Below are 461373 nucleotides of genomic sequence, written 5' to 3'. Positions count from 1 at the left end.
AGATTCTGCGCGAGATCAAGGACGACCCCAAGTTCATCTATTCATTGATAGGCGATGGCATCGCGGACATTCGGGTGTTGCTGGCGGACTTGTCTGCCGCGATAGCAGCCAAAGATCTGCAGTCGGTTCACCAAAGAGCGCATGCCATGCGAGGCGTTGCGCTGAACATCGGCGCAGTCCGGCTGGGCGCCCAGTGTGAGCGCCTCATGTCCTTGACAAGCAATCAGCTCAATTCGCAAAGCGAACGGTTGCGGACTGACCTTGCCGAAACCGGCGAAGGCACCTTGGCCGAGCTTGAACAATTGCGAGCCCCATTTGCCGATCCGGCGTTCCGCCTCGCCTGATCTCCCTCAGGCCGCTAACGCTCGGCGCATGGCAGGATCGTTGCGCTGCATCATCATGAGCATCTCCATTGTGCGCACTTCTTCCTCGCTGAGGCTCATGGCGGTTTCGACCCAGTCGTCCACCACCATGACGCCTTCACGATAGTTCAGCGCCGAGTGGCGGTAGCGGCTTTGCTGGACCTTGAACAAGGCCTTCTGCCGGCGGGTGTGCTCTTCGATGTAGCGCTCCACCGCGCGCTCGCCCTGGCCGTCCTCGCAAAGCTCATCGACTAGGCCCATGTCATGGAGCTCCGCGGCCGAATAGATCTTCTTGTTGGTCATCATCCGTTCGGCCTGCCTGGCGCCGACCCTTTCGGCCAACAACCCCATGGCGCCCGTGCAGGGGAACAGTCCGAACATGATTTCGGGGAATCCAAACGAGCTGCGTTGTTCCGCGATCACGTAATCGGTGCTCAACACCATTTCAAATCCGCCACCCAGCGCGCGTCCCTGCACAAGGGCAATGGACGTGTTCTGCCCTTTCAACTTCGTCGACCAGCCGTACATGAGGTCGAGGCACTTCATGGAGTAATCGCGCAACCTCTTCGCGTCGCGGGCTTCGATGCAGTTCCTGAAGAACCGAAGGTCACCGCCAACGCTGAAATACTCAGGATGCGAGGACTGCAGAACCGTGTAGCGGGGCGCCTCGGTAACCGGCGACGCGACGAGCGAATCCAGCACGTCCTGGAACTCACCGACCAGCGATGATGTGAAGTTCTGCAGGCCGCTCTCGGAATCCGAATCAAAACGGACCCACAAGGCTTTCGACGCTAGCTGCCGGAGTTCCGTGACCACACGCCTGGTGAAACGGGCCTGCGAAAGCTGGTGAACGGACGAAGCAAAGGGATAAGTCGGCAAAGCGCTCATTGGGATAGTCCTTTCTCAGTGGGTGGGTGTGGTTACATGAAGCTGTCCCGGCTGCCCAGCACCAGGGCGGCGTTTGTTCCACCAAACCCGCAAGAGAAGCTCACTGCTAGATCGATATTGCTATTCGCGCGTGGACGTTCCCCTACGTGGTTCAGGCTGCAACGCTCATCTACTACGCCAATGTGCCCGCTCGCGGGTAGTAGTGATTCGTTGATGGCTACAACGGTAATGAGGCATTCCAGCGCACTTGTTGCGCCAAGGAGATGACCGTGTACGGACTTTGTTGAGCTGACCGCCGCCGAATCCCTGCTATCGCCGAAAACCGTGCGAATGGCGGTCGCCTCGATGATGTCGCCACCGTCCGTGGCCGTTGCATGAGCGTTTACGTATTGAACTTCGGAAGCCTCGATATCTGCGCTCTCCAGCGCAAGATTGAGGCATTGGATCTGGCCCTGGCTCTCGGGCATGCCGATGTGATGCGCATCACATGAAACCCCGTAGCCTCGGACATAGCCGTAGTGCTTTGCAGCGCCCCGGCGCTCGGCGATCTCTTCCGCTTCCAGCACGAGAAAAGCCGCGCCCTCGCCAAGCACCAGGCCCGAGCGATCGCGGGAAAAAGGTTTGCAGGTCCGGGTAGCGTCTTCCTGGTCTGCTTTGGACAGTGCCCGCGTGCCGTCGAAAACACCGATCAACGCAGCAGTGAGCGGCGCCTCCGCGCCTCCGACCACAGCCACGTCGAGATAGCCGTCGGCGATGGCGCGCATCGCCTCTCCGATGGCAACGCCGGAAGACGCACAGGCGCTCGCATGCGTTACCACAGGGCCGTAGATCTTGTGTCGGATGGCAACCTGCGCTGCGCCGCTGTTCGACATGATCGACATCGCGGTGAACGGCCGCGACTTGTGCTTGCCATGCACGAGGACGTCTTCGCACCAGTTCTGCACAGATACTGCGCCGCCATTTACGTTGCCGTAGTAGAGGCCCGCGCGCGGCCCATAGGTCTCAAACGATCCCAATCCCGCGTCTTCGATGGCCTGACGTGCCGCGACGATGGCCATCTCATGGCACCGATCGAGGAATGGCTGTTCGATCCTGGTGAAGAGATCAGAGAACGCGCCGTCGACGACGCCGGCAGGGTATGCGCTCGGAAGTTTCGGTACGTCCATGAGCCGAATGCCAGACGTACCTGCCCGTAGGGCTACTGCCACTTCGGGCACACTGAGCCCAATAGGGGACAGGACGCCCATTCCCGTTATCGCAACCCGTCGCTTCCCCACGATTAGCCCCCCCCGCGGAGCCTCGCTACTGTGCGGTCCTAGCTCTGCTCCGATTCGAGCTGGTCCTCAATGTTCTGCTCCACAGTAGGCACCAGCTTTGGCGTTTTGCAACTGGCCGACAGTGCCTCCCCTTCCAGTATTCGACGAAAGCCCGGTAATCTCCGACTGTCGAAACCCTCAAGGAGAAGAGGCAGGTGTCGTCACCCGACAGTGCAGCCTCGGGCATTGCCAGCCTGGATACCTCCATTGCAATCGCACGTCATCGAAGGGATGTCCCGTCGGTGCGCGGTGTTTTGCTTTCTCCGGCCACGGCCGAGAGAAGTCGGCTCCAGGAGATCCTTCGCCGCGCTGGCCATTCGATCCAGGCAACGGACGATCACGAAGACGCGCTCGATCTGGTGGTCGATGCCAGGCCAAGCCTCGTGGCGATTGCCGTGGACTCCGATGGCAACGCTGTCAACACGGTCAAGATGATCAAGGTTCTGACCGCGGGCTGGGCGCACGACACCAAGATCATTGCGATCGGCGAAGGCGCCCACGAAGGTTCTGTCGATGCCGTCGTAGCCTCCGTGCCGCATGAAGACCAGTTGCTTGGCGCAGTTGAGTCGCTTTTCCGGAAGGCGCCAACGCAAGTAGCAGCCCTGGAGGAAACACGACCGGTCACGCACGCGCATCTGCGCGATGTCGCGCAAGGCTTTGGAATGGAGTTCGTGGAGGACTACGTCGCTGACAGCTTTCGGGACATCGAAGTCCAGTTGAACGCATTGGAAGCCGAGATCTTTCGCAAGAATTCCCGCAACGTCGTGGCTTCGTTACAGGCGATACAAGGCCTGGCGCTCAACGTCGATGATGATCACATGGCTTCGCTCTGCCGCCAATGGCGAATTGAACCGGCCGATGCCTTGATCGATGCGCTTCCACACATCATCCAAACCATCCGCCATACGCTGCCGCACGCCAGGACGAACGCCAGTCAGATCATGGCGGCTCTGTCCCAGTTCGCCTCACGGCCCGAAACCTGAGTCCGCATGGAACGACGCATCGATATTCAACCTGCAACAAGGATCATCGTCGCGGACGATTCGGCCTCTGGAAGAATGCTCATGCATGGAGTTCTTTCCCGACACGGGTACCGGGTTTCCCTGGCCGCCACGGCGTCCGAACTCGCCGATCTCTTGTCGTCGAGCGCTTATGACGCCGTCATTCTCAACTTGACGATGCCGCCTGCGCGAGGGACGCAGCATGTGTCCGGCGTACGCGCCATGATGGACGACGAAGCCCGGCTGGTCATTTATTCGGTCGACCGGTCGCACGGCATCGAAGCGGTGATCAGGCAGGCGGGTGCCGATCAGTTTTTCCAGGTGCCGATCAGGTTCAACGCGTTGCTCCAGTACCTGGAAGCGAGCAATTGTTCAGAGGCTGAGCCCGAAGCGCTTCAGGTTACCTAGCGGCGCGGCGTGCAATTGACGAAAAGGCCGGGACTTGACCGGCTTCGGCGCAAATCACTGCTTCGTAGGTGGAGCGGAGGGGAATCGAACCCCGATCTTCGCTTGCTTTGCGAACCGGACGCCCGGTTGTTGCGCCGGAATACGTTGAAATAAGCGAGAACATGCACCAATCGGGGGATGCGTCGGCGTCCCTGGTGGGCCCAAATTGGGCGCTGATTGGGTCGTAATCGCCATGAGCGCAAAGCAGTAGGGCAGATGAACGCGGGTCAGACTGATCACCAGTCCGTCGCGGTACCGGCTGAACTTGAAATCCCGCTGCGGGCGACGAATGTTCTTGCCCTCTTTTGTGACATCGTCGATTCGAGCCCATCGGTCCCCGCGGTTTCCTGGCAGGGCGTCGATACTTCCTATCGGGAGCTCGACGATCTTTCGAGCCAGGTCGCCAATGCCCTGATTGCCGGCGGGGCGTTACCGGGATCGATTGTCGTCCTCCTTCTCAATAATCCCGTCGACCAGATCGCGGCAACGTTGGGATGTCTCAAGGCCGGGTGCGTATTCGCCTCACTGGATGTATCCCATCCGACGAAGCGCCTGCAGCAGATGCTTGAAGTGGTCGACGCACGCTGGACGATCCTGGAAGGTTCGACCCGCGACATGTTGTCGGACTTGTTGGGCACCAGGGCTTGTGCGACCGCCAGCATCGTTATGGGCGAAGATCAGTCACGGGACGAAGGTGCCATCGAGCATGCGCGAACCAGTTACGTGGCCGGACAAGACGCCCGGCGTGTCCTGGTACCTACGCAGCCAGACGATCCTTGCTACATCTACTTCACTTCGGGATCCACCGGCACGCCCAAGGCGATCCTTGGAAGGATTCGCGGGCTCGCTCACTTCATCCTTTGGGAAATCGAGGCTTTCAGGCTGGGGCCGGGATCGCGGGTCAGCCAGCTGACGGGCCCCTCGTTCGATGTGTATCTGCGGGACGTTTTCTCGCCCCTGTGTTCCGGCGGCACGGTATGCATCCCTCCGTCCCGACTGATGGAGCCCGTCCTGCTGAAACATTGGCTCGACCAGGCACGGATCACACTGGTTCATTGCGTGCCTTCGCTTTTCCGCCTGTTGCTGAAGCAAGACCTCGCTCCCGAGAACTTTCCGGCGTTGGAATTCGTTCTTCTCGCAGGTGAAAGCCTGGCGCCAGCGGATGCGAATGCGTGGATCGGCTGCTTCGGTGAAAGGATCCGGCTGATCAACCTCTATGGCCCAACCGAAACCACGCTGGCCAAGTTTTTCCATCGACTGCCTGCGACGCCAGTTGCCGATACGTTCGTACCCATCGGCATGCCCATTCCCGGGGCGCACGCGCTGCTGCTCGACGAAAACCTGGTGCCCTGCGCGCAAGGAAAGTTGGGCGAGATATTCATCAGGACGCCGTATCGAACGTTGGGCTATTACAACGCCCCCGATCTGACCGCAGCGGTGTTCATTCCCAATCCGTTCTCGACCGATCCCCGCGACTTGCTTTACCGGACGGGTGATCTGGCCGAGGTGCTGCCGGATGGCAATTTCCGCTTTGCCGGGAGAAAGGATTTCCAGGTGAAGATCCGCGGCAATCGGGTTGAGTTGAGCGAGATCGAAGCGCGGTTGCGTGAGTATCAAGGCGTGAGCGAAACGGCGGTGTTGGCACGGGCGGACCGTCCGGGCGACATCCAGCTGGTGGCGTATTACGTACCGCGCTCCGGCGTTGGCGTTTCGCCGCAGGAGTTGCGCAGGCACCTGGCCGACCGGTTGCCCGCGTACATGGTGCCGGCGCTGTACGTGGCGCTCGATGGCCTGCCACTGGGAACCAACGGAAAGCTCGATCGTGGCGCCTTGCCGGCGCCAAAGCCCGGGCGACCCGAGCTGGCGGTCATGTATGCGCCACCGGTCAGTGCCGACGAGAAGCTGATTTGCGAGGCGTTCGCGACCGCTTTGGGTATCGATCCCGTCGGCCGCGAGGACAATTTCTTCGAGCTCGGCGGGAACTCGTTGCTGGCGATGAACGCGCTGGCGCAGATTCAAAAAACGGCAGCAAAAGCGATTCCGGCCACCCTGATCTTCCAGAATCCGACGCCAGCCAGTCTTGCGACCGCAATGACCCAAGGTGCAGCCGATGCCATCGAGGCGCACCGGCTGCCATGCGCGCACCGTCCCGCAATTGCCGCAGCAAGCAAGGCAGTTGCCGATCGCGCGATGGCGAACGAACCGATTGCCATCATTGCGATGTCCGGACGTTTTCCCGGGGCAGGGGACGTGGAGCAGTTCTGGGACAACCTGGCTGCGGCTCGCGACTCGATCACGGTGTTCGGCCCCGATCAACTCGATCCGTCGATCGCGGATATCGATCGCCTGGATCCGGCCTATGTACCTGCGCGCGGTGTGATCGACGGAGTGGAGGATTTCGATGCAGGGTTCTTCGGGATCAATCCACGGCAAGCCGAACTCATGGATCCGCAGCACCGGATCTTCCTCGAGCTGTGCTGGGAATGCATGGAGCGGGCGGGTCATGTGCCAGACGCAACGACCGTGCCGGTGGGCGTCTTCGCAGGGACTTACCACTCGACCTATTTGCGACGTCACGTCGCGGCGCATCCTGACCTGATCGATAGCGTCGGCGCCTACCAGGTCATTCTGGACAACGAGAAGGACTACATCGCCACGCGTATCGCACACAAGCTGAATCTAACCGGCCCGGCCATCAGCATGTACACCGCGTGTTCGACTTCGCTGGTGGCGATCTGCCAGGCGCTGGCCAGTCTCCGCGCGGGCTCCTGTGACATGGCCCTGGCGGGCGGAGTCTCCATCATCAGTCCGCCGCGCAGTGGCTATCGGTATCAGGAAGGTGCGATGTTTTCGCCTGACGGGCATACGCGTACGTTCGATGCGCAGGCGAAGGGCACCGTCTTCAGCGATGGTGCCGCAGTGGTGCTGCTCAAGCGGCTTTCGGATGCGATCACGGACGGCAATCCGGTGCATGCCGTGATTCTCGGCGGCGCCATCAACAACGACGGTGGCAACAAGGCCAGTTTCACCGCACCCAGCAGCGAAGGGCAGGCGGCAGTAATCGCCATGGCGCAGGCCGATGCCGGGGTATCGCCCCGCAGCATTGGCTACGTGGAGACGCATGGAACGGCGACGCCGCTGGGAGATCCGATCGAGATCGAGGGGCTGGTAAAGGCTTTCCGCCGTGATACGCCTGACGTCGGCTTCTGCAGGATCGGATCGGTCAAGAGCAACATCGGTCATCTGGTCATCGCAGCCGGCGCTGCTGGTGTGATCAAGACCACGCTGGCGCTGAAACGCGGAGAAATCCCCGCCAGCCTGCATTTCGAGAAAGCCAACCCTACGATTGATTTTGCCGGCTCTCCCTTCGTCGTGAATGCCGCCCTGAGCGCGTGGCCGAACGGCAACATCCCGCGCAGGGCGGGCGTCAGTTCGTTCGGTGTCGGTGGCACCAATGCCCACGTGGTGATGGAGCAGGCGCCTGCCTTGCCCGGCTCCGAAGCGGGGCAGGGGCCGCATCTGCTCGTTCTTTCCACGCGCTCGCCAGCGGCGTTGGACCGGGCGGCAGGACGACTGGCCGACTTCCTGCAGGCCGACGCGGAGCGCGGCGATCTGCAAGTGAAAGACACCGTGAACCTTGCTGATGTGGCGTGGACGTTGGCGGTCGGACGAAAGCGCTTCGCGCATCGCGTTGCGGTGGTTGCTTCCGACGCGCGGGAGGCCATCGCCCAGTTGCGCAGTCCCGAACTTGTCACCGCGATCAAGCGTGGCAAGCCCGCGCGGCCGTGCGAGCTCGTATTCACCTTCCCCGGCCAGGGAGCGCAGTACGCCGGCATGGGGCGCGCGCTCTACGAAACCGAACCCGAGTTCGCCGCGGCTTTCGATCAATGCGCTGAAGTCTTGCGTTCCGATTCGGGATTCGACTTGCGTGGCGTGGTCTTTGGCGATGACGCCGAGCAACTCCGACCAACGGCAATTATGCAGCCGGCGATCTTCTCGCTGGAATACGCGCTAGCCCGCTTGTGGATGAGCCAGGGACTTCGTCCCGCGGCCATGATTGGCCATAGCATCGGCGAGTTCGTCGCGGCGACGTTGGCCGACGTGTTCGCGCTGCCCGATGCCCTGCGTCTGGTGGCGCGGCGCGGCGCCCTCATGCAGTCACAGCCCGCCGGCGGCATGCTGTCGGTGCGGCTGGCGCTCGAAGACCTGCTTGCATGCCTCCCGGCCAGCCTATCGCTGGCGGCCGAGAACGCGCCTGGCGCATGCGTCGTCGCCGGCTCGCTCGATGCTGTTGCGGAGTTCCAGTCGCGGCTCGAAGCCGACGGCATCGCCTGTCGTGCGTTGCGCACCTCGCATGCATTCCACTCATCGATGATGGAGCCGGTGGTCGCACCGTTCCGGGCTGCCGTTGAAGCGGTGGCGCGGTCGGTGCCGCGGTTGCCGATCGTGTCGACGGTGACCGGCGACTGGCTCGATGCCGACAGCGCGATGTCGGCCGACTATTGGGCGCGCCACCTGCGCCAGCCGGTGCGATTCGCCGCTGCGCTGGCGCGCGCAGTTGGCGATGGGCCTTCGCGCGCTCTGCTCGAAGTCGGGCCGCGCGCGACCTTGAGCCTGCTCGCGCGACAGCATCCGGCCGTGCAGAAGGCCGACGTTGTCGCCGTGCCCTCGCTGGCGGATGCGCCTGAACTCGAGACCGCGAGTCTGCGGGCTGCCGCCGGGCAACTGTGGTGTCGTGGCGTCGAGATCGACGTTGCCGGTTTCGATCGTCGAAACAGTCGGATGCGGGTCGAGTTGCCGACGTACCCGTTCGAGCGCCAGCGCTGCTGGGTCGAGGCGGCGGCCGGCAGTGTCTCCACCCTCGCGCCCATGCCGCTGTCGCACGCGGTCGAGGCTACGCCGGCGTTGCAGTCCGGGGTAAACGCCGCAATGCCGGCATCAGCGCCCACGGACGCGGTGGCTTCGCTCAGCGATCGCCGCACCCGTTTGGTAGCGGAGCTCAAAGAGGTGTTCGGTGGCATCACCGGCTTCGACCTGACAGACGCCGATGGCGAGGCCAACTTCATCCAGCTTGGCTTCGACAGCCTGACGCTCACTCAGGCGGCGCTGCGATTACAGAAGCGCTTCGCTGTCCCGGTCACCTTCCGCCAGTTGATGACGGATTGCGCCAGTCTCGAACGTCTGGCCCGCATGCTCGACGAACGTCTGCCCGTATCCGGCTCGGTATCGACCACGGGGATTCCGGTTGCGGCTGTCCCGGTGCCGGAGTCATCCATTCACACGGAAAACCTGCCTGCCAGCCCTGTGGATCTCGCGGCACTGCGACGGACGATCGCGCAGTTGCAGTTGCTGGAGCGTCAGCTGGCCCGGCAGCAGGGCAGTAGCAGCGCGGATGCGATTCGCGTTCAGGCGCTCATCGAGGCTTCGGTAGTGCAGCTCCGCAAACGCTGACGGATTCAGCGCAGGCTGGTCCCGGCGAACTAGCTGAAAAAGAATAGGGTCCGCGATGCGGACTCGGTAGCTGAAAAAAGAAAAGAGCCCGCGATGCGGACCCTTTCGAATTTTGGTGGAGCCAGGGAGGATCGAACTCCCGACCTCGTCATTGCGAACGACGCGCTCTCCCAGCTGAGCTATGGCCCCACATATGCGGACCGGAGTCTACCCGGTCGGGGCGCGGTGGCGCTAGTCCTGGGCCGTGAGCAGCGGTGCGAGGCTGGGCTCGAGCGCCTGACGACGCCATCCCGCGAGGGCGCTCGGCCAGCGGCCATCGTCCAGCAGCGCTTGCAGCCAGCGCCGCGACGCGAGCACGCCGTCGGGCAGGCCCAGTTCGGCGCTGCGCTTGCTGACGGCGTCCTGCAGCTTTTTCAGGCGCTGTTTGTCACGGGTTTCGCCCACGCTGGCATCCGGAGCCTCGGCTTCGTCGGCCAGTGGCGTGGTCAGTGCATGCCAGATGGCGTCGCCGAGCTTGCGCGGGGCCTTGGGATTCGCATCGAGCACGTCCTGCAGGGCTTTGCGGTCTGCCGGCGGCGTGCGAGCGATGGTGACGGCGAGTTCATTGTCGAGAATCCAGCCGCGCGGACGATCGTTGTCGCGGGCGTAGGTGTCGCGCCAGCGCAGCAGGCGTACGAGACGGCGTTGCCCATCGGCATCGAGGAATTGCGCGCTGCGCAGTGACAGATGCGGCCAGCGTTCCGGACCTTCGTTCTCCGCATTGATGATGGTGCGGGCAGCGTCTTCGGCGAGCCATTCCTTGCGTCCAAGCTGCGCGAGCATGCCATCGAGCGCGTCATGCATCTCGGCCAGGTGCCGCACGTCATCGGCTGCGTATTCCAGCTGCGATGCCGACAGCGGCCGGCGCAGCCAGTCGGACCGGGTCTCGCCCTTGGCCAGCGCAGTACCGGTGAGCTGTTCGACGAGTTTCTGGTAACCGAAGCCGGCACCGATGCCCGCCAGTGCGGCGGCCTGTTGCGTGTCGTATAGCGGCTTGGGTACCACGCCGCAGGCATGCTTGAAGGCCACCAGGTCTTCGCTGGGGCTATGCATCACCTTGAGGATCGTCTCATTGGCGAGGATCGGCGCGAGCGCCGCGGTCATGCCCGGCGCCAGCGGATCGATCAGCAACACGGTCTGGTCGTCATCCGTATCGCCAATGGCGATCTGTACCAGCGCCAGCTGCGGCCAGTAGGTGCGTTCGCGGATGAACTCGGTGTCGAGTCCGATGCGCGATGGGGGGTGCGTGAAATGCGCCTGCAGAGCCGCAGGGGTGGTGATCCAGACGTGCATGGGCCGGAGAATAGGGCAGGTTGCCGCGGCGGGCGACAATAGCCTACTTTCGCGCCTGTGCGATCGCGCCGACCGCTCGATGCAACCACACCGCGTGCCAGGGAGCTGCGTGGATTGAACCCGAATTGGCGAACGACCCGGCAACGGATCTGGCAAGTCGGCCTGTGCCTGGCATTGGTCGGGTGCGTGGCCGGCTGCGGACGAAAGCAGGCCGAAAAGGATCGGGCTGCCGCGTTGCCGCTGGTCACTATCGGCGCGGATCAGTCGGTATCGCCCGTGCCCGCATGGCGCGCGCCAGCGATCGAGGTGACCGATGCGACTGCGAGCGCGCTACGCAAGCGTGCCGAAGCGGCGCAGGTTGCCGGGCATCTATATGGCGGTGACGAAACGCAGGCGGCGATCCCGCTCTATCTGGCGCTTGCCGCGCATGCGCCGCAGGATCAGCGGATTCGTCAGGGGCTGCAGGATTCGTTGCTGGCATTGATCGACGAAGGTCGCGCCGCGCTGGACGGCATCGATGGCGAAACGCTGGAGTTGCGCCATGCTCACGAAGTCGCGGCGGTGGCGCGCGTCCTGGCGCCCGACGATGCCCGCGTGGAGGCCTATCTGGAGCGGCTCGATCGCGCCGACGAAGCCGCGCAGGCCAATCGTCTGGGCGAAATCGCACTCAATGCCGGACGCATCGGCGAAAAGAACGAGGCCACCGGCGCCATCGCCTATTTCCATGAGGCGCTGAACGAACGTCCCGGCGACAGCCGTGCCCGGCAAGGACTGGCCGCGGCCGAAAGCGCGCTTATCCGACGTGCCGAAGCGGCGGCGGCCGGCGATGACTACGCCGCGGCCGCGTATTGGCTGGGCGAAGCGGGCGAGGTGCGTCCTGGATTCGAAACCGTTGCCGATGCCCGCGAGCGCATCGCGATCCTGCGGTTCACGCGCGTGGGGGCGTTGCGCGATGCGGGTGTCGCCGAGCTCGCCACGCCTAAGGCGTCTGGATTGCGTCGCGCGCGCGAACAGCTGGGGCAGCTGTTGCGCATCGCCGCGCCCGGTGACCCGGCAGTGGTCGACTTGCGCACCCGCATCGAGACCGCGGCGCATTACGGGCTGTTCCGCCCAGGCCAGACCTTCACCGATGCGATGGGCAACGGTGGTCGTGGACCGCAAATGGTGGTCGTGCCTCATGGTGCCTTCCGCATGGGGGCGCTGGAGAGCGAAGCCGGCTCCGCCGACTCCGAACGCCCGGTGCGCAACATCCGTTTCGATCGCGGCATCGCCATGGCACGCAGCGAGATTACGGTCGCCGAATTCCGCCGTTTCGTGAATGCGACCCGCTACCGGGCCCGCGCTACCCGGCGCGGGTATTCGACGACCTATGACGAACGCAGTGGCAATTTCATCCGGGCCGGCAATGTCGACTGGCAATCCGATTACGTCGGAAGGCCGGCGAACGACGACATGCCGGTGCTGCATGTCAGCGTGGGGGATGCGGCGCGTTACGCGGAATGGCTTTCCCGGGAGACCGGACAGCGCTATCGGCTGCCGAGCGAGGCCGAATTCGAATACGTCCTGCGGGCGGGCAACCCGGGCATTTACCCCTGGGGTGACGGTGGGCCACCGGCGCGGTCCGGCAATTTAACCGGGGCGGCCGACGTATCTCCCGGCGGGCGCCGCTGGAGCAATGCCTTTGAGGGCTATGGCGATGGCGCGTGGGGACCGGCGCCGGTCGCGAGCTTCCTGCCCAATCGCTGGGGCGTGCATGACCTGGCCGGTAATGTCAGCGAATGGGTCGACGACTGCTGGCACAGTACCTACCGTCGTGCGCCCCGCGACGGGCGTCCGTGGGTCAACCCGGGGTGTCGCAGCCAGGTAATACGTGGGGGCTCCTGGGCGAGTTCACCGGCGCAAACCCGTTCGGCATGGCGCCAGGGCACAGACGTCAACAACACGAGCGCTCGGGTAGGGTTTCGCGTGGTGCGTGACATCTGAATTCGGCATCCTGTCGTTCGTCGGATGCGTTTGCCGAGCTTGCTAATCAGGCAATTGAGACCACCGGGTTACGGAGAGAACGATGAGAGTCGATCCCATGGGCAACCGGCAGGCAACGCAGCGGCGTGGCTTTGGTCTGGGCGGAATTCGCTGGTGGATCCTGATCCTTTTTGCCGGCTATGCGGCGTGGTCGTGGTTCGGTAGCGCGCAGACCGATCCCTACACCGGTGAGACCGCGCACTACGGCGCGTCGCCGGAGGAAGAAGTGCAGCTGGGCGCGCAGGCGTACCAGCAGGTGCAGAGCGATGCGTCGGCGCAGGGCGCACTGTTGCCCGCCAATTCGCCGGTCAGCCAGCAGATTCGTGAGATCGCCAGCCGGCTGGTCAATCGCGTTCCGCAGGTGACTGCGGATCTGGCCGCGATGAACCAGCAGCAGACGCCGACCGATTACCAGAATTTCCAATGGGACGTCAGCGTCATCCAGTCCGAAGAAGCCAATGCCTTCTGCCTGCCGGGTGGAAAGATGGCCGTGTACACCGGACTGATCCCGATTACCGAAAACGAGAATGCAATGGCGGTGGTGATGGGGCATGAGATCGCCCACGCCCTGCTTCGACACGGCAGTCAGCGCATGGCGCAGCAGAAACTGGTGCAGATGGGGCAGATGGCGGCCGGCGTTGCGATCGGCGGGATGGATCCGCAGCAGCAACAGGCCGTGATGGCGGCGCTGGGCGCAGGCGCGCAATACGGTTTCATCCTTCCTTATGGCCGCAATCATGAGACACAGGCGGACAAGGTTGGGCTGATGCTTGCCGCCGCGGCTTGCTACAACCCGCGCGAAGCAATTCCGCTGTGGGAGCGCATGTCGCAACTGGGTGGCGGCCAGCGTCCGCCGGAGTTCGCGTCCACGCACCCGGATCCGGCCAATCGCATCCAGACGCTGCAGGCACTGATGCCTACGGCAGAAGCCTTCTACACGAAGTACTGCCCGGGGCAGCCGCCGCTGCGGTAATAGCAGCGGCCAATAACGAGAAGAGCCGGGAATTTCCCGGCTCTTCTTCTTTGGAAATGGCAGCGGAATCAGCGCTTGGTGTCGGCCTTCTTCGGCGGCGGCGTGGTGCTGGCGCCCATGCTTCCGGCCATGTTCTTCTGGAATTCCTGCCACATCGCCATGTTGCGTTCGGTGAGCTGGTTCATCATGGCCCACGGCGTCTGGCCGAGCAGTCCGCCGATCTGGCTGCGGAACTGCTGCTGCTGGTCGAGGAAGATCTGCATCGACCTCTCCAGGTAATTGCCCATGAAGCCCTGCAGCGAATCGCCGTAGAAACGGATGATCTGGCTGAGCAGTTGGGTCGAGAGCACCGGCTCTCCATCGGATTCGTGCTCGGCGATGATCTGCAGCAGCACTTGGCGGGTGAGGTCCTCACCGGACTTGGCGTCGCGGACTTCGAAGTCTTCGCCGTCGACGATGAGCTGGCGCACATCCTCGATCGTGATGTAGCTGGAGATCTCGGTGTCGTAGAGACGACGGTTTGGATATTTCTTGATGATGCGTAGCGAGCTCATCGAGTACCGGCTCTAGACCATGGTGCCACGCAGCATGGCGCAGGGCCGGGGGCCTTGCAACTCGCCGACGGACGCGCGAAGCGCCGGAACCGGCGGCCCCCGCCCGAACGGGCTAGTAACGCTGGCTTACGACGCCCGGACTACGCTGCCCGTATTACCGCGCAACCCCTAGCGCAGCCCGGTTACCTCGCGGCTGCTAGCGCAAAGATGCGATTTTCGGGGTGCGCCCGGGCGGCGTAGGTTCGTCGCCAATGTGGAATGGCCGTCACAGCGACGGCTCGCAAGGAGGCGCACATGGGCCCGCAGCCTTTTGAATGCGACGACACCGACGACCGCGCCGACGAAGCAGCAGCGGCTTTCGACGAGAGCGACGACGAGCTTGCGGCGGAGGGGTTCGAAGACGCCGAAGCCTACGACGATGCGATGGGCGAAGAGGTCGATGGGCTTGAAGCCGACGCGAGCGACCTCGCTGCGTACGGCGAAGCGGACGCGTACGAAGCGGCTGCCTACGAAACCGTCGACGACGGATTCGAAGATGCGGCTGAAGACGAAGTCGAAACCGCATGGCTTGCATTCGAGGATGACGTGGCCGACGCGCTCGACGTCGACGGCACCGATGAATTCCTCGGCGCGCTGATCGGCGGCCTGTCACGCGCGGCCGGCACGGTGGCGAGACATGCGCCTACGGCCGCTCGCTGGGCGCGACGCGCCGGCGGTGTCGCGCGCGGAGCGGGGCAGGTAGCCAGCGGTATCGGTCAGCTGTCGCAGAGTGCCTCCACGCTGGCGCGCTGGTTCGGTGCACCCGGGGCTGCACGTTCGCTTCGCAATTTCGGTACCGCCGCGCGCGGTGCAGGCCGTCTGGCGGGTGGGGCTGCAGGCGCTCTGGACGATGTCGCCGCCATACCACGGCATGCCCGTCGCGTGCGCGACATGACGGCCAGCGCGGCCGGCGCCAACAGCCCGATCATGCAGCTGTTGCAGCAGATCGGCAGCCTCTCCAGCGAAGGTGCCGATGAATTCGAAGCCTTCGACGCAATGGCCGATCTCTACGAAGACGGCGTCGACGAAGCTTTGCCCGCAGCCGTTGGCCTCGCCGCACGCGCGGCGGCGCGCGCGCTGGGCTGGAAGAACACCTCGCAGCTGTCGCAGGCGGCGCGCCGCGCCCTGGTTCGCGGAATCGCCACGGCTGCACGCACTCTGGTCAATCGCCAGGGCGCACCGGCGGTACGCGCATTGCCTCGCATCGCGCAGGCCGCTACGCGTGTCGCGAAGCAGCGCCAGGTGCCACCGGGACAGATTCCGCGCGTAGTCAGCCGTACCGTGCCGCGCATTGCACGTCAGACCTCGCGCAATCCGCGGGCTGTTCGCCAGCTGGCGAGGCCCATGTCCCAGACGGATCCGCACCCGTCGTCACGCCCCACGTCGGGCGCGTTGTCGCGTCCCAACAACATTGGCCGGGGTTCGTCCGGCAATACCCCCAGCGGCGTCCGCCGCTACCGCTTCCACGGTCCGATCGAACTGACGATTCGGACGATCTGAGTGCTGCTGCCTGAGGAGTCAATCATGGACCGCTTCGAAGAAGATGCGATGGAAGACCTGATGTCCGATGCTGCCGAAGGTCCGGCGCGTGCAGATGAATTCGATGAGGACAGCTTCGACGAGTTCGACGAAGGCGACTTCGGCGACGAGGCCGATGATGAGTTCCTCGGTGCCCTGGCCGGCGGCATCGGCCGGCTGCTCGGTGGCGGTGGTGGTGGTGCCCGCGGTCGCGGTCGCGCCCGCCGTGGCGCAGGAGGCGGTGGTGGCGGATTAGGCGGCATCCTTGGCGGCCTGAGCGGTCTGCTTGGCGCCGACGAATACGACGAGTTCGAAGATGTCGACTCCGGCGACGAATGGGATGCCGGCGATGAATACGACGAAGGCGACGAATTCGACGACGCGAGCGATGAAGTCGACGCGGCCGACGATCTGGTCGCCGATGCGCTCGAAGCCGACGACAGCGACGAGTTCCTGCGCCGCCTCGGTGGCATCGCCCGCAGCATCGGTCGTGGTGTCGGCAGCGTTGCGCGCACGGTCGCGCCGATCGCCAGCATGATTCCCATTCCCCAAGCCCAGCTGATCGGTCGCCTCGCCGGCGTTGCGGGGCGCCTGCTCGCCGATGGTGCCGACGAATTCGAAGCGATCGACGAGCTGGTCGAGAGCATGGACGAGGACGAGGTCGATGCCGCGGTACCGCTGATCGCGGGCCTTGCGCTGCGCCGCGCGCTGCCGGCGGTGGCACGTGCTGCTCCGGCTGCTCGTCGCCAGGTCGTTCGCGCGATTTCGCAGACCGCTCGCGCTGCGGTTCGTCGCGCCGGTCCGCGCGCTGCCCGCGTGGCACCGCGCGTTGCAACGGCGGTGCGTCGCGTGACGCGGCGTCGTCCGGTGCCGGCACGCCGTTTGCCGCAGGTCGTGCGCCGCGTTGGTGCGGCGGTAGTGCGTCGTCCGCAGGTGGTGCGTCGCGTTGCCGCACGTCCGCTGGTGCCGCCGTCCCGTCGTGCGGTGTCGCGTCCGGTTGCGACGGCAGCCGTGCGGCGTGCGGTCGCCCCGGTTACGCGTCGCGTCGGGCCTGGTGCGATCACCGCGCCGCGTACCGGCACCGTGGGAGCCGTCGGTACCTGCCGTTGCGGCCGCATGCGCAATCTGCGCCTGCGCGGTCCGGTCAGCATCACGATCCATAGCCGTTGAGCCCAAGCGAGCATGCCGCCGTGGACACACGCGCCTTCCTGCGCACCAAGTTGATCGGTCTGGCGGCGCGCCTGCGCCGCCTCGACCGGATCGACAACGCGTTCGTCGGTCTGCGGCCGCAGGACATGCCGTATGCCCCGTCACCGCAACACTTCAAGGCAGCCAATGGGCGGCTTGCTGCTGTGGAGCAGGAGATCCGGCGACGTTTTGCGGCTGTGTCCCATTCGTTCGATAAGGCATCCAACCAGCGCGTGCTCATCGACATGGCCCTGGTGGAACGCGAGATGGATCGCGCGCGGCGTCTGTTCGGCATGTTCTACGAAGTGTTCTCCCAGCGCGGTACCAGTTTCGGTCCCGCGCTGGCGGCGCACGACACGGTCGCATTCGATTGCTACCGCGTGATCCGCGACACCGCGCCGCAGATTTTCCGGCACGCCATGCTCAAGCCGGTGTGCTACATGGAACACGGCTATTCGCCTGCGACATTCCGCCGCGGCGTCCAACTGGGGCGACTGCTGGGCGAAGCCAATCCGTTCCCGCTGATCCGCATTCCGTGGGATCGCGATCAGCCATGGCAGGCGGTATTCCTGCATGAAGTCGCGCACAACCTGCAGGCCGACCTCGGCATCTGGCAGGAAAACCGGCAAGCCGTGCAGAGGCGGGTGATGGGCGAGTTCCGCGACCCCTTCCTCGCCACCGTGTATGGCCGCTGGCACAAGGAGATCTGGGCCGATCTGGCCGCGATCTGCCTGGCCGGACCGGCGGCGGCCTGGGGCATGGCCGAGTTCCTGGCGCATCCCAGCCCGCGCACGCTTACCTATCGCCCGGGCGGCGCGCATCCCACGGCCTATCTGCGCGTGCACATCCTCGGCGAGATGTTGCGTCGCCTTGGCTTTGCGCGTGATGCGGTCAATCTGATTCGCGTGTGGGGCGATCTGTACAAGCCGCAGCGCGGCCACCGCATGCCTGCCGCATTGTTGACGAGCGTTTCCCGCATCGTGCCGGCGATCGTCGACGAAAGCATGTTCCAGGTTCGCCGCAATCTGGCCCAGCGTGCCGTCGTCGACATCATTCCCTTCCGTCGCGATGAGCAGGCGGCGATCCTCGAGGGCGCGCGCCTCCTGGGCCAGGGGCGTGCCGATCGCGTGGAGCTCGCGCCACGGCATCTGGTCAGCGCCGCGAGCTACGCGATGGCATCGGGACGCATGGCACCGCAGCGCCTGGCGCGCGAGGTCATCGACCGGCTCAACGCGGACACGCCGCGAACACATGTCCTCACTCCTTCCGCGCCGGCGCGCCTGCCGGCTCGTCCGACGGCCCGCGCCTTGCCGCAGGCCGCATGAGTTCAACCCGAGGTGACCACCCATGCTAGGCGCAATCACGAACTTGCCAACCGAGACATCCGGCAGCCGCACCAGTTCGTCCAACAAGCAGCAGCTCGCGTTGGATAACCTGATCCGTCGCGAACTGCGTGTGGGTGATCCGCGTAATCCGGAGCAGATCGCCAACGCTTTGCTCGATCGCTACCAGTACGACCGCCGCGCCGCCGCCATCCAGCAGGAAGCCCAAGGGCTACCATTCCTGCGCTCCCCGCAGTCGTTCGCGCCCGCAGCGCCGGAACAGACCGCGACCAGCATCGATCTCAAGCAGGCGCTGAGCGACATCGACAAGGACCTGCGACAGATAACGAGCAGCAACCTGCTCAAGGACATTTCGGCCGAACTCGACGGCTGGTCGGATGCGATCCGCACGGCATCGGACGAAGGCGTCAATGCCGCCCGCTTCGGCATCGATCCGCGCAATCGCGATCGGGCGTTCGGCATTCGCCGCACGCTGGGCGACTATGCGCGACTCTCGCGCCTGGTCGGCGCCCTTACTCCGGCGGCCTCGTACGACTTCCGCAGCCTGGCGCAGAGCATCGATGAAGTCTGTGCGGTGATCCTGGTCATGCTGGGCGAAAGCATGGCCAACAATGGTTTTGCCGGCGGGCGCTACCTGCTGCAGGCGCCGTATCCGGAAATGCAGACGCGCCGCGATGCGTGCATGCATGCGCTGCAGAACCTGCTCAGCTCGCTGTCGTACATGCAGGGACCCAATGAATGGCCGCGAGGCATCGATGCCTATCGCAGGCTGTTCGATGCGCTGGAGGCACAAGGGCAGGGTGATCTGCGTGCATTGATGACCGAGCTCGAGCTCGGCCGCATCATGGACAACCTCGTGCGCCGCGCGGCGCATGGCAGCTCCGAGGGCCTGCGCGCACTGGGTTCGACGGCGCAGATCGATCTCAACCGCTTCTACCGGCTGGTCAATTTCGGCTATCGCCTGGTCGATCCGGAATCGCCGCCGTTGACAGGGTTCCTGGAGTCGCTACGCCTGTTCGCTGATGGCTTTGGCCCCGCCGGCGGTTCGCGTCTGTTGCGCGTGGCACGTCCACCGATCGTGTTCTACGGCCTTTACGGCAGCGAAGAGGAAAAGCCCTCCGATCGTCGCCTGGTGCAGATGACGATCACGCGCGGTCGCCTGGCCAGCCAGCTGGATTGCTGCGCGCGTTGCTGTTGCGACGGAAGCAGCGTGATCAAGCAGATCCTGCTCGACAAGGTGCTCTACGACGTCGACCGTGCGATCGATCTGTATGCGGTCGGCCAGCAGGACCTGAACCTGCCCGAGCTGCGCGCCAGTGCCTACAGCTACACGGTCGACGAAGTGCGCAAGTTGTATCCGCCGGCCTTTGGCGACACGGTCGCGCAACGACTCGACGAAACTCTGCGGGTGCTGCGCGATTGCCTGCGGCCCGAAGGCGCCGCCGTCGACTGGGCGACCCGTCCGGGCGGGCAGATGCAGCAGCCCAAGGGCTACCTGGACTTCATCATGGCCAACGGAAAAGTGGATGACACCGACTTCCGCTTCGCCGACGTGCTGCACCAGGAACTCTGCCTGCAGCGCGAAGCCGAGAAGCGTTGGGCATCACTGGTGGCCCAGATGGCGCCGAACTGCCTGCCGCCAGGCGAGGTCTTTGGCGACGGTCCTACGCCGGGTCATCTGATCGGCCTGATCGATCGTGCCATGCACAGGATCGCGCAGCAGGCGCCGAGCGGGAACGTGCCCAACGCGCTCAGGACTGACTGCGGCCTGGATGGTCCGGATATCCCGGCGCACTTCGAGACTTCGCTGGCATCGCTGGTCAAGGACCGAGCCAGTAACGGTGGTCAGTAGTCCGCGACGCAATGGCTGCAATTCCAGGAGATCAGCTCATGAACCACAACAACGACCTGCTGCCTGAAGAAGATGAGCAGTTCCTGGCGGAAATCGTGGAATCGCTCGCGGTTAGGCCATGGAACAACGTCATCCATTCGCACTACATGGCCAACAACGCTGCGCAATTGATCCAGTCCCGCGCACTGCGCCAGCAGACCGAGGCGGTGCTAAAACAGGCCGCCGCCGCGGAGCGTTTTGCCGCCGCCGCCGAGCTGCAGGCGATGCATCTGGAACGGCTCACCATCGCCGCCGATCGCATGCAGGAAGACGGCGTCGAGGAAGCCGGACGCGCGGCTCTGCTCATCGTGCGTTGCCTCAACTCCGCGCAGGACGTCACGCTCGATCAGAAGGATGTGTCGATCGAAAGCACCAATGCCAACCTGGAACAGGCGCGCAAGAGCAAGAGCTACAAGGCGTCGCTGGATTACCTACGCGAAGACAACGAGGAACTGGCGGAGCTGTTCGCAGAAGCGTTTGCCGGGTTCTCCGATGACGAAGAGCACGAAATACAGGCACGACGGCGCCTTGCGCTGATGGTCGTGCTGGCGAAGCGGATCGTCTGCGAGGTCGAAGACGAATCCCCGGCCCTCGAGCGACTGGAAGCCGTCAGTGCTCCCCGTCGCACCGCCTCTACCTGATAGCAAGAGCTTGTCGCGAGGAGCCCTACCATGAGCTTCAAGACTACTGAAACCATCCAGCGCCTTTGGGAAACCTTCCTGCGCGAGCAGCTGGAAACGCTTCCGCCCGGCGAGCGTCAGTCCTACGAGGTGCAGTTCGAGCAGCGCCTGGGCGAACTCCTGCGCGGGACCGCCGATGGTGGGGGAGGCGACAAAGGCTTCCTCGATATGATCGGTTTCGGCCAGAACGGGCCGGTGGATTTCGACGCGATCACGCATCCCTACATCGAGCCGGATTTCGACGATGCCGTGGTGCCTAGCCAACTGCACGCCGCGGCCGACCTCTACTTCATCTATCAGCACGAACGGATGAAGATCTTCGAAGTCGTCGACGTACTGCTGCGCCTGTTCCGCCTGGGCAAGATGCGCATCCAACGCGGTCCCGGTGCACGCGGCCTGTATCTGCTGGAGAAGTGGAAGCCAATGCGCTATACGCGCCAGGACCGCATGGTCGCGTATCGCCGTGCCTTCAATTACGGCAACGCGCAGGCGCCGGCCGGAGCGATCGTCAACCGCAACTTCCATCGCCAGATGGTCGGTTTCATGGCGTCGGTGGGCCAGTACTTCCGAGATATGCTGATCGGCGAAGTGATCCGCGGCGGCCCGCTGATCGACCAGCGTCCGTTCGGCAGCATCGGCACCGTGCAACGCATTGGCCTGGACTTGCGTTACGCACTCGACCGCAGTACGTACGGCAACATCTTCTCTTTGTCGATGGAAGTCGGGCATTACCTGATCCAGGTCCTGAAACTGCTGGATTCGCCCGATATCAAGAAGGCCTTCGACGCCAATACCAAGTGGGATGTGGTCGAAATCGTATCCAACCGTTACCTGGGCGGCGTCGCCGAGCCTTCGCAGCGCGCCAAGATGGCCGAAAGCGGACGTCGCGTGCTGCAGTTCGTCGCCGACAACGATTTCAAGACCGTTACCGACCCGATCTTGTTCCAGTCGGTGGTCCGTCCGATCGGTCCACATGCCGAGGCCTGGGTGGCGGCGTATCGCACGACGCCGGAAGGGCGAGGCTTCCCGGGTGTTACGCCTGCGTTGCGTAGCGTGCTGGGTGCGTCATCGGCGTCGTCGGCTGTGCCGGTGCAACAGGCAGTGGCTTGAGGACTGCGACGTTGACTTGCGGACCCGCCCGACCTCCCGGGCGGGTCTGAGCAGGATCGAGCGCGCGGCGATCCACGTCCGTCGAGGATGTGGTTGAAGGGGTGGGGCGCAAACGATGGTTGACCAGGAACTCGAAGTCAGTGTTCGCGCGAAGCGCTGGGCCTGCGTGGTCGATCCGATGTTGGCGCTGGCGGGTCCGGTTAGCGCACAGCTGGTGCAGCGGCTCGCCGCGGTAGTCGAGTTGTGGATGGTGCGTGGCTTCTGGCAGGCGTTGGACTCCAGCGAGTACTACCGCCGCGATCCGCTCGCATTCTGGCCGTCCGCGTTGCATGGCGGATTGCCGGCCAGTGCAGGTGATCGCGTAGTGCAGGCATTGCGCTTCTGGGAGGACCTGCGCGCTCACAACGACCTGGCAGGCAGCGGTCTGAATTGGGTCAGCGACAGCCTGAGCGAATCCGCACTGCCGGACGGCGCGCCGAGCAATCTGATCGACCGTTACGAAGCGCTCCATCAAGGTCTTGCCCAGCGTGCGGATCCGCATCTGGAAGCGACCGAAACCGCAGGCTTCTTCAGCGGCATGGACACATTGGCCCTGGCCGCTGCGCTAGGCCCGGCACGTATCCTGACTTTAGCCCCACAGCATCCGTGCGCTTGCCTGCCATCGGTCTGTTCCATGTTGCGATTGCCATTCAGTCCCGCGCCAAAGAACGGCGAGCACCTGGCCGACGCCGAGCGCAAGCAGCTGGGCGATCTGATCGTGCACGCCGGCGCCACCGGGCTTGCATGGGCCTCGCCGCCGTTGGCTCTGGCCTACACCGTCCTGCCCGGCGCATTGCTGCAGGTCCCCGAGGTCGAGGATTACGCGCGGCATCCAGTGGCCGAATCGCTGTCGACGGTTCCCTATGCCCTCGAATACGAAGGTGAACCGTTGCCGCCGCCGTGCGCATCCGACGCGTGGCAGGACGCGCAGATCTATTACCAGCAAGGGTGGCAATGAGCGCGTCGCACCGGTGTCGCGATCAGCACCGATCAATGAAGGAGTACCGTCATGCCCAAGCCGGGATTAATGCAGCCCGTGCCGTCTCCGCATTCCCGCCTGGATGCTGACGAACGGCGGCCGCGGCTCAATGTGCGCGAGCTGGTGATGTCGACCGTCCTGGGGCAGGTGGCGCATCCGATCGGCCGCGCCAACCCCTATCGCATCGGTTACGACGGCGTGCCGCGTGTATTGCCCGGCACGGGTGGCATCACCATCAACCATCGCATCGGCGATCCCTGCGTGGGCCTGGCCGGCGATCACATCGAGCCGGGCGCGGCCCTGCACAACAATGGCCGCGAAGTGGTCGGTCCGCGCGATGGTCCCAACAGCGCATTGATCACCTATGCCTGTGTGGGCAATGTCGCGCGGATCATCAGCGGACCGATGAACGGACAGTTGGGGCTCGTCACGGGCAAGCATGGCGGCATCAATCATGTGCTCGTGGATTTTCCGACGCAGGTGCTGTTGCGGCTACAGATCGGCGATCGCATCCAGATTCTCAGTCACGGACTAGGAGCGCGTCTGCTCGATCATCCGGACATTGAAATCCTCAACTGCGCGCCGCGACTGCTGTGGCGGTGGGGCATCCGCGAACGCAATGGCGCACTGCACGTGCCCGTGAGCCACACGGTCCCGGCTGTGCTGATGGGGTCGGGACTGGGTAAGAACACTGCATGGCGCGGCGACTACGATATCCAGCTCGGCGACGCGCGGCTGCGGCGCAAGCATCGGCTGGACACGCTGCGCTTCGGCGACATGGTGGCGATCATCGATGCGGACAATCGGCACGGGCCGCTGATGCGGTCGGGGCGCATCACCATCGGCGTCATCGTGCACGCCGACAGTACCTCTGCCGGACATGGCCCAGGTGTCACACCATTGTTGACCGGTCCGCTGGAGTTATTGCGTCCTATGCTTTCGTCGGAGGCCAATCTGGTACGGATCTTCGACGTTCGGCCTCTGGCCCCATTGCAGCGTCGTGCGACGCTGATCGAGCGCGATCGGCGGCGTCGCTGTGTTGCGCGCGAGCTTCCCCCCCGCTTGTCGTTTGGTACCGCGCAAGCAGCGGCCGAATGAAGACAGCACCAGGGTCAACCAGTAAGATCGGCCGAAACGAACGCCTTCGAGTCGGCAACTTCAGGGATGAAGTGACATGGGGAAGCGCGGCGGTGAAAAAACGGGAAATCCCGAGTACGACGGCCAGCCGCCCAGCCAGTCTGATCATGTCCTGGCCGAATTCGAGCTCGAAACGGCGCGCTGCATGGTGGTCCCGGCCCTGAAGCGGCACGCGACCGACACGACAATCGGGGAATTCCGTCTGGGGGATGCCTGCTATTGCGTCATCCAGCGGCAGTTGCCGCTGGAAGTGAAGGGTTCAGGGGATTCGCCCGAAACCGACCCCATGGAGCTGCTCACCGTTCGCGAACAGCAGATCGTGCGGCTGATCTGCTTCGGTCAGGTCAACAAGCAGATCGCGCATCGCCTGAGCATCAGCGAATACACGGTCAAAACCTACCTCAAGCAGATTTTCATGAAGTTGAACGTGCATAGCCGGGCCGCGATGGTGTACCGGTGCGCGAAATGGGTAGGCGCGACACCGGCGGACCTGGGTCTGTTACGGCCGACTCATTAGGGAGCTGCATCGTGAATCAAGCGCCATCGATCGATGACCTCATGTCCGCTTATGCGGAGGACGCCGTCGACTATTGCAGGGAGAAGTTCTCCATCGTTCTCGACTACTCCGACGAGAGCGTTGAAAAGGTCGAGACAGTTCTGGCCTCGCTCCATGAGCAGCTTCCCCGCGGCTTCATGGCCAAATTATTCAGAACCGGGCCGTCCCCTCAAGTGATTGATCAGCTCGCAAAAATGCTGGGCGCCTATGTCGGGGAGGTAATGCGGCGGAATTGGGGCGGTCACTGGAAGATCGGAAGCGACGCGTTTCCGGGCGAGATGATGTGCACCCTAGAGTTGCCAGGCGCCAGCGATGTCTGGCCTCACGTCAAAGTTGGCAAGCGCATTGTCAATGGACCAGAGGACAATGTGCGGCACTACTTTCGCGTACTCAAACAGTCGTTCCATTGCGAGCTAGCCCGAACGCGGGACTGAGTATTCGCCAGCCACGCGCTAGGGTTTCGCAGTGGCGTTGCGGAGTTGCCGTGATGAATCACCTGTTCGATACCGACGCGATTGATGCGCTGGTCGACGAAGCCCTTGCCGACGCCGACGTCTTCGCGGCGCCGATGCGCAGCGGGGTCGACAAGTTCTTCCGCATTCTCCGTGTGCGCGCCGGTCCGCGTCAGCCGCGCGGTGGTCGGCAGTTGCAGGCCGGGCCGGCTGTTCGCGGCACCGACATGCGCCAACAACTGTGGGGCTCAAGCGACGGTGTGTTTCTGGCCGGGGCCAGCCAGGCCCAGGCGGAGCAATGGGCGCGACAGCAGGCCGCGCGTTTCGGCGGCACCGTCACCCCTCAGGAGCAACACGGCGCCGGGCGTCCGCACCTGCATCTGGTACTGCCGGGCGACGTGCGCAGCGGTCATATCTTCTACGGACAGGTCCCGACGGGCGGGGTGTTCTTCGATTACGACTACTGATGCGGAGACAGGCGGGAGGCCCCGCCTGTCGGTTGCGCATCGTTCGCTTACCAGCCCATGTACTGGCCACCGTTTGCCGAGAGATTGGCGCCGGTGATCCAGCCGGCTTCGTCGGGAACGAAGAATGCAACGGCATAGGCAATTTCCTCGGGCGTGCCGAGGCGGCCTGTGGGAATCTGCGTGATGATCTTGTTGCGCACATCCTCGGGTACGGCCATGACCATGTCGGTGGCGATATAGCCCGGGCAGACCGTGTTCACGGTGATACCGAACCTCGCGTTTTCCTGCGCCAGCGAAATCGTGAAGCCGTGCATGCCGGCTTTGGCCGCGGCGTAGTTGGCCTGGCCGTACTGGCCCTTCTGGCCGTTGATCGAACTGATCTGGACGATGCGCCCCCACTTGCGGTCGCGCATGCCCTCGATCACCGGGCGGGTGACGTTGAAGCAGGAGCTGAGATTGGTCGCGATGACTTCGTTCCACTGCTGCGAGGTCATGCGATGAAAGGTGGTGTCGCGGGTGATGCCGGCGTTGTTGACCAGGATCTCGACCGGTCCGAGCTGGCGCTCGACCTCGCGCACCATCGCCTCGGCGTCCTCGGCCGAGGAGACATCGCCGTGTGCAAGCGCGACTTCGAGGCCTTCGGCGCGCATCTGCTGCTGCCACGCCTTCGCCTTTTCCTCGTTGCGGTAGTTGGTGGCTACCCGGAGGCCCATGCCGGCCAGGCGTTTGATGATGGATGTCCCGATGCCGCCGGTACCGCCGGTAACGAGTGCGACGCGTGATTGCATGTGTTGTTCTCCATAACGTTCGAAGGAAGCCCGCGGACATTTTATGAAGCAAATATGAAACCCGTGTTGTGCGATGCGGCGATTGCGACATGTCCGGCTCGCGGAATCAGCTCGGGACGGAACCCGTTCCGTGACGCAGTCAGGAAATCGGCCGCATCCCCGATGCCGGCTACGACCACGGGATCCTGGCCGAGCGCCAACCAGGCGCGCTGCAAGGCGGGAGCGGGGGCGCAAGGGTCCACCGGGAGCGCACCATCCGACTTCGACAGCTTGCGGCCCTCGGCGTCCAGCACCAGCGGCAGGTGGGCGTAGCGGGGCGTGGGCAATCCCAGGGCGCGTTGCAGGAAGATCTGTCGGGGCGTGGAATCCAGCAGGTCGGCACCGCGCACGACATCGGTAATGCCCTGGGCGTCGTCGTCGACGACCACCGCCAGCTGGTAGGCCCAGAATCCTTCGGTGCGACGCAGGACGAAATCGCCCACCTCCCGGGAAAGGTCCTGCACCTGGGGTCCCCTGAAGAGATCGTCGAATTCAATCACGGTCCCGTCGGGCACGCGCAGGCGGATCGCGGGATCGGTGCGGTGTGCCTTGGCGACGCATTGCCGATGTACGCCGCCGCTCGCCGCCAGATCGCTGCGGCTGCAATGGCAGACGAAGGCATGTCCCTCACGGAGCAGCCGATCCAGCGCCACCTGGTACAGCGCGCCACGCCGGCTCTGCTGGACGATGGGTTCGTCGGAGTGCAACCCGAACGCGGTCAGCGCCTGCAACTGTCGTTGTGCGGCACCCAGTACCTCGCGCGGGGGATCCACGTCTTCCACCCGTACGAGCCAGCTGCCGTGCGCATGCCGAGCCAGCAGCCAGCTGCCGAAGGCCGCCAGCAATGAGCCGAAGTGCAGGTCACCGGTGGGCGAGGGGGCGAAGCGGCCGCGATAGGGAGGGGAGGCGTTGGGCGGCATGGGGAAAGCGGATGGACGAATCAGGCAAGGCCTGGCGACAGCCCGCGTACAGTTTTCTGCTTGAATGCGGGTCGAGCCTGCCACATCTTCGCCCGGAAGCCATCAATCTGCGCCTGTTGCGCTAGAGGTTCCCTTACATGTTCAAGCGTGTTGCCTTATTCCTGGCCACCAATCTCGCGGTGCTGGTGCTCCTCGGCATCGTCATGTCGGTGCTGCAGAACTTCTTCGGCGTCCGGCTGGGCAATCAGGGCGGATTGCTGGTCATGGCGGCGATCTTCGGCTTCGGTGGTTCGCTCATTTCTTTGCTGATGTCGAAGTGGATCGCCAAGAGGACGACTGGCGCCTATGTCATCGGACAGCCGCGCAACGAACTGGAGCAGTGGCTGCAGACGACTGTTCACCGCCAGGCCGAAAAGGCCGGCATAGGCAAACCCGAAGTGGCGATCTACGACGCTCCGGAAATCAATGCTTTCGCCACCGGCGCCAACCGCAACAATGCATTGGTGGCCGTCTCGACCGGCCTGCTGCGCGCAATGAGTCGTGATGAGGCCGAAGCGGTGCTGGGTCATGAGGTCAGCCACGTTGCCAACGGCGACATGGTCACCATGGCGTTGATCCAGGGCGTGCTCAACACCTTTGTGATCGTGCTGTCACGCATCGTCGGTCGTCTGATCGATGGCTTCCTCGGCGGCAACCGTGAGAACTCCGGTGGCGGCATTGGTTACTTCGTCACGGTGATGGTGCTGGATGTGGTGTTCGGGTTGTTCGCGAGCATGATCGCGATGGCCTTCTCGCGTTACCGCGAGTTCCGCGCGGATGCCGGTGGTGCGCAGCTTGCCGGTCGCGAAAAGATGATCGCCGCCTTGCAGCGCCTGTCGCAGACTTATGGTCACAGCACGCTGCCGGGTCAGATCCAGGCCTTCGGCATCAGCGGCGCCGTCGGCCATGGCCTGCGGCGCCTGATGATGAGTCACCCGCCGCTGGAGGAACGCATCCTCCGCCTGCGCCAGACCGTCTAAGCAAAAAGCCCGCCGGATGGCGGGCTTTTTCTATTCGGTTCGATCCGTCGATCAGGCTCAGCCGAACTCGTAGTCCATGTCCGGTCCTGCTGGCGCCAGGAAATGTCCCTGTGCGTAATCGATGCCGGCACTGAACAGCGTGGTCATGCTGGCCGCGTCCTGGACGTATTCGGCGATGGTCTGCTTGCCCAGTTCCTGCGCCTTCGTCGCGAACTCTCTGACCCGCTGCTGGTGGTCGGCACTGGTCGCCAATTCCTTCATGAAGGAACGGTCGATCTTGATGAAGCTCGCATCGAAGTGGGTGAGCAGCTGGAACGGATTCAGACCGATGCCGAATTGCTCCAGGCCCACACGTACGCCGAACTGAGCCACACCGGCCTGGAGCTGCTGGGCCGCGCGCAGGTTGGTGAAGACCTTCGACTCGGGGAGCTGCAGCACCAGCAGGCGACCGTCGACGCCATGCATCTGGAGTTGCTCGCTGATGTACGGGACGAGAGTTTCGTCCTGGAGCGAGGCCTGGCTGATCTTCACCAGCAGACGCGTACGGCGACTGAGTCGCTGACGGTCGGCGATGAGCCGGATGGCGCGACCTACCACCCAACGGTCGATCTCGCCCAGCAGCCCGTGTTCCTCCGCAATCGGCAGGAAGGTGAGCGGCTGCACCAGGCCACCGTCTTCGCCGCGAAGGCGCAGCAGCGTCTCGTACATCTCGTCCGGTGCGCCGTGCAAGGGCACCAGCGGCTGGAAATGGATGACGAACTGGTCGTGGGCGATCGCCTCGCGAATGCGCGTCACCCAAGCGGCAACGCGTTCCAGCTCGGCGCGATCGGTGGCGCTCGGATCGTACAGTTCGGTGCGGTTTCCGCCGACGCCGATCGTGGACTGCAGGCCCTGAGAGGCCTTGCCCAGGATGGCGCCGACGTTGGCGATCTTTTCGCCTACCTGCACGCCACCGATGCTCATGGTGACGGTCAGCGAATGACTGCGCGCCTCGATGACCGCATCCGCGAACGCGGCGCGCAAGGATTCGGCCAGCTTGGACGTCTGCTGGTAGTCGCTGTTGTGGGTAAGTACCGCGAACTGGTGCTCGCCGAAGCGGGCCACCACGTCGTTGGAGCCAACAGCGGCGCGCAGACGTCCGGCAACCGCGGCCACCAGGTCGTCGGCGGCATCCAGGCCGATTTCCTGCAGCAGGCGGGAGTAGTGGTCGGGTTCGATCAGCAACAGGCCGTGCGTCGTGGCTTTCGCCGCGGTGTCGGCTACCGTGTCTTCGAGCGCACGCAGGAAGGTTGGGCGGTTAAGCAGGCCGGTGACCGGATCGATCTGGCGCAGGCGCTCCAGCTCCTCGGCGGCCTTCGGGTCGAACAATTCTTCCTGCTTGCGCAGCACTACCTGCAGGCAGCTCTCGCCTTCGTAGGTGGCCTGCGTGAATTCCATCATCGCCGGGAAGTGCTCGCCATCCATGGTCACCGCTTCGGTTTCATAGCGCGGCGGCGGGTTTTCACCCTTGGACATCTGCTTGAGCAGCTTCTTGAATTCCTCGACCTTCTTTGGTGCGACCAGGTCCAGCAGTGACATCCCTTCGATGTCGTCGAAGGATTCGAAGCCGAACATCTCCAGGTAGGCGGAGTTCGCGCGGATGTGCATGCCTTCGTGGATGTAGGCAATGGGATCGCGCGAGGAATCGATCAGCGCATCGCAACGACGCTCGATCTCGCGCATCTGGGCTTCGAGGCGGCGATAGGAGCGACGGGCTTCGAGGTCGACCCACTCGGACTGGATGACGTGCTGGATGTGATCCATGTGCTCGCGCAGTACCACGCCGCGCACGCCCATGCCCACCATCTTCAGCAGTTCGGCTTCATTGAACGCATTGACCAGAACCCGCACCGGCAGGTCCTTGCCGCTGGCATCGACGCGCTCCATCACCCTGGACAACGGCACGCTGGTGGCGTTCTGCGCGACCAGCACGAGATCCTGGGGTTGGTTCTCGATCAGGGACTGGAACTCGTCCTCGTTTTCCGGGCGTGACGGACGCACCGCGATGCCGGCATTGCGTAGTCCGCTGACAATGGCTTCGGCGGCTTCGACGCTGTCGTCGACGAGCAGCAGTCGCAGAGCCATGTCTTTGCCGAATTGCATTCCCCTTTCCTCCGTACGCTTCGGGCCTCCCGCTTCCTGCCGAGACTCGTGGTCCGGGTTTATGACATGAAGCCGAGGTCGGCGTCCATGTGCAGTAGCGCCTGATGTGGCACGGTCGACAATTCGTTTTGACTTGGATGACATGCCTTCCTCCCCTGTGGATGGCACGCGAGGCAGCTATGCGCCCCGCTCCTGATCCAACGGGGCGGATCGGTCAAAGCGGCCGCTTGCCGGGATCGCCGGCTACTTCACGCACCAGGCGCGGGACCAGGTAGCCCGATAGGCGTGCCGCTAACGCCGCGTGAAGGCGGCGGGCCTCGTAGTCGTCTACCTCGAAATGCGCCGAGCCCTGCACGCGGTCCAGCTGGTGCAGGTAATAAGGGAGCACGCCCGCGGCGAAGCTGCGCTCGCTCAGTGCGGCCAGATCGTCGACGTTGTCATTGACGCCGCGGAGCAGTACCGCCTGGTTGAGCAAAGTTGCACCGGCGTCGCGCAGCGCCCGGCACGCCTGCTCGACGCTGGAATCGATTTCATTGGCGTGGTTGGCGTGCAGGACCACGGTCACCGGCCAAGGCAGGGCACTCAGCCAGGCGAGCAGAGGGGCGTCGACGCGCTCGGGCAGCACCACGGGCAGTCGCGTGTGGATACGCAGGCGCTTGAGGTGCGGGATGGTCGCCAATGCGTCGGTGAGCTCGGCCAGTTTGGCGGTGGACAGGGACCAGGGGTCCCCGCCGGACAGGATGACCTCGTCTATTTCCGTGTCGACGCGGATCAGCTCCACAGCTTCGCGCCAGCTGCCTGCAGCGGCGGTTTCGCTGGCGTAGTCGAAATGGCGGCGGAAGCAGTAGCGGCAATGCACGGCGCAGCTGCCGGTTGTGATCAGCAGGGCCCGGCCACGGTACTTGCGGATCACCCCGTCGGCGGCCTTGGCGGCGCCGTCACCCACTGCGTCCAGGCTGAAGCCGGGCATTGGCTTCATTTCCGCGTCGAGCGGGAGGACCTGGCGCAGCAGCGGATCGTGCGGGTCACCGTGGCGCATCTTCGCCACGAATCCGTGTGGGACCCGCAGCGGAAACTGCTCGGCGGCAGCTTCGGACACGCCCATGGCCGCCGGGTCGAGGCCTAGCAGGGTGAGTAATTCGCGCGGGTCGCGGACGGCCTCGCGCCACAGCTGCTGCCAGCGCGGCGGGGTCGACGGAGCGTCAGTGTGCTGTTTGAGGGCGGGGGCAACGGGTATCATGTCGGATCGCGATTTTCCGGCGCTGCCGATTTCGCGCAGCGCAGCCCGTCATTTTAGCCGCTTGCCGCCCTTTGGCGGCGCGGCACCGAGTCCGGCCCCGGCCCGCTCGGCTGGCGGCACCCAAACGATTACTTTTCAGGAGCTAGACCCATGGCCAGCCTGGGCATGAACGACGTCAAGACCGGACAGAAGATTCTGGTCAACAACGACCCGTGCATCATCACCGAGACCGAATACGTCAAGCCGGGCAAGGGCCAGGCGTTCACCCGCGTGAAGTACCGCAGCATCAAGTCGGGCCGCGTGGTCGAAATGACCATGAAGGCGACCGACAACGTGGAGCAGGCGGACGTCGTCGATACCGACATGCAGTACCTGTACTCGGATGGCGAGTACTGGCACTTCATGAACCAGGAATCCTTCGAGCAGGTCCAGGCCGACAAGGCCGGCATGGCCGGCGCCGACAAGTGGCTGAAGGGCGAGGAAGAGTGCGTGGTCACGCTGTGGAACGGCACCCCGATCTCCGTGCAGCCGCCGAACTTCGTCGAGCTGAAGATCGTCGAGACCGATCCGGGTGTCCGTGGTGACACCTCGGGCGGCGGCGGCAAGCCGGCGACGCTGGAAACCGGCGCCGTGGTCCGCGTCCCGCTGTTCGTCGGCCAAGAAGAAGTGATCAAGGTCGACACGCGTTCGGGCGAATACGTTTCGCGCGTGAAGTGACGTTCTGGCGCGCTCGCGTATTGCGCGAGCGCCTTTGCCAGAACTTCATCCCGGCGAAAGCCGGGATCCATTTTGCTGTTGCTTTTGCTTCTGGAGGCAACAGCGAAATCAACGCCAAATGGATCCCGGCTTCCGCCGGGATGACGGACCAGTAGATGACGAACATGACCCAACCCGAAGCCTGCGACCTCCTCATCGAAGCCGGCTTCGTGGTCCCGGTCGAACCCCACGGCGTGGTTCTTGAGAACCACGCCGTTGTCGTTCGTGGGGGCGTGATCGTCGAAGTGCTGCCGGGCCATGAGGCGCGCAGCCGCTATCAGGCGAAAGAAATCGTTTCGCGTCCCGACGCAGCGCTGATCCCCGGCCTGGTCAACGCGCACACGCACAACCCGATGACCCTGCTGCGTGGCGTCGCCGACGACCTGCCGCTGATGGAGTGGTTGCAGGGCCACATCTGGCCGATCGAGGGCGCTGTAATCGGCCCGGAATTCGTTGCCGACGGCATCGCACTCGCCATCGCCGAGATGCTCCGCGGCGGCACTACCTGCGCCAACGAGAACTATTTCTTCCCGGACGTGCAAGCCGCGGTCTACAAGCAGCACGGTTTCCGTGCTCGCGTGGGTCTGCCGGTCATCGATTTCCCCACGGCATGGGCGAAGTCGTCCGACGAATACTTCGATCGCGCCACCGAAGTGCACGATCAGTGGCGCCACGACCCGCTGGTCGCCACCGCGTTCGCGCCGCATGCGCCGTACACCGTGAGCGATGCGAACTTCGAACGCATCCGCATGCTCGCCGACCAGCTCGACGTGCCCGTGCACCTGCACACGCACGAGACCGCGCATGAAGTCGACGAATCGCACGCGAAGCTAGGCCAGCGCCCGATCGCGCGCCTGGACCGCCTTGGGCTGGTGAACGATCGCCTGATCGCGGTGCACATGACCCAGCTCACCGACGCAGAAATCGCGCTGTGCGCGGAGCGCGGCGTGAGCGTGGTGCATTGCCCGGAGTCCAACCTTAAGCTCGCTTCCGGCTTCTGTCCGGTGGGTAAGCTGCAGAAGGCAGGCGTCAATGTCGCCATCGGCACCGACGGCTGCGCCAGCAACAACGACCTCGACATGTTCGGGGAAACCCGCACCGCCGCACTATTGGCGAAGGCGGTGGCGCAGGACGCATCCGCGTTCAATGCAGCCAGCGCGCTGCAGGCGGCCACGCTGGGTGGCGCCCGTGCGCTGGGCTTCGATGCGCAGGTCGGCTCGATCGTGGCTGGCAAGCAGGCCGACCTGGTGTGCGTCGACCTGGGTCAGTTGGAAACCCAGCCGCTGCACCATGTGATCTCGCAACTGGTCTACGCTGTCGGCCGTCATCAGGTCAGCGATGTGTGGATCGCAGGCAAGTCCAAGCTGCGTGAGCGCATGCTGGTCGACATCGATGCCGATGCCCTGGTGGCCAATGCAAGGCAGTGGCGCGACCGCATCGCTTCGATCCGTATTTCGTGAATGTTTTCTGCATTCGCTTTTGCTCGTCATCCGGCACTCGCCGGGATGACGATCTGAGAGAGTCACGCCAATGAATGCCGCTACCACTAACGACAACTTCAGCCAGGCCGAGCTCGACAAGTTCGGCGCGCTCGCGCAGCGCTGGTGGGATCCGGAAGGGCCGCAAAAAGCCTTGCATGCCTTGAACCCGGCACGTCTGGGCTACGTCGCCGATCGCATAAAGCTGCAGGGCGCAGCTGTGCTCGATGTGGGTTGCGGCGCCGGCCTGCTCAGCGAAGCGCTGGCCCGCAACGGTGCGCAGGTCACCGCGCTGGATCTCGCGCCGGAGTTGATCAAGGTCGCCAAGCTGCATCGCCTGGAAAGCGGCATCAACGTCGACTACCGGCTGCAGTCGGCCGAGGCGTTGGCGGAGGAAATGCCGGGGCAGTTCGACGCGATCACCTGCATGGAAATGCTCGAACACGTGCCGGATCCGGCTTCGATCATCCGTGCCTGCACGACGATGCTGAAGCCCGGCGGGCACCTGTTCCTTTCCACGCTCAACCGCACGCCGGCAGCCTTCGCGCTGGCGATCGTCGGTGCCGAGTACATCGCGCGCATCCTGCCCAAGGGCACGCATCAATACCGTGATTTCATCAAGCCGTCCGAACTGGCGGCCTGGCTGCGCGCGGAAGGCCTGCAGCTGGAAGACGTGAGCGGGCTGATGTACGAGCCGTGGCGCAATTCGGCGCGCGTGGTGTCGCGTACTGACGTCAATTACTTGGCCTGTGCGCGCAAAACAGCCAGCGACTGACCCAAGGCCGCGGTATGGCTCGCACTGCGCCCGCGGCTGACAAGAACAATTTCCCGGCGCCTTGCATGCAATCACCCCGTTTCCCCAAAGCCGTCCTCTTCGACCTCGACGGCACCCTGGTCGACAGCGCGCCGGATTTCATCGCCGTGATCAATCGCATGCGCGCCGATCGCGGGCGTACGGCGATGGACCTGGCCGATTTGCGCCCAGTGGTCTCAAAGGGCGCGCGGGCGATGCTGGGCGCGGGTTTTCCCGACGTCGAAGCCAGCGAACGCGAACGCTGGGTACAGGAATTCCTCGATCTCTACGAGCTCGAGCTTGGCCTGCACGGCAAGCCATTCGACGGGGTGGAGGCGATGCTCGCGACGTTGGAAGCCAACGGCACCATCTGGGGCATCGTCACCAATAAGCCCGAGTACCTGGCGCGCAAGTTGATGCCGCTGCTGGGCTGGGAATCCCGCTGCGCAGTGCTCATCGGCGGCGACACGTTGCCGGTGCGCAAGCCCGATCCGCTGCCGCTGCTGCATGCCGCGCAGACAATTGGTGTCGATGCGGGCCACTGCATCTACGTCGGGGACGACGAACGCGACATCGTCGCGGCGCGCGCGGCGGAGATGCCGTCGGTGGTCGCGCTGTGGGGTTATCGCCTGCGCGAAGACGATCCGTTCGCGTGGCAGGGCGACGTGCTGATTCATGTGCCTGCCGAGTTGTGCGCAGCCGACGCGTGGCCTCGGGCATGAGCGAACAGGAATCCATCGACAGCTTCGTGCAGAAGTGGCGGGCGCGTTGGCCAGAATGGCAGGTCGCGGAGGTATTCGTGCCGCGAGGCCAACGCGAGATCGCGCTCGCCTGGGCCGCGCTGTTGCAAGAACTCACCGATGCCGCCTGGGGCGGCAGCGACGCACGCCCAGGTGAAGCCAAGTTGGGCTGGTGGTTGGAAGAGCTGCAGGGCTGGGCACGCGGTATCCGACGTCATCCGCTGGGACTGGTATTGCAGAAGCTCGCCGCGCCGTGGCCGGCACTGGGGGCTTCGTTGGCGGCATTACGGAACAGTCGGGAGCGTCCCGTCGATGCGGATGACGCCGAAGCGCAGTTGAAGCCGTTCGTCATCGCGATTGCAGCAGTTGAGGCGCAGCTGTTTGGTGACCGCGCCCATGAAGCAGGCGAGGGCAGTGACGCGATCGCCACCTGCCTTCTGCACATGCGGCTGGCCCACCATCCCGGCGAAGCCGCGCCTCTACAGACCCTGGCCGCGGCTGGAGACAATGCGGCTGTTGGCACCTGGGCCCGGCAGCTGGCCGGGCGAGGTTCGATGCGCGGGGCAACCCGGCCGCGACGCCTCTGGGCGGGGTTGGCGCTGGTGCGCCTGCGTGGCGGCGAACCGGCGCAACCGGTGTCGGCGGCGCGCGCGCTGTGGATGTCGTGGCGCGCGGCGCGTCCGGGTGGGCGGGTTTGAGCCGGATGTTCCAGCAAGGGCCGGCACGCGCATCGGATCGTTCCGTCGGCGTCGAACGGGTCCCGGTCCGCGCCCGGTAGAATGCGGCCCGTTGCGATTCCCCCCATCGCCCCCAGATCAGCCCCCGTGACTTCGCGTACCGATCAAACCCGCCGTCTGCCGGACGTCGCTTTCGACGCCGCAGCCCTTGCCCGTCCGCTGGACTGGGTCGGCATGTCCAATATCGCGCTACCGCTGCGGGTGACATCCAGCGCGGGCGATACGATCACGGTCCCGGCTTCGGTCGATGTTTCCGTGGATCTGCGAGATGCCGCCGCGCGCGGCATCCACATGTCACGGCTGTATCTCGAACTGCAGCACGCCTTCGCCAGCGAGACGGTCACGCCGGCCGGCCTTCGCCGTGTGCTGCAGACATTGATCGATACGCAGGCCGGATTGGCGACGCGCGCGCGTCTGACGCTGCGCTACGAACAACTGTTGTTGCGCCCGGCGCTGGCCAGCGAACACGCCGGCTGGAAGCGCTATCCCGTCGAGATCGATGCTGCGCTGATCGATGGGCATCTGCGTCTGGCCCTGCGTTTCTCCGTCGAGTACTCCAGTACGTGCCCGGCCTCGGCCGCCTTGTCGCGCCAGCTCAATGCGGACCGCTTCACTGAAGATTTCGCGGACACCAGGCCGCTGTCTTCGGCGATCCACGAATGGCTGGCCTCCGAGCGCGGACTGGCTGCCACCCCGCACGCCCAGCGCAGCCGCGCCGACGTGCGTGTGGAGTTGCGTCCGGCCTTCGACGAATTGCCGTTCACTGCGCTGGTCGACGCGGTGGAACAGGCGCTGGGCACGCCGGTGCAGACCGCGGTGAAGCGCGAGGACGAGCAGGCATTCGCTCGTCTCAATGCCGAAAACCTGATGTTCTGCGAGGACGCCGCGCGCCGTGTCGCCGCCGCGCTGTCGGCCGATGCACGCATCGAGCGCTTCGATGCCGAAGTCGCGCACTTCGAAAGCCTGCATGCTCACGACGCCGTGGCGCGCGTGACCGGCGAAGGCCGCATCGCCTGATCGGTCGCGCCCATTGGGCGCCTGGTTCGTTGACGCCCTATGGGGCGCGTTGTGAACCCGCCGGCATTCTCCTAAGCTCCGACCGTCCACGAGCCACCAGGCCGTGGCTGCGGCGAACAGGGAGTGCCGTACGAGGACTTGGGGCGTTTCGCCTCCCTGTTTCTCATTCGATGACAGAGGAGGTCCACCATGAAGCTGCGTGCGCTCGCGCTGGTATCCAGCGCGCTGCTGTTGTCTGCATGTACCGGGCGCGAAGCTGCGCCAGAAGCGACGAGCAAGCCCGCGGAAACCGCGCCCGCGCCATCCGCGGGCATCAAGCCCGTCGACGTGCCGGCCGGGTTCGGTTATCCCGGCAGTCGCGACGAATTCCAGGCCTGGGCTGATACCTGGAAGATCGATGCCATCACTACCGCTGCCTGGAACCTGTGGGCGGGAATGACCAGCGATTCCGGCCAGAGCTGGAGCGGCGCGATGCTGCCGGTGTGGGAGACCTGGTGCGGCAACGAAGAAGTATTCAGTGCGAAGGGCTGTTCCGCGCTCGGTCGTCCGGCGCGTCATTTCCAGCGGCCACGCCAGATCGGCCACACCGCGCGTCTGTTGGGCAAGGCGTTGCCCAGCGACACCCAGGTGGTGTCCTTCAACAAGTTCAATCCGTCGATGGCGAGCTACCTGGCGACCCAGCATCCGGGCCCGGGCGGTGCGGATTACAGCTACATCTCGATGCAGAGCCTGGCCGCGTTGAATGCCGCGTGGCCTGCCGAAACGCCGATCAGCTCGCGCAAGGTGGCCGACGCGCCGTATCAGCCCGACAACGGCAGTACCGAAGGCTTCACCGCGATGGAAACCAAGCCGGTGATCTTCGTGGTGAAGGCCAAGGGGCTGACACCCATGCCGCTGTGGATGGGACCGGACCAGTCGACCACGCCCGCGAACGCCACGCCGGAGACCTGGTTCAACTGCGTGCTGCTCGATCCCAATGGGGGAGCGGATCCGTCGGTGAAGCCGGTGCCGGCCACCAAGGAACAGATCGCGCAGATGGTTCCGAACTCGTCGATGTCGTGCAAGACCTACCTGTACGCACCGCTGGCGACGATCTACAACTTCAAGATGGATGCCGCTGAAGCCGCCGACTGGAACAACCTGGTCAACAACTCCGGCGATGGCGGACAAGGTCTCAAGGCCGAAGCCGGCGACTTCGGTGTGCTCGGCGGCATGCACGTGAACAGCAAGACGATCGTCAACTGGACGTGGGAAACCTTCTGGTGGCAGCCCGGTGCCGATGCGCCGAACAACTTCCCGGGCAGCAAGACGGGCATGACCGACAACGTCGCCGGCCCATGGCGCAACTACGCGATGTGCACGGCCTGGAATCAGACCAAGGGCAATGCCTCCAAGGACATGGTGGTCTGCTTCAATCCGTTCCTGGAAACCTCCAGCGGTATTCCCGCTGGCCAGACCAGCAACTGCATGAGCTGCCACGGGACCGCCACCGCGGGCTCGCCATTGAGCGGATCGCCGCTCTCGCTGCCGACGTTGAACTACCCGGCGGACTACAAGAAGCCGATCGACTTCAATAACGATCCGCGCTTCGCGACGTTCACGCGCACGGACTTCTCGTGGGCGATTCCGGGGAATGCGATCGATATGCCGGCGGCGGAAGCGAAGCCTGCTGAAGCTGCGAAGTAGTCGGCGACTCGTGATCCCTCGCCCCGCTTGCGGGGAGAGGGACCGCGTTGCGTAAGCAACGCAGGGTGAGGGGCGTCAGACGCCACGAGCAAAAGCGCCCCTCATCCGCCCTTCGGGCACCTTCTCCCCACTCTCCGAGTGGGGAGAATGGCAAGTGCTTCCTTTTCGTTCTTCGGTTGGGCCCTCGCCCCGCTTGTGGGGAGGGGACTGCGTTGCTCAGCAACGCAGGGTGAGGGGAGGTGCAGGAATGAGCACTACTTCCCGCGTTCCAGCACCAGCAGCGGATCGATCCGCACCTCGAACCAATTCATCCCCCAGTGCAGGTGCGGCCCCGTCGCCCGTCCCGTCGCACCCACGGCGCCGATCACCTGGCCTTGCGCCACGCGGTCGCCCACCTTCACATCGATACGTGAGAGGTGGAGGAAGTTGGAGCTCACTCCGTGCCCATGGTCGAGCAGCACGGTGCCGCCGGTGAGATAGAGATCGGTATTAGCGAACGTGATGACACCGGCGGCCGGAGCCAATACCGGCGTACCCGCGTCGGCAGCGATATCCATGCCCGAATGCGGCGACTTGGGCGTGCCGTTGTAAACGCGCTGGTTGCCGAACCGGCCGCTGATGCGCCCCTGCACCGGCCATATGAACGCCGGTACAAAATCGGCGCGATCGTCGTCGCGCACTCGCGCGGCGGCGACTTCGGCCTGTTCCCGTTCGATTCGTGCAGCGATTTCCGGCGGTGGATTCACCGTGTCAGGCGGTACGCCGTCGATGCGTTCGATCGGCCAGTCGCGCGGGGTAATAGTGATGTTCGCGGTCTGATGGCTGCCATCGGCACGTAGTACGGTGACTTGCACCGGGCCGGTTTCGTCGCGGCTGATCCCGAAAACCACGGTGCCGTAGGGCGTGGCGTGCAGTTCTCGTTCGCCGTAACGCACCGTGCTGCCGGGAGGCACTTTGCCGAAGACCAGGGCGCCTTGCGATGCGCTCGCGGGAAACACGACCCGCTGGTCCGCATTGGCGGTCGCTGCTGCGGTGTCGGGCGATTTCGATGACCCCGGAGCCTTCACATTCGCACCGCTGGCGCACGCCGTGAGCGACGCCAGCAGTACGAGTGCGATCAGTCGCCTCAACGATCGAACTCCAGGCGCTGGCCCATCGCATCACCGACCAGCTGATGCCCATCCCAGGCCAGCACGCCGTTGACCCAGGTCGAGGCGATGCGCGAATGGAACGTCGTGCCTTCGAACGGCGACCAGCCGCACTTGGACAGGACGTCGTCGGCGTGCACGGTCATCGGCACGTCGTCGATCAGCACCAGGTCGGCCGCGTAGCCTTCGCGCAGGAAGCCGCGGTTCTTCACGTTGAACAGCTTGGCTGGCGCATGCGCGAACTTCTGCACGACCTGGGCCGTGGTCAGGCGGCCTTCGTGTACCAGCTCCAGCGCCGCGACCAACGCGTACTGCACCAGCGGCAGACCCGAGGGGGCGGAAATGTAGGGCTTGGCCTTTTCCTCGATCGTATGCGGCGCATGGTCGGTGGCCAGTACGTCGATGACATCGTTCGCCAATGCTGCGATCAGGGCCTCGCGATCGGAGGCGTCCTTGATCGCCGGATTGCACTTGATCTTGTTGCCCAGACGCTCGTAGTCGGCGCGATCGAAGCGCAGGAAATGGATGCAGGTCTCCGCCGTGATCCGCTTGCCCTCGATCGGGCCCGGATCGAACAGGGCGAGTTCGTCGGCGGTACTGATGTGCAGCACGTGCAGGCGGGTGCCGTGCCTGCGCGCCAATGCGATCGCCAGCTCGGTCGACTTCTTGCAGGCCTCGCGCGAGCGGATGTCAGGATGGCAGGAGGGCGGAATCGCGTCGCCGTACTTCGCCTTGTAGCGGGCCATCTCGGCCTCGATCATCGGCGTGTCTTCGCAATGCGTGATGATCGGAGTCGGCACGTCGCGGAAGATGGCGTCGAGGGTCTCCGGGTTGTCGACCAGCATGTTGCCGGTGGAGGCGCCCATGAAGACCTTGACCCCCGGCGCGCTGCGCGGGTCGAGAGTGCGGATCGCCTCCAGGTTGTCGTTGCTCGCGCCCAGGTAGAAGCCGTAGTTGCCCCAGGCCCGGCCGTGGGCGCGGCGGTACTTGTCTTCGAGTGCGTCCCTGTCCAGGGTGGGCGGCGAGGTGTTGGGCATGTCCATGAAGGTGGTCAGGCCGCCGGCCACCGCAGCCGCCGATTCGGTCGCGATATCCGCCTTGTATTCCATGCCCGGTTCGCGGAAATGGACCTGGTCGTCGATCATGCCCGGCAGAAGTCGACGGCCATTGGCGTCGACGACGGTTTCATTGGTGCGCGCGTGCAGGCCTGTGCCGATCTGGGCGATTCGTCCGCCTTCGATGCGCAGGTCGCCGTCGAATTCGAGTCCTTCGTTGACCAGGCGGGCGTTGACGATCAGTGTCGATGACATTCGGCGTTCCTATCGGAGCATGGTCCATTGAGAGACGGTACGGGGTCGTATCCGCCGGGATGCAGGGGATGGCAGCGCGCCAGCCGCCGAGCCGCCAGCCAGCTGCCTTTGATCGCGCCGAAGCGCGAAATGGCTTCCATCGCGTAGACGGAGCAAGTGGGATGGAAGCGGCAGGCTGGCCCCAGCAGGGGGCTGATCCAGCGCTTGTAACCTCGCAGCATCAGGATGAGCAGGCGACCTATCACGATTCCTTCATGCCTACAGGCAGTTACTGGCGAGAATGCAATTCAGGGCCTTGAATGGGCCCTTTTCGCCGCTTCCTCAAGGGAAAAACCGCACATCGAAGTGCGGTTGCCGCGGTAGCCGGGGCAGGGTATAACAGCGCGCTTTCCAGATACAGGGTCACGCTGCAGGGGCTGACGAAAGGCGCATTGCTTTTTTCAGCCGCGACCCCAACTCTGGCCGTCCGGATCGAACTGCGAGCTGTTCCGGCAAACCGTGCAGTTGGTTCGAGCCGATCATTCGAAGGAACAGAGGACACGCCGCTCGTGGCAGCAAAGAAACCCGCGAAGAAGGCCGCCAAGGCCACCAAGAAGCCGGCTGCCAAGGCCGCCCCGAAGAAGTCCGCGGCAAAGAAGCCTGTTGCCAAGCCGGCGGCCAAGAAAGCAGCTCCTGCCAAGAAGGCCGCAGTAAAGAAGCCGGCCCCGGTCAAGAAGCCTGTTGCCAAGAAGGCGGCTCCCGCCAAGAAGCCTGCGCCGGTAGCCAAGAAGGCTGCACCTGCGAAGCCCGCCGCCACGAAGACTGCACCGACGAAGGTCGCGCCGACCAAGGCTGCTGCACCGTCGAAGGCTGCACCGCCCAAGAAACCTGCTGTCGCTCCCACCAAGAGCGCAGTTACCAAGAGCACCCCGGTCAAGGCCGCGCCGGCACCCGTCGTCGCCAAGCCTGCCACCGTGGTGAAGAAACCGGCGCCCCGTCCGGCAACCAAGACGGCCCCGGTTCCTGCTGCTCCCGCTCCGGCGAAGGCAGCAGCTCCGGCCAAGCCGCACGCGAGCAAATCAGAAACAGTGAAAAATGCACCCACCGGAGCGTCGGCCGCCATGCCGTCGCGCCCCACACCGCCGCAGCGCCCGGCCGGCAAAGTTGCCGTGGCCGTCGTCGCCAGCAAGGACAAGGCCCCGGCCCCGCGCGGCAAGGTCAAGATCGTGGACTACAAGACTGACGAGGCCACTGGCCGTCCGATCGTCCCGAAGGGCTACGTGCCTTCGTCGGACGAGGAGTACATGAGCCCGCTGCAACTCGAATACTTCCGCCAGCGCCTGCTCAAGTGGCGTGGGGATCTGGTCGAGGAATCCAAGCAGACCATCGAGAACCTCAAGGACGAAGTGCGCGACGTCGGCGACGAAGCCGAACGCGCCACCCGTGAAACCGAGAACTCGCTGGAACTGCGCACCCGCGACCGCTACCGCAAGCTGATCAGCAAGATCGACAGCACGCTCAAGCGCGTGGATTCGGGCGATTACGGTTTCTGCGTCGACACCGGCGAAGAAATCGGTCTGGAGCGCCTGGAAGCCCGTCTCACCGCCGAGCGCACGATCGATGCGCAGGAGCGTTGGGAACACCTGCAGAAGCAGATGGGCGACTAAGTCCTGGCTTCATTGCAGTAACAAGAAACCCCGCTTCGGCGGGGTTTTTTGTTGGTCGGGGAGGGGGGTGTCAGGCGCCCTCTGCCTCGAACCCGACTTTGCGATGCGAGCCGTCGCAATACGGCTTGTTCTTCGACTGCCCGCAGCGGCACAGCCAGGTTTCGGTCACCCGATCGATGGTGTGGCCGGTGCCACTGACGATTTCCAGGTTGCCGGTTACCTTCAGCGGGCCGTTCTTCTGCGGCTCCACTGCGAGCGCGCCGTCGCGGGCGGCGAGGGGCTGCGATTCCTTGGGCGCACGCTCGCCACTGGCGACGAAGCCGCCTTCTGCATGGCTGTTGTCGCAGAACGGCTTGTGCTTCGACAGGCCGCAGCGGCACAGCGTCGCGCGCAGGCCTTCATCCTTGCCGGCGATCTGCAGCGGTGCGTTGAAGGCGAGCGGGCCGTTTTCGCGCAGATGCACCAGGTTCACGATCGGCAGCGGCTCCTCTGGGCCACCGTCCAGGCGTTCGTAGCGGATCGCGCCCGATGGGCACATGCGCGCAATCAGCGCGACTTCCTCGGGGGAGACGGCATCGGGATGAATCCATTCGCCTTCGACATTCGGCACGAAGACGTCGGGATGATTCAGCACGCAGTTGCGCGAGTGGATGCAGCGGGCGCCATCGAAATGGATGACGACCTTCTTGCCGCGAACGGTTTCGGTTCCCATGCCCCTCTCCCTGGTGGACGGGATCGAGTCTACGCCGAACGCATGTGGCCGGCGGCGGATTCAGGCTAGTGCAGCTCGCGCAGGTCGAGTCGGCGCAGACGTGGGGCGAGGCGGGCGGTCGAGGCGACCACCAGCAAGGTCATGCACCCGCCGAAAATCACCGATGGGACCAGGCCGAGCAGGCGCGCCGCGACGCCGGATTCGAACGCGCCCAGTTCATTCGACGAACCGATGAAGATGCCGTTGATAGACGACACGCGCCCGCGCATGTGGTCGGGCGTGGCCAGTTGCAGGATCGTCGAACGCAGCACGACCGACACGCCGTCGCACATGCCCGACATCATCAGCAGCAGGGCCGAAAGCCACAGCTGCCGCGACAACGCGAAACCGATGATGCACAGCCCGAAGCCCGCCACCGCGATCAGCAGCACGCGTCCGGCATGCCGTTGCAATGGATGCCGGGCGAGGTACAACCCGATCAGCACGGCGCCAGCGGCGGGGGAGGCACGCAGCAAGCCCAACGCTTCCGGCCCGTAGTGCAGGATTTCCTTGATGAAAGCCGGCAGCAGCGCCACGGCGCCGCCGAACAGCACCGAGAACATGTCGAGCGCCTGTGCAGCCAGCACGACCTGGGTGTTGAAGACGAAGCGCAGGCCCTCGCCGATGCTTTTGAACACCGGGGCGCGTTCGGTCGGCAGCGGCGGTTCGGTTACGCGCAGGGTGATGACTGCGATGGCCGCGGCAACCGCGAAGACCGCCGCCACCAGATACGCCGAAGTCTTGCCGCCCCAGGCGACCAGTACGCCGCCCAATGCGGGACCCAGTACCAACCCGGCCTGCATCACCACGCTGCTGATGCCCGCACCGCGCGGATACTGCTCGCGCTTGAGCACACGCGCGAGCAGCGACATGTACACCGGCGCGAAGAACACGCGCACCATGCCGTTGACCGCGATGGCGGCGTAGATCGTGATCGTTTCGAAGCGCCCGAAGCCGGCCGGCAGCACGCCTGCGGCCACACCCGCAAGCACCAGGGTAGTTGCCGACAATCCCAGGCACGCCGCCATCCCGAGCCGGCGACGTGGCAGATGGTCGACCGCATAGCCCGCGAACAGTGCGAAGCAGAAGTAGGGAATGACTTCGGCCAGTCCGATCAGGCCGAGCGCCAGCGCGTCGCTGGTGAGTTCGTAGATGTGCCAGCCGACGGTGACCGTGACGACCTGGTAGGACAGCAATGCCAGCAGGCGGTAGCCCAGCAGGCCAGTGAAGCCGCGGTCGCGCAGCAACGTGGAAACGCCGGCGGGTTCGCCTGTGGCCGTATCGCTCACGATGCCTGTTGCGCCCGGTCGCGGATGAAGCCGAGCAGTGCCATCAGGCCGTTGCTGCGCGTCGGCGACAGATGCTTGGCCAGGCCGATCTCGGCGATGTAGTCCGGCTCGGTGGCCAAGATCTCCTGCGCGCTACGGCCGGAGTACACCCGCAACGCCAGATAGATGAGACCGGAGACGATCGCCGAGTCGCTGATCGCCTGGAAATCCAGTCGGTCGGCGTCGCCCGAGCCCACGATCCACACCATCGACTGGCAGCCATGCAGGCGGTGTTCCTCGGTCTTCCACGCATCGGGGAAGTCCGGAAGCTTGCGGCCCAGGTCGATCAGGTACTGGTAGCGCTCGGACCAGTCGCTGAAGAAGGCGAACTCGTCGCGGATGGCGCCCTGGGCGTCGCTGGCGCTGGTTTCGAGGGGGAAGGTGGAAGCATCCATGGCGCGATTTTACCGCGTGGACTGCCACGCCAGCCTTGCCGTCCTCGGCATTACACCGTGTCGCCGACGGAAGTTCACAACCCGGCCAGGCCTTGTAGAGCGGAGCTTGCTCCGCTGCCCTGGGCCTTCGTAGATCCGAGCCTGCTCGGATCGCTTTTGAGTGGGGTGAGCGCAGCGGGCAGGCCCGGCGCTACGAAGCGTGTATTCGCCCCGGTAAGCATCCGCGGCAAGGCAGCGGAGCAAGCTCCGCTCTACAAAAAGCGTGGGTCAGCTTGCCGCTGGCCAGTTAACCCCGCTTCCAGCGCGCGCCCTGCGGCGTGTCTTCGAGCAGGATGCCTTCGCCAGCCAACTGATCACGGATCGCGTCGGCGCGGGCGAAATCGCGGGCCTTCTTGGCGGCCACGCGCTCGTCGATCAAACCCTGGATGCGGGCGTCGTCGTCGCTGCTGGCGCCGCGGGAGAACCACGCCGCCGGATCCTGCTGCAGCAGGCCCAGGGCCAGGCCGGCACCCAGCAATTCGGTCTTCAGACGCAGGCGGTCGTCGGCGGATTCGGCCTTGCGTGCCTCACCGGCGATGCGGGCGATCTCGGCGAGTGCCGCCGGGGTGTTGAGGTCGTCGTCCAGCGCGGCTTCGACGCTGCCGGGAATCTGCGCGGCGGCTTCGACATCGGCCAGGTCGCGCAGGGTGCCGTACAGACGGTCCAGTGTCCGGATGCTCTGTTCGATCAGGCCGTCCGACCATTCCAGCGGCTGCCGGTATTGCGCGGAGAGCAAGGCGTAGCGCAGGGCTTCCGGCGGATGGGCGCGCACCAGATCGTGGATCTTCTCGATGTTGCCGATCGACTTGCTCATCTTCGCGCCGCCGAAGTTGAGCATGCCGTTGTGCAGCCAGTAACGGGCGAAGACGCGGCCGCCGTGGGCGCACTCGCTCTGCGCGATCTCGTTCTCGTGGTGCGGGAACTGCAGGTCGACGCCGCCGGCGTGGATGTCGATGCTTTCACCCAGGTGGGCGGCGGCCATCGCCGAGCATTCGATGTGCCAGCCCGGGCGGCCGCGGCCCCAGGGCGAGTCCCAGCCGGGCAGGTCGTCGGTGGATGGCTTCCAGAGCACGAAGTCGCCCGGCTCGCGCTTGTACGGGGCGACTTCGACACGGGCACCGGCGAGCATTTCGTCCGGGTCGCGACGCGATAGCTTGCCGTAGCCCTCGAAGCTCGATACCGAGAACAGCACGTGATTTTCCGCCGCATAGGCGTGACCGTTCGCGATCAGCTGCTCGATCATCGCGACGATCTGCGGGATATGCGTGGTGACTTCCGGTTCGATGTCCGGCGGCGCGATGCCCAGCGCGGCCATGTCTTCACGGTATGCGGTGGCGAACTTGCCGGTGATCACCGAGATCGGCACGCCCTGTTCGCGGGCGGCCTTGTTGATCTTGTCGTCGACGTCGGTGATGTTGCGTGCATACCGCACCTCGCCGTAGCGGCGGCGCAGAAGATTGGCCAGTACGCCGAACACGACATACGGACGCGCATTGCCGATATGCACGTAGTTGTAGACCGTCGGCCCGCAGACATACATGGTCACGCGCGACGGATCCTGGGGCGCGAAAGGTTCGACGCGACGCGTCAGGCTGTTGAAAAGGTTGAGGCTCATGGGCTTCACCGCGAAGATTGCCGACAATTCTAGCGGCCTAAAGCCGGGATTCAGGGCTTGCGGGCGTCTGTCGCCTACAATCCCTTGGCCTGATCGAACCCGAGTGCGATGACCCGTCTCCGCCTGTTGCTGTCCATTCTCCTGACCTGCCTGGCCTTTTCGGCCGGTCCGGTCGCCGCGCAGCACACGGTCATCCAGCAGGAAAACGTGCGTTTCGACTACGCACAGGTGCTGCGGGTCACTCCCGTTTACCAGACCCTGACGGCCACGCGCACCGAGCAGCGTTGTGAGCCCGCGCGCGACAAGTCGCGTCTTTCCCGCGCAGTCGGTGCCATCAAGGATGTCCTGCGACGGGACGACAGCAAGGACAGTGCCAATTGCCAGGCCGTGCCGGTCGAGCGTGAATTTCGCCGCCCGATCGCCTACGACGTCGACTATGTCTACAAGGGCGCCAAGTTCCGCTCGCGGCTAGCCGAGGATCCGGGCAATCGCCTGCGCATCCGCATCTCGATCACCCCGGCCATACCGGGCGCGGCTTCGCCCTGACCGTTCCTTAGCCGCGTATTCGCCCTATATATCCGATCGTCATGGCCTCCCGGTTGCGCCCCGGGGCCCACCGTGCGAGCATTCGCGCCCTCATGAAGACCCTTCGCGCCGACGCCGATGTGATGACCTCCGCCTGGATGGCGGCGGGCATGACCTCGCGCGCGCGCCGACCGTACCCGCCATTCCTGGTTGGGTGACGCGTAGCGCCATTGGTTCGAACGATGGCATGACACACGAAAAGCCCAGCCTACGCGCTGGGCTTTTTTGCTTTTCCGGCCCAGCGACTCACCCGATTCGTACTTGGAGACCGTGATGAAGCCGTACAAGCACTTCTTGAATACCCAGGATTGGTCCCGCCCGGACCTCGACGCCCTGCTGACCCAGGCCGCAATGTTCAAGCGCACCAAGTTCGGCGACGAACTCAAGGGCAAGTCGATCGCCCTGGTGTTCTTCAATCCGTCGATGCGCACCCGCACCAGCTTCGAACTGGGTACCTTCCAGCTTGGGGGCCACGCCATCGTGCTGCAGCCGGGCAAGGATGCGTGGCCGATCGAATTCGACCTCGGCACCGTGATGGACGGCGACACCGAGGAGCACATCAAGGAAGTCGCGCAGGTGCTGGGCCGCTATGTCGATCTGATCGGCGTGCGCGCGTTCCCGAAATTCATCGACTGGAAGTACGACCGCGAGGACATCGTTCTCAAGTCGTTTGCCAAGTACTCGCCGGTGCCGGTGATCAACATGGAAACGATCACCCATCCGTGCCAGGAGCTGGCGCACATCCTCGCGCTCCAGGAACACTTCGGCACCACCGACTTGCGCGGCAAGAAGTACGTGCTGACCTGGACCTACCACCCCAAGCCGCTCAACACGGCGGTGGCGAATTCGGCGCTGACGATCGCCACGCGCATGGGCATGGACGTGACCCTGCTGTGCCCGACACCCGATTACATCCTCGATGAGCGCTACATGGGCTGGGCCGAGCAGAACGTCGCCGAAAGCGGCGGTTCGCTCGCCGTGAGCCACGACATCGAGAGCGCCTATCGCGGCGCCGACGTGGTCTACGCCAAAAGCTGGGGCGCGCTGCCGTTCTTCGGCAACTGGGGTCCCGAGAAGCCCATCCGCGACCAGTTCAAGCACTTCATGGTCGACGAGCAGAAGATGGCGCTGACTAATAACGGCGTCTTCAGCCACTGCCTGCCGTTGCGCCGCAACGTGAAGGCCACCGATGCGGTGATGGACTCGCCGCAATGCATCGCCATCAACGAAGCCGAGAATCGCCTGCATGTGCAGAAGGCGATCATGGCGGCGTTGGTGTAACGCGCCTCGATCACACTCATTCCCCACACAGCGGCGGGTCAAGACCCGCCCTACGAGAAACAAGCAAATGGCCAACAAAGACATCGTCCTCGCCTTCTCCGGCGGCCTCGACACCAGCTTCTGCGTTCCCTACCTGCAGGAGCGCGGCTGGAACGTGCACACCGTGTTCGCCGACACCGGCGGTGTCGATGCGGAAGAGCGCGATTTCATCGAGAAGCGCGCTGCCGAACTCGGCGTGGCTTCGCACGTCACCGTCGATGGTGGTCCCGCGATCTGGGAAGGCTTCGTCAAGCCGTTCGTGTGGGCGGGCGAGGGCTACCAGGGCCAGTACCCGCTGCTGGTTTCCGACCGCTATCTGATCGTCGATGCCGCGCTGCGTCGCTGCGCGGAGCTCGGCACCAAGGCGATCGCACACGGTTGCACCGGCATGGGTAACGACCAGGTTCGTTTCGATCTCGCGGTGAAGGCGCTCGGCGATTACGAGATCGTCGCCCCGATCCGTGAAATCCAGAAGGAACACACCGAGGTCCGCGCCTACGAGCAGAAGTACCTGGAAGAACGCGGCTTCGGCGTGCGCGCGAAGCAGAAGGCGTACACGATCAACGAGAATCTGCTGGGTCTGACCATGTCCGGTGGCGAGATCGACCGCTGGCAGGCCCCGGGCGAGGGTGCGCGTGGCTGGTGCAAGCCGCGTGCCGAATGGCCGGCGGAAGCGCTGCGCGTCAAGGTGAGCTTCGTCAATGGCGAAGCGGTCGCGCTCAACGGCGAGAAGATGGAAGGCCACACGTTGCTGGCCCGGCTCAACTCGCTGTTCGCGGCGTACGGCGTCGGTCGCGGCATCTACACCGGCGACACCACCATCGGGCTCAAGGGTCGCATCATCTTCGAAGCTCCGGGCCTGATCTCGCTGCTCACGGCGCACCGCGCGCTGGAAGAAGCCGTGCTCAGTAAGCAGCAGAACCGCTTCAAGCCGGAGGTGGCGCGCAAGTGGGTCGAGCTGGTGTACGAAGGCTTCTTCCACGATCCGCTCAAGACCGATCTGGAAGCCTTCCTCGCCTCCAGCCAGTCCACCGTGACCGGTGACGTCGTGCTGGAAACGCAGGGCGGCGTGGTGAATGCGGTTGCCATCGAGTCCAAGCACATCCTCAACGCGAAGGGCGCTACCTACGCGCAGGCGGCGGACTGGGGCGTGGCCGAGGCCGAAGGCTTCATCAAGCTCTTCGGCATGAGCAGCACGCTCTGGGCTGAAGTGAATCGCTGAGGATTTTGCGATGAACGAACTGCGCATCAGTACCGATCCGGCACGGCTGGATATCCCGCTGATCCATCGTTTCCTGTCGACCCAGTCGACGTGGGCGCAAGGGATCGGTGAGGAGCTGGTGCGTCGTTCGATCGCGAACTCGCTGTGCTTCGGTGGCTATATCGCTGGCCAACAAGTGGCATTCGCGCGGGTCGTCACCGATCGTGCGACGTTCGCCAATCTGGTCGATGTCTTCGTCCTGCCCGAATGCCGCGGCCTTGGCTTCAGTAAGCAATTGATGGATGCGGTCATGACCCATCCGGACTTGCAGGGCCTGCGCCGCTTCACGCTTGCGACTGGTGATGCGCACGGCCTTTACGCCCGCTACGGCTTCCTTGCGCCCTCGCGCCCCAAGACACTCATGGAGAAACACGTGCCCGATATTTATGTGGTGACCGCATGACGGATTTGCTTGCCAAGACGCTCCAGCATCTGGAAGCGCTGGTGTCGTACGACACCCGCAACCCGCCGCGCGAGATCACGACCGGGGGCATCTTCGACTACCTGCGCTCGCAGCTCGCTGGTTTCCGCGTGGAAGTCACCGACCACGGCGCCGGTGCGGTCTCGTTGTTGGCAGTGCGGGGCAATCCGAAGCGCCTGTTCAACGTGCATCTCGACACCGTTCCGTCGTCGGAAGCGTGGTCGGCGAATCCGTTGAAGCTGCGTCTGACCAGCGATCGTGCGATCGGCCTGGGCGCCTGCGACATCAAGGGCGCGGCGGCTGGACTTGTCGCGGCCGCGGCGGTCACGCAGGGCGATGCGGCCTTCCTTTTCAGTACCGACGAGGAGGCCAATGACGCGCGCTGCATCGCTTCGTTTCTCGCCACGGACCACGGGTTCAGCGAAGTCATCGTGGCCGAGCCGACCCTATGCGAGGCGGTGCTCGCGCACCGCGGCATCAGCTCGGTGTTGATGAAGTTCCGCGGCCATGCCGGTCATGCTTCCGGCGCCGATGCGTTGCACACCAGCGCACTGCACAACGCCATGCGTTGGGGTAACGCGGCGCTGGAATTCGTCGAGTCACAGTCGCACCAGCGCTTCGGTGGCCTGACCGGGCTGCGATTCAACATCGGCCGCGTCGAAGGCGGGATCAAGGCGAACATGATCGCGCCGAGTGCCGAAGTGCGTTTCGGCTTCCGCCCGCTGCCGTCGATGCCGATCGACGCGCTGCACGAAAACTTCCGTTCGCTGCGCGGTTCGGCGGCGATCGATTCGTACCAGGAAACTTTCCACGGCCCGTCACTGCCTGCCGGTAGCATCGCTGGCGCCGAGCAGCGTCGTCTCGCCGCGCGCGATCTTGCCGATGCGTTGGAACTGCCCATCGGCAACGCGGTGGATTTCTGGACCGAGGCTTCGCTGTTCTCCGCCGCGGGTCTGACTGCATTGGTCTACGGTCCCGGCGACATTGCCCAGGCCCATACCGCCGACGAGTGGGTCGCGCTGGACCAGCTGGCCACCGCCGTTTCCACTTATCAGCGTCTGTTGAGCCAGTGAGTAGATGAGCGCCCAACCGAACACCACCGCATTCGTGCCCATCAATGCAGCATCGCAAATCCGCCCGAACCAGTACGCCGAGCTCCGACCGACCATGACCGACATGCGCAATACGATCGTCCGACTGCTGTCCAACATGGCCAGCGCGAAGGAGATCCAGCAATACCTCAAGCGTTTCTCGCAGGTCGACGCGTCCCGCTTCGCCGTGGTCAAGGTCGGCGGCGCGGTGCTGCGCGACGACATGGATGCGCTGGTGTCCTCGCTCGCGTTCCTGCAGCAGGTCGGCCTGACCCCGATCGTGGTCCATGGCGCAGGTCCGCAGCTCGACGAAGAGATGAAGAAGGCGGGCATCGAGAAGCGCACGATCAACAACCTGCGTGTGACCGATGGTCCGGTGCTGGCCGTGGTGCGCCGCGTGATGCGCGAGGAGAACCTCAAGCTGGTCGAGGCGCTGCAGGCGCAGGGTGTGCGCGCGACGTCGATCCAGTCAGGCGTGTTCGAGGCCGAATTCCTCGACCGCAACGTCTATGAGCTGGTCGGCAAGGTCAACCGCGTTGATACCGACGGCATTCAGGCCGCGATCAAGGTCGGTTCGATTCCGGTCATCGCCTCGCTGGCGGAAACCGCCGACGGCCAGATCGTCAACGTCAATGCCGACTGGGCCGCGAACGAACTGATCAAGACCCTGCAGCCGTACAAGATCGTGTTCCTGACCGGTACCGGCGGCTTGCTCGACGAGGACGGCAAGGTGATCGATTCGATCAACCTGTCGACCGAGTACGAGCACCTGATCGCGCAGCCTTGGATCAATGGCGGCATGCGCGTGAAGATCGAGCAGATCAAGGATCTGCTCGATGTCCTGCCGCTGTCCTCGTCGGTGTCGATCACCCGGCCGGCGGAACTGGCGAAGGAGCTGTTCACCCATCGAGGCTCCGGCACGCTGGTGCGGCGCGGCGAGCGGGTCATCAGCGTCGACGGCTGGGACCAGCTCGACCTGGAGCGGCTGCGCGGCCTGATCGAATCCGCATTCGGTCGCATCCTGCTGCCCGACTACTTTCAGCACACCAAGCTGCGCCGCGCTTACGTCAGCGAAAACTATCGTGCGGCGGTGATCCTCACCGACGAAGGTGGCTTCACGTACCTGGACAAGTTCGCGGTGCTGGACGAAGCGCAGGGCGAAGGCCTCGGTCGTGCCGTATGGCAGGTGATGCGCGATGAGAACCCGCGGCTGTTCTGGCGTTCACGTCGCGGCAATCCGGTCAATGCGTTCTATTTCGCCGAGAGCGACGGTTGCATCAAGGAAGAGAAGTGGAAGGTGTTCTGGTACGGGCTCAACAGCTTCGACGAGATCGCCCATTGCGTCGAGCATTGCCGTACGCGGCCTCCGACCCTCAAGGACTGACATGAACATGGAACGCGCTACTGATCCCTGGCAGCAAGTACCGCATCTGCGTGGCGAGCACGCGACGCTGGAGCCTTTGCGGCCCGAGCACGCTCAAGGTCTGCGCGACGCATTGGCCGACGGCCGCTTGTGGGAACTGTGGTACACGAGCGTGCCGGAGCCCGAGGCGGTCGATGCCTATATCGCCGGTGCGCTTGCAGCGCAGACGAGCGGCGAATGCCTGGTATTCGTCGTGCGCGCCGCCGGCGGCGAGATCGTGGGGACGACCCGGTACTACCAGTTGGACCGCCGGGTGCCGCGGCTGGCCATCGGCTATACGTGGTATGCCACGAAGGTGCACCGCAGCGGCCTCAACACGCAAGCCAAGCTGCTATTGCTGGAGCATGCGTTCGAGACCCTGGGTTGCGAAGCCGTAGCCTTCGAGACCAGCTGGTTCAATCAGACCTCCCGCGCCGCGATTGCCCGTCTGGGGGCGAAGCAGGACGGCGTGCTTCGCAATCACATGCGTCATCGCGACGGCACGCTGCGCGATACCGTGGTCTTTTCGATCACCGCCGGCGAATGGCCGACGGTGAAGCGTCATCTTCAAGGGAAGTTGCAGCGGCATGGCTAAGCGTATTGGCATCGTTGGCGCGCGCGGTTATGTCGGGACCGAACTGATCCGACTGGTCGCCGCGCATCCCCAACTCGAACTCGCGTTCGTGTCCTCGCGCGAGCGCGAAGGACAACTGCTGCGCGAGCACGAAGCGGGTTATGAGGGCGACCTGGCTTACGTGGCTTACGGTCCGGAGGCCGCGGCCGCGCAAGGCGTCGATGCACTCGTGCTGGCGTTGCCAAACGGGAAGGCTGCACCGTTTGTCGCGGTGGTGGATGCGGCTTCTCCCGACACCCTGGTGATCGATCTGTCGGCGGATTACCGCTTCGACGACGGCTGGTACTACGGCTTGCCGGAACTGACCCGCAGCCGGTACGACGGCCAGCGACGCATCAGCAATCCGGGTTGCTACGCCACGGCGATGCAGCTGGCGATAGCACCGATGCTGGCGGATGTCGAAGGCCCGATGCAATGCTTCGGCGTCTCCGGCTACTCCGGCGCGGGCACCACGCCGTCGGATAAGAACGACCCGGACAAGCTGCGCGACAACCTGATGCCGTATGCGCTCACCGGTCATGTGCACGAACGCGAAGTAACCCGGCAGCTCGGCCGCGCAGTGGAGTTCATGCCGCATGTCGCGCCACATTTCCGCGGTCTGACCATTACCGCCAATCTGCATCTGGCGCGCCCATTCACACGCGACGAAGCCGTTTCGCGCTATCGCGAGCGCTATGCAGACGAGCCGTTGGTCCGCGTGACCGAAGAAGCACCGTGGGTCAGTGCGATTGCCAATGCGCACCACGTCGACATCGGCGGCTTCTCGCTGTCCGAGGACGGTCGGCGTCTGGTCGTCGTCTCGACCGAGGACAACTTGCTCAAGGGCGCCGCGACACAGGCATTGCAGAACCTCAATCTCGCCTTCGGTTTCGACGAAACCGCGGGTATTCCGCTTTAAGCGCCGTAGGCTGGGTTGGCTTCACCAACCCAGCATTCGGATGACGAGCAACCTGCTGGGTTTATTGAGCCAACCCAGCCTACGGAAGAATGACAATGTCCGATCTGCTCTGGCAAAAACCCGGCGTCAAAGTCGACGCCCGCATCCAGACCTTCCTTGCCGGTGAGGACGTGATCCTCGATCGCGAATTCTTCCTCTTCGACATCGAGGCCAGCCGCGCGCACGCTGAAGGCCTGCAACAGATCGGCATCCTCGGCGCCGATGAACTCGGCGGCATCAAGCGTGAACTGGCGACGCTGGCAGACGACTATCGCGCCGGCCGCTTCGTGCTCGACGAACGCTATGAGGATTGCCATTCGGCGATCGAATCGCGCCTGATCGAACGTCTGGGCGACGCCGGCCGCCGCATCCACACCGGCCGCAGCCGCAACGATCAGATTCTCGTCGCCACGCGCTTGTGGTTGAAGGATCGCCTGGCCCGCGTCGCCGTGCTGTGCCGCGAGTCCGCGGAAGTGGCGCTGGCACGGGCAGAAGCCGAGGCTTCGTTGCCGCTGCCCGGCTACACGCATCTGCAGCGTGCCGTCGTGTCATCCGCGGGCATGTGGTGGGCGGCGTGGGCCGAAGGCTTCATCGACGATGCACTGCGAGCGCAACAGACGCTGGCCTGGGTCGATGCCAATCCGCTGGGCAGCGCCGCCGGTTACGGCGTCAACCTGCCGCTGGCACGCGATCACACCACACAGGCACTCGGCTTCGGTCGCCTGCAGGTGTCCGCCGCGTACGCGCAGCTGTCGCGCGGCAAGTTCGAGATGGCGGCGATCGAAGCACTGTCCTCGGCGCTGCTCGACCTGCGTCGACTCGCCTGGGACCTGAGCCTGTTCACCAGCGCCGAATTCGGCTTCGTTGCATTGCCGGCCGAATACACCACCGGCAGTTCAATCATGCCGAACAAGCGCAACCCCGACGTGATCGAGCTGATGCGCGCGACGTATTCCGCCGCGGCGGCCGCGCGCACCGAGATCGAGCAGCTGCTGTCGCTGCCGTCGGGTTATCACCGCGATCTGCAGTTCTCCAAGGGCGCGATCTTCCACGCCTTCAGCCGTGGCCTGGGTGCGCTGGAGTTGCTGCCCGACCTGCTACGCAATCTCGAATGGAGGCCCGATGCCATGCGCACCGCGCTCGATCCATCGATGTACGCCACCGATCTCGCCGTCGATCTGGCACGACAGGGCATGCCATTCCGCGATGCCTACAAGCAGGCCGCCGATCCGGCGCGTTGGGCGCAAGGCGATCCGCAGGCGAGTCTCACCGCGCGCGTATCGCCCGGCGCGGCAGCTGATCTGCGCCTGGGGGCGCTGCGAAGCCGCCTGGAGTCGTTGGGATGAATACGACACATCCCTTCGGCGAGCAGGTGTTGCCTGCATGGAAGCGTGCGGTTCTGAAAGTAGGAAGTAGCCTGCTGGCGGCGGACAATGGCGGTTTGTCCGATCGCTTTGCCAAGGGGTTGGCGGATTTTGTGGCCCAGGCGCGTGCGCAGGGCAGGGAAGTGGTCATCGTGTCGTCCGGCGCGGTCGCAGCTGGGCGTGGCGTGCTGCATACCGAAGCCGCAGGCCTGACGCAGAGGCAGGCGTTGGCCGCGCTGGGGCAGACGCACGTGATCGGTCTATGGCAGCGACTGTTCGATGTTCCCGTCGCACAGGTTCTGCTCAGTCACGATGATCTGCGCAACCGGCGCCGCTACCTCAATGCCCGCGCCACGCTACGCGAGCTGTTGCGGCTCGACGTGGTGCCGGTGATCAACGAGAACGACACGGTCGCCGTCGACGAACTCAAGCTGGGCGATAACGACAACCTGGCTGCGGTGGTCGCGGCGCTGGTCGAAGCCGACCTGCTGCTGATTGCCACCGATATTCCCGGTCTTTACAGCGGCCATCCAGTGCATGACCCGCAGGCGCGCCCCGTTCCACGTGTCGACGCCATCACGCCCGACATCGTCCGCATGGCCGCGGGCGAAGCCGGCGCGCTCGGCACCGGTGGCATGCGGACCAAACTGGAAGCGGCGAGTAAGGCGGCGGCCGCGAGCATCGGCACGGTGCTGTTCTGCGGCCGCGACGCGCAGACTGTTGCGCAGCTCGCGAACGACCGCCTGCACGGCACCTTCATCGACGCTCACGGCGACCGACTGATCGCACGCAAGCTGTGGTTGCGCCACGCGCCCGCGGGCTTGCATGCGTTGCGCGTGGACGCCGGTGCCGCGCGTGCGCTTGCCGCGCAGGGCGCGTCGCTGCTGCCGGGCGGCGTGGTGATGGTGGAGGGTGAATTCGGTCGCGGTGATCTGGTCGAAATCCGCGGTAATGATGGCGATCAAGTGATCGCCCGTGGTTTGGCTCAGTACAACTCCACCGACCTGCGCCGGATCGCCGGTCGACACAGTCGCGACATCGAATCCATCCTCGGTTACCGCTACGGTGAAGCCGTGATCCATCGCGACGATCTCGTGCTGCTACCGCAGGAGCGCGCCGCATGAGCGCCACCGCACATTCCGGCTATGTTCGCGCATTGGCAGAGCGTGCCCGTGAAGCCGCTCGCGTGATCGCCGCGGCAGATTCGGTGCAACGGCAGCAGATGATCGAAGCGATGGCCGATGCCGTCGAAGCCGACGCTCAAGCAATCCTGTCAGCCAACGCCGGCGATCTTGAGCGTGCTCGCGCCTCGGGTACGACTGGCGCGATGCTCGATCGTCTCACCCTCGACCCAAAGCGTCTGGCTGGCATCGTCGCCGCGCTCCGCGAAATTGCCACGTTGCCCGATCCCGTCGGCCAGGTCACCCGCAGCGAGGTGCGTCCCAATGGCCTGCGCATCGAACGCATCCGCGTGCCGCTGGGCGTGATCGCCATGATCTATGAGGCACGGCCCAACGTGACCGCGGACGCCGCGGCGCTGTGCCTCAAGGCCGGCAATGCGGTGATCCTGCGCGGCGGCTCGGAGGCACTGGGCAGCAATCGCGCCATCGCCGCCAGCCTGCACCGCGCCCTGCGCGAATGTGGATTGCCGCCGGATGCACTGGTGCTGATCGAGGACACGGCGCGCGAGCACGTGCTGGAACTGTTGCAGCTCAACGACCTGATCGACCTCGCCATCCCGCGCGGCGGCGAGAGTCTGATCCGTTTCGTCGTCGAGCACGCCCGCGTGCCGGTGATCAAGCACTACAAAGGCGTGTGCCACCTGTATGTGGATGCCGCCGCGGATCTCGCGCGGGCCACGCGCCTGCTGCTCGACGGCAAGGCTTCGCGTCCCGGCGTGTGCAACGCGCTGGAGACCCTACTGGTGCATCGCGACGTGGCCGATGCCTTCCTGCCCGATGCATTGGCGGTGCTGGCGACGCGCGGAGTCGAAGTGCGCGGTTGCGAACGCACGCAGGCGTACTCGCCGGTCGTGAATCCGGCCAGCGAGGCCGACTACGACGCCGAATACCTCGACCTGATCATCGCCGTGCGCATGGTCGACAGCCTCCAGGACGCATTGGCGCACATCGCCCGCTATGGCTCGGACCACACCGAGGTGATCGTCAGCGACGATCCGACGGCGGCCGAAGCATTCGTTCGCGGCACCCGCAGCTCGGCGGTCATGGTGAACGCGTCCTCCCGCTTCAACGACGGCGGTGAACTGGGATTGGGCGCGGAGATCGGCATTTCCACCACGCGTCTGCACGCCTACGGCCCGATGGGGCTGGAATCGCTGACGATCGAGCGCTTCCTGGTGCGGGGCGAGGGCCACGTGCGGCATCCGGATTTGCTGAACGGCTGATCCGGGCGGTAAATCCGCGGGAATAGAGCGCTGATTTCGGGGCTCTTGTAGAGCGGAGCTTGCTCCGCTGCTCTCGGAGGAGCCTGCGAGAAAGGCAGCGGAGCAAGCTCCGCTCTACAAGGCGACCAGAACGAAAAAAGCCGGCACTAGGCCGGCTTTTTCGTGAATCTTTTTGGTCGGGGAGACAGGATTCGAACCTGCGACCTCTACGTCCCGAACGTAGCGCTCTACCAGACTGAGCTACACCCCGACAGCGGAGCTCGGCATTCTAATGGCGACTTTGAGTTCCGGCAAGTGGTCAGATGCCATTACAACGAAACGGGGGCGTCCCGAGCGACCGCCAGTTAAACTGTGGCGTCGCGCATCAGCGCCGGGACTTATTCCCGAAAGCCCCGATTTTTCGGGACCACAGATACTGGAGCACCCGCTTGATCAAGCCTCGCACCCCGCCTGGGGTCATGGAGCTGTTGCCTCCTGACCAGGTTGCCTTCCAGCGCATGCTGGATGTGATCCGCCGCAATTACGAACGTTTCGGCTTCCTGCCGGTGGAAACGCCGGTGATGGAGCTGTCCGAGGTCCTGCTGACCAAGTCCGGCGGCGAGACCGAGCGGCAGGTGTATTTCGTGCAGTCGACCGGCACCCTGCAGAAGGCCGAGTCCGGTCTGCCAGAACTGGCCCTGCGCTTCGACCTCACTGTGCCGCTGGCGCGCTACGTGGCCGAACACGAGCACGAACTCGCATTCCCGTTCCGTCGCTACCAGATGCAACGCGTCTATCGCGGTGAACGAAATGCGCGCGGTCGTTACCGCGAGTTCTACCAGTGCGATGTTGACGTGATCGGCAAAGATTCGCTCAGCGTCCGCTTCGATGCCGAGATTCCGGCTGTCATCTATTCGGTGTTCTCCGAACTGGATATCGGCGCCTTCACCATCCAGATGAACAACCGCAAGCTGATGCGCGGGTTCTTCGAGGCGCAGGGCGTTGCCGATGGTGAGCTACAGGCACTGGTGCTGCGTGAAGTCGACAAGCTCGACAAGCGCGGCGAAGAGCACGTGCGCGAAACGCTGACGGGCGAGGGCTTCAATCTCTCGGCCGAAGCCGTGGATCGCATCATGGCCTTCGTGAAGGTGCGTTCAACCTCGCACGCCGATGCGTTGGCACAGCTGGCTGCGCTGGGTGAGGGTAACGACGCCCTGCGCGAAGGCGTAGCCGAGCTGCGCGAAGTGCTGGAGCTGGTCCGCGCCATGGGTGTGCCCGAAACGCACTACGCGCTGAACTTCTCCATCGCGCGTGGTCTGGACTACTACACCGGCACGGTCTACGAGACCACGCTCAACGACTTCCCGCAGTTGGGTTCGATCTGCTCGGGTGGCCGCTACGAGGACCTCGCCAGCCACTACACGAAGTCGAAGCTGCCGGGTGTGGGAATCTCCATCGGCCTGACCCGCCTGTTCTTCCAGCTTCGTGAAGCCGGCCTACTCGGCGCTGCCGTAGGCAGCACCGTGCAGGTGCTGGTGACGCAGATGGATGCTGCGCACCTGCCGAACTGTCTCGGTGTCGCTTCGGACCTGCGCCGCGCCGGTTTCAACACCGAAGTGGTGATGGAACCGAGCAAGCTGGCCAAGCAGTTCAAGTACGCCGATCGCGCGGGCATCCGCTTCGTGATCGTGCTGGGCGAGGATGAGATCGCCAACGGCACGGTCACGGTAAAGGACCTGCGCCGCGAAGATCAGTTCACCATCAACCGCCACGAACTCGTGAGCGCCTTGCGCGTGGAACTCGCGCAGGCCGAGGTATTGCAGGGCACACACGCATGAAATCCATTCGCCTCGATGGGCGCTCGCTGACGCGGGCGCAACTGGTCGCGGTCGCGCACGGCGCGACGGTAGAGCTGGCCGCCGAACAACTGCCGGCCGTGCAGCGCGCCGCCGACTTCCTCGCCGAACAGGCGCGCCGCGAAGAACCGATCTACGGCGTCAACACCGGCTTCGGCAGCAATGCCGACAAGCTCCTGGGCGCACACCGCATGCGCGACCGCCTGCCGGGCGCGGAAGCCAACGCCGAAACGCTGCACGAAGAACTGCAGCGCAACCTGATCGTTACCCATGCGGTATGCGTGGGCGAAGCGTTCTCCGCGGAAGTCGTGCGCGCGATGCTGTGCATCCGCATCAACACGCTGATGCGCGGACACTCCGGAATTCGCGTCGAGACGCTGCAGGCGCTGACTGCAATGCTGGACGCCGACGTGGTGCCGGTGGTGCCGCAGCTGGGTTCGGTGGGTGCATCGGGCGACCTCGCGCCGTTGTCGCACCTGGCCATCGTGCTGCTGGGCGGTGGCGAAGCCTTCTTCAAGGGCGAGCGTCTCCCGGGCGGCGAAGCCCTGAAGCGCGCTGGCCTGCAGCCGGTGAAGCTGTCGTACAAGGAAGGCCTGGCGCTCAACAACGGCACCGCGCAGATGCTCGCAACCGGCGTGCTCGCGCTGGCCAAGCTCGAAGCGCTCGTGGAAACCGCCGATCTCGCCGCGGCAATGACGATCGACGCCTTCGCCGGCCGCCTCGGTGCCTTCGCTGAAGAAGTGCATGCGCTGCGTCCGCATCCGGGTCAGGTCGAAACCGCGGCGAACCTGCGTCGTCTGCTCGAAGGTTCGACCCTCAGCGATATCGCATACCACCTGGTACCGCGTTTCCGTCAGTGGCAGCCGGAGAGCTGGGATACCGCTGAATCGCAGAAGCTGCGCTTTGACATCGGCTGGGATTGGGTGCCGTTCACCCAGCGCCATGGTCGCGAAAAGTTCTATCAGCGCTTCCGCCCGTTCCGCGGCGGCAAGAAGCACCAACCGCAGGACAGCTACTCGCTGCGCTGCATTCCGCAGGTACACGGCGCGGTGCGTGACGCACTGGCGCAGGCCGCACGCGTGCTCGACATCGAGCTCAATGCGCTGACCGACAACCCGATCGTGTTCCCGGATGCGAAGGCCGAGTTCGTCGAGCAACAGGTGATTTCCGCCGGTCACTTCCACGGCATGCCGCTCGCGCTGGCGATGAGCTACGTGAAGGCCGCGATCCCGGTGCTGGCAAGCATCTCCGAGCGTCGTCTCAACAAGCTCGTCGATGCCGCGACCAATGACGGTCTGCCGGGCTTCCTGATCGGTAACGAAGACGGCACCGAATCGGGTCACATGATCGTGCAGTACACCGCGGCGGCGATCGTCAACGATCTGTCCAGCCGTGCGATGCCGGCGTCGGTGTATTCGATTCCGACCAGCGCGAATGCAGAAGACCACGTGTCGATGGGCGCCAACGAGGCGCGTCATGTGCTCGCGATGGCCGACGATCTGGGCAAGGTGATTGCGCTGGAGCTCTACACGGCCGCGCAGGCGCTGGATCTGCGCCGTGACATGATCCATGCCGCGCAATCGTTGGCCGCGCGCACCGATGCCGAAGGCTTGGCGGCGAAGATCGCGGGTGCGCCGGCAGCCGATAGCAGCGACCGTGCCGGATTCCTTGGCGAAGTAGAAGGCTTGCGTGCCGAACTGGCCAATACCGAAACCTTCCATCCGGGTGCGGCCGTGGCACGTGCACATGCCGCGCTGCGCGAACAACTGCCGTTCCTCGCGTGCGACCGCGCGCTCGATGGCGAAGTCGCCACCGCCGTGCGTCTGGTCAAGGAAGGCGTGTTGCTCGCGGCTGCCCGCGGCTGACGCAGGGCGGGCCTTGGTCCGCCTCGTAATGATTGATTTAGGTGCCTGACGTAGGCTGGGTTGGCTCCATCAACCCAGCTGAAGATCACGGCGTTGGTGCGGGGTTGGTAAAGCCAGCCCAGCCTACGCCGCTACACAGCCAGCATCGCCGAGGTCCGCACGCAGTCGCGACCGTCGGCCTTGGCGCGATAGAGCGCGTCGTCGGCGATCTGCAGCGCGGTTTCCGCGCCGCCCTTCATGTCGGTATTCACTACGTGCACGCCGAAGCTGGCGGTCACCTTGATCGCCGTGCCCTGACAGCGGAACGGTTCGGCGCGCAGTCGCAAACGCAATTCCTCGGCCACGCCCGCGGCGGATTCCAGATCCATGCCGGGCAGGGCGACCACGAATTCCTCGCCACCGAATCGTGCCAGCAGCGCGTTGTGCTGCCGCAATGTTTGCCCGATTACACCCGCGGCCCAGCGCAGGCATTCGTCGCCGACGAGGTGGCCGTGGCGGTCGTTGATCTGCTTGAAGTGATCGAGGTCGATCATCAGTAGCGACAACCGCCGCCCGCTACGCGCCTGCGACAGCAGGCCTTCGAAGCCTTCGCGGAAATAGGCGCGGTTGTGCAGGCCGGTCAGGCCGTCGCGCTGGCTGGATTCACGCAGACGCGCGTGCGCGTCGGCGAGCTGGTTGAGTGCGTTGCTCAGTTCGGAGGTGCGCTGGGCCACCTTCTGTTCGAGCTGATCGCGCGATTCGCGGATGATGCGTTCGTTCTCGGTGCGTAGCGCCGAGTAGCGATAACCCAAACCGATCGACAGCAGCAGCATTTCCAGCGCCGAACCGATTTCTTTGCCGTATTCGGTGAAGAACGCCTTCTGCACGAGCCCGAACGCCAGCGCCGTGAACATCCCGGTGCCGAGCAGGAACATCGCCCATGCCAACAGGAAGATCACCGCCGGCTTGTAACCGCGCCGTGTGATGACCAGGCCCAGCGTCGCCACCCAGGTGATGCTGAGGAATACCGTGCCTGACGCAATCGGTGTCGACAGGTGATAGGGCAACTGCGTCGAAGCCAGTCCCAACACGACATAGAACGCGATGATTCCGAGGCTGACGCGGTCGCCCAGACGCCAGCGTTCTTGGAGGCCCAGGAACGTGCGGGTGAATTGCTGCATGCCGATCTGGGACAGACAGATCGAAAGCGGCACCGACTTGTCCGCCAGCCAGGTCGAGCCCGGCCACAGGTATTCGAAGCCCAATCCGTTCAGCGTGAACAACACCAGCCCGAACGCGCTGATATGCAGTAGGTACCAGAAATAGCTCGCGTCGCGCAGCGTCAGCCACAACACCATGTTGTAGAAGAACAGCGCCAGCAGGATGCCGTAGTAGACGCCCATGCCCAGCTGCGCATCGCGCGACATCTCGGTGAAGGCGCGCTGCGTGTACAGCGCCAGCGGCACCTGCATGGAGCTTTGGCTCTGCACTCGCACGAATACATCCACGGGCTGTTCGCGCGGCACGTCGATCAGGAAGTTCGGGTGCCGGTAACGGATGCTGCGCCCCTGGCTGAAGGGCAGGGTGTCGCCGCCTCTCCAGTGCTGGATACGGCCATCCGCGTAGTTCGCGTACACGTCGATGTTGTCGCTCAGCGCGTATTGCTGGACGAGAAGCCAGCGCTGTTCCGGGGAGGCGCGATTGAGCAGACGGACGTGGAACCAATAGGCGCCAGGCTGGAAGCCGAAGGCGGCGCTGTCGTCGGGAAGCCGCAGGAACTGGCCGTCGGCGAGTCGGTGTGCGATCTGTTTGGGTGACTCCTGCGCCGCGACGTCGTGGTAGTAGCGCACATAAGGCGACAGCGCGACACGCGACGTGTCGGCGCCCAGGATCACGGTGTCACTCGCCCGAGCGGGTAGGACAGCGGCCATCAGCAGCCATCCCAGGCAGATTGCCAGCAGTGTCCGTGCGATCCCCATCCGATCCCCCGGTACCGGCCAGCGGCCCCGACCTGGCAGGCAGTGTACTTCAGGCCTTCGCGGGCATCGGGGCGCCGATGGGTGGGTTGACGTCACTCCAGTCCATGGTTAATGTATTAACACGTTAATACATTAAGTACCCCATGAAGCGTCGCCACACCGACAACGACCAGGCCGAAGACGCCCTCGACGATCTCGCCAACGCCTTCCAGCGCCTGGGTACGGCGGCGCAGGTGCGGGCGTTCCTGGAAGACCTGTGCACCCCGGCCGAGCTCGAAGCCATGAGCGACCGCTGGAAAGTCGTCCCGCTGGTGGCCGAAGGGGTGCCGTATCGCGAGGTCCATGACCGCACGCTGGTGAGCGTCACCACCATTGGCCGCGTTGCCCGCACGCTCGAGCGTGGCGCGGGTGGCTATGCAGCAGCGCTCAAACGCCGCACTTCCCGCTGAGAGTCCCATGAGTCCCGTTACCCCTGTCGCCAATCGCGACCGCTTGCGCATCGCCATCCAGAAATCCGGCCGTCTGGCCGACCCCGCCCGTGCCTTGCTCGCCGCTTGCGGGCTGAGCTGGCGCGAGAGCCGCGACCGTCTGTTCTGTTACGGCGAAAGCCTGCCCATCGACCTGCTGCTGGTCCGCGACGACGACATCCCCGGCCTGATCGCCGATGGCGTGTGCGATCTCGGCATCGTCGGTCGCAATGTGCTCACCGAGCAGGACTTGTCGAGTCGCGGCAATGGCGGCGGCGCGCGTTTCCGTGAACTGCAGCCGCTCGGCTTCGGCGGCTGCCGGCTCGACATCGCGGTTCCCGATTCCTGGACCTGGCAAGGTCCGGCCGAGCTGGCCGGCAAGCGCATCGCCACCAGCTACCCGCAGTTGCTTTCGAAGTGGCTGGAAGAGCAGGGGGTCGAAGCCCAGGTGGTACTGCTGTCGGGCTCGGTGGAAATCGCTCCGCGTCTCGGCCAGGCCGATGCCATCTGTGACCTGGTTTCGAGCGGCGCGACGCTGTCCGCCAATCAGCTGAAGCCGGTACTGACCCTGTTGCAGAGCGAGGCCGTGCTCGCGGGCCCGGCCGTCGACTTCGACGACGTGCGCGGCGAGTTGATGGAGCTGCTGCTGCGTCGTCTCGACGGCGCATTGCGCATCCGTCGCAGCAAGCTGCTGATGTTCCAGGCGCCGCGCGAGCTGCTGCCGACGTTGTTGCCGCTGTTGCCCGACGCGGAAGAACCCACGGTGATGCAGATCGATGGCGAAGAACGCCTCGCCTTGCAGGCGCTTTGCCACGGCGCGTTGACCTGGCAGCGCCTCGAAGACCTCAAGCGCGCCGGCGCGCGCGGCCTGATGGTGCTGCCGGTGGAGGGCCTGCTGGCATGAAGCAGGTCGACTGGAATTCGATTGATGGTGCCGCTCGTACGGCACTGCTGCGTCGTCCCGCGCAGGTCACGGCACCGGAGACCTCGGCCGCGGTGGCGGCGATCCTCGAGGCCGTGCGCACCGGCGGCGATGCCGTGTTGCGCGATTACACGCAGCGCTTCGATGGCGCAGCATTGCAGGATTTCGCGGTAACCGAAGCGGAATTCGCGGAAGCCACCGCGGATCTGTCGCCGGCGCTGCGTCTGGCGATCAACGAGGCGGCTGCCCGCATCCGCGACTTCCACAAGGCCGGCATGAGCGCCGAGTTCGAAGTGGAAACCGCGGCGGGGGTGACCTGTGGCCGCATCCTGCGCGCCATCCCGCGCGTGGGCCTGTACGTGCCCGCCGGTTCCGCGCCGCTGCCTTCGACCGCGTTGATGCTCGGCGTTCCCGCCTCGCTGGCCGGATGCGACGACATCGTGTTGTGCACGCCGCCGCGCAAGGACGGCAGTGCCGATCCCGCAGTGCTGTTCGCGGCGCGCTGCTGCGGCATCCGCCGCGTCTTCAAGCTCGGTGGCGCGCAGGCGATCGCGGCCATGGCGTTCGGTACCGAATCGGTGCCGCGTTGCGACAAGTTGTTTGGTCCGGGCAATGCCTTCGTGACCGAAGCCAAGCGCCAGGTATCGATGATGGAAGGCGGCGCCGGCATCGACATGCCTGCAGGTCCCTCCGAAGTACTGGTGATCGCCGATGCGGGCGCGAATCCGGTTTTTGTCGCCGCCGATCTGTTGTCGCAGGCCGAGCACGGTCCGGATTCTCAGGTCGTGCTGATCAGCGACAGCGACACCATGCTCGATGCGGTCGTGATCGAAGTGCAGCGTCAGGTTGAGCTGCTGCCGCGTTCGGCTGTGGCCAAAGTGGCGCTGACTGCGTCATTGGCGATCCGCGTGGATTCGCCAGCGCAGGCGTTCGACATCAGCAACGACTACGCCCCCGAACACTTGATCCTCGCCTTGCGCGATGCCCGTGCCTGGCTGCCGCGCGTGCGCAGTGCGGGCTCGATCTTCCTGGGCGACTGGGCCCCGGAAGCCCTGGGCGACTACTGCAGCGGCACCAACCACGTGCTGCCCACCAGTGGCGCGGCGCGCTGGTGCAGCGGCTTGAGCGTGGCGAGTTTCCAGACTGCAATTACCGTGCAGGAAGTGACCCGCAACGGGCTAAGCGCGATCGGGCCGTGCGCAGTGGAACTCGCTTCCGCCGAAGGCCTCGACGCACACCGCCTTGCGGTGGCGCTGCGACTGGAGGCGGTGGCATGAGCGTGCTCGATCTCGTGCGCGAGGATCTGCGCGACTTCGCCGGATACCGCTCCGCCCGCAGCGACAAGCTGGACGGCGCCATCTGGCTGAACGCCAACGAGTCGCCGTGGGCGAATCCCGCCGACGCTGGTTCGCAGCTGCGTCGCTATCCGGATCCGCAACCGCAGCGGTTGCGTGCGGCATTGGCGAATCTCTATGGCTGCGAGCCGCAGCAGCTGCTGGCCGGGCGCGGCAGCGACGAAGGCATCGATCTGTTGCTACGTGCGTTCTGCCGCCCGGGCAACGACGCCATCGTCGTCACCACGCCGACCTTCGGTATGTACGTGGTTTGCGCACGCCTGCACGGCACTCGCGTCGTGGACGTGCCGCTTGTGGACGGCGCAGATGGCTATGCCTGCGATTTCGCCGCGGTAGGCGCTGCCGTCGAAACGCAGGCGGCGAAGATCGTCTTCCTGTGCTCTCCGGGCAATCCCGGAGGCAATCTGCTGGCGCTGGAAGAAGTGGGGGCGCTCGCCGAGCGTTTGCGCGACCGCGCCATCGTCGTCGTCGACGAGGCTTACATCGAATTTGCCGACGCGCCCTCGGCGGTCTCACTCCTAGCCGCGTACCCGAACATCGTGGTGCTGCGCACCCTGTCCAAGGCTCACGCACTCGCGGCGGCCCGCATCGGCAGTGTCATCGCCAATGCCGATGTGATCGCGGTGCTGCAACGCTGCCAAGCGCCATATCCATTGCCGGCGCCGTGCGTTGAAGCGGCCTTGGCCGCTCTGGCGCTCGACGTACGCAACCAGACCTTCGCACGCGTGCGCAAGACCGTCAGTGAGCGTGCCCGCCTGCAATCGGCCCTGGCCGGATTGCCCGCGGTGCGTCGAGTGATTCCTTCAGCGGCCAACTTCGTGCTGGTCCGCTTCACCCAGACGCAAGCCGTCTTCCAAGCGCTGCTCGCTGCTGGCGTCGTCGTGCGCGACGCACGTGCCATGCCCGGCCTCGGCGACGCGCTGCGCATCACCATTGGCAAACCCGAGGAAAACGATCGCGTGCTCGAAGTCGTCGCTTCATTGTCTTTGGCGGGAGTAGTCGCATGAGCGCGATCCTCTTCGTCGATCGCGATGGCACTCTGATCGAGGAGCCGGCCGATTTCCAGATCGACCGCTTCGACAAGCTGCGCTTCGTGCCGGGAGTGATCCCGGCGATGCTGAAGCTGCGCGAAGCCGGCTACGAATTCGTCATGGTGACCAACCAGGACGGCCTCGGTACCGAGGCCTTCCCGAAGGCCGACTTCGATGGCCCGCACGATTTGATGATGCGGGTGTTCGAAAGTCAGGGAATCGTGTTCCGCGACGTGCTGATTGACAGCAGCTTTCCCGCTGACAACGCACCCACGCGCAAGCCAGGGCTCGGCCTGATGCAGGGCTACCTGCGCGATCGCAGCATCGACTGGTCGCGTTGCGCCATGATCGGCGACCGCGAGACCGACGTGGTTTTCGCGCGCAATCTGGGGGTGCGTGCCTTCCAGCTGAAGACCGCGCAATTCGGCGGCGACTGGGACTGGCCAGCGATCGCGCACGAGTTGGTCTCCGCGCCGCGCGTGGCAACGGTCGAGCGCAACACCCGCGAAACCCGGATCCAGGTGCGCGTCGATCTCGATCGTGCGGTCGATCCGCGCGCATCGACCGGGTTGGGGTTTTTCGACCACATGCTGGAACAGCTGGGCAAGCACGGCGGCTTCGCCCTGGAGCTGCGCTGCGAAGGCGATCTGCACATCGACGAGCACCACACTGTCGAGGATTGCGGCCTGGCGCTCGGTCAGGCATTGAAGCTGGCGTTGGGCGACAAGCGCGGGATCGGTCGTTACGGCTTCACACTGCCGATGGACGAGTCGCTCGCGTCTGCTGCGCTGGATTTCTCGGGACGCCCGTACTTCGTGTTCGAAGGCGGCTTCCTGCGCGAGCGCATCGGCGAGCTGCCGACCGAGCTGGTGCCGCACTTCTTCCGCTCGCTGTGCGAGGCGGCGGGCCTCAATCTGCACCTTAAAGTGGAAGGCGAGAACGATCACCACAAGGTCGAGGCGTGTTTCAAGGTCGTCGCGCGGGCGCTGCGCCAGGCGATCCGCCGCGAAGGCTCGGCGCTGCCCAGCACCAAGGGCGTGCTGTAGTGGAAGTCGTTCTGATCGATTCGGGCGGCGCGAACATCGGCTCCGTGCAGTACGCCCTGGAGCGGCTCGGTGCGCGCTCGCAACTCACCGCCGATGCGGCAGCGATTGCGCGCGCGGACCGCGTGATCCTGCCGGGCGTGGGCGCAGCAGGTGCAGGCATGGCGCGGCTGCGCGAACTCGGGCTGGTGGAAGTGGTTCGCGGACTCTCGCAGCCGCTGCTGGGCATCTGTCTGGGCATGCAGCTGTTGTTCGACCGTTCCGAGGAAAACGAAACGGAGTGCCTGGGCCTGATTCCGGGAGCCGTGCGCAAGCTGACCGGAGGCGAGGGCATCCGCGTGCCGCACATGGGCTGGAATGCGTTGCAACCCGAACGCGACGATCCGCTGCTGGCTGGAATGTCTTCCGGTGAACAGGCCTATTTCGTCCACAGCTATGCGGCCCCGGTCGGCGCCTACACGCTGGCATCGACCACGCATGGCGAAGCGTTCTCCGCCATCGTTCGTCGTGACCGTTGCTGGGGTGCGCAATTCCACCCCGAACGGTCCGCCACCGTGGGTGCGCGCCTGCTTGAGAATTTCCTGTCGGAGCGCCTCGCATGAGCGGCTTCACGCTGTTTCCCGCCATCGATGTGCGCGAGGGGCGCGTGGTGCGGTTGCGCCAGGGCGATTACGCCCAGGAAACCCGTTATGCCGACGATCCGCTGACGCTGGCCAAGCGCTACGCCGCCGACGGCGCGACCTGGCTGCATCTGGTAGATCTCGATGCGGCGCGCGAAGGCGGCTACACGCTGGCGCCGCTACTCGCATCGATCAAGACCGAAACTGGGTTACGCGTGCAGACGGGTGGCGGCGTTCGCAGCGGCGACGACGTGACACGGATGCTCGACGCGGGCGCGGATCGTGTGGTCGTCGGCTCGCTGGCCGTGCGCGAGCCGAAAACGGTAGCCGCGTGGCTGGACACGCATGGTGCGACGCGCATCACCGTCGCGCTCGATGCCCGCAAGCGCGACGGCTATTGGCAGTTGCCCACCGCGGGCTGGACTCAGGACAGCGGAGTGCGGCTGGACGAACTCGTCGCGTTCTACGCCCAGTCCGGCCTGAGCCACCTGCTGTGCACCGACATCGATCGCGACGGCATGTTGTCGGGGCCGAACCTCTCGCTGTATCGCGACATCGTTGCGATTGCTCCGACGCTGCAGCTGCAGGCCTCGGGTGGCGTGCGCGAAATCCAGGACATCGCAGACGCACGCGACGCCGGTTGTAGCGGCGCCGTGCTGGGCAAGGCGCTGCTGGATGGCCGCTTCGATCTGGCACCGGCTTTGCGCGAGGAACGTCCATGCTGAGCCGCCGCATCATTCCTTGCCTGGACGTGCGCGACGGACGCGTCGTCAAAGGCGTGCGCTTCCGCGATCACGTCGACATGGGCGACATCCTCGATCTCGCATTGCGCTATCGCGATGAAGGCGCGGACGAACTGGTGTTCTACGACATCACTGCCAGCCCGGAAGGCCGTAGCGCCGACTGCGGATGGGTGGAGCGCGTCGCCCGGGTCATCGACATTCCGTTCTGCGTCGCCGGTGGCATCCGTAGCGTCGACGACGCGCGTGTGCTGCTGTACGCCGGCGCAGACAAGGTGTCGATCAATACCCCGGCGCTGGAGCGGCCCGAGCTCATCGGCGAACTGGCCGAGGCCTTCGGTGTGCAGTGCGTGGTCGTCGGAATCGACAGCCTGCGCGACGAAGACGGGGAGTGGCGCGTGCGTCGCTATACCGGCGATCCGTCGCGCACGCAGGCCATGATGAAACGAACTCTCGATTGGGTAATGGAAGCCCAGCAGCGGGGCGCGGGCGAGATCGTCCTCAACTGCATGGGCAGCGATGGTGTGCGCTGTGGCTACGATCTGGCCCAGCTGCGCGCAGTGCGTGCCATTTGCCGGGTCCCCTTGGTCGCTTCGGGCGGGGCCGGTGATGCCGCGCATTTCGCCGAAGTATTCCGAGAAGCCGACGTGGATGGCGCACTCGCGGCTTCGGTATTCCACTCCGGTGCGGTGCCCATTCCCCAGTTGAAGCGATACCTGCGCGAGCAGGGTGTGGAGGTGCGCGATGCAGCGTGATGCGATCGACCTGCAGATCGATTCGCTGGCCTGGGATAAGCAGGATGGCCTGTTGCCCGCCATAGTGCAGGACGCTTCGACGCTGCGCGTGCTCATGCTCGGCTACATGGACCGCGCGGCACTGGAAGCGACGCTCGCTACCGGCAACGTCACCTTCTTCAGTCGCAGCAAGCAGCGGTTGTGGACCAAGGGAGAGCAGTCCGGCCACTTCCTGCAACTTGTTCGGATCGAAACCGACTGCGACAGCGACACGCTGCTCGTGCAGGCGCACCCACAGGGGCCGACTTGCCACCTGCAACGCGAAAGCTGCTTCCCTGACGCGCCAGGCGACTTCCTGTCCGAGCTGGGAGCCTTGGTCGCGGAACGTGAGCGCGAGCGTCCGGAGGGCAGCTATACGACACGGCTGTTCGATGCCGGCGTGCGTTCCATCGCGCAGAAGGTCGGCGAAGAAGGCGTGGAAACCGCACTGGCGGCGGTCGCGCAGTCGGATGATGAACTGACCGGCGAGGCCGCAGACCTGCTGTACCACCTGCTGGTGTTGTTGCGGGCGCGAGGCCTCGGCCTGGATGAGGTGAAGACGGTCCTCCAGGCACGGCACAAGCTTCCCGCCCGTTCGTAACCGTTGTCTCGCATAATCGCGTGCGACCCGAGGAGGCCGCATGCGATCGCTACTTGTCCTGACCCTGCTGACGATGGCCGCCCCGGCCTGGGCGCAATCGGCATGCAACGCCGGCGTCGTGTTCGCGGACCGCAATGGCAACACGCAACGCGATCGCGGCGAGCAGGGACTCGCTGGAATCAAGGTCTCAGACGGTACGCAGATCGTCGTCACCGACCGCGAGGGGCGCTATTCGTTGCCCGTGGTCGACGGCCGCACCGTGTTCGTCATCAAACCCGCCGGCTATCGCGTCCCGTTGCGCGCGGATGGCATGCCGGATTTCTGGCGGCACCTGCGCATCCAGCCGGGGCCGGCGCTCAAGTACGGCGGTATTCCCGTGCAGGCTGCCGCCTGCCGTGATTTCGCCCTGCAGTCACAACCGTCGCAGAAGTCGGGCGATCTGGACGTGCTGGTACTTACCGATCCGCAGACGAAATCGCTGGTCGACGTGGGCTATTACCAGCGCGACGTGATCGCATCGATCAAAGCCATGCACGCGCCAACCGATCTCGGCATCAGCCTGGGTGACATCGCGCATGATGATTTGTCGCTCTACGCCGCACTCAACCGCGTGACCTCGACGCTCGGCGTGCCCTGGCTGCACGTCGCGGGCAATCACGATCTCGACTTCGATGCGCCGCGCGATGAAGACTCGCTGCTGACCTTCCGCAACACCTACGGCCCCGACACCTTTGCTTGGGAGGAAGCGCAGGCGGTGTTCATCGGCCTGGATGATGTGATCTACCGGCCCAGGCCGGAAGGCGGCTATATCGGCGGGCTGCGTGAAGATCAATTCGCTTTCCTCACCAGCTATCTGTCCACCGTGCCGAAGCACAAGCGCGTCGTGATCGGCGTGCACATTCCGTTCTTCGATGCCGCGCCGGGCAAGGAAACCTTCCGCCATGCGGATCGCGAGCGATTGTTTTCGATGCTGAAGGATTTCCCAGACGTGCTGTTGCTGAGCGGCCATAGCCACGCGCAGCGCCATGTCTTCCACGATGCGGCTTCGGGCTGGCACGGTGCCAGGCCATTGCATGAGTACAACGTTGGCGCCGCCTGCGGCGCGTTCTGGTCGGGAGTGAAGGATGCGCAGGGAATTCCCGATACGACCATGGCGGATGGCACGCCGAACGGCTTCGCGACCTTGCAGATTGCTTGGGACAGGTCTTATCGCCTCACCTGGCACCCGGCGCGCGACATCGATGCGCAGATCGCCTTGCATGCGCCGAAGGTGCTACGCCGCGGCTCGTGGCCCGGCACCGGCGTCTACGCCAATGTCTTCATGGGGCACGACGACACTCGTGTGGAGTTCCGGATCGATGAGGGCGAGTGGAAGCCGATGCAGCGCGTCGTGCAGCCCGACCCGCGCGTGGTGGAAGAGAACCTGCGCGACGATGCGGTCGCGGTCCTGCGCGGTTACGACCGCCTGCCGGAAGCCGCGCCCTCGATGCATCTGTGGCGCGGAACCTTACCGACGCAGCTGGAAGCCGGTGAACACCACGTGCGGGTCCGCGCGTTCGGTGTCGTTCCCGGGCATGTGGCCGAACAGGAAGCGACGTCGTATCGCCTGGTCGAGGGCACGCCGTGATGGCTCAAAGCTTGGCTAAAGAATTGCCCGTCAAACTGTTCCGGACGCAGGCGGCTTGGGAAAAATGGCTGGCTACCCACGCTGACGCCGCAGGCGTGTGGGTGCAGATAGCGAAGAAAGATGGCGGCGAAACCAGTGTCAGCCAGAACGAGGCGATCGAGGGCGCGCTGTGCCACGGCTGGATCGACGGGCAGAAGCGCGCCATGGACGAGAAGTTCTACATGCTGCGCTTCACACCGCGTCGGCCGCGCAGCGTGTGGTCCAGGATCAATATCGCCAAGGTCGAACAATTGATCGCGGACGGACGGATGCAACCTGCCGGTCAGCGAGAAGTCGACGCGGCGAAGCGGGATGGGCGCTGGGAAGCCGCCTATGAAGGCTCAAGCCGGATGGAAGTCCCGCAGGAATTGGCTGACGCCCTCGCAGCCAATGCGGGAGCGTGCCGCTTCTTCGATCAACTCGACAGAACCAACCGCTACGCCTTCTGCTGGCGGGTGCAGACCGCCAAGAAGGCCGAGACGCGGCGGGCGCGCGCAGAGAAGTTTGTGGCGATGATGGCGCGGGGCGAAAAGATCCACGGCTAGCAGCGCCCCGAGCGCAGCGATTGCGCTGCCGCTACGTTCGGAATGACACCAGTCAGCCGGCGAGTGCGACGTCCGCGAAGGATTCCACGCGTGCATGGCCATGTGCGGCGTCGCCGGTGCGCGGCTGCGGGTAATCCTGATGGCGGTCGATCAGCACCGTCGCCAGTCCGGCTTCGCGGGCCGCATCCAGCTCCTCCACCACATCGGACAGGAACAGGATTTCGGAGGGAGCGATGTCGATCGCTTCGGCGATGCGGCGATAACTGCCGGCTTCGCGCTTGCCACCTATTTCCGTATCGAACCAGCCCGAGAACAGCGGCGTTAGGTCGCCCGCATCGCTATGCCCGAAGAACAGGCGCTGAGCGGGCACGCTGCCGGAGGAATACACGTACAGCGGCAACCCGGATTCCTTCCACGCATTGAGCGCCGGTGCGGCATCGGGATAGATGTGCGCGGTGAAATCGACGCTGCGGTAGCCATCCGCCCAGACCATGCCCTGCAGGGCCTTCAGCGCGGTGTGCTTGCGGTCTTCGTCGATCCAGCCCTGCAGGACCTCGACGACCATGTTGTCGTCGCACATGCCGCCGCACTCGGTAGCGACCGCATCGAGCCAGCGACGCACATCCGGCTCCTGGCCGCGTGCGGCGACAAAGGCGGGGAGGGCGCGGCGCGCGTAAGGGAACAGCACGTCCTTGACGAAGGAAATGCTGCTGGTGGTGCCTTCGATGTCGGTGAGGATGGCGCGGATGGTCATGGGTTGCTGCTCTTGCTCGTCATCCCGGCGGATGCCGGGATCCAGCTGTTGTTCTCGTGGTTCGAAAGGTCGGTCGGGGAGGATTCAACCCGCGGCGCCGCGCTCATAACGCGGGAAACGCTGCGCGATATCAGTGCCCGTGAAATGCCCGACCCAGCCATCCGGCTCGGTGAAGAACCGGATCGCGACGAAGCTCGGCTCCGGTCCCATGTCGAACCAGTGCAATGCGCTGTCCGGTACCGAGATCAGGTCGCCCTGTTCGCAACGGATCTCATAGACCTTTTCGCCGACGTGCAGGGTGAACAGGCCCGAGCCCGCGACGAAGAAGCGTACTTCGTCTTCCTTGTGGAAGTGCTCGTCGAGGAACTTCGCGCGCATCGCTTCTTTCTGCGGGTTGTCGGGCGCGATGCTGACCACGTCCACGGTCTTGAAGCCGCGATCGGCAATCAGACGGTCGATGTCGCTGCGATAGGCGTCGAGGATGATGTCGGGCGCGTCGCCCGGCTTGATCGGCTTGCCGGCAATCCATTGTTCGAAGCCGACATTGATCTTCGCCAGCTCGCGGGCCATTTCGGCCTGCTCGTGGGCGACCAGCAGCGGATCGTTGGGGTTGTCTTCGGCAAAGATTCTCAGGCGGCTCATGGTGCGTTTTCCTGATTGATTCCGTAGGCCGGTCTGGAACCGGCACCGGGGATTAGGGGCGTGGCCTGCCTTACGAGCGCAGGCGGCGCAGGTCCAGCTCGCAGCCCAGCAGGAACTCGAAGGCTTCCAGGTGCCGGCGTGCCTCGGCCATGTCCTTGCCCCAGGCGTAGAGGCCGTGCCCGTCGATCAGGTAGCCCCACATCGACTGCTTGTCGAGGAGGGCATCGACCTGTGCAGCCAGCGTGTGCATGTCCTGGGTGTTGGCGAAGACCGGAATGTCCATTTCCACGTCATGCGTGGTGGTGCCGCTGAAGGCTTTCAGCAGCTCGTAGCCTTCCAGGTGCATGTGCCCGATGCCGGCGTACAGCCGCGAAGCTACGGTCTGGTTGTGCGAATGGGTGTGCAGCACGCAGCCGATCTGCGGGAAGCGCTTGTACAGCTGGGTGTGCAGCAGGGTTTCGGCCGAGGACTTCTGGTCGGTCGCGACCGGATTGCCCTCCAGGTCGACCACCATGATGTCGGCTTCGGTCAGCTTGCCCTTGTCGCGCCCGGACACCGTGATCGCGACGTTCTGGCCGTCCATGCGGCGGGAGAAGTTGCTGCTGGTCGCCGGGGTCCAGCCGCGCGCGGACAGCTCGCGCACGTTGACGATGATTTCCATGGCGCACTGCGCCAGGCGGGCGGGGTCGTAGGGAAGGGCCGAATTCATGCTGCAAATTGTACCAACCCCGCTGCGGCGCCCCACACCACCGGCGCATAACGAAAGAGCCCGGCCGGGGCCGGGCTCTTTCTTGCGGTTCCGCAATCGATCCTTACGGGCCGGTGCTCGGACCTTCGTGCACCAGCGGATCGGCCGGCAGCTTGTCGGACAGACCATGCAGCAGGTGCTCGTTGCCCGGGGCCAGATGGCTGCGACGACGTGCATACAGGAAGTACACGAGAAGACCGACGATCGCCCAGAAGACGAAGAACTTGATCGTAGGATTCCAGCCGAGGCTGAAGAACAGCAAGGCACAACCGCCCAACGCCAACGGACCGACGATCCACACCAGCGGCGTCCTGAAAGGACGCGGACGGTTCGGCTCGGTCTTGCGCAGCACCAACACGCCAATGGCGACGGCTGCGAAGGCGAACAGGGTGCCGGCATTGGAAATGTCGGCCAGGATGTCGACCGGAAACAGCGCCGCGAAGAATGCCACGAAGATGCCGGTGATCCAGGTGATCACGTGCGGGGTGTGGAACTTCGGATGCACCTCGGACAGCTTGTCCGGCAAGAGACCGTCGCGCGACATGGTGAACAGAATGCGGGTCTGGCCGAACATCATCATCAGCACCACCGACGGCAGCGCCAGGATTGCGGCGAAGCCGACCAGGTCACCAACCAGCGGGTGGCCGATTTGGCGCAGCACGAAGGCCAGGGGTTCCTTGCTTTCCGACAGCGGGCCGCCCGGTTGCGCACCCATCGAGCCGACTGCGGTGTAGGCAACCAGCAAGTAGATGATGGTGCAGATGGCAAGCGAACCGATCAGACCAATGGGGATGTTGCGGTTCGGATTCTTGGTTTCCTCGGCAGCCGTCGATACCGCATCGAAGCCGACGTAGGCGAAGAAGATCGAAGCAGCCGCGCCGAGAACGCCAACGCCGGACAGCGGGGTGCCCCAGCCGTTAGGCAGCATCGGTACGAAATTCGTACCCTGGACCTTCGGGAAGGCCAGTGCGATGAAGGCTATCAGCGCCACGATCTTGATCATCACCAGTACGGCGGTGACCTTGGCCGACTTCGAGGTACCGGCGACAAGCAGCCCGGTCACGGCGAACGCAAGCAAGAAAGCGATCAGGTTGAAGCCGCCCTTGTGCGCGACACCATCGACCAGATGCACTACGTCGCCCCGATCCTTCACGTGTTCGATCCAGAACGGACCGGCGGTAAAGAAGTCGGGCAATCCCAGCCCATGTTGGGCCAGGAAGCCGTTGGCATAGCCTGACCACCCCACGGAAACCGCGCCTGCCGCCACCGCGTATTCCAGGATGAGCGCCCAGCCGACCATCCAGGCGATCAGTTCGCCCAGCACGGCATAGGAATAGGTGTATGCGGAACCCGAGACCGGCACCATGGCCGCGATCTCGGAATAGATCAGTGCGGTCAGCGCACAGACGATGCCGGCGATGATGAAGGAATACATCATGCCCGGGCCGGCCTTGTTGGCCGCCACGGCGGTCAGCACGAAGATGCCCGTACCGATGACTGCACCGATGCCGAGCATCGTGAGATCGAAAGCGCCAAGCTGGCGCGTCAAAGAGCGCTTGCCGGCGGTCTCAAGAATCAGATCCAGCGGTTTCCTGCGTTGAAACAGCATTACGTTCTCCCCAAAACGGATTGACCAGACGCCACGGTTTGCCGCTTGGGGCGATACGTGAGCCGGCGGCACCATACCCTGCGGCGCAGCAACGGCACAAGCCGGGATCGGCAAAGGCGATAATCGCCGCCCCCTGCAGACTTGCTACTCATGAACCACCACGCCGCCTCGAACACCGCACTGTCCGGAATTGACGCACTGCATCATGCGCTGCGGGATTACGCCGCGCGATGGCCCGCGGAGGCGGCGGTCGTGGATTTGTTTGGCGGCTTGCTGGATGAGGACGGCACAGCTGATCCGTTCAGCCGCGAGCGACTGGCCGGACACTTCACCGCGTCGTCCTGGCTGGTGGATCGCGCAGACGCCCGCGTGTTGCTCACGCACCATCGCAAGCTGGATCGTTGGTTGCAGTTGGGCGGACACGCCGATGGCGATCGCGATCTCGCGCGGGTGGCATTGCGCGAAGCGGAAGAAGAATCAGGGCTGGATGAACTGTCGGTAGAACCCGCGATCTTCGATCTGGATCGCCATTGGATTCCCGAACGCGGCGACGTCCCGGGGCACTGGCACTACGACGTGCGCTACATCGTGCGTGCCGGCGACAACGAGACCTACGCGGTCAGCGACGAGTCGCACGATCTGGCCTGGCGCGAGATCAATGAGATTGCGGCCGATGCGGAACTCGATCCGTCGCTGAGGCGGATGGCGGAGAAGTGGCTGGCGTTGAGCAAACTTGCCGGCCTGGCTTCTTGAACTCGTCATCCCGGCGAACGCCGGGATCCAGCCTTTGATCTAGTTCTTGCTCGCTTCGTCAACCATCAGAAGCTGGATCCCGGCGTTCGCCGGGATGACGAAATAAGACGAACAAAAAGGCAGTACCACGAAATCAGAAAGGCCAGGCTGGTTTGCAGCCTGGCCTTCGCTTTTGAAGCACTTTGCGAACCGATCAGTCCGCGCGTCCAGCGAACTCGCCGGTAGTGGTATTCACCAGCACCTTTTCGCCAGTACCGATGTACTCCGGAACCATGATCTCGATGCCGGTCGACAGCTTGGCCGGCTTGGGGCGCTTGGTGGCGGTGCCGCCCTTGAGTTCCGGCGGCGTTTCGATCACTTCGATCGCCACGTTCTGCGGTAGCTGCAGCGCGACCGGCTGGTCGTCGATGATCTGCACGTAGCAGCCGCTGAGTTCATCGACGATGTAGCCCGCGGCGTCGCCAACGACGTCAGCGTCGAGCGTGTACGACGTGTAGTCCTCGTCATCGAGGAACACGAACGCGTCGCCATCCTTGTACGAGAACGTCGCCTGGCGACGGCTCAATTCGACTTCCTTGAGCTCGTCTTCCGCGCCCATGCTGACGTCGAGCTTCACGCCGCCCGGCACGCTGTACATGGTGAAGCGATACTTCACGTTGCCGCCACGGCCCTGCGGCGAGCTGCGTTCGATGTCGCGGATCTGGTAGACGCCGTTGTTATGTTCGACAACGTTGCCTTTCTTTACGTCGTAAGCCTTCATGAAATTCGATCGGATGTGAGGGAAAGGAAGATGCGTTCGTTGACCCACCAGGTCAGTGTGGCCCAGAGCAGTCCACCGACAGCGCATAGCGACAAGTCGAGGCCGAGCAGCATGGGCAGGCGCGGATGAGCCAGGCCCAGCTTGAGCGTGGCCATGGTCCCCATGGCGACGGCCAAGAGACCGCCCCAGCCCAGCAAGCCACGCAGCAGCAGGAACCGTGCGAAACCGCGGGCCCGGATTGCGGGCCAGCGTTCGCGAATCCAGCGTTCGGCGCGCGAACCCGTGGTCACTTCGGAGCCAGGCGGGTAGCGCCATCCAGACGGATGGTTTCGCCGTTGAGGTAAGTGTTGCCCAGGATGTAGGCGACCAGGTCGGCGAATTCTTCCGGACGGCCCAGGCGCGACGGGAACGGGATGGTCGCGGCCAGCGACTGCTGCACCGATTCCGGCATGCCATCGACCATCGGCGTCCAGAACACGCCCGGCGCGACCGTCATGACGCGGATGCCGAAGCGGGCGAGTTCGCGCGCCATCGGCAGGGTCATGCCGACCACGCCGCCCTTGCTCGCCGAATACGCGGCCTGGCCGATCTGGCCTTCGTAAGCGGCCACCGATGCCGTATTCACGATCACACCGCGCTCGCCATCTTCACCGGCTTCGTTGTTCTGCATCACCTGGGCCGCCGCCTTGGCGACGTTGAAGCTGCCGACCAGGTTGACCATTACCGTGGTCTGGAACTGCGACAGCGGCATCGGTCCTTCCTTGCCGAGCACGCGGCCGGCGCCGAGGATGCCGGCGCAGTTGATCGCGGCGTTGAGGCCGCCGAGGAATTCCTTCGCCGCATCGACGTTCGCCGTGACGCCGGCTTCGTTGCTCACATCCGTCTTGAAGTAGCGCGCATTGGCCTCGCCCAGTTCCGCGACGGCGGCGGCACCCTTCTCGTCATTCACATCGAATAGCGCGACCTTCGCGCCATTGGCGACGAGATGCTGGGCTACGGCCAGGCCGAGGCCAGAGACGCCGCCGGTGACGATGGCGCGGACGGTGTTGAGCTGCATGGGAGGGTCCTGAGAGGGCGAAAGTCCGGAATTTTACCCGGGGGCGCGCTTCTTTTGCCCCGGCGGCCGTTTCCGGCGGGGTGCCGGCGATTGAAGGGACTTGTAGAGCGGAGCTTGCTCCGCTGTTCTTGGGGTCACTTTAGTAGCGCCGGGCCTGCCCGGCGCGCCGTTCGCGGCGAGCGCGGGCTTTCTGGACAAGTCGGGGCATCAACAAAAGCAGCGGAGCAAGCTCCGCTCTACAAGTCACAAACCGTGCCGGGCGATGCGGGGCCTAAAGCTCGCGCAAATAGTAGGTGTCGCAACCGCCGTGACCGGTCCGACCGCGGGGTGCGCCGATCCGTTTGAAGCCGTGACGCTCGTACAGGCGGATCGCGTCGTTCATTCCGCCCAGCGTCTCCAGGTAGCAGTAGCGGAAGCCGAACGAGCGGGCCGTATCCAGGCAGCGTTTCAGCATCTCGCTGCCGATTCCCTGACCGCGGATCTGCTTGAGGAAATACATCTTGCGCAGTTCGCAGGTGTCCTCGTCGCCCCCGGTCAGTGGCGCGATTCCGCCGCCACCTACGACCTTGCCTTCCTGCTCGACGACGAAATAGACGCTGCGCGGCAGTGAGTAGGCGCGCTGCATCCAGTCGACCTCGGGGTCGTTGATGGCGAAGCCTTCGCCGGTCGCGCCGTATTCGGGCATCACGGTACGGATGATCGCCGCGATGGTCGATTCATCCCTGGGCTCGATCGGCCGGATCTTCCATATCGAAACCATCGAGCGCTCCTCAGGACTGATGTGGTGGATAGGTGGGCTGCAGCTCGTCCGGCGCGAGGCCGGGGGCGAACAGGAAGCCCTGGCCGATGGTGACGCCCAGCTCGAGCAGGAACTTGCGTTGGCGCTCGGTCTCGATGCCTTCGGCCACCATGCTCAGCCCCAGGCTGCGCGCGATGCCGGTGACGGCCTGGCACACCGCGACGTCCGATTTGCGATCCGGCACGCCCTGGACGAACAGCTGGCTGAGCTTGAGCCCGTGGATGGGGAGGCGACGCAGGTAATTGAGCGCGCTGTAGCCTTCGCCGAAATCGTCGATGGTCAGCACCACGCCCATGTCGCGCAGCGCGAGGAAGGTGCGCATCGTGTCGGGGGCGTCCTCGATCAGCACGCGTTCGGTGAATTCCAGTTCCAGCGCATTGCCGGGCAGGCCGGATTCGGAAAGCGCGGCGCGCACGTGTTCGGTCAGGTCTTCGCCCAGGAACTGGCGATAGGAGACGTTGACGGCCACGCGCTCCAGCTTCAGGCCGCGATCGCGCCAGTGCCGCATCTGCCGGCAGGCTTCGCGCAGCACCCAACCGCCGATACCGACGATGTCGCCGGTGGTTTCGGCATGGCTGATGAAGCGGTCGGGCCGCATCTCGCCCAGCAGGCGGTTGTTCCAGCGGATCAGCGCTTCGGCGCCGACCACGTTGCCCGACTCGATCTCGACCAGAGGCTGGTAGACGAGCTTGAATTCGTCATTGATCACTGCGCGGCGCAGGTGGGTTTCCAGCTGCAGGCGCTGGAGCTGCTGTTCGGCGAGTTCCGCGGTGAAACTCTGCCAGTCGTTGCGACCGCGACGCTTGCTGTCGTACATCGCAACGTCGGCGTTCTGGATCAGCTGCTGCGCACGCCGTCCGTCGATCGGGGCCTGGGCGATGCCAATACTGGCGGTGATGCTGAATTCCTCGCCGTCCATCCGGAAGCTCTCGGAGAACGCTTCGAGGATGGCGTCGGCCAGACGCTCGGGTCGCGTCGGCTCGTCGCCGGTGGAACAGACGACGAGGAATTCGTCGCCGCCGAAGCGGGCAATAAGGCCTTCGCTGCCGATGGCGCGCTGGATGCGGCGCGAGGCCGCCGACAACAGCCGATCGCCGGCTGCATGCCCCAGCACGTCGTTGACGATCTTGAAGCGGTCGAGGTCGATGTACAGCACGGCCGCGCGCGCCAGCGACGGGTCGGACAGGCGGTTTTCGAGTTCCTCGAGCACCGCGTCTCGATTGAGCAGGCCGGTGAGCGGATCGGTACGGGCCTGCACGCGCAGGGTTTCTTCCGCCTGCTTGCGCTCGGTGATGTCCTGCAGCGTTCCGGTGATATGCGCGCTCAGCGGATTGCCGGTTTCGGCTTCGCCGATCACTCGGACCCAGAACATGTGCCCATTCGCCTGCCAGCCCTGCAGGTCGAGATTGAGTCCGCGGCCGTGCGAGAGCGTATGTTCCAGCGCGGTGCGCAGACGGCGCCGATCGGGTTCGCGCAGGCAGGCCAGCAGGTCATCCATCGTTGCCGGTGCCGGATGCTGGCCGACGATGCGCAGTGCTTCCTCGGTGAAATAGAGCGCATTGCGCCCGCTGTCCCACTCCCAGCCGCCAATGTGCGCCAGCGCCTGCGCGCGGTCGAACAGCGCGCTGTCGCGCTTGAGTGCGGTGACGTCCGAGAACAACGACAACACTTGCGAAGGACAGCTGCCACCCGCCTCGAACTGCGGCACGCAGGTCACCGACAGCCATTTAAGCTGGCGAGTGCGCCGGTTGTAGAAGCCCAGCACCGTGCTCTCGACGATCTTGCCCGTGCGCAGTGCGTAGGTTGCCGGCTGATCGGCCTTGGCGACTTCGCGACCGTGTTCGTCGAACGTCAGCCAGACTTCCTCGCGCAGGTCGTCCTGGAGAACCCGGCCCTCCTCGATGTCGAGGATGCGCATCGCCGCGGGATTCGCGTGGACGATCTCGCCATCGGCATTGCGGACGATGATGCCCTTGTCGATCGTCTCCATCAGCTCGCGATAGCGCAGCTCGGCCGCATGGCGGCCGCTCAGGTCGCGGGCGACGGCGACGATGCGGGTCTTGCCGTCGTCGTTGAAGCCGGCCGAATGCACTTCCACCGGGAAGCGCGTGCCGTCGGCGCGCATGTTGGTGACTTCGATGACGAAAGTCTCACCGCGATTCAACGTTTCCCACACCGGGCGCAGGTGGTCGCGCGGCAGGTCGGGATTGAGGAATTCGATCGGCTTGCCGACGATCTCCTCGCGAGTGCGCTGGTACGCGGCCATGCCGGCCTTGTTGACGTCCAGCACGGTGCCGTCCCAATCGATGATGCTGACGGGATCGGGGACCGCGTCGAAGACGGCGCGATAGCGATTGCGTTCGATGTCCGCGGCTGTGCCGGCTTCGCGCAGAGCGTCGCGTGCTTGTTGAAGCAGGGGGCGAAGATGGGATGGAAGCGACGGGTCGTTGCACGCCTGTTCGAGCGCTGCGAGTGTCGATGCGGCATCGGCATCCGATGTCGATGGGACTGCTCGCAGCGGCCCTTTGGCGGTCATTTCGTTTCCATCACTTCGAAAGCAGAGCCTTTCCTGCCTTGCTGCCGGTTTCGCGCCCGAGCAGGGCGGCGAGCCAGCGTCCGGTTTCGGCGAGCTTGTCGAGATCGATCCCGGTCCCGATGCCCAGTCCGTGCAGCATATACACAACATCTTCGCTTGCGACATTCCCGCTGGCGCCCTTGGCATAGGGGCAGCCGCCAGCGCCGGAAACCGCGGCGTCGACCACCGCCACGCCTTCTTCCAGGCAGGCAAGGATGTTCGACAGTGCCTGGCCGTAGGTGTCGTGGAAGTGGACTGCCAGCGCCGGCATCGGCACTTCAGCCGCGACGGCCTTGAGCATCGCCCGCGCCTTGCCGGGCGTGCCGACGCCGATCGTGTCGCCCAGCGAGATCTCGTAGCAGCCCATGTCGTGCAGGGCCTTGGCCACGCGAACGACATCGGAAACCGGCACTTCGCCCTGGTACGGGCAGCCGAGCACGGTGGAGACGTAGCCCCGCACCTTCACTCCGTCGGCCGTAGCGCGCGCCATGACCGGGGCGAAGCGGGCGAGCGATTCGTCGATGCTGGCGTTGATGTTCTTGCGATTGAAGGCTTCCGAAGCCGCGGTGAACACAGCGATCTCGGTGACGCCGACCGCGCGCGCGCGCTCATAGCCCTGTTCGTTCGGCACGAGCACGGGATAGCTGATGCCCGGCTGCCTGGCGATTCCCGCATAGACCTCGGCCGCGTCGGCGAGCTGCGGTACCCACTTGGGGCTCACGAAGCTGGTGGCTTCGATGCTGCGCAGGCCAGTGGCCGATAGACGATCGATCAGTTCGATCTTGTCCGCGGTGGCGATGATGTTTTTCTCGTTCTGCAGGCCATCGCGCGGGCCTACTTCGACGATGCGTACTTGTGTGGGCTGGGTCATGTCAGGGTTCCAAGGTGACGAGCACGGCGTCGGCTTCGACGAAGTCGCCGCCAGCGGCGCGCACTTCGGCGACAACGCCGGCGCGCGGTGCCTTGAGGCTCAATTCCATCTTCATCGCTTCGATCACCATGACTTCCTGGCCGGCTTCGACCTTGTCGCCAGTGACGGTTCGCACCACGACCACACGGCCTGGCATCGGAGCGGTCACGCGATCGGAGCCGCTGCTGGTTGAAGCCTGTTCGTGACGATACATCGCCACCGGTTCCAGCCCCAGCCGCTGTACTCCATCGTGGACGACTAGCCGCTTGCCCTGTTCGAGCACGGTGAAGCGGCGAGCACGACCGTCGATGCGCAGGCTCAGGTTGTCGCCATCGAGCCTTGCACCCGAAACAATATGTGCATCCTTGCCCGCTTCAACCCCCTCGATGCGGTACTCACCGTTGCTCCCGTGCGTACGCAGCTCGACGCGCTGGCCGCGGTGCAGGAAGGCGAGACTGCGATGGCCGCCATGGCCGAGACGCCAACCGTCGGCAATGGCCCACGGCGAGGTCGGGTCGTTGGAAGCGCGGGCGCTGTCGCGCGTCTGACGCTCCTGCAGCAGCAACTGGGTGGTGGCTGCGGCGAGCAGCAGATCGGCGTCGGGCGCGACGTGGTCGCCTTCGGGCACGAATTCGTCGAGATGCCGGTCCAGGTAGCCGGTGTCGATGGTGCCGCCGACCACCGCGGGGTGACGTGCGAGCCGCTCGAGGAAGTCGATGTTCGACTTCGGCCCCGCGATGTCGCACTGCGCGAGCGCATCGCGCAGGCGGGCGAGGGCACGTGGGCGGTCGCGATCCCAGACGATCAGCTTGGCGATCATCGGGTCGTAGAAGATCGTCACCGTGTCGCCTTCGATCACGCCCGAATCGATGCGCACATGCGTGTCGGGGTTGGGCAGGCGCAGGCGTTCCAACTTGCCGGAGCCGGGCAGGAAACCCGCTTCCGGGTCTTCCGCGTACAGGCGCACTTCGATGGCGTGACCGTCCTGGCGGACGTCTTGCTGCTGTAGCGGCAGGGCTTCGCCAGCGGCGACGCGCAGCTGCCACTCGACCAGGTCCAGACCGGTCACGAATTCGGTCACCGGATGCTCGACCTGCAGCCGCGTGTTGATCTCCATGAAGTAGAAGCCACCGTCCTGGCCGACGATGAACTCCACCGTACCCGCGTTGACGTAGTCGATCGCGCGCGCTGCAGCGACAGCGGCGTCGCCCATCGCGTTTCGTAGCTGCGGCGAGAGGAAGGACGACGGCGATTCTTCCAGCACCTTCTGGTAACGACGCTGTGCCGAGCATTCGCGCTCGTTGAGATGCAGGGTATGGCCATGCGAATCGGCGAAGACCTGGATCTCGATGTGCCGCGGCTTTTCCACATAGCGTTCGAGCAGCACGCGGTCGCGACCGAAAGCATTGCGCGCTTCGCGCTGGCAGCTTTCGAGGTTGGCGACGAATTCGGCGCTCGAGCGCACGATGCGCATGCCCTTGCCGCCGCCGCCGTGTGCGGCCTTGATCATCAGCGGGTAGCCGATGGCGTCGGCTTCGCGTTGCAGGACTTCGGGCGCCTGGTCCGCACCGGTGTAACCCGGTACCACCGGCACGCCGGCGGCGTGCATGAGTTCCTTCCCGCCGGCCTTGCTGCCCATCTTGCGCATCGACGCGCCGGACGGACCGATGAACGCCAGACCCGCCGTTGCCACTGCGTCGGCGAAGTCCGCGTTCTCGCTGAGGAAGCCGTAGCCGGGATGGATCGCCTGCGCGCCGCTGCGCTTGGCTACTTCGATGATCGCATCGCCGCGCAGGTAGGACTCCTGCGGACGCGGACCGCCGATGCAGTACGCCTCATCCGCCAGGCGCACGTGCTGGGCGTCGGCATCGGCTTCGGAATACACCGCCACCGTGCGGATGCCGAGCCGACGCGCACTGCGAATCACGCGGCAGGCGATTTCGCCGCGGTTGGCGATGAGGATCTTGGTGAACATCAGGATTGGATCCAGGCCGGCTTGCGCTTGTCGAGGAACGCGCCCAAGCCTTCCTGCCCCTCTGGCGACACGCGCAGCTGTGCGATCAGCGCGGCGTTGTCGCCATCGAGACGGTCGCGGTTGGTTTCGTCGGCTACGCGGCGCACGAGCTGCTTCGCGGATGCGGCAGCCACGGGGCCGGCCTTGAGCAGGAGGTCGATCTGGCGCTGCACGACGGCGTCGAGCGTGTCCGCTGAAACCACGTCATGCAGCAGTCCGATGCGCCGCGCTTCGGCGGCGTCGAAGATTTCGGCGGTTGCGAACCAGCGCCGCGCCTGGCGCGCGCCGATGGCGTCGATCACGTAGGGCGAGATCACTGCCGGAAGCAGGCCCAGCTTGCTTTCAGTCAGGCCGAACTTGGCTTCCGGCGCGCCGATGGCGATGTCGCAGCACGCGACCAGCCCGACGCCGCCACCGAAGGCTGCGCCGTGGACCTTCGCGATCGTCGGCTTGGGCAGCTCGTCCAGCGCGCGCATCAGGCGGGCGAGGGCGAGGGCGTCGTCGCGGTTCGCTGCCTCGCTGGCTGCGGCCATGCCGCGCATCCAGTTCAGGTCCGCACCGGCCGAGAAGGACGCGCCCTCCGCTTCCAGCACCACCACGCGGATGGTTTCGTCGCCGCCGGCGGCTTCCAGCGCGCCGGTCAGCGCCGCGATCAGCATCGCGTCGAAGGCGTTGTGCAGCTCGGGGCGGTTCATGCGCAGGCGGCAGACGGGGCCTTCGCGCAGGGTCAGGAGGGGATGGCTCATGGGCGTTCCGTGTCGTGAAGGTCGAAATGATAGCGAGCGGCGGTGGGGAGTTTTCCCGCACGCCCGCTTCATGCCCTGATAGAATGAGAACAATTCCCATTTGTGACGCCGCCGTCACGGGCGAACGACCTTGAAGCTGTCCGAACTGCCGCACCGCATCGCCGCCACGGTGGAGCGGGTAGAAGACCAGATGCCCAACGACGCGATCGCGCGCCGACTGCGGGAACTGGGCTTCGTGCACGGCGAGCGCGTGGAGGTCATGGCCTCCGGGCCCATCGCCGCAGAACCACTGCTCGTGCAGGTCGGCTTCACCCGTTTCGCCCTGCGTCGCAGCGAGGCCGCGCGCGTCCGCGTGGTCGCCTCGGCCACCGCAGATGAGGTAACGGCATGAGCGCCGCCGCCGTCCGTCTCGCCCTCGTCGGCAACCCCAATTGCGGCAAAACGGCGCTGTTCAACTTGCTGACCGGCAGCCGCCAGAAGGTCGCCAACTACGCTGGCGTGACCGTGGAGCGCAAGGAGGGGCGCTTCCTTGCGCCGTCCGGCCGCCACTACGCGCTGCTCGACCTGCCGGGCACGTACAGCATGCACGCGACGAGCCTGGATGAGGCGATCACTCGTGACCTGTGTCGCGGCTTCTATCCAGGCGAACCCGCTCCTGACGTGATCGTCTGCGTGGTCGATGCCACGAACCTGCGCCTGCACCTGCGCTTCGCCCTGGAAGTGCGCGAGCTGGGCAAGCCGATGGTGTTGGCGGTGAACATGATGGATGCCGCGCGACGTCGCGGCATCGAGGTCGATCTGGCTGTGCTCGAGCGCGAGCTGGGTGTTCCGGTGGTGCCGACGGTTGCAGTACGCCGCGACGGTGCACGCGAACTGGTAGCGAAGCTCGATGCCATCGCGGACTCGCTGCACGAACCGCGCACGCATCTGGGTAATGGGGCTGCGCTCGAACCTGACGCACTCCACGCAGAGACACGCCGCCTGCTCTCGCTCGCCGTGACCATGCCGCGCCGCACCGCCGAGATCGACGACGCGCTCGACCGCTGGCTGCTGCATCCGGTGGTGGGCCTGCTATCGCTAGCGGTGGTGATGTTCCTGATCTTCCAGGCGGTCTACGCCTGGGCCACTCCGCTGATGGACGGGATCGACGCAGGTACGGCCGCGCTGGGCGCATGGGCACATGCGGCCTTGCCGGAAGGGCCGCTCAACAGCCTGATCGTCAAGGGCATCATCGCCGGCGTGGGTGGCGTGATCGTGTTCCTGCCGCAGATCCTGATCCTGTTTGCCTTCATCCTTGCGCTGGAGGAATCCGGCTACTTGCCGCGTGCCGCTTTTCTGCTCGACAAGCTGATGTTCTCGGCGGGCCTGTCCGGACGCTCGTTCATCCCGCTGCTGTCCAGCTTCGCCTGCGCGATTCCCGGAATCATGGCGACGCGTTCGATCCAGGATCCGCGCGATCGCCTTGCGACGATCATTGTGGCGCCGCTGATGACGTGTTCGGCGCGACTACCGGTATATGCGTTGCTCATCAGCGCTTTCATCCCGCAGCAGAAGGTTGGCATCTTCAACTTGCAGGGTTTGGTGCTGTTCGCCCTGTACGCCGCCGGCATTCTCAGTGCGCTGCTGGTGGCCTGGACGATGAAGAAATGGCGCCGCGACCGCAGCGAGCACGCGCTGCTGCTCGAGCTGCCTTCGTACCGCCTGCCGCATCCGCGCGACTTGGCCCTGGGCCTGTCGGAGCGCGCGGCGATCTTCCTCAAGCGCGTGGGCGGCATCATCCTAGCGTTGACGATCCTGCTGTGGTTCCTGCTCACGTTCCCGGGGGCGCCGGCGGGCTACACGGGCGCGGCGATCGACTACAGCTTCGCCGGCCGCATTGGCCATGCGATGACCACGTTCTTCGCACCGATCGGTTTCAATTGGCAGATCTGCATCGCGCTGATTCCTGGATTGGCGGCGCGTGAAGTCGCGGTGTCCTCGCTGGCCACGGTCTATGCCTTGTCCGCCGCGGACGACGCCGCTGCCGCGCAGGCGCTCTCGCCGCTGATCGCGCACGATTGGTCGCTTGCGACCGCGCTGTCGCTGCTGGTCTGGTACATCTACGCGCCGCAATGCATCTCGACGCTGGCCACGATCCGACGCGAGACGCGCTCGTGGAAGCAGGTTGGCATAAGTGCCGGTTATTTGTTCGGTCTGGCCTATCTGGCGTCGCTGATCACGTACCAGGTCGCCGCCGCATTCGGAGCGGGATGATGCACGCCGGCATGCTCGCGCAGTACGTGGTCATCGCGCTGGCGGTGCTGTTGAGCGCGGGATTCGTGGTGCACAAGCAATTTCCCGCGGGCGTGCGCCGATTGCGCATCGCTTGCGCGGTGCCGTTGGTACGCGAAGGGCGTGCGGCATGGCTTCGTCGGCTAGGGCGCTGGCTGGCGCCGGAACCGCGGGTGGGCGAAGGCAAGTGCGGCGGCTGCAACAGTTGTGCGCCGTAGGGCGTGGCTCGATCCGCCGTCTGAAGCTCGTGGAAAACGCACAGTAGCGGCGGGTCGAGACCCGCCCTACTCAATGCCGACGCCGTGCCTTCGCTCCGGTCGCTTCGGTCATCTCCACGGCTACGGCAAAGGTGCGCTGTTCGTCGGAATACAGCGCACCCACGCCGATCACATGGCGTGCGATTTCTTCGCCGCGCTCGTTCTTGATCGACAACACCATCGAGTATTCCCAGGCGCTCTCGCCTGGCGGCGGTGAAATCGTGCCTTCGACATGCAGGGGCGAGATCGTGGTCTTCGCCCCTGCAATGGCTGCTTCATCGAAGCGCAGGTGATGCCGGCACGCCGGACAGACGCTGGCGCTTTCCAGGATCACGGTCTTGCAGTGCGGACAGGTGCGGGTCGCCCCTGGCGTGCCCGGGCGCGGCGTGCTCATGACGTCGCGCCGGACTCCGCGTTGCCATTGGACGACTTGCCGCCCTTATCGCTGCTGCCGAACTCGACGTTGCCTTTCATGCGCGAACCTGGGGCCACGGTCACCGTCTCGGCCTTGAGATCGCCCACCATCACGCCGCTGGCGAGCAGCTCGACGCGTTGTGCGGATTCGATGTTGCCTTCGAGCTCGCCGGCGATGACGACCTTGCGCGCACGCACGGCGCCGTTGACGCGAGCGCCGACTTCGATGGTGAGGTCGCCCTGCACATGCACATCGCCCTTGAAGCGACCTGCGATGCGGATATGGCCGGCACCTTCGATCTTGCCTTCGATGGTGAGATCGGCAGCGATCAGCGACTCCTTGCCTTCAGTGCGTTCGGCGGCGGCGCGTGACACCGGGGGCGCGGCGCCGAGATTGAATTCGTTGGGGTCGGGCTCACGCTTGAGCGCGGTTTCGACGGGCTTGGGCGGTTCCGGCGATGCGGGAATATCGCGCTTGGGTGCGGACGGCTGGTTGAAAATCGCCATGATGCGGACTCCTCTGTGGGGGGACAGGAATGGTCGAAAATGCGATTTTTGAGACTAGCACGCGCACCCATTGGCGGCGTTGTGACACGGTGCAGTTAAAGAAAAATGCGTTGTTGTCGCGGTATTGAGTCGATTCAGGTACGTGTCCGTTTGCGGGCACTACATCCGGAACACGCCGAACCGCGAGCGCTCCTCGATCGGCGCGTTAAGGCTGGCAGAAATCGCCAGTCCCAGTACGCGACGCGTATCGGCGGGATCGATGATGCCGTCGTCCCACAGACGCGCAGTCGCGTAGTACGGGTTGCCCTGGGATTCGTACTGGTCGCGGATCGGTGTCTTGAAGGTTTCTTCCTCGTCTGGCGTCCATACCTTGCCTGCAGCCTCGAGGCCGTCGCGCTTGACCGTGGCGAGCACGGAAGCGGCCTGTTCGCCGCCCATGACGCTGATGCGTGCATTCGGCCACATCCACAGGAAACGCGCTCCGTATGCCCGGCCGCACATCGCGTAGTTGCCGGCGCCAAAGCTGCCGCCAATCACGACCGTGAACTTGGGGACGTGCGAGCAGGCCACGGCAGTCACCATCTTCGCGCCGTCCTTCGCGATGCCGGCGTTTTCATATTTGCGGCCAACCATGAAGCCGGTGATGTTCTGCAGGAACACCAGCGGGATGCCGCGCTGGTTGCATAGCTCGATGAAATGCGCGCCCTTGAGCGCGGATTCGGCGAACAGGATGCCGTTGTTGGCGATGATGCCGATGGGGTAGCCGTGGATATGGGCGAAGCCGGTGACGAGGGTCTTGCCGTAGCGCGCCTTGAATTCCTGGAAGTCGCTGCCGTCGGCAACGCGGGCGATCACTTCGCGGATGTCGAAGGGGCGCCGGGTATCCCTGGGTACGATGCCGTAGAGCTCTTCGGCCGGGTAGAGCGGTTCGCGAGCGGGCTGGATCGCCACCGGCGGGATCTTGGTGCGATTGAACGTGCCCACGATATCGCGCGCGATCTGCAAAGCATGGCGATCGTCTTCCGCGAAATGATCGGCCACGCCGGAGACCGAGGTGTGGACATCGGCGCCGCCGAGTGCTTCGGCATCGACGACTTCGCCGGTGGCAGCCTTAACCAGCGGTGGTCCGCCGAGGAAGATCGTGCCCTGTTCCTTGACGATGATGGATTCGTCGCACATCGCGGGCACGTAGGCACCGCCGGCCGTACATGAGCCCATGACCACAGCGATCTGCGGGATGTTTTCCGCGCTCATCCGGGCCTGGTTGTAGAAGATGCGGCCGAAGTGCTCCTTGTCCGGGAAGACCTCGTCCTGCAGCGGCAGGAAGGCGCCGCCGGAATCGACCAGGTAGACGCAGGGCAGGCGGTTCTCGCGGGCGATTTCCTGTGCGCGCAGATGCTTCTTGACCGTCATCGGGAAGTACGTGCCGCCCTTGACCGTGGCGTCGTTGGCGACGATCACCACTTCCTGGCCCATAACGCGGCCGATACCGCAGACCATGCCGGCTGCCGGCGCCGCGTCGTCGTACATGCCTTCGGCGGCGAGCGGCGCGATTTCCAGGAACGGCGAACCTGGGTCGAGCAGGGCGGCAATGCGGTCGCGTGCTAGCAGTTTGCCGCGCTCAGTGTGCTTGCCCCGGGCCTTGTCCCCGCCACCGTGGGCCGCTCGGGCGAGGCGGACGTCGAGCTCGTCCACCAGCGCGCGGTGGTAGGCGGCGTTGTCCTGGAAATCCTGCGAGCGTGGATCGAGTTGGGAGCTGAGTGCCGGCATGGAATGAAGGACTCGAAGCGAGCTGCGGATCAGACCATAAAGCGGCAAGGACGGCCACGGCCGACCGGCTCGACAGGTGGGTGGTACGCAAAAGAAAAGGCCCGCTTGCGCGGGCCTTTTCTAGGTACTGCTGAAGCGTAAGAAGATTACTTCTTGGCTTCTTCAGCGGCCGGAGCGGCAGCGGCGTCGGCCGGAGCAGCAGCGGCGTCAGCGGCCGGAGCAGCAGCGGCGTCGGCCGGAGCAGCAGCGGCGTCGGCCGGAGCAGCAGCGGCGTCGGTGGCAGCAGCGGCGTCAGCGGTGGTGGCAGCAGCGGCGTCAGCGGCCGGAGCAGCAGCGTCGGCAGCCGGAGCGGCTTCGGCGGTGGCAGCGGCGTCAGCGGCCGGAGCGGCTTCTTCAGCCTTGTTGCAAGCCGACAGGGCGAGGACCGCAGCGGCGAGGAGGACGTAGAGCTTGGTGTTCATGGATGTCTCCGAGGAGTTGTCTGAAAAAACTAGTTTTTACCGTCAGGCAACGCCAGTGCGCGCAGCGACTCCGGCGGGGAGCCGGCTTCCTATCGTTCACTGACCCACATGGAAAGAGCCGCCGGACAGCCGACGGCTCTAACCCTGTTCACTGTAACAGATTCAGCCTGTTAAGGAAGTACTGTTACTTCTTTTCTTCGGTGGCCTGCTTGGCCGCGTCCTTGGCTTCTTCGGCCGCATTGGCAGCCTGCTTGGCCGTATCGGCAGCCGCGTCGGCGGCGGCAGTGGTCGTGGCGGTGGCAGCAGCGTCAGCCGAGGTGGCTGCAGCGTCAGCAGCCTGGGCCGCGGCGTCGGCAGCCTGCTGGGCGGCGTCGCCGGCAGCCTGGTCCGTCGAAGCGGTGGCGGTATCAGCGGCAGCCTGCGCTTCGGTGGCGGCAGCGGAGGCGTCGGCAGCGGCGTCTTCAGCCTGCTTCTGGTTCGAGCATGCGACCAGAGCGAAGCCCAGAGCCAGGGCGATCAGCGCCTTGTTGAAAGTCATGTTCGTTATCCTCGTCGTGGATGGGGCAACGCGCAGGGAGCGCGTCGATAACATGATGACAAGGCCGTTACCCGTGTCAAGCGGGTGGCCGTCTTTATTTTGTTAGTACGTTGTTAGATAACCGCGTCGGTTCAGCGGCGCACGCAGCTATGTTGCATTTGTTGCGTTTTTTCACGTTGCCTGCACGTCTTGCCGACCGCGCAGGCAATGCAAATCGCGTCGATATCAGATGATTTCGATCGCGACGGCCGTGGCTTCGCCACCGCCGATGCACAAAGCGGCGATGCCGCGCTTGCCGCCACGCTGCAGCAGCGCATGGATCAACGTCACTACCAGACGGGCGCCGCTGGCGCCGATCGGATGGCCCAGCGCGCATGCGCCACCGTTGACGTTGAGCTTGTCGTGCGAAATGCCGAGATCCTTCATCGGCGCCATTGCCACGCAGGCGAATGCTTCGTTGACTTCGAACAGATCGACATTTGCGACCGACCAGCCCGCCTTCTTCAACACGTTGTCGATCGCGGTCACCGGCGCGGTGGTGAACCATTCCGGCGCCTGCGAATGCGTGGCGTGGGCGACGACGCGCGCGAGCGGCTTGAGGCCGCGCTTCGTGGCTTCTTCGGCGGACATCAGTACGGTGGCGGCGGCGCCGTCGTTGATGCTCGAGGAGCTGGCGGCGGTGATCGTTCCGTCCTTCTTGAAGGCCGGCTTCAGCGCGGCGATCTTGCTGACGTCGCAACGGCCAGGCTGCTCGTCGGTGTCGATTACGGTGTCGCCCTTGCGACCGGCAACGGTGACCGGAACGATCTCGGACTTGAATGTGCCCGACTGCACGGCCGTTTGCGCGCGGCGTACGCTTTCGGCGGCGAAGGCGTCCTGCTCCTCGCGCGAGAAGCCGTACTTGGCGACGCAGGATTCGCCGAACACGCCCATTGCCTGCTTGTCGTAAGGATTGGTCAGGCCATCCCACGCCATGTGATCGAGCATCTCGGTGCTGCCGAACTTGGTGCCGACGCGGGAGCCATTGAGCAGATGCGGTGCATTGGTCATCGACTCCATGCCGCCAGCGACGACGACGTTCGCCGAGCCCGCCTTGATCGCATCGTGAGCCTGCATGATGGCCTTCATGCCCGAACCGCAGACCTTGTTGATCGTGGTGCAGCCAGCGGAGGCGGGCAGGCCGGCGCCGAGGGCAGCCTGACGTGCCGGGGCCTGGCCCAGGCCGGCGGGCAGCACGCAGCCCATGATGACCTCGTCGACCTGGTCGGCTGCGACCCCTGCGTGCTCCAGGGCGCCCTTGATGGCGGCGGTGCCAAGCGTCGGCGTGGGGACGCCGGTGAACTGGCCGAGAAGAGAACCGATGGCGGTGCGCTTGGCACCAACGATGACGACGTCGCTCATGGCGGACTCCGAATAGGGGCCGGCGCGGGGCCGGAACCCGTGGATTATGGTCCGTCTTGTTGCAGTGCCGCAAATGATCTGTACCCCCCATTTCAGGGGGCGGGCGCCAGGCAGTGGCGGCTTAGTGGGCGGGAAACAAGGCCCGACTGCATTGCCTGGCCTGGGTTTCAAACCCCGCAACAAAAAACGCCCGACTAGAGTCGGGCGCTTTTCGTGAAATTCAACAAATCCCTCCGGAGCAAGCCCCCTCCAGTAAAGGGGGCGCGGCGAAGCCGCAGGGATTTGGTAGCGACAGCCGGGGCCCAAAGTTTGCGCAGCAAACTTTGGGATTGATCCGTCGCAGACGGATCAATGCCCGCCGCGGATGCGACCCTGGAAGCGCGGCTGCGAACGGCCCAGCGGCAGCTTCAGCTTGCCGATCGCGTTGATGCGCTCTTCGGCGAGGCGGTCGGCCGCACGGTAGGTCGGGATGGCGTCGCGCTCGGCGATTTCATAGATGCGCGCCAGGTTGTGGTAGATCGTGCGCATCATGCGCATGGCGCGCTCGCGGTTGTAGCCGTCGAGTTCCAGCGCCACGTTCATCACGCCGCCCGCGTTCACCGCGTAGTCCGGTGCGTACAGGATGCCGCGCTTGGCCACTTCATCGCCGATGGCGTTGTTCGACAGCTGGTTGTTGGCCGCGCCGCAGATGATCTTGGCCTTCAGGCGGGGCAGGGTGCTTTCGTTGACGGTGCCACCCAGCGCGCACGGCGAGTACACATCGGCCGGCACGTCGTAGATCTCGTCCAGACCCACGGCTTCGGCGCCGTACTCGGACACGGCCTTGTCGACCAGCGACTTGTTGATGTCGGTGACGAAGATCTTCGCGCCGCGTTCCTTCAGCAGCTTCACGTATTCCATGCCCACGTGGCCGAGGCCCTGCACGGAGTACGAGTACTTGCCGACTTCCTCATCGCCGAAGCGCTTGTTCAGCGTCGCCATCAGGCCCTGCAGAGTGCCGTAGGCGGTGAACGGCGACGGGTCGCCCGAACCGCCGTGGACCTGGTGCACGCCGGTGACGTACTCGGTCTCGCGGTACACGTATTCCATGTCGTTGACGTCGATGCCGACGTCTTCGGCGGTGATGTAACGGCCGCCGAGCGCTTCAACGAACTGACCGAACGCGCGGAACAGCGCCTCGGACTTGTCGGTGGCCGGATCGCCGATGATCACCGCCTTGCCACCGCCGATGTTCAGACCCGCGACCGCGTTCTTGTAGGTCATGCCGCGCGACAGACGCAGTACGTCATTCAGCGCGTCCTGTTCGGTCTTGTACGGCCACATGCGCGTGCCGCCCAGTGCGGGGCCCAGCACGGTGTTGTGGATGGCGATGATGGCCTTCAGTCCGGCGTCCTTGTTGTGGCAGAACACAACCTGCTCGTGGCCGAAGGTATCGAGGGTTTCAAAAATCATCGGATGCTCCGGTTGGCGGCGCAGTGCGCGTGGCAAAGGGCGCCAACAAGGTGATGTAAGTCGTTGAGGGGCTTGAGAACTGCGGTCGAAATACGGGGTAGGCCCCGATCCGCAGGCGGCGTAGTCTACGCCAATCCCCAGCGCCGGGCCCGTGCCAGGACTGGCATCTGAAAGCCGCTGACTGCATACGTTTGCGTATGTGAAGGCATGGCCACGGGCGTGGTCGCCGAGGCTTCAGGCCGTAATGAGGCCCCGCGGACGTCTACAGCTGCGACTCGATTGGCATCCAGCCGATCACGCGGGCCGTGGTGCGCTGCCAACCCGTGGTGTCCGGTTCCCGCGTGAAGACCGCAGGCGGTTGCGCCGCCCGGTCCAGCCAACGCACGTCGCCGTCAGGAAGGCGGTACACCCAGTAGCTCAGTGCGGGAGCTGACAGTCGCAGGTATTCGTCACGCAGCGATCGGGCGATCGCAGGATCGTCGAACAGCACGCCCATCTCGGTGTTCAGATCGGCCGAACGCGGGTCGAGGTTGAACGAGCCCACGAAGCCGCGCGCGTCGTCCACCACAAACGCTTTGGTGTGCAGACTCGCACCGCTGCTTCCAAAGGCACCGGCGGTTTCAGGGCGCCCCTGCGCGCGGATTTCGTACAGGCGCACACCCGACTGCAGCAGGCGATCGCGATATCCGGCATAACCGCTGTACACCGCGGGTACGTCATTGGCTGCCAATGAATTGGTGACCACGCCGACGAACACGCCCTTTTCGGTCAGGTCCGCAAGTCCCTGTGCTCCGTATTCGCCCGGGACGAAATACGGCGAGATGAGCAGTGCCTTGCTTTTCGACGAGCGCAGCCGCGCGGACAGCTTCTCGATCATCCAGTCGCTGCGATCGCTGTCCTTCCACTTCAGGGGAGGATCGGCGACCACGTGGATGCCCGTGCTCCAGTGCGGCTGCAGTCGGCCCGCGAAGTAGGCACGCACCTGTGCCGAAGCATCCACCCGCTGCAGATAGCGTTGCGCTTCGGGTCCCATGGCTTCCTGATCCACGGTTTCCATCAGCGTTTGCAGCTTGCCGGGATCCTTGCGGCTTAGCGCCGCGATCGGCACCGCCGCGGCGCTGTTCCAATAGGTATCGAAGATGCGGCTGGCCTGCGCCACGGCGGGTCCAAACAGCACCAGATCCAGATCGCGGAAGTTGGTGTCCTTGCCCGCGCTGAAATATTCCTCGCCGATGTTGCGACCGCCGACCACCGCCATGCGTCCGTCGGCGATCCACGCCTTGTTATGCATGCGGTGATTGACGCTGACGATCCGCTGCAGCAACTCGTATACGCGCATCACGCCGCCGCGATTGCGGAACGGGTTGTACAGGCGGATCTCGATGTTCGGATGCGCGTCCAACGCGAGCAGGCCCGGGTCCATGCCCTCGGCATTCATGTCGTCCAGCAGCATGCGCACGCGTACGCCGCGCTCGGCCGCCAGCCAGGCCTCGCGGCCAAGCAGTCGCCCGGTCAGGTCGTCGTGCCAGATGTAGTACTGCAGATCGAGGCTGCGTCCGGCGCGCCGCGCCGAAATCGCTCGTGCGGCAAAGGCATCGAGTCCATCCGGCACCAGGATCGCGCCGGTCTTGCCTGGTTGCGTCGCCAGCAGCGGCACGAGTTCGCGGTCCAGGCCGGTCTGTGCCGGCTGCAGGGGCAGGGCGTGGCTGGGTTTGCCGGTGGCGGGTGGCGTCAGATGGTCGGCCAGCACCCAGCCGCTGAGTACAACCACGACAAGCGAGAACAGACCCCAGCGCAGCAACCTTCTTATGCGTCCCATGCAGCCCCCCGGATACCCGGGCAAGTATTTCACGGGTGAACAACGATCGCGCAGCGATCCGGATCGGGCGCGCGCTCAGCAACCCGGAGAAATCAACCCCAAGAACTGGGGAGATTCGGGACTGTCATGGTTCACAGGAAGTCGGAGACGGGCGACGCGGTACAATTCCCGTTCGCCTGTTTCCGTATTGAGCGCGTCACATGAGCACTCCTGCCAGCAACCTCCCCGAAGCCGCCACCGAGAGCAGCCCGCTGCGATTCGTCACCGCTGCCAGCCTGTTCGACGGCCATGACGCCGCAATCAACATCATGCGTCGTCTGATCCAGGGGCAGGGCGCCGAAGTGATCCACCTCGGCCACAACCGCTCGGTGGAAGACGTGGTCCGCGCCGCGCTGCAGGAAGACGCCGACGCCATCGCGCTGTCGTCCTACCAGGGCGGCCATGTCGAGTACTTCAAGTACATGGTCGACATGCTCAAGGAGCGCAACGCCTCGCACATCCGCGTGTTCGGCGGTGGTGGCGGCACGATCACGCCGGAAGAAATCCGCGAACTGCAGGCCTACGGCGTCGAGCGCATCTATCACCCCAACGACGGCATGCACATGGGCCTGGTGTCCATGATCGAAGACGTCGTGCGCCGCGCCGAAGCCGCGCGCCTGCCGGTGGATACGCCGCACAAGGTCGCCTTCGATAACGAAATCGAAATCGGTCGCATGCTTTCGGCGATCGAAGAGAGCGCACTGGAAGAGTCCGAGCTCGCCCATCTGCGCAAGGAATGGCAGCTGGCCGGCGGCAAGACCCCGGTGGTCGGCATCACCGGCACCGGCGGCGCCGGCAAGTCCTCGGTGACCGACGAACTGCTCAACCGTTTCCTCGCGTCCTTCCCGGACATGCACATCGCCGTGATCTCGGTCGACCCGACCCGTCGCCGCACCGGCGGCGCGCTGCTCGGCGACCGCATTCGCATGAACTCGCTGCGTTCCAAGCGTGTCTTCATGCGCTCCATGGCCACCCGCCGCCAGCACATGGCGACGAATGTGGTGCTGAAGGACTGCATCAGCTTCCTCAAGTCGCTCGGCTATGACCTGATCATCGTCGAGACCGCCGGTATCGGCCAGTCGGACTCGGAGATCGTCGACCTCGTCGACTTCCCGATGTACGTGATGACGTCCGACTTCGGCGCGCCCAGCCAGCTCGAGAAGATCGACATGCTCGACTACGCCGAGCTAGTCGTGCTCAACAAGTTCGACAAACGCGGCGCCGAAGACGCCCTGCGCGACGTGCGCAAGCAGTGGAAGCGCAATCGCGTCGCCTTCCAGACCAAGGACGAGGACGTCCCGGTCTATCCGACGATTGCTTCGCAGTTCAACGATCCCGGCATCAGCTGGATGTTCGCCAACCTGTGCCGTCTGCTGCGCGAGAAGCTCTCGCTGCCGCAGGAGAAGTGGACTCCTGAGCTCGACACCTCACTGAAGGAACCGCGCGCCACCGTGCTGATCCCCGGCGCACGCGTGCGTTACCTGGCCGAGATCGCCGAGCAGGGCCGCGGCATCAACCGCCAGATCGAGACGCAGTCCGAAGTGGCCGACCGGGCGCAATCGCTGTGGGAGGCGCTGAAGGAACTCGATGACGCCAAGCTGCCGAAGGCGCTCGACCTGTTCGACAGCGCCGACATCACGCCTGCCGCCGGCGCCGCCGTCACGACCGTGGGGTCAGACCTGCCCGACAGCCCGTCGCCCGCCGTACCGGTGCCGGCCGAACCCGTCGTCGACCGTTCGCTGCTGACCCTGCGCCAGCGCTACAACGACGCCGTGCAGTCGCTTACTTCCGAAGCGCTGAAGTTGCTGCGCGACTGGCCAGCACGCCTGAAGTCGATCACCGACGACGTCAACGAATACAAGGTCCGCGACAAGGTCATCCGCGTCGAGAACTACCGCGAGTCGCTGTCGCACCAGAAGATCCCGAAGATCGCCGCGCCGACCTACAAGTCTTGGGGCGAGCTGCTGACCTTCCTGCAGAAGGAAAACCTGCCGGGCTACTACCCGTACACCGGTGGTGTGTACCCGTACCGTCGCACCGGCGAAGACCCGATCCGCATGTTCGCGGGCGAGGGCACGCCCGAGCGCACCAACCGCCGCTTCCATTACCTCAGCGTCGGTCTGCCGGCCGCGCGCCTGTCGACCGCATTCGACTCGGTCACGCTGTACGGCGAAGACCCGGCCGTGCGTCCGGACATCTTCGGCAAGATCGGCAACTCCGGCGTCAACATCGCCACGCTGGACGACATGAAGAAGCTGTACTCCGGCTTCGACCTGTGTGCGCCCAGCACCTCGGTGTCGATGACGATCAACGGCCCGGCGCCGATCATCCTCGCGATGTTCATGAACACCGCGATCGACCAGCAGGTCGAGAAGTACCTGCGTGCCGATCAGGCGCGTTGGGACGCCGCGCACGCCAAGATCGAAGCGATGTTCGCGGGCAAGAAGCGCCCGGAATACAGCGGCATGCTGCCCGAGACCAACGACGGCCTCGGCCTCGGTCTGCTCGGAGTCACCGGCGACCAGGTAGTCGAGCCCGAGGTCTACGAGAAGATCCGGACCGAGACTCTGGCCACCGTGCGCGGAACGGTGCAGGCCGACATCCTCAAGGAAGACCAGGCGCAGAACACCTGCATCTTCAGCACCGAGTTCGCCCTGCGCATGATGGGCGACATCCAGCAGTTCTTCGTCGACAAGAACGTCCGCAACTTCTACTCGGTGTCGATCTCGGGTTACCACATCGCCGAAGCCGGCGCGAACCCGATCTCGCAGCTCGCCTTCACCCTGTCGAACGGCTTCACCATCGTCGAGTACTACCTCGCACGCGGCATGAAGATCGACGACTTCGCACCGAACCTGTCGTTCTTCTTCAGCAACGGCATGGACCCCGAGTACACCGTCATCGGTCGCGTCGCCCGCCGCATCTGGGCCCGCGCGATGCGCGACCGCTACGGCGCTTCGGCGCGCAGCCAGATGATGAAGTATCACATCCAGACCTCGGGTCGCTCCCTGCACGCGCAGGAGATCCAGTTCAACGACATCCGCACCACGCTGCAGGCCCTGTACGCGCTGTTCGACAACTGCAACAGCCTGCACACCAACGCCTACGATGAAGCGATCACCACGCCGACGGAAGAGTCCGTGCGCCGCGCGGTGGCGATCCAGATGATCATCAACAAGGAACTGGGCCTCAACTTCAACGAAAACCCCTGGCAGGGCAGCTTCATCGTCGACAATCTCACCGACATCGTCGAGGAAGCCGTCTACAAGGAATTCGAAGCGATCAGCGAGCGCGGCGGCGTGCTCGGCGCGATGGACACCATGTATCAGCGCGGCAAGATCCAGGAAGAGTCGCTGTACTACGAGCACAAGAAGCACGACGGCTCGCTGCCGCTGATCGGCGTCAACACCTTCCTGCCGAAGGACCACGGCGGCGATATCGTCACCGAGATCGAACTGATCCGTTCGACCGAAGGCGAGAAGGGCCAGCAGATCGAGAATGTTGCCGGCTACCAGAACAATCGCAATGGCTACTCGACCGAAGGTCTCAAGGGACTGCAGGCCACCGCGCGCGAACGCCGCAATGTGTTCGCCAGCCTGATGGAAGCCGTGAAGACGCACAGCCTCGGCCAGATCAGTCACGCGCTCTACGACGTGGGTGGCGAGTACCGCCGCAACATGTAACCGTCGTTGTGGCGGTGTGCGTTTGCTGCTTATCTGTTTTCCCTGTCGCGCCTCCCATTGATGGGGGCGCGGAGTGAGCGTGTTCGCCTTCCTCGTCCTTGAACTCCGCCGCTACACAGGAACGTCCGAATGACCGGATCCATCGCACTGATGCTTTCGAAGACGGGTGGCCCGCCGTTCCACGGCTCGGTCGGCTACGTCAACGATGCCATTGGCCCGATCCTGTCCCGTCACGGGTGGCGCGTCCGTGCATTCGATGCGCCACGCGGTGACCTGGGCGAAGAAGCCATGCTGCCGTTCGCCCTGGGTAACCAGCTGGCCGCGCTCGACGGCGCGACGGCGCCCGACGTGGCGTTGTTCGATGGCGCCGGAACCTCCATCCGCACGCCCACTCGTGCCTGGTCCAAGCGCAACGTCATGCTGTACCACGGCCTGGTTTATGGGACCGGCGCGTGGATGACCTCGACCGACATCGACCTCCACTGCGCCAACTCGCCTTATCTCCAGCGCACGCTGCACGCGATCTTCGCCATTCCCAACTGGCGCGGCCGAAGCTGCCTCAACCCGCACGGCATGCGCGCGCTGGCCGATATCCAGCTGCCGGTGCCGTGCGTCGAAAGCCCCGATGGCCACCCCGGCTTCGGCTATGGCGCGGACATCCCGCCGCAGATCCTGCGCGGGTTCGACAGCGATGTCGTGTGGGGGCATGCGTTGCAGCCCGGCAAACAGGACTGGTTCGCTACGCTGAGCGTGATGTATTGGCTCAACCAACTGCGCTCCGGACCCGGCGCGAAGCGCATCAAGTTGCTGGTGTCGGAATCGTCACTTACGCCGGATCATCGCGCGGCTCTGGATGCGATGCTGGCGCCTGGCGGCCGCTCCTGCGACGACTACTTCGTGCGGGTGCCGAACCTCAATCAGCGCGCCCTGTTCCGTCTCATGCGGTCGAGCCGGTTCGCGCTGGCGTACAACCGCTTTCCCGAGCCGTTCGGCTTCTACGTGCTGGAGTCCGTGCACAACGGATGTCCGGTGTACACCAATGGCGTCGGCAACAACCGTTTCCTGCTACCTCCCGACCACGGCATCACCGTGCTTGAAACGCCGGCGATGGTCCCGGAAACGGACGGTCGCCGGGAGGCGGCGGCCTATCGCATCGTCGCCGAACGCATCCTCGCCGATCTGGACCGTAGTGATGACGTCGGTGCGCAATGCCGGCGTGGCAGAGCGCTCATCGATGAACGCTGGTCGCTAGCGGCGTTCGAGCGGAGCCTGCTGGCAGCGCTCGACCGCCTGGAATGCCCGCTGCCGCCCGAGCCCGACTTCGAAGCACTCGAGGTCCAGCTCAGCCCGCTCGTCCGCAGCATCGATCCGGGCAGCGGCCGCAGCCTCAACGATTATGCGAGTACCACGCTCCGGCCCGACAGCGCCGCGCTGCTGCAGCAGTTGCTCGGACGGCGCTGCAGCGAGCTTGCCTCAGATGAGATGGAGCGCATCGAATCGACCCACGGTCTGTTCGCCAGGGGGCTGCTGACGCTATCGTCCGCAGCTGTTCCGTCCTCTTCCTGATTTTCGCCCCATGCCCACTTCTCTGATCGTCGTCGACGACTTCTTTGAACGCGCGACCGAGCTACGAGAATCGGCCCTGCGCCTGACCTACCCGGACCAGCAAGGTGCGTTCCCCGGCCGTAACTCGCTGGAGCGCATCGAGATCGATGGCCTGGCGCCGTACATCTCCAGCATCGTTGGCGAACGGCTCAAGGTGATCGAGCCGCTGGGCTCGCACGCGAAGTTCCGCAGCACGCTGGCGTCGGACAAGGGTAGGGGCAAGGTGCACGTCGACCCGGGCTACTGGTCTGGCGTGCTGTACCTTAGCCGTCCCGAAGATTGCCGCGGTGGCACCGATTTCTTCCGGCATCGCCGCACCAATACCGATAGGCGACCCATGAACAATGGGGAGCTCCAGGCGCTGGGCTACTCGTCCATCGACGAGGCCCACGAGGACATCATTGAGCGCGATGGCACGGACGAGAGCTGTTGGGAGACCACGATGAGCGTCCCCATGCGCTTCAATCGCTTGATCATGCTGCGACCGTGGTTGTGGCACACCGCTGGTCCGGGCTTTGGCGACAATCTCGCCAACGGTCGCCTGGTGTACCTGATGTTTTTCGCGGCGGGATGAGGCGATGAGTACCGGCGCATTATGTAACGCGCCCGTTTGCCAACCCCCCAATAGGAAGCCCGCCGCCTGGCGGGCTTCTTTTTTGTCCTTCTCCCCGCTGGGAGAAGGTCGTAGCGGGCGATAGCCCGCGAAGGGCCGGGCGACTGAGGGGGCTTCTGCTTCTGCTGCGGCGCCTCCCCCTCACCCTGCGTTGCTTCGCAACGCGGTCCCTCTCCCCGCAAGCGGGGAGAGGGCGCATGCGCGCCCGAGTGAAAATATCGCTTCCGCGGTGATGACCCGTTACGTCACTTTCTATCCGCAGCTTGTCAACGACAACGGTAGCGAGAAAAGCGTCACGCATTGCGCTCCGGACTTCGCGCATCAAGTCACAACGGAGAAAAAAAGCCGACTGGCAAGATCCCTGTCCCGAATCAACAACACGAATCAGATGTCGCTTTCCCCGGAACAAGCCCGCGAATACATGCACAAACTACTGGCCGCCATGGTGAAAGCCGGCGGCTCGGACTTGTTCATCTCACACGATTTCCCGCCGAGCATGAAGGCCAACGGCCAGATGACGCCGATGACCGAGCAGAAGCTCAACGGGACCATCACCGCGAAGCTCGCCGATGCGTTGATGAACGACAAGCAGCGCGCCGAATTCGCCGAGCAGCTCGAATGCAACTTCGCGATCGTCGTGCCCAACGTCTCGCGCTTCCGCATCAACGTCTTCGTGCAGCAGGGCCAGGTGGGCATGGTGGTGCGCACGATCGCGGCCGAGATCCCCAACTTCGAGAAGCTGCGCCTGCCGGCGGTTCTCAAGGACGTGGTGATGCAGAAACGTGGACTGGTGTTGGTCGTCGGCGCTACCGGCTCGGGCAAGTCGACGTCGCTCGCCGCGATGATCGACCATCGCAACCGTACGTCGGCCGGTCACATCATCACCGTCGAGGATCCCGTCGAATACGCGCACGTGTCGCAGAAGTCGCTGGTGACGCATCGCGAGGTCGGTGTCGACACCCATAGCTGGCATCATGCGCTGAAGAACACCCTGCGCCAGGCGCCCGACGTGATCTTGGTTGGCGAGATCCGCGATGCGGAGACGATGGAGAATGCGATCTCCTTCGCCGAGACTGGTCACCTTTGCCTGAGTACGCTGCACGCAAACAGCGCCAGTCAGACCATGGAACGCATCATCAACTTCTTCCCGGAGGAACGTCGGACGCAGCTGTTGATGGATCTGTCGGCCAACTTGCGTGCGATCGTCTCGCAGCGCCTTGTCCGCACCGAGGACGGCAAGGGGCGTGTCGCGGCGATCGAGATCCTGCTCAACACGCCGACCATCGCCGAGAAGATCTTCAAGGGCGAGTTCAACGAGCTCAAAGGCATCATGGCCAAGTCGCGCGAGCTCGGCATGTGCACGTTCGACGCCGCGCTGTTCGATCTCTACAACGAAGGCATGATTTCGTACGAGGAAGCGATCCGCAACGCGGATTCCGCCAACGAGCTGCGCCTGAATATCAAACTGAAGAGCTACCGCGGCGAGCCGTCTGCGGCTGACGCGGCCTCGCTGTCGCTGCATGAAGAGCCCAGCGCACAGCAAGTCGAGGCGCAGCGCGCCAAGGAGCAGGAACGACGCGATCTGCAGGAACTGGAGCGGCTGAAGGCGGGCAGGGCAGCGGCGTAAGCCGTCCCTAGCGGGACCAGCCCCGAGCAGCGCCCGCCTAAATGGGCGTTGTTTTTGGTCTGATCAGGCAACGCGCTTTACGACTTTGGGCGTGGGGTGTGGCCGCAGCTTGCTGCCTAACCCAAGACGCACGAAAAAGGCCCGGAATCGTCCGGGCCTTTCATTGGTCCTGCACAACAGCACCAGGACTAGGTCGGCGCGAAACCCTTGGTCGCCTTCTTGTCCCGCTTCTCGGCCTTCTTTTCCTTCATCGTCTTGGCCGGTTTCTTCTTCTCTTGCTTCTTCTGGTTCATGCCTTTCATGTGGCTTCTCCTCGGCGCGGTTGCGATGAACGGCGGTGGCCGTCGGCCTGCGCAGTATGCGCCTACCGGCACCCGTTGGTCGCGGCAGGGCCCTCCGGCCGGTGTGGTGGCTTAAACTAGGCAGCCGAACGTAGCGCCGCCGGCCGCAATCCCATGATTACCAACGACGTGCTGCGCAGCATCCGTTACATGCTTGACCTCAGCGACCAGCGCGTCGTGGAGATCACCCAGCTGGTCGATCCGGCGTTTGCGCTCGGCAAGGCCGACGTGCAAGCGTTCCTGCGCCGCGAAGACGACCCCGAATACGTCGATTGCAGCGACGCCGTGCTCGCGCGTTTCCTCGATGGACTGGTGGTGTATTGCCGCGGCCGCGACGAGCGCCTGCCGGCACGTCCGCCGGAACAGCGCGTTACCAACAACGTGGTGCTGAAGAAGCTGCGGGTCGCGTTCGAGCTGAAGGATGTCGACATGCACGCGGTGTTCGCATCCGCAGGCTGGCCGATCTCCAAGCCGGAGTTGACCGCGCTGTTCCGCCAGCCGGGCCATTCGAACTACCGCCCGTGCGGCGACCAGCTGTTGCGCAATTTCCTCAAGGGTCTGACGCTGCGCGTGCGTGGGGCCTGAAGCCGTAGGCTGGCTTCATCAACCCAGCTGCGCGGGGTGCTGGGTTGGTAAGGCCAACCCAGCCTGTTTGTAAGGTCAGCCCAGCCTACGCGTCTAGAACTTCTCGCCCACCGGCAGGTAGCGCCATTCGCCGGGCGGCATCTTGGCCATCGACACCTTGCCTATGCGCAGACGCCGCATGGCCACCACCTGCAGGCCCACTTGCGCGCACATGTCGCGGATCTGTCCGGGCTGCACGTCCTTGAGCGCGAAGCGCAGGCGGAACTCGTTCTGCCAGCTGACCTTGCACGGGGCTAGCTCGCGCCCGCGGTACCGCAAGCCGTGGTTGAGTCGGCGCAGGCCGTACGGCGCGATCTCGCCGGCCACCTCGACGACGAACTCCTGCTCGATCTGCGCGGCGTCCTCGGTGAGCCGGCGCCATACCCGGCCGTCCTGGGACAGCACCATCAGCCCGCTGGCCTCGGCCTCCAGCGGCACCAGCGGGGTCAGGCGCACGAAGTGGCGCTGCAGCAAGCGCACGCCGCTGGGATCGGCTTCCCAACGCGTGGCAGGTGTGACCAGCGCGACCGCCGGTTGGCGCCCCTCGATCGCATCGAAGCCGGCCGGCTTGTGCAACAGCACCGTGGCGGGTTCCGGCGCCTCCAGCACGGCGTCCGGGTCGAGCTCGACGTGCTCGTCCGTGACCGGGTGCTGCGGCGCCTCGACGATCTGGCCGTCTACCGTCACCCAGCCGTTCTCGATGTAGCACTCGGCATCTGCGCGCGAACAACCGGCCAGTTCGGCCACACGTTTGGACAGTCGGACGGGGTCGGGCATGGGGGCGTCTCGGGTGGGGGCGCTACTTTCGCATATGCCGCGACTCGTACCGCGGATGCGGCGCCCTCACGCGCGGCGCCCGCCCGACCCCATCCGGGCTAGCGGTTCACCGCCGGTCCGTTCACGCCCACGTAGCCGTTCGCGCAACCGGTGGTGCACGTTGTCGCCAGCATGTTGTAGACGATCCGGCCGGCGTTGCTCTTGGAGCGGAAGTGGCCGACGCCGCCGCTGGTGTCGCCGCCTCCCTGGTTGTACGGACTGCCGTCGGCCCAGTCCCAGTCGTATGCGTAGGCGCTGCTGCCGAAGCCGATGTCCACCTGCGCCTTCACGTTGCTGGCGGCATTGAACAGCGCGCCGCTGCTGCAGCCAGCGACATAGCTGGTGGTGAAGCAGTGCACCTGGTCGTTGGCGCCGGCGGTGATCGTGTAGTAGCTGATGGTCGAGAGCAGCGCCGGCATCGCGCGCAGGCTGTTGCTGCCGCTGCCGGTCCAGCGGTTGTAACCGTAACCGGCCACGCCGGTGCTCGGGTAGAAGCCGAAGGTGTAGTGGTCGTACGGCCACACGTACGCCTCGGCGTTGCACGTGGGCGCGTAGGGCGACTGGTAGCCGGTGGCGTAGCAGGTGTTGAGCCCGCGCAGGCCGCCGCCGATGTTGACGAAGCGGCGCACGCTGCCCTGGTAGCCGTAGTAGCGCAGCATCGCCAAGGTCATGCTCGAACCCATCGAGTGAGCGACGATGTCCACCTGGCTGCTTCCGGTGTAGGCCTTCACCTTGTCGATGAAGGTCTTGAGCACCTGGTACTTGGCAGGCTCGTGATAGTTGAACTGTGGCGTGGCACGCTCGTCGGCATCCAGGTAGGTGACGCCGAACAGCTCGCAGTCGTTGTAGCCGCGCGCCTTGAGCTCGTCGTACACCGAGTAGGTAGGCGTGGTGTAGCCGGCGCCGACGCTGCCTGGCGGCATATCGAAGCTGATCGCGCTGTCGCCGTTGCCGGGGATGAAGACAACCGGGGTGCGCGTGGCCGTGCAACTGCCACCGCCGAATCCGCCGTTTCCGACGCCGGGATTGAAGCCACCCGCGTACTGGGTGGCGGCGCCCGTGCAGGTGTAGCCGTTGTTGCCGCCGCAATCGAGCGCGTGCGCGGTGGCCGGCAGCAGCAGGGTTGCCGTCCCGAGCAAGGGCAGGGCAAAGGTCAGCAGGGCGGCCGCGGCCGCGGAGCGGAAGAACGGAACGAATCCAAACGTGCTGCGGAACATGCGAGCTCTCCCCAGGTGTCAGTTCGATCACTTCTGTGCAATCGCGCTGATGCTGGTCCTGTCGTCGGGACACGGCCATTGCACTTAAGGGCATGACGCGCTGCGGCATGTAACCTTCTCTCCCTTTTTACGGGATGGTGGATGGCGCCCTTGCCCCAGCTTTCACCCCGAACGACTAGCCTTTAGCTTTCGCAGACCCATCGCATGCCGAGTACCCGTTCCAGCACGAAGAAGACGCCTGTTATCCAACGCGACGACGGCTACGTCCGCGTTCGCGGCGCGCGCGAGCACAACCTCAAGGACGTGGACGTCGACCTCCCACGCGATGCGCTGGTGGTTTTTTCCGGGGTGTCCGGTTCGGGCAAGTCGTCGCTGGCGTTCGGGACCATCTACGCCGAGGCACAACGGCGTTACTTCGAATCCGTCGCCCCCTATGCGCGACGCCTGATCGACCAGGCCGGCGTGCCGGACGTCGATGCCATCGAGGGACTGCCACCGGCGATCGCCTTGCAGCAGCAACGCGGCGCGAGCAATGCGCGCTCCAGCGTCGGCAGCGTCACCACGCTGTCGAGTCTGGTGCGGATGATGTACTCGCGCGCCGGCGCCTATCCGCCGAAACAGGCGATGCTGTATGCCGAGGACTTCTCGCCCAACACGCCGCAGGGCGCGTGCTCCAAGTGCCACGGCCTGGGCCACGTGTTCGAGGTGACCGAGAAGCTGATGGTCCCCGATCCGTCGCTGAGCATCCGCGACAAGGCCATCGCCAGCTGGCCGCCGGCCTGGCACGGGCAGAACCTGCGCGACATCCTGGTTACGCTCGGCTACGACGTCGATTGCCCATGGAAGGATCTGCCGAAGAAGGATCGCGAATGGATCCTCTTCACCGAGGAAACGCCGACGGTGCCGGTGTACGCCGGCTTCACCGTGGCCGAAACCCGCGCCGCGCTCAAGCGCAAGACCGAGCCCAGCTACATGGGCACCTACACCGGCGCGCGGCGCTACGTGCTGCACACCTTCGCCAGTACCCAGAGCGCGCTGATGAAGAAGCGCGTCTCGCGCTACATGGAGGGCCAGCTGTGCCCGCTGTGCGAGGGCAAGCGCCTCAAGCGCGAAGCGTTGTCGGTGACCTTCGCCGGCATCGACATCGGCGAGCTGTCGCGGATGTCGCTCGATCGCGTGGTGGAAATCCTGCAGCCCGTGGCGAACGGTGACTTCGGCGCACAAGAGGGCGGCGAAGCGGATCGCACCGCCACGAAGCGAAGCCGAGCACAACGCGCGGCTTCAAAGCGGGCTACCCACGCCGCGGCGCCGGACGTCCGCCGCACACCGGCGCTATCGGAAGAGAAGCGCCTGGCCGCGCAACGCCTAGCCGAAGGCGTGGTCGCGCGTCTGCACACCCTGCAGGCACTCGGCCTCGGCTATCTGTCGCTCGACCGCACCACGCCAACACTTTCACCCGGCGAGCTGCAACGCTTGCGGCTCGCGACGCAGCTGCGTTCCAATCTGTTCGGCGTGGTCTACGTGCTGGACGAACCCTCCGCCGGCCTGCATCCCGCCGACAGCCAGGCGCTCTACGACGCGTTGGAACAGCTGCGTGACGCCGGCAATTCCGTATTCGTCGTCGAACACGATCTGGAGCTGATGCGACGCGCGCAATGGCTGGTGGATGTCGGCCCCGACGCGGGCGAACGCGGCGGCCAGGTGCTGTACAGCGGTCCGCCTTCGGCGCTGGCCAGCGTCGCCGATTCGCGCACGGCGCAGTTCCTGTTCGGCACCACGCAGGCGCCCTCCAGTCACGCGCGCCAACCGACCGGCTGGCTTGAGCTGCAAGGCATCCATCGCCACAACTTGCACGGCCTCGATGCGCGCATACCGCTGGGCGCGCTGACCGCGGTCACCGGCATCTCCGGTTCGGGCAAGTCCAGCCTGATCGCGCAGGCGCTTACCGAACTGGTGCTGCTGCATCTCGGCCACGAGCCCGAGGACGAAGACGAAGGCACGCCCGATGCACCTACCGTGATCGAACGCACCCGCGGCCATCTGGCCGGCGATGTCGATGCCGTGCAGCGCCTGGTGCAGGTCGACCAGAAGCCGATCGGCCGCACGCCGCGCTCCAATCTGGCGACCTATACCGGCCTGTTCGATCACGTGCGCAAACTCTTCGCCGCAACGCCCGAAGCCAAGCGCCGTCGCTTCGATGCCGGACGCTTTTCCTTCAACGTCGCCAAGGGCCGCTGCGAAACCTGCGAAGGCGAGGGCTTCGTCAGCGTCGAACTGCTCTTCATGCCCAGCGTCTACGCCCCGTGCCCGACCTGCCACGGTGCGCGCTACAACGAAGCCACGCTGCAAGTGCGCTGGAACGGTCGCAACATCGCCGAAGTACTGCGCATGACGGTCGAAGAGGCGGGTGAATTCTTCGCCGCCGAAGACGCCATCGCGCGCCCCCTGGCGCTGCTGCGCGAAATCGGCCTGGGGTATCTGCGCCTGGGTCAGCCCGCGACCGAACTGTCGGGTGGCGAAGCGCAGCGCATCAAGCTCGCCACCGAACTGCAACGCAGCCAGCGCGGTCGCAGCCTGTACGTGCTCGACGAACCCACCACCGGGCTGCACGCCGCCGACGTCGACCGTCTGATGCTGCAACTCCATCGTCTGGTCGATGCCGGCAACACCGTGGTCGTGATCGAACACGAGATGCGCGTGGTCGCCCAGGCGGACTGGGTGATCGATATGGGCCCGGGGGCCGGAGAGAGCGGCGGGCGGATCGTGGTGGAAGGGTTGCCGCGGTCGGTGGCGAAGGCGCGGGGGAGCCGCACGGCCTCGTACCTGGCCGCTACGCTCAAGGGATGAGCGCCGTCAGTCGCAACACCCGAATTTCCTAGGCCGTACTCAGCCGATTCCCACCGCAACGCTTGGCCGCATACATCGCGCTGTCCGCGTGCTGCAGCAGCGGTTTGCGCTCGGCGCCATTGTCTGGATGCAGCGCCATGCCGATGCTGGCGCTGATCTCGATGTCGTGGCCTTCGAGTTGGTAGGGCTGTTCCAGTGCCGCACGGATCTGCTCGCCTACATTCAAGGCGACGGAAGCCTGCCCGATACCAGGTAGCAGCACCACGAATTCGTCGCCGCCCAGACGCGCCACGGTGTCGGTGTGTCGCACGCAACGCCGGATGCGCTCGCCGGCTTCGCGTAGCAGCGAATCGCCGAGGGCGTGTCCGTGCAGGTCATTGACGCGCTTGAAGCCGTCGAGGTCCAGGTACAACACGGCCATGAGCTGGCGGTCGCGCTGCGCGACCGACAGTGCTCGTTCGAGCGTGTCGTTGAAATGGCTGCGGTTGACCAGGCCAGTCAATGCATCGTGGTTGGCCAGGTAGGCCAGCCAGGCGCGGTTGCGCGTGCGCTCGATGGCCGCCGCGATCTGCGCCGACACGAATTGCAGCAGCTGCATGTCCTGCGCGGTGTAGCGTGTCGTGCTGTCGTAGCTTTGCACCACCAGCGCGCCGATTACGCCGCCCGCCGTGGTCAGCGGTACGCCCAGCCAGCCGATCGATTCGTGCCCGACGACCGAATACAGGTGTCCGGGCAAGGCGGGGCGGGTTTCGGGAGTCAGCAGCAGCGGCTCGCCGGTACGGATCACATGATTGGACAGCGTATGCATGTCCAGCGGCAGTGCCGCGGGTGCCGAGTCGTGTTCGTCGACGAAGTAGGGGAACACGACCCTGTCCCGATCGGCATCACGCATCGCGACGAAGCAATTCACCGCGGGCAGCAGCCCGTCGATGATGCGGTGGATGCGCTGGAACAGCGATGGCATGTCGGATTCGGCATGGGCCGCCTCCGAGATTTCCAGCAGCGCCGTCTGCACCGCTTCGGCGCGCTTGAGTTCGCTGATGTCGTGGGCGACGGCGACGCGCACGCGATGGGCTTCGGACCAGCTTGCCGACCACTGGATATGGACCACACGCCCGTCCTTGCGGACGTAGCGGTTCTGGAAGTGGAACTTGGAATCGCCGGCCATGATTTCGCGCGCGGCATCCAGCGTGCGTTCGCGGTCGCCTGGATGCACCAGGTCGATCATCTGTCGGCCCAGTACTTCCTGCGCGCTGTAACCGAAGATGCGTTCGTAAGCCGCATTGACCCACAGATACCGACCCTGCTCATCGACCACGCACACGGCGTCGAGCAGCAGGTCCAGCAGTTCGGCGACGGGCAGATGCGGGCTAGTGGGCATCGGAAGGGAAGGGAGCGGGCGATCAAACCAGGGCGGCGCCTTCCATGACCGGGATACAGTAAACGGGAAGAGGGGGCGATTCACCCTACCTGCTCCCGTGGGCGGCCCTCTTCGGATGAATGGTTGTCCCGGCTGACGAAAAAGAACGGTCGCCCCTTACCGATGGCACTCGGATTCGAGGCCAATCCCCGCTAGGCCGTGCGCAGCATGGAACGTGGCCGCTCCTGACTGCGGCTCAACCCTCGGTCAAGCGGACGTCACGGTCGTCGAACCCATACGTACGGTCGGCCGCACGGCGATGTTGCGCTCGGCATCCATCAGCTGCAGTTCGCCGTCCTGGATCATTGCGGTCAGTCGCATGCCTCGATCGAACAGAACGGTGATCGCATCGACGTCCTTCGCTGCGATGTCGATGACTGTCAGGTTCTTCTGCCGCGCAAGCGCCGCGGCATTCTTGTTCCACCACACGTCGGCGGCCTGACCGCCGTAGGTGATCACGACTACCTGCTGCGAGCGGCCGCATGCCTTGCGGATGCGAGACTCGTCCGGCTGGCCCAGCTCGATCCATTGCTCGATCTCGCCGGTGTAGTCATGCCGCCACAGCGTCGGCTCGTCCTCATCGCTCAGGCCCCGACCGAACTCCAGCCGCTCATCGGCGTACAGCGCGAAAGCCAGCAACCGCACCATCAGGCGCTCGTCGGTTTCCGACGGATGCTGCGCCAGGGTGAGGTTGTGCGAAGCGTAGTAGTGCCGGTCCATGTCGCTGACCTGCAACTCGGCCTTGATGACGGTGGCCTTGAGTGCCATGAGGTCCCTGGCTGCTGAGGCCGGTCGGAAAGATTCACTATTCTAGAGGTACGGCGCTGCACGCGTTGGTTTTTCGGTCCTCGACCGTGAATGGCTCAGGCAGTACCTGTGGGACGGTTGCGCGAATGGGCTTGTGGCTATAGTCGCCGCCACCACAGCCCAGGAAGGAATCCTCGTGATCAAGTCCAGTCTTTCCGTCGTGCTGCTTGCCGCGGCCGCTTCGGCCTCCGCTGGCGCGGTGCACGGCATCCATCCCGAAGACATGAACCGCGGCGCCGACGCCTGCACCGACTTCTTCGATTACGCCAACGGCAACTGGCGCAAGGAAAACCCGATTCCCGATTACATGGACCGCTGGAGTCGCCGCTGGCAGTCCGGCGAGGTCAACAAGGAACACGTCCGCGACATCCTCACCGAACTGTCCGCGCGCACCGACTGGCCCAAGGGCAGCTCGGGTCAGCTCGCCGGCGACTTCTACGCCGCGTGCATGGACGAATCGCGCATCGACGCGCTCGGCAGCAAGCCGGTCCAGCCTTGGCTCAACGAGATCGGCGCCATCAAGGACAAGGCCGGCCTGCAGCGCGTGATCGGCAAGCTGCACGACGTGGGCGTCTTCGTGCCCTTCATCGTCTACTCCGGCGAAGACATGCACGACCCAACCAGAACCATCGCGGACATCTACGCCGGTGGCCTGGGCATGCCGGACCGCGACTACTACCTCAAGCCCGAGCCGCGCTTCGTCGAAGCGCGCGCGAAATACGTAGAGCATGTGGCGAAGCTCTTCGAGCTCGCCGGCACTGCGCCGGCGCAGGCGAAGCAGAACGCCGAAACCGTCTTCGCCTTCGAAAAGCGCCTGGCCGAAGCCTCCTTCGACAACGTGCAACAGCGCGATCCCAAGCTGCAGGACCACCTGACCGCATTCGCCGATCTGTCCAAGGTCGCGCCCGGCTTCAACTGGGCGAAGTACTTCGACGACGCCCATATGCCGCACGACGCGGTGAATGTCCGGCAGCCGAAGTTCATGCAACAGGTCGGGAAGGAACTGACCGCGACCCCGATCGCGCATTGGCACACCTACCTGCAGTGGCAGGTGCTCAACAACGCTGCCGATACGCTGTCCAAGCCCTTCGTCGAAGAGAACTTCGCCTTCAACGGCAAGTTCCTCACCGGCGCCACCGAGATCAAGCCGCGCTGGAAGCGCTGCGCCGAACTCACCGACCAGCAGCTCGGCGAAGCGCTCGGGCAGAAGTATGTGGAGAAGTACTTCCCGCCGGAAGCCAAAGCGAAGATGCAGGAGATGGTGAAGAACATCCTGCTCGCGATGGACGACACCATTCGCGAACTCGACTGGATGGATGAAGCGACCAAGAAGAAAGCGCTGGAAAAGCGCTCGACCTTCTTCCCTAAGCTCGGTTATCCGGACAAGTTCAAGGACTACAAGGGCGTGGTCGTTTCGCGCGCCTCGGCCTTCGACAACGTCCTCGCCGCCTCGCGCTGGAACGTCACCGACGTACGGAGCCAGGTCGGCAAGCCGACCGACCGCAGCCGCTGGGGCATGACCCCGCCGACGTCCAACGCGTACTACAACCCGCTGCAGAACGAGATCGTGTTCCCGGCCGGTATCCTGCAACCGCCCGCGTTCGACGTTAACGCCAGCGATGCCGTGAACTACGGCGCGATCGGCGTGGTCATCGGCCACGAGATCAGCCACGGCTTCGACGACCAGGGCTCGCAGTTCGACGCACAGGGCCGACTGTCCAACTGGTGGACGCCCGAGGACGGCAAGAAGTTCGAAGCCAAGGGGATGTGCGTGGTGAAGCAGTTCGAGGGCTACTTCATCGAACCGGGCGTGCACCACAACGGCAAGCTGGTACTGGGCGAATCGATCGGCGACCTCGCCGGCGCCAAGATCGCCTACCGCGCGTACCTGAAGTCACGCGAAGGCAAGGGCCCGGAACCGACCATCGACGGCTTCACCCCCGAGCAGCAGTTCTTCATTGCCTGGGGTCAATGGCGTGGTGATGAAACGCGTCTGGAAACCCAGCGCACGATGATCCAGGGCGACCCACACCCGATCGCGAAGTACCGCGTCAACGGCCCGTTCTCGAACCTGCCGGAGTTCCGCGCGGCGTTCCAGTGCAAGGCCACGGATGCGATGGTGCGTCCGGAAGCGGATCGCTGCGAGGTTTGGTAAGGCCCTGCTGGAAGCAAAGCTAAACAACACGCCTCGCCCTTCTCCCCGCGACAGCGGGGAGAAGGTGCCCGAAGGGCGGATGAGGGGCAGCTTTTGCTACCTCCTCGCCACACCCCTCACCCTGCGTTGCTGCGCAACGCGGTCCCTCTCCCCGCAAGCGGGGCGAGGGAGATCTTCTCCTTCTCCCCGCGTGCGGGGAGAAGGTCGAAGCGGGCGATAGCCCGCTGAGGGGAGGGCGGATGAGGGGCGCTTTTTGCTCTATAGGGCAGGGCGCACAACAAGTAGACCGCTTAACACTTCAGCCCATACCCCCGCGCATCGAACTTTGCCAACTCCGTCCTTCCACGCCCCAACCCCCAACCCAGACTATCGGCCTACGACACCCGCCCATCCCGCACGCTAGTCTCGGCCCCCTTACACCGGGGAAACCGCACCACATGAAGCCTTCACGTCTGACCCTGAGCCTGGCGCTTGCCGCCACGCTGACCGTCTCGTCGGCCTACGCCGCCGACGCACCCTCCAAAGCCAAACCGCAACTCGGCAGCTTCGGCGTCGATCTCACCGCGCAGGACACCAAGATCAAGCCGGGCGACGACTTCAACCGCTTCGTCAACGGCCACTGGCTCGACAGCTACGAGCTGAAGGATTACGAGACCTCCTACGGCTCCTTCAACATGCTGCGCGACCAGTCCGAAGCGCAGGTGCACGCGATCATCGAAGAACTGCAGCAGCGCAAGGATCTCGCCGCCGGCAGCGAAGCGCAGAAAGTGCGCGACTACTACGCCAGCTACATGGACCGCGCCGCGCGCGATGCCGCCGGCATCCAGCCGCTGAAGCCGGTCCTCGACCGCATCGCCAAGATCAAGAACAACGCCGGCCTCATCGCCGCCTTCGGCAACACCGACCTCGACGGCACCAACGCGCCGGTAGGGTTCGGTGTCGACCTCGACCGCAAGGACCCCGACAAGTACCTCATCGGCCTGCGCGTCGGCGGCCTGGGCCTGCCGGACCGCGACTACTACCTCAACCAGGACGCTCGCTTCGTCGACATCCGCAAGGCGTACGTCGAGCATATTCAGACCATGCTCGGCTTCGCCGGCATCAAGGATTCGAAGGCGCGCGCCGAAGCCGTCCTCGCGCTCGAAACCGAGCTCGCCAAGCCGATGTGGGAACGCGCGCAGCTGCGTAACCGCGACAAGACCTACAACGTCTCCACCTTCGCCGAACTCGCCAAGCAGTACCCGGGCTACGACTGGGCCGCGCAGGCCAAGGCGCAAGGCATGCCCACGCCGGACCGCATCAACGTGCTCACCCCCAGCGCCGTGCAGCCGGTGCTCGACGTGATCGCGAAGACCCCGCTGGCCGTGTGGCGCGACTACCTGACCTTCCACGCCGTACGCGGCAACGCCCCGCTGCTCAGCAAGCAGATCGACGATGCCAACTTCGCCTTCAACGGCACCGTGTTGAACGGCCAGAAGGCGCAGCGCGAAGACTGGAAGCGCGGCGTCGGCCTCGTCGGTGACACCGATGGCCTGGGCGACGCGCTGGGCAAGATCTATGTCGAACGCCACTTCTCGCCGCAGGCCAAGGCCGCGATGAAGCAGCTGGTGGAAAACCTGCGCACCGCGCTGCGCAACAACATCGCCAAGATCGACTGGATGGGCGAGGCCACCAAGGCCGAGGCCTACCGCAAGCTCGACACCTTCCGTCCCAAGGTCGGCTACCCGGACAAGTGGCGCGATTACAGCAGCGTCAAGATCGTCCCCGGCAGCCTGATGGCGAACGTGATGGAGATGCGTCGCTACGAGCGTAACGACACCAACCGCCGCATCGGCACCAAGCCGGACCGCGACGAGTGGTTCATGACGCCGCAGACCGTCAACGCCTACTACAACTCGACCTTCAACGAGATCGTGTTCCCGGCCGCGATCCTGCAGGGGCCGTTCTTCGACCTCAACGCCGACCCGGCCGTGAACTACGGCGGCATCGGCGCCGTGATCGGCCACGAAATGGGCCACGGCTTCGACGACCAGGGCAGCAAGTCCGACTACGCCGGCATCCAGCGCAACTGGTGGACCGATGCCGACCGCACCGGCTTCGACGCGAAGACCAAGGCGTTGGGCGCGCAGTACGACGCCTTCTGCCCAATTGAAGGCCAGTGCGTCAACGGCTCGCTGACGATGGGCGAAAACATCGGCGACCTCGGCGGCATCTCGATGGCGTACACCGCTTATCAGCTCAGCCTCGGCGGCAAGCCCGCCCCGGTGATCGACGGCCTGACCGGCGAACAGCGCTTCTTCCTGTCGTGGGGCCAGATCTGGAAGGGCAAGTACCGCGAGCAGGCGCTGCTCAACCTGATCAAGACCAACCCGCACTCACCGTCGCAGTACCGTGCGAATGGCCCGCTGCGCAACTTCGACCCGTGGTACCAGGCCTGGGGCGTGAAGCCGGGCGATGCGATGTACCTCGAGCCGGAGAAGCGGGTGCGGATCTGGTGATTTGATTGAAGACGACGAAGCCCGCGAAAGCGGGCTTCGTTTTATCCGTCTACCTGGCGATGCTTCATCGCGAAGGTGCACGAAGGTGCCCGAAACATGGCATTTCCCTTCTCCCCGCAAAGCGGGGAGAAGGTGCCCGCAGGGCGGATGAGGGGCCGCTTTTGCTTTTGCCCCCAACTAATGGAAACTCCCAACAGCGCACATTCCAGGACGTGCCCCACCAATGAAGCTGCCCCTCCGCTGCCACTGCGGCAAAGTCCGCGGCGAACTAGAAACAACCCGCGCCTACACCCGCGCAACCTGCTACTGCAAAGACTGCCGCGCCTTCGCCAACTTCCTCGCCGTCCCCGGTGTTCTCGATGAAAGCGGCGGCACAGACGTAGTCCCCACCGCCCCATCCGCCGTCCACTTCACCGCCGGCACCGAACACATCGCGTGCATGTCGCTAAGCCCCAAAGGCCTACTGCGCTGGTACGCCTCCTGCTGCCGCACCCCACTGGGCAACACCCCGCGCACACCGAGCGCGCCCTACGTGGGCATGGTGACCACCTGCTTCGACGCCACGCCGCAGGTGGTGGACGCGGCATTCGGCCCGCGTAATCGCATCGTGCTCAACACCCAATCCGCGACTGCACCGGTGAAGTCCACACCGCTCGCTTTCGTAACGGGCGGCTTGCGCATCCTCGCCGGGGTCCTCGGTGCGCGGCTGCAGCGGGAGCGTGCCTCGCCGTTCTTCGATGCTGGTGGGCGGCCGTTGCGTGAGCCGGAGGCGATCAGTCGTGAGAGGCGGGCTGAGTTGGAGCGAAGAGGTTGAGTCGGTCTCTTCTTGTTTGAGTCAATGGAGAGACGACTATGAGTACTCCAATTAAGTCTCTATCACCAGACAGCGTGTCAGTTCGCAAGGTGAATTTGGCAATTTTAGGCTCGGAGCAAGCAACGGAATGAAAGCTACAGACAGCATTGGCGTGGCTTCAGGTCATGACGCGCCCGTCTTCTACAAATCGGACGATCAATACAATCGCTGGCCTGTTGCGACCGCAATTTCCCGCGCAATCCAGTCTTCGCCCTTGGCGTGGTCAACGCGAATTGGGTTGTACGGGCAGTGGGGGGAGGGCAAGACCTCGGTTCTAAACTTTCTCGCCAAGCAGCAGGCTGAAGCAGGGAACGTGGTTATTCGTTACACGTCATGGGGCGCTTCTTCAGATGATGAAGTTTGGCGTGGATTTTCCAAGGCTTTGCGAGATGGGCTCAGGCGAGCTAGGACAAGCATCGGCCGGTCCGCGAGTTTTGCGTATCTTGCTCGTAGATATGCGCCCATTTTGGCAAGTGCAGTCAAGGCTGGCGGGAAGGCAGTGAATCTGAAGGCGCCAGGCGTTTCAATTGGCACCGACTTTGCTTCGGAGCTTATCCAAAAACATCTCAAGGTCACGAAGAAGGATGTGACTGCAATGGCTGACGTTCTGGGTGATCGCCGTGTCATCGTCATCATTGATGACCTTGATAGGGCTGATCCGGCGGTCATTCCGAAACTGTTGCTGGCTCTCCGGGATCTGCTCGACTATTCGCGATTCACCTTCGTGCTCGCGTTTGACAAACCCGTGATAGTAAAAGCTCTCGCCGCATACAACGCTGCTTGGATAGGTGGCGGAGAAGACTTTCTAAACAAGATCATCGACTTTCCATTCGAGTTGCCATCGCCATTGGCAAGTCAAGTTCAGAGGCTTGCTGAAGATCAATTCGCAAAGTTGTGTCCGTTCGTGCCCGTTGACTCGCTGCGGGCCATTTCTTCGTCGCTTCCGTCGAATCCGCGAAAGGTAAAGCTCTTGGGTCGGATGTTGGCCATTAGCCGATCGGAAGCCGAGCGGCATGAGATTGGAGAGATTAATTGGCAGATAGCGATCTTGTTTGCCCTTCTGCGTCTTGAAAGTGAGGGTTTAGCGAGCGACCTGTTGAACATGTCGATGGACATGGAATCTGACGAGTCAAGGTGGCTGCATTGGGCTCTCCTGGATAAGGAGGAGCGAGAGAGGGCTCAGGCGGATGGTGTGAGTAAGCTGGTCGAGAAGCATTCGCTGAGCGATCGAAAAGAACGTGTGGAGAAACTTGTCTTGGCGTGGTCGGAGGCAGTGCCGTCCATGATTGGGGAAGGGCTTCGCTATCATGCAATGTTCGGTATCTCGCCGCACTCACTGACTTGGGGCGAGTTCAAACAGTTCCTAAAAGAGTGGCGGTCCGATAAGGGTCCTGCACGTATCGGGACGCTTGTTTCCACAATGGCTGCTAGGTCACTACAGGCCGACAGGGCGGTCGCGCACGAATTTGGCGAGTCATTGCTCGGCTACTATGCAATGGTTCTTGAAAGTGCCGCCAACGCTGAGAGCGGTAAGGCTCACCTGTCGTTGATGCAAGAAGCTTCCGATTGTTTGGATTTGGCTGGGCAGTCGTTTATAGATTCCGGTGATCAACTTTTTGATCGGGAAGATCGTCTTAGTTTTTGGCAGCGCTTGCATGGTATTGCCGCTAAGTGGCGGCACTTCAACGCGAATCCGGAGGAGCCGGAACTTAGGGCGCAAGAGACACGTTTGCTAGTTGGCTTCGCCCGGAGCTTGAACATGCCGATGCAGATATATGAGGTCATTCGGCCATGGGCTGATCCGGATTGGATTTGGGGCGAGCGGCAAGCACAACTCGAAGCTGATTTTCGAGCTGAGCTGCAAGCTGCGGTCGAGGATGGGGCTATTGATGCAGCTCTTGGGTTCTTGAAGACGGCCGGCCAGGTCAAGCAACTGCGCTCTGGAGAAAAGAACTTTGGCGCCAGGTACCTCTTGACGTCTCCGAAGAGCCCGCTTTTCACCGGCGTGCGAAAGAAGGACCTTTTGACAATTCTTTTGAATCGGCTGGGTACCAGCTATGTAGTTGAAGATGGTGTTGATTACTTGGCGATGATTCTCGCGGCTATCCCCCACGGAGATCAGTTCTGTCGCAGCAATGAGCGAGAAAAGTTCTTGAACGAGCATCAAGACTTTTCAGTAGCGCTGTGGAACTTATGCGTCTCCCAGCCAAGTCAATTCAGAGGGCTCCAGGCGCTGCGTGAACGGCAGAAAACTCTAGTCAAAGCAGGGATCAGGGGCGAGCTGCTTGCCGCTCCTGATTGGCTCGAGGTCGGCGCGGATCGTGAGGGGCGATAGTTGATGCTTCTTTACAAGTACAAAGGTGCAAGCGAGCTTTTACATTTACTCGACATTGCCGTCCATGAGCGCCTTTATTGCCAAACGTACTCCAAGCTCAATGACCCTTTTGAAGGTCAGTTTCGCAGCATTGTCAGATATGCAAATGTTGGGAACTTAGGCTTCCCGAGCAGCGCGCCTGCGCCACTTCGTCATTCGCGGATTGGTTATCACAACGTCGAAGAATTGCTTGTACCAGGCGGAACCCGTGTGTGCAGTTTGTCGTCAACACTGACAGATGTTCGCATGTGGTCGCTCTACGCTGACAGCCATCGAGGTGTGTCAATTGAGATTGACTTCACGGGCGCTGAGGATGATGTTCGCCGAGTTGAGTACTTCAGCGATCTGCCAAAGTTCGGAACAACTATTCTGGCCGGCGCAACACCTGAACAGGTTCTCTCCTGCAAGACGATGCACTGGGAGTACGAGCAGGAATACCGCATTGTCGGCCAAAATGAGTACTACGAGATCCATCGCCGAATTAGGCGCGTTATTGTCGGGCTGCGCACGCCGGACGATTTGATCCTACTGCTGAAGAAGGTCATGCATCCACGCGTCACCATTGCAAAGGCCAGGCTCGACCACGAGGGAGTGGCGATACAGGTGGGCGATGTGCTGCGCGAAGGTGTGCCGGATTAGGCGGCCGTACGATCAAAGGAGACGGAGGTAATTAAGCGAGGCTAATTACCTCCGTCCCCTTTTTCGAAAGCAGCTAGCCCCTGTCTCGCAAATGGATAGGCCTGCGCTGCGCCGCCATACAATCCAGCTCTGTCTATCGCCTTTGTCGAGACCCTCATGTTCACCACCAAAATTCTCGCGCGCACGCTGTTGCTTGCAGCACTGGCCACTTCGTCTGCCGTAGCCAAAGAAAACGTAGCCAAGGTGGCCCTGGCGCGCCTGGACTGCGGCAATGAGCCGCAGCCGGTAAGTGTGGCTTCGTTCTCCGATACGTTCGCCTATCCGGATCTCAAGTTGCCGCTCACGTACAGCTGCTATCTGATCCGTCACGGCGACCGCTACATGCTCTGGGACACGGGCAATGCGCTGGATGGCGCGCCCGAAGCTCCCAAGGTTCCGCTCGTGGATCTGCTGGCGCGCATCGGGGTTCCGGTCGACAAGGTCGACTATGTGGGTATCAGCCATCACCATCTGGATCACACGGGGCAGGCCACTTCATTCCCCAAGTCCACGCTGTTGATCGGCAAGGGCGATTGGGATTTCTTGAGTGCAAAACAGCCGCCCAATGGCATGGATGCCAAGGAGTTCGCGATGCGTAGCGCGCGGCTGGCGCCCTGGATTTCGGGCGGCGGCAAGGTGGAACTGCTGACCCGCGATCGCAAGGATGTGTTCGGCGACGGCACGGTGATCATGGTCAGTCTGCCGGGGCACACGCCGGGACACCATGGCTTGCTCGTCAAGCTCGAGAAGACTGGCTACTTGCTGCTGACCGGCGATGTGTCGCACTTCCATGAAAACTATGAGAGCAACGGCATTCCGATCTGGAACGCGAACCGGGCCGATTCGCTCGCTTCGCTGGACCGTTTCAAGGCCATTGCCCGAAACCTCCATGCGACCGTGATCATCCAGCACGATCCCCGTGATATTGGAAAGCTGCCGGCGTTTCCGCGCTTTGCGGAGTAGGAACCCACCCACAAGGCATGCGTTATCGCGGACCTTGTGCTTTTTGAAGGCGGGAGCAAAAGCGCCCCTCATCCGCCCTCTGGGCACCTTCTCCCCGCGTTGCGGGGAGAAGGGCAAGCTTGAAACAGGGGGCAGCGTCCAAGAACAAGGGGTCAGAGTCGACTTTCCGCCCGCCAGAGACTGACTTGCTACGAAGACTCGCCAATGACCCCTAATCCCGCCTACGTCGCCGCTATCCAACAAAGCGTCCACGACGCGCCCTATCCGCACTTGATCGGCATGACCATCGCCGAACTGGCGTTCGACCGCTGCCGGATCGAGCTCGCCTTGGGCGAGCGCCACATGCAGCCGTTCGGCATCGTGCACGGCGGCGTGCTGGCCACGCTGATCGACACAGCGACGTTCTGGGCCGGATTCATGCGCTTGCCGGAGGACGCTGGCTTGGTGAACGTTGACCTGAAGCTCAACTACCTCAAGGCGGTGGCCGGCGGACACATATACGCCGAAGGGCGCTGCCTGCGCGCGGGCCGACAGCTCAGCTATACCGAAGCCAGCGTGTTTGACGCAGCCGGGGAACTGGTTGCGCACGGGACCTCGACGCTGATGGCGCTGCCGGGCAAGGGGCTGAAGCTGGGCGTCGCGAAGTTCCTTTGATCGGAAAGACGAATAGCTCCGAGTAAAGGGGCTGGTTCATTTATCCGTTTCTCGTAAATGCCCTCGACCCTCTTGATTCGCCCTTTTGAGTTCAGGCGTCCGACCTTGATCGGTCCGGCAGGCACGTCGGAGGGGCTGCTGCCGGTTTTCACTCCACGCCCCCTGCGTTAACCTTGCGGCGTTCCGAAAGCAGGATTGAATGTATGAGAGCCACCGTCGTCGGTCTCGTGACGCCGCATCTGCTGCGCGTTGTCGACCTCGCCACCAAGGCAGAGCAGGGCGTGAACGTGGACTGGCATCTGCGCGATGCCGTGGCCAAGACGATGGGCGAGTTGGGCGACCAGCACAACGCGTCGGCATTGGTGGCGTCGTATATCGAGGGGCTGGAGGCCGCTGCAGGCCAAGCGCCGAAGACCCGCGTGGCGTACATCCGCGTCCTGCAGGCCGCGACCGCGGCTGCGCGCAATCTCAGGCGCGATTGAAGGGGCGTAAGACAGGGGGCAGGGTGCACCTGCTGGAAAGCCAACTCTGACCTGTTTCGGACCAGGGCGCGGGCCATCACCTCCGCCCCACCGCACAAAGAGTGAGATTCGGAATCCGGATTCCCCCCTCGGCTTGCGTGTGCCGCTGAAGCTTTTCTGCGAGCCTGTGCCGAAACTCCGCCAGCTGCTGTGGCGTCTTGTCGGAAAGCAGCGCAGCGAAGGCAGGCGAAACATCCACGAGGTACTGGGTGCAGTCATCGGTGGACGCGAACTGCAGGGTCAGCGACACCTCTTCGACACGAACATCCAGGAACCCGGCATCACGCATCTGTCTTTCCAGCGAATGTCCCGGCGAAGACGGTTCTGCTGCGCTCTCCGCTGGTAGATCGAACATCTCCCGGGTGACGTCGCTCGCAAGGCTCGCCAAGGGGCGGGCTCTCGGTCCCGCTTCCCAGACCGCGCCGGCGAACGAGCCAGAGGGGCGCAGCATGCGTCGTATAGCGACCAACGCGTTCGACGGATCCGTCAGATCAGATGGCCCCCAGCGCCAGAGAATGGCGTCGAAGCTGCCGTCGGGGAAGCACAGTCGCTCTGCATCCGCTTCCATGAACTCCACGTTCGTCAGCCCCGATGCCATTGCTCTTTCTCGGGCGATATCGAGCATGCGGGAGGAAATATCCGTCGCTACGACACGTCCTGCGGGACCAACACGGCTTGCCGCCAGCAGGGCGGGCTCGCCAATGCCGGTGGCAATGTCCAATACGCGATGGCCGGGGCCAATTCCCGCAAGCTCGATCATGCGTTCGCTTACACCTCGGGCACCGCTCTCGATGAGCGGCCACCATGTATTCCAGCCAGCGGCAACGCCATCCCACTGATGGCGTTGTTCGTCCTTGTAACGGTCCGGGTCATTGGTTCGCGTGCTCATGATTCGATCTCCTGCCTACTGCCAGACGGCACTAAAGAGGATATGCGGGCGACGGTCAGCGAAGGCCCGCATTACGTTAAGCGACAGCGGAAACAGGGGTCACAGTCGACTTTTTCTTGAAGAAGGAAGGAAGCCCGCGAAAGCGGGCTTCGTTTTATCCATCTCTAGCAAGGGGCAGTCTGCATTTTCAAGCCCGTCGATCTTTATTTGCGCGCCCCCGGATTCGAAATCCAGAGAAATTACAAGCCGTCTCTTGGCGGATGGCTGTGCTGCAACAGCGACGTAGGATCGCGTGCGCGGCAATGATGGCTGCGTCTGCCAACCAAAGGAAATACGGCAACAATGAAGAAATCTTATCCGCGGTCCCTCGCGTACCTGCTGGTGCTGTCCGCGCTTTCGCTTCCGACCTTCGCCCTCACACCGGTCGGCCCATGCGATCCATGCGATCCGGTGCCTCAACCGAAGGTGTACGCCGCCGGCGTCGCCTACACCCCGAACTGGCAAGCCGTGATGTGGGTGGACGGCGTCAGGACCGACCTGCCGCCGCTGGTGAACAGCTACAACACTGGCGCCAGGGACGCCAACGCGATCGTCGTGGTCGACAACTTCGAAACCGGCGAGCCCGATGTGTACGTGGCCGGTACGGCCAACGTCACCACCAACAACGCGATGGCCGCCGAATCCTCGGCGATGGTCTGGAAGAACGGCGAGATCTTCAGTCAGATCCCCAGCATCTCCAGCACCTACGCCAACTCGTTCGCCGGGGCGTACGGCCTCGCCATCGACAACGGCAACCTCTACACCGCCGGCTTCACCGACAAGCTGGGCGTCTCCGGACCGCAAGGCAATTTTGCGGAGATGAAGCCCATTCAATGGAAGAACGGCGTGCAAACCTTGCTGCCGCTCAATCCTGGCTCCTACCGGGGCACGGCGAAGGGCATCTATGTCCGCAACGGTGTGACCTACACCGTAGGCAACCACAGCTACGACACGTCAGGAGGTCCTACCACGCCGTACGGATCGCCGGAGATCTGGGTCAATGGCGTCTCGCTGACTGCGAGCAATGGCCCGCTTGCGGAGATCAACACGGTATTCGCCACGACGTCCAACCTGTATGTCGGTGGTGCAGCCCCGATGCCAGGATCGCCTTTGCCTCTTCGAGCGACCTACGCCTACCGGTCGACGTCATGGGGCACCACGTCGGCCGCAGCGCCGCCGGCCGGGGTGATGTTCAATAGCGTGTACTTGCCCAGCAACAACAACCAGGCCACGGTGACGGGGATGTTCGTGGTCGGCACGCGGGTTTATTCCGTCGGCTGGGAACTGCGGCCCAGCGGCAAGTACGTCGCCAAGCTGTGGATCAACACCTCAGGCGTTGACCTGTCGTTGGAAAACGAAAGCGCCGTCGCCACCTCCGTGTACGTGCGCGGCTACGACGTCTACGTGGGCGGTAGCATCAACAACAACGTCAACCAGCGGCCAAAGGCCGTCATCTGGAAGAATGGCCAGATGATCGATCTCAACGGGGCCGAACTGGGCTCGCAGGTGACCTCGATCTTCGTTAAGTAATTCGTCCAGCGTCATAGCCCGGAGCGCCCGCTGCAAAGCGGGCGTTCTCTTAAGAAGCGCAGGTCAGAGTCGGCTCTTCTCGTGCCAAGCGCTCCTAGAACCAAGTCAGGTGCCTGAATCGCCCCACACCCGGCGCCTCCTAGGGGCCCTCGCACCGCGCGCGGATGCGAGAATGCCGCCCCGGTCCGCGCCGCCCGCGCCGCGACCTTTATTCAGGATTCCATGAAGACCCCCACCGCGCTGCAGGCGCTGATCGACGACGGCGTCATCGACGAGGTATTGCGGCCGCTCAAGAGCGGCAAGGAAGCGGCGGTGTACGTAGTGCGCAGCGGCGACGATGTGCGCTGTGCGAAGGTCTACAAGGACATGGCGCAGCGCAGCTTCCAGCAGCGCGTGCAGTACCAGGAAGGCCGCAAGGTGCGTGGCAGCCGCGAGGCGCGCGCCATCGGCAAGGCGACCAAGTACGGTCGCAAGCAGCAGGAAACCGCCTGGAAAAACACCGAGGTCGATGCGCTGTACCAGCTGCGCGACGCCGGCGTGCGCGTGCCCGAACCGCATGGCTATTACCACGGCGTGCTGGTGATGGAACTGGTGACGGATGCCGATGGTTTCTCGGCACCGCGGCTGGGGGAGGTCGAGCTCACCGCGGAGCAGGCGCGCGCGTTCCACGCGGTGCTGGTGCGGCAGGTGGTGTTGATGCTGTGCTGCGGCCTGATCCACGGCGATCTGTCGCAATACAACGTGCTGGTCGGGCCGGATGGCCCGGTGGTGATCGATTTTCCACAGGTGGTCAGTGCCGCCGGCAACAACGCCGCGCGCCGCATGCTGCTGCGCGACGTCAACAATCTCACGGCGAGCCTCGGACGCTGGGCGCCAGAGCTGCTCGACACCTGGTACGGCGAGGAGATGTGGGCGTTGTTCGAGGCCGGCACGCTGCAGCCCGATACCGAACTCACCGGCACGTTCGAGCACGACGAACGTCTGGCCGACATCGACAGCGTGCGCGAGGCGATCAACGAGGCCCGCGACGAAGCCCTGATCCGCCAGCAGGGACGTGAGGCGGCGGCGCTGGTCGACTGAAGTAGCGGAAAGGGGGGCAGGCAGGTTCATTTATCTGGAAAGCAACCTGACGGCGCCATATGCCTTCCATGCAGCGGCGTGACCTCGCATTGAGCAGTTAACATTCGCAGCAGTACGATTTGATCATGGGGAACGAAGTGAACCGATCTTATTTGCCGCTGGCACTGGGGTTGCTGGCTGTGACGCTCTGGGGGCAGGCCAATGCAGCCAAGCCCAAGCTCAAGACCTACAACGACTACAGTGGCGGCATTTTCTCCCGCTCCAAACCCAAGGATGGTGAGCCTGTAGGTTGTATTACCGGCACCATGGGGCGGGGCGTCAGCCGGGGTGAGCATGTGCTACTGACCCTGGCGTTTCAGCCCGCTGATTTGGCAGGGACCCGGAAGCAGATCGCGAGCAGCAATTGGACAGAGTCGCTGTGGGGGCAGGACGCTGAAATCAAGGAAAACGGCGCGGCGCGCGATGTATTCCGGCTTTGCTTGCGGCCAGGGGATTACCACCTGACCTCATTCGTAATCACGCATGGTGTATTGGTGAACTACCCGCATGACAGCTTGGCGATTCCGGTAAAAGTGGAGCAAGGCACTACCACTTACATCGGTGATTTCATGTTGATGGAAGATGGTGAGCCGCATGCTTGCTCTGGCGGTAACACTAGTATGCGTCTCATCTATCGCGATCTGTCCAGTCAGGACGTTCCGAGTGTCAGTCGATTCGTCGGGGACAATGAACCGGTCAAGGTGCAGCTGTTAGATGTGGCCGGGAATGCGCCCTACATCTTCGGTTGTCCAATCTCGGCGTCCTAAAAAGGACAATCTGAGGGCGTGCGATTGAGGGGGCGGGAAAGGATCCCCTTTGATGGATGGCCAGGGACAGGCCTTTGCTCGCCTGAGCATTCGGCGCAACAATGGCTAAGGCCAGAGCGTGCGCAGCAAAGGGACACCCGTGTCGACGCACAAGCCAACACCGGACAGCGCCAAGCTCGACCGCATCGTCGCCGAAGCTCGACGCAATGCCGAGCAGCGCGAGAAGGGTTACCGCGAACAGGCGTTGAAAATGTATCCGTGGGTCTGCGGGCGCTGTGGGCGCGAGTTCACGCGGGCGAACCTGCAGGAGTTGACGGTGCACCACCGCAACCACGATCACGACGACAACCCGGCCGATGGCAGCAACTGGGAATTGCTGTGCGTGTACTGTCACGACAACGAGCACTCGCGCTACATCGACCACACCGGCGTCAGCGCGTCGGCTGCCGAGGATGCGCCTTCGGCCGCCACTGGAACTCCGTTCGCCAATCTCAAGGCGTTGCTAAAGCGTGGGGAGTGACGGGAATAAGCTGGGGCAGCGTGCACTGTTGGAAAAGTCGTCTGACGCCCCTCACCCTGCTTCGCTGCGCGAAGCTGCCCGCAAGCGGGGCGAGGGAAGTCATAGCAATGAAGCACTGCGAGGAAGAGCCGTGGCAAATGACGTGGACGGCATAAGCAGCCTGTTCGAAATTGCCATCGACCATCCGCCCAAAGGAAGCCGTCGATCTGCGGAATCCGTCTACACGCAGTTGCGTGCCGCCATTCTTGATGGCCGCTTGGTTCCCGGGGCACAACTCCCGGTGGAGCGTCAGTCGGCGGTCCTGTTCGGTGTCTCGAGAAATACGGTTGTCCGCGCTTATGCGAGGCTGGCGATCGAGGGGCTCGTACAGTCCCGACGAGGGTCGGGAACCTATGTGGCGCAGAAGCAAAGTCGCACATCTCGCGAGCGCTCCTCGGCGCAATGTTCGCCCGATCCGCGCTTGAATGCGCTGTGGTTGCGACCCGAGCTGGTGCAGGCCCTCAACTTCTGGAACGACAGTCCGCGTACGAGGGTGCAGCGTGCGACCGCATCGTTGGATTTTCGCCCCGCGCTGGTCGATCCGCGGTTATTCCCATCCGAAGTATTTCGTCGGATGAGTGCCCAGCAACTCCGGCGAATGGAATTGAAGCCTCCCGCCTTCAAGAGTCCGCAAGGCAACCAGGGTCATTTCCCTTTGCGGACGGCCATCTCAACCCACATTGGCGTCTCGCGCGCGGTCGTGTGCGAGCCCGACGATGTGCTGGTTACCGCCGGCGCACAACAAGCCTTCGACATTCTCGCCCGTGCACTGGTAACCCCTGGGGTTACGACCGTTGCCATTGAAGATCCGGGCTACCCACCGATGCGCGCGGCATTTCTCGCGGCCGGCGCCAGGATCGTACCCGTGCCGGTCGACGCGGAAGGGCTGGTGGTCGACGCCCTGCCGGTCCCGGTGCAGGTCGTCTGCGTATGTCCCTCGCACCAGTTTCCGCTTGGCGTATCAATGTCCGGGCAGCGGCGGGCGGCATTGCTCGACTTTGCTCGCAAGCAGGGAGCGGTAATCGTCGAGGACGATTACGACGGAGAGTTCCGGTATGACGGCGCGCCGTTACAGGCACTGCAATCTGCAGCAACCGCTGATGACGTGTTCTATGTAGGCACCTTCTCCAAGTGCATGCTCCCCGCGCTGCGGCTGGGATTCGTGGTGGCTCCCCGGTGGGCCATGCCAACGCTGATCGCGACGAAGAATTGTCTCGATTGGCATTGCCCAGCTGTGACGCAAATGGCGGTTGCCCGTTTCATCACCGAGGGACATCTCGCGCAGCACGTGCGAAAGCTCCGCGCCGTATACCGGAAGCGACGGGATCTCATATGGGAGATGTTGCAGTCGGACTTCTCAGGGGTGTTGTCGCCGATGCAGTCACACTACGGGATGCACGTGGCGGCGATCGCGACTCACCCCAAGGGGTTGCAGCGCGTCACCGCGAGATTGCTGGAGTCGAACGTGCATCTGCATTCGTTCGAACGCTATTTCTTTGGTTCGCCAACGTCGGAAGGCCTCGTTTTCGGCTATGGGGCCGTTGACCTTGATGCTATCGAGAAGGGACTGAGGGTATTGAGGCGCGCGCTCTAGTTGCCGGACGCTCGATTTCCAATGGGCGGGCGCGAATCGACTTACTGACGCGTTGCCACCGAAGCATCCGGTTTCGTGTCCACCAGAGTGGACCACTTCAAATTTCTCCAATTGGCCCATCTGGGAGCTGGGGGTTCCCATAAAGTCCCGCCCAGGATTGGTTAAGCGGAGATTGCGATGAAGTGGGGACTGGTACTACGTGGAGTCATGATTGCCGGCGTTCTTGCCTGCTCGCCTTTGAATGCAAGCGCCGAGTCACCTCGTGACGGCGCACATGATTTCGACTTCGCTCTCGGGACTTGGCATACACATGCCACGCAAGTCCTCGACCCGTTCGATGGTGGGGCTCACACGGTGACCATGGACGGCACGAAGACGGCACGGCCGGTTTGGGGTGGTCGCGCCTGGCTCGAGGAAATCGAGGCCGACGGCCCCAATGGACATTGGGAGGGCGCGACGCTCTTCGTCTATAACCCCAAGGTCGGGCAGTGGAGCCAAAGCTATTTCGATAGCGACTCGGGAGAAATTGAGGCTCCGACTATCGGGAGCTTCAAGGATGGTCGCGGCGAGCTGTTTGGTACGACCGTTCACGAGGGTCGTACGGTTCTGGTACGCGGAGTTTGGTCCGACATCACGGCCAAGTCTCACCGCTATGAGATTTCCTACTCCCAGGACGGCGGTCAAACATGGGTAACCGCGTTCAAGGCTTACCTGACACGGCTCAAGTGATGGCGGTTAGATGGGATCAGAGTGCGCCCTTCTGTAAGTCGACACTGACGCCGCTTTCTAACACCGCTTTCTACGCGTCGCCCCTCACCCTGCTTCGCTGGGCGAAGCGGTCCCTCGCTCTGCTCCCAGCCCTCGCGTATAGCGCGAGGGCGTTCAGGCGTGCGCGCGCCAGTGACACGCAGGCGGCACGCCTTCACCCCGCAAGCGGGGTGAGGGAGGTATAGGGTGTAGGCGATAAGAAGGCTAGCGATATCAGCTCGATGAAGATCCGACTCGCATCATGGCTTCGAGCAAAGGCTGCTGTTCTGTGTGCTCCAGGCCCGTGAGAATTTCGGCACGATCCTCGCTACGTTCGTTCTGGCCGAGCTTGAACTTGGCGTAGGTCGTAATCACCTGCGCGCGGAAGGCGACCACAGCCGGCGCGAGCTTGGCATAGCGTTCCCCCATGTCGGCGATCGACCAGGCGTTCGGGCGACCGCGTTCCATGTGCTCGACCAATTGCGTCAGTGCGGTTTCAGTGGCCTCCGCGCTGTCGTCGAACTTGACGTCGATTTCGAGATGCGCGGTTTCGTAGTTCCACGTCGGCGCCTGCGTACGATCGGTCAGCCACGACGGTGAGATGTACCCGTGCGCACCGAGGAATGCCGCGAGTGCCCGCGGTTGCCGGCGTAGCAGGTCCGTGTGCGGATGGTTGCGCGGCATGTGGCCCAGTAGCGTCATCTCGCCGTTTGCGTCGCGCTCCAGTAGCAGAGGGAGCGGGGTTGCGAGCGGCGTGCCGTCGGCGGAACTGATCACCAAAGCGAAGGGATGCGTGGCAATCAATCGATCGATGTCCGCAGGGGAATTTGGCTTGAAGATGGGATGGGCTTTCATGCGCTCATTTGCGACGGTACGGTCAAGAATTCTCGCATGAGGATGGCGCACAACCAGTGCGCATCCGACGCCATACACCGTCTAGCTCCGGGAAGATTCATTTGTCCGCTGAGGTAATTGAACCTGGCCCCTGATCCTTCTGGTGCGACCAGATCCTCGCAATCGCGGCACAACATTCTCCAGGTTGGATTCGTAGTCTGCGCAGGCCGGATGCAATCCGGCTGTGGGGATCCGGAGGAACGGACTGAAGTCCCCGCCTATTCATGGACCGATTACAAGGAGTTTGTTGATGAATGCACTTCGCAAGAATCTGGCACTTGGTGCGTTGGCAACCGCGCTGTTGGCCACAACCCCAGCCTTCGCGGCATCGAACTACTGCGATAACGATCGCGACAGCAGGCAATACGCCTGCGACAACTGGGGCGGCTGGTCCTACCGAAGCTGGAGCGGCGACTGGAATGGGGACGATCGCCGAGTCAACAGTGGAATCTATGGCTACGGATGGGTCTTCAAAACCGCGCAGTACTACGCGTTCCATGTGTGGCTCAACAATCCGTACTTCACGGATACGTCTGCGACGTATGGTTATTACAACGATGCCCATTGGGAGCTTCTCGCCGCAATCAATCAGAATGCGGCCCCAAGCGGATGGACGTCCCTCGGGTCCGGCTACTCGGATCAACTCGCCGTTTGGCACAACAACAGCACTACCGGTGCCGACATGGTGCGGGGCGACTACAGTTATGGGCTAACTGCGAAGACGACCAAGCTCGAGCAGCCGGTTCGCGATCGCAAGCTCGCGGCAATTCAGCACAAGATGCTGAACGCCGTCGACAACTTCCAGGACGCAAGCGGATCGTTCCACATCTCCTTCGCCAATAACGGCCAAAGCGACGATGTTGACTTTGAGATGTCCACGAAGAACGCAAGCAGCTTCGTCAGGATCGGCCGCGGTAACGGTGAGGTCGTCGAGCATGCGGCCAACGGGCGGTCCACCATCAAGCTGCATCCGCAGCACCTGACCTATGAGTTGGGCAGGGTCGCGAGGCCAGCCGCCGTTGAAGGGCCGCGTGCCTACCGCAATGAGAAGGGTGAGGCAGTGTTCGTGTATCGCCAGGACCCCACCTGGGCCATTGGCGCCAACGAGATCACGCTGCCGCAGAGCTATGCGTTCTGGCTGATCGGCTCTGACAGCAAGATCGTTGGTCAGGAGAATCTACTCGGTCGACCGACGACCGTAATCCAGGGACACCACGACGCGTATCTGGCTGACAAGCTGGGAGCCAGCACCTTCAAGATGTGGGTCGACGACGCGACGGGCGTACTGCTGAAGCTCGTGGGAACCGACAAGCTCAACCGGACCGTATACTTCATCGATGTAAAGGCCATCGAGTTCAATACTGGTAGAGATCTGCGGCCACAGATCAAAGCACCGACTGGCTGGAAGAACCTTCGGGCTGGTGAGAACTAGCAGCCAGGCAACATTGGCGAAAGGGTTCTTCGAAACTGGTTCCATAGACTGTCATTGAACCAAGCACGGCAAAACGGAAAGCCCCAGCCGAAAGGCGGGGGCTTTCTGTTTCTACGAAGAAGGGCAATAAAAGGGGACGGAGGTAATTAAGCGGGACTAATTACCCTTGTCCCCTTTCGTTCGCGCGTCGGCTGCAACGTCTGCAACTCCACATCACCTTGTCGCTGCCAGTCCTCGAGCTGGGCAACGTCGATCGGGCGACTGCCGATCAGGTTACGGGCGCCCACATCGGTAAGGTGCACTTGCGTCACCTGATCGCGGCCGGCGCGTTTTGCAACGTACAGCGCGGCGTCGGCCCAGCGGATCGCGTCCGACAGCGGTGCGGACCATCCCGGCGCCTGCGGATGGCGGACGAGTCCGCCTGACAGCGTTACCGGAATCGATTGGCCATGCCAGGGCATCGGCACACGCGCCGAGTCCAGCAGGGCGTGCACGTCACGCATCAGCGTGGCCTGGTCGCGCGCGGCCAACACGACCAGGAACTCCTCACCGCCCCAGCGGTAGATCTCGTCGCCCTTGCCCAGGGCAAGGCGCATCTGGCTAACCAGTACCTTGAGGACGGCGTCGCCGCCGTCGTGGCCGTGCCGGTCATTGATCGCCTTGAAGTTGTCCACGTCCAGAAGCAGAACGGCGCTGTCCGCGCCATCTGCGGCGGATGCCACAGGCACGGTTGCGTTGCGATGCTGGAACTCATAACGACTGTAGGCGCCGGTCAGCGGGTCGTGGCGGGCCATATGCGACAGTCGGTCGCGCTCGCGACGCGTGCGATGGCGGCTCAGGTAGAGCAGGGCGGCAACGCTGATCGCCAGTAGCGCCAGCGTGGCCGTCAGCAGCATCAGCAGGCGTTCGGAACGAATGCGCGCGCGTTCCAGGCGCACTTCGTTGTCGAGGGCGCGAATGCGCTGCTCGCGTGCTTCGGCGCGGTGTCTCGCTTCCTGCTCGGCGATGGCTCGGGTTTGTCCGCTTTGGAACAGGTGCGACCACAATGCCTCGCGACGTTGCATCGCCTCGACCGCTTCGGGCCAGGCACGTTGCGCACGCAGGGTCTGGATCTCGCGCTGTTGGCCGTCCAACACGTCGATCACCTGGCCCAGGCGTTCGAACTCCGCGGTGGCTTCGCGCATGCCCCGTAGTCCGCCGGCAACGTTGCCGCTTGCGATCTGTGCCTGCCCGAGCAGCAAGCGTGAACGGGTCTGGTAGTAGTGGCTGTCGAACTGAACGGCGAGCGCCTGCAGGCGCTTGATGGTCTGCACGGCCCGCGCCGGCGGGCCTGCCGCCAGTTGCAGAGTGGCGCGTGCCTGCGCCAGTCGCATCGTGTTGAAGCCTGGTTTGCCGCCCGCATCGATCCGTTCGGCCTCTTCGATCGCGCGCGTCGCTTCCGCGAGCTGCCCCAGCTGGGTGAGTGCGAGCGTACGTGCGGAGAGCGGCGAAACGCGGTTGTCAGCAGGCATGTCCGCGGTGCTGGACAGCGCCTGATCGGCATAGCGCAACGCCTCCTTCGGCAGCTCCATGGCGTTGTACAACTCGGAGATGGTGGCAAGGCGGTGCAGGCGCGCCGGCTCCGCACCGCTGGGCAGGCGGTCGGCCCAGCGCAATGCGTCCAGCTGGTGTTGGAGGGCAAGGCCGAAGTTGCCGGCATCGAAATACAGGTTGCCGTAGACGCGTGCCAGGGCTTCCTGCAATTCGGCCGAGGCCTGTGGCCGGATGCGGGCGCGCACTGCATTGAGTGCAGTCAGGCTCTGGCCGATGGCGGCATCTTCGTGGGTGGCGAAGATGTGCTCCACCTCCATGAGATGCGCGAGATCCGGATCATCGTTGGCTGCGGCCAGGCGACGCAGCGATTCCATCGCCGCCAGGGTCTGCGCCTGGGTGCCGTCGCGTTTGAACTGATCGATCTGCGCACGCAGGCGCTCGCGTTCGGCCGGGTAGGTGGCTTGGGTTTCTGGCGCAGCCACTGCCTGCGCCGCCGCCAGCGGAGCGGCGTGGATAGTCCCGGGTCGCATCGCCAGCACAATGGCGAACGAAATGGCAATCCAGAACGCGGCGATGGACGCGGCCCAACCGGTGGATGGAGTGCGAGCGGATCGGGATCGCCCGTAGCCTGTTACAGACACGCCGTGTTCGTGCATTGCTTGCATCCACTAGGTCTGCACATACCCAAGCCAGGTCGCCGGTGAGGCATTGGGCTTGGGACACATCGGGGGATGTCAGGAGTATAGGGCGTAAGGGGGCGGGGCACTCAAAGCGAACCTAGCGGCCTCTGCGCGACAGCTCTCGATCAGAGGCGGGCAAGGCTCTACTTCAACTCTTTGTCGCAGTCCGGACAAAGGCCAGCTGCTTGACGCCACCACGACTCCTGTCCCAGCATCGGCGCCGGGGTAAGGAGTTGCACTTCCAGTTCGTGCCGCAATGGCACGCCAATAGTGGTGTCTGGAATTCCAAGGAGGGGTTGAATGCACGCACGTCAGTCGGCCGTGTTGGCCGCTTTGTTTGTCCTGTCTATCGCACCTGTCAACGCGCAGGAAGCCGCGGGTGCCGTCCGCGTCGTAACCGATCCGGTACTGGCGAAAATCCGGCGCGAAAGCGATGAGGCCGTTCAAACGCTGCGTCTCACGGAAACGGGCAAGCAGAAGGCCCGTGCAAACGATGAGGCCAGCCTCGATCTGCAGATCGGTTACACCGATTCGCAGATCTACAACCCGACTAGCAAGCGCTACGATCAGGTGCGGCTGCGTTCCTACAGCAGTCCCGGCACCCAGCCCAAGGTTCCCTTCGTTGCGCCGACCATTTCCGCTTCTCCGGGCGAAACCGTGCGGATTGGGCTCGACAATCGACTGCCCAAACAATCCGGTTGCACGCCGCCCAACATCAATACGCCGCACTGCTTCAATTCGACCAATCTGCATGCGCATGGGTTGTGGGTGAGTCCGGCGGGCAACAGCGACAACGTCCTGCTGACCATCCGTCCGGGCGTCAAGTTCGAATACGAGTACAACATTCCCGCCGATCATCCGGCCGGCACGTTCTGGTATCACCCGCATCTGCATGGCTCCACCGCGTTGCAGGTGTCCAGCGGCATGGCTGGGGCGCTGGTGATTCATGGCGATCGGCTGCCTGGCGCCGCAATCAATGGCGATGTCGACACGCTGCTGCGCGATCTGACTGGCAAGCCGCTGCAGGAACGTGTCGTGCTGTTCCAGCAGGTGCAATACGCCTGCCGCGATGCCAATGGCAACATCAAGGTAGACAAGGATGCGAAGGGCAAGGTGATCGCTTGGGTCTGTGATCCTGGCGATGTGGGCGGCATCGAGGGCTACGATCAGTTCGGTCCCAGCACCTGGGGTCAGTCGGGTCGTCATACCAGCATCAACGGCGAGATCCTGCCGGTGTTCAAGGGCGCCCGTCCCGGCCTGATGGAGCGCTGGCGCCTGATCCATGCCGGCGTGCGCAATACCATCAGCCTGCAGTTCCGTCAGCTGCGCGCCGGCGTGACCGCGGTGCCGCAGTTGAGTGCGGACACGCAGCAGGGCTGGATCGACAAGAACTGCACCGGTCCGGTGCTGCCGCAGTTCGAGATCGCGGCCGACGGACTCACCCATTCGAAGATGATCGTCAAGACGCAGAACATCCTGCAGCCTGGTTATCGCAGTGATGTGCTGATGGCGTTTCCTGCCCCGGGGCATTACTGCGTCATCGATGCCGCCGCTCCGGCAAGCGGTAGCGTCAGTAATGCGGCCGAGGACCGTCAGTTGCTCGGTCTGGCCGAAGTGGGTGCGGGTCCGACCATCCCGGTCGCAAGTCTGCCCAAGCTCGTAGCCGACAACCTCGTCGCCGCCGCGAACTACTTCATGCCCGTGGCTGCGAAACCCCGCGTAGTCGATGGTCTGCGCAATGGTCTGGGTCTGGAGGCCTTCGTTCCGCATCCGACCATCACCGACAACGAAGTCACCGGCAAGCAAGACGTCACCTTCAACATCGATATCAGCAAGAGCCCCGCTGTGTTCATGGTGAATGGCAAGCCCTACGATCCGCATGCCGCCCGCGATCTGATGCTCGGCGGTGTCGACGAGTGGAACATCACGTCATCGTTCGCGAATCATCCTTTCCACATTCATGTGAATCCCTACCAGATCGTGCAGATCCTCAATCCGCAGGGCGTGGATGTGAGCGTCACCGGAGAAAAGGACGATCCGGAGTACGCCAATCTCAAGGGTACCTGGCATGACACCCTGTTCGTGAAGGAGGGCTACCACTTGGTGGTGCGCACCCGCTATGAGCGCTATATCGGCGAGTACGTCCTGCACTGCCATATCCTCGATCACGAGGATCAGGGAATGATGCAGAACGTGCGCGTGTTGCTGCCCGATGGCGATGGCGGGATGGCGCAGGGGCATCATTAGTCTTTGCGTGCCAGCAAAGCAGCGAAGCAAAGGCAAAGGCGTCCCTCATCCGCCCTTCCCTCCGCGGGCTATCGCCCGCTCCGACCTTCTCCCCGCAAGCGGGGAGAAGGGTAAACATGAAGAACCCCGCAAAAGGCGGGGTTTTCGTTTGACGGCAGCGCAGCTGGTCGACCAGGTCCCGTGTTAGCGCTGGCTCAACCACCGATCGAGTTCATTCGCAAACGCCTGTCGATCGCGTGCGTGGAACGCGGGCGGGCCGCCTGTCTGGACGCCGGCGCCTCGCAATTCCTCCATGAAATTGCGCATCGATAACCGCTCGGCCATGTTGTCGGTTGTGTATCGCTCACCGCGCGGGTTCAGGGCAATGCCGCCTTTCTCGAGAACGCGAGCCGCAAGCGGAATATCCTGAGTGACAACCAGATCGCAAGGCTGCACGCGTTCGACGATCTCGCTGTCCGCGACGTCGAATCCGCCTTGTACCTGCAGGGCGCGGATGTACTGCGATGGCGGAACCCGCAGCCATTGATTGGCCACCAGGGTGACCTGCACCTTCGCGCGCTCTGCGGCGCGGAAGAGGATTTCCTTGATCACGCCGGGGCAGGCGTCGCCGTCCACCCATATCTGTGTGGTTGGCGCTGGAGCAGGGTCTGTCATCGCCTGGTCGTTGGCGGAGCGGGCTCGGCGTCGGCGTCGGCGTCGGCCTTGGTAGCGTCGCGCGCCTTTTGCTTCTTGGCTTGCTTCTCGTCCTGCTGCTTCTTTTTGGCGAGTTCGCGCTGACGCTTTTCGAACGAGTAGTTGGGCTTGGCCAAGGTGATTTTCTCGAAAGGGAGGGGCAGTTTAGGCCATGCGCGTGGACAGCAGGTGCCAACCCTGCGCAACAGCGGGAAAACCCCGGGTCCGAGTGAGTCCGGAAACACGGTTCAGAGTGCACTGAACCGGAGGCAATAACGACCGCCATCCCCATTTTTGAGGATGTCGGCTATGCCATCAGCCGTCCTGCCCGGGTTACCTCGAACCGCGTCGCGCCGGTGCCGGCGGTGGCGCGCCGGGGACGTCGTCGTCGATCTTCTTCAGCACGCGCGTGTTGCCGAGCACTTCGATGTGGCCGCCAGCGGACTGGAAGGCTTGAAGGTGATCGACGATCGTCTCGCTGGTGATCGGACGGTTGTCGGCTTCCTTGCGCTTGAATATCCGGTCGGTGTTGGGTGGGCGTGCCATGGGCAGGTACCTCGGTAGTCGTGAACGGGATCGCACGGGCGGCGATGTGCGTGATGGCTTTCAGCGGACGTGTGCGACTGACTCCTACTGCGCATGCAGCGGGATCAGCGACGCATGCAGCTTGCAGTCGTCGAGCAGCTGACGTAGCCGTTGCTCGACCAGGGGCAGGTTCTGCAACTGCTGCGAGGCGTAAAGCGAATACGTCGGCCGGGTGCCCGGCGTGCGGCCCACGCTCACGTTCGGCGTCTGGCAGGCGTTGGCCCACAAGGCGTGCAATTGCGCCGGGCCGATGCTTTGGCTTGGGCTCAAAGTGAAGCGGAAGATCGCGATCTGGTGCTTCATGGAGTCCTCTGTTGTGGATGCGTAGCGGATTGGGCGCGACCGTTGTCTATGTCAGTACAGGACAAGCGGAATGCCCCGTGCGCGGCGATCGCTGTAATCCGCGCGCACGTCCAGACAGTAAGGACCGCCCATGACGAAGCGCCGGCACACGGTGGGTCGGTCTTCATAGATCGAGCAGCACATCCGCGCGCCATCCAGCGCGACGCACCAGCCTTCCTCGTCGCGCGCCATCACCGGTAAACCCGCGGCCGTATGCGTGGTCAGGTGCTCGGGCACGTTGTCTTCCGGCATCAGCACGACGGTGAGGCGGCAACACACGGCATCGCAGGATCCGCAGTGCGCGATATCCGCGGCGACGGCACTCACGTACGCACCGCCTGCGCGTCATCGCGGCGATGACGACGCAGGAGGGCGTCCAGCGAGCAACGCAGGGACGCGCGCAGGCGCTGTCCGCCTACGGACATGGTGGATAGCTTGAGGGTTGAATAGCCTGGCATGGCGCTCCCCAGGGCGACACCCGTGAAGGGTGGTAACGCGTGGAAGGAAGCGAAACCGGCGACGACAGTCGGAGGGGCGCGCGAATAGAACGATGGGACGGGAGTCAGCCTACACGAACGGCGCCGACAGGGGTGAACGGGCGCTGGTCCCGTAGCGGGGAGCCTGAACCTGGGCTGCGGCGGCTCCACAGCCAAAGCGGTCGTCAGTGCTCCAACACCACGGCCCGCACGCTATGGACCTCATTGCCCCGCGCCCCTCGTACGGGCGCACCCGCGCGTTCGACCAGGATGCGGAGTGACAGCTGGTCGCGAAGCGGGCGGGCGGCCGCGATATCCGGTGGCACGGGGACCACATAGGTGCCGGCGGCATGGCCGGGGCGAATGCCATATGGCGAAGCCGTGCCGATCAGGCGGCCCTCCGGGGTGCGCAGGACGATTTCCTCGCCCGCGCCCAGAACGCCCAGTTCGACCTCGAGAAGAATGCGCTCCCCCGCCGCGGGCGGGCGGGGGAGCGTGACAACGACGACGTCGCCGGCCTGCGTCGCATGCGCACATGCGAGCAGCAGCATGCAGACAAATACGATGATGAGGCGGCGCACGTCGTAGCTCCTGTCAGCGGATCGGCACGATCTTCACGGCCTGGACCTTGGGCGCTTCCCTGGCACCGCCGCTCGAGGGCAGCAGGCGCAGGTCCAGCCCGGTGCCGCCCGACGCCAGTTGCGCGAAGGCCGGCAGGCGGCGCGGCAGCGGCAGGGTGAAGGTCGTGGTGTGCGACATGTCCATTCCGGGCATGCCGGGGCCGAAGAAGGCGATAGTGCCGACGTAGTAGGGGCTGTCCGGCGTCACGCGCGTGACGCTGTCGGGCGCGTTGGCTACCACGTCGAATTCGCGCGTTACCGCGAGGCCATCGGGGCGTTCGATAGTGATCTCGGCGATCAGCACGGCGGCGTCCTTGGCCGTGCGATGACGTTCGGCCAGGTCCTTGGGTACGGCGACCATCGCGCTGTCTTCGTCGACGGTGGCCATCAACGCCGCTTGCCTACGCAGGGCGGGCTTTGGCCGGTAATCGCTGCCAAAGCCGGGTGCGTAGTCGTAATCGAAAGCAGTTGTGCTGAAGACCGCTCCGGCCGTGGTCGGGCCGACCGGCTGGCCGTTGGCCGCTATGTAGAACAGGAACGGCTCGTCCATGTACTTCTGTGCGTCCTGCTCTGGACCGATTGGCAGCCCCAGTGCCTGCTGCTTGCGCGTCCACACGTCCCAAAGACGGTCCATGTTGGAGTGGTGCAGGTAGAAGATCGGATCGACCGGCGACAGGAAGTTGGTCATGTTGCCGTACGGGCCCGGGTCGATCGCACCGACGCCGCCGATGCAGTTGTGCACCTTGTTGTGCGGCTGACCTTCGAGCACACAGAACTGGGTGCTGCCATTGGGTTGCACCACGTGCGAGGCGGTCTTGGAACTAGTGAAGCTCAGACTCACGGTGTCGTCGTAGAAGTGGACCGGAGCCAGGCCGCTGAGGATGGTGTTGGGATCGACCGCGATGCTGGTCTTGGCATCGAGCTTTGCATTGTCGCGCGAGAGGTAACGTGCGCCGCAGGTGATGGCATAGGCCATGTTGCCGGACACGCCGGCGTCCTGCTTGGGGTTGTAGCCGGTGACGTCGTTCCAGAACAGGTCGAAGGTGCTGTAGCCGCGCGCGTCGAGCTGGGCGCGCTGTGCGGAGGACAACGTGTCCCAGTACGCCTTCATCGCCGGCTGCGTGAAGTCGGTGAAGACGTTGAGGTTGCGCGTGTACGGCGCGTAAGCGCCATCGGTGGGCGTGAGCACGCCGTCGAACATCTGCGCGGGGATCTGCGGCTGGCGCGTCCAGTCCCAATAGGGCATGGCGAAGTTGTTGTCACCGCTCAGCGTGCGGATGGTCTGTTCGAAATAGCCGACATAGCCGCGATGCCAGGGATAGAACCACCAATTGCCGTGCGGACAGTCGAGGAAGTGCGTGAACGCATTGCGGAACCAGTTGCGCGGGTCGCTGACGGGCAGGGCGAGCATGGCCTGCACCCCGCGCGCATAGCTGACGAGCATGCGCTGGCCCTCGGGGCTGGCGACATCGTAGCGGCGCCAGCGGGCAGCGGCGGTGGGCGAGGTGGCGTCGCCAGCGAGTGCGCGTCCGGCGCGGGTGGCGAGCATCGCACCGCCCGTCGTGACGGCGGCGGTGGTAAGGAAGTTACGGCGTGTGAAGCGCATCCTTGGAATCTCCTTGTGCGACAACATCCTGATCGAAGGGCGCGACGATGCGACGGAGCCGAGTCGGTCGTGTCGTCGCGGGCACTTGCCCGGCGTGGATGTGGGGCGTCCTTGCCAGCGTGGTCGAGTATAGAGGGCAACGTCCTTTGGCCGTTGGCCGCAAATGGACTTGCGCGCGGTGCGGCGGGTTGGCTTTCAACGGCGAAGCCGGTCAACCCGCCCTACGAGTGGGTCATGAGGTTGTAGGGCGGGTCTTGACCCGCCTGCGCAATGACGTAGCGCCGAATGGATCTTCGACCTCCGCCACATCTGGCATCACGTCTGGAAACGAGGACGCGCATTCGATTATCACGCCACATCCAGCGTGAAGTAGCCGTGCTCCAGTTCGCTGCCATCCACGATGGCCGTGACGACGGCCGAAGGATTGTCGGTGATGGCGGTTGCGGTCGTTATCCCGTTGATGACCGCATGGATGGCGAAGGTTTCGCCGATGTCCACGACGCGTACGTTGAATGGGTCGTCGACCACGATGCTTTGAACCTGGCGGCCATCCTTGCTGATGGTGAAGGTCACCGGATAGCGCCAGGTGGTCTGGAATTGCAGCTGTCTGGAGTTGGAGCTGGGGTGCTCGGTCACCTCGAACGCATACGTGCCCTGGGCGTATTCCTGCACCACCTGCGCCAGGAATCCGGCGGCGCCGTCTGCTTGCAGTGGTGCCGACACATAAGTTTGGCCATCGATCACGGTGGTCGCGATGATCTCGTAGCGGGGTGCGGTCGGAAGCTGCATCGAACTGCCAGGTTCCAAGCCCGGAATGCGAGCGAGAATCTGCTGTCCCTGGTGGACGACAAATTGCGCGGCGTAGGTGGTCTGGTTACGTAGTGTCATGTGGCTCAAGGCGTGGCTCCATGCATGCTGAATAGTGCGTTGAGGTGCGATCTGGTGAGTAGGCCGTGGATGTATCCGTTGGTGGCACCCCTCACACCACCCGATCCGGATCCTTGATGTACATCCCCGAGAACTCCAACCGGATCCCGGTGATATCTGCCTTCAGTCTGGTCAGGTCAACGGTAGTGGCGTCGCCAGACGACGCCTTCGGCGTCGATAGGATCCAGTCGGCATACAGCGTCGGCTCGGAGTACGACGTGCGGAAGTCCTCGGCGATGGCCGCGCGCACGCGCACGGCGCCGCCCGGCTCATCAGCCGGCGTGCCCGCCAGGTCGTAGCGGAACGTCAGGTCCAATGGCGTGCCGTGGAAATGGAATGCCTTCGTCTCGTTGTTCACGAGCCGCTGGTCGTCGTAGGCGCCGCCGGTGCGGATGGTGAACTCGATCATGCCCTGCGTCGGGCGCTTGCCCGGGGCCCATTCCACCCAGACGTAAATTTCCCTGACGCGCACACGGCTGGTGCGGCCCCACGCGGACAGTGGGCTGTTAGTCGGCGACAGGCGCACGCTCCCGTGCTGGCCATCGAGCAGGGCGGCGCGCACGGTGGCGGGCAAAGCGAACTTCTCGCGCTGATAGTCCTGCGGCTGCGGCTTGAAGCTCTCCAGCGCGCGCGCCTGCATCTTCTTGAGATCGGCGATGGCTGCCAGGTCGCCGGCCAGTTCGGCGATACCGCGGTAGTTGTCGCGTTGCGTGACGGTGTCGGTGAGTGCCCAGTAACGGTAAGCGGCATCGAACTGGCCCAACGCGACCAGCAGCGAGCGCTGCAGCGCGCGGTAGTTGCCCCACAGCACGGCCATAGCCTGGCCGGAGAGCATCTGCTCCTTCTGCAGCGATTCGATCTCGCGTGCGATGGCGTCGTACTGGCGCTTGGCGATGTCCTTCTGCAGCGCAGTCCGCGCCATCTCCTGGATCAGCGGCGGCAGCGCCACTTGCGCGGTGGTCAGCGCGCGGCCGTAGATCACCAGGATCTTCAGCTCCTTGAGATATTCCTGGGCGCCCCCGATGCCTTCCTTGATCGCCGGGGCCAGTTGGGTTTTCACCTCCACCCACAACTGGTCCCAGTAGGCGCCGGCCGACGGCGCGCCCTTGGCGTCGTCCGACAGCGAGTCGCGGGTAATCGCCGCCAGCGCATCGGCGAAGCTCTTCGCGTCGGCGATTCTGTCCACCGCGGCGACGATCTCCAGGCACATGCGCACGATCTTCTCGATGACCTCGCCGACCTTCGCCAGCTGGCTCATGATCTGCGCGAGCTTGGCGGCGGTGCTGGCCACATCGGCCGCGGCCTTGGCTGCGCTGGTAGCGCCGCTGGCGTTGCCTGCGAACATCGAGGCAACGCCGGAGACGAACGAGAACACGGCGCCGACGATCGCCAATGTCGCTTCGCGCTCCTTGGCTTCCTTCCACGCGGCCATACTGTCTTTGAAGACCTTCTCGGCGCGCTGCACGCGATCGCTCTGCGGTGCGATGGCGTCCTGCGCGCGCTTCACGTTGGCCGTGGCGAGGCGGAAGTTCTCGGCCAGCTGTTCGCCGACCAGTTTCTGGAACGCGCCGGCGTCCTCTTTCTCGCCCAGCACGAGTTTGGCTGCGCGCTTGCGCGCGTCCAGGTCATAAGCGCGATCGGTCAGGCGAATGAACATGCCGGCGTACGCGGTCAGCGCGGGCACGTGGTCCTTGGCCAGTTCGCCATAGAACGAAGCGCTCAGGTACGGCACCTGATCCGGATCCATCCGTACCGGTCGCAGTAGTTCCTGCGCGTTGCGGCAGCCCAGCGCCACCGGCTGCCAGGCGGGCAGGCCCGGGGACAGGGCAAGCAGTTCTTCGAGGCGCGCCAGCAGCTCTACCGCCAGCGTGCCCTTGCCGTCGGCGGCCAGCGACTGTGCGGCGAACAGCATGCGTTCGAGCATCGGCGCGCAGGCGGGCAGCGGCAGCTGTGCGAGATCCATGGCCGAGATCGTGAAAGGCAGCGGCTTGCTCTCGTCGATCGGGTAGGTGGTTACGTAGGCCCACTTCGGCGTGCGCGGATCGGGTAGATCGGTCGTGCCACGGAGTTGGCGCTCGCCCTTTTGCGGATCCTGCCACTTCATCCAGCGCGTCAGTTTCGGCACGCAGGTGGCCGGGCTGACGGCGCGCACGTAGAAGCCGAAGCGGAACTCGACTTCCCAGCCGCGCTTTTCGAGCAGCAGCTGGGTGTTCGCCTCCAGGCGCCGCGCCATCACCACGATGCGTTGGAAGACGCGGCACAGAATCGGCGCGTCGGTGACGTGCTTGGCCGTCAGCGTGTCGACGAAGATCAACAGGTTGTCCTGCACGCCGCGCCCGCCCTCGGCGAGAGCGCCGATGTCGTAGGCGCGGTTGATCGCCTCCTCCAGGTCCACCGTCATGCCGGTCAGCACCCACCAGTTGCCCGAGCGCACTACGCGGTTGAGCGGCGCGGCACCGTAGGGACTGTCGATGATCGCGTCCCAGTCGGGATCGGGGGCGGTGGAGACCTGACGGACCGGCGCGGAATCGGAAACGATCGTATCCATGGGTAATGCTCCTGGGGAAATCGCGAAAGAAGAAAGAGTCTGGTTGCTATTGCGCTTGAATGGCGCGAGTACCTTTGCATCTCGGGTATGCGCCACATCCCCAGAACGATTCGCCGGTGCGGCGGTTGCTGCGATGGACCATATGGCCGCCGCAACTAGGGCATGTGAGTGCAGTGAGTGTTTGCGCCACTTCGAACGGGGGCTCGATGCGAGCGGGCGCGGGATTATTCGCCGTCGATTGAACGTGCCGAACGATCTCCAGCAGTCGTTCGCCGCCGATCAGTTCAATGGCCTTGTCTTGCGCGAACGCCATCGCATCGCGCGTGAAGTCGCCGATGCAAACGATCTTGACGGCGTCCGCCCGATGGTGATGGAGCAGCCCCCACATCTCCCGCACCACCGACACGCTGATTCGCTCGCGGCGCCATTGCTTGCATTGCACAAGCTCCGTGCGACCGGCCTTGCGCAGGATCAGGTCCACGCCGCCGTCCGCGCCGCCGAGGCCGGTTTCCTCGATCGAATAACCCTGGCGACGAAACGCTTCGCCCACCAGCATTTCGAACTCGCGCCAGCTCATGGCGCGCAGACTGTCGAGGCCGATTTGTGTGGCGAGCAGTTGTTTGCGCTTGCGGCTGGCAAAGTAGGAGAGCAGGGCGCACAGCCAGCAGATCGCCAGCGCCATCCAGGCGAGCGGGGCGAACATGTCGCTCGACAACAGCTGGCGCCCCATCTCCTGGGTGATGGGCGATCCGCTGGCCGCGAAGTGCCAGCCCAAGCCGTAGCGGATGGCTACGAAGGCAAGGATTCCGAAGACGATGCCGATCGGCCACGGCAGCGACGCGATCAGCTCCATTCCATTCTGCCTGCGACGGCCCATGTCGCTCCCCCTTTCCGTCGGGCGACGATACTCCTTCGCGTCTTGTCGGAAAAATCCTGGGCGAATCAAATGGGGACGGCCGCAATTAGCAAGGCTAATCGCAGCCGTCCCCTTCTTCTGAAGCAACAACCCGCTACGGTTCTCCGCGCTTCGGTGGATCCGCAGACCTCAATCCTCAGCCGACACCCCACAATCGTCGCGCTTCCTCGGCGATGACCTCCGGGAATTCCTCCTGGAAGAACAGCTTCGCCCCCGCGACAGGACGGATGCCGCGCGAATTCGGGAAGAGGCGGTCGAGGTATTGCGCATCCGCCAGCGGGAAGATCGCGTCGCTGTCGCCCCACACCATGCGCACGGGGGCGGTGCAACGCTTCAGCCGGGCTTCGACGCCGGCCAGCGGATTGGGGGCGAGGGCGACGTGGTAGGCCTCGTATTGCTGACGGCGCAGGGGCGAGCTCACCAGCGGCTGGATGTAGTAGTCGATGATGTCGTCGGTGAATCCGCTGGGATCGCGATAGACGCCTGCGCCGAAAGTCGAACGCGCCAGCGCCCGGTCGGTCAGCCACTTCGCCGTCATGTCCGCGAGCGTGCCGTTACGCGCCATCTCGATGATCGGCAGGATGCTGGACGGCGGGCTGTGGGGTTCCACATCGCAATTGGTCAGCAGTAGCGAACGCACGCGGTGCGGGTAACGCACGGCAAACAGTTGCGCCACCGCGCCACCGCTGTCGCTGGCGACGATGTCGACCTGCGCGACGTGCAGCTGATCCAGCAGCGCGGCGAGCATGGCGGTTTGAGCATCGGCCTGCAGCGACTGGCCCGCGGGAACCTCCGAGTAGCCCAGGCCCATGAAATCGGGCGCGATGCAGCGCCGATGCGGCGACAGACGTTCGATCGCGCCGCGCCATTGGAAGCTGTTCAACGGCGCGCCGTGCAGGAACAGCGCCGCATCGCCCGCGCCGCGCTCGATGTAGGCGATCCGGCCGCAAGGAAGATCGGCGTAGTGCCGCGTCGCGCGGTATGCGGCGGCATCAAGCCGTCCACCTTGCGTTGCCGATGCAGGACCAGCACCCGGGACGCTGTCGCGGAACCCTCCCATTCGCGAACTGCAGGCCGCGGCGGCACCGGCGGCCAGGGAAGCGACAGCGAACTGCACGAATTGCCTGCGTCTCATCTTGTTCTCCGTAGGGGTGTGGATGCAGGCATCGTGCCGGCCGGTGCGCAGGGCCCGCGCGCACGAACAGCCGCCCACGAGCACGGACGGATGATTTTTGGCACATGTCCCCGGGCCACCACGCAGGGAACGATGCGCCATGGCTCATAGACCTGCGTGCTATTCCGAACCGCCGCGAGCGGCCGTGACAGGCGGCGGTGGTAGTGGCCTGGCGTCGCTCGACGTACTGACTTCGCCGGTGCCGCAAGGCGTGTTCCAGTCGCCCGTGGACACGCGGCATGTGCTGTGCCTGCATCTGGGCGAACCGGTGCCGGTGTCGTACCGCTGGGGCCATCACGAACGCCAGGGCGTGCGCCTTCACGGGCAGTTCTGCATCGTGCCCGCAGGTGCTAGCACGCGCTGGACCGTGTCGGGACCGGCCACGTCGCTATTGCTGCGGTTGGCAGCCGACACGCTGCGCGAAGCCGCTGACGCCATGGGCCTGGCCTCGCGTGGCGCGGAGTTGGCGCCCGCGATCCATATCCGCGATCCACAGATCGAACGCATCGGCTGGATGATGCAGGCCGAAGACCATGACGCGTATCCCGGTGGGCGCGTGTTCGCCGACAGCCTCGCGTCCGCGCTCGCCGCACGCCTACTCGCGCTGGAGACCCGCAAACCGGTTCCGGATTCCAAGCAACAGGCACGTGCGCTGCCGGCGTGGCGTCTGCGCCACGTACTGGATTACATCGAAGCCCACCTCGACCAGGACCTGACGCTCGCCGAACTGGCAGCCGTGGCGGGATTCAGCGTGTCGCACTTCAAGCCGCTGTTCAAACAAGCCGTCGGCAAGCCTGTGCATCGCTTCGTACTCGAGCGTCGTGTCGAGCGCGCACGATTGCGGCTGATCCAGGGACGCATGAGCCGGACGCAAATCGCACTGGAAGCCGGCTTCTCGCATCCGAGTCATATGGCACGCTGGGTGCGGCGCGTGACCGGGGCGAAGCTTTCGGAGATTGAGGAAAAGTCGACCATCTGTGGCACCTAGCGTAGTGACGTCTCCAACGTCGCGGGGCGCACCGTAGCGACTCCATTTGTGTCGCTACGCAACAGTACATGTGACGGTGATCGCGGTTTCGATCGCCCCTCTGAACGGTTCACTTCTGCCGTCCTGCCGATTCCCCGTGCCTTCTGCTGCGAAAAGCCAGCGACCTTGTGACGCGCTCGTCGATAAGGGCAAACCCTCATTGTTGCAGTCGGTATTTCTCGATACGTTCGGATGGACCGGCGTTCTGCCGGCTACTACCCGGTAACCAGGGAGCGCGCGCCCGGATGGGCCACCGAAGTGCGCACCGGGAAGGCTTGGAGCCGAATGCATGCAATCCAACCTTCAATTCCACAGAGGGATCCACCTGATGTCGAAGTCGAATAAGTTGCATCAGCGCGCGTTGGCCACCGCTATGGCGGTCGCGCTGACCGCCGGTTTCGCCGGTTCCGCCGCTGCCGGCGGCCGTGTCAATACCGGCGGTCTGCATTCTCCGGACCAGACCAGCTTTGATCGCTTCATCGTCAAATACCGCGCCGGCACCAGTGCCGCTGCCCAGAACACCAACCTGGCCAACGCCACCAAGGGCAATGCGCAGGGCCTGGCTGTCGGCCGCGTGCGCTCGCTGGCCGTCGGCGGCGAAGTCGTCCAGACCAACCGTGCGCTGGGCCGGGCCGATGCCGAAAGCCTGATGAACAAGATCGCGGCCGACGCGAACGTCGAGTACGTCGAAGTCGATCAGATCATGCAGCCGCTGATGACCCCGAACGACCCGCACTACAGCACCTACCTGTGGGGCATGCAGAGCAGCACCGCCGGCATCCGCGCCGACCAGGCCTGGAACACCACCAACGGCAACGGCGTGGTCGTGGCGGTGATCGACACTGGCTACACCGATCACAGCGATCTGGTCGGCAACCTCCTGCCGGGCTACGACTTCATCAGCGACAGCCGCACCGCCGGCGACGGCAATGGCCGCGACGCGGATGCGCACGATCCGGGTGACTACTACCGCAAGGACAATTCCAGCTGGCACGGCACCCATACCGCGGGCACCGTGGCCGCGGTGGGCAACAACGGCCAGGGCGTGATTGGCGTGGCGTACGGCGCTAAGGTCGTGCCGGTGCGTGTGCTGGGCCGTGGCGGCGGTTACACCTCCGACATCGCCGACGGCATCATCTGGGCGTCGGGAGGCAGCGTCGCCGGTGTGCCGGCCAATGCCAACCCGGCCGAAGTCATCAACATGTCGCTGGGTGGCCAGAGCACGTGTTCGGCCACGTACCAGTCCGCCATCGATGGCGCCGTCGCTCGCGGTACCACCGTAGTGGTGGCCGCTGGTAACAGCAACATGGACGTGTCGGGCTTCACCCCGGCCAGCTGCAACAACGTGATCGCCGTGGCCGCACTGAACAAGTCCGGCACCCGTGCCAGCTACTCCAACTACGGAAGCAAGATCGACGTGGCCGCCCCGGGCGGCGACACCGGCGACTGCACCACGCTGATCGTCTCCACCGGCAACGCCGGCACCAGTGGCCCGACCACCGAGAACTACCTGTGCATGGCGGGTACCTCGATGGCGGCGCCGCACGTGGCGGGTACCGTCGCGTTGATGCAGGCCGTTCGCACCACGCCGCTTACCCCGGCGCAGGTGGAGAGCATCCTGAAGAGCACGATGCGCGCGTTCCCGGGCAGCAATGACAAGCCGATTGGTAGCGGCATCATCGATGCCAATGCGGCGGTGAACGCAGCGGCGACGTACTGATCGCTTCGGCGATATCGAAGGGCTACAAGAACCCCGGCTTCGGCCGGGGTTTCTTGTTCAGGTGGGCCGAAGATCAACCGTCGACACTCGCGTCGCGTCGTTGATCACTGACATCTGCAGATCCGCTCAAGGAATGATCCGCCGTCTGTGAAGCGTTCGGCGGGCGTGTCGATTCAGGCCATGTCGCATCACTGGTGCCCATCAGCATTGCGCGCAGTCGGCGCCAACTGCTTTCCAGCATCCCGCCCAGCGAACGCGTGGCGCGTGCTCTGGAATTCATCGATACCTGTTCGGCAAGCGCTCGCAGGCTGCTGGTCGCGAGCTGCAGGATCGTGACCCTGGAGCCGGTCAATGCCTCGATCTTTACCACGGCGCGCATCGCCAGCAACGAATGACCGCCCAGTTCGAAAAAGTTGTCGTGGCGTCCGACCGACGCCACGCCGATCAGGTCTTTCCAGATGTTCGCAATCGTCTGTTCGACGTCGCCGTGCGGCAGCTCGTAACCGATACCGGCAGCGGTTTGTGCGGTATCCGGTGCCGGCAGGGCGGCGCGGTCCAGCTTGCCGTTGGGTGCCAGCGGCAAATGCGGCAGGAAGACGATGTGGCGGGGAACCATGTACTCGGGAACCGAGGTGCGCAGATGCGTGCGCAACGCGCTCTCGTCCGGCACATCGGTTGTCGGGACCACATACGCGACCAGCCGCGGATCTCCCGGTGTCGCCTCCCGAACCACTACCACGGTACGCGAAACCTGCGGATGTTCGAGCAGCCGCGCTTCAATCTCTCCAGGCTCGATGCGATGTCCGCGCAACTTCACCTGGAAGTCGAGCCGCCCGAGGTGTTCGAGCAGACCGTCGGCGCACCAGCGACCGCGGTCGCCGGTTCGATACAGACGCGCGCCGGGTCGACCGTCGAACGGATCGGCGATGAAACGTTGCGCGGTGAGTTCGGGCCGGTTGTGATAGCCCAGGCTGACGCCGGCGCCGCCGATGTAGATCTCGCCGGTTACGTCGAGCGGGCAGGGGCGCATGTGCGCATCGAGCACGTAGATCGTGGTGTCGGCGATAGGGCGGCCGATCGATATCGCACGGTCGGAGCGGACCTGCCAGCAGGTCGACCAGACCGTGGTTTCGGTCGGGCCATACAGATTCCACGTCTCACCGCTACGCGCGAGCAGCTGTCTGGACAGGTCGTCGGCCAATGCCTCGCCGCCGACCAGGATCTTGAATTGCGCATCGCCTTCCCAACCGGCTTCGATGAGCATCCGCCAGGTTGCAGGAGTGGCCTGCATGACCGTCGCCTGGCTGGATTCCAGCAACTGCCGCAGCGCGATGCCGTCCGATGCCGTGACACGGCTCGCCATGATCACCTCGGCGCCGACACACAGGGGCAGCAGCAGCTCCAGTGCAGCGATGTCGAAACTGAGCGTCGTCACCGCCATCAACCGGTCGGATGCGGTGAGACCGGGGGCGTGCGCCATGCTGGCGAGGAAATTCTCCAGCGCCCGATGCGGTACGACGACGCCCTTGGGCGTCCCGGTGGAACCTGACGTGTAGAGCACGTAAGCAGGATCCTCGCCGCGTGCATCGCGTTCGGGATCCGTGATCCATCCGATGTCGGCACCTGCGTCTGCATCTGCGAGCAGGTCGACTAGGCGCAGGGTGCGCTCCGGGGCTACGAGCGACTCCCATCGTCCCGAGCTATCCAGCATCAGATCCAGTGCCGCATCCTCGGCCATGAATCCAAGACGCGACGATGGATATTCGGGGTCGAGCGGCACATAGGCGCCGCCCGCCCTGAGGATCGCGAGTATCGCCACGACCATCCCGGTGCCGCGCGGCAGGCACACGCCGACCCGGGACCCGCGTGACACCCCACGCGCGCGCAACCGGCGTGCGGCACGGTCGATACGTGTGCCGAGTTCCCGATAGCACATGCGCTCGCTGCCGAAGCGCAGGGCCGGTGCATCGGGATGGCGGGCCATCTGCGCCATCACCTGATCCACGATCCGGCCGCGCGCAAGCGGACGCGCGGTCGCATTGCAGTCGACCACCAGTCGCACATGCTCATCGCGCGGCAGCACGTCCAGTGTCGCGACGTCGTCGTCCCCGCCGGTTTCGAGCGCCGAAACCAGCGCCGTGATCGCCGTGGACACATAGGCGGCGACACGCGCCGGATCGACTCCGGTGATGCACTGGGCGGTGATGGTGAAACCGTCCGAGGACTGGTCCACGGTCAGGGAGATCGGGTAGTTGGTTCGCTCTTCGTCGGACATCAGCGTGATGCCGAACAGATCGGGATGCCGGGCGACGCCATCGGGCGCAAAGCGGTTACCGTCGCAGTGCCGGAAATTGAGCACGGAGTTGAACAGCGGCGAGGGCGCCGGCACGGCGCTGCAGGATTGGGTCAACACCAGCGACGCGTGCTCGTGTTCCACCATCGCTGCCAACTGCGCATGGACGGCGGCAACCGTCCCGCGCACGCTGCGTTGCGCCAGTTTGACGCGCAGCGGCAGTGTGTTCATCAACAGCCCCATGCTGTTGCTGGCATCGCCGCCAATGGCGAGTCGCCCGGAGAACACGGTGCCGAAGACGATGTCGTCCGCGTTGCTGCAGCGGGCGAGCACCACCGCCCAGGCCACATGGAATAGCGTGGCCGTGCTGATGCCAGCAGTGCGCGCCACGGCGGACAGCCGCGCGCACATCGCCGGGGAGAGTCGGATCCGGCTATCCGAAGCCCGGTTGCCGTCGATGCGGACATCGACCAGTCCGAATGGCGTGGTGGGCTCGGACAGGTCGCCGAGTTCGTGCTCGAAGTAGGTCTTCGCGTCCGCCGGGTCGCGAGCCAGAACCTCGCCGACAAAAGTGCGGAACGGTACCGGCCTGGGCAGGCTCGCCTGCGTGCCCGCCAGGATCGCCGCGATCTCGTCCCAGAGCACATCTTCGGACACGTGGTCGTTGATGATGTGGTGCGACAGCAAGGCGAGCGTGCATCCATCGCCGTCCGGGTCGTCCGCCACGAACGCCGAGAACAACGGAGCCTCGTCGAGCGCCATGCGGCAGACCCTGGGATCGGTCAGCTCCAGTAATTCGCCGAGGGGAAGTCTCGCCACCGGTAGCTGCACACGGCGCACTACCACCTGCACCGGCTGCGAAAGGCCATGCCAGAGAATGGCCGTACGGCAGGCGTCGTGCCGGTCGATGACCTGCTGCAGGGCGGCGAGGAATCGTTCCGCACGCTGGCGCGAGTCGAAGGCGAGCAACCAACGCGACAGATAGGCATCGCCCTGCTGCTGCAGGCGGTGATGGAATAGCATCCCCTCCTGCAGCGGTAGCAGCGGATAGATGTCCTGGACGTTGGCCAAGCCGCCCGGCACCTTGGTGACGATGCGTGCCAGTTCCTCCGCTTCGAGTTGCAGCAGCGGAAACATCGTGGGGGTGAGGGCGAGGGCACCTTCGGGCACGCGCGCCGCGGGCGTTGCTGCCGCAGTCGGTGGTTGCGAAGCAACCATTGCGGCGCACAGGCCGGCAAGTGTGGGATGGTCGAAGACCATGCGCGCACTCGCCGCCAGTCCTCGTTCGTGCAGTCGTTGCAGCAGGGTCACCAGCAGCAACGAATGCCCGCCGAGTTCGAAGAAATGATCGTCGCGGCCCACACGTTCGACTGCCAGCAACGATTGCCAGATGCCGGCGACCTCCTGCTCGAGCTCACCGCGCGGTGCTTCGAAGGCGTGCTGGGCGAGGGATTCGCGCGAAAGCGCCGACAGTCCCGCGCGGTCGATCTTTCCGCTGGCCAGCATCGGAAGCTGCGGCAGCAACACGATGGCCGAGGGCACCATGTACCCGGGCAACTGAGCGCGCAGCGCGTTGCGCAGTGCGGCCGCCTGCAGACCCTCGCCTGACGCAAAAGCCACCAGCCGCGGCTCGCCTGGTGCATCGGCGCGCAACACCACCGCGCAGGCGGCGACACCCTCGATGGCCGCCAGCGTCGTCTCCACCTCGCTGAGTTCGATCCGGTAGCCCCGCAGCTTTACCTGCGTATCGGTGCGACCGATGAAGTGAAGCTGGCCATCCGCATCCTGGCGCACCCGATCGCCGGTGCGGAAGAGCCGGGCGCCCGGATGCACGGGATGATCGATGAAGCGCTCGGCCGTCAGCGCCGGCTGGTTGCGGTAGCCACGGGCCACGCCGGCACCGCCCACGTACAACTCACCGACGGCACCCGGCGGCACGCAGCGACGCTCCGCATCGAGCACTTCGCACCAGGTGTTGTCGATCGGTCGACCGATCGGTAACACCGCATCGCATGCGAGTGTGTGCGGGACTTCGAAATGCGTGGCGTCGATGGTGGTTTCAGTGGGGCCATAGAAATTGCCCAGTCGCACGCCGGGCACGATCTCACGCAGCCGGCGTGCCAAGTCCGGTGACAGTGCCTCGCCACCGCAGGCTACGTAACGCAGTCGGCCGGGCACCAGCGAACGCTCGGACAGCAGGCCGCGCAGCAACGACGGCACGCAGTTCAACATGGTCACATGTTGCCCTGCGATCACGCCGGCCAGGTGCTGCATGTCCACTTGCCGATCGGGCAGGGCGAGCACCAGGGCCGCGCCGCCCTGCAACGGCGCGAAGAACTCCGCCAGCGTTGCATCGAAGCTGATCGAATTGCACTGCAGGATGCGGTCGCCGGGAACGATGTCGATGCAGTCGCGGAACCAGGCAGCGTGGTTGGCCAGCCCCCGATGGAGAACTTCGACGCCTTTGGGCCGACCGGTAGAACCAGAGGTGTATATGACGTACGCGAGTTGCTCCGCCGCGATCTCGGTGTCGGGATTGGTCGCGTCCAGCGCGAGCGAGTCCCACGCCGTATCGACGCATACGCATTCGATGGGGCCGGCATCGGCGGGCAGACGCCCTCGCAGCCATGACTGCGTCAGTACTACGGACGCGGCGGTATCGGCGAGCATGAAAGCCAGCCGCTCTTTCGGATACGCCGGATCCAGCGGCACGAACGCGCCACCCGCTTTCAACACCGCCAGCAACGCCACCGGCAGGTCCAGCGAGCGTTCCATCAGCACGCCGACGCATACCTCCGCCCCGACTCCCAGCGCCTGAAGGTGCCGGGCCAGCCGATTGGCACGACGGTTAAGCCCGCCGTAATCCAGCGATTGCCCGTCAAAGAGCGCCGCCGTCGAATGAGGACGCAGCTCGGCCCAGCGCTCGATCGGTCTGTAGACCGGATCGAAACGCGCATCGGCAAGCCTGACCTCCCATGCCCCCGCCATGCCCCTTCCCCTATTCGCCGCACAGCACCAACCCCGGCTGGATGCGACGTCTCATCTGGTCAAACGAGGCGGCCCTGAGGCCCCGGCCATCCCGGGTCAGCGCCGGCGCGCGCTTTCGGCCAGGAGATGGCCTTGCCATCCGCGCTCGACGACACCTTCCCAGGTGTCGGGTGTCGCTCAAAGGGTCTGCAGAGCCGGACCTGCGGCTCAGCGGCTCAGCCCCTGAGATGGCAGTCGTCTATCGTCCAGTCGCGCACATTGCACATCGGTGGACCTCGTCTCTCCATTTCGAAGTGGGGCCCGGGTGCTTGGGGCGCTGCCATGCTTTCGACATCTTTGATGGGCTTAGTGGCACGTCCCGGAAGGTATGGTCGCGTGGTGATTCGATAGTTAGTTGGTGAAGACGTTTGGAATGGAACGACTAAAAGGAGCTGGAAATGCAATCGATTGGCAATGTTCCGCATGAGTCACGGTTTGTGGATGTGAGGGGATTTCTTCTGTGCGCGCTGTTACTGCTCTTGGGGGCGGGTCTGGTTCCCAATTCGGCGCAAGCCCAGGCGTGGACGCTTAACCAGGCGCAGCGCCAGGCGTATCTGAACTACTACGCGCCAGTAATCCTGCAGCGCGCCGAGGAAGACAGCAGCAAACCCGGGCGCGACTGGATTTCCAATTACGACTTCGATCGCGATTCAAATTTCTCCAACAACCGCTACACCTGGGCGAATGTGTTGTCGAATTACGTCGCCGCTGGCGCGGCTGGTTCGGGCGCCTACCAGAACTGGCGCATCCGGCCAACCTTGTATTCGTCGATGGTCGAGTACATGGATAACGGCAGCAAAGGGGTGTTACTGCTCTTTCACGTCTTCCATCCAGTGGACAAAATGGCCAGCCAGATCCACGACTGGGAGCGCATCGAGATTTCGGTGCGCGGCGTGACCGGCACGCCAGGCGGCGCGGGCGAAGTCGTCGGCCACGTCACGGTGACCAGTCATTCGGATCACGTCATGCGTAGTGCCGGCAGTTCGGATCTCAAGTTCATGCAGGTCGCTACCGGCAAACACGTCCTGATCTGGCAGGCCGACGAGGACACCGGCTACGGCACCACGCATGCGCACGAACTGCATTTCGTGCAGGACTCCTACAGCACGATTAGTGCGAGCGTTGCGTCGAACGGCACGGCCGATGTCGATGTCACCAACGACGATGACAAGAACGTGCATTACGTCTGGGTGCCCGAGGCCTCCTCGGCGGCTGTGTCGGCGTGGAATGCGAAGCCGATCAGCTATTCCAGCGCGTCGTCCCTGGCTTCCCGTCGCGACAGCCAGACGTCGTGGTCGCAGGTCAAGCGCATCACCTATGAACTGCAGGACATGGCCGATGTATTCGCAACGCAATGGGGCGGATCGACATGGTCGACCAGCTGGACGGCCGACAGCACGGAGGACGTGTTGCTCGATAGCCCGATCGTCAACGAAGCCGGTGTGACCGAGGTGCCCGCTGGTCTGCAGCGGTTCTATCTGGGCTCACGCGATGCGTACAGCTCCGACGGGACCGATGGCCGTGATGGTGTGATCGCGAAGTCGTGGTTCTGGGGCGCGTATTCGGCCGAAGCGAATGCCGATGACTTTACTTCCGGCTCGGATGACTTCGGGGGCTACGATGGTGCAGGTCGTGACAGCTTCAACCGCACCCGCGCCACGGCGAGCGGCGATGCCGGTTCGATCGGGAATTACTGGCGTCAGCACGATTTCTTCGTCCATTCCGGTGTGCTGGACACGCGTGAACATTACGAAGCCGGCATCTGGCTGGTGGGCGCGTGGTACCTGCCGGAGAACGGCGGATTCGATGGGCGCTGGGCGCAGCTGTTCGACGACCGACGCGATTACGAGGCGCCGCCGGTTACCCCGCCGACTTGTCCCGTAAACGGCGCGACGCAGTGCGAGATCAAGGGCGGGACGTGGAATGCGACTACGTGCACGTGCAAGGTTGTTTCGTGTCCGTCGTGTCAGATTCCTTGAGGTCGTAGCGCCGCTCAACCTCCTTCCTCAGTGGGTAGCGCCCGCTTTAGACGTCTCCCCGCGATGCGGGGAGGCGGACAAGGTTGATTTGGCGGTGGGTCGGGGAGGGTGGCAGGGGCGGAGCGCCTCCGTCGGCAGGTCGCCGGGGCAGGGCGATACCGGCTGTAGGGTGTTTTCGACCGTTCGTCGTTCTATGCTGCGCGGCCCGGATGTCGCCCATTCCGGGCCTAGTTCATGGGGCGGCAGGCCCAGGGCCACGACGGAAACGGGGGAAACTGAAATGCGTACCTACAAGCTCGCGGCCGCGATGGTCGCAATTGGCCTCATGCCCGCAGCGGCTCGCGCTGACAGCAATGGCGTCGGCATGGGGGTGTGCAGGAGCGGCTTCGCGGACAACACCGTGGTGTCTACCGAATCGCGCGGCAACGTGACCATTGGTCAGCTCAGGGTCGACGACCGCGTGTGGTCGTTCAACGAAGGCGCCGGCAAGCAAGGCTGGAGCAAGGTGTTGCGCCGCATCGATGGCGGCCCGAATTACCGGATTCTGGCGGACTTCACCGAGCCGGGCTCGAGCAAGGTCACCAAGGCCTGCTGGCTCATCAAGCCGGCGACCTGATCGGCAACGAGCGACCAAGCAAAAATGTGTTGGCCCGGATAAGCGCAATGCATCCGGGTCTGGTGCGCGATGGAAGCCTCGTTCGCTTCGCGATCCCGGCTACGGTTATCCGCGCCATGCCGAATCTGGCTTCGGTGACCTGCCAGCCGCCGACGGCCAAGCGGACCTGCGCGCGGCGATGATTGCCTTCATCGTTGCGTTCATGACAGTAGTGGTCGGGCAAGGCCCCGGCTTGCATGAACGATTCAATTCGGCGACCCGCGATACCTAAGGTCGTCGCTTTCCGTGCTTCGCGGCTTCACGCCCCTTGAATACCACCGCGGACAGCATCGCCCGGCCGGGCCACTTCGATAAGCGCGTTTCCCTCATCGCAGGGGGAAGACAGGTCCTGCAAACCGAACCCAATCCGACTGGAGATTTGCAGATGCGCAAGCTTGTTTCGTGGGCCAAGCGCGGCCTGATCGTGCTCTCGCCACTCCCGCTCGCCATGGCCATGACCGCTTCCGCGGCGCCTCCGGAGACAGTGCCGGCTGCGCTCCGAGCGACCATGCAGCGTGACCTTGGCCTGACCTCGGCGCAGTTGTCCCAATACCTCAAGGTCGAACACCTCGCGGCGCTGCAGGAGAAGCAGCTGGCCAAGGCGCAAGGGCGCAGCTTCGCTGGCAGCTGGATCGAGCGCGGCAGCGACGGCAACTTCCAGTTGGTGGTCGCGACGACGAAGATCGGTCCACAGAAGGCAGGCGCCGACGTCGAGATCCGTAACGCGCGGCGCAGCCTCAACGAGCTCGACGCGTCCAAGGCACAGCTCGACGCCGTGCTGGCCCGCGGCGGCAAGGCGCCTGGCGGCGTGTATGGCTGGTACGTTGACGTGCCCGGCAACAGCGTCGTCGTCAGCATCGGTCAAGGCCGGCAGCAGGCCGGCATCGACTTCGTCGCGGCGAGCGGCGCCGATGCCCAGAACGTGAGCTTCGTGATCGACGAAGAACAACCTAGCCTGCGTAGCGACCTCAAGGGTGGCCTCGGCTACCTGCGCAATCCTGGTGACGGATATCTCTACGCCTGTTCAATCGGCTTCAACGTCACCCAGGGCAGCACGCCGGGCTACGTCAGCGCCGGTCATTGCGGCGATGCCGGGGAACCGGTGTATCTGGAACTGTCACCGCAATGGACCGTCGGCCCCAAGATCGGCACGTTCGCCGCTTCGAGCTTCCCCAATCCCGGGCAGACCGGCAATGACTGGTCCTGGATCAGGGAGGACGCAGGCAACAACTTTCTGCCAACCGTATACGGCTGGGGCAAGGGTGACGTGACTGTGCGCGGCAGCACCGAAGCTGCCATCGGCGCCGCGGTTTGCCGTTCCGGTCGCACCTCGGGTTGGCGCTGCGGCACGATCGAAGCCAAGGGCCAGACTGTCAACTACAGCACTGGCGAAACGATCCTCAACCTGACGCGCACCACCGCGTGCTCCGAAGGCGGCGACTCGGGCGGATCGTTCATCACCACTCCCGGCCAGGCACAGGGCGTGTTGTCCGGCGGCAGCGGCAGCTGCAAGGGTAAGCAGCCCAACAGCCGCACCCGCAGCTTCTTCCAACCGGTGCTGCCGATCCTGCAGACGTACAACCTGACGCTGCGTACTGGTCCCTGATTCGCTCGATGCTGCAAACACGACGCCCCGGCTTGCCGGGGCGTTTTTCTTGCGCAGTCATTTCATGATCACTGCCCGAACGCGCTTGCGACGTTTGATGTGTTTGGCGTGTAGCTGGCAGGGAAGGGTGGGAGCCCGGTTGACTAATTTCCATATTTCCGGAAATATGGAAATATGGAAACCACCACCGCACTCGCTGCTCTTGCCGCCCTCAGCCACGAGTCCCGTCTCGCAGCCTTCCGGCAATTGGTCCAAACCGGTCCCGATGGGCTTTCGGTCGGCGAACTGCGCGAGCGTCTTGATCTGCCGCCGGCCACTCTGAGCGCACACCTCAACGTGCTGCGCGCCGCCGCGCTCGTGGAGGACCAGCGCGAAGGCAGGGTAATCCGGGTTCGGGCCAACTACGGGCAGATGAACGCACTACTGGCCTATCTGACCGAGAACTGCTGCGCCGGCACCGTCGGCTGCGGTCCGGCTTCGGTCTGTATGCCACGCAAGAAAGGAGCAAAGCCATGAACCGATTCCACGTGCATCTCAATGTCGCCGATCTCGCTGGCAGCATTCGCTTCTACACAGAGCTGTTCGCCATGCAGCCCACCGTGGTGAAGCACGACTACGCCAAGTGGATGCTGGAAGACCCACGCGTGAACTTCGCCATCTCAAATACCGGGCGCGAGCCCGGTATCGATCACCTTGGGTTGCAGGTGGATACCGCGGATGAACTCGACGCGCTCGGTCCTCGCCTGGCCGCTGCGGGTGGCACGGTAGTGCCGGAGGATGCGGCGATCTGCTGTTACGCACGCTCCGACAAGCTGTGGACCGAAGATCCGCAAGGTACGCGCTGGGAAACCTTCCACACCATGGGCGAAGCCACCACCTATTACGCCGCCGATGCAGCGTGTGCGACCGATGGTGCAGCGTGCACACCGGACGTGCGCGCGATGAAGCCGAAGGTAGACAAGGGCGCCGCGTGCTGTCCGCCACAGTCCGGGTGCTGCTGAGGCGACGACGCATGCAATTGCGACCACCGAACGAATCCGAGCGCGCGGGCATCCGTGCTTTGCTCGCCGGCAACGATCTGCCGATTCAGGACCTGGATACGGCAACAATAGACTTCACCGTCGCCGTCGAGGACGGGCGCATCGTCGGCGTGGTGGGACTGGAAATACTCGCGGATGCCGGACTTGTGCGCTCGCTCGCGGTGGAAGCCACGCACCGTGGCAGCGGCACCGGCGCTGCGTTGGTGTTAGCCGTCGAAGCGCAGGCGCGGCAACGCAATCTGTCGCAACTCGTGCTGCTGACGCAGACCGCCGAAACGTTCTTCGCACGGCGGGGCTACGGAGTCATCCCGCGCAGCAGCGCGCCGGCTTCCGTGCAGACAAGCGGCGAGTTCCGCTCGATCTGTCCGGCATCCGCAACCTGCATGTCCAAATTCCTTATTCTCTGAGACTGCTCGATGAAGCGTGTTCTTTTCGTTTGCGTTGAAAATTCCAACCGCAGCCAGATGGCCGAAGCCTTCGCGCATATCCATGGCGGCGACGCTGTCGACGCGCTGAGCGCCGGTTCTGCGCCATCGGGTCAGATCAATCCCAAGGCGGTGCGGTTCATGGCTGAACTCGGCTATGACCTGACTACGCATGCGTCGAAATCGCTCGACGAGATCACTGGCGAGTTCGATGCCGTCATCACCATGGGCTGCGGCGACAACTGCCCGTGGGTTCCGGCGAAGCAGCGCGAGGATTGGGGCCTGCCGGATCCGAAGCACATGGATGACGATGGCTATCGAGCGGTGCGCGACGAAATCTCCGCGCGGGTGAAGCGACTGCTGGCGGAGCTGTGATGACGCTTGCTCGAAAACTGCTCGCCGAGTTCCTCGGCACGGCCGTACTGCTCGCGACGGTGGTGGGGTCCGGGATCATGGGAGTGGCGCTGTCGGGTGGCAATGACGGCATTGCGCTGCTGGCCAACGCGACTGCGACCGCCGGCATCCTGTATGTATTGATCACGGTACTGGGACCGATTTCGGGTGCTCACTTCAACCCCGCGGTGAGCATCGCGATGCGCTTGCGTGGCGAGCTGTCCACGAGGGAAGCGCTTGCGTACATCGCCGTACAAGTGGTCGCCGCGATCGTCGGCGTGCTGCTGGCGCATGCGATGTTCAGCCAGCCGTTGTTGCAACCCGGTACCCATGTGCGCACGGGAGCGGCGCAGTGGCTGAGCGAAGGCGTGGCCACCGCGGGGCTGTTGCTCACGATCTTGCTGGGGCTGCGTGCGCGGCCCAAGGCGATTCCGGCGCTGGTGGCGGGTTACATCTTCGCGGCGTACTGGTTCACAGCGAGTACGTCGTTCGCGAATCCTGCGGTGACTGCGGCGCGAGCTCTAACGCAGACGTTTGCCGGAATACGGCCGGACGATGTGCCTGGGTTCGTCATGGCTCAATTCGCCGGAGTGGCGGTGGCGCTTGTCGTGGACAAACTGCTGGGAGCCTCGGCCCGGCGCGTTAGCAACTAATCCGCAGGGGCGAAGATCAAAGGCCCCCTCATCCGCCCCTTCCCTCAGCAGCCCAGCACCCGCGTCGACCTTCTCCCCAAATTGCGGGGAGAAGGCGTGCCGCTGCTGGCAATCAGGGTCAGATTGACTCTTACCTCGCAGGTAATCGACGTCACGCTCCCGACCGGCTTTCATGCTGCCTAGCGGTAGCGGAGAACGGCGCGATAGGTATGCGCCACGCTTCTCCTATTCCCGCCTGTTCATCTCGGGCGCAGGCAGCGTGTCGATTTCAGACCAGGCCGAACGTCGTTCTTCAAAACAGCCGGAGCAAGGTAATGAGCAAAGTGGTCGTCACATCGTTCATGAGCATGGATGGTGTCATCGAGGCGCCGGAGAAGTGGTCGTTCCCGTACTGGAACGACACCATCGAGCGCTTCAAGGATGAGGAACTGAAGGCGGCTGACGCCCAGCTGCTGGGTCGGAAGACCTACGAAGCGTTTGCGGCGGCCTGGCCCTCGCGATCGGGCGACTACGCGGACCGCTTCAATCAAATGGACAAGTACGTCGTATCGAACTCGCTCACGCACGCTGACTGGAACAACACCCACGTCATCGGCGGCATCGAGCGGTTGGGCACGGAACTGCCGCGGCTGCGCGCGCGCCATCAGGGAAGCCTGCTGGTCCACGGCAGTCATTCGCTGGTTCAGGCGCTGGTGCAACAGGACCTGGTCGACGAGTACCACCTGTTGGTCTATCCGTTGCTGCTTGGCGAAGGCCGGCGTCTGTTCGCCAACGGCACCCGGACAAATCTCGAACTGCTCAGTTCCACTGGGATGGGCTCAGGTGTTGTCCTGTTGATCTATAAGCGCCCGGTGGTCTGACGCCCGACTTTTAGGAAGCTTCATGAGAGCGCTGTTCAAGCCAACGATCGCAGTCGCCTTGTTCGTCGTCGCACTGGCCGTGCCCACCGCAGCCTCCGCCGTGGAACCGGGGCCACACGACCGCGCGGCAGCGACGCGGATCATCGCGGACATGCGGAAGATCGTCGTACCCGGCGGCATCGAGCGGCAGGAAAAAGTGCACATCGGCGGGATCGACCAGTGGATCACGATCCGCGGCAACGACCCGCGCAACCCCGTGCTACTGATGCTGCACGGTGGGCCGGGCTGGGTGTCGATGCCGACCAGCTGGTACTTCCAGCGCGGCTGGGAGGAGTACTTCACGGTCGTGCAGTGGGACCAGCGCGGCGCCGGAAAGACCTACGGTGCCAACGATCCGGCCGCCGTCGCGCCGACGATGACGATCGAACGCATGGTGGCCGACAGCGAGGAAATGGTTGCGCTGCTGCGGAGAAAGCTCGGCAAGGAGAAGATCTTCGTATTGGGGCATTCCTGGGGCAGCTATCTAGGCCTGCAGCTTGCGCAGCGTCATCCCGACTGGCTGCATGCCTACATTGGGGTAGGGCAGTTGATCGATGGACCGGAGAACGAACGTCGAGGCTGGGCCTGGACGATGGAGCAGGCGCAGCGCGACCGCAATGCCGAAGCCATCCGCGAATTGCAGTCCATCGCACCGTATGCGGAATCTGATGCTCCGCTGAAGCTGCAGGACCTGTTCGTACAGCGCAAATGGCTCAACCGTTACGGAGGAATGGTGTACGGCCGTACCGGAGGCGATGCGGAATCGGCGGCGGTCAACCTCTCCCCCGAGTATTCCGATGCCGATCTCGCGAACATCTGGACAGCTAATGAGTACTCGATGGACAAGCTGCTTGCCAAGGTGCTCACGCTGGACCAGAGCCACATCCGCGATCTGCGCTGCCCGCTGATCCTCTTTCTCGGACGTCACGACGTGAATGCATCGTCCACCCTGACCGCCGAATGGTACGCGCGAGTGCACGCGCCTTCGAAGCAGCTGGTGTGGTTCGAGAATTCCGGGCACGAAGTAATGAACGAAGAACCCGGGAAAATGCTGCTTTCGCTGGTGCAGATTGTCCGTCCAATCGCGGAGCGGGCAGGCGATGCGCCGAATACGGCCTCCATCAAAGCCCCATGAGGTAAACGCATGCGCTGGGCGCTCCTGCTTTCCCTGCTGTTCACCGCTGTCGCGGGTGCCGCGGAGCTTTCGCCGTTTCAGCAATGGCTTTCGTTCGTGCAGGGGATGGCGTTCAATGCGGCCGGGCCGTCCGGCATGTATGCCGCGCAGGACAAGCAGGAACTGCAACCGGGCAAGGTGCTCTATCTGCGTCCTGCCAGTTCGCGTGCTGCACTGCGCTGGTCGTCGGTGCCGATCCAGGCATCTTTGGTGAGGGCGCTCTGAAATTACATGCCTACGAAAGAAGAGCTGCTCAATCACCTGTGGCGCTCGATCATCAATGCGCAACTGCACCCGGAAGCGTTGTATCGCGTGGTCGAGAATTGCAAGCGCGACCCAGACGCCCCATTCGCCGATGTGGGGCTTGCGATCGAACGTGTGCTCGCGCGTGGCGCGACGCCGAACGACCTGTGCCTGATCGCGCGAGGAACGGCTTACGAAGCGGTGTTCGCCACCTTGTATGCGCTGGGCGACCTTGGCGTGGATGCGGATGACGTGTTTGGGCTTTACGAGTGCCTGCTCGGTGCGGACCCCAGCGGTATGGAAGGGCGCCCTGGCTCGGCCAATGTCATCCGTGGCGGCGGCAACTCATCCGGGCGCTAGTCCCATTGCCAATTACTGGGGTATGCATAGCGATGAACCAGATCATGCCGGTAGGCCGACTGCTTCGCGAATGGCGGGGCGTACGACGTTCAAGCCAGATGGATCTTGCGCTCAAGGCCGGCTTGTCGCCGCGTCATTTGAGCTTCGTGGAAACCGGTCGATCGCAGCCCAGCGCACACATGGTCCTGCGCTTGGCCGAAGCGCTCGATCTGCCGTTGCGTGAGCGCAATGCGTTGCTCATCGCCGCGGGATACGCGCCGCGGTATCCCGAGAGTCCCTTGGCCATGCCCGAATTGTCGGGTGTCCGGCGCGCCGTCGACTACATCCTGCAGCAGCAGGAGCCTTACCCAGCGTTCCTGGTCAATCGGTATTGGGATGTTTTGGGCGGCAACGCCGCCGCCGAGCGCCTCGGCGCAGCATTGCTGGGCGGACGGCCGAGCGCGCACGGCAACATGATCAGGCAGGCCTTCGATCCGAATGATCTGCGCGCAATCATCGTGAACTGGGAAGAAGTTGCCGGAGATCTGATCCGTCACCTGCATGCGATCGTAGCGGCCTCCCCAGGCGATCACATCGCGCGCGGCTTGCTGGAGGAGGCGCTGGCATATCCGGATGTGCCAGCGCAATGGCGGCGCCCGGACCTAATCCAGCCGCCATCGCCGGTACTCACTACGGTCTTCTCGGTGGATGGCCGCGAATTGCGCTTTTTCTCCACCATCACCACCTTCGCTTCGGCCGGCGATGTGACGTTGCAGGAACTGCACATCGAAAGCTGCTTTCCGATGGACGAGGTCACTGCGGACTTCTGTCGCGGTCTGGCTACGATGAATACAGGATCACTACCTCCCACGTAATCGACGTCGTGCTTCCACTCCGCTTTCATTCGTCTTCGACGACGAGCAGAGGCACGAGCGATGTGCGGTGCTGTCGTCTAGTTTGGCGGTGGCGCAACCCGTGCCGACGCCTGCCCACTACATGAGACAGGAGGCACACGATGAACGAACGTTCCGCAACTGCATTCGCACTGGCCCTCGCGCTGTCGCTGGCTTCAGCGTCGCCAGCCGCCGCCAACATGCCGACGAAATCCAAGCTGACGCCGGAGCAGCGGTCCGCCCTGTTCGAAAGAGCCGGAATGGTCGGACAGCAACACCGGCGGATCGCAGCCTTGGCCGGCGACTGGGACGTCACCGTCTCGTTATGGTTGGAGCCGGGGCAGTCGTTGCCGGTGGTGGAGCAGGGCACTGCCACGTTCGCCATGGTGCTGGGCGAACGACACCTGCGCCAGGATCTGCGCTTCTCCGCGGGCGGTAAGCCGTTCGAAGGCGTCGGCTATATCGGATACGACAATGTCACCGGCGAGTACTTCAGCAGCTGGATGGATACGAGTTTCACCGGCGCGATGCTTGCGCATGGCGCATACGACGCGGCAAGCAACGCCTATACCTTCCAGGGAGCCCAGTCGGATCCGACCGGTGAAGCCAAGGCGACCCCAGTTCGCGAAGTCCTGCATATCCTTGATGTCGATCATTTTTCGTACGAGTACTACGAGGTTCACAGCGGCAAGGAAAGGATCGCGGTAAGGCTGGAATACCAGCGCGTGCGCTGACTGCGGTTCTCGATTTGGGTGGGCCCAAGAATATCGGGGGCAGCTCAGCTGCCCCCGATTCTGTTTCCGCGGAGCACTCGATCTGGATCGGTGCACTCCGACATTACTTGTTAGTCATCGCTCTTCGGCAGCTTTGCGATCTGAATACCCAGAATCATCGGCTGATCCGACGTCGTCGTGCCCGTGAAGCTGGAGCCGTTGGAGTCCGCGTTCCAGCCCGACTTCTCGCTGCCGCCGCTGGCTTCGAAGGTGAACGGACCGATGCGCAGTCCGGTCGCCACCTTGAACTTCTCCGAGAACTGCTTGAACGTCGAAGCGCTGGTGCGAATGCTGAAGCTCGGCTTGTAACCGACGTACATGCCGGTCTTGAGCAGGTTGAAGAAGCCGCTTTCGCCGTACACCGCCTGCGTATCGTCCTCGCCGTAGGGGCTGTAGCCGCGGATGAAGGGCCCCTTGGCCATGCTGCGAACGAAGCCGCCGTTGTACCAGGGGCTGGGCTGGATCTGGATCAGGTCGATGGCCGCGAATTCCAGCGACACTTCCACTTGGTTGTCGGTCTCGAACGCATCGATGCGCTCCCACTGACCGTTGACGCGTACTTCCCAGAACAGCTGCTGGATCTTGGCCTGACCGCCGGCCCAGCTCTTGCTGAAGTCGTACGATGATTCGCGGCTGCTGAAGCCCATCGTCGCCCCCGCGGGACCCTTGCCGGCTTTCACCTTATCCAGCCACTGTGCGGAGTTCTGCGAGATCGACCAGTTGGGCACCTTCGGCAGCTTGGTGAGGTTCGGGTCGGCGAGGCGAACGTAGAAGTCCTCGTTGATGAACTGATTGCGCGCGTCGGCCAGGCCAGGGGTGTTGGCCTGATCGACCAACGCGGCCAGGTTGATCTCGGCCTGTTCCATCTTGTTGAGCGCCGAAGCGATGTTGGTCTGGTAGCCGCGACCGGCAGGCGTGCCCAGCCATTCGGTGAACGGCGGTGAGTTGTCCTTGACCAGGTCGTCGTAGCGCGCCAGCGCGATGTCCACGGCCTGCGTGTACTGATTGCTGGCTGTGGTCAGCGCATCGGTGGCGACATTGATCTGGTCGCGCAGGATCGGATCGTCGGTGGCGACCGGAATGACGCGGAGGAACTGCTGGTAGGCGAGGTCGACACGGTCGCCGCCGGAGACGTAAGCCCCCACGGCATCCCACTGCGGAGCGGTCGAGCAGAAGTCGTACTGCGGGCTGCTGATCGTGCCGGCGGTGGCCGTCGGCCAGGTCCAGCTCACGAACGGATAGATCAGCTGGAAGTTGTTCGCGGAGGTGCCGAGCGAGTTGATGAGGGCGCGATACAGCAGGCCCCACGGCTTGTCGTCGGCTTCCGCGGCTGCCAGCGCGCGGGCGTCGCCGCGGGCCCGGCGGAGCAGGCGACGGCTGACGGCGCCGTGGGTGAAGGCGGAGATCGGACGCGCTTCTTCGCGTTCGAGGGTCTCGGTGCTTGATGCGGACATGACAAAGCTCCTTGCGATGAGCCGGCCTCCAGTGGCCGGCGACGATGCCGATCGCCGCGCATCGATCGATGCGCAACCCCGGGCGTGGCAACCGTCGCTCCGGTGGCGGCACCCTCGCTCGGTCGCCAATTCGCCGCCTGACGGCAACCTTACGGGTCGATAAGTTCTTTCGGATCAGCGGGTTGCGCGTTGCTGGTTGCGGCTGCTTCGCTGGTTGCCGAGGGCGCCCGCGGCGTGGGCGGGCAGAGAAAGAGCGCTCGCGGTGCAATCGTCAGGTTGTCGTCAGGCGCATCGGGGGAGAGCGGGAAAGGCTGTGCACCGCGTATGCACCCCGCAACGCGTTCACCCTCAAGGAGCTTCACCATGAACAAGACGATCGCACTCCGCCGGGTTGCCGCCGGCGCACTCATCACCGGCCTGCTCGGTGCGTTGCCGGCGGCACAGGCCGGCACGCCCGGCTGCAAGGGCCTGCATTCCTCGGTCAAGGAGGCCATGCGCACCATGTCCGTGTGCATCACGATGGATAACCCGCCGCTGGCCTGTAACCGCCAGGATATGGACGTGCAGCGATTCAACAATGACGAGAAGAAGCTGCCCAAGTCGCGTCCGCCGCAGGAGTACTGGGAAGGCAAGCTGCGTGACGGCCCGAATGCGGGCACCTGGCGGCTGGTCTATCTGGTGACGATGGGCACGACCAAGAACAAGGTCGATGCCCGCTACTTCACCAACGACCACTACAACACGTTCTGCAAGATCGACTGAGACTTGCACAGGAGCGCATCGCCCGGGCCCTGCCGGGCGATGCGTCGCAGCGCGTCAGCCGCGGGGCAGGGGCCGGACTTCCGGATCGTTCCCGACCTGGGGGTCGCAGCCGAAGATGATGTCGCGGCGTTCGTCGTGGACGATGATCGAGAAGAAGATCAGCGTCTGGATGTTGGCGTGGTTCTTGAAACGGACACTGCGCCCGTCGTCGGCGACTTCGACATCGTGGATCTGCTTGTGCGAATCGGAACTCAACAGGGCCACGATCCGGAAATACTCGGGAACCTCGTCCTGGAATACATAACGCATGCGCAGGCCCTGCTGGCCCTTGCCGACCAGCACCATGTGCGGCGCGAAGCTGTAGAAGTAATTGCCATCCTTGGTGTTGCCGCCGAAACCGGTGTAGGCGACGGTCAGGAACATCTCGCGTTCGAGCGGTTTCAGCGGCGGGTTTTGATCAGTCATGTCGGGCTCTCGATGGTGGTGCGGGGAAATCGAACAGGGCGATGAAGTCCGGATGGCGGTAGCCCGCGGCCTTTAACCGGGCAAGCGGCACCGCGAGGGCACCTTCGGCGCCGGTTCGTTGCAGGGCGCGCACCCAGACATCGAGGACGCTCGGGTCGTGCGTCGTTTTCGCCGACGGCCCCAGTACGTCGCGCGCGCTTTGCCAATCGGCGCGCGCCTCATCGATGCGGCCGGCCTTGGCGAGACGGTCGCCGCGCCAGAGTTGCGCATGCGCCAATGTGATGGCCGCCAGACGGTCATCGGGAGCGCGTGAGTGGCGCGACTGCAGTTCTGCGATGACTGCTTCGGCTTCCTGTTCTGCTGAGCGGTCATCGGCTTCAACGCCTGCCAGACGCAGGCGCACGATCGCATCCAGTGTGAGCCATTCGGGCAACGGCTCGGTTTCGCGCAGTAGTGGCGCGAGTGTGGTGTGCGCGGCTTCGAGCGTGCGCCGCGCGTGCTCGCGATCAAGGCGAAGCATGGCAATCCAGCCGACCTGTAACTGGGCATGAGCCAGGTCGCGTCGCCAGACGCGATTGTCCGGTTGCTGCGCGGTGAGCTTGGACAAGAGTGCCAGGCTTTCCGACGCGTCGCGTTGCGCGTCGTCGACCAGTCCACGGGAAAGCGCCAAGTCTGCGCTTCGCAGTAGCGAAGTCGCCAGCCGTCGACGCCAGGCATCGGCACTGGGCTCGTCGCGCAGCAATTCGCGCAGCATGCCGATCTGCTGATGGAATCCCTCGGCTGCATCGCTCAACTGGCCTTCGGCCTGTTGCGCGCTGCTGAGCCAGGCGAGGGAATCGATCAGCTCATAGCGCAGAGATTTGTCGGCGGGACGTTGCTTGAGCAACTCGCGCTTGAGCTCGATGGAACGCGCAAACAAGGCCGCGGCTTCCAGACTGCGGTCGCGACCTTGAGCCAGCGTGCCGAGATTGTTGAGAGCGTAGGAAAGTTCGAGACGCCAGCGCGGATCGTTCGGGGCGCGTGCGATCAACGCTTCGGACGCACGACGGTATTCCTGCCAACGGCGTTCGGTTTCGTCGAAATCCTTGTGGCGATAGGCGTAATCGCCTAACCAGTAGGCCGTGGTGCCGGATTCGGCAACCGCTTCGATCGAGTCCGGCGCGCGTGCGCGTGCCCGTCGCGCCACGGCATCGGCGCGCTGGAACGCGCTGTGCGCCGCATCGAAGCGGCCTTGGTTCATGAGTACTTCGCCGATGGTGCGTAGCGCGCGGGCATGGTTGATGAGTTCGCGCGGCTGCATGTCGGCCGCCGGCAGGCGTTCCAGATAGTCCAGCGCCTCAGTGCCGACGCCATCCAGTAGCTTGAGATTGCCGACCGGGCGCAGGCCTTCGGCGAGGTCGCCGAGCATGAAGTCCACAAGGCCCTGCGCCTGGTTGCGGCGCTGCTCGGCTTCCTGTCGCGCCTGCTGTGCCTGCCACCCGAACGCCACCGCAATGCAACCCGAGGCGACCAGTCCACCAACGGCAGCATTGCGAAGATAACGGCGACGCCGCACGGCGCGTTCGGATACGTGCAGGAACTCCCGTTCGTCCGTGGACAGATCTGCCGATAGCCGGCGCGCGGCCTCGAGTGCTTCTTCGAGCGGACGGCCGGGGTTGAGCAGGCGATCAGAACGACGCTGCTCGCCGACCCAGCGACGGCAGGCGCGCCGCAGGCGCTCGCGTGCCTGCAGCAACGCCTGGTTCTCGCGTGCCCATTCGCGGGCGCGCGGCCACTGTCGCAGCAGTGCTTCATGCGCGACACCAAAACCCGCTTCGCCGCCGCTGAGGCCGCCGACGAACAGACGCGCGCGCACGAAGGCTTCCACCAGCGCATGCGCGTCGGCATCTTCCAGCATCGACATGGGCACGCGTCGTGCCGTCACAGCGTCGCTGTCGGGATGCGCGACCACCAGCCGCGAGAGCACGCCATCCAGTCGCGCCTGGGCGGCGGCAGGCAAGGTCGCGAAGACGTCTTCCGCGCGATGCGCCAGCGCCCCTTCGAGTCCACCGAATTCGCGATAGGCACGGAAGCTGAGAAGACCGTCGTCGTCGCGACGTTCGTACAGTGCCTGCAGCGTGTGCTGGAGCAGAGGCAGGGCGTCCGGGTGCTGTGCCGCCGCATCGCGCAATGTGTCGTCGAGGCGAGCAGCGGTTTCCTGGTCTTCGTCGAAGCGTAATCCGGCCAGCGCGGCCGGTGCACGAATGATTTCAGCGATCTCACCGATGTGCGGGGGCAGCAGGTCGATATGCCCTTCGCCGGCCTTGAGCGCCGCGATGGCGGGAACCGCCTCGATCAGGCGCGGATAGAAATCACTGCGGGTCATCGCGATCACGGCGACGGAATCGCAGCCGCACAGGGCGCTCAATGCGGCGCCGAAGTCGCTCCGATCGCGATCCGTCATGCCGGGCACGGCGACGGCAGCCTCGGCATGATCGATCGTGAGCAGCAGGCAAGGATGCCGGGGAGCAGGCCCGCGCGATGGCGAAACGCGCGTGAGAGCGTGAGCGATCCGGGCGCGCAACGCGTCGGGTGCTCCACGCAGCTCCTGCACCCGGTCGCGTACATCGGACGCAAGGAATACCGGTCGTCCGTCCAGCGACCACTGGCACAGCGCTTCGGCGATCCGCGTAAGCAGATCGCCGCCTGCGCAGGAGCCGAGGTCGCAATACGCCGCTGACATCGCATGCAGACCGTCAAAGCCACCGGGCTGGCTGAGCAGTGGAACGACCGCGGCCCGGAGCAACGACGTCTTGCCGCAACCGCTGGCGCCGGAGATCAGTACGAAGGGGCTGCGGTTTTCGACCTGCCGGCGCAGCGTCGCCAGGACCTCGGCCGTCGCGCGGTTGCGGCCGAAGAACAGGGCCGAATCCATGTCGTCGAACGGCCGCAGGCCAAGGTAGGGGCTGCCGCCGGACCATGTTTCGCCGCGCGGCAGTCCATGACGGTAATCGTCGGGAAACGCGACCTTGGCGATCAAGCGATATCCGCGCTTGCGGATCGTCTCGATGTAGCGGGGCGCGCGACTGTCGTCGCCGAGACGACGACGCAGCTGCGCCATCGTCTTGTGCACCGGGTTGTCGCCGTAGAAGGTGCCGCGCCATACCTCGATCAGCAACTGCTCGGCGCTCATCACTTCGCCGGCGCGTTCCGCCAGCGCGACGAGCACTTCCATCATGCGAGGTTCGAGCGTGACCGGACCGTCCTCGCCGATCGCGAGCAGCCCGTCGGGTTGGATCAGCAGCCCGCCGATGCGGAACTGGGTGATCGACGCGAGTGATTTGATCCGTTCGCTGCGTTGCGGCATCGCTGCACCGATATCCTTATCGTGCTGATCGTGCTGATCGTGCTGATCGTGCTGATCGTGCTGATCGTGCTTGTCATGGTTGCGATTTGACCGACTTGTCCGTGTCGGTAGAGCAACCGTTGCGGGAGCATATCAGGCAAGACCATTTCCTCGGCAGTCATTCGCCGCCGCTTACTCGCCTTGCCCCTCGCCCCGCTTGCGGGGAGAGGGACCGCGTCGCGTAGCGACGCAGGGTGAGGGGAAGTAGCGTCTGCGCACTCTTGGGTCAAAAGCGCCCCTCATCCGCCCTTCCCTCCGCGGGCTATCGCCCGCTCCGACCTTCTCCCCGCTTTGCGGGGAGAAGGGCAAGAACGAGGTTGCTCGTGTGATGCCGGTGGCGCAAAGCACCAACCTTTGGCTCATGCACGCGGCTTCACCTGCCGCGACGATTGGTCCATGGCTTCAAATACCTGCCACGAAACCCATCACGAGCGCGACTCCCAGCTCGCGACTCATCGCCACGACCGCCCGTACGCGGCGCTCGTGGTCGAAGGCGAGTACACGGAAGTGAGCGCGGAAGGGGCGTTCGCGTGCTCGCCCGGAACGCTTCTGCTGCACCCGGCATTCCACCTGCACGGCAACCGGTTCGGTCGGCATGGCGCACGCGTGGTCAACGTGCCTATGCCCCAGGGGATTGCGGTACCGGATATGCGTGTCCTGCGAGTACCGCATCTGCGCGAGGCCCGGGACGTTTTTGCTTCCGACGGCCGGGAACTGGCCGACCTGATCGCGACGTCGCAATTCCAGGCGGCGAACGACAGCCCCGACTGGCAGGTCGCGCTATTGGCGGCGCTCACCAGGAGTGATGCATCAGTCGGTGCGCTCAGCCAGGAGGTCGGTGTGTCCGCCGCGCACGCCAGCCGGGCGCTGCAACGCACGCACGGCCTGGGGCCGCAGCTGCTCCGGCGCGAGCTGCGCTGGCGACGGGCGCTGGCGAAGCTCCACAGTGAGGCATCGCTCAGTTCGATTGCCCTGGACTGCGGCTTCGCCGACCAGGCGCACTTCACCCGCGTCACACAGGCTTTCACCGGCATGACGCCAGGCGCGCTGCGACGCCAGATCAAATGCGTTCAAGACACGACCCCGGGAGCTGCGGTCTCCTGAGCTACCGGTCGCGCTGCGATCTTCTGGAAGGCTCCCCCATGCGCCTGCTCGCCTCAGCCCTTGTTTCCCTGTCGTGCCTCGCCTCCGCTCTGCCGGCAGCGGCGGCGTCTTCTCCCGTTGCACTGGATGCCATTGCCCGCTCGACGGGCGCCGTTCTTCGCGGTGAGGCGCGCGAAGCCGTGACCGTGCTGAGCGCGGTGCCGGCGGGCGAGTTCGAAGGCGCGGATGCCACCTATCGCGGTTGCATGTTGCAGCGATTCGGTGGCAAATCACCCGTCGCCGTGGGACCGATCGATGGCTTCGCCGGCACCGTGCTCGCGGCCTATCAGGACTACTGGTGGCGGTCGCTGATGGCACCTGACCAGCGCGTGGCGCAGGAACAGCTGTTGCTGGACAACGTGCGCAAGGCTATGGGTAAGAAGGCCGGCGATGCCAAGGACTTCGAGACGCTCGAACCCCTGCTGCAGCGGGAACTGGAAGCGCAGGGCTATCACGCGCTGCTCGGCAGCACACCGCCGCTCAGGGAATTGATGTTGTGGCGTAAACAGACCACGCGCGAATACCAGGTTGATCTGCCCGAAGGCATGCAGAACGTGCGAGCGGAACTGCTCGACGATTTCGTCAGTTTCGGCTGGAGCGGCTATGGCCGCTGCGAACGGGGTTCCACCGGCGGCTGGGCTACGGAAGAGGCGCTGTATGCGGTGGTGCCTGCGTACAAAGACGGCATGGACAGTGAGGCGTTCCGCATCGTCTTTCTCAGCCATGAGGCCCAGCACTTCGCCGACAAGCGACGCTTCTCCAATCTGGAGAACTGGGAGCTGGAATATCGCGCCAAACTGGTCGAACTGGCCTACGCCGGCGATGTCGTGAGCCACAAGCGCCTGGGCGGGTTCATCAGTGCGCAGGGCGACGATCCTGCCGCGCCGCATCCCTATGCCAATGGGCGCGTCGTCGCTGCACTGCGCACGCGGCTTGGCATGGAGCCCGATCAGGCGCCATTGGCGCGGCTTCAGGAGGCGGCAAAGGCGGAATTGCTGGAGGATTCGCGGCGGCGCGAGGCCGCCGTGGCGAATGCGGGGTCGGGGCACTGATACCGCAATTGATTCACTGCGACGAAGCGAGGGGCTTTGGTCCCTCGCTTCGTTTTCATCGCTGCACTCAGGGCATGCCTTCAGGCAGCGTGGCGGCATCTTCCGGCAGGCGATAGTCATTGCCCGGCAGGCTTACGAGCAGGCCATTGCGGAGTCGGACCAGCACGCGATCGCCGATACGCCCTTCGGCGATGCCGAAAGTGGCGGTCTGCGGACTTTCTCCCCATCCAATCTGCTTTCCATGACGCCGGCCCGTGCGCGGCGTGCTGACCAGTTCGACCGGTAGCATCGCCATGACACCATCCATGCCTGCACGGATGTGGGCGGAAATGGCTTCCGGACCCATGTCGAGCCAGATCGGTGCACGCTTCTCGGCAGTTGCGAACGGCCCCGTCCAGGTTTGGTCCGGGACGTCGTAGATCAGCACCTGGGTGAAGATGGGGGGCTGGGACTGCTTGGGCGGTGCGGTCACGATGCGGCGAGGGCCGAGTCGAGCATTCATGACCACGCGCAGATCACGCAATCCCGTTGCGAAGTAGTAACGGACCGTCAGCGCGAGCGTCTGTTCGTCCGGGTCGCCGGGTGTGGCCTTCTCGACTTCGGCGGGTGTTTCGTGATGAATGGTGACGCGCTTGATGTGTGCGAATTGCGCCGGGCCGATGTGCTTCCCGAACGCCTGCAGCAGCACTGCGTCGTAATCGACGGCGGGCATGCTCGCTTGGAGCGTCTTGGCTACAGCTTCCTGACGCTCGTTCCGCTTGTTCGCGATGGCCGACGCGATGCCATATGCGACACCACCCATCATCGGAATGACCGATCCGTCCATGGCATACAACTCTTTCTGCGGCAGGTAGATATCCACCGCAGTGGGCCAGGTCAGGGGAAGGGCTGTCGCATTGCGAGGCTTCTCCCAGACGTCGTAGATCTGGGCGGAGGCCGAAGAGCTGATCAGTAGGAGCAGTAGCGCCAAGGCAGTGATCGGTCGGATACGCATGGGGCCAGTAAATAGAGGGCAGGGCTGCATTATCAGCAAGGATCTTCGTCTGCGAACAGCTCGTAGGTGCAACGAGGGTACGAGCCTTGTAGGCCCGGCTCTTTGCCGGGGTGCCGATTCAACCCTGGAACGGCACCGCCACGGCCGGACATTCATCGACTTCGGCCGACGTCGCTGGCTTGACCGTGCGATCCGTCACCCAGCACTCGTCGAACGCCGAGCAATAGCAGGTGCGGATGGTGATCTTCTCCGAGAGCCTGGCCAGCTGGACCATGTCGCCTTCCGCGACCGAGTGCACCGGGACCGAAAGAAAGTGCACTGTCTCGTCAGCGCTGAGCACGCTGCCTACCACCCGGCTCCTGACGATCGAAACCGGCTTGCCGCCGGTCATGGCGCGCATCAATGCGTCTTCGCCCTCCATCGGTTTGCCGTCGTAGAAGACTTCAAGGCTCTTGACCTTGGCGGGACCGACGCCCTTGTTCTGGACAAGAAGGTTCAGTGCGGCGCCACCTTCGGCGTCGCCGTTGCTCACGCCGACGTTGACGTACGGCCAGCTGCTCGCTGCCACCAGTTGGCGCATCGCCACCGCGTTCTCGATGCCGAGGACCACCGACACCAGCGAGATCAGGAGCGCGGATACCGCCAGGATGATGTCGAGTCGCTTGTGGCCGGTGCGATGGTGGGCATGGGGTTCAATTTCTGGCGTGGCATCCATGTTCAAAGACTCTGGAAAGTTGGGAATGCGCATCGGTGTGCGGGCAAGGCCCTGCGATGCAGAAGCGGCAGAGGATCGGGGCAGAGCGCGCCTGCCCCCGTTTGTCAGGTGTGGGCTGGCTTAGAAACTGTTGTCGCCGTCTAGCAACCGGCCCAATCCGCCCAGCACCGAACCTTCGTCACGGCCGCCGCCCTGCTGCGGCGCCGCTGCGAGCATGCGTCCGGCCATGCGCGAGAACGGCAGCGATTGCAGCCACACCTTGCCCGGGCCGGTCAGCGTCGCGAGGAACACGCCTTCGCCGCCGAACAGCATGCTCTTGATGCCGCCGACCGGACGCACGTCCATGTTGACGGTGTCGTGGAAGGCCATGACGCAGCCGGTATCGACGTCGAGGCGTTCACCCGCGCGCAGTTCGCGTTCGACCACGGTGCCGCCGGCGTGCACGAATACCCAGCCGTCGCCTTCGAGTTTCTGCATGATGAAGCCTTCGCCGCCGAACAGGCCGGTGAGGATCTTCTTCTGGAAGAAGATGCCGACCTGCACGCCACGCGCGCCAGCCAGGAAGCTGTCCTTTTGGCAGATCAGGCGGCCGTTGTGTTCGTCCAGCTTCATCGCCAGCACCGTGCCGGGATACGGCGCAGCGAAAGCCACCCGCGCCTTGCCGCTGCCGTTATGCGTGTAGACGGTGGTGAACAGGCTCTCGCCGGTGACCACGCGCTTGCCTGCGGTCAGCAGCTTGTCGAAGAACCCACCGCCTTGGCCGGATTGCGCGCCGCTGCCGAAGACGGTGTTCATATCCACCGCCGCGTCCTTGTACATCAGGGCGCCGGCTTCGGCGATGGCGCTTTCGCCGGGATCCAGTTCGACTTCGACGAACTGCATGTCGTTGCCGACGATGCGGTAGTCGATGTCGTCGTTGCGCGTGGTGGTGCGCGCTCCCGATGCGCTCGGCATCGGCGGGGGCAGGTGCGAGGCCGCGTCCGCCGGACGCAGTTCGCCGACTTCGGCGACCGGCCGCCAGCCGGTGAATCCTTCCCGCCAGCAGAAGTGGTTCGGATGCTGCTGCGCGTACTGCTGCGCGGCGGTCTCGTCGAACGGGCCGATGCGGTCGCCGCTGCCGGCGTGGAAGTACCAACTGGTCATGTGGGGGCCTTGTGCTTGAGAGAGCAGCGCGCAAACTAGCAGAAGGCCAAGTGTCGTGCCCCATGCCGCCGGTCATGACGCATCTGTCGACCGCAGAAGCCGACTCCGTGAAATCCTTTCCTTTCGTGGTCGCGGGACGCTGGTTAGCGACGCAAGCAATGCTCGCGCCAGCGCCCGTGTCGGATAATGCGCCGTCGTTACCCGCACAGCCCGCATGCCCATCATCCTTACCGACTTCGCCCGCCCGCGCCTGTTCCCGCGTGAGCCGCGCCGTAACACCATCCAGGACTGCACGCCCGAGCAGTTCGAGCAACATCTCAATGAAGTGCCGCCGGTGATGGTGCTCGACGGCTACGCGCCGTTCTGCAAGCTGCACGTGCATCGCAACTGGACTTCGACGCGGTGCCTGGCGGTACCGATTACCGACGACAACCGGCATCTGTTGCGCTCGGACTATGAGGCCCGCACCCGGGATGAGTTGCCGGTGCTGGTGCGCTGGTTCGAAGGCCTCGAGCCGCCGGTAGCAGACTACCTGATCGTCATTCTCTACAGCCGTGAACAGCTGGCGAAGGAGGGCACGGAAACCACGGCCGACTGGGGTGTGGTGGGTTGCATGTACACGGCGGAACCGATCGAGACGCCGATGGCACCGGTCACCATGATGCGCAACGCGCTTGGCGTGGAGGAGGGTGGCTCGGGTGTGCCACTGGATCGCGAGGCGTACCAGCGAAGTGTCGAGTTCTGGCGCACGCATGCCAATTGGCGGGGCTAGATGCCACGGTGATACCCGGAATGAATCTTCGCCTTGTCGTGACGTCCCACGAGCTCGGCCTTCGATGCGCCAGAGTCAGGCGGGTCACGGATTCAGCTTGCCGTGACGCAGGTTCAAGCATCCTCCTCTTTAGTGGAATTGCCGGCCTGGGCCGACCCTGACAGCTTGACTGGACCAGCGCCGGCCCGGCGCATTGGCCGCGTGCAGCGGATTCTCTGCACGATGAGTCGAGGTGTGCCGCAATGACTCGGAACTCACTTCGCGGACGCTCGCCGTGGCTGGCATCCGCCTTAGTCGGCGCGCTGTCGCTTGCCGGCACCGCCGCGGCGCAGACCGCCTTGCGTCCGAATCTGATCGCACTGGGAGCCTTCAATCTCACCCTGGCCACGGATTCCGGTAGCCGTTCCACGCTTCGGTTCGGCACCACGACCTGGAACGCCGGCGCAGGGCCACTCGAACTGGCTGCAGGCGAAGTAGAAACTGGTTCGGGCAAGCTGCGGGTGTACCAGGTCGTGTACCAGAGCACGGGCAGTCCGGTGCTCTATTTCGCGGGTGCCTTTGAATACCACCCGGCGCATGACCACATGCATTTCAACGACTATGCGCTCTACACGCTGCAGCCTGTGAATGCACCAGGCGGCTCGGAGCGCACTGGTGCCAAGACCACGTTCTGCATCATGGACAGCACGCCGATCAATCTCTCGTTGTCGCGTGCTCCAAGCTCGCCGTTCTACAGTCGTTGCGGACGCGATCTCCAGGGCTTGTCGGTAGGTTGGGGTGATACCTACGGTGCCGAACTCGCGGGCCAGGAGATCGATTTCACCAACGATGCCGATGGCATCTATCAGCTGAAGATCGAGGTCGATCCCAAGAAACTTCTCCTCGAGACCAACGAGAACGACAACGTATCCTGTGTGCTGCTCAGCATCAAAAAGCCGAGTACCGTGACCGTGCTCGACACCAGTGGCCTGTGCTCTGCGGTTGCGTCGATCACTCCAAGTTCGGCGCGCGTGGGTACTACGGTGCAGGTCACCATCAGTGGGTACGGATTCGCTCCGGGCATGGGAGTCAGCTTCGATGGCGGTAACGGTCCAAGGCCGATTGCCAGCAACGTGCAGCTGGTGTCGAACACGGACTCCGTGGATCAGATCACCGCGACCGTAACCGTGCCTTACAAGAAGAATCCCGGCCAAAATCCGGTATGGAACGTGCGCGTAGGCAGCGGCGGCGTCCTGGCCAAAGGGTTCAGGGTCACACGCTAGACCGACTGATGTAGCAGAGAGCGCGATGAACGCGCTCTGTGGGCCTCCACGGCCGGTTGGGCGTACGGAGATGCGGCTGTGATCGAACGGGCTAGTTTCCTGTCTCGGTTGCGCCGCGTATCTGCAATCGATGGGCGTGGGTAATCGCGTGGGGCGCGCTGCAACCGGGCAGCCTGCGCAATGCAACATGCGCACGGCGATGCACCCCCAGCTTCGCATAGACACTGTGCAGATGCTTCTTGACAGTGTCCTCCATGATTCCGAGCGCGCGCGCGATTTCCTTGTTGATGCATCCTCTGCGCAGGAGCTCGACGACCTGCAGTTCTCTCGGCGTCAGCGCCTCGGCGGAGTCACTACCGAGCACACCGACCACTGCTTCATCTCCAGGTTCGGAAAGCAGGTCGGCGACGACCATGGCCAGAGATGCTCGCGATAACCACAGCTCGCCCCGGCATACGGCGCGGATGGCCTTCAAGCCGATCTCCGGCGTGCATGTGGTCAGCAACAGGCCTTGGAATCGATGACGCAGCACGTCGGCTACAAGGGAAGGGCATATCTCGTCCCACAGCAGAAGTATCCGCATGTTGCGGTGCTGCTCGCGAGCCCGCTGCAAAGATCGTGGATCCAGTTTGTCGAGCAGGGCCTTGTCGAGCAGCACGACATTGGGCAAGTGATGCTCGACACAGGCCGCCAGAGTGGTTGAGTCCAGGACGGGTTCACCTTTGATCTCGATGTCGATACCGCGCGCCAGCGCGGAGCGCCATGCTGCATGCAGGGCCCGGCGATTGGATGCGATCGTAACGGTGATGGTCGTCTTCGCGATTTCGCTGCCGAACGTGTCGAGAGCGAGCGGTGCGGAGTTGCTGGCGGCAAATTGCACCCCATCATCCTGTACTGCGTGCATCGTAATCAGCCCCTTCCGGTGATCACCGATCCTTACACCGAACGCCTCTCCCCTCCCTGTCCGAATACCGCCTCCGTGTCCTTACGAACGATGGGGCGATCATTGAGCGGACAGGTCGAAGCCACAGGGCGCTGCCACCAAGCCCCTTCATTGATGATTGATGCTGTTCCTGCGGCGTCGCCGTAGGGGCCGGCAACAGTGCATCCCCCGACCGGGGGAAGGAGAAATGTACACGGCACCTCGACGAGGCATGGGTCCTGGCTGCATTACGCGCAGGCGTAGCGAGATGGATCCGGTCGTGCCGTGCCTCGTGGAGGAACTCTGGAAACGTGCATCACCCCGCGGGAATCGCATGCAGTTCGGATCGTCCTGCGCCTCGCACGGGCCGCGATGTATTACTTCTCCACCTGGATGTATTCGAAGAGATGGCCCAGCGTTTGGAACGAAATCAGGTTCAACGTAGGTGCGATAGATATCTGGACTTCGTCGTCGGTGCAAAAAGGTACTGCAACGCGGCCGTCACGCAGACGTCCCTATTTTTGCGACATGGATACCCAAGACGGAACATCGGCAAATCTTCTCCAGAAGACGGCCGAGGAACTGCTCGAGTCAAACCGGGGGCAAGCTTTCTGGATGCCGATCGATGGAGGCCTGGTCTGTGCGGGTAAGCCCGAAGACTTGCGGCGGCTGCTGCGCTCGTCGCAACTTCCGCCCTCACATCGGCAGTGATCCGGGGTGGGCGATTACTTCTCCAGCCGGTGGACTAGTGGCCGAACTTCACCGCGTCATGCCAATCGCCGCCTAGTTTGACGCGAACCCCGGTAGCCATCTGGCGTTGCTTGCGTGTGACCTCCGCCGCCTTGCACGCAGCCTTCAGCGCTTCGTTCGCCGAATCGTACGAGTAGGGGCGGTTTTGTCCGTCGAAGAAGATGTTCCATCTTCCTTCAGCGAATGGGGTCACGTAGTACCAAAGCATGGAAAAGAGCCTACGCCCGCTCATGTGAATCCGATTATGAAGTTCATGACCGGAGTGTTGAATCGAAGGGACATTCGATGCGGGCCTGCCAATGAAGTGAAGTACAGGTGAGGGGGGAGGCCTGAGCAGTCGCCACGACGGGTTCACCTGACTCGAAAGACCATATGCACTCTCGCTTGCTCTTGGTCTCGGGTTGCCTCTCGCCAGTCAGTCCGGAGCCGCGCCAACACCGCATGCTGCGGTGCCGGCGGCCGGTCTGGCGTGCCTGCCGCACCGCGTATCGCCGAGGTCCGCACCGCCATGCGCAAGCTGTGGGAGGACCACATCACCTACACGCGCAATTACATCATCAGTGCGTTTGCGGACCTTCGCGACAAGGATGCGATTGCAAAACGTCTGCTGGCGAATCAAAACGAGATTGGCACTGCCATCAAGCCGTATTACGGCGATACCGCAGGCAGGTAACAAGATTGCCGGTCTCCTGCGCGACTACATCACCATCGCTATCAAAGTCGTGGCTGCGGCCAAGTCTGGCAATAAGACGCAGCTGGGCACGGCTCAGGCCAAATGGTCCGCCAATGGCAAGGACATTGCTGCTTTCCTGAGTGGCGCTAACCCGAACTGGCGCAAGCAGGATCTCGAAGCGGCGTTGCAGAAACACCTGGATCTCACCACTACTGGCGAAGTAGTGGCAAGGCTAAACCAGGACTGGGAGGCGGATATCCGCGTAGTTTTGCCCGGCCACTACCGTCGCTCAGGTGCTCCAACCTGCCACGAATTGCAGCACCGCGACCCGCAGCGGATTGCCGGGATCGGAAAGCAGTTTCACGGTCAGTGCGAGACAGATGGTCACCAGCACCGGTCGCACGGCGCGACCGCCAAAGCGCATTGCGGCGTGGGCGCCGACCTGGCCGCCAAGGATGTTCGCCACCGCCATCGCCAGGCCAACGGTCCACAGGATGTGGCCGCCACTGATCATCACCGCCAGCGCCGCCAGGTTGCTGGCGAGATTGAAGTACTTGGTCTGCGCCGTCGCTCGCACCACACCCAGGCCACCGAGCGCGACCAGCGCGGTGGTCATGAACGATCCGGTGCCGGGCCCGAAGAAGCCGTCGTACATTCCGATCACGGCGATCACTCCGGCCACGGCGAATGGGCCGATGCGCTGGTGCCGGTCCTCTTCGCTCATTCGCGGCGCGAGCACGAAATAGGCGGCCATCGCGATCAGCAAGGCCGGAATGATGCCGCCGAGGAACGACGGGTCGAGCCGCTGCAGCAGCCAGGCGCCGCACGCCGAGCCGACGAAGGCGCAGAAGGCGGGCAGGGCGAAGCGACGGAAATCGATATGCCCCTTGCGGGCGAAAGCGATCACCGTGCCGGTGGTGCCCATCGCGCTTTGCAGCTTGTTGGTGGCGATCGCGGCCACCGGTGGCACGCCGACCGCCAGCAGGGCCGGAATCGTTAGGAGCCCGCCACCGCCTGCCATCGCGTCGATGGTGCCCGCCATGAAGGCCACGGCCATCAGGAATGCGATGACCTCCAGCGAAAGTTCCATCGACGACCGACCTCGAAATCAGGGAACGGCATTGTCTCCGGAAAACGACGCGAAAGTTGGGCCAGACCTCGTCTTTTGTTGAGCCAGGCCAACCTGGGTCGGATGTCGCCTGGAGAATCAGAACAGGCGGGGTGGGGGGGGGGCTTGGCCGCCTGGAGCAGTGCGATCGAATTCCCGATGCGTCTTCCAACAGGATCCGCCTGCTTCATTGACGATGTCACTGCGAAGCTCGATCCATGGCCGTGCATGGCTCGTGTCGACTCGAGCTCGTGCAAATTGCCATGGCTTTCTTCACATGCCGCGCGTCCCACACGCGCGAGTACACTGCGCGGCCGCTTCACGCGGGCATTTCAAACCAGTGATTCACGGAGGACGTAGTGCGCAAGACGTTATCGATGAAGGGGTGGGTATTGTCGCTGGCCATGCTGTGCGCCGCGGGTGCGCAGGCGGGCGAAATGCAGGTGAGCCGCAAGGGCTACAACCTGCAGGCTGAGCAACAGGGGCAGGGCCCGGTCACCGTTGTGTTCGAATCCGGTTTCGGCCAGGGCGCGGGTGTGTGGGAGGGCGTGATCGACGACCTTGGTGCGCAGTGCCAGTGCATCGCCTATGCGCGTGCCGGCCTGGGCAAGTCGGGCACGGACGGCAAGCCGAAGTCGATCGAGGCGCACGTTCAGGACCTTGAAGCGGTGATCGACGCGCTGGCTCCCGGTAGGAAGGTCGTGCTGGTCGGCCATTCGTACGGCGGCTTGCTGGCCACCGAGTTCGCGCGTTTGCATCCGGAACGCCTGCAGGGTCTAGTCCTGGTCGATCCGGCGACGTTGACGCAGCGGCATGAATTCATGAAGGCGAACCGCGAGCGTGTGCTGGCCGACGACAAGGCGCTGCTGTCGATGCTGCCACCGAAGATGGCCGACGACTATCGAGTCCTCATTGCGCAGCTGGATAGCGAGACGGCGCTGACGCCGCGTAATACGCCCGACCTGCCGTTGGTCCTGATGACCTCGACGAAGGTGGCGGACGAACCGTTCGTCTTCGAGGAAACCGCGCAGGGAAAGGCGCTGTGGAAGCTTCAGCACGCGGTGCTGTTCGCCAGCTACTCGCATGGGATCCACGAGTACTTCGCCACCGGGCACAACATCCATCGTGAGAATCCGAAGGCGGTAGCCGATGCCATCCGCTCCATCGCCATGACGTCGACGATTGCCGTGAAGTAGCGTCGGCGAAGTAGAGCCGGCGAAGTATCGGTCCGACCTTAGTTTTGTATCAGACAGGCCGCCTTTTGGCGGCCTGTCTGCATTTTCGAGGGCGACGACCTGTTCGTTCTGTAACCAGGATCTCGCCAACTCGAAGCAGTCGCGTATTCCCGACGAATCGTTAAGATCGCCGCTCACGTCAGGGAGTGAGGGATCCATGTCGCGCACCGCATCCTCTGGAATCGGATTGTTCCTGCTATTGACGCTGCTGCTGAGCTGCGTGTTCTACGCACTGATCATCGGCACCGGCCATCTGGGCGCGGCGCGCGGAATGTATGTGACGGGGCTGATGTGGTGTCCCGGTATCGCTGCGATGCTGACCTGTCGCCTTCGCGGCGAATCGCTGGCACGCCTGGGTTGGAGTTGGGGTGCGTGGCGATGGCAGGTGACTTCCTATCTCGTGCCGCTGGCGTATGCCTCCATCGCTTATGCGGTTGTGTGGGGTGTCGGCCTGGGCGGCTTTGGAAATTCCCAGTTCGTCGACAGCCTAGGCGAAATGCTGGGTTGGCCGCGCGCGCCCGCGTGGCTGGCCGTGACGGCGACATTCCTGCTGCTCGCGACCGTGGGCATGGTGCGCAGCGTGGGCAGCGGACTAGGCGAGGAAATCGGTTGGCGCGGCTTCCTTGCGCCGGCTCTGGTGGAGCGGATGGGTTTCACCCGTGGCGCGCTGGTCACGGGCGTGATCTGGGGAGTGTGGCACCTGCCGATCCTGCTGTTCGCGGATTACAACGCGGGCACGCCGTGGTGGTTCGCGATGTCGTGTTTCTTCGCACTAGTGTTGTCGGGAAGCGTGATCATGACCTGGCTGCGCCTGCGCTCCGGCAGCCTTTGGGCAGCGGCACTGGTGCACGGCAGCCACAATCTCTTCATCCAGGCTTTCTTCACTCCGATGACAGCGCCACGTGGCGCGATCACGCCCTGGGCGATCGACGAATTCGGCTTTGTGTTGCCGTTGGTCATGTCCGGTTTCGCGCTGTATTTCTGGTCGCGTCGCGCAGAGATCGAAGGCGACAGGATGTCCGTCGGGCAGTTGGACCACGAGCTGATCCAGTCACCGGTAGCCGACTAGATCGGAGCGAGCCGCCGTCGTCGCGACGCGGACTGAACATCCGGAGCAAAGGCCCGTCATTGACGGGCCTTTTTGTATTCAAGGGCACGCATGAAGCCAGAAGCGAGAGTCCCCGCTGCTGCAACGCACATTGCGTCATTCCAAACCATACGGTAGCGTCCGGACCCGCGATGACAGGGGAGGGAGCGCCAAGGGCCAGGCATCCCGGTCGTGTACGTGGTTTTCGTCGTACTTCGCCAGACGCGGCGGATATCCATCCGCCGTGCCAACCATGGAAAGGGATCAGGATGATGACTTTGTTCCGTAGTGTGGCCGGGCGCTGTCTCCCGGCCGTCGTGCTGCTGGTGCTGTCGGCGCCCGCATTGGCCAATACCCTCACCCAGAACGTGTCGTGGACCATCGACCGTGCCGGGACCACCGCCAAGTACCGCGTCGTGTCCTACGGCGATTCGATCTACGCCGGCTACAACGGCTCGATCAGCAATGCAGCCAAGTACTCGGCCCCGACCGTGGATGCCGAATACCTTTCGGCGCAATGGAATGCCGACATCGAGAGCGTGCGGCGTTCCAAATCGGGTGCTGTCGCACGCGATGTGTATGAAAACAAAATCGTTGCCGAACGCTCTTACATGCAGGCTTCGTCGACCCGAGTCGTGACGTTCGAGATGTGCGGCAATGACGGGCTGCAGGCGCGATCGGCGTTCAAATCGCAGACCGGTACCTGCGATTACAGCGGGCTCGATTCGGCGATCAGTTCCTGCCGGACCTACGTGGCGGCGGCGATGGACTACATCAACGCCAACGCGTATCCCGGCACCCGACTCAAGGTGATCTCCAATCTCTACTACCCGGGTTACAACGCGGACAACGTCCAGAGCTCGTGCACGGATGCAGGCACGGGCCAGACGGTCAACATGCGCGACCGCTTCCTGCCGGCGATGGCGAAGATGAACTACTGGATGTGTGAATACGCACGCCAGAAGGGATTCCAGTGTGCCGACAGCTTCGCGCAGTACATGGGCGCCGATTACGACAGCAACGGCGATGGCCAGGTCGATTCCGACGCACTGCGCTACGTGTCGGGCGAGAGCGAGGCCAGTTACATGAACCGCGTCACCGTCACGCTGCGCAGCACGCTGCGTGATGCGAATACCAAGTTCGTCACATCATCGAGCAGCTACGACTACATCCAGTCCGACGATACCCATCCGACCTACACCAGCGGCACGGTCTCGGCAGGCATCTGGGGCGGCACCACCGGAACGGGTGCGCCGCGCTACACCGCCTTCACCAACGGTCGCAGTCCGATCTGGAACAACTACGGGCACGAACGCATGGGCTGGGCGCTGTCTGTCTACAACCCGGCCAGTCCCTGACGCCGGTAGCAGCGACTCGTGGCTGAAATACGCCCTTCGAACACCCCGCCGTCCGAATCGGACGGCGCGGGTGTGCGCATCGTTCGCAAGGCCGGCCGTGGCTCGCGCGGCGCATGGCTCTGGATCGGTGCGGTTGCGGTCGTGGCACTGTTCGTGTGGTGGATGTTGGAGCCGAATGCATCGCATGCAACTGTTGCCGAGACCAACAACAACGGAGCCCATCGCGAACTCGATGGATTGGCGCGCACGTCGCAGCCCGTAGTGACAACTTCGATCGAAGAGCCGCAGCCGCTGCGCAACGATCCCAACGATCTCGCCAGCCACTTCCAACCCGGCGATCCCGAGCCCACGGGCGCGGAAGTGATCGAGGCGCTGCACGGCGCCGGCATCCATTCGGGCCTGGGCGCTTTCAATCCGCCGGGGACCAGCCCGCCGTTGGAGGGCTTGGCCGTGCCCGACGGTTTCAGTCTGCCGCCGGGTTATGTCCGCCATTACCAGGTGACCGATGAAGGTGTGCCGATTGAACCGATCCTGATGTTCTCGCCGGACTTCACGCCGTACGACGCGCAGGGGCGGCCGATCGCGATACCGGCCAATCGCGTCGTGCCACAGGAACTGGCGCCGCCCGGCATGCCATTGCGTCGCGTGCGGGTGCACTAGCCGTAACCCCCCAGGACAAGGAGGTCTTGTTTGATCACGGATCGGTTGTACGAATTCCGCTGGCGACGTTTCGATTGGAAAGGCATCACCGGCCTTCTGGCTTCATCCCTCTTGCTCGCTTTCTACGCTCGCGGCGGATTCGCCTGGGTCCTCGGCTTCGTCGCATTGGTGCCATGGCTACTCACGCTCGAGTCTGCGCGGACGCCGTGGCGTGCCGTGTTGTGGGGCGGCTGGATGAGCATCGCTTTCGCCGCAGCCGTGTTCTCGTGGTTCGGCGCCGCCATCGGCACGTACACCGGAATCGGTGCATTGCCCGCGACGCTGGTATTGCTCGTGCTCGCACCACTGCTGCAGCCACAGCTGATCGCGTTCGCGCTGGTACGGCATCTGGTGGGTCGACGCCATGGCCCGGTACTGCGCGCCCTGGCCGGCGCCAGTGCCTGGACGGCTTGCGAATGGATGGTGCCCAAGCTGTTGGGCGATACCTTGGGCCATGGACTGTTTCCGTCGGCGACGTTGCGACAGATCGCGGATGTCGGCGGCGCGGCGGGCATTACCTTTCTGCTTCTGTTGGTGAACGAAGCCATGGCGCTGGCGATCTCGCGCCGTCGCGCGGGCATCGGCATGTGGCTGCGTCCGATATCGCTGGGTGTTGCAATCGTCGCCGGCATGGCCGGATATGGCCTGGTCCGGCTCCACCAGTTGCAGGAACCTCCGAAGGAAGATGCGCAGACGCTGCGCATCGCGATGGTGCAGGCGAGCATCACCGACTACGAACGCCTGCGCCGGGAAATGGGTGCCTACGGCGTCGTGCGGCACGTGCTCGATACCCATTACGCACTGTCGTGGTCGGCGATCCGCGATCACGGAGCGGATGTGCTGTTGTGGTCGGAAACGGTGTATCCGACGACTTTCGGAAGCCCGCGCAGCGAGGATGGCGCAGCGCTCGATCGGGAAATCCAGGGCTTCGTTGATGCGACCCGGGTGCCGCTGGTGTTCGGCACCTACGATCGGGACAGCAACGGCGAATACAACGCGGCCGTCTTCCTCGAGCCGGGCAGGGGCGTGCTGGGCACCTATCGCAAGACGCATCCGTTTCCATTGACCGAGTACGTTCCGCGCTGGCTCGACCAGCCGTGGCTGCGGCGCGTATTGCCATGGATGGGCACCTGGCGCCCGGGGAATGGCGCGCGCGTGTTGCCATTGCGGACTGCTGATGGCCGCGAGGTCAATGTCATGCCGCTGATCTGTCTCGATGATGTCAGTACCGGGCTGGCGATCGAAGGCGCGCGTCTGCAGGCGCAAGCCATCGTCGGCATGTCCAACGACTCCTGGTTCACGGGTCATCCGATCGGAGCGCAGCTGCATCTGGCCGTGGCCGCATTCCGAAGCATCGAGACGCGATTGCCACAGGTGCGAGTCGCCACCAATGGGCCCAGTGCGATCATCGATGACACCGGTGAAGTGTTGACGAGCACCGCGATGGGCGATCAGGCGGTGCTCACGGCCTTCGTCAGCGCGCGGAATCCGCCGCCCACGTTGATGGTGCGTTGGGGTGATTGGGTAGGCCGCGCGGGCGGAATATTCCTGCTCGTCTTGGTGATGCGGGCGCTCTGGCGCGCATTGCCGATCGCATGGTCGGGCCGTGCCGCTGCGGAACAGCTGACGTTCGACGTCGTGCTTCTCGCCCCGGCAGGGCGCGTCGTCGTGGCCGCGTTGCGGCTTTGCGCGGGGGCGGGGTTGCTATGGCTTGCCCTGGACATGTGGTTGCGCATCGGTCTGCAGGTGCAGTCGCTGTCGCAATTGCGGCTTTTCGTCGTCGCGGTGGTGGTACCTGCCGCCGTGGCGGGCGCAATCATGCATGCGCGCAGGGCGCAGGCGCACATCGAAGACGCGGCACTGGTACTGGATCAGCCCAGCCGCCGGATCGAGATACCGGTGACGTCGATTGCAGGACTGCGTACGTGGCGTTTCGCGCTGCCTGGCCACGGGGTCGATCTGCAGCTGACCTCGGGGCAATCCTGGACGCATGGCCTCGCGCTATCGCGACCTCAGGCGCTGTCGCGCCTGCTCACGGCGGCCGGTGCGCCGGTTCGTCCTCAAAATCGTTTCGAAAGAATGCTTGGTGCTCTGGCGGAAGCGCGTGCAGCGGCTGCGCGTCCCCGCATCGATAGCGCAGTGGTGAAATTCCTGCTGTTTCCGTTGCTGCCCGCGCTGGTGGCATTCCGGCTGCATCAGTTCATTGCGTTCGGCGGGAGCTTCGGCGAGTACTTCACTTACGGATCCAAGGCTTACGCGACGGGATTGCTGATCTGGTGGGCGTCGTGGTCGATCGGCCTGATGTTGTTCGCAGCCGTGTTGCGGATATTCATCGAGTGCGTGGGCATCGGCGCGCTGATACTGCGGCCGCGTTCCGCGCCCGAGATCCGCGATGCACTGGAATGGCTGGGCAGGCTGGCCTTCTATGTCGGCGTACCGGTGTGGCTGCTCTTCCGCCTATTACCGAACGTATGACACGATCGCCGGCTGCCGGACCGCCCCGCGTTTCGCGGGGCGGTCATCGCAATCCGCGATGGATGGCAGGGCGCAGTGTTAGAAGCGGTATTCCACCGTCACGGTCACACTGCGCGCATCGCGCTTGTCGTCGGACAGACGGTATTCGTCGCTGGCCGGGTCGTACTGGACCTGCGAATAGCGGTAGTTGTTGAACATCAGGCCGATATCGAGCAACGGCAGAATGGTGGTGCCGACACCGACGCCCGTGTAAACGCCGCCGTCGGTTTCGTTGAACGCGCGGTGCTCGACGACCGGCGGCGTATCCAGGTAATAGTCGACGGATGTGTCGTCCAGCGTCCGCTCCATCCCCAGATAGCCGGCGCGGCCGACCAGGTACACCGGAACCATCGGTGGTTTGATCCGCGCGTTCGCCCCGATGAAGGCATGGCGCGAACTCAGGGTGTAGACATGGTCCACGTAACCGCCGGCGTAATCGCTGCGGCTCTGGTCGTCCATGTCCTCGAGCTTGCCCACGCCTGCTTCCAGGCCCAGCTGGGCCATGCCGATGCCCCAACGGTAGCCGAGGCTGCCCTGACTGAAATTGCTGTGATCGTGGCCGAAGTCGTTGCTGTCGAGCTCGATCCGGCCAACCTGGCCATTGACGAAGAAGTCGCCTGCCGAGGCGGCGGGAGCGGCGACGATACAGGCGGCAAACAATGCCGCGCATCCAAACTTGCGCATTTCTTCTGTTTCCGAGGTGGTATGGAGCGGGCCGAGGCATGGCCGCGGCCGCGTAGGTTAGCCACTGGTCCAGCGCGGCACTGCGATGCAGGCCGCGAAAAAAATCGGCACCGGACGAATCCTTGACCTGGTACCGATTTGGTTCAGTTCTGTTGCCCGCATCGAGGCCGGGCCCGGCGATTGCGCCTGACTCAGGGCCGCAGACTTCTTCCCCACTTCACACATGTCCCATTACGTCTTCATTCGCGCCGGGGAATCTTGGTCCCGAAGAGTGGCCTGCAACCCGCAAGGCCTGCCCAGCGCGGAGAGAACCATGGCAACTCATCCTGCTCCCAACACGCAGCACCGCGGGAACCGCTTGCGCCCGCTGATATGGGGTGGCGCTGCCTTGCTGTTGCTACTGCCGGCAATCGCCATGCCGTTTACTCCAGAGGTGAACTGGACCGGTTCTGACTTCGCCGTGATGGGCTTCATGCTGGCCGGAACCTGCGGTCTCTACGAACTGGCCACGTGGTTGAGCAGCAACACCGCGTATCGGGCGGCTTCCGGAATGGCAGTCGTGACGGGTCTCATGACGATCTGGGCCAACCTGGCCGTCGGCATGTTCGGCAGCGAGCACAACCCGCTCAATCTGATGTTCGGAGGCGTGCTGCTGGTGCCGATATCGGGCGCATTGCTGACGACGTTCCGGGCGCGCGGCATGGCGTTGACCATGGCGGCGACCGCAACGGCGCAAGTGCTCGCGGCTGCAATCGGACTCGTGGTCGGCCTGACGGTCGGCATGGACGAGCCGCACGGACCGGGCATCGCCAGGGAGACCTTCCTCACGGCGTGCTTTGCCGTGCCGTGGATCGTGTCGGCGCAATTGTTTCGCAGGGCGTTGAATGACCAGGCCGCTTCGCGACGCGCGCCGTAGCCACGTCGCGCCGCGTTAGACTTGCGCGGAATGGACTCTCGAATCTGTGCTTTCCTCCTGGCGTTCGCCGCCATGGCGTCGTCAGGCCTGGCGATGTCCAGCGCACTTCCGCACTGCGGAGATCCGCTCGCGACCAGCATCCCGCCTGATCCTGCCATCTGTCTCCAGCGCGCCGGTGTTTCGTTGTCGCCGTCCACGCGGGATCCGGCGGTGCAGGCGCTGTTCGCTAGCGCCGAGGAACGCATAGCCGCCGGCAGGTTTGACGAGGCGGCGGATGCCTTGTCGTGTGCGCAAGCCGTCGCCGGCGATGAGCCCACGTGGCGTTATGAACTGGTCCGTCGGCACGGCATCCTGGATTTCCGGCGCGAGCGGATTCCACAGGCCCTGCGCAACTTCGAGTGCGCTGCAGAAATGTCCGCAGTCCGCGGCGATCGCGTGGCGCAGGCCCGTGACCTGAAGAACGTGGGCGCAGCATTGCGTCGACTCGGCGACTTCCAAGGGGCCCTGCGTACGTTGACCGCCAGCCTCAAGATGCAGCGTGCAAGCGGCGAAGTGTCCGGCGCGGTGTTGAACAACCTGGCCGACGTGTATCGCGACCTGGAAGAGCCTCGGTCGGCAATGCAGTACTACCGCGAGGCGCTGGAGTGGTACCGGGCCAAGGGCGACCAGACGGAAGCCGCACACGTACTCGAGTCCATGGCCGAGGAGGCCCTGGACAGCGGCGATGCCGCCCAGGCGCACGCATGGCTGCAGGAAGCGTTGCTGACATACCGCAACGAAAAGAATCGCGTGTACGAGTTGCGCGTGCACGACGGCCTGACGCGTGCCGCGCTGGCGCAGGGTGACATCACCCAGGCCCGGCGCTGGAGCGCATCCGCTTTGGCGATCGCGACGGAAGGTGGATTACCGGTTCCGCCCGCGCTGCAGGTGCAGATTGCCCGAACCGAGCGCCTGTCCGGACGGCCCGCCGTCGCGATCGAACAAGTGAACGCCGCACTGGCCGCCGCAGCGGAAGGCGATCCGGAACGCGTGCCGCTGCTGGAGGAACTGGCGTCCGCCCAAAGCGACGCAGGACAGCTTGCTGCCGCCAACGACACCCTTCGGCGTGCGAACGCGGAATCGCGCGAGGTGTCGCGCGCGCAGCACCATCGGCAACTGGACTGGTTGCGGGTGCGTTTCGAGACATCCGAACGCGACCGCACCATCAACGCGCTCGAAAGCAAGAACCGCATGCGCACCCTGCAGCTGTGGGGCCTGCTGGTGTCCGGCCTCGCGGCGATCCTGGGGCTGTGGCTGATGTTCGAGCGACGGCAGCAGCGGCACCGGCTGAAGGCCGAGGCACGCCGGATCCGTTTCGAGGAAGAGTTGGCGCGGTATCGCCGCGAAGCGGACGCGCTGGCCGAAGACCGTAGCCTGTTGCAGACGCTGCTCGACAGTCGCGAGGACGCCGCGTGCCTGCTCGACACGGACGGACAGATCCTGGTGGTCAACCGCGCGGCGTGCCGCCTGATCGGCGTCGACGCCGATCAGTTGATGGGGCAGCCCATGACGGCATTTTTGGATGTGGAGGGCGGTGCGCTGGAATCCGTCTTCGAACGCATGGAAGACAGCGCCACCCAGACGCTGGACATGGCGACGCGCGAGGGAGCGCCCCTGACTGCGCGGCTGAACCAGTGGGAGGGAGGCAGCGGGCGGCTGGTGCTGGAACTGGTCCAGCGCAGCGACGCAACAGACCAGGGCGATGCGATCCGCTTCGAAGAGGCTGAGACCGTCGGCGCAGAAGCGGGTGGCGAGCAGATGCGCAATGCCTTCCGTCTCACACTGGTCGACCTGATGCTCGCGACGATCGAAGCCTGGGAAAGCGCGACCGCCAGCAACCGGATCGAGCTGGCCGAGAAGAGCCGGATCTGGCGCGTGAACATCGACGACGGGCGCCTGCGCGCCCGCGCGATGGAGCGATACCTCAACGTTTCCAAGCTGCCGCGCAACCCGCGTTGGCGCGATGTGCTGCGCACCGCCTACTACGTGCTCGGCCAATGCTCCGGCATGGCCGAAGAGACCAGGACCCGGCTGCAGGGCCGGGTCGACATGGTGCTGGCGTATACGCGGCGCGACGCGATGGTCTGAGCCGGCACACGCCGGCCGTCAGCGGGTGGGGCAGACGGCGCAGACGCCGCTCAGGCCCTGGTTGAGCCTGTAGCCGTCGTGATGGTCAGGCGTGAGATAGCTCTTCGGTCCGGAAATGAAGGGCATCGGGTCGTCTCCGGCAGGCGCCACGCTCTTGCAGTACTCGCCGATCGCGAGCGAGGCCTGGGTCCATTGGTCGTGTTTCACGTCCACGATTCCGCATTTGTCGACCAACGTCCGCAACTGGTCGCCGTCGAACTGGAAGTTGACGATGATCTTGGGATCCCTCGTCGCGTCCACGCACCAGTTCTTCGGAATGGTTTCGTGGGCGGATGCGACCGATGCGAACGACAGCATGACGACGGCGGCGGGCAGCACGAAGTAACGACGCATCGGTGGGTGTCTCCTGACTTAGGGACCGCCAGCCTAGGTGCGCGCCGTGATCCGGTCCAACAGTCTCCCGGGAATAAACCGGGAATGTTTCGCTCCATCTCCTTGATCTGCAAAGAAACGTAGAAGGTCCGGCGGCTCATCGCCGGGCCCGCGTAACCCGGCTCATTCCCTCGATAGCCCGGCTTCGTCCTCGTCGCGCCGGTCTCGGTTGCCTAGCGTGATTGGCAGGCGGCGCCCCGTGCCGCCCAGCTCGGGAACCAGGCGTGCGGATCGATCCGCAACGCGGGAGTCCGATTCCGCCGGTCGAGCCCGGCTTTCATGGAGATGAGCATGTTCAACAGTAAACGTGTCAGGACGACCCTGGTTCTTGCCATGGCGCTCGCCGCGCCGGGGCTGGTGCTGGCCGAGGATTCGGAAGGCGAAACCCCACCCGACGAGCAGGAAGTCGCGAAGCTGTACTCCGAAATGCCCAAGGCCGTGCAGGCCTTCGTGGAATACCTCCAGGACCTCGACGCTCGTTATCCCGACAGCGGCAAGGTCGATCCCCAGGCGCTCATCGACGCCGAAGGCGAGACCTTCGCGCTGCACTACTGCGCGGCTGCCGGCATCGACGGTCCCTGCGTGCCCTCGACCGATGCGGAAGGCAACGACACCCTTTTGCCGGTCAAGACGGCCACCGCACGCGGCGAGCTGGACGGCAAGTGGTTCGACTGGCTGCTTGACCACACCGTCAACGTAGGCGTGATTCCGGAGACCCTGGCGTGCCCGGCAGGCGCCACTCTGGCCACGATCCATCACGACGATGAGGACCGCCGCAACATCAATTCGCGCAGCGGCTGGATCGGTGCGACCAGTTCGACCGCCAACACCACCTGGCGTTTCTGCAAGCTCGACGCGGCCAAGTCGCTGTCGTTCCGCCCGCTGCCCAAGGCTGGCGACATGTACGACTACGCGGTGCTAAACATGGGCATCCTGTGCCCGTCGGGTGCGCGTCGCGTGATCCGCGTCGAGGAAGACGAAGTCTGGCGCAACGCCAACAGCTCCTCCGGCGGCGTGTTCCCGAACTTCCGCGTCTACAACACCTGGTTCAACTTCTACTGCCACTACGACGGCGGCGCCAACTCGCTGCTGGGCTACATGAACGAGTTCCCGGTGCTCGGCGTCCCGTACGGCGTCTATGCCTCGAATGCGATGCCGACGAGCTTTGCTCTGCAGAAGGGCCGCGTGTTCCAGGACGACGAGGACTACTTCAACTGGAACGCCTGGTGGCTGGGCAGCGGCGACCAGGTGATGTTCGGTGGTCGCAATACAGAACGTCGCTTGGCGAAGGTGCGCTGAGTCACGGCAATTCGATTGGAGCTTCGTTCCCTCGCGCCGCGTGGGAACGAAGCGACTCGCGGTCAATACTTTCATGGAGAAACAAATGAAGTACACGATCCTGAAGAGCTGTTCTGCGTTCGCAGGCTTGCTTGCCGGTCTGCTCGCCGTTCCGGCGTTCGCGGCCGAAAACCCGATGGACAACGCCGGCATCCAGCACAACCTGTATCTGGGCTGCCTGCAAGATATCGGTGCAGACTCCACCAATTCTCTGGCTCTGCTGGTCGACAAGTGCGGGTACAACCCCGGAATGCCGCGCGATGAGTTCATCAAGCAGGGGCAGCCGATCATCGACATGGATCCGATGCAGCCGCTGGCGGAAAAGATGTCGCCGTACCGCGATCGCTACAGCGCGTACGAGTTCTCGTTCTTTGAACGCATCGATGGCGTGGTCCACACGGCCAAGGATCTGCCCCAGGCCGAAGCGATGTTCGCCGAGCTGGAAGCCGAAGCAATCCAGCGGCTCGACGCCAAGACGCGCAGTGGTGCCACCGTGCTGGCGGGACTGAGCATCGCCCGTCATTCGCTCCGTTACTGGACCGAGTACGCCGGCAAGAACGATCCCACGGGCAAGCGCCTCCCGTGGTGGCAGTGGATGATCGTCGCCGTGGCGGATGTGGCTGGTGGTGTCCTCGGTGCGGAAAGCGGTGCTGTCGGCACCGCAGCCGCTGCTTCCGGCGCTGCCTACGGGCTGATGGATCCCTGATCTAAAGCCTCGCACCACGTCGCCTGGCGAAGGTGCGCTGAGTCACGGCAATTCGATTGGAGCTTCGTTCCCTCGCGTCGCGTGGGAACGAAGCGACTCGCGGTCAATACTTTCATGGAGAAACAAATGAAGTACACGATCCTGAAGAGCTGTTCTGCGTTCGCAGGCTTGCTTGCCGGTCTGCTCGCCGTTCCGGCGTTCGCGGCCGAAAACCCGATGGACAACGCCGGCATCCAGCACAACCTGTATCTGGGCTGCCTGCAAGATATCGGTGCAGACTCCACCAATTCTCTGGCTCTGCTGGTCGACAAGTGCGGGTACAACCCCGGCATTTCGCGCGATGAATTCATCAAGCAGGGGCAGCCGATCATCGACATGGATCCGATGCAGCCGCTGGCGGAAAAGATGTCGCCGTACCGCGATCGCTATAGCGCTTACGAGTTCTCGTTCTTCGAGCGCATCGATGGTGTGGTCCACACGGCCAAGGATCTGCCGCAGGCTGAAGCGATGTTCGCCGAGCTGGAGGCGGAAGCGATCCAGCGGGTCGATGCCAAGACCCACAGTGGTGCCAACGTACTGGCGGGATTGAGCACGGCGAGGCATTCGCTCCGTTACTGGACCGAATACGCCGGCAAGAGCGATGCCACGGGCAAGCGTCGCCCGTGGTGGCATTGGGTGGTGATCGGCGTGGCGGATGTGGCCGGCGGCGTCCTGGGTGCGGAAACGGGCCCCGGGGCAATCGGCACCGCGGCCGCGGCTTCCAGCGCTGCAAACGGGTTGATTAAAGAACTCGACCCCTGATCAAAAGCCGTTCGTACCTCGCGTGATCCACAACAAGAACGCGCCCGGTTGAAGCCGGGCGCGTTTGCTTTGTGTTGCAGATTGCGGGCAATTCGCAGTCAGCCGCCCGGCTTGGCCATCATTGCGGCGCGATGCGCGTCCACCTCGGCCTTGGACAGCTTGCCGTCGCCATCCTTGTCGGCGGTGGCGAAGTGCTGGCTCAGCATTTCGGTATCCGCCAGCTCATCCTTGGTGACGCTTCCGTCCTTGTTCTTGTCCATGTCTTCGAAACTCATGCCGCTGTCGGTAGGCATCGCCGGTGCTGGAGTAGCGGGCATCGGTTCGGTTGCCGGTGGCGGAGTTTCAGTCGCCGGCGCCGGAGCGGGCTCGGTAGCGGCCGGTGGTGGAGTGATCGTAGTGTCTTCCTCCTTCTTGCAACCAGCGGCGAGCACCGCGGTAGCGAGGACAGCAACGAGTATCGGGAGCGTCTTCCGCTTCATGGCAGATCCTTGGGCATTGCACTGCCCGCTGTGGGACGCATCAACCTTGCAGGTGGGTCGTAAAGCGGTAGTGATGTTGCGGTGATCCCGAAGAGTTACGGCGGGTGAAGGGCACCCCAGCCGGCCGTGACCGGCAAGTGAAGAAATGTGCGGTCGGGCCGGCACTTCAGGTGGCTTGATTCTCTGACACCTGTCGCGCCGCCACCGTCCGACGCGGCCAGGCAAAGTACGTCCTCCACGCATACCCCCACGGCACCACCGCAGCGAGCACTGGCAGCGCCAGGAATGAGCTGGCGACTTCGCCGGTCGGCGTGCCCCACAGCGCGCCGCTCTTCCAGAGCGGATAGGCGACGAATGCGAGCCAGATCGCCTTATAGCCAATCGTGAAGAACATCAGCGGTAACCAACGCAAAGGGCGAAGCAGTCCGAACAGGGCAAGCGCGGGGTAGGTGGCCCACACCGCGAACGTGACGGCCCGCAACGGCTCCCACGCCCCCTCGTGCATCAAGAGCGCGCGCCACGCAGTCGGCGTGACGAACAACAGCATCAACAGATAGAACAAGCGCAGACCAGCTATCTGGATCGGACGGACGCCGTCGTGTCGCGGGTCGGGACTGAACAGGTGAGTGATCATGGCATTACTCCTCGGCAGGCAATGAAGCATCAAAGGCGAGCAGGTCGCCGGGCTGGCAGTCCAATGCCGTGCAAATCGCTTCAAGTGTGGAAAAACGGATTGCTTTCGCCTTGCCGGTCTTGAGGATCGACAGGTTGGCAAGAGTGATGTCGACACGCGCGGCGAGTTCGGTAAGCGTCATGCGGCGTGCGTGCAGCAGTTCGTCGAGGCGGACGACTATCGCCATGTCACACCGTCCCTTCCAGGTCGGCACGCATGCGCGCGCCCTGGGCGAATACGCCGGACAGCACGAACAGCAACAGCACCGCGAACCATGAGGCAATCGAGAAACCGTCGATGTGTCCCGGTTCCCAGACGGCTGCCGCGACTCCGCCGACCATCAACCGCAATACTTCGAGCGAGAGCACGCTCCATGCGATCGCATTCAGACGTCGAGCGTTGTCGAGGATGAAGGGATCGCCGTCGCGCACCGTGTCGACGATGGCGAGTAACCGCCGCAGGATTGTGTGCACGATCGCCGCCCCGATGATGCCGAGGACGACGATCACGCGAAGTCCGAGCGGCAGCAACGGGTGGTCGGAGAAGTGGCCGAGTGGGTTTTGCGGCCAGCCCTTGATGAAGAAGCTCGCGCAGAACAGCACGGTGATGCCGGCGCCGTAGAGGATGTTGAGGATGGTCAGGCCCTGGATGACCGGTCGGGCGATGGCGAGGGCTTGAGCGGACGTGCGGGTCATGGCTGCGGTCTCGGGTCTATTTATCGTGTAGCGATAATAAACATATCGAATATCAATAAATATAGGCCAGAAGGCACCCCGGGCTACCGTTGGACGGATGCGGCGCGTACGGGCGTGGGCGCCTCGCGGCACCGGTGGAGCGGCCGCTCGCGTGACGGCGGGTTTGCGTTCCACGTTCCGGCGATCGGGTTTCAAAACGTGGAAAGAAAGAACGCACTGTCCGCGAGCAGCGCGTTTGCCCCTACGGCATTGCTTTCCACGCTGGCGCTTGCGCGACCGCGCGTCGCCCGACGTTCGCGTTGAGTCAGAATGCGGATATGGACGCGCTTCAGACATTTCTTGCGGAACTCGAACTGAATTCCGCACTACAGGATCCGCACCGCCTTCGATATCGGATCGAAGCCCTCGACCGCATCGATGCCTGGCTACCAGGAATGGACAGCAACGACACGGCGCTACTGCTCCGGGCGCGGGCGGCCTGCGCCCGGCTGGAAGCGATCAACGCGGGGCTCTATCAGGACATTCGTGATGACATCCGCAGCGGACGTGGTCCAGCGCGCATGCTGCAATGGATTCGAACGGCTGGTACGGACGCGCGACAGGAGCGGTCATACGAAGGTTACGACCATCTCGACGAGCTGCTCGGCGGCATCCTGCAATTCGATGAGCCGCAATTGCCGACCGTAGAGCTCGCATCGGAGATGGTGTTCTACCAACCCACGCCGGCGCGCCACATCCTCGAGATGATTGACCGCTGCGGACTTGATGGCGACGACGTACTGATCGATCTCGGCTCGGGCATGGGCCATGTGCCCCTACTGGTAGCGATCTGCACCAGCGCGCACGCTGTCGGCGTCGAACTCGAACCGGCTTATTTCGCCTGTGCACGACAGGCCGCGACGGCCTTGAACCTGGGCAATGCGAGCTTCGTCCGATGCGACGCGCGGACGGCGGACTACTCGAACGGTACCGTGTTCTACCTCTACACGCCGTTCCAGGGCACGATCCTCACGGAAGTACTCGATCGTCTTCAGCAGGAGGCGAAGCGACGCCCGATCCGGGTCTGCACATTCGGGCCCTGCACCCCGGTAGTCGCCAACGAGCCGTGGTTAGGTACGCCCGATGCGCTGGCGACGGATCGGCTGGTCGTGTTTCACAGCCGCGGGAGTTGAGCGGACGTTGTCAGTTTGCCGGTCACAGCGAAACGAACGTGACGGAGCCTGAGCTGCTGACGCCGCTCAGGCTCCATGTCGCCTGCACCCGATACTGACCAGCGGCCGTCTTCGCCTTGTTCAAGCGATAAGTCGTGCGGGCAATGCCGTCGCTGCCGCTGGTCGCCGTCTGGACGATGTTGCCGCCCGCTGGCCGGATGATGGTGAACGTCACCACTGCGCCTGCGACCGGCGTGCCGTTGTTGCGCACCAGCGCCTGGATGCGCACGAGATCGCCACGGGGGTACGTGGTCTTGTCGGTGCTGACATTGGTCTGCAGGCTGATGGCCGGCGCGGCCACCGTGTAGGTGATGGCGGTGCTGGCGTTGTGGACAGCACCAACGTTGCTGCTGGCACTGGCCCCGATGCTGTAACCGCCAGCGCTGGCGTTGCTGCTCGAAGTCACCGCGAGCGAGGTGTTGCCGCTGGCGCCTGGTGCCAGGTTCAAGCTCGACACGCCCAGTGTGCCGGTCCAGCCGCTGGGCACCGAGCGGGCGAGTCCGAAGCTGGTTGCGGCACACGCAGTGCTGTCGTTGTTGGTCAACGCCAACGAATAGGTAACGGTGCTGCCTGCCGGCACGGCAGTAGTGGATCCGGTAAGGCTGATCGTGGGCGCCACGCGCGTGCAGACCGGCGGTGGCGGCGAGACGGTGTAGGTGATCGTCGTGCTCGCGGCATGCACGGCGCCGACGCTGCTGCTGGCGCTGGCGCCGATCGTGTATGGGTTCGCGGCGGCGTTGCCTGCCGACGTCACGGTGAGCGTAGTGCTGCCGCTGGCGCCCGGTACGAGGCTCAGGCTCGATGCGCCGAGCGTGCCGGTCCAGCCGCTGGGCACCGAGCGGGCCAGTCCGAAGCTGGTTGCGGCACATGCAGTGCTGTCGTTGTTGGTCAAGGCGAGCGAATAGGTGACGGTGCTGCCAGCCGGCACGGCGGTAGTGGATCCGGTCAGGCCGATCGTCGGCGCCGCGCGCGTGCAGACCGGCGGTGGCGGCGAGACGGTGTAGGTGATCGTCGTGCTCGCGGCATGCACGGCGCCGACGTTGCTGCTGGCGCTGGCGCCGATGGCGTATGGGTTCGCGGCGGCACTGGCTGCCGAAGTCACGTTGAGCGTGGTGCTGCTGCTGGCGCCCGGTGCGACGCTGAAGCTGGTGACGCCCAGCGTTCCTGTCCATCCGGCAGGCACGGAGTCGGCAAGGTTGAAACTGGTTGCCGCACATTCGACGCTATCGTTGTTGGTCAGTGAGAGCGTGTAGCTGATGCTACTGCCTGCCGGAACCGCCGTGGTCGAACCAGTCAGGCTGATCGTCGGCGCTGCGCGCGTGCACACAGGTGGCGGTGCCGAAACGGTGTAGATGATCGTCGTGTTCGCAGCATGCACTGCGCCGACGCTGCTGCTGGCGCTGGCGCCGATGGTGTAAGGATTCGCGGCGGCACTGGCTGCCGAAGTCACGTTGAGTGTCGTGCTGTTGCTGGCGCCCGGAGCAAGGCTGAAGCTCGTGACGCCCAGCGTTCCCGCCCAGCCGGCAGGCACGGAGTCGGCAAGATTGAAACTGGTCGTCGCGCATTCGACGCTGTCGTTGTTGGTCAGCGCGAGCGTGTAGCTGATGCTGCTGCCCGCCGGCACCGCAGTGGTGGATCCGGTCAGGCTGATCGTCGGCGCCGCGCGTGTGCAGACCGGAGCTGGCGGCGAGATGGTGTAGGTGATCGTCGTGTTCGCGGCGTGCACGGCGCCGACGTTGCTGCTGGCGCTGGCGCCGATGGTGTATGGGTTCGCGGCAGCGTTGCCTGCCGAAGTCACGTTTAGCGTAGTGCTGTTGCTGGCGCCTGGTGCGAGGTTCAGGCTCGATGCGCCGAGCGTGCCGGTCCAGCCTCCTGGCACCGAGTTGGCGAGACTAAAGCTCGTCGCCGCGCATTCGACGCTGTCGTTGTTGGTCAGCGCGAGCGTGTAGCTGATGCTGCTGCCCGCCGGTACGGCGGTGGTCGACCCGGTCAGGCTGATCGTCGGCGTCGCGCGTGTGCAGACCGGCGGTGGTGGCGAGACTGTGTAGGTGATGGTTGTGTTCGCGGCATGCACGGAGCCGACGCTGCTGCCCGCACTGGCACTGATCGTGTAGCCATTGGCTGCGGCATTCGTCGCGGATGTCACGGTAAGCGTGGTACTGCCGCTGGCGCCCGGCGCGAGATTCAGGCTCGTATCCGCGAGGCTGTCGCTCCAGCCCGCCGGCACGGAGTCGGCAAGGTTGAAGCTGGTGGTGGTGCAGGCCTCACTGTCGTTGTTGGTCAGCGCGAGCGTGTACGTGATGCTGCTGCCAGCGGGAACGGCAGTCGTCGACCCCGTCAGGCTTATTGTCGGCGCCGCGCGCGTACACACCGGTGCCGGATCGGCCACCGTAAAGGCAATCGTGTCGGTTGCGGTATGCACGGCACCGACGCCGCTGCTGATACCCGCGCCAATGTTGTAGCCACCCGGATCGGCATCGCTCGCCGAGGTCACGCTCAATGTCGTGCTGCCGCTGGCACCTGGTGCCAGGGTCAGGCTCGTATCGTCGAGGGTTCCGTTCCAGTTGCTTGGGACGGAATCAGCGAGGCTGAAGGTCGTCGCAGTGCAGGCAGCGCTGTCGTTGTTTGTGACCGCGAGCGTATAGGTGATGCCGCTTCCGGCCGGCACCGCCCCCGTCGATCCGCTCAGATTGACGGTGGGCGTTGCACGACTGCATACCGGAGGCGGAGAAACCGTATAGGCGATCGTGTCATTGGCGGTATGCACGACGCCGATGTTGCTGCTGGCACCCGCGCCGATGTTGTAAGTGTTCGCCGTGGCATTGGAAGCCGAAGTTACATCGAGCGCGGTGTTGCCGCTGGCGCCGGGAGCCAGATTCAGGCTGGTCTCTGCGAATGCCCCCGTCCAATCGGCAGGTACTGAAGCGGCGAGGCTGAAGTCGCTTGCCGCGCACGCTTCGCTGTCATTGTTGGTTAGCGCCAACGTGTAGGTAATGGTGCTGCCCGCGCCAACCGCTGCGGTGGATCCACTGAGGTTGATGGTCGGCGCCGCACGCGTGCACACCGGCACCGGCGCCGACACCGTGTAGGTGATCGCGTCGCTCGCGGTATGTATCGCGCCAATGCTGCTGCTGGCGCCCGCGCCAATGTTGTATCCATTCGCGGCTGCGTCGCTCGCTGAGGTCACACTGAGCGTCGTAGTGTCGCTCGCGCCCGGCGCCAGGCTCAGGCTCGCGTCCGCCAAGTTGCCGCTCCAACCCGAAGGAACCGACTTCGCCAGGCTGAAGCTGGTTGCTCCACACGCAGTGCCGTCGTTGTTGGTGAGCGTAAGCGTGTAAGTGACGGTGCTCCCAGCAGGCACCGCAGAAGTGGATCCGCTCAGGTTGAGCGTGGGTGCGGCATGGGTGCACGCGTTGATTACCGGCATCTCGTACGCACCGACGTCGCTGGCCGAACCCTGCGGGCGCGAGGTCAGCATGAAGTCGGTAGTGACGTCAGCAAGAGGGGCGACCCGGTCCGCCAACGGCGAACCCGCAAGCAGCTCGGCGTCGAACGTGGCAAGGGTCATGCTCTTCAACTGCGGATACTGGCCGCAGATGCTGTCGCCAGGGCAGGTGTTGCCGTAGACGTTCCAGACCAGGTTGCCTACGTGGGTGATGACGGCGGGCGAGGTTCCAGCCTGGACACGGCTCAGATCCGCGGGATTGAGGAACCACGGATAGCCGACCAGTGCGTTGTTCTGGATCAGCGCATGACCGCTGCTGTCGCCCTCGGTCGCGCCGATCAGCGACCATCCTTGGCCGGTGATGGTGTTGTGGCGTACGACCACGTCATCGTTTGCGGTGAACACCAACAGGAGTGTCGTTCCATCGGCACGGCATTGATCGGCGGCCTGCATGTAGTACTGGCCACTGAAGAACCCGCAGTTGCCGATCAACACCGAGTTCTCGACCAGCGAATTGCCTTTTACCTTGATCTGGTTGCCGGCATTGCCCATGGCATAGACGCGACGCAGCGTCGCGTGCGTGCTGGCAGCACCATCCAGGAAGCGCAGATCCAGGCCGTCCTGGGTGTTGTGGTGCGCGAAAACGTCTTCGATCAGCCATTGCCCGCCCGTGGCGACCGTGCCGAAGCCGTCGCCATAGCCGCCGCTCTGTTGCCCCCAGCAGGCCCATGCCTGTTCGGTCTGCCAGCGTTCGCCGCAACCGTTCCAGCCGAACTCCATGTTGCGCAGGGTGATTGCCCCGGAGTTGGAGGCGCCGGTGCCGATGTTCGCGTCCCAGCCCGCACGTCCATTGCGGTTGATCTTGACGCGTTCCATGGTCCAGTCGGTGAGCCCGCCGGCCCACAGTCCCGAATGGCCGAGGCCATGGATGTCGACATCGTGCAGCCAGACGTTCTGGGAAGCGCGTGCGTACACGCCGTACTTGCCCCACGTGCCGATGCCTACGGCCGGACACTTCACTGAGGCGTTCGAATGGCTATAGACGCAGTCGTCGTGATCAGTGATGTCTAGATAGCCGATCTCGACGTTCGAACTGCCGTCGAGATTCAGGATCCGGGCAGTGCCCAGAGTGCCCCACAGTTGTGGTGGCTGGCTCGCGTTGCCCAAGATGCGTGTCGTCGCGCTGCCTGTCCCGCTGGGAACCGGGGACATGTAGCAGTTGCCTGGCAGGCAGCTACCGGCGCCAGGCGCGCCCTGGCCCATCATGTAGCTGCCGCTACCGATCCGCAGTGTGTCGCCGCCATTGATACGCCGCGTGCCGTCGGGGGCCATCGCGAAGAACGGATGCTTCCAGGCGCAATTTTGCCCGATGCCAGTACCGGGATAGGGCGCATCGCTGTGGCCATTGCATTCGACGGCATCGCCACCGTCCACGCGTACGTAGAAGGTGTCGGCATGCGCCGGTTGCAACGCAGGCATCGCCATCGCCAACAACAGCGGCAATTGCAATGAAAGGAATGGGCTTGCCTTGCTGCGACCGGGTTGGATCAACACGGGACGGCTACAGGGCATGACGCATTCCCTTTAGCGTGGATCCCCCTCGGTACAACCCACAGTCGCGCCATTGTTAGGAATGGGTGGCTCCGACGGCCATTCCCCATGGAGGGGTAGTGAAGCGGTGGGTTAATCCGCGAGTGAAGCAAAGACGGATTCAGAAATTGCAGTCGCTCTTCTCACGCGCGACGCTTGTGTAAGTACACCGACGCAGCAATAACCATGCCGCCGTAATAGAAGGCAGCGCCGCGGACGTTAAGCAGCACTGCGCGTCTTGCGCCGGTGGCGTGCCGGCTTGGCTGGCGCCCCTTGTTCCTGCCAGTGTTTCGGCGGAAGGAATCAACGGGCGCCGAGTGCGCGTGATACGCCTTGAGTCAGCGGGCCACATCCTGCAGGCGCAGCGGTCGTGCCGCAGGCTTGGGCATCTGCCGGAGAGGGGGCGGGGCTTCCAGGCTTCCCTGCAGCCGCTTCTTCGCTGAATTGTTGTCCGTGCGCAGTTCCGTCGTGGACGTGCGTGCCTTCGCAACGACTTCGATGAAGTTGCGCGTGCCTCCGCCGACCACGCTGAAGGGCAGCACGCGGGTACGGCTCGTGGCGGCGGCAAGCGTGGCATCGTTGCATGCGACTTCGACGCGCAGTTGGGACTGCGACGTAATAGCGCAGCCTGCCGGGAGTGCGCCGACGACCAGCGTGCCCCTGCCTGCGGTCAGCGTCAGGTCGACGCGAGGCTGCAAGGCCGCGCCCGTTCCGACATTGTCCAGACGCACGGCGACACGGGAGCTGGTGAGACCAAGGCTGGCGGTAAGGTCCGGCGCGGCGCCGCAGCCCGTGCCCGGATGCACCACCAGGCCGGCGCTATAGTTGGCGTCGACGATATCGGGGCAGTGGTCGCCATTGACGTCGCCGACGGCAATGTCCTGAGAGGTCGCGCCGAAGGCGTCCGGTTCCTGCTGGAGCAGCTCCTCGCCAAAGCCCGCAGCGTTCTGCAGTTGCACGCCGACTCGGCCGCCGCGATGGCGGATGATCAAGTCGTCACGGCCATCCCGGTCGAGATCGTAGGACATCATCGCTTGCGGATAGAGCCCGGTGTACAGGGTCGTGGGCGCAGACAGGCCCCCGCTGGAATTCTGGGCAAACAACGCCAACGTGGCGTAGTAGTCCGGGAAATTGGTTCGCAATATGAGCAAGTCGGCCCGGCCGTCGCCATTGAAATCGCCTGCGCCGGTGACGCCAGGGAAGCCATCAGCAGCCGGGTTGAGCTCGAGCGGCGGCGAAAGGTCGAACGTGCCGTCGTTGTAGTACACGTACGCGTGTGTGACGCCCTGGCCGGACATCAGTGCCAGGTCCTGGAAGCCGTCGCCATTGAAATCCGCCACCTCCATGTCATTGTCACCCTGGCCAGCCGTAGGTAAGTGCAGCGTGCCGATGACGTTGGCATGACCATCGCCGAAATGAATCGTGGCTCCGCTGCCCGCGCTGTGGCCGATGATGTCCAAGTTGCCGTCACGGTTCACATCCAGCACTGCGACGTCGTAGGACCCGTTGGGAATCGGCCGGGTGTAGGGACGGATGGAGACAGGGCCGTTGCGAAACGGTCCCCACTTCACGATGGAAATTCCGGTGTCGTAGCCCACGATGACTTCCATCCGGCCATCCCGATCGAGATCGGCGACGGTCAGGCCAGTTGCATTGACATAGGGGGCGAACGGTGCCTTATGCGCGAGTTGCAGCGTCCCATTGGCCTGCTGCAGGTAGATGAGCAAGAAGCCGGGCGCAGGCACTTGCGAGAAGTCGATCGCCGTCACGGCCACATCGTCCCGCCCATCGCCGTTGAGGTCGCCGACGGTGACCCCATCGGACCATAGGCCGTTGGTCGGGTAAGCGACATAAGGCGCGAGCCCATAGCCGGCCGACGCGCTGGGCGAGGTGAAAGCAAGCAGTACTGCGCAAAGCGCGGCGGCGCGCCTAAGCATCGCGGTCATGAGTCGTCGTGTAGTAAGCCCCAGCGCAGATTCTACCCGAGGCGCGCGGACAGGCATCGCGAGCGCAGTGGACGCCGTGCGAGTCAACTCCGACGCTTGTGGAAGTACACCTGCTCGGCGGCCCAACGCATCGGCGGCGAGTAAAGCAACAGGTCGAAGGGCCAATCGAACTGCATGCGATCGTAGGCCCAACGCAAGGCACGTTTGGCACGGAAGCGGGGTGCTGCGTCGATCGCGACCTGTTCCGGCCGCGGGCCTGCTTCGCGCACATGCGACACGATCGCTGAGCCGACGGCCCAGCCGTGTTCCCACGCGGAATGGATGCCGCCCGCGGTCACCGGCGAGACGATGCCGGCGGCATCGCCGGTGAGAATGACGTTGTCGCGGGCCATGTCGATCACCGGGCCGCTACACGGGATCAGGCCGGCGCGTGTATGGCCCGGATGGAGATGTTTCGGAAGCCCGCCGGCAAGACCCACGCGCAGCAGGAAACCATCGATGTCCGGAACGCGCGCGTTCGACGGATCGTGACGAAGCGCAAGCCCTGCCTGGATGCCCGTCGGGTTCTGCGCGATCCAGCCGATATAGCCAGGCGCGAAGCGTTTGCTGATGAAGCAGTGCAGGGCATTGTCGTTTTCGAGGCGAGCGCCGGGAAATTCGTATTCGATGCCGTAGAGGAAGTGCCTTACTTCGCCCAGGCCGCAGCGTTGCGCGACACGCGAACGCGCACCGTCTGCGCCGACGAGGTAACGGGTCGTGCCCACACCTTCCACCAGCCAGCCGTCCTGTATGCGGCTGCATTGGTTGAATGCCGCGCCCAGGCGAAGATCGACGCCATGCGAACGCAGTTGCTCCGCCAGCCAGCGCATCACCTGCGGTGTGTCGGTGGTGAGGAAGTAGTACCCGGGCGCCGCGAGCGCGACCTGCTTCAGGCTCGGCGCATAGAGCCGCACCTGCTCGATGCGGCGCGTCATCGATGCCGGGATCTGGTTGAGCAGGGTACGTTCCGCGGCTTCCTTGACGATGATGCCCGTGGTTCGCAGCTTGTCGCCGGGATCACTCTTGCGCTCGAGCACGCACACGCGCAGGCCGCGCTGAGCAGCGGCGATCGCGCAGGCCGCGCCGGCGAAGCTGGCGCCCACGACGACCACGTCGAAGTCAAAGTTGAAGGATTCTGGGGCTGGCATTGCGCATCGCTGTTCCGGGACGATGCGCAGGATGGCGTCGCAGCGCGAAGCGACGACGCCGCGAATGTGAAGTGGGCGCGAAGTGGTGCGGGCTAGGTACGCTAACGCTCAGTGTTCAGGGAACCTCGATCTCAATGGCTTCGGCGATCGTCGTCTTGCCATGGAACTCGTGCACCAGCACGAGACCGCCCGCCGTCGGGCAGTAGTACTTGTGCTCGATCGAGCCCCGGCTCAGCGGCGACCATTCCTTGGTGATCAGGCAGCCATCGAACGTGCCCAGGCCGGTGGTCACCTTGCGATTGACACCGACGACCTTCGCTTCGTCTTGGGCGACACCTTCACGGAATTCCTGCTGGTAGAAATCACCCGGCGTGGACTCGGCCAGCATGATCAGGCCCGCGATAGCGCCATCGCTGCCGGTTTCCCACGATCCTTCCTTGCTCGTATCCAGCAGGTTGCCTTCTTCGTCGTATCCGTAGGCGGTCGTGTCTTCGCCGACGTACCAGACGTTGCCGTCGTCGTCCTGCGCGTACCAGTCGATGGTGTCTTCCAACAGCAGGTCGCGGTCACCATCGCAGTCGGCGTCCTGCCAGGCATGGTCGAGCACGACGCGCGCAGTCAGGCCGGCGTATGCGCCTTGGAAATCGTTCTTACTGTCGTTGGTGACCTCGACCTCGTCGATGACGCACTCATCGGCCGATACTTCCGAGAACACGACGCGCATTCCCGGAATCAAAGGCATGTAGGGATTGTCGATCGCCAGTGGCGCGTTGAAGTTGCCGATGTCGAATGGGAACTCTACCAGTCCGCCGGCTCGCGCTTCGTGTGCCAGTACGAGCGCAAGCACGCCGCCGAGTGCGGCCGCCAGTTTTGGAAGGGTACGCATACCTACCTCTCCGCCGAGAGCGTCGACGACTCTCAATACAGCGGGCCGGAGGAATACGATGCGAATTTTGTGTTATCGCCGGGCACCCGTTCGGGTGAACTGGGCGTTGCCTCAGCCGAGCGCGAAACGCCCCGTTCGCTTGCGTTCCAGCCACCACAACGCGGCTGATGCGATCAGCCATGCAAGAAACCACGGCCAACGCGTGGTCGGAGCCGTTGCAACATGCGCAGTCCGCTGCGGTGCGAGCGTGAGCTGTTGCGTGGCGTCGCGATCCTGCATCGCGATCGCGCCAGGCGTGTCCTGCGGAGCGCGCACGTGGAACGACGCCTGCGCCTTGCCGCTGCGCAGGATGTGCCAACCCGCTGTTTGCGGCCAGAAGCCGGCGCAGCGGTCGGGACCTGTCGCGGGGTCGATCAGGAGTCGTCGCGGTTGCGTCCCGAGGGTCGCGATGGTCGCATCTTCGGCCAGGCCGCAGACTGCCATTCGCGTTCCTTGTCGCGCATTGGCAGGAACCGCGAGCGTTGCCGTGGCAACGGGGCGCGCCACGGTGGCGATCGCCTGGCTCCAAAGCGCGGCGTGGGCGTCGGCCCGACCGACGAGCACGAGCTGGAATGTATCCATCGGCAGCCACGCAGCCACACGTCCGCGGTCGAGCGGTCGCCATGCGGCCAATGCCTGCCCTGCAGCGTCGCGCAACCACGGATGCGCACCAGCGGTGTCAATGCGCAGTGTCTGGCGGTTGAGCTCAGGCAGGCCGGTTGGCGTGGCAGTGGTGGTTGTTGGCGCGTCGACCGAGCCAGGACCCAGACGGGCCGCAGTGAAGTCGGGATCGTCCTCATGCAATGGCAGGGCGAAGGTCGGAGCGATCGAGGCATCGGCAAGGCGTAGCCCCAACGCAGCCAGGCTGCTACGTGTAGTCGCGGAAATCGGGCCGGTCACGCGAACCAGCAAGCCAAGCCCGTTGCGCACCGCGCTCGACACCACATGTCTGCGGGCTTCGCCAAGACCATCCCAGGCGCGCTCATCAATGATCATCGCGTCGAATTCCTTGAGCGTAGCCGCATTGAGTGCGACCGGTGCATCGCCCAACTGCATGCCACCGCCGAGCTGGACCTGGGTGGTCAGTCGCACACCACTGTCCAGGGCCCACCGACGCAGGTACTTCAATTCCGCATCCGGTGTGCCGGCGATCACCAGCACGCGCAGCGGCACCGCTGCGAATATTTCGACGGGCAGGGGACTCTCCTCGAGCGTGGCGCCGCCGGCATCGACCACGCGCACACGGAATTCGACCAGCCCGGGCGCGCGCGCCGCGCCGCGCAGCAGGAATCGGCCGCTGGCATCGAGGGACTGCCGATCAATGCGCTCGCCCGAGGGGTCGAGCAGCTCGATGCTGCCCCTGCGCACATCGTTGACGGCACCTCTCACTTCGAAATCCGCGCCGGACTGCGCGCGCACAGACGTCGGCAGTTCGACCAGGCCGCGCGGTAATGGCATTGGTACGAACTCGATGGGAAGTCCCTGCGCGCTGTCGCGATCGCGAGCAGTGAGGCCGCGTCCGACGATGCGCAGTCGCGCGGTGGCGGGATGCCACCGCAAGGCCGTCGCCAGATCGGGAACGGATTCAACGTCTGCAATCGTTCCGACTTCGGGTAGGGCCACCACGCGTTCGTTTGCGGATCGCGCCCGGACCTGGTTCGCCGGTGCATTGCCCGTGGCGACAACCAGCGTTTCCGTCGCCATCTCGGTGGTCGGAGGCACGAGGGTTCGATAGAGCAGCAAGGCGGACGTTGTCTGCAGGAGCAGCAGAACCACGACGCGTCCCGCGCGCGGGCGCGGCATGCGTCGCGATGCGAACCAAAGCATGCGTGCGCTCGCCACGATCAGGGCGAACACAAGCAGAGTGATGGCCAGTCGTTGCGAGTCCATCATGGCCGCTCCGCCTGCAACGCATCGAGATAGGCCTGGCCGCTGCGATCCGGCAGCGTGCGGGGAGCCGGTTGCGCCGGGGGCCGTCGCAGCAAAGGCCATAGTCGTTTACGCAGCTGCTGGCGGCACGGCTCGCATTCCGGTTCGCTTCGCACGCCATCGATCGCTGCAATCACTCCCAACGCATCTGGTACGTGTTTTTCATTGGCGCGCAGCCAGCGCTCGGTGCCACCAAGGTCGAGCGGCGGGGCGTCCGGGCTTGCGGGGACTTCGAGCGCGCGCCACAGCGATTCCAGCAACGCCGACGTCGGTGGCGTCATCGCCAGCGAATCACCACGCGGCGCTAGTCCCTTGCGATCGCCGCTCAGGCGCCGCGTCGGGTCGATCGGCGGAAGCTCCGAACCCACGCGTGCCAGATAGATGCGGCCCGCCTGTTGCACCTGCTTGATGTAATCCAGTGCCTTGTATTCGAACGGCAGGGCGAGATCCGGGTGCCCCTGGCGCAGGTTGAGCTCCGCCTGCCACATCTGGTCGAGCGCCGCCTTGAGCGTGCGGCGCGTTTCCGGATCGAGCAGCGTGGCGGCTTCCGAGTCGTCGTGGGTGTGACCGTATTCGGCGAGCACATCACCTGCCTCGCCGAATTCCACGGATTCGCGCTTGCCCCCGCCGTGGTCGTGCTCGTCGTGACTCTCGGCTTCGTCACGTTCACTGGATGCGGTCTCAGCCTCGCTGTCGGCATCCGCAGTGGGCAGGAGTTTGCGCGGCGCTTCGTGGGTGTCTTCTTCGGCATCTGCGGTGGGAAGCCGGACGCGCGGCGAGCCTTCGCTCTCTTCGCCGAGGAATTGCCCATAGCGCAGGCGCAGCAATCGCTGGTCGACGCCAATCGCGTCGGAACGCGAAACGTAGTCGTCCGCCGCAAGCCTGCGTCGCTGGGCCAGCAGGGCTTCGCTGTCGATGATGATCTGGCGCTGGCTGCGGAAGTACGCGGGCAGTGCCTTCTTCACCAGGCCGTCCAGCCCCGTGGTCTGAGTTGCGTCCTCGGGCGGCCAGCGCAGGATGTAGCTGGCACTCTGCACTGTCTGTGGCCCTGCGCCGCGGTTGTCGTTAACGCTCAGCTGCACGACCAAGTCGCTGCCCGGCGTGAGCCCGAGCGCGCTCAGATCGAAGTTGTGCGAATAGTGACGATGCGTGGCATCACCGCGGCCGGTCAGTGATACCTCGCGTTCCTCGAAGCGGATGTTTTCACCTTCGCCCTGAGCCAGCGTGATCCGCAGCGGCGCGCTTGCAGCGAGGCCGTAGTCATCCTGCGCGTCGAACACCAGCGACCAGTTGCGCTGGTCTTCGCGGCGAATCGTCAGGGTCTCTTCCGGCGCGATGGCACGGATCTGCGGCGGCTGGTCGGGTACGACATCGATGCGCTGCAGGCGGTTGCGCAATAGCGGCAATCCTTCGACTTCGACCCGGTACAGCACCGGCACTTCGATGCGCCGTGATGCGACCCAGTCGTCGCCTTCTCGCTGCATCGGAATTCGATGCCCGTCGTGGAAGGCGAGGGCTGCCGACACGGGAGCAGGGTTGAAACGCAGGGACCAGCGGACGCTCGCACCTTCGGGAACCCGCGTTTCGAGCGTGGTTTCGTGACGCGTTGGCAAGCGTGTGTACGCCGGCGGTGCGATGTCGAGCTGTTGGCTTGCGAGCACGGTGTGCGTGGGCGCGGAGGTCGCTCCCTGCGAAGCCGGCGACATGGCTGCGGCGCGTTCGGGCCTTGGGGCCGGCCACGCGAGGATGGCGATCGAGACCAGGCTGGCACCGAGCCAGACCGACAGCACCGTGCGCATGGGCCACGCCGGGCGCACGTCTGGCGGCGGACGGTCTTCGAGACGCTGCTGCAGACGTTGCCGTTGCAGGCGCTGCAGCGGGGGTGTTGCAGCGGCGTTGAAGAGCAGCGCGGCGCTGTCTTCCATCCGCGGGTCGCATTCGTCCAGTCGCCGCGAGAGCCAGTGCGTGTCGACGCGGCGTGTCGCAAGCCAGGCAGCAAGCAGGGCAATCGCCATGCCTGTTGCAAGAATCGAAGTGCTCCAGCCAGTGCCGCCTGCACGCCAGCCCAGCACTGCAAGCGCGACCACGAGCGGAGCCGCAATCAGTGCCACCTGCATCGCCAGACGCAGGCGTGAAGAATGGAGCAGGCGCGTCAGCTGCTGGTCCGTCTTCATTCGCTGACGACCTCGCGGCGACCGGAGGCCATCCAGCGTTCGACGACGAACAACAGCGCGACCAGGATCAGGAACCAGGGCTGCAGGTCACGCGGCGTTTCCGGCCATGCACGCGCACCGGTGAGCGGGATGTAGTCGCTCGCGGCAATGCGCGTAGGTGGCGTCGGCGCGGGTGCGAACAGCGTCCAGAGCTGGTCCGGGAACGTGGGTTCCAGGATGATCGGCATGGCTTCTGGCGTGAGCGGGCGCGTCCATTGCAGGATGCGGCCGCGTCCGAGCGCCAGCCCTCGTACCAGCACGTCGCCGTCCTGGTCGCGCCATAGCGGCACACCATTGCGCCGCATGTCCGGGACTTCGGTCGTCACGTCGAGCAGCGCCGTGCCGCCCTTGCCGATCCAGTCGCGGAGTTGCTTGGGCAGCGGGCCGGATGCGACCCATGCCAGAGGGCGATCGGTCGGAGGCAAGGCATGTGTCACGGCAGCGACATCGCGTGCTGCCGGTTTCGCGTCACTTGGGCGTTTCGACGGCACCGCAGCTTCCCAGGCAACAGCAGCCGCGCTGAGAAAGCGCGCGGCTGCGGCACGCTCCTCGGTGTACCTGACGGCGAGCGGCGGTCGTGCTGCGGCCTCAGGTCGCGTTGTCGGCGGCGTCGTGTCGCCGGCCACGACTCGCCATTGCACGGAACGATGCAACTTCGGTCGCACCGCGTCGGTGCCATCGAGAGTTGAGGGTACCAGTACGGTGACGGTGGTCTGTTCCGGCAACGTCGCATCGAGTTCGCGCAGCAGGCTGCCCACTTGCTGCGGCGCCACGGGCGGGGTGGTTTCGAGCACAGGAAAGCCTGGCGCGAGCCAACGGTATTCGGTTGCGTCCTCACGCGTCGTAACCGCCGTGCGATCGACGCCAGGCGCGAGCACGACCCATCGCTTCGGGTGCGGTCCACCGAATAGGACAGGAGCGGCAAGCAGCAGCGCCAACGCTGCCAGCAGGAGCAAGCGGACCAGCAGCAGCGGCCATTCCTCGAAGCGCAGTCGACTGCGCGGACGCGCACGCGCCGGCAGCCAACGCAACGCGGCGAAGACCGTGCGCTGCTGCTCGCTGCGTCGACGCAGGTGGATCAGCAGTGGCACCAGCCAGGCGGCCAATGCGGCCAGACCAAGCGGCATCAACAAAACGAGACTCACGCTAGCTCCGTGTCGCCGCGCAGGGCGAACAGGCGGCGCAGCGGCAGGTCCAGCGCTTCATCAAGCATGTATTCGACCTGGCGGATCCCGTTGGCTGCCAGCTGCATCGTCAATGCACGACGAGCCGTGGTGAAGCTGGCTAGGAATTCCGCGCGAACGGCCGGTGCATCCGTGAGGAGTTCGGCACCGCTTTCGACATCGTGGAAACGGTGGCCGCCGCGAAACGGAAAGTCGCGCTCTTCGGTCGTGAGGATGCGAATGGCCAGCACCTCGCGACGTGCGGCAGACAATCGCTGTGCGAACAGCGTGGCGTTCTCGTCGAAGCCATCGCCCAGCATCAGCACGAGCGCGCCTGGCGCGATGCGCTCCCACAACGGACGCAGCGTGGTTTCCGCCGGCCATGCGCCCTGCGCACGCATCTCGCGCAAGGCCAGCAGGCAGCGGTCGCGATGGCGCAGTCCGGTGCCGGCGGGGATGACGTTGACGCCATCGCCACCAAGCATGGCCAGGCCGAAGCGATCGCCCTGCCGCAACGCCACCTCGATTGCGCTTGCGGCCAATCCGCGTGCCGCATCCAGCCGTGTCCAGTTGGCGCGCGCGGCGTCGCCCTGGTTCATCGAGGCGGTCGCGTCGATCAGCAGCCATACGGTGATCGGGCTGTCGCGTTCGGCTTCGCGGACGAAGAAGCGATCGGAACGTGCGTAGAGTTTCCAGTCGACCTGGCGCAGTTCATCACCGGGTTCGTAGGCACGGTACTGCGCGAATTCCAGGCCGGCACCCCGGCTGCGGCTGTGATGTTGGCCGAAGCCGTGAGAGCCCACGGCGCGACGCGGCACCAGGCGCACGTCCTTCAGGCGTGCACGCACATCGCGGGGAATGAAATCGGGCGTCGACATCGGCAGCGTTCCGGTATTGCGGCGCTCTTATGCGGTGAACGGAACGTCGCGCAGCAGCGAGACGACGACGTCATCGGTGGTCTTCTGCTCCGCTTCCGCGGCGAAGGAGAGCAGGATGCGATGACGCAACACCGGCCCCGCCATGGCGATGACGTCTTCGCGCGTCGCGGCGAGGCGGCCGTGCAGCAGTGCGCGTGCCTTGGATGCGAGCACCAGCGACTGGCCTGCACGCGGACCCGCGCCCCACTTGACCCATTGGCGGATGTCCGCCGGCACGTCATTGCCCGGACGCGTGGAACGCACCAGGCGCGTGATCCACGAGAGCAGGTCGTCGCCGAGATGGATGTGGCGCACCAGTGCCTGCAGCTCGACGATCTCGCTGCCGGACATCACCCTCGGCACCGAAGCCACCTTGATGCCGGTGGTTTGCGCAAGGATGTCGCGTTCTTCCGCTTCGTCCGGATAGTCCACGCGCACATGCAGCAGGAAGCGGTCGAGTTGCGCTTCCGGCAACGGATAGGTGCCGGCCTGTTCGATCGGGTTCTGGGTCGCGAGAACGAAGAACGGCGCGGGCAGCGTGTGCGTTACGCCCGCATAGCTGACGGTGCGTTCCTGCATCGCTTCCAGCAACGCGGCCTGGGTCTTCGGTGGCGTGCGGTTGAGTTCGTCGGCGAGCAGAAGATTGGTAAAGATCGGGCCCGGCTGGAACTTGAAGTGACGGCGTCCGGTGCCGTGGTCCTCTTCCAGGATCTCGGTGCCGAGGATGTCGCTGGGCATCAGATCCGGCGTGAACTGCACGCGACGGAACTGCAGGTGCAACGCTTGGCCCAGCGACCGAACCAGCAGCGTCTTGCCGAGTCCGGGCACGCCTTCCAGCAGGCAGTGGCCACCGGCCAGCAAGCCGATCAGCAACTGCTCCACCACGGCTTCCTGGCCGACGATGGCCTGCGCGATCGCGGCGCGCAGTGTGCCCAGTTGCGCGAGCCGGGACTGGATGTCCGCCTCGCTGATGTCATTGGGGAAACGGGAGGCGTGGTCGTCGGCGCTCATGGTGTGCTGCGTGGAAAAAGAAGAGGGAAGGTCACGAGGTCAGGGCATAGATGGCGATGTTGACGGCGAACTTGGTGTTGTCCTCGGCGAGGAAACGCTTGTTGCGCCAGTCGTAGTCCCAATCGCAGCCGTAATCCTTGTTGCTGTAGAGCACGCCAAGGCGGCCGTCGATCTCGATGCCCTTGAGATATTCGTGGACGATGTCGTCGCCCCAGCCGTTGAGTTCCAGCGCGGTGGGAGGTGGGCCATCGAACTTGAAGAAGCTGCGATACAGCGCATGGTTGTTCGGCAGCTTGCGCAACGCTTGCTTGCCGAAGATCGAAGCCATCTGCGCCTCGAACGAGCGCGCGAACATGCCATCGATGTCGTGGTTGCAGTCGTCGACGAACACGAAGCCGCCGTTGCGCACGTAGCGCTCGAAGTTGCGGCGTTCGGCCGGATTGAACTCCACCAGCTTGTGCCCGGCGAGATAGCAGAACGGCGCGCTGAAGATCTTCGGATCGGCGAGGGCGACCACGTGTTCCTTCGGATCCACGCGCAGATTGGTGTAGTCGATCAGCGCGGTGATCATGTTCGACGGCATGCGCTGGTCGACATCCCAGTCGCCGGACTCGTACTTGAGCCGGGTGAACCAGAAGTCGTAGACCGCGGCCGCGCGCACGGGGCGGGGCAGTTGGGCCAGTGCGGCGCCGGCGATGCCGCCGGCGAGGAGCCTGAGGAACGCGGCCCGGTTCACGGCCGCGTCCATGGTTGCGGGGACGCCCCTTTCGACGTTGCGCCCCCGCGTACTGCCATCGTCACACCGCGTCGGAGAGCGAGGTGAAGGTGAAGTCGCGCAGCTTCATCGGCGGGATCATCATCACGAACGGGGATTCGTCGTCGCCAACGCGTACCGGCTTGCCCAGCTCTTCGATGTTGTTGAGCATGATCACCGGCGATTCGTTGAAGCGCAGGTTCTTGATCGGATACTTGATCTCGCCGTTCTCGATGTAGAACGTGCCGTCACGGGTCAGGCCGGTGAGCAGCACGGTCTGCGGATCGACCATGCGGATGTACCAGGTGCGCGTGACCAGGATGCCCTTTTCGGTGCCCTTGATCAGGTCCGCGGTCGACTTGTCGCCGCCCGCCATGATCAGGTTGCCCGGTTGGCCGACAGCGCGCTTGCCCTTCTGCTGCGCCCAGTAGCGCGAGTACTGCAGATAGGACACCTTGCCCTTTTCGATGATCGGTGCCTTCTCGCGCGGCAGGCCATCGTCGTCCCACGGATAGACCGCGGCCTCCGCATCCCACGGATCCGACCAGATGCTGACGCGCGGATCGTAGACCTGCTCGCCGAGCTTGTTGCCGCCACCCTTCTTCGACAGAAAGCTGCGGCCTTCATCGGCCTGGCGCGCATCGAAGCCGCCCATCATGAAGGAGATCAGTCCGGCCGAAGCCGCCGGCTCCAGGATCACCGTGTACTTGCCGGGCTCGATCGCTTTGGCGTCGCTGGAATCCTTCGCCTTGCGGATCGCGGTGCGGATTTCGCGCTTGGCATCGAAGCGCTCGACATCGCGCAGGTTGCGCGCGACCCAGCCGGAACCATGCCCGTCATCGGTGCGGACGGTACAGGTGTAGTCCAGGCCGGATGCCTGCTGGTAACAGAAATTGCCGTTGCTGTTGGCCGAGGCAAAGAAGTTGCTGTTGTCGCTGAAGAAGCCGGCGGCCACCAGCTTGTCTTCGCGGCAGGGTGCGATCGAGTCGGATGCGACCTTGGCGCGGTAGTCGGCGTTGATGGCAGCGGTGCCGGCACCGAAGGTCGGCGTCTCCTTGTAGGTCTGCTTCGGAATCGCTGGCATGAACTCCGGGTTCTCGGGCGCGAGGCGGGCGAGATCCTCGGCGCGACGCACCACGCGTTCCAGCGACGCGTCATCGAAGGAGTTGATCGTGGCGGTGCCCACACGCTTGCCGAAAGCGACCTGCACGGCGAGATCGATGTTGTCGATGATGCCGCTGGTGGTGACGTTGTTGAGGGCGAAGCGCACATTGCCGTTGGTCGAGCCGGTCAGCGTCGCGGTGCATTCGTCGGCCTTCGACAGCTTGACGACCTTTTCGAGGATCGCCTTCGCTTCGGCTTCAGTGAAGATGGTCATGGAGTCTCCTGTCGATCAGCCGAGCGAGCGGGCGGTGTTGATGACGTTGATGCCGTTGAAGCGGGCCGTCGCCGAACCGTGCGACACCGCGGACACCTGGCCAGGCTGGCCCTTGCCGTCGAAGAAGGAACCGCCGAGGCGGTAATCGCTTTGGTCGCAGACCGCGGCACAGGCATTCCAGAATTCCGGCGTGCGCATCTGGTAGGCCACGTCTTCGATCTGCTGGGTGATCTTGCCGTTCTTGATCTCGTAGAACAGCTGGCCGCCGAACTGGGCGTTGTAGCGCTGCTGGTCGATCGAGAACGAACCGTCGCCGATGATGTAGATGCCGTTCTCGACGTCCTTGATCATGTCGGCGACGCTGAGCTTGTCCTTGCCGGCGGCCATCGAGACGTTGGCCATGCGCTGGAACTGCACGCTCGACCAAGAATCGGCATAGCAGCAGCCGTCGGATTCAGTCTTGCCGAGGATATGCGCCTGGTCGCGGATAGCCTGGTAATCGACCAGCGTGCCGTCCTTGATCAGGTCCCAGCGCTTGGTCTTCACGCCTTCGTCGTCGTAAGCCACCGCGCCGAGGCTGCCCGTCTGCACCTTGTCGGCGAAGATGTTGACCTTGTCGCTGCCGTACTTGAACTTGTCCTTCATCTTGTCGATGGTGGCGAAGCTGGTGCCGGCGTAGTTCGCCTCGTAGCCCAGTACGCGATCGAGCTCGAGCGGATGGCCGACGGACTCGTGGATCGTTAGCCAGGTGTGCGACGGGTCGAGCACGAGGTCGTACTTGCCTGGCTTCACCGACGGTGCGGTTAGCTTGGCGCGCGCGTGCTTGGCAGCGGCGACGATGTCTTCGCGCAGGTCATAGGACTGACCGTAATTGACCACGCCATTGGGCGACACGAACTTCTGCTTCGGGTCGGCATCGAGGTATTCGAAGCCCAGACCCATCGGCGACGACAGTTCGGAGCGGGTGCGGAACTTGCCGCTGGCCTTGTCGATGGCGGTGACGGTGAACGGCGCCCAGATGCGGTGCACGTCCTGGTCGATGTAGGAGCCGTCGGTCGAAGCGAAATACTTCTGCTCGTTGACCAGGAACAGCATCGAATTGACGAAGTCGGCGCCGGCCTTGACCGCGTCGGCATTCGCGCCCAGCAGCAGGTCGACCTTTTCCTTGATCGGCACTGCCATCGAATTCTTCTTGATCGGCGTCTTCCAAGACACTTCGCCGACGCCCGGCGCCTTGGCGAAGTGCACCGGTTCGGTGCGCGTGCGCGCATTGGCCTTGGCGATCGCGGCGGCCTGCTGCGCAGCTCTCACCACTGCCTTGGGCGAAAGATCGTTGGTGGCCGAAAAACCCCAGGAACCGTTGGCGATCACGCGGACGCCGACGCCGGTGGATTCGGTGTTGACGATGTTCTGCACCTTGTCTTCGCGCGTGATCACGAATTGGCGCAGGTAGCGACCGATACGCACGTCGCAATAGGTGGCACCGGCATCGCGCGCAGCCTGCATGGCCGCGTCGGCGATCGACTTCTTCATGTTGACGTCGAGGCTGCCCAGCAGGTCCTCGGCGGCAATCGCATTGCTATACATCGGAAGCGTCAGGCCGGCGAGCCCGAAGCCGGATACTTTCAGAAAATCACGTCTTTGCATCGCAATGCTCCACCGTTATACGCCCATGAACATCGTGTTCGCAGGCGCGGTTTTTTTGAAGGAAGAAGCGCTCGGCGACTTTGGCCGGCGATGCCCGAATGCGCAAGGGTGACTAATGGGCTAGCGATCTTCTTGCACTCGAAAAAAAGCGTGTGCGAAATCGCGATGTCGTGCGCTGCAACAGCGAACGATGGAATGATGCAAAAAACAAAGGGCGCCATTGGCGCCCTTTGCATTGAGTTGCTCGTGATCTATCGATCAACCGCCGGAGTGACGACCACCGCCGGGACGTCCGCCACCACGCGGACCACCGGGACGCGGGCCACCCGGACGCGGACCGCCGGGGCCGCGACCACCCGGACGATTTCCGGCCGGACGTGGACCACCGGGACCGCCCGGGCCGCCCGGACGCGGACCGCCAGGACGTCCACCCGGACGCGGGCTGCGCGGCTTGTCGCCGTACGGGTTGAAGCCACCGGTGCCTGCATGATCCGACGGGAAGTGCGGAGCATTGCCCGGATGGCCATACGGCTTGGGCGCGCGGCCCTGACCTTGACCCTGGCCACCACCGGCGCCACGCGGACCACGGTCGCTGCGTTCGCCGCCGAAGCCGCCCTGACGCGGACCGCGTTCGCCATAACCACCACGTACTTCGCCCTGGCCGCCGAAGCCGCCTTCACGACGCGGGCCGCGTTCACCGCCGGCTCCTGCGCCTTGGCCGCCGAAGCCGCCTTCGCGACGCGGGCCACGTTCACCGAAACCGCCGCCCTCGCGACGCGGACCGCGTTCGCCGAATCCACCGCCACCGCCGCCACCAGCGCCGCCACCCGGACGTCCGCCGCCCTTGTTGCCATAGGGCTTCTTGGGGCCGCGATTTTCCGGATTGCGATGACCGGTCGGGCCGGTATCGACGCCTTCCGGCACGTACCAGGAGCGGAACGCCGCGGGATTGCCTTCCGGCAACGGCTTCGGTCCCTTTTCCTTGCGTTGCTTGAACGGCTTCTGCGACTGCTTCGCAGCCATTTCGCCGCTCACCGTCAAACCACCGTGCGGCTTCTTGCCACCGCGACCGCCGCGACGGTCTTCGCGCACGTGGTCGAAGCGACGCAGCTCGCGGCCTTCGTCGGCGGTGTTGTGGCCGCCGACGTAACCGTGCGAACGGCTCTTGCCGGTGAGGTCGATGGTGGACTTCGAAGCCTTGCGCTGGCCGATTACCGGCTGCAGCGTCAGTGCCGACGGCGTGTCGCTTTCGAGGCCGAGTTCGCCGCGCATCGCTTCGACCTTGTCGGCAGCGAGTTCCTGCGACTGGCCACGCAGAAGCTCGCGCGGCAGCGCGACCTTGCCGTAGCGCACGCGCTTGAGGCGACTCACCTGGCAACCCTGCGATTCCCACAGGCGGCGCACTTCGCGGTTGCGACCTTCCTTCACCACGACGCGGAACCAGTCGTGCGAGTCGCTACCGCCAACACGTTCGATTTCGTCGAACTTGGCCGGGCCATCTTCCAGCGCGACACCGCGCGCGAGACGGTCGACGATGTTGTCCGGAACCACGTCCTGGCCTTCGGGGGCACGCACGCGGCAGACGTATTCGCGTTCGACTTCGAACGACGGATGCATCAGCGCGTTGGCGAGCTCGCCGTCGGTGGTGAGCAGCAGCAGGCCGGTGGTGTTGATGTCGAGGCGACCGATCGCGATCCAGCGCGCGCCCTTGAGCATGGGCAGCGCTTCGAACACGGTCGGGCGACCTTCTGGGTCTTCGCGCGTGGTCACTTCGCCTTCGGGCTTGTTGTACATCAGCACGCGTGCCGGCTCGGTCAGCGCGGTCGCTACGAAGGTCTTGCCGTCGATTTCGATCTTGTCGCCGCCGGTCACGCTCTGGCCGACCTGGGCGGTTTCGCCATTGACCTTGACCAGGCCATCGGCGATGCGTTGTTCCAGCGCACGGCGCGAACCGAGGCCGGCCTGGGCGAGCACCTTATGCAGGCGTTCTTCCAGCTTGGGGGCGTCAGCGGCGACGGCGCCGGGACGCTTGAGGGTGAGCTTGCGGCTCTTTTCTTCAGTCATTTTTCTCTTGCTCCGACGATGCTTCCAAAGCGTCGTCATCGGTGGGAACGGTCGTCGTCTCGACGGCGTTGTCCTGCGCGGCTTCTTCGTATTCGTCGCGCAGGAAGTCGTTCTCGTCTTCCGCGCTGTCACCCTGCGCGGTTTCGGGTTCGCCATTGCTGGCTGAGTCGGTTGTTTCGTCGTTGGCATCGGCGATGCCTTCGATCTGGTTGTCTTCGGATTCGTCGGTCGACAGATCGTCGTTGTCGGCGTCGTTGTCGTTGGCCGAGTTGTCGTCGGCTTCATCGGTGTTCGCCGCTTCCGCTTCCACGCCCGGTTCGACACCGAGGCCGCCGGCTTCGATCGGCGTCGGATCGATCACGTTGTCGAATTGCAGCTGCGGTTCGAGTTCGCCGATGTCCTTGAGCTCCGACAACGGCGGCAGCTCGTCCAGTCGCTTGAGGCCGAAGTAATCGAGGAAGGCCTTGGTCGTGCCGAACAGCGCCGGCTTGCCGGGGACGTCGCGATGGCCGACGACGCGGATCCACTCGCGCTCTTCAAGCGCCTGGATGATGTTGCTGCTGACCGCGACGCCGCGAACCTGCTCGATCTCGCCGCGCGTGATCGGCTGACGGTAGGCGATCAGCGCGAGGGTCTCGAGCGTGGCGCGCGTGTACTTGGTCTTGCGTTCGGTCCACAGGCGCGACACCCAGCCATGCACATCGGCCTTGACCTGGTAGCGGAAGCCGGACGCGAGTTCGACCAGCTCGACGCCGCGGTTGGCACAGTCTTCGCGCAGGAATTCCAGCGCCTGTTCGACGCTGTCGTTCGGCGCGGGCTGGTCCTCGGGGAACAGCGCATGCAGCTGCGCCAGCGTCAGCGGCTGGTTGGCCGCGAGCAGGGCGCCTTCGACGATTCGGTTGATTAGGTCTTGGTCCATCTGGATTGGCTTGCGATGGTTCTGTGGCTGGAGTTCGAAATCGGGAACCGGTTGGTCCATGGCTCTGGTTGTCTGCTCTTGCCTTGTAGAGCGGAGCTTGCTCCGCTGCTGTTGGTTGGAACCGGCGAAGAGCAGCGGAGCAAGCTCCGCTCTACAACGCGGGGTCAGGTTCGTGAGTCATCATTCGCGGCGGGTTCGTCGAACTCGCTGCTCAGTTCGATTTCTTCGCCGTCCTTCATCAGTGCCAGCGATTTCACATAGATCGGCTGCAGCGGGCCTTCCTGCACGATTTCCACGAGCTGTTCCTTGGCCAGCGTGAGCAGGCCGAGGAAGGTCACCACGACACCGAGCTTGCCTTCCTCGGCGGTGAACAGCGATTCGAAGCGATGGAAGACGCCGTCCTTCAGCGCCTCCAGCAGGTCGCCCATGCGCTGGCGGACGCTGAGCGCATCGCGCTTGATCGCGTGCTGGGTGAACAGCTCGGCGCGCTTGAGCACGTCGTGCAGGGCCATCAGCATTTCCTTCAAGTCGACCGGCGGCGGCAGCTTGATGCTGGCGCGGTCGGGCACGAAGGCCGAAGCGGGCGTGGTGTCGCGGTCCTGGCGGGGCAGGGTGTCGATGTCCTCGGCCGCCTTCTTGAAGCGCTCGTATTCCTGCAGTCGGCGGACGAGTTCGGCGCGCGGATCGTCTTCTTCGCCCACTTCGGTTTGCGAGCGCGGCAGGAGCATGCGCGACTTGATCTCGGCCAGCATCGCGGCCATCACCAGGTACTCGGCCGCCAGCTCGAAGCGCATCTCGTGCATCGTCTGGATGTAATCGACGTACTGGCGGGTGATCTCGGCGACCGGGATATCGAGGATGTCCAGGTTCTGCCGGCGAATCAGGTACAGCAGCAGATCGAGCGGGCCTTCGAAGGCTTCGAGGATGACTTCGAGCGCGTCCGGCGGGATGTACAGGTCCTGCGGGATCTGCAGCACCGGCTGGCCGAGCACCATCGCCAGCGGCATTTCCTGCTGCTGCGGACGGTGGTTGTTGTGGTTGTTTTCCGGCGCGGCGGGCGCGTTGCCACCGTCGGGTACATCGCCGTTGTTTACTTCATCGGTCATTCGAAGCCGGCCCCTCCGGGCCCTGGCATTGGCTTGGCATCGGCGGCGCCGGCAGCGCGGGCAAGGCCCGTCCTGCGAGGCAACGACCGCAAGGTGCTACGGACAGCAACGTCGAAAGCTTGGTCCCATGCCCGAATGGACTTTCGCCGGCGCGCCCGCTTGGCGGGGCGATATGGACGAAGTGGATTGCGGGCGAGGGCCGGGAAGGTGCAGCGACGCACTTCGATGTGCGTTGTGACGGCGGTATGGGGGTCCCGGCCGTGACGGCCGCTGCTTCCGGCCTCAGGTAGTTGTTGCCAAGGGTACGGGGCGGGGCGGGGTGTGTCCAGCGCAATGGCCGCTATGGTCAGGATCGATTGCGCACGCGGCTACAATTCCTCGACTCCGCGCACAGGAAGAATGAAGGCATGTGGTACGTGATCGAGGGCTACGACGGCCCGGATGTCCTCGCCAAGCGGCTGGCCGCCCGTCCGGCTCACCTGACCCGGCTGACCACACTGCGCGATGCGGGACGCCTGATGCTGGCCGGTCCGTGTCCGGCGATCGACGCCGAAGACCCCGGTCCGGCCGGCTTCAGCGGCAGTCTGGTGGTGGCCGAATTCGGATCGCTGGAAGAGGCTCGCGCCTGGGCCGATGCCGATCCCTATATCGAAGCCGGGGTCTATGTCCGGGTCGACGTGCGTCCGTTCAAGCGGGTCCTGCCGTGAGTCCTTCGACCGAGCTCAGGACAGGCCTGCCGCGAGAAGAGCGGGTCGATGCGATCCGCACCGCCATCGAGTCCGCACTGTCCCCGGCGTCGCTGGAGATCGAGGACGAGAGCCACAAGCATGCCGGCCACGCCGGCGCGCGCGATGGTCGCGGTCACTTCCGGGTGGACGTGGTGAGTAGCGCCTTTACCGGAATGACTCCGATCGCCCGTCATCGTGCCGTCTACGCGGCAGTCGGCGAGCTGATGACCACCGACATTCATGCGCTGGCGATCCGCGCGCGCACCCCGCAGGAAGCGACACCTTAGTTATTGCGGACCTGCACGGCCGGACGGGTTCTGCTGCACTGCCCACTGTCATGCCGAAGTCCGCCCGCTATACTCGCCCACGGACCTGGGTATTAGTCCGGGTATCGCCTAGCTGAATCAAAGGCTTAGGCGGGGTATCTAACCTGTTTTCAGCATTCAGAGGCGAGGCCGGCAACGCCCTCGTCAGAGGCACTCGCGTCGCATGCGTCTTTCCACCATCAAGCTGTCCGGCTTCAAGTCCTTCGTCGATCCGACCACGTTGCACCTGCCGACCAACATGACCGGCGTGGTCGGTCCGAACGGTTGCGGCAAGTCCAACATCATCGACGCGGTGCGCTGGGTGATGGGCGAAAGCTCGGCCAGCCGCCTGCGCGGCGACTCGCTGACGGACGTGATCTTCGCGGGTTCCTCGGCGCGCAAGCCGGTGTCGCAGGCGATGGTCGAATTGATCTTCGACAACTCCGATCACACCATCAGCGGCGAATTCGCGGCCTTCAACGAAATCTCGGTGAAGCGCACCGTCAGCCGCGACGGCCAGAACCAGTACTACCTCAACGGCGCCAAGTGCCGCCGTCGCGACATCACCGATCTGTTCCTCGGCACCGGCCTGGGCCCGCGCAGCTACTCGATCATCGAGCAGGGCATGATTTCGCAGGTCATCGAGGCCAAGCCCGAAGAACTGCGCGTCTATCTCGAAGAGGCCGCCGGCATCTCCAAGTACAAGGAGCGCCGCAAGGAAACCGAGACCCGCATCCGCCACACCCGCGAGAATCTCGACCGCCTCAAGGACCTGCGTGAGGAAGTCGGCAAGCAACTCGAACACCTCAAGCGCCAGGCGCGCCAGGCCGAGCAGTACCAGGCGATCCAGGCCGAACGGAAGGTCAAGGACGCCGAGTGGAAGGCGCTCGAACATCGTGTCCTCGACCAGAAGCTGCAGACCCAGCGTGAAAAACTGAGCTCGCAGGAAACTCGCCTGCAGCAGCTGATCGCCGAGCAGCGCGAAGCCGAGCGCCTGATCGAAACCGGCCGAGTCCGTCGTGAGGAAGCTGCCGAGAACCTCAACAAGGCCCAGGCCGCCAGCTACGAAGTCGGCGGCGCGTTGGCCCGCATCGAACAGCAGATCCAGCACCAGCGCGAGATGTCCACGCGCCTGCAGCGCGCCCGCGATGAGGCGATGACGCAGTTGTCGGAGATCGCTTCGCACATCGGCAGCGACCAGGCGAAGCTCGACGTGCTGCGCAACGCCATCGAAGACGCCGAACCGCGCCTGGAACAGCTGCGCGAAGAAGACATCGCCCGCCAGGACGCCCTGCGCGACGCCGAAACCAAGCTCAACGACTGGCAGCAGCGTTGGGACTCGCATACCCGTGCACAGAGCGAAGCCGCGCGTGCGGCCGACGTCGAACGCACTCGCATCGAAGGCCTGGATCGCCAGTCGCTCGACGCCGACCGTCGTCGTGAATCGCTGACCACCGAGCGCGCCGCGCTCGACCTGGACGCGTTGGCCGACGCCTTCGCCGGCCTGCAGGAACAGCACGACACGCAGAAGGAATCGCTCGACACGCTCACCACCGAGCTGGAGTCGCGCAAGCACACGCTGACCGAACTGCAGGATCAGCAGCGCGCCGCGCAGACGGAGCTCGCCGAAGTCCGCAAGCAGGCGCAGACCTCGCGTGGCCGCCTGTCGTCGCTGGAAACCCTGCAGCACGCTGCATTGGGCCAGGAACAGGGCGCGGCCAGCGAATGGCTGCGTCAACGCGGCCTCGATAACGCGGCCCGCGTCGGCGAGAAGCTCACGGTCGAGCAGGGCTGGGAAAACGCTGTCGAAAGCGCGCTCGGTCAGTTGATCGAAGGCGTGCTGGTCGAAGCACCCGAAGCCCTGGTCGATGCCATCGGTGATCTCGGTGAAGGCCGTCTCGCACTGGTCGATCCGCAGAACGACGCCGTCGCCTTCGCGCCGACGTCGCTGGCCTCCAAGGTCACCGGCCCGATCGCGATCCGCCGCATCCTGGCCAAGCTGCACGCCGCTGAAAACCTGAGCGAAGCGCGCGCACTGCTGCCGCAGCTCGGCGACGGCGAATCCATCATCACCCGCAATGGCGAGCGTCTCGGCGCCGGCTGGGTACGCGTACTGCGCTCCGGCGCGGCCAAGCAGGGCGCGCTGCTGCGCGAACGCGAGATCCAGGAGCTGCGCGCGAAGATTGAAGAGCTGCAGCAGCGCGAACACGAGCTCGAACGCGGCATCACCGCGTGGCGCGACCGCCTGCTCGCCGCCGAGCAGCAGCGCGAAGATGCCCAGCGCACGCTGTATATGGCGCACCGCAGTGTGTCCGAACTCGCCGGTCAGCTGCAGAGCCAGCAGGGTCGTCTCGACAACGCCCGCAACCGCATCGAAAAGATCGACGCCGATCTTGCCCAGCTGTCTTCGACGCTGGACGGTTCACGCGAACAGGCCAGCGAAGCCCGCGCCCGCCAGGAAGAGGCGGTGATGCGCATGGCGGAGCTGGAAGACAACCGTCTTCAGCTCGATGCCGAACGCCGTGCGCTGTTCGATGCCCGCGAACAGGCCCGCACCATGGCGCGTGAATCGCGCGATGCCGCGCAGGCGCTGCTGCTTTCGGTCGAAACCCAGCGCGCCCAGATCGCCGGCCTGATGCAGGCGCTCGACCGCATGGGCGGCCAGCGCGGCCAGCTCGATTCGCGCCTGGGTGAACTCGCCGAACAGCTCGCCGAAGGCGACGAGCCGGTGCACCAGCTGGAAGAGCAGCGTCAGGTCGCGCTGGAGCAACGCGTCCTTGTCGAACAGAACCTCACGGCGGCCCGCACCACGCAGGACGGCATCGACAACGAACTGCGCCAGTACGAACAGACCCGCCACGCCCGCGACGAGCAGGCGATCTCGCAGCGCGAAGCCATCGGTCAGCGCCGCCTCGAGCAGCAGGCGCTGCTGCTCAAGGCCGAGACGCTTACGGCCGCCATTGCCGAAGCCGGCTTCGTACTCGAAGACGTGATCAACACGTTGTCCGACGACGCCGAGCCGTCGGTGTGGGAAAAGGTCGTTAACGACCTCGACGGCAAGTTGCGCCGCCTGGAACCGGTCAATCTCGCCGCGATCCAGGAACACGCCGAGGCCGCCGAGCGCAAGGAATACCTCGACGCTCAGGACGCCGACCTCACGACCGCGCTGGAAACGCTGGAAGAAGCCATCCGCAAGATCGACCGCGAGACCCGCGGCCGCTTCAAGGACACTTTCGACCGCGTCAATTCGAGCGTGCAGGAGCTGTACCCGCGCCTGTTCGGTGGCGGTCACGCCTATCTCGAACTGACTGGCGAAGACCTGCTCGATACCGGCGTCACGATCATGGCGCGCCCGCCGGGCAAACGCGTGTCGAACATCTCGCTGCTCTCGGGTGGCGAGAAGGCGATGACCGCGGTCGCGTTGGTGTTCGCGATCTTCCGCCTGAACCCCGCGCCATTCTGCTTGCTGGACGAAGTCGACGCGCCGCTCGACGAAGCGAACGTCGGCCGTCTGGCGAACATGGTCAGCGAGATGAGCGAGCAGGTGCAGTTCCTGTTCGTCACCCACAACAAGGCGACGATGGAAGCCGCGCAGCAACTGTCGGGTGTGACCATGCGCGAACCGGGCGTCAGTCGCCTGGTGTCCGTCGACCTTGCCGAAGCCACGCGCCTGGCCGGCGCTGCATAACATCGCGATTACGAAGGGAGCCTCGACACGATGTCCGACATCACCCTGCTGCGCATTGGCATCGCCATCGCCGGACTGATCCTGATCGGCGCGATCATCTTCTTCGGCAGGCCGCGCAAGCAGGAGCAGGGCAAGCGGGTGCCGCGTCCGAGCATCGCCGATGCGTTCGCGCCGCGGATCGAACCGGAGCTGGCTACTCAGACGCCCGCCACCGAGCTAGTCGACAACTACGACGAACGCGCAACGCAGTCTGAATTCGACCTGGCAGCCGAACCGGCCGCCGCGCCCGCGGTCAACAGCGACCTGGGCAAGCGCGTCGAAGAATCCTTCGAAAAGATCGTCACCCTGTATCTGGCCGCTCGTGCCGGCGCCAAGCTGCACGGCCCGGACATCGTCGTGGCGGCGGAAAAGGCCGGCCTGGTCTACGGCCACATGGGCGTGTTCCATCGCCTGATCGACAACCATCCGCAGCGCGGACCGGTTTTCAGCGTCGCCAACATCATGAAGCCGGGCAGCTTCGACATGGCCAACATCCAGGCCATGGAAACACCGGCGATCGCCTTCTTCCTGACCTTGCCCGCGCCAGTAGCGGCGCTGGATGCTTGGGAAACCATGCTGCCGACCGCGCAGCGCATGGCCGAACTGCTCGATGGCGTGGTGCTGGACGAGTCGCGCAATGCGCTCGGCCGCCAGCGCATCGCCCACATTCGCGACGAACTGCGCGCCTACGACCGCCAGCGCGAAGCGCCGCCGCTGACCCGCCCGGGTCGCTGGTAAGCCGATCGCTACTGCCTTGTAGAGCGGAGCTTGCTCCGCTGCACTTGCGCTTTGTTGTTTGCTTTTCCAAGCCGTGGCAAAAGGCAGCGGAGCAAGCTGCGCTCTACAAAGCTCGCTCGCGGACAGCGAGCTTCGTCGAACAGATTGTTTTGCTTTTCCCGTCGCAACCATGGGGGCACAATCCACCTCCCTGGTTCCCGCCTTCGCGGGAATGACGAGCACGGCGAAGAACCTAGCCAATGACGCCCAAGTCGCCATCCCCCGCTGCCCGCATTGCCGAACTGCGCCAGCAGATCGAAGACGCCAACTACCGTTACTACGTCCTCGACGATCCGAACATCCCGGACATCGAGTACGACCGCCTGCTGCGCGAGCTCGAAGCCCTGGAAGCGACTCACCCTGAGCTCGCATCGCCCGACTCCCCGACGCAGCGGGTCGGCATCACACCCACCTCGAAGTTCTCCGAAGTGCGGCACGCCGTGCCGATGCTGTCGTTGGCCAACGCGTTCAGTCCGGAAGAGATCCACGAATTCGTTGCCCGCATCGGCAAAGAAACCGGCGATTTCGGGCCGATGTTCTCCGCTGAACCCAAGCTCGACGGCCTCGCGATCAGCCTGCGCTACGAAGACGGGGTGTTCGTGCGTGGCGCGACCCGCGGCGATGGCGCGACGGGTGAAGACGTCACCGCGAACCTGCGTACCGTCAAGGCAATCCCGTTGCGTCTTCGTGGCAAGGCGCCGGCGGGGCCCGCTCCCAAGGTGCTCGAGGTGCGCGGCGAGGTCTACATGCCCAAGGCCGCGTTCGAAAAGTACAACGAGTGGGCCCGCGAACACGGCGAGAAAACCCTCGCCAATCCGCGCAACGGTGCGGCTGGCTCGCTGCGCCAGCTCGATCCGCGCGTCACCGCGCAGCGCCCGCTGGCGTTCTTCGCCTATTCGCTGGGTGAAGTAGAGGGTTTGAAGTTGCCGGCCACGCATTCGCAGACCCTCGCATTGTTGCGCGACTTTGGTCTGCCGGTGAGCCCGCTGGTGACGACCGCGCGAGGTGCCGAAGGCCTGCTGGTGTATTTTGAGAAGATCGGTGTCCAGCGCAACGATCTGCCGTACGACATCGACGGCGTCGTCTACAAGCTGGATCGCTACGACCAGCAGCGCGCGATGGGCTTCGTCTCGCGCGCACCGCGCTGGGCGATCGCGCACAAGTACCCGGCGCAGGAAGAAGCGACCACGGTCGAGTCGATCGAAGTCAACGTCGGCCGCACCGGCGCGGTGACGCCGTGGGTGCTCATGAATCCCGTGCACGTAGGCGGCGTCACCGTCACCCGCGCCACCCTGCACAACGCCGATCAGGTGGCGCGCCTGGATGTGCGCAACGGCGACACGGTCATCATCCGCCGCGCCGGCGATGTGATCCCTGAAGTCGTCCGCGTGATCGAAGAACGCCGGCCGCGTGATGCCAAAGGCAATCCGTTGAATCCACCGTTCGAGATGCCATCGGCATGTCCGGCCTGTGGTTCGGCGGTCGAGCGCGAAGAGGGGGAAGTGGTCGCGCGTTGCACGGGCGGCCTGTTCTGTCCTGCGCAGCGGGTGCAGGCGTTGTTCCATTTCGCCTCGCGCCGCGCGATGGATATTGAAGGTCTGGGCGAACAGTTCATCGCTGCACTGGTGGAATACGACTACGTCCACACGGTGGCCGACCTGTATCGGCTGACGCTCGAGGATTTTCTCGAAATGAAGCGTCGCGCGGACGCCGTGAAGCAAGTCCCCTTGGGGGACGCCGTGAAGCAAGTCCCCTTGGGGGATGAGGCCGCGGACGCAACGCCGTCCACGGTCAAGGCCGGCAAGGTCGCTACGCGCTGGGCCGAGAACCTGATCGCTGCAATCGATGCAAGCCGCAACACCACGCTGGAACGCGTGCTGTACGCACTGGGCATCCGCGACGTCGGCGAATCCACGGCGAAGACGCTGGCCAAGCATTTTGGCGCGCTCGATCCGATCATGGCCGCCGACATCGATACGCTGAAGACCGTGCCCGATATCGGGCCGGTGGTCGCTTCGCGCATCGCCCATTTCTTCGCCGAGCCGCACAACCATGAAGTCATCGCGGCGCTGCGCGCCAATGGCGTGCACTGGAAAGAAGGCGCGCCGCAACGCGCCAGTGAAGGTCCCCTGTCGGGTCAGACCGTGGTGCTGACCGGCGGCCTGTCCGCGATGTCGCGCGATGAAGCGGGCGACAAGCTCGAAGCATTGGGCGCGAAGGTCTCGGGCAGCGTGTCGAAGAAGACTTCATTCGTGGTCGCCGGTGAGGCGGCGGGTTCCAAGCTTGCCAAGGCGCAGGAACTGGGCGTCGAGATCTGGGACGAAGCGCGCCTGCTCGCGTTCCTGACCGAGCACGGACAGTGACCACGACCTGGCAGCCAACGGCTTCGTTCGACGCGCTCCGTTTGCGGGCACGATTGAACGCGACGATACGCGCGTTCTTTGCCGATCGCGATGTAGTGGAAGTGGAAACGCCGGTGCTCTCGCTCGCCGGCAATACCGATCCGAACATCGCTTCGTTCTCACTGGAGTTCAGCGGTCGCACCGACGGCGCATCGCGCACGCGCTGGCTACGGACCTCGCCCGAGTACCCGCTCAAGCGACTACTCGCAGCCGGTTTCGGCGATTGCTACGAATTGGGTCGAGTGTTTCGCGATGGCGAAGCCGGGGGGCGCCACAACCCCGAATTCACCATGCTGGAGTGGTATCGGATCGGTTGGGATCATCGCCAACTCATCCTGGAAACCGCTGCGCTGGTCAACGCCGCGCTTGCACTGGTCGGACGCAGCGCGGAACTCACGCTGGTGAGTTATCACGATCTCTATCGCCAGCAGCTGGGACTCGATCCGGCGACGGCGAGCGAAGCCCAATTGCGCGATGCATTGGGCGACGTGCTCATCGATCCCGAAGGCCTGACCCGCGACGATTGGCTCGACCTGCTGATGACGCATCGTCTGCAACCTGCATTCCCTGGCGATCAGTTGCTGGCGTTGTACGACTATCCTGCGTCGCAATGCGCGTTGGCGCGCATCCGCCGTGATGAGGGTGCCGTGGCGGTGGCGGAGCGGTTCGAGTTGTATTTGGGGTCGCTGGAATTGGCCAATGGGTATCACGAACTCGCCGATGCAGCGGAGCAGGGCGCGCGTTTCGACCAGGATCGACAACGGCGCGGCGAGCGTGGCGATGCGCAACCGCCGCGTGACGAGAACCTGCTGCAGGCGCTGGCATCCGGCTTCCCGCACTGCGCCGGCGTCGCGATGGGTGTCGACCGGCTGATGATGGCGATGCTGGGCACTACGCGCATCGCGGATGTCCTGGTTTTCGATTTCGCACGCGCCTAGCGGTCGTTGTCGTCATCCCGGCGCACGCCGGGATCCAGCCTTGCCCTCAGTCGAGCACAGCTGAAAAGCTGGATCCCGGCGTACGCCGGGATGACGAGCAGGTAGCTTCCTGGCGCTGCACGCGGGTCCGCTACAGGTCCAGCGGTTAGAATTGCGCCATGAACGACACCTTCGACTTCGACCGCTACGACCGCATCCGTCCGATCCGCTGGACCGGCGATGCGCTGGAACTCCTCGACCAGCGCAAGCTGCCTTTCCAGGTCGAATACGTCCGCTGCGAAACCAGCGACGAAGTCGCTTCCGCGATCCACTCGCTGACCGTGCGCGGCGCGCCGGCAATCGGTATCGCTGCGGCCTGGGGCGTGGTCCTCGCAGGCATGAAGATCGAAGCAACCGACGGCGCCGAAGCGGTGCGCAAGCTCGAAGCGCCGATGCAACGCCTCAACGACGCGCGCCCCACCGCCGTGAATCTGGCCTGGGCGCTCGCCCGCATGCGTCGCGTCCTGGGTGAAGCCGGGCCGGATTGGCGCGACGTGATCGCGCGCGAAGCCCAGGCGATCAATGATGAGGACCTGGCCGCCAACCGCCGTATGGGTGCACTCGGTGCCGCCCTGATCGCCCCGGAAAGCGGGGTGCTGACCCATTGCAACACCGGCTCGCTGGCTACCGCCGGGTTCGGTACGGCGCTGGGCGTGATCCGCGCCGGCGTGGCGCAAGGACGCATCGGCAAGGTCTACGCGGGCGAAACCCGCCCGTGGTTGCAGGGCGCGCGCCTGACCGTGTGGGAACTGCAGCAGGACGGCATCCAGCCGACCCTGATCGCCGACGCTGCCGCATCGCATCTGATGAAGACGGGCGCCGTGCAGTGGGTGGTGGTTGGCGCTGACCGCATCTGCGCCAATGGCGACACCGCCAACAAGATCGGCACCTACCAGCTGGCGATCGCCGCACGCCACCACGGGGTCAAGTTCATGGTCGCGGCACCGTCCTCGACCGTGGACATGGCTACGCCCGACGGTGCTGCCATCCACATCGAGGAGCGCGATCCGGGCGAGATGTTCGCCATCGGCGGCGTGCGGACCGCGGCGCACGATGTCGGTGCGTGGAACCCGGTCTTCGACGTCACCCCGCACGAGCTGATCGACGCGATCGTGACCGAGAAGGGCGTGATCGAGCGGCCCGACGAGGCTGCGATGAGGGCGGCTTTCGGTCCCTGAGCGAGCTCTCGCTCTTTGTAGAGCCGAGCTTGCTCGGCTGCTTTTGGGGGCGTCCGGAACAGCCAGTGCAGCGGAGCAAGCTCCGCTCTACAAAACGGGCCAAAAATTCCTTGTAACTGCTTGTTTCTACGTGGGAATCGAGGTGCGGCGGGTCCTCGTTTCGTGATACGATTCATGGTCTTTTGAAGCCGCCCCGAGCGAGCCGCAAAACACGCCCGCTCGGGGCTTGTTTTGTCTGTTGCCAGGGGCGCTTTGATCCCGCCGCCAACGCAAGCAGACGGAACCCGAATGGCAGAACTCGCCAAGGAAATCATCCCGGTCAACCTCGAAGACGAGATGCGCCGCAGCTACCTCGATTACGCGATGAGCGTGATCGTGGGCCGTGCGCTCCCCGACGTCCGCGATGGTCTCAAGCCCGTGCATCGCCGCGTGTTGTTCGCGATGAACGAGCTCGGTGCGCACAGCAACAAGCCGTACTACAAGTCGGCGCGTATCGTCGGTGACGTCATCGGTAAGTACCACCCGCACGGCGACACCGCGGTGTACGACACGCTGGTGCGCATGGCGCAGCCGTTCTCGCTGCGTTACATGCTCGTCGATGGCCAAGGTAACTTCGGTTCGATCGACGGCGATTCGGCCGCGGCGATGCGATACACCGAAGCGCGCATGTCGCGTCTCTCGCACGAGCTGATGGCGGATATCGACAAGGAAACCGTCGACTTCCAGCCCAACTACGACGAAAAGGAACTCGAGCCCACCGTCATGCCGACGCGTGTGCCAAACCTGCTCGTCAACGGTTCCGCCGGCATCGCGGTCGGCATGGCGACCAACATTCCGCCGCACAATCTCAACGAAGTCGTCGACGCCACCATCGCGCTGATCGATAACCCGTTGATCGATGTCGATGGCCTGATGGAATACATCCCGGGCCCGGACTTCCCGACTGCGGGCATCATCAACGGCACCGCCGGCATCCAGCTGGCTTACCGCACCGGTCGTGGCCGCGTGCGCATGCGTGCCAAGGCGGAAGTCGAGGTCGCCGACAACGGTCGCGAAGCGATCGCGGTGACCGAGATCCCGTACATGGTCAACAAGGCCCGGTTGATCGAGAAGATCGCCGAGCTGGTGAAGGAAAAGAAGCTCGAGGGCATCTCGGAGCTGCGCGACGAGTCCGACAAGGACGGCATGCGCATCTACATCGAGATCAAGCGCGGCGAATCGGCCGAAGTGGTGCTCAACAACCTCTATCAGCAGACGCAGATGGAGTCGGTGTTCGGCATCAACATGGTGGCACTGGTCGACGGCCGCCCGCAGTTGCTGAACCTCAAGCAGATCCTCGAAGCCTTCGTGCGCCACCGCCGCGAAGTGGTGACCCGCCGCACCATCTTCGAGCTGCGCAAGGCCCGCCAGCGCGCGCACATTTTGGAAGGCCTGACGGTCGCGCTCGCCAACATCGACGAGATGATCGAACTGATCAAGACCTCGGCGAATCCGAACGAAGCGCGCGAACGCATGCTTTCCCGCACCTGGGAAGCCGGGCTTGTCTCTTCGCTGCTTGCCGCTGCCGGCGCCGATGCGTCTCGTCCGGAAGACCTGCCGCAGGGCGTGGGCCTGATCGATGGTCGCTACCAGCTGACCGAGACGCAGGCTCAGCAGATCCTCGAGATGCGCCTGCACCGCCTGACCGGCCTGGAGCAGGACAAGCTCACCGACGAGTACAAGGAACTACTGAAGACCATCGCCGGCCTGATCGAGATCCTCGAGAACCCGAGCGTTCTGCTGGACGTCATTCGCGAAGAACTTCGCAACCTCAAAGAAGAATTCGGCGATGCCCGCCGCAGCGAAATCCGCGCTTCGGAAGAAGACCTCGACATCCTCGACCTGATCGCGCCGGAAGACGTGGTGGTGACGCTGTCGCACTCCGGTTACGCCAAGCGCCAACCGGTCAGCGCCTACCGCGCGCAGAAGCGCGGCGGCAGGGGCCGCAGTGCGGCGTCTACCAAGGACGAGGATTTCATCGACAAGCTGTGGCTGGTCAACACGCACGACACGTTGTTGACCTTCACCAGCAAGGGTCGCGTGTTCTGGCTCTCCGTGCACCAGCTGCCGGACGCCGGCCCGAACGCGCGCGGCCGTCCGATCATCAACTGGATCCCGCTGGAAGAAGGCGAGCAGGTCCAGGCCGTCGTCCCGGTGCGCGAGTACGAGGAAGGCAAGTACGTCTTCTTCGCGACCCGCAACGGCACGGTCAAGAAGACCCCGCTCACCGAATTCGCCTTCCGCCTGCAGCGCGGCAAGATCGCGATCAATCTCGACGAGGGCGATGCACTGGTCAATGCCGAGCTCACCAACGGTTCGCGCGACATCATGCTGTTCGCGAGCAACGGCAAGGCGGTGCGCTTTGCGGAAACCGAAGTTCGCTCGATGGGGCGTACCGCCACCGGCGTGCGCGGCATCCGCCTGGCCGCCGGCGAAGTCGAAGGCGATGGTGAAGCCGAGGGCGAGGGCGATGAACAGCCGGTCGTCACCGGCGGCGCCAAGGTCGTCAGCCTGATCGTGATCGATGGCGACGGCGACATCCTCACCGCCAGCGAACGCGGCTACGGCAAGCGCACGCCTTGCTCGGAATACCCACGCAAGGGCCGTGGCACGCAGGGCGTGATTGCGCTCAAGACGACCGAACGTAACGGATGCCTGGTGGGCGCGGTGCAGCTGTCCGACCACCATGAAGTGCTGCTGATTTCCGACGGCGGCACGCTGGTGCGTACCCGTGCCGCGGAGATCTCGCAGGTCAGCCGCAACACCCAGGGCGTCACGCTGATGCGCCTGGCGGCCGACGAATCGCTGCAGGCGATCGAGCGTCTGGATGCGTCGCTGGACGACGAACCCGATCCGGAAGCGATGGTTGTCGGGGAAGCCCTGTCGGCCGAAGGCGACGTCGCTACCGATCCGTCCCACTGATCCACGGCAAGTTGACGAACGCCGCCTTCGGGCGGCGTTTTTCTTTGAGCGACTTCGCGATCAAAGCGCAATGCGCTGCGCTATCGCCTCGAGCACCTGTGCAGGCGTGAGTTGCTTCAGGTCCGCGGCTTCGACAGCGCCGAAGTCGCCGTAGCGGAGGCCTGTTCGTGTCGCATTGGTGCGAGGTCCGAACAGTGCCAGGCCCGGTCGTCCCAGGCAGGCAGCCAGATGCGTCGGCCCGGTATCGTTGCCGATAACAAAGCCGGCATCGCGGAGCACGCCGGCCAACTGGAACCAGTTGAGGAAGCTGCCGTCCGGTCCAAGCAATGCCTTGCCGGGGAGCTCCTTCACCAGCTCGAGTTCGTCCGGGCCCGGCACGTATACGACCTGCCTGCCAAGTTCGTTGAGGCGGTGCGCGAGTTCCGCGTAGTGGGGCCAGCGTTTGTCCTGGTGGCGGGTGGCGCTGCCGGGTATGAGCACGAAGTAGCCCGGGGCGATTCCAGCTGTCGCTAGCAGCGCCGACACGTCATCCGCCATCCAGTCCACGTCTGGATCGCTGGCACGTACGACCGGCACGTCGGCCCGACGCAACTGCTCCGCGTAGGCCAGGCGATCCGGCGTCTGGCTGCTGTCGGGGTTCTGCTTACGGCTCCAGAACCCGGCGCCCAGCAGCTTGCGGTACAACCCGGTGCGATCGCTGCCTTGCAGGTCGTAGACATGCGAGAAGCGGCGATGTATGAGTTGGCGGATCAGGGCCAGGTTTCGCCACAGGTGGAGCGGGGGGGCACGTGGATCGGAGACCACCTCGTCCACATGCGGGCAGCGCGCCATCAATCGGGCGTACTGAGGTGCAACCAGCAGGGCGATCCATGCGCCGTGGTGGTGCCGGCGAATGTCCCGCAGTGCGCCGTCGGCCTGGATCAGATCGCCAAACGCGCCATGGCGGATGACCAGGATTTCGTTCCGCTCACGCCGTTCGGCGTCGCCGCGACCGGAATAGTCCGTCGCCGCCGCGTCCGAAGGGGCAACGAGAGGCGCGTTTGGGCGGTGCATTACTGGCTCCGATAGGGGGCTGCCCGTGACGCTCGTGGAATGGCGATCGGCAACCGGCACACATCATGATCGCTTCGACTCATGACGGAAACCGTCGCCAGTTCGCTTTCGTGCGCGTGTTGTCCGGGGCGAATCGAGTACTACGTTATCGATCTCATTTGGCTTCACGCAGCTGAGCCAGGCGTCGCGCGTCGAATGCTAAACGCCAGTTCACTGGCCCATCTCTTGCGACTCTCAAACGCCATTGTGTGATGTGGCGCAACTTCTATACGCTTGCGCGCACACTTGGGGAGGTCGCATGAGGCGCAGTGAAATCCGTTCGGAAGGACCCATCAGGGCTCGCCATTGGTGCGGGCTTTTTCTTGCCCTCATTGCGGCAGGCTTTTTAGTCGCCGGTTGCAAGCGCGACGCCAATGGCCAGTTGCCGGAAGTGACCGGCGAGAAGATTGCGGCCAAGCGCGAAGCAGTACAGGGCTTCGGGCTGGTGGCGGCGTATCCCGATCAGCAAGGCGACGAACTGGCGATCGCCCTGGAGTTCAGTCGTGCCCTGGTCGGCACCCAGGAATTCGATTCGTTGATCGCCGTGACCGACAAGGACGGCGCACCGGTCAAGGGCAGCTGGGTGTTGGATGATGACGGCGAGGACGAAGCCAAGGTTCTCCGCTTCCCCCACGTTGAGGCCAGCAAAGAGTACGTGGTCACCATCAAGGCAGGCCTGACCGCTGCCGACGGCAACCGCCTCGGCAAGGAAGAGAAGCGCAACGTCTACACCGGTCCGCTCGAACCGGTGGTCGGCTTTGCCTCGCAGGGCAGCGTGCTGCCGGCGCGCGAAAGCCGCGGCCTGCCGGTCGTATCGGTGAACGTGCCGGAAGTCGACGTCGAATTCCTGCGCATCAAGGAGAAGGAGCTGCCCCGGTTCTTCGCCGAATTCCAGCGCGGCGGACGCCGAAGTGGCTGGGACCTCGAGCGCGACTATTCCTGGGATGACGAAGAAGGCACCGAGCACAAGCGGACGGCGCTGTCGACGATGGCCGAGCCGGTCTACGTCAACCGCTTCGTGCTGGGCGGCAAGAAGAACGAGCGCGTGCTGACCTACCTGCCGCTGCAGGACATCGAGGAGTTGCAGGAGCCTGGCCTGTACTTCGCCGTGATGAAGCGCAGCGGCACGTTCAAGGAGGAATTCGACACCGCCTTCTTCACGGTCAGCGATCTCGGCTTGCATGCGCGGGCCTACAAGGACCGGTTGTTTGTGCACGTCGCCTCGCTCGAAGGCGGTGGCGCGGCCAGTGGCGTGGAACTGAAGGTGCTCAACGGCGACGGTGAGCCGGTGTTCAAGTCGTCGACCGACCGCAACGGCAACGCGATGCTCGACTACAAGCTCGATGCCGAGCATGTTCTGATCGCGCAGCAGGGGCGTGACGTTTCGATGTTGCCGTTCAATCAGCCGGCACTCGACCTGTCGGAATTTGCCGTGGCCGGTCGGGAGCAGGCCTGGTTCGACGTCTTCGCCTGGTCCGGCCGGGATCTGTACCGACCGGGAGAGACCGTGCGTCTGTCCGCATTGCTGCGCGATCAGGACGGACAGCCCATTGTCGCGAAGGGCAAGAACGCGCAGCCGGTGTTCGTGCGCTACGTGCAGCCGGACGGCAAGACCTTCCTCGAAACCCGCCTGCAGCCGGACGCGCAGGGTTATGTGCGCCACCAGCAGGTGATCCCGGTCGATGCCGCGACGGGCCGCTGGCGTGTCGAATTCCGCACCGATCCGGCCAGCAAGGAAGCGGTGCAGGGGATGACCCTGCGGGTCGAGGAATTTCTGCCGGAACGGATGAAACTGGATCTATCTGCGCAGGATGTGATCAAGCCCGGTGAACCCGTGCACCTGCAGGCGACCGGCGCCTACCTGTACGGAGCGCCCGCCGCTTCCAACCGCTTCACCGCCAAGCTCACTGTCGCGGTCGAGCAGCATCCGCTTGAACAGTTGCCAGGGTGGTTCTTTGGCGACCCGACCCTGAAGCTTCCGAAGGAAGCCAAGGACGTCATCGATACTTCGCTCGACGCCAACGGCAAGCTGCAGCAGGACGTCGCGCTGCCGGCCGAGGCCAAGCCGGTCAGCACCATCGCCGCGATTGTTACTGGCAGCGTCTTCGAGAGCGGCGGTCGCAGCGTCAATCGCAGCCTCAAGCGCGTGTTGTGGCCGGCCGATGCCCTGGTCGGGGTGCGTCCGATGTTCGACGACAAGGAAGGCGCAGATTCAGAGACCAATGTCGCCTTCCAGCTCAGCCGCTTCGGTAGCGATGGCAAGCCTCGCCCGGGCAAGGGCCTGCGGGTCACCCTGGTGCGCGAACACCGCGATTACCACTGGAACTGGAACGACGGCAGCTGGGATTACGACTTCACGCAGCGCTACGAAGACATCAGCTCGCGCGTGGTCGACGCCGGTGCATCGCCGATCAAGGTCGACTTCCCGGTGAAGTGGGGCGAATACCGACTCGACGTGTACGACCCCGCAACCAAGCTGACCACCCGCTATCCCTTCTTCGCGGGTTGGAGCTGGAGCGACGAGAACCGCGGTCTCGATGCGCGGCCGGACAAGGTCAAGCTCGCGCTCGACAAGACCGGGTATCGGGCCGGCGATGTATTGAAGGTGACTTTGACCCCGCCGCACGAAGGCAGGGGCCTGCTGATGGTCGAAAGCGACCACATGCTCTACGTGCAGGACATCGCGGCGAAAGCCGGTAGCACCTTCGAGATTCCGGTGACCAAGGACTGGGAACGCCATGACGTCTACGTCACTGCGCTGATATTCCGTGGCGGCACGGCGGTCGACAAGATCACGCCCGCGCGCGCGGTCGGCATCGCGCATGTTCCGATGGACCGTCGCGATCGCACCGTGGCCGTCGGTATTGCGGTACCCAAACAGATGCGTCCCGAACGCGACCTGCCGGTGACGGTCAGCGTGCCGCAATTGGCCGGGCAGAATGCCTTCGTCACTGTTTCGGCCGTGGATGTGGGCATCCTCAACATCACCCGTTTCCCGGTGCCGGATGCCGCCAAGCATTTCTTCGCACAGCGTCGTCTCGGCGTCGATGCCTATGACATCTACGGACGCGTGATCGAAAGCTTCGAAGGTGGCACCGCGAAGATCCGCTTCGGTGGTGACATGGCGCCGCTCGCGCTGCCCCAGGCGCGCCGCCCCACCGCGCATGTCCAGACCGTGGATCTGTTCAGTGGCCCGGTAAAGCTCGATGCGAAGGGCGTGGCTCGCGTGACACTGGCCGTGCCTGACTTCAACGGCACGCTGCGCGTTTCGGCCATGGTGTATTCCAACAATAAGTACGGCAGCAAGGACGAGGAAACCATCGTGCGCGCGCCGCTGCTGGCGGAAGCGAGCCTGCCGCGAGTCCTCGCGCCGGGCGACCGCAGCAGCGTCACGCTGGACGTGCAGAACTTCACCGGCAAGGCTGGCGAGTTCAACGTGCAGCTGGATGGCATCGGACCGCTCTCGATTGCCGATGCGAAGCGAACAGCCAAGCTGGGCACAGAAGCCAAAACCACCTACACCTTCCCGCTGGTCGCCCGTGAGGGCTATTCGACGGCTCAGGTGCGCGTGCGCGTCGAAGGCAACGGCTTCAATGTCGATCGCCGTTACGATGTGCCGGTGCGTCCGGCGTGGCCGCAGGTGATGCGTACGCGCACGCGTGTCCTCAACGATCTGTCGGCGGTGCCATTGGGTACGGATCTGGTCGATGGATTGATGACGGGATCGGTGAATGCCCGCATGGTGGTGAGCGCGTTGCCGCCGATTCCATTTACTGCCGCGCTGGAAGACGCCTTGAAGTATCCGTACGGGTGCGCCGAACAGACGACCAGCAAGGGCTATGCCGCGCTCGAGTTGGATGAGGCGACCGCGAAGATGCTGGGCGTGAACGGCCTCAACGCGAAGCAACGTCGCGAGCGCATGGAAGGCGCGTTCGGCCGGTTGGCGGCGATGCAGGTCAGCTCCGGCCACTTCTCGATGTGGGGCGATGGCGATTACGTCAATCAGGCGCTGACGCCGTACATCGTCGAGTTCCTGCTGGATGCGCGCGAAGCCGGCTTCGCCGTGCCGGATGCGATGCTGCAGAAGGCCCTTAAGGCGCTGAACGAGGATCTGCTCGCGGGCGGCGCGCCGTTCTACGGCTACGACAACCGCGATCACATGAAGTTCGCCTACCAGGCGCACGCCGGCTACGTGCTTGCGCGCGTCAACCGCGCGCCGCTCGGCACGCTGCGTGCGCTGTATGACAACAGCCGCAAACAGAGTCTTACCGGCCTGCCGCTGGTGCACCTCGGCCTGGCGCTGTCGATGCAGGGCGACAAGACGCGTGGTGCGAAGTCGATCGCCGAAGCCTTTGCGAAGGATCCGAAGGAGCGTCCCGTGTACCTGGGTGATTACGGCACGCGTCTTCGCGACGACGCGCTGATGATCGCCTTGTTGCACGAACGCGGTTACGCCAAGCCGGAGTACGACACCCATGTCGTGACGCTTGGACGGGAGATCGACGCGCGCCGCAATGAACGCTGGTTCTGGTTGAGCACGCAGGAACAGGTCGCATTGGCGCGCCTCGGCAAGGCATTGATGGCCGACCAGAAGAAGATGGTGTCCGGTCAGTGGAAGGTCGGCGGCGAAACGTCGGAAGTGGCGGCGGCGCGGATTACTGGTCGGCTGTTCGATTACGACGCGCTATCGCGCGGCGTCAGCTTCATCCCGCAGGGACAGCCGCCGCTTTATGCCAGCCTGGAAGCCGCAGGCGTTCCCCGTACGGCCCCCGAACCGGATAACAGCGTCGTTACGGTGACCCGCAAGTACTACAACACCGACGGTACCGCGTGGAGCGGCGAGACACTGGAGGAGGGCGACAGCCTGATCGTGCAGCTGTCCATCAAGAGCAGCGTCAACATGCCCGACGCACTCGTGACCGATCTGCTGCCGGCGGGCCTGGAGATCGAGAACTTCAACCTGGGCGACGCCAAGCAATGGGCGGGTGTGGTCGTCGATGGCATCGAAATTGCCGATCGCGACGAAGCAGCCGAAGTGCGTCACGAGGAGTATCGCGATGATCGCTACGTCGCCGCACTCAAGCTGAGCACCTACGACACCGCGCGACTGTTCTATCTGGTTCGCGCCGTTACGCCGGGCACATACACGGTGCCGCCGTCACTGGTCGAGGATATGTATCGTCCCGACATGCGCGGCGTGGGTAAGGCCATCCCGGCGACGTTGACGGTCAAGCAGCCCGGACGCTGAAAGTAGCCCTCCCTTGCGCTGGTGCAGGGGAGGGTATCTGGCGGGTTCATTCTTAGGTCGGTTACCCCCTTGGGCGTCTGGAAGCACGACAACAGCAAGCCGCATACCGTCCCAGGCCGGGACGATGGTCCACGAGGCTTCGATACCGCGAGCTACTGCAGCTACGGCAGGCTGCGGATCCATCGCCGTTTCGGCCTGCAGGTCACGTTGGTCGCGTTGCTGATCATCAACGCGGCGATGCTGCTCGATCTGGCATTTCCGCTGCCGCTTCCCAGCCGGCGTGATGCCGGCGCCGTCGTGCTCGCCCGCGACGGAACGCCGTTGCGCGGTTTCGCCGATCGCGGCGGCATCTGGCGGTATCCGGTCACCCAGGAGCAGGTCTCGCCGCTATACCTGCAGGCCTTGCTGACCTATGAGGACCGCTGGTTCTGGCATCACGGCGGCATCAATCCATTTGCGTTGTCGCGCGCCGGAGGGCAGTGGCTACGACATGGCCGCGTCGTATCAGGTGGTTCGACCCTGACCATGCAGGTGGCGCGCATCCTAGACACGCCAACGGGGCGAGGGCGCGCGCGCACGCCGTGGAGAAAGCTGCGCCAACTGCTGCGCGCGATCCAGCTCGAAGTGCACCTGAGCAAGCGCGAGATCCTGTCCATCTACCTCAACCGCGCTCCTTTCGGCGGCACGGTGGAAGGAATAGAAGCGGCGAGCTGGGCTTACCTCGGAAAACCAGCGTCGCGTTTGTCTCATGCCGAAGCCGCCCTGTTAGCGGTGCTGCCGCAATCGCCAAGCCGGCTGCGACCGGATCGTGAACCAGAGCGGGCCCGCAATGCGCGCGACAAGGTGCTGGCCCGCATGGAACGGCTGGGCGTATGGACGTCGCAAGACGTCCGCGATGCGCGCGTCGAACCCGTGGTCGCCCGCTCGCTGCAACCGCCCCAACACGCGGCGCTGCTCGCGCAGCGTCTGCGCAGCAACAATCCGAAAATATCCCGGATCGAGTCAACGATCGACATCGATCTGCAACGCACGCTCGAGGAGCGGGTCTCCGCCTATTTCTCCGACCTACCCGAGCGTACTTCCGCGGCGTTGCTGGTCGTGGATAACGCGACGCTGGAAGCGCGCGCCTACGTGGGCTCGGTCGAATTCGCCGACAAAGCACGCTTGGGTCACGTCGACATGGTGAAGGCGTGGCGTTCGCCGGGATCTACCTTGAAGCCGTTTCTTTACGGACTCGCGCTGGACGACGGGCTGATCCATTCGGAAAGCCTGCTTGTCGATGCGCCGCAGGCCTTCGGCGACTACCGGCCCGGCAATTTCGACATGGCCTTCAACGGACCGGTGGGGGCTGCTGAAGCCTTGCGACTGTCGCTCAACGTTCCGGCCGTCGATTTGCTCGACCGCGTCGGACCGTCGCGTTTTGCCGCACGGTTGGCCAACGCGGGCATCGATCTGCACTGGCCTGATGGCGCCAAACCGAATCTCGCGATGATCCTCGGCGGGACCGGTGCACGGCTTGAAGACTTGGTCGGTGCCTATGCGGCGCTGAACCGGGATGGCGTCGCCGGACGCGTGCGGTACCAGCCCAGCGATCCGCATGTGGATCGACGTCTGTTGTCGCCGGGTTCGGCGTGGATCATCCGCGACACTCTCGAAGCCAATCCGCGTCCAGGCAGCGTGATCGACACCTTCGAACAGGGCGGACGCCCGCGGGTAGCGTGGAAAACCGGCACCAGCTACGGCTATCGCGATGCCTGGGCACTCGGCAGCACGCACCGGTATACGGTCGGCGTATGGATTGGACGACCAGACGGAACGCCACTGCCCGGTCAATACGGCGCGGTCACCGCATTGCCATTGCTGTTCGAGGTCGTCGACAGCCTGCCGGCGCAGCGTGGCGATGGTGCGTCGCGGCCGCCACCGGCCAATGTCGCGCAGATCGACGTCTGCTGGCCCCTGGGACTACCACCCGACCCGCAGGCACCGCAGCTGTGCCGCAGGAAGTTGAAGGCCTGGACGCTGGACAACGTGGTGCCACCGACGTTCGCAGAGCGCGATGCGAGGTTGTGGAATGCCGGACGCGAACGATTCGAAATTGACGCGCGTACCGGCCGGCGCCTCTCGGCCGAGTGCACGCTGCCGCATGAGCGTCGATCCGGCGAAATCGCGCGTTGGCCTGCACTTGCCTCGTCGTGGCTATCGCTCGATGCGCGCATGGCTGCACGGCTTCCGGCGCTCGCACCGGATTGCGCGCCGGATGGCCGGGATGCGACGGAAGAGTTGCGTATCGAAGGCATCAGCGATCGCGCGACACTCGCCCGGGCTTCCAACAGCACCACGCCACTGCGTCTGTCGTTGCGTGCACTGGGCACCGAAACGCGAATCCGCTGGTTGCTGGATGGCCGCTACATCGGCGAATCACAGGGTGCAGCCAATTTCCTGCACGAATTCGGTGACCCCGGTTCGCACACGTTAACCGCGCTCGCGGACAGCGGGGCGTGGTCGCGTATCGAGTTCAGAGTCCTGCGCTAGCGGTTGCCTAGCGATTCCGACGATTGCGATCGAACTCCACTACCTTGCGATCACGAGTTGGCGAGGGTTGGGGCCTTGGTTGACTCCGAATAGGCGTGCTTGGCGATTTATTCCGCCAACGCTTCCAGATCAGCGGCAATACGCGCCACGCCGTAGCGCCGTCCAGTGGTGGTACCGGCCACAGGTTGAAGAGAAGGATCATCAGATTGACAACTACCCACACCATCAACGCCGTATCCAGTGTGGATGGCAGTGGCATGCTTGCCAATGAGGCGATTCCCGCGATGGCGATGCCGCCCACAATCAAGAGCGCCTGCGCTGCAACGCCACCCCAGGCAAGGGCGATGCGCTGAGACTCCAGGAAGGGTCGTTCGCACAGACAGATCCCATGCAACGGATAGATACGAAGTGCAAAAACGGCGAAGCCGTGACGTCGGGCGACCGAGGCATGCCCGATTTCGTGGACGAGGATGATCGCGAAATAGGCCAGGAAGGCCGCTATCGCATCCGCGATCTGCCGATTGGACAGCCACGCCAGCGGCAATGCCAACGCGACACTCCAGTGGACGATCACTGGAGCGCCATAGACGCGGAACAACCGAATTTCCGTGGGCAGCTTCGCCATTCTCGGAACTTGCATCACCGGAAGCGCATCCCCTGCGGCGGTGCTGAGGCTTACGCCAGTTGTTCCAGCATGTATTCGGCCGAGGACACCTTGAACTCGCCCGGCGCCTCCACGAACAGCTTCTTCACGACGCCATTTTCTGCATACAGCGCAAAGCGGCGCGAGCGCGTGCCCATGCCATAGCCGCTGGCGTCGAGTTCCAGGCCCAGCGCCTTGGTGAAGTCGGCATTGCCATCGGCGAGCATCTGCAATCCTTCCGGCACGTGCTGGCTTTGGCCCCAGGCCTGCATCACGAATGGATCGTTGACCGACATGCACAACACATCGATGCCGCGAGCGTGGAACTGATCGAAGTGCTCGACGAAGCCGGGCAGATGGCGTTCGGAGCAGGTCGGCGTGAACGCGCCGGGCACAGCGAATAGGACGACCTTCTTTCCGTCGAACAGCGTAGGTGTATCGACGGTCTTCACGCCATTGTCGAGGCGTTGCAGCGGAACTTCGGGAATGCGATCGCCTACCTGGATGCTCATGTCGTCCTCATTGGAATTGGTCTGGGTGAAGTTTAGACGTTCGTGGGCGCAGGTCGCGTCAACGCGCCTGAAACGGCGCATTCCACGTCTTCGTGGTTCCATTGTCGACATCGGCTTGCGGTAACCTGACGGCCTGCGACACTACCGCGGCACGGCTGCTTCCGGACCGAACATGCAATTCAAGGATTACTACGAAACCCTGGGTGTGGAGCCCGGTGCCGGCGAAGCCGAGATCAAGAGCGCCTACCGACGGCTGGCGCGCAAATACCACCCTGACGTAAGCAAGGAAGCGGGCGCGGAAGACAAGTTCAAGGCGGTGAACGAAGCCTACGAAGCATTGCGCGATCCGCAGAAGCGGGCCGCCTACGACCAGCTGCGCGCACGCGGCTATCGGCCCGGGGACGAGGTGCAGCCGCCGCCCGGTGGCTTCGGTGGGGGCTTCGGCGGCATGGATTTCGAAGAGATCTTTGCAGGCGGCGGCGCCGGCGGTGGCTTCAGCGATTTCTTCGAGAATCTGTTCGGCCGCGGACGCAGCGGTGGTTACGAAGGCGCCGCGCCGCAAGGCCGACGCGATACGCGTGCCAAGCTGGCCGTGTCGCTCGAGTCCGTTTACGAAGGGGCGCCGGCGCGCATCAGTATTGGCAATCGCACGCTGGACGTGCGCGTTCCCAAGGGCATCAAGCCGGGCCAGGTGATCCGCCTGGCCGGGCAGGGTAGCCCGGGTCGCGACGGTTCGCGCGGCGATATGCTGCTCGAGATCGAGTACGCCGCCCACCCGCAATTCGAAGTGGATGGTCGCAACATCATCCATGTCCTGCCGGTGGCGCCATGGGAAGCGGCACTGGGCGCAACGGTGAGCGTGCCGACATTGGGCGGCCCGGTAGAACTGAAGATTCCGGCGCGCTCGGAAAGCGGGCGCAAGTTGCGTCTGCGCGGCCGTGGTCTCCCGGGGACGCCGCCGGGCGACCAGATCGTCGAGCTGGAGATCCTTGCGCCGAAACCCGGCACTCCGGAACAGCAGGCGGCCTACGAGGCGATGCGCGATGCGTTCGGAGACGAGTGGCGGCGGGCATAGCCGCCCTCAGATACGAAAAAGGCGGGCCAAGCCCGCCTTTTTCTTTACTTGATCACCTGGGTGATCAGTTCGGCCAGATCGCTTTCGCTGAAAGGCTTGGTGATATAGGCCTTGGCACCCTGGCGCATGCCCCAGACGCGATCGGTGTCCTGGTCCTTGGTGGTGACCAGAATGACGGGGATGTGCTGCGTGGCCGGGTCCTTGCTGATCGAGCGGGTGGCCTGGAAACCGTTGAGGTTCGGCATCACCACGTCCATCAGCACGAGGTCGGGAAGTTCGCGCTTGCAGACCTCCACACCCTGCGCGCCGTCTTCGGCGGTGAGGGCCTCGTGGCCGAGCTTTTCGACGATGCGCCGGATGCCAGTCAGCTGCGAGGGCGAGTCGTCGACAATCAGAATACGGGCCATCTGTACTTCCCCATGAACGTCGGCCGATTGTAGCGGGGCCGGGTGACGCCGCAAGCTGCTAGAGGGTCACTAGCGTACGGCCAAATGAGCCACCTGCGAGCATGGTCGCAAAAACACCGGGCAGCTGGGTCAGGGTGATTTCGCGGGTGCAGATACGCTCGAGGTGACGCGGTTTCCAGTCGCTGGCGAGGTGTTGCCAGACTGCTTCGCGGATGTCGCGGGCGGTCCCCGCCGAGGCCACGCCGACTAGCGACACACCGCGGATGATGAACGGCATCACCGTCGTGGGTAGGTCGGCGGTGGCGGCAAGGCCTGCGCTGGCGACGTTGCCGTAGGGATGTGTCTGGGCGAGCAGGCTCGCCAGCATGTTGCCGCCGACATTGTCCAGACCGCCGCCGAAGCGTGCGGACTCCATCGGACGGGTGGTGGCCAATGCGTCGCGCCCCAGAACTTCGCTGGCGCCGATCGACTTGAGGTACTCGGCGTGCTCGGCCTTGCCGCTGATCGCATGCACTTCGAAGCCGGCGCGGCTGAAGATGTCCACCGCCAGCGAGCCCACGCCGCCTGTGGCGCCGGAAACCGCCAACGGTCCCAGTTCCGGCGTTTGCCGATTGTCCTTCATGCGATACAGCGCCAGTGCGGCGGTGAAGCCAGCCGTGCCGAGGATCATGCTTTCGCGCAGGCTCAGGCCCTTCGGCAGCGGGATGACCCATTGCGATTCCAGTCGCGCGTATTCGCCGTAGCCGCCATCGCGCGTTTCGCTCAGGCCACAGCCGGTGACCAGCACCGCGTCGCCTTCCTTAAATTTGGGATCGGTCGAAGCGACCACATGGCCTGCGACATCGATGCCACCCACCAGCGGGAACTTGCGCAAGATCTTGCCCTGACCGGTGCCGGCGAGAGCGTCCTTGTAGTTGACCGAGGAGTGCGCGGTCTTGATCACGACTTCGCCGGGGGCGAGCGCATCGAGCGAGATCTGCTCCTGGCCGCTGCGGTAACCGTTGGTGTCGTTGTGGATGCGGAAGGCGGTGAAGGTGGTTGGGATGGTCATCGCGGGCTCGTCATCCCAGCGAAAGCTGGGATCCATTTGATGTTGCTTAGTTCATTCAAATGATATCCGGATACAGGTCGCGCCATTCCGGATTGGACTTCTCGATCAGTTCGATCTTCCAAAGCCTCTTCCAGGCCTTGATGGCTTTTTCTCGTGCAATGGCTGAGTCCATGGTGGCGTGCATCTCGTACCAGACCAGGAGATTAGTCCCGTACTTGCTGGTAAAGCTGTCGACAAGATGATTCTGGTGCTGCCAAATCCGCTTGATCAGATCCGACGTCACGCCCACATACAGCGTGCCACGAGGCGAGCTGGCGAGCAGATAAACGCAGGGTTGTAGTTCTCGCATCCTTGCGATCCATTGTCCTATGGAACACCAATTCGTCATCCCAGTGAAAGCTGGGATCCATTTGTCGGCCCTTAGCTCCGAGCCGGGACGATGAAGCGAAATGGATTCCAGCTTTCGCTGGAATGACGAAAAGTGGTGGCCGGTTAACGCAAGGCATTCCGGCGCTTTTCGTCCATCCACTTCGACGACTGCGCGGGCTGGTAGGCGCGCATCCAGTCGATCATCGAATCGATGTCCTCGCCATGCCACAGGTCGCGGCGTTGATCGGCGTGCAGGAAGCGCTCTTCCACCATGCGGTTCATCATCGTCATCAGCGGTACGTAGAAGCCGTCGACATCAAGGAACGCGCACGGCTTGTCACCGATCCCCAGCTGTCGCCAGGTCAGCATCTCGAACATCTCATCCAACGTGCCGAAGCCGCCGGGAAGCGCGACGAAACCGTCCGCCAGATCGAACATGCGCGCCTTGCGTTCGTGCATGTTCGCGACCACTTCCAGGCGGGTCAGACCTTTGTGCGCGACTTCCCAGTTGACCAGTTGTTCGGGGATGACGCCGATGACCTCGCCACCGGCTTCGAGAACGGCATCGGCAACGATGCCCATCAGGCCGACATTGCCGCCGCCATAAACCAGTTGCAGGCCTTCCTTCGCGAGTCGAGTGCCCAGCGCGATCGCGCGTTCGGCATAGGCGGGTTTGCTGCCGGCATTCGAGCCGCAGTAGACACAGACGGAATGCATGTCACTCACTGACAATCAGGTGGATTCGAGCAGCATGATGCCGGAAAAACGCTTCATCGCTTCGCGACGCTTCTTCGGCTGCAGCCGTTGCAGGATGCTCCAGAGCCATGCGTGGGGCATGGTTCGCTTCAAACGCAGTGATTCGTCCCAGTGCGGGCGGAATTCGAGCTCGCGCCAGCCAAATGGAGCAAAGAAACTGGTGCTGTCCGCGGGGCCGAACCGGAACGGTGCATTGCCTTGCTTGAGCATGGGCTGCCACTGTTTTTCCAGATACTTCAGCAGCATCGGCGAAGCTAGATCGGACAACCACCACCTGGCCTTCGCGATGTCATGCAGGTCGCGCGCGAGTTCGACGACGTTGTCCTGTTCCAGATAGATCAGCAGGCCTTCGGTTATCACCAGCACCGGGCCGTGCTGCGCGGCGCGAGTGAACACTTCGCGACGGGCATCAGCCTCGCGCAGGTCGGCGGCGATGAATTCCAGCTGGCAACGCGGTGTTTCGCCGGCCATGTGCGAGCGGAAGTAATCGACCATGTCAGGCAGGTCGACATGCAGCCAGCGCAGCGAAGCGGGCAGGGCAAGACGATAGGGGCGCGCATCCAATCCCGCTGCCAGGTTGAGTACGGTCGCCGCGCCTTCCTGCACGCATCGCATGATGATCTCGTCCATCACGGCGGTGCGTACCACCATTGGCCAACCCATGGACTGGCCGCGCGGCATCTTGTCGACGATCGCCTGGCCGCGTTCGCCGCCCAGGCGACGCGCATAAGGATCGTGGAAGATCGCGTCCGCACGTTCGCTTTCCTGCGCGCGATAGATCGCGACCCACAACGCGGTATCGGAAACGTTGCGGATGGGGTTTGCTTCGGACATCGTCAGCCTCCTGCGGACGTTCGGGTCAACAACCATTGCGTCAGGGTGACGCCAGCGAAGCCAGCGAGTGCCGCTACGCCGAACGACAGGAAGATATTCCAGCCCTGTCGCAGAGTGAAGGCGAGCACGACGAAGAATGGCATGCCGCCGAGCACGAACCAGAAGATGCCCATGGACAGGTCGGCGACTTGCCTGGCATCGCGCGTGTCGGCATAGAGCCAGCCGAGCACCAGTAGCGAGGTCAATGGCAGCGAGGCGACGAGCGCGCCCACCCAACCATGCCGCTTCGCCAAAAAAGAAGCCGCCAGCACCAGTGCGATGGTGATGGCGGCCTTGAGCAGGAACTGTACGTTCACTGCCGTGTACGACTTAGTTGGCTTTGTGGATCGAACGCTTATGCACGGCCATGGCGGCGTCATGCACGGCTTCCGACAGCGACGGATGCGCGTGGCAGATGCGGGCGAGGTCGTCGGCCGAGCCGCTGAATTCCATCGTCAGCACGCCTTCGTGCACGAGTTCGGAGACGTTGGCGCCGACCAGATGCATGCCCAGCACGCGATCGGTTTCGGCGTGCGCCAACACCTTCACGAAACCCGCCGGTTCGGCCATCGCCACGGCACGGCCGACGGCCGCGAACGGGAAGCTGCCAGCCTTGTACGGGATGCCTTCGGCCTTGAGCTGTTCTTCGGTCTTGCCGACCCAGGCGATTTCCGGTTCGGTGTAGATCACCCACGGAATCGTGTCCATGTTGACGTGACCCGGCAGGCCGGCAATCAATTCGGCCACGGCGATGCCTTCCTCGAAGCCCTTGTGCGCCAGCATCGGGCCGCGCACGCAGTCGCCCACGGCCCACACGCCATCGACGCCGGTGTGGCAGTGCTCGTCGACTTCGATCATGCCGCGGCCGTTGAGCTTCACGCCGGTGCCTTCGGCCAGCAGGCCGTTGGTCGCGGCCTTGCGGCCCACCGCAACGAGCAGCTTGTCGACGACGATGCTCTGTTCGCCCTTGTCGTCGGTGTAGGTGACGTGGACGCCATCTTTCTTCACTTCGGTCTTGCTGACCTTGGCGCCAAGGCGGATGTCGAGACCCTGCTTCTTGAACTCGCGCGCGGAGACCTTGGCCACTTCGGCGTCGGCGGCGGCGAGGAAGTTCGGCAGCGCTTCGAGGACGACGACTTCGGAACCCAGGCGGTTCCACACGCTGCCCAGTTCGAGACCGATCACGCCGGCGCCGATCACGCCGAGGCGCTTGGGCACCTTGTCGAAATCCAGCGCGCCGACGTTGTCGACGATGTGCTCGCCGAACTTGGCGAACGGCAGTTCGATCGAATCCGAACCGGCGGCGATGATGACGTTGGTGGCCTTCAGTTCGACTTCCGAACCGTCGTGCTGCTTCACCTTGACGACGTTGCCCGGCTGCAGCTGACCGAAGCCGTAGAACGGCGTGACCTTGTTGGCCTTGAACAGCATGCCGATGCCACCGGTGAACTGCTTAACGATGGCGTCCTTGCGGGCGACCATCTTCTTCACGTCGATTGCCGGCTTCTCGAAGCTGATGCCGTGCTGGTCGAAGATGTGGCCCATGTTCCAGAACTGGCGCGAGCTGTCGAGCAGCGCCTTCGACGGAATGCAGCCCACGCGCAGGCAGGTGCCGCCGAGGGCGGGCTTGCCGTCCTTGCCGAGCGCGGCGTCGATGCACGCGGTCTTCAGGCCCAGCTGGGCGGCGCGGATGGCGGCGTGATAGCCCGCGGGGCCGGCGCCGATGACGACTACGTCGAAGTTCTGCTGTTCGCTCATTGTTCTTTCCTGCTTTTCCTTCTCCCTCGGGGGAGAAGGTGCCCGAAGGGCGGATGAGGGTGCGCCGCGGTGGCGTGTCCTAGTCAGTAGTGACGAACGAGCCGCAGCGAGCGGGAAAGGCAGGCCATCGGCTGTTCGGCATTTCCACTCGCTGCGGCTCGTTTCAAATACTCGTCGCGGAAGGGTTGCCGGGGCGCCCCCAACCCCTCTCCCGGTGGGAGAGGGGCTTTAACGCAATTACATGCCCAGCAGCATGCGATGCGGGTTCTCGAGCTGGTTCTTGATGTCGACCAGGAACAGCACCGCTTCCTTGCCGTCGATGATGCGGTGGTCGTAGGACAGCGCGATGTACATCATCGGTGCGGCGATGACCTGGCCGTTCTCGACGATCGCGCGTTCCTTGATGGCGTGCATGCCCAGGATCGCGGACTGCGGCGGATTGACGATCGGCGTCGACATCAGCGAGCCGAAGGTGCCGCCATTGGTGATCGTGAAGGTGCCGCCCTGGAGGTCTTCCAGACCGAGCTTGCCGTCGCGCGCCTTCTTGGCGTATTCGGCGATGCCCTTTTCGACGTCGGCGAAGTTCATGCGCTCGACGTTGCGCAGCACCGGCGTGACCAGGCCCTTGTCGGTCGACACGGCGACCGAGATGTCGGCGTAGCCGTGGTAGATCACGTCGTTGCCGTCGACCGAGGCGTTGATTACCGGGTACTTCTGCAGCGCGTTGGCGGCGGCCTTGGCGAAGAAGCTCATGAAGCCCAGCTTGATGCCGTTGGCCTTCTCGAACTGTTCGCCCAGCTCCTTGCGCATCGCCATGACCTTGCCCAGGTTCACTTCGTTGAACGAGGTGAGCATGGCGATCGAGTTCTTCGACTGCATCAGGCGTTCGGCGATGCGGGCGCGCATGCGGGTCATCGGCACGCGCTCTTCCGGACGCGCGCTGGCGGCGACGCCAGGAGTCTTGCCCGAAGCGTAGTTGACGATGTCTTCCTTGGTGACCATGCCACGGCGGCCGGTGCCTTCGACCTGCGCGACGTCGACGCCGGTGGTGGCGGCGGTGAAGCGCGCACCCGGCGGCAGTTCGCCAGCGGCGCTCGGCGCCGGAGCGGCGGCCTTGGCCGGAGCGGCGGGGGCCGCAGCCGGAGCCGGAGCGGCGGCCGGAGCAGCAGCGGCCGGAGCCGCGGCAACTGCACCGGCTTCAACGATGCCGATGATCTGCTGGCTGTTGACGGTCGCGCCTTCGGCGAACTTGATTTCCTTGAGCACGCCGTCGACCGGCGAGGGCACTTCCAGCACGACCTTGTCGGTTTCCAGGTCGACCAGGTTCTCGTCGCGCTTGACCGCGTCGCCGACCTTCTTGTGCCAGGTGGCGATGGTCGCGTCGGAGACGGATTCCGGCAGGACCGGGACTTTGATTTCGGTGCTCATTGGGACGTCCTTAAGATGAAATTCGTTTCGGGCGTAGCGGTGGAGTCTGTTGGTCGATCGTTGAAGCGAACAGCAGGTCCCGCGCTACGCTCGGGATGAGGCAAGCGGTTATTCGGCGGAAGCTTCGCCACGCAGCGGATTCACCAGCGCATCGGCCACCAGCGTCGTCTGTTCGATGACGTGGTCGGAGAAGTGGCCGGCGGCCGGCGACGGCGAGCGCGCGCGACCGGTGTAGTGCAACGACTGCTTCGGCTGCAGGCAGGCGCGCAGATGGTGGGCGATCTGGTACCACGCGCCCTGGTTCTGCGGTTCTTCCTGGCACCAAACCACGTCGGTGGCGGCGCTGTAGCGCTTGAGTTCGGCGGCAAGCTCCGTGCGCGGGAACGGATACAGCTGTTCCACGCGAACGATCGCGACGTCCTTCAGGCCCTGCTTCTGCGCTTCTTCCAGCAGGTCGTAGTAGACCTTGCCGCCGCAGACGACCACGCGCTTGACCTTCTTGGCATCGGCGGTGGCATCCGGGATCAGCGTCTGGAAGCTGCCCTTCGACAGTTCGTCCAGCGACGACACCGCGAGCTTGTGGCGCAGCAGCGACTTCGGCGTCATCACCACCAGCGGCTTGCGCGTGGTCATGCGCATCTGGCGACGGATCATGTGATAGGTCTGCGCCGGGGTGGTCGGCGTGCAGACGATCATGTTCTCCAGTGCACACAGCTGCAGGAAGCGCTCCAGGCGCGCGGAGCTATGCTCCGGGCCCTGGCCTTCGTAGCCGTGAGGCAGGAACAGCGCCAGACCGCACAGACGGCCCCACTTGGCTTCGCCCGAGGACAGGAACTGGTCGATAACCACCTGCGCGCCGTTGGCGAAGTCGCCGAACTGCGCTTCCCAGATGTCGAGCGTCATGGGATCGGCGGTGGCGTAGCCGTATTCGAACGCCATCACGGCTTCTTCGCTGAGCAGCGAGTCGATGATGGTGACGTCGGCCGGGTTCTTCACCAGACGGCGCAGCGGCAGCACGTATTCGTCCGTGGTCTGCTCGTGCAGGATCGCGTGGCGATGGAAGAACGTGCCGCGGCCGCAGTCCTGACCCACCAGACGCAGCTTGTAGCCTTCCTCGAGCAGGGTGGCGTAGGCGAGGTTTTCGGCGAAGCCCCAGTCGCCCGGCTGTTCGCCGGCCGACATCTTGCGGCGATCTTCGTAGATCTTGGCGACGCGCGGGTGCAGCTTCAGCGTATCCGGGACTTCGTTGATCGTGTCGGCGAGTTTCTTCAGCCTCTTGCCGTCGAACCTGGTGTCGACCTTGTCGCTGAGCTTGCCCTTGAGATACGGCGACCAGTCGATCGCGTACTCATCCGGCTTCACCGTGACGAGTTCGGTGGTGACCACGCCGTCGTCGAGCTTCTGGCGGTAGCTGTCGAACAGGGCCTGCGCGTCGGTGTCCTTGATCACGCCTTCGGCCAGCAGCTGCGCAGCGTACAGCTCGCGCGGCGTCTTGTGCTTGCGGATGACCTGGTACATCAGCGGCTGCGTCGCCGCCGGCTCGTCGGCTTCGTTGTGACCGTGGCGGCGATAGCAGACGAGGTCGATGACCACGTCCTTGCCGAAGCGGTTGCGGAAGTCGAGCGCCAGCTCGGCGCAGAACACCACGGCTTCCGGATCGTCACCATTAACGTGCAGCACCGGTGCGCCGACCATCTTGGCGACGTCGGTGCAGTACAGCGTCGAACGCGCGTCCTGACGCTCGCTCGTGGTGAAGCCGACCTGGTTGTTGATCACGATATGGATCGTGCCGCCGACGCGGAAACCGCGTGCCTGCGACATCTGGAACAGCTCCATCACCACGCCCTGGCCGGCGAACGCGGCGTCGCCGTGGATCAGGACCGGAATGACCTGCTGTGTGCCGTTGTCGCCGCGACGGCCTTGGCGCGAACGCACGGAGCCGACGACCACCGGGTCGACGATTTCCAGGTGCGAAGGATTGAAGGCGAGGGCGAGGTGGACCGGACCGCCAGGCGTGGCGACGTCAGCACTGAAGCCCATGTGGTACTTCACGTCGCCCTGGTGAGCGAGGTCGTTGTGGACGTGCTCGAACTTGCCTTCGAACTCGTCGAACAGCTGGCGCGGCGGCTTGCCGAGCGTGTTCACCAGCAAATTGAGGCGGCCGCGGTGGGCCATGCCGATGATCACGTCCTTGCCGCCCTGTTCGCCGGCGCGACGAATAGTGGTGTCCATCAGCGGGACCAGTGCGTCGCCGCCTTCCAGCGAAAAGCGCTTCTGGCCGACGTACTTGGTGCCGAGGTAACGCTCCAAGCCATCTGCGGCGGTGAGGCGCTCGAGGATGCGCTTCTTGTCGTCGGCGCTACGGCCGTACTTGCCGCCCGCGGTTTCCATGCGTTCCTGCATCCAGCGACGCTGTTCGACGTCGGTGATGTGCATGTACTCAGCGCCAATCGGGCCGGTGTAGGTAGCCTTGAGCAGGGCGACGAGGTCGCCGAGCTTCATGCGGTCCTTGCCGCCGACGCCGCCGGTGCTGAATTCAGCCGACAGGTCGCTTTCGGACAGGCGATGGAAGCCGATCGCCAGGTCCGGAGCCTCGGTCTTGGCCATCATGCCGAGCGGATCGAGGTTGGCGGCGAGGTGGCCGCGCGAACGGTAGGCGGTGATCAGCTTGCCGACGGCGCGCTCGCGCTCGTCGCCGCCACCCGTGGCCGTCGCCAGCTTGCCGGCCGCGGCGAGCTTGCCGGCGACTGCGATCTGATCGATGACTACTGAGTGGGGGATATCACCGGCTTCGCGGCCCTTGAGGCCGTCGAAATAGCTCTTCCATTTGGCCCCGACGCTGTCGGGGTCGACCAGGTACTGCTCGTACAGGTCTTCGATATAGGCGGCGTTGGCGCCGAGCTGCGAGGACTGGGCAAACTGCTTGAGAAGACTGTCCACGATGATGTCGGGAAGATCCAAGTTGTAGGGCAAGCGGTTGATCCGGCGGGCTTTTTGGGGGATCGCCGGTGCGTCGGGCTGCGGGGGACGCGAAAGGGTCAAAATTATAGCCGCAGCCCATGTCGCGCTGCATCAAGCGTCATCGCATAAGCGCGGAGGCCGTCACCCCTGGGTGATTGGGGCGGACTCGGAGAGACCAAGTGCCGGGCGGAAACGAAGTGTTGTTTTTCCGCTGAAAACGCGGGAAAAACCGCTGAATCGGAGCGAATTCAGGGCTGTATGGGCGCCCTGATCAGATCCCCAGCGTCCGATACTCTGTGCAGGACCGTGCCCGCTCCCATACCGGCTCGAACGTGCCTTGCAGCTGGCGGGCCCGGGCCGGTTGATCGATGCGGGTCTCGCCCTCGGGCCGGTGGCCGAGCGTACGAAAGTACCAACCGCCCCGATCATTGGCCACGAAAGCTGCTGCGTAGGCGCGGTCCACCGGTTCCTCGATCACCCGGAACAGGAAGGCGCTAGGCAACCGCTGCGCCAACCCGATCAGCGGGGCGTGTGCGGACTGCGGTGCGGTGGCGTCCTGCAACAGGATGTGAGCAACGCCGCGATTGGTGCCGAAGCGGCGCAGGGCCGCCAGAACGTCCGGATGGTCGAGCAGGCCGGGATCGAGTTCGCGACTGTAAATCCACAGTTCCCGACGTGCGGTGCCGATCACGCCCAGCAGCGCGGCGATGGCGGCGTCGTGCGTCTCCACGGGATTGGTGGCATCGAGCAGGCGCCGCATCGCCTGGTGCTCGATCCCGGCTTCGACAAAGCGCTCGCCATAAGGGAGAAAGCCGTGTCGGGCATAGAAGTTGATCGCCGTGGCCTGGGCATGCAGCGAAACGTCGTGCAAGTCCAATTCGCGTGCCTTTTCGATCAGCGCCTGCAGCAGTGCATCGCCCACGCCGCGACCGCGCCAGTCCGCCAATACGGCCATGCGGCCGATCTTGTGTTCCGGTGTGAGTCGGCCGGTGCCGATGGCCGTGCCTTGCGCATCGCGGGCGATGACGTGATGGCATTGCGGATCGAGCTCGTCCAGCTCGAGTTCGAGCGGCACACCCTGTTCCTGGACGAAGACCGCCTCGCGTACTGCGCGCAGTTGCGGCAACGCGCTTTCATAGTCGACGACTTCGACCGTAAAGGTCGGCTCCTGGGCGCTGACGACGCTCATTCTTCTTCCTCGCCCCCGATGTCCAGGCTGTAGTGCCCGGCCTCCAGCAGTTCGTGGACGCGGTCGCGCCCCGCTTCGGAGAGCGCCGCATAGGCAGCCCCGTCGATCCCCTTGCTGTTAGCAACGGATTTGGCATCTCGGACCGGCAAATCGTAGGTCTGGCCGTTGACGTACAGCCGGGCGCCGCTCCGTGCCGGTGATTGGGCCTTTCGCCAGGCCATGCGCGAATACGGGTGCCGCGCCAGCGTCGCGCCGTGCTGCAAGTCCCACTCGATTTCGATGCGCGAGCGCGTGTCCGGTGCGGCCATTACTTCGCCGGCATTGCGATAGAGGGTGATGAAGCGGCCGAACCAGTCGCCGAGCCGCTCCGGATCGTTCATGCGCAGCATGTTCAACGCTTCGATCGCGCGACGCATCGCGTCGTCGTCGATTTGCGCGGGATCCTTGGTCGGTGCCAGATCGGGATCGGAATAGCGCAAGCCCTCGTCAGCATCGGCCGCGAGCGAGTCGACGAAGTCGCCTAGCAGTTCGGCTGCGCTCGGCGCGCGCATGCCGACCGAGAACGTCAGGCACGCGTCTTCGGCGACGCCGTGGTGCGGAACGCCCGGCGGCAGGTACAGCATGTCGCCGGGGCGCAGCAGCCAGTCGTGCGTGGCGTTGAATTCGCGCAACAGCTTGATGTCGACGTCATTGCGGAACTCGAGTGGAGGATTGTCCGACGCATCGATCTGCCAGCGACGATGACCCTGCGCCTGCAGCAGGAACACGTCGTACTGATCCACGTGCGCGCCAACCGAACCACCCGGCGCAGCGAAGGAAATCATGATGTCGTCGATGCGCCAGCGCGGCAGGAAGTCGAAGGCGTCGAGCAGGGCGGCGACGTCGCTGTCCCACTTGTCGACGTCCTGCACCAGCAGGGTCCAGTCGTGATGGGGCATCGCGGGGAACATCGCTTCCTCGAACGGCCCGTGGCGCACCATCCAGCCGTCGCGTTCGCGATCGTGGGCGATGATGCGCGAGAGCGTGCCTTCCTCGCAGGCGAGGCCGGCGAGGTCCTCGGGCTGGACCGGCGATTCGAAACCGGGAAATGCATTGCGGATCAGCAGCGGCTTCTTCTGCCAGTAGTCGCGCAGGAAGCGCGCCGGCGGCATGCCCAACGGGGGCAGGGCGGAAGCGTCAACTTCGATCGGCAGCGCCGTGGTCTTGCCAGCGCTGGTGCGGAGGGGCTGCTTGGTTTTCTGTCGGGCCATGAATGCGTGTCGGTGAGGTTGTGTCGGTTGAACGAGTGAGCTTTTTGGCGTGGCTCAGTTCGTCGCGATCTCGTCGTAGCCGTGATCGCGGAATTCAATCAGGCACCAGCCGTGGCCATAGGGGTCGGCGATCTGCACGATCCGGCCCCAGCGGGCATCGCGCGTCGGGCCTTCCTGCACGGCCCCCGCGGCAATCGCGCGCGCCAAGGTGGCGTCGAGATCATCGACGGCCAGGTCACAGTGCACAGGCGTCCAGTGGCGCGCATAGCTGCGAGACGAATCGCCAGCGCCAATGCTGTCTTCCGGCTTGGCCAGCAGGTACAGCGGTGCTTCCAGTCCCAGCAGTTCCAGAGCGTCGGAACCAAAGCGGCGACCAGGATGCAGACCAAAGGCGGCCGTGTAGAAGGCTTCCGCCGTCGCGACCTCAGGGACGTCGATGTTGAGCAGCAGCTTCACGGTAACGGCCCTGTCTTGGGGCCGCGCATTCTACTTCGCCGCTGGTTTGCGGCATGTAGCCAAACCGTTCTTGAGCTTCATGCCGACGTCGATCAGGGCCTGGATCGCTGGAACCAGCTCGCGGCCGAGTTCGGTCAGGGCGTACTCGGCCGAAGGCGGCGAAGTGTCGAGCAGATGGCGCGTGATGAGGCCCTTGGATTCCAGCTCGCGCAGACGCGCGCTCAATACGCGTGCGGAAATCGGCGGAATGTCGTGGCGCAACTCGCCGAAGCGGCGCGGGCCGGCGCTGAGGTACCAGATGACGTTCGGGGCCCAGGCGCCGTGCAGCAGCTTCATGCATTCGGTGAGCGGGCACAGCGGCACCGGTTCGATGACCTTGCTCTTGCGCAGGGGCAGGCCCATGAAAACGATCCTCGTTGGCGTGGTTGTCCGCGCGAAACGCGGTAACCGGAGGGATACCACAATCGCCTGGTTACAACCAGTTAGATGGTATGCATCAGTAACTAGGTGGGCATAGGATACGCCCCTCGCCACAATGCAGGGACTGCAGATGACAGGATTTCCGGACAGCGAAGCCACACGTCGTCTTGGCATCGAGCACCCGATCGTCCAGGGGCCGTTCGGCGGCGGGCTGTCCACTGCGTTGCTCGCCGCCACGGTGTCCAACCACGGCGGCTTGGGCTCGTTCGGCGCGCACATGCTCGCGCCCGAGCGTATCGGCCCGCTGACTGAAGAGATCTATGCACTGACTGGCAAGCCGTTCGCCTTGAACCTGTGGGTCTCCGACCACGATCAGGGCGGCGATCAGGTCGACCTGGTGACTTTCGAGCGCGGCTGGCGGCTGTTCGAGCCGTATTTCCGCGAACTGGGCGTCGAAAAGCCAAGGCTGGCTCTGGCCGAACGGGGGCATCCGCGCTTCGACGAGCAGATCGATGCGTTGCTGGAGGCATCTCCGCCGGCTTTCAGTTTCGTCTTCGGCATTCCCTCCAAGACGGTGCTGGACGAATGCCGTCGCCGCGAGATCGTCACCATCGGCGCCGCGACGTCGATCGCCGAAGCATTGGCTCTGGAAGCCGCCGGTGTCGATCTGATCGTAGCGACCGGTGCGGAAGCGGGTGGCCATCGACCGTCATTCCTGGCCAAGGCAGAGGAATCGTTGATGGGCACATTCACTCTCGTGCAACTGATCAGTGCGCGAGTGAAGACGCCGGTAATCGCCGCGGGCGGCATCGCGGACGCACGCGGAATACGCGCCGCCTTTGCGCTCGGCGCGCAGGCCGTGCAGATCGGCACGGCGTTCCTGGCCTGCCGGGAGTCCGGCACGACCGACGCACACCGCGAGCTGCTCTTCAGCCAACGCGGGCAGCACACCACGCTTACGCGCGCGTTCACCGGGCGCCTTGCGCGCGGCCTGCGCAATAGGTGGACGGAAGAAATGGCACCACGCGTTGAACTGCTACCGCCATTTCCGACCACCAGTTGGTTCGTCTCGAAGCTGCGGCCCGCCGCCATTGCCGCGGGCCGCACCGATCTGATCTCTCTCTGGGGCGGCCAGATCACTCCCAATCTTCAGCACCGCACCGCCGCGGCGCTGATGCAGTCGTTGTTGTCCGACCAGGACATTTCCATCCAGCAATCCCACCAAGAGGAAGTCACAGCATGAAGCTCTATTACTCCCCCGGCGCCTGCTCGCTGTCCCCCCACATCGTCGCGCGCGAACTCGGTATCGACCTGGCCCTGGAAAAGGTCGACACCAAGACCAAGCAGACCGAATCCGGCCGCGACTTCCTGCAGGTCAACCCGAAGGGTTATGTGCCCGCGCTGGAGCTGTCCAACGGCGAAGTGCTGACCGAAGGCCCCGCGATCGTGCAGTACCTCGCCGACCGCAAGCCTGAAGCGAAGCTCGCGCCTGCCAACGGCACGTTCGAGCGTGCGCGCCTGCAGGAAACCCTGGGCTACATCAGTACCGAATTGCACAAGACCTACACGCCGCTCTTCTATCCGACCACGACGGCGGAAGTGAAGCAGGAGCGCAAGGACTACCTGCGCAAGCGTTACAACCTGATCGAACAGACGCTTGCCAAGCAGCCGTATCTGCTGGGCAACGAATTCAGCGTGGCCGATGCCTACCTGTTTACGGTTACCAATTGGGCCGGTCATGTCGACCTGGATCTGTCCGAGTTCAAGGCCCTGAATGAATTCCAGCAGCGCGTGGCGTCGCGTCCGGCAGCGCAGGCAGCGTTGCGGGCAGAAGGCCTGATCAAGGCTGCCTGAATCACGCAGCAGTAAACCAAAGGGCCGCACGGATGCGGCCCTGACGTGGGCCTAAGAAAAAGGGCCGCATGGATGCGGCCCTTCTTTATGCCTGGTGATGGCCCGGCTCAGATTTCCCGGGCCAGGCGATCCGCCACGCCGATGTAGCTGCCCGGTGTCATTTCGAGCAGGCGCTGCTTCGCATCCGCAGGCAGCTCGAGCGAAGCGATGAATTCGCGCATCGAGGCTTCGTTGATGCCATGGCCACGGGTCAGTGCCTTCAGCTGTTCGTACGGATTCGGCAGGCCGTGGCGTCGCATGACCGTCTGCACGGCTTCGGCGAGCACTTCCCAGGCCGCGTCGAGATCGGCGGCCAGGCGTTCCGGATTCACGCTGAGCTTGTTCAGGCCACGCTGCAGCGATTCGAAACCGATCAGCATGTGGCCGAAGGCGGTGCCCAGTGCGCGCAGCACGGTGGAGTCAGTGAGGTCGCGCTGCCAGCGGCTGATCGGCAGCTTGGCGGCGAAATGCTCGAACAGCGCGCTGGCGATGCCGAAGTTGCCTTCCGCATTCTCGAAGTCGATCGGGTTGACCTTGTGCGGCATGGTCGAGCTGCCGACTTCGCCGGCCTTTACGGCCTGCTTGAAGTAACCCTGTGAGATGTAGCCCCAGATGTCGCGGCACAGGTCGATCGCGATGGTATCGATGCGCTTGGACACGTCGCACAGTTCGGCGACGCCGTCATGCGGTTCGATCTGAGTGGTGTAGGGCTGCCAGGTCAGGTCCAGGGATTCGACGAAGCGACGCGAGAAGTTGCTCCAGTCGATATCGGGATAGGCGGCCACATGCGCGTTGTAGTTGCCGACGGCGCCGTTGATCTTGCCGGGCATCGGCAGACCTGCCAGCACTTCACCCTGGCGCTGCAGGCGGGCGACGACGTTGGCGAGCTCCTTGCCCACCGTGGTCGGCGAGGCGGTCTGGCCGTGGGTGCGCGACAGCATTGGCACCGTCGCGTATTCGTGCGCCATCGCGCGCAGCTTCTGGATCAGTTCGTCCAGCTTGGGCAGCAGCACTTCCTGGCGCGCTTCGTTGAGCATCAGCGAGTAGCTGAGGTTGTTGATGTCTTCGCTGGTGCACGCGAAGTGGACGAACTCGAGCGCGGGGCCGAGCTCGGCATCGTCCTTCAGCTTTTCCTTGATCAGGTATTCGACGGCCTTGACGTCGTGATTCGTGGTGCGCTCGATCTCCTTCACCCGCGCGGCATCGGCGACCGAAAGGCTGTCGGCCAGGGCGCGCAGCTTGGCCACTGCCGTGGGCGAGAAGGGCTTGAGCTCGGCGATGCCGGCCTCGTCGGCCAGCGCCAGCAGCCACTCCACTTCGACCTTCACGCGGGCCTTGATCAGGCCGAATTCGGAAAAGATCGGGCGCAGGGCGTCGACCTTGCCGGCGTAACGGCCATCGAGCGGGGAGAGGGCGAGGAGCTGGGTTTCGACGGACATGGCGAGTGGGGGCAGCGAAGGCAAACCGCGATTCTACAACCTTGGCCCGGTTGGGCCGGGTTGGCTGGTCCGAGCGACCGCCATGGGCTTGCGCTCGCCGGTTACAGGCTGCTGCGTTCCGCTGAAGCCCTGATCGGGCGGCGTAAGCTAGGTCCAGGTATGAGACAAGGAGAGATCGAATGGCGAAGAAGGCCAGCGGCTTCCGCCTGGAGCACGACAGCATGGGCGAGCTGCGCGTCCCTGCCGATGCCCTGTGGGGCGCGCAGACGCAGCGGGCAGTCCAGAACTTCCCGGTCTCCGGCACGCCGATGCCGCGTGAGTTCATCCGGGCATTGGGGCTGATCAAGGCCGCGGCAGCGGAGGTCAACGGTGGCTTCGGCCTGCTCGGCAAGAACGCCGCGGCGGCCATCCGGTCCGCGGCACTGGAAGTCGCCGAGGGACGCCATGACGCCCAGTTCCCGATCGACGTGTTCCAGACCGGTTCGGGCACTTCGAGCAACATGAACGCCAACGAGGTGATCGCGACGCTGGCCACGCGCAGCGGGCGGGCGAAAGTCCACGCCAACGATCACGTCAACCTCGGGCAGAGCTCCAACGATGTCATCCCGACGGCGATCCGCGTCTCCGCGCAACTGACGGTGACAGAACAGCTGCTGCCGGCACTCAAGCACCTGCGCAAGACCATAGAACGTCGCGCCAGGTCGCTGGGCAAGGTGACCAAGACAGGGCGCACGCATCTCATGGATGCGATGCCGCTGACTTTCGCGCAGGAGTTCGGGGCATGGGCTTCGCAACTCGCGTCCGCTCAGGGCCGGATCGACGATGCGCTGAAGCGTCTGCGGCGCCTGCCCATTGGCGGCACCGCGATCGGCACGGGCATCAATGCCGATCCGCGCTTCGGCCGGACAATGGCCAGGAGTCTGTCGTCGCTGGCAGGCGTGAAGTTCGAGTCGGCTGCCGACAAGTTCGAAGGCCTGGCGGCCCAGGACGACGCCGTGGAGTTGTCGGGTCAGCTCAGTGCGCTTGCGGTCGCGCTGATGAAGATCGCCAATGACCTGCGCTGGATGAATTCCGGGCCGCTCGCTGGCCTCGGCGAAATCGAATTGCCGGCCTTGCAGCTGGGCAGCTCGATCATGCCAGGCAAGGTCAATCCGGTAATCCCCGAATCGCTGGCCATGGTGTGTGCGCAGGTGATGGGTCACCACACCGCGATCACGATCGCGGGGCAGAGCGGCAATTTCCAGCTCAATGTGATGCTGCCGCTGATCGGCTATGACCTGCTGGATTCGATCCGCCTGCTATCGAGTTCGATGCAGTTGCTTGCGGACTCCGCCATCGCCGGTCTGCGTGTGCGCGAGGAGCGCGTGCGCGAGGCGCTGGACCGCAATCCAATCCTGGTGACGGCGCTCAATCCGATCATCGGTTACGAGAAAGCGGCGGCGATCGCCAAGCAGGCCTACAAGGAAGGTCGTGCGGTTCTGGATGTGGCTGTGGAGCGCAGCGGCTTGACCGAAAAGGAGCTGCGCCGGTTGCTCGATGCGCACGCGTTGACGAAGGGGGGTATTCACGGCGGTAGTTCGGGAGGAGGCTGACCGCCTGGAGATGGACAAGGTTGGATCCGCCGACACCGGCATGCGACGGATCCAACCCGTCCTGAAACACGAAACGACTCAGTGGGTCTTGTTGTCGCTCTTGCTGTCCGTGGCAGTGGCTTCTGCAGCGCGCTCCGCCTCATTGCGGGCGGTCTCGCGCACTGTTTCACGGACAGTTTCGCGCACCGTCGATTGGACCTCGTCGCGGACGGCCCGGGCTTCGTCACCGACCTCCGACAGCTCACGAACATCTGCGTCGGTTTCTACTCTGGTCCGTCCCGACTCGTCGTTGTCCTTCATGCAGTCGTCGACGTCTTCCTGCGTCATCGTCGCGTAGGGCTTGAACGCCGGCAGCGAAGCGGCGAGCTTCTGCTGCGAGGCCATCATGTCGGGCAGGTGTCCGCACAGCTTGGCAGCCGACAGTTTGATCTTCTCGGCCTCGGTTTCCACGCTCTTCTCGATATCGTTCTCCGACTTCCCAGAGAAGATGCCCTTGAACGCTTCGCCGACAGCCTTGGTGGCCAAGTCCGCGCCCTGCACGCCGATTTCCATGCCGGCCTCGGCAACGCCGATCACGTGTTGGCGGTACTCCAGTAGCATCGTGCGCTGCTCGGCATTGATGGCGACGGCCTTGCCATCGATCAACAGATCGCCTTGCGGCGTGATTTCGCCCTTCGGGCCCTTGGCGTCCCGGCTCTCGTTGTCACTCATGACGGTGACGCCACGGTCGCCGCTGTGAATGTGGATGTCGCCGAGACTGATGTTTTCGTGCGCCATTTTTTCGCGTGCCTGGCGGAGTTCACCTTCGACCATCCGGCCCAGCGCGCTGGTCGGTTGCGAAGCTGGCGCGGTCGGCGAGGTCTTGGCCGCCGACGAAGGCGCGTTGGCCTGGCATGCGGCCATCGAGGCAAATAGCGCCGTGCAGGCAAAAATGCGAATCCTGTTCATTGCCATGTTTCCTTGGTGGTGGCGGCTCAGCGCGCCGCCAGGTCTTTGCGGATGTCGCGCTCGCAATTCTCGACGTCGTCGCTGTCGAGGGTCGCGTAGGGCCGGAACTCGGTCACGCTCGCGGCCAGCGCCTGTTGCGAATCCCGCAGCTGCGGCAGACGATGGCAGATCTGCAGCACCATCGGCTGGATTTCCCGCTGCACCGTCGCCTCCACCCGGCGTTCAAGACTGCCGGTGAGCCCGCCCACGATGAGGCGGAACAGCGAGACGTCGGTGGTTTCGATCGCGAGCATCGCCGCGCGTTCCCCGGCATCGATGCCGGTTCTGGCGATGTCGATGACCTGCGAGCGGTAGTCCAGCAGTTGTCGGCGTTGCCGGGTGTCGACGGTGACCGCCTTGCCGTCGATCAACAGGTCACCGCTTGGGGTGATCTCGCCTTTGGCGAGATTCCGGCGCTTCATGGCCTCGTCTTTGTCTTCCTTGCCGAAATGCAGGCCGTCGAGGGACAGGTTCTCGCTGTCCAGCTTGGAGCGCGCCTGCGCCATTTCGGTACGAACTTCCTGCCGGGCTTCGTCGAGATCCTTCGCGACTTCAGTCCGCACCGTACCGGCTTGCGCGACTAGCGGCGAAAGGGCGACGAGCATGGCTGCGATGTGCTTACGGTTCATGGTCATCCTCGTTTTGGACCGGGGCATCAGTTGTCGTCGCGCCAGCGGCGCAGGCGGATGGCGCCGTAGATCATCACCAGGCCAGCAACCGCTCCAATCCAGAGGTCCGGCATGGTCAGGGTGTGCATGGCGCTCGCAGCGGACATCTGGTGCAGCGCGGTGTCGAGGTCGCCGGCCTGGGTGTAGTTGTCGTGATAGAGCAGATCCATGCCGGGGAAGGTGCCGCCCAGCACACGACCCACGATGTTCGCCCAGTACCAAGACGAATTCAGATCGAACAGCTTGGTCAGGTCGAACCAGCTCACGAACACGCCGGAGAACACCGGAATCATGATTGCCCACAGGAACGGCTTGCTACGCGACCAGGCCGAGCACAACAGCAGCCACCCGACGGTTGGCAGTGCCCACAGCGCATACACAGGAATGGCGATCAGGTAGGCAGCGACCACGGACAGCGGGCTGCCAGGTCCCCACAGCAGCGTGATGGGGTTGCCGCCGTGGATCAGCACGACAACGCTCAGGATCGTCATGAATCCGATCATGGTGGCCAGTGCGGCGCCCACGGCCATCACCGGTGCGACCAGGAGCGCGCTGATGCCCTTCGAGATCACGGTGTCGCGGTCGGAAATCGGCAGCGACTTCCAGAACAGCACGCTGCGATCCTTGCGGTCGTCGTACAGCGCGCCGAGGCAGTAGAAGAACACCACGAAGCCAAGCACGATGAAGGGCCAGGAGGAGGCGAAGAACAGGCTCACGTCGATGCCGTTGCCTAGCTTCGCCATTTCCTCGGGACCGAGGCGTCCGGTCAGCGCACCGAAGTCGAGGCCATTGATCACCACTTCGCCGTCGACCATCAGCTTGTGGCCTTCGGCGATGGCACGGCGTGCGGCGATCTCGCCAAAGATGAGGCCGAGGATCGTGAGCAGCAGCGAAATGCCGCCGGCCACGAGCGGAGCCCACATGAAGCCGCCCTTGTGCTCCCAGAATTCGCGCTTGAGCAGCAGCTTCAACTTGTGCGTGGGGTGGGGCGCAGCCACAGGGGCGCGGACATGGGTTTCTGCAACGGCGTTCATGCGTAGGTCCCCTTCATGGTGGCGACGAACAGGTCGGCCAGGCCCGGAATCCGGGTTTCGCCGTAGCCGGCGAGGCGTTCCTGATCGATGCCGTCGAACAACATCACGATCTTGCCGAACGGCAGGGCGCGTTCGTCGATGGGCTTGAGGCTGCGGACCTCATCGGCCTTGTCGGCGTTGATCAGCACTTCGACATAGCGCTCGCCGATCGCTTCCATCGGCGCGTCGAGCACGATCTTGCCGTCGCGGATGAACATCACGTCGGTGAGGATGTGCTCGATCTCTTCCACCTGGTGGGTGGTGACGATGATGGTCTTCTCCTCATCGAAGTAGTCTTCCAGCAGGCGCTGGTAGAACTGCTTGCGGTAGAGGATGTCGAGGCCGAGCGTCGGCTCGTCGAGTACCAGCAGCTTGGCGTCGATGGCCATGACCAATGCCAGGTGCAGCTGCACGATCATGCCCTTGGACAGTTCGCGTACGCGCAGGTCGGGCTTGAGCTGGGTGTGGGCGAGGAAGCGTTCGCACTTGGCGCGGTCGAAGCGGGGATGCACGCCGGCGACGAACTCGATGGCTTCCTTCACCTTGATCCAGCGCGGCAGCACGGCCACGTCGGCGATGAAGCAGACATCGCTCATCAGATCATCGCGCTGGGTGCGCGGATCGCGGCCGAGGACGGAGAGTTCGCCTTCGAACGGGATCAGGCCGAGCATCGCCTTGAGGGCGGTGGTCTTGCCGGCGCCGTTGGGACCGATCAGGCCGATGATGCGGCCGGTGGGGATCTGGAAGGTGGTGCCGTCGAGCGCGAGCTTGTTCTTGTAATGCTTGCGCAGGCCACGAGCGTTGACGACGGTGCCGACGGAGGTCTGGGTGGCGGCGTTCACTGGGCACCGTCCTTGGCAGTCGTGAGGAGCAGCTCCTCGATCTTCAGACCGAGGCGGTTGATGCGCTCCACGACTTGTGGCCATTCCTCGCGCAGGAAGCGTTCACGTTCGTTGAACAGCAACTTCCTTGCGGCTTCTTCGGTGACGTACATGCCAAGTCCCCTGCGTTTTTCTACGAGTGCCTCGTCCGCCAGTTCCTGATAGGCGCGCGAGACGGTGATTGGATTGAGCTGGTACTCGGCGGCGACCTGCCTCACGGAAGGCAGGGCATCGCCGGGCTTGAGCAGGCCATCGAGCATCATTGCGATGACGCGCTCCTTCAGCTGGCGGTAAATGGGAGCGCTATCGCTCCACTGGATCGAGGTCATGGTTCAGCCCCGCGGCGAGAAGGAGAAATACGGCATGACGAGGGTCTGCCGGCGGTGGCGCGAGCCCTTGCGAGGCTCGAGCTGGGTGGTTTGGGCTTCCATGTCCCGGTCCGCATCGAGTGCCAGCGCCGAAGCGGCGGCACTCATGTTGAGAGCATCAGCGGACAGCGCGACGGCCTTGGCCAGCGAGCCGATTCCATCGGCAGGCTGACCGGCCGCAGCCGGGTGGGGGAGTTCCTGCGACAACACCTGCACTGGCGTCGGGGTGGCGGGCACGGCAACCATCAGGGCGATGGCCAGTGCGGCGCCAGAGGCCGTGAGGGCAGAGAGCGAGTGGCGGAGCTTGCGGTTCATGGCGAACGTCCTGCTCGTTGGTAGACCGGTGTTGTATGCAACTATAACACCTAAACACGTAGCGTCAACTACGGACTGACCCAACTAAAGTCATGGGTCTTCGAGGGCTTGCGAGCCCGTCGTTTTTTCTTGAAAAACAGGTGGTTAGCCCGCCGGGCGGGCTCCAGGCTCTCTGGGCTGGGGCTAGGAGGCCTCGGGTAGGCGATCCGGTCGATGGGCCAAGTGCGCGCTCGAGAAGCGTCCCCTGGACAGATTCGCGGGGGAGCTGCCGGCAGTGGAAACGATCAGGGGCAAGCGAGGAATTGGTCGACTCCAGGGTCAGCAATCCCGCGAGTGCATCATCCATGCAGCAATCCTGCTGCGTGCGCTGTGTCGCGAAGCGCAATTCGCCTCGCTTGCGGAACTTGTACGCAATATTGATGTTCCGCATTGCCCATGCCGCTGGCGCCCGCGACAATAGCCGCTTCGCGTCGCGACAGCGCCGCGTCCACCATCAGGAGTCTTCATGAAGTCTTTGCTGCGCGGCATCGCTGCGCTGATGACCACTGCGGCCGTGCTGTTCAGCACCGCTGCTTTCGCCAATGACAAGACCGTACTTGCTACCGATCGTGACAAGGTCAGCTACATGGTCGGCAGCGATATCGGACATTCCATCGCGCCCGTGGGGCCTGATGTGGACATGGCGGCTTTCGAAAAAGCCATTCGCAATGCGTTCGCCGGCGGAAAGCCGTTGCTGACTCCTGAAGAAGCCAAGTCCACGGGACAGGCGCTGATGGTGCGCATTGGTTCGCGCAATGGCCGCCCTGCACCGGATGGCAAGGTGCCTGAAGTGGCGAAGGACAAGGTGGGTCTGCTTGTCGGCACCGACGTGGGTCGTTCGTTGGCACAGATCCAGGACGAAATCGACATGTCCGTCTTCCTGCAGGCGGTGCGTACGACGCTGGGCAACGGCAAGTCGCTGCTGAGCGAAGACGAACTCACAACCATTCGCCAGGCCTTCTCGCAGAAGGTTCAGGCCAAGATGCAGGCCAAGGCAGCCGCGGCCGCTGAGACGAACAAGACGGAAGGCGCAGCGTTCCTCGCCAAGAACAAGTCGGTGAAGGGCGTGTTCACCACGCCATCCGGCCTGCAGTACATGGTGCTGCGCCAGGGCGCCGGTCCGCGTCCCGCTGTCGGCGACAAGGTCAGCGTCAACTATCAGGGCACGCTGTTGAATGGCACTGTCTTCGACAGTTCCTACGAGCGCGGCCAGCCGGCCGAATTCGGTCTCGACCAGGTCATTCAGGGGTGGAAGGAAGGTCTCACCCTGATGCCCAAGGGCGCGAAATACCGCCTCTGGGTTCCCGGCGACCTCGCTTACGGAGCCCAGGGCATGCCCCAGGGAGGGATCGGCCCGAACTCCACGCTGGTGTTCGATGTCGAACTGCTGGCGATCCTGCCCCAGTAACCCTTCAGCTACTTAGCAATCGCGCGTCGCGAAGTGACGTTAAACCGGGCGCGCCCTCGTGCCCGGTCCTGCCCAAAACGATTTTCAGGAGCATTCGATGACCCGTTTTTCCCGCCACGCTTCCGTGGCCTTTGCCGCGGCCGCCCTGGCCGTGACTGTGACCGCCTGTAACCCGCCGGCCGACAAGGCCAAGTCCGATGCCAAGACCGAAGAAGCCGGAAAGGCATTCGGTCCCGAGATTCCTGGACTGGCCACCAAGAAGGACAAGGTCAGCTACATGATCGGCATGCAGATGGGCAAGTCGCTCGATCAGGTGAAGGATGAAGTCGACGTCGACCTCATCACGAAGACGCTCAAGGCCACCGTCGCAGGCGAGAAGCTGCTGATGGACGACAAGCAGGCCCAGCAGATCGCGGAAGCTTTCGGCCAGGAAATGCAGGCCAAGCAGCTCGAGAAGATGATCGCCGACGCGAAGAAGAACAAGGAAGCGGGCGACAAGTTCCTCGCCGAGAACGCCAAGAAGCCGGGCGTGAAAACCACGCCGTCGGGCCTGCAGTACCAGGCGATCACCGAAGGCACCGGTCCGAAGCCGAAAGACAGCGACATCGTGAAAGTGCACTACAAGGGCACGCTGCTCGACGGCAAGACGTTCGACAGCTCGTACGATCGCGGCCAGCCGGCCACGTTCCCGCTGGGTGGCGTGATCCCGGGCTGGCGCGAAGGTCTGGCCCTGATGCCGGTCGGCAGCAAGTACAAGCTGTGGATCCCGGCTTCGTTGGGTTATGGCGAAGCTGGCACGCAGGGCGGCCCGATCGGCCCGAATGCCACGCTCACGTTCGAAGTCGAACTGCTCGAAATCGTGAAGCCGGAAGCCAAGTAAGCTTTCGGGTCTCGATCAACGTGGCGGCTTCACCAGAGATGAAGCCGCCACTGCTTAAGGTTGCCGGCCGTCGCCTGCAACCTGCGGCCCGGGCACAGCAAGACCGCGTCCGTGATCCGCTCTCCAGCTTTGGCAAGGAAACGAGTTAATGCGCGTCACCATCTTCGGCACCGGCTATGTAGGCCTCGTCACCGGAACCTGCCTGGCGGAAGTCGGCCATGACGTGGTCTGCGTCGATATCGATACAGCCAAGGTCGAAGGCCTCAACAACGGCGTCATTCCGATCTACGAGCCGGGCCTGGAGCCGATGGTCAAGGCGAATCACGCCGCCGGCCGCCTGAACTTCACTACCGACGCCGCGGCCGCAATCCAGCATGGCAACACGATCTTCATCGCCGTAGGCACGCCGCCCGATGAGGATGGAAGCGCGGACCTGAAGTACGTGCTCGCTGTGGCGAAGACGATTGGCCAGAACATGACGCGCCCCTCGGTCATCGTCGACAAGTCCACCGTTCCCGTAGGTACCGCCGACAAGGTCCGCGCCGTGATCGCGGCCGAACTTGCCGCGCGTGGTGAGCGGGTCGAATTCGACGTCGCCTCCAATCCCGAATTCCTGAAAGAGGGCGATGCGGTCAACGACTGCATGCGTCCAGACCGTATCGTGATCGGTGCCAGCAGCCCGGCGTCGGTCGAACAGCTCAAGCGCCTGTATGCGCCGTTCAATCGCAACCACGAGCGCATCGTGGCCATGGACGTGCGCTCGGCCGAACTGACCAAGTACGCCGCCAACGCGATGCTGGCGACGAAGATCAGTTTCATGAACGAAATGGCGAACATCGCCGAACGCGTCGGAGCGGACATCGAACAAGTGCGCCAGGGCATCGGTTCGGACCCTCGCATCGGATACAGCTTCATCTATCCGGGTGCCGGCTATGGTGGTTCGTGCTTCCCCAAGGACGTGCAGGCGCTGGAGCGCACTGCGAAGCAGTATGGCTACACGGCTCAAATCCTCGGCGCGGTCGAAGCGGTCAACGCGCGCCAGAAGCATCGCCTGTTCGAACTGATCAACGACCATTACGACGGCAATGTCGCCGGCAAGACCATCGCGGTATGGGGCCTGGCCTTCAAGCCGAATACCGACGATATGCGCGAAGCCTCGAGCCGCACCCTGCTTGCGCTGCTCTGGGAGGCTGGCGCGAAGGTTCGTGCCTACGATCCCGAAGCCAGCCATGAGGCGGGGCGGATCTTCGGCGAGCGCGATGACCTCCTGCTGTGCGGATCGGCGCGCGAAGCACTGGATGGCGCCGATGCACTGGTTGTCGTCACAGAGTGGAAGCAGTTCCGCAGCCCGGATTTCGCTCGTCTGCAGACCACGCTGACCGACAAGGTAATCTTCGACGGTCGCAACCTGTACGAGCCAGCCGAAGTCGAGCAGGCCGGGATCGCCTACTACGGCATTGGTCGCGGGCGCTCGATTCGCGGCAACGGTTTGGCCTGATTTCTTCGTTACCTCGATGACTCCGCAAGAACTCGAACATCGCCTCGCCGACCTGGAAACGCGTGTAGCCTTTCAGGAGCAGGCCCTACTCGAACTCAGCGACGCGCTTGCCGCGGCGCGAGGCGAGGAGGCTCGCACCGCGTTGCTCCTGCACCGTGCGTTGGAGGAGTTGAGGTCGATCCGTACCACGCTGTCTTCGGGACCGGTTACCGGCGATGCGTCGCTGGAACCGCCGCCGCCGCATTACTGACCCCTGCAAGTAGCCTCAAGCAATGAGCGATAGTCTTCGCGATCAACTTCTCGGCCTCGGCTTCAAGCCGGCGCCCAAGCCGGAACGCCCCGCAGGCAAGAAGCCCACGGGCCCTCAGGCCAAGCCGCATCAAGGCAAGCCGTCGCACGGCAGGCCCAGCCACGTGCGCCAGGGCGAAGCCGCTTCGAACAAGCAGCCGCGGCCACCGCACAAGCCTGGCGCGCGCAAGCGCGAGGACATCGACCTCGCGAAGGCGTACGCGATGCGCGCGCAACGCGAGAAGGACGACCGCATCGCTGTCGAGGCGGCCAAGCAGGAAGAGGCGCGCAAGCGCCGCGAAGCTCGTGCAAAGCTGACCGAGCTGGTTAAGGACAAGTCGCTCAACGTTGCCGACGCCGATATCGCACGCCATTTTCCGTACGGCGGCAAGATCAAGCGCATCTATGTCACTGCCGACCAGCTCAAAGCGTTGAACGCAGGCGAGTTGGGGGTGCTGCAGCTGGACGGGCGCTATGTACTGGTTTCGACCGAGCTTGTCGCACAGGCTGAAGAAATCTTTCCTGCCGCGATCGCGCTCAAGGTCGATCCCAATGCGCCGGCAGCGGATGATCCGTACAGCGATCCGCAGTACCAGGTGCCGGACGACCTGGTCTGGTAATCCACGCGACGCGCGACGGTCAGGTCGCCGGCTGCAATTGCGGTTGGGGCCGGCGCCTCCAATGCAACACCGGGCGCTCGATCAGGTGCCATGAAAGCATGGCGAGTAGCAGCGCGCAGGCCGTAGCGGCGGGGAACAGCATCAGCGGGCGGATATCGGGGAAGCAGGACACCCATGCCTGCTGCATGGGGAATCCATACAGGAACAGGCCGTACGAGTAGTCGCGATCGCTAGGCCAACGCATCGCGGGGAGCGCGTAGGCGAACCAGAACGTGAAGTAGAGACCGCACAGCACGGCTGCGGGCGCAAACCAGCGGGTTCCGTGCGCTGCCGCGGCGATCACGACGAGAGCGGCCAGCAACCAGTGCGAGACCGGAATGCGTTCTCGCCAATGCGCACACAGGGCGGCAAGCAGGTAGACCTGCGACAGGGCGCGGTAATCGCTCGTGTCAGGTTTTCCGCTCCACCATTCCCAACTGCCGTACAGCACCAGTGCCAGCGCGATGCAGGAAAAAAGCCATCGGCGTCGGACGATCGTCAACGCTGCCAGCAGTCCCAGATAGGCGTACCAGCGCACTTCAAGGCCGAGCGACCAGAGCGTGCCATTGACCACTTTGGGCAAGGCGTTTCCTTCAAACACACCGGGCAGCTCCCAGGACAGCGTAATGGGAAGCAGGTTGCCGGTCAGGTATTCCCAGGTCGTATCTGTGTGCAGATACGTCCCGATGGGCAGTCGGGTGAACGCGATACCGACCACGAACGTGCAGAACACCAGGCAGGCCAGATAGCCGGGGAACACCCGGACGATCCGATTGCGCAGATAGCGCAGCACGCCAGGCGTGCGCAGCAGGCTGAGGGTCACCAAATAGCCGCTGATCGCGAAGAACAGGTACACCGCGAAGTTCCCGGCATAGAAACCGGGAAGCAGCCGCTCCACCAGATCAATTTCTCCGGGACTATGGCGACTCAACGCATAGCTGTGCCCGTAGATGACCAGCAAAGCGGCCAGATGGCGCAACGGCAAGTAATTATCGGAGCGCGCGGTGAGGGCGCTGGCCAATGTAAGACGGGGCATGCTTTGGTCGTCATCCGTGGACTGCCCGCTGCGGGCCGTTGGTTCGGAGCCATTTTGTCAGAACAGTGGCTTTACGGCCCGGCGCAGCTTTGAAATGCCCAGGTCGCGAATCAAGCGATGCGAAGCATGGGGCAGGGGCGACTCGTCGATATCGTGGGGCGCAACGTTCTTGCCATGTACACCGGGCAGGAACTCGATGCCGGCCGCCGCATAGCAATGCTGGACCATCGCCGAGCAGTACAACGCGCCCTCCTGCGCGAGCAGGTTGCTGCGACCACGCAGCCGGGTGCTGTGCATGGCGAGTAGCGTGCCCGCGAGTTCGCGCAACGAATAACTCGACAAGCCAGAAAGCAGGTCCAGCGCGGCAACCTGCACCTGGCGCGTCTGCACATCGTCCAGCTGGAAATCGAGGATCGCCAGGTTGGGGAATGCTTCCGCATCGAAATAGCGCGCGGCGCGATTCTCCTGCACGCCCAGGCGGACCTGGCGGTAGCGCACGTCGAGGTCGGATTCGATCACCCACCAGTGCCCATCGCTGCGGCGCTCGCTGAAGATGAAGGCATGAGCCCAGAGGCTGCGATGCCCATCCGCGGTCAGCGGCGCCTGCGCCTTGCGGATCAACTTGTTGATCAGGTCGCGGCCGCCGCACAGGCCAATCCGGCCCGGTGCGGCGTGCTTTTCGATGAAGGCGGTGTTGCTGAGTTCGGTCACGGCGGGCAATTCTCGTAGCGCCGAGCCTGCTCGGCGTGCCTTCAGGTCGGCATGGAAGCGTGCCGGGCGCGGCCCGGCACTACATTCCGATCGTAATCGAGATCGCGCCGCGCCGCCGCGCCGCCTCAGTACTCACACATAGTGGTGTTCATCGCGCCGCCGCGCGTGGGAATGCTAGGCACTATTCCGGGTCGTAGTCGAGATTGGACGCCAGCCACCGCTCCGCCTGCGCCAGTGACACACCCTTGCGCTTCGCGTAGTCCTCGACCTGCTCCTTCGACACCCGACCAACCACGAAGTACTGGCTCTGCGGGTGGCTGAAGTAATAGCCCGACACTGCCGCTGCCGGATACATCGCGAAGCTCTCTGTGAGCTTCAATCCGGCATTGCGTTCGGCATCGAGCAGGCGGAACAGCGTCGCCTTCTCGCTGTGTTCGGGACAGGCCGGATAACCGGGAGCGGGGCGGATGCCGCGATACTCCTCGTCGATCAGCGCATCGTTGTCGAGAGTTTCCTCGGACGCGTAACCCCAGAAGTCCTTGCGCACGCGTTGATGCAGGTGCTCCGCGAAGGCTTCGGCGAAGCGATCGGCCAGGGCCTTCAGCAGGATCGCGTTGTAGTCGTCGTGGTCGGCCTCGAAGCGCGCGACGTGTTCCTCGATACCGATGCCGGCAGTGACCGCGAAGCCACCGATCCAGTCCTGCTTGCCGGAACCCTGTGGAGCGACGAAGTCGGCGAGGCAGAAATCCGGACGGTCCGCAGGCTTGTCCACCTGTTGGCGCAGGAAGCAGAGCCGTTCCGGCTTGCCTTCCACATCCACGACAAGGTCGTCGCCGCTGGAATTCGCGGGCCACAGCCCGAACACCGCCTTCGCGGTCAGCCATTTCTCATCAACGATGCGCTTGAGCATCGCCCTGGCGTCGCGATACAGCTCGCTGGCCTGCGTGCCGACGATTTCATCGGTCAGGATCGCCGGGAACTTGCCCGCGAGCTCCCAGGTGTTGAAGAAAGGCGTCCAGTCGATGTAATCGACCAGCTCGGCCAACGGATAGTCATCGAAGACATGCAGGCCGGGCTGCCTAGGCGCGACTGGCGTGTAATCCGCCCAGTCACCACGGAATTTCTGCCCGCGCGCCTTCTCCAGCGATACCAGTCGCTTGCCGTCGCCGCGCTGCTTGTGACGTTCGCGGATCTCCGCATAGTCGGCGTCGTTCGCGGCCACGAACGGGGCACGCAGGTCGGCGCTGATCAGCGATTGCGCCACGCCAACGGCGCGTGAGGCGTCCTTCACCCACACCGTGGGTGACTTGTAGTGCGGATCGATCTTGAGCGCCGTGTGCGCACGCGAGGTCGTCGCACCGCCGATCAGCAGTGGCATCTGGAAGCCTTGGCGCTGCATCTCACGCGCCACGTGGCTCATTTCCTCCAGCGACGGCGTGATCAAGCCCGACAGGCCGATCAGGTCGGCGTTTTCGGCCTTTGCCCGATCGAGAATGGTCTGCGCGGGCACCATCACGCCGAGATCGACCACTTCGAAATTGTTGCAGGCCAGTACCACGCCGACGATGTTCTTGCCGATATCGTGCACGTCGCCCTTGACCGTGGCCATCACGATCTTGCCGTTCGACTTGCCGACATCGCCGGTGCGCAGCTTTTCCTCCTCGATGTAGGGCAGGAGGTAGGCCACCGCCTTCTTCATCACGCGTGCCGACTTCACCACCTGCGGCAGGAACATCTTGCCGGCGCCGAACAGGTCGCCGACCACGTTCATGCCATCCATCAGGGGGCCTTCGATCACGTCGAGCGGGCGCGTGGACTGTGCGCGTGCCTCTTCCGTATCTGCCTCGATGTATTGGTCGATGCCGTGCACCAGCGAGTGCGACAGGCGCTCGCGCACCGGCTTCTCGCGCCAGGCGAGGTCTTCGGTCTTCTTCTCGCCCTTCTTGCCCTTATAGCGGTCGGCGATCTCGAGCAGACGCTCGGTCGAATCGGGGCGACGGTTGAGCACCACGTCCTCGACGCGCTCGCGCAGCAGCGGATCGAGATCGTCGTAGAGAGGCAGCGCGCCGGCATTGACGATGCCCATGTCCATGCCGGCCTTGATCGCGTGGTACAGGAAGACCACGTGGATCGCCTGACGCACCGGCTCATTGCCGCGGAACGAGAATGACACGTTCGACACACCGCCGGAGACATGGCTGAACGGGAAGCGCCGCTTCAACTCACGCGTGCCCTCGATGAAGGCCACGGCGTAATCGTTGTGTTCTTCGATGCCGGTGGCGACCGCGAACACGTTCGGGTCGAAGATGATGTCTTCGGGCGGGAAGCCGATCTGCTCGGTCAGCAGCTTGTAGGCGCGCGAGCAGATCTCGACCTTGCGTTCGATCGTATCGGCCTGACCGACCTCGTCGAAGGCCATGACCACGACCGCCGCGCCGTAGCGGCGCACGAGCCGGGCCTGCCGCAGGAATTCGGCCTCGCCTTCCTTCATCGAGATCGAATTGACGATGCCCTTGCCCTGCAGGCACTTCAGGCCGGCCTCGATCACGCTCCACTTGGAGCTGTCGACCATCACCGGAATGCGGGCGATGTCGGGTTCGGCGGCGATCAGGTTGAGGTAGGTGACCATCGCCTGCTCGGAATCGAGCAGGCCCTCGTCCATGTTGACGTCGATGACCTGCGCGCCGCTCTCGACCTGCTGGCGCGCTACGACGACGGCCTCGTCGTAGCGGCCTTCGAGGATGAGTTTCTTGAACTGCGCCGAGCCGGTGACGTTGGTGCGCTCGCCGACGTTGACGAAATTGCTCTGCGACGTGATCTGCAACGGCTCGAGGCCGCTGAGGCGGGTCTGGCGGGGGAGGACTTGCGACATCAGGCGGCATCCAGCAACTGCGGCACCTTCCGTGGCGTGATCGGGGCGACCGCGCCCGCGATCGCGGCGATGTGGGCTGGCGTCGTGCCGCAGCAGCCGCCCACGAGATTGAGCAGGCCCGCTTCGGCGAATTCGCGCAACACGGCGGCCATGTCCTCCGGCGTCTCGTCGTAGCCACCGAAGGCGTTGGGCAATCCGGCGTTCGGATGCGCGCTGACGTTCGTATCGGCGACCTGCGCCAGCACGTCGACGTGGGCGCGCAGATCCTTGGCACCCAATGCACAGTTGAGACCGATCGCGAGCGGCTGGGAATGGCGTACCGAGTACCAGAATGCTTCGGCGGTCTGGCCGGACAAAGTGCGGCCCGAGGCATCGGTGATCGTGCCGGAGATCATCACCGGCAGACGTCCGCCGCGTGCCTCGAAGGCCTCTTCAATGGCGAACAGCGCCGCCTTCGCATTGAGCGTGTCGAAGATGGTCTCGACCATGATGATGTCGGCACCGCCATCGATCAGGCCGTCGGTGGCTTCGCGATAGGCCACGCGCAATTCGTCGAAGCTGATCGCCCGGAAGCCAGGGCGGTTCACATCGGGGCTCAATGAAGCCGTGCGGCTGGTCGGACCGAGCACGCCGATCACGAAGCGCGGCCGCGACGGGTCACGGGCTTCGGCGACATCGCAGGCCTCGCGGGCAAGGCGGGCTCCGGTCTCGTTGAGTTCGCGGGCCAGGTGCTGCAGGCCGTAGTCCTCGAGCGAGATCGTGGTCGAGTTGAATGTGTTTGTTTCGAGCAGGTCGGCGCCTGCATCCAGGTACTGGGTGTGGATTTCCCGGATGATCTCGGGCCGGGTCAGGCTCAGTAGATCGTTGTTGCCGCGCTGGTCGCGCGCGCAGCCGCAGGCTTCGCCGTGGGCGTGGTCGTCAGACGCATGCTGGTCGTCATAACCGTCGGCGAAGCGGGTGCCGCGATAGTCGGCTTCCTGCAGTTCGTACTGCTGGATCATCGTGCCCATCGCGCCGTCGATGACGAGGATGCGCTCGTGCAGCAGGCGCTGCAGCGCTTCGACACGGGCGGGGTGCAGCCAGGGGAGGGTATTCATCTCAGTGCTTCTTGGGCTTGCGCGCCGCAGCGCCGGCTTCGACCGGCTTGTGCGCCATCAGGGTGATCACTTCGAAGTGCGGCGGACGGCGTTCGCGGGTGACGGTTTCGCAGCTGGTGATTTCAAATCCCGCCTTGGTCACGAACTTCTGCAATTCCTTCTCGGCGAAGCCCAGATTCACGTGGCCATAGGCTTCGACCGTGTGGCGATGCTCGTGCTTGGCAAGGCTGGTCAGTAGCAGGCGGCCGCCCGGGCGCAGGATGCGCGCGGCTTCGGCGACGGCCTGCGCTGGATGCTCGGAATAGGTGAGGGCGTGCATCAGCACGACGAGGTCGAACTGTGCCGCGGCGAACGGCAACGCATGCATATCGCCTTCGCGGACTTCCACGTTCTCCAGCTTGCGCAAACGCTCGGAGGCGGCGAGCACGACCTTGGTGCTGGAGTCCAGGCACACGTAGCGATTGGAATGCGGCGCCAGCAGCTCGGCCAGCACGCCATCGCCCGAGGCGATATCGAGCACGTCACCAGGCTGCAGCAGCGGCAGGGCCGAGCGCGCCAGGGCTTCCCAGGTCCGGCCCGGGGAGTAGTGGCGCTCCATGTCGCCGGCTACGGAGTCCGCCCAGTTCTGCTCGTTGGCGCGTGCCGCCAGGACACTGGCCACGCGGTCGCGGTCTTGGCGCAGCAGGGGGTCGTCGCTGCCTTCGCGTAGGGTCTGCCACAGCGCCAGCTGGGCGGCATCCAGGGCGCTTTCCTCGAAGCGGTAGTAGGCGGACACGCCGGAGCGTCGATCGCGCACCAGTCCGGCTTCCTTGAGCTTGGACAAATGCGTGGACACGCGCGGCTGCGCCAGACGGGTGATCGCCGACAATTCGGCGACGGTGAGTTCCTCGCGTTCTAGCAGGGCGAGCAGCCGGACGCGGGTGGCGTCGGCGAAAACCTTGAGACGTGAGGACCAGCCTTCGAGATCCATGGGGTACGGCCTTTTATCAACCTATCGCGATATAGCGATAAGTGTGAGCCGGGCTGGGCGTTCGGTCAAGAAACGCAAGGGAATAAGCTGGGGTTATTTCGCGCTCAGGGCTACAATTCGCGTCTTCGCCGAGTCACTTAAGGGTACTGACGTGGATTTCCGCTTCACCGAAGAGCAGTTGATGATCCAGGACGTGGCGCGCCGCATCGCGCAGGAGAAGATCGCGCCGAGCGCCGAACACCACGACCAGACCGGCGAATTCCCGCTGGCGAACATCCGGACCCTTGGTGAGAACGGTCTGATGGGTATCGAAGTGCCGGCCGAATACGGCGGCGCGGGCATGGACCCGATCAGCTACGTACTGGCCATGATCGAGATCGCCGCAGGCGACGCCGCGCACTCGACCATCGTGTCGGTCAACAACTCGCTGTTCTGCAACGGCATCCTGAAGTTCGGCACCGAGGCGCAGAAGCAGCTGTACGTCCGCGCCATCGCCGAAGGCCGCGAGATCGGCGCCTTCGCTCTGACCGAACCGCAGTCGGGCTCCGACGCCACTGCGATGCGCTGCAAGGCCGTGAAGCAGGCCGATGGCACCTACATCGTCAACGGCAAGAAGAGCTGGATCACCTCCGGTCCGGTCGCCAAGTACATCGTGCTGTTCGCGATGACCGATGCCGACAAGGGCGCGCGTGGCATCACCGCCTTCATGATCGATACCACCAAGCCCGGTTTCCACCGCGGCAAGACCGAACCCAAGCTCGGCATCCGCGCCTCGGCCACCTGCGAGATCGAGTTCGCCGACTACGTGGTCCAGGCTGACGAAGTGCTGGGCCAGGAAGGCGAAGGCTTCAAGATCGCCATGAGCGTGCTCGATGCCGGCCGTATCGGTATCGCTTCGCAGGCGCTGGGCATCGCCCGCGCCGCGTACGAGAAGACCATCGAGTACGTGAAGGAGCGCAAGGCCTTCGGTGCGCCGATCGGCACCTTCCAGATGACCCAGGCCAAGATCGCCGACATGAAGTGCAAGCTTGACGCAGCCACGCTGCTGACGCTGCGCGCGGCCTGGCAGAAGGGCGAGTTCGAGAAGGGCGGCGCCCGCTTCAGCAACGAAGCCGCCATCGCCAAGCTGACGGCTTCGGAAGCCGCCATGTGGATCACCCATCAGGCAGTGCAGATTCACGGCGGCATGGGTTATTCGAAGGAAATGCCGCTGGAGCGTTATTTCCGCGACGCCAAGATCACAGAAATCTACGAAGGCACCAGCGAAATCCAGCGCCTGGTCATCGCGCGTAACGAAACCGGATTGCGCTAAGCAGTCGCCTCAAAGGCCCGCGCCAAAAGCGCGGGCCTGATTGCATTGCCCCGCTGTTGAAGTATTTGCACTAACTGTCGTTTACGTACCAACTGCTTTTCTGCACCAACCCCTCATTACGGATCGGATTTCCAAGCTGACATGAGCACCGCACGCAAAGCTCCGAAGGCCGCGGCCAAGACTGCCGCCAAGACCGCCGACAAGGGCACCGTCGCCAAGCCGGCCCCCGCCACCGAGAGCCAGGCCGTTTCGCTCGAACCCATTCTCGCCGCCATGCGCAAGCGCCTGCCCAAGGCACGCCATGCCGAAGGCGAGGCTTTCATCAACGCGTTCTATCGCCGCATGAGCGACGACGAGCTCCCGCAGCACAGTGCCGATGGCTGGGCCGCGCTGGCGGTCGACTTCCTCGACTTCGCCCGCGCACGCAAGCCGGGCACGGCGCTGGTTCGCCTGTTCAACTCGTCGATCAAGAGCCACGGCTGGGAATCCGCCCACACCGTGCTGCAGATCGCCAACGACGACATGCCGTTCCTCGTCGACACGGTGACCATGGCACTGGCCGAGCAGGGCATCGGCGTGCACGTGCTGGGCCATCCGGTGGTGACTTTCAAGCGCGACAAGGCGGGCAAGCTGCTCGCGGTCGGCGAAGGCACGTCCGAATCGCTGATGCATCTGGAAATCGACCGCCAGTCGGCCGACGAAATGCCCAAGGTCCAGAAGGCCGTGGAAGCCGTGCTCGCCGACGTGCGCGCGATCGTGCGCGACTGGCAGCCGATGCGCGACAAGATGACTGAAGTCGCGGAGGAAGTCGGCAGCCGCAAGCAGGGCGATCCGGCTGCGCTGGCCGAAGTGCGCGAATTCCTGCGCTGGGCCGGCGACAACCATTTCACCTTCTTCGGTTACCGCAAGTACGAAGTGTCCAAGGCCGAAGGCAAGGACGTGTTGCGCGGCGTGAAGGACAGCGGTCTGGGCCTGCAGCGTGGACATGAGGCGCAGGTGCGTCCGATCACCTCGCTGCCGGCGCACGACAAGCAGCGCGAAGCCAGCGATGCGTTGATCCTGACCAAGACCAATGCGCGTGCCACCGTGCACCGTCCGGGTTACATGGATTACATCGGCGTGCTGGAGTTCGACGCCAAGGGCAAGGCGGTGGCCGAACACCGCTTCCTTGGTCTGTACACCTCCAGTGCCTACAACCGTCGCCCGTGGGACATCCCGCTGGTACGTCAGCGTCACGAATACGTGATGCAGCAGTCGGGCCTGACGCCCAGCAGCCATAGCGGCAAGGCGCTGCGCCACATCCTGGAAACGCTGCCGCGCGACGAGCTGTTCCAGTCCACCGGTCCGGAACTGCTGCGTACCACCACCGGCATCCTCGGCCTGCAGGAACGCGTGCGCAGCAAGCTGTTCCTGCGCCGCGACCGCTATGGCCGCTTCTTCTCGGGCCTGGTCTACATTCCGCGCGACCGCTTCAACACCGACGTGCGCCTGCGCATCGAAGCGATGCTCAAGGAGATGCTGCACGGCGAGTTCGTCGATACCAACGTCCAGCTCAGCGAATCGCCGCTGGCGCAGCTGCACCTGGTCATCCGCCCGAAGTCGGGCGAAGTGGTCAAGGTCAACAACGCCGCAATCGAAGCCGCACTGGCCAAGATCATCCGCAACCTGCAGGACGACCTGCGTGAAGCGCTGATCGCCCGTCACGGCGAACACGACGGTCTCACGCTGGCCAACCGCTATGGCCGCGCCCTGCCGACCGGTTACATCGAAGAAGTCGGCGCCGAAGTCGCCGCGCAGGACATCGCCAATCTGGCCGCGCTCACCGGTCCGGACGATCTGCGTCTGAGCCTGCACCGCGCCCACAAGGGCGAGGGCGGCCTGCGCTTCAAGTTCTATCGCCAGAACGACGACATTCCGCTGTCCGACGCCCTGCCGATGATGGAGAACATGGGCCTGCGGGTGATCTCCGAACACCCGTATCGCCTGACCGTCGATGGCCAGGTGTTCTACGTGCAGGATTTCGAAGTCGAGACCACCGGCGCCGAACTCGACATCGACAGCCTCGATTCCAATTTCGAAGACGCCTTCGCGCAGATCTGGCGCGGCAATGCCGAGAACGACGGCTTCAACCGCCTGATCCTCGGCGCCAGCCTGTCGTGGCGCCAGGTCGCGATGCTGCGCGCCTACTGCAAGTACCTGCTGCAGGTCGGCGTGCCGTTCTCGCAGAGCTATACCGAGGCAACGTTTGCGCGCTATCCGATCCTCGCGCGTCTGCTGGTGGAAGTGTTCGAAGCCAAGTTCGACCCGAGCACCGGCAGCGAGAGCAAGGCCGAGATCAAGGCGGGCATGGAGCGCTTCGGCAAGCAGCTCGCCGCACTGGCCGGTAACGATGGCGCGTTGATGGCGGCCGTGTTGCCGGTGGTCGAAGCCCGCGCCGCCAAGCGCGACGCACAGATCGAAGCGACGCGCAGCGCGTTCAAGGCGCTGCTTGACCGCGTCGCGAGCCTCGACGAAGACCGCATCTTCCGCAGCTTCCTCGGCGTCATCGACGCGACGCTGCGCACCAGCTACTACATCCAGTACGCGAACGGCCTGCGCAAGGACGGCGGCCCCGCCGACTACGTCAGCTTCAAGTTCGATTCGAGCAAGGTGCCGGATCTGCCGAAGCCGCGTCCGTATCGCGAAATCTTCGTGTACGGCCCGCGCGTGGAAGGCGTACACCTGCGCTTCGGTCCGGTCGCGCGTGGCGGCCTGCGCTGGTCGGATCGCCGCGAAGACTTCCGCACCGAAGTCCTGGGCCTGGTGAAGGCGCAGATGGTGAAGAACACCGTGATCGTGCCGGTTGGTTCGAAGGGCGGTTTCTACTGCAAGCAGCTGCCGAATCCGAGCGTGGACCGCGACGCGTGGTTCAACGAAGGCGTGGCCTGCTACAAGCGTTTCATCAACGGCCTGCTCGACATCACTGACAACATCACGCCGGACGGCAAGATCGTGTACCCGGCCAACGTGGTGCGTCATGACAATGACGACCCGTATCTGGTCGTCGCCGCCGACAAGGGCACCGCGACGTTCTCCGACATCGCCAACGGCATCGCGGCCGCGCACAAGTTCTGGCTGGACGACGCCTTCGCCTCGGGCGGCTCGGTCGGTTACGACCACAAGGGCATGGGCATCACCGCGCGCGGTGGCTGGGAGTCGGTCAAGCGCCACTTCCGCGCCATCGGCCGCGACTGCCAGAAGGAAGACTTCACCTGCACCGGCGTGGGCGACATGTCCGGTGACGTGTTCGGCAACGGCATGCTGCTGTCCAAGCACATCCGTCTGGTCGCTGCGTTCGACCATCGCCACATCTTCCTCGACCCGAACCCGGATGCGGCGATCTCGTTCAAGGAACGCGACCGCATGTTCAAGCTGCCGCGTTCGTCGTGGGAGGACTACGACAAGAAGCTGATCAGCAAGGGCGGTGGCATCTTCCCGCGTTCGGCCAAGTCGATCCCGGTCTCGGCTGAAACCCGCGCCGCGCTCGGCATCGAGAACGGTGTGACCGCACTCAGCCCGAACGAGCTGATGAACGCCATCCTCAAGGCGCCGGTCGACCTGCTGTGGAACGGCGGCATCGGCACCTACGTCAAGGCGACCAGCGAAACCAACCAGCAGGTCGGCGACCGCGCCAACAACGCATTGCGCGTCGATGGCCGCGAGCTGCGCTGCAAGGTGGTGGGCGAAGGCGGCAACCTGGGCCTGACCCAGCTGGGCCGCGTCGAAGCCGCAATGCACGGCGTGCTGCTCAACACCGACTTCATCGACAACTCCGCCGGCGTGGATACCTCGGACCACGAGGTCAACATCAAGATCCTGCTCAACGGCGAAGTGCAGAAGAAGAAGCTCACCTTCGACGCGCGCAACAAGCTGCTGGCTTCGATGACCGATGAGGTCGCCGACTTGGTGCTGGCCGACAACTACCGCCAGAACCAGGCGATCAGCCTGATGGAGCGGATGAGCGTGTCGCGCATGGGCTCCAAGCGCCACTTCATCACTACGCTGGAATCGCAGGGCCTGCTCGATCGTCAGATCGAATACCTCCCGACCGATGCCGAGCTGGTCGAGCGCAAGTCGCGCGGCCAGGGCCTGACCCGTCCGGAGCTCGCGATCCTGCTGTCGTACTCGAAGATCGTGTTGTTCCAGCAGTTGGCCGAATCGGACGTGCCGGAAGATCCGTACCTGTCGAAGGAACTGGTCCGCTACTTCCCGAAGCCGCTGCAGGACAAGTACGCCAAGGCGATGGAAGGCCACCGCCTGAAGCGCGAGATCATCGCCACGGCGGTGACCAACTCGATGGTCAACCGCATGGGCGCGACCTTCACCCTGCGCATGACCGAAGATAGCGGCCGTACGCCGGGCGAAGTGGCCAAGGCTTTCACCATCACCCGCGAAACGCTCGATGCGCGCGCCTTGTGGGCGCAGATCGACGGTCTCGATGGCAAGGTGCACGAGTCGGTGCAGATCGACGCCCTGCAGGTGATCTGGAACCTGCAGCGCACGTTCACGCGCTGGCTGCTGTCGCGTCCGGGTGCGATTCCGGATATCGCCACCGCAGTGAATCGTTACTTCGACGGTTACAAGGACATCCGCGCTGGCGAGAACATCCTCGGCCCGCTGCAACGTCCGGGTTACGAGGCCGCGCTGCGCGACTGGAAGGCGAAGGGCGTTCCGAACGACCTCAGCCTGCAGCTCGCTGCGCTGCCCTACATGGAACCGGCCTGCGACGTCATCGAAATCGCCCGCGAGCGCAAGCTCAAGGTCGTCGATGTCGCCAAGGTCCACTTCCGCCTGGGCGAAGCGCTCAACCTGCCGTGGCTGAGCGGGCAGATCGACAACCTGGCGGTCGAAGGCCGCTGGCACGCGGTCGCACGTGGCGTGCTGCGTGAGGAGCTCGCGACCCAGCAGCGCGCACTGGTTGGTCAGGTCCTGTCGATGCCGGGCGCGAACGCCGATGCGAAGGTGCAGAGCTGGCTGCAGCGCGACGATGCCTCGCTGCGCTTCACGCTGGCGATGCTCAACGAGCTGGCCTCGCAGAAGACGCTGGATTACCCGACCGCTTCGGTCGCGGTGCAGCGCCTTTCGCAGCTCGCTTCGCGCGGGTGATGTTGCCTAAGCCCCTCTCCCATCGGGAGAGGGGTTGGGGGCGCCTCGGATCCCAATCCGAATCATTGATGGCAAACGAGCCGCAGCGAGCGGAATTGCCGAACAGCCAGTGGTTTACCCTTTTCACTCGCTGCGGCTCGTTCGACAGCACCGATGCGGATAGCCGACTGGGGCGCACCCGCATCCGGCGCTACGCGCCACCTTCTCCCGGAGGGAGAAGGAAACATTGAGGTGGCGGTACGAATCACATTCGTGAGTTAAGCTCCGCGCATCGCAATGGAGCCGCCGATGACCGCGTCGACGCCACGACTCGCCTTCCTAGCCAGTCCCGCCGAAGAGGCGCAACGCGCGCTTACGGACATGATCGCGCGCTACGGCGACCATGCGCCGGATGAAGCCGACGTCCTCGTTGCCCTTGGCGGCGATGGGTTCATGCTGCAGACCCTGCATCGCCACGCCGGACTCGCCAAGCCGGTGTATGGAATGAAGCTGGGCACGGTAGGTTTCATGATGAACCACCAGCGCAGCGAGGATCTGGTCGAACGCATCCACGCGGCGGAACCGGCAGTGTTGCGACCGCTGGAAATGGTCGCGCAGACCGAATCAGGCGCGACGGTGGGCTCACTGGCCTATAACGAAGTCTCGCTGCTGCGTCAGACGCGCCAGGCCGCGCACCTGTCCATCGATCTCAACGGCCAGACCCGCCTGGATGAGCTCATCTGCGATGGCGTACTGGTCGCGACGCCCGCAGGCAGCACCGCCTACAACTTCTCCGCACACGGGCCGATCCTGCCACTGGGCGCGAATGTGATCGCGCTGACCCCGATCGCGGCGTTCCGTCCGCGGCGCTGGCGCGGCGCCGTGCTCAAGGCAGATACGGAAGTGCGTTTCCGCGTGCTCGATCCGTTCAAGCGTCCCGTTAGCGCCACAGCGGATTCACATGAAGTCCGCGACATCGTCGAGGTCACGATCCGGGAATCGCGCGACCGCACGGTGACCCTGCTGTTCGATCCCGAGCACAACCTCGAGGAAAGGATCCTCGCGGAGCAGTTCACCAGCGGATAGCTGCCGTTGTCTTACGCGCCCCGGGCGTCGTCCTGAACATGGCGAGGACATCCTTTCGAGCGTCACCACAACAGCAGCTCCCTCGCCATGCTCGGGTGACAGCTTGCGTACTGCCGGGCGAAGAGAAGATCGGACGCTTGCGCGCCCGATCTTCCATGTCGTGTAGCGAGTCGCCTCAGTACCCGCGCGCCAGCGCCACCAGACGATCGCTGGCGCCGTTGAACACGTCCTGGTCACCCGGGAATACCCCTGAGTCCGCGTACTGCCAGAATGTGTAGTACGTCCACGCATACGGCAGAGTGCCGACCGTGCTCGAATAGCGCGCGACCCATAGCGGACTGGTGCCGCTGAAGTTGCCGGCAGTGCCCACGCACGTCGTCCACCAGCTGGTGCTGGTGTAGATCACCGGATAGCGACCGGTGCGGTACTGGTAGCGATTGCTGAAGGACGAAATCCACGACGCCATCTGACTCTTGCTCAAGCCGTAGCAGGTCGAGCCGTACGGGTTGTATTCCATATCCAGTGCACCGGGCAGGGTCTTCGCGTCGGCGGACCAGCCGCCGCCGTGGTTGACGAAGTAGTCGGCCTGCGTCGCGCCGCTGGTCGTGTCAGGGCGTGCGAAATGATAGGAACCGCGGATCATCCCGACGTTGTACGAGCCGTTGTACTGCTGGGCGAAATACGGATTGGTGTAATAGGTGCCTTCGGTCGCCTTGATGTAGGCAAAGCGCGCGCCGTTGCTATAGGCCGCCGACCAGTTCACGTTGCCCTGGTAGCCGCTCACGTCCATGCCCTTGACCGAGCCGGTCAACGCGAGGGTCACGCTGGGATCCACACGCAAGGGCTCGCGGGGTTCATGCATGCGGATCTGCGAGCCCATCGGATGGTCGTGGGAAACGATGTAGGTGGCGAGTTCCGACGGGATGTCGGGATTCAGTTTGTCGAGCCAACCGCTCTCGAGTCCGGGAGCAGGGGGCGCTTCGGCTCCGGAGTGCTTCGTGGACGGATTCGAAGCCGGGTCCCCTTGAGGGGCGGCCGCGGCCGTGGCGATGGAGAGCGTAACGAGCGAGGCGAGCATGACCGTGCGCGCCGAAGTCGGTTGCAATGAGAAGTACGACCGCATGTGATTCCTCCATGAATAAAGCGATCCGACGCATCCATGAAGCATGGCGCCGGGGACAGGTGTTGTCGCAGTACACGCGGCGAGCCATCGCGACGGCCCGCCGCGCCTCGAAAAGTAGAGGCGCGGAGTGTTGCAGTTTGTGACGTGATATCGGTTTTCCGCCCCATGCCGCGTGTCGCCGGCTCCCCCAGGCACTTCTGGCCGTACTTCGCGAGGCAAGGGCACCCAGAGGGAAAACCAGCCACCCGCGGAGCAATCCGCCGGGGCAACATCTCCCAACAGCCAGGTCTCACCGCGTGCGACCTGCGCGAGGCACAATACGAACATGCCCGACCGTGACGCCAACCCCCTGATCGTTGCGATTTCCTCGCGCACCCTGTTCGACATGGAGGACAGCCATAGACTGTTCGAACGCGAGGGCATCGATGCCTACGCGGACTACCAGCGAACGCACGAGGACGACATCCTCGAACCGGGCATCGCCTTTCCGCTGGTACGCAAGCTGTTGGCCCTGAACGAGGGCGCGCCACCGGAGGCGCCACGGGTGGAGGTCATCCTGATCTCGCGCAATTCGGCCGACACCGGGCTGCGCATCTTCAATTCGATCGCGCATCACGGTCTCGCGATCAAGCGCGCCGCCTTCAGCAACGGCGCCGCGCCATATCCCTACATCCGGCCGTTCGGCGCCGACCTGTTCCTGTCGACGCACGCCGAAGACGTGCGCAATGCATTGGCCGCGGGCATCGCAGCGGCCACGCTGTTGCCGGCCAAGGCGCAGCAGCAGCGGCACGATCAGCTGCGCATCGCCTTCGACGGTGACGCGGTGATCTTCGACGACGAAGGCGAGCGCGTGTCGCGCGAAGGTGGGCTGGCCGCATTTGCCGCGCACGAGCGCGAACATGCGGGCGACCCTCTGTCGGGCGGGCCGTTCCGTGGATTCCTCGATGCCTTGCATCGTCTGCAGGCGGCGTTTCCCACCGGACAGTCGTCTCCGATCCGCACGGCGCTGGTCACCGCACGTTCCGTGCCGGCGCACGAACGCGTGATCCGCACATTGCGCGATTGGGGCATCCGCCTCGACGAGGCGCTATTCCTCGGCGGACGCGCCAAGGGCCCGTTCCTGGAAGCGTTCGGTGCCGATATCTTCTTCGATGATTCCGAACACAACATCGTGTCGGCCCGCGATCACGTGGCGGCCGGGCATGTGCCGCACGGCGTAGCCAACCGCGGCTAGGCAGCGCGCGTAGACAGGAGTCGTAAGATGCCGGAACTTCGACTAGCCCAGCACGCCGATATTCCGGAGCTCCAGGCGCTGATCGCGTTGTCGGGCCGTGCACTGAGCGCGGGCTACTACTCGGCAGAGCAAGCCGAGGCGATCACTCGTCATGTGTTCGGTGTGGATACGCAGCTGATCGACGACCAGACGTATTTCGTCATCGAGGACGACGGGCGCATCGTGGCCTGCGGAGGCTGGAGCGGGCGGCGCACGCTGTTCGGCGGCGACCAGACGAAACAAGGGCCGGATCCGTTGCTCGATCCGGCCACCGAAGCGGCGCGCATTCGCGCTTTCTTCGTCGATCCGGCCATGGCCCGCCGTGGGTTGGGACGCGAGCTGATGAATGCGTGCATCCAGGCATCGCGACGTTCGGGTTTTTCCATGCTCGATCTGGTTTCGACCATGCCAGGCGAGCCGCTGTACCTCGCGGCGGGATTCACCGTGCTGGAGCGCTTCGATCTCGATCTTCCCGGTGGCGTACGCGTTCCGGTTTCGCGTATGCGGATGACGATCGGTTGACGTGCACTCAGCCTACGAACCGCAGCGGCACTACCGCGGCGTCGCGGCCCTCCAGGTGTGTGCCAACCCGGTCGCCCTGACGCTGGAACACCACGTCGACGCGCCGGTTGTCTATCGCGATCCGTCGCACCCGCACGTGATCGATACCGGGCGGCAACATGGGCCGCTCGACCTGTACTTCGCCGCGCCAGCCGTCGATCTCCAGGCCCAGGCACGACTGCAGCAGCATGAAAGCCGAGCCCGCTGCCCAAGCTTGCGGCAGGCAGGCGACGGGGTAGGCCACCGGCGTGGAGCCCTGTGCGCGCGGGAAGCCGCAGAACAGTTCGGGAAGCCGCAGGTCGAAATGCACCGCCGCTTCGAACATGCCGCGCAATAGCCGCACGGCAGCGGCGCGATCGCCGTAGCGGGATAGTCCTGCCGCGCACAGCGCCGTGTCGTGCGGCCATACCGAGCCGTTGTGGTACGACATCGGGTTGTAGCGTGCTTGGCCCGACGCCAGCGTGCGCAGTCCCCAGCCGGTGTGGAAGGCCGGTGTCAGCAGGTTGGCGCCAACCTGCGCGGCGCGTGCCGGATCGGGCAGTCCCACGAACAGCAGATGTCCTGGGTTGCTGGTCCTGACGCGACACAACTGGCCTTCGCCATCGATGGCGATGCCGTAATAGCCTGAGTCGGACATCCAGAAGCGCTCTTCCACCGCCGAGCGCATGCGTTCGGCGCGCTCCTGCCAATGCATCGCGGCTTCCACGTCGTTGCGACGCTTCGCGAGCACTGCCATCGCGCGAAAGGCGGCGTAGGCATAGCCCTGGACTTCCACCAGCGCGATCGGACCCGGAGGAAAGCGTCCGTCGGCGTGGAAGACAGAATCCTCGCTGTCCTTCCAGCCCTGGTTCGCCAGCCCGGTTGCCGAGCCACGCGCGTAATCGAGGAAACCATCGCGATTGGCATCGCAAACCCGCTCGATCCATGCAGTCGCGGCGAGCAACGCCGGCCACAGTCGATGGATGAAGGCGAGGTCACCGGTTCGTTCCGCGTAGGCTCCGGCCAGCGTCACGAACAGCGGAGTGGTGTCGACACCACCGTAGTACCGGCCGAAGGGGAGTTCGCGCATCGCCGCCATCTCGCCCTTGCGCGTCTCATGCATGATCTTGCCGGGAGCGGCATCGAGGAACGCGGATTCTTCCTGCGCCTGGTGGTGCGCGAGAAACGCGAGCACTCCGCGGGCAATGTCCGGATCCAGCCATAGCGTCTGTAACGCCGTGATCACTGCGTCCCGTCCGAACGGCGTCGAGAACCAGGGGATGCCGGCATAAGGATAGGGACCGGTTTCCAGCTCACTGGTAAGCAGTGCGAGATCCGCGCGCGATTTGTCCATCCAGGCATCGAACAGCGGACCGCCACTATGTATCTGGCCGCTGCGTCGCTGGCGACCGCGCATGGTGGCGCGTGCGTGCACGGCCGCGTCGCGGAAGCGTTTGGGCGACGGGGCTTCTGCGGGGGCCGTACCGCATTCCAGATAAAGCTCTTCGCGGATTCCAGGCCGCAGTTCCAGCAGGAATTCGGCTGAATCCGGCGTCAGGTGCGTGGGCGCGCGTGAGAACGAAAGCACCGAGGAGCGAAGGTGTTGATCCAGCCCCCGGTAGCGGAACGCGACACTGTCCGCCGTTGATTCCGCATCGAGCAACGCACCGCGTGCTGCACGCACGCTGCCGCGTACTTCGAACATGTCGCGGAAGTCTGCCGCGAAGGACAGCCGCAGCGGCAGATGGACGACGTGCTGGCCGTAGTTCACGCAGGAAATGCGCTCGTGGAGACGATCGGCGCGGAGGAAACGTTCGCGCTGCAGGTGGATCACCCCCTGTGCCGCAGGCGTGCCGCCAAGGGGTGGCAACGGGCGGTTGGTCAGGTGTGCGACGAACATGACGTTGTCGCGACTTACGGTCGCACTCAACAAGGCCGGTTGCGAGTCGCCAAGGCGTAAGCGAAACAGCGAGAGCAGCCGCGTATCGTTGTGGAAAAAGCCGTCGCTGCCACCCTCGATGTCACCGGCCGCATCGGCCACGATGAAGCTGTCGCCATCCTTGAGGACATAGGTGCTCGAGAGGCTGGCGGCGATCGGTTCCATCGTCATGCCAGCCGTAACTGGTCCGCTTTGCCGCTGCGGATCAGTTTCCGGTACAGGTCGACGTAGTGGCTTGCCATCACTTCCGCTGTGAATCGCCGTTCGAAGACGTCGCGTATCCGCCTGCGATCGAGCTGTCGGACTCTGCCGATAGCTGCGACGGCTTCATCCTCGTTGTTGACGATGTAACCGGTGATGCCGTTGTCGACGACTTCTGGCACCGAACCGCAAGGCCAGGCAATCACGGGTGTGCCGCAAGCCATGGCCTCGATCATCACCAGCCCGAACGGTTCTGGCCAGTCGATGGGGAACAGCAGCGCGATGGCATTACCGAGGAATTCCGTCTTGTCGCCGTCGCTGATCTCGCCGATGAACTCAATCAGTGGATCGTCGAGCAACGGCCGGATCTCATGGTTGAAATAGCTGCGATCGGCGGCGTCCACCTTGGCGGCGATCTTCAGCGGGATACCCGTGCGCTTCGCGATGGCGATGGCACGGTCCGGGCGCTTCTCCGGCGAAATCCGTCCAAGGAAGGCCAGGTAACCGTCTTCCGGCTCGGGAGAAAATTCGATCAACGTGCTCGGCAAACCGTGCGGGACGGTGCCCAGCCAATGCGCGAAGCGCAGCGGCTCGCGTTGGTGATCCGAAACCGAAATCAAAGGGAATCGCGGCCAGCGCCAATAGGCAGCGGGCAGATCCTTGAGGTCGAGCCGGCCGTGCAGCGTGGTGACGGTGCGCTCGGCGATGTCCTCGAACATCGGGAAATGCAGCAGGTCGACATGGAAGTGCAGCATGTCGAATTCGTGCGCGCATTGGCGTACTTCATGCAACATCACAAGATGCGCGGCGAGATCCGATTTCAGAGGTTCCGGATCCAGTCGTATGGCCTGGTCGCGCACGGGCACGAGCGTGGCGCGTGTGGCCGCCTCCGCGCTCGCGAATAGCGTCACGTCGTGCCCAAGCTCGGTGAGCGCGTCGGCCAGGTAGGCGACGATCCGCTCCGTGCCACCGTAGAGCCGGGGAGGGACGGATTCATATAGTGGTGCGATCTGGGCGATTTTCATGGCTGGTTCTGCGGCACCCAGGAGTGCTGCAGAAGATTGCCGCGATGGGCGTGGACGCAATGTGTCGAACGCAGGACGGCTCACTGCATCGATGTGGGGCGCTATGACCTGGTTCGCCCCGATCACCAAGCGAGGTTTGAGGACAGCGGTGAAAACTCGCTCCGCGCGATGGGCTGCGTGCGAGATCAGCCGCCGTTTGTCGGCGACCGGCCGAGTGGCAGGCGGACGTCGCTGACTTTCCATGTGACGCCTGTCCGCGTCAGCACGAATACGACGGGCTCGCTGTCGGCATTGACGACCGTGGCGGTGAAACGCGATAGCGACTCAAACCGATAGCGCGCGCCCTCCAGCGGATCCCGGGGCGGCGCGGTGGCGTAGGAGTCCTCCGATGAGCGCTTGCCATCCAGCCGATGCCAGACATTGCGGCCTTCCATCACCGCGGCGAGTCCGGCGGGTGTCGCCATTACGTCGACGATGCCATCGGTTGCGCCACTGGCCAGTCGCAACGCGATTGCGCCCAGCAGATTGGCCTGCATGTCCGGTCCGGCGCGCCGCACCATGTAGTCGTCGACCTGGAGTTTCAGGTTAGCGCGCAGAGCAGGGAAGTCGACGTTTTCCGAAAGACGCGCAGCGTCCTGTTTCTGCACCGCATTGCGGATAGCGTGGATGGTGAGGAATGGACCAGCGACGATCCAGCCGATGGCCAGTGTGAGCACCGCGACGATCGCGATCAGCCACTTCTTCATCAGTTCGCTCCTGGACCCAAGCCGCGAGCATAGCGCGCAGGATGGTAGGGGCCGGAATTCCGGCCCCTACGGAAGCTGCTCCGGTCAGATCACCAAGATCGAACGGCTATCAGAAGCGAACCGCGCGGGAGTGACTCTCCAACAACGCCAACCGGGTCTGATCATTGAGCTCTAGTTGTCGGACCTCGAACGGCGCGCCGTAGCCCGCTGGTATGTGGCTGCGGTCGAATGCCAGCACCAGTGAGCCGTTGCGCCGCTCGATCCATGCCGCCGAATGCGCCTGCGACACCGGTGCGAGCGTGCCATCCGAAGCCGTGGCATACAAAGTGCCGCGGACTTCGTAGCGACCTGGCGATGCGGCTTCCACCGGAACTACGAGACGAAGCTTCGACGCGTCGATGCTCAGGTTGCCGCTGATGCGCGCGGTGGGTGCGGCCACGCCAAAGGCAGTGCGAGCGTCACGCGAGACACCGTCGCCATTGGCGAACAGCTGCAGTTCCCATAGACCTGGTGATGCGCTGGCTTGCATGGGCAGTTTCACGTGTGCCTTAAGCGCGCCGTCGGCATCACGCGCGACCGGTATGGGCCGACTGCTACCATCCGGCGCAACCAGCAACGCTTCCGCCTGGGCGGCAATCGCGTGCTTCTGATTGGCCATGGACATCGACACGGTCACTGTGTCGCCGCCAAGTACGCGCTGCCGATCTGCCTGGGCTTTGAGCACCACGCCGCTTTCCGGCTCGAACACATGCACGACATAGCGGCCCTTCGCCTTGGCTGCGTGCAGCGTGTAGGCACCTGCACCCGCTTCGCGCCCGAGCTTCACTACAGCGGTTCCCGCTGCGACGTCCATGCCGGCTGCACGCAGTTGCTCGGCACTCGCCGTCCGTTCCAGTCGCATCGCCTTGCCGTTGCCATTCACGCCGATGTCGGACGCGGACAGCGCCGTCGAACTTTGCGCCGGGCTGACACGGATGAGCGCACCGGGTGCGGTGGTCTTCAGCGCGACGCCTTTCTGCAATTCGGAGCCGTCCACCGTTTGCCAATACTCGCGGCTTTCCGCGATGTAGGGTGTCGGTACTGCGAGTCCTTCACGTGGATCCAGCGCCCACGAGAACGAAACCGGAGCACGTTCGAACTGGCCAGCGGGTGCGGGCAGCGACACCAAGCGTGCCGGTATCTGGTCGTTCGCATTCGCGGGCAGCATCGGCTGGGCCGCCCACGCGGCGAAAGACAACAGGAAAGACGAAGCCGCGAGGAGCGCGACGTTGATGTTCATGCGCATGGCCGGCCCTCAGAGCTTGAGATCGTTGCGGAGGATGGTGTCGAGCGTGAAGCAGGCACGACGGCTCTGGTTGTGGCTGAGCGGTTCGGCATCGGCCATGCGGTCCTTGTCGTAGAACCACACGCTGCCCGCCGCCGACTGGCTGCTGCAGTTGAGGAAGCCGTCCGAACAACTGTTGAGCCAGTTCTGCGTGGTTTCCAGGCCTACGTTCTCGGCGTATCCGCCGCAGTAGCTGTCGCCGTCGAACGGCGAGGAGTCCACGTCGGTCCCGACCACGCTGCGGAACGTCTTCGGCAACGCCGCACGACCGCTGGTGCCATAGAGGTAGTTGGCGTTGTAGTAGGCCATCCAGCTCTGCTGCTGTTGGCGCACCGCATCGGATTTGTAACCGATCAGCCAGCCGACCGATTGCTCGAAGACATTGCCGTTGATGACGGCATCCGCAAGCGGCGTTCCGCCGGAAGACGGCGCCAGCGCGTTGACGCGGACGATCTTGCTGATGATGTTGGGATAGCGGCTGTCGTAAGTCGGATTCGAGAGAATCCAGCGGACCACGTTGCCGCCATTGGAGTGAGTGATGACGATGAGACGGGTGATGCCCTTGCTGCTGATGAAGTTGCTCAGCTGTCCCGCCAGGCAACCCGCGGCGCGGCTGTCCCACATGTACTGCTGGAAGTCGCAGTTGATGACGACATAGTTGCTGGTGTTCGTCAGGCCCTGGCGCACCGAATCGACCATGGCGGGTTGCCAGTAGTCCTGGTACGCGTTGGTCTGGAGCCCGGTTCCATGGACAAAGGCCACGCCGGTGACGTCAGCGGCGGACGCGCACGGCGCCGCGGCGGCCAACAGCAGGCCGCAAAGCAGATTCCTCATATTCGTTCCCTCGAACTGCAGCGGCTCGGCCCGACGGCGTTGCCGCGGAAAGTCCTGCTTCTGCGCCGGGCCCAAGCGGCGCATCGCGGGCGAGCATACCCGTACGTATGGGTATGTCATGCGGCAACGCGGCAATAGGGACGGGCTACGTCACAGCTTGGCAACTACAGCCGGGCGTGACTTCGAGGAGAGGAAAGCGCTCAGAACTCCAGGTCGAGCGCCGCGCAGAGGTAATCCACGAAGGACGCCAGCCCGGCCAGATCGGTTTCGATGCTTTTCCGCAGACGCGGCCCGGTCATGGTGGCGTCGTCAATCGGGCGGAATGCGGCGAAATTGCGGCGCCGCAGGTCGTCGGCGAATTCGAAGTCGGCGGGAAAGCCGCGCGGCATGCGCGTCAGCATCTCGTCGTCGTCGAGGTCGAAGCGCTTGCGGAACGCGGTGCCGTGCGCCGCGGCCTTCCAGCTTCCGGGGTTGTCGACAATGAAGTGGCGGATGCGCCGAAGTGTTTCGGGTTGCGGATGCCACACACCGGCCGCGACGAAACAGTTGCCCGGCTGGAGATGCAGGTAGAAGGCAGGCGCCTCGACTTGTTTGCTGCGCGCATGAAACAGCCGCGCACCTTGCCAGTTCTTGTAAGGCGTCTTGTCATTGGCGAAGCGGGTGTCGCGGTGGATGCGGAACAGCGAACCGCCGTTGCCTTTCGGCTCGGAACGATAGTGTTCGCTGATTTCCAGCAATGCCGGTTGCAGGTCGCCGAGCAGGCGCTGGAACGGCTCGCGCACATTCGCGTCGTAATCGGCCTTGTGCGCCAGGAACCATTCGCGCTCGTTGTGGCGCGCGAGGCCGCGCAGGAACTTGAAGCTCGCGTCGCTGAAATAACTGCTCATCGTGCTACTACCTTTGGTCCGGGTTGCGGCCTGGTCAAGCGCTTCTCAGGCCAAACTGGCTTCGACCTCGCGACCCCAGGCCTCCAGCTGATCCAGCAAGACCTGCTTGCCGCCATCATCGGCATGGGTCGATCGCAGTGCCGCGATTTCGGCGCGGAACGTATCGAAGCTGTATTCGGAAAGGCCACGCTCATCGCGCAGGCGCGTCCGGCGGTAGTCGTTCCAGCGTGCGCGTTCGCTCACGGACAGCGTGTCGGGCCAGTTGCGGGCGCGATAGCGGAACAGCAGCTCGGGCAGACGTGAGTCGCGGAAGCCGAAAGCCTTCTCACCCAGGGTCTGCGGCGGAGTCGCGCGCACCTCGGTGAAAACACGCTTGTCGCCATCGCCGATGAAGGCGTCATAGAGCGAGGCGTCCACGTCCGGCGGCATGCGGTCTCGTTCCGAGGAAAATACCTGACGGACTTTTTCGGCCAGGGCCGGACCCACGGCGCGCAGGGTTTCGGCGCGTTGGAGCACCTGCTGCGGATCGATCATGAGCCGGGTGAAGTCCGCCTCGCGTAGATGATCCCAGGCGACCAGGGCCGGGCTGCGATTGAGGTGGACTTCCTTGAGCGCGATGCGTTCCTCGCCCTCGGGTAGGTCGGCACTTGGCGTGTAGAGTCGATCGGCGATTTCCGCCGGCGACAGGCGCAGCAGCGCCTGCGGGTCCTGGCCGAGATCGAACACCAGCACGCGATTGTCGATGCGCGGATGCCTTGCGATCGGCAGCACCGGCGCCGCGCACAGCCGGCTTGCGGGAAATCGCTGCGATACGTGCAGCACCGGCGTCATCGCCACGACATCGATCAAGCTGGCCGCAAAGCGCTTGTCGCGCAGCTTCAGCGCGTATTCCCACAGCCGTGGTTGCGCCTGCTTGAACTTGCGCGCCAATCCGATGAGTGCGCGCACGTCCGACAGGGCTTCATGCGCATCGCCGATACGCACGTCGTTGATGGTGGCCAGATGTTCCAGCTTGAAAGACGTCGCGCCGTCCTCGCGCTTGGGCCAGATCAGACCATCCGGGCGCAAGGCATGCGCGAGCCGGAACACGTCGAGCAGGTCCCAGCGGCAATTGCCTGCGCGCCATTCGCGCTCGTAGGCGTCGTAGAAATTGCGGAACAGGCCGTAGCGGACGAATTCGTCATCGAAGCGCAGCGAGTTGTAGCCCAGCGTGCAGGTCTCCGGCCGCGCCATCTCGTCGAAGATCAACGAGAACGCCTGTGCTTCGTTCATGCCATCGCGTAGCGCCGCCTGCGGAGCGATGCCGGTGATCAGCGTGGCGATCGGCGAGGGAAGCAGGTCGTCGGCGGGACGGACGAAGATGCTGATCGGCTCGTCGATTTCGTTGAGTTCGGTATCCGTCCGGATCGCCGCGAACTGCGCGACGCGGCTGGTCCGCGGGTCCGCACCGAAGGTTTCGAGGTCGTAGAACAGGAAGCTGGCGGGCATCGGGGACCGTATAGCGCGGGGCGGTCTCAGCAGATGAGAACGGCCAAGGGGTCGGAAGGAACGAGCCGTGCGCGTTCGGGATCCACGCGCACGGCCATGGGCTCAGGCTTCGACCGGCAGGGGCTCGAGCCGCGCGCGGACCGCAGCATCCACGGCATCCCAGTCGAGGGTATCGAGCGACGCGTGGCCGCGGGTCAAATCGACGAGCAGCTCGCGCTGCACTTGTCCACGCTGGAATGCCGTCGCGTACGGCAGGCGACGGAAGGTGACCATCGCGTAGCGCGGAACAAAGCGATCGGGATGACGTTCGGCCAGTTGGCGTTCGAGGGCTCGCTGCAGCAGGTAATCGTCGTCGTCGACGCGATCGCGCATTTCCAGGTAATTCTCGAGCGCCATCTGCTGGATCGCACGGGCGTTGGGCAGACGTTCGCCCTGGAAGGCGGCGAAGGCAGCGGCGCGATCGGACGTGCGCTCCAGGTGATCGGCAAGGGCGACACAATCCTCGAACGCACAGTTCATGCCCTGTCCGTGGAACGGCACCATCGCGTGCGCCGCATCGCCAAGCAGGACCGCGCGGTCGTCGAGATGCCAGTTGTCCAGATAGAGCGTGGCAAGCAGGCCGGTGGCGTTCTGCTCGAAGTCGCGTTCGAGGTTGGGAATCAGCGGCACCGCATCGGCGAAATCACGTTCGAACAACGCACGGGCGTCCGCGCCGTTCTTCACCGTCGCGAAGCTGGGATCGCCCTCGTTCGGCAGGAACAGGGTGACTGTGAACGTGTGCTCATCGTTGGGCAGCGCGATGCACATGTAGCGGCCGCGCGGCCAGATGTGCAGGGCATTGGGCTCGACGCTGAAGCCGCCGTCCGCAGCTGGCGGGATTTCGAGTTCCTTATACGAATGGCCGAGGAACTCGGTGCGTTCGCCCAGGTCGGCCGCGCCGGCCATTGCCGCACGCAGCGCCGAGCCCGCGCCGTCGGCGCCGACCACAGACGCGAACGCCACGTCGTGCAGGCTGCCGTCGCGATCATCTCTGAACTGCGCGTTGCGATTGGCGAAGTCCACACTGGCCAGGCCGCGATGGAAGTTCAGCCGCGCCCCGGCCTTTTCGGCGATATCGAGCAGGATCAGGTTGAGCTCCCCGCGGTGCACTGACCAGATGACTTCGCTGTCGTCCTTGCCGTACCGCTGCAGGTCGGTGCGGCCATCGAGGAAATGCACCATGCGGCCGCGCATCATTACGGCCTGGGCCATGACTTCGTCGTCGCCGCCAGCGAGACGCAATGCGTGGCGACCACGTTCGGCCAGCGCGAGGTTGATCGAGCGACCACCCACATAGCCCTGCACCCGCGGATCGCCGCGCTTCTCGTAGACGTCCACGCGCCAGCCGCGTTGGGCCAGCAGCGTTGCGAGCAACGCACCGGCGAGACCTGCACCGACGATCGTGATGTGCTCACCGGGACTACTCATTCGCCGCTCCCTGTACCGTCATCCCCGCGAAAGCGGGGACCCAGTGTCTTTGATTCTTCACAGATGTCGTTCCAAAGGTCGTTCTAGTAGGGGTTCATCGCTTCGATTAGCTCGATTTTCCAAGTACGCCGCCACTTCTTGATGCGTTTCTCTCGTAGGATTGCAGAGTCCATTGTTTCGTGCGGTTCGTACCAGACGAGCATTTCAACCCTGTATCGATCCGTGAATCCCTTTGCCTGATGGTTCTTGTGTTGCCAAACCCGCGCGAGCAGGTCGCTCGTAACGCCGGTGTACAGCGTGCCGTTACGCTGGCTGGCGAGGATGTATACGACGGGTTGCTTTTCCATAAGCAAAGTCACTGGGTTCCCGCTTCCGCGGGAATGACGGTTCAGATTGATGCTTCAGGAGCGCCACGCTTCCACTGTGGTGGCAAAACGCAGCACGTCGTTGTGGGTGTTGTAGAGCGGGGCGGGGGAAATGCGGATCACGTCGGGCTCGCGCCAGTCGCCGAGCACACCGTTGTTCGCCAGGTATTCGAAGAGGGCGCGGCCACGCTCGCGACCACCGACCACGCGCAGCGACAGCTGGCAGCCGCGCTGGGCCGGATTCGCGGGAGTGACGATCTGCAGCGTGTCGGCCAGACGTGTCTGGATCAGCTGTTCGAGATAACCGGTCAGGCGTAGCGAACGTTCGCGCAGCGCCTTGATGCCGACGCGATCGTAGAGTTCGAGCGAGGCGCGCAACGGCGCCAGTCCGAGGATCGGAGGATTGCTCAGCTGCCAGCCGTCAGCACCCGGCGTGGGCACGAACTGCGGCCCCATGCGGAAGCGAGTAGACACATCGTGGCCCCACCAGCCCGCGAAGCGCGGCAGCCCGGCGTTGTTGGCGTGACGCTCATGCACGAAGCAGCCGGCGACAGCGCCAGGACCGGAGTTCATGTACTTGTAATGGCACCACACGGCGAAATCGGCACCGCTGTCGTGCAACTCCAGCGCAAGGTTGCCGACGCCATGCGCCAGATCGAAGCCGCACAGCGCGCCCTGCGCATGCGCCAGTCGCGCGATCTCCTTCAGATCGAAAGCCTGGCCGGTGCGGTACTGGACGCCGGGCAACAGGACCAGCGCCAGGCGCTTACCGTGTTCGGCAATGGCGCGCTCGATCGCGGCCATCGAGATCGTGCCGTTGGGTTCGTCCGCCTCCAGTTCGATCAGATCGATATCCGGCTCGTAACCATGGAACAACACCTGCGAGGCGACGGCATGGCGGTCGGACGGGAACGCACCGGCTTCGATCAGGATCGCCGGGCGTTCGCGCGTCGGACGGTAGAAGCTGACCATCATCAGGTGCAGGTTCACCGTCAGCGTGTTCATCGCGACGACTTCCGACGGCTTGGCGCCAACCACGCGCGACAGCGGTTCGCGTACGAGTTCGTGATAGGGCAGCCACTGCGCGCTGCCGGTGAAGTGGCCTTCGACGGCTTCCGTCGCCCACTTGTTCAACACTTCCTCGACATGAGCGCGTACACCACGCGGCTGCAGGCCCAGCGAATTGCCGACGAAATACGCCTGCTCGTGATCGCCGTGCTTCGGGATCAGGAATTCGTGACGCAGGCTGGGCAGGGAATCGGCGGCATCGAGCGCATCGGCATGCGCGAACGAAAACAGGTCGGTGGTCATTCGTTACTTCACACAAAACGGGATTTGGTCAGGCCCAGCCATTCGAGCGCCGTGCCGTGGTACACGCGCGCCTGTTCGGCTTCGCTCAGGTTCAGCGCCTCGATACCGGCGCCGGGCGTCTGTTCGCCGAGCGGGAAGGGATAGTCGGTGCCCAGCATCACCCGCGATACGCCGCAGGTGTCGAGCAGGTAGCGCAGCGCACGCGGGTCGGCAACCCACGAGTCGAAATAGAAGCGCTCGAGATAGTCGCGCGGATTGCGCGGATTGTCGGTGGCGACCAGGTCTGGCCGCATGTTGAAGCCGTGCTCGATACGCCCGATGGTGTAGGGGAAGCTGCCGCCGCCATGGGCGAGGCAGATCTTCAGCTTGGGCAGGCGCTCCATCACGCCACCGAACACCAGGCAGCAGGCGGCGCGCGACTGCTCGGCGGGCATGCCGACCAGCCAGGGCAGCCAGTACTTCGGCATCGACGGCGTGCCCATCATGTCCCAGGGGTGCACGAGGATCGCGGCACCCAGGTCGCTGGCGGCCTGGAAGAATTCGAACAGCTCCGGCGCGTCCAGATTCCAGTCATTGATGTGCGAACCGATCTGCACGCCCTGCAGGCCGAGCTGGTCCATGCAGCGCTCCAGCTCCTGGACGGCCAGGCGCGGCGACTGCAACGGCACGGTGCCGATGCCGGCGAAATTGCGCGGATAGGCGCGACAGGCCTCGGCCATGTGGTCGTTGAGCGCCTGGTGCAATTCCAGCGCGTGCTGCGGCTTGGCCCAGTAGCTGAACATCACCGGCACGGTGCTGATGACCTGCACCTGTACGCCGAAACGCGCGTAGTCGTCCATGCGTTCCTGCGGATCCCAGGTCTTGGACCAGATCTCGCGGAAGAACTTGCCGTCCTTGTAGATGCGGTGGCGGCCGTCGTCGGTGTGATGGATGACCGGGAAGCGGTCGTCACCGTACTTGCGCGCAAGGTCGGGCCAGTCGCGCGGCAGGTAGTGGGCGTGGGTGTCGATCTTCAGCATTGCAATCGCCAGAAATTCGTTTCTGTCAGCCGCGGGCGCGGCATCGGCCGTATCGGTGTTTCGTTTCAGTCCTGGGCCGCGGTGAATTTCGCAGGTGCGGGGTTCAAGTGCCCGCAATTGCGGCAGGTCCGATGCTCGTGCGACGTGTAGAAGTGTTCGAACACAGCGAAGAAGTCGGTTTCGACGTTCTGCAACGGAAAGAACTCTTCGTACAGCTTGTCGTTGCACGTCTCGCAGAACCACATCAGTCCGTCGAGCTCGTGTGGCAGGCGCTTGCGTTCGATCACCAGTCCGATGGAATTCGGCATGCGCTGCGGCGAATGCGGTACGCGCGGCGGCAGCAGGAAAGTTTCACCCGCCTTGATCGGGATATCGCGCACGGCGCCATCTTCCTGGATGCGCAGCACCATCTCGCCTTCGAGCTGGTAGAACCACTCCGGACCTTCGTCCCAGTGGTAGTCGGTGCGCTGGTTCGGGCCGCCAACCACCATCACGATGAAGTCGCCGTCGTAGATGCACTTGTTGCCGACGGGTGGCTTGAGCAGATGGCGATGCTCGTCGATCCAGGCTTGCAGGTTGAGCGGGGCAGCTAGCATCGGGTTAGTCCTTCACGACTGCAGTGCATTTCAGTTCGATCGCGATCGGCGTCGGCAGCGCGGTGATGCCCAGCGTGGTGCGGCAGGGCGCGCTGTCGATGTCCGGGAAATGTTCGGCCCAGACCGCGTTGTAGCTCTTGAAGTCGCGGGGCATGTCGGTGAGATAGACGGTCACGTCGACCAGGTCTTCCCAGCGCGCTCCGCTGGCTTCGAGCACCGCGCGCACATTGGCGAATACCGCGCGCGCCTGCGCCTCGATGTCGTACTTGCGTACACGGCCATCGGCGAAATATTCATTGCCCGGAATGGCGTTCGTCACCGGATCGCGCGGGCCGATGCCCGAAAGGAACAGCAGGCTGCCGACCCGGCGTGCGTGCGGATAGGTACCGACGGGCTTGGGCGCAGCGCTGGCCTGGATGACGTCGCTCATGCGGTGAGGTTCTCGTGATCGGGACGCGGGCGCAGACGGGACAGTGCGCTTTCATAGGCGGGCGTCAGTTCGTCGATGGAGCCCACGTCCATCCCCAGCTCGCGCACGCGGCCGTCGAGCAGGCTGTACACCCAGCCATGCACCGACAGCGATTGTCCGCGCGCCCAGGCGTCCTGGACGATGGTGGTAAGGCAGACGTTGGCGGCCTGTTCGATCGCGTTGAGCTCGCACAGGCGCGCGTGCCGCATCGACTCCAGATCGATTCCTTCGAGCAGCGTGGAATGCTTGAGCGCCACATCGCCGACGTGGCGGATCCAGTTGTCGGCCAGACCCACGCGGGTACCCATCAGGGCCGCATGCACGCCGCCGCATCCATAGTGGCCGACGATGAGGATGTGCTCGACTTTGAGCACATCGACGGCGTACTGGATAACCGACAGGCAATTGAGGTCGGTATGTACCATGACGTTGGCGATGTTGCGGTGGACGAAGACCTCGCCCGGGGCCAGGCCGAGGATCTGGTTGGCCGGTACGCGTGAATCGGAGCAGCCGATCCAAAGATATTTAGGTGCCTGCTGCTGCGACAGGCGCTTGAAGAAACCGGGGTCCTCACGGCGTACGGCGTCGGCCCAATCGCGGTTGTTGCGCAGCAGTTCGTCGAGTGTCGTCATCGCGGCGATGCTCCAAGGGCGATGCCCACGTTCTTGGGCTCAGTGAAGAAACGCATCGCCTCCATACCGCCTTCGCGACCCAGGCCGGACGCGCCGGTGCCGCCGAATGGCGTGCGCAGATCGCGCATCAGCCAGGTATTGATCCAGACCATGCCGATGCGCAACTGCGCGGCGACGCGATGCGCGCGGTCGAGGTCGCGCGTCCACACGGAGGCAGCCAGACCGTAATCGCCGGTATTGGCGAGGCGCACGGCTTCCTCGTCGTTGTCGAATGCCTGCAGCGTGACCACAGGCCCGAAGATCTCATCGCGATTGCTCGCACTATCCGGGCCAAGACCTTCGATCACCGTCGGCGCAACGAACCAGCCCGGACGATCGAGCGCGTTGCCACCGCACAGCACGTGGCCGCCTTCCTCACGCGCGCGGGCGAGGGCGGAGGTGACCTTTTCGAAATGCGCCTGCGAAACCAGCGGACCGAGGTTATTGTCCTCGTCGATAGGATCGCCCACACGCAATGCGACCGCGCGTTCGACCAGCGCGTCGCGGAATTCGCTATAGATGCGACGTTCGACCAGGATGCGCGAGCCGCACAAGCAGATCTGGCCGCTGTTCTGGAACGCCGAACGCACGATCGTGTCGAGCTGTCCGCGCCAGTCGCTGTCGGCGAACACGAGGGTCGGATTCTTGCCGCCGAGTTCCAGCGACACCTTCTTCAGCAATGGCGCGGCCAGCGTGGCGATGCGCTTGCCGACCGCGGTGCTTCCTGTGAAGGAAATCGCCTTGATTTGCGGGTGTGTCACCAGCGGCTCGCCGACCTCGGGTCCCAGACCGTGCACGATGTTGAGCACGCCCTTGGGGAAACCGATCTGCGCCGCCAATTCGCCGAGCATCGTCGCCGTGACCGGCGTGACTTCCGAAGGCTTCGCCACGACGGTGTTACCGGCGGCGAGGGCGGGCGCGATCTTCCAGGTGAACAGGTACAGCGGCAGATTCCACGGCGAAATCGTCGCAACCACGCCCAGCGGCGCGCGCAGCGTGTAGTTCAATCCAGCCTGGCCGTGGTGCGATTCGCTCGCGAACTGCGTGGCCGCGTGGGCGAAGAAGCGCAGGTTGGAGATCGCTCGCGGAATCTCGATGTCGCGCGCAAGCCGAATTGGTTTTCCGCCATCGCGGGATTCGGCGTGGGCGAAGTCCTCGAGCCTGGCTTCCAATGCATCGGCCAGCTTCTCCAGCCAACGCGCGCGTTCGGTGGTGGGCAGTGACGACCAGCCGGGAAGTGCCTTCTGTGCAGCGGCTATCGCGGCTTCCACATCGCCTGCGTCGCCGCGCGCGACTTCGGCAAAGGGGCGGGCTGTCGCCGGGTCGAATACGTCAAGCCAGCGACCATTGGCCGCTTCACGAGATTCGCCGTCGATCCAATGAGTCAGACGCATCCGCCAAGCTTAACCGGCGCGGCGTCCATACGGCACCTCATTGTTTTGACGGGTGCGTGGGGGGAACCGTCTGCGGGTCGTGATATTCGAGTCCGACCTGGCTCTGCGTCACACGTGCGACGCGCGCATCCACGATGACGGCGGTCACATCGTCGTTCTCGTGGAAGAACAGGCGGACCAGGTCGTCGGGCACGAGTTCGAAACCCTTGGGCCGGAAAATGCCGCAGCCGCCTTCCGAAAGATCGATCAGGCGGGCGAACCATGCCGTTTCCCGGCCCAGGACCATCACCCGCGACGCGAACGGAACGCGAACGTCGCTGCGGCGCTCGTCCTTCATGACTGCATTCATCGCGACGATCCTTGTCAGGCCGGGTTGGGGGGCGGGAATTAAAGCGAACGGGTACGGCCGCCGTCCACCGGTAGATTGATGCCGGTGATGTACGAAGCCGCGGGCGAACACAGGAAGGCGATCGCGGCGGCGGTTTCTTCGGGTTTCGCGAAGCGGCCCATCGGCACTTCCGCGGCCATCTTCGCGTAGACGGTGTCTCGGTCCTGGCCGGTCTTGGCCATCGTCGACTGGATGATCTGCTCGATGCGGGGCGTTTCGGTCGAACCCGGCAGCACGTTGTTGACGGTGATGCCCTTGGGTGCGAGTTCGGTTGCCAAGGTCTTCGCCCAGCTCGCCACGGCCCAGCGCGTTGTATTCGAAACTCCCAGGCCGCGCAGCGGTTCCTTCACCGAAGTGGAGATGACGTTGACGATGCGGCCATAGCCGTCGCGCTCCATGCCCGGGACGACGGTTTCGGCGAGTACGTGGTTGGCGAGCAGGTGCTGGCGGTAGGCCGCTTCGAACGCCGCGATTTCCGCGCCATGCACGTTACCCGGCGGCGGGCCGCCGCTGTTGTTCACGAGGATGTGCACCGGCTTGCCCGCGCAGAGCGCTTCGACCTGTGCGCGGAGGCGTTCCAGATCGGCGCTGTCTGCCGCAATCCAGCCGTGCGCCTGCGCGGAATGCGGACGCGGCAGTTGCGCGCAGACCTCCTCCAGCACTTCGGCTCGACGCGCGAGCAGGGTGACGTCGGCGCCGAGTTCGGCCAGCGCCTTGGCGGTGGCCAGGCCGATGCCCTGGCTCGCGCCGCAGACGAGAGCGTGCTTGCCGGTGAGGTCGAGATTCATGGGATCAGTCTTCCGTGGATGTGCGGGCGCGCATCAGGGCCGCCTGCATTAAATGAGCAATCTCGCGGCTGGCTTCGCGCGGTTGCTGTTCGAGTTGCGTCGCCACCGCGAGGCGATTGGCGACGGGGTGGTTCTGGTTGAGCTTGAACTTCAGCGCGACGTCGTGGACGCGGAAGCGGAAGCCGATAATGCCGCGCAACTGGACGCGGTGGTCGTCGCGCTGGAGTTCGAAGCGCCAGTCCTGGCCGACGCGACCCTCATGCTGCCGGCTGAGGCCGTCGACGATCGCGGCGAGCGAGGCTTCGTCGTCGAAGGTTTCCAGCGCTCCCTTCAGATGCGCGACCGCGTAGTTCCAGGTGGGCACGCGGGCTTCGGCTTCCTTATCGGGATACCAGGAAGGCGAGACGTAGGCGTGCGGACCGTGGACCACCACGGTCGCGGGACCCGCGTGTCGGGCCTGCGGATTGGGTCGTGCCCAGTGGCCGCGCAACTCGATCCGATCGCCATCGCGGCGATAGAGCACTGGCAGCTGGCTCATCACCGGTTCGCCGTCGCGGACGGTAATCAGCGTGACGAAGTTGTCCCGCTCGATCAGTGCATCAAGCATCGTCCGGTCGGTTTCGACGAAGGCGGCGGGCTGATACATGATCGTAGGCGCGGCTCAGCGCCGCGGCGGCAGCTTCTGGATCATGCGTTGGCGCAGCGCATCGTCGTCGTCGGCCTGTGGCGGCACCAGTTCTTCCAATGCGAAGCCTCGATCGGCCGCGTCGTCCTTGTCGAGACCATCCAGTGCGACGAATTCGGCGTCCATCAATGCCGCACGCGCGGTGTCCTCGCTGTCGTAGGGCAGGGTGGCGCCGTCGCTGTCGAAGACCTCAGCCGTTCCGGCTTCAAGAACACGCAGGCGCGCCCAGATCACCGTGCGGCCGAGCGTGGCCAACCACCATTCGTTATGTGCGTCATCAAGACTGGTCATGCGGATACCACCGTCGACAGGGCCCAGAGCAGGCCGGCCAGGATCAGGGCGATGATGATCGTCAGCAGCGAAATGCGTGCGGGCGACGCCAGGCCGGTGAGGTTGCGATCATTCGCGTCGATGTAACCGCGGCGCAGCAGCCAGCCCAGTGCCCTGGGATTGAGAAACGCGCCCGGACCCAGTTGCGAACCGATCGCCGGATGCCGGTCACGGATATGCACCAGCGCCAGCGGCCAGAAGATCACGAACGCACACGCGCCAGCGATGGCGGTAGCGACGAAGAGCAGGGCGAAGAACAGGATCATGTCTTGTTGTCGTCGTCATCCCGGCGAATGCCGGGATCCAGCTTTATGGAGTTCTGCGGTCTTCGAAAAACGGGGCAAGCAACGTCAAGTGCTGGATCCCGGCATTCGCCGGGATGGCGAAGCAGTTGTGCCGCTTCCAGCAGCCGCGTCATCAGAAATCCGCACTACCCGGTGCACGCGGATACGGAATCGCATCGCGGATATTGGCCAGGCCGCACACGTACACGACCAGGCGCTCGAAGCCCAGGCCGAAGCCGGCGTGCGGCACCGTGCCGTAGCGGCGGAAGTCGCGGTACCAGCCGTAGTGCGCCGGATCCAGGCCGAACTGCGCCATGCGCGCGTCGAGCATGTCCAAGCGCTCCTCGCGCTGCGAACCGCCGATGATTTCGCCGATGCCAGGAGCCAGCACGTCCATCGCGGCGACGGTCTTGCCGTCGTCGTTGAGGCGCATGTAGAAGGCCTTGATGTGTTCGGGGTAGTTCATCACCACGACCGGGCGACCGACATGTTCCTCGGTCAGCCAGCGCTCGTGTTCTGTCTGCAGGTCCAGGCCCCATTCGACCGGGAATTCGAACTTCTTGTTCGACTTCTGCAGCAGCTTGATCGCATCGGTGTAATCGATGCGTTCGAACGGCGCGTTGATGAAGGATTCCAGGCGGGTGATCGCATCCGGCTGCACGCGCTCGGCGATGAAGGCCATGTCGTCCATGCGCTCGTTCAGCACGGCGCGGAACATGTACTTCAGGAAGGCTTCGGCGACATTCGCGTCCTCGTTGAGGTCGGCGAAGGCGATTTCCGGCTCGATCATCCAGAACTCGGCCAGATGGCGCGAGGTGTTGCTGTTCTCGGCGCGGAAGGTCGGGCCGAAGGTGTAGACCTTGCTCAGGGCCAGGCAGTAGCCCTCGACGTTGAGCTGGCCGGACACGGACAGGAAGGTTTCCTTGCCGAAGAAGTCGCGGCCGAAGTCGACCTCGCCGTTGCTGGTGCGCGGCAAGTTGGCCATGTCGAGCGTGGACACGCGGAACATCTGGCCGGCGCCTTCGGCGTCGGACGTGGTGATGATCGGCGTGGAGATCCAGTAGAAGCCCTGCTCGTGGAAGAAGCGGTGCGCGGCCTTGGCCAGGCAGTCGCGAATACGGGTCACTGCGCCGAACAGATTGGTGCGTGGGCGCAGATGGGCGAATTCACGCAGGTATTCCAGCGAATGCTGCTTGGGCTGCATTGGGTAGGTGAGCGGATCTTCGACCCAGCCCAGGACTTCCAGCTTCGACGCCTGGATCTCGAATGCCTGGCCCTGGCCTTGCGACTGCACCAGGGTGCCGGTGGCGATCACCGCGCAGCCGGTGCTGAGGTGCTTCACTTCGGATTCGTAGTTGGGCAGCGTGGCGGGCGCGACGACCTGGATCGGCGCGAAGCAGGAGCCGTCGCTCACATTTACGAAGCTGAGGCCGGCCTTGGAATCACGGCGGGTGCGCACCCAGCCGCGGACCGTGACTTCGCCGCCGGCAGGCAGCTTGCCTGCGAGCGCATGTTCGACGCTGACCACCGTCATGCCTTGAATCCTGGCCGCCACGGGCCGATATGGGGAAAGGCGGGAGTTTACCCGCCCGCGGACGCCCGCGGACGAAATGAAATGGCAGCCTCGCCAATGCCGCGCGCGCGGCTGATAGCAGCAACGCGCGGACTGCACGACCTATAATGATTGAGCACCAATTTGGAGTACCCCATGGCCGTCACCCTAGCTCCCGCCGCTCTCGCCCGCGTCCAGCGCTATCTCGTCGAGACTCCCGACGCGATCGGCCTGCGCTTCGGCGTGACCCGTACAGGGTGCTCGGGTTGGCAGCACTTTGCCGACCTGGCCAAGGACGAGCGCGAAGGCGATGCCGTGTTCGAGCAGGACGGCGTGCGGATCTACATCGATGCCAAGAGCCTGGAAATCGTCGATGGCACGGAAATCGACCTGATCAAGCAGCGCCTCGGTGAGCAGTTCGTGTTCCGCAACCCCAATGCCAGTGCCGAGTGTGGTTGCGGCGAGAGCTTCACCACGGAAGCCGACCGGGCCGCCTAATTCTCGGCGGGCAGTCCCAACCTTAGGCAGGGGGACGCCCGGAAGCCTCACGCTAGACTCCCGCCATCCACGGTGAGGAGCCTTCCCATGTTCCGACGTCCTTCGACTGCGCTCAGGACATGCCTTGCCGCTTCGGCGGCGCTGCTCGTTGCGTTCATCGCGCCCGTGCAGGCGCAATCCGCTGACGCCACGCGAGCGCTGCATCAGCTGTTCGACGAGGAGTGGGAGCGCGGGTTGCGCGAGAACCCCGTCAGCGCCAGCTACCAGGGTGACCCGCGTTACAACGATCGCTGGTCCGACGCGAGCCTGGCCGCTATCAAGGCCAGCGAAGCCGCCGACCGCGCCGCGCTCGCGCGCATCCGCGCCATCGATCGCAACGCGCTGTCTCCGGCCGAACAGCTGAACTACGACACCTTCCTGTGGTTGCAGGAAAAGTCGGTTGCGCGCCAGAAATTCCGTACCTATCTGCAGCCCGTCGGCCATATGGGCGGCGTGCAGACCCTGGATGGCGTGGCCGAAGTCCTGCCGTTCGCCACCACCAAGGACTATCGCGACTGGCTCAAGCGCATGGACGCCTTGCCGGTGCTGGTCGACCAGACCATCGCTCTCATGCGCGAAGGGGTGAAGGCGGGCAGCATGCCGCCCAAGGTGCTGATGCAGCGCGTGCCGCGCCAAGTCGCGGCGCAGATCGTCGATGATCCCGCGCAGAGTCCGTTCTACCGGCCTTTCGTCAAGTTCCGCGATGGCGTGCCCGAAGCGGATCGCGCCGGGTTGCAGGCCGAAGCGCAGCGCATCATCCGCGAACGCATCGTGCCGGCCTACAGCACACTCCAGGCCTACTTCAACAACGAGTACCTGCCGAAGACCCGCGAGTCCATCGCTGCGACGGATCTGCCCGACGGCAAGGCGTATTACGACTATCTCGCCGGCTACTACACGACCACAAATCTGACCGCCGACCAGATCCATGCGATCGGTCTCAAGGAAGTAGCGCGCATCCGCGGACAGATGGAGAAGATCAAGACGGAAGTGGGCTTCAAAGGCACGCTGACCGAATTCTTCACCTTCTTGCGCACCGATCCGCGTTTCTTCGAAAAGACACCGCAGGCGCTGCTTACCCATTACCGCGAGATTTCCAAGCGCATCGATCCGGAACTGGTGAAGGCGTTCCGGACCATTCCGCGCCAGCCCTATGGCGTGCGCCCCATCCCGGACAACGTCGCGCCCGATACCACCACGGCGTACTACCAGCCGGGCGCCTCCGATGGCAGCCGTGCCGGCTTCTACTACGTGAACCTGTACAAGCCGGAAGTGCGTCCGACCTGGGAAATGATGCCGTTGTCGCTACATGAGGCCGTGCCGGGCCATCATTTCCAGTTCGCGCGCTCGCTGGAGCTGCCCGACGCGCCGATGTTCCGCCGAACCGCCTACTTCGTGGCCTACAGCGAGGGTTGGGGTCTGTATGCCGAGCAGCTTGGCTTCGACATGGGGCTGTACGACGACCCTTACGACCGCATGGGTCAGCTGGCCTATGAAATGTGGCGGGCGGTGCGGCTGGTGGTCGACACCGGTATGCATGCCAAGGGTTGGAGCCGGGAAAGGGCGATCGCGTTTTTCAAGGACAACGCCCCCAAGACCGACCAGGACATCGTCAACGAGATCGACCGGTACATCGGCGATCCGGGCCAGGCGCTGGCCTATAAGATCGGCCAGCTGAAGATTTCCGAGCTCCGGGCTCGGGCCAAGGCCCAACTGGGCGGCCGGTTCGACGTGCGCGACTTCAATGACGAGGTCCTGTCGACGGGTTCGGTGCCGCTGGAGGCGCTGGAGCGGCACATCGACGCCTGGATAGCGGCCAAGAAGGGGTAGGGCGGGCCTCGACCCGCCACCGGCGGGGCATCGCGTGCGCCTGCGGTTTGCACCTAACCCTTTGAACCTGCCATAATTTCCGGCTCCCGCGGCCTCGGCTACCGGGAGACCTTGCCCCACCGTGGCCATCCCGGCTGCTGGGGGGCTACCGGAAGGCCATCCCGGGCTTCCGGCATCCACAAGGAACCATCCAATGCGTCATTACGAAGTCGTGTTCCTGGTCCATCCGGACCAGAGCGAGCAGGTGCCGGCCATGATCGAGCGCTACAAGTCGCTCATCGAAGGCGGCGAAGGCAAGGTCCACCGTCTCGAAGATTGGGGCCGCCGTCAGCTGGCCTATCCGATCGAGAACCTGGTCAAGGCTCATTACGTCCTGCTCAACATCGAGTGCTCCCAGAGCGCGCTGAACGAGCTGGTCGACGGTTTCCGCTTCAACGACGCCGTGCTGCGCCACCTGGTCATGAAGCGCGACGCGGCCGACACCGAGCAGTCCCTGATCATGAAGTTCAAGGACGAAAAGGGCGACAAGCCCGAGCGTCGTCGCCGTGACGATGAGAGCGACAGCGCGATCGGCAACGCCGATTCCGCCGCCGACGAAGCCGAAGCCGCTTAAGGAGCACTGAAATGTCCAAGTTTTTCCGTCGCCGCAAGTTCTGCAAGTTCACGGCCGAAGGCGTCAAGGAGATCGACTACAAGGATCTCAACACCCTGCGCCAGTACCTGACCGAAACCGGCAAGATCGTGCCGAGCCGCGTGACCGGCACCAAGTCGAAGTACCAGCGCCAGCTGGCAACGGCCGTCAAGCGCGCCCGTTTCCTGGCCCTGATCCCGTACACCGACAACCACAACGCCTGATGCCGACGGCGCGGAGCCTCTGGTTCCGCGCCTGTCCATCTCAAGTAGTCCATTCGGACAGCAAACGCTGCGGGGCAATGCGCCTCGCTAACGAATACGGAGCACCACCATGCAACTGATCCTCCTGCAGAACGTCACCAACCTCGGCAAGCTCGGCGACAAGGTCAACGTCAAGCCGGGTTACGGCCGCAACTTCCTGGTCCCGCAGGGCAAGGCCGTGCCGGCCACCGCCACCAACCTGGCCGAATTCGAAGCCAAGCGCGCCGAATACGAAGCCAAGGCGAAGGCCCTCCTGGACGGCGCCGAAGGCCGCAAGGCCGCGCTGGAAGGCGTGGAAGTCAGCATCACTGCCAATGCCTCGACCGAAGGCAAGCTGTACGGCTCGATCAGCCCGCGCGACATCGCCGAAGCGCTGACCAAGCTGGGTCACAAGGTCGAGAAGTCGGAAGTCGTGCTGGGCGAAGGCCCGCTGCGTCGCACCGGCGAGCACGAAGTCGTCGTGCACCTGCACGCTGACATCGACACCACGGTCAAGGTCATCGTGGTCGGCGAAGTCGCCTAAGCGATCCACCTGTTGTACGAAGCGGGCGCCTTCGGGCGCCCGCTTCTTTTTGGGCAATCCTTTTTGCATTGCCGCAAGAGTCGCTGACCAGCGGGTCACCCTCTTGGTCATCGCTGCACGGTTTGCCCGTCATAAGCAGGCACCGTCTCAGTCTCTGAGATTCCCACCGGTTATCCACAGAGTTGTCTGCAACGCATCAGCGTAGGGGCGACTAGGATGACCGGCCAGATCGGCAACAGCGTCAAGCCACCATCACTAGAACCGGATCGCCACGACGGTCCGCACAGGGGAGTCACCGCACTGATGAGCGCACGCCAAGGATTGCGCCCCGATCCCGCTTTTCAGACCCGTCGCGACAAGAGCATCGACCAGCTACGTGTACCGCCCCAATCGGTGGAAGCCGAACAGGCGGTGCTGGGCGGGTTGATGCTGGCGCCCGACGCCTGGGACCGTGTCGCCGACCGCATCACCGACAGCGACTTCTACCGTCGCGATCACCAGCTGATCTACCGCGCGATCCGCGAGCTGGCGGAGAAGAATCGTCCGTACGACGCGGTGACGCTGGGCGAATGGTTCGAGTCGATGGGGCTGAGCGAGCAGGTCGCCGGCGGCGCCTATCTCATCGAGCTCGCCGCGACCACGCCCTCGGCCGCCAACATCAGTGCGTATGCGGACATCGTCCGCGACAAGGCGATCCTGCGTCAGCTGATCGATGTCGGTACCGACATCGTCAACAACGGTTTCCAGCCTGAGGGTCGCGACAGCGGCGACATCCTCGAGGAAGCCGAGCGCCAGGTCCTGGCCATCGCCCAGGCCAACAGCACCGGCAAGCAGGACTTCACCGCTGTCACCCAGGCGCTAGCAGAGGCTTTCGACCTCCTGCAGACCCGATACGCCAACGGCGACGGCGTCACTGGTCTATCGACCGGCTACGTCGAGCTGGACATGATGACCGCCGGCCTGCAGAAGACCGACCTGATCATCCTGGCGGCGCGTCCGGCGATGGGTAAGACCACGCTGGCGTTGAACATGGCCGAATACGCCGCGTTCCGCAGCAAGCAGCCGGTAGCGGTGTTCTCGATGGAAATGTCGGCCAGCCAGTTGGCGATGCGTCTGATTTCCTCGGTGGGTCGAGTCAACGCCCAGCGCCTGCGTACCGGCCAGCTGGAAGACGAGGACTGGAGCCGTGTCACCAGCGCGATCCGCCAGTTGCGCGAGGTCAAGATCTTCATCGACGACGAGCCAGGCCTGTCGCCGGTCAAGCTCGCCGCCAAGGCGCGCCGCCTCAAACGCGAGCATGGCCTGGGCCTGATCGTGATCGACTACCTGCAGCTGATGTCGGTGCCGGGCAACAGCGAAAACCGCGCGACGGAAATCTCGGAGATCTCGCGTTCGCTCAAGGGCCTCGCCAAGGAACTGCAGGTCCCCGTGATCGCGCTGTCGCAGCTCAACCGCTCGCTGGAAACGCGTACCGACAAACGCCCGGTGATGGCCGACCTTCGCGAATCCGGCGCTATCGAGCAGGACGCGGACATGATCATGTTCATCTACCGCGACGACTACTACAACAAGGAAAACTCGCCGGACAAGGGCCTGGCCGAAGTGATCATCGGCAAGCAGCGTAGCGGCCCGACCGGGTCGATCAAGCTGAAGTTCTTCGGCGAATACACCCGCTTCGACAACCTGTCGCACGACTCGGTGGGCAGCTTCGAGTAATCACCGCCTGTCCACCCCGGTGGGGACGGCGTTGCACGGGATGCCCCGCTACAATCGCGCGACATGAGCGATCTCGTCAGCCAGCGTCCCACCCGTATCGTGGTCGACCTCGATCACCTGGCCTTCAACCTGCGCGCCATTCGCGCGCAGGTCGGCGTGCCGGTGATGGGCATCGTCAAGGCCAATGCCTACGGGCACGGATTGGTGCCGGTGGCCCTGCACCTGCAGACACAGGGCGTGGACCAGCTTGGCGTGGCCTTCGTCGAGGAAGGCATCGCATTGCGCAAGGCCGGCATCACCGCGCCGATCCTGGTGCTCGGCGGCATCTTCGGTCCGCAGATCGCACAGTTCATCACCCGCGATCTCGAAATCACCGTGTCCTCGCTGGACAAGCTCCGGCAGGTGGAAGCCGCCGCGCAGGCGCTGGGGCGCAAGGCCGTCGTCCATCTCAAGATCGATACCGGGATGGAGCGCATCGGCGTTCACAGCTATTCGGCGAAGCCCTTCATCGAAGCGGCCCTCGCTTCACAGTGGTGCGTGCTCAAGGGCATCTATTCGCACCTCGCCTGCGCGGACGATCCGGCCTCGCCGATGACGATGCAGCAGCTGGAGCGCTTCCTGGATGTCTGCGCGCACATCGAGCGCGTGGGTGCACCGATGCCGATCCGGCATCTGGCCAACTCCGGCGGCATCCTACATTTCCCGCAGACTCATCTGGACATGGTGCGTCCGGGCATCCTGCTATACGGCGTGCTGCCCGATCCGGCATCGCAGGCCACGGTCGCGGTGAAGCCTGCGCTGTCCCTGGTTTCGCAGGTCGTCTACTTCAAGGTGGTCAAAGCCGGCAATCCGGTCAGCTATGGCGCGACCTGGACTCCCGAACACGACACGCGCGTCGTAACCATTCCGATTGGTTATGGCGATGGCTACCCGCGGGCGTTGTCCTCGCGCGGGGAGGTCCTGATTCGTGGCCATCGCTATCCCGTAGTCGGTCGCATCTGCATGGACCAATTCATGGTCGATATCGATCGAGACAGCGCCTGGAACGAGGACGAAGTCGTGCTGATCGGCGCGCAGGGCGACGCCCACATCACTGCCGAAGCATTGGCGCAGACCGCCGGCACGATCCCCTACGAAATTCTTACCGGCTTGAACGAGCGCATCCCGCGCGAATACCGCCACGGCTGAGCGCACGGCGCACCGCCAGCACTCCATACGCGTTGACGCTGTTTGCGCCTGCGTGATTCACTCGCTGAACGTGACGCGAAGGTAATGGAGAAGTGCATGGCAACGGCACGACTGCGCAAGGGCACCGTCAAGGACAGCGCCGACAAGAAGCGCACCGCCAAGGAGCGGGCCCAGCGCATCCGCGCCACGCGTCGCGAGCCAATGGCGAAGGTTGACACCGCCTGGCTGCGCATGGAGCAGCCGACCAACCCGATGATGATCACCGGCGTGCTGATGTTCGCCGAGGCGATGTCGGTCAACGAGCTGCGCAAGGTCATCAGCGAGCGCTGGCTGGCCTACCGTCGCTTCCGCCAGAAAGCGGTCGACACGGCGGCCGGGGCATTCTGGGAAACCGATAACGATCTTGACCTCGACTGGCACGTGCAGCTCACGGCTCTGCCAGGCCGCGGCGGCAAGCGCGCGCTCGAGAAATTCGTCAGCCAGCTGACCTCCACGCCGCTCGATACCGGGCGGCCGCTCTGGCAATTCCACCTGGTCGAGAAGTACGAGGGTGGCTCGGCGCTGATCGCGCGCATCCATCACAGCTATGCGGACGGCATTGCGCTGGTGCAGGTGCTGCTGTCGCTGACCGACACCACGCGCGAACCCGGCAAGGGCAGCGATCTCCAGCAGGCTTGGTTGAAGCAGGACGGCGCCGACGTCGCGCGCCGGGTTGGTGCGGCGGAGCGCTACATGAAACTCGGCACCAAGGTGGTCGAGAAGGGCATGGAGATGTACCGCGATCCGACGCTGGCCGCGGTGTTGGCGAAGGAGGGCGGTGAAATCGGCCGGGAGCTGTTGCATGCGATCACGCTGCCCGACGATCCGCCGTCGCTGCTGCGCGGAAAGCTCGGTGTCAGCAAGCGTGTCGCCTGGGCCGAGCCGCTGGATCTGGAGGAAGTGAAGGCTGTCGGCCGCGCCTGCGAATGCACCGTCAACGACGTATTGATGGCGACTGCCGCCGGTGCGTTGCGCCAATACATGCTCGAGCGTGGCGATCATGTCGACGGACTCACCCTGCGCGCCACGGTTCCGGTAAACCTGCGTCCGCTGGAACACGCCAAAAAGCTGGGCAATCACTTCGGCTTGGTTTTCCTCGATCTTCCGGTCGGCGAGGAGAATCCGATCCGGCGCGTGGAGCGCGTCGCCGAGTGCATGAACAACCTCAAGCATTCGCGCCAGGCGATCGTCTCGTTCGGACTGCTCGCCGCATTGGGCATGGCGCCGACGGCGGTACAGAGCCTCGCGCTCGAACTCTTCAGTCGCAAGGCGACGATGGTGGCGACCAATGTGCCGGGGCCGTCGCAGACCTTGTACATGGCCGGCTGCGCGCTGCGCGACATGATGTTCTGGGTGCCCCAGACCGGTTCCATCGGCGTGGGCATATCCATCCTCAGCTACAACGGCCGCGTGCATTTCGGATTGATCTCCGATGCCAAGCTGATTCCCGATCCCGATGGCGTGATCCAGCGTTTCGGCAGCGAATTCGACAAGCTGCTGTACCTGTCGCTGATGAGCAACTGGGATGCGCGGCTGGATGGGCCATCGGCCGATGCGCTGTTGCCAGAAGGCACCCGCCGGGCGATCGAGTTCCTCGCAGGCTGAAACGAGATCCCGTTTATCGTGCGTTGAAGCGCATAGGTGGTTTCGTCACCTGCTGAAGACATTTCCGCGCTTAGCGTTCATTCCTGTTCATGAACGAGCTGCCATCGTTCCGGCGCGCGTCATGTACCCCATAGGAGAAAGGAATGAATACGCAACGCAATCTGATCGTAGCTGCTGCTCTCACCACGCTGCTGGCCGCCTGTGCCACGACGCAGGGTGGCTACTACGGCAGCTCCCAGCCGACGCAGCAGCCGCAGCCCACGGGCCAACAGACCGGCATGAGCAAGACCAAGAAGGGCGCGCTGATCGGCGCCGCCGTGGGTGCCGTGGCCGGTCTGCTCAGCGGTGACGACGCGACCGAACGGCGCCAGCGCGCCCTGGTCGGCGCCGGTGTCGGTGGCCTTACCGGTGGCGCCATCGGCAACTACCAGGATCGCCAGGAACGCGCCCTGCGCGAACGCATGGCCGGCACCGGTGTCGGCGTGGTCCGCCAGGGCGACAACATCACCCTGAGCATGCCGGGCAACATCACCTTCGCCTTCAACGACGCCAGCCTGCAGCCGCAGTTCTATCCGGTGTTGAACGACGTGGCGAGCACCCTGGCCGAGTACAACCAGACCGTCGTGGAAGTGGCCGGCCACACCGACAACGTCGGCAGCGACGCCTACAACCAGGAGCTGTCGGTGCGCCGCGCCAATTCCGTGGCTGCCTATCTCTCCAGCCATGGTGTGATCCAGCAGCGCCTGATTACGGTCGGCGCGGGCGAATCGCGTCCGATCTCCACCAATGAAACCGACGAGGGCCGTGCACAGAACCGCCGCGTCGAGATCACCCTGGTACCGGTCCGCAGCTGAGGCTGCGGCATCGCAGGGGAGGAACGGGGCGGGCAACCGCCCCGTTTTTCTATGTGATCGCCGGGGCGCGGCGAAGAAGGCGTTGAATCCACGCTGATGTCGAGTCCTAGCGCTTGAGATCGACAGCGCCGCCCCTATACTGCTCGGGTCAGCGTTTCGCTGTCCCCGGGGGTGCACTGGCTTCGACGGGGGTCGCAAAGTCGCTTGGCGCATGCCGAGGGGGTAGCTTTCCTCGTAAATCCAGCTGCAAAACTCTAGTTGCCAACGACGACAACTACGCTCTCGCCGCTTAAGGCGTAAGCCCCGAAACTGCTTGTGTCCGTGCTCGCAGCGTAGGGTCATCATCACGGAATCGCTGGAAGTGGCTGCCTGTCAGCTTCCGGCTAACCTAAAGCAGGCTGGTCCCCGGATGCGCTTCGCGCACCGTGCTGTCCGGGGGCGAGATCCAACGGTGAGCTAAGCATGTAGTGCCGGGGATGGAGTGCCTTCGGACGGGGGTTCAATTCCCCCCACCTCCACCAATTCACTGTCTGTCTTGGGCAGTTCAACAAAGGTCGGTAACCGAAAGGTTCCGGCCTTTTTTGTTGGAATGTCCGCCGGGATTTGTCGCTAGCAGCAGAAGTTCGCCGGTAAGCCGCGCCGAGTCCGCGGAAAGGCCAGGCTCGGTGTGGGAGTTCAGAAAAGTCCTACGCAAGATGTGGCCGAAGTCTGATTGCCAAGCAAAGCAAACTTTCCGATCATCTCCAAGCCATTTACGAGCTCTCACGAGGGCAACTGCATATTGGCGCCAGCTTTTGTGGTTGGAGTGTCGACGGAGCAGTGAATCGCACCGTGATTGAAATAATGCAATTTGCTACTTAGTCAGAGCGCTTTATCACGGGCCGCTCTGGGATCTTTGGCAAGGAATGCGCGCCGGGAAGCCGGCTAGGAGTGGCTTGGATGCTTTTGGAAAAGAGCGCGCGCGAGATGTTGCTTGCGCTGATTCTCTTGTTGTCATTGTGCTGGTCGGGGTCTGCTTCGGCCGCGATGTACTCGAACCAGATGGCGGCCTATGACGGCTGCATGGCGTCCACTAAGCTCAATTACGAAGCGCGGATTGCCGATTCGAAGGAATATCGTTGCCGGCGTTCTGGGCCAAACCTCAACTCGTATGTTGGGGAGATTTGGCTGCACAACTGCGACGGGTGTGCTTATTTCTGGAGCGGCTACTACGGCGTCGGGGAATGGCCGTATGTGTCGTTCGAACTCCCTAAGAATCTTGGGCCTGGCACCGGCGCTTGCTGCGCGGCGGCCCCGCGGGGTAACCCGCCACACGGCAACGATGCTGGTAACCCCATCAACGTGGCGACCGGCAACAAGCATCAGCGTGAAGTCGATCTGGAACTCTCGGGCCTGCTCGGGTTTGTGCGCCAGTACAACAGCTATGGCGCGTTCCAGCAGTACGGGCTTGGTGCAGCTTGGACACACACCTATTCCAAGCGCATTGAATACTCTGCCGCTCAGTACAACGGACGCGTGGTAAAGCTGCATCGGCCAACGGGAGGCTATCTGCTGTTCTTGAAACAGCAAGACGGGTCTTGGCTGCCCGATACGGATGTATTTGATACGTTGGCGACAAACAAGGATGCCAACGGAACCGAGATCGGCTGGACCTACACCAACCGCAGCACCGGCGAAGTCGAGGTTTACGACACGCTTGGACGTTTGCTCACGATCTCCAATCGAGCCGGCGATACGGCGTCTCTGGAATACAACGGAGGTGTTGTAACGGGCACTGCGCAGGACCTGCTGCTCACGCGGATAACAGATCGCGCGGGCCGCAGCCTCACCTTCCACTACGATGCCTCAAGTCGCCTCGATCAGATCACGGACGCCTCGGGGCAGGTTTACGGGTATTCCTACGATAGCCAGGGCATGCTTTCCGGCATTGCTTACCCCGGGGGCGCGACCAAGGAGTACCTGTACAACGAGACGACGTATACCGCCGGGGCGAATCTGCCTTTGGCCCTGACCGGGATCGTGGACGAGTCGGGCCAGCGCTTCGCTACCTTCAAATACGACACCTCGGGCCGTGCGGTTTCGACCGAACACGCGGGTGGCGTCGAGAAGAACACCGTTGCCTACAGTGGCGACACGGCAACAGTGACCGACCCGCTGGGCAATCCGCAATACCGCAACTTCGTGACCCATGTGGGCGTCAAGAAGCTGACGTACCTACTCAATCAATGCTCCACCTGTCCAACCTCCGCGAGCACGTACTCGTTCGACTCAAACCTCCACCTCGACAACGTCAAGGACTTCAACGGCACCATCTCTGACCATGATCGCAGCGTTGACGACTTGGAGACGCAGCTGATCGAGGCCAAAGGCAGGCCGACCCAGCGCAAGACTCAGACCGATTGGGATAGCTCACTGAGGATGCCGCTAGAGCGTCGCATCTACGACGCTGCCAATGTGCTGGTTGGCAAGCAAACATACACCTACAACGCGCGTGGCCAGATCCTGACCGCGACTAGCGTCGACCCGGTTACGAACGCCACCCGCACGAGTACCACCACGTATTGTGAACAGGCCGACGTTACCGCCGGCACCTGCCCGGTGTTGGGACTGGTGACCTCGATCAACGGCCCGCGCACAGATATCAACGACATCACCACGTATACCTACTACCCCAGCGACGACGCCACCTGCGCAACGTCGCCGACCACCTGTCCGCATCGCAAGGGCGATCTGTGGATGGTGCAGGACGCACTGGGCAACATCGCAGAGACGCTCAGGTACGACGGCGCCGGCCGCGTGCTGTCGATAAAGGATGCCAACGGCGTAGTCACCGACTTCGAATACCACTCGCGGGGCTGGCTTATCGCCCGCAAGGCCCGTGGCACGGATGGCGCAATCGAAACGGACGACCAGATCACCCGCATCGAGTATTACCCGACGGGACTGGTGAAGAAGACCGCGCTGCCCGACGGCAGCAACACGAGCTACACCTATGATGCCGCGCATCGCCTCACCGATATCACGGACGGCGTAGGCAGTACGATCCACTACACGCTGGACAATGCAGGCAACCGGACCAAGGAAGACACGAAGGACAGCGCTGGGACGCTGGTGCGTACGCTCTCAAGAGTCTTCAACAAGCTTGGCCAGTTGCAGACGAACAAGGACGCCTACAACCACGGAACCGGTTACATCTACGACGCCAACGGCAACGCCGATAAGGTGACCGACGCGCTCAGCCGCGTGACCGATAGCGACTACGACGCACTGAACCGTCTCACCCAGACGATCCAGAATGTCGGCGAACTCAATGTCACTACCCAGTTCAAGTACGACGCGCGCGACAACCTGACCGAAGTCATCGACCCGAAGAACCTCTCGACCAAGTACACGTACAACGGCCTGGGTGACCTGAAGCAATTGGATAGCCCGGACACCGGCGTCACCAGCTACACCTACGACAGCGCCGGCAACCGCAAGACGCAGACGGATGCGCGCAATGTCACCGCTACCTACGGTTACGACGCGCTCAACCGTCTGGTGTCGGTCAGCTATCCCGACAGCAGTCTCAACGTCGGCTACAGCTACGACATCGCGGCCACCGCGTGCGCCGGCGGCGAAACCTTCGCCGCCGGCCGCCTGAGCCTGATCACCGACGGCAGCGGTAGCACGCAGTACTGCTACGACCGCTTCGGCCAGATGGTGCGCAAGGTCCAGACCACGGCGGGGCAGAACCTCACCGTGCGCTACGGTTACACCAAGGCCGGACAGCTGAGCAGCGTCACCTACCCGGACGGTACCGTCGCCGACTACGTGCGCGACAACCTCGGTCGCACCACGCAAGTCGGTGTGACGCGTCCGGGTGTTAGCCGCCAGATCCTGCTGACTTCGGCGAGCTATTACCCGTTCGGCCCGGCATCGGAATGGGTGTTCGGTAACGGGCGGCTGTTCCAACGCACGCTCAACCAGAACTACCAGCCGGGTGTGGTCCAGGATCAGAGCACTGCTGGTCTGTCGCTAGGGTATGAGTTCGATGCGGTTGGGAATCTGGTGAAGCTGCGTAACGGCAATCAGAGCGAACCGCCGTTGCGGCGGTATGTCTACGATGCGCTCAACCGTTTGACTGAAACCCACGACAGCACCACGGATGCGTTGTTGCAGGGATATGGGTACGACGGCACCGGTAATCGCATCAGTGCGACGAATGGTGGCGTCACTACCGCTTACACACTGGCAACGAACAGCCATCGGCTGACCGATGTCGGCGGTGTGGCGCGTACGTATGACAGCGTCGGCAACACTACTGCTATTGGCGGAGCGGCGCGCGAGTTCGTCTACAGCGATGCCAATCGCATGAGTGCGGCGAAGCAGGGCGGTGTCACAGCGATGAGCTACGCCTACAACGGCAAGGGCGAGCAGGTGCGCCGCAGCATCGGCGCCAACGGCACCGCGACCGTGTACGACGAGGGCGGCCACTGGCTGGGCGACTACGACAATGCTGGCAATCCGACCCGGCAGGTCGTGTGGCTGGACGATCTTCCGGTGGGCCTGATCGTGGGTGCGGCGGCGACGAATCAGCCGTTGAACTACATCGAGGCCGATGCGCTGGGCACGCCGCGCACGGTGATCGAGTCGACGCGCAATGTGGCGGTGTGGAGTTGGGCGTTGACTGGGGAGGTGTTTGGTAAGGATGCGCCGAATGAAGACGTCGACGGCGACAGTGTGAGTTTGGCGTTCAATTTGCGGTTCCCGGGCCAACGCTACGATGCGGCAAGTGGTCTCAATCAGAACTACTTCCGGGACTATGACCCTTCGACGGGCAGCTATCCGGAAAGTGACCCGATTGGTTTGAACGGGGGTATCAGCACCTACGCCTACTCAGGGAGCAATCCGCTAACCCAGGCCGATCCCTTTGGACTGGACTGGATTGAGTACAACGGACGCCAGATGAGCTTGTACGGCGGCAAGCTTGGCGATCGTTCGCAGTTGAAGCGGCAATGCGCTGCCAGCTCCGGGCAGAATGTGCCGGGCTACTTCGACTATAGAAACTCGGCGTATCAGAACGTTCCGGGCTATGGCCCGACGCCAGAGGGACTCTATTCCGTAAATCTTGTGCCCAATCCGAATCGCATTGCGAACGTGGCTCCTGGTGGCTACCTCACCCCGAACCCTAACGGGGGCATTGAGAGAATTCCTGCGGGTGGTGAGCAGTCCTGGGGGAATTGGCGTGCGCGGTTGATGCCGGCTCCGGGAACCAATACATATGACCGAGACAACATGTACCTCCATGATTCGACCAAGGGGGAGACTCATGGCTGCATTGAAACTTGCAGTGGGCTGCTGGATAACCTCCTTCAGTTGCGGGCGGCGGGTGTCAAATCGATCGACGTTTTTGTCGACTATCCCGGAAACATTCGAACAGGACATTGAGCATGAAGATTCTTCTAGGCCTCCTATTGGCGATGCTGAGTTGCGCCTCATGTGCTACCACTGCAGGGCATGTGGTTGATATATCCGGACTCAGTGCGACATACGACAGAACACAGCCAGTTCAGCTAACCCTGAAAAACGTCAGTCACGTAAAGGTCCGTGCTTATGCCAACCTTGAGGTCATGGATGAGAGTGGGCAGTGGGTTACTTGGCCGTTCCGTGTAGAAGATGGAACGCCAGGCGCCGTTTCGAAGATTTATCCGCTGAATCCTTCGGGCGCGACAACGCTCGTTTTTGATATCCAGAAGATCGAGCTTCCTCCTATTCCTGCAGGACAGAAGCCGAAATTGGCGGAGCAGCTCAAGTTCCGTTTTCGTGTGGTGGTGCTACATGCCACTAGCGAAGACCGAACGGGTGAGTTTTTCTCCGAAGCATTCGTGATTAGGAAGCCTTACGGGTAAGAGTCCTCCGCGCTATTCCGCGATGGTCTCAGGATGATGGGCCGTACCGACCACGGCCTATCGAAGATGGTCTTGATGTCAGAGGGGAGCAGACCATGCTCCCCCAACCCTCTTGCGTAGCTATTCCGTGCTCGACTGAATATTTCGAGCACGATTTCGTCTTCGGCGGTGTGCTGCAACTCACGATGTAAAGCAGGAAGTCCCGGTCCGGCATAGGCGTATAACCATCCGGGCCCATCCAGAACTGGGCGTGCAGCTGCCGCCACAGCTAGGCGTATTCCCGCTGACCGCCGATCATGGAGTCGTAGCGCGCTGCGAACAGCAGGCCCTGCAAAATTGGGGTCAGAGTCGACTTTCCAGCCCGAAGATTGGGCCGCACGGCGGTTAAAACGCGCCCTACGCGAGGGGCCTTGCGCCGGACCCCGGAGTGCCTGCACCTTGTCATTTGTCTGACGTGATGGTCTTGGGGAAAGCTAATGCTTCCCGATTTCTCTTGGCGCAATGCGCTGCGCTGACACTCGAAGGAAGTTCGTCTCAGCGAATAGCGCACACTGAGGCAACACCTCACGAGAGCGGGGAGCTGCTCCCACCCTGATCACGAAGCATGGCCAACTCCGGCCACAGCTCTTCTTCCCCTTCAGTGACGCGCAGAAGGTGAAGCGCCACCGCTGTCGGGCTTCGGCCCGGCACCGCATCCGCATGCAGGCGGAAGTGCGAGATCAGTTTGGCCTCGGTCTTGCCGACGGCCATCTGGCATACCGGGCAATTCGGAATGACCTCTGGTTCTTCTTTACCCATTGCCAGGCTCCCATCATGAAATCTGCGACGCGATGACGCGTCGGCAAGGCTTCCCTCTGGCGCTAGCCTAGCGGTCCTACCGGCGCCTGCAAGATCCGCAAGGCGGGAACAGCCTCCCCAACTTGTATGCTTGTCCCCATGGGGACGCCCGGATCCACCCAGACACCGGAACGTCATCGCCCCGGGCTCCTGCCGCGGGGCGGGTACCTGTTGGCGTTGCTGGTGCTGCTCGGGGCGCTCTGCCTGGTGCTGGTCACCTGGTACTACGCCCGCGAACGTGAGCTGCGGGCCGCGGAGGCGCGGTTCGCCTCGGATACGGCCGAGATTTCGGAGCGCCTGCGGCAGCGGCTGATCTATTACGAACTGGTCGGCCGAGGCGGCACGGCGCTATTCGCATCGATGGCGCGGCCGACGCCGCGGCAATGGGCCGACTACACGCAGAGCATGAATCTGCCCCGGCGCTTTCCGGCGGCGCGAGGGCTGGGCTTCGTCGGCTATGTCAGCAACAACCGCCTGGATGACCTGCAGCTGGAGTGGCGCGATTCCGGGTACGGGCAACTGAGCGTACTGCCGCACGGAATGCGGGCGAACTACGCCCCGGTGCTCTACCTGGAGCCGCGCACGGCCGCCAACGTTGCCGTGATCGGCCTGGACCTGCTGAGCGATCCGGCCAGCCAGCCGGCGCTGTGGGCGGCTATGGGAACCGGTACGCCGCAGCTCAGCGGACGGTCATCGGGCGGGTTCCAAGGCGACCTGATGCTCTACATCCCCGTTTATCGCAGTGGCGACCATCCGCTGACGCCCACGGCGCGCGAGCAGTCGCTGCAGGGCTGGGTGTATCTGCCGTTCAACGTCGAACGTTATGTGGCCACTACGCTGAACGGCGATTACCAGAACGTCGGCCTGCGCATCATCGATACCAGCGGAGGCGATCAGCTGCTGTTCGTGCAGGCGGGGGCAGGAGAGACATCGGCGTTCCATCAGCAATCCGCATTGGACTTCTATGGCCGTCATTGGCGGCTGGAGTTCGATTCGCCGCCGGAATCGATCGTCGCGCCGCATCTGCGCGGTTTGGAGAGCATGCTCGCGCTGGGTTTGCTCGTCAGTCTGCTGCTCTACGCAATCGTGTGGACGCTGGCGCGCACCGAGGATCGGGCGACGGAGATCGCGAAGCGGCTTACCGAGGAATACCGGCGCAGCGAACAGCGCTTCCGCATATCCATGCATTACTCCGCGATCGGCAAGGCGCTGCTCGACAGCGAAGGCGGGATCGTGGAGGTCAATCCGGCGTTATGCCGCATCGTCGGGCGGAGTGCGAAGTCGCTGATCGGCGTGGCGTTCGAATCGTTGTTCGAGGGTGATGATTCTTCATTGCGACCTCACGATGACGGCGAAACCGACGCAAACGGCGTGCACCGCGTGACCCGATTGCTGCGTCGCGAAGGCGATCTGCCACGGCAGGCGCAACTGACCTATGCACCGGTGCCGGGCAATGTCGGCCAGGACGTCACCGGCCTGGTCCAGGTCGAAGACGTCACCGATCGCGTCCGGGCACAGGCACGCGTGCAGGCGCTCAATCGCACGCTGGAGGCACGCGTCGATGTGCGCACGCGCGAGCTGCAACATGCCAATCAGGAGTTGGAGTCGTTCGCCTACAGCGTGTCGCACGATCTGCGCGCGCCGTTGCGCTCCATCGAAGGCTTCAGCCGCATCCTCGTGGATCGTTATGAAACCCAGCTCGATGAAAGCGGTCGCGATTATCTATGGCGCGTGCGCAAGGCAGCGCTGCGCATGGGCGAACTGATCGAGGCATTGCTGCAGATCTCGCGGCTGGTGCGGGCTGAGTTGCGGCGGGAACCGGTCGAATTGAGTCGCATGGCTTTGGAAGTGATCGATGAATTGCGCGCGGATGATCCGGATCGCGAACTGGCCGTGCGCATCGTGCCTGGCCTGACGGCCATGGGCGATGCGGCGCTATTGCGAAACCTGCTCGGGAATCTGCTGGGCAATGCGTGGAAGTTCACGCGGGGTCGCGAGCACGCGATGATCGAATTTGGCGTGGTAGATCATGCGGGCAGGGAAGCCGAGTTCTATGTGCGCGATAACGGCGCGGGCTTTGCGCAGTCCTATGCCGATAAGCTGTTTCGCCCGTTCCAGCGCCTGCATTCGCAGGAAGAATTCAGTGGGCATGGCATCGGGCTGGCTTCGGTGAAACGGATCATCGAGCGCCATGGTGGTCGTATCCGCGCAGAGGGACGCGAAGGCGAGGGCGCGGTGTTTTATTTCACGCTGCCGGGTGAGCGGGTTGGCGAGGATTGATCGGCAGGTCACCCACAAGCGGCGCCTCTTCGCTCCCTGCCCCTCGCCCCGCTTGCGGGGTGAAGGCGTGCTGCTCGCGCGCCACTGGCGCGCGCACGCCTTAACGCCCTCGCGCTATGCGCGAGGACTGGGAGCAGTGTGAGCGACCGCGTGCGCAGCAACGCAGGGTGAGGGGAGGTGAGTCCGCACGGAACAGCTCTCCATCCTCGCAACAACAAACAAGAAGAGCGGCTCGCTACGCTCGCCGCCCCTCATCTGCCCTTCGGGCATCTTCTCCCCGCAAGCGGGGAGAAAGAGCAGTAGCTTCTTCGCGGGACTTGCCCCTCGCCCGGCCTGCGGGGAGAGGGACAGCGTTGCGCAGCAACGCAGGGGGAGGGGAAGTGAGTCCGGCCGGAACAACTAAAGCAAAGCCGCATGGAGACTTACCACGAGCCCCGTAATCACGCGTCCTTGTTATGCCGACGCATCACGCGCTGCTTCTCGCGCGCCCAGTCGCGTTCCTTGCTCGCTTCGCGCTTGTCGTGGGTCTGCTTGCCCTTGGCCAGTGCGATTTCGGCTTTGACCTTGTTGCCTTTCCAGTACAGCGCGGTCAGCACCACGGTGTAGCCATCGCGCTGGACCCGGCCGATCAGGCGGTCGATCTCGCGCCGGTGCAGCAGCAGCTTGCGCGTGCGCCGGTCCTCGGGGACGACGTGGGTGGAGGCAGAAATCAGCGGGGTGATCTGCGAGCCGTACACGAACATCTCGCCCTCGCGGATCATCGCGTAGGCGTCGACGATGTTGGCGCGACCGGCCCGGATCGCCTTCAGCTCCCAGCCCTGGAGCGCCATGCCGGCTTCGAAGCGCTCCTCGAGGTGGTACTCGTGGCGGGAGCGCTTGTTGAGCGCAATGGTCTTCACGGCGTCGCCGCTGCCACCCGCCTTTCCTTTATCCTTGCTGGTCTTGCTGCTGGAATTCTTTGCCATCGCGCCATTCTCCCATGCTGGCGAGCGCGATGCGCACCGATCGGAACACGCTTAGCAGAGCCCGCTGTCCAGAACCCGATGCCTACGATCCGCCGCTCCGCCCTGGTCGAACACTCCGCCGCGCGCATGTTCGCGCTGGTGAACGATATCCCGGCCTATCCGCGCCGCTTCGACTGGTGCGATTCGGCCCAGGTATTGGAAGCCGATGACGACCACGTGGTGGCGCGGCTGGACCTGGGGCTGGGCGCGCTGCGCACCTGGTTCACCACTCACAACGCGCTCAAGGCGCCGCACCATATCGACATGAAGCTGGTGGACGGGCCGTTCCGCAAGCTGACCGGCCGTTGGGAATTCCATGCTTTGGACGAATCGGCCTGCAAGGTCACCCTGACCCTGGATTTCGAGCCGGCAGTGAAGCTGCTGGGCCCTGCGTTGGCGGTGGGCTTCCAGAGCCTGGCGGACCGGATGGTCGACGACTTCGTGCGCGTCGCCGATTCGCCGGAAGAAGCCGGCGGCAATCAGTTCGCATGAAAGTCGAGCTGCTGCGCGCATGGCCGCGTCGTTTCGAGCGCGTCGATCTGGATCTGCCGGATGCGGCGACCGTGCGTGATGCGCTGGTCGCGGCAGGGTGGGGCGATGACCCTGAAATCGTCGCCTACGCGGTATTCGGCCAGCGCGTGGAAATCGATGCCGAGCTGCGCGACGGCGACCGTGTCGAGCTGCTCAGGCCTCTGCTGGCCGATCCCAAGCAAGCGCGTCGGCAACGCGTCGAGGAGCGGCGGCGTCAGCCGAAGAAATAATTGGTGGTGCCTGCCTTGTAGAGCGGAGCTTGCTCCGCTGCCCCTGATGGATTGCCGAATGCGGTCAAAAGCAGCGGAGCAAGCTCCGCTCTACAAAAATCCCCTGGGGACACCGGCAATAAAAAAAGCGGAGCCAGGCTCCGCTTTCTTCTTCAGCACCAGCAACAGCCTCAGCGGCCGCGGCGCTTCTTGTCCTTGTCCTTCGCCAGATTGCGACCGAACTGCTTCGGTGCGGCCTTGGCGAGTTCCGCGTCCTGCTCGGCGAAGTAGTCGCCTTCCCAGCGGGTCAGGGTGTCGCCGTCGAAGAAAAGGGTGAAGTTCTTGATTTCGGTATGGCCGATGCGACCGACGCGCTGAGTCGCGGTGTAGTCCCAACGGTCGTGATGGAAGGGATCTTCGATCGAAGGCGTGCCCAGAAGCACCAGCACCTGCTGCTTGCTCATACCGGCCTGGAGCTGGTCGACGTTGGTCTTTTCCAGCAGATTGCCCTGGTAGATCGGCTGCTTATAGAGGATGCCGCAACCGGCAGTGGAGAGGGCGACGATAAGGACCAGCAGGAGCTTGCGCATCGGGTTCTTCGCGACAGGCGGCAGTAGAAACAGGGGCCGATGATACACTGATGCCATCACTGCGCGGTCCTGGTGCAGCCACGTTCACCTACCGTTGCAGCCGCGTTCGCGGACTCGGTGGCCCTGCCGGCGAGCCCCTCGGGCCCCGGAAGAAAAGGAACTCCCATGGAATCCGAAGACCTTCGCAATGCCGGTCTCAAGGTGACCCATCCGCGCCTGCGGATCCTCGGGTTGCTGGAGCAGGCCAAGCCGCGCCACATGACGGCCGAAGACATTTACCGGCATCTGCTTGAGCACGGCGAAGACATCGGCCTGGCGACGGTCTACCGCGTGCTGACCCAGTTCGAGGCGGCGGGGCTGGTGCTCAAGCACAACTTCGAAGCGGGCCAGTCGGTGTACGAGCTGGACCGCGGCCATCATCACGACCACATGGTCGACGTCGACACCGGCAAGATCACCGAATTCGAGAGCCCCGAGATCGAAGAGCTGCAGCGCAAAATCGCCGCGCAGCACGGGTACGAGATCGAAGAGCACTCGCTGGTGTTGTACGTGCGCAAAAAGCGCTGAGCGCTTTACATTCTTGTAGAGCGGAGCTTGCTCCGCTGCTTTTGTGGTTGCATTCGTAGCGCCGGGCCTGCCCGGCGTGCCTTTCACGGCAGGCAAAAGCGATTCAGGCGGGCCCGGATCTACCAAGCAGGGCAGCGGAGCAAGCTCCGCTCTACAAAGCGTCTCTGCTAGACCACGTCGGCCAGCAATCGCTTAGCCGCGGCCCGCGCCTCGCGAGTCATCTCCACGCCACCGAGCATGCGTGCCAGTTCTTCCTCGCGCTGCTTCGCATCCAGCGACTGCACCGCGCTCTGGGTAACACCTTCGCTCGCCGCCTTGCTCACGCGGTAGTGCGCATGTCCCTGCGCGGCGACCTGCGGCTGATGGGTCACGCACAGCACCTGGCGGGAAGCACCCAGGGCGCGCAGCTTCTGACCGACGATCTCGGCGACGCCGCCGCCGATGCCGGAGTCGACCTCGTCGAACACCATGGTCGGCACGGTATCCAGGCCGAGGGCCGCGACTTCGATCGCCAGCGAGATGCGCGAGAGTTCGCCGCCCGAGGCGACCTTGCGCAGTGGGCGCGCCGGCTGGCCCAGGTTGGCGGCGACGAGAAACTCCGCTCGCTCGCCGCCCTGCGGGTCGGGGCGCTCGGTTTCGATCGGGTCCAGTGCGACTTCAAAGCGACCGCCGCCCATGCCCAGGTCGGCGATCAGCGCGGTGGTGTCCTTGGACAGGGCTGCGGCGGCGTCGCGACGCTTGGAGCCCAGAGCATGGGCCGCCTGGCGCCACTGCGCCTGGGCTTGTGCGATCTCGCCGTCGAGTTTCTGCAGGCGTTCGTCGGCACTTCGCAGCCGATCCAGTTCTTCGGAGATCGAGTCGCGTTGCGCGGCGAGTTGTTCCGCTGGAACGCGGTGCTTGCGCGACAGTTCGTGGATGCGGCCGAGCCGGCGCTCCAGTTGTGCGAAGGCATCGGGGTCGACGTCCAGGTCGCTGCGCACGCGGTCGAGCAGGACCAGCGCCTCGTCGATCTGGATCGCGGCGTTGTCCAGCATCGCCTCGACGTCGTTGAGGCGCGGTTCGTGCTCGGCCACGCGCTGCAGTTCGCTGCGGACGTGGTGCAGGGTGCGCGACAGGGATGGGCCTTCGTCGCCGCCGAGCTGGGCGAAGGCGCCGTCGCACGCAGCGATCAGGCCGGCAGCGTGGGCGTGGCGACGATGGTCGGCTTGCAGCTTCGCCAGCGAATCCACGTCGAGGGTTTCCCGATCGAGTTCGCCGAACTGGTGTTCGAGCCAGCCGATGCGGTCGGAGACGTCGCCCTGGGCGAGCAGGGCGTCGCGTTCGCGCAACAGCTCGCTCCAGGTCCTCGCGGCGCCGGCAACCGTGGCAAGTTCGCGCTCGGTGCGGCCGTAAGCATCGAGCAGGGCGAGCTGGCTGGATCGGGCGAGCAGGGCCTGGTGTTCGTGCTGGCCGTGGATCTCGACCAGCAGGCCGGCCAGTTCGGCCAGTTGGGTGACCGTCGCGGGACGGCCGTTGATCCAGGTGCGCGAACCACCGTCGGCGCGGATCACGCGCCGGATCTGGCAACTGAGGTCGCCATCGCCTTCGTCGAGTTCGTTCCCGCGCAGCCAGGCCAGGGCCGGGGAGGCATCGTCGAGCGCGAATTCGGCGGTGAGCTCGGCGCGCTCGGCACCGTGGCGGACCACGCCGCTGTCGGCGCGCAGGCCGGATAGCAGGCCCAGTGCGTCCACCAGCAGCGACTTGCCGGCGCCGGTCTCGCCGGAAATGACGGTAAGGCCGCGGCCGAAATCGAGTTCGGCGCTGCGGACGACGGCGAAATCTTTGATGGCGAGATGGGCGAGCATGGGGCGGGATTGTAAGGGGCGCGGGTTGCGCAACTCGCCATCTGTAGCCGCCGCGCGTCTCACAAAATGAAACGGATCACGGCTGGACGCTTGCGTGGGCCCTCCAGCGGCTCTATATCGCCCTCATGAGCCGCCATCCCGCCGACTTCACCAGCCTGGACCCGCGTGCGCGCCAATTGCTGCGCACGCTGATCGGGCGGTATATCCAGAGCGGCGAACCGGTGGGGTCGCAGACGCTGGCCCGGCATGCCGGTCTGGACGTCAGCGCGGCGACCATTCGTAACATCCTGTCGGACCTTGAAGAAGTCGGCCTGCTGAGTGCGCCGCACACCTCCGCCGGGCGCATTCCTACTGCACAGGGCTATCGCCTGTTCGTGGATTCGCTGCTGCAGGTGCGGCCGTTGCCGGAGGGCGAAGTGGCGCGGCTGCGCAATGAGCTGCCGGCCGGGTCGGGTACGCATGCCCTGCTGGGCAGCGCTTCGGAGCTGGTCTCTGCGATGACCCACTTCGTCGGTGTGGTCAGCGTGCCGCGCCGCGAACAATTCGCCTTCCGCCGGATCGAGTTCGTGCCGGTGGAAGGGCAGCGTGTGCTGGCGATCCTGGTGTTCGCCGACAACGAGGTGCAGAACCGGATCATCCAGACCCGGCGGCCCTACGATGCCGGCGAGCTAGAGCGGGTCGCCAACTATCTCAATACCCACTTCGCCGGCCGGACCTTGCCCGACATGCGCGCGCATCTGCTGCACGAGCTGCGCATGGCGCGCGATGAAATGGAAACGCTGCTCAGCCAGTCGGTCGAGCTGGCCGAGCAGGTACTCGCGCCTAGCCATGACGACATGGTCCTGGCCGGACAGACCCGGTTGATGGGCGTGCAGGAGCTGGCCGACCTGGACCGGCTGCGCGAACTGTTCGAAGCCTTCGCCCGTAAGCGCGAGATCCTGCAACTGCTGGAGCGCACCGTGCGCGCTCCGGGCGTGCGCATCTTTATCGGCGAGGAGACCGGCCTCGCACCAATGGAGGGCATGTCGCTGGTGACGGCGCCCTATGGATCGGGCGGGCAGGTGCTGGGCGTGCTGGGGGTGATCGGTCCCAGCCGCATGGCCTATGAGCGCGTGATCCCCGTGGTGCAGGCGGCGGCAGAGGCGTTGGGGGCGGCGATCCACGCCGATCCGTCCGGAAGCTGAGCCGCGACGGGGACTCCCTCCCGAGCACCGGTCAGATCCCGCGCCCTGTTGAAACCCGTGGACCCGGGCCCCATAGCTGCCTAGTGCGCACACCGCGCAAGGACAGCACCCAGAACGATGACGACCGAATCCCAGCAGGAAGAAACGGCCCAGCCGGCCGTGAACGACGATTTCAAGAACCTCGCGGCCGATCTGGAAGCCGCCCAGGCCGAGCTGGCCAGGCTGCGCGATGACTCGCTGCGCGAACGCGCCGAGCTCGAAAACGCGCGCCGGCGCCTGACCCGAGATATCGAGATGGCTCGCAAGTTCGCCAACGAGCGGCTGCTGGGTGAACTCCTTCCGGTGTTCGACAGCCTCGAAGCCGGCCTGTCCGTTAAGTCCGACACCGCGCAGCACCTACGCGAAGGCATGGAGCTGACCCTGAAACAGCTGCTGAAGGTCGCCACCGACAACGGCCTCGTGGCCGTGGATCCGGTCGGCCAGCCGTTCAATCCCGACCACCACCAGGCCATGAGCATGGTCGACGTCGAGGGACATGCCCCGGGCCATGTCGTGCAGGTTTACCAGAAGGGCTGGCTCTTGAACGAGCGCCTGCTGCGTCCTGCGCTGGTCACCATCGCGCAGTCGTAAGAGTTGGCCCACGGCACGCTCGAACGCGCCGCAGCGCGTTGGGGCATCGAGTCAGGGGTTGTTCTGGAAGACGCTTGAACCGGCGATTCCCCAACCCCAGATAACGCACATCAGCGGTGACGACACCGCCACCACGAACAGAATTAGCTAGAGGAACACCACCATGGCAAAGATCATCGGTATCGACCTGGGCACGACCAACTCGTGCGTGGCGATCATGGAAGGCGGCAAGGCTCGCGTCATCGAGAATGCCGAAGGCGATCGCACCACGCCGTCGATCGTGGCTTTCACCAAGGACAGCGAAGTGCTGGTCGGCGCCTCGGCCAAGCGCCAGGCCGTGACCAACCCGAAGAACACCTTCTACGCGGTGAAGCGCCTGATCGGCCGCAAGTTCACCGACGCGGAAGTGCAGAAGGACATCGGCCTGGTCCCGTACACCATCACCCAGCATGAAAACGGCGACGCCTGGGTGTCGACCGCCGAAGGCAAGAAGATGGCGCCGCAGCAGATCTCGGCCGAAGTGCTGGCCAAGATGAAGAAGACGGCCGAAGCCTATCTGGGCGAGACCGTCACCGAAGCCGTCATCACCGTGCCGGCCTACTTCAACGACAGCCAGCGCCAGGCAACCAAGGACGCCGGCAAGATCGCCGGTCTCGACGTCAAGCGCATCATCAACGAGCCGACCGCGGCCGCGCTGGCCTACGGCATGGACAAGAAGGGCGGCGACCGCAAGGTGGCCGTGTACGACCTCGGCGGCGGTACCTTCGACGTGTCGATCATCGAGATCGCTTCCGTCGACGGCGAGATGCAGGTCGAAGTGCTGTCGACCAACGGCGACACGTTCCTGGGCGGCGAAGACTTCGACAAGCGCGTCATCGACTACCTCGTCGACGAATTCAACAAGGACCAGGGCATCGACCTGCGCAAGGACCCGCTGGCGCTGCAACGCCTGAAGGACGCAGCCGAGCGCGCCAAGATCGAGCTGTCCTCGTCGCAGCAGACCGAAGTCAACCTGCCGTACGTGACGGCCGACGCCTCCGGTCCGAAGCACCTCAACATCAAGCTGACCCGCGCCAAGCTTGAAGCGCTGGTCGACGACCTGGTCAAGAAGACCATCGAACCCTGCCGCGTCGCGCTGAACGACGCCGGCCTGCGCGCGTCCGACATCGCCGAGGTCATCCTCGTCGGCGGCCAGACCCGCATGCCGAAGGTGCAGCAGGCGGTGACCGACTTCTTCGGCAAGGAGCCGCGCAAGGACGTCAACCCGGACGAAGCCGTCGCTGTCGGCGCCGCAATCCAGGGCGGCGTGCTGCAGGGCGACGTCAAGGACGTGCTGCTGCTCGACGTGACCCCGCTGTCGCTGGGCATCGAGACCCTGGGCGGCGTGTTCACCAAGATCATCGAGAAGAACACCACGGTGCCGACCAAGGCTTCGCAGGTCTTCTCGACCGCCGAGGACAACCAGTCCGCCGTGACCGTGCACGTGTTGCAGGGTGAGCGCGAACAGGCCCGCTACAACAAGTCGCTGGCCCGCTTCGACCTTTCCGGCATCGAGCCGTCGCCGCGCGGCATGCCGCAGGTTGAGGTGTCCTTCGACATCGACGCCAACGGCATCGTCCACGTGACCGCCAAGGACAAGAAGACCGGCAAGGAACAGAAGGTCGAGATCAAGGCCGGTTCGGGTCTGTCCGAGGACGAGATCGCAAAGATGGTGCAGGACGCCGAAGCGCACCGCGAAGAGGACAAGAAGTTCCACGAACTGGTGCAGGCCCGCAACCACGCGGACGGCCTGATTCACGCCGCACGCAGCGCGATCAAGGAACACGGCGACAAGGTGCCGGGCGATGCGATCGGCCGTGCCGAAGGCGCGATCGCCGAACTCGAAACCGCGATGCGCGGCGACGACAAGGCTCAGATCGAAGCCAAGTCGAAGGCGCTGGAAGAAGCCGCACAATCGCTGTTCGCGGCCGCTTCCGGCGGCCAGCCGGGTCCAGACATGGGTGCCGGCACCGCGGGTGGCTCGTCGTCGGATGATGTGGTCGACGCCGAGTTCACCGAGGTCAAGGACGACAAGAAGTCCTGAGGCCGACGCGAGTAGGCATTGAGAAAAACGACGGGCAGGCCAAGGTCTGCCCGTCGGTGTTTGGAAGCACTGGGGAACGACGGCAGCACCGATGAGCAAGCGCGACTACTACGAAACCCTGGGCGTGGCCCGCGACGCCAGCGATGAAGACCTGAAGAAGGCCTACCGTCGCTGCGCGATGAAATACCACCCGGATCGCAATCCGGGCGACCACGCCGCGGAGGCTTCGTTCAAGGAGTGCAAGGAGGCCTATGAAGTGCTCTCCGATGCTCCCAAGCGCCGCATGTACGACCAGCACGGCCATGCCGCGTTCGAGCACGGGATGGGCGGCGGCGGTGGCGGTGCTGGCGCGTACGCCGACATGGGCGACATCTTCGGCGACATCTTCGGCAACATCTTCGGTGGCGGCGCCGGTGCGCGCGGCCCGCGTCGCGGCGCCGATATCGGCTATGTGATGGAGCTGTCGCTGGAGGAGGCCGTCGGTGGCGTCGAGAAGCAGATCGAGATTCCCACGCTCGACGAGTGCGAGACTTGCAAGGGCAGCGGTTCGGCGGACGGCAAGCTGGAGAAGTGCGACACGTGCCATGGGCACGGTCAGGTCCGTTTCCAGCGCGGCATCTTCTCGATGCAGCAGACCTGTCCGCATTGCGGAGGCCGTGGCAAGACCATCGCGAATCCATGCGGCGATTGCCACGGTCAAGGCCGGGTCGAACGCACCAAACGGCTGCAGGTCAAGATTCCCGCCGGCGTCGACAACGGCGACCGCATCCGCCTGGCGGGCGAGGGCGAAGCCGGCCCGGCCGGCGCGTCTCCGGGCGATCTCTATGTCGAAGTCCGCGTGCGACCGCACGAGATCTTCGAGCGCGACGGCGATGACCTGCATTGCGACGTGCCGATCCGTATCTCGCAGGCGGCCCTGGGCGATAGCGTGCGCGTGCCCACGCTCGAAGGCGATGTGGAGCTGCGTATTCCGGCTGAAACCCAGACTGGCAGGCAGTTCCGCCTGCGTGATCGTGGCGTGAAGTCGGTACGCAGTCGCGCACCGGGAGACCTGTATTGCCGCGTCGTCGTGGAAACGCCGGTGAATCTCACCGCCGAGCAGCGCGAATTGCTGGAGAAATTCGAAGCGACGTTTGTGGGCGACGGCGCACGCAAGCATTCGCCGCGCTCATCGACCTTCATCGACGGGGTCAAGGGCTTCTGGGATCGCATGACTTCGTGACACGAGTGCTTTTCGCAAAAGCGCATGCAGACGGCCCGCAAGGGCCGTTTTGCATTTGCGACTACATAAGGCAAGCGATGTGAGCTAACGCTGTGGATGCACATCGCGAAGCGCAATGAACATGCGACTGGGCAGGTCCGGTCCAACGCGTTAGCCTGAGCGCATGAGCACCCCCACCCGCATCCTCATTCACGGCGCTTCCGGCCGCATGGGCCAGGCGCTGCTGCGGTTAGCCGCAGAACGTTCCGATCTGGAAGTCGTCGCAGCCGTTTCCCGCAAGATCGAATCCCGCGCAGTCGATGGGATCCCGCAATTCAAGGTCGAAGAGCTGTCCGGCGTTCCGGCGTTCGACGTTGCCATCGACTTCAGTCTGCCGGAAGGATTCGACGGCATTCTTGCGGTCTGTCGCGGCCGGCACTCGGCGCTGGTTTCAGGCACGACGGGATTGTCGGAAGCACAAAGGGAAACGCTGCAAACCGCGAGTGGCGAGATTCCGGTCTTGTGGTCGGCCAATTTCAGCCTGGGTGTCGCGGTGCTGAGCGATCTCGTCGAACGTGCCGCCGCGGCCCTTGGCGGTTGGGACTGCGATATCGTCGAATCGCATCATGTTCACAAGAAAGACGCCCCCTCAGGCACCGCACTGGCGCTGGGCGCGTCCGCGGAGCAAGGTGGCGCGCAACCGCGTTACGCATCATTGCGGGCCGGGGATATCGTGGGCGAACATCTGGTCCAGTTCACCACGCTCGGCGAACGGATCGAACTGGTGCACCGCGCCACCAACCGCGACATCTTCGCGCGCGGAGCGCTGCATGCTGCGACCCGCATGCCCGGAAGGGCACCCGGGACGTACCAATTGCGTGACTTGCTGGACTAATTCAACCTGCTAGGCGACACAGTTCGGAGTGTGATGGAATGCACGTTCCGCAACTCGCGTCGGTCGCCGACGAATGGCAACGGACGGCTTCATGAACTGCGTCACCATGCTGTTCGACAGGGTCGCTAGGATGGCTCCTGAATTGGGGGGTAACGCATGACAATGCAGGGAGAATCTTTCCCGGCAGGAAGCCGCGATCCGCAACTGCTACTGACCGCGATGCAGCGGATCAGCCAGGAGCAGTTGGGGCTGGCGCTCGAACGTGTTCTGCGGCGTGCGGACGATTACCTTTTTGATAGCAGCCAGAACGGCGCAGGTGTGGAGCTCACTGCACTGCGCGATCTGCGCCGCGCACGCACCCAGATCGGGCAGCGCTTCGATCAGACCATCGCGGGCGGGTTTCGGCGCCTTCTCGAGCCGCCGATGGCGATCCGTGCCGTCGATTCGGGTTCGCTCAGTCTGGTCTCCGACGATGCGCTGGAGGAACAGCTCGCCTCGGAACAAGTGGTCGACGGCCTTGGTCGCTATCATGCGCCGGCCCTGGAATTGCTGGACAAACGCCTGGCCGCGCTGACCGAGCGGCCGATGCTCGGTGCACGCGACAATCCCGTCGGTCCCAAATTTCTCACCGAGGCGCTGGGTAGCTCGTTGATTACGCTGGAAGTCAACACCAGCGTACGCATCGTCCTGTACAAGTTCTTCGAGCGCGAGCTGTCGACTGCGCTGGCACCGCTGTACGACCGCCTTAACTCGGGCCTGGTGTCCGCAGGCATCCTTCCGCTCATCAAGCCGACCAAGCGCGCCGAGCCACTGCCGTCGCCAGCAGGCCAGGCGATCGACGCACAAAATGCGGCCGCCGCCGCCGATCCTGCAACGGTTGCCGTCGCCAATGCCGTAGCGACCCAGTTCGGTATGACCGGACCCGGCGAACAGGCAATGTTCTCCAGCCTGCTGGGATTGCTTCAGTCCTGGCGCCAGGCCATGCACCCTGCGCGGGTGGCGGAAGCCGGTACCGTGCCGAGCATGAGCACTCCGGATGTCATGACGGTGCTTTCGCTCCTGCAGCGCGAACAACCTCGTCCACAGGAAGTGAGTGGCGGCGATTCGCGCATACCCCTGGCCGAGCAGATGCGGCGCGAGCTGCTGTCCGGTGCGCGCCGTCTGGGCATGGGCGGAGAAAATCTGACGCTCTCCAATGTGGACGAGGACGCAGTCGATCTCGTGGGCATGCTTTTCGATGTGCTGCTCGACGAGCGCCATTTCGAGGCGGATGTCCGCACCAAGATCAACCGCCTGCTGGTGCCCTACATCAAGGTGGCGGTGAAGGACCGCCGACTGTTCCTCTACAAGGCGCATCCGGCGCGCCGCCTGCTGAACGTCGTGGCTGAGGCCAGCGAAGGCAATCGCGGCGAGAGCCCGCAGGAACGCGAGCTGATGGCGCGCGTTGATGGAACCATCGATCGTCTTGTCGCCGAGTTCAACGAAGACGTTGCCATTTTCGACACGCTGGAAGCGGAGCTGCGCGGCTTCCTGGACCAGCATCGCAAGCGCGTCGAGCTGACCGAGCGTCGTACCGCCGAGGCGCAGCGTGGCAAGGAGCGGCTGGAGCAGGCGCGCGAAGGCGTCTCCGTCGACCTGGCGATCAGCCGAGACACCCGTGAGTTGCCGCCTGCACTGGATGCCTTCATCAAACAGTACACGGCCCACCACCTCACCCAGGTCGTCCTACGCGAGGGCAAGGATTCGGTGCGCTATGCCGACGCCGTCAATGCAGTGACCTCTCTGCTGGTGAGCTTCGATCACGCGGAACTGGGGGTGCCGTACGACCGCCTGCCTGAGCTGCCGCGCGCGCCACTGATGTCGATCCTGGAAAGCTCCGGCGTCCACGGCCATGCCGCAGAGGAAGTGCTGACCGCGCTGCAACGCACGCTCCAGCGTATGTCTGCCGGTGAGAGCGCTGCCGCGATCGCCGAAGCGCTGCCGGTTTCGCCGGTTCAGCCGGCCCCCGAGCCATCTGGCGACTCCGAGCTGCAGCTGGTGGCCGGCAAGGACAAGCTGGAATTCGACCCGGCCCTGGCCGAGCGCATGCGCGGGCTCGAAGTGGGCACCTGGGTGCAGCTGACCAGCGAAAGCGGCCGGGTCGAACCGGCCAAGGTGTCCTGGATCAGCCCCATTTCCTCGCGTCTGCTTTTTGTGAATCGCCGCGGCATCCGCGTGCTCGTGGCGTCGGCGGAGGAGCTGGCGGCCATGGCGAAACTGGGTCGGCTGCAGCTTCGCGAAGGCGATACGGCTTTCGACGATGCCATGCATCAGGTCATGGGCAAGCTGAAGGCGGCGGCTCCTGGGGACGAGAGCGCCGCATCGACCGGCCCGGCTTCGGAAAACGCTACCGCCTGAAGCTTGCGTTTCAGCCCCGCAACGCGGGCTTGACCAGCACTGATGCCAAATTTGCGCTGGCGTATTGATGACGCCATCGCTACAATTCTCGCTCGCCTGAACCCCGCCCGCCGGACCGGTACTGACCCGTGTCCGCGGTTTGCTGCAACCTGAGTTTGGCCAAACCGCCAGATCAGGGCTGCCGGCCCGCGGGATCAGTCCCCACAGCTGCCAAGGCGATCCCAGTGACCCAACCCGCAATCCTTGCGCTCGAAGATGGCACGATCTTCGAGGGCATTTCCGCAGGCGCGCCCGGCCTTTCGGTCGGCGAGGTGGTGTTCAACACCGCCATCACCGGCTATCAGGAGATCCTCACGGATCCGTCCTATGCCCGCCAGATCGTCACCCTGACGTATCCGCACGTCGGCAACACCGGCATGACCGACCAGGACGATGAAGCCAACCAGGTCTGGGCCTCCGGCCTGATCGTGCGCAACGTCCCGCGCCGCCCGAGCAACTGGCGCAGCCAGGTCTCGATGCCCGAGTGGCTGGCCAAGCGCGGCATCGTCGCCATTTCCGACATTGACACCCGCAAGCTGACCCGCCTGCTGCGCGACACCGGCGCCCAGAACGGTGCGCTGATGGCCGGCGAGATCGATGTGAACAAGGCGTTGGAAGCGGCGCGCAAGTTCCCGGGCCTCAAGGGCATGGATCTGGCGAAGGTCGTCACCACCTCGACCGCATACGAGTGGAAGGACGGCCAGCTCGACCTCGACAACAACGTGTTCGTGCAGGCCGACGCCAAGCACCACGTCGTGGCCTACGACTTCGGCGTCAAGCACAACATCCTGCGCATGCTCGCCGAACGCGGCTGCCGCGTGAGCGTGGTGCCGGCGCAGACCCCGGCGGCCGACGTGCTGGCAATGAATCCGGATGGCGTGTTCCTGTCCAACGGTCCCGGCGATCCGGAGCCCTGCGACTACGCGATCGCGGCCATCAAGGAATTCGTCGACCGCAAGATCCCGACCTTCGGCATCTGCCTCGGCCACCAGCTGCTCGGCCTCGCCAGCGGCGCGAAGACGATGAAGATGAAGTTCGGCCATCACGGCGCGAATCACCCGGTGCAGGACCTGACCGGCGGCCGCGTGATGATCACTTCGCAGAACCATGGCTTCGCCGTTGATGAAGCGACGCTGCCCGCCAACGTGCGCGTGACCCACCGATCGCTGTTCGACGGTAGCAATCAAGGCATCGAGCTCACCGACGCACCGGCCTTCAGCTTCCAGGGTCATCCAGAAGCGAGCCCGGGCCCGCATGACGTCGGCCCGCTGTTCGATCGCTTCGTGGCTTTGATGCAACAGGCGAAGTGAAAGCCGTAGTCGCCAAGTCGTCCCGCAAGCGCCTCTGGCGCAGGTTGTTCGTTGTTGCGGTACTGCTTGGCGCCTATCCCGCATTCGTACTGACGGCGACGTACTCGCAGTGGTTCAAGGCCGATCTGCCGGGTGGTCGTAACGGCCCGGCGGACGCGTACCGCCACTCGCTCGCCAGCGCGATCGTCGCCTACACGCTGTCGCCGCGCTGCGTCGACTGGGTGACCGCGGTGATGGAGCGGAATGGGGAAGGGAACTCCTCACGTGCGATGGATGCGCACAACAACCGGCTCGGCGCGCGCATCGGCGCGACCGCCGAGAGCTGGAATGCAATGCAGCAGGCCGTGCTTGCTGCCGTGAAGAACGGCGCGATCGATGCCCGATCGCCCGACCAGATCACCTGGCTCGCGCCCCGCGCGTGGCAGGACCGACTTTACTGAGGAAGCCATGCCAAAGCGCACCGACATCAAGACCGTAATGATCATCGGCGCCGGTCCGATCGTGATCGGCCAGGCCTGCGAGTTCGACTACTCCGGCGCCCAGGCGTGCAAGGCCCTGCGTGATGAGGGTTACCGCGTGGTGCTGGTCAACAGCAATCCCGCGACGATCATGACCGACCCGAACATGGCCGACGCCGTGTACATCGAGCCGATCAACTGGCAGACGGTCGAGAAGATCATCGCCAAGGAAAAGCCCGACGCGTTGCTGCCGACCATGGGCGGCCAGACCGCGTTGAACTGCGCGCTCGACCTGGCCGACAACGGCGTGCTGGAGAAGTACAACGTCGAGTTGATCGGTGCCTCGCGCGAGGCCATCCGCATGGCCGAAGACCGCGAGCTGTTCCGCATCGCAATGAAGGAGATCGGGCTGGAATGCCCGAAGGCCGAAGTCGCGCACACGCTGGAAGAAGCGCTCGATATCCAGACCCGTGTGGGTTACCCGACCATCATCCGTCCCTCGTTCACCCTCGGCGGCAGCGGTGGCGGTATCGCCTACAACCGCGAAGAGCTGATCGAGATCGTCAATCGCGGCCTTGAACTGTCGCCGACCACCGAAGTGCTGGTTGAGGAATCGGTGCTGGGCTGGAAGGAATTCGAGATGGAAGTGGTCCGCGACAAGGCGGACAACTGCATCATCGTCTGTTCGATCGAGAACTTCGACGCGATGGGCGTGCACACCGGCGACTCGATCACCGTCGCGCCGGCGCAGACCCTGACCGACAAGGAATACCAGCGCCTGCGCGATGCTTCGATCGCAGTGTTGCGCAAGATCGGCGTCGACACGGGCGGCTCCAACGTGCAGTTCGGCATCAATGCCAAGAACGGCCGCGTCGTCGTGATCGAAATGAATCCGCGCGTGTCGCGTTCGTCGGCGTTGGCTTCGAAGGCCACCGGTTTCCCGATCGCCAAGATCGCGGCCAAGCTGGCCGTCGGCTACACGCTCGACGAGCTGCGTAACGAGATCACCGGCGGCAAAACGCCGGCTTCGTTCGAACCGACGATCGACTACGTCGTCACCAAGATCCCGCGCTTCGCCTTCGAGAAGTTCCCGCAGGCCGATGCGCGCCTCACTACGCAGATGAAGTCGGTGGGCGAGGTGATGGCGATGGGCCGCACCTTCCAGGAATCGCTGCAGAAGGCCCTGCGTGGTCTGGAAACCGGCAAGGTCGGTCTCGACCCCACCGGCCTGGATCTGGCCAACGAAGACGGTCTGGCCACGCTCAAGCGCGAGCTCAAGGAGCCGGGTCCGGAACGCATGTTCCATATCGGCGACGCCTTCCGCGCCGGCATGAGCGTCGAGGACGTGCACGCGCTGTCGTTCGTCGATCCGTGGTTCCTCGACCAGATCGAAGAGATCATCGCGGTCGAGAAGGAAGTTGCCGCGGGTGGCTTGGGTTCGCTCGACGCGAAGCGCATGCGTGCGCTCAAGCGCATGGGCTTCTCCGACGCACGCCTGGCCCAGCTCACCGCCACCGACGAAACCGCCGTGCGCACGCTGCGTCGCGCGCTCAAGGTGCGTCCGGTGTACAAGCGCGTGGACTCCTGCGCGGCCGAGTTCGCCACCAGCACGGCCTACCTGTATTCGACCTACGAGGACGAGTGCGAGGCGCAGCCGACCGACCGCAACAAGATCATCGTGCTCGGTGGCGGCCCCAACCGCATCGGCCAGGGCATCGAGTTCGACTACTGCTGCGTGCATGCCGCGCTCGCCCTGCGCGAGGACGGCTATGAAACCATCATGGTCAACTGCAACCCGGAGACCGTGTCGACCGACTACGACACCTCCGATCGCCTGTACTTCGAGCCGCTGACGCTGGAAGACGTGCTGGAGATCTGCGACCTGGAGAAGCCCAAGGGCGTGATCGTGCAGTACGGCGGCCAGACCCCGCTCAAGCTCGCGCGTGCGCTGGAAGCCAACGGCGTGCCGATCATCGGTACCTCGCCGGATTCGATCGACCTGGCCGAAGACCGCGAGCGCTTCCAGAAGCTAGTGCAGGACCTGGGCCTTGCCCAGCCGCTCAACCGCACCGCACGCAACCCGGAAGAAGCGCTGCTGCTGGCCTCGCAGATCGGCTATCCGCTGGTCGTGCGCCCGAGTTACGTGCTCGGTGGCCGCGCAATGGAAGTCGTCCATTCCGACGCTGATCTCACGCGCTACATCCGTGATGCCGTGAAGGTGTCGAACGACTCGCCGGTGCTGCTCGACCGCTTCCTCGATAACGCCGTGGAATGCGACGTCGACGTCATCGCCGACAAGGACGGCAACGTGCTGATCGGCGGCGTGATGGAGCACATCGAAGAAGCCGGCGTGCACTCGGGCGACTCGTCCTGCTCGCTGCCTCCGTATTCGCTGTCAAAGGAAGTACAGGAAAAGCTGCGCGCGCAGGTCGTAGCGCTCGCCAAGGCGCTGAATGTCGTCGGCCTGATGAACACCCAGTTCGCGGTCACCTTCGATGAGCAGGGTAACGACACCGTCTACCTGATCGAAGTGAATCCCCGCGCCTCACGCACCGTGCCGTTCGTGTCCAAGGCCACGGGCATGGCGCTGGCGAAGATCGCTGCGCGCTGCATGGTCGGCCAGACGCTGGCGGAGCAGGGCGCGACCAAGGAAATCATTCCGGACTACTACTCGGTCAAGGAAGCGATCTTCCCGTTCGCCAAGTTCCAGGGCGTGGATCCGATCCTCGGCCCGGAAATGCGTTCGACCGGTGAAGTCATGGGCGTCGGCCGCAACTTCGGCGCCGCGATGGCGCGCGCGCAGGAAGCGGGTGGCATCAAGGCACTGCCGGCGACCGGCAAGGTCTTCATCTCGGTGCGCGATCCGGACAAACAGCGCGTGCTGCCGGTGGCCCAGGATCTGGTCAAGCGCGGCTACACCCTGGTGGCCACCGAAGGCACCCATGCGTTCCTGACCCAGCAGGGGCTGGCCTGCGAGCGCATCAACAAGGTGGCCGAAGGCCGTCCGCACGTCGTCGACCTGATCAAGAACGGCGAGATCGTCTACATCGTCAATACCACGGAAGGCCGCCAGGCGATCAACGACTCGTTCTCGATCCGTCGCGAAGCGCTGCAGCAGCGCGTGACCTATTCGACGACCGTGTCGGGTGCGCGCGCTCTGGTGAATTCGCTGGACTACCGTGGCACGGGCCCGGTCTGGTCGCTGCAGGAACTTCACGCGGAAGTGAACGGCGCTGCCTGATTTGTCCCGCGTCATCCCGGCTCCAGGCTGGGATGACGATTCGGGCGATCTGAGACAGAATCGGTTTATCGAGGCCGCAGGACGTGCGGCCGGCATCGGACAAGAAGAAATGCGAGCTCCCATCACCATGAAAGGTGCGCAGCGTCTGCGCGCCGAACTGGACGACCTCAAGTCGGTCAAGCGCCCCGCCGTGATCCAGGCGATCGCCGAAGCGCGCGCGCACGGCGACCTCAAGGAAAACGCCGAATACCACGCGGCCCGCGAACAGCAGGGCTTCATCGAAGGCCGCATCAAGCAGCTCGAAGCCGAGCTGTCGCACGCGCAGGTGATCGATGTCTCCTCGCTCAACGCCGGCTCGCGCGTCGTCTTCGGCGCCACGGTCGAATTGGCCGATGCCGAGACCGACGAAGAGAAGACCTACCAGATCGTTGGCGACCTCGAAGCCGACATCAAGATGGGCATGATCGCGATCTCCTCGCCGGTGGCGCGCGCGCTGATCGGCAAGCACGAAGGCGACACCATCACCATCGAGGCGCCGGGTGGCACCCGCGAATACGAAATCGTCGGCGTCAGCTATCAGGGCTGATCCATGACCTCGGTGACGCTGCTGCTGCCGTCTCGTGACAGTTTCGGTGGGCAACGGCTCACCGGCGACGTGGCGAAGGCGCTAGGGCGTGCCGATCGCGAATCCGTCACTGGCGGGCAACTCGCGCGTAGCTTCGACATCCTGCCGCGCGGCTGGCCCGTAGCGGCAGTGACGCGACAACGCGACGCCGGCGACGCCCTGGCATCCGCCTGGCTTCGTGCCGATCCTGCCTATGTCCGCCCCGACATCAACGGTGCCCGCTTGTTGGCGTATGGCCAGGCGCTAGCGTTGACCCGGGAGGAAGTCGACGAGCTGCTGCGACCGCTGCGTCCGTTGTTCGGCGATACCGGTTTCCCGATCGATGCGCCGACGCCTTCGCGCTGGTACCTGCGTTTGCCACGCGAGGCACGCCTGCCGACCTTCAACGATCCGGATGAAGCCTTGGGCGCTGATCTGTTCGAGCACCTGCCGGACGGCCCCGAAGGCCGCCGCTGGCGTGCATTGCTGAGCGAGGCGCAGGTGATCCTGCACAACCATCCCGTCAATGCGAAGCGTGCCGCGGCTGGCAAGCCGCCGGTGAATTCGCTGTGGTTCTGGGGTGCCAGCACGCTGCCCGACCACATCACCACGACATACACCGCGATCTTCAGCGATGACGACGCCTTCCAGGCTCTTGCTGCGGCCGCGAAAGCGCATGCTGCACCGCTGCCGCAGCGCTGGGCCACGGGGGGAGACAGCTGTCTGTTCGACCTGCGACGAAGTCGGGATCTGACCCCGCTTCAGGCGCAATGGATCGAACCGTTGCTTCGCGATCTGCGTACAGGTGCGGTAGACACGGTCATTCTCGACTTCGCGGATGGTGCAAGGTTCACGCTGCGAGCGAGCCAGCGCTGGCGCTTCTGGCGCCGTCCACTGCATTCGATCGCTGCATGAAGACAAAGCCACGACTGGTCCGCCGCACAGTCGTCGATGCGACTGGCTGGCCGGATGGATTCCCCCAGCTACTCGCACGGCTCTACGCGGCGCGTGGAGCAACCGATGTCGCGCAGGCGCAACCGAAGCTTGCCGACCTGCTGCGTCCCGATCTCATGGGCGGCATGGATGCGGCTGTGCAGTTGCTGTCACGCGCCATCGCCGAAGACCGGCACATCGTTGTAGTCGGCGACTTCGACTGCGATGGTGCAACCGCCTGCGCAGTGGGGGTACGTGGTCTGCGCATGTTCGGCGCGAAGCGGGTGTCGCATGCGGTACCCAACCGCATCGTGCACGGTTATGGCCTGTCGCCATCATTGGTCGAGGAACTCGCAGCCCTGCAGCCCGACCTGCTGGTGACCGTCGACCACGGCATCGCCTGCCATGCGGGTGTCGCCGCGGCGAAGGCGCGTGGCTGGCAGGTGCTGGTTACCGATCACCATTTGCCCGGCGATGCGTTGCCGCCGGCTGACGCCATTGTCGACCCCAACCAGCGCGGCGACGTTTTTCCCAGCAAGACGCTAGCAGGCGTCGGCGTGATGTTCTATGTGCTGCTGGCGCTGCGGAAGCATCTGCGTGAAGCGGGACATTTCACGGCACGCGAACCAGATCTGTCGCAGTTGCTGGACCTCGTGGCCGTCGGCACCGTTGCCGACCTCGTGCCGCTGGACGCGAACAACCGCGCACTCGTTTCCGCAGGCCTTCGTCGCCTGCGGGCAGGGCAGGGCTGCGCTGGTCTGCGAGCACTGATCGAGGTTTCCAAACGCGATGCGGTCCGACTCACCACCGCCGACATCGGCTATGCGATCGGGCCGCGCATCAATGCAGCCGGACGTCTGGAAGACATGTCGCTCGGCATCGAGTGCCTGTTGACGGACGACTTCAACCAGGCACGCTCGATCGCCGAAACCCTGGACGGCATCAACGGCGAACGCCGCGCCGTACAGCAGCAGATGACCGACGAGGCCGAAGACGCGTTGCGCGGAGTTGCGCTGGAAAACAACGCCCGCTCCGCCGTCTGCCTCTTCGATGCGCAATGGCATCCGGGCGTCGTGGGTCTGGTCGCGTCGAAGATGAAGGAGCGCCTGCATCGCCCGGTCATCGCTTTCGCACCCGCTGAGCCCGACAGTGACCACCTGCGCGGATCGGCGCGCTCCATTCCGGGCTTCCATATGCGCGATGCGCTGGCGGACGTCGCCGCAAGGCACCCAGGACTGATCGAGCGTTTTGGCGGCCACGCCATGGCGGCCGGCCTGTCCCTGCCGCTGGCTGCGCTGCCGGCGTTCGAACAGGCCTTCAACGAGTGCGCCGCCCGTTGGCTGACACCGGAGCTGCTACAGGCGGAAATCCTCAGCGATGGCGAACTCGATCCTGCTGAATTCGACCGTCACCACGCGGAGATGTTGCGCGACGCCGGACCGTGGGGGCAGGGTTTCCCCGAGCCGCAGTTCGATGGCGAATTCGACGTACTGAATTCGCGCGTCGTCGGCGAGCGACATCTGAAGCTCGAGCTGAGTCAGGCGGGCCAACGCCTGAATGCCATCCATTTTGGCGGCTGGGAGGGCGTGGCTCCAACCGGCCGCGTTCGGATTGCCTATCGACTGGAGCCGGACGACTACCGCGGTGGCGATGCGGTGCAACTGGTCGTCATCCACCGCGAAGCGGTGTGAGCAGACGCAAACGCGATCCAACCCCTTTGCGACGCTCCAGGCGTTGGATGGGAATCACTGTCAGGGAGGGAATACCCATGCATCGCCTCGTGGCTTGGTCCGCGACTGCCGTCTTCGGTGTCGCGTTGGTTCTGGGTAGCCCGGTAACGGCGCAACAGGCCGAAACCCATCTGCATGCTTCGCCGCTGGTCCAAATCGAAGACATGGAAAAAGGTGAAACGCCGGTGCGCCTGCAGTCTGCGCAGGTCTCGGTCGAAACCTCCGGCAGCCTGGCTCGCACCACACTTCTGCTTACGCTCTACAACCCCAACGAACGCAACCTCGAGGGTGCCCTGCAGTTTCCGTTGCAACCGGGACAGCAGGTGGCCGCCTTCGCGCTGGATGTGAACGGTGTAATGCGCGATGCCGTCCCGGTGCCGAAGAACAAAGGACAGCAGATCTTCGAAAGTGTCGAGCGTCGCAATGTCGATCCGGCGCTGCTCGAGCAGACCGCCGGCAACCATTTCCGCCTGCGAGTCTATCCGCTGCCACCCCATGGAACGCGGCAGGTCCGCCTGGTGCTGCAGGAGGCCATGCGGCGCGAAGGCGATGCCTGGCGTCTTGATGTGCCTGTGGACATTCTCGCCGGTGCTGAATCCTTTGCTCTGGATGTGCAGGCAAAGGGAGTGCGTACGACCCCGCGGGTAAGCGGCAGTTTCGACGAACTGAGCTTCAAGCGCCGCCGCGGCGTTTACCAGGCACAGGTGCAGCGACGCTCGTTCCGCGTCGGCACGGCATTGGCGCTTCATTTTCCAGTCTCGCAGACGGCCCAGGCATACACGGCGTCGTTCGAGGGCGAGCGTTACGTGATGGCAGAGATTCCGGTCCCGTCGGTGACGCACACCGCGCGGATCATCCCGACGCGGATCGGCCTGCTGTGGGACGCATCGGCGTCGGCCCGAAGGCGCGATCGCGACAGTGAATTCGCGCTGCTGGATCGCTATTTCCGTGTCATGGGCAATGGCACCGTCTCGCTGCGATTGCTGCGCGACGTTGGCGAAGATGGCGGCACATTTGAAATTCGAAACGGGGATTGGAGTCGTCTTCGCACGACGCTTGAACGTACGGTTTTCGACGGCGCCAGCAATCTTTCGGACTGGTCGCCACAAGCGGGCATAGGCGAGTACCTGCTGGTCAGCGATGGGCTGCACAACTACGGCGAGAACGCATTTCCCAAGATGGAAGCCGGACAGCGCCTTTATGCGCTGAGTTCGGCTGGCACGCAGGCCGATGCCGCCCGGCTGACCGCACTGACAGATGCGACGGGCGGTCGCTTCATTGCCTGGCAAGGGCGTGCGGCGCTGGATGCAGCCGTTGGCGACTTGCTGGAAGACGGCCCGCGGATTGTCAGCCTGCGCGGCGATGGAATCAGTGATCTCTATGCTCAGTCGCTGCACGCTGACGGGGGCCTGGTACGCGTCGCGGGACGGCTGAGCGAACCTGCGGCAATGCTGCATGTCACTCTGGAGGAGGGCGGGGTAACACGCACCGTCGACGTGCCTGTCACAGCCCATGCGCCGGAGGCTGATCAGGTGGCCCAACTCTGGGCGAGCTGGGGCGTGGCATCGCTGTCCGCCGAGCCGGAGTTGCATCGTGCAGCGATCACTCGTTTGGGGCAGAAGTTTGGCCTGGTGACGCCCGGTACTTCGCTGCTGGTTCTCGACGCCGCGGCCGATTACGTACGTTACGACGTTCCCGCGCCGGCGGCGCTACGCGATGAAGTCGCACAGCTTCGCAAGTCACAGACGGAGGAAGGCGAGCAATCCCGCGCAGAACATCTGAATGAAGTCGCAGCTCTGTTTGCCAGACGCATCGAATGGTGGGAGAAGGCGTTTCCCAAGGGGCGACCACCACAACCCGAGCAAGACAAGCGGGTAACGCGGGCGCGGTCGCAAGCGCAGGAAGTGGCCGCCGCCGCAGACGCTGCTGCTGTCGAGGCGCCTCCGCCGGCTGCACCTGCTCCCGCGCCCTCACCGGCGGCGGGCGAGAGCACCACGCTTGATCGCGTCGTGGTCACCGGTTCGCGAATCAGGTCCGTCGACATGGAAACATCGCAGCCTACGATGGAGATGCAAGCCGGAACCCCTTCCCAGAACGGAGCAAGGATCCAGCTGCAACCCTGGCAGCCCGATTCCCCCTACGCGCGCCGCCTGCGTGCAGCCAAGCCCGACCAGATCTACGCGCTGTATCTCGACGAACGCGACAGCCACGCCACCAGCACGGCCTTCTACCTCGATGTGGCCGACATCCTGCTCGAACGCGGCCGTCGCGCCGAAGCATTGCGCGTGCTGTCCAACCTCGCCGAGCTGGAGCTGGAAAACCGCCACGTCCTGCGTGTGCTGGGCTACCGCCTGATGCAGGCTGAAGCCTGGCCGCAAGCCGTGCGAGTGTTCCGCCAGGTGCTGGAGCTTGCGGACGAGGAACCGCAGAGTCACCGCGATCTGGGGCTGGCGTTGGCCGCTGTTGGCCGGCGTCAGGAAGCCATCGGACATCTGTATGAAGTCGTATCGCGCGAGTGGGATGGCCGCTTCGCCGAAGTCGAACTAGTCGCGTTGAACGAACTTAATGCCATCGTCGCCACTAGCTCGCAGCCGCTCGACACCCACCTGATCGATCGTCGTCTGCTGCGCAACCTGCCCTTGGACCTGCGTGTGGCCCTGGGCTGGGACAGCGACAACAGCGACATGGACCTGTGGGTCACCGACCCAAATGGCGAGAAATGCTTCTACTCCAACAAACTGACCTACCAGGGCGGCTTGATTTCGGATGACTTCACCGGAGGCTATGGCCCGGAGGAATTCGTTCTGCGCAACGCGAAACCCGGCAAATACAAGGTGGAGGCCAACTATTTCGGCGACCGCGAGCAGATAGTCACCGGCGCCACGAGCCTGACCCTGACGCTGAGTACCGGCTGGGGAACATCGCGCCAGCGCGATCAGAAAGTGACGCTTCGCCTCGCCGATGCCCGCGAGACGGTGCTGGTCGGGGAATTCGAGGTTAGATAGGCAGCCTCAGGCAGCCGGACCATGGGGTCCGGCTGCTATCATTTCTTTCTTTGCCACACTCGCGACAGAGCAATGATCGAGCTGAATCCCGTCCGCCAGCGCATCGCCGACCTTCGTGGCCGGCTGGATTCGCTTAGGGGGTATCTTTGACTACGACCAGAAGGTCGAACGTCTCGAAGAAGTGAACCGGGAGCTGGAAAGCCCCGATATCTGGAACAACGCCGAATACGCACAGACCCTCGGCCGGGAACGCTCCCAGCTCGAGAAGGTCGTGAACGGCATCCGTGACCTCACCGATGGCCTCGTCGGCGCCGACGAGCTGCTCGAACTGGCCGAGATGGAGGACGACGAAGGCACCGCGCTGGCGGTCGTCGATGACGTCGAACGCTATGCCAAGGACGTCGAGACGCTCGAATTCCGGCGCATGTTCTCCGGCAAGATGGACTCGACGAATGCCTTCGTCGACATCCAGGCCGGCGCCGGTGGCACCGAGGCCCAGGACTGGGCCGAAATCCTGCTGCGCATGTACCTGCGCTGGTGCGAATCGCGCGGCTGGAAGACCGAGTTGATGGAGGCCAGTGGCGGCGACGTCGCCGGCATCAAGTCGGCCACGCTGCGTGTCGAGGGCGACTTCGCCTACGGCTGGCTCAAGACCGAAACCGGCGTGCATCGCCTGGTGCGCAAGTCGCCGTTCGATTCCGACAACCGCCGCCACACCAGTTTCACCTCGGTGTTCGTGTCGCCGGAAGTCGACGACAACATCGACATCGAGATCAACCCGGCCGACCTCAAGACCGACGTGTATCGCTCGTCCGGCGCGGGCGGCCAGCACGTCAACAAAACCGAATCGGCGGTGCGCATCACCCACATCCCGAGCGGAATTGTCGTGGCATGCCAGACCGGCCGCAGCCAGCACCAGAATCGCGACAACGCGATGAAGATGCTCGCGGCCAAGCTGTACGAGCTGGAAATCCAGAAGCGCAACGCCGAGCGCGACGCGGTAGAAGCGACCAAGTCCGACATTGGCTGGGGCAGCCAGATCCGCAATTACGTGCTCGACCAGAGCCGCATCAAGGATCTGCGCACCGGCATCGAACGCAGCGATACGCAGAAGGTGCTGGACGGCGACTTGGACGAATTCGTCGAGGCAAGCCTGAAGGCCGGCCTGGAAGCTGGTTCGAAACGGAGTGACGCGGCGTAAGCTGCGTCTGCAACGGAGTGACGCGGCGTAAGCCGCGTCGGCAGCGTAAGCTGCATCGGCGGCACAAGCCCGCCAACCCAAGCTAGAACAAGAACCCTGGATTCCCGTCGAGTGCCTCATCGTCATGAGGCCTCACTGCGGAAAATCACAAGCAGAAGCCAAGCAACATGACCGACACGCCCAGCACCCCGACGCATACCGACGAGAACTTCCTGATCGCCGAGCGTCGCGCCAAACTCGCCGCGCTGCGCGAGCAGGGCATCGCGTTCCCCAACGACTTCCGCCGCGCCGACTATGCGGGCGACCTGCAGGCGCAGTACGCAGATGCGGAGCAGTGGTCCGCGGAGGCGCTGGAAGCCAAGGCGCATCGCGTTGCGGTGGCCGGTCGCATCCTGCTCAAGCGGGTGATGGGTAAGGCCAGCTTCGTGCAGATCCAGGACGAATCCGGTCGCCTTCAATTGTTCCTGCAAGCCAATGTGCTGGGCGACACCTACGACGCCTTCAAGGGCTGGGATGCCGGCGACATCGTCGCTGCCGAAGGCGTGCTGACCCGCACCAAGACCGGCGAACTCTCGGTCAAGACCGATGTGCTGCGTCTGCTGACCAAGTCGCTGCGTCCGCTGCCGGACAAATTCCATGGTCTGGCCGATGTCGAGCAGCGCTACCGCCAGCGTTACGTCGACCTGATCGTCTCGCCCGAATCGCGCGAAGTCTTCATCAAGCGTTCCCGGATCATCCGCGCCATTCGCGCCTGGCTCGACGCGCGTCGTTTCCTCGAAGTCGAAACGCCGATGATGCATTACATCCCCGGTGGCGCTGCGGCCAAGCCGTTCCAGACGCATCACAACGCACTCGATCTCGACCTGTTCCTGCGCGTGGCGCCGGAGCTGTACCTGAAGCGTCTGACCGTAGGCGGTCTGGAGCGCGTCTACGAGATCAACCGCAACTTCCGCAACGAAGGCGTATCCACGCGTCACAATCCGGAATTCACCATGCTCGAGTTGTACGAGGCCTATGCCACGTACAACGAGGTCATGGACCTGACCGAAAACCTGATCCGCGACGTCGCCCGCGAAGTGCTCGGCAGCACCGTGATGGAATGGGACGGCGCCACGATCGATGTCGGCCCGGCCTTCCGTCGCTGGCGCCTGGACGAGGCCGTGCGCGAGAAGAATCCGGAGATCACGGTTGCCGACTGTCGGGATCGCGACGCGCTGGCAAAGCACTGCCAACGCCTGGGCGTGCAGGTGAAGCCCGCCTACGGCTGGGGCAAGCTGCTGCTGGAGATCTTCGAGAAGACCGTCGAAGGCAAGCTCGAGCAACCCACCTTCATCACCCATTACCCGGTCGAGGTCTCGCCGCTGGCGCGCGAAAGCGACACCGAAAAGGGCATCACCGACCGCTTCGAACTGTTCGTCAACGGCAAGGAGCTGGCCAACGGGTTCTCCGAGCTGAACGACCCGGAGGACCAGGCCGCGCGTTTCCAGGCCCAGGTCGAAGCGAAGGAGGGTGGCGATGACGAGGCCATGCACTTCGACGCCGACTACATCCGCGCGCTCGAAGTCGGCCTGCCGCCAACCGGTGGTCTGGGCATCGGCATCGACCGACTGGTGATGCTGATGACGGGCTCGGCATCGATCCGGGATGTCCTGCTATTCCCGTATATGCGGCCTGAAGCTTGAGGCCGGACGGGGGTGAAGCCCCGTCACAGACGTTAATCAAATAAAAAACCGGCCATTTGCAGCGCTTGCCCATCTGCGGTTGGGGCGCTGTATGCTGCATGGAGCCGCCAGGACGACGGCGCTGACCACAAGGGGGACGATGCGTGGATGTCGTGATTGTCGATGACCAGACGTCGGCGCGGACCATGCTGCGCCACATCATCGAAGACATTGCCTCCGAATTGCGTGTGCACGACTTCGGCGAACCTGCCGTTGCCCTGGACTGGTGCGAGTCGAATCAGCCGGATCTGCTGCTGCTCGACTACCGCATGCCGGGCATCGACGGACTCGAGTTTGCGCGGCGCTTTCGGCGTGCGCCCTTGCATCGCGACATTCCCATCATCCTGGTCACCGTCGTCGGCGATGAACCGGTACGGCAGGCTGCGCTAGACGCTGGCGTCATCGACTTCCTGGTCAAGCCGGTACGCCCGCGCGAACTGCGTGCGCGTTGCCGGAATCTGCTCCAGCTTCGCCAGCAATCCGAAAACGTAAAGCAGCGGGCACTGTCGCTGGAGCAGCGCCTGCTGGCCAGCATGCACGAAGTGGAAGAGCGCGAACGCGAGACGCTGCATCGTCTGGCGCGCGCCATCGAATATCGCGATGCCGGCACCAGCGCGTGGCTGGAGCGCATGGCGCACGTCGCCGGGCTGATCGCCGAACAGCTCGGCATGTCGGAAGAAGAGGCGCGTATCGTCGAGATGGCGGCGCCGCTGCACGATGTCGGCAAGATCGCCATTCCCGACTCTGTCCTGCTCAAGCCCGGCCCGTTGAACGAGGATGAAATCGCGGTGATGCGGCAACACCCGCGCATCGGCCACGAGCTGCTCAGTGGCAGCCAGAATCGCTTCATCCAGACCGGTGCGGTGATCGCGCTGCGGCATCACGAACGTTTCGACGGGAGCGGCTATCCTGATGGGCTGGTGGGAGAGGAAATCCCGCTCGAGGCCCGGATCGTGGCGGTCGCCGACGTGTTCGATGCGCTGGTATCGCCACGGCCATACAAGCAAGCTTGGGACATGGATGCAGCGCTGGGTTATCTATACTCGCAACGAGGCCGGCTGTTCGATCCTCGCTGCGTGGATAGCCTGATGCGCAGCCGCGAACGACTTGAAGATGTCTGTCAACGCTTTTCACGGATAGCGAAGCGACCTGGCACGGAGTAAAGCGGATGAGCCACATCCTGCAATTGCTCAAGACCCGACTCTCCGGACGGTCCGACAGCGAGCATGTGCAGGATCTGATCCGCATCGTCATCACTGCGCTGTTCATCACGTATCTCGGATGGCGCTACCTCTTCCTCAAGAACGATGACACGCTGCTGCTGACGTGGTTGATCCTCGTTGGCGAGCTTTCGATTGCAGTGGGCTTGCTCGTGGCGATCGTGATGCATCCTGGCATTTCGCCGGTGCGTCGCTGGATCGGGATGGTGACCGACTATTCGGCCATGGGCGCGATCATGTGCATCCAGGGCGAAGTGGTTTCGCCGCTGTACGCCGTATACCTGTGGGTGACCATCGGCAACGGCATGCGCTATGGCCATGAGTACCTGCGTGCCGCAACGGGCCTGGCTACGGCTTCGTTCCTTGGCGTCATCCTGATATCGCCCTATTGGCGCGGAAATCCCTACCTGGCCTGGGGACTACTGTTGGGGCTCGGCGCCGTGCCGCTGTACTTCGATTCCCTGTTGCAGGCGCTGACCCGCGCGGTCGACGACGCCCGCCGCGCCAATGAGGCGAAGAGCCGCTTCCTGGCCAACATGAGCCATGAATTCCGCACACCACTCAATGGTCTCGCGGGCATGTCCGAAGTGCTTGGCACGACCAAGCTGGATACGGAGCAGCGCGAGTGCGTGAATACCATCCAGGCATCGACCCGGAGCCTGCTGGCTCTGGTTGAGGACGTGCTGGATATTTCCGCGATCGAAGCAGGCAAGCTCAAGCTCGATATCACCGAGCTCTCGGTACGCGACCTGATCGCGAATGTCGGCCTGATCCTGCAACCGCAGATCCGCTCCAAGCAACTGAATTACCAGGCCGACGTCGCCAGAGACGTTCCGGAGAGCGTGCTAGGCGATTCCGGTCACCTGCGGCAGGTGCTGATCAACCTGGTCAGCAATGCCGTGAAATTCACCGATCAGGGCTCGGTGAGATTGGATGTAATCCAGATCGCGAGGACCGCCGAACATGCACGGCTGCGATTTACGGTCAGCGACACCGGCATCGGCATCCCCGAGTCGATGCGCCAACGCCTGTTCGAGGCCTTCGAGCAGGCGGATGCCGGCCTGGCCCGGCGCTATGGGGGGACCGGGCTTGGGACCACGATCGCCAAGGGCCTGACCGAAGCCATGGGGGGGAGCATTGGCTTCGAAAGTGCTGAGCAGCGCGGCACGCGCTTCTGGGTGGAGCTGCCGTTTGGGGTGGTCGCCAGGGAAGCGCCTGCAGAGGCACCTGAAGGCCCCAGCCACGGGGACCAGGCGAAGAAGAACATCATCGCGTTCGCCGACCCCTTCCTGAGGCATCGCGCCCGGGTGCGGAGCCTTTCCGTGCTGATCGCGGACGATCACGCGGCCAACCGGCACGTGCTGCAGAAGCTGTTGGAAAAGGCCGGCCACCGCGTAGCGAGCGTCGAAGGTGGCGATGAAGTGCTGGAGGCCTGCGCGGCATCCGATTACGACGCCGTGATTGCCGATTTGCACATGCCCGGCGTAAGCGGCCTGGACCTCTTGCGGCAGTTGCGCGTGATGCAGGCGGGCAGCCCCATGCGCACCCCGGTCCTGATCCTGAGCGCGGACGTGACTCCTGAGTCCATCCAGGCCTGCCAACAGGCGGGCGCGCGCGCCTTCCTGTCCAAACCGGTCGTCCCGGCCAAGCTGCTGGATGCCCTCGCGGAAATCGCGGTCAGCGGACGCCTCGGATCTCCGGTGGTGGCCGTGCGCGAAGAACCGGCGACACCGAGTGCGGAAGGCGTCTTCGACAGCTCGGTCCTCGACGAACTCGATTCCCTTGGCATGGGTGCCGGTTTCGAGCGTGAATTCGTTGCCCAATGCCTGCGCGACGCCGACGGCTGCCTGCGGGGGCTCACCGAGGCGGGCGAGGGCAAGGATTGGGAGCGCGCGCGCGAACAAGCTCATGCGTTGAAGGGCGTCTCCAGCAACCTGGGGCTGGTGAAATTGGCGGCCCTTGCGGGCGAAACGATGCGCCTGCCGGACTGGCAACTGACCAGTGAGTGGCGCCGTCGTCGTGACGACATGGAAGAAATGCTGCGGCAAGGACGGGACATCCTGGATGCCCGCCAGAACGAGCGCAAACAACGGGATACCGGCCGGGCGGATTGACCGCCTGCCCCCAGTGCCCGCCTGTCCAGCGAGCCCAAGCCCGGCTCAAGGCCGGGCCCGATTCCCCTACGGCCCTTGGCCGATCAGGCCTTACTGCGCTGCTGCACCACTACGACGGGTCTGCGCGCGCACAAGGCGGTCCATGGTCCTAAGCGATTTGTCTCCCAACTGCAGGGCCGTGTCGACCCAGATTTCGGTGATACGCATCATTTCCTCAAGCGTCACTGCCTGAGCGAAAGAACGAACCTTGTGCATCGCGGCGCGTGCGTGCGGGATCCGGCGATTGGCACGGATGACGTCTTCCACCGCCTGCGCGCCTTCGCCCTTGGGCACGAGCACGTCCACCAGTCCCATTTTGTGCATTTCCTGGCTGGTGTAGACGTTGCCTTCGAGCATCAGCTTCTCGGCCTTGTGCGCCGGAATTCGCTTGCACAGGAACGAGTAAGCGCCCATGCCGGGGAACAGATCGAACAGCACCTCCGGCAACCCCATCAGCGCACCTTCTTCGGCGACGATCGTGTGGCAGCTCAGCGCGGCTTCGAACCCGCCGCCCAAAGCGTCGCCCTGCACCAGGGCAATGCTGTGTGCACCCGCGCCCAGGCCGTCGTGGAATGCATGTACGCCGCGCACGCACTGATGCGCGTAATCGAGCAGCCCCTGGCGATCATTCGCGCGGATCAGTCGGCAGAACAGATCGAGATCTCCGCCCAGATTGAATGCATCGCCATCCGATGCAAGCACGATGTGGGGCAGGGAGCCATCGGGGTCGTGTGCCTGGAGTCGTGCCCCCAGACTGCGCTGGTAGGCCAGGATGTCGTTGACAAGCTGGGTCGAGAAGCAGGCTCTCTGCCCCGGTACGGCATCTGCGTGCATATGGCACCAGTACACATCGCGCGAGGCTTCCTCGATGACGCGCAGGGTGTGGCCAGTATCGGGACGTGGGAACGGATGAACGGCTGACATTGCGAATCCTCCGGGTAAGTGCCGTCCGGCCGGTCGCGAAATTCGGACGGCAAAGGGTAGTTCTACGGCGCCGACGGCCGATTCTATGCCCCCAAAAGCAAACGCCCGCAAGGCCATGGCCTTGCGGGCGTGGAGGGGCGCTCTATGCGGTGATCAGGCGGCAGTCTTGGTGTCGCGCAGTTCCCGCCGGAGGATCTTGCCTACGTTGGTCTTGGGGAGTTCGGTGCGGAATTCGACGTATCTGGGTTGTTTGTAACCCGTGAGATTTTCACGCGCGTGCGCCTTCACCTGCTCGGCTGTCAGTGAAGGATCCTTCTTCACAATCACAACCTTCACGGCTTCCCCCGACTTGTCGTCGGGCACACCCACCGCAGCGACTTCGAGCACGCCCGGCATCATCGCGATCACGTCTTCCACTTCGTTCGGGTACACGTTGAAGCCCGAGACGAGGATCATGTCCTTCTTGCGGTCGACGATGTAGAAGTAACCACGCTCATCCATCTTCGCCATGTCGCCCGTGTGCAACCAGCCGCCTGCGTCGATGACCTTCGCGGTTTCTTCGGGGCGGTTCCAGTAACCGCGCATGACCTGCGGGCCCTTGATGCACAGTTCACCGACTTCGCCGAGCGGCAGCTGGCCGCCTTCCTCGTTCTGGACGCAGGCATCGGTCGACGGAATCGGCAGGCCGATCGCGCCGTTGTAAGCCTTGAGATCCATGGGGTTGATGCACGCTGCCGGCGAGCTTTCCGTCAGGCCATAGGCCTCGACCAGCGTTACGCCGGTGACCTGTTTCCAGCGATCGGCGACGGCGCGCTGCACGGCCATGCCACCGCCGAGCGTGAGATGCAGTTTCGAGAAATCCACCTGGTCGAAGCCGGGCGTGTTGAGCAAGCCGTTGAACAACGTGTTCACGCCGGTGATGGCGGTGAACGGAACCTTCTTCAGCTCCTTCACGAAACCCGGCATGTCGCGCGGATTCGTGATCATGTAGTTGAGCCCGCCGAACTTCATGAACACCAGGCAGTTCGCCGTCAGTGCAAAGATGTGATACAGCGGCAGTGCGGTGATGATCACTTCCTCGCCGAGCCTGACGTTCGTGCCCACCCAGGACGCAGCCTGCTGCATGTTTGCCACGAGGTTGCGATGGGTAAGCATCGCGCCTTTTGAAACGCCCGTGGTGCCGCCGGTGTACTGCAGGAACGCGATGTCTTCCTGATCGATCTGCACGGCCGGCAACGGCTTCAGCTGGCCGAGAACCAGCGTGTCGCGGAAGCGCACGGCACCGGCAATGTCGTAGTCGGGCACCATCTTCTTAACGTGCCGCAATACGAAGTTGACGATCGCTCCCTTCGGGAAGCCGAGCATGTCGCCCAGGCCGGTCGTGATGACCTGCTTGACTGCCGTCTCGGCGATCACTTCCTGGACGGTATGGCCGAAGTTGTCGAGCGCCACCAGAACCGTCGCGCCGGAATCCACCAGCTGGTGCTTGAGCTCGCGCGCCGTGTACATCGGGTTGACGTTGACCACGGTCAGGCCCGCGCGCAGCGTGCCGAAGATCGCGATGGGGTACTGCAGGCAGTTGGGCAGCATGATCGCGACGCGATCACCTTTCTTCAGTCCGAGTTCGCCCAGCAGGTAAGCGGCGAATTGCTTGCTCAGCCGATCGATCTCACCGTAGGTGAGCACCTTGCCCAGGTTGGCGAAGGCCGGGCGATCGCGATACGTGTCGATGGCCTTTTCGAGCACCGATACCACGGACGGAAATTCGTTCATATCGACTTCCGCAGGCACCCCCGCCGGGTACTCGGCCAGCCACGGACGTTCATTGCTCATCGCGATCCCCTCTCCATCGGCGATTCGTGTCACTTCGAGTTGACCGGTTGACTGCGAATGCGCCGCCGTACGGTCGTTTCGTCGATTGGAGCATAGGGCCTATGGGCTGGCAAGGCAGATGCGTGCGAGTCGTGATCCGGCGTACGCTCGTCCCGGAATCGGTGGGGCGTAGCGCATGAATCGGACGAATCCGTACAAGGGCAGGGCATCGTTCTGGCTGGTGCTGGTCTCGGCCATGGTCCTTGTCGCATGCGCGAAAACGCCGCCGGAAGAACGGCTCAGGGCCGCTGTAGCGGGGTTGCAGAGCGCAATCGAGAAGCATGACGGTTCCGCCGTGCAGGATCTCCTGGCCGACGACTTCATCGGTCCCGAAGGCCTGGATCGCGACGGCGCGCGTCGGTTGGCGCAGGTCATGTTCCTGCGCTATCGCGATGTCGGCGTGACGCTGGGACCGCTCGAAGTAGAAGTACGGCAGCAACATGCGAGCGTCCGTTTCACCGCCGCATTGACCGGCGGGTCGGGAACGTTGCCGGAAAGCGGGCAGGTCTATGACGTGGAAACGGGGTGGCGCATGGAAGGCGGCGACTGGCGTCTGGTCAACGCAAGTTGGAAGTCGCGGCTATAGAAATGTGAAAGGCGGCCGAAGCCGCCTTTCACCGCCATGCGCAAGGGACCCGATCTACTTACGCGTGCTTCTTCGCAGCCAATTGCCGCAGTACGTAATGCAGGATGCCGCCGTGGCGGAAGTATTCGACTTCCTTCGGGGTCAGCAGCAACACCTTCACTTCGAAGCGGGTTTCGCGGCCATCGGGCTTGCGCGCCGTAACCGTCGCAGTCTTGGACGCGCCGTCCTGGAGGCCACTGACGTCGATCGTCTCCGAACCGTCCAGTCCCAGCTTCGACGCGTTTTCGCCGGACTTGAACTGCAAGGGCAGCACGCCCATGCCGACCAGATTGGATCGGTGGATGCGCTCGAAGCTCTCGGCCACCACTGCTTTGATGCCTAGCAGGTTGGTGCCTTTCGCGGCCCAGTCGCGCGACGAGCCCGTGCCGTATTCCTTTCCGGCAAATACCACCAGCGGTACGCCGTCCGCCTTGTACTTCATCGCGGCGTCGTAGATCGCCAGCTTGTCGCCGGCACCGCCACCCTTGCCGTAATAGAGCGTATTGCCGCCTTCCTCGCCGCCCAGCATCAGGTTCTTGATGCGGATGTTGGCAAAGGTGCCGCGCACCATCACGTCGTCATTGCCGCGGCGCGATCCGTAACTGTTGAAATCCGTCGGCTGTACGCCGCGTTCGATCAGATAGCGGCCGGCAGGCGAATCCTTCTTGATATTGCCGGCTGGCGAGATGTGATCGGTGGTGATCGAGTCGCCGAAGATTCCCATCACGCGTGCGCCATGCACATCGGCGATGCTGCCAACCTGCATGGTCATGCCGTCGAAGTAGGGCGGGTTCTTGATGTAGGTCGAAGACGCTTCCCAATGGAACGACTCGCCTTCGGGCGACGCGATCTGGTTCCAGCGCGAATCGCCCTTGAACACGTCGGCGTAGTTCTGCGCGAACAACTCCGGGCCCACGGTCGCGGAAATCATATCGCCGATCTCCTTATTCGACGGCCAGATATCACGCAGATACACGTCCTTGCCATCGGCGGTATGGCCGATCGGATCCTTACTCAGGTCGATGTCGACGGTGCCCGCGAGTGCATACGCGACCACGAGCGGCGGCGAGGCGAGGTAGTTCATCTTCACCTCCGGATGCACGCGGCCTTCGAAGTTGCGGTTGCCGGAGAGTACCGACGCGACGACCAGTTCGTTTTCGGCAATGCCCTTGGACACCTCATCCGGCAGCGGGCCGGAGTTGCCGATGCAGGTGGTGCAGCCATAACCGACGACATAGAAGCCGAGCTTCTCCAGATCGTGGAGCACTCCGGCCTTTTTCAGGTAGTCGGTAACCACCAGCGAGCCTGGACCAAGCGACGTCTTCACCCATGGTTTGGACTTCAGGCCCAGCTTCACGGCGTTGCGCGCGAGCAAACCTGCGCCGAGCATCACTGCCGGGTTGGATGTGTTGGTGCAGGAAGTGATGGCCGCGATCACCACCGATCCGTCGGAGAGATCGCAGTCCTGTTCGTGGATGCGGATCTTCGATTTCGGCTTGGCGGCGAGATGCTCGGCCTGCGGTTGATCACCACCTTCGCCGACCAGGCGTTCAAGCGATTCGCGTGGCTTGCGGTGCGAGGTGAGGCCTTCCAGATTGGTGTGGAAGTTGTCCTTCATCGCCTCGAGCAACACCCGATCCTGCGGGCGCTTGGGACCGGCGAGCGAGGGTTTCACATCGCCCAGATCGAGCTCCAACGTTGCGGAGTAGGAAGCGTGCGGCGAGTTCGGCTCGTGCCATAGGACCTGCGCCTTCGCATAGGCTTCGACCAGCGCGATTTGTTCCTTGCTGCGTCCGGATAGATGCAGGTAGGTCAGCGCTTCGGCGTCGATCGGGAAGATGCCGCAGGTCGCGCCGTATTCCGGTGCCATGTTGGCGATCGTGGCGCGATCGGCGAGCGGCAAATGCTGCAGCCCATCGCCGTAGAACTCGACGAATTTTCCGACCACGCCGAGCGTGCGCAGCATCTGCGTGACGGTCAGCACCAGGTCGGTAGCGGTGGCGCCCTCAGGCATCCTGCCGGTGAGCTTGAAGCCGACCACCTGCGGAATCAGCATCGACGAAGGCTGGCCCAGCATTGCCGCTTCGGCTTCGATACCGCCTACGCCCCAGCCGAGCACGCCGATGCCATTGATCATCGTGGTGTGCGAATCGGTGCCGAAGACGGTGTCCGGGAAAGCTTGCAGCACGCCGTCCACGTCGCGTTCGACGACAACGCGAGCCAGGTTTTCCAGATTCACCTGGTGGACGATGCCCGTGTTGGGCGGTACCACCTTGAAGTTGCCGAATGCCTTCTGGCCCCAGCGCAGGAAGCTGTAGCGCTCCTTGTTGCGTTCGAACTCGATCTTGCCGTTGAGATCCAATGCATCGGCACGACCGAACACATCGACCTGTACGGAGTGGTCGATCACCAACTCGGATGGAATCAACGGATTGATCTGCTTGGGGCTACCGCCGAGGCGCGTGACCGCATCGCGCATCGCCGCCAGATCGACCACGCAGGGCACGCCAGTGAAGTCCTGCAATACCACTCGCGCAGGCATGAAGGCGATCTCGGTGTCCGGCTCCTTCCTCGCGTCCCATTGCGCAACGGCTTCGATGTGCTCCTTGCCGACCGTCATGCCACCGTCTTCGTGGCGCAGGAGGTTCTCGAGCAGGATCTTCATCGAGTAGGGCAGCTTCGACAGGTCGAAGCGCTTACCGAGCTCGGGCAGGCTGAAGTAGGTATAGGACTTGCCGTTGACCGCGAGCTGGGCGCGGGTGGCGAAGGAGTCGAACGACATGGTGGGGCTCCTTGTTATGTGTGCGGCTGGCGAGGTGGGGCGCCTCTGGGGCTGGCACGCCTGCCGCAGGACGGGGCCGTACGGCATGACGTGACGATTATGAACAAGTCGGGGCGGTTCAGGCGCAGTCCATGTGAGCGTTGCAAACACAGCGTTTCAATATGCCTCGTAAGCCATTGTTATTTGGATATATTTACTGAGTTTGGCGGGCAAGAGGACGCCTGATTGGCGGCGGGGTGACGGAGAGCTCAAACCAATGCTTCCGGGTTTGAGTACGAATCAACCAGTATGTAAAATTCATACATACCGAACGGGAGCCAGCCCATGGAAGCCACCGTCGCCGAACGAGGCCAGATCACGCTGCCCAAGGCCGTGCGCGATGCGCTGGGCCTGACCAAGGGCACGTTGCTGAAGGTCGAGCTGGAGGGCAACCGTATCGTCCTGCGCAAGAGTGTCGACGACGCCGTATCCCGTGCGCGTGGGCGCTTCAAGCTCGACGGATTCGAATCCACCGACCAGGCAATGCGCGCGATCCGGACGGTGGGCGAGCCGGGCCCGGAAGAGCAGGGTGACGCGTGAGCGGCACCACGATCGCCATCGATGCGTCGGTGCTGATCGACTTGCTGGCCGACGGCCCGCAGGCCGATGCCGCGGAAGCGTGCCTGCGCCAGAGCCTGAGCAACGGCCCGGTGGTGATCTGCGACGTCGCCCTGGCCGAAGTCTGCAGCGCGCTGCATGACGGCGCCGAAGCCCTGACCGTGCTCGAAGAAATGAGCATCCGCTTCAGCCCCGTCGAATCCAAGTCGGCGCTGCGAGCCGGCGAGATGCAGCGCCGTTATCGCCAGCGCGGTGAAGCGCAGGTCCGGGCGCTGCCCGACTTCCTGGTCGGCGCGCATGCACTGCTGCAATGCGACGCCCTGATCACCCGCGACGACGCTTTCTATCGCCAGTATTTCAAGGGACTCAAGCTGATCGTTCCAGCTGCTTGATGTCCATTCGTTTCAACACCTGTCACACATGGAGTTCCTGATGCTTGCTGCTTACCGCCAACACGTCGCCGAGCGCGCCGCCCTGGGCATCCCGCCCCTGCCGCTGACCGCGCAGCAGACCGCCGACGTCATCGAACTCCTCAAGAATCCGCCGGCGGGTGAAGAACAGTTCCTGCTGGATCTGATCACCAACCGTGTTCCGGCCGGCGTCGACGACGCCGCCAAGGTCAAAGCCTCGTACCTGGCCGCCGTCGCCTTCGGCACCGAGAAGAACACGCTGATCTCGCGCGAGCGCGCTACCGAACTACTGGGCACCATGCTCGGCGGCTACAACATCCATCCGCTGGTCGAGCTGCTCGACGACGCGCAGGTCGGCACCGCCGCCGCCAACGCGCTCAAGCACACACTGCTGATGTTCGACGCCTTCCACGACGTGCAGGAAAAGGCACAGAAGGGCAACGCCAACGCCCAGGCCGTGATGCAGAGCTGGGCCGACGCCGAATGGTTCACCAGCAAGCCGGAAGTGCCGGCCAGCATGACCATCACCGTCTTCAAGGTCACTGGCGAAACCAACACCGACGACCTGTCGCCGGCCCCCGACGCGACCACGCGCCCCGACATCCCGCTGCACGCGCTGGCGATGCTGAAGAACGCCCGTGACGGCATCACCCCGGAAGAAGACGGCAAGCGCGGTCCGGTCGCCTTCATCGAATCGCTTAAGGACAAGGGCCACCTGGTCGCCTACGTCGGCGACGTCGTCGGCACTGGCTCGAGCCGCAAGTCCGCCACCAACTCGGTGCTGTGGTTCACCGGCGAAGACATTCCGTTCATCCCGAACAAGCGTTTCGGCGGCGTGTGCCTGGGTTCGAAGATCGCACCGATCTTCTACAACACCATGGAAGACGCCGGCGCGCTGCCGATCGAACTCGACGTGTCGCAGATGAACATGGGCGACGTGGTCGAACTGCGTCCGTACGAAGGCAAGGCGCTGAAGGATGGTCAGGTCATCGCCGAGTTCTCGGTGAAGTCCGATGTGCTGTTCGACGAAGTGCGTGCCGGTGGCCGCATTCCGCTGATCGTTGGTCGCGGCCTGACTGCCAAGGCGCGCGAGGCGCTGGGCCTGGCACCGTCGACGTTGTTCCGTCTGCCGCAGAACCCGGCCGACACCGGCAAGGGTTATTCGCTGGCGCAGAAGATGGTCGGCCGCGCCTGCGGTCTGGCGGAAGGCCAGGGCATCCGTCCGGGCACCTACTGCGAACCGAAGATGACCTCGGTGGGATCGCAGGACACCACCGGTCCGATGACCCGCGACGAGCTGAAGGACCTGGCATGCCTGGGCTTCTCCGCCGACCTCGTCATGCAGTCGTTCTGCCACACCGCCGCCTACCCGAAGCCGGTCGACGTCAAGACGCACCACGAACTGCCGGCCTTCATCAGCAACCGCGGCGGTATCGCGCTGCGTCCGGGCGATGGCGTGATCCACAGCTGGCTCAACCGCATGCTGCTGCCCGACACCGTCGGCACCGGTGGCGACTCGCACACCCGCTTCCCGGTGGGCATCTCGTTCCCGGCCGGCTCGGGCCTGGTCGCATTCGCCGCGGCCACCGGCGTGATGCCGCTGGACATGCCGGAATCGGTGCTTGTCCGCTTCAAGGGCGAAATGCAGCCGGGCGTGACCCTGCGTGACCTCGTCAATGCGATCCCGCTGGCCGCGATCAAGCAGGGCCTGCTGACCGTCGCCAAGCAGGGCAAGAAGAACATCTTCTCCGGCCGCATCCTCGAGATCGAAGGCCTGCCGCAGTTGAAAGTCGAGCAGGCGTTTGAACTGTCCGACGCTTCGGCTGAACGTTCGGCTGCCGGTTGCACGGTGCATTTGGATAAGGCGCCGATCATCGAATACATCACCAGCAACATCACGCTGCTGAAGTGGATGATCGCCGAAGGTTATGCCGATCCGCGCTCGTTGCAGCGTCGCATCAAGGCAATGGAAGCCTGGCTGGCCAACCCGCAGCTACTGGAAGGCGATGCGGATGCCGAGTACGCCGCGGTCATCGAGATCGACCTCAACGAGATCGTCGAACCGATCCTCGCCTGCCCGAACGATCCGGACGACGTGAAGACGCTGTCCGATGTCGCCGGCGCCAAGATCGACGAAGTGTTCATCGGTTCGTGCATGACCAACATCGGTCACTTCCGTGCGGCTGCGAAGCTGCTGGAAGGCAAGCGCGACATCCCGACCCGCCTGTGGGTCGCGCCGCCGACCAAGATGGACGCTTCGGAACTGACCAAGGAAGGCCATTACGGCACGTTCGGCACCGCCGGCGCACGCATGGAAATGCCGGGCTGCTCGCTGTGCATGGGCAACCAGGCGCAGGCGCGCGAGGGTGCCACGGTGTTCTCGACCTCGACCCGCAACTTCCCGAACCGCCTGGGCCGCAACACCAATGTGTACCTGGGTTCGGCGGAGCTCGCCGCGATCTGCTCGCGCCTGGGCCGCATCCCGACCCGCGAGGAGTACATGGCGGATATCGGCATCATCAACACCAAGGGTGCCGAGATCTACCGCTACATGAACTTCGACCAGATCGAGGAGTATCGCGAAGTGGCGGACAAGGTCGTCGCAGCGTAATCCACTGCTCAGGACCACAAAAAAGCCCCGGCTCGCCGGGGCTTTTTTCATTCATGCCAGCTGGAAGATCAGGCCAACAGTTCTTGCACGGTTTCTCCCATGGCACGCTTGCGCAGCAGGAAATCCCAGAACGTCCCGCCCATCTGCCGCCACAGCACCGCCGAGCGCACTGCAGACAGCAACACCGCACGCACCTCGGCTACTACTGCGGCCTGGCCTAGGTAATGCGGGTTGCCCTGCACCAGCACGCGCGGGCGCAGGTGGCTCAGCGTGTCGGCGTAGAGCGAGCCCAAGGCATTGAGCACGTCGGGATGCGAGCTCCCTAACCGCTCCGCAACACCGCTCTGGGCGCGGATTCCATTCAGTACCCGCTCGACCATCTCATCGTCGCGGACGAAACGGCGTTCCAGCTGGAGCACGGCAAGCGCCAAACGCGGCAGCTGTTCGTCCGGCATGGCCCCGCTGAAATAATCGCGCAGCAATATCAGTCCGGTGCGCAGCGAAGGCACGCCGCCATAGACTTCGGCGGCACCATCAGCATCGATGCGGAACACGGAATCGAGTGAGGTGGTCAGCACATCGGCGTGTGCCTGACCGGTGTCCGCGATGCGCCGCACCTGTGCGAGCGCCTGCATCAGACCGGCGAGTGCCAGCATGCGGTCAGACATGGGGTTGAGATCGGCTTCGGTCATGCCGCGTATTCCTTGATTCGCTGCTCGAGCACGGCATCCGTAGCAGCAATTACCGCGCCACCGAGGCAGTTGTCGCCGTCGTACAGCACCAGCGATTGTCCCGGCGTGACGGCACGTTGCGGCTGTGCAAAGCGGACGTCCAACGTGCCATCGTCGCGCACGGTTACCTCGCAGGCCTGATCCGGCTGACGATAGCGCGTCTGGGCCTGACACTCGAAACGGGAGGAGGGCGGGGCGCCGGCAATCCAGTGCGCCACCTCGGATTGCAATGTCTGCGAATAGAGATAGGGACTGTCCACACCCTGATCCACGTACAGCACGTTATTGGTTACGTCCTTGCCAACCACGTACCACGGCGCGGCCTCGAAGCCGCGTACGCCGCCGATGTTCAGTCCTTCGCGTTGCCCCAGCGTGAAATAGAACACGCCCGGATGCTCACCCAGCACATGCCCCTGCGGTGTGCGCATTTCGCCGCTGCGAGCGGGCAGGTATCGCGCCAGGAATTCGCGGAAATCGCGCTCGCCGATGAAGCAGATGCCGGTGGAATCCTTCTTCGCATGTGTTGCCAAACCGGCTTCGCGTGCGACGTCGCGAACCTGTGTCTTAAGCATCTCGCCGAGCGGGAATTTCGTAGCTGACAGCTGCCTCTGCCCAAGCTGGTGCAGGAAGTAGCTCTGGTCCTTGCTGCGATCCAACGCCTTGAGCAGTCGCCAATGGCCATCAATCTTCGCGACGCGCGCGTAATGGCCAGTAGCGATGAAGTCGGCCCCAAGTTCGTGCGCGGCGTCGAGGAAATACTTGAACTTGATCTCGCGATTGCACAGCACGTCGGGATTGGGTGTCCGACCTGCTGCATATTCCGCGAGAAAGTGAGCGAAGACGCCATCCCAGTACGCCTTCGAGAAGTCGCGGAAGTGAATTGGAATGCCCAATCGACCACAGACGGCAACCGCATCCCGTCGGTCGTCCTCGGCGCGGCAATCGCCGCTGCCGTCATCGGCCCAGTTCTGCATGAAGAGGCCGGCGATCGGCTCGCCGGCGTCGCGCAGGCGCAGGGCGGCAACGGACGAATCCACGCCCCCGGAAATGCCTACGATGGTGCGTGCGGTACTCATTCCAGATGTTGGAGCAGTTCCAGAGGCTGACGACGGCCGGCCAGGAAATCCGAAGCCGCGCGCCAGACCAATGGGCTTCGATGACGGGAAGCTTCGGCTTGCAGTTCACCAGGCGTGAGCCATAGAGCGCGGACGATGCCTTCGTCCAACACCCGATCGGGGTAGTGGACGACAGGCTCTGCGGCGAACGCGAAACGCAGATAATGGCGACCGCCGCTTCCATCGGCATTGATCGGCGCCTTCCATTGGTAAGCACCCACGAACGCGGTAAGCCGTACTTCCCAGCCGGTTTCCTCCAGCGTCTCGCGGAGCGCGGCTTCAAGGAGACTTTCGTCGGGCTCGAGATGCCCGGCCGGTTGGTTCAGAACAAGGCGGCCGCCGGCTTGTTCCTCGACCATCAACAGACGGCCATCCTTGACGACAATTGTCGCCACGGTCACATCGGGTTGCCAGAAACGGCCTTCGCGGTAGCTCATCGCAACACACTCATCAACATTTGCCTCATCGAAATCGGCCCATCAGAAGTCATCCTTGCCGGGCACCAGTTCCTGCTCCATTTCGTCCGCAGAGCGCAGCGCGGCGTCGACGGCATCGTCAAGCAGTTCGGCGTTGGCGTCAGCAGGCAACTTCACCACGAACACGGCGTAACGGCCCTGTTTCTCCCAGGCGCCCATCTTGCTGTTCTGGGTCGCTTCGAGCAGGCGGTTGGCGACTTTCGCGGGGAATTCATCGGTCTCCGACGTGTAGGCGGGAGACCAGATCTCACGCACCTTATGCGAACCGTAGGTTTCCACCGACGAACGGACAAAAACCAGCTGGCTGCGACCGTCCTTCGCCTCGTCTATACCGAAGGTCAGCTTGTAGTCGCCGTCCTCATCCACCTCGTACTTGTAGCCCAGCTTATCCAGCAACTGGCGGACCACCGGGTCGCCTTCCTTCTTGGCCGGAGGTGTGCCCTTGGCCGCGTTGACAGCAGGTGAAACAGAGAGAAGCAGCAGCAAGGCGACGGTAAAAGTGCGCATTCGGCCCCCAGGGTCATCGAGTCCTGCCATTGTGCAAGGGGGGCTGCCAAGCGTCCATCGCTGAGTCCGTCGCGCCGGTTCCCTATAATTCGCCCATGACGAAGCGAACCGAACACGAACATAGCCATGGCGTCATGGTGGAAACCGGCAAGCCGGAAGTCGCGCGACCACCGCTCTATTCCGTGCTGTTGCTGAACGACGATTACACCCCGATGGACTTCGTGGTGGAGGTTTTGATGCGCTTTTTTTCGCTCAATGCCGAAAAGGCCACCCAGATCATGTTGCATGTCCATACTCGTGGCCGTGGAGTGTGTGGTGTCTTTACCCGCGAGGTTGCCGAATCCAAGGTGGCGCAGGTGAACGAATATTCAAGGCTCAATCAGCACCCCTTGCTCTGCACGATGGAAAAGGCCTAAAAGAACAGGGAAGGACGTTGGACAGGTTGTAAGTTGTACCGATTGTGCTATCGAGTGCCACGCAGCGTTCCAAACGCCGAAGGGGCTGGCATGGAAAACGCCGGTTGCTGTCCCCAAATAGGGTTGCAGTGATTCAGAGGCTACTTCCATGTTCAGTAAGGATCTCGAATACAGCATTGGCCAGTGCTATAAGCGCGCGCGCGAGGCACGTCATGAGTTCATGACGGTCGAGCACCTGCTGCTTGCACTGCTCGACAACCCGTCGGCCGAAGGCGTCCTCAAGGCCTGTCACGCGGACTTCTCGCGGCTGCGCAATGACCTGGAGCAGGCAATCGCCACTTCGGTCGCCAGGCTCGCCGACGACGACGGCCGAGATACGCAGCCCACCCTAGGTTTCCAGCGCGTGCTGCAGCGTGCGGTCTATCACGTCCAATCCTCGGGCAAGAAGGAAGTCAGCGGCGCCAACGTGCTGGTGGCGATCTTCGGCGAGAAGGATTCGCACGCGGTCTATTTCCTCAACCAGCAGGACATCGCGCGGCTGGACGTCGTCAATTACCTGTCGCACGGCATCGCCAAGCACGGTGGCGAGGAATCGTCGTCGCACCAGGACGAAGGCGATTCGCGCCAGGGCGAGGGTGGCGAGGGCGAGGTCAAGGGCGACGCCCTGGCCGAGTTCGCAGTCAACCTCAACCAGCTGGCCCGCGAAGGCCGGATCGATCCGCTGGTAGGACGCGTCAACGAAGTGGAACGCACCATCCAGGTGCTGTGCCGCCGCCGCAAGAACAATCCGCTCTATGTCGGCGAAGCCGGCGTGGGCAAGACCGCGATCGCCGAAGGCCTCGCCAAGCGCATCGTCGACGGCGATGTTCCGGAAGTGCTTGCCGACGCGACCATCTATTCGCTTGACCTGGGTGCACTCGTTGCCGGCACCAAGTATCGCGGCGACTTCGAGAAGCGTTTGAAGGCCGTTCTCGCTCAGCTGAAGAAGCTGCCAGAGACAATTCTCTTCATCGACGAGATCCACACGATCATCGGCGCAGGTTCCGCCTCGGGTGGCACCATGGACGCCAGCAACCTGATCAAGCCGGCACTGGCGACGGGCGAGTTGCGCTGCATCGGCTCGACCACGTTCCAGGAATACCGCGGCATTTTCGAAAAGGATCGAGCCCTGGCTCGCCGCTTCCAGAAGATCGACATCGTCGAGCCGACGGTGGGCGAGACCGTGGAGATCCTGCAGGGCCTCAAGCCGAGGTACGAAGCGCACCACGGCGTCACTTACGCCGACGAGGCGTTGCAAGCCGCCGTCGACCTATCGGTCAAGCACTTGGGCGACCGCCTGTTGCCGGACAAGGCCATCGACGTCATCGACGAAGCCGGTGCGCGACAGCGCCTGCTGCCGGACAACCAGCGCAAGACGCTGATCGATACCGAAGAGATCGAGACGATCGTCGCGAAGATGGCGCGCATCCCGACCAAGCAGGTCTCCGCGTCCGACAAGGATGTGCTCAAGAACCTCGAGCGCAACCTCAAGATGGTGATCTTCGGCCAAGATCCGGCCATCGACACCCTGACTTCGGCGATCAAGCTTGCCCGGTCGGGCCTTGCCAATCCGGACAAGCCGATCGGCAACTTCCTGTTCGCCGGCCCGACCGGCGTAGGCAAGACCGAGGTGACCAAGCAGCTCGCGCTGCAGCTGGGCATCGAGCTGGTCCGTTTCGACATGTCCGAGTACATGGAACCGCACTCGGTGTCGCGCCTGATCGGCGCGCCCCCGGGCTACGTCGGCTTCGATCAGGGCGGCCTGCTGACCGAGAAGATCGTCAAGACGCCGCACTGCGTGCTGTTGCTCGACGAGGTGGAGAAGGCGCATCCGGACATCTTCAACATCCTGTTGCAGGTCATGGACCGCGGCATCCTCACCGACACCAACGGTCGCGAAGCCAACTTCAAGAACGTGGTGCTGGTGATGACGACCAATGCCGGCGCCGCGCAGGCCTCACGGCGCTCGATCGGTTTCACCAAGCAGGATCACTCGACCGATGCGATGGAAATCATTCGTCGTGCCTTCAGTCCGGAATTCCGTAACCGCCTTGATGCGGTAGTGCAGTTCCAGGCGCTGGCCTTCGAGCACATCCTTCGCGTCGTGGACAAGTTCCTGATCGAGCTGGAATCCCAGTTGCACGAGAAGAACGTGACCCTGACGGCGACGCCGACGGCCCGCGACTGGCTGGCCCAGCACGGTTTCGACCCCCTGATGGGTGCGCGTCCGATGGCCCGGGTGATCCAGGACAAGATCAAGCGGCCGCTGGCGGACGAACTGCTGTTCGGCAAGCTGGTAGGCGGTGGTCGCGTCACCATCGACGTCAAGGACGACGAACTCGTGGTCGACGCGCGCGCCGAGCCCGAGAAGCTACTGCCTGTGACCGTGTGACCTTCTGGATGCCGGGCTGCCCTCCAGCCCGGCCTCACCACGAAAAAGGCGGCCAGTGGCCGCCTTTTTAATTCAATTAGTTACCGCAATTACTTCATGCGATAGGTGATGCGACCCTTGGTCAGGTCGTACGGGGTCATTTCGACCTTCACCTTGTCGCCGGTCAGGATGCGGATGTAGTTCTTGCGCATCCGCCCGGAGATATGGGCAATGATCTCGTGGCCGTTCTCGAGGCGCACTCGGAACATGGTGTTCGGAAGGGTTTCCGCCACCGTGCCCTCGAATTCGATCACATCATCTTTTGCCATGCGGCTCCCAGTTATACGTGTCTGTCGCGCTAAGCGCAGAAGAGAAACGGGCGTCAGACGCCCGCGAAGTCGCGCATTTTGCCATAAAAGCGGGCGCGGGATAGCGTCGCGCGACGGAGCAGATTCAGCCGAGGGGCGAGGGCGCCAGTTCAGCCGCCCTCAGCACGCCGAAACGTTCATCCCAGGATCCGGCAGGCGCGGAAGCCGAAGTCAGGGAGGCCACGTCCTTCAGGAAACGTTCGCGAGGCCAACGCTCCGCGCCCATGCTCAACAGGTGGTCATTTTCGACCTGGGCGTCCATCAGCGGAAACCCCCACTCGTGCAGTCGATGCGCGATGGCAGCCAGGGCAACCTTGGAACCTCCGGATTCGGCGCTGAACATGCTTTCGCCGAAGAACATCCGGCCGATCGAGACGCCGTACAACCCACCGACCAGCTGGTCGTCCGCGTAGACCTCGACCGAATGGGCATGACCCAGGCGGTGTAGTTCGCAGTACGCGGCGATCATTTCCCGCGTGATCCAGGTACCCCGCTGGTCATCGCGCGGAATGTATGCGCAAGTCTCGATGACCTGGGAAAACGCCGTATCAGCCCGAACCACCCAGCGGCTACGCCGCAGCCAACGCCTCAGCCGTGCCGAGAGGCGGACACCATCGGTGCGGAACACGGTACGGGGATCCGGGCACCACCACAGGATCGGCTGCCCGTCCGAGTACCAGGGAAAGATGCCACCGCGGTAGGCGTTGAGCAGCCGCGGCGGCGTCAGGTCGCCGCCCAGGGCGAGCAAGCCGTCTGGATGGCGCAGTGCTGCATGCCCGGGCGGGAACGGGGCGTGCGGATCCGGCGGCAGCGCGGGCAGATGGATCGACATCAGCGCGATCATGGCCCAATCGAGGGCAGCTAGGGAGCACCCGCCGGTTGCTTGAAGGGCGAATGCGTGGATAGCGTCCGAGCGTAGTTCCGAACCGCGGTGATTTCCTCAGCACACCATTCCTTCAGGGCGCCCCGGAAATCCTCGCGGGCAATCCAGTGTCTACTGCGAACCAGTGCGGGCAGGAATCCACGCGCCAGCTTGTGTTCGCCCTGGGCGCCGGGCTCAAAGCAGGTCAGTCCCTCGCGTAGGCAATACTCGATGCCCTGGTAGTAGCAGGTTTCGAAATGCAGACCCGGCGCGCGCTCATTCGCGCCCCAGTAACGGCCGTACAAGGTGTGTTCGCCTCGCAGGCACAGAGCGCCCGCGATCGGCCGTCCGTCGCGCTCTGCGAGGAACAGGACCAACGCACGCGGCATGGCGGTCGCCAGATGCCGTAGGAACGGCAGGGTCAGGGCAGGGTGATTGCCGTATTCGGCGAACGTGCGCAGGTAGAAGTCATGCATCGTCTCGAGGTCCTGCGCAGTGGCCTCGTCGCCATGAACTACGCGGAAGCTGACGCCAGCGCGCACGACCCGGGCGCGCTCCTGGCGGATGTTCTTGCGATGCCGGTGATCCAGCGCCGCCAAGAAGTCATCGAAGCTCCTCCAGCTACTGCTGTTGCGCCAGTGATACTGCACATCGAGGCGAAGGAGCCAGGCCTCATCGAAGCCGGCTTCCTCGACTTCCTGGTGGAAATTGACGTGCGCCGACGACAGCTTGCGTCGTGTGCACATTTCGACGATCGCGCTCCGCAATGCGCGACGATGCTCCTCACTCCGCGCCAGCAGCCTCGGACCAGTCACAGGTGAATACGGCACGGCGCACAGCCATTTCGGGAAGTAGTCCAGGCCATGCTGCGCATAAGCGCGGGCCCATGCGTGGTCAAAGACGAACTCGCCGTGCGAGTTGTACTTCAGGTAGCCGGGAGCAGCGGCCACGAGGCGACCGTTTTCCCATAGCGTCACATGCTGCGCCGCCCAACCCCAGTCTTCGCGCAGGCAGCCATGTTGTTCGAGTCCATGCAGGAAGGCATGCGAGACGAACGGGTTGCTGCCGTCATGCAGGGCGTCCCACGCAGCGGCAGGAATGATTGAGAGATCGGTGAGGTAACGGACTTCGTCCGTCATTTCGCTCTCAGCCCCTGGGGCAGGAGCATCAGGCTGCTACGGAAGAGGCCGGCGATACCAGCCTCGACCGAACAGACAGCCAGTTGCGCGGCATCAGCCTTCCTTGTCCAGGAACTTCTCGGCATCCAGTGCCGCCATGCAGCCGAAGCCGGCCGAAGTGATCGCCTGTCGGTAGACCTGGTCGGCGACGTCGCCCGCGGCAAACACACCCGGGACATTGGTGGCAGTGGCTTCGCCGCTCAGTCCAGTGCGGATGGTGATGTAGCCATTCTTCATGTCCAGCTGGCCTTCGAACAGCGTCGTATTCGGCGTGTGCCCGATGGCGACGAACAGGCCATGGATGGCGATGTCGCGCGAGGAACCATCCTGCACCGACTTCACGCGAATGCCGGTAACTCCGGCATCGTTGCCAAGCACTTCGTCAACGACGTGGTGCCATACCGGCTCGATCTTGCCTGCCTGGATCTTGGCCTGCAGCTTGTCCTGCATGATCTTCTCGGCGCGCAAGGTGTCGCGGCGATGCACGAGGTAGACCTTGCGGGCGATGTTCGACAGGTACAGGGCTTCCTCGACCGCGGTATTGCCACCGCCGATCACGGCGACGTCCTGTTCCTTGTAGAAGAAGCCGTCGCAGGTGGCGCAGGCGGACACGCCACGGCCCTTGAACAGCTCTTCCGAAGGCAGGCCCAGGTACTTCGCCGTCGCGCCGGTGGCAATGATCAGTGCATCGCAGGTGTATTCCCCACTATCGCCAACCAGCTTGAACGGGCGGCGCGAAAGATCAGCGGTGTGGATGTGATCGAAGACGACTTCGGTATCGAAGCGTTCCGCATGCGCCTGCATGCGCGCCATCAGGTCCGGCCCCATCAGCCCGTGCGCATCGCCCGGCCAGTTGTCGACTTCGGTGGTGGTCATCAGCTGGCCACCCATCTGCAAGCCGGTGATCATCACGGGCTTGAGGTTTGCACGCGCGGCATAGACCGCAGCCGTCCAGCCTGCAGGGCCGGAACCGAGGATGATCAGACTGGAGTGCTTCGAAGGGGTCATGTTTATGGTCGCGTGCTTTTGCGCGCACCCTGCGGTGCGGATGGTGTCTGGGAGTCGCCGCTTGCGGCGTTGATCCGGATCGGATCCGGGGATGCATAGAGTGGCGATGGCGTCCGGGCATTACAAGGCAAGCCAGATGGGCCGCAGTGTTGCGGTGTCTGCAGCCATGCGATTGACGTCAGTCGGGCATTGCGGTGTGCGCGACGACTACTGGTTCAATCCGAACCCAACGAATCGAGAGCTCGGCGAGGGGAAGCCAAGTTCAATAGTGGAGAACAGGGCGTTCGATGCCCGGGTTCCGGGTTCCCGGCTATGCTCCTCCCGGGGCACGGTCGTTTTCGCGGGTTTCGGGTTCCCTGGGGCCGCTTTTTCCCGTATCTTCAACAACTAACAGAACCTAGCTCAGGCAGATCCTCACAGTGGCGCAAGCCCCGGCAGCAACCCGCAAGAAGGTGAAGGCGGAAAAGGCACCGCCGTCGCCCCGCCGACAGCGGCTGATGCGCGATATCGCGCTGATCCTGATCGCGCCTTTGCTGCTGTATCTGATGGCGAGTCTTTTTACGTTCTCGCCGACCGATCCGGGCTGGTCGCATTCGGGTAGCGTCACCGCGCCCCTGCATAACGTCGGCGGTCGCGTCGGCGCCTGGATTGCCGACATCCTGCTGTATCTCACCGGTTACGTCGCTTTCCTGTTGCCGATTATGCTTGGCCTGATCGCCTGGATCGCCTTGTTCGGCATGGATGCGGACGGCGATGGCGACGCCGACCTCGGTCCGGCATTGCGGCTGATCGGCATTGTCGGCTTCCTGGTTTCGACCACTGGCCTGTTGTATCTGCGTGTCGGCGCTGCACCGGATTTCTCGGCGGGAGCCGGCGGCATCCTTGGCCGTTTGGTGGGTAATTCGCTGTACAAGGGTTTCGGCCCGATGGGCAGCAATCTGTTCGTGATCGCGCTGCTGCTCATTTCGGTGACGCTGGCCACGGGACTGTCCTGGCTGACCGTAATGGACAAGGTGGGTCAATGGACACTCGCGCTTCCGCCGCTGCTCAGCAAGCTGTTTCGTCGCGGCAGCCAGCAGGCGACCGAATGGCAGCAGACCCGCGCTTTCCGCGAGGAGCGTGAGGAAGCCCGCAAGGTCGACACCCAACTGCGCGCCAAGCGCGAGCCGGTCAAGATCGAACCGCCGCCGGCGCCCGTCGTCGAGAAGAGCGAACGCGCCAAGCGCGAGACGCAGATCCCGCTGTTCCATACCAGCGACGGCACCGGCATTCCGCCATTGGCGCTGCTGGACGATCCCAAGCCGCAGCCCAAGGGCTACAGCGAAGAAACGCTGGAAACCCTCTCGCGCCAGATCGAATTCAAGCTCAAGGACTTCCGTATCGATGCACAGGTGGTCGGCGCCTATCCGGGCCCGGTGATCACCCGTTTCGAACTCGAGCCCGCGCCCGGCGTCAAAGTCAGCCAGATCAGTTCGCTCGACAAGGACATCGCCCGCGGCCTGTCGGTGAAGTCGGTGCGTGTGGTCGACGTGATCCCCGGCAAGTCGGTGGTCGGCCTGGAAACGCCTAACACCACGCGCGAGATGATTTTCCTCTCCGAGCTGCTGCGCTCGAAGGAATACGACAAGTCCACCAGCCCGCTCACGCTGGCGCTGGGCAAGGACATCGCCGGCCGCCCGACCGTCGCCGACCTCGCGCGCATGCCGCACCTGCTGGTCGCTGGCACCACCGGCTCGGGCAAGTCCGTCGCGGTCAACGCGATGGTGCTGTCGCTGCTGTACAAGGCGTCCGCCAAGGACCTGCGGATGCTGATGATCGACCCGAAGATGCTGGAACTCAGCGTCTACCAGGGCATCCCGCACCTGCTGGCGCCGGTCGTCACCGACATGAAGGAAGCCGCCAACGGCCTGCGCTGGTGCGTGGCCGAGATGGAGCGGCGCTACAAGCTGATGTCGGCCGTGGGCGTACGCAACCTGGCCGGCTTCAACAAGAAAGTGAAAGACGCGATCGATGCGGGCCAGCCGATGATGGACCCGCTGTTCAAGCCGAATGCCGAACTCGGCGAGGCGCCTCGACCGTTGGAAACCTTGCCCTTCATTGTCATCTTCATCGACGAATTCGCCGACATGATGATGATCGTCGGCAAGAAGGTCGAAGAACTCATCGCGCGTCTGGCGCAGAAGGCGCGTGCGGCGGGCATCCATCTGATTCTGGCCACCCAGCGTCCATCGGTGGACGTGATCACGGGCCTGATCAAGGCAAACATCCCGACGCGCATCGCGTTCCAGGTGTCGAGCAAGATCGACTCGCGCACCATCCTCGACCAATCCGGTGCGGAAACGCTGCTCGGCCACGGCGACATGCTCTATTTGCCGCCGGGCACTGCGCTGCCCGAGCGCGTGCATGGCGCCTTCGTCAGTGACGAGGAAGTCCACCGCGTCGTCGAGCACCTCAAGCAGATCGGTGGCGGCCCGGATTACATCGAAGGCGTGCTGGACGAAGTCCAGACGCTCGGCGAAGGCGTGGTGGTCGGCGCGACGGGCCTGCCCGAAAGCGGTGGCGGGGCGGGGGACGAATCCGATCCGCTCTACGACGAAGCAGTCCGCATCGTCACCGAGACTCGCCGCGCTTCGATTTCGGGTGTGCAGCGACGCCTGAAAATCGGCTACAACCGCGCCGCCCGTTTGATCGAGGCAATGGAAGCGGCAGGCGTGGTGACACCGCCCGAACACAATGGCGACCGCAGCGTGCTGGCGCCTCCTCCGCCCAAGTAATCGGAAGTGACGGTTCACGGCGCCCGCCAAGCTGAATCGAAAGCGAAGTAGCAAAGCCCAGGGGCTCGCCGCCTCCCAACGGATTCAGTCAACTATCGGCAGACTTGCCGCAAGCGTTTTTCGGAGTTCCTCATGATTCGCAGCTTCAAGCTCGTATTGGCCTCGGCAGTGGCGGCCTCCCTTTTCGCGGGTACCGCTGCTGCCGGTGCGCGCGATGACCTCAATGCCTTTACCAAGGGCTTGAAGGGACTGGATGGCCAGTTTGCCCAACAGGTGTTCGATGCCAAGGGCAAGCTCAAGGAAAGCTCGAGCGGCAAGGTAGCGCTGTCGGCGCCGCGGCTGTTCCGTTGGGAGTACGTGAAGCCGTATCCGCAGTTGATCGTCGCCGACGGGAAGACTGTCTGGGTCTACGACCCTGACCTGCAGCAGGTGACCAAGCGTCCGCAGGGGGTCGAGGAACAGAACAGTCCGCTGGCGGCATTGATCGATCCGGGCAAGCTCGACGCCCAGTTCGTGGTGAAGGAAGACGGCACGGCCAACGGACTCGACTGGCTCGTGCTGACGCCAAAGGGCAATGCGGCGGATGCTAATTTCCGTTCGGCCCGCCTGGGCCTCACCAAGTCAGGGCTTGTGAAGATGCAGGTCGTCGACGCGCTAGGTCAGCGTACCGAGATCGACTTCAATGGCTGGAAGCGCAATCCCGCATTCCCCGCCAATACATTCCGTTACACGCCACCGAAGGGCGTGGACGTGATCGGAGGCGGTTGATTCGCTGCCAAAAACAATCGGGGCCGAGAGGCCCCGATTTTTTTGCCAGTCCGGATATCGGTCGTGGGCGTGGATGACAGGGCCTTCATGCGTCCACGGGACCAGAACAGAGACAACCCTGCCATCGCCTGTGCACTGGCATTCCCACGGCTTTGGTAAGGTGCACGATCCATCAACGGAACAGTTTCAAAGTGAAGCATCGGAAGAGCGGAGACGGCACCCAAAGCTTGCCGGTGGCGGCCGGGGACGGGTTGCGTCCGCTCGCCGAACGCATGCGTCCGCGCTCGCTTGATGAGATGGTGGGCCAGCGACGTCTGCTTGCGCCGAACTCCGCCCTGCGCAAGGGCATCGAATCGGGGCACATCCATTCAATGGTGCTGTGGGGCCCGCCGGGATGTGGCAAGACCACACTCGCATTACTGCTGGCCCAGTACGCTAACGCCGAATTCCAGGCGATTTCCGCCGTGCTTTCCGGCTTGCCGCAGGTTCGCGAGGTATTGGCCGAAGCCGCGCAACGCTTTGCCGACGGCCGACGCACCGTGCTTTTCGTCGACGAGGTCCATCGATTCAACAAGGTGCAGCAGGATGCCTTCCTGCCGCATATCGAGCGCGGCACCATCATTTTCGTCGGTGCGACCACCGAGAACCCCTCGTTCGAACTGAATTCCGCGTTGCTCTCGCGTTGCCGCGTGCACGTAATGGAAGCGGTCTCGGCCGAGGACATCGCACTCGCGCTCCAGCGTGCACTGACCGATGAGGAACGGGGCCTGGGGGCACGTCATCTGCATATCAGCGATGAGCTCGTATTGCTGATAGCACAGGCGGCCGATGGCGACGTGCGTCGTGGCCTGACCTTTCTGGAAATCGCCGCCGACCTCGCCGACGAAAGCGGATCAATTACCGAAAGAACTCTGGAGCAGGTGCTGGCCGATCGCACCCGACGCTTCGACAAGGGCGGCGAGCAGTTCTATGACCAGATCTCGGCCTTGCACAAATGCGTTCGCAGCTCGAATCCGGATGCTGCGCTTTACTGGCTGGCGCGCATGTTCGACGGCGGTGCGGATCCGAGCTACCTGGCGCGACGGCTGACCCGCATGGCGGTCGAAGACATTGGCCTGGCGGATCCCCGGGCCTTGCAGATGGCCATCGATGCTTGGGAAACCTACGATCGGCTTGGATCACCGGAAGGCGAGCTCGCGCTCGCGCAGCTGACGATCTACCTGGCTGCGACGGCCAAGTCCAACGCCGCCTACACGGCATTCAACACGGCGCGCGAAGACGTTAGCGAGTACGGGACGCAACCGGTACCACTGCACATCCGCAATGCGCCGACCCGGCTGATGAAACAGCTGGGCTACGGCAAGGGCTACAAGTACGACCACGATGCCGAAGGTGGCATCGCTCTGGACCAGACCGGGTTCCCGGATGCAATGGGCGAGCGCGTCTATTACGAGCCGGTAGCGCGCGGCCTGGAGATCAAGCTCAAGGAAAAACTCGATGCACTGCGTGCGGCACGCGCTCGCGCACGCGGGGAAAGGGAAGGGGAGTAGTTCTGCTCCGCAATTAGGTGGCAGACCATGCTTCCTGTGCCCATGGCATCATTCTGGCGATGAATCCCTGGCCCTTCATAGCGATAGGTGGTGGCGCGGCGCTTGGTGCCTGGGCGCGCTGGGGTCTAGGGTTGTGGCTCAACCCGTTGTTTCCCGCCGTGCCGCTAGGAACACTCGCCGCGAACATCGGCGGGGGATATCTGATCGGCCTGTTCTTGGCCTGGTTCACCATCAACCCGGGCGTGACCCCGGAAATACGCCTGCTTCTGGTAACCGGCTTCCTCGGCGCCCTGACGACGTTTTCTACCTTTTCCGCCGAAGCGGTAAATCTGTTGCAGCGCCAGCAGTATGGTTGGGCCGTGCTGCATATCGTTCTGCACCTGGTCGGCTCCCTATTGGCGACGGTGCTGGGCATGTGGACGCTGCGGCTGCTGAAAGGAGCAAGCTGATGCAGAGCGGCGTCTACCTGAAATTCTTCGTCCTCGAATCGCAGAGGATCCACGAGAAACTCGCGTACGACTGGCTGCTCGATCAGGCCAGGGATCTCGGCCTGCACGGCGGTTCGGTCTTCCGTGCGATTGCCGGGTACGGCCGCCACGGAATCCGCCACGAATCGCATTTCTTCGAACTGTCAGGAGAACTGCCCCTGGAAGTCGCCTTTGTGGCCAGCCGCGAGGATGCCCAGCGCCTTGTCGATCGGGTGCGCGCTGAAGGCCTTTCATTGCTCTACCTTCTACTTCCGGTCGAATACGGCAGCACCGGCCCGACCGTCGGGTGACCGGCTAGGCCGGGCACGACAAGGTCGTGCTGCGTTGCGTCTTGAGACCTCGGAAGGGCGCCCATCATCACAGGCGGCGGTCACAGGGCGAAAACGGCCAGACCGCGAACAGGCTGAGGCTGAGGATGGCCGTGGGTTGTCCGCATTTGCAATAGGAATGGCGTTTGCTCCTGTAGCGACGCGGCATCATTGCAAGGAGGCCCCATTCGCGAGACAGGAGGCTCTGCTCGGATCGCTCTGCTGGTTCTGTTACTGGGACTGGCAGCAGCTGCCGTCTTCGCAAAACGCCAGCAAGACCAGAACGCAGAGCGACTGGGGCAGGAATCCGGTCAGATTGCGGGGCAGGCGATTGGGGAGTTCCAGCGCCGCTTCCACGACTACGAAGATGGCTTGCGGGTCGCCCGCGATGCGCTGACCGGCTCCGATGGGGTTGCCATCAGCCGCGAGCGCTTTCGCCAATACACACAAGATCTTGCCCCGGAGTTTCCGGGTGTTCGCGGGCTTGGATACATTGCCCGGGTGCCCCGCCAACAGGAAGCCGCGTTCGTAGCGCAGGCTCGAGCCCAAGGGCTTACCGATTTTTCACTGCGACAGCTTGCCGGCACCAAGGGCGAGCGGTTCGTCGTTGAATATGCGGAGCCTGCCGCCTCGAATGAAGATGTCCTTGGTCTGGACATCGCCTCACATGCCAACGGCCGCGAGGCAGCACAGGCTGCCTTGCAACGTGGCGAGCCGACTCTTTCAGGGCCCATCGATATCGCGCGTGGTGGAGCCCAAGCGCAGCAACTGGTAGTGCTCCTGTTGCCCGCTTATGACGGCTCCCAGCAGCCTGACTCATCTGCGACGGCTCTGCGTACCGGACAGGGCTGGTTTTACGCATTGCCCTCCATGGATCGGATGTTGGGCGAACTCATGCGTGCACACCGCGATTACGGAGGCACGCTGTCCGACATCACTGATCCTGCACATCCGGTGCGGATGGCTTCCATCGCCGTCCGTGAGCGCGGGGGCTCATATTCGTATGAAGGCGGCTCGGACGAAGTAACGATGTATGGACGTCGGTGGCGGCTGGAAATCGTTCCTGGCCCAGGTGCTGTCGCCGCCAACGGGCTGTTGCAGCCGCTACATGTCGCCCTGGCGATTGCCGCCGCCGGTTTGCTCTTGTCGATATTGGCCTATGTCTTCCCCAACAATCGCGAACACAAACGCTATGCCTTCGCGCAGCACGCGCGCATGGCCGCACTCGTCGAAAGCTCGCACGACGCGATCGTCGGCGCGGCATTGGACGGGCGGGTAACCGAGTGGAATCGCGCCGCAACCCAGATGTTCGGCTATTCCGCCGCGGAGGCGATGGGACGCAGCCTGGTCGAATTGATGGTGCCGTTCGAGCGCTTGAAGGAAGATCACGAAATCCTGCAACGCGTGGCGCGCGGCGAGGAAATCTCGGCCCGGGAAACGATCCGCCGTCACCGTGATGGCTCCATGCTGTACGTGGAAATCACCGCATCACCCATTCGCAGCCGGCGGGGCAAGGTGGTCGGCGCCGGCTTCACGTTGCGCGACATTGCTGAACGCAAGGAAGCGCAGGCGGAGATCTTGCAGCAGAACGTGTCGCTCGAGCAGGAGGTCGAAGAGCGGACCGCCGAAATCCAGACGTACACGGCCTTGCAACAAGCGATCCTCGCCAATGCGGGCTACGCGATCATCGCCGCCAATCCCCAGGGAATCATCACGCTGTTCAACCCGGCGGCTCAAGCCATGCTGGGATACACGTCGTCGGATGTAGTGGGCAAGGCGAGCCCGGAGATCTTCCACGATCAGATCGAACTCGCCGAACGCGCTCACGTACTGCAAACCCAGCTGGGCCGCCGCATCGAAACGGGTTTCGACGTCCTGACGGCGAAGGCGCATGCCGAGCCGGATATCCATGAATGGACCTTTGTCACGCGCAGCGGTAGTCGGATTCCCGTGCTTCTAACTGTGAGCGCACTACGAAGGATTGACGGAGAACTATTGGGCTTCCTTGGCATTGCAGCGGACTTGCGCGAACGCAAGCGACGCGAGGCGGCGCTGGAAACCAATGAGCGCAAGCTTCGCAGCCTGTTCGAACTGTCGCCGCTCGGCATCGTGCTTACGGACGACAATGGGCATTTCGTCGAATTCAACGAAGCGTTCCGCACGCTGACCGAATATTCGGACGAGGAACTCAGGAAGCTGGACAACCGGGCGCTCATTCCACCGGAGTACGCAGCACAGGAGGCCGAACTCATGCGCCAGGTGCGGCGCAGCGGACGTTACGGGCCTCGTGAAATGCACTACCTGCGCAAGGACGCCACCCGGGTTCCAATTCGCATGAACGGCGTTGCCCTGCGCATCAACGACCATCCACATGTCTGGTCGCTCGTCGAGGACATCACATTGCAGCGCGCCGCCGAGGCGGTAATGGTGGACGCAGTCGCGGCCGCGGAAGCCGCCAGCAAGGCGAAGAGCGAATTCCTGGCAAACATGAGCCACGAAATTCGCACCCCTATGAACGCCATCCTCGGCATGCTGCAACTGCTGCAGAAGACAGGGCTTGATGCGCGGCAGCACGACTACACCAGCAAGACCGAGACGGCCGCCAAAGCGCTGCTTGAGATCCTCAACGACATACTCGACTTCTCCAAGATCGAGGCAGGACGCCAGACACTCGAGGCACACGAGTTCGAGCTTGAACGCGTGCTGCGCGATATCTCGGTAATCCTTGGCGCGAATATCGGCGACAAGGACATCGAGCTGGTCTTCGACATGGACAAGCGCGTGCCACCGTGGGTGATCGGCGATTCGCTGCGCCTGCAGCAAGTCCTGATCAACCTCGTCGGGAATGCAATCAAATTCACCGAATTCGGTGAAGTCGTTCTGACTGTGAAACTGCTGAATCTGTCGCTGGAGCATGCGTCGCTGCAATTTGAAGTGCGCGATACCGGCATAGGTATCGACAAGGACAAACTGGCGACCATCTTCGACGGCTTTTCCCAGGCTGAGGCTTCCACCACGCGACGTTTCGGTGGTACCGGACTGGGTCTGGCTATCAGTCAGCGTCTCGTGCGCCTGATGGGCGGCGAACTTCAGGTAGTGAGTGAACGCGGCATCGGTAGCCGCTTTTTCTTCACCATCACGTTGGACACTCCAAAAACCGCGACTGCGGTGTCGTCGGCGCCTGCTCAGTTGCGCGACCTTCGAGCGCTCGTGGTCGATGACAATGACTGCGCACGCTCGGCAATCGCTTCGATGATTGCTTCCATCGGTTGGCATGCAGAGGAGGCGGCCAGCGGCGAGGTCGCACTGGAGCTTGTGAAGCAGGCCGATGCCACCGGCCAACCCTACCAGGTGATATTCATCGATTGGCGTATGCCAGGGATCGATGGCTGGGAAACGGGCCGCCGAATCCGACAGATGCATGGCGAAAAGGAAGGGGACGCGCCGCTAATCGTGATGGTGACTGCGCATGGTCGCGAGCTGCTGGCCGAGCGGCAGACACACGACCACAAAATGCTGGACGGCTTCCTGGTCAAGCCTGTAACAGTGGCGATGCTGGTCGATGCCGTGGCCGACGCACGTGCCGGACAGCTTCCCAAAGAACCGGCTTCGTCATTGCCACCAATGGGCGAGGAGCGTCTTGTCGGCATGCATATCCTTGCGGTCGACGACAACCCAACAAACCAGCAATTGATTGGAGAGCTGCTTCGAAGCGAAGGAGCAAAAGTCATGGTGGTCGGTGGTGGCGCGCAAGCTCTGCGTGTGCTGACCGAAACCACCCGGCCGTTTGACGTCGTTCTCATGGACATCCAGATGCCCGACATGGATGGCTATACGGCGACGAGAAAGATCCGCGGTGGCCTTGGGCTGGACAAACTGCCGATCATTGCGATGACTGCGAATGTGCTGCCTTCGGACCGTGAAGCCTGCCTTGCGGCAGGCATGAACGATCACATCGGAAAGCCGTTCGACCTCGATGTGCTGATCCGGCGTCTGTGGCATTGGACCGGGCGCGTGGCGCCGGCAGCGCAACCGATACAAGCTGTACCGGCGCCGCGGCAGCAGCCGCAACAGGAATTGCAACCGCAACCGCTGCCGCAGGAAGTAGACGAACCCGCCGTGCTGGATTGGGAGGCCGCGCTCAGTCGGTTTGGTGGAAAGCGTTGGGCCTATGCGGAAACCCTGCGCGCGTTTCCGGATGCCATCCACGATCAGCTGCGGCAACTCGAGGATTCGCTGCAGCAACATCTGCGCGATGCCGCTGTGCGGCAGCTGCATACGATCAAGGGGATCGCGGGGATGGTGGGGACCGATCGCCTGGCCAGGCTGGCCAAATCGCTCGAAACCACCGTGGCCAAGACACAAGGCGAATGGGAAGGGGTGTTGGACCTGCCGGGTTTGACGCGGAGCGTCGACGAGGCCATCGCCGCCTCGCGAGAGTTGTTCACTACCTTCTTCATTGAGGGTGCTTCAGTTGGACCGCAATCCGAGCCGGTTTCGCGCACCGCACTCGAGGAGCTGCAGATCTTGCTCGATGCCTCCAACATGCGTGCACTGGATCATTTCCATGCGCTGGAAACGGCGCTCAGCGCGCATCACAGCGACGAGCACCGCCAGATGCAAGGCGCGTTGGCCCGCCTGGACTTTGCCGCGGCCGCAAGCGTTTGCCAATTACTGCTAGGTGGACAGCCCTCAAACGGAGCGAAAGGTCATGACGACCGCGGCAGAACAGGATGACGTGGATGTCCGGCAAGGGGAGGGCAGTCAGGGACGAGCGCGGCTGCTGATCGTTGACGACCATCCGATCAATATCCGTGCTCTGCATGAAGTATTCGCGTCCCAGCACGACGTCTTCATGGCCCTGACCGGCGAACAGGCCTTGGCCTTCTGTCGGAAGACGCCTCCAGACCTGGTGCTGCTCGACGTCCTCATGCCGGAAATGGATGGACTGCAGGTTTGTCGTGCACTCAAAGAGGCTCCGGAGACCGCAGGCATACCGGTGATCTTCGTGACGGGACTAGATGACCCCGAAGCAGAAGCCGCGTGCTGGGACGCCGGTTGCGTCGACTTCATCACCAAGCCCATCAATGCAAGAACGGTGGGCAACCGTGTGCGCGCGCATCTGACGCTGAAGCGTCAGGCCGATCTGTTGCGCCGCGCCACCTGGATAGACGGCCTCACGGGCGTCGCCAACCGTCGCCAATTCGATGAACAACTGCATCGCGATTCGCAACATTGCCGACGTTCTGGCGGCTGGCTTTCAGTCGCCCTGGTCGATATCGATTTGTTCAAGTCCTACAACGACACCTATGGCCATTTGGCCGGTGACGACTGTCTTCGTCAGATAGCCGCTGCGATACAGAGAAGCCTTCTTCGTCCGATGGACCTCGTGGCGCGAACCGACGGCGAGGAGTTCACCTGCCTCTTGCCGGAGATCGCCCTCGATGGCGCGCGAACCATCGCCGAGCGCATCGAGAGCGCCGTGCGCGACCTGCACATTCCTCACGCCGCGAACGAGGCGAGGAGTGTCACGGTGAGCATCGGCATCGCAAGCACGATCGTCGGCGCGACTGAAACACCGGAGGCGCTGCTGCAGAGGGTCGAGCAGGCTTTACGGCGCGCAAAAGGCAGTGGGCGTGGCCGCGTGTGCAGCGATGTCGAGGGCGCGAAGCCCTGACTCGATGAACTTCGCAAATGATTGTGCGAAGTGAGGTGTTGCGGAACGATGGACCCGAATTCCTAGGGCTCGGTAAGACCCAGCACCTGATCGAGCAGCGCGTACACCTGATCAATCCGGTACGGCTTGTGTACCAGCGGGACGTCCTTGAATGCCGGGACGATCTGGTACGCCTCGGCACCGGAAGCGAAGAAGAACGGAATCCCCTTGGCCCGTAGACGTTCCGCGACTGGGTAGACATTGGCTTCGGCCAGCGTGATGTCGAGGATGGCCGCCGCGATGGGTTGCTCGACGACGTCCAGCGCCTGGCGAAGGTTCTGTGCGTGTACGACCAGCAGTCCGCGATCCAGCAGCAGGACACGCAGCATCGTGGCCTGCAGGATTTCGTCCTCGACCAGCAGAACACGCGGAAGTGGATCTCGACCCGTGGGATTCGAAGATGTACCCGAAGTATCCGTAGCCATCCTGGCGCCTCCTTGGATGTGGGATTTTCGATTGTGGTGTGCGGTACCGGTAGTCGCTTCAACCGCCAACAAGTCGCCCCGCATTCGAGGCTGGACCAACAATCCCCGTCAGTTGCCGCAGCCCGCCGGGCCCGCCCTCTGCCCGCGTTAGCTGCCAACAACCCACCTGATCTAACGGGAGTGGCGGCCGGGGACGGCCGCGCTCCTGGAAGAACTGTGGCCGACCCACCGACACGGGGGCGTCAACGCCGCTCGTCGGCCAAGGACGACCGTTCGACGACGAAATTGGTCAAATAGTGCCCATAATTCAACGAGCAGGAGCGGGCTGTCGCCGGATCTTGCAACGCCCGGGCGCTTCACGTCCTGACCGGGACAAAAAGTCATACCGCTTGGCACGTTTTGTGCGTCCCTCGGCGCGCGCGAAGGATCGCCGCGCTACCTGACCGTCCTCAACCCTCGGAATCCCATCGTTATGCGTATTCGCTCCACGACCCTCGCGGCCGCGCTGCTGGCTGCTGTCCCGTTCCTGGCTCACGCCGAATCCAACTTCACCACGGGCGCAGGCACGCCAATCACGGCCAATGCCCGTCTCGACTTCCAGATCACCGCCCCGAAGATCCTGTATCTCCGCGTGGGCAGCGGTACCGATTACGCCGCCAATGCGACGGTGAACCAGATCGCGTTCAACGTGCCGGCCGGCAATGTCGGCGACGGCTCGCCGGTGGCGGCCACGGCCGGTTCGGGCGACCTGGGCAACGGCGCGGTGACCGCTCGTGTGATCGGCAACAACGGCAACATCACTTTCACCTCGACCACGTCGGGAGCGCTGAGCAACGGCGCCGCTGGCGACAGCATCAGCTACGGCCAGATCGCCACCACGGTGACCGCACTGACCTCGGCCGTTCCGCTGCCCCATCCGGCCCTGGCCGATGGCGCCACCACCACGCTCACGCTGACCCCGGCTTCCGGCAAGGTCATCACCCGCGATGCGCGTTGGACCTACAGCTACCTCAACACCAACGTGGTGGCCCCGGGTACTTACGGTGGCGTGAACACCAACAACAGCCGCGTGACCTACACCGCGTCCATGCCGTAACTGCACGCTTGGTGTCGCAGGGCGCGCGCGCCCTGCGACACTGGGGAGGCTTCCATGACGCCGAACGGTCGCAGCCGGCTTTGGCTGCTATTGCTCCTTTTGGCCCTGTGCGCTGCTCAGAGCGCGCAGGCCTTTGTAGTCACCATCTCGCCGGGCACCCGCGCGGTCTATCTGCGCGTGGGCAACGGCGTCTTTACCGGCAACTACAGCTCCGGCGGCATTCCCGGTTCGGGCGGTGCGATCAACAAAGTCTCGGTCACGTTGATCGGTGCGACGCTCGGCAACGGCGTCGACCAGGCGATGACCACCGACGCCACCAGCGGCGTCAGCAACTGGGATGGCTACAGCTTCTGCAACGTGCCGGCCGAGATCTATGTCGGCGGTTTCTACCGACTGCCGGGCACGACGGGGACGGCGACACTCACGGCTACCGCGCCCTCCAATCTGAGCAGTGGAGGCGGGGACACCATTCCCTTCAGCCAGATCAGCTGGACCGCGAGCGGCAACGGTGACGGCACCGCGGCGCAACCGATCGCGTCGGGCACCTTCACTGGGGGTACCCAGACCTTGGCCAGTTTTCCGGTCAACACCTGGCGCGAGAGCTGCCACAGCTTTCGCTACAGCAACGATTCCGTTGTCGCCGCCGGTACGTACACCGGCCGCGTCGTCTATACCTTGAGCGCGCCATGAATCGAGTCTGGTTGATCCTCGCTCTGACATTCGCGAGCCTCACATCGCAGGCCGCAACCTATCCCGTGGATGACAGCGCCAGCCAGGTGCTGGGCAACACGCTGCAGATGAAATGGGATGAGGTCGCGCCGCGCCGTGGGCAGCATCCGACGGTCTCCGGTGCGATCACCGTGCAAGTGCGTCTGCAAGTGGCGCCTTGGCAGGGACGCAACGGCCGCATCTATATGACCTTGCCACCGCAACCGACGGGGCCGGTGACCGCTGCCTGGACTACGCAGGGACGTCTGCTGCCCGGAACGTTGCGCGCGGGCGAACGCACGCTGGTCTACGCCGGGGTGATGCCCGGCGGCATGTTGGAAGACACGCTGCGTCTGGTGATCCGCGCCGACGGCGAACGCCTCGTGCGTGTGGAACAGCTGCATTTTGCTTTTGAAATCGATGTGGAGTCGCCTTGATGTCCCGCGTATTGCCGTTTCTGTTGGTCGGGTTGGTGCTGTTTGGAGCGCCTGCGGTGCATGCACAAGGATTCTCAGCACTGGTCTCGCCACCGCGTTTTGAGGATCGTGCCGCGCCCGGCACGACCTATCGCAACGTGGTCGAAATCACCAACGTCTCGTCCACTCCGGCTCACCTGATGGTGAAAACCGCCGACTGGATCCTCGACAACAAGGGCGCGGCGATCTTCAGTGACACGCTCGCCCCGAACAGTTGCCGCCCGTGGGTCGGGATCGAAGCCGCCGACTTCACCATCGCGCCCAACGGCAAGCGTCGCTACCGCTTCGAAGTCGCGGTACCAGCCTCTGCGCCACGCGGTCAGTGCCGGTTTGCGCTGATGCTCGAAGGCGAGCCGCAGGTCATTCCCGGTACCCCGACGCCGCCGGTTGCCGGGCGGATCGGGGTAATCGTTTATCTGACCATCGGCGAGGCGGCCGCAGAGCTGCGGCTGGCTGGCACGACGATCGATACCGTCGAAGGCGTGCGCGTCCCTGTACTGAAGATCCGCAACGATGGCGACGCGCACGGGCGCCTGGCGGGCTTCATCGATGGTGTCGATGCCCGCGGGCGCAAGTTCGTGCTGACGCCATCGGGATTGCCCGTATTGCCCGGCGAAACCCGCGCGATTGCGCTGACGCCACAGGGCGATGATCCGGACACGCCCGCGCCGACGATCACCTTTCCGCTGCGGCTGAAGGGCCGACTGGAGTGGGGTGAGCGACGCCTCGACATCGACACCGCCGTGGCTCAATGAGATGGCGGGGAAGGGCGGCGCGCTCTGCGCTCGCCGTGGCGATTGCTGCACAACTGGCTCCGCTGGCGCATGCCGCAGAGCCAGCGGCGCTGGCTGCGCCATACCAGGACCGCATCATTGCGCCGGCCGCGCTGGCACTGCTGCCGGCCGACGAGGCTGATGCGGTCGAAGACACCAGCGGACTGCCGCGCTCGCTGCACCTGGAATGGCAGGCTGCGCGCCGCGAACACGGCGACGAAGCGTTCGACGAGGCCGGTCTGTCCGCGTCCGCGTATTGGGAAACCGAGACCCTGGGAAATTTCTCGTTCGACGCAACGGCATTCCATCGCAGTCGCGACCCGTTTACCGGGCGCGCAGGGTGGGGCGGGGCAGCAACACTGTGGCAACGCAATTTGTTCGTCGACGCCGGCTGGCACATCGACAACGGCCTGGGCGTGCTCAACACACCAGCCCTCGACTTGCAGCGCAACCAGTACCGTTTCTTCCTGCCGACCGTGCCGATGGCCGGCGCGAGCACGCAATGGATGCAGGACAAGCAGGGCGCTGCGTTCTACGCCGCGATCGGGCGCGCCGGTCTGTATGGCGGCAGCCACCTGGTCGGTTTTGATGCCGGTGATGGCGCGGTCGCGGCGTTCGGCAGCCAGTGGCAATGGGCACCGGGCTGGACGGGCGAAGCGTCGTACCTGGGAACGCACGGACGGATCGTGCCTGACGGCCGTGGCAACGCAGCCATTGTCGACGGCAACACGCGCGGCGTGCATCTGGCGACGCGCTGGGACGGTACGCGCGATGCGGTCCAACTCAATCTCGTCGGCAGCGATACCGAAACCGCCGATGCCCAGGGTCTGTGGATCGACGCCAGTGCCCGGCGTGGGCGGTACCGGCACCACTACGGCGTGTTTTCGCTGGACCCGGATCTGGCCTGGGGCGCATTGCCGATCAATAACGATTTGAGCGGTGGCTATTACCGCGTCGCCTATCAGTTTGCCCGCTGGCAGTGGAACGCCGGCTTCGACGAGATCCGCTCGATCACTGGCAACAGCTTCGACGGCGAGTTCGGTACCGGCTTCGTGCGCTACCAAGCGACTACTACGCTGGGCCTGGGCGGCAGCGCCAGCGCCCGCACCGGTCCCGATCTCAGCTATGCGTTGCAGTTGTTCGCCGACAAGAACACCGCGGCGGGGCAAACCCGATGGCAGTACGACCGTAGCAGCGGCAACGGCGGCGACAGTTGGTTTCTGAGTCTCGATCAAGCGTTTGCGCTCCAGGAGGGCCAACGCCTCTCCGCCACCGTGGGCTACGGCCAACTCGCGCAGGCGGACCAGAAGGCCACGGCCACGCTGACGGCCGCGCTCTACGGTGGGATCGATCTCACCGACACGTTGTCGCTCAACGGCAATACGCGCTGGACCCACAGCCACGGGCCCGGTGCCGTGCGTGGGACCGATATCGATGTCAGTCTGGACTGGCGCATCGCGCCACGCTGGTCATTAGCCGCGGCCTACTACCAGAGCAGCGGCACCCAACGCTCGCCATTCGTACTGGATCCGCTCGCCTCGGACGGCTACGTCGCGTTGCCCCGTGATCGTTCGGTATTTGTCAGCCTGCGCTTCGACCAGCACGCCGGTCGCGGGTTGGCGGTGCTGGGCGGTGCACCAGATGCCGCAGTGGGCAGCATTGCCGGCAACGTCTTCCTCGACGACAACAACGATGGCGTGCGCGGCGCCAGTGAACTGCCGGCGAGCAATCTCACGGTCGTGCTCGACGACCGCTATTCGGTGCAAACCGACAACCAGGGCCGTTTCGCGTTTCCGCGTGTCGCCGTTGGTGTGCATCGGGTGACCGTGCTGCCGGACAATCTGCCGCTGCCTTGGTCCCTGGATGAGCGCGCGGCGCATCCGACCTTCGAAGTGCACGTGCGGCAAACCACCCAGCTACCGATCCCTGCGCTGCGCCCGCGCTGAGACGTTCACTGGCCGTCAGGCCAATCCCGCTGCGTTACTTGTTAGGACTGCGCGCCGCAGCAGAACGGCGCGTCCGACAGGGATCCGTCTATGGGACTGCTCGGGTTTATCGGGGTTGTCGGGCTATTTCTGGTGGCCGGCACGGTGAAGGCCGAATCAACGGTCGCCAAGCGAACGACGCCCGTGGCGACGGCGCATCTCGACTTCCAGGTCACCATCCCGCGCGCCCTGACGTTTCCGACCGCTCAGGCTTGCCTTGCGGAGCTTGAGCAGGAACCGACTGCACCACCAGCTGCTGCGTCATCGCACGATCGTCATCCGTATCGAACAGCGCGGTCGCCACAACCGGAGCGCGAAGGCTCGGTGCGACTCTGCACAGCCGCTTTGCCGTAGATGGTGAAGCGGCACGTGCGTCGAAGCGGCAGAGCGCTTGGCGCGGTCTCAGCTCTTCACCTTCAGTGCATGGTCACGCTCAGCGCGACAATCGTGCAGATCGCACCCGAAAGCAGATTGACGCCGACGAACGCCAGCCGGAATGGGCGCACAGCGCAACCACCGGAGCGAATGCCGCCGCCGATCAACCAAGCCAGGTCGGGCGTCAGCGCAGCGTGGAGGCGACAAGCGAGCGAATCGCCTGATCGGCGAATGGTGCGCCCACAGTTTCAAAAACACTGGGCTTGCAAACTTCGTCCGGGGATCTCGAAACGACCATGGCGCCATCAGCGCGCTCATGCAAGAACGACTACAGCTCGAAGTAGTCGGACTCTCGGGCAGTCAACCTCTTCCTTCGGCCACGGAAGGGCAGACTTCTGAAAAGTCGGAGTTCCAGGATGCTATTGAGGTGGCGGGTATGGTCATAAATCCCTCGGGATCGACCACCTCGTGGTGGATCAGGGGGAATTGATCGGGTCGCCGGCGCAACTCGGCAAGGCGCTGCCTTTCTACAGCGATCACGTTCTGAACCGCCCAATCCTGGCTTACCTCGACCTTGCGACGTCGCTTGGTCGCTGGTTCGAACAGCCAGATGCAGCTGCGATGAATGTCGATCGCCGCATATAACCCGCCTTGCAGATGCAAGACGTTCTGCAGCCATTCGCCCATGCCGGCACGAGACTCCGTCGGTTCGCACCCGTCTATTGTCAGAACGCATCTAACTGCCAGCTCCCCGTCGAAAAAGATCACCCGACCGCGGCGCGTGTCCGTGACCAGATAGTCTCCCTGCCACCCAGGTTCGAAGCCATGTGGGTTCAGCAGGTCCGTCATGACTTCCTGCGGCTTGCCGCTGTCACGCTCCACGATCACTGCTCGGCCTTGATGGAACAGCGTGATCAGTATGGTCCCGTCATCGTCTCCATAGCAGGCGTTGTTGAGGTGGGACGCCGTCAAGTAGGTGGGCAACCCAAAGCCGTTCCAGCGGCTTGGGTCGGCGATGACAATCTCATTGTGCGATGTAGCGTCGGTACCCGACGCACCGTGTGTCAATCGTATGCCGGCAGGCGACGTGTTATAGCCATGGCCCCAGGCGTTCCAGGCCCATGTCAGTTCGCGATCGGCCAGGTCGAACTCCAGAACCGTGTCGAAACCTGTCGACACCGCAAGAAGGCGCTTTCCGTTTGCGGAAAAGTGCACCGAATGCAGCTGGGCGAACCATGGGTTGCGGTAGACATGAGCAAGACTGGATTCACAGTCATAAACGCGAACTTCGTCTCCTGCAGCAACTGCGAAGCGTTTGCCCATTAGGTCCAAACCAAATGGCTCTTTCAGATCCATTTGTTGCACAACGCCATTGTCTAGCGCGTGGCGTACGAGGAGCCCATCGCGATAGGGGCGCAGTGTGCGTCCGCCCAATGCCTTCATGTCGCGGCCATCGCGGAGCCGGTCACGCATGATGTGATTCAGTGCGCGCTGCTTCTGATGTTTGACCGTAAAGACCAGGTCCAGATGCTGACCAAGCCAGTCATCCTGCTCGTAGTCGGAGAGATGCTCATAGGAGGCACCAGGGATGACACCAAGAAGGGCCGAGAATTTGCGGCTACAACGCTGCTGCATTGCCTGCGTAATGCGAGTGAGCATATGGGCTCCGGTTTGGACTGCATTGCATCCTTGCCGCAGCCGAGAGAGCACAAGGTGCCATCGCCGTTGCGACTGCCGAGCTATACCTCGCTTGTACAGGCAGCTCCCCAGAGCCATGTTCCTCGAGCGAGGTTGCAACTTGACGTCGAGAATCGTTGAGGGAAACGGGAACTCATCCCGTGACCGGTCACAGCGTATGCAGACCTGCGGTCAGAGGGCAAGCGTGGAGTTGCTGCTTGAGGTTCCCAGTTGATGTCCTCCAGTGCTGGGTTGAAGGTAGCTTGACCGTTGGCGTTGAACGACTCGTCTATACTCGCCCCTCGCAACAAACCCCGGTTTCTCTAGCCGGCATCAGCCAGACGAAGGACCGTAATGAGGCTGTTCGCGTTATCCGATATCCATGTTGATTACCCGGACAATGCCCGCTGGGTCGAAGGTCTGTCGGACACCGACTATCGCGACGACGTTCTGATTTTGGCTGGCGATCTTACGGAGGACAGCGGGCTTCTCGGCTGGTGCCTGGCCCGTTTTGCCGCCAAGTTTCACCAGGTACTATTCGTGCCGGGCAATCACGACCTATGGGTGCGACGCAGTCCGGCCGACATGTGCTCGCTCAGGAAGTTCGAGCAAGTGTTGGCAGTGGCTGCCGACTCGGGTGTGTCGACGAAGCCCTTTCACTACGGAAGCACATTGGTAGTGCCGTTGTTTAGTTGGTACGACTACTCTTTCGGGGTTCCGGACAAGGATTTGAGTGTCCTTTGGATGGATTTTCGTGCCTGCCGCTGGCCGGATGGATACGGTCCAGAGGAGGTGACTGAGCACTTCTTGGGGATGAACCCTCAGGTACTACCTCAGCCCGCAAACCGCGTAGTGACCTTCTCGCATTTCCTGCCGCGGATAGATCTGATACCAGTCTTCGTTCCGCGCTCCATGCGCCACCTCGATCCGGTGCTTGGCAGCAGCGGGATTGAACGCCAGCTGCGCGCGCTCGGCGCGAACCTGCACGTTTATGGCCATAGCCATATCAACCGTCGAGTCAGGATCGATGGCGTGACCTATGTCAACAACGCTTTCGGTTACCCGCAGGAGAACATGATATCGGCGCGCCGATTGATAGAGCTCGATGACATGTAAGCGGGCGCCGAGTCCAAGCGTCGAGGTTCTACCGCCGAGCCTCGCTGGATCCCTGATGACCAAGCGACCGTTGCATCAACCTGCATGAGCCGGTCGACTGGACTCAGAGCATCTCCGGAGTTGCGCGATCAGCGGTTGCGCTTCGCCCGCCGACGGATTGAAGTTACGAATTGAAATCGTTGGCGGGATGCCGGCGCGTCGCTCGGCGCAGATCGCCAGCAGATAGTCAGGGGTGGGGCGATACTGCCAAAAGCTCCAGCGTTCGGCGTCGTCGCAAAGATCGGGATCTATGCTGATGCGTACGGCGCGGTGGTGCGGAAACTGGAAGCTGAAACGATCCAGGGGCAGCGAAAGGCCCATGCCTCTTGCCTTTATATACGACTCCTTGAACGTCCAATACTCAAAGAAGCGATCCTGCTGAAGGCCGGGAGGCACGCGGAAGAGGTCGTCGACTTCACTCGGCGAGAAGTATGCTTTCGCGACATCGAGGGAAACGCGTCGAGCTGCGATGTTCTCGACGTCCACTCCTAGGTCGCGCCCGCGCGTTATGGCCAGGGCGATCAAACCGCGAGTATGGGAAATATTGAAGAACAGGTCGCGGGCCTGTGGCTGCGAACTCGCGATTTCTTCCGCAATCCTAGGACGCCCGTAGTCGTTCGTCGAGAACGCCCATCGTTTTGGCTCAATCGGGGCATATTGAGAGAGCACTTTACGCACCATCGCGCGAGTAACCAGATAGCGCTTTCGGTCGTCGGCGAAATAGAAGCGACGCTCTTGGGACGCCTCGTCTGCAGTTAACAGCAGACGAAGGTTATCCAGGTGGCCGTCATCCACGATATCGCCGTAGTGCGTAAGCCAGATGTCGATATCTTTTCGGCCGATAGCGTGGGCTACCTGGCTGGCATGCGTTGGGGCGGGTGCAGACATGCTTCCTGTCTCGTCGATGCACGGAGGTCGAGGAACATCATGGAAGCTCCAAGCATCCATCCTCTTCGAACGGATCATAGCCACTTCCGTGATCGGTGTGTGGCGCGCGCAGGACGTGCCTACAGTGGCTTGATTGCACGGTCTTCTGGTCACGAGTTAGCAAAGACTTGACCTGTGGAAGTGCTCGATTGCGTTCGCACTTCCGTTGCGACGCACAATCGCACGGTCATGTAGCAGTCGAATCAGTCACACAGAAGCGCGGGCTGTCTCCATGGATGGGGCAAATCAGTCCAGGAGAAAGCGCGAGCGGTTGACAACACTCCTGAAGGTCTGCTTATGTAATTGGAAGCATCAGCATTAAGCAGTACGCAATTGTTGCCTGGGGCAACGCGGCCGATGCTCTAGGGGAACTGCAACAAACACGGATTATGGTTGCGCGCCGTAAGCGCGGCTTTGCCGCGCCGTCTTGAGGGATCAAGCATTGGGCGAATATGTCTGATATTTCAGTAGCGTTGGATTGGATCTGCAGACGTATCGAGATGCGGCAGCAGGTGGCGTCGCTCAATAGTGACGCCAGTAGATAGTCACGTCCCTCGACGCCCTTTGGCACTCTGCCATTCAAGGCATTCTTTCCCTACCTGCGATCGATCCATATGGAAATGCGCAAAGTCAAAGGACTGATTGACGCGATCAAGGCGTCAAACTTGGAAGAAATTGAGATCAACCTGAGAGGGTGCTCCATGCGCATTGCTCGCACAGGCTCAGGGAGGGCAGACCAACCGCCACAGCTGAAATCGCCAATGCCAACGATAGCGAGTGGAAGCGGAACGCCGCCGAACGCATTGTCCATGGAGCACGTTGTGCGTTCGCCGTCGGTTGGGATTTCTTACGCGTCGGAAAGCCCCAGCCAGCCGCCATTCGTTGCGGTCGGCACACTCGTGAAGCCAGGCGACACATTGGGTATCGTCGCGACGCTGAACACCTCCAGTCGCGTTGAAGCTGCTGTGCCTGGCACCGTTATCGACATCCTGATCAAAGATGGGCAGCCAGTTGAATTCGATCAACCGCTGTTCGTAATCGGCTGACGCCGAAAGTCATCGCGAGACGTTGTCACATCTCTCGCATCTTGCCGCCTTATGCTCAACGTACGGCCGAGTGGCAGAGTGGTTATGCAGCGGACTGCAAATCCGCGCACGTCGGTTCAATTCCGGCCTCGGCCTCCATCTGGAACTTGTTGATATCCCGCCTTGAGCGCAATTGTGGTTGCACCGGACCTGCGGGCATTCTTTCGCATCGCGCGAGTGGCGGCTGACGGCCGCGCAGCCACGACAGCAGCTCGGCGCGCCAGGCCGGCGGCCTCTGCGTCGAGCACGTGCAGCGCGTCAGCTTGCAGGCAAGTGACCGGCTTCCTAGGTTTGAGGTGGACACGACTTGATCTGATGAATTGCTTGATCACGTTTGCACTTTTGTTGCGACGCAGAACCGAGTGGTCATGTAGCAGTCAAATCAATTCCGCAAACGCGCCAGTTGTCTCCATGGACAGGCCATTCAGTCCATAAGAAACCGCGAGCGGTTGACAACACTCCTGAAGGTCTGTTTATGTAATTAGAAGCATCGGCACTAAGCAGTACGCAATTGTTGCCGGGGGGCAACGCGGCCGATGCTCTAGGGGAACTGCAACAAACACGGATTATGGTTGCGCGCCGTAAGCGCGGCGTTGCCGCGCCGTCTTGATGGATCAAGTACTTGAAGGATCAAGTAGTGGGCGGATATGTCTGATATATCGGTATGGTTGGATTCCATTCGCGCACGTATCGTTGATCGAGTCGCACAGGCTTCCCGTACATCGTCGGGTCCGTCGGAGAACTCGAACGGGTTGCTGCTGTTTGGCATCGAAGACGAGCAAGCTTTCCGGAAAGCGCTTGACGCGCCAGGCGCGCACAGTGACTCCGAATCGCTCAGTCTTCTTGATCCTCGCTGCTTTGATGGCCCACCGTCAAAGAACGTCAAGCGCGCGCCAGAATCGGGGTTGCTCTCCGATCACCAGTGGCGCCGATACGACGAAGGCAAGCGCAGTGATCCGTCCGGTGCGAACGTTGTCGGGATGTGGCGCCAATGCCTGCAGCGACTGGCTAAGGATGTCGGTGATCATCAGGCGGTGCTGAGCCTGCAGGGGCACTCGGAGCCTGCGCAAGGCGATGCGATTGCCCTCTGCAACCCCGACCTGACGGTCGGAGAACTCTCCTCCGCGTATTCGATCAGCGCAGACGCCTTCATCACGATGGCTGGTTCGGCCGGCCAGTTCTGCGCGGATCCACCAGCGTTCGTCCGAAATGCGAACGGGATCTGCAAACGCGAGTACACCGTCCGATTTTGGCGCAAGCAGGCGGCATCGCAAGAGATCCGGCACTACCCGGACCACGAAAGATCCACGAACTCTACAGGGATGTGGTAACTCGCATGAACGCATCGGACAAGACTCCAACGAGGGGTCACGCGCCGCCGCATATCTCTGCCTCCGACCTGGAAGCCGCCCGGCTGCCGGCCGATGCCGAGCGCCTGGCCACCGCTATCGTGGCGGCCCAGGTGCGTGCGCTGTTCGCCGATGCGCACGGCGAATACGCGCCGGACCAACGCGTCGCCATGCTGCGCCCCTCGCACCGCCGCTGGCTGGATGCCCAGCTGTTTCATCTCAAGGCGCACGGGCTTGTCGCCGTCGATCCGCTAACGGGGCATTGCCGTTTTCTCATCGACGAAGGCGTCGAAGCGCTGTGGCCACGTTGGGATGCGGCGATGCCGGGCTGGTGCGAGAACGCCAACCATCGCGCCTATCTCACCCTGATCGAAGCCTGCTTGCGCAGGCTGCCCGAAATCCTGACGGGAGCGCTGCCCGCCACCGACGTGCTGTTCCCCGATTCGTCGATGCATCTGGTCGAGGGCATCTACAAGCACAACCTGATCGCCGATCACTTCAATAGGGTGCTTGGCGACAACCTGCGTGCGGAATTCGCCGCCAGGGCCGCGCGCGGCGAGCGCGGCTTGCGCCTGCTCGAAATCGGTGCGGGCACCGGCGGCACCACCGCAGGGCTGCTGCCGATGCTGCGCGGTTTCGGCGACCTGGTCGAAGAGTATTGCTACACCGACCTTTCCAAGGCCTTCCTGCTGCATGCGCAAGAGGTTTACGAACCGGAGTTCCCGGCGCTGCGCACGGCGATCTTCGATGTGGGCAAACCGCTTTCGCTGCAGTCGATCGAGGGCAACCGCTACGACGCGGTGATCGCCACCAACGTGCTGCACGCCACTTCCGACATGCGCGCGACGGTGCGCAATGCCAAGGCACTGCTGAAGCGCGGCGGCATATTGCTGGTCAACGAGCTCAGCGCGTGGTCGTGGCAGACGCATTTCACCTTCGGCCTGCTCGATGGCTGGTGGCTGTACGAGGACGAGAAGCTGCGCCTGCCCGGCAGCCCGTGCTTGTCCCCGGCGCAGTGGGAATCTCTGCTGAAAGCCGAGCGCTTCCTCGATATCCGCTTCCCGGCTCACGCGGATCATGGGCTGGGCCAGTTGATCCTGACGGCGAAAAGCGACGGCGTGGTCCGCCAACGGCTCGCGCCGCCGGCTGCGCCCGCGAAGGCAGCGCTTCGCAGGAGCGCGCCGGTCGCCACACTGTCTTCGCCCGCAGCGCTTGAGATGGCCTCCGCTACGACGACGTCCGTGCCCGCGACGGCATCCCCGTCAGCCAGCACCTCCGCGCCGGTTGCGACCGACGATGCCGCACTGCGCGCGGCCTGCGCGCTGCTGTTCCGGGAGATGATCGCGGGTGCGCTGCGGATGGACGTGGGCGAGATCGAAACCCACAAGCCGCTGGAACACTACGGGCTGGACAGCATTCTGGTCGTGCATCTGACCACGCATTTCCGCAAGCTTTTTCCGAGCACGCGCAGCACGCTGTTTTTCGAAGTGCAGAGCATCGACGGCCTGGTCGCGCATTTCCTGGAACACGATCGGGCAACCGTCGCGCACGCGGCTTCCGTGCCCGCGACGGCATCCCCGTCGGCCAGTACTTCCGCGCCGGTTGCGACCGACGATGCCGCACTGCGCGCGGCCTGCGCGCTGCTGTTCCGGGAGATGATCGCGGGTGCGCTGCGGATGGACGTGGGCGAGATCGAAACCCACAAGCCGCTGGAACACTACGGGCTGGACAGCATTCTGGTCGTGCATCTGACCACGCATTTCCGCAAGCTTTTTCCGAGCACGCGCAGCACGCTGTTTTTCGAAGTGCAGAGCATCGATGGCCTGGTCGCGCATTTCCTGGAACACGATCGGGCAACCGTCGCGCACGCGGCTTCCGTGCACGTGGCTACGGCGCCGGCCTCCGCTGCGGCTGCGCTTCCATCGACGCACGTGCCGGCCGTGTCGGCACCCGCCGCGCGCGCGCCGGGCAAAGCACTGGATCGCTCCGGCCGCCGACGGCCGGCGCCGCGCAGCGACGCACCGCCTTCGGCCGACGTACCTGCGGAGCGCGCGGTGCGCTTCGATGTCGCCGTCATCGGCGTCAGCGGCCGCTATCCGCAGGCGCCCGATCTCGAATCGTTCTGGGACAACCTGGCGTCCGGGCGCAGCTGCGCGAACGAAGTCCCCGCCGACCGTTGGCACTGGCAGGACTATTACGACGCCGAGAAGGGAAAGGCCGGTAAAAGCTACACCCGCTGGGGTGGTTTCCTCGACGACATAGACAAGTTCGATCCGCTGTTCTTCCGGATCGCGCCGAAGGAAGCGAAGAAGATCGATCCGCAGGAACGCCTGTTCCTGGAAACCAGCTATCACGCGATCGAGGACAGCGGCTACACGCCCGCGACGCTCGCTCCGGGCGGCAAGGTCGGCGTGTTCGTCGGAGTGATGAATTCGCGCTACACCGTGCAGCCGCTGTACTACTCGATCGCCAACCGGGTCTCGTTCCTGTTCGATTTCTCCGGCCCTTCGTTCGCGGTGGACAGCGCCTGCTCTTCGTCGCTCACCGCGATCCATCTCGCGTTGGACAGCCTGTACAGCGGCATGTGCGAGGCCGCGATCGCGGGTGGCGTCAGTCTGATCCTCGATCCGCAGCACATGCTGGAACTCTCGGCTCTCGGGATGCTGTCGGAAGGGGCGCAGTGCCGCTCCTTCGGCCGCAACGCCGACGGCTTCGTCGATGCCGAAGGCGTCGGTGCGGTAGTGCTCAAGCCGCTGGACCATGCCCTGCGCGACGGCGACACCGTCTACGCGGTGATCAAGGGCAGCGCGCTGAACGCCGGCGGCCGTACCCACGGCTACACGGTGCCCAGCCCGGCCGCGCAGGCGGAATTGGTGTCGTCCGCGTTGGCCCGTGCCAACATCGATTCCGCCGAAGTGAGCTACATCGAGGCCCACGGCACCGGTACCGCGCTCGGCGATCCGATCGAAGTCGCAGGCCTGACCAAGGCCTTCCGCGCCAGCCGCCGCGCGCCGGTCGATGCTGGCGCGGAGCGCCAGCACTGCGCCATCGGCTCGTTGAAATCCAATATCGGCCACTGTGAGTCGGCCGCCGGCATCGCGGCCCTGACCAAGGTGTTGTTGCAGTTCCGGCATGGGCAACTGGTGCCGACCCTGCACGCGGACGAAGTCAACGACGAGATCGATTTCTCGACGACGCCGTTCCGCCTGCAACGCACCCTGGCGCCCTGGCTCCGGCCGGTACTGGGCGAAACCGCCGCGGCTCGCGAGGTTCCACGCATCGCCGGCATCTCGTCCTTCGGCGCCGGCGGGGCCAACGCACATGTGGTGTTGCAGGAGCCGCCATCGGGACCGGTCAACGGCGACGGCCTCTCGCAACGCGACAACGACGGCGCCTGTGTGGTGCCCTTGTCGGCGCGCACGCCCGCGCAGTTGCAGTTGAAAATCGAGCGCCTGCTCGGCTTCCTGCAACGCGATGCCGCCGACGCCGCCCTGCGCAACATCGCCTATACCTTGCAGGTCGGGCGCGAGGCGATGGACGAACGCATCGCCTTCGTCGCAATGTCGTTGGACGACCTGCGCTGTCAGGTGCAGGCGCTGTCGGAGACCACGCTTCCCGGCCCGTATCGTGGCAGTGTGCGCAAGCACAAGGAATTCCTCGCGACCTGCAAAACCGATCCCGCATTCACCGAACGCCGGGATGGCTGGCTGGTCCAGCGGGATCTGGCGCGGATCGCGGAGCACTGGGTCAAGGGTGTCGAGATTGACTGGGCGCGGCTGCATGCCGGTGAGCGCCCAAAACGAATCCCGCTGCCGACTTATCCCTTCGCACGCGATCGTCACTGGATCGAGCCGCAACGCACGCTGGGCAACGCGAGGACGGCTGCGACGGCCCATCCGCTCCTGCAGCGAAACACCTCGACCTTGCGCGGCCCGGCCTACAGCGTCGGTTTGAAGGGCGATGAGCGCTTCCTGGCGCAGGACGCCGCCGGCCGGCGACGCTTGCCGGCACTGTTGTGCCTGGAAATGGCGCGTGCGGCGATCGCCGCGGCGTATCCCGACGATGTCGCCGCACGCGAATTGCGCTTCGAGGACGTCGTTGCCGACGATGCGATCTTCGTCGTCGACGACTGCGAGCTGCACATCGCGCTGCTGCCCGACACCGACGATGCACTGGGCTTCGAGATCTACCTAATTCGAGACGGCCTCGAGCGCGTGCATTGCCAAGGCCGTGCGTCGTTCGCGGCACCGGACGCGCAGGACGCACAGGATTGGGCGGACGTAGCGGCCCTGACCGCACGCCTCGCGCACGGCGCTCCGGCCAATGCCGTCCACGATCGGCTGGGGACGCTCGGCGTGCATGGCCTGCCAGTGCATCGCCTCGCGCGTACGGACCGCGAGGTGGTGCTCGAGTTCGCCGCCGAAACAATCGGCGCCGAGCCGTGGACGCTGCCCCCCAATGCGCTCGCATCCGTGCCGCTCGCCGCCGCCTGGCTGCTGGACGAACTCGGGCAGACGCCTGTCGTACCGTCCGATGTCTCGATGCGTGCGGTGCAGACGGTACGCCTGTGGTCCGGCGGCGACCGTCCGGCCTATCTCGTCCTCAGCCATCGGGACGACGATTCCGGGCGCTGCGACATCGCGCTGTACGACGCGCACGGCAAGCCCTGCCTGCGTGCGGACGGCCTGCATCTTGAGTGGACGCGCGCGTTCGACGACGTCTCCGTCCTGCCGTCGGCCCAGGGCGGCGCGATCCAAACCGCCGCGGTCGCCCTCGCGGAAACCGCCACGCCGACGCCGACCTTGTCCGCGACCGGCACGCGCATCGTCTTCCTGCGGCCGGCGGCGTCCACGGGTGCGCATGCGCGCACCGTCGCAGTCACGGCCAAGCCCAATGCCATGCGATTGCGCGAAGTCGACGAGATCGATGCAGTGCCGGCACTGCGGCCCACCGACACATCCCGGATCGCGTTGCCATCGCCGGAAGCCGATCCTGGCGAGTATCCCGGTGCGGATGCGCCGCCGGCTTGCGTCGAATTGCGCGGACATGGCAGCGGTGTGTTCTCCATTGCCCTGCTGCAACCCGAGCTGGATCGCGCGGTCATCGCGCAATTGCTGCTGGCGCTCGAACATCTGCGTGAGCGCGAGGACACCCGCCTGGTGATGTTCGTCGGCGTCGAAACTGATCTCCTCCACGGCAGCCGGGATGTGCTCGACGACGCCATCGCGGCCGGGCTCTATCGCGCCGTGGTCGAGTACCCGCTGCCGACCGTCGCGGTGCTGCGCGGCGGTGCCGACGGCCCCGGCCTCCTGCTTGGCGCGCTCTGCGATTTCATGGTCTGCGCGCGCGAATCGCGCTACGGCTTTTCCGATCCGCAGCGCGGCGTGCAACCCACGGCTGCGGAGGCCGCATTGCTGGCGGCCCGCTTCGGCGACGCCTGGACGGAGGATCTGATCTACGTCAGCGGCGCTCTAAGCGGGCGAGAGCTGGCGCAGAAGGGATGGACCGTACCTGTCGTCGCGCGCGACGACACGATGGCCGCGGCGTTGTCGCTTGCCGAGCGCATCGCGACGAAGCCGCGGGATTCGCTGCACCTGCTGAAGACGCACATGGCCGCCGCGCTGCAGGGCTGCGTATCGCGTCTGGGCCCGCACGATCGGCCGACCGCGGATGCATCCGATGCGCCACCTTCCGCGACGGTACCCGTTGCACTGCCGCAGACGCGGCCGGGAATCTCGATCGAATACTTGTCCGATGCGGCCGTTTCGGTGCGCTTCGTCGACAGTGCCGACGACACCACCCCGGCCACTGCGTTGCGCAATCTGCGCGCGACGCTGGACGAGCTGGCACAGCACGCCGGCGGTGCTTCGGTCGTGCTGGGCAGCGATCTCGACGGGTTTTTGCCCGTCATCGGCGACGCTGCCGAAGCGCAGCGGGTCGATTCCGAACTGGCGGCGCTTCAGCACGTTCTGTGCGAGTACCCGTCGCCGGTCGTCGTCGCGTTCGAAGGCGATGCCGATGGCGCCGGCTGGCTGCTGGGCTTGAGCGCGGACGCCTGCGTCCACGCCGAACGCGCGCGCTATTCGACAGATGCACTGTGGCGTCACCCGTCGCTTCTGCGACGGGCCGCTGTGTTGTTCGTCCATCGCTTGGGCGCCAATCGCGCGAAGCGTTGTCTGTTCGAACCGGCGGCGGTCGCCGGTGCCGAACTGGCGTCCGGCGCGGCGGTCGTGCGTGGCGATGCGGCCGACGTGCTGGGGCATGCGTGGGCGCTGGCGGATGCGTTTCCGCTGCGCGCACCTACGCTGCGCGCGCGGCGCCGCGCCGCCGTGTTGGCCCGGCTTGCAGACGCTTTTGTCACATCGGACGCGGCCGCGGGCGACACCGGCCGGGTCACGGCGCGGCGGCCCGTGCCCGAATTCCCCGCCATCGAGACCGAACTTCGCGACAACGGCGTGCTGGTTGTGCGCATGGTCGATCGCGAGGCGAAGAACATGTTCTCGCCCGCACTGGTCCGCGGGTTGGAAGAGGTCTTCGCTCACATCGAAGCGTCGGGCGATTACCGCGCTGTCGTGCTCTGCGGTTACGACACCTATTTCGCTTGCGGCGGCACCCGCGACAGTCTGCTGGCGATCCAGCAGGGCAGCGCCAAGTTCACCGACACGAAGGTCTACCAGCTACCCATGAGTTGCAGCGTGCCAGTCGTCGCCGCCATGCAGGGGCACGCGATCGGCGGTGGCTGGACCTTGGGCATGTTCGCCGACCTGTGCGTGTTCAGCGCCGAAAGCCGCTACATCAGCCCGTACATGCAATACGGCTTCACGCCGGGCGCGGGATCGACGCTGATCTTCCCGGCCACGCTCGGTTCCGACCTCGCCCGGGAGACCCTGTTCGGCGCAGTCGAGCACAGCGGCAGCGAACTGCACGCAAAACGATTGCCGCACGCCTGCGTCCCGCGCGTCGAAGTGCTGCCCCATGCGCTCGCGTTGGCGGACGCGATCGCGGCGCGGGCACCCGACGACGTGCGCGCACTGAAGCGGTATTTCGCCGACCCCGGTCTGGCCGCTATCGAGGACATCTACGCGCGCGAACTGGCGATGCACGAGCAGAGTTTCGTCGGCAAGGAGCACGCGCTGCAGGGCGTGATTCAGCATTTCCACGCTGAAGAAGACGCCGCTCCCGTGTCGGCCACGATGCAGGCGGCCGCAGCGCCGCCCGAGATCGCGCACGCCTTGAAGGGCCTGCTCGCGGCCGAGCTGCAGATGGACGCGGCCCAGATCGACGAGGACACGCAGTTTGTCGACCTCGGCCTGGATTCGATCACCGGGGTGACCTGGGTCCGCAGAATCAACGCCGCTTACGGCACCGGGATCGAGGCGACCAAGGTCTACGCCCATCCGACGCTGCGGCAGTTCCGCGATTTCGTCGTCGAGCGCATCGCGCTGCGGGGCGCCGTGGGGACGAAGGTCGTCGCCGCGGAACCCGCGTCGTCGCAGACTGCATTGCTGACGACGACCGTGGCGACCAGGCCCATTGCGACGGATGCCGCCGCCGCGGAGGCGGATCTCTCCGTTGCGCTCCGGCACATGCTCGCGCAGGAACTGCACATGCCGGAGGAGGAGATCGACGCGCACCGGCAGTTCGTCGACCTCGGCCTGGATTCGATCACCGGGGTGACCTGGGTCCGCAGGATCAACGCCGCCTATGGCACCCGCATCGAAGCGACCAAGGTCTACAGCTATCCGACCCTGGCCGAGTTCGCGCGCTTTCTCGCCGGCCTGCTGCCGGCGCGTCCGATGCAGCCGCAGCCGTCCTCCGCGCCAACGGAACTCGTCGATGCCAGGCCGCTCGCTGAGCGCGTTCGCCCGGCCGCACGGTCGGCCCGCACCCTGACCTCGTGGCGCGGCAAGGCCGCACGCCGGACCACGGGCACCGACGCCATCGCCATCATCGGCATGGCCGGCCAGTTCCCGCGCGCCGGCGACCTCGACGCGTTCTGGCGCAACATCGCCGGCGGCAAGGACTGCATCGATACCGTGCCGCCGCAGCGCTGGGACATCGAACGCTACTTCAGCGAGGACATCTCGATTCCCGGCACCACCAACAGCCGCTGGATGGGCGTGTTGGACGACTGCGACGCATTCGATCCGCTGTTCTTCAACATTTCGCCGACCGAAGCCGAGAGCATGGACCCGCAGCAGCGGCTGATGCTGCAGAACTGCTGGCACGCGATCGAGAACGCCGCGATCGACCCGCGCAGCCTGTCGGGCAGCCGCTGCGGCGTGTTCGTCGGCTGTGGCGCGACCGACTATCACCAGCGTTCGCGCGAGCACCAGTTCAGCAGCCAGGGCTTCACCGGCGCGGCGATGTCTATCCTCGCCGCGCGCATCGCCTACTACCTCAACCTGCAGGGGCCGTGCCTGTCGATCGATACCGCGTGCTCATCCTCGCTGGTCGCGATCGCCAACGCCTGCGACAGTCTGGTCGCGAACAACTGCGACCTCGCGCTCGCCGGTGGTGTGGCGGTGATGGCGGGCCCGATGATGCACGTCAAGACCGGTCAGTCCGGCATGCTGTCGGTCGACGGCCGCTGCTTCGCCTTCGATCATCGCGCGAACGGCTTCGTGCCCAGTGAAGGCGTGGGAACGCTGATGCTGAAGCGACTCGCCGACGCCGAGCGCGACGGCGACATCGTCCACGCGGTGATCCGCGGCTGGGGCGTCAACCAGGACGGCAAGACCAACGGCATCACCGCGCCGAACCCGGTGTCGCAGACGCGCCTGATGCGCGGCGTCTACGACCGCTTCGGGATCGATCCGGAAGACATCCAGCTGATCGAAGCGCACGGCACGGGCACGAAGCTGGGCGATCCGATCGAAGTGGAAGGCCTCACCCAGGCCTTCCGCCACTACACCGGCAAAACCGGCTACTGCGCGTTGGGCTCGGTGAAGGGCAACATCGGTCACACCCTCTACGCGGCCGGCGTCGCCGGCGCGCTCAAGCTGGCGCTGGCGCTGAAGCATCGCCAACTTCCGCCGGCGGCGAGCTTCGAACGCCTCAATCCGCACATCGATCTGTCCGACAGCCCGTTCGTGGTCAACACGGCACTGAAGCCGTGGCCCGAGAACGCGAAGGGCGGACGTTCGGCAGTGATCAGTTCCTTCGGCTTCAGCGGCACCAATGCGCATCTGGTGCTGGAAGCGGCGCCGACACGCGACACGCGCCGCGCCGATGAGCACGACGTTACCTCCGCGCGTCCGGCGCTGATTCCGTTGTCGGCCAAAACCACCGAGCAACTGCGGCAACGCGCGCAGTCGCTAGCGGACGCGCTGGCGCGCATCGCCGACGACGACGCGCAGGCCACGCCTTCGCTGCACGACATCGCTTACACGCTGCAGGTGGGTAGGGAAGCGATGGAGGAACGCTGTGCGCTGGTCGCGCATTCGCTGGTCGAACTCGAAGCGCGGCTGCGTGCGTTCGCCGCGGAGCGAACGCCCGCGGACATGCACGTCGGCAGCAGCCTGTCGCGTGCCGGGAAATTGGCCTTCATCGGCCAGGATGCCGAGCTGAAGGCGGTGCTGATCGATACTTGCCTGCGCGACGGAAAACTCGACAAGCTCGCGGAGCTATGGGTCGACGGTGTCGATCTTCCGTGGGCGAAACTCTATCCGGCCAAAGTCGGCCGTCCGCGACGCGTCGAACTGCCGCTGTATCCGTTCGCGCGAGAACGCTACTGGCTGGAAGACGACACCGCAGCGGTGGCGCAGCGCGCCGAAGGCGCGGTTGCGACGATCCATCCACTGCTGCACGTCAACGCGTCGACCCTGAACCAGCAGCGCTATCGGTCCACGTTTGACGGCAGCGAGAGTTTCCTGCGCGACCACCGCGTGCGTTTCGGCGAGGGACGGGTCGAGCATGTGCTTCCCGGCGTCGCGTATCTGGAAATGGCGGCGGCGGCGATCGCCGAAGCTTTGCCGGATGCCTTTGCGTCAGCGGGATCGCACGGAGGATTGACGCTTCGTGATGTGGTCTGGTGGCGGCCGATCGTGGTCGACGGGCCGATGGCCGTCGAGATCGAACTCGGCGTCGAGGACGACGGCGTGATCGTTTTCGAGATCGCCAGCGGTTCGGGCGACGGTCGTGTCCTGCACTGCCAAGGCGAAGCGCGCTTCGCCGATGCGGGCGGCGAGCGCATGGCGGACGCCGGACTGCTGGCGTCGGCACAGCGCGGCGAGCGATGGAGCGACGACGAGATCTACGCCGCCTTCGCCCAGATGGGACTGCATTACGGCCCAGCGCATCGCGGCATCCGCGCGATCTCGCGGGTGGGCGAAAAGCTGGTGGCGGACGTCGCGCTACCGACCATCGCCGGCGACGCCTACCGCATGCCTCCCGGGATCATGGACTCCGCGCTGCAGGCGTGCATCGGCTTCCTGCCGTCGCTGCAGGCGTTGCCGCAAGCGCCGTCGGTGCCGTTCACGCTGCGCTCGCTGACGCTGCACGCACCGTGCCCGTCGGAAGTCGTCGTCGTGCTGACACCTGCGGCGGGAACTATTGGAGGCAGCGGCGGACATGCGGCCGTAGAGAGCTGCGATGTCTCCATCTTCGGCACGGGCGGCGCGCTTTGCGTCGACATCCGCGGCTTCGGCTGGCGGGCAGTGGACGGCGCACGCGGTTTCGACGGAGGAGGGGTGCTGGATGCGATGGGATTCCCGGATGACGCACGAATGTTGAATGAGGCACGGATGCTGGACGCAACCCCGCAATCACGCACGTCGGATGAAACGGAAATGTTCGACGAAGCCTTCTATCGGGGGCTGCTGGAAAGCATCTCCAGAAAGGACGTGTCTGCCGAAGATGCCGTCGAACTCGGATTGCCGTCATGAAGGATTCGCTGCTGCCCATCTATCGCGCGGTCGCCGAAGGCCGGCTCACGCAGGCCGAGGCGCTGGTACGTATCAAGGCCTTGAAACGACAGACGTCCAGCGCCGCACAGGGCGTCCTGCTCGCGACGCCCGAATGGGTCGCCGCATCGGCGACGTCGGCCCCAGCGCAGCCCGTGGACAGGATCTTCATCTGGGGTGTCGATCCAGCGGTGGCCGCGTCGCTGAAGGCGACGCATGAGGACGCGCGGATCGAAGCGTTCGCGGCTCCCGCGCATGTCACCACCGCGGATGGGATCTTCACCGATGCGGCGCTGCAGGCGCTCGCGGCGATCCAGTCGATGCTGGCGGGGGCGCAGAGCGTTCGCGCGCAGGTGATCGTTGCCGATACGGCTGCTGTCGATGAGGAGGCTGCCGATGAGGCGGTGGCTTGCGGCTTCGACGCCATGTTCAGGACGGCGATGGAGGAAACTCCGGCCCTGGTCGCGCGCGTGATCAGGGTGCCGGCCGATATCGGCGCTGCCGAACTGCGGCAGCTCGTGCACGACGAGTCCTGCACCGATGCGCCACGCGGCGCGGCCGTCCGCCATGTGCGTGACGCCGGCGGCCTGCGCCGCGAAGTCTTGCGATGGCGCGTGCTGGGACAGCATCTCGAAGGCCACGTGCAGTCCGCAGCGCCGGTGGCATTCAAGGAAGGCGGCTGCTATCTGATCACCGGCGGCGCCGGCGGCATCGGTCTTCAGTTCGCGCGCGAAATCGTCGCGCAGTGCCGCTCCGCGCGCATCGTGCTGGCCGGGCGTTCGACGCTCACACCCGAGGCGCGCCGCACACTGGATGCGCTGGCGACGCCGCTGCACCGGATCGAATACGTCGCGCTCGACGTGGCGGATCGCAGCGCCGTCGACGCCTTCGTGGCCCAGCTGCGGGAGCAGGGCCAGCCGCTGCACGGCATCCTGCACTGCGCGGGCATCCTCCGCGACGGTTTCATCCTGCGCAAATCGCCGTCGACGTTCGCCTCGGTGCTCGCGCCGAAGGTCGCGGGGTTGGCTAATCTCGATCTTGCGACGCGCGACCAGCCGCTGGATTTCATCCTGCTGTGCTCGTCCTTCGCGGCCTGCTGGGGCATCGTCGGCCAGGTCGACTACGCCGCGGCCAATGCGTTCATGGACGCGTTCGCCGCGCGCCGCAACCGTCTGGCGGCGCGGGGCGAACGCCATGGCCGCACGCTGTCGGTGAACTGGCCGCTGTGGCAGGACGGCGGGATGGGCATGGACGCTGCGACCCGCGAGCGACTGCTGGACCACACCGGCATGCGTCCGCTGTCCACCGTCGGCGCGATGCGCGCGATGTACGGCGGCCTCGCGCTTGACTGCGAGCGTCTGCTGGTGATGGAAGGCGAGTTGCCGGCGATGCGGGCGCTGCTCGAAGCGACCGATTCTGCGACCGTTTCTGCAACGGGTTCCGCGGCCGGAACTGCGCGCGAAACCGCCCGCGACAGCGCGACCGCCCGTGTCGCCGACGCAACCCCGGTCGGCATGGACGACGCCCTGCGCGAGAAAGCGCTGGACTACCTTTGCCGGCAGTTCTCGCAGGTGCTGAAGATTCCTGCCGCCCGGCTACGGCCGCAGGCGCCGCTGGAGCAGTACGGAATCGATTCGATCCTGGCGATGAAGCTGGTAACGCACCTCGAAACGATCTTCGGCAGGCTGCCGAAGACGCTGGCGTTCGAATACCAGACCATCGCGCAGCTCAACGACTATTTCTGCACCGCGCACGCGGATCGCCTGATTTCGCTGTTGTCGCCGCGCGCAGTGCCCGCGGACACTACGACCGTTCCATCCGCGACGACGATAGCTACAACGGCCGCAGCCACAACGGCCGCGAGATCGCAGGTACCCGGCAAGCGCATCGGTACGGCGCGTCGAACGTTTGACGCCCTCCAGCCGCAACCGCACGCCGAAGCGCAGCCCGTTGCGTCTGCACCGCGAAGCGACGCCGACCTGCGCGGCGCGGACGCCGCTGTCGCGATGGCACGCATCGACAAGCCATCCATCGACGACCAACCTTTCCTCAGCCCATCCTTCCATAGCGAAAGCATCGCCATCGTCGGCATCAGCGGCCGTTATCCGGACGCCTGGGATCTGGACGAATACTGGCGCAACCTGTCGCAGGGCGTGGACTGCATCCGCGAAATTCCCGCTGACCGCTGGCGTTGGCAGGACTACTATCGCGACCCCATCGGCGGCGAAGCGCTGGCCGCCGGACAGCACAGCAGCCGCTGGGGCGGATTCATCCAGGGCGCCGACGAATTCGATCCTCGCTTCTTCAGCATCACGCCGCGAGACGCCGAACAGATCGACCCACAGGAGCGGCTGTTCCTGCAGCACGCGTGGATGGCGATCGAGGACGCGGGCTATACCCGCGCCGCGCTGCAGGCCTGCCGCGGCGGGCAGGTGGGTGTTTACGCCGGTGTGATGTACGGCGAATACAACCGCTCGGGCAGCCTCGCCAGTATCGCCAACCGGGTGTCGTACGCGTTCAACCTGCACGGACCGAGCATGACGCTCGACACCATGTGCTCGTCGTCGCTGACCGCGATCCATCTCGCCTGCCAGGACCTGAAGCTGGGCCGCACCGACATGGCGTTGGCCGGCGGCGTCAATCTCAGTCTGCATCCCGGCAAGTACGCCATGCTCAGCGCCGGCCAGTTCATTTCCAGCGCGGGCCATTGCCAGAGTTTCGGCGAAGGCGGCGACGGCTACATTCCGGGCGAAGGCGTGGGCGTGGTGGTGCTGAAGCGTCTTTCCGACGCCGAGCGCGACGGCGATGCGATCCACGCGGTGATCCGCGGCAGCGCGCTGAACCACGGCGGCAAGACCAACGGCTACACGGTGCCGAATCCGCAGGCGCAGGCCGCGGTGATCGCCGATGCGCTGAAGGACGCAGGCGTCGATGCGCGCCACATCAGCTACATCGAAGCGCACGGCACTGGCACGAAGTTGGGCGATCCGATCGAGATCGCGGCGCTCGGCAAGGCGTTCCGCGAACACACCGCGGACACCGGTTTCTGTTTGATCGGTTCGGCGAAGTCGAACATCGGTCACTGCGAATCGGCGGCGGGCATCGCCGGGCTGACGAAGGTCATCCTGCAGATGCGTCACCGTCAGATCGCGCCGTCGCTGCATTCGCAGCGGCTCAATCCCAACATCGATTTCGGGACCACGCCGTTCGAGGTCAATCAGCGTCTGCGGCCGTGGAATGCACCGGTGATCGACGGCAGGGAAGCGCCGCTGATCGCGGGCATTTCCTCGTTCGGCGCCGGCGGCGGCAACGCCCATCTGATCGTGGAAGCCCATGCCGGCACTTCCCGCGCGGCCCGCGACGAACAAGCCGTTTCAACGACGCCCTGTGCGGTGTTGCTGTCGGCGCGCACCCTGCCGCAGCTGCGGCAGAAGGCGGTGGCGCTGAAGGCGTTCGTCGAGGCCGATGCCAGCATCGACCTGCACGGCCTGGCCTACACCCTGCAGCTCGGGCGCGAAGCGATGGAAGAGCGCCTGGCCATGCGCGTGGATTCGCGCGCCGAACTGATCGACAAGCTCGCCGTGTTCCTCGCCGACGAGAATCCCGAGGATGGGGCGCTCGCGGACGACCTCTACTACGCGCAGTCGCGCCGCCACCGCGAGAGCATCGCGCTGTTCACCGTCGACCGGGATCTGCAGGCCAGCGTCGACGGCTGGTTCGTCTCCGGCAAGGTTTCGCGGCTGCTCGATGTCTGGACCAAGGGCCTCGACCTCGACTGGTCGAAACTGCACGGCGCACCGCTGCCGGGACGGATGCATCTGCCGGTCTATCCGTTCGCGCGCGAACGCTATCGGCGCGAGGAATCCACGGACGCGCATGCCGGCGCGATCACGGCGCAGGCGATCCATTCGCTGGTCCATCGCAATGCTTCCAAACCAGGGCAGCAGCGCTATCTCAGCAGCTTCCGCGCAGACGATCCGCGGATCATGGGTCTCAGGTTCCAGGGACACGCGATTCTTCCGCGCGGTCTGCAGCTCGAAGCGGCCCGGGCCGCGCTGGCGGACGGGTTGGGCATGCTTGCGGAAGGCATGCTTGAACAGGGCAAGGCATGGGCCTTCCGCGACGTGCGTTTCGGCGCGCCGCGGGCGATGCCGGTGGCGATCGAGCTCGAGATCGCGGTGCTGCCGCCGGGCCAAGGGCGGCGTCCCGAACCGCAGGCGGCGGCGTTCGAACTGTCCGCGCCCGCCGATGGCCACGTGTTCTGCCAGGGGTTCGTTGAAGCCTGCGCCGATGCGCCCACGCCGAAGCTCGACATCTCCACACTGTCGCGCGGCGCCTCGACGCTGTTCGTCGACCGCACCGCGATGATCGAAGCGCAGCGCGCGATCGGGCTCGAAACCGATCCGCTGTACGCGAGCGTCGCAGCAGTCCAGCGCGGCGCGGACGGACTGTGGCTGACGTTCGACGCATCGGATCCGTCGCAGACCGCGTTCGCGGACTGCGCGATCGACCCGTCCGCCGTCGACGCGGCGATGCTCGCCGCGCAGTGGCTGGTTCCCACGCACGACGTGCTGCATCTGCCCGCGGGCTTCGCGGAGATGCGCGTGCATCCCGCGCGCGGCCGGGCGCGATACGCATGGATCCGTGCGCACGCCGCGACGCGGCGCGACGACGCCCCGTGCGTCGATATTTCCTTGTGTACCGACGACGGTGCGGTGTGCATCGCATTCACCGCGTTGACGTTGCTGCCCGCCGTGGCGGCCGCCGCCACTCATATGGAATTGGCCGCGCCGCTTGCGGCAGCTGCCGCTCCGACCGCGGAGCGGGCGCCGCAGGCCACCCCGGCCGTGCGCTTGCTGGATCGCCGGTTCGAAAGCCGCGCATCGCACCACAACCACGCGTCGAACACCTACGTCGACACGGCGACGGCATCGTTCGCGGCCACGCTGCAGAAGCCTGGCGCGATCGCGCTGGAATCGCCCGCGCTGATCGCCGCGATCGCGGCGACGACGCTGGACAAACCCTCGCTGCCGCTTTCGACGCAGGGTGATGCGGAGGGCGGTCATCGCGATGGCCAGGCCCTCGACGAGGGGGCGTCTTCCGCATCGGTGGTGCTGCGCGATCGCGGAGACGGCATCTTCGCGCTGCGCTTGCATGCGCCTGTGGGCGCGCTGAACCCCGCGCTCGTCGATGCGCTGCAACAGGCTCTGGCGCATGCGGCCGTGCTGCCGTCGCTGAAGGCGCTGCTGATCGAAAGCGACGAGCGTGTCTTCCTGCGCGACGGCCAGGCGGCGCTCGATCGCGAGGACACGCACTCGCTCCTGCGCGCCTTGGCCGCGTTTCCCGCGCCGACGATGGCGCTGCTCTCCGGACAGGCGCTCGGCGCCGGCTTCCGCCTCGCCTGCGCCTGCGACGGCGTCATCGCGGTCGACGACCAGGACTACGGTTTCGCTACGCCGGAAGAAGGACCGACCCTCGCCGCCGCCGCGCAGCGCGAATGGCTCGCCGCGCGCTTCGGCGAACCGCTGGCATCGCTGCTGGCGATCCACGAGCGTCCGCTCAGCGGCCGCGAACTGCAGGCGGCCGGGTGGGGTGCCGTGGTCGTGTCGCGCAGCGATTTCGACGCCGCGGTGGATGCGTACTGCGCCCATCTGTCCGACAAATCAGCAGACGCGCTGCGGCTGCTGAAAGAACATCTGGTCCGCGAGTTCGAGACCGGCTTCGCTGCGGCCACTGCAGCATCCGCTGCCGGCGACGCGCTGCTGCAGTCGCTGCCGGAGCTCGCGGGCAGCGGCTCCGCCGCGCAACCGGCCGACATCGGGGAAGCGGGCGCGCTGACCCTGGCCTCGTCCGTGGTCCACGCCAGCGTCGATGCCGAAGGCGTGGTGCTGGTGCGTCTCGAAGATCGCGACGCGCGAAATATGTTCTCCGATGCGCTGATCGCCGGCCTGCAGGAAGTGTTCGACCGCATCGGCGCTTCGTCCGCATACAAGGCCGTCGTGCTCACCGGTTACGACACCTATTTTTCCTCCGGCGGTACCCGCGACGGCCTGAAGGCGATCCAGGAAGGCAAGGTCCGCTTCACCGATCAAGATGTGTTCCAGCTGCCGATGCGCTGCCCGCTGCCGGTCATCGCCGCGATGCAGGGCCACGGCATAGGTGCTGGCTGGACTCTCGGCCTGTTCTGCGACAGCGTGTTGTTCAGCGAGGAAAGTCGCTACGTCAGCCCGTACATGAATTTCGGGTTCACGCCCGGCGCGGGAGCCACCGGCATCCTGCCGGCCCGCCTGGGTTTCGATCTGGCCCGCGACAGCCTGTTCACGGGGCGCGAGATCACCGGCGCGGAACTGGCGCGCCGCAATCCGCTGCTGACTGTGCTTCCGCGCGATCGTGTGCTGGACGAAGCGCTGGCGCTGGCGCGCAGCGTCGCCCGGCACGCGCGCGCCGATCTGGTGGCGTGGAAGGCCGCGCGCATTGCGCCACAGTTCGACGCCTGGCAGGCGCTGTTCGCGCGCGAAGTCGCGATGCACGAAACCACTCTGGTGGGGCAGGCCGACGCGCTACGCCGCATCGAACAGCGGTTTGCGCCGTCGCAGGCCGAAGTAGCGGTACCCGAAGTAGAGGCATCGGTAGACGCCGCACCGCGTCGCGCGCCCGCCGCCGCGGGCGGGGACATTCTGCCGATCATCCGCCGCCTGCTGGCCGAAGAATTGCGCGCGAACGAGGCCGAGATCGAAGCGCTCACGCCGTTCGTCGACCTGGGCCTCGATTCGATCTCCAGCGTCACCTGGATTGGCAGGATCAACGCGCACTTCGGGCTGGCGATCGAAGCGACCAAGGTCTATAGCTATCCGAACCTGCGTGCGCTCGCCAGGCACATCGGCGAACAGGGCTCGACTGCGCAGTCCGGCCAGACCGCGGATACGGCAATCGACATCGCCGCCGTGGCGCCGCCGACGACCGCGCAGACCGCCAAGCCGCAGCGCGCGATATTGGCATCGGCGGCCTCCGCAGCGTCCGTATCCTCATCAATGCCCGTATCCGCATCCGCGGCCGGCATCGATCTCGGCGCGGTGCGCCGCACGCTCATCGATCTGCTCGCGCAGGAGCTGCGGCAGACGTCCGACAGCATCGATGCCGATCGCAGTTTCGTCGAACTAGGGCTGGACTCGATTTCCGGTGTCACCTGGGTGCGTGCGATCAACCAGCGTTACGACACCGCCATCGAGGCGACCCGCGTATACACCTCTCCGACCGTCGAACAGTTCGCGCGCTTCGTGCGCGACACGCTCGTGGATCGCGCGGCAGCGGACGCGCCCGCGGCTGCCGCCGTCCCGCATGCCTCGGCGTCCTCCGGAACGCCGCAGTCCGCTGCGGACACCGAGTCCATCGAGTCCATCGCGCCGTCCGCCTGGCCCGCGCTCGCGTCGTGGCGCAGTGCAGACGCGGTCGCGGCGTCACCGCCAGCGGCCGCCGCGTTCGGCATGCACGCCACCGAAATCGCAGTCATCGGCATGGCCGGTCGCTTCCCGATGGCAAAGGACGTCGACAGCTTCTGGGACAACATCGCCAGCGGCCGCAACTGCATCAGCGAGATTCCGCCGTCGCGCTGGGATACCCGCGACTATTACGTCGAAGGGCAGCCCGGGCTCGGTCAAAGCAACTCGAAGTGGATGGGCGTGCTGGAAGGGCACGACCGGTTCGACCCGCTGTTCTTTGGCCTGTCACCGGTCGAAGCCGAAGCGATGGACCCCCAGCAGCGCATCTTCCTGCAGTCCTGCTGGCATGGCATGGAGAACGCAGGCTACACCGCGGAACGGCTGTCCGGCAGCAGATGCGGCGTGTTCGTCGGCTGCGCCTACACGGACTACAACCTGCTGTCGCGCGAGCTGCAGATCAACGCACTCGGCTTCACCGGCGTCGCGGCCTCGATCCTCGCGGCGCGCGTGTCGTATTTCATGAATCTGCAGGGGCCGTGCGTGTCCTTCGACACCGCGTGCTCGTCGTCGCTGGTCGCCATCGCGTCGGCCTGCGACAGCCTGATCACCGGCGCCTCGGACATTGCGCTCGCCGGCGGCGTGTACGTGATGGCCAACGCCGACATGTTCCTGAAGACCGCGCATGCGGGCATGCTCTCGCCCGACGGTCGCTGCTACACCTTCGACCAGCGCGCGAACGGGTTCGTGCCGGGCGAAGGTGTCGGCGTGGTCATGCTCAAGCGCCTGGCCGACGCCGAACGCGACGGCGACAACATCCTCGGCGTCGTGCGCGGCTGGGGCGTGAATCAGGACGGCCGTACCAACGGCATCACCGCGCCGAATGCGGAATCGCAGCAGCGTCTGATCCGCGACGTCTACGACCGCTTCGGCATCGATCCCGGCCGCATCGAACTGATCGAAGCGCACGGCACCGGCACCAAGCTCGGCGACCCGATCGAGATCGACGGGCTGAAGTCGGCGTTCATGCCGGCGACCGACCGCCGCCAGTACTGCGCGATCGGCTCGGTGAAGACCAACATCGGCCATTGCCTGACCGCGGCCGGCGTGTCCGGCTTCATCAAGCTGCTGCTGGCGCTGAAGCACCGCACGCTGCCGCCCAGCGCCAACTTCGAAACGCCGAACGAACACCTCGATCTCGACGCGAGCCCGTTCTTCGTCAACACCATCGCGCGCGACTGGGCTTCGCCCGACGGCGCCGCACGCCACGCCGCGATCAGCAGCTTCGGCTTCAGCGGCACCAACGCGCATCTGGTGCTGGCCGAGCACGTGCCGCCCGCCGCGCGTCCGTCGGCCGCCGCGGTCGAGTCGCCGATGGCGCCCGATGCCGGCTTCGTCGTGCCGCTGTCGGCGCGGACGCCCGAACAACTGCTGCGCAAGGCGCAGGATCTGCGCAACGCCCTGCAGGCTGGTTCCGCGGGCGATCCCGGTTGCGATCCGGCCGCGCTGGTCTACAGCCTGCAGTGCCATCGCGACGCGATGGACGAACGGCTGGCCTTCGTGGCGCACAGCGTGCAGGACGTGATCGACACGTTGGGCGTCTACATCGACGCCGCGGGTACGAACCGACCGCTTCCGCATGGCGTTTTCGCCGCGCACGTGCGCCAGGGACGCGAAAGCGTGCGCCTGCTCAACGAAGACGCCGGCATGGCGGCGACGGTCGTCGACAAGTGCATCGCCGACGGCAACGCCCTGAAGCTCTGCGAACTGTGGGTGAAGGGTCTTGCGCTGGACTGGCGCAGGCTGCACGGCCCGCGCTCGACGCCGATGGTCGCGTTGCCGCCGTATCCATTCGCCGAGGACGCGTACTGGATCGTGCCGGGAGACAGCCTTGCTGTGCCGATGCCGCGCCACGTCGGCGAAAAAGCCCGGCATCTGCATCCGCTGTTGCAGGAGCAGGTCGCCGACCTGGGGGCGCAGGGCTACCGGCAGGCGGCCCACGCACAGAACGCCGACGCGGATAGCGCGCGGCGGACCGAGCGGATCCATCTGCCGACCTACGCGTTCGCGCGCATGCACTGCTGGCTTCCGTCGGTGAACGAGGTGCGTGCGACCAACGGTCCGGCGACGGCCGCCGCGCCGCCGCTCGGCCAATACCTTCACAACCTGGACATCATCGCCGGGCTCTTCGCGGAACTGGAAGAGGACACGATGAGCGCCGCAGAAGTGACGGCGCGGGTGAAGCAGCTGGCCTGAAGCGATGGGCGATACGTAGGGAAAGGGCGTTGAAGTTGCTGCATAGAAGCAGCGGACAAGGACACGAGAAGGATGGCATGGTGGATTTCGTCGAATACATTGTTTCCGAGCTGAAGAGCCGACGCCTGGGCAAGGCCAACGCGCTTGAGCTGATACGCCAGTTCTCCGGCCGCCGGGCGACGCCTGCGCGCCTGCATCCGCTGCTGCATCTCAATGTCTCGACCCTGACCCGGCAGCGTTACCGCACGCAGCTGACCGGGAACGAATTCTTCCTGCGCGATCATCGGGTCAGGATGCCGTCGGGCGCCGCCGTTGGCGTGCTGCCGGGTGTCGCTTATCTGGAGATGACCCGCGCGGCAGTCGCCGATGCGGTGCCAGAGCTTGCTACCACGTCGCTGATCGCGTTCGAGAATGTGCTGTGGCTGTCGCCGTTCGCGGTCGAAGGCGAGCGCGCGATCTTTATCGAACTCGATGCGAACGAGGACGCGCTCGAATTCAGCGTGTTCAGCGAAACCGGGGCAGGGCACCGCACCGACCACGCCTCCGGTCGGGTGCGTTTTCACGATCCCGAGCAATACGATTTCGAACGCGACGGCGTCGCAGCGCCGCTGGATCTGGCCGCACTGCGCGACGCGATGCGCCGCGAACACTGGGACGCCGACGAGGTATACCGGCAGTACACGCGGATCGGCATCGAATACGGCGCGGCGCACCGCGGCATCGTCGCCCTGGACAGCGGCGACGGCCAGGTCCTGGCCGATATCGCGCTACCTGACGCGCTCGCCGGCGAGGACAACGCCGCCTACATTCTGCATCCGTCGCTGATCGACAGCGCGCTGCAAGCGGCGATCGGACTGGGCGGGCGCGACGCGCCATCGGCCGATCCGATGCTGCCCTTCGCCATGGAATCGCTGTGCATCCTCGGCGACTGCGCGCAGCAGCTGCATGCGTTCGTGCGCCGCGCGGATATCTCGTCAGACGATGCGGCGCAGATCACCCTTGATCTGGATCTGTGCGACGCGAACGGCGACATCTGCGTGCAGATGCGCGGGTTCTGCGCGCGCCGCTTCGACGCCGGCAGCGCCGCCGCCACGAACGATCCTTCCGCCGTCGAAACGCTGGTCGCGGTGCCGCGATGGAGCGAACCGCGTCCGCGCGGTCTCGCTTCCGGTCGTGTCGTTGCGGAGCATGCCGCTGAGACGCCCGTCGACATCGGAGCTCCGGACTTCGCGCATGTGCGTGTGCTGCTCTGCGATTATTCCGGCGTCGATCCCGTCGCGCTGTCGGCACTGCGTCCGGGGAGCGCGGTCGAGTCGCTGTCCGCAGCCGCAGCCGCGCATCCGGCGCTGCGCTACGAGGCCATCGCGCTGCAGGTGTTCGAACATCTGCAGGACGCGCTGAAGCGGACCGGCAGCGAAACGACACTACTGCAGTGCGTGATCGCCGATACCGCGGAAGGACGGCTGCTGACCGGCCTGGGCGGCATGCTCAGAACGGCGGCGCTGGAGCATCCCGCGCTCACCGCGCAGCTCGTCATCGTGCAGGCGGGGGCAACGCCGGATGGGCTCGCCGCCGATCTGGCCGAAGCCGCAGCGCAGCCGCAGCGCTCGCCGCTGCTGTTGTCCGCGGATGGGTGGCGCACGCTTGACTGGACGCTTTTGCCGCAGGCGGCGGGCGCGCACGATGCGCATGGCGACCTCGGCGACTCGCCCTACAGGGAAGACGGCGTCTATCTGATCACCGGCGGCCTCGGCGGCCTCGGCGGCCTGTTTGCCCGCGACATCCTCGACCATGCGCAGCACGCGCGGGTCGTGCTGACCGGCCGTTCGCCGCCGGACGGCGACATCGCCGCGCGGCTGGACGCCTACGGCTTCGGCGATCGGCTGCACTATCGACAGCTCGACCTGGATGACGCCGCGCAGTGCCGGCGCGTCATCGAAGCGATCGGCGACATCGGTGCGCTGCGGGGCGTGCTGCACTGCGCCGGTGCGCGCAGCGACGACCTGATCCTGAAGAAGGCCACCGGCGACGTGGCCGCCGTGCTCGCGCCCAAGGTGCGCGGCACCTGGCATCTCGACGACGCCACCGCGGATGCGGATCTCGATTTCTTCGCGCTGTTCTCGTCCGGCGTCTCGGTGTTCGGCAACGTCGGCCAAGCCGATTACGCGGCCGCCAACGGTTTCCTCGACGCGTTCGCGGGCTTCCGCCAGGCGCGGGTCGCGCAAGGGCAGCGCTCGGGCAGGACGCTGGCGATCGACTGGCCGCTGTGGGACGCGGGCGGCATGCGTCCGGATGCCGACGGCGTGCGCTGGCTGCAGGCGCAGACAGGCATGCTGCCGATGCGCACCGCGTCGGGCATCGCGGTGTTCCGCCAGGTGCTGGCGTCCGCGCATGCGCAGGTACTGACAGTCGAAGGCGATGGCCGCCGGCTGCGCCGCCTGTTCGATGCGCCGCCGGCCGTTGCGCCGCGCCGTGCGCCCGCACGCCTGTCCGTGCATGCGCCCGCGATGCGTGACGTCGATGCTCCTTTCGCCAATGCTTCCGCCGTCGACGCTTCCGTCGATGCCGTTGTCGGCGCCGCCACCGGCAGCAGCGATCTGCCGTCGCAAGTCCGCGATTTCCTGCGCAGGGAATTCGCGCCACTGCTGAAGATCGCTCCGGCGCAGATCGATATCCACGAGGCGCTGGAAAACTACGGCATCAATTCGATCCTGGCGATGAGCCTCACCGCCCAGCTCGAAAAGCATCTCGGCCCATTGCCGAAGACTCTGTTCTTCGAATACCAGACGGTCGCGGCGCTCGGCGAACATCTCGCGCAGTCGTACCGGGCTCCGCTACAGGCGCTGCTGGCGCCGGCCGTCGAGCACACGGCAGCAACAAACACCCTGCAGACCGAGCCGGGTGCACGGCCTGTGTCCGCCACAGCGCGTCCGCACGCCCAGCTGTCGCTGCGCGGCAAAACTCATGGACTGGTGCGCCGCGCTCCTTCCGCGCGCACGACATCCGAGCGCGCTATATCCGAGCCAATCGCCATCGTCGGGCTCAGTGGCCGCTATCCGGAAGCCGAAACACTGCAGGACTACTGGCGCAATCTGCGCGACGGAAAGGACTGCGTGGTCGAGATTCCCGAGTCGCGCTGGCGCTGGCAGGACTACTACACCAGCGACCGCGAACAGCCCGGGCACTACAGCAAGTGGGGCGGCTTCATCCAAGGCGCCGACGAGTTCGACGCGCAGTTCTTCAACGTCTCGCCGCGCGAGGCGCCGTACATCGATCCGCAGGAGCGTCTGTTCCTGCAGCACGCATGGATGGCGATCGAGGACGCAGGCTATTCGCGCAAGGGCCTGCGGATGCCGCACGCCGATGCGCTGCCCGGCCAGGTGGGCGTTTACGCCGGCGTGATGTACGGCGAGTACAACCGTTCGGGCAGCCTCGCCAGCATCGCCAACCGGGTGTCGTACGCGCTCAACCTGCACGGACCGAGCATGACGCTCGACACCATGTGCTCGTCGTCGCTGACCGCGATCCATCTCGCCTGCCAGGACCTGAAGCTGGGCCGCACCGACATGGCGTTGGCGGGCGGCGTCAATCTCAGCATCCATCCCGACAAATACAGCATGCTGAGTGCTGGCCAGTTCATCTCCAGCGCGGGCCATTGCCAGAGTTTCGGCGAAGGCGGCGACGGCTACATTCCGGGCGAAGGCGTGGGCGTGGTGGTGCTGAAGCGTCTTTCCGACGCCGAGCGCGACGGCGATGCGATCCATGCGGTGATCCGCGGCAGCGCGCTGAACCACGGCGGCAAGACCAACGGCTACACGGTGCCGAATCCGCAGGCGCAGGCCGCGGTGATCGCCGATGCGCTGAAGGACGCAGGCGTCGATGCGCGCCACATCAGCTACATCGAAGCGCACGGTACCGGCACGAAGCTGGGCGATCCGATCGAGATCGCGGCGCTCGGCAAGGCATTCCGCGAACACACCGCGGACACCGGGTTCTGCCTGATCGGTTCGGCAAAGTCGAACATCGGTCACTGCGAATCGGCGGCGGGCATCGCCGGGCTGACCAAGGTCATCCTGCAGATGCGCCACCGTCAGATCGCGCCGTCGCTGCATTCGCAGCGGCTGAATCCCAACATCGATTTCGGGACCACGCCGTTCGAGGTAAATCAGGTCCTGCGCGACTGGGACGCGCCCGTGGTCGATGGCAGACGCATGCCGCGCATCGCCGGCTTGTCGTCGTTCGGCGCCGGCGGCGGGAATGCCCACTTCATCATCGAAGAACCTGCCGGCGCTGCGCATGCCCGTATCGCAGACGCAACGCTGCCGGGCGTGCAGACGGGTGTGCCCGTGATTGTGCCGCTGTCCGCGCGCACGTCCGAACAGCTGTTCCGCAAGGCCCAGAACCTGCTGGTATTCCTGCAGGACGCCGTGGAGGAAGGCCGCCGGATCGATCACGCGGCGTTGGCGTACACGCTGCAGGTTGGGCGCGAACCGATGGAAGAGCGACTGGCGTTCGTCGTCGATTCCGCGGCCCAGCTGCAGCAGCTGCTCCGCGCATTTGTCGAGGCCGGTGCGGTCGATGCCGCTGTCGACGGCGCCCATCGCGGCAACTTGAAGGCGCACCGCGAGATGCTCGGCCTGTTTGCCGCGGATCCCGACTACGAGGAAGCCCTCGACAAATGGATCGCGCAGCGCAAGCTCGCCAAGCTGGCCGAGCTGTGGGCGAAGGGATTCGATCTGGACTGGCGCAAGTTCCACGGCAGACACACGCCGCCGCGGATGCATCTGCCGACCTATCCGTTCGCGAAGGACAGGTACTGGATCGACCCGATCAAGGGACTGTTCTCCAACGTTGTCCCTTCGGGCGCCGCTTCCGGCGCCGTGAGCACGGCCGCCGGCAACGCATTGCATCCGCTGCTGCACGAAAACACCTCCGATCTCGATCAGCTGCGCTATTCGTCGCTGTTCCAGACGGACGAGCCATTCGTCGTCGGCCATTCCGACGGCGCCGGCGCACAGCTGCCGTCGTCGGTGCTTCTGGACATGGCGCGCGCGGCCGTCGCCTGCGCCAGGCGCGCGTCGCCAACCGCCGCTGAGGTCGAACTGAGCGAAGTGCGCTTCGCGTCGCCCTTCATGGTCGACGGCGAGACCGTGCTGCACATCGCGCTGTATCCCTCGAGCGAACACGACGGCATCGACTTCGACATATTCAGCGGCGAAGCCGAAGAAGAATACGTGCATGCGCAGGGCCGCGGCCGGCTGCTGCCGACGCAGGCCGGTACGCATATTGATCCGCAGACCGGAGCGCGGATCGACGCCGGCATGATGTCGCCCGCGGAAACCGTCGACACCGTACTGGCTGCATTCGTCGCCGCCCCCGTGCTCGAAAAGCCCGGTGCCATCGCGCTGCCCGAACCGGCCTCGGTGCCTGCGATCGTCGGCGGTCTGCTGCCGAAGCCGAACGCTTCGCGCCTGCCGATGCTGGATGCGACGACATCGTCCATTGTTGCGATGCCCGCTGCGCTGGCGACGAACCGGACGACCACCCAGGCGAACGCTGCTTCGTCGATCGATGTATCGCCGAACGCCGCGTCGCAGAGCGCCGCGTCGCCCGCTCAGGACGTCCGCGGCTTCCTCAAGCGTTCACTGGCGCAGGCGCTGTATCTCGACGAGGCGGGTATCGACGACGACCGTCCCTTCGTCGATCTGGGTCTGGATTCGATCGTCGGCGTGGAATGGGTCAAGAACATCAACAAGGGCCTGGGCCTGGAGATCGGCGCGACCCGCGTCTACGACTACAGCAACCTCACGGCGCTGGGCGCGTTCGTCGAAAGTCAGTTGTCCGCAGTGTCCAACACGCCCGCGACACCCGTGCGGGCCGTCGCGCGTCCGGCGAGCGTGGTGCAGGCGGCGCCGACATCCGATGCGCATGCTCTGGTTGAGCATGCCCTCGTTGCGCATGCCCCGGCCGCTCCGCTGCCTACGCCCGTCGCGCAAGCCGTCGTCGGCGTCGACCTCGATGCGCTCAAGCGGTCGCTGCGCATGAGCCTCGCGCAGGCGCTGTATCTCGACGAGGCCGCGATCGACGACGAGCGCTCGTTCGTCGATCTGGGGCTGGACTCCATCGTCGGCGTGGAATGGGTGAAGATGATCAACAAGACCTACGGTCTGGAGATCTCCGCGACCCGGGTCTATGACTATTCGAACGTCCAAGCGCTGGCCCGTTTCCTTCAGGGCGAACTCGCATCGCGTCCGCAGCCGGTCGCGCCCGCGCTTGAGGCATCCGTGCGTGCTGACATTCCTGCCGAATCGGCATCCGCGCCGATGCCCACCGCCCAGCGGGAAACGCCGACGCCGACCGCAACTTCATCGTCCGCAGCCGCCGCGTCTTTCGCGCCGCGTCCGGCTATGCGGATGCCCGCCGGCGACAGCATCGTCCTGCAGCGCCGTTCGCGCGCCGTGCGGACGCTGCCTGCCGGAGTGCAGCGCAACGACGAGAAGATCGCCATCGTCGGCATGTCCGGGCGCTATCCCGGCGCCGACGATCTCGACCAGCTCTGGCGCAACCTCGCCGAGGGCCGGAATTCGATCCGCGAAATCCCGCCGGAACGCTGGGACGTGGACGCGTATTACGACCCGACGCCCGGCAAGCCGGGCAAGGTGTACTGCAAATGGCTCGGCATGCTCGACGGCGCCGAGCATTTCGACCCGATGTTCTTCCAGATCTCCCCGGCCGAAGCCGAGGTCATGGACCCGCAGCATCGTCTGTTCATGCAGGAAAGCTATCGCGCTTTCCAGGACGCCGGCTATTCCAGCGCCGCGCTGAGCGACCGCAAGTGCGGCGTCTACATGGGCATCATGAGCAGCGACTATTCGTTCCTGCTGGCGAAGGGCAATCCGCAGAACATCGAGACGACCAGCAACAGTTTCGCGATCGGTGCGGCGCGCATCGCCTATCACCTGAATCTGAAGGGCCCGGCGATCCCCATCGACACCGCGTGCTCGTCCTCGCTGGTAGCGGTCCATCTGGCCTGTCAGGCGCTGCTGAACCACGAAATCGACATGGGCCTCGCCGGCGGCGTGAGCCTGTACCTGATTGCCGAATCCTATCTGGGCATGTGCCGTGCGGGCATGCTGGCACACGACGGCCAGTGCAAGACTTTCGACAACGGCGCGGACGGCTTCGTGCCAGGCGAGGGCGTGGGCACGCTCGTGCTCAAGCGCCTCAGCGACGCCGAGCGCGATGGCGACAGCATCCACGGCGTGATCATCGGATCCGGCATCAACCAGGACGGCAAGACCAACGGCATCACTGCGCCCAGCGTCAACAGCCAGATCGAACTGCTGCGCGACATCTATCACCGCTATGCGATCGACGCGTCGTCGATCGACTACGTGGAAACCCACGGCACCGGAACCAAGCTCGGCGACCCGATCGAACTGGAAGCGCTGTCGACCGTGTTCAAGGAGCACGGCGGCAGGAAGAACGCCTGCGCGCTGGGCGCGATCAAGACCAATCTCGGCCACACCTCCGGCGCGGCCGGCGTTGCGGGCGTGCACAAGGTGCTGCTGAGCCTGCGGAACAAGGCCTTGGCCCCGAACGTGAATCTCAAGCAGGAGAACGCGCTGTTCGATTTCGCCGCCTCGCCGTTCTACGTCAGCCGGACGCGTCATGACTGGCCTTCGGTGACAGGCCGCAAGCGGCGCGCGGCGGTCAGCGCATTCGGCTTCAGCGGCACCAACGCCCATGTGGTCATCGAAGAGTACGTGCCCGCGCTACGTTCGCCGGGCGCGGCCGCGCCGATGGATGCGTCGCCGTCCTGCATAGTCCCGCTGACCGCGCGCACCGCGGCGCAGCTCATGGTCATGGCGCAGGATCTGCTCGCGTTCCTTGACAAGGATGCGTCGGATAAGCCCGAGATCGCGTTGCGCGATCTGGCGTACACGCTGCAGATCGGGCGCGACCCGATGCGTGAGCGTTGCGCATGGGTCGTTGACTCCGTTGCCGAACTGCGGACGCAGCTGCGCGAATTCCTGTCGACCTCCGGCGGCGGCACCTGCCATCGCGGCACGGTGTCGCGCACGCAGGACGCCGTGATTCCGACCGAAGAGGCCGCCGATCTGCTGCTGCGGGACGGCCTGCGCCAGTCTGCCAGGCTCGCCGCGCTTTGGGCCCAGGGCGCGAAGATCGAATGGCCGTCGTTCTACGCGGATTACCTGCCGCAGCGGCTTCACGGTCTGCCGGGTTATCCCTTCGCGAAGGAACGCTATTGGCCACAGCCGGTTCCATCACCCCTTGAGCCGGCCCTCGACCCTGCGCCCACCGCAACGCCATCCGCGCCTGCGCCGCTGCTTGCGGACAGCGGCGAAGAGCAGCGGTCGACCTGCTATGCGCCGGTCTGGCGGGACGTCGCGCTGCCTGCGCCACGCGCCGCCTTCGGGTCCGACGACGTGCTGCTGATCATCGACACCGACGATCAACTGTTCGAGCAGATCAAGGCGCGCCTGCACATCGCGTCGCCGCTGAAGACCATTCTGCTCGTCCGTCTGGGCGATGCCTTCCGGCATGACGCCGCCGATCAGTTCTGCGTGGACGCCGCGCAGCCGCAGCATTTCGAGTTGCTGCTGGAGACACTGCGACGCCAGGGCCGCACGCCGACCCGGGTGATCCACAACGCGAATGCTGCACGCCTGTCGTTGCACGACGAAGAGCAGGCGAACCGGACGGCGGGCGAGGCCATGGAGCGCGCCCTGAACGCGGGTATCGACGCGCTGTTCGGAATCTGCAGGGCGCTGGCCGGCGCCGGCGCGCAGCAGGCGCCGTGCGCGTTCGTGTCGTTCTTCCACGCCAGCGCCGAGGCGAACACTGCGCCCTGCGAAGCGTTGGCGGCCTTCTACCGCTCGCTTGCGCTGGAGAACAACCGCTATCACGGCCGCGTGTTGTCGATCGAGCACGACGACATCGATCCCGCGACCAGCGTCATCGACACCGTCACAGCGCTCATCGACGAACTGCAGACCGCGCCGCAGCGCGAAACCGAAGTCCGCTACCGGACGCACGGCGCCGCCGCGGGGCAACGCTCGGTGCGTGTGCTGGCGCTGCAGTCGCCCGAACGCGCGCCGGCAGGGCCGATGCCGCTCAAGCACGGCGGGACGTATCTCATCACCGGCGGCCTTGGCGGCCTGGGCATCCTGTTCGCGCGCCATCTGGCCGAACACTACCGCGCAAAGCTGGCGATCAGCGGGCGCTCGGCTCTGGACGCGCGGGGCGAGGAAGCGCTGGAACAGCTGCGTGCGCTCGGCGCGGAAGCGGTGTATCTGCAGGCGGACATCGCCGATGCGGACCGGACGCGCACACTGATCGCGGACATCAAGGCGCGCTTCGGCGCACTGAACGGCGTGCTGCATAGCGCCGGCGTCAACGACGATGCGCTGCTGATCCGCAAGGACCGCGCGCAGTTCCGCCGGGTGCTGGCGCCGAAGGTGCAGGGCACTCTGCATCTGGACCGGTTCACCGCCGACGAGCCGCTGGACCTGTTCGTGCTGTTCTCGTCGGGCGCTGGCAGCTTCGGCAACGTCGGCCAGACCGACTACGCCTACGCCAACGCTTTCATGGACGCGTTCGCCGATCATCGCGAAGCCGCACGGGCGCGCCGCACGCGTTACGGCAGGACCCTGTCGATCGGCTGGCCGTACTGGCAGGCCGGTGGCATGCAACTGTCCGCGGCTGATCTGCGGCGCACCGAGGAACGGACCGGGCTGTGCGCGCTGCCGACACAGATCGGCTTCGATTACTGGAACACGCTGCTGCGTTCCGGTCTTCCGCGGGCACTGGCCCTGTACGGCCGTCCCTCGAAGATCGCGGCCTACTGCGACCCGTCCAGCACCGCGATCGCCACCTCCATTGCCACCGCGCAGGCCGGCGGAGCGACGATCGACCGCGACGTCCTGCTGGCGCAGACCCGCGCCTATCTGTGCGAACTGGTCCATGCCGAAACCAGGATTCCGGCAGACCGGATCGATATCGAAGAACGCTTCGAAGCGTTCGGCTTCGACTCGATCATGATCGGACGCTTCAATGCGGCCTTGGAACAGGACCTCGGCGATCTGCCGAAGACCCTGATGTACGAATACGAGACCGTTGCCGAGCTGGCCGCGTATCTCGTCGAACACGCGGCGGCCGCGCTGACCGCGAGGTTCGCGGGCGAGGGCGCGACGCAAGGCGACGTCAACGCTGCGGAAGCCACGACCGATGCCGCACCATCGACCGCCGCATCCACCGCCATGCGACCGCAACTGCCGGCGGTTGCCGCACCCGCGCCGGATGCGCACGCGCACGCGCATGCCGAGCCGATCGCCATCATCGGCGTACACGCGTCGTTCCCGCAGGCCGACGATATGGACGCGCTGTGGGCGCATTTGCGCGCCGGCACGGATCTCATCGAGGGCGTGCCCGAAAACCGCTGGGATGCGTCGTCGTTCTACGACCCCGATCCCGCGCAGTCCGAGCACGGCAAGATCTATTGCAAGCGCGGCGGCTTCCTGGAGGACTTCGACAAGTTCGACGCTGGCTTCTTCAACATCGCCGCTGCCGAAGCGGACATCATCGACCCGCAGGAGCGCCGCTTCCTGCAGTCCGCCTGGTCCGCGATCGAAGATGCCGGCTACACGCGCGAACGCCTGAAGCAGCGCTACCCGAAAGGCAAGAGCGCCGATGTCGGCGTCTTCGTGGGCGTGACGACCAACTCCTATCAGTTGCTGGCCCCTGAGGCCTCGCAGCGCGGCCGCATGGTCACGCCCAGCGCGATGCCCTGGTCGATCGCCAACCGCGTGTCCTACACCCTGGATCTGCAGGGCCCGAGCATTCCCGTCGACACCGCGTGTTCGTCGTCGCTGGTCGCGGTGCATATGGCCTGCGAGAGCCTGCGGCGCAGCGAGTGCCAGCTCGCGCTCGCCGGCGGCGTCAACCTGTATCTGCATCCGGCCAAGTACCAGTCGTTCTGCCATCGCCGGATGCTCGCGGTCGGCGACGCCTGCCGCAGCTACGGCGCCGGCGACGATGGCTTCATCCCGGGCGAAGGCGTGGGCACGCTGGTACTTAAACCGCTGCATCTCGCCGAACGCGACGGCGACAGGATCTACGGCGTGATTCGCGGTAGCGCGTACGACCACAGCGGCCGCTCCAGCGGTTACGCCACGCCCAACCCAAACGCGCAGGCGCAGGTCATCGCGCAGGCACTGGCCCAGGCCGGCGTGCCGGCGCGCAGCATCGGTTTCATTGAAGGCCACGGCACCGGCACGCGAATGGGCGACAGCCTCGAAGTCGCCGCCATCACCCAGGCCTTCGCACAGCAGACTGCCGACACCGGGTTCTGCGCGCTCGCGTCGCTGAAGGCGAACATCGGCCACGCCGAGTCCGCGACCAGCATCGCCGGCATCGCCAAGATCCTGATGCAGTTCAAGTACCGGCAGATCGCGCCGAGCATTCATGCGGAGGTCGTGAATCCGGACATCGATTTCGCGCACTCGCCGTGCGTCCTGCAGACGGGCTTGAGCGCGTGGGATACCCCGGTGGGCGTCCCGCGCCGGGCCCTGATCAACGCGTTCGGCGCCGGCGGCGTCAACGCCTGCGCGGTGCTGGAGGAATACATCGCTCCGGAAGCGGTAGCGTCCGCGCAAGCCGATGCGCCCGTCGCCGGCGGATCTCTGTTCGTGCTTTCGGCCATGAACGTCGAACGTCTGCGCGAATACGCTTATCGGCACGTCGATTTCCTCGCGCTCAATCCCGGTTGCGATCTCGCGGCGCTGTGCCGCACCGCGCAGATCGGTCGCGAGGCTATGCCCCAGCGGCTGGCACTGATCGTCGACAGCGCGCTGGAACTCCGGCAGACCTTGCAGCGCTGGCTCGACGCCGACCCGAACCTCTCCGGCACGGCGCGGCTGTGGCAGGGCGGCCCCGAGACCCAGACCGCGGTCGGCTACTCCGCGCGCGAGCAGCGCGAACGCATGCAGGCGCTGTGCGCGAAAGCCGATCTCGCCGGGCTGGCCGTGTTCTGGACGCAGGGCGGCAAGGTCGACTGGCTGCTGTTGCACGACGCATTCGGCCCGCACGGCGCGCCGCTGCGGCCCGTCGCCGGCGCGCCGGTCTATCCGTTCGCGCGCGATCGGCATTGGGCGGTCGACTTCACCGCGATGGAGGCGGCACCGGCGAGCACGCCGTCGCGCTTGCATCCGCTCATCTCGCACAACGCCTCGACGCTGGAGCGGGTGTGCTTCGATGCTGCTCTCGTTGGGGACCAGTACTACGCCCGGGATCACAGGATCCAAGGCCAGGCGGTGTTCCCGGGTGCAGGTTTCATCGAAATGGCCTGTATCGCGGCGACTGTCGCTGGAGAAAGACGTGTACGCCGGCTCAAGGACATTTATTGGGTTCAGCCGCTATCGCTGACCGATCCGCAGCAGGATCTGAAAATCGGACTGAGCAATGCGACCGGCGACAGCGTGGAATTCGTCGTGACCACGGTCGACGACGATCACGAGCGCGTCGTGCATTGCGAAGGCCGCGCAGTCTTCGACGATCGCAGTGGGCCCGAGTCGTCATCGCGTGAGTCGCTGACGGAGTGGCGTCAGCGCTGCGGCGAAAGCCATGACGGCGAACGCTACTACAAGCGCTTTCAGCGCCTCGGGTTCGACTATGGCCCAACGTTCCGGGTCATTGACGAGGTTGCGATCGGCAACGGCTGCGCCTTGGCCAAGCTCGTGCTGGAACCCTCGTTGACTAAGGATTTCGAGCAGTACGTATTGCATCCCTGCCTGATCGACGGTGCGTTGCAGACGGTAGTGGCGCTGCTGGCCGCCGATGAAGGCGGCGTGCCGCATCTGCCGTTCGCGATCGACGAGATCGAAATCCTCGGCAGCCTGACGCCGCGCTGCCTTGTGCTGGTGGAGCGGGCCGGAAACAACGCCGATGCGAGCACGGGCATCCTGGTGTTCAACGTACATATCCTCAGCGAAAGCGGCGAAACGCTCGTGAAAATCACCAATTTCTACGTGCGCGCCCTGGTGCCGCCATCGAGCATCGCGACGAACGAACGTGCGCGACTTTCAATGGCGGTGAATTCATGAAGACCTCGGCATTGACGGGCGCAAACAACGACTATCCCATCGGCGAATTCAGCTCTGTGTTCGACGGCACCGAGCCGTTTCTTGCCGACCACATCATCCAGGGGCAGAAGATCCTTCCGGGCATGGCCTATCTCGAGATCGCCCGCGCCGCGGTCGCGGCGTCGGCGCCTCCGGGTGACGACGCCATGCTCGTGCTGAGCGACAGCGTATTCGTCAATGCTTTGACGGTGAAGGACAAGCGAACGGTCACTGTGCGCGTGTATCCGGGCAGTGCAGGGCAGTTCGGCGTCGAAGTTAGCACCGAGCAAGGCGTGCATTTCCAGACCCGTGTATCGGTGCAGAAGACGTCCGAGTGCCTGGCCACCAAAGGCTATGCTCCAGTGCTGGATATCGCCCGGCTGCGCGCCGGGATCACACGTCCCGGTCCGACGAAGTCGGCGTTCTACCAGACCTACAGGAATCGTGGCGTCGAGCTGGGCCCGTCCCACCGTGGCGTCGAGGAGATTTTCCTCGACGGCAAGGGCGAGGGGCTGGCCACGATCCGTCTGCCTGGCTCGTCTGCGCGCGGCATGATGATGGATGCGGGTGCGCTCGACAGCATCATCCAGAGCGGTCTCGCGCTGGTCGATAACCCGGAGGCGAACGTCGTACCGTTCGCGGTGATCAACACATTGGTCGTCGGTGCGCTGTCGGACACAATGATCGTTCATATCCGTCAGCGCCCCGACGGTATGCACTATGTCGCCGCCGATGAGCACGGCAATGTCCGGGTGATCATCGAAGGATTCCAGACCCGCGAGATTGATCTAAACGCCAAGCAGGACCGCTTGAGCTTCCATCGGCCGGTCTGGAAAAACGTAACGCCGCCGCACGCTGATGACCTCCCGGTGCATGTGGTGGAGGCGAGCGACGATTATGTCGCGACGACCAAAGCGGTGCTGGCAGCGGCGCAGTCGCTCGCAACGGACAAGCACACCCGGTCGGCGCTGGAACTGCACGTGACGGAGCACGACCACGCCGCGCGCGGGCTCTGGGCGGCGTTGAAGACGGTGTCGATCGAACATTCGCAGATCGATGTCCGCCTCAAGTCCGGAGACGCGTACGTGGCGCTGTCCTATCAGGATGCCGACGCCGACATCGGTAGCGAGTTCGCCTGGCGCGACGGCACCACTGCGCTGATCAGCGGCGGACTTGGTGCGCTGGGCTTGCTGGTCGCACAGGACATCGCCGAACGTACGACGGGCGGCACTCTGATCCTGCTGGGCCGGCGCACGCCGAATGAGGCGGAGACTGCGCGCATCGAAGCGCTGCGGGCATGTGGTGCGAACGTTATTCATCGCCGCTGCGACATTGCGCGGCTCGATGATGTCGAAAAGATCGTCGCCGAGCATCCCGGAATCAATGTCGTGATCCACGCTGCAGGGCTCATTGACGACGCCTTGTTGATCCACAAGACCGCTGATGCCATCGACAGAGTGCTCGCGCCGAAAGTGCAGGGCATCGAGAACCTAGATCGCGCCACGGCCGGCTGCCCACTCGAATTGTTCATCGCGTTCTCGTCCGTCGCTGGCGCGCTCGGCAATGCCGGGCAGTTCGACTACGCGGCCGCAAACGGCTACATGGACGCGTATATCGAAGCGCGCTCGGCGCGCGTACGTGCACAGCAGGCGCACGGCCTTTCGCTCGGCATCAACTGGCCGCTCTGGGACGAGGGGGCGATGCAGATCGACGACGCCAGCCGCGAGACTCTCGCCCGGGCTTATGCGATCAAGCCGCTACCGAGTGCGGAAGGCCTGAAGGCTCTGCGTCTGGCCATTGCCTCGCCGCACGCCAATCTGCTGCCGCTTTACGGTCAGAAGAATGCGCATGCGGCCCTGTTCGCACCCCCGAAGGCCATGGCGGTCGACGTGCGGCCGCAACAATCTTCGGACGAACTCGACAAGCTTCAGCGCGAGATCCTGCAGGAGATGCGCCTGCAAGCTGCGCAGCATCTGAAGATGAAGCCGAACCAGATCAACGAGACTGAAGACTGGACCAATTTCGGCTTCGATTCGATTCTCATCTCAAGCTTCGTCTCGCATCTGAACAACGTCTACGACCTGAATCTGATGCCGACGGCAATGTTCGAGGCTTCGAACCTGCTGCGCTTCAGTCAGTTCCTCGCCGAGAACCATTCGGCGGAAATGATCAGGAAGTTCGGTGTGAACGGGGCCAAGGCCGCCGCCCCTGCAGCGAAGATTCCGGCGAGCACCTCGTCACAGCCGGCAGCGCACGAGCCGGCGGTTCCGGGTGGCGCTACTGTGTCGCAGTTCGCACGCCGGTTCCGCGAAGCCTACCGGAACCGGTCCAGCTATCGCGATGAAGACATCGCTGTGGTCGGCATGAGTTGCCGTATCGCCGGTGCGAACAACCCCGACGAATTCTGGCGGATGCTCGATGAGGGGCGCGACATGATCAGCGAGATCCCTTCGGACCGCTGGGACTGGCGTGATTACCCGGGTGTCAGCCGCTGGGGTTCCTTCATCTCTGGCATGAAGGAATTCGATCCGCTGTTCTTCGGCATCTCGCCGGCGGAAGCGATGTACATGAGCCCGGAACAGAGGCTGATGATGCAATCGGTCTGGGAATGCATCGAGGACGCGGGCTACGGCGGCGACAGCCTCAAGGGCACCAACACCGGCATCTACGTCGGCAACGGCCCAAGCAGCTACACCACGATGATGAGCCATCTTCCCGTCGAAGCCTATTCGGTGACCGGCACCTTGTCTTCGGTTGGGCCTAACCGGATCAGTTACGCCATGGACTGGCACGGCCCCAGCAACCCCATCGACACAGCCTGTAGCAGTTCGCTCGTGGCGGTGCATCGCGCCATCGAAGCCATCCGAGCAGGGCACTGCGAGGTGGCCATCGTCGGTGGCGTGAACGCGTTGCTCTCGCCGGACGTGTACATCAGTTTCGCAAAGTCGGGCATGTTGTGCGAAGACGGTCGCTGCAAGACGTTCTCCGACAAAGCGAACGGTTATGTGCGCGGTGAAGGCGTCGGCATGTTGATGCTCAAGTCACTCCGAGCCGCCCAGCGCGATGGCGACGACATTTACGCCGTAATCAAGGGCGCGGCCGAGAATCACGGCGGACGAACGACGTCGCTTACTGCGCCGAATCCCAACGCGCAGGCCGCCGTGATCCTGCGCGCCATCGAGGATGCCGGGATCGACTTCCATCGTGTCGGCTACATCGAATGTCACGGCACCGGCACCGAGCTCGGCGATCCGGTCGAGATCAGCGGATTGAAGACCGTTGCAAAGGAACTCCTCGACGCCGATACCGCCGCCGAAAAGCAGATCGCTGCGCCCTGTTATCTCGGGAGCATCAAATCCAACATCGGTCACCTCGAGTACGGCGCGGGCGTCGTCGGCATGATCAAGGTCATCCTGCAGATCCGCCACAGGAAAATCGCGAAGAGCCTGAACTGCGACACGATCAGTCCGTTGATCGACCTCAAGCGCACGCCGTACAGGGTCGCGCAGCAAGCGGTCGACTGGGAGGTTCCGGCCGGGCAGACACGCATTGGCGGGGTCAGCAGCTTCGGATTCGGCGGCGTGAACGCGCACGTGGTCATCGAGGAATACGTCGACCTCACGTCCGGTCATGGCTCGGAGAACGCCGACAACGAACAGCTGCTGGTGTTCTCGGCGCGCAACGCGGAGACCCTGCACGCGACCCTGCAGGCGTATCCCGAATTCCTCGCCAGGACCGACCGCAGTGCGGACACGCTGCAGCGCATCGCCCACACCCTGCAGACCGGCAGGACTGGCATGCAGGACCGGGTGGCTTTCGTCGTCCGTTCGATCGACGAGTTCGACGAGCTGCTGAAGGGCTTCCTGGAGGAGAAGGACGATTTCTACCACCGCAAGGTCTACCGCGGATCCAGCAAGGCCGGCGCGGGCGACAAGCTCGATATCGGCGATACCCAGGCCGGTCAGGAGTTCATGCGCCGGCTGGTCGAGACAGGCGAGATCGGGAAGATCGCGGAACTCTGGGTCACGGGCGCAAAGCTGGACTGGCGAATCCTGCGTCCGTAGCGACGGCGGGCATCGGACGCGGCGACATACGACAACTTTTGTTTTTTGGAGAAGAACGGCATGAAAGCAGTTGGTATTGAAGCAATGAACGTGTTCGCCGGTACGGCATTCCTGGACGTCAGCAAGCTGGCCGAGCATCGCGGGCTCGACACCACCCGGTTCGAGAACCTGCTGATGAAGGAGAAGACGGTCGCGCTGCCGTACGAAGACCCGATCACGTTTGCGGTCAACGCCGCGAAGCCCATCGTCGATGCGCTGAGCCCCGAGGAGCGGGACCGCATCGAGATGGTGATCACCTGTACCGAATCGGCCTTCGATTTCGGCAAATCGATGAGCACGTACTGCCACTCGCTGCTCGGGCTGAACCGCAACTGCCGCTTGTTCGAGATCAAGAACGCCTGCTATTCCGGTGCGGCCGGCATCCAGATGGCGGTGAACTTCGTGCTGTCGCAGGCCTCTCCAGGCGCGAAGGCGCTGGTGCTCGCCACCGACATCTCGCGTTTCATGGTCGAGGAGGGCGGCGACGCGCTGACTGCCGACTGGTCGTTCGCCGAGCCCAGCAACGGTTCCGGCGCGGTCGCGATGCTGATCAGCGACCAGCCGCACATCTTCCAGGTCGACGTCGGCGCGAACGGTTATTACGGCTACGAAGTCATGGACACCTGCCGGCCCACCGTCGACGGCGACGCCGGCGATTCGGACCTGTCGCTGCTCTCCTATCTCGACTGCTGCGAAAACGCCTTCGCGGAATACAAGAAGCGCGTGCCGGATGCGCATTTCGCCGACACCTTCACCTATCTGGCTTATCACTGCCCATTCGGCGGCATGATCAAGGGCGCGCACCGCAACATGATGCGCAAGACGGTGCAGGCCAAGCCGCAGGAGATCGAAGAGGATTTCCAGCGCCGCGTCACCCCTGCCCTGACTTACTGCCAGCGCGTCGCCAACATCATGGGCGCGACTACAGCGCTGGCGATCGCCAGCACCATCGACCACGGCGATTTCGAAACCCCCAAGCGCATTGGCGCCTTCTCCTACGGCTCCGGCTGTTGCTCCGAATTCTTCAGCGGTGTGGCGCGCAAGGAAGGCCAGGAGCGCCTGCGCGCGATGGGCATTCAGGCGCATCTCGACCGCCGCGTCGAATTGACGATGGAGGAATACGACCAGCTGCTGGTCGGCAGCAACGCCGTCAAGTTCGGCACGCGCAACGTCGAGCTTGACGACAGCTTCATTTCCCGTGCCCGTACCGCGATGGACAAGCCGGTGCTGTTCCTGAAGGAGATCAAGGAATTCCACCGCGAATACGAGTGGGTCGGCTGATGGACGGCGGCACGATCAACAGCGCCGACTTCACCGCGCTGCGCATGCGTTTCGACGACGACATCGCGTATCTGCAGATCCACCGGCCAGAAGCGAACAACGCGATCAACGACCGCCTGGTCGCCGAGTTCGCGTCGGCGCTGGACGCATGCGACGCGCGCGCGAAGATCGTCGTGGTCGAAGGCCTGCCCGAGGTCTTCTGCTTCGGCGCGGATTTCGCCGAGCTGCAGAAGAGCTTCGACGGCGGCGGCGTGCCGCAGCAGGATCCCAAGCCGCTGTACGACGTCTGGCGGCGCCTCGCGACCGGGCCGTACGTGTCCATCGCGCATGTCCGCGGCAAGGCCAACGCCGGCGGCATCGGTTTCGTCGCCGCCTGCGACATCGTGCTCGCCGATTCCGCGGCGGTGTTCAGCCTCTCGGAACTGCTGTTCGGACTGATGCCGGCATGCGTGCTGCCGTTCCTGGTGCGTCGGATCGGTTTCGCGAAGGCCAACGCCATGACCCTGTCGACCCAGCCGGTTGGGGTGCAGGTCGCGCGCGAGTGGGGGTTGGTCGACGCCTTCGAGGACAACAGCGACAACCTGCTGCGCAAGCATCTGCTACGACTGCGCAGGCTCAACAAGACCAGCGTTGCGCGCTACAAGCGCTACATGGGGGCGATCGAGACTTCCATCGCCGCGGCTGAGCCGATGGCACTGGCCGCGAATCGCGACGTGTTCTCCGATGTCGAGAACCTGCAGAGGATCTCGCGCTACGTGAAGACCGGCCAGTTTCCATGGGAGGGCACGGCGTGAGTGCCGAGAAAGTCGTCGACCTGCAGTTCGTGGCCCCGCAGATCGTCCAGATCAGGATGCAGGACCGCGTGAGCAAGAACACGTTTTCCGAGGCGCTCACCGAGGGTCTGATGAACGCGTTCGCGGAAGTCGAGCGTCTGCCGGACTGCAAGGTCGTGGTGCTGACCGGCTACGACAACTATTTCGCGAGCGGCGGCACCCAGGAACAGCTGATGAATCTGTCGGAGGGCAGGGGCGCATTCACCGACCGCGCGCTCTACGGCTTGCCGTTGCACTGTCCGGTGCCGGTGATCTCCGCGATGCAGGGGCACGGCATCGGCGGCGGATTCGTGCTGGGCATGTTCGCCGATCTGGTGGTACTGGGGCGAGAGAACATCTACACCACCAATTTCATGCGCTACGGCTTCACTCCGGGCATGGGCGCGACTTTCATCCTTCCGCAGAAACTGGGCTTGGGCCTGGCCACGGAAATGATGCTCTCGGCGAACAACTACCGCGGCGAAGAGCTACAGCAGCGCGGGATTCCGTTTCCGGTAGTCCCGCGCGACCGGGTCGTGGCGCATGCGCTGGAACTCGCGCAGACGCTGGCCGAGAAGCCGCGCGTCTCGCTGGTCGCACTCAAAGACCATCTGAGCGCGCCGCTGCGACAGGCGCTACCCGCCACGATCGCGCAGGAGGTCGAAATGCATGCGGTGACCTTCGCCCAGCCCGAGGTGAAGGCGAAGATCGCCACGCTGTTCGGCGCATGAGCGCACAAGATCAATCCGCCGATGACAAGCCTGGCCACCGAAACAAGCATCCCGAACCCAATCGCATCCGAACCCGTCGAATTCCCTCCGCAAACACTCCACAACAGAGATCGCCATGAACCTTGAAGATGTCTTCGCCACCATCGTCGGCCATACCCGAGAAGTCGTGCCCGGGCTCGACGACCATGCATTCCGGTTCACGGACTCCCTGCGCGAACTCGGCGCGAATTCGATCGACCGCTCCGAAGTCGTGATGCTGACGCTCGAATCGCTGGCGTTGAAGGCGCCGATGATCGAGTTCGCCAAGGCCGAGAACATGGGCGAGCTGGCGACGCTGCTGCACGCCCGGCTCTGAACGTGCGCCCCTTGAGCTCCCAGGATGGACCGCTCTGAACATGCAAGCCGCTGAGTCCACGCCCATCGTCGTCTCCGGGATCGGCGTTACCGCGTCGATCGGCCAAGGCCGTCGCGACTTCACCGATGCGCTGCTTGCCGGCGAACACCGGTTCGCGGCGATGCGGCGTCCCGGCCGGCAGAAGCCGTTCGCGGCCGACGACGTCGCCCATCCGTTCATCGGCGCGGAGATCGCCGATCTGCGCATGCCTGATGCCATCGCCGCGGCGAAGCTGCGCAACCTGTCCTGGTCCGCGCAGGTGGCCCTCGCGACTCTGCACGAAGCGTGGGAAGACGCCGGGCTCGATGCTGTCGATCCGCGCCGGATCGGCCTGATCGTCGGCGGGTCGAACATCCAGCAGCGCGAGCTGGCGTTGAGTCAGGCCAAGTATCAGGACCAGGTGGAATTCCTGCGTCCGACGCATGCGATGACGTTCATGGATACCGATCTGTGCGGCGTGTGCAGCGAAGTCTTCGGCATCCGCGGTCTCGCCCTCACCGTCGGCGGCGCGTCCGCGAGCGGACAGCTGGCCGCGATACAGGCGATCGAAGCGGTACGTTCCGGACAGGTCGATGTCTGCATCGCGCTCGGCGCGCTGATGGATCTTTCGTTCTTCGAATGCCAGGCGTTCCGTTCGCTGGGTGCGATGGGCTCGGATCGCTACGCGCGTGAGCCCGAGCTGGCCTGCAGGCCGTTCGACCGCGACCGCGACGGTTTCATCTTCGGCGAAGCCTGCGGAGCGATCGTCGTACGCCGCGCCGCCGACGCGACGCGCACGCCGTACGCCGAACTCAAGGGCTGGGCGATGGCCTGGGACGCCAACCGCAATCCCAATCCGTCGCTCGAAGGCGAAACCGCCGTGATCCGCGGCGCGTTGGCGATGGCCGGGCTGCCCGCGGATGCGATCGATTATGTCAATCCACACGGCACCGCATCGGTAGTCGGCGACGAGACCGAGCTGGCCGCGTTGCGCGCCTGCGGGCTGGATCGCGCCTATCTCAATGCGACCAAATCGCTGGTGGGGCATGCGCTCAGTGCCGCCGGCATGGTCGAACTCATCGCGGTGATGCTGCAGATGCAGGCGAAGCGTCTGCATCCGTCGCGCAACCTGGACAACCCCATCGACGCGGGATTCCGCTGGGTGGGTGCGACTGCCATCGATCACGTCGTCGAGCGCGCGCTCAACATGAGCATGGGCTTCGGCGGCATCAATACAGCGATCTGCCTGCAACGCGGCTGATCGACAATCACTTTCATACATGCGTTTCTTTCAGGAGGATTCGATGAAGACCTACATGTTCCCAGGGCAGGGCTCGCAGGCGCGCGGCATGGGCGGAGATCTGTTCGATGCGTTTCCGGAGCTGACCGCGAAGGCTGACGCGGTGCTCGGCTACTCCATCAAGGAACTGTGTCTCGAGGATCCGCGGCGCGAGCTGGGCAAGACCCAGTTCACCCAGCCGGCGCTGTACGTCGTCAATGCGCTGTCGTACTACAAGAGGATCCAGGACACAGGCGAGACACCCGATTACCTCGCCGGTCACAGCCTCGGCGAATTCAACGCGCTGCTGGCGGCCGAATGCTTCGACTTCGAGACCGGCCTGAAGCTGGTCAAGAAGCGCGGCGAGTTGATGAGCGAGGCGACCGAAGGCGCGATGGCCGCCATCGTCAACGCGACCCGCGACCAGATCGAGGCGGTGCTCAAGGAGAAGGGCTTGGGCAACGTCGACATCGCCAACTACAACACGCCGCAGCAGATCGTCATCTCCGGCCCCACCGCCGACATCGCCGCATGCCAGGAGATCTTCCAGTTCGACCGTGTCATGTACGTGCCGCTCAATACCAGCGGTGCGTTCCATTCGCGGCTGATGATCCCGGCCAGGCAGAAATTCGAGACCTTCCTCAAGAAGCGCAAATTCTCAAAGCCGAAGATTCCGGTGATCGCGAACCTGACCGCGAAGCCGTATCCGAACGGTGCCGTCGTCGAGTACCTGTCGAAGCAGATCTCCAGCACGGTGCTGTGGAGCGACACGATCCACCATCTCATGTCGCTGTCGGATGCGATGGAATTCGTCGAGATCGGCCACGGAGATGTGCTCGCGAAAATGATCGTCAAGATCAGGCAGATCGCCGCGAAGGCTGCCGCGGAGCAGACGCCGCCGCCAGCGCAAGCCGAGAAGAAATCGGAGGTTCCGAACGTCGATGCCGTTGTTGCGGCGTCCGCGAGCGCCGCGGAGGATGCCGGCGGTGCGCATGGAGAATCGAATGGCGGTGCGCGTGGCGATCGTTTCGCGCTCGCGGAGCAGAAGGTCGCTGGCTGGAACAGCCGCCATCCTGTCGGCACCGGCGTGAAGTCGCTGGTGGCCGAGCACGGCGCGCTGATCACGCGCACTCCGGCCGTGGTGCTGTTCGGCCATCGTGCGGCCGTCTACATGGAAGGCTTCAACGGCTACTTCGATCTCGACGAGCTGGCGCTCGACGAACAGTCGGCGGCCTGACCGTCCATGCGCCTTCCTCTCGTCTTCATGTTTTCCGGACAAGGCTCGCAATACCACCAGATGGGATGCGAGCTTTACGACCGGCATCCCAGATTCCGGCTGTGGATGGACCACTGCGACGAAATCGCGGGGCCGCTGATCGGCGGTTCGCTCTGCGACGTGCTGTACCGCGACGGCGACAAAGGCCGGCCGTTCGACCGCCTGCTGCACACCAATCCGGCGCTGGTCGCTTTTGAATTCAGCCTGGCGCGGGTGCTGATCGAAGCGGGCGCAAAGCCGGACTATCTGCTCGGCTACAGTCTGGGCGAACTCACCGCCGCGATCGTCGGCGAAGCGCTGACCATCGAGCAGGGCATCGGCTTGGTTGTCGATTACGCCCGGCTGATCGAAGCCGAAAGTCCGCCGGCGACGATGCTGGCGGTGGTAAACGTGCCCGACATCGAAACGCGCTATGCCGACCTGCTCATGGGTTGCTGGGTGACTGCGCGCAATTTCGACCAGCATCTCGTCGTGACCGGACCGGTCGACGCGATTGCACCGCTGCGCGATGCGCTGACGCGCGACGGCGTGGTGCATCAGACACTGGCCGTTAAATACGGGTTCCACACCGAAATGCAGTCGGCGCTCGAAGCGCCGTTCATGGCGCTGGCGGAAAAGCTGGACTTCGCACCGCTGCGCACGCCGATGGTGTCGTGTCTGGACGGTCGCGTGCACGACGGCGACAGCGATCCAAGGGACTGGCCGCGGCGCATGTGGGCCACATTCCGCCAGCCGGTCGAATTCGGCACCACGGTGCGTAGCCTGCTCGACAGGGGCGACTTCCATTTCCTGGACGTTGGCCCCAGCGGAACCCTTGCGACATTCGTCAAGTATCTGCTTCCGGCGGACAGTGCATCGAAATTCACCGATGTGATCAATCCCTTCGGCATGGACGAGCGGAAATACCGCGGCGCGCTGCAGCAGATCGGCCTGACCGATGCCGCCGAGACCGCGTACGGATCGGGCAACGCCTCGTATTCCGCAGTGAGGGCGTCGGGTTGAACAATTTCTTCGAAATGGGCCAGCAGGTGCTGGTGTCGCAGCCCTTCAGCAGGCTGCTGGGCACGGAGCTGTGCGAGCTGTCCGAGGGCTATGCCGAACTGTCGCTGCGGATCCGCGAGGATTTCAAGCAAAGTTACGGGTTCGTGCATGGCGGCGTTGTCAGTTATCTGGCCGACAACTGCCTGACCTTCGCCGGCGCGACCGTGCTTGGCAATTGCGTGACCTCGGAATTCAAGATCAATTATGTGATGCCGACCATTGGCGATCTGCTGATCGCCAAATCCTCCGTGCTGTCCTTTGCATTGAGGCAGGCGGTGTGCGAATGCAAGGTCTACGTCGTCCGCAATCAGGAATCCATGCTGGTCGCAGCGGCACAGGGCACGATCGTCAAGATCGAGACCGATATCAGGACGGTCGCATGAAGGCCGTCGTCTATCGCGAGTACGGGTCACCCGATGCTCTGCAGTTGTCGAAAACTTCCACGGCCGAGGATCTGGCGACGCTCGCCGGATTGCTCGAGCAAAGGGCGTTTCGCCCGGTCATCGATCGGCGTTACCCGCTTGGGGACGCTGTCGATGCCATCCGTCATCTGGAGAAAGGCCATGCGTGCGGAAAGATCGTTGTCGAAATCTGATCTGTGTCCGGGAAGCGTCGCGGGCGAAGGCGGAGACTCGGCCGAGCTACGGCCCGGCGCAGACCTTGGTTCGCGAAAAAACACCGAAATTCCCAAGGATTTTTCGCTATTCGAGTTGTTGCCAGATCTTCAAGCTACTATGATCCGACGTCGCGCCAAAAAGACTTGGCGCCAGGGACGGAACGCAAGGAATGCTGACCAATGATGGACCACGACACCCTGCTTGAGCGCACCGAGAACTATCTGAAATCGCTGATCTGCGAAGCGGCGGATGCGGCGCTGGTCTTCGATGCGGAAACGCCGTTCGGCGAGCTCGGCGTCAACTCGTTCCTGGTCCTGAAGATACTCAAGCGCCTCGAACAGGACTTCGGCACGTTGCCGAAGACGCTTCTGTTCGAGAATTTCAACGTTCGCGATCTCGCCCGGTATTTCGTCAAGGCACATGCGGACGTGCTGATGCGCAAATTTCCGGACGCCTTGCCGTCCGCGCCTGCGCAGCAGGCGGAGCCGCGTTCGTCGAACGCCACAGCCGCGCATGCCGCTCCAGCGCAAGCCGCATCTGCGGCCGGAACGAGCCCCACGGGCGAAACGCGGCTGCCGGCGATGGTCGCGCTCAGACATCTGCATCGTTACCCGCAGCTCGAACAGCGCCGGCTCGAGATCTTCGATCGATACAAGAACGAATCCTCGGTGTCTCGCGGCACCGCGATGATCGCGCCACTGCTGTTCTTCGGCGACGCGCAGCGCGGCTACTTCAACTGCGGCAAAGGCAAGGGCATCCTGCTGGCGTACGGCTATACCGGCCCGGAAGAGCACTTCCCATCGCTCGCCGAGGAGTTGTACCGGTACTGCGACGCACACGGCCTCCAGTTCAATCTGTTCGTCGAAGACCGGCTGCCCGAGCTGTGCGGCAAGCGCTTTTCTGCGACGCCGTTTGGCGTGATGCAGCGTGTGACCGACCTGGCGTCCTTCACGCTGGAAGGCCAGAAGATGAAGCGTCTGCGCTATCTGGTATCCAAGTTCGCGAACACCGGCGCCTGCCGTACCGAGGAGTACGTTTGCGGCAGCGATGCGAAGACCGCCGAGGCGGTCGCCAGCATCATCGACCGGTGGTGCGCGACGCGCACGATGGTCAATCCGCTGATCCACATCGTCAAGGCCGAGATCCTCGCGGGCACGCTGGACCGCGAGCACCGGCTGTTCCTGACCTACGTCGACAATGTCCTGCAGAACGCGATCCTGGTGTCGCCGATGGCGGCTGGCGCCGGCTATCTGATGGATCTCGAATTCTACGGACCGGACATGCCGCTCGGCGGGTTGGAATTCGCGATCGTCAACATCATCCAGACGCTGCGCGACGAAGGCTGCAGTGTCTTCAGCCTCGGCGGCACCTACGGCTGCAAACTCGCCGATTCCCCCGACGCGGATCCGGCGATCGAGAACATCCTCGAGGATTTGCGCCGCCAGGAGATCTTCAACGACGCGGGCAATCTCCAGTTCAAGAACAAGTTCCGCCCCGAAAGCAAGGACATCTTCCTGTGCCGGGCCGTGGATGCAGGCAAGGCGGAAAACATCCTCGACATCATCCTGATGATCGCCGACCCGGCGATCACGGACGGCGACGAACTGTCGACCGACGACGCTTCGCTTGCACCGGCGTCCGCCGCAGAAGCGAATGCGGCGCCTACGTCGCCAGCTGCGACCGCCGCCGCAACAGTCACTGTCGACATCGCATCCAGCCCGCGTTGGAAGGCGCTGGAAGCGGCCGGGTTCAATCCGCTGAACATCCCCGCCGCGCAGGTCGACTTCGATCTGAAGACCGACTCCTGGGCGCAGCTGCGCCTGACCGCCATCGATAAGCAGATGGCTACCCTGTTCGCGCAGATCCAGCGACCGATCGACGTGAACGCCGGCTTGCGCCGGGTATTTCCCTTCAAGCACTTCACGCTCGCCGAATCGGGGCGCGCCGCCGAAGCGCTGTTCTGCCAGGCGTGGGAGAAGAAGGGTCGGGTGCCGCAGAACATCCTGTTCCCCAGCACGATCTTCCATCAGATCGACAACGGGTTCTCTCCGGTAGAAATTCCTGTTGCCGATGTATTCGATCTGCAGTCCGACGCGCCCTTCAAGGGCGACATCGATCTGTCCGCGCTGCGTGCGGAGATCGACGCCCACGCTGCGGACATCGGCTACGTCTGCATCGAACTGACCGGCAACGCCGCGGGCGGCGGCGCGGTATCGCTGGCGCACCTGCGGGACGTGAAGGCACTGCTGCAGACGCAGCGGATTCCGCTGGTGCTCGACGCCACGCGCGTGCTGGAAAACGCGCTGATGGTGATCGAGCACGATCCCGAATGGCGCGGCGCCTCGCTGTGGCAGGTCGCCGAGGCGCTGCTATCGCAGGCCGACGCGATCGTCGTCAGTCTGGCCAAGGATTTCTGCGTCAACAAGGGCGGACTGATCGCCACCAACGATCAGGCGCTGCACGACCGGCTGCAGGCGTTGCAACAGCGCGGTGGCAAAGCGCTGGACGTCACCGAAAAGAAATGCATTGCGGCATCGCTGCAGAACCGCGGCTACATCGAGACCCAGGTCCGTCGCCGCGTCGATGCCGTGCGTGCGCTGGGAATGCGTCTCGCGGAAGGGCAATTGCCTGTCGTGCGCCCGGCGTCGGCCCACTGCGTGTTGATCGACGTCAAGCGGATTCCGGAGTTTCGTGATCTCGTCGCACCGGTAGCATCGTTCGCGGCATGGCTCTATCTGGCGACGGGCATCCGTGCCGGCGCGCACAGCGTCGGCATGCAGCAGAACACCTCGCTCAATCGGCTGGTCAGGCTGGCCATTCCCGTAGGCCTCAAGGCCGACGAGGTAAAGCAGCTGGGCGACCGGCTGGTGAATGCGTTCGCGGACATCGTCAATATTCCGGACCTCAGCGCCGCCGAAGGCACGGGCGATCTCAACGTCCGGCTCACGCTTCATCGACTGCTGTCGCCGCAGAGCGTCGCAGTGGCGCCCACAGGCGATGCGCCGGGTCCTGCCATGCAACACTTGCAGGCTGCAGTGATGCATGCTTCGGCGACGCACGTTTCAGAACCGCATGCGGCGTACAGCGTCCCTGCCGCCGGGGCCGTCACACCGAGCGCATCCGACATGCCGATGCAGATCGATATGGACATCGCGATCGTCGGCATGGCCGCGCGCTTGCCGAAGGCCAAAAATGCCGACGAGCTTTGGGAGAATCTGACCCAGGGCCGCGATTGCATCAGCGAGATTCCGCAGTCGCGGTTCGACCGCCGGCGCAACCGCGACGCGCTGGGCCGCTACCGTGGCGGCTTCATCGACGACGTCGACAAATTCGATTCGCTGTTCTTCAACATCTCGCCGCGCGAAGCGGAGACCCTGGACCCGCAGGAACGCCTGTTCCTGGAAGCCAGCTGGGAAGCTTTGGAAGACGCCGGCTACTATCCCGAAGCCTTCCAGAGCAATGAACTGGGCGCGGGCCGGATCGGCGTGTACGTCGGTGCGGTGTGGGCGATGTACCAGATGGTCGGCGCGGAGGAGCGCCTGGCCGGCAACAAAGTGATCGCCAACTCGTTCCTCTGGAGCGTCGCCAACCGCGTTTCCTATTTCATGAATTTCACTGGCCCCAGCATCGCGGTAGACACCGCGTGCTCGGCCAGCCTGACCGCGATCCATCTCGCATGCGACGCCATTCGCAGCGGCGAATGCGCGGCCGCGCTCGTTGGCGGCGTCAACCTCGATGTGCACCAGTGCAAGCAGGAAATCACCGTCGCAGGCGGTCTGTTGTCGGAAGAAGGACTGTGTCGCGCCTTCGGCCGCGACGCCAGCGGCTACGTGCCGGGCGAGGGCGTCGGCGCGCTGCTGCTCAAGCCGCTGTCGCAGGCGCGGCGCGACCGCGACAACATCTATGCAGTGATCAAGAGCTCGGCGATCAGCCATGGCGGACGCAACAGCGGCTATTCGGTGCCGAACTCGAAGGCGCAGTGTGACACCATCACCACGGCGCTGAAAAAGGCCAACGTGGACGCGCGCAGCATCGGCTACATCGAAGCCCACGGTACGGGCACCGAACTGGGCGATCCCATCGAGATCTCCGGCCTCAACCAGGCGTTCGAGAAAGACCAGGTCGCGTTGCAGAGCTGCGCGATCGGTTCGATCAAGACCAACATCGGCCATCTGGAAGCAGCCGCGGGCATCGCGGGCGTGTGCAAGACGATCCTGCAGATGCGTCACCGCACCCTGGTGCCGTCGCTGCATTCGGCGCAGCTCAACGAGTTCATCGATTTCGCGCATTCGCCGTTCGTGGTCCAGCAGGCGCTGACACCGTGGTATCCGAAAGAGGTCGACGGCGTATTGCAGCCGCTACGCGCGGGCATCAGCTCCTTTGGCGCGGGCGGTTCAAATGCCCATGTGATTCTGGAAGCCGTGGAAACCTCGGCCGAGGTTGCGGCGGCGGAACGCGGCCTGCGGATTTTCCCGCTGTCCGCGCGCAACGAAGAGCAGCTGCGACAGGTCGCGATGCGGCTGAAATCCTTCGTCGAGAAGCACCGCGACGACGCGTCCGCGCCCAGCCTCGACGAGATCGCCTTCACCCTGCAGCTCGGCCGCAAATCCTTCGATCACCGGGTCGCCATTCTTGCGGACAGCCCCGAACGGCTGATCGACAAACTGCAGTGCTTCCTGGCTGGCACACGCGACGAGAACGTTCTCAACGGCCACGTGAAGAACGCGGAAGGCATCACCAAGATGCTCAACCGCAAGGAAAAGGAAGCGTTCGTCGATCTGCTCGCGAAATCGCGCGATCCGATGAAGCTGGCGCAGCTGTGGATCGACGGCCTGGTGTCCGAATGGCAGGGCATGCAGACCGGCGGGCAGGGCAGGCGCATTTCGCTGCCGACGTATCCGTTCGCCGACAAGCGTCATTGGCTCGAACCCGTCGAAGGCAGCGCGATCGGGCCGATGACAGCGGGGCACGTCGCCGGCCTGCATCCGCTCATCGACAGCAACGAATCCACGTTCGAGCGCCAGGTGTTCCGCAAGGTCTTCACCGACCGCGAATTCTTCATCTACGACCATCTTGTCTCGGATATTCCGACGCTTCCTGGCGTGGCCTATCTCGATCTGGCGCGCAAGGCCGGCGAAATCGCTGCCAAACGCAAGGTCCGCAGGATCAGGAACATCCTGTGGGTCAGCCCGCTGACGGTGCAGAACGCGGTCCCGAACAATGTATTGGTCGAACTTAAAGCCGCCGGAGATTCGGTGGTGTTCGAGGTCTTCAGCGAACGCGAAGACGGCAGAAAGCAGCTGTACTGCCAAGGCAAACTCTTTTACGCCACGGCTCAAGACGATGCGGCGGAAGACGAATACGTCGATCTGTCCGCGATCCGCGGACGTTGCGAAAAAGTCATGGATGGCGAACGCGCCTATCCGCTGTTCAAGAATCTCGGGCTGGGCCTGGGCCCGACCTTCCAGGCGCTGACCGAAGTCCGCCGCAACCCCCAGGTCGGCTTCGAAGTGCTCGGCACGCTGAAGATGCCGGCACTGGACGGCACGCGTTTCGATGAGTTCGTGCTGCATCCGTCGCTGGTCGATTCTTCGTTCCAGGCGGCGATGGCCGCGCGGCTCGCAGACGCAGGCGGCGAGATGTTCGTGCCGTATTCGCTGGGCGAAGTGGAGATCCTGCATCCGCTCACGCGGGTCTGCTACAGCTACGTGACCGAGGTGAAGGACGAGAAGAAGTCGTCCAACGTGTCGAAGATGAATGTGGTCATCGTCGACGAGCAAGGCAAAGTGCTGGTCAAGGTGCGTGATTCGGTTGGCGTGCCGCTGCTGGACGTGCACGAGAAGCCGGGGCAGGGCGCCGCGTCCAAGGCGCCACCGCCGGGCGACGTCGACGCTGAGTTCTCGACCCTGTACTTCGGGACCGATTGGCAGCCATCGCCGCTCTCTTCCCCTGCGGGCGATTCCTCGCGACAGGCCATCGTTCTCTTCGCGCCCGATGAAGCCAGCCACGACGCTTACCGAGCCGCGCTGGCCGCGTGCGGAGGCGATCCCGACACGCTGATCGCGGTGTTGCCCGGCGACGGCTTCGCGCGCATCGACGCCCATCGCTATCGCATCGATGCCGGCAAGCGCGAGGATTTCGACACACTGCTTTCGGCGCTGCGCAAACAGTCCGATGCCACGCTGCACGTATGCTTCGCGTGGTCGGCGCTGCCCGGCGCGGACGCCGACGGTCTGTCGGCCGAAGACGGCACGATGCGCGCGCTCGATCGCGGCGTGTACGCCTTCCTGTACCTGACCCAGGCAGTCATCGCCCAGAAATGCGAGGCCGATGTCCGCCTGCAGTATCTGTATTTCAGCACGCCGCCCGTAGCGCAACCGCACAACGAGGCGATCCAGGGCTTCGCGACGATCCTGCGCGCGGAGTCCCCGAAACTCGCATGTAAGGTCGTCGAATTCGTCGGTGCGGATTCAGGCATCGAACCTGGCTTCGACCGGGTGTCGGTGGCCGCGATCGCAGCGGAATTCCGCGACGACACCAAGGCCCTCGCGGTGCGCTACCGCGAAGGCATGCGCTATCTGCGCCGCATCCACGACTGCCCCGAACCCGCCGCCCCGACGCAGGACGCGGCGCCGATCCGGCATCGCGGCGTCTACCTCATCACCGGCGGCGCGGGCGGTCTGGGCCTGATCTTCGCCGAGTATCTGGCGAAACAGTTCCAGGCGCGGATGGTGCTGAGCGGTCGCGGTGCGCTCAAGCCCGAAACCGAAGCGGCGCTTGAATCCATGCGTGCCGCTGGCGGCGAAGTGGCGTACGTACAGGCCGACGTGTCCAGGCGCGAGGATGTCGAAAGACTCGTCCGCGTGTGCAAGGACAGCTATGGCGGGCTGCACGGCATCATCCACAGTGCCGGCGTGCTGCGCGATGCGTATGTGCGCAACAAGACGCGCGACGAAATGGCGGCCGTGTTCGCGCCCAAGATCCGCGGCTCGGTGCTGCTGGACGATGCGACGCGCGACGAACCGCTGGATTTCTTCGTGATGTTTTCATCGCTGGCGGCACTGGCGGGCAATGCCGGCCAGAGCGATTACTCGTTCGCGAACCATTTCATGGATGCGTTCGCCGCGCAGCGCAATGCGCGCGCGCGCGCCGGACAGCGGCACGGCAAGGCGCTCAGCCTCAACTGGTCGATCTGGGCCGAGGGTGGCATGCGGCTGGACGAGCAGACCGCGCTGTTCTTCGAGCGCAATCTCGGTATCCGGCCGCTGCAGCGCGAGGTCGGTATCCAGGCTTTGATGCTGGGTCTGCAAAGCGATCTGCCGCATCTCGCTGTGTTGCAGGGCGTGAAGGACAAGGTCGAGCGCGCGTGGGGCATCGGTGTGGCCGATGCGCCGAAGGCCGACGTAGCGGTATCTGCGACTGTGTCGGCAACGGAGGCCGGCGAGGACGGCGATCTGGCGATCCTGGTCCAGGACGCGCTGTCGCAGATCGTCATGGATTTCCTCAAGATCGATGCTGACGACGTCGATCTCGACACGATCCTGCTGGACCTGGGCTTCGATTCGATCGGGCTCACGTCGTTCAGCAATATGGTCAACGACAAGTACGGCCTGGACATCACGCCGGTCCTGTTCTTCGAATATCCGAACATCCGCGAAATCGCCAAACATCTCGCGCAGGATCACCGCGAGAACATGCTTCGCGTGCATGCGCAGACGGGCAAACCGTCGTCGGCCGTCAACGCCGGATCGACCGGCACGGTCCAGGGGGCCGAGGTGGTTCGGGATCAGCCGGTATTCGCGTCCAAGAACACCCTCACGGTGCAGGACGCGCCGGCGCCCGCAGGCACGGGCCAGCTCTCATCGGGCCAGTTCTCACCGGGGCGCCGCTTCATCGAGCGGCCGATCGCTATCGTCGGGATGAGCGGCGTAATGCCGCAGGCGGACACGCTGGACGAGTACTGGGACAAGCTGAGCAAGGCCGAGAACAACATGGTCACGCTCATTCCGCCGGATCGCTGGGACTGGGAAGCGTATTACGGCAATCCGATGGCGGAGAAGAACAAGACGCTGTCGAAGTGGGGCGGCTTCATGCGCGAGGTCGACAAGTTCGATCCGCTGTTCTGGGGCATCTCGCCACGCGAAGCGGAAATGATGGATCCGCAGCAGAGGATTTTCCTGGAGAGCGTCTGGGGGGCGATCGAGGATTCCGGCCACCGCGTCTCCGATCTGGCGGGCACCAAGACCGGTCTGTTCGTCGGCGCGGCAACCCGCGACTACATCGACCTGATGGCGACGAACCAGGCGGAACTCGACGGCTATTCCGCCTCGGGCACTTCGCACGCCATTCTGGTGAATCGCGTGTCCTTCCTGCTCAATCTTCACGGGCCCAGCGCGCCGCTGGACACTGCGTGTTCGAGTTCGCTGGTGGCCCTGCACCGCGCGATCGAGTCGATCCACACCGGTAGCTGCGATATGGCCATCGTCGGCGGCGTGCAGGTCATGCTCACCCCGGCGGGGCACATCTCCTTCGGTGCGGCGGGCATGCTGGCCGACGACGGCAAGTGCAAGACCTTCGACTCGCGCGCGAACGGCTACGTCCGCGGCGAAGGTTCCGGCGCGATCCTGATCAAGCCGCTGGAAAACGCCATCGCCGATGGCGACCACATCTACGCGGTCGTCAAATCCACTGCCGAGAACCACGGCGGCAAGGTGACGATGCTGACCGCGCCCAACCCGAACGCGCAGGCCGACCTGCTGGTCGAAGCCTACGAAAAGGCCGAGATCGATCCCCGCAGCGTCGGCTATCTCGAATGCCACGGCACCGGTACCAGCCTGGGCGATCCGATCGAGATCCAGGCCATGAAGAAGGCGTTTTCGGAGCTGTACCGCAAGCATCAGCTCCCGCCGGCCGTAAAGCCGCACATCGGGCTCACCTCCGCCAAGACCAACATTGGCCATCTGGAAACCGCAGCCGGCATCGCCGGCATCCTGAAGGTATTGCTGTCCATCAAGCACAAGCAGATTCCCGCGCTGCTGCACTTCGAGAAGTTGAATCCCTACATCAATCTCGACAACACGCCTTTCTATCCGGTGGAGAAGACCAAGGATTGGGAGCCGGCAGTGGACGGACAAGGCCGTGCGTATCCGCGCCGCGCCGGCATCAGCTCCTTTGGTTTCGGTGGCGCCAATGTGCACGTCGTGCTGGAGGAATATCTTGCAGACGACACTGCGCCGCGCGCGCGTCCGAACGGCCCATATGCCATCGTGCTCTCGGCCAAGAACGCCGACCGTCTGCGCGCCAACGCCGCTCGCCTGCTGGCGCATCTGCGCAACCACCAGGAGGAAGACGTCGCCGACGTGGCCTACACGCTGCAAGTCGGCCGCGACGTCATGCCCGAGCGCATGGCCCTGATCGTGGCAAGCGCGCAGGAGCTGATCGAACGGCTGCAAGCCTACGTCGACGGCGACACCGCGACGGCCGGCGTGCGCCAGTCCAGCGTGCGTCGCAAGGCGGACATCGTCACCACTGACGCCGCAACCCTCAAGCAGTGGCTGCACGAGGGCGATCTGACGGCGCTGCTCGACGTCTGGCTCAAGGGACAGGAGCCAGACTGGAAGGCGCTGTACACCGGTTACTCCATGCGCCGCTGCGCGCTGCCGACCTACGCCTTCGCGCGCGAACGTTATTGGTTCAGCGTTGACCCAGAGAAGCAGAAGGCGGGCAGCCAGGCTGTCATGCATCCGCTGCTGCATCGCAACGTCTCGGTGTTCGGGCGGCAGTCGTTCGCATCGGACAGTACCGTCCTCGATAAATCGCTGCGCGGGACGGCTCTGCGGCCCGAAGCCGGACTGCCGGACCTGCTGCCGGTCGAAATGGTACGGCTGGCGGTTCGGGAATCCCTCGGCGACCGTGGGCGCAAGGCACGCATCGAATTGCGTTCTCTGGCGTGGGCGGGCTTCGAGCCCACGACACAGGGCGGCACCGTCTCCGCGGATCTATACGCGACCAGCGACAGCGGCTTCGACTTCGACGTGAGGACCACGGGCGCGGACGGCGAGTCGATGCTGTGCGAAGGCGCCGGCAACTACGAGGCGAGCGAAGATCCGGGCCGCATCGATTTGTCCCAACTGCGCATGTTGTTCCGTGGCGAAGTCCACGACGCCGCCGACTTCTATGGCGCCTTGGTCGAAGCAGGCATGGTCCGCGACCGCCTGCCGGATGGCGTTGTCGCCTGTCTTCGCGGCGAGCGACAGCAGCTGCTCGAATTTCGCTTGCCGCCGGAGCCGGACGGCGCAGTCGATGCGGCCGCAGTTGATGCGGTCGATGCGCTGGACACCTTTGCGTTGCTCTCGCTCTCGCACCTGGCCTGTCTCGACCATCTGGCCGGCGGCGGCGTTCCACCGTCGGCAACGACCCTGCTCGCACTGGAGCGCATCGCGTTCGCCTCGGTCGGTGCCCGTGAGGGCGTGATCTGGGTTCGGTCGGCACGCGGCGGTGGCCGTCACGACGGCCGTGCCGTGATCGACATCGACGTGATCGATGCCGAAGGTCGCGTGCTCATCAAGATCAAGGGCCTGACGATCGGCTACCCGGTGACGCCGGACGCCGAACGCGTGCACGACGAGGAGTTCGCCTCGATGCTCGAATCGCTCTACGCCCCAGGTGGCACCGCGGCGCCCGACCATACGGCGCAGCATGTGGCGAGCCTCGAATTCGAGGATGCGCTCGACGCGATCTACGAGGCGGGCACGACCTGATGGGGATAACAAAGATTGCGCGGGCAGACAGAGCCTGCGAAACCCAGGTCGAAAACTCGATTGATCAAACTGCCTTCGGCTTGAAACTACTGGGCCGGACAATCGGCTGATCCACCCGCGTGGCGGGTCTTCGAACACGGAGCGTTGAATGCAAAATCTGGCGACACTCATCGAGGGTTGGGCCGATCACGCCGGGCGCACAGCGATTGTCTGTGACGGCGCGGCGCTCGACTATGCTCAGTTGCACGAGAGGATTTGTCACTGGCGGAAGCAACTGCAGGCGACGGGCATCGCCCCGGGCGCATGCATCGCACTGCGCGGGCAGGTCTCCGGCGACATGATCGGGTTGCTGTTCGCGCTGGTCGAAAACGCG

General features: G+C 64.3%; 354 protein-coding genes, 3 tRNA genes, 1 other RNA gene and 2 pseudogenes (2 of these 360 running past the window's edge). 204 read left to right on the top strand and 156 right to left on the bottom strand.

All coding sequences use genetic code 11. The annotated features are described in order from the left end of the window. Nucleotides 1-344, top strand: partial view of an ATP-binding protein gene (locus tag ACYVGK_RS09080; protein WP_460733039.1) — the end only. 1741 nt of this gene lie to the left of the window's left edge; only the last 344 of its 2085 coding nucleotides appear in the window; the start codon falls outside the window, past its left edge; the stop codon is at nucleotides 342-344. Nucleotides 345-350: 6 nt separating this feature from the next. Here ACYVGK_RS09080 and ACYVGK_RS09075 read toward each other — a convergent pair whose 3' ends face one another. Beyond that, a complete protein-coding gene (locus ACYVGK_RS09075; protein ID WP_460733038.1) occupies nucleotides 351-1250 on the bottom strand; it encodes a crotonase/enoyl-CoA hydratase family protein in 900 nt (299 codons plus the stop codon). Between the two features lie 32 nt (nucleotides 1251-1282). After that, on the bottom strand, nucleotides 1283-2527 hold the full coding sequence (locus tag ACYVGK_RS09070; RefSeq protein ID WP_460733037.1) for a beta-ketoacyl-[acyl-carrier-protein] synthase family protein: 1245 nt from the start codon (nucleotides 2525-2527) through the stop codon (nucleotides 1283-1285). Between the two features lie 194 nt (nucleotides 2528-2721). Here ACYVGK_RS09070 and ACYVGK_RS09065 point away from each other — a divergent pair, with 194 nt between their 5' ends. The 3 genes from ACYVGK_RS09065 (at nucleotide 2722) to ACYVGK_RS09055 (ending at nucleotide 9465) form a co-directional block, all read left to right on the top strand. Beyond that, entirely contained in the window at nucleotides 2722-3549 is an 828-nt protein-coding gene (locus ACYVGK_RS09065; RefSeq protein WP_460733036.1) for a hypothetical protein, read from the top strand. Between the two features lie 6 nt (nucleotides 3550-3555). Then, nucleotides 3556-3975, top strand: a complete 420-nt coding sequence (locus ACYVGK_RS09060; RefSeq protein ID WP_460733035.1) for a response regulator — start codon at nucleotides 3556-3558, stop codon at nucleotides 3973-3975. Between the two features lie 255 nt (nucleotides 3976-4230). Beyond that, nucleotides 4231-9465 carry an amino acid adenylation domain-containing protein gene (locus tag ACYVGK_RS09055; protein ID WP_460733034.1) on the top strand — a complete coding sequence of 1745 codons (5235 nt, stop codon included), beginning with the start codon at nucleotides 4231-4233 and terminating at the stop codon, nucleotides 9463-9465. Nucleotides 9466-9578: 113 nt separating this feature from the next. Here ACYVGK_RS09055 and ACYVGK_RS09050 read toward each other — a convergent pair. Both ACYVGK_RS09050 and rnd read right to left on the bottom strand, forming a co-directional pair. After that, nucleotides 9579-9654, bottom strand: a tRNA-Ala gene (locus tag ACYVGK_RS09050). 42 nt (nucleotides 9655-9696) lie between these two features. Continuing rightward, on the bottom strand, nucleotides 9697-10797 hold the full coding sequence (gene rnd, locus ACYVGK_RS09045; RefSeq protein ID WP_460733033.1) for a ribonuclease D: 1101 nt from the start codon (nucleotides 10795-10797) through the stop codon (nucleotides 9697-9699). A gap of 114 nt (nucleotides 10798-10911) precedes the next feature. On the opposite strand from rnd, the gene ACYVGK_RS09040 reads away from it, so the two are divergent. Together ACYVGK_RS09040 and ACYVGK_RS09035 are read left to right on the top strand one after the other, a co-directional pair. Further along, complete coding sequence (locus tag ACYVGK_RS09040) at nucleotides 10912-12780, top strand: formylglycine-generating enzyme family protein (protein ID WP_460733032.1); 1869 nt, start codon at nucleotides 10912-10914, stop codon at nucleotides 12778-12780. An 82-nt stretch (nucleotides 12781-12862) separates the two neighbouring features. Next, complete coding sequence (locus ACYVGK_RS09035) at nucleotides 12863-13792, top strand: M48 family metallopeptidase (RefSeq protein ID WP_460733031.1); 930 nt, start codon at nucleotides 12863-12865, stop codon at nucleotides 13790-13792. A 68-nt stretch (nucleotides 13793-13860) separates the two neighbouring features. On the opposite strand, the gene phaR is transcribed toward ACYVGK_RS09035, so the two are convergent. Further along, nucleotides 13861-14346, bottom strand: a complete 486-nt coding sequence (gene phaR, locus ACYVGK_RS09030; RefSeq protein ID WP_460733030.1) for a polyhydroxyalkanoate synthesis repressor PhaR — start codon at nucleotides 14344-14346, stop codon at nucleotides 13861-13863. 294 nt (nucleotides 14347-14640) lie between these two features. Here phaR and ACYVGK_RS09025 point away from each other — a divergent pair, with 294 nt between their 5' ends. From ACYVGK_RS09025 to ACYVGK_RS08975, 11 genes are all read left to right on the top strand, one after another. Beyond that, entirely contained in the window at nucleotides 14641-15885 is a 1245-nt protein-coding gene (locus ACYVGK_RS09025; protein ID WP_460733029.1) for a hypothetical protein, read from the top strand. Nucleotides 15886-15909: 24 nt separating this feature from the next. Continuing rightward, nucleotides 15910-17073, top strand: a complete 1164-nt coding sequence (locus ACYVGK_RS09020; RefSeq protein ID WP_460733028.1) for a hypothetical protein — start codon at nucleotides 15910-15912, stop codon at nucleotides 17071-17073. Nucleotides 17074-17093: 20 nt separating this feature from the next. Next, nucleotides 17094-18416: a hypothetical protein gene (locus ACYVGK_RS09015; protein ID WP_460733027.1), complete on the top strand. Its 1323-nt coding sequence runs from the start codon at nucleotides 17094-17096 to the stop codon at nucleotides 18414-18416. Nucleotides 18417-18459: 43 nt separating this feature from the next. Beyond that, entirely contained in the window at nucleotides 18460-20286 is a 1827-nt protein-coding gene (locus ACYVGK_RS09010; RefSeq protein ID WP_460733026.1) for a hypothetical protein, read from the top strand. Between the two features lie 38 nt (nucleotides 20287-20324). After that, nucleotides 20325-20966: a hypothetical protein gene (locus tag ACYVGK_RS09005; protein ID WP_460733025.1), complete on the top strand. Its 642-nt coding sequence runs from the start codon at nucleotides 20325-20327 to the stop codon at nucleotides 20964-20966. Nucleotides 20967-20996: 30 nt separating this feature from the next. Then, the gene (locus ACYVGK_RS09000; RefSeq protein ID WP_460733024.1) at nucleotides 20997-22115 is read left to right on the top strand and encodes a hypothetical protein; all 1119 of its coding nucleotides are present in this window, start codon (nucleotides 20997-20999) and stop codon (nucleotides 22113-22115) included. A 115-nt stretch (nucleotides 22116-22230) separates the two neighbouring features. Then, nucleotides 22231-23112 carry a hypothetical protein gene (locus ACYVGK_RS08995; RefSeq protein ID WP_460733023.1) on the top strand — a complete coding sequence of 294 codons (882 nt, stop codon included), beginning with the start codon at nucleotides 22231-22233 and terminating at the stop codon, nucleotides 23110-23112. A gap of 51 nt (nucleotides 23113-23163) precedes the next feature. Beyond that, nucleotides 23164-24231, top strand: coding sequence for a DUF4438 domain-containing protein (locus ACYVGK_RS08990; protein ID WP_460733022.1), 1068 nt, complete (start codon nucleotides 23164-23166; stop codon nucleotides 24229-24231). A gap of 76 nt (nucleotides 24232-24307) precedes the next feature. Further along, a complete protein-coding gene (locus tag ACYVGK_RS08985) occupies nucleotides 24308-24787 on the top strand; it encodes a helix-turn-helix domain-containing protein (protein WP_460733021.1) in 480 nt (159 codons plus the stop codon). 11 nt (nucleotides 24788-24798) lie between these two features. Continuing rightward, the gene (locus tag ACYVGK_RS08980) at nucleotides 24799-25260 is read left to right on the top strand and encodes a hypothetical protein (RefSeq protein ID WP_460733020.1); all 462 of its coding nucleotides are present in this window, start codon (nucleotides 24799-24801) and stop codon (nucleotides 25258-25260) included. Between the two features lie 53 nt (nucleotides 25261-25313). After that, on the top strand, nucleotides 25314-25745 hold the full coding sequence (locus tag ACYVGK_RS08975) for a hypothetical protein (RefSeq protein WP_460733019.1): 432 nt from the start codon (nucleotides 25314-25316) through the stop codon (nucleotides 25743-25745). 47 nt (nucleotides 25746-25792) lie between these two features. Here ACYVGK_RS08975 and phbB read toward each other — a convergent pair whose 3' ends face one another. Continuing rightward, a complete protein-coding gene (gene phbB / locus ACYVGK_RS08970) occupies nucleotides 25793-26533 on the bottom strand; it encodes an acetoacetyl-CoA reductase (RefSeq protein ID WP_460733018.1) in 741 nt (246 codons plus the stop codon). Between the two features lie 41 nt (nucleotides 26534-26574). Then, nucleotides 26575-27492 (bottom strand): tRNA glutamyl-Q(34) synthetase GluQRS, encoded by a 918-nt coding sequence (gene gluQRS / locus ACYVGK_RS08965; protein ID WP_460733017.1) that lies wholly within the window; start codon nucleotides 27490-27492, stop codon nucleotides 26575-26577. Between the two features lie 137 nt (nucleotides 27493-27629). On the opposite strand from gluQRS, the gene htpX reads away from it, so the two are divergent. Continuing rightward, complete coding sequence (gene htpX, locus ACYVGK_RS08960; RefSeq protein WP_460733016.1) at nucleotides 27630-28511, top strand: protease HtpX; 882 nt, start codon at nucleotides 27630-27632, stop codon at nucleotides 28509-28511. Between the two features lie 57 nt (nucleotides 28512-28568). Here the strand turns inward: htpX and ACYVGK_RS08955 are convergent, their stop codons facing one another. Together ACYVGK_RS08955 and epmB are read right to left on the bottom strand one after the other, a co-directional pair. Next, nucleotides 28569-30653 carry an EAL domain-containing protein gene (locus ACYVGK_RS08955; RefSeq protein WP_460733015.1) on the bottom strand — a complete coding sequence of 695 codons (2085 nt, stop codon included), beginning with the start codon at nucleotides 30651-30653 and terminating at the stop codon, nucleotides 28569-28571. A gap of 214 nt (nucleotides 30654-30867) precedes the next feature. Beyond that, a complete protein-coding gene (gene epmB / locus ACYVGK_RS08950) occupies nucleotides 30868-31893 on the bottom strand; it encodes an EF-P beta-lysylation protein EpmB (RefSeq protein ID WP_460733014.1) in 1026 nt (341 codons plus the stop codon). Nucleotides 31894-32043: 150 nt separating this feature from the next. Between epmB and efp the strand changes: the two genes are divergently transcribed. The 7 genes from efp (at nucleotide 32044) to ACYVGK_RS08915 (ending at nucleotide 39100) form a co-directional block, all read left to right on the top strand. Next, the gene (gene efp / locus ACYVGK_RS08945) at nucleotides 32044-32610 is read left to right on the top strand and encodes an elongation factor P (RefSeq protein ID WP_460733013.1); all 567 of its coding nucleotides are present in this window, start codon (nucleotides 32044-32046) and stop codon (nucleotides 32608-32610) included. Between the two features lie 155 nt (nucleotides 32611-32765). Next, on the top strand, nucleotides 32766-34109 hold the full coding sequence (locus ACYVGK_RS08940) for a TRZ/ATZ family hydrolase (RefSeq protein WP_460733012.1): 1344 nt from the start codon (nucleotides 32766-32768) through the stop codon (nucleotides 34107-34109). Between the two features lie 70 nt (nucleotides 34110-34179). Next, nucleotides 34180-34902 (top strand): bifunctional 2-polyprenyl-6-hydroxyphenol methylase/3-demethylubiquinol 3-O-methyltransferase UbiG, encoded by a 723-nt coding sequence (gene ubiG / locus ACYVGK_RS08935; RefSeq protein ID WP_460733011.1) that lies wholly within the window; start codon nucleotides 34180-34182, stop codon nucleotides 34900-34902. 65 nt (nucleotides 34903-34967) lie between these two features. Beyond that, nucleotides 34968-35642, top strand: a complete 675-nt coding sequence (locus ACYVGK_RS08930; RefSeq protein WP_460733010.1) for a phosphoglycolate phosphatase — start codon at nucleotides 34968-34970, stop codon at nucleotides 35640-35642. Next, on the top strand, nucleotides 35639-36358 hold the full coding sequence (locus ACYVGK_RS08925) for a phytoene/squalene synthase family protein (protein ID WP_460733009.1): 720 nt from the start codon (nucleotides 35639-35641) through the stop codon (nucleotides 36356-36358). The genes ACYVGK_RS08930 and ACYVGK_RS08925 overlap by 4 nt, the downstream gene beginning before the upstream one ends. Before the next feature lie 126 nt (nucleotides 36359-36484). Beyond that, nucleotides 36485-37414: a GTP cyclohydrolase FolE2 gene (folE2, locus tag ACYVGK_RS08920; protein WP_460733008.1), complete on the top strand. Its 930-nt coding sequence runs from the start codon at nucleotides 36485-36487 to the stop codon at nucleotides 37412-37414. A 189-nt stretch (nucleotides 37415-37603) separates the two neighbouring features. Beyond that, a complete protein-coding gene (locus ACYVGK_RS08915; protein WP_460733007.1) occupies nucleotides 37604-39100 on the top strand; it encodes a hypothetical protein in 1497 nt (498 codons plus the stop codon). A gap of 254 nt (nucleotides 39101-39354) precedes the next feature. Here the strand turns inward: ACYVGK_RS08915 and ACYVGK_RS08910 are convergent, their stop codons facing one another. Genes ACYVGK_RS08910 through yidD form a run of 3 tightly spaced genes read right to left on the bottom strand, consistent with a single transcriptional unit; the run spans nucleotide 39355 to nucleotide 41779 of the window. Then, entirely contained in the window at nucleotides 39355-40167 is an 813-nt protein-coding gene (locus ACYVGK_RS08910) for a M23 family metallopeptidase (RefSeq protein WP_460733459.1), read from the bottom strand. A 59-nt stretch (nucleotides 40168-40226) separates the two neighbouring features. Beyond that, a complete protein-coding gene (locus ACYVGK_RS08905; protein WP_460733006.1) occupies nucleotides 40227-41558 on the bottom strand; it encodes a dihydroorotase in 1332 nt (443 codons plus the stop codon). After that, on the bottom strand, nucleotides 41543-41779 hold the full coding sequence (gene yidD / locus ACYVGK_RS08900) for a membrane protein insertion efficiency factor YidD (RefSeq protein ID WP_460733457.1): 237 nt from the start codon (nucleotides 41777-41779) through the stop codon (nucleotides 41543-41545). Before yidD ends, ACYVGK_RS08905 begins: the two co-directional genes overlap by 16 nt. Before the next feature lie 327 nt (nucleotides 41780-42106). Between yidD and dksA the strand changes: the two genes are divergently transcribed. Beyond that, nucleotides 42107-43204, top strand: coding sequence for an RNA polymerase-binding protein DksA (dksA, locus tag ACYVGK_RS08895; protein ID WP_460733005.1), 1098 nt, complete (start codon nucleotides 42107-42109; stop codon nucleotides 43202-43204). Nucleotides 43205-43274: 70 nt separating this feature from the next. Here dksA and ACYVGK_RS08890 read toward each other — a convergent pair whose 3' ends face one another. The 4 genes from ACYVGK_RS08890 to cysS all read right to left on the bottom strand — a co-directional run bounded on the left by ACYVGK_RS08890 (nucleotide 43275) and on the right by cysS (nucleotide 47332). After that, entirely contained in the window at nucleotides 43275-43916 is a 642-nt protein-coding gene (locus ACYVGK_RS08890) for a CDGSH iron-sulfur domain-containing protein (RefSeq protein ID WP_460733004.1), read from the bottom strand. 65 nt (nucleotides 43917-43981) lie between these two features. After that, nucleotides 43982-45244, bottom strand: a complete 1263-nt coding sequence (locus tag ACYVGK_RS08885; RefSeq protein ID WP_460733003.1) for an MFS transporter — start codon at nucleotides 45242-45244, stop codon at nucleotides 43982-43984. Next, a complete protein-coding gene (locus ACYVGK_RS08880; protein ID WP_460733002.1) occupies nucleotides 45241-45678 on the bottom strand; it encodes a SufE family protein in 438 nt (145 codons plus the stop codon). The genes ACYVGK_RS08885 and ACYVGK_RS08880 overlap by 4 nt, the downstream gene beginning before the upstream one ends. A gap of 286 nt (nucleotides 45679-45964) precedes the next feature. After that, the gene (cysS, locus tag ACYVGK_RS08875) at nucleotides 45965-47332 is read right to left on the bottom strand and encodes a cysteine--tRNA ligase (RefSeq protein ID WP_460733001.1); all 1368 of its coding nucleotides are present in this window, start codon (nucleotides 47330-47332) and stop codon (nucleotides 45965-45967) included. A 108-nt stretch (nucleotides 47333-47440) separates the two neighbouring features. Here cysS and ACYVGK_RS08870 point away from each other — a divergent pair, with 108 nt between their 5' ends. The 11 genes from ACYVGK_RS08870 to ACYVGK_RS08820 all read left to right on the top strand — a co-directional run bounded on the left by ACYVGK_RS08870 (nucleotide 47441) and on the right by ACYVGK_RS08820 (nucleotide 58751). Further along, nucleotides 47441-47878, top strand: a complete 438-nt coding sequence (locus ACYVGK_RS08870) for a hypothetical protein (protein ID WP_460733000.1) — start codon at nucleotides 47441-47443, stop codon at nucleotides 47876-47878. Between the two features lie 312 nt (nucleotides 47879-48190). After that, entirely contained in the window at nucleotides 48191-49198 is a 1008-nt protein-coding gene (locus ACYVGK_RS08865) for an N-acetylornithine carbamoyltransferase (RefSeq protein WP_460732999.1), read from the top strand. Nucleotides 49199-49265: 67 nt separating this feature from the next. Further along, a complete protein-coding gene (locus ACYVGK_RS08860) occupies nucleotides 49266-50459 on the top strand; it encodes an argininosuccinate synthase (RefSeq protein ID WP_460732998.1) in 1194 nt (397 codons plus the stop codon). Between the two features lie 10 nt (nucleotides 50460-50469). Further along, entirely contained in the window at nucleotides 50470-50901 is a 432-nt protein-coding gene (locus ACYVGK_RS08855) for a GNAT family N-acetyltransferase (RefSeq protein ID WP_460732997.1), read from the top strand. Continuing rightward, nucleotides 50898-51992: an acetylornithine deacetylase gene (locus tag ACYVGK_RS08850; RefSeq protein WP_460732996.1), complete on the top strand. Its 1095-nt coding sequence runs from the start codon at nucleotides 50898-50900 to the stop codon at nucleotides 51990-51992. The genes ACYVGK_RS08855 and ACYVGK_RS08850 overlap by 4 nt, the downstream gene beginning before the upstream one ends. A gap of 94 nt (nucleotides 51993-52086) precedes the next feature. Continuing rightward, the gene (locus tag ACYVGK_RS08845; RefSeq protein ID WP_460733455.1) at nucleotides 52087-53394 is read left to right on the top strand and encodes an acetylglutamate kinase; all 1308 of its coding nucleotides are present in this window, start codon (nucleotides 52087-52089) and stop codon (nucleotides 53392-53394) included. 7 nt (nucleotides 53395-53401) lie between these two features. After that, nucleotides 53402-54007 (top strand): GNAT family N-acetyltransferase, encoded by a 606-nt coding sequence (locus ACYVGK_RS08840; protein ID WP_460732995.1) that lies wholly within the window; start codon nucleotides 53402-53404, stop codon nucleotides 54005-54007. Further along, nucleotides 54000-54944, top strand: coding sequence for an N-acetyl-gamma-glutamyl-phosphate reductase (argC, locus tag ACYVGK_RS08835; protein WP_460732994.1), 945 nt, complete (start codon nucleotides 54000-54002; stop codon nucleotides 54942-54944). The genes ACYVGK_RS08840 and argC overlap by 8 nt, the downstream gene beginning before the upstream one ends. A gap of 95 nt (nucleotides 54945-55039) precedes the next feature. Next, nucleotides 55040-56329 carry an argininosuccinate lyase gene (gene argH / locus ACYVGK_RS08830; RefSeq protein WP_460732993.1) on the top strand — a complete coding sequence of 430 codons (1290 nt, stop codon included), beginning with the start codon at nucleotides 55040-55042 and terminating at the stop codon, nucleotides 56327-56329. Further along, entirely contained in the window at nucleotides 56326-57471 is a 1146-nt protein-coding gene (gene proB, locus ACYVGK_RS08825; protein ID WP_460732992.1) for a glutamate 5-kinase, read from the top strand. Before argH ends, proB begins: the two co-directional genes overlap by 4 nt. Then, the gene (locus ACYVGK_RS08820) at nucleotides 57468-58751 is read left to right on the top strand and encodes a glutamate-5-semialdehyde dehydrogenase (protein WP_460732991.1); all 1284 of its coding nucleotides are present in this window, start codon (nucleotides 57468-57470) and stop codon (nucleotides 58749-58751) included. Before proB ends, ACYVGK_RS08820 begins: the two co-directional genes overlap by 4 nt. A 173-nt stretch (nucleotides 58752-58924) precedes the next feature. On the opposite strand, the gene ACYVGK_RS08815 is transcribed toward ACYVGK_RS08820, so the two are convergent. Next, nucleotides 58925-59001 (bottom strand) — tRNA-Pro (locus tag ACYVGK_RS08815). 178 nt (nucleotides 59002-59179) lie between these two features. Here ACYVGK_RS08815 and hisS point away from each other — a divergent pair. Then, a complete protein-coding gene (gene hisS / locus ACYVGK_RS08810) occupies nucleotides 59180-60568 on the top strand; it encodes a histidine--tRNA ligase (protein WP_460732990.1) in 1389 nt (462 codons plus the stop codon). After that, the gene (locus ACYVGK_RS08805; RefSeq protein ID WP_460732989.1) at nucleotides 60565-62451 is read left to right on the top strand and encodes an HAL/PAL/TAL family ammonia-lyase; all 1887 of its coding nucleotides are present in this window, start codon (nucleotides 60565-60567) and stop codon (nucleotides 62449-62451) included. The genes hisS and ACYVGK_RS08805 overlap by 4 nt, the downstream gene beginning before the upstream one ends. A gap of 131 nt (nucleotides 62452-62582) precedes the next feature. On the opposite strand, the gene ACYVGK_RS08800 is transcribed toward ACYVGK_RS08805, so the two are convergent. Next, nucleotides 62583-64361, bottom strand: a complete 1779-nt coding sequence (locus ACYVGK_RS08800; protein ID WP_460732988.1) for a sensor domain-containing diguanylate cyclase — start codon at nucleotides 64359-64361, stop codon at nucleotides 62583-62585. Between the two features lie 191 nt (nucleotides 64362-64552). Between ACYVGK_RS08800 and ACYVGK_RS08795 the strand changes: the two genes are divergently transcribed. The 11 genes from ACYVGK_RS08795 to ACYVGK_RS08745 are packed head-to-tail and all read left to right on the top strand — an operon-like array spanning nucleotide 64553 to nucleotide 74172. Continuing rightward, nucleotides 64553-64858: a YerC/YecD family TrpR-related protein gene (locus ACYVGK_RS08795; protein ID WP_460732987.1), complete on the top strand. Its 306-nt coding sequence runs from the start codon at nucleotides 64553-64555 to the stop codon at nucleotides 64856-64858. A 7-nt stretch (nucleotides 64859-64865) separates the two neighbouring features. Further along, complete coding sequence (hisG, locus tag ACYVGK_RS08790; protein WP_460732986.1) at nucleotides 64866-65780, top strand: ATP phosphoribosyltransferase; 915 nt, start codon at nucleotides 64866-64868, stop codon at nucleotides 65778-65780. Then, the gene (gene hisD, locus ACYVGK_RS08785; protein WP_460732985.1) at nucleotides 65777-67075 is read left to right on the top strand and encodes a histidinol dehydrogenase; all 1299 of its coding nucleotides are present in this window, start codon (nucleotides 65777-65779) and stop codon (nucleotides 67073-67075) included. The genes hisG and hisD overlap by 4 nt, the downstream gene beginning before the upstream one ends. After that, nucleotides 67072-68160 (top strand): histidinol-phosphate transaminase, encoded by a 1089-nt coding sequence (gene hisC, locus ACYVGK_RS08780; RefSeq protein WP_460732984.1) that lies wholly within the window; start codon nucleotides 67072-67074, stop codon nucleotides 68158-68160. Before hisD ends, hisC begins: the two co-directional genes overlap by 4 nt. Continuing rightward, on the top strand, nucleotides 68157-69230 hold the full coding sequence (gene hisB, locus ACYVGK_RS08775) for a bifunctional histidinol-phosphatase/imidazoleglycerol-phosphate dehydratase HisB (protein ID WP_460732983.1): 1074 nt from the start codon (nucleotides 68157-68159) through the stop codon (nucleotides 69228-69230). The genes hisC and hisB overlap by 4 nt, the downstream gene beginning before the upstream one ends. Continuing rightward, nucleotides 69230-69829 carry an imidazole glycerol phosphate synthase subunit HisH gene (hisH, locus tag ACYVGK_RS08770; RefSeq protein ID WP_460732982.1) on the top strand — a complete coding sequence of 200 codons (600 nt, stop codon included), beginning with the start codon at nucleotides 69230-69232 and terminating at the stop codon, nucleotides 69827-69829. Before hisB ends, hisH begins: the two co-directional genes overlap by 1 nt. After that, the gene (gene hisA, locus ACYVGK_RS08765; protein WP_460732981.1) at nucleotides 69826-70572 is read left to right on the top strand and encodes a 1-(5-phosphoribosyl)-5-[(5-phosphoribosylamino)methylideneamino]imidazole-4-carboxamide isomerase; all 747 of its coding nucleotides are present in this window, start codon (nucleotides 69826-69828) and stop codon (nucleotides 70570-70572) included. Before hisH ends, hisA begins: the two co-directional genes overlap by 4 nt. Then, entirely contained in the window at nucleotides 70566-71342 is a 777-nt protein-coding gene (gene hisF / locus ACYVGK_RS08760) for an imidazole glycerol phosphate synthase subunit HisF (protein WP_460732980.1), read from the top strand. The genes hisA and hisF overlap by 7 nt, the downstream gene beginning before the upstream one ends. Next, the gene (gene hisIE / locus ACYVGK_RS08755) at nucleotides 71332-71961 is read left to right on the top strand and encodes a bifunctional phosphoribosyl-AMP cyclohydrolase/phosphoribosyl-ATP diphosphatase HisIE (protein WP_460732979.1); all 630 of its coding nucleotides are present in this window, start codon (nucleotides 71332-71334) and stop codon (nucleotides 71959-71961) included. Before hisF ends, hisIE begins: the two co-directional genes overlap by 11 nt. Before the next feature lie 40 nt (nucleotides 71962-72001). Next, entirely contained in the window at nucleotides 72002-73588 is a 1587-nt protein-coding gene (locus tag ACYVGK_RS08750; RefSeq protein ID WP_460732978.1) for a calcineurin-like phosphoesterase C-terminal domain-containing protein, read from the top strand. An 11-nt stretch (nucleotides 73589-73599) separates the two neighbouring features. Then, entirely contained in the window at nucleotides 73600-74172 is a 573-nt protein-coding gene (locus tag ACYVGK_RS08745) for a YdeI/OmpD-associated family protein (RefSeq protein ID WP_460732977.1), read from the top strand. 52 nt (nucleotides 74173-74224) lie between these two features. Here ACYVGK_RS08745 and mtnC read toward each other — a convergent pair whose 3' ends face one another. From mtnC to ACYVGK_RS08725, 4 genes are all read right to left on the bottom strand, one after another. Beyond that, nucleotides 74225-74926 carry an acireductone synthase gene (gene mtnC / locus ACYVGK_RS08740; protein WP_460732976.1) on the bottom strand — a complete coding sequence of 234 codons (702 nt, stop codon included), beginning with the start codon at nucleotides 74924-74926 and terminating at the stop codon, nucleotides 74225-74227. 84 nt (nucleotides 74927-75010) lie between these two features. After that, nucleotides 75011-75568 carry a 1,2-dihydroxy-3-keto-5-methylthiopentene dioxygenase gene (locus ACYVGK_RS08735; RefSeq protein WP_460732975.1) on the bottom strand — a complete coding sequence of 186 codons (558 nt, stop codon included), beginning with the start codon at nucleotides 75566-75568 and terminating at the stop codon, nucleotides 75011-75013. A gap of 70 nt (nucleotides 75569-75638) precedes the next feature. Beyond that, on the bottom strand, nucleotides 75639-76277 hold the full coding sequence (locus ACYVGK_RS08730) for a methylthioribulose 1-phosphate dehydratase (protein WP_460732974.1): 639 nt from the start codon (nucleotides 76275-76277) through the stop codon (nucleotides 75639-75641). 103 nt (nucleotides 76278-76380) lie between these two features. After that, on the bottom strand, nucleotides 76381-77925 hold the full coding sequence (locus ACYVGK_RS08725) for an amino acid permease (protein WP_460732973.1): 1545 nt from the start codon (nucleotides 77923-77925) through the stop codon (nucleotides 76381-76383). Nucleotides 77926-78075: 150 nt separating this feature from the next. Between ACYVGK_RS08725 and ACYVGK_RS08720 the strand changes: the two genes are divergently transcribed. After that, entirely contained in the window at nucleotides 78076-78678 is a 603-nt protein-coding gene (locus tag ACYVGK_RS08720) for an NUDIX hydrolase (RefSeq protein WP_460732972.1), read from the top strand. A 193-nt stretch (nucleotides 78679-78871) separates the two neighbouring features. On the opposite strand, the gene yeiP is transcribed toward ACYVGK_RS08720, so the two are convergent. The 8 genes from yeiP to ACYVGK_RS08680 form a co-directional block, all read right to left on the bottom strand. Next, complete coding sequence (gene yeiP / locus ACYVGK_RS08715; protein WP_460732971.1) at nucleotides 78872-79438, bottom strand: elongation factor P-like protein YeiP; 567 nt, start codon at nucleotides 79436-79438, stop codon at nucleotides 78872-78874. Beyond that, nucleotides 79435-79728 (bottom strand): hypothetical protein, encoded by a 294-nt coding sequence (locus ACYVGK_RS08710; RefSeq protein ID WP_460732970.1) that lies wholly within the window; start codon nucleotides 79726-79728, stop codon nucleotides 79435-79437. The genes yeiP and ACYVGK_RS08710 overlap by 4 nt, the downstream gene beginning before the upstream one ends. Continuing rightward, a complete protein-coding gene (locus ACYVGK_RS08705) occupies nucleotides 79725-80495 on the bottom strand; it encodes an SDR family NAD(P)-dependent oxidoreductase (RefSeq protein ID WP_460732969.1) in 771 nt (256 codons plus the stop codon). The genes ACYVGK_RS08710 and ACYVGK_RS08705 overlap by 4 nt, the downstream gene beginning before the upstream one ends. A 271-nt stretch (nucleotides 80496-80766) precedes the next feature. Continuing rightward, on the bottom strand, nucleotides 80767-81255 hold the full coding sequence (locus tag ACYVGK_RS08700; RefSeq protein ID WP_460732968.1) for a GNAT family N-acetyltransferase: 489 nt from the start codon (nucleotides 81253-81255) through the stop codon (nucleotides 80767-80769). A gap of 10 nt (nucleotides 81256-81265) precedes the next feature. After that, entirely contained in the window at nucleotides 81266-83830 is a 2565-nt protein-coding gene (locus ACYVGK_RS08695; protein WP_460732967.1) for a sensor domain-containing protein, read from the bottom strand. A 10-nt stretch (nucleotides 83831-83840) separates the two neighbouring features. Next, on the bottom strand, nucleotides 83841-84740 hold the full coding sequence (locus tag ACYVGK_RS08690) for a hydroxymethylglutaryl-CoA lyase (protein WP_460732966.1): 900 nt from the start codon (nucleotides 84738-84740) through the stop codon (nucleotides 83841-83843). A gap of 1 nt (nucleotide 84741) precedes the next feature. Next, nucleotides 84742-86754 (bottom strand): acetyl/propionyl/methylcrotonyl-CoA carboxylase subunit alpha, encoded by a 2013-nt coding sequence (locus ACYVGK_RS08685; protein ID WP_460732965.1) that lies wholly within the window; start codon nucleotides 86752-86754, stop codon nucleotides 84742-84744. Next, nucleotides 86754-87539 (bottom strand): enoyl-CoA hydratase-related protein, encoded by a 786-nt coding sequence (locus tag ACYVGK_RS08680; RefSeq protein WP_460732964.1) that lies wholly within the window; start codon nucleotides 87537-87539, stop codon nucleotides 86754-86756. Before ACYVGK_RS08680 ends, ACYVGK_RS08685 begins: the two co-directional genes overlap by 1 nt. Before the next feature lie 130 nt (nucleotides 87540-87669). Here ACYVGK_RS08680 and ACYVGK_RS08675 point away from each other — a divergent pair, with 130 nt between their 5' ends. From ACYVGK_RS08675 to ACYVGK_RS08665, 3 genes are read left to right on the top strand one after another with little or no spacing between them, the layout of a single operon-like run. After that, a complete protein-coding gene (locus ACYVGK_RS08675; RefSeq protein WP_460732963.1) occupies nucleotides 87670-87930 on the top strand; it encodes a FeoA family protein in 261 nt (86 codons plus the stop codon). Continuing rightward, on the top strand, nucleotides 87927-89792 hold the full coding sequence (gene feoB / locus ACYVGK_RS08670) for a ferrous iron transporter B (protein ID WP_460732962.1): 1866 nt from the start codon (nucleotides 87927-87929) through the stop codon (nucleotides 89790-89792). The genes ACYVGK_RS08675 and feoB overlap by 4 nt, the downstream gene beginning before the upstream one ends. Beyond that, entirely contained in the window at nucleotides 89792-90028 is a 237-nt protein-coding gene (locus ACYVGK_RS08665) for a DUF6587 family protein (RefSeq protein ID WP_460732961.1), read from the top strand. The genes feoB and ACYVGK_RS08665 overlap by 1 nt, the downstream gene beginning before the upstream one ends. Before the next feature lie 70 nt (nucleotides 90029-90098). On the opposite strand, the gene ACYVGK_RS08660 is transcribed toward ACYVGK_RS08665, so the two are convergent. The 8 genes from ACYVGK_RS08660 to ACYVGK_RS08625 all read right to left on the bottom strand — a co-directional run bounded on the left by ACYVGK_RS08660 (nucleotide 90099) and on the right by ACYVGK_RS08625 (nucleotide 98429). Continuing rightward, nucleotides 90099-90461, bottom strand: coding sequence for a hypothetical protein (locus ACYVGK_RS08660; protein ID WP_460732960.1), 363 nt, complete (start codon nucleotides 90459-90461; stop codon nucleotides 90099-90101). After that, entirely contained in the window at nucleotides 90458-90988 is a 531-nt protein-coding gene (locus ACYVGK_RS08655) for a bactofilin family protein (RefSeq protein ID WP_460732959.1), read from the bottom strand. The genes ACYVGK_RS08660 and ACYVGK_RS08655 overlap by 4 nt, the downstream gene beginning before the upstream one ends. 159 nt (nucleotides 90989-91147) lie before the next feature. After that, nucleotides 91148-92758: a carboxyl transferase domain-containing protein gene (locus tag ACYVGK_RS08650; protein ID WP_460732958.1), complete on the bottom strand. Its 1611-nt coding sequence runs from the start codon at nucleotides 92756-92758 to the stop codon at nucleotides 91148-91150. Between the two features lie 146 nt (nucleotides 92759-92904). After that, the gene (locus ACYVGK_RS08645) at nucleotides 92905-93219 is read right to left on the bottom strand and encodes a hypothetical protein (RefSeq protein WP_460732957.1); all 315 of its coding nucleotides are present in this window, start codon (nucleotides 93217-93219) and stop codon (nucleotides 92905-92907) included. Between the two features lie 184 nt (nucleotides 93220-93403). Beyond that, nucleotides 93404-93757: a hypothetical protein gene (locus ACYVGK_RS08640; protein ID WP_460732956.1), complete on the bottom strand. Its 354-nt coding sequence runs from the start codon at nucleotides 93755-93757 to the stop codon at nucleotides 93404-93406. 225 nt (nucleotides 93758-93982) lie between these two features. Then, nucleotides 93983-95158, bottom strand: a complete 1176-nt coding sequence (locus ACYVGK_RS08635) for a thiolase family protein (protein ID WP_460732955.1) — start codon at nucleotides 95156-95158, stop codon at nucleotides 93983-93985. Between the two features lie 348 nt (nucleotides 95159-95506). Next, entirely contained in the window at nucleotides 95507-96610 is a 1104-nt protein-coding gene (locus ACYVGK_RS08630) for a Glu/Leu/Phe/Val dehydrogenase dimerization domain-containing protein (RefSeq protein ID WP_460732954.1), read from the bottom strand. A 262-nt stretch (nucleotides 96611-96872) separates the two neighbouring features. After that, entirely contained in the window at nucleotides 96873-98429 is a 1557-nt protein-coding gene (locus ACYVGK_RS08625) for a phospholipase D family protein (protein ID WP_460732953.1), read from the bottom strand. Between the two features lie 200 nt (nucleotides 98430-98629). On the opposite strand from ACYVGK_RS08625, the gene ACYVGK_RS08620 reads away from it, so the two are divergent. From ACYVGK_RS08620 to ACYVGK_RS08600, 5 genes and pseudogenes are all read left to right on the top strand, one after another. Further along, nucleotides 98630-102151 (top strand): methylmalonyl-CoA mutase family protein, encoded by a 3522-nt coding sequence (locus tag ACYVGK_RS08620; RefSeq protein WP_460732952.1) that lies wholly within the window; start codon nucleotides 98630-98632, stop codon nucleotides 102149-102151. A gap of 129 nt (nucleotides 102152-102280) precedes the next feature. Then, nucleotides 102281-103717: a hypothetical protein gene (locus tag ACYVGK_RS08615; protein ID WP_460732951.1), complete on the top strand. Its 1437-nt coding sequence runs from the start codon at nucleotides 102281-102283 to the stop codon at nucleotides 103715-103717. Nucleotides 103718-103727: 10 nt separating this feature from the next. Further along, nucleotides 103728-104330: a DUF6445 family protein gene (locus ACYVGK_RS08610; RefSeq protein ID WP_460732950.1), complete on the top strand. Its 603-nt coding sequence runs from the start codon at nucleotides 103728-103730 to the stop codon at nucleotides 104328-104330. 427 nt (nucleotides 104331-104757) lie between these two features. Further along, nucleotides 104758-105885: pseudogene (locus tag ACYVGK_RS08605) on the top strand (PilT/PilU family type 4a pilus ATPase); the annotation flags it as partial. Nucleotides 105886-106451: 566 nt separating this feature from the next. Then, complete coding sequence (locus ACYVGK_RS08600) at nucleotides 106452-106922, top strand: YehS family protein (RefSeq protein ID WP_460732949.1); 471 nt, start codon at nucleotides 106452-106454, stop codon at nucleotides 106920-106922. A 93-nt stretch (nucleotides 106923-107015) separates the two neighbouring features. Here the strand turns inward: ACYVGK_RS08600 and ACYVGK_RS08595 are convergent, their stop codons facing one another. Both ACYVGK_RS08595 and phaZ7 read right to left on the bottom strand, forming a co-directional pair. Continuing rightward, nucleotides 107016-107738, bottom strand: a complete 723-nt coding sequence (locus tag ACYVGK_RS08595; protein WP_460732948.1) for an rRNA pseudouridine synthase — start codon at nucleotides 107736-107738, stop codon at nucleotides 107016-107018. Nucleotides 107739-107836: 98 nt separating this feature from the next. Further along, nucleotides 107837-108994: an extracellular native short-chain-length polyhydroxyalkanoate depolymerase PhaZ7 gene (gene phaZ7 / locus ACYVGK_RS08590; protein ID WP_460732947.1), complete on the bottom strand. Its 1158-nt coding sequence runs from the start codon at nucleotides 108992-108994 to the stop codon at nucleotides 107837-107839. Between the two features lie 204 nt (nucleotides 108995-109198). On the opposite strand from phaZ7, the gene ACYVGK_RS08585 reads away from it, so the two are divergent. Next, nucleotides 109199-111841: an excinuclease ABC subunit UvrA gene (locus tag ACYVGK_RS08585; protein ID WP_460732946.1), complete on the top strand. Its 2643-nt coding sequence runs from the start codon at nucleotides 109199-109201 to the stop codon at nucleotides 111839-111841. Nucleotides 111842-111869: 28 nt separating this feature from the next. Here the strand turns inward: ACYVGK_RS08585 and ACYVGK_RS08580 are convergent, their stop codons facing one another. After that, nucleotides 111870-113222: a sensor domain-containing protein gene (locus ACYVGK_RS08580; RefSeq protein WP_460732945.1), complete on the bottom strand. Its 1353-nt coding sequence runs from the start codon at nucleotides 113220-113222 to the stop codon at nucleotides 111870-111872. Nucleotides 113223-113468: 246 nt separating this feature from the next. Continuing rightward, the gene (locus tag ACYVGK_RS08575; RefSeq protein WP_460732944.1) at nucleotides 113469-114029 is read right to left on the bottom strand and encodes a YaeQ family protein; all 561 of its coding nucleotides are present in this window, start codon (nucleotides 114027-114029) and stop codon (nucleotides 113469-113471) included. 175 nt (nucleotides 114030-114204) lie between these two features. Here ACYVGK_RS08575 and ACYVGK_RS08570 point away from each other — a divergent pair, with 175 nt between their 5' ends. The 8 genes from ACYVGK_RS08570 to ACYVGK_RS08535 all read left to right on the top strand — a co-directional run bounded on the left by ACYVGK_RS08570 (nucleotide 114205) and on the right by ACYVGK_RS08535 (nucleotide 124725). Continuing rightward, on the top strand, nucleotides 114205-116223 hold the full coding sequence (locus ACYVGK_RS08570; RefSeq protein ID WP_460732943.1) for a M13 family metallopeptidase: 2019 nt from the start codon (nucleotides 114205-114207) through the stop codon (nucleotides 116221-116223). 437 nt (nucleotides 116224-116660) lie between these two features. Continuing rightward, a complete protein-coding gene (locus ACYVGK_RS08565; protein WP_460732942.1) occupies nucleotides 116661-118721 on the top strand; it encodes a M13 family metallopeptidase in 2061 nt (686 codons plus the stop codon). Between the two features lie 223 nt (nucleotides 118722-118944). Further along, entirely contained in the window at nucleotides 118945-119535 is a 591-nt protein-coding gene (locus tag ACYVGK_RS08560; protein WP_460732941.1) for a DUF6151 family protein, read from the top strand. A 127-nt stretch (nucleotides 119536-119662) separates the two neighbouring features. Continuing rightward, nucleotides 119663-121909 (top strand): KAP family P-loop NTPase fold protein, encoded by a 2247-nt coding sequence (locus ACYVGK_RS08555; RefSeq protein WP_460732940.1) that lies wholly within the window; start codon nucleotides 119663-119665, stop codon nucleotides 121907-121909. A 3-nt stretch (nucleotides 121910-121912) separates the two neighbouring features. Then, on the top strand, nucleotides 121913-122587 hold the full coding sequence (locus ACYVGK_RS08550; RefSeq protein ID WP_460732939.1) for a DUF2971 domain-containing protein: 675 nt from the start codon (nucleotides 121913-121915) through the stop codon (nucleotides 122585-122587). A 156-nt stretch (nucleotides 122588-122743) separates the two neighbouring features. Then, complete coding sequence (locus ACYVGK_RS08545) at nucleotides 122744-123589, top strand: N-acyl homoserine lactonase family protein (protein ID WP_460732938.1); 846 nt, start codon at nucleotides 122744-122746, stop codon at nucleotides 123587-123589. Between the two features lie 204 nt (nucleotides 123590-123793). Continuing rightward, the gene (locus ACYVGK_RS08540; protein ID WP_460732937.1) at nucleotides 123794-124243 is read left to right on the top strand and encodes a PaaI family thioesterase; all 450 of its coding nucleotides are present in this window, start codon (nucleotides 123794-123796) and stop codon (nucleotides 124241-124243) included. Between the two features lie 203 nt (nucleotides 124244-124446). Beyond that, a complete protein-coding gene (locus tag ACYVGK_RS08535) occupies nucleotides 124447-124725 on the top strand; it encodes a hypothetical protein (protein ID WP_460732936.1) in 279 nt (92 codons plus the stop codon). A 76-nt stretch (nucleotides 124726-124801) separates the two neighbouring features. Here ACYVGK_RS08535 and ACYVGK_RS08530 read toward each other — a convergent pair whose 3' ends face one another. Beyond that, nucleotides 124802-125653 carry a methyltransferase domain-containing protein gene (locus ACYVGK_RS08530; RefSeq protein WP_460732935.1) on the bottom strand — a complete coding sequence of 284 codons (852 nt, stop codon included), beginning with the start codon at nucleotides 125651-125653 and terminating at the stop codon, nucleotides 124802-124804. Nucleotides 125654-125995: 342 nt separating this feature from the next. Here ACYVGK_RS08530 and ACYVGK_RS08525 point away from each other — a divergent pair, with 342 nt between their 5' ends. The 6 genes from ACYVGK_RS08525 to ACYVGK_RS08500 all read left to right on the top strand — a co-directional run bounded on the left by ACYVGK_RS08525 (nucleotide 125996) and on the right by ACYVGK_RS08500 (nucleotide 131990). Then, nucleotides 125996-127222, top strand: coding sequence for a hypothetical protein (locus ACYVGK_RS08525; RefSeq protein ID WP_460732934.1), 1227 nt, complete (start codon nucleotides 125996-125998; stop codon nucleotides 127220-127222). A gap of 222 nt (nucleotides 127223-127444) precedes the next feature. Next, nucleotides 127445-128302, top strand: coding sequence for a PA4780 family RIO1-like protein kinase (locus tag ACYVGK_RS08520; RefSeq protein WP_460732933.1), 858 nt, complete (start codon nucleotides 127445-127447; stop codon nucleotides 128300-128302). 125 nt (nucleotides 128303-128427) lie between these two features. Then, nucleotides 128428-129108: a hypothetical protein gene (locus tag ACYVGK_RS08515; RefSeq protein WP_460732932.1), complete on the top strand. Its 681-nt coding sequence runs from the start codon at nucleotides 128428-128430 to the stop codon at nucleotides 129106-129108. A 139-nt stretch (nucleotides 129109-129247) separates the two neighbouring features. After that, the gene (locus ACYVGK_RS08510; RefSeq protein ID WP_460732931.1) at nucleotides 129248-129628 is read left to right on the top strand and encodes a YajD family HNH nuclease; all 381 of its coding nucleotides are present in this window, start codon (nucleotides 129248-129250) and stop codon (nucleotides 129626-129628) included. Between the two features lie 130 nt (nucleotides 129629-129758). After that, the gene (pdxR, locus tag ACYVGK_RS08505; protein ID WP_460732930.1) at nucleotides 129759-131261 is read left to right on the top strand and encodes a MocR-like pyridoxine biosynthesis transcription factor PdxR; all 1503 of its coding nucleotides are present in this window, start codon (nucleotides 129759-129761) and stop codon (nucleotides 131259-131261) included. A gap of 177 nt (nucleotides 131262-131438) precedes the next feature. Next, the gene (locus ACYVGK_RS08500; protein WP_460732929.1) at nucleotides 131439-131990 is read left to right on the top strand and encodes a hypothetical protein; all 552 of its coding nucleotides are present in this window, start codon (nucleotides 131439-131441) and stop codon (nucleotides 131988-131990) included. 252 nt (nucleotides 131991-132242) lie between these two features. Here ACYVGK_RS08500 and ACYVGK_RS08495 read toward each other — a convergent pair whose 3' ends face one another. Then, the gene (locus tag ACYVGK_RS08495) at nucleotides 132243-132863 is read right to left on the bottom strand and encodes an FMN-binding negative transcriptional regulator (protein WP_460732928.1); all 621 of its coding nucleotides are present in this window, start codon (nucleotides 132861-132863) and stop codon (nucleotides 132243-132245) included. Between the two features lie 289 nt (nucleotides 132864-133152). Here ACYVGK_RS08495 and ACYVGK_RS08490 point away from each other — a divergent pair, with 289 nt between their 5' ends. Further along, on the top strand, nucleotides 133153-134334 hold the full coding sequence (locus ACYVGK_RS08490) for a hypothetical protein (RefSeq protein ID WP_460732927.1): 1182 nt from the start codon (nucleotides 133153-133155) through the stop codon (nucleotides 134332-134334). Nucleotides 134335-134480: 146 nt separating this feature from the next. On the opposite strand, the gene ACYVGK_RS08485 is transcribed toward ACYVGK_RS08490, so the two are convergent. Further along, on the bottom strand, nucleotides 134481-136397 hold the full coding sequence (locus tag ACYVGK_RS08485) for a GGDEF domain-containing protein (RefSeq protein WP_460732926.1): 1917 nt from the start codon (nucleotides 136395-136397) through the stop codon (nucleotides 134481-134483). Between the two features lie 450 nt (nucleotides 136398-136847). Here ACYVGK_RS08485 and ACYVGK_RS08480 point away from each other — a divergent pair, with 450 nt between their 5' ends. Further along, complete coding sequence (locus ACYVGK_RS08480) at nucleotides 136848-138794, top strand: multicopper oxidase family protein (protein ID WP_460732925.1); 1947 nt, start codon at nucleotides 136848-136850, stop codon at nucleotides 138792-138794. 183 nt (nucleotides 138795-138977) lie between these two features. Here ACYVGK_RS08480 and ACYVGK_RS08475 read toward each other — a convergent pair whose 3' ends face one another. The 12 genes from ACYVGK_RS08475 to ACYVGK_RS08420 all read right to left on the bottom strand — a co-directional run bounded on the left by ACYVGK_RS08475 (nucleotide 138978) and on the right by ACYVGK_RS08420 (nucleotide 148621). Continuing rightward, nucleotides 138978-139448, bottom strand: coding sequence for a YaiI/YqxD family protein (locus ACYVGK_RS08475; RefSeq protein WP_460732924.1), 471 nt, complete (start codon nucleotides 139446-139448; stop codon nucleotides 138978-138980). Beyond that, nucleotides 139445-139603 carry a hypothetical protein gene (locus tag ACYVGK_RS08470; RefSeq protein WP_460732923.1) on the bottom strand — a complete coding sequence of 53 codons (159 nt, stop codon included), beginning with the start codon at nucleotides 139601-139603 and terminating at the stop codon, nucleotides 139445-139447. Before ACYVGK_RS08470 ends, ACYVGK_RS08475 begins: the two co-directional genes overlap by 4 nt. Nucleotides 139604-139799: 196 nt before the next feature. Then, the gene (locus tag ACYVGK_RS08465; RefSeq protein WP_460732922.1) at nucleotides 139800-140012 is read right to left on the bottom strand and encodes a hypothetical protein; all 213 of its coding nucleotides are present in this window, start codon (nucleotides 140010-140012) and stop codon (nucleotides 139800-139802) included. An 84-nt stretch (nucleotides 140013-140096) separates the two neighbouring features. After that, nucleotides 140097-140354 carry a hypothetical protein gene (locus ACYVGK_RS08460; RefSeq protein WP_460732921.1) on the bottom strand — a complete coding sequence of 86 codons (258 nt, stop codon included), beginning with the start codon at nucleotides 140352-140354 and terminating at the stop codon, nucleotides 140097-140099. 51 nt (nucleotides 140355-140405) lie between these two features. Beyond that, nucleotides 140406-140720 (bottom strand): YkgJ family cysteine cluster protein, encoded by a 315-nt coding sequence (locus ACYVGK_RS08455; RefSeq protein WP_460732920.1) that lies wholly within the window; start codon nucleotides 140718-140720, stop codon nucleotides 140406-140408. Then, entirely contained in the window at nucleotides 140717-140851 is a 135-nt protein-coding gene (locus ACYVGK_RS08450; RefSeq protein WP_460732919.1) for a hypothetical protein, read from the bottom strand. Before ACYVGK_RS08450 ends, ACYVGK_RS08455 begins: the two co-directional genes overlap by 4 nt. Before the next feature lie 203 nt (nucleotides 140852-141054). Beyond that, nucleotides 141055-141450, bottom strand: a complete 396-nt coding sequence (locus ACYVGK_RS08445) for a hypothetical protein (protein WP_460732918.1) — start codon at nucleotides 141448-141450, stop codon at nucleotides 141055-141057. 13 nt (nucleotides 141451-141463) lie between these two features. Continuing rightward, on the bottom strand, nucleotides 141464-143095 hold the full coding sequence (locus ACYVGK_RS08440) for a tyrosinase family protein (protein WP_460732917.1): 1632 nt from the start codon (nucleotides 143093-143095) through the stop codon (nucleotides 141464-141466). A gap of 348 nt (nucleotides 143096-143443) precedes the next feature. Next, on the bottom strand, nucleotides 143444-143992 hold the full coding sequence (locus ACYVGK_RS08435) for a hypothetical protein (RefSeq protein ID WP_460732916.1): 549 nt from the start codon (nucleotides 143990-143992) through the stop codon (nucleotides 143444-143446). 82 nt (nucleotides 143993-144074) lie between these two features. Beyond that, complete coding sequence (locus ACYVGK_RS08430; protein ID WP_460732915.1) at nucleotides 144075-146570, bottom strand: hypothetical protein; 2496 nt, start codon at nucleotides 146568-146570, stop codon at nucleotides 144075-144077. A 46-nt stretch (nucleotides 146571-146616) separates the two neighbouring features. Continuing rightward, complete coding sequence (locus ACYVGK_RS08425; protein WP_460732914.1) at nucleotides 146617-147447, bottom strand: restriction endonuclease; 831 nt, start codon at nucleotides 147445-147447, stop codon at nucleotides 146617-146619. Nucleotides 147448-147622: 175 nt separating this feature from the next. Further along, a complete protein-coding gene (locus ACYVGK_RS08420; RefSeq protein WP_460732913.1) occupies nucleotides 147623-148621 on the bottom strand; it encodes an alpha/beta fold hydrolase in 999 nt (332 codons plus the stop codon). Between the two features lie 139 nt (nucleotides 148622-148760). On the opposite strand from ACYVGK_RS08420, the gene ACYVGK_RS08415 reads away from it, so the two are divergent. Next, complete coding sequence (locus tag ACYVGK_RS08415; protein WP_460732912.1) at nucleotides 148761-149648, top strand: helix-turn-helix domain-containing protein; 888 nt, start codon at nucleotides 148761-148763, stop codon at nucleotides 149646-149648. A gap of 367 nt (nucleotides 149649-150015) precedes the next feature. Continuing rightward, complete coding sequence (locus tag ACYVGK_RS08410; protein ID WP_460732911.1) at nucleotides 150016-151407, top strand: S8 family peptidase; 1392 nt, start codon at nucleotides 150016-150018, stop codon at nucleotides 151405-151407. Between the two features lie 73 nt (nucleotides 151408-151480). Here the strand turns inward: ACYVGK_RS08410 and ACYVGK_RS08405 are convergent, their stop codons facing one another. Beyond that, nucleotides 151481-156688 (bottom strand): amino acid adenylation domain-containing protein, encoded by a 5208-nt coding sequence (locus tag ACYVGK_RS08405; RefSeq protein WP_460732910.1) that lies wholly within the window; start codon nucleotides 156686-156688, stop codon nucleotides 151481-151483. A gap of 437 nt (nucleotides 156689-157125) precedes the next feature. Between ACYVGK_RS08405 and ACYVGK_RS08400 the strand changes: the two genes are divergently transcribed. From ACYVGK_RS08400 to ACYVGK_RS08335, 14 genes are all read left to right on the top strand, one after another. Continuing rightward, nucleotides 157126-158706 carry a hypothetical protein gene (locus ACYVGK_RS08400; protein ID WP_460732909.1) on the top strand — a complete coding sequence of 527 codons (1581 nt, stop codon included), beginning with the start codon at nucleotides 157126-157128 and terminating at the stop codon, nucleotides 158704-158706. A gap of 280 nt (nucleotides 158707-158986) precedes the next feature. After that, the gene (locus tag ACYVGK_RS08395; RefSeq protein WP_460732908.1) at nucleotides 158987-159322 is read left to right on the top strand and encodes a Hint domain-containing protein; all 336 of its coding nucleotides are present in this window, start codon (nucleotides 158987-158989) and stop codon (nucleotides 159320-159322) included. A gap of 424 nt (nucleotides 159323-159746) precedes the next feature. Further along, nucleotides 159747-160967 (top strand): S1 family peptidase, encoded by a 1221-nt coding sequence (locus ACYVGK_RS08390; protein ID WP_460732907.1) that lies wholly within the window; start codon nucleotides 159747-159749, stop codon nucleotides 160965-160967. Between the two features lie 174 nt (nucleotides 160968-161141). Beyond that, nucleotides 161142-161483, top strand: coding sequence for an ArsR/SmtB family transcription factor (locus ACYVGK_RS08385; protein ID WP_460732906.1), 342 nt, complete (start codon nucleotides 161142-161144; stop codon nucleotides 161481-161483). After that, complete coding sequence (locus ACYVGK_RS08380) at nucleotides 161480-161968, top strand: ArsI/CadI family heavy metal resistance metalloenzyme (protein ID WP_460732905.1); 489 nt, start codon at nucleotides 161480-161482, stop codon at nucleotides 161966-161968. The genes ACYVGK_RS08385 and ACYVGK_RS08380 overlap by 4 nt, the downstream gene beginning before the upstream one ends. Nucleotides 161969-161979: 11 nt before the next feature. After that, a complete protein-coding gene (gene arsN2 / locus ACYVGK_RS08375; RefSeq protein WP_460732904.1) occupies nucleotides 161980-162414 on the top strand; it encodes an arsenic resistance N-acetyltransferase ArsN2 in 435 nt (144 codons plus the stop codon). A gap of 9 nt (nucleotides 162415-162423) precedes the next feature. Next, nucleotides 162424-162807: an arsenate reductase ArsC gene (locus ACYVGK_RS08370; protein ID WP_460732903.1), complete on the top strand. Its 384-nt coding sequence runs from the start codon at nucleotides 162424-162426 to the stop codon at nucleotides 162805-162807. Continuing rightward, the gene (locus tag ACYVGK_RS08365; protein WP_460732902.1) at nucleotides 162807-163478 is read left to right on the top strand and encodes an aquaporin; all 672 of its coding nucleotides are present in this window, start codon (nucleotides 162807-162809) and stop codon (nucleotides 163476-163478) included. Before ACYVGK_RS08370 ends, ACYVGK_RS08365 begins: the two co-directional genes overlap by 1 nt. A gap of 314 nt (nucleotides 163479-163792) precedes the next feature. Beyond that, the gene (locus ACYVGK_RS08360) at nucleotides 163793-164338 is read left to right on the top strand and encodes a dihydrofolate reductase family protein (RefSeq protein ID WP_460732901.1); all 546 of its coding nucleotides are present in this window, start codon (nucleotides 163793-163795) and stop codon (nucleotides 164336-164338) included. A 22-nt stretch (nucleotides 164339-164360) separates the two neighbouring features. Continuing rightward, nucleotides 164361-165512 carry an alpha/beta hydrolase gene (locus ACYVGK_RS08355; protein ID WP_460732900.1) on the top strand — a complete coding sequence of 384 codons (1152 nt, stop codon included), beginning with the start codon at nucleotides 164361-164363 and terminating at the stop codon, nucleotides 165510-165512. A gap of 9 nt (nucleotides 165513-165521) precedes the next feature. Then, complete coding sequence (locus ACYVGK_RS08350; protein WP_460732899.1) at nucleotides 165522-165776, top strand: hypothetical protein; 255 nt, start codon at nucleotides 165522-165524, stop codon at nucleotides 165774-165776. Between the two features lie 6 nt (nucleotides 165777-165782). Beyond that, entirely contained in the window at nucleotides 165783-166154 is a 372-nt protein-coding gene (locus ACYVGK_RS08345; RefSeq protein ID WP_460732898.1) for a hypothetical protein, read from the top strand. A gap of 32 nt (nucleotides 166155-166186) precedes the next feature. Further along, nucleotides 166187-167008 (top strand): helix-turn-helix domain-containing protein, encoded by an 822-nt coding sequence (locus ACYVGK_RS08340; RefSeq protein WP_460732897.1) that lies wholly within the window; start codon nucleotides 166187-166189, stop codon nucleotides 167006-167008. 140 nt (nucleotides 167009-167148) lie between these two features. Beyond that, nucleotides 167149-167760, top strand: coding sequence for a DUF1579 family protein (locus tag ACYVGK_RS08335; RefSeq protein ID WP_460732896.1), 612 nt, complete (start codon nucleotides 167149-167151; stop codon nucleotides 167758-167760). Nucleotides 167761-167870: 110 nt separating this feature from the next. On the opposite strand, the gene ACYVGK_RS08330 is transcribed toward ACYVGK_RS08335, so the two are convergent. Further along, nucleotides 167871-169253 (bottom strand): hypothetical protein, encoded by a 1383-nt coding sequence (locus ACYVGK_RS08330; RefSeq protein WP_460732895.1) that lies wholly within the window; start codon nucleotides 169251-169253, stop codon nucleotides 167871-167873. Between the two features lie 363 nt (nucleotides 169254-169616). On the opposite strand from ACYVGK_RS08330, the gene ACYVGK_RS08325 reads away from it, so the two are divergent. Next, nucleotides 169617-170015, top strand: a complete 399-nt coding sequence (locus ACYVGK_RS08325; protein ID WP_460732894.1) for a ribonuclease domain-containing protein — start codon at nucleotides 169617-169619, stop codon at nucleotides 170013-170015. A gap of 54 nt (nucleotides 170016-170069) precedes the next feature. On the opposite strand, the gene ACYVGK_RS08320 is transcribed toward ACYVGK_RS08325, so the two are convergent. After that, a complete protein-coding gene (locus ACYVGK_RS08320) occupies nucleotides 170070-170480 on the bottom strand; it encodes a hypothetical protein (protein WP_460732893.1) in 411 nt (136 codons plus the stop codon). Next, complete coding sequence (locus ACYVGK_RS08315) at nucleotides 170473-173826, bottom strand: nSTAND1 domain-containing NTPase (RefSeq protein ID WP_460732892.1); 3354 nt, start codon at nucleotides 173824-173826, stop codon at nucleotides 170473-170475. Before ACYVGK_RS08315 ends, ACYVGK_RS08320 begins: the two co-directional genes overlap by 8 nt. Before the next feature lie 435 nt (nucleotides 173827-174261). Here ACYVGK_RS08315 and ACYVGK_RS08310 point away from each other — a divergent pair, with 435 nt between their 5' ends. Both ACYVGK_RS08310 and ACYVGK_RS08305 read left to right on the top strand, forming a co-directional pair. Next, the gene (locus tag ACYVGK_RS08310) at nucleotides 174262-174969 is read left to right on the top strand and encodes a helix-turn-helix domain-containing protein (RefSeq protein WP_460732891.1); all 708 of its coding nucleotides are present in this window, start codon (nucleotides 174262-174264) and stop codon (nucleotides 174967-174969) included. Between the two features lie 38 nt (nucleotides 174970-175007). Next, on the top strand, nucleotides 175008-176060 hold the full coding sequence (locus ACYVGK_RS08305; protein WP_460732890.1) for a hypothetical protein: 1053 nt from the start codon (nucleotides 175008-175010) through the stop codon (nucleotides 176058-176060). Nucleotides 176061-176127: 67 nt separating this feature from the next. Here the strand turns inward: ACYVGK_RS08305 and ACYVGK_RS08300 are convergent, their stop codons facing one another. The 3 genes from ACYVGK_RS08300 to ACYVGK_RS08290 form a co-directional block, all read right to left on the bottom strand. Then, nucleotides 176128-177054, bottom strand: coding sequence for a hypothetical protein (locus tag ACYVGK_RS08300; RefSeq protein ID WP_460732889.1), 927 nt, complete (start codon nucleotides 177052-177054; stop codon nucleotides 176128-176130). A 118-nt stretch (nucleotides 177055-177172) separates the two neighbouring features. Further along, nucleotides 177173-177769 (bottom strand): hypothetical protein, encoded by a 597-nt coding sequence (locus tag ACYVGK_RS08295; RefSeq protein WP_460732888.1) that lies wholly within the window; start codon nucleotides 177767-177769, stop codon nucleotides 177173-177175. Between the two features lie 120 nt (nucleotides 177770-177889). Then, nucleotides 177890-178912, bottom strand: a complete 1023-nt coding sequence (locus tag ACYVGK_RS08290) for a TIGR00266 family protein (protein WP_460732887.1) — start codon at nucleotides 178910-178912, stop codon at nucleotides 177890-177892. Between the two features lie 214 nt (nucleotides 178913-179126). Between ACYVGK_RS08290 and ACYVGK_RS08285 the strand changes: the two genes are divergently transcribed. Next, nucleotides 179127-179684: a DUF3228 family protein gene (locus ACYVGK_RS08285; RefSeq protein WP_460732886.1), complete on the top strand. Its 558-nt coding sequence runs from the start codon at nucleotides 179127-179129 to the stop codon at nucleotides 179682-179684. A 242-nt stretch (nucleotides 179685-179926) separates the two neighbouring features. After that, on the top strand, nucleotides 179927-180946 hold the full coding sequence (locus tag ACYVGK_RS08280; RefSeq protein ID WP_460732885.1) for a lysyl oxidase family protein: 1020 nt from the start codon (nucleotides 179927-179929) through the stop codon (nucleotides 180944-180946). A 91-nt stretch (nucleotides 180947-181037) separates the two neighbouring features. Here ACYVGK_RS08280 and ACYVGK_RS08275 read toward each other — a convergent pair whose 3' ends face one another. Next, entirely contained in the window at nucleotides 181038-181850 is an 813-nt protein-coding gene (locus tag ACYVGK_RS08275; protein ID WP_460732884.1) for a response regulator transcription factor, read from the bottom strand. Between the two features lie 1237 nt (nucleotides 181851-183087). Here ACYVGK_RS08275 and ACYVGK_RS08270 point away from each other — a divergent pair. Beyond that, nucleotides 183088-183291 carry a hypothetical protein gene (locus tag ACYVGK_RS08270; RefSeq protein WP_460732883.1) on the top strand — a complete coding sequence of 68 codons (204 nt, stop codon included), beginning with the start codon at nucleotides 183088-183090 and terminating at the stop codon, nucleotides 183289-183291. A gap of 289 nt (nucleotides 183292-183580) precedes the next feature. On the opposite strand, the gene ACYVGK_RS08265 is transcribed toward ACYVGK_RS08270, so the two are convergent. Then, on the bottom strand, nucleotides 183581-184381 hold the full coding sequence (locus ACYVGK_RS08265; RefSeq protein ID WP_460732882.1) for a TSUP family transporter: 801 nt from the start codon (nucleotides 184379-184381) through the stop codon (nucleotides 183581-183583). Nucleotides 184382-184758: 377 nt separating this feature from the next. On the opposite strand from ACYVGK_RS08265, the gene ACYVGK_RS08260 reads away from it, so the two are divergent. The 5 genes from ACYVGK_RS08260 to lnt all read left to right on the top strand — a co-directional run bounded on the left by ACYVGK_RS08260 (nucleotide 184759) and on the right by lnt (nucleotide 191253). Then, nucleotides 184759-185595: an alpha/beta fold hydrolase gene (locus ACYVGK_RS08260; RefSeq protein WP_460732881.1), complete on the top strand. Its 837-nt coding sequence runs from the start codon at nucleotides 184759-184761 to the stop codon at nucleotides 185593-185595. A gap of 196 nt (nucleotides 185596-185791) precedes the next feature. Beyond that, nucleotides 185792-186703 carry a lysostaphin resistance A-like protein gene (locus ACYVGK_RS08255; protein ID WP_460732880.1) on the top strand — a complete coding sequence of 304 codons (912 nt, stop codon included), beginning with the start codon at nucleotides 185792-185794 and terminating at the stop codon, nucleotides 186701-186703. 290 nt (nucleotides 186704-186993) lie between these two features. Next, nucleotides 186994-188079, top strand: coding sequence for a hypothetical protein (locus tag ACYVGK_RS08250; protein ID WP_460732879.1), 1086 nt, complete (start codon nucleotides 186994-186996; stop codon nucleotides 188077-188079). 18 nt (nucleotides 188080-188097) lie between these two features. Beyond that, entirely contained in the window at nucleotides 188098-188739 is a 642-nt protein-coding gene (locus ACYVGK_RS08245) for a hypothetical protein (RefSeq protein ID WP_460732878.1), read from the top strand. 30 nt (nucleotides 188740-188769) lie between these two features. Further along, nucleotides 188770-191253, top strand: coding sequence for an apolipoprotein N-acyltransferase (lnt, locus tag ACYVGK_RS08240; RefSeq protein ID WP_460732877.1), 2484 nt, complete (start codon nucleotides 188770-188772; stop codon nucleotides 191251-191253). Nucleotides 191254-191331: 78 nt separating this feature from the next. Here the strand turns inward: lnt and ACYVGK_RS08235 are convergent, their stop codons facing one another. Continuing rightward, nucleotides 191332-191976, bottom strand: coding sequence for an outer membrane beta-barrel protein (locus tag ACYVGK_RS08235; RefSeq protein WP_460732876.1), 645 nt, complete (start codon nucleotides 191974-191976; stop codon nucleotides 191332-191334). Between the two features lie 313 nt (nucleotides 191977-192289). Between ACYVGK_RS08235 and ACYVGK_RS08230 the strand changes: the two genes are divergently transcribed. Next, entirely contained in the window at nucleotides 192290-192892 is a 603-nt protein-coding gene (locus tag ACYVGK_RS08230; protein ID WP_460732875.1) for a hypothetical protein, read from the top strand. A gap of 30 nt (nucleotides 192893-192922) precedes the next feature. Beyond that, nucleotides 192923-195019, top strand: a complete 2097-nt coding sequence (locus ACYVGK_RS08225) for a tetratricopeptide repeat protein (protein ID WP_460732874.1) — start codon at nucleotides 192923-192925, stop codon at nucleotides 195017-195019. An 18-nt stretch (nucleotides 195020-195037) separates the two neighbouring features. On the opposite strand, the gene ACYVGK_RS08220 is transcribed toward ACYVGK_RS08225, so the two are convergent. Then, a complete protein-coding gene (locus ACYVGK_RS08220) occupies nucleotides 195038-195412 on the bottom strand; it encodes a hypothetical protein (protein ID WP_460732873.1) in 375 nt (124 codons plus the stop codon). A gap of 330 nt (nucleotides 195413-195742) precedes the next feature. Here ACYVGK_RS08220 and ACYVGK_RS08215 point away from each other — a divergent pair, with 330 nt between their 5' ends. From ACYVGK_RS08215 to ACYVGK_RS08205, 3 genes are all read left to right on the top strand, one after another. Then, the gene (locus ACYVGK_RS08215) at nucleotides 195743-196750 is read left to right on the top strand and encodes a hypothetical protein (protein ID WP_460732872.1); all 1008 of its coding nucleotides are present in this window, start codon (nucleotides 195743-195745) and stop codon (nucleotides 196748-196750) included. 85 nt (nucleotides 196751-196835) lie between these two features. Further along, complete coding sequence (locus ACYVGK_RS08210; protein WP_460732871.1) at nucleotides 196836-197495, top strand: hypothetical protein; 660 nt, start codon at nucleotides 196836-196838, stop codon at nucleotides 197493-197495. 126 nt (nucleotides 197496-197621) lie between these two features. After that, nucleotides 197622-198296, top strand: a complete 675-nt coding sequence (locus tag ACYVGK_RS08205) for a hypothetical protein (RefSeq protein ID WP_460732870.1) — start codon at nucleotides 197622-197624, stop codon at nucleotides 198294-198296. A gap of 98 nt (nucleotides 198297-198394) precedes the next feature. Here the strand turns inward: ACYVGK_RS08205 and ACYVGK_RS08200 are convergent, their stop codons facing one another. The 4 genes from ACYVGK_RS08200 to ACYVGK_RS08185 all read right to left on the bottom strand — a co-directional run bounded on the left by ACYVGK_RS08200 (nucleotide 198395) and on the right by ACYVGK_RS08185 (nucleotide 200143). Continuing rightward, nucleotides 198395-198775, bottom strand: coding sequence for an EF-hand domain-containing protein (locus tag ACYVGK_RS08200; protein ID WP_460732869.1), 381 nt, complete (start codon nucleotides 198773-198775; stop codon nucleotides 198395-198397). Between the two features lie 166 nt (nucleotides 198776-198941). Beyond that, a complete protein-coding gene (locus tag ACYVGK_RS08195; RefSeq protein ID WP_460732868.1) occupies nucleotides 198942-199409 on the bottom strand; it encodes a hypothetical protein in 468 nt (155 codons plus the stop codon). Between the two features lie 4 nt (nucleotides 199410-199413). After that, nucleotides 199414-199635, bottom strand: a complete 222-nt coding sequence (locus tag ACYVGK_RS08190) for a helix-turn-helix domain-containing protein (protein WP_460732867.1) — start codon at nucleotides 199633-199635, stop codon at nucleotides 199414-199416. Nucleotide 199636: 1 nt separating this feature from the next. After that, nucleotides 199637-200143 carry a DUF2975 domain-containing protein gene (locus tag ACYVGK_RS08185; RefSeq protein WP_460732866.1) on the bottom strand — a complete coding sequence of 169 codons (507 nt, stop codon included), beginning with the start codon at nucleotides 200141-200143 and terminating at the stop codon, nucleotides 199637-199639. 317 nt (nucleotides 200144-200460) lie between these two features. Here ACYVGK_RS08185 and ACYVGK_RS08180 point away from each other — a divergent pair, with 317 nt between their 5' ends. After that, on the top strand, nucleotides 200461-201315 hold the full coding sequence (locus tag ACYVGK_RS08180; protein WP_460732865.1) for a hypothetical protein: 855 nt from the start codon (nucleotides 200461-200463) through the stop codon (nucleotides 201313-201315). Nucleotides 201316-201337: 22 nt separating this feature from the next. Here the strand turns inward: ACYVGK_RS08180 and ACYVGK_RS08175 are convergent, their stop codons facing one another. The 15 genes from ACYVGK_RS08175 to ACYVGK_RS08105 form a co-directional block, all read right to left on the bottom strand. After that, the gene (locus tag ACYVGK_RS08175) at nucleotides 201338-206371 is read right to left on the bottom strand and encodes an NEW3 domain-containing protein (RefSeq protein ID WP_460732864.1); all 5034 of its coding nucleotides are present in this window, start codon (nucleotides 206369-206371) and stop codon (nucleotides 201338-201340) included. A gap of 356 nt (nucleotides 206372-206727) precedes the next feature. Beyond that, nucleotides 206728-208335: an FG-GAP repeat domain-containing protein gene (locus ACYVGK_RS08170; RefSeq protein ID WP_460732863.1), complete on the bottom strand. Its 1608-nt coding sequence runs from the start codon at nucleotides 208333-208335 to the stop codon at nucleotides 206728-206730. An 83-nt stretch (nucleotides 208336-208418) separates the two neighbouring features. Beyond that, the gene (locus ACYVGK_RS08165) at nucleotides 208419-209522 is read right to left on the bottom strand and encodes an NAD(P)/FAD-dependent oxidoreductase (protein ID WP_460732862.1); all 1104 of its coding nucleotides are present in this window, start codon (nucleotides 209520-209522) and stop codon (nucleotides 208419-208421) included. 115 nt (nucleotides 209523-209637) lie between these two features. Next, on the bottom strand, nucleotides 209638-210408 hold the full coding sequence (locus ACYVGK_RS08160; protein WP_460732861.1) for a hypothetical protein: 771 nt from the start codon (nucleotides 210406-210408) through the stop codon (nucleotides 209638-209640). Nucleotides 210409-210519: 111 nt separating this feature from the next. Beyond that, a complete protein-coding gene (locus tag ACYVGK_RS08155) occupies nucleotides 210520-212337 on the bottom strand; it encodes a carboxypeptidase regulatory-like domain-containing protein (protein WP_460732860.1) in 1818 nt (605 codons plus the stop codon). Continuing rightward, nucleotides 212337-214550 (bottom strand): hypothetical protein, encoded by a 2214-nt coding sequence (locus tag ACYVGK_RS08150; RefSeq protein ID WP_460732859.1) that lies wholly within the window; start codon nucleotides 214548-214550, stop codon nucleotides 212337-212339. The genes ACYVGK_RS08155 and ACYVGK_RS08150 overlap by 1 nt, the downstream gene beginning before the upstream one ends. After that, a complete protein-coding gene (locus ACYVGK_RS08145; protein WP_460732858.1) occupies nucleotides 214547-215734 on the bottom strand; it encodes a BatA domain-containing protein in 1188 nt (395 codons plus the stop codon). Before ACYVGK_RS08145 ends, ACYVGK_RS08150 begins: the two co-directional genes overlap by 4 nt. Then, nucleotides 215731-216636 (bottom strand): DUF58 domain-containing protein, encoded by a 906-nt coding sequence (locus ACYVGK_RS08140; RefSeq protein WP_460733453.1) that lies wholly within the window; start codon nucleotides 216634-216636, stop codon nucleotides 215731-215733. The genes ACYVGK_RS08145 and ACYVGK_RS08140 overlap by 4 nt, the downstream gene beginning before the upstream one ends. Nucleotides 216637-216657: 21 nt before the next feature. Next, nucleotides 216658-217680, bottom strand: a complete 1023-nt coding sequence (locus ACYVGK_RS08135; protein ID WP_460732857.1) for an AAA family ATPase — start codon at nucleotides 217678-217680, stop codon at nucleotides 216658-216660. A gap of 31 nt (nucleotides 217681-217711) precedes the next feature. Further along, on the bottom strand, nucleotides 217712-218428 hold the full coding sequence (locus ACYVGK_RS08130) for a DUF4159 domain-containing protein (RefSeq protein WP_460732856.1): 717 nt from the start codon (nucleotides 218426-218428) through the stop codon (nucleotides 217712-217714). A gap of 49 nt (nucleotides 218429-218477) precedes the next feature. Next, a complete protein-coding gene (locus ACYVGK_RS08125; RefSeq protein ID WP_460732855.1) occupies nucleotides 218478-219812 on the bottom strand; it encodes a TldD/PmbA family protein in 1335 nt (444 codons plus the stop codon). A gap of 15 nt (nucleotides 219813-219827) precedes the next feature. Then, nucleotides 219828-221459 carry a TldD/PmbA family protein gene (locus ACYVGK_RS08120; protein ID WP_460732854.1) on the bottom strand — a complete coding sequence of 544 codons (1632 nt, stop codon included), beginning with the start codon at nucleotides 221457-221459 and terminating at the stop codon, nucleotides 219828-219830. 258 nt (nucleotides 221460-221717) lie between these two features. Continuing rightward, complete coding sequence (locus ACYVGK_RS08115) at nucleotides 221718-223523, bottom strand: pseudouridine synthase (protein ID WP_460732853.1); 1806 nt, start codon at nucleotides 223521-223523, stop codon at nucleotides 221718-221720. Beyond that, nucleotides 223516-224442 carry an SMC-Scp complex subunit ScpB gene (gene scpB, locus ACYVGK_RS08110; RefSeq protein WP_460732852.1) on the bottom strand — a complete coding sequence of 309 codons (927 nt, stop codon included), beginning with the start codon at nucleotides 224440-224442 and terminating at the stop codon, nucleotides 223516-223518. The genes ACYVGK_RS08115 and scpB overlap by 8 nt, the downstream gene beginning before the upstream one ends. A gap of 164 nt (nucleotides 224443-224606) precedes the next feature. Continuing rightward, complete coding sequence (locus ACYVGK_RS08105; RefSeq protein WP_460733451.1) at nucleotides 224607-225449, bottom strand: segregation and condensation protein A; 843 nt, start codon at nucleotides 225447-225449, stop codon at nucleotides 224607-224609. Nucleotides 225450-225955: 506 nt separating this feature from the next. On the opposite strand from ACYVGK_RS08105, the gene ACYVGK_RS08100 reads away from it, so the two are divergent. From ACYVGK_RS08100 to gyrA, 8 genes are all read left to right on the top strand, one after another. Beyond that, a complete protein-coding gene (locus ACYVGK_RS08100; protein WP_460732851.1) occupies nucleotides 225956-226255 on the top strand; it encodes a YciI family protein in 300 nt (99 codons plus the stop codon). Beyond that, on the top strand, nucleotides 226252-226563 hold the full coding sequence (locus ACYVGK_RS08095; RefSeq protein WP_460732850.1) for a BolA family protein: 312 nt from the start codon (nucleotides 226252-226254) through the stop codon (nucleotides 226561-226563). Before ACYVGK_RS08100 ends, ACYVGK_RS08095 begins: the two co-directional genes overlap by 4 nt. Before the next feature lie 202 nt (nucleotides 226564-226765). Further along, a complete protein-coding gene (smc, locus tag ACYVGK_RS08090) occupies nucleotides 226766-230269 on the top strand; it encodes a chromosome segregation protein SMC (protein ID WP_460732849.1) in 3504 nt (1167 codons plus the stop codon). Between the two features lie 30 nt (nucleotides 230270-230299). Next, on the top strand, nucleotides 230300-231046 hold the full coding sequence (gene zipA, locus ACYVGK_RS08085) for a cell division protein ZipA (RefSeq protein ID WP_460732848.1): 747 nt from the start codon (nucleotides 230300-230302) through the stop codon (nucleotides 231044-231046). A gap of 239 nt (nucleotides 231047-231285) precedes the next feature. Then, complete coding sequence (ligA, locus tag ACYVGK_RS08080) at nucleotides 231286-233448, top strand: NAD-dependent DNA ligase LigA (RefSeq protein WP_460732847.1); 2163 nt, start codon at nucleotides 231286-231288, stop codon at nucleotides 233446-233448. After that, complete coding sequence (epmA, locus tag ACYVGK_RS08075) at nucleotides 233445-234425, top strand: EF-P lysine aminoacylase EpmA (RefSeq protein WP_460732846.1); 981 nt, start codon at nucleotides 233445-233447, stop codon at nucleotides 234423-234425. The genes ligA and epmA overlap by 4 nt, the downstream gene beginning before the upstream one ends. A gap of 158 nt (nucleotides 234426-234583) precedes the next feature. Further along, nucleotides 234584-235642: an S-methyl-5-thioribose-1-phosphate isomerase gene (gene mtnA / locus ACYVGK_RS08070; protein ID WP_460732845.1), complete on the top strand. Its 1059-nt coding sequence runs from the start codon at nucleotides 234584-234586 to the stop codon at nucleotides 235640-235642. Between the two features lie 288 nt (nucleotides 235643-235930). Further along, nucleotides 235931-238603, top strand: coding sequence for a DNA gyrase subunit A (gyrA, locus tag ACYVGK_RS08065; protein WP_460732844.1), 2673 nt, complete (start codon nucleotides 235931-235933; stop codon nucleotides 238601-238603). Between the two features lie 60 nt (nucleotides 238604-238663). Here the strand turns inward: gyrA and ACYVGK_RS08060 are convergent, their stop codons facing one another. After that, nucleotides 238664-239656 carry a glycosyltransferase family 9 protein gene (locus tag ACYVGK_RS08060; protein ID WP_460732843.1) on the bottom strand — a complete coding sequence of 331 codons (993 nt, stop codon included), beginning with the start codon at nucleotides 239654-239656 and terminating at the stop codon, nucleotides 238664-238666. Nucleotides 239657-239954: 298 nt separating this feature from the next. On the opposite strand from ACYVGK_RS08060, the gene ACYVGK_RS08055 reads away from it, so the two are divergent. Together ACYVGK_RS08055 and pbpC are read left to right on the top strand one after the other, a co-directional pair. Next, nucleotides 239955-244943, top strand: a complete 4989-nt coding sequence (locus ACYVGK_RS08055; protein WP_460732842.1) for an alpha-2-macroglobulin family protein — start codon at nucleotides 239955-239957, stop codon at nucleotides 244941-244943. A gap of 171 nt (nucleotides 244944-245114) precedes the next feature. Next, the gene (gene pbpC, locus ACYVGK_RS08050) at nucleotides 245115-247475 is read left to right on the top strand and encodes a penicillin-binding protein 1C (protein ID WP_460733449.1); all 2361 of its coding nucleotides are present in this window, start codon (nucleotides 245115-245117) and stop codon (nucleotides 247473-247475) included. 7 nt (nucleotides 247476-247482) lie between these two features. Here pbpC and ACYVGK_RS08045 read toward each other — a convergent pair whose 3' ends face one another. Together ACYVGK_RS08045 and ACYVGK_RS08040 are read right to left on the bottom strand one after the other, a co-directional pair. After that, nucleotides 247483-248100, bottom strand: a complete 618-nt coding sequence (locus ACYVGK_RS08045) for a zinc metalloprotease (protein ID WP_460732841.1) — start codon at nucleotides 248098-248100, stop codon at nucleotides 247483-247485. 50 nt (nucleotides 248101-248150) lie between these two features. Then, complete coding sequence (locus ACYVGK_RS08040; RefSeq protein ID WP_460732840.1) at nucleotides 248151-248630, bottom strand: redoxin family protein; 480 nt, start codon at nucleotides 248628-248630, stop codon at nucleotides 248151-248153. A 172-nt stretch (nucleotides 248631-248802) separates the two neighbouring features. Here ACYVGK_RS08040 and ACYVGK_RS08035 point away from each other — a divergent pair, with 172 nt between their 5' ends. Then, nucleotides 248803-249705 carry a DnaJ C-terminal domain-containing protein gene (locus ACYVGK_RS08035; RefSeq protein WP_460732839.1) on the top strand — a complete coding sequence of 301 codons (903 nt, stop codon included), beginning with the start codon at nucleotides 248803-248805 and terminating at the stop codon, nucleotides 249703-249705. 44 nt (nucleotides 249706-249749) lie between these two features. Here the strand turns inward: ACYVGK_RS08035 and pilH are convergent, their stop codons facing one another. The 13 genes from pilH to ACYVGK_RS07970 form a co-directional block, all read right to left on the bottom strand. Further along, entirely contained in the window at nucleotides 249750-250112 is a 363-nt protein-coding gene (pilH, locus tag ACYVGK_RS08030; protein WP_460732838.1) for a twitching motility response regulator PilH, read from the bottom strand. A 58-nt stretch (nucleotides 250113-250170) separates the two neighbouring features. Beyond that, nucleotides 250171-251163, bottom strand: a complete 993-nt coding sequence (locus tag ACYVGK_RS08025) for a YhdH/YhfP family quinone oxidoreductase (RefSeq protein ID WP_460732837.1) — start codon at nucleotides 251161-251163, stop codon at nucleotides 250171-250173. A 55-nt stretch (nucleotides 251164-251218) separates the two neighbouring features. Further along, nucleotides 251219-251512, bottom strand: coding sequence for a GIY-YIG nuclease family protein (locus ACYVGK_RS08020; RefSeq protein WP_460732836.1), 294 nt, complete (start codon nucleotides 251510-251512; stop codon nucleotides 251219-251221). 143 nt (nucleotides 251513-251655) lie between these two features. Beyond that, nucleotides 251656-252249: an LOG family protein gene (locus ACYVGK_RS08015; protein ID WP_460732835.1), complete on the bottom strand. Its 594-nt coding sequence runs from the start codon at nucleotides 252247-252249 to the stop codon at nucleotides 251656-251658. Between the two features lie 15 nt (nucleotides 252250-252264). Then, nucleotides 252265-253122, bottom strand: coding sequence for a class I SAM-dependent methyltransferase (locus ACYVGK_RS08010; protein ID WP_460732834.1), 858 nt, complete (start codon nucleotides 253120-253122; stop codon nucleotides 252265-252267). 2 nt (nucleotides 253123-253124) lie between these two features. Further along, a complete protein-coding gene (locus ACYVGK_RS08005) occupies nucleotides 253125-253478 on the bottom strand; it encodes a DUF3147 family protein (RefSeq protein WP_460732833.1) in 354 nt (117 codons plus the stop codon). 13 nt (nucleotides 253479-253491) lie between these two features. Then, a complete protein-coding gene (gene lpdA / locus ACYVGK_RS08000; protein WP_460732832.1) occupies nucleotides 253492-254919 on the bottom strand; it encodes a dihydrolipoyl dehydrogenase in 1428 nt (475 codons plus the stop codon). 237 nt (nucleotides 254920-255156) lie between these two features. Next, nucleotides 255157-256347, bottom strand: coding sequence for a dihydrolipoyllysine-residue succinyltransferase (gene sucB, locus ACYVGK_RS07995; protein WP_460732831.1), 1191 nt, complete (start codon nucleotides 256345-256347; stop codon nucleotides 255157-255159). Between the two features lie 108 nt (nucleotides 256348-256455). Then, complete coding sequence (locus ACYVGK_RS07990) at nucleotides 256456-259287, bottom strand: 2-oxoglutarate dehydrogenase E1 component (protein ID WP_460733447.1); 2832 nt, start codon at nucleotides 259285-259287, stop codon at nucleotides 256456-256458. A 292-nt stretch (nucleotides 259288-259579) separates the two neighbouring features. After that, nucleotides 259580-260497, bottom strand: a complete 918-nt coding sequence (locus ACYVGK_RS07985; protein ID WP_460732830.1) for a GNAT family N-acetyltransferase — start codon at nucleotides 260495-260497, stop codon at nucleotides 259580-259582. Next, a complete protein-coding gene (locus tag ACYVGK_RS07980) occupies nucleotides 260494-261747 on the bottom strand; it encodes a JmjC domain-containing protein (protein WP_460732829.1) in 1254 nt (417 codons plus the stop codon). Before ACYVGK_RS07980 ends, ACYVGK_RS07985 begins: the two co-directional genes overlap by 4 nt. Before the next feature lie 54 nt (nucleotides 261748-261801). Further along, nucleotides 261802-262203, bottom strand: a complete 402-nt coding sequence (locus ACYVGK_RS07975) for a VOC family protein (RefSeq protein WP_460732828.1) — start codon at nucleotides 262201-262203, stop codon at nucleotides 261802-261804. A 30-nt stretch (nucleotides 262204-262233) separates the two neighbouring features. Next, nucleotides 262234-262605 (bottom strand): winged helix-turn-helix transcriptional regulator, encoded by a 372-nt coding sequence (locus ACYVGK_RS07970; RefSeq protein WP_460732827.1) that lies wholly within the window; start codon nucleotides 262603-262605, stop codon nucleotides 262234-262236. Nucleotides 262606-262753: 148 nt separating this feature from the next. Here ACYVGK_RS07970 and ACYVGK_RS07965 point away from each other — a divergent pair, with 148 nt between their 5' ends. Both ACYVGK_RS07965 and gstA read left to right on the top strand, forming a co-directional pair. Then, nucleotides 262754-263866 (top strand): NAD(P)H-dependent flavin oxidoreductase, encoded by a 1113-nt coding sequence (locus tag ACYVGK_RS07965; protein ID WP_460732826.1) that lies wholly within the window; start codon nucleotides 262754-262756, stop codon nucleotides 263864-263866. Beyond that, on the top strand, nucleotides 263863-264477 hold the full coding sequence (gene gstA / locus ACYVGK_RS07960; protein ID WP_460732825.1) for a glutathione transferase GstA: 615 nt from the start codon (nucleotides 263863-263865) through the stop codon (nucleotides 264475-264477). The genes ACYVGK_RS07965 and gstA overlap by 4 nt, the downstream gene beginning before the upstream one ends. Nucleotides 264478-264584: 107 nt before the next feature. Here the strand turns inward: gstA and purB are convergent, their stop codons facing one another. Then, a complete protein-coding gene (gene purB, locus ACYVGK_RS07955) occupies nucleotides 264585-265955 on the bottom strand; it encodes an adenylosuccinate lyase (RefSeq protein WP_460732824.1) in 1371 nt (456 codons plus the stop codon). Between the two features lie 179 nt (nucleotides 265956-266134). Between purB and ACYVGK_RS07950 the strand changes: the two genes are divergently transcribed. Then, entirely contained in the window at nucleotides 266135-267547 is a 1413-nt protein-coding gene (locus ACYVGK_RS07950) for a class II fumarate hydratase (RefSeq protein WP_460732823.1), read from the top strand. Nucleotides 267548-267625: 78 nt separating this feature from the next. Here the strand turns inward: ACYVGK_RS07950 and ACYVGK_RS07945 are convergent, their stop codons facing one another. The 6 genes from ACYVGK_RS07945 to ACYVGK_RS07920 are packed head-to-tail and all read right to left on the bottom strand — an operon-like array spanning nucleotide 267626 to nucleotide 271839. Further along, entirely contained in the window at nucleotides 267626-268495 is an 870-nt protein-coding gene (locus tag ACYVGK_RS07945; protein ID WP_460732822.1) for a YggN family protein, read from the bottom strand. Between the two features lie 26 nt (nucleotides 268496-268521). Continuing rightward, nucleotides 268522-269163 carry a hypothetical protein gene (locus ACYVGK_RS07940; protein ID WP_460732821.1) on the bottom strand — a complete coding sequence of 214 codons (642 nt, stop codon included), beginning with the start codon at nucleotides 269161-269163 and terminating at the stop codon, nucleotides 268522-268524. A gap of 26 nt (nucleotides 269164-269189) precedes the next feature. Continuing rightward, entirely contained in the window at nucleotides 269190-270236 is a 1047-nt protein-coding gene (locus tag ACYVGK_RS07935; RefSeq protein ID WP_460732820.1) for an ABC-2 transporter permease, read from the bottom strand. Continuing rightward, complete coding sequence (locus ACYVGK_RS07930) at nucleotides 270233-271117, bottom strand: ABC transporter ATP-binding protein (protein ID WP_460732819.1); 885 nt, start codon at nucleotides 271115-271117, stop codon at nucleotides 270233-270235. Before ACYVGK_RS07930 ends, ACYVGK_RS07935 begins: the two co-directional genes overlap by 4 nt. Continuing rightward, entirely contained in the window at nucleotides 271114-271485 is a 372-nt protein-coding gene (locus tag ACYVGK_RS07925) for a GntR family transcriptional regulator (RefSeq protein ID WP_460732818.1), read from the bottom strand. The genes ACYVGK_RS07930 and ACYVGK_RS07925 overlap by 4 nt, the downstream gene beginning before the upstream one ends. Before the next feature lie 3 nt (nucleotides 271486-271488). Next, nucleotides 271489-271839, bottom strand: coding sequence for a hypothetical protein (locus tag ACYVGK_RS07920; RefSeq protein WP_460732817.1), 351 nt, complete (start codon nucleotides 271837-271839; stop codon nucleotides 271489-271491). A 505-nt stretch (nucleotides 271840-272344) separates the two neighbouring features. Here ACYVGK_RS07920 and ACYVGK_RS07915 point away from each other — a divergent pair. The 5 genes from ACYVGK_RS07915 to ACYVGK_RS07895 all read left to right on the top strand — a co-directional run bounded on the left by ACYVGK_RS07915 (nucleotide 272345) and on the right by ACYVGK_RS07895 (nucleotide 276572). Further along, a complete protein-coding gene (locus ACYVGK_RS07915) occupies nucleotides 272345-273286 on the top strand; it encodes an FKBP-type peptidyl-prolyl cis-trans isomerase N-terminal domain-containing protein (protein ID WP_460732816.1) in 942 nt (313 codons plus the stop codon). 97 nt (nucleotides 273287-273383) lie between these two features. After that, the gene (locus ACYVGK_RS07910) at nucleotides 273384-274166 is read left to right on the top strand and encodes an FKBP-type peptidyl-prolyl cis-trans isomerase (RefSeq protein ID WP_460732815.1); all 783 of its coding nucleotides are present in this window, start codon (nucleotides 273384-273386) and stop codon (nucleotides 274164-274166) included. Between the two features lie 148 nt (nucleotides 274167-274314). Then, nucleotides 274315-275664 carry a UDP-glucose dehydrogenase family protein gene (locus ACYVGK_RS07905; RefSeq protein ID WP_460732814.1) on the top strand — a complete coding sequence of 450 codons (1350 nt, stop codon included), beginning with the start codon at nucleotides 274315-274317 and terminating at the stop codon, nucleotides 275662-275664. Between the two features lie 16 nt (nucleotides 275665-275680). Next, entirely contained in the window at nucleotides 275681-275914 is a 234-nt protein-coding gene (locus tag ACYVGK_RS07900) for a SlyX family protein (protein ID WP_460732813.1), read from the top strand. Between the two features lie 22 nt (nucleotides 275915-275936). Continuing rightward, nucleotides 275937-276572 carry a DUF2058 domain-containing protein gene (locus ACYVGK_RS07895; protein WP_460732812.1) on the top strand — a complete coding sequence of 212 codons (636 nt, stop codon included), beginning with the start codon at nucleotides 275937-275939 and terminating at the stop codon, nucleotides 276570-276572. Nucleotides 276573-276591: 19 nt separating this feature from the next. Here the strand turns inward: ACYVGK_RS07895 and ACYVGK_RS07890 are convergent, their stop codons facing one another. The 5 genes and pseudogenes from ACYVGK_RS07890 to ACYVGK_RS07870 all read right to left on the bottom strand — a co-directional run. Continuing rightward, nucleotides 276592-277647: an acyltransferase family protein gene (locus tag ACYVGK_RS07890; protein WP_460732811.1), complete on the bottom strand. Its 1056-nt coding sequence runs from the start codon at nucleotides 277645-277647 to the stop codon at nucleotides 276592-276594. Between the two features lie 57 nt (nucleotides 277648-277704). Further along, entirely contained in the window at nucleotides 277705-278358 is a 654-nt protein-coding gene (locus tag ACYVGK_RS07885; protein ID WP_460732810.1) for a hypothetical protein, read from the bottom strand. A 181-nt stretch (nucleotides 278359-278539) separates the two neighbouring features. After that, nucleotides 278540-281230: a methionine synthase gene (gene metH / locus ACYVGK_RS07880; protein WP_460732809.1), complete on the bottom strand. Its 2691-nt coding sequence runs from the start codon at nucleotides 281228-281230 to the stop codon at nucleotides 278540-278542. Continuing rightward, nucleotides 281230-282327, bottom strand: a complete 1098-nt coding sequence (locus ACYVGK_RS07875) for a homocysteine S-methyltransferase family protein (RefSeq protein WP_460732808.1) — start codon at nucleotides 282325-282327, stop codon at nucleotides 281230-281232. Before ACYVGK_RS07875 ends, metH begins: the two co-directional genes overlap by 1 nt. 43 nt (nucleotides 282328-282370) lie before the next feature. Continuing rightward, nucleotides 282371-283297, bottom strand: a pseudogene (locus ACYVGK_RS07870) (ArsR/SmtB family transcription factor); the annotation flags it as partial. 115 nt (nucleotides 283298-283412) lie between these two features. Between ACYVGK_RS07870 and ACYVGK_RS07865 the strand changes: the two are divergent. The 3 genes from ACYVGK_RS07865 to ACYVGK_RS07855 all read left to right on the top strand — a co-directional run bounded on the left by ACYVGK_RS07865 (nucleotide 283413) and on the right by ACYVGK_RS07855 (nucleotide 290819). Further along, the gene (locus tag ACYVGK_RS07865) at nucleotides 283413-284609 is read left to right on the top strand and encodes an acyl-CoA dehydrogenase family protein (RefSeq protein ID WP_460733445.1); all 1197 of its coding nucleotides are present in this window, start codon (nucleotides 283413-283415) and stop codon (nucleotides 284607-284609) included. 141 nt (nucleotides 284610-284750) lie between these two features. Then, nucleotides 284751-289754: an NAD-glutamate dehydrogenase gene (locus ACYVGK_RS07860; protein WP_460732807.1), complete on the top strand. Its 5004-nt coding sequence runs from the start codon at nucleotides 284751-284753 to the stop codon at nucleotides 289752-289754. Nucleotides 289755-290030: 276 nt separating this feature from the next. Beyond that, nucleotides 290031-290819, top strand: coding sequence for an NAD kinase (locus ACYVGK_RS07855; protein WP_460732806.1), 789 nt, complete (start codon nucleotides 290031-290033; stop codon nucleotides 290817-290819). Between the two features lie 175 nt (nucleotides 290820-290994). Here the strand turns inward: ACYVGK_RS07855 and ACYVGK_RS07850 are convergent, their stop codons facing one another. Then, a complete protein-coding gene (locus ACYVGK_RS07850) occupies nucleotides 290995-291942 on the bottom strand; it encodes a lysozyme (protein ID WP_460732805.1) in 948 nt (315 codons plus the stop codon). A 325-nt stretch (nucleotides 291943-292267) separates the two neighbouring features. Between ACYVGK_RS07850 and ACYVGK_RS07845 the strand changes: the two genes are divergently transcribed. Continuing rightward, entirely contained in the window at nucleotides 292268-293176 is a 909-nt protein-coding gene (locus ACYVGK_RS07845; protein WP_460732804.1) for a 5'-nucleotidase, read from the top strand. Between the two features lie 27 nt (nucleotides 293177-293203). Beyond that, on the top strand, nucleotides 293204-293737 hold the full coding sequence (locus tag ACYVGK_RS07840; RefSeq protein WP_460732803.1) for a GNAT family N-acetyltransferase: 534 nt from the start codon (nucleotides 293204-293206) through the stop codon (nucleotides 293735-293737). 7 nt (nucleotides 293738-293744) lie between these two features. On the opposite strand, the gene ACYVGK_RS07835 is transcribed toward ACYVGK_RS07840, so the two are convergent. The 22 genes from ACYVGK_RS07835 to asnS form a co-directional block, all read right to left on the bottom strand. Then, on the bottom strand, nucleotides 293745-295859 hold the full coding sequence (locus ACYVGK_RS07835) for an amylo-alpha-1,6-glucosidase (RefSeq protein WP_460732802.1): 2115 nt from the start codon (nucleotides 295857-295859) through the stop codon (nucleotides 293745-293747). Between the two features lie 2 nt (nucleotides 295860-295861). Then, nucleotides 295862-296920: a glycosyltransferase family 4 protein gene (locus tag ACYVGK_RS07830; RefSeq protein ID WP_460732801.1), complete on the bottom strand. Its 1059-nt coding sequence runs from the start codon at nucleotides 296918-296920 to the stop codon at nucleotides 295862-295864. Nucleotides 296921-297105: 185 nt separating this feature from the next. Next, nucleotides 297106-297666, bottom strand: a complete 561-nt coding sequence (locus tag ACYVGK_RS07825) for a DUF2939 domain-containing protein (protein WP_460732800.1) — start codon at nucleotides 297664-297666, stop codon at nucleotides 297106-297108. A 109-nt stretch (nucleotides 297667-297775) separates the two neighbouring features. Next, nucleotides 297776-298945 carry a DUF4785 domain-containing protein gene (locus ACYVGK_RS07820; protein ID WP_460732799.1) on the bottom strand — a complete coding sequence of 390 codons (1170 nt, stop codon included), beginning with the start codon at nucleotides 298943-298945 and terminating at the stop codon, nucleotides 297776-297778. 15 nt (nucleotides 298946-298960) lie between these two features. Then, nucleotides 298961-299824, bottom strand: coding sequence for a lipase family protein (locus tag ACYVGK_RS07815; RefSeq protein ID WP_460732798.1), 864 nt, complete (start codon nucleotides 299822-299824; stop codon nucleotides 298961-298963). 200 nt (nucleotides 299825-300024) lie between these two features. After that, on the bottom strand, nucleotides 300025-300711 hold the full coding sequence (locus ACYVGK_RS07810; protein ID WP_460732797.1) for a DUF2461 domain-containing protein: 687 nt from the start codon (nucleotides 300709-300711) through the stop codon (nucleotides 300025-300027). Nucleotides 300712-300756: 45 nt separating this feature from the next. Next, entirely contained in the window at nucleotides 300757-302199 is a 1443-nt protein-coding gene (gene sbcB / locus ACYVGK_RS07805; RefSeq protein WP_460732796.1) for an exodeoxyribonuclease I, read from the bottom strand. A 102-nt stretch (nucleotides 302200-302301) separates the two neighbouring features. Further along, nucleotides 302302-303666, bottom strand: coding sequence for an FAD-dependent oxidoreductase (locus ACYVGK_RS07800; protein WP_460732795.1), 1365 nt, complete (start codon nucleotides 303664-303666; stop codon nucleotides 302302-302304). Between the two features lie 83 nt (nucleotides 303667-303749). Further along, on the bottom strand, nucleotides 303750-304013 hold the full coding sequence (locus ACYVGK_RS07795) for a GIY-YIG nuclease family protein (protein WP_460732794.1): 264 nt from the start codon (nucleotides 304011-304013) through the stop codon (nucleotides 303750-303752). A gap of 54 nt (nucleotides 304014-304067) precedes the next feature. Then, nucleotides 304068-305342: a kynureninase gene (gene kynU, locus ACYVGK_RS07790; RefSeq protein ID WP_460732793.1), complete on the bottom strand. Its 1275-nt coding sequence runs from the start codon at nucleotides 305340-305342 to the stop codon at nucleotides 304068-304070. A gap of 8 nt (nucleotides 305343-305350) precedes the next feature. Further along, a complete protein-coding gene (locus tag ACYVGK_RS07785) occupies nucleotides 305351-306361 on the bottom strand; it encodes an amidohydrolase family protein (protein WP_460732792.1) in 1011 nt (336 codons plus the stop codon). A gap of 65 nt (nucleotides 306362-306426) precedes the next feature. Next, the gene (locus ACYVGK_RS07780; protein WP_460732791.1) at nucleotides 306427-306957 is read right to left on the bottom strand and encodes a 3-hydroxyanthranilate 3,4-dioxygenase; all 531 of its coding nucleotides are present in this window, start codon (nucleotides 306955-306957) and stop codon (nucleotides 306427-306429) included. A 4-nt stretch (nucleotides 306958-306961) separates the two neighbouring features. After that, nucleotides 306962-307387 (bottom strand): RidA family protein, encoded by a 426-nt coding sequence (locus ACYVGK_RS07775; protein WP_460732790.1) that lies wholly within the window; start codon nucleotides 307385-307387, stop codon nucleotides 306962-306964. Then, nucleotides 307384-308058, bottom strand: coding sequence for a carbonate dehydratase (gene can, locus ACYVGK_RS07770; protein ID WP_460732789.1), 675 nt, complete (start codon nucleotides 308056-308058; stop codon nucleotides 307384-307386). Before can ends, ACYVGK_RS07775 begins: the two co-directional genes overlap by 4 nt. Further along, the gene (locus tag ACYVGK_RS07765; protein WP_460732788.1) at nucleotides 308055-309491 is read right to left on the bottom strand and encodes an aldehyde dehydrogenase; all 1437 of its coding nucleotides are present in this window, start codon (nucleotides 309489-309491) and stop codon (nucleotides 308055-308057) included. The genes can and ACYVGK_RS07765 overlap by 4 nt, the downstream gene beginning before the upstream one ends. A gap of 37 nt (nucleotides 309492-309528) precedes the next feature. After that, a complete protein-coding gene (locus ACYVGK_RS07760) occupies nucleotides 309529-309828 on the bottom strand; it encodes a PilZ domain-containing protein (RefSeq protein WP_460732787.1) in 300 nt (99 codons plus the stop codon). A gap of 50 nt (nucleotides 309829-309878) precedes the next feature. After that, a complete protein-coding gene (locus ACYVGK_RS07755) occupies nucleotides 309879-310667 on the bottom strand; it encodes an SDR family oxidoreductase (RefSeq protein WP_460732786.1) in 789 nt (262 codons plus the stop codon). A gap of 4 nt (nucleotides 310668-310671) precedes the next feature. Continuing rightward, nucleotides 310672-311313: an FMN-binding negative transcriptional regulator gene (locus ACYVGK_RS07750; RefSeq protein ID WP_460732785.1), complete on the bottom strand. Its 642-nt coding sequence runs from the start codon at nucleotides 311311-311313 to the stop codon at nucleotides 310672-310674. 15 nt (nucleotides 311314-311328) lie between these two features. After that, nucleotides 311329-311643: a hypothetical protein gene (locus ACYVGK_RS07745; RefSeq protein WP_460732784.1), complete on the bottom strand. Its 315-nt coding sequence runs from the start codon at nucleotides 311641-311643 to the stop codon at nucleotides 311329-311331. Next, nucleotides 311640-311948, bottom strand: a complete 309-nt coding sequence (locus ACYVGK_RS07740; RefSeq protein WP_460732783.1) for a hypothetical protein — start codon at nucleotides 311946-311948, stop codon at nucleotides 311640-311642. The genes ACYVGK_RS07745 and ACYVGK_RS07740 overlap by 4 nt, the downstream gene beginning before the upstream one ends. Beyond that, complete coding sequence (locus tag ACYVGK_RS07735) at nucleotides 311945-312100, bottom strand: hypothetical protein (protein WP_460732782.1); 156 nt, start codon at nucleotides 312098-312100, stop codon at nucleotides 311945-311947. Before ACYVGK_RS07735 ends, ACYVGK_RS07740 begins: the two co-directional genes overlap by 4 nt. Then, nucleotides 312100-313500, bottom strand: coding sequence for an asparagine--tRNA ligase (asnS, locus tag ACYVGK_RS07730; RefSeq protein WP_460732781.1), 1401 nt, complete (start codon nucleotides 313498-313500; stop codon nucleotides 312100-312102). Before asnS ends, ACYVGK_RS07735 begins: the two co-directional genes overlap by 1 nt. A 174-nt stretch (nucleotides 313501-313674) precedes the next feature. On the opposite strand from asnS, the gene ACYVGK_RS07725 reads away from it, so the two are divergent. The 12 genes from ACYVGK_RS07725 (at nucleotide 313675) to ACYVGK_RS07670 (ending at nucleotide 328595) form a co-directional block, all read left to right on the top strand. Continuing rightward, nucleotides 313675-314016 (top strand): HesB/IscA family protein, encoded by a 342-nt coding sequence (locus ACYVGK_RS07725; protein WP_460732780.1) that lies wholly within the window; start codon nucleotides 313675-313677, stop codon nucleotides 314014-314016. 87 nt (nucleotides 314017-314103) lie between these two features. After that, nucleotides 314104-315885: a DUF885 domain-containing protein gene (locus tag ACYVGK_RS07720; RefSeq protein ID WP_460732779.1), complete on the top strand. Its 1782-nt coding sequence runs from the start codon at nucleotides 314104-314106 to the stop codon at nucleotides 315883-315885. A 193-nt stretch (nucleotides 315886-316078) separates the two neighbouring features. After that, on the top strand, nucleotides 316079-316498 hold the full coding sequence (rpsF, locus tag ACYVGK_RS07715; RefSeq protein ID WP_460732778.1) for a 30S ribosomal protein S6: 420 nt from the start codon (nucleotides 316079-316081) through the stop codon (nucleotides 316496-316498). An 11-nt stretch (nucleotides 316499-316509) separates the two neighbouring features. Next, complete coding sequence (gene rpsR, locus ACYVGK_RS07710) at nucleotides 316510-316740, top strand: 30S ribosomal protein S18 (protein ID WP_031372470.1); 231 nt, start codon at nucleotides 316510-316512, stop codon at nucleotides 316738-316740. A 109-nt stretch (nucleotides 316741-316849) separates the two neighbouring features. Beyond that, complete coding sequence (gene rplI / locus ACYVGK_RS07705; RefSeq protein ID WP_460732777.1) at nucleotides 316850-317302, top strand: 50S ribosomal protein L9; 453 nt, start codon at nucleotides 316850-316852, stop codon at nucleotides 317300-317302. A 303-nt stretch (nucleotides 317303-317605) separates the two neighbouring features. Further along, nucleotides 317606-319018: a replicative DNA helicase gene (locus ACYVGK_RS07700; protein ID WP_460733443.1), complete on the top strand. Its 1413-nt coding sequence runs from the start codon at nucleotides 317606-317608 to the stop codon at nucleotides 319016-319018. A 63-nt stretch (nucleotides 319019-319081) separates the two neighbouring features. Then, complete coding sequence (gene alr / locus ACYVGK_RS07695; protein ID WP_460732776.1) at nucleotides 319082-320206, top strand: alanine racemase; 1125 nt, start codon at nucleotides 319082-319084, stop codon at nucleotides 320204-320206. A 96-nt stretch (nucleotides 320207-320302) separates the two neighbouring features. After that, nucleotides 320303-321850 carry a WS/DGAT/MGAT family O-acyltransferase gene (locus ACYVGK_RS07690; RefSeq protein ID WP_460732775.1) on the top strand — a complete coding sequence of 516 codons (1548 nt, stop codon included), beginning with the start codon at nucleotides 320303-320305 and terminating at the stop codon, nucleotides 321848-321850. Between the two features lie 143 nt (nucleotides 321851-321993). After that, complete coding sequence (locus ACYVGK_RS07685; protein ID WP_460732774.1) at nucleotides 321994-322704, top strand: OmpA family protein; 711 nt, start codon at nucleotides 321994-321996, stop codon at nucleotides 322702-322704. Between the two features lie 167 nt (nucleotides 322705-322871). Further along, nucleotides 322872-323225: a transfer-messenger RNA gene (gene ssrA / locus ACYVGK_RS07680) on the top strand. Between the two features lie 418 nt (nucleotides 323226-323643). Continuing rightward, a complete protein-coding gene (locus ACYVGK_RS07675; protein WP_460732773.1) occupies nucleotides 323644-328134 on the top strand; it encodes an RHS repeat-associated core domain-containing protein in 4491 nt (1496 codons plus the stop codon). Between the two features lie 2 nt (nucleotides 328135-328136). Then, nucleotides 328137-328595 carry a hypothetical protein gene (locus ACYVGK_RS07670; protein WP_460732772.1) on the top strand — a complete coding sequence of 153 codons (459 nt, stop codon included), beginning with the start codon at nucleotides 328137-328139 and terminating at the stop codon, nucleotides 328593-328595. A gap of 564 nt (nucleotides 328596-329159) precedes the next feature. On the opposite strand, the gene ACYVGK_RS07665 is transcribed toward ACYVGK_RS07670, so the two are convergent. Next, nucleotides 329160-329393, bottom strand: a complete 234-nt coding sequence (locus tag ACYVGK_RS07665) for a hypothetical protein (RefSeq protein WP_460732771.1) — start codon at nucleotides 329391-329393, stop codon at nucleotides 329160-329162. Between the two features lie 138 nt (nucleotides 329394-329531). Between ACYVGK_RS07665 and ACYVGK_RS07660 the strand changes: the two genes are divergently transcribed. Then, the gene (locus ACYVGK_RS07660) at nucleotides 329532-331712 is read left to right on the top strand and encodes a CHASE domain-containing protein (protein WP_460732770.1); all 2181 of its coding nucleotides are present in this window, start codon (nucleotides 329532-329534) and stop codon (nucleotides 331710-331712) included. A 440-nt stretch (nucleotides 331713-332152) separates the two neighbouring features. Here the strand turns inward: ACYVGK_RS07660 and smpB are convergent, their stop codons facing one another. Further along, nucleotides 332153-332677, bottom strand: a complete 525-nt coding sequence (gene smpB / locus ACYVGK_RS07655; protein ID WP_460732769.1) for an SsrA-binding protein SmpB — start codon at nucleotides 332675-332677, stop codon at nucleotides 332153-332155. Nucleotides 332678-332755: 78 nt separating this feature from the next. On the opposite strand from smpB, the gene ACYVGK_RS07650 reads away from it, so the two are divergent. Both ACYVGK_RS07650 and ACYVGK_RS07645 read left to right on the top strand, forming a co-directional pair. Further along, complete coding sequence (locus tag ACYVGK_RS07650) at nucleotides 332756-333208, top strand: type II toxin-antitoxin system RatA family toxin (RefSeq protein WP_460732768.1); 453 nt, start codon at nucleotides 332756-332758, stop codon at nucleotides 333206-333208. Further along, on the top strand, nucleotides 333205-333477 hold the full coding sequence (locus ACYVGK_RS07645; RefSeq protein WP_460732767.1) for an RnfH family protein: 273 nt from the start codon (nucleotides 333205-333207) through the stop codon (nucleotides 333475-333477). Before ACYVGK_RS07650 ends, ACYVGK_RS07645 begins: the two co-directional genes overlap by 4 nt. Before the next feature lie 170 nt (nucleotides 333478-333647). Here the strand turns inward: ACYVGK_RS07645 and ACYVGK_RS07640 are convergent, their stop codons facing one another. Then, nucleotides 333648-334046: an outer membrane protein assembly factor BamE gene (locus ACYVGK_RS07640; RefSeq protein WP_460732766.1), complete on the bottom strand. Its 399-nt coding sequence runs from the start codon at nucleotides 334044-334046 to the stop codon at nucleotides 333648-333650. A 165-nt stretch (nucleotides 334047-334211) separates the two neighbouring features. Between ACYVGK_RS07640 and fur the strand changes: the two genes are divergently transcribed. Continuing rightward, the gene (fur, locus tag ACYVGK_RS07635) at nucleotides 334212-334613 is read left to right on the top strand and encodes a ferric iron uptake transcriptional regulator (RefSeq protein WP_460732765.1); all 402 of its coding nucleotides are present in this window, start codon (nucleotides 334212-334214) and stop codon (nucleotides 334611-334613) included. 167 nt (nucleotides 334614-334780) lie between these two features. Here the strand turns inward: fur and recN are convergent, their stop codons facing one another. Further along, a complete protein-coding gene (gene recN / locus ACYVGK_RS07630; protein WP_460732764.1) occupies nucleotides 334781-336457 on the bottom strand; it encodes a DNA repair protein RecN in 1677 nt (558 codons plus the stop codon). Nucleotides 336458-336582: 125 nt separating this feature from the next. Here recN and hrcA point away from each other — a divergent pair, with 125 nt between their 5' ends. From hrcA to ACYVGK_RS07545, 17 genes are all read left to right on the top strand, one after another. Next, nucleotides 336583-337641: a heat-inducible transcriptional repressor HrcA gene (hrcA, locus tag ACYVGK_RS07625; RefSeq protein WP_460732763.1), complete on the top strand. Its 1059-nt coding sequence runs from the start codon at nucleotides 336583-336585 to the stop codon at nucleotides 337639-337641. A gap of 117 nt (nucleotides 337642-337758) precedes the next feature. Beyond that, entirely contained in the window at nucleotides 337759-338271 is a 513-nt protein-coding gene (gene grpE, locus ACYVGK_RS07620; RefSeq protein ID WP_460732762.1) for a nucleotide exchange factor GrpE, read from the top strand. A gap of 163 nt (nucleotides 338272-338434) precedes the next feature. After that, nucleotides 338435-340354, top strand: a complete 1920-nt coding sequence (dnaK, locus tag ACYVGK_RS07615) for a molecular chaperone DnaK (RefSeq protein WP_460732761.1) — start codon at nucleotides 338435-338437, stop codon at nucleotides 340352-340354. Between the two features lie 91 nt (nucleotides 340355-340445). Next, nucleotides 340446-341576 carry a molecular chaperone DnaJ gene (gene dnaJ, locus ACYVGK_RS07610; protein WP_460732760.1) on the top strand — a complete coding sequence of 377 codons (1131 nt, stop codon included), beginning with the start codon at nucleotides 340446-340448 and terminating at the stop codon, nucleotides 341574-341576. 163 nt (nucleotides 341577-341739) lie between these two features. Further along, nucleotides 341740-342450: a 4-hydroxy-tetrahydrodipicolinate reductase gene (dapB, locus tag ACYVGK_RS07605; RefSeq protein WP_460732759.1), complete on the top strand. Its 711-nt coding sequence runs from the start codon at nucleotides 341740-341742 to the stop codon at nucleotides 342448-342450. A 156-nt stretch (nucleotides 342451-342606) separates the two neighbouring features. Then, nucleotides 342607-344847: a DUF1631 family protein gene (locus tag ACYVGK_RS07600; RefSeq protein WP_460732758.1), complete on the top strand. Its 2241-nt coding sequence runs from the start codon at nucleotides 342607-342609 to the stop codon at nucleotides 344845-344847. Between the two features lie 224 nt (nucleotides 344848-345071). After that, complete coding sequence (gene carA, locus ACYVGK_RS07595) at nucleotides 345072-346196, top strand: glutamine-hydrolyzing carbamoyl-phosphate synthase small subunit (protein WP_460732757.1); 1125 nt, start codon at nucleotides 345072-345074, stop codon at nucleotides 346194-346196. A gap of 44 nt (nucleotides 346197-346240) precedes the next feature. Beyond that, nucleotides 346241-346636 carry a DUF6973 domain-containing protein gene (locus ACYVGK_RS07590; RefSeq protein WP_460733441.1) on the top strand — a complete coding sequence of 132 codons (396 nt, stop codon included), beginning with the start codon at nucleotides 346241-346243 and terminating at the stop codon, nucleotides 346634-346636. Between the two features lie 7 nt (nucleotides 346637-346643). Further along, nucleotides 346644-349895 carry a carbamoyl-phosphate synthase large subunit gene (gene carB / locus ACYVGK_RS07585; RefSeq protein WP_460732756.1) on the top strand — a complete coding sequence of 1084 codons (3252 nt, stop codon included), beginning with the start codon at nucleotides 346644-346646 and terminating at the stop codon, nucleotides 349893-349895. Nucleotides 349896-350004: 109 nt separating this feature from the next. Further along, entirely contained in the window at nucleotides 350005-350481 is a 477-nt protein-coding gene (gene greA, locus ACYVGK_RS07580; protein WP_460732755.1) for a transcription elongation factor GreA, read from the top strand. A 3-nt stretch (nucleotides 350482-350484) separates the two neighbouring features. After that, nucleotides 350485-351414 (top strand): phosphoglycerate mutase, encoded by a 930-nt coding sequence (locus ACYVGK_RS07575; protein ID WP_460732754.1) that lies wholly within the window; start codon nucleotides 350485-350487, stop codon nucleotides 351412-351414. Beyond that, complete coding sequence (gene recJ / locus ACYVGK_RS07570) at nucleotides 351411-353123, top strand: single-stranded-DNA-specific exonuclease RecJ (RefSeq protein ID WP_460732753.1); 1713 nt, start codon at nucleotides 351411-351413, stop codon at nucleotides 353121-353123. The genes ACYVGK_RS07575 and recJ overlap by 4 nt, the downstream gene beginning before the upstream one ends. A gap of 77 nt (nucleotides 353124-353200) precedes the next feature. Next, complete coding sequence (locus tag ACYVGK_RS07565; protein ID WP_460732752.1) at nucleotides 353201-356167, top strand: VIT domain-containing protein; 2967 nt, start codon at nucleotides 353201-353203, stop codon at nucleotides 356165-356167. Nucleotides 356168-356239: 72 nt separating this feature from the next. Next, nucleotides 356240-357368, top strand: a protein-coding gene (prfB, locus tag ACYVGK_RS07560; RefSeq protein ID WP_460732751.1) for a peptide chain release factor 2 whose coding sequence is annotated in 2 segments (ribosomal slippage) — nucleotides 356240-356314 and nucleotides 356316-357368 — 1128 coding nt in all. Because the reading frame shifts where the segments join, the coding sequence is not laid out codon by codon here. A 167-nt stretch (nucleotides 357369-357535) separates the two neighbouring features. Continuing rightward, on the top strand, nucleotides 357536-359050 hold the full coding sequence (gene lysS / locus ACYVGK_RS07555; RefSeq protein ID WP_460732750.1) for a lysine--tRNA ligase: 1515 nt from the start codon (nucleotides 357536-357538) through the stop codon (nucleotides 359048-359050). 143 nt (nucleotides 359051-359193) lie between these two features. Next, a complete protein-coding gene (gene rpfG, locus ACYVGK_RS07550; RefSeq protein WP_460732749.1) occupies nucleotides 359194-360252 on the top strand; it encodes a cyclic di-GMP phosphodiesterase response regulator RpfG in 1059 nt (352 codons plus the stop codon). Between the two features lie 5 nt (nucleotides 360253-360257). Continuing rightward, a complete protein-coding gene (locus ACYVGK_RS07545) occupies nucleotides 360258-362423 on the top strand; it encodes an ATP-binding protein (RefSeq protein ID WP_460732748.1) in 2166 nt (721 codons plus the stop codon). A 90-nt stretch (nucleotides 362424-362513) separates the two neighbouring features. Here the strand turns inward: ACYVGK_RS07545 and ACYVGK_RS07540 are convergent, their stop codons facing one another. Next, on the bottom strand, nucleotides 362514-363386 hold the full coding sequence (locus ACYVGK_RS07540; protein WP_460732747.1) for a crotonase/enoyl-CoA hydratase family protein: 873 nt from the start codon (nucleotides 363384-363386) through the stop codon (nucleotides 362514-362516). A 153-nt stretch (nucleotides 363387-363539) separates the two neighbouring features. After that, nucleotides 363540-365219 (bottom strand): long-chain fatty acid--CoA ligase, encoded by a 1680-nt coding sequence (locus ACYVGK_RS07535; protein WP_460732746.1) that lies wholly within the window; start codon nucleotides 365217-365219, stop codon nucleotides 363540-363542. Between the two features lie 175 nt (nucleotides 365220-365394). Here ACYVGK_RS07535 and ACYVGK_RS07530 point away from each other — a divergent pair, with 175 nt between their 5' ends. Beyond that, on the top strand, nucleotides 365395-365844 hold the full coding sequence (locus tag ACYVGK_RS07530; RefSeq protein ID WP_460732745.1) for a nuclear transport factor 2 family protein: 450 nt from the start codon (nucleotides 365395-365397) through the stop codon (nucleotides 365842-365844). A gap of 58 nt (nucleotides 365845-365902) precedes the next feature. On the opposite strand, the gene acnA is transcribed toward ACYVGK_RS07530, so the two are convergent. Next, a complete protein-coding gene (acnA, locus tag ACYVGK_RS07525; RefSeq protein WP_460732744.1) occupies nucleotides 365903-368752 on the bottom strand; it encodes an aconitate hydratase AcnA in 2850 nt (949 codons plus the stop codon). 237 nt (nucleotides 368753-368989) lie between these two features. On the opposite strand from acnA, the gene ACYVGK_RS07520 reads away from it, so the two are divergent. Genes ACYVGK_RS07520 through acnB form a run of 3 tightly spaced genes read left to right on the top strand, consistent with a single transcriptional unit; the run spans nucleotide 368990 to nucleotide 372283 of the window. After that, on the top strand, nucleotides 368990-369244 hold the full coding sequence (locus ACYVGK_RS07520) for an AbrB/MazE/SpoVT family DNA-binding domain-containing protein (RefSeq protein WP_460732743.1): 255 nt from the start codon (nucleotides 368990-368992) through the stop codon (nucleotides 369242-369244). Then, a complete protein-coding gene (locus ACYVGK_RS07515) occupies nucleotides 369241-369654 on the top strand; it encodes a type II toxin-antitoxin system VapC family toxin (RefSeq protein WP_460732742.1) in 414 nt (137 codons plus the stop codon). Before ACYVGK_RS07520 ends, ACYVGK_RS07515 begins: the two co-directional genes overlap by 4 nt. Nucleotides 369655-369694: 40 nt before the next feature. Next, nucleotides 369695-372283, top strand: a complete 2589-nt coding sequence (gene acnB / locus ACYVGK_RS07510; protein WP_460732741.1) for a bifunctional aconitate hydratase 2/2-methylisocitrate dehydratase — start codon at nucleotides 369695-369697, stop codon at nucleotides 372281-372283. 68 nt (nucleotides 372284-372351) lie between these two features. Here acnB and ACYVGK_RS07505 read toward each other — a convergent pair whose 3' ends face one another. The 4 genes from ACYVGK_RS07505 to ACYVGK_RS07490 are packed head-to-tail and all read right to left on the bottom strand — an operon-like array spanning nucleotide 372352 to nucleotide 375112. After that, nucleotides 372352-372951: a lysogenization regulator HflD gene (locus ACYVGK_RS07505; RefSeq protein WP_460733439.1), complete on the bottom strand. Its 600-nt coding sequence runs from the start codon at nucleotides 372949-372951 to the stop codon at nucleotides 372352-372354. 20 nt (nucleotides 372952-372971) lie between these two features. Continuing rightward, on the bottom strand, nucleotides 372972-374090 hold the full coding sequence (gene mnmA / locus ACYVGK_RS07500) for a tRNA 2-thiouridine(34) synthase MnmA (RefSeq protein ID WP_460732740.1): 1119 nt from the start codon (nucleotides 374088-374090) through the stop codon (nucleotides 372972-372974). Continuing rightward, a complete protein-coding gene (locus ACYVGK_RS07495; protein WP_460732739.1) occupies nucleotides 374087-374566 on the bottom strand; it encodes an NUDIX hydrolase in 480 nt (159 codons plus the stop codon). Before ACYVGK_RS07495 ends, mnmA begins: the two co-directional genes overlap by 4 nt. A 42-nt stretch (nucleotides 374567-374608) precedes the next feature. Next, on the bottom strand, nucleotides 374609-375112 hold the full coding sequence (locus tag ACYVGK_RS07490) for a type III secretion system chaperone family protein (protein ID WP_460732738.1): 504 nt from the start codon (nucleotides 375110-375112) through the stop codon (nucleotides 374609-374611). 95 nt (nucleotides 375113-375207) lie between these two features. Between ACYVGK_RS07490 and clpS the strand changes: the two genes are divergently transcribed. Together clpS and clpA are read left to right on the top strand one after the other, a co-directional pair. Then, nucleotides 375208-375528, top strand: a complete 321-nt coding sequence (gene clpS, locus ACYVGK_RS07485) for an ATP-dependent Clp protease adapter ClpS (protein WP_460732737.1) — start codon at nucleotides 375208-375210, stop codon at nucleotides 375526-375528. A 148-nt stretch (nucleotides 375529-375676) separates the two neighbouring features. After that, nucleotides 375677-377959 (top strand): ATP-dependent Clp protease ATP-binding subunit ClpA, encoded by a 2283-nt coding sequence (gene clpA / locus ACYVGK_RS07480; RefSeq protein ID WP_460732736.1) that lies wholly within the window; start codon nucleotides 375677-375679, stop codon nucleotides 377957-377959. An 89-nt stretch (nucleotides 377960-378048) separates the two neighbouring features. Here the strand turns inward: clpA and infA are convergent, their stop codons facing one another. The 4 genes from infA to trxB all read right to left on the bottom strand — a co-directional run bounded on the left by infA (nucleotide 378049) and on the right by trxB (nucleotide 381354). Continuing rightward, nucleotides 378049-378267 (bottom strand): translation initiation factor IF-1, encoded by a 219-nt coding sequence (gene infA, locus ACYVGK_RS07475; protein ID WP_031372296.1) that lies wholly within the window; start codon nucleotides 378265-378267, stop codon nucleotides 378049-378051. Nucleotides 378268-378391: 124 nt separating this feature from the next. Then, nucleotides 378392-379138, bottom strand: a complete 747-nt coding sequence (gene aat, locus ACYVGK_RS07470) for a leucyl/phenylalanyl-tRNA--protein transferase (RefSeq protein WP_460733437.1) — start codon at nucleotides 379136-379138, stop codon at nucleotides 378392-378394. 29 nt (nucleotides 379139-379167) lie between these two features. Further along, the gene (locus tag ACYVGK_RS07465; RefSeq protein ID WP_460732735.1) at nucleotides 379168-380307 is read right to left on the bottom strand and encodes a GNAT family N-acetyltransferase; all 1140 of its coding nucleotides are present in this window, start codon (nucleotides 380305-380307) and stop codon (nucleotides 379168-379170) included. A gap of 93 nt (nucleotides 380308-380400) precedes the next feature. Beyond that, nucleotides 380401-381354, bottom strand: a complete 954-nt coding sequence (trxB, locus tag ACYVGK_RS07460) for a thioredoxin-disulfide reductase (protein ID WP_460732734.1) — start codon at nucleotides 381352-381354, stop codon at nucleotides 380401-380403. Nucleotides 381355-381773: 419 nt separating this feature from the next. On the opposite strand from trxB, the gene ACYVGK_RS07455 reads away from it, so the two are divergent. From ACYVGK_RS07455 to ACYVGK_RS07425, 7 genes are all read left to right on the top strand, one after another. After that, nucleotides 381774-384128, top strand: a complete 2355-nt coding sequence (locus ACYVGK_RS07455; RefSeq protein WP_460732733.1) for a DNA translocase FtsK — start codon at nucleotides 381774-381776, stop codon at nucleotides 384126-384128. A gap of 132 nt (nucleotides 384129-384260) precedes the next feature. Then, nucleotides 384261-384896, top strand: a complete 636-nt coding sequence (gene lolA, locus ACYVGK_RS07450; protein ID WP_460732732.1) for an outer membrane lipoprotein chaperone LolA — start codon at nucleotides 384261-384263, stop codon at nucleotides 384894-384896. 272 nt (nucleotides 384897-385168) lie between these two features. Next, nucleotides 385169-386446, top strand: a complete 1278-nt coding sequence (locus ACYVGK_RS07445; RefSeq protein WP_460733435.1) for a replication-associated recombination protein A — start codon at nucleotides 385169-385171, stop codon at nucleotides 386444-386446. A 59-nt stretch (nucleotides 386447-386505) separates the two neighbouring features. Further along, nucleotides 386506-386895 (top strand): fluoride efflux transporter CrcB, encoded by a 390-nt coding sequence (crcB, locus tag ACYVGK_RS07440; protein ID WP_460732731.1) that lies wholly within the window; start codon nucleotides 386506-386508, stop codon nucleotides 386893-386895. Beyond that, nucleotides 386895-387224, top strand: a complete 330-nt coding sequence (locus ACYVGK_RS07435) for a DUF190 domain-containing protein (RefSeq protein WP_460732730.1) — start codon at nucleotides 386895-386897, stop codon at nucleotides 387222-387224. The genes crcB and ACYVGK_RS07435 overlap by 1 nt, the downstream gene beginning before the upstream one ends. Nucleotides 387225-387413: 189 nt before the next feature. After that, nucleotides 387414-391979, top strand: coding sequence for a CHASE domain-containing hybrid sensor histidine kinase/response regulator (locus ACYVGK_RS07430; RefSeq protein ID WP_460732729.1), 4566 nt, complete (start codon nucleotides 387414-387416; stop codon nucleotides 391977-391979). Then, nucleotides 391954-392919 (top strand): diguanylate cyclase domain-containing protein, encoded by a 966-nt coding sequence (locus ACYVGK_RS07425; protein WP_460732728.1) that lies wholly within the window; start codon nucleotides 391954-391956, stop codon nucleotides 392917-392919. Before ACYVGK_RS07430 ends, ACYVGK_RS07425 begins: the two co-directional genes overlap by 26 nt. Nucleotides 392920-392981: 62 nt before the next feature. Here the strand turns inward: ACYVGK_RS07425 and ACYVGK_RS07420 are convergent, their stop codons facing one another. Next, entirely contained in the window at nucleotides 392982-393383 is a 402-nt protein-coding gene (locus ACYVGK_RS07420; protein ID WP_460732727.1) for a response regulator, read from the bottom strand. Between the two features lie 472 nt (nucleotides 393384-393855). Here ACYVGK_RS07420 and ACYVGK_RS07415 point away from each other — a divergent pair, with 472 nt between their 5' ends. The 6 genes from ACYVGK_RS07415 (at nucleotide 393856) to ACYVGK_RS07390 (ending at nucleotide 398775) form a co-directional block, all read left to right on the top strand. Continuing rightward, entirely contained in the window at nucleotides 393856-394479 is a 624-nt protein-coding gene (locus tag ACYVGK_RS07415) for a hypothetical protein (RefSeq protein ID WP_460732726.1), read from the top strand. A gap of 54 nt (nucleotides 394480-394533) precedes the next feature. Continuing rightward, a complete protein-coding gene (locus tag ACYVGK_RS07410) occupies nucleotides 394534-395169 on the top strand; it encodes a hypothetical protein (protein WP_460732725.1) in 636 nt (211 codons plus the stop codon). After that, complete coding sequence (locus tag ACYVGK_RS07405) at nucleotides 395166-395624, top strand: hypothetical protein (protein ID WP_460732724.1); 459 nt, start codon at nucleotides 395166-395168, stop codon at nucleotides 395622-395624. Before ACYVGK_RS07410 ends, ACYVGK_RS07405 begins: the two co-directional genes overlap by 4 nt. Then, nucleotides 395624-396418 (top strand): hypothetical protein, encoded by a 795-nt coding sequence (locus ACYVGK_RS07400; RefSeq protein ID WP_460732723.1) that lies wholly within the window; start codon nucleotides 395624-395626, stop codon nucleotides 396416-396418. The genes ACYVGK_RS07405 and ACYVGK_RS07400 overlap by 1 nt, the downstream gene beginning before the upstream one ends. A 35-nt stretch (nucleotides 396419-396453) precedes the next feature. Continuing rightward, nucleotides 396454-398382 carry a carboxypeptidase-like regulatory domain-containing protein gene (locus ACYVGK_RS07395; protein ID WP_460732722.1) on the top strand — a complete coding sequence of 643 codons (1929 nt, stop codon included), beginning with the start codon at nucleotides 396454-396456 and terminating at the stop codon, nucleotides 398380-398382. A gap of 90 nt (nucleotides 398383-398472) precedes the next feature. Then, on the top strand, nucleotides 398473-398775 hold the full coding sequence (locus ACYVGK_RS07390; protein WP_460732721.1) for a hypothetical protein: 303 nt from the start codon (nucleotides 398473-398475) through the stop codon (nucleotides 398773-398775). Between the two features lie 381 nt (nucleotides 398776-399156). Here the strand turns inward: ACYVGK_RS07390 and ACYVGK_RS07385 are convergent, their stop codons facing one another. After that, nucleotides 399157-400455, bottom strand: a complete 1299-nt coding sequence (locus ACYVGK_RS07385; RefSeq protein ID WP_460732720.1) for a YncE family protein — start codon at nucleotides 400453-400455, stop codon at nucleotides 399157-399159. Between the two features lie 372 nt (nucleotides 400456-400827). Here ACYVGK_RS07385 and ACYVGK_RS07380 point away from each other — a divergent pair, with 372 nt between their 5' ends. After that, complete coding sequence (locus ACYVGK_RS07380; RefSeq protein WP_460732719.1) at nucleotides 400828-401589, top strand: metallophosphoesterase family protein; 762 nt, start codon at nucleotides 400828-400830, stop codon at nucleotides 401587-401589. A 75-nt stretch (nucleotides 401590-401664) separates the two neighbouring features. On the opposite strand, the gene ACYVGK_RS07375 is transcribed toward ACYVGK_RS07380, so the two are convergent. Beyond that, nucleotides 401665-402516, bottom strand: coding sequence for a 4'-phosphopantetheinyl transferase family protein (locus tag ACYVGK_RS07375; RefSeq protein ID WP_460732718.1), 852 nt, complete (start codon nucleotides 402514-402516; stop codon nucleotides 401665-401667). A 653-nt stretch (nucleotides 402517-403169) separates the two neighbouring features. Between ACYVGK_RS07375 and ACYVGK_RS07370 the strand changes: the two genes are divergently transcribed. The 18 genes from ACYVGK_RS07370 to ACYVGK_RS07285 form a co-directional block, all read left to right on the top strand. Continuing rightward, the gene (locus tag ACYVGK_RS07370) at nucleotides 403170-403601 is read left to right on the top strand and encodes an acetyl-CoA carboxylase biotin carboxyl carrier protein (protein WP_460732717.1); all 432 of its coding nucleotides are present in this window, start codon (nucleotides 403170-403172) and stop codon (nucleotides 403599-403601) included. 64 nt (nucleotides 403602-403665) lie between these two features. Continuing rightward, nucleotides 403666-403739: transfer RNA gene (locus tag ACYVGK_RS07365), tRNA-Cys, on the top strand. A gap of 548 nt (nucleotides 403740-404287) precedes the next feature. Further along, nucleotides 404288-404971, top strand: a complete 684-nt coding sequence (locus tag ACYVGK_RS07360; protein WP_460732716.1) for a hypothetical protein — start codon at nucleotides 404288-404290, stop codon at nucleotides 404969-404971. Nucleotides 404972-404976: 5 nt separating this feature from the next. Then, complete coding sequence (locus ACYVGK_RS07355) at nucleotides 404977-415875, top strand: beta-ketoacyl synthase N-terminal-like domain-containing protein (protein WP_460732715.1); 10899 nt, start codon at nucleotides 404977-404979, stop codon at nucleotides 415873-415875. Beyond that, entirely contained in the window at nucleotides 415872-425585 is a 9714-nt protein-coding gene (locus tag ACYVGK_RS07350; protein WP_460732714.1) for an SDR family NAD(P)-dependent oxidoreductase, read from the top strand. Before ACYVGK_RS07355 ends, ACYVGK_RS07350 begins: the two co-directional genes overlap by 4 nt. Nucleotides 425586-425665: 80 nt before the next feature. Beyond that, nucleotides 425666-438709 carry an SDR family NAD(P)-dependent oxidoreductase gene (locus ACYVGK_RS07345; RefSeq protein ID WP_460732712.1) on the top strand — a complete coding sequence of 4348 codons (13044 nt, stop codon included), beginning with the start codon at nucleotides 425666-425668 and terminating at the stop codon, nucleotides 438707-438709. Then, nucleotides 438706-442791: an SDR family NAD(P)-dependent oxidoreductase gene (locus tag ACYVGK_RS07340; protein WP_460732711.1), complete on the top strand. Its 4086-nt coding sequence runs from the start codon at nucleotides 438706-438708 to the stop codon at nucleotides 442789-442791. The genes ACYVGK_RS07345 and ACYVGK_RS07340 overlap by 4 nt, the downstream gene beginning before the upstream one ends. 60 nt (nucleotides 442792-442851) lie before the next feature. Further along, nucleotides 442852-444111, top strand: coding sequence for a hydroxymethylglutaryl-CoA synthase family protein (locus ACYVGK_RS07335; RefSeq protein ID WP_460732710.1), 1260 nt, complete (start codon nucleotides 442852-442854; stop codon nucleotides 444109-444111). Next, complete coding sequence (locus tag ACYVGK_RS07330) at nucleotides 444099-444905, top strand: enoyl-CoA hydratase/isomerase (RefSeq protein ID WP_460732709.1); 807 nt, start codon at nucleotides 444099-444101, stop codon at nucleotides 444903-444905. Before ACYVGK_RS07335 ends, ACYVGK_RS07330 begins: the two co-directional genes overlap by 13 nt. After that, nucleotides 444902-445654: a polyketide synthase gene (locus ACYVGK_RS07325; protein ID WP_460732708.1), complete on the top strand. Its 753-nt coding sequence runs from the start codon at nucleotides 444902-444904 to the stop codon at nucleotides 445652-445654. The genes ACYVGK_RS07330 and ACYVGK_RS07325 overlap by 4 nt, the downstream gene beginning before the upstream one ends. A 115-nt stretch (nucleotides 445655-445769) precedes the next feature. After that, the gene (locus tag ACYVGK_RS07320; protein ID WP_460732706.1) at nucleotides 445770-446009 is read left to right on the top strand and encodes an acyl carrier protein; all 240 of its coding nucleotides are present in this window, start codon (nucleotides 445770-445772) and stop codon (nucleotides 446007-446009) included. 40 nt (nucleotides 446010-446049) lie between these two features. After that, a complete protein-coding gene (locus ACYVGK_RS07315) occupies nucleotides 446050-447288 on the top strand; it encodes a beta-ketoacyl synthase N-terminal-like domain-containing protein (protein ID WP_460732704.1) in 1239 nt (412 codons plus the stop codon). A gap of 43 nt (nucleotides 447289-447331) precedes the next feature. After that, nucleotides 447332-448543 (top strand): ACP S-malonyltransferase, encoded by a 1212-nt coding sequence (gene fabD / locus ACYVGK_RS07310; protein ID WP_460732703.1) that lies wholly within the window; start codon nucleotides 447332-447334, stop codon nucleotides 448541-448543. Nucleotides 448544-448549: 6 nt separating this feature from the next. Further along, nucleotides 448550-449584, top strand: coding sequence for an acyltransferase domain-containing protein (locus ACYVGK_RS07305; RefSeq protein WP_460732701.1), 1035 nt, complete (start codon nucleotides 448550-448552; stop codon nucleotides 449582-449584). Nucleotides 449585-449598: 14 nt separating this feature from the next. Then, nucleotides 449599-450006 carry a PaaI family thioesterase gene (locus ACYVGK_RS07300; RefSeq protein ID WP_460732700.1) on the top strand — a complete coding sequence of 136 codons (408 nt, stop codon included), beginning with the start codon at nucleotides 449599-449601 and terminating at the stop codon, nucleotides 450004-450006. Beyond that, nucleotides 450003-450218: a zinc-binding dehydrogenase gene (locus ACYVGK_RS07295; RefSeq protein WP_460732699.1), complete on the top strand. Its 216-nt coding sequence runs from the start codon at nucleotides 450003-450005 to the stop codon at nucleotides 450216-450218. The genes ACYVGK_RS07300 and ACYVGK_RS07295 overlap by 4 nt, the downstream gene beginning before the upstream one ends. Nucleotides 450219-450422: 204 nt before the next feature. After that, entirely contained in the window at nucleotides 450423-461000 is a 10578-nt protein-coding gene (locus ACYVGK_RS07290) for an SDR family NAD(P)-dependent oxidoreductase (RefSeq protein ID WP_460732697.1), read from the top strand. 148 nt (nucleotides 461001-461148) lie between these two features. Further along, on the top strand, nucleotides 461149-461373 hold the 5' end (the start) of the coding sequence (locus ACYVGK_RS07285; protein WP_460732696.1) for a class I adenylate-forming enzyme family protein. The gene runs 1185 nt beyond the window's last position; only the first 225 of its 1410 coding nucleotides appear in the window; the start codon lies at nucleotides 461149-461151; the stop codon falls past the right edge of the window.

It is taken from the genome of Lysobacter tyrosinilyticus, assembly GCF_054779815.1.
Note: the sequence above shows the minus strand (reverse complement) of the source record. Positions and strands in the feature narration are given on the sequence as shown.

What these genes read in the sequence shown, in the direction of transcription:
- ACYVGK_RS07665 (WP_460732771.1), bottom strand. Translation starts at nt 329,393, where the DNA reads ATGGGTAAAGAAGAACCAGAGGTCATTCCGAATTGCCCGGTATGCCAG.
- ACYVGK_RS07505 (WP_460733439.1), bottom strand. Translation starts at nt 372,951, where the DNA reads ATGTCTGACCGCATGCTGGCACTCGCCGGTCTGATGCAGGCGCTCGCA.
- ACYVGK_RS08800 (WP_460732988.1), bottom strand. Translation starts at nt 64,361, where the DNA reads ATGGCCGCTGTCCTACCCGCTCGGGCGAGTGACACCGTGATCCTGGGC.
- yeiP (WP_460732971.1), bottom strand. Translation starts at nt 79,438, where the DNA reads ATGAAGGCTTACGACGTAAAGAAAGGCAACGTTGTCGAACATAACAAC.
- ACYVGK_RS08055 (WP_460732842.1), top strand. Translation starts at nt 239,955, where the DNA reads ATGAGGCGCAGTGAAATCCGTTCGGAAGGACCCATCAGGGCTCGCCAT.
- ACYVGK_RS08305 (WP_460732890.1), top strand. Translation starts at nt 175,008, where the DNA reads ATGCGCCTGCTCGCCTCAGCCCTTGTTTCCCTGTCGTGCCTCGCCTCC.
- ACYVGK_RS07400 (WP_460732723.1), top strand. Translation starts at nt 395,624, where the DNA reads ATGTCCCGCGTATTGCCGTTTCTGTTGGTCGGGTTGGTGCTGTTTGGA.
- ACYVGK_RS07370 (WP_460732717.1), top strand. Translation starts at nt 403,170, where the DNA reads ATGGAAATGCGCAAAGTCAAAGGACTGATTGACGCGATCAAGGCGTCA.
- rpsF (WP_460732778.1), top strand. Translation starts at nt 316,079, where the DNA reads ATGCGTCATTACGAAGTCGTGTTCCTGGTCCATCCGGACCAGAGCGAG.
- ACYVGK_RS07425 (WP_460732728.1), top strand. Translation starts at nt 391,954, where the DNA reads ATGACGACCGCGGCAGAACAGGATGACGTGGATGTCCGGCAAGGGGAG.
- ACYVGK_RS08340 (WP_460732897.1), top strand. Translation starts at nt 166,187, where the DNA reads ATGAACCAGATCATGCCGGTAGGCCGACTGCTTCGCGAATGGCGGGGC.
- ACYVGK_RS07435 (WP_460732730.1), top strand. Translation starts at nt 386,895, where the DNA reads ATGCAGAGCGGCGTCTACCTGAAATTCTTCGTCCTCGAATCGCAGAGG.
- argC (WP_460732994.1), top strand. Translation starts at nt 54,000, where the DNA reads ATGGCTAAGCGTATTGGCATCGTTGGCGCGCGCGGTTATGTCGGGACC.
- ACYVGK_RS08545 (WP_460732938.1), top strand. Translation starts at nt 122,744, where the DNA reads ATGTTCACCACCAAAATTCTCGCGCGCACGCTGTTGCTTGCAGCACTG.
- ACYVGK_RS07735 (WP_460732782.1), bottom strand. Translation starts at nt 312,100, where the DNA reads ATGACGCGGCTGCTGGAAGCGGCACAACTGCTTCGCCATCCCGGCGAA.
- mtnC (WP_460732976.1), bottom strand. Translation starts at nt 74,926, where the DNA reads ATGACCATCCGCGCCATCCTCACCGACATCGAAGGCACCACCAGCAGC.
- lysS (WP_460732750.1), top strand. Translation starts at nt 357,536, where the DNA reads ATGACCGACACGCCCAGCACCCCGACGCATACCGACGAGAACTTCCTG.
- ACYVGK_RS08125 (WP_460732855.1), bottom strand. Translation starts at nt 219,812, where the DNA reads ATGACCATCTTCACTGAAGCCGAAGCGAAGGCGATCCTCGAAAAGGTC.
- ACYVGK_RS08405 (WP_460732910.1), bottom strand. Translation starts at nt 156,688, where the DNA reads ATGGCGGGGGCATGGGAGGTCAGGCTTGCCGATGCGCGTTTCGATCCG.
- ACYVGK_RS07775 (WP_460732790.1), bottom strand. Translation starts at nt 307,387, where the DNA reads ATGAGCGACGTCATCCAGGCCAGCGCTGCGCCCAAGCCCGTCGGTACC.
- recN (WP_460732764.1), bottom strand. Translation starts at nt 336,457, where the DNA reads ATGCTCGCCCATCTCGCCATCAAAGATTTCGCCGTCGTCCGCAGCGCC.
- ACYVGK_RS08610 (WP_460732950.1), top strand. Translation starts at nt 103,728, where the DNA reads ATGCCCACTTCTCTGATCGTCGTCGACGACTTCTTTGAACGCGCGACC.
- ACYVGK_RS08400 (WP_460732909.1), top strand. Translation starts at nt 157,126, where the DNA reads ATGCAATCGATTGGCAATGTTCCGCATGAGTCACGGTTTGTGGATGTG.
- ACYVGK_RS08295 (WP_460732888.1), bottom strand. Translation starts at nt 177,769, where the DNA reads ATGGATGCCACGCCAGAAATTGAACCCCATGCCCACCATCGCACCGGC.
- ACYVGK_RS07965 (WP_460732826.1), top strand. Translation starts at nt 262,754, where the DNA reads ATGACAGGATTTCCGGACAGCGAAGCCACACGTCGTCTTGGCATCGAG.
- ACYVGK_RS08665 (WP_460732961.1), top strand. Translation starts at nt 89,792, where the DNA reads ATGCACGCCGGCATGCTCGCGCAGTACGTGGTCATCGCGCTGGCGGTG.
- ACYVGK_RS08625 (WP_460732953.1), bottom strand. Translation starts at nt 98,429, where the DNA reads ATGGGACGCATAAGAAGGTTGCTGCGCTGGGGTCTGTTCTCGCTTGTC.
- ACYVGK_RS08640 (WP_460732956.1), bottom strand. Translation starts at nt 93,757, where the DNA reads ATGACTTTCAACAAGGCGCTGATCGCCCTGGCTCTGGGCTTCGCTCTG.
- ACYVGK_RS09005 (WP_460733025.1), top strand. Translation starts at nt 20,325, where the DNA reads ATGAACCACAACAACGACCTGCTGCCTGAAGAAGATGAGCAGTTCCTG.
- ACYVGK_RS08230 (WP_460732875.1), top strand. Translation starts at nt 192,290, where the DNA reads ATGGCAACTCATCCTGCTCCCAACACGCAGCACCGCGGGAACCGCTTG.
- ACYVGK_RS08480 (WP_460732925.1), top strand. Translation starts at nt 136,848, where the DNA reads ATGCACGCACGTCAGTCGGCCGTGTTGGCCGCTTTGTTTGTCCTGTCT.
- ACYVGK_RS08485 (WP_460732926.1), bottom strand. Translation starts at nt 136,397, where the DNA reads ATGCGACCCGGGACTATCCACGCCGCTCCGCTGGCGGCGGCGCAGGCA.
- ACYVGK_RS07315 (WP_460732704.1), top strand. Translation starts at nt 446,050, where the DNA reads ATGCAAGCCGCTGAGTCCACGCCCATCGTCGTCTCCGGGATCGGCGTT.
- ACYVGK_RS08930 (WP_460733010.1), top strand. Translation starts at nt 34,968, where the DNA reads ATGCAATCACCCCGTTTCCCCAAAGCCGTCCTCTTCGACCTCGACGGC.
- grpE (WP_460732762.1), top strand. Translation starts at nt 337,759, where the DNA reads ATGACGACCGAATCCCAGCAGGAAGAAACGGCCCAGCCGGCCGTGAAC.
- ACYVGK_RS07765 (WP_460732788.1), bottom strand. Translation starts at nt 309,491, where the DNA reads ATGCGTCTGACTCATTGGATCGACGGCGAATCTCGTGAAGCGGCCAAT.
- ACYVGK_RS08365 (WP_460732902.1), top strand. Translation starts at nt 162,807, where the DNA reads ATGACGCTTGCTCGAAAACTGCTCGCCGAGTTCCTCGGCACGGCCGTA.
- sbcB (WP_460732796.1), bottom strand. Translation starts at nt 302,199, where the DNA reads ATGCCCGCCAGCTTCCTGTTCTACGACCTCGAAACCTTCGGTGCGGAC.
- ACYVGK_RS07390 (WP_460732721.1), top strand. Translation starts at nt 398,473, where the DNA reads ATGGGACTGCTCGGGTTTATCGGGGTTGTCGGGCTATTTCTGGTGGCC.
- ACYVGK_RS09000 (WP_460733024.1), top strand. Translation starts at nt 20,997, where the DNA reads ATGAGCTTCAAGACTACTGAAACCATCCAGCGCCTTTGGGAAACCTTC.
- ACYVGK_RS08955 (WP_460733015.1), bottom strand. Translation starts at nt 30,653, where the DNA reads ATGCAATTCGGCAAAGACATGGCTCTGCGACTGCTGCTCGTCGACGAC.
- clpS (WP_460732737.1), top strand. Translation starts at nt 375,208, where the DNA reads ATGACGAAGCGAACCGAACACGAACATAGCCATGGCGTCATGGTGGAA.
- ACYVGK_RS08705 (WP_460732969.1), bottom strand. Translation starts at nt 80,495, where the DNA reads ATGCAGCTCAACACCGTCCGCGCCATCGTCACCGGCGGCGTCTCTGGC.
- ACYVGK_RS08450 (WP_460732919.1), bottom strand. Translation starts at nt 140,851, where the DNA reads ATGCCAGGCTATTCAACCCTCAAGCTATCCACCATGTCCGTAGGCGGA.
- ACYVGK_RS07290 (WP_460732697.1), top strand. Translation starts at nt 450,423, where the DNA reads ATGGACCACGACACCCTGCTTGAGCGCACCGAGAACTATCTGAAATCG.
- ACYVGK_RS07405 (WP_460732724.1), top strand. Translation starts at nt 395,166, where the DNA reads ATGAATCGAGTCTGGTTGATCCTCGCTCTGACATTCGCGAGCCTCACA.
- ACYVGK_RS07645 (WP_460732767.1), top strand. Translation starts at nt 333,205, where the DNA reads ATGAAAGTCGAGCTGCTGCGCGCATGGCCGCGTCGTTTCGAGCGCGTC.
- ACYVGK_RS07895 (WP_460732812.1), top strand. Translation starts at nt 275,937, where the DNA reads ATGAGCGATAGTCTTCGCGATCAACTTCTCGGCCTCGGCTTCAAGCCG.
- clpA (WP_460732736.1), top strand. Translation starts at nt 375,677, where the DNA reads ATGTTCAGTAAGGATCTCGAATACAGCATTGGCCAGTGCTATAAGCGC.
- ligA (WP_460732847.1), top strand. Translation starts at nt 231,286, where the DNA reads ATGACGCCCAAGTCGCCATCCCCCGCTGCCCGCATTGCCGAACTGCGC.
- kynU (WP_460732793.1), bottom strand. Translation starts at nt 305,342, where the DNA reads ATGACCACCGACCTGTTTTCGTTCGCGCATGCCGATGCGCTCGATGCC.
- alr (WP_460732776.1), top strand. Translation starts at nt 319,082, where the DNA reads ATGAGCGATCTCGTCAGCCAGCGTCCCACCCGTATCGTGGTCGACCTC.
- ACYVGK_RS07760 (WP_460732787.1), bottom strand. Translation starts at nt 309,828, where the DNA reads ATGAAGGACGAGCGCCGCAGCGACGTTCGCGTTCCGTTCGCGTCGCGG.
- ACYVGK_RS08990 (WP_460733022.1), top strand. Translation starts at nt 23,164, where the DNA reads ATGCCCAAGCCGGGATTAATGCAGCCCGTGCCGTCTCCGCATTCCCGC.
- ACYVGK_RS09035 (WP_460733031.1), top strand. Translation starts at nt 12,863, where the DNA reads ATGAGAGTCGATCCCATGGGCAACCGGCAGGCAACGCAGCGGCGTGGC.
- ACYVGK_RS08580 (WP_460732945.1), bottom strand. Translation starts at nt 113,222, where the DNA reads ATGCCCACTAGCCCGCATCTGCCCGTCGCCGAACTGCTGGACCTGCTG.
- ACYVGK_RS07520 (WP_460732743.1), top strand. Translation starts at nt 368,990, where the DNA reads ATGGAAGCCACCGTCGCCGAACGAGGCCAGATCACGCTGCCCAAGGCC.
- ACYVGK_RS07905 (WP_460732814.1), top strand. Translation starts at nt 274,315, where the DNA reads ATGCGCGTCACCATCTTCGGCACCGGCTATGTAGGCCTCGTCACCGGA.
- ACYVGK_RS08255 (WP_460732880.1), top strand. Translation starts at nt 185,792, where the DNA reads ATGTCGCGCACCGCATCCTCTGGAATCGGATTGTTCCTGCTATTGACG.
- proB (WP_460732992.1), top strand. Translation starts at nt 56,326, where the DNA reads ATGAATACGACACATCCCTTCGGCGAGCAGGTGTTGCCTGCATGGAAG.
- ACYVGK_RS07875 (WP_460732808.1), bottom strand. Translation starts at nt 282,327, where the DNA reads ATGAATACCCTCCCCTGGCTGCACCCCGCCCGTGTCGAAGCGCTGCAG.
- ACYVGK_RS08595 (WP_460732948.1), bottom strand. Translation starts at nt 107,738, where the DNA reads ATGCCCGACCCCGTCCGACTGTCCAAACGTGTGGCCGAACTGGCCGGT.
- argH (WP_460732993.1), top strand. Translation starts at nt 55,040, where the DNA reads ATGTCCGATCTGCTCTGGCAAAAACCCGGCGTCAAAGTCGACGCCCGC.
- ACYVGK_RS07915 (WP_460732816.1), top strand. Translation starts at nt 272,345, where the DNA reads ATGAAGTCTTTGCTGCGCGGCATCGCTGCGCTGATGACCACTGCGGCC.
- ACYVGK_RS08205 (WP_460732870.1), top strand. Translation starts at nt 197,622, where the DNA reads ATGAAGTACACGATCCTGAAGAGCTGTTCTGCGTTCGCAGGCTTGCTT.
- ACYVGK_RS07305 (WP_460732701.1), top strand. Translation starts at nt 448,550, where the DNA reads ATGCGCCTTCCTCTCGTCTTCATGTTTTCCGGACAAGGCTCGCAATAC.
- ACYVGK_RS08525 (WP_460732934.1), top strand. Translation starts at nt 125,996, where the DNA reads ATGAAGAAATCTTATCCGCGGTCCCTCGCGTACCTGCTGGTGCTGTCC.
- ACYVGK_RS07295 (WP_460732699.1), top strand. Translation starts at nt 450,003, where the DNA reads ATGAAGGCCGTCGTCTATCGCGAGTACGGGTCACCCGATGCTCTGCAG.
- ACYVGK_RS08310 (WP_460732891.1), top strand. Translation starts at nt 174,262, where the DNA reads ATGGCTTCAAATACCTGCCACGAAACCCATCACGAGCGCGACTCCCAG.
- ACYVGK_RS08975 (WP_460733019.1), top strand. Translation starts at nt 25,314, where the DNA reads ATGAATCACCTGTTCGATACCGACGCGATTGATGCGCTGGTCGACGAA.
- ACYVGK_RS08425 (WP_460732914.1), bottom strand. Translation starts at nt 147,447, where the DNA reads ATGGGCCGTCGCAGGCAGAATGGAATGGAGCTGATCGCGTCGCTGCCG.
- ACYVGK_RS07495 (WP_460732739.1), bottom strand. Translation starts at nt 374,566, where the DNA reads ATGAGCTACCGCGAAGGCCGTTTCTGGCAACCCGATGTGACCGTGGCG.
- ACYVGK_RS08390 (WP_460732907.1), top strand. Translation starts at nt 159,747, where the DNA reads ATGCGCAAGCTTGTTTCGTGGGCCAAGCGCGGCCTGATCGTGCTCTCG.
- ACYVGK_RS07540 (WP_460732747.1), bottom strand. Translation starts at nt 363,386, where the DNA reads ATGTCAGCCGTTCATCCGTTCCCACGTCCCGATACTGGCCACACCCTG.
- ACYVGK_RS07755 (WP_460732786.1), bottom strand. Translation starts at nt 310,667, where the DNA reads ATGAATCTCGACCTCACCGGCAAGCACGCTCTCGTCTGCGGCGCGAGC.
- ACYVGK_RS07375 (WP_460732718.1), bottom strand. Translation starts at nt 402,516, where the DNA reads ATGTCTGCACCCGCCCCAACGCATGCCAGCCAGGTAGCCCACGCTATC.
- rnd (WP_460733033.1), bottom strand. Translation starts at nt 10,797, where the DNA reads ATGCACGTCTGGATCACCACCCCTGCGGCTCTGCAGGCGCATTTCACG.
- ACYVGK_RS09060 (WP_460733035.1), top strand. Translation starts at nt 3,556, where the DNA reads ATGGAACGACGCATCGATATTCAACCTGCAACAAGGATCATCGTCGCG.
- ACYVGK_RS08290 (WP_460732887.1), bottom strand. Translation starts at nt 178,912, where the DNA reads ATGACCAGTTGGTACTTCCACGCCGGCAGCGGCGACCGCATCGGCCCG.
- ACYVGK_RS08855 (WP_460732997.1), top strand. Translation starts at nt 50,470, where the DNA reads ATGAACGAACTGCGCATCAGTACCGATCCGGCACGGCTGGATATCCCG.
- mnmA (WP_460732740.1), bottom strand. Translation starts at nt 374,090, where the DNA reads ATGAGTACCGCACGCACCATCGTAGGCATTTCCGGGGGCGTGGATTCG.
- ACYVGK_RS07545 (WP_460732748.1), top strand. Translation starts at nt 360,258, where the DNA reads ATGAGCCACATCCTGCAATTGCTCAAGACCCGACTCTCCGGACGGTCC.
- ACYVGK_RS07950 (WP_460732823.1), top strand. Translation starts at nt 266,135, where the DNA reads ATGGCGAAGAAGGCCAGCGGCTTCCGCCTGGAGCACGACAGCATGGGC.
- ACYVGK_RS08385 (WP_460732906.1), top strand. Translation starts at nt 161,142, where the DNA reads ATGGAAACCACCACCGCACTCGCTGCTCTTGCCGCCCTCAGCCACGAG.
- ACYVGK_RS08860 (WP_460732998.1), top strand. Translation starts at nt 49,266, where the DNA reads ATGGCCAACAAAGACATCGTCCTCGCCTTCTCCGGCGGCCTCGACACC.
- ACYVGK_RS08890 (WP_460733004.1), bottom strand. Translation starts at nt 43,916, where the DNA reads ATGGGAACCGAAACCGTTCGCGGCAAGAAGGTCGTCATCCATTTCGAT.
- ACYVGK_RS08350 (WP_460732899.1), top strand. Translation starts at nt 165,522, where the DNA reads ATGCGCTGGGCGCTCCTGCTTTCCCTGCTGTTCACCGCTGTCGCGGGT.
- ACYVGK_RS08585 (WP_460732946.1), top strand. Translation starts at nt 109,199, where the DNA reads ATGCCGAGTACCCGTTCCAGCACGAAGAAGACGCCTGTTATCCAACGC.
- gstA (WP_460732825.1), top strand. Translation starts at nt 263,863, where the DNA reads ATGAAGCTCTATTACTCCCCCGGCGCCTGCTCGCTGTCCCCCCACATC.
- hisA (WP_460732981.1), top strand. Translation starts at nt 69,826, where the DNA reads ATGAGCGGCTTCACGCTGTTTCCCGCCATCGATGTGCGCGAGGGGCGC.
- ACYVGK_RS08415 (WP_460732912.1), top strand. Translation starts at nt 148,761, where the DNA reads ATGGCTCATAGACCTGCGTGCTATTCCGAACCGCCGCGAGCGGCCGTG.
- ACYVGK_RS07360 (WP_460732716.1), top strand. Translation starts at nt 404,288, where the DNA reads ATGTCTGATATATCGGTATGGTTGGATTCCATTCGCGCACGTATCGTT.
- ACYVGK_RS07725 (WP_460732780.1), top strand. Translation starts at nt 313,675, where the DNA reads ATGGCCGTCACCCTAGCTCCCGCCGCTCTCGCCCGCGTCCAGCGCTAT.
- ACYVGK_RS08215 (WP_460732872.1), top strand. Translation starts at nt 195,743, where the DNA reads ATGTTCAACAGTAAACGTGTCAGGACGACCCTGGTTCTTGCCATGGCG.
- cysS (WP_460733001.1), bottom strand. Translation starts at nt 47,332, where the DNA reads ATGAGCCTCAACCTTTTCAACAGCCTGACGCGTCGCGTCGAACCTTTC.
- ACYVGK_RS07535 (WP_460732746.1), bottom strand. Translation starts at nt 365,219, where the DNA reads ATGAGCAATGAACGTCCGTGGCTGGCCGAGTACCCGGCGGGGGTGCCT.
- ACYVGK_RS08700 (WP_460732968.1), bottom strand. Translation starts at nt 81,255, where the DNA reads ATGGTTTCGATATGGAAGATCCGGCCGATCGAGCCCAGGGATGAATCG.
- ACYVGK_RS07800 (WP_460732795.1), bottom strand. Translation starts at nt 303,666, where the DNA reads ATGAGTAGTCCCGGTGAGCACATCACGATCGTCGGTGCAGGTCTCGCC.
- ACYVGK_RS08540 (WP_460732937.1), top strand. Translation starts at nt 123,794, where the DNA reads ATGACCCCTAATCCCGCCTACGTCGCCGCTATCCAACAAAGCGTCCAC.
- ACYVGK_RS08865 (WP_460732999.1), top strand. Translation starts at nt 48,191, where the DNA reads ATGAAGCCGTACAAGCACTTCTTGAATACCCAGGATTGGTCCCGCCCG.
- ACYVGK_RS08115 (WP_460732853.1), bottom strand. Translation starts at nt 223,523, where the DNA reads ATGACTGAAGAAAAGAGCCGCAAGCTCACCCTCAAGCGTCCCGGCGCC.
- ACYVGK_RS07355 (WP_460732715.1), top strand. Translation starts at nt 404,977, where the DNA reads ATGAACGCATCGGACAAGACTCCAACGAGGGGTCACGCGCCGCCGCAT.
- ACYVGK_RS07575 (WP_460732754.1), top strand. Translation starts at nt 350,485, where the DNA reads ATGACCTCGGTGACGCTGCTGCTGCCGTCTCGTGACAGTTTCGGTGGG.
- ACYVGK_RS08655 (WP_460732959.1), bottom strand. Translation starts at nt 90,988, where the DNA reads ATGGCGATTTTCAACCAGCCGTCCGCACCCAAGCGCGATATTCCCGCA.
- zipA (WP_460732848.1), top strand. Translation starts at nt 230,300, where the DNA reads ATGTCCGACATCACCCTGCTGCGCATTGGCATCGCCATCGCCGGACTG.
- ACYVGK_RS07490 (WP_460732738.1), bottom strand. Translation starts at nt 375,112, where the DNA reads ATGCGCACTTTTACCGTCGCCTTGCTGCTGCTTCTCTCTGTTTCACCT.
- ACYVGK_RS07970 (WP_460732827.1), bottom strand. Translation starts at nt 262,605, where the DNA reads ATGGGCCTGCCCCTGCGCAAGAGCAAGGTCATCGAACCGGTGCCGCTG.
- hisG (WP_460732986.1), top strand. Translation starts at nt 64,866, where the DNA reads ATGAGTCCCGTTACCCCTGTCGCCAATCGCGACCGCTTGCGCATCGCC.
- ACYVGK_RS08440 (WP_460732917.1), bottom strand. Translation starts at nt 143,095, where the DNA reads ATGCGCTTCACACGCCGTAACTTCCTTACCACCGCCGCCGTCACGACG.
- ACYVGK_RS08530 (WP_460732935.1), bottom strand. Translation starts at nt 125,653, where the DNA reads ATGAGCACGCGAACCAATGACCCGGACCGTTACAAGGACGAACAACGC.
- ACYVGK_RS08430 (WP_460732915.1), bottom strand. Translation starts at nt 146,570, where the DNA reads ATGGATACGATCGTTTCCGATTCCGCGCCGGTCCGTCAGGTCTCCACC.
- ACYVGK_RS08645 (WP_460732957.1), bottom strand. Translation starts at nt 93,219, where the DNA reads ATGAACACCAAGCTCTACGTCCTCCTCGCCGCTGCGGTCCTCGCCCTG.
- dnaJ (WP_460732760.1), top strand. Translation starts at nt 340,446, where the DNA reads ATGAGCAAGCGCGACTACTACGAAACCCTGGGCGTGGCCCGCGACGCC.
- ACYVGK_RS07340 (WP_460732711.1), top strand. Translation starts at nt 438,706, where the DNA reads ATGAAGACCTCGGCATTGACGGGCGCAAACAACGACTATCCCATCGGC.
- ACYVGK_RS07940 (WP_460732821.1), bottom strand. Translation starts at nt 269,163, where the DNA reads ATGAACCGTAAGCACATCGCAGCCATGCTCGTCGCCCTTTCGCCGCTA.
- ACYVGK_RS07320 (WP_460732706.1), top strand. Translation starts at nt 445,770, where the DNA reads ATGAACCTTGAAGATGTCTTCGCCACCATCGTCGGCCATACCCGAGAA.
- ubiG (WP_460733011.1), top strand. Translation starts at nt 34,180, where the DNA reads ATGAATGCCGCTACCACTAACGACAACTTCAGCCAGGCCGAGCTCGAC.
- infA (WP_031372296.1), bottom strand. Translation starts at nt 378,267, where the DNA reads ATGGCAAAAGATGATGTGATCGAATTCGAGGGCACGGTGGCGGAAACC.
- ACYVGK_RS09020 (WP_460733028.1), top strand. Translation starts at nt 15,910, where the DNA reads ATGGACCGCTTCGAAGAAGATGCGATGGAAGACCTGATGTCCGATGCT.
- ACYVGK_RS07740 (WP_460732783.1), bottom strand. Translation starts at nt 311,948, where the DNA reads ATGATCCTGTTCTTCGCCCTGCTCTTCGTCGCTACCGCCATCGCTGGC.
- ACYVGK_RS08225 (WP_460732874.1), top strand. Translation starts at nt 192,923, where the DNA reads ATGGACTCTCGAATCTGTGCTTTCCTCCTGGCGTTCGCCGCCATGGCG.
- ACYVGK_RS07410 (WP_460732725.1), top strand. Translation starts at nt 394,534, where the DNA reads ATGACGCCGAACGGTCGCAGCCGGCTTTGGCTGCTATTGCTCCTTTTG.
- ACYVGK_RS07815 (WP_460732798.1), bottom strand. Translation starts at nt 299,824, where the DNA reads ATGAGGAATCTGCTTTGCGGCCTGCTGTTGGCCGCCGCGGCGCCGTGC.
- scpB (WP_460732852.1), bottom strand. Translation starts at nt 224,442, where the DNA reads ATGGACCAAGACCTAATCAACCGAATCGTCGAAGGCGCCCTGCTCGCG.
- ACYVGK_RS07445 (WP_460733435.1), top strand. Translation starts at nt 385,169, where the DNA reads ATGCGTCCGCGCTCGCTTGATGAGATGGTGGGCCAGCGACGTCTGCTT.
- ACYVGK_RS08685 (WP_460732965.1), bottom strand. Translation starts at nt 86,754, where the DNA reads ATGTTCACCAAGATCCTCATCGCCAACCGCGGCGAAATCGCCTGCCGC.
- arsN2 (WP_460732904.1), top strand. Translation starts at nt 161,980, where the DNA reads ATGCAATTGCGACCACCGAACGAATCCGAGCGCGCGGGCATCCGTGCT.
- ACYVGK_RS08155 (WP_460732860.1), bottom strand. Translation starts at nt 212,337, where the DNA reads ATGGACTCGCAACGACTGGCCATCACTCTGCTTGTGTTCGCCCTGATC.
- ACYVGK_RS08165 (WP_460732862.1), bottom strand. Translation starts at nt 209,522, where the DNA reads ATGCCAGCCCCAGAATCCTTCAACTTTGACTTCGACGTGGTCGTCGTG.
- lpdA (WP_460732832.1), bottom strand. Translation starts at nt 254,919, where the DNA reads ATGAGCGAACAGCAGAACTTCGACGTAGTCGTCATCGGCGCCGGCCCC.
- hisIE (WP_460732979.1), top strand. Translation starts at nt 71,332, where the DNA reads ATGCAGCGTGATGCGATCGACCTGCAGATCGATTCGCTGGCCTGGGAT.
- ACYVGK_RS07600 (WP_460732758.1), top strand. Translation starts at nt 342,607, where the DNA reads ATGACAATGCAGGGAGAATCTTTCCCGGCAGGAAGCCGCGATCCGCAA.
- ACYVGK_RS08575 (WP_460732944.1), bottom strand. Translation starts at nt 114,029, where the DNA reads ATGGCACTCAAGGCCACCGTCATCAAGGCCGAGTTGCAGGTCAGCGAC.
- greA (WP_460732755.1), top strand. Translation starts at nt 350,005, where the DNA reads ATGCGAGCTCCCATCACCATGAAAGGTGCGCAGCGTCTGCGCGCCGAA.
- ACYVGK_RS08420 (WP_460732913.1), bottom strand. Translation starts at nt 148,621, where the DNA reads ATGAGACGCAGGCAATTCGTGCAGTTCGCTGTCGCTTCCCTGGCCGCC.
- ACYVGK_RS08650 (WP_460732958.1), bottom strand. Translation starts at nt 92,758, where the DNA reads ATGCCGGCACTCAGCTCCCAACTCGATCCACGCTCGCAGGATTTCCAG.
- ACYVGK_RS08905 (WP_460733006.1), bottom strand. Translation starts at nt 41,558, where the DNA reads ATGTCATCGACACTGATCGTCAACGCCCGCCTGGTCAACGAAGGACTC.
- hisD (WP_460732985.1), top strand. Translation starts at nt 65,777, where the DNA reads ATGAAGCAGGTCGACTGGAATTCGATTGATGGTGCCGCTCGTACGGCA.
- ACYVGK_RS08015 (WP_460732835.1), bottom strand. Translation starts at nt 252,249, where the DNA reads ATGCATTCCGTCTGTGTCTACTGCGGCTCGAATGCCGGCAGCAAACCC.
- sucB (WP_460732831.1), bottom strand. Translation starts at nt 256,347, where the DNA reads ATGAGCACCGAAATCAAAGTCCCGGTCCTGCCGGAATCCGTCTCCGAC.
- ACYVGK_RS08490 (WP_460732927.1), top strand. Translation starts at nt 133,153, where the DNA reads ATGAATGCACTTCGCAAGAATCTGGCACTTGGTGCGTTGGCAACCGCG.
- ACYVGK_RS07985 (WP_460732830.1), bottom strand. Translation starts at nt 260,497, where the DNA reads ATGAGCGTCGTCAGCGCCCAGGAGCCGACCTTTACGGTCGAAGTCGTC.
- ACYVGK_RS08850 (WP_460732996.1), top strand. Translation starts at nt 50,898, where the DNA reads ATGACGGATTTGCTTGCCAAGACGCTCCAGCATCTGGAAGCGCTGGTG.
- ACYVGK_RS08160 (WP_460732861.1), bottom strand. Translation starts at nt 210,408, where the DNA reads ATGCGTACCCTTCCAAAACTGGCGGCCGCACTCGGCGGCGTGCTTGCG.
- ACYVGK_RS07300 (WP_460732700.1), top strand. Translation starts at nt 449,599, where the DNA reads ATGGGCCAGCAGGTGCTGGTGTCGCAGCCCTTCAGCAGGCTGCTGGGC.
- smc (WP_460732849.1), top strand. Translation starts at nt 226,766, where the DNA reads ATGCGTCTTTCCACCATCAAGCTGTCCGGCTTCAAGTCCTTCGTCGAT.
- ACYVGK_RS08355 (WP_460732900.1), top strand. Translation starts at nt 164,361, where the DNA reads ATGAGAGCGCTGTTCAAGCCAACGATCGCAGTCGCCTTGTTCGTCGTC.
- ACYVGK_RS08680 (WP_460732964.1), bottom strand. Translation starts at nt 87,539, where the DNA reads ATGAGCCATCCCCTCCTGACCCTGCGCGAAGGCCCCGTCTGCCGCCTG.
- ACYVGK_RS07750 (WP_460732785.1), bottom strand. Translation starts at nt 311,313, where the DNA reads ATGTATCAGCCCGCCGCCTTCGTCGAAACCGACCGGACGATGCTTGAT.
- ACYVGK_RS08210 (WP_460732871.1), top strand. Translation starts at nt 196,836, where the DNA reads ATGAAGTACACGATCCTGAAGAGCTGTTCTGCGTTCGCAGGCTTGCTT.
- rpsR (WP_031372470.1), top strand. Translation starts at nt 316,510, where the DNA reads ATGTCCAAGTTTTTCCGTCGCCGCAAGTTCTGCAAGTTCACGGCCGAA.
- ACYVGK_RS08500 (WP_460732929.1), top strand. Translation starts at nt 131,439, where the DNA reads ATGAAGTGGGGACTGGTACTACGTGGAGTCATGATTGCCGGCGTTCTT.
- ACYVGK_RS07670 (WP_460732772.1), top strand. Translation starts at nt 328,137, where the DNA reads ATGAAGATTCTTCTAGGCCTCCTATTGGCGATGCTGAGTTGCGCCTCA.
- ACYVGK_RS08695 (WP_460732967.1), bottom strand. Translation starts at nt 83,830, where the DNA reads ATGACCGCCAAAGGGCCGCTGCGAGCAGTCCCATCGACATCGGATGCC.
- ACYVGK_RS08725 (WP_460732973.1), bottom strand. Translation starts at nt 77,925, where the DNA reads ATGCTGTTTCAACGCAGGAAACCGCTGGATCTGATTCTTGAGACCGCC.
- ACYVGK_RS08195 (WP_460732868.1), bottom strand. Translation starts at nt 199,409, where the DNA reads ATGATCACTCACCTGTTCAGTCCCGACCCGCGACACGACGGCGTCCGT.
- ACYVGK_RS08120 (WP_460732854.1), bottom strand. Translation starts at nt 221,459, where the DNA reads ATGCAAAGACGTGATTTTCTGAAAGTATCCGGCTTCGGGCTCGCCGGC.
- ACYVGK_RS08820 (WP_460732991.1), top strand. Translation starts at nt 57,468, where the DNA reads ATGAGCGCCACCGCACATTCCGGCTATGTTCGCGCATTGGCAGAGCGT.
- ACYVGK_RS08380 (WP_460732905.1), top strand. Translation starts at nt 161,480, where the DNA reads ATGAACCGATTCCACGTGCATCTCAATGTCGCCGATCTCGCTGGCAGC.
- phaZ7 (WP_460732947.1), bottom strand. Translation starts at nt 108,994, where the DNA reads ATGTTCCGCAGCACGTTTGGATTCGTTCCGTTCTTCCGCTCCGCGGCC.
- ACYVGK_RS08870 (WP_460733000.1), top strand. Translation starts at nt 47,441, where the DNA reads ATGACCCGTCTCCGCCTGTTGCTGTCCATTCTCCTGACCTGCCTGGCC.
- smpB (WP_460732769.1), bottom strand. Translation starts at nt 332,677, where the DNA reads ATGGCAAAGAATTCCAGCAGCAAGACCAGCAAGGATAAAGGAAAGGCG.
- purB (WP_460732824.1), bottom strand. Translation starts at nt 265,955, where the DNA reads ATGTCCGTCGAAACCCAGCTCCTCGCCCTCTCCCCGCTCGATGGCCGT.
- ACYVGK_RS08175 (WP_460732864.1), bottom strand. Translation starts at nt 206,371, where the DNA reads ATGCCCTGTAGCCGTCCCGTGTTGATCCAACCCGGTCGCAGCAAGGCA.
- ACYVGK_RS08495 (WP_460732928.1), bottom strand. Translation starts at nt 132,863, where the DNA reads ATGAAAGCCCATCCCATCTTCAAGCCAAATTCCCCTGCGGACATCGAT.
- ACYVGK_RS09075 (WP_460733038.1), bottom strand. Translation starts at nt 1,250, where the DNA reads ATGAGCGCTTTGCCGACTTATCCCTTTGCTTCGTCCGTTCACCAGCTT.
- crcB (WP_460732731.1), top strand. Translation starts at nt 386,506, where the DNA reads ATGAATCCCTGGCCCTTCATAGCGATAGGTGGTGGCGCGGCGCTTGGT.
- ACYVGK_RS08840 (WP_460732995.1), top strand. Translation starts at nt 53,402, where the DNA reads ATGGAACGCGCTACTGATCCCTGGCAGCAAGTACCGCATCTGCGTGGC.
- ACYVGK_RS08720 (WP_460732972.1), top strand. Translation starts at nt 78,076, where the DNA reads ATGAACCACCACGCCGCCTCGAACACCGCACTGTCCGGAATTGACGCA.
- ACYVGK_RS08180 (WP_460732865.1), top strand. Translation starts at nt 200,461, where the DNA reads ATGGACGCGCTTCAGACATTTCTTGCGGAACTCGAACTGAATTCCGCA.
- ACYVGK_RS08475 (WP_460732924.1), bottom strand. Translation starts at nt 139,448, where the DNA reads ATGACAGACCCTGCTCCAGCGCCAACCACACAGATATGGGTGGACGGC.
- ACYVGK_RS08315 (WP_460732892.1), bottom strand. Translation starts at nt 173,826, where the DNA reads ATGCCGCAACGCAGCGAACGGATCAAATCACTCGCGTCGATCACCCAG.
- ACYVGK_RS07925 (WP_460732818.1), bottom strand. Translation starts at nt 271,485, where the DNA reads ATGACCTCGATCCAGTGGAGCGATAGCGCTCCCATTTACCGCCAGCTG.
- ACYVGK_RS08560 (WP_460732941.1), top strand. Translation starts at nt 118,945, where the DNA reads ATGAAGCTGCCCCTCCGCTGCCACTGCGGCAAAGTCCGCGGCGAACTA.
- ACYVGK_RS08410 (WP_460732911.1), top strand. Translation starts at nt 150,016, where the DNA reads ATGTCGAAGTCGAATAAGTTGCATCAGCGCGCGTTGGCCACCGCTATG.
- phaR (WP_460733030.1), bottom strand. Translation starts at nt 14,346, where the DNA reads ATGAGCTCGCTACGCATCATCAAGAAATATCCAAACCGTCGTCTCTAC.
- ACYVGK_RS09025 (WP_460733029.1), top strand. Translation starts at nt 14,641, where the DNA reads ATGGGCCCGCAGCCTTTTGAATGCGACGACACCGACGACCGCGCCGAC.
- epmB (WP_460733014.1), bottom strand. Translation starts at nt 31,893, where the DNA reads ATGATACCCGTTGCCCCCGCCCTCAAACAGCACACTGACGCTCCGTCG.
- can (WP_460732789.1), bottom strand. Translation starts at nt 308,058, where the DNA reads ATGACGACACTCGACGAACTGCTGCGCAACAACCGCGATTGGGCCGAC.
- ACYVGK_RS08060 (WP_460732843.1), bottom strand. Translation starts at nt 239,656, where the DNA reads ATGCACCGCCCAAACGCGCCTCTCGTTGCCCCTTCGGACGCGGCGGCG.
- ACYVGK_RS08845 (WP_460733455.1), top strand. Translation starts at nt 52,087, where the DNA reads ATGACCGACATGCGCAATACGATCGTCCGACTGCTGTCCAACATGGCC.
- lolA (WP_460732732.1), top strand. Translation starts at nt 384,261, where the DNA reads ATGATTCGCAGCTTCAAGCTCGTATTGGCCTCGGCAGTGGCGGCCTCC.
- ACYVGK_RS08190 (WP_460732867.1), bottom strand. Translation starts at nt 199,635, where the DNA reads ATGGCGATAGTCGTCCGCCTCGACGAACTGCTGCACGCACGCCGCATG.
- ACYVGK_RS08235 (WP_460732876.1), bottom strand. Translation starts at nt 191,976, where the DNA reads ATGCGCAAGTTTGGATGCGCGGCATTGTTTGCCGCCTGTATCGTCGCC.
- ACYVGK_RS07825 (WP_460732800.1), bottom strand. Translation starts at nt 297,666, where the DNA reads ATGAAGAAGTGGCTGATCGCGATCGTCGCGGTGCTCACACTGGCCATC.
- ACYVGK_RS07855 (WP_460732806.1), top strand. Translation starts at nt 290,031, where the DNA reads ATGGAGCCGCCGATGACCGCGTCGACGCCACGACTCGCCTTCCTAGCC.
- ACYVGK_RS07640 (WP_460732766.1), bottom strand. Translation starts at nt 334,046, where the DNA reads ATGCGCAAGCTCCTGCTGGTCCTTATCGTCGCCCTCTCCACTGCCGGT.
- ACYVGK_RS08805 (WP_460732989.1), top strand. Translation starts at nt 60,565, where the DNA reads ATGAAATCCATTCGCCTCGATGGGCGCTCGCTGACGCGGGCGCAACTG.
- ACYVGK_RS07530 (WP_460732745.1), top strand. Translation starts at nt 365,395, where the DNA reads ATGAATCGGACGAATCCGTACAAGGGCAGGGCATCGTTCTGGCTGGTG.
- ACYVGK_RS08130 (WP_460732856.1), bottom strand. Translation starts at nt 218,428, where the DNA reads ATGGACGCGGCCGTGAACCGGGCCGCGTTCCTCAGGCTCCTCGCCGGC.
- ACYVGK_RS08360 (WP_460732901.1), top strand. Translation starts at nt 163,793, where the DNA reads ATGAGCAAAGTGGTCGTCACATCGTTCATGAGCATGGATGGTGTCATC.
- asnS (WP_460732781.1), bottom strand. Translation starts at nt 313,500, where the DNA reads ATGACGGTGGTCAGCGTCGAACATGCGCTCGCAGGCAAGCTGCCTGCC.
- ACYVGK_RS07820 (WP_460732799.1), bottom strand. Translation starts at nt 298,945, where the DNA reads ATGAACATCAACGTCGCGCTCCTCGCGGCTTCGTCTTTCCTGTTGTCT.
- dnaK (WP_460732761.1), top strand. Translation starts at nt 338,435, where the DNA reads ATGGCAAAGATCATCGGTATCGACCTGGGCACGACCAACTCGTGCGTG.
- ACYVGK_RS07690 (WP_460732775.1), top strand. Translation starts at nt 320,303, where the DNA reads ATGGCAACGGCACGACTGCGCAAGGGCACCGTCAAGGACAGCGCCGAC.
- ACYVGK_RS07830 (WP_460732801.1), bottom strand. Translation starts at nt 296,920, where the DNA reads ATGAAAATCGCCCAGATCGCACCACTATATGAATCCGTCCCTCCCCGG.
- rplI (WP_460732777.1), top strand. Translation starts at nt 316,850, where the DNA reads ATGCAACTGATCCTCCTGCAGAACGTCACCAACCTCGGCAAGCTCGGC.
- ACYVGK_RS07780 (WP_460732791.1), bottom strand. Translation starts at nt 306,957, where the DNA reads ATGCTAGCTGCCCCGCTCAACCTGCAAGCCTGGATCGACGAGCATCGC.
- ACYVGK_RS08010 (WP_460732834.1), bottom strand. Translation starts at nt 253,122, where the DNA reads ATGTCCGAAGCAAACCCCATCCGCAACGTTTCCGATACCGCGTTGTGG.
- ACYVGK_RS07565 (WP_460732752.1), top strand. Translation starts at nt 353,201, where the DNA reads ATGCATCGCCTCGTGGCTTGGTCCGCGACTGCCGTCTTCGGTGTCGCG.
- ACYVGK_RS08940 (WP_460733012.1), top strand. Translation starts at nt 32,766, where the DNA reads ATGACGAACATGACCCAACCCGAAGCCTGCGACCTCCTCATCGAAGCC.
- ACYVGK_RS07685 (WP_460732774.1), top strand. Translation starts at nt 321,994, where the DNA reads ATGAATACGCAACGCAATCTGATCGTAGCTGCTGCTCTCACCACGCTG.
- ACYVGK_RS07890 (WP_460732811.1), bottom strand. Translation starts at nt 277,647, where the DNA reads ATGCCCCGTCTTACATTGGCCAGCGCCCTCACCGCGCGCTCCGATAAT.
- ACYVGK_RS07860 (WP_460732807.1), top strand. Translation starts at nt 284,751, where the DNA reads ATGAGCACCGCACGCAAAGCTCCGAAGGCCGCGGCCAAGACTGCCGCC.
- ACYVGK_RS08520 (WP_460732933.1), top strand. Translation starts at nt 127,445, where the DNA reads ATGAAGACCCCCACCGCGCTGCAGGCGCTGATCGACGACGGCGTCATC.
- ACYVGK_RS07700 (WP_460733443.1), top strand. Translation starts at nt 317,606, where the DNA reads ATGAGCGCACGCCAAGGATTGCGCCCCGATCCCGCTTTTCAGACCCGT.
- ACYVGK_RS08925 (WP_460733009.1), top strand. Translation starts at nt 35,639, where the DNA reads ATGAGCGAACAGGAATCCATCGACAGCTTCGTGCAGAAGTGGCGGGCG.
- recJ (WP_460732753.1), top strand. Translation starts at nt 351,411, where the DNA reads ATGAAGACAAAGCCACGACTGGTCCGCCGCACAGTCGTCGATGCGACT.
- ACYVGK_RS08320 (WP_460732893.1), bottom strand. Translation starts at nt 170,480, where the DNA reads ATGACTGATCAAAACCCGCCGCTGAAACCGCTCGAACGCGAGATGTTC.
- ACYVGK_RS08535 (WP_460732936.1), top strand. Translation starts at nt 124,447, where the DNA reads ATGAGAGCCACCGTCGTCGGTCTCGTGACGCCGCATCTGCTGCGCGTT.
- ACYVGK_RS08150 (WP_460732859.1), bottom strand. Translation starts at nt 214,550, where the DNA reads ATGAAGACGGACCAGCAGCTGACGCGCCTGCTCCATTCTTCACGCCTG.
- ACYVGK_RS08995 (WP_460733023.1), top strand. Translation starts at nt 22,231, where the DNA reads ATGGTTGACCAGGAACTCGAAGTCAGTGTTCGCGCGAAGCGCTGGGCC.
- ACYVGK_RS07350 (WP_460732714.1), top strand. Translation starts at nt 415,872, where the DNA reads ATGAAGGATTCGCTGCTGCCCATCTATCGCGCGGTCGCCGAAGGCCGG.
- ACYVGK_RS08020 (WP_460732836.1), bottom strand. Translation starts at nt 251,512, where the DNA reads ATGCGAGAACTACAACCCTGCGTTTATCTGCTCGCCAGCTCGCCTCGT.
- ACYVGK_RS07415 (WP_460732726.1), top strand. Translation starts at nt 393,856, where the DNA reads ATGCGTATTCGCTCCACGACCCTCGCGGCCGCGCTGCTGGCTGCTGTC.
- ACYVGK_RS08515 (WP_460732932.1), top strand. Translation starts at nt 128,428, where the DNA reads ATGGGGAACGAAGTGAACCGATCTTATTTGCCGCTGGCACTGGGGTTG.
- ACYVGK_RS07920 (WP_460732817.1), bottom strand. Translation starts at nt 271,839, where the DNA reads ATGAACCGCAAGCTCCGCCACTCGCTCTCTGCCCTCACGGCCTCTGGC.
- gluQRS (WP_460733017.1), bottom strand. Translation starts at nt 27,492, where the DNA reads ATGCCGCCCAACGCCTCCCCTCCCTATCGCGGCCGCTTCGCCCCCTCG.
- ACYVGK_RS08795 (WP_460732987.1), top strand. Translation starts at nt 64,553, where the DNA reads ATGAAGCGTCGCCACACCGACAACGACCAGGCCGAAGACGCCCTCGAC.
- ACYVGK_RS07335 (WP_460732710.1), top strand. Translation starts at nt 442,852, where the DNA reads ATGAAAGCAGTTGGTATTGAAGCAATGAACGTGTTCGCCGGTACGGCA.
- hisB (WP_460732983.1), top strand. Translation starts at nt 68,157, where the DNA reads ATGAGCGCGATCCTCTTCGTCGATCGCGATGGCACTCTGATCGAGGAG.
- ACYVGK_RS07810 (WP_460732797.1), bottom strand. Translation starts at nt 300,711, where the DNA reads ATGAGCAGTTATTTCAGCGACGCGAGCTTCAAGTTCCTGCGCGGCCTC.
- ACYVGK_RS07385 (WP_460732720.1), bottom strand. Translation starts at nt 400,455, where the DNA reads ATGCTCACTCGCATTACGCAGGCAATGCAGCAGCGTTGTAGCCGCAAA.
- ACYVGK_RS08690 (WP_460732966.1), bottom strand. Translation starts at nt 84,740, where the DNA reads ATGACCCAGCCCACACAAGTACGCATCGTCGAAGTAGGCCCGCGCGAT.
- ACYVGK_RS08330 (WP_460732895.1), bottom strand. Translation starts at nt 169,253, where the DNA reads ATGTCCGCATCAAGCACCGAGACCCTCGAACGCGAAGAAGCGCGTCCG.
- ACYVGK_RS07980 (WP_460732829.1), bottom strand. Translation starts at nt 261,747, where the DNA reads ATGGCCCGACAGAAAACCAAGCAGCCCCTCCGCACCAGCGCTGGCAAG.
- ACYVGK_RS08550 (WP_460732939.1), top strand. Translation starts at nt 121,913, where the DNA reads ATGCTTCTTTACAAGTACAAAGGTGCAAGCGAGCTTTTACATTTACTC.
- ACYVGK_RS08460 (WP_460732921.1), bottom strand. Translation starts at nt 140,354, where the DNA reads ATGAAGCACCAGATCGCGATCTTCCGCTTCACTTTGAGCCCAAGCCAA.
- ACYVGK_RS07900 (WP_460732813.1), top strand. Translation starts at nt 275,681, where the DNA reads ATGACTCCGCAAGAACTCGAACATCGCCTCGCCGACCTGGAAACGCGT.
- ACYVGK_RS07420 (WP_460732727.1), bottom strand. Translation starts at nt 393,383, where the DNA reads ATGGCTACGGATACTTCGGGTACATCTTCGAATCCCACGGGTCGAGAT.
- ACYVGK_RS08275 (WP_460732884.1), bottom strand. Translation starts at nt 181,850, where the DNA reads ATGCACGCAGTACAGGATGATGGGGTGCAATTTGCCGCCAGCAACTCC.
- ACYVGK_RS07945 (WP_460732822.1), bottom strand. Translation starts at nt 268,495, where the DNA reads ATGAACAGGATTCGCATTTTTGCCTGCACGGCGCTATTTGCCTCGATG.
- ACYVGK_RS08880 (WP_460733002.1), bottom strand. Translation starts at nt 45,678, where the DNA reads ATGGATGCTTCCACCTTCCCCCTCGAAACCAGCGCCAGCGACGCCCAG.
- acnB (WP_460732741.1), top strand. Translation starts at nt 369,695, where the DNA reads ATGCTTGCTGCTTACCGCCAACACGTCGCCGAGCGCGCCGCCCTGGGC.
- ACYVGK_RS08565 (WP_460732942.1), top strand. Translation starts at nt 116,661, where the DNA reads ATGAAGCCTTCACGTCTGACCCTGAGCCTGGCGCTTGCCGCCACGCTG.
- ACYVGK_RS09055 (WP_460733034.1), top strand. Translation starts at nt 4,231, where the DNA reads ATGAACGCGGGTCAGACTGATCACCAGTCCGTCGCGGTACCGGCTGAA.
- ACYVGK_RS08730 (WP_460732974.1), bottom strand. Translation starts at nt 76,277, where the DNA reads ATGAATTCGGCCCTTCCCTACGACCCCGCCCGCCTGGCGCAGTGCGCC.
- efp (WP_460733013.1), top strand. Translation starts at nt 32,044, where the DNA reads ATGGCCAGCCTGGGCATGAACGACGTCAAGACCGGACAGAAGATTCTG.
- ACYVGK_RS07380 (WP_460732719.1), top strand. Translation starts at nt 400,828, where the DNA reads ATGAGGCTGTTCGCGTTATCCGATATCCATGTTGATTACCCGGACAAT.
- ACYVGK_RS07910 (WP_460732815.1), top strand. Translation starts at nt 273,384, where the DNA reads ATGACCCGTTTTTCCCGCCACGCTTCCGTGGCCTTTGCCGCGGCCGCC.
- ACYVGK_RS07795 (WP_460732794.1), bottom strand. Translation starts at nt 304,013, where the DNA reads ATGGAAAAGCAACCCGTCGTATACATCCTCGCCAGCCAGCGTAACGGC.
- ACYVGK_RS07720 (WP_460732779.1), top strand. Translation starts at nt 314,104, where the DNA reads ATGTTCCGACGTCCTTCGACTGCGCTCAGGACATGCCTTGCCGCTTCG.
- dapB (WP_460732759.1), top strand. Translation starts at nt 341,740, where the DNA reads ATGAGCACCCCCACCCGCATCCTCATTCACGGCGCTTCCGGCCGCATG.
- ACYVGK_RS08105 (WP_460733451.1), bottom strand. Translation starts at nt 225,449, where the DNA reads ATGCCGCTGGCGATGGTGCTCGGCCAGCCGGTGCTGCAGATCCCGCAG.
- phbB (WP_460733018.1), bottom strand. Translation starts at nt 26,533, where the DNA reads ATGCAATCACGCGTCGCACTCGTTACCGGCGGTACCGGCGGCATCGGG.
- ACYVGK_RS07785 (WP_460732792.1), bottom strand. Translation starts at nt 306,361, where the DNA reads ATGCTGAAGATCGACACCCACGCCCACTACCTGCCGCGCGACTGGCCC.
- ACYVGK_RS08630 (WP_460732954.1), bottom strand. Translation starts at nt 96,610, where the DNA reads ATGATTTTTGAAACCCTCGATACCTTCGGCCACGAGCAGGTTGTGTTC.
- hisC (WP_460732984.1), top strand. Translation starts at nt 67,072, where the DNA reads ATGAGCGTGCTCGATCTCGTGCGCGAGGATCTGCGCGACTTCGCCGGA.
- ACYVGK_RS08370 (WP_460732903.1), top strand. Translation starts at nt 162,424, where the DNA reads ATGAAGCGTGTTCTTTTCGTTTGCGTTGAAAATTCCAACCGCAGCCAG.
- hisF (WP_460732980.1), top strand. Translation starts at nt 70,566, where the DNA reads ATGCTGAGCCGCCGCATCATTCCTTGCCTGGACGTGCGCGACGGACGC.
- ACYVGK_RS08285 (WP_460732886.1), top strand. Translation starts at nt 179,127, where the DNA reads ATGCCCATCATCCTTACCGACTTCGCCCGCCCGCGCCTGTTCCCGCGT.
- metH (WP_460732809.1), bottom strand. Translation starts at nt 281,230, where the DNA reads ATGTCGCAAGTCCTCCCCCGCCAGACCCGCCTCAGCGGCCTCGAGCCG.
- ACYVGK_RS08035 (WP_460732839.1), top strand. Translation starts at nt 248,803, where the DNA reads ATGCAATTCAAGGATTACTACGAAACCCTGGGTGTGGAGCCCGGTGCC.
- ACYVGK_RS07650 (WP_460732768.1), top strand. Translation starts at nt 332,756, where the DNA reads ATGCCTACGATCCGCCGCTCCGCCCTGGTCGAACACTCCGCCGCGCGC.
- ACYVGK_RS08750 (WP_460732978.1), top strand. Translation starts at nt 72,002, where the DNA reads ATGCGATCGCTACTTGTCCTGACCCTGCTGACGATGGCCGCCCCGGCC.
- ACYVGK_RS08600 (WP_460732949.1), top strand. Translation starts at nt 106,452, where the DNA reads ATGATTACCAACGACGTGCTGCGCAGCATCCGTTACATGCTTGACCTC.
- ACYVGK_RS08395 (WP_460732908.1), top strand. Translation starts at nt 158,987, where the DNA reads ATGCGTACCTACAAGCTCGCGGCCGCGATGGTCGCAATTGGCCTCATG.
- ACYVGK_RS08915 (WP_460733007.1), top strand. Translation starts at nt 37,604, where the DNA reads ATGAAGCTGCGTGCGCTCGCGCTGGTATCCAGCGCGCTGCTGTTGTCT.
- ACYVGK_RS08100 (WP_460732851.1), top strand. Translation starts at nt 225,956, where the DNA reads ATGTGGTACGTGATCGAGGGCTACGACGGCCCGGATGTCCTCGCCAAG.
- ACYVGK_RS08345 (WP_460732898.1), top strand. Translation starts at nt 165,783, where the DNA reads ATGCCTACGAAAGAAGAGCTGCTCAATCACCTGTGGCGCTCGATCATC.
- fabD (WP_460732703.1), top strand. Translation starts at nt 447,332, where the DNA reads ATGAAGACCTACATGTTCCCAGGGCAGGGCTCGCAGGCGCGCGGCATG.
- ACYVGK_RS08040 (WP_460732840.1), bottom strand. Translation starts at nt 248,630, where the DNA reads ATGAGCATCCAGGTAGGCGATCGCATTCCCGAAGTTCCGCTGCAACGC.
- ACYVGK_RS07850 (WP_460732805.1), bottom strand. Translation starts at nt 291,942, where the DNA reads ATGCGGTCGTACTTCTCATTGCAACCGACTTCGGCGCGCACGGTCATG.
- ACYVGK_RS08280 (WP_460732885.1), top strand. Translation starts at nt 179,927, where the DNA reads ATGACTCGGAACTCACTTCGCGGACGCTCGCCGTGGCTGGCATCCGCC.
- ACYVGK_RS08220 (WP_460732873.1), bottom strand. Translation starts at nt 195,412, where the DNA reads ATGCGTCGTTACTTCGTGCTGCCCGCCGCCGTCGTCATGCTGTCGTTC.
- ACYVGK_RS08615 (WP_460732951.1), top strand. Translation starts at nt 102,281, where the DNA reads ATGACCGGATCCATCGCACTGATGCTTTCGAAGACGGGTGGCCCGCCG.
- ACYVGK_RS08250 (WP_460732879.1), top strand. Translation starts at nt 186,994, where the DNA reads ATGACTTTGTTCCGTAGTGTGGCCGGGCGCTGTCTCCCGGCCGTCGTG.
- ACYVGK_RS08325 (WP_460732894.1), top strand. Translation starts at nt 169,617, where the DNA reads ATGAACAAGACGATCGCACTCCGCCGGGTTGCCGCCGGCGCACTCATC.
- fur (WP_460732765.1), top strand. Translation starts at nt 334,212, where the DNA reads ATGGAATCCGAAGACCTTCGCAATGCCGGTCTCAAGGTGACCCATCCG.
- ACYVGK_RS08985 (WP_460733021.1), top strand. Translation starts at nt 24,308, where the DNA reads ATGGGGAAGCGCGGCGGTGAAAAAACGGGAAATCCCGAGTACGACGGC.
- ACYVGK_RS08170 (WP_460732863.1), bottom strand. Translation starts at nt 208,335, where the DNA reads ATGACCGCGATGCTTAGGCGCGCCGCCGCGCTTTGCGCAGTACTGCTT.
- ACYVGK_RS08200 (WP_460732869.1), bottom strand. Translation starts at nt 198,775, where the DNA reads ATGAAGCGGAAGACGCTCCCGATACTCGTTGCTGTCCTCGCTACCGCG.
- ACYVGK_RS07845 (WP_460732804.1), top strand. Translation starts at nt 292,268, where the DNA reads ATGCCCGACCGTGACGCCAACCCCCTGATCGTTGCGATTTCCTCGCGC.
- ACYVGK_RS08335 (WP_460732896.1), top strand. Translation starts at nt 167,149, where the DNA reads ATGAACGAACGTTCCGCAACTGCATTCGCACTGGCCCTCGCGCTGTCG.
- acnA (WP_460732744.1), bottom strand. Translation starts at nt 368,752, where the DNA reads ATGCCGTACGGCCCCGTCCTGCGGCAGGCGTGCCAGCCCCAGAGGCGC.
- ACYVGK_RS08635 (WP_460732955.1), bottom strand. Translation starts at nt 95,158, where the DNA reads ATGAGCGACGTCGTCATCGTTGGTGCCAAGCGCACCGCCATCGGTTCT.
- ACYVGK_RS08135 (WP_460732857.1), bottom strand. Translation starts at nt 217,680, where the DNA reads ATGAGCGCCGACGACCACGCCTCCCGTTTCCCCAATGACATCAGCGAG.
- ACYVGK_RS07935 (WP_460732820.1), bottom strand. Translation starts at nt 270,236, where the DNA reads ATGAACGCCGTTGCAGAAACCCATGTCCGCGCCCCTGTGGCTGCGCCC.
- ACYVGK_RS08620 (WP_460732952.1), top strand. Translation starts at nt 98,630, where the DNA reads ATGAGCACTCCTGCCAGCAACCTCCCCGAAGCCGCCACCGAGAGCAGC.
- ACYVGK_RS08555 (WP_460732940.1), top strand. Translation starts at nt 119,663, where the DNA reads ATGAAAGCTACAGACAGCATTGGCGTGGCTTCAGGTCATGACGCGCCC.
- ACYVGK_RS07840 (WP_460732803.1), top strand. Translation starts at nt 293,204, where the DNA reads ATGCCGGAACTTCGACTAGCCCAGCACGCCGATATTCCGGAGCTCCAG.
- mtnA (WP_460732845.1), top strand. Translation starts at nt 234,584, where the DNA reads ATGAACGACACCTTCGACTTCGACCGCTACGACCGCATCCGTCCGATC.
- trxB (WP_460732734.1), bottom strand. Translation starts at nt 381,354, where the DNA reads ATGACCCCTTCGAAGCACTCCAGTCTGATCATCCTCGGTTCCGGCCCT.
- ACYVGK_RS07745 (WP_460732784.1), bottom strand. Translation starts at nt 311,643, where the DNA reads ATGACCAGTCTTGATGACGCACATAACGAATGGTGGTTGGCCACGCTC.
- carB (WP_460732756.1), top strand. Translation starts at nt 346,644, where the DNA reads ATGCCAAAGCGCACCGACATCAAGACCGTAATGATCATCGGCGCCGGT.
- htpX (WP_460733016.1), top strand. Translation starts at nt 27,630, where the DNA reads ATGTTCAAGCGTGTTGCCTTATTCCTGGCCACCAATCTCGCGGTGCTG.
- ACYVGK_RS07660 (WP_460732770.1), top strand. Translation starts at nt 329,532, where the DNA reads ATGGGGACGCCCGGATCCACCCAGACACCGGAACGTCATCGCCCCGGG.
- ACYVGK_RS08025 (WP_460732837.1), bottom strand. Translation starts at nt 251,163, where the DNA reads ATGACCATCCCAACCACCTTCACCGCCTTCCGCATCCACAACGACACC.
- ACYVGK_RS08735 (WP_460732975.1), bottom strand. Translation starts at nt 75,568, where the DNA reads ATGAGCCGCCTGAGAATCTTTGCCGAAGACAACCCCAACGATCCGCTG.
- feoB (WP_460732962.1), top strand. Translation starts at nt 87,927, where the DNA reads ATGAGCGCCGCCGCCGTCCGTCTCGCCCTCGTCGGCAACCCCAATTGC.
- ACYVGK_RS08465 (WP_460732922.1), bottom strand. Translation starts at nt 140,012, where the DNA reads ATGGCACGCCCACCCAACACCGACCGGATATTCAAGCGCAAGGAAGCC.
- ACYVGK_RS07675 (WP_460732773.1), top strand. Translation starts at nt 323,644, where the DNA reads ATGCTTTTGGAAAAGAGCGCGCGCGAGATGTTGCTTGCGCTGATTCTC.
- ACYVGK_RS08265 (WP_460732882.1), bottom strand. Translation starts at nt 184,381, where the DNA reads ATGGAACTTTCGCTGGAGGTCATCGCATTCCTGATGGCCGTGGCCTTC.
- ACYVGK_RS07835 (WP_460732802.1), bottom strand. Translation starts at nt 295,859, where the DNA reads ATGGAACCGATCGCCGCCAGCCTCTCGAGCACCTATGTCCTCAAGGAT.
- gyrA (WP_460732844.1), top strand. Translation starts at nt 235,931, where the DNA reads ATGGCAGAACTCGCCAAGGAAATCATCCCGGTCAACCTCGAAGACGAG.
- ACYVGK_RS08185 (WP_460732866.1), bottom strand. Translation starts at nt 200,143, where the DNA reads ATGACCCGCACGTCCGCTCAAGCCCTCGCCATCGCCCGACCGGTCATC.
- ACYVGK_RS08300 (WP_460732889.1), bottom strand. Translation starts at nt 177,054, where the DNA reads ATGCGTATCCGACCGATCACTGCCTTGGCGCTACTGCTCCTACTGATC.
- ACYVGK_RS08045 (WP_460732841.1), bottom strand. Translation starts at nt 248,100, where the DNA reads ATGGCGAAGCTGCCCACGGAAATTCGGTTGTTCCGCGTCTATGGCGCT.
- pilH (WP_460732838.1), bottom strand. Translation starts at nt 250,112, where the DNA reads ATGGCCCGTATTCTGATTGTCGACGACTCGCCCTCGCAGCTGACTGGC.
- aat (WP_460733437.1), bottom strand. Translation starts at nt 379,138, where the DNA reads ATGTCGATCCATCTGCCCGCGCTGCCGCCGGATCCGCACGCCCCGTTC.
- ACYVGK_RS07465 (WP_460732735.1), bottom strand. Translation starts at nt 380,307, where the DNA reads ATGACGGACGAAGTCCGTTACCTCACCGATCTCTCAATCATTCCTGCC.
- hrcA (WP_460732763.1), top strand. Translation starts at nt 336,583, where the DNA reads ATGAGCCGCCATCCCGCCGACTTCACCAGCCTGGACCCGCGTGCGCGC.
- yidD (WP_460733457.1), bottom strand. Translation starts at nt 41,779, where the DNA reads ATGCTGCGAGGTTACAAGCGCTGGATCAGCCCCCTGCTGGGGCCAGCC.
- ACYVGK_RS08660 (WP_460732960.1), bottom strand. Translation starts at nt 90,461, where the DNA reads ATGAGCACGCCGCGCCCGGGCACGCCAGGGGCGACCCGCACCTGTCCG.